The 461,373-nt window shown below is 41.7% G+C and carries 459 protein-coding genes, 1 tRNA gene, 1 other RNA gene, 2 pseudogenes, 2 riboswitches and 1 other annotated feature (2 of these 466 cut by a window edge); of the genes and pseudogenes, 124 read left to right on the forward strand and 339 right to left on the reverse strand.

The genetic code is table 11. The annotated features are described in order from the left end of the window. The 4 genes from essC to AC3WTB_RS06035 form a co-directional block, all read right to left on the reverse strand. On the reverse strand, nucleotides 1-1,959 hold the start of the coding sequence (gene essC / locus AC3WTB_RS06020; RefSeq protein WP_492333463.1) for a type VII secretion protein EssC. Its footprint begins 2,517 nt before the window's first position; 1,959 of the gene's 4,476 nt are visible here — the first part of the coding sequence; it begins with the start codon at nucleotides 1,957-1,959; its stop codon lies beyond the left edge, outside the window. Nucleotides 1,960-2,010: 51 nt separating this feature from the next. Next, nucleotides 2,011-3,324, reverse strand: a complete 1,314-nt coding sequence (gene essB, locus AC3WTB_RS06025) for a type VII secretion protein EssB (protein WP_024425959.1) — start codon at nucleotides 3,322-3,324, stop codon at nucleotides 2,011-2,013. Nucleotides 3,325-3,338: 14 nt separating this feature from the next. After that, the gene (gene yukD / locus AC3WTB_RS06030) at nucleotides 3,339-3,578 is read right to left on the reverse strand and encodes an ESX secretion system protein YukD (protein WP_003213579.1); all 240 of its coding nucleotides are present in this window, start codon (nucleotides 3,576-3,578) and stop codon (nucleotides 3,339-3,341) included. 95 nt (nucleotides 3,579-3,673) lie between these two features. Then, on the reverse strand, nucleotides 3,674-3,967 hold the full coding sequence (locus tag AC3WTB_RS06035; RefSeq protein ID WP_003213769.1) for a WXG100 family type VII secretion target: 294 nt from the start codon (nucleotides 3,965-3,967) through the stop codon (nucleotides 3,674-3,676). Between the two features lie 406 nt (nucleotides 3,968-4,373). Between AC3WTB_RS06035 and adeR the strand changes: the two genes are divergently transcribed. The 3 genes from adeR (at nucleotide 4,374) to AC3WTB_RS06050 (ending at nucleotide 7,563) form a co-directional block, all read left to right on the forward strand. Continuing rightward, on the forward strand, nucleotides 4,374-5,603 hold the full coding sequence (gene adeR, locus AC3WTB_RS06040; RefSeq protein ID WP_039181162.1) for a sporulation transcriptional activator AdeR: 1,230 nt from the start codon (nucleotides 4,374-4,376) through the stop codon (nucleotides 5,601-5,603). A 110-nt stretch (nucleotides 5,604-5,713) separates the two neighbouring features. Continuing rightward, nucleotides 5,714-6,850 (forward strand): alanine dehydrogenase, encoded by a 1,137-nt coding sequence (gene ald, locus AC3WTB_RS06045; RefSeq protein WP_034282594.1) that lies wholly within the window; start codon nucleotides 5,714-5,716, stop codon nucleotides 6,848-6,850. A gap of 116 nt (nucleotides 6,851-6,966) precedes the next feature. Further along, nucleotides 6,967-7,563, forward strand: coding sequence for a biotin transporter BioY (locus tag AC3WTB_RS06050; RefSeq protein WP_058838089.1), 597 nt, complete (start codon nucleotides 6,967-6,969; stop codon nucleotides 7,561-7,563). 39 nt (nucleotides 7,564-7,602) lie between these two features. On the opposite strand, the gene spo0M is transcribed toward AC3WTB_RS06050, so the two are convergent. From spo0M to AC3WTB_RS06065, 3 genes are all read right to left on the reverse strand, one after another. After that, complete coding sequence (gene spo0M / locus AC3WTB_RS06055) at nucleotides 7,603-8,379, reverse strand: sporulation control protein Spo0M (protein ID WP_129192967.1); 777 nt, start codon at nucleotides 8,377-8,379, stop codon at nucleotides 7,603-7,605. Between the two features lie 159 nt (nucleotides 8,380-8,538). Next, a complete protein-coding gene (locus tag AC3WTB_RS06060; protein WP_492333464.1) occupies nucleotides 8,539-9,867 on the reverse strand; it encodes a Na+/H+ antiporter family protein in 1,329 nt (442 codons plus the stop codon). A gap of 141 nt (nucleotides 9,868-10,008) precedes the next feature. After that, on the reverse strand, nucleotides 10,009-11,499 hold the full coding sequence (locus tag AC3WTB_RS06065; protein ID WP_151284708.1) for a leucyl aminopeptidase: 1,491 nt from the start codon (nucleotides 11,497-11,499) through the stop codon (nucleotides 10,009-10,011). 324 nt (nucleotides 11,500-11,823) lie between these two features. Here AC3WTB_RS06065 and AC3WTB_RS06070 point away from each other — a divergent pair, with 324 nt between their 5' ends. After that, the gene (locus AC3WTB_RS06070; protein WP_024423347.1) at nucleotides 11,824-12,300 is read left to right on the forward strand and encodes a divergent PAP2 family protein; all 477 of its coding nucleotides are present in this window, start codon (nucleotides 11,824-11,826) and stop codon (nucleotides 12,298-12,300) included. Between the two features lie 41 nt (nucleotides 12,301-12,341). On the opposite strand, the gene spsC is transcribed toward AC3WTB_RS06070, so the two are convergent. From spsC to AC3WTB_RS06090, 4 genes are all read right to left on the reverse strand, one after another. After that, nucleotides 12,342-12,986, reverse strand: coding sequence for a stationary phase survival protein SpsC (spsC, locus tag AC3WTB_RS06075; RefSeq protein WP_041088431.1), 645 nt, complete (start codon nucleotides 12,984-12,986; stop codon nucleotides 12,342-12,344). 99 nt (nucleotides 12,987-13,085) lie between these two features. Next, nucleotides 13,086-13,406, reverse strand: a complete 321-nt coding sequence (locus AC3WTB_RS06080) for a YuiB family protein (protein ID WP_039181171.1) — start codon at nucleotides 13,404-13,406, stop codon at nucleotides 13,086-13,088. 81 nt (nucleotides 13,407-13,487) lie between these two features. Beyond that, on the reverse strand, nucleotides 13,488-13,613 hold the full coding sequence (locus AC3WTB_RS06085) for a YuiA family protein (protein WP_158333015.1): 126 nt from the start codon (nucleotides 13,611-13,613) through the stop codon (nucleotides 13,488-13,490). Between the two features lie 135 nt (nucleotides 13,614-13,748). After that, nucleotides 13,749-14,966, reverse strand: coding sequence for an NAD(P)/FAD-dependent oxidoreductase (locus AC3WTB_RS06090; RefSeq protein WP_024423350.1), 1,218 nt, complete (start codon nucleotides 14,964-14,966; stop codon nucleotides 13,749-13,751). Between the two features lie 391 nt (nucleotides 14,967-15,357). Here AC3WTB_RS06090 and yumC point away from each other — a divergent pair, with 391 nt between their 5' ends. Then, nucleotides 15,358-16,356, forward strand: a complete 999-nt coding sequence (gene yumC / locus AC3WTB_RS06095) for a ferredoxin--NADP reductase 2 (RefSeq protein ID WP_492333465.1) — start codon at nucleotides 15,358-15,360, stop codon at nucleotides 16,354-16,356. Between the two features lie 46 nt (nucleotides 16,357-16,402). On the opposite strand, the gene AC3WTB_RS06100 is transcribed toward yumC, so the two are convergent. Continuing rightward, complete coding sequence (locus AC3WTB_RS06100) at nucleotides 16,403-16,609, reverse strand: hypothetical protein (RefSeq protein ID WP_024423352.1); 207 nt, start codon at nucleotides 16,607-16,609, stop codon at nucleotides 16,403-16,405. A 237-nt stretch (nucleotides 16,610-16,846) separates the two neighbouring features. Here AC3WTB_RS06100 and AC3WTB_RS06105 point away from each other — a divergent pair, with 237 nt between their 5' ends. Beyond that, a complete protein-coding gene (locus AC3WTB_RS06105) occupies nucleotides 16,847-17,614 on the forward strand; it encodes a MerR family transcriptional regulator (protein WP_492333466.1) in 768 nt (255 codons plus the stop codon). Nucleotides 17,615-17,911: 297 nt separating this feature from the next. On the opposite strand, the gene AC3WTB_RS06110 is transcribed toward AC3WTB_RS06105, so the two are convergent. The 3 genes from AC3WTB_RS06110 to AC3WTB_RS06120 all read right to left on the reverse strand — a co-directional run bounded on the left by AC3WTB_RS06110 (nucleotide 17,912) and on the right by AC3WTB_RS06120 (nucleotide 19,710). Further along, the gene (locus AC3WTB_RS06110; RefSeq protein WP_024425967.1) at nucleotides 17,912-18,274 is read right to left on the reverse strand and encodes a HesB/IscA family protein; all 363 of its coding nucleotides are present in this window, start codon (nucleotides 18,272-18,274) and stop codon (nucleotides 17,912-17,914) included. Between the two features lie 74 nt (nucleotides 18,275-18,348). Continuing rightward, entirely contained in the window at nucleotides 18,349-19,203 is an 855-nt protein-coding gene (dapF, locus tag AC3WTB_RS06115) for a diaminopimelate epimerase (RefSeq protein ID WP_041088425.1), read from the reverse strand. Nucleotides 19,204-19,473: 270 nt separating this feature from the next. After that, on the reverse strand, nucleotides 19,474-19,710 hold the full coding sequence (locus AC3WTB_RS06120; RefSeq protein WP_008346813.1) for a YuzB family protein: 237 nt from the start codon (nucleotides 19,708-19,710) through the stop codon (nucleotides 19,474-19,476). Between the two features lie 255 nt (nucleotides 19,711-19,965). Here AC3WTB_RS06120 and AC3WTB_RS06125 point away from each other — a divergent pair, with 255 nt between their 5' ends. Further along, on the forward strand, nucleotides 19,966-21,033 hold the full coding sequence (locus tag AC3WTB_RS06125) for an NAD(P)/FAD-dependent oxidoreductase (RefSeq protein ID WP_034282611.1): 1,068 nt from the start codon (nucleotides 19,966-19,968) through the stop codon (nucleotides 21,031-21,033). A gap of 49 nt (nucleotides 21,034-21,082) precedes the next feature. On the opposite strand, the gene AC3WTB_RS06130 is transcribed toward AC3WTB_RS06125, so the two are convergent. Together AC3WTB_RS06130 and AC3WTB_RS06135 are read right to left on the reverse strand one after the other, a co-directional pair. Continuing rightward, nucleotides 21,083-21,313, reverse strand: coding sequence for a hypothetical protein (locus AC3WTB_RS06130; protein WP_048237351.1), 231 nt, complete (start codon nucleotides 21,311-21,313; stop codon nucleotides 21,083-21,085). Nucleotides 21,314-21,412: 99 nt separating this feature from the next. Beyond that, on the reverse strand, nucleotides 21,413-21,742 hold the full coding sequence (locus AC3WTB_RS06135; protein WP_075611862.1) for a YuzD family protein: 330 nt from the start codon (nucleotides 21,740-21,742) through the stop codon (nucleotides 21,413-21,415). A 121-nt stretch (nucleotides 21,743-21,863) separates the two neighbouring features. Here AC3WTB_RS06135 and AC3WTB_RS06140 point away from each other — a divergent pair. Further along, nucleotides 21,864-22,163, forward strand: a pseudogene (locus AC3WTB_RS06140) (NifU family protein). Between the two features lie 226 nt (nucleotides 22,164-22,389). Here the strand turns inward: AC3WTB_RS06140 and AC3WTB_RS06145 are convergent. The 6 genes from AC3WTB_RS06145 to yutH all read right to left on the reverse strand — a co-directional run bounded on the left by AC3WTB_RS06145 (nucleotide 22,390) and on the right by yutH (nucleotide 30,044). Further along, nucleotides 22,390-24,360 carry a S9 family peptidase gene (locus AC3WTB_RS06145; protein ID WP_492333467.1) on the reverse strand — a complete coding sequence of 657 codons (1,971 nt, stop codon included), beginning with the start codon at nucleotides 24,358-24,360 and terminating at the stop codon, nucleotides 22,390-22,392. 103 nt (nucleotides 24,361-24,463) lie between these two features. Then, nucleotides 24,464-25,396 carry a homoserine kinase gene (gene thrB / locus AC3WTB_RS06150; RefSeq protein WP_144490162.1) on the reverse strand — a complete coding sequence of 311 codons (933 nt, stop codon included), beginning with the start codon at nucleotides 25,394-25,396 and terminating at the stop codon, nucleotides 24,464-24,466. After that, nucleotides 25,393-26,454 (reverse strand): threonine synthase, encoded by a 1,062-nt coding sequence (thrC, locus tag AC3WTB_RS06155; RefSeq protein ID WP_024423361.1) that lies wholly within the window; start codon nucleotides 26,452-26,454, stop codon nucleotides 25,393-25,395. Before thrC ends, thrB begins: the two co-directional genes overlap by 4 nt. Further along, nucleotides 26,454-27,755, reverse strand: coding sequence for a homoserine dehydrogenase (locus AC3WTB_RS06160; RefSeq protein WP_047202460.1), 1,302 nt, complete (start codon nucleotides 27,753-27,755; stop codon nucleotides 26,454-26,456). Before AC3WTB_RS06160 ends, thrC begins: the two co-directional genes overlap by 1 nt. Before the next feature lie 223 nt (nucleotides 27,756-27,978). Then, the gene (locus AC3WTB_RS06165) at nucleotides 27,979-28,947 is read right to left on the reverse strand and encodes a 2-hydroxyacid dehydrogenase (RefSeq protein ID WP_492333468.1); all 969 of its coding nucleotides are present in this window, start codon (nucleotides 28,945-28,947) and stop codon (nucleotides 27,979-27,981) included. 74 nt (nucleotides 28,948-29,021) lie between these two features. After that, nucleotides 29,022-30,044: a spore coat putative kinase YutH gene (yutH, locus tag AC3WTB_RS06170; RefSeq protein WP_059375953.1), complete on the reverse strand. Its 1,023-nt coding sequence runs from the start codon at nucleotides 30,042-30,044 to the stop codon at nucleotides 29,022-29,024. 132 nt (nucleotides 30,045-30,176) lie between these two features. Between yutH and AC3WTB_RS06175 the strand changes: the two genes are divergently transcribed. Then, entirely contained in the window at nucleotides 30,177-30,677 is a 501-nt protein-coding gene (locus tag AC3WTB_RS06175) for a phosphatidylglycerophosphatase A family protein (protein WP_025094161.1), read from the forward strand. Nucleotides 30,678-30,716: 39 nt separating this feature from the next. On the opposite strand, the gene AC3WTB_RS06180 is transcribed toward AC3WTB_RS06175, so the two are convergent. Genes AC3WTB_RS06180 through AC3WTB_RS06190 form a run of 3 tightly spaced genes read right to left on the reverse strand, consistent with a single transcriptional unit; the run spans nucleotide 30,717 to nucleotide 32,238 of the window. Further along, nucleotides 30,717-31,490 (reverse strand): TIGR01457 family HAD-type hydrolase, encoded by a 774-nt coding sequence (locus AC3WTB_RS06180; protein ID WP_492333683.1) that lies wholly within the window; start codon nucleotides 31,488-31,490, stop codon nucleotides 30,717-30,719. 18 nt (nucleotides 31,491-31,508) lie between these two features. After that, on the reverse strand, nucleotides 31,509-31,943 hold the full coding sequence (locus AC3WTB_RS06185; RefSeq protein ID WP_039181197.1) for a DUF86 domain-containing protein: 435 nt from the start codon (nucleotides 31,941-31,943) through the stop codon (nucleotides 31,509-31,511). Between the two features lie 19 nt (nucleotides 31,944-31,962). After that, a complete protein-coding gene (locus AC3WTB_RS06190; protein ID WP_039181199.1) occupies nucleotides 31,963-32,238 on the reverse strand; it encodes a YutD family protein in 276 nt (91 codons plus the stop codon). Nucleotides 32,239-32,358: 120 nt separating this feature from the next. Between AC3WTB_RS06190 and AC3WTB_RS06195 the strand changes: the two genes are divergently transcribed. After that, nucleotides 32,359-32,994: a YhcN/YlaJ family sporulation lipoprotein gene (locus tag AC3WTB_RS06195; RefSeq protein ID WP_492333469.1), complete on the forward strand. Its 636-nt coding sequence runs from the start codon at nucleotides 32,359-32,361 to the stop codon at nucleotides 32,992-32,994. Between the two features lie 39 nt (nucleotides 32,995-33,033). Here the strand turns inward: AC3WTB_RS06195 and lipA are convergent, their stop codons facing one another. After that, entirely contained in the window at nucleotides 33,034-33,930 is an 897-nt protein-coding gene (lipA, locus tag AC3WTB_RS06200) for a lipoyl synthase (RefSeq protein WP_008360456.1), read from the reverse strand. A 326-nt stretch (nucleotides 33,931-34,256) separates the two neighbouring features. Between lipA and AC3WTB_RS06205 the strand changes: the two genes are divergently transcribed. Next, nucleotides 34,257-35,201 carry a M23 family metallopeptidase gene (locus AC3WTB_RS06205; protein WP_492333684.1) on the forward strand — a complete coding sequence of 315 codons (945 nt, stop codon included), beginning with the start codon at nucleotides 34,257-34,259 and terminating at the stop codon, nucleotides 35,199-35,201. A 29-nt stretch (nucleotides 35,202-35,230) separates the two neighbouring features. Here the strand turns inward: AC3WTB_RS06205 and yunB are convergent, their stop codons facing one another. The 4 genes from yunB to AC3WTB_RS06225 all read right to left on the reverse strand — a co-directional run bounded on the left by yunB (nucleotide 35,231) and on the right by AC3WTB_RS06225 (nucleotide 38,735). After that, nucleotides 35,231-36,001 (reverse strand): sporulation protein YunB, encoded by a 771-nt coding sequence (yunB, locus tag AC3WTB_RS06210; RefSeq protein WP_081258425.1) that lies wholly within the window; start codon nucleotides 35,999-36,001, stop codon nucleotides 35,231-35,233. Nucleotides 36,002-36,070: 69 nt separating this feature from the next. After that, a complete protein-coding gene (locus tag AC3WTB_RS06215) occupies nucleotides 36,071-36,376 on the reverse strand; it encodes a YunC family protein (RefSeq protein ID WP_024425980.1) in 306 nt (101 codons plus the stop codon). A gap of 67 nt (nucleotides 36,377-36,443) precedes the next feature. Next, nucleotides 36,444-37,817: a bifunctional metallophosphatase/5'-nucleotidase gene (locus AC3WTB_RS06220; RefSeq protein ID WP_492333470.1), complete on the reverse strand. Its 1,374-nt coding sequence runs from the start codon at nucleotides 37,815-37,817 to the stop codon at nucleotides 36,444-36,446. A gap of 66 nt (nucleotides 37,818-37,883) precedes the next feature. After that, complete coding sequence (locus AC3WTB_RS06225) at nucleotides 37,884-38,735, reverse strand: DUF72 domain-containing protein (RefSeq protein WP_058838110.1); 852 nt, start codon at nucleotides 38,733-38,735, stop codon at nucleotides 37,884-37,886. A 312-nt stretch (nucleotides 38,736-39,047) separates the two neighbouring features. On the opposite strand from AC3WTB_RS06225, the gene AC3WTB_RS06230 reads away from it, so the two are divergent. Both AC3WTB_RS06230 and AC3WTB_RS06235 read left to right on the forward strand, forming a co-directional pair. Further along, nucleotides 39,048-40,217: a PucR family transcriptional regulator gene (locus tag AC3WTB_RS06230; RefSeq protein ID WP_144490152.1), complete on the forward strand. Its 1,170-nt coding sequence runs from the start codon at nucleotides 39,048-39,050 to the stop codon at nucleotides 40,215-40,217. Between the two features lie 64 nt (nucleotides 40,218-40,281). Continuing rightward, nucleotides 40,282-41,439, forward strand: coding sequence for an oxalate decarboxylase family bicupin (locus tag AC3WTB_RS06235; RefSeq protein ID WP_492333471.1), 1,158 nt, complete (start codon nucleotides 40,282-40,284; stop codon nucleotides 41,437-41,439). Between the two features lie 65 nt (nucleotides 41,440-41,504). Here AC3WTB_RS06235 and AC3WTB_RS06240 read toward each other — a convergent pair whose 3' ends face one another. The 3 genes from AC3WTB_RS06240 to AC3WTB_RS06250 all read right to left on the reverse strand — a co-directional run bounded on the left by AC3WTB_RS06240 (nucleotide 41,505) and on the right by AC3WTB_RS06250 (nucleotide 45,114). Beyond that, complete coding sequence (locus AC3WTB_RS06240; RefSeq protein WP_039181218.1) at nucleotides 41,505-42,233, reverse strand: NPP1 family protein; 729 nt, start codon at nucleotides 42,231-42,233, stop codon at nucleotides 41,505-41,507. A 290-nt stretch (nucleotides 42,234-42,523) separates the two neighbouring features. Continuing rightward, the gene (locus AC3WTB_RS06245) at nucleotides 42,524-43,723 is read right to left on the reverse strand and encodes an MFS transporter (RefSeq protein WP_369879909.1); all 1,200 of its coding nucleotides are present in this window, start codon (nucleotides 43,721-43,723) and stop codon (nucleotides 42,524-42,526) included. A gap of 155 nt (nucleotides 43,724-43,878) precedes the next feature. Further along, the gene (locus AC3WTB_RS06250; protein ID WP_492333472.1) at nucleotides 43,879-45,114 is read right to left on the reverse strand and encodes a pyridoxal-phosphate-dependent aminotransferase family protein; all 1,236 of its coding nucleotides are present in this window, start codon (nucleotides 45,112-45,114) and stop codon (nucleotides 43,879-43,881) included. 171 nt (nucleotides 45,115-45,285) lie between these two features. On the opposite strand from AC3WTB_RS06250, the gene AC3WTB_RS06255 reads away from it, so the two are divergent. Further along, entirely contained in the window at nucleotides 45,286-46,164 is an 879-nt protein-coding gene (locus AC3WTB_RS06255) for an endonuclease I family protein (protein ID WP_440602130.1), read from the forward strand. Nucleotides 46,165-46,176: 12 nt separating this feature from the next. On the opposite strand, the gene AC3WTB_RS06260 is transcribed toward AC3WTB_RS06255, so the two are convergent. The 8 genes from AC3WTB_RS06260 to AC3WTB_RS06295 form a co-directional block, all read right to left on the reverse strand. Then, entirely contained in the window at nucleotides 46,177-46,920 is a 744-nt protein-coding gene (locus AC3WTB_RS06260) for an IucA/IucC family C-terminal-domain containing protein (protein ID WP_059375973.1), read from the reverse strand. Nucleotides 46,921-46,941: 21 nt separating this feature from the next. Further along, nucleotides 46,942-47,979 carry a FecCD family ABC transporter permease gene (locus AC3WTB_RS06265; RefSeq protein WP_492333473.1) on the reverse strand — a complete coding sequence of 346 codons (1,038 nt, stop codon included), beginning with the start codon at nucleotides 47,977-47,979 and terminating at the stop codon, nucleotides 46,942-46,944. Further along, the gene (locus AC3WTB_RS06270) at nucleotides 47,972-48,988 is read right to left on the reverse strand and encodes a FecCD family ABC transporter permease (RefSeq protein WP_039181235.1); all 1,017 of its coding nucleotides are present in this window, start codon (nucleotides 48,986-48,988) and stop codon (nucleotides 47,972-47,974) included. The genes AC3WTB_RS06265 and AC3WTB_RS06270 overlap by 8 nt, the downstream gene beginning before the upstream one ends. Before the next feature lie 73 nt (nucleotides 48,989-49,061). Next, nucleotides 49,062-50,018, reverse strand: coding sequence for an ABC transporter substrate-binding protein (locus AC3WTB_RS06275; RefSeq protein WP_039181238.1), 957 nt, complete (start codon nucleotides 50,016-50,018; stop codon nucleotides 49,062-49,064). Between the two features lie 136 nt (nucleotides 50,019-50,154). Further along, nucleotides 50,155-51,066, reverse strand: coding sequence for an alpha/beta hydrolase (locus AC3WTB_RS06280; RefSeq protein WP_492333474.1), 912 nt, complete (start codon nucleotides 51,064-51,066; stop codon nucleotides 50,155-50,157). Nucleotides 51,067-51,291: 225 nt separating this feature from the next. Beyond that, nucleotides 51,292-51,720, reverse strand: a complete 429-nt coding sequence (psiE, locus tag AC3WTB_RS06285) for a phosphate-starvation-inducible protein PsiE (RefSeq protein ID WP_039181241.1) — start codon at nucleotides 51,718-51,720, stop codon at nucleotides 51,292-51,294. Between the two features lie 37 nt (nucleotides 51,721-51,757). After that, on the reverse strand, nucleotides 51,758-53,065 hold the full coding sequence (locus AC3WTB_RS06290) for a HAMP domain-containing sensor histidine kinase (RefSeq protein WP_492333475.1): 1,308 nt from the start codon (nucleotides 53,063-53,065) through the stop codon (nucleotides 51,758-51,760). Continuing rightward, nucleotides 53,052-53,747 carry a response regulator transcription factor gene (locus AC3WTB_RS06295; RefSeq protein ID WP_492333476.1) on the reverse strand — a complete coding sequence of 232 codons (696 nt, stop codon included), beginning with the start codon at nucleotides 53,745-53,747 and terminating at the stop codon, nucleotides 53,052-53,054. The genes AC3WTB_RS06290 and AC3WTB_RS06295 overlap by 14 nt, the downstream gene beginning before the upstream one ends. 250 nt (nucleotides 53,748-53,997) lie before the next feature. On the opposite strand from AC3WTB_RS06295, the gene AC3WTB_RS06300 reads away from it, so the two are divergent. After that, entirely contained in the window at nucleotides 53,998-55,200 is a 1,203-nt protein-coding gene (locus AC3WTB_RS06300; RefSeq protein WP_247543707.1) for a DUF418 domain-containing protein, read from the forward strand. Between the two features lie 83 nt (nucleotides 55,201-55,283). Here AC3WTB_RS06300 and AC3WTB_RS06305 read toward each other — a convergent pair whose 3' ends face one another. Continuing rightward, nucleotides 55,284-56,216, reverse strand: coding sequence for a helix-turn-helix transcriptional regulator (locus AC3WTB_RS06305; protein ID WP_492333477.1), 933 nt, complete (start codon nucleotides 56,214-56,216; stop codon nucleotides 55,284-55,286). 82 nt (nucleotides 56,217-56,298) lie between these two features. Between AC3WTB_RS06305 and AC3WTB_RS06310 the strand changes: the two genes are divergently transcribed. Then, a complete protein-coding gene (locus AC3WTB_RS06310; protein WP_492333478.1) occupies nucleotides 56,299-56,943 on the forward strand; it encodes an FMN-dependent NADH-azoreductase in 645 nt (214 codons plus the stop codon). Nucleotides 56,944-57,110: 167 nt separating this feature from the next. On the opposite strand, the gene AC3WTB_RS06315 is transcribed toward AC3WTB_RS06310, so the two are convergent. From AC3WTB_RS06315 to AC3WTB_RS06415, 21 genes are all read right to left on the reverse strand, one after another. Next, a complete protein-coding gene (locus AC3WTB_RS06315; protein ID WP_404527511.1) occupies nucleotides 57,111-58,967 on the reverse strand; it encodes an alpha/beta fold hydrolase in 1,857 nt (618 codons plus the stop codon). Nucleotides 58,968-59,024: 57 nt separating this feature from the next. Beyond that, nucleotides 59,025-59,591, reverse strand: a complete 567-nt coding sequence (locus AC3WTB_RS06320; RefSeq protein ID WP_058838126.1) for a TetR/AcrR family transcriptional regulator — start codon at nucleotides 59,589-59,591, stop codon at nucleotides 59,025-59,027. Between the two features lie 323 nt (nucleotides 59,592-59,914). Then, nucleotides 59,915-61,312: a Fe-S cluster assembly protein SufB gene (gene sufB, locus AC3WTB_RS06325; protein ID WP_017368012.1), complete on the reverse strand. Its 1,398-nt coding sequence runs from the start codon at nucleotides 61,310-61,312 to the stop codon at nucleotides 59,915-59,917. A gap of 17 nt (nucleotides 61,313-61,329) precedes the next feature. Beyond that, a complete protein-coding gene (sufU, locus tag AC3WTB_RS06330) occupies nucleotides 61,330-61,776 on the reverse strand; it encodes a Fe-S cluster assembly sulfur transfer protein SufU (RefSeq protein WP_039181277.1) in 447 nt (148 codons plus the stop codon). Then, nucleotides 61,766-62,986 (reverse strand): cysteine desulfurase, encoded by a 1,221-nt coding sequence (locus tag AC3WTB_RS06335; protein ID WP_059374990.1) that lies wholly within the window; start codon nucleotides 62,984-62,986, stop codon nucleotides 61,766-61,768. Before AC3WTB_RS06335 ends, sufU begins: the two co-directional genes overlap by 11 nt. Then, nucleotides 62,986-64,299, reverse strand: a complete 1,314-nt coding sequence (gene sufD / locus AC3WTB_RS06340) for a Fe-S cluster assembly protein SufD (protein WP_024423399.1) — start codon at nucleotides 64,297-64,299, stop codon at nucleotides 62,986-62,988. Before sufD ends, AC3WTB_RS06335 begins: the two co-directional genes overlap by 1 nt. 18 nt (nucleotides 64,300-64,317) lie before the next feature. Further along, nucleotides 64,318-65,103, reverse strand: a complete 786-nt coding sequence (gene sufC / locus AC3WTB_RS06345; RefSeq protein WP_007500355.1) for a Fe-S cluster assembly ATPase SufC — start codon at nucleotides 65,101-65,103, stop codon at nucleotides 64,318-64,320. 213 nt (nucleotides 65,104-65,316) lie between these two features. Next, nucleotides 65,317-65,451: a YuzK family famiily protein gene (locus AC3WTB_RS06350; RefSeq protein WP_254965641.1), complete on the reverse strand. Its 135-nt coding sequence runs from the start codon at nucleotides 65,449-65,451 to the stop codon at nucleotides 65,317-65,319. Between the two features lie 215 nt (nucleotides 65,452-65,666). After that, complete coding sequence (locus AC3WTB_RS06355) at nucleotides 65,667-66,035, reverse strand: carboxymuconolactone decarboxylase family protein (protein ID WP_003212803.1); 369 nt, start codon at nucleotides 66,033-66,035, stop codon at nucleotides 65,667-65,669. Between the two features lie 102 nt (nucleotides 66,036-66,137). After that, nucleotides 66,138-66,959, reverse strand: a complete 822-nt coding sequence (metQ, locus tag AC3WTB_RS06360) for a methionine ABC transporter substrate-binding lipoprotein MetQ (protein ID WP_024423400.1) — start codon at nucleotides 66,957-66,959, stop codon at nucleotides 66,138-66,140. A 14-nt stretch (nucleotides 66,960-66,973) separates the two neighbouring features. Beyond that, the gene (locus AC3WTB_RS06365; RefSeq protein WP_034623843.1) at nucleotides 66,974-67,642 is read right to left on the reverse strand and encodes a methionine ABC transporter permease; all 669 of its coding nucleotides are present in this window, start codon (nucleotides 67,640-67,642) and stop codon (nucleotides 66,974-66,976) included. After that, a complete protein-coding gene (locus AC3WTB_RS06370) occupies nucleotides 67,635-68,660 on the reverse strand; it encodes a methionine ABC transporter ATP-binding protein (RefSeq protein ID WP_059375051.1) in 1,026 nt (341 codons plus the stop codon). The genes AC3WTB_RS06365 and AC3WTB_RS06370 overlap by 8 nt, the downstream gene beginning before the upstream one ends. Nucleotides 68,661-68,814: 154 nt before the next feature. After that, nucleotides 68,815-68,923, reverse strand: a riboswitch (SAM riboswitch). A gap of 102 nt (nucleotides 68,924-69,025) precedes the next feature. Further along, entirely contained in the window at nucleotides 69,026-69,367 is a 342-nt protein-coding gene (locus AC3WTB_RS06375; protein WP_024423403.1) for an SCP2 sterol-binding domain-containing protein, read from the reverse strand. Nucleotides 69,368-69,487: 120 nt separating this feature from the next. Further along, nucleotides 69,488-69,790, reverse strand: coding sequence for a thioredoxin family protein (locus tag AC3WTB_RS06380; protein ID WP_024426005.1), 303 nt, complete (start codon nucleotides 69,788-69,790; stop codon nucleotides 69,488-69,490). 12 nt (nucleotides 69,791-69,802) lie between these two features. Continuing rightward, on the reverse strand, nucleotides 69,803-70,147 hold the full coding sequence (locus AC3WTB_RS06385) for a ribonuclease M5 (RefSeq protein WP_034281437.1): 345 nt from the start codon (nucleotides 70,145-70,147) through the stop codon (nucleotides 69,803-69,805). Between the two features lie 131 nt (nucleotides 70,148-70,278). After that, nucleotides 70,279-70,515 (reverse strand): YusG family protein, encoded by a 237-nt coding sequence (locus tag AC3WTB_RS06390; protein ID WP_039181284.1) that lies wholly within the window; start codon nucleotides 70,513-70,515, stop codon nucleotides 70,279-70,281. 44 nt (nucleotides 70,516-70,559) lie between these two features. Then, nucleotides 70,560-70,943: a glycine cleavage system protein GcvH gene (gene gcvH / locus AC3WTB_RS06395; protein ID WP_492333479.1), complete on the reverse strand. Its 384-nt coding sequence runs from the start codon at nucleotides 70,941-70,943 to the stop codon at nucleotides 70,560-70,562. A gap of 66 nt (nucleotides 70,944-71,009) precedes the next feature. Then, the gene (locus tag AC3WTB_RS06400) at nucleotides 71,010-71,366 is read right to left on the reverse strand and encodes an arsenate reductase family protein (protein ID WP_427369171.1); all 357 of its coding nucleotides are present in this window, start codon (nucleotides 71,364-71,366) and stop codon (nucleotides 71,010-71,012) included. A 111-nt stretch (nucleotides 71,367-71,477) separates the two neighbouring features. Further along, complete coding sequence (locus AC3WTB_RS06405; protein WP_492333480.1) at nucleotides 71,478-73,259, reverse strand: acyl-CoA dehydrogenase FadE; 1,782 nt, start codon at nucleotides 73,257-73,259, stop codon at nucleotides 71,478-71,480. A 14-nt stretch (nucleotides 73,260-73,273) separates the two neighbouring features. Continuing rightward, entirely contained in the window at nucleotides 73,274-74,449 is a 1,176-nt protein-coding gene (locus AC3WTB_RS06410) for an acetyl-CoA C-acetyltransferase (RefSeq protein ID WP_058838130.1), read from the reverse strand. Between the two features lie 12 nt (nucleotides 74,450-74,461). After that, the gene (locus AC3WTB_RS06415) at nucleotides 74,462-76,849 is read right to left on the reverse strand and encodes a 3-hydroxyacyl-CoA dehydrogenase/enoyl-CoA hydratase family protein (protein WP_126682295.1); all 2,388 of its coding nucleotides are present in this window, start codon (nucleotides 76,847-76,849) and stop codon (nucleotides 74,462-74,464) included. Between the two features lie 199 nt (nucleotides 76,850-77,048). Between AC3WTB_RS06415 and AC3WTB_RS06420 the strand changes: the two genes are divergently transcribed. Genes AC3WTB_RS06420 through AC3WTB_RS06430 form a run of 3 tightly spaced genes read left to right on the forward strand, consistent with a single transcriptional unit; the run spans nucleotide 77,049 to nucleotide 77,823 of the window. Beyond that, nucleotides 77,049-77,186: a YuzL family protein gene (locus tag AC3WTB_RS06420; RefSeq protein WP_323649061.1), complete on the forward strand. Its 138-nt coding sequence runs from the start codon at nucleotides 77,049-77,051 to the stop codon at nucleotides 77,184-77,186. A gap of 26 nt (nucleotides 77,187-77,212) precedes the next feature. After that, nucleotides 77,213-77,464, forward strand: a complete 252-nt coding sequence (locus AC3WTB_RS06425) for a hypothetical protein (protein ID WP_047202428.1) — start codon at nucleotides 77,213-77,215, stop codon at nucleotides 77,462-77,464. Nucleotides 77,465-77,475: 11 nt separating this feature from the next. Further along, nucleotides 77,476-77,823, forward strand: a complete 348-nt coding sequence (locus tag AC3WTB_RS06430; protein WP_039181293.1) for a spore coat protein — start codon at nucleotides 77,476-77,478, stop codon at nucleotides 77,821-77,823. A 33-nt stretch (nucleotides 77,824-77,856) separates the two neighbouring features. Here AC3WTB_RS06430 and AC3WTB_RS06435 read toward each other — a convergent pair whose 3' ends face one another. From AC3WTB_RS06435 to AC3WTB_RS06445, 3 genes are all read right to left on the reverse strand, one after another. Further along, nucleotides 77,857-78,108, reverse strand: coding sequence for a YusU family protein (locus AC3WTB_RS06435; protein ID WP_024423411.1), 252 nt, complete (start codon nucleotides 78,106-78,108; stop codon nucleotides 77,857-77,859). A 71-nt stretch (nucleotides 78,109-78,179) separates the two neighbouring features. Next, nucleotides 78,180-79,010, reverse strand: a complete 831-nt coding sequence (locus AC3WTB_RS06440) for an ABC transporter ATP-binding protein (RefSeq protein WP_008347057.1) — start codon at nucleotides 79,008-79,010, stop codon at nucleotides 78,180-78,182. Between the two features lie 146 nt (nucleotides 79,011-79,156). After that, entirely contained in the window at nucleotides 79,157-79,603 is a 447-nt protein-coding gene (locus AC3WTB_RS06445; protein WP_492333685.1) for a YusW family protein, read from the reverse strand. A gap of 114 nt (nucleotides 79,604-79,717) precedes the next feature. Here AC3WTB_RS06445 and AC3WTB_RS06450 point away from each other — a divergent pair, with 114 nt between their 5' ends. Next, the gene (locus AC3WTB_RS06450; RefSeq protein WP_492333481.1) at nucleotides 79,718-80,560 is read left to right on the forward strand and encodes an oxidoreductase; all 843 of its coding nucleotides are present in this window, start codon (nucleotides 79,718-79,720) and stop codon (nucleotides 80,558-80,560) included. A gap of 47 nt (nucleotides 80,561-80,607) precedes the next feature. Here the strand turns inward: AC3WTB_RS06450 and AC3WTB_RS06455 are convergent, their stop codons facing one another. Next, nucleotides 80,608-82,014 (reverse strand): S1C family serine protease, encoded by a 1,407-nt coding sequence (locus AC3WTB_RS06455; RefSeq protein ID WP_492333482.1) that lies wholly within the window; start codon nucleotides 82,012-82,014, stop codon nucleotides 80,608-80,610. A gap of 327 nt (nucleotides 82,015-82,341) precedes the next feature. On the opposite strand from AC3WTB_RS06455, the gene cssR reads away from it, so the two are divergent. After that, nucleotides 82,342-83,019, forward strand: a complete 678-nt coding sequence (gene cssR / locus AC3WTB_RS06460; RefSeq protein ID WP_492333483.1) for a two-component system response regulator CssR — start codon at nucleotides 82,342-82,344, stop codon at nucleotides 83,017-83,019. Continuing rightward, nucleotides 83,016-84,347 carry a HAMP domain-containing sensor histidine kinase gene (locus tag AC3WTB_RS06465; RefSeq protein WP_492333484.1) on the forward strand — a complete coding sequence of 444 codons (1,332 nt, stop codon included), beginning with the start codon at nucleotides 83,016-83,018 and terminating at the stop codon, nucleotides 84,345-84,347. Before cssR ends, AC3WTB_RS06465 begins: the two co-directional genes overlap by 4 nt. Nucleotides 84,348-84,367: 20 nt before the next feature. Here AC3WTB_RS06465 and spxO read toward each other — a convergent pair whose 3' ends face one another. Continuing rightward, nucleotides 84,368-84,532: an anti-adapter protein SpxO gene (gene spxO, locus AC3WTB_RS06470; RefSeq protein WP_003212782.1), complete on the reverse strand. Its 165-nt coding sequence runs from the start codon at nucleotides 84,530-84,532 to the stop codon at nucleotides 84,368-84,370. Nucleotides 84,533-84,724: 192 nt separating this feature from the next. Between spxO and AC3WTB_RS06475 the strand changes: the two genes are divergently transcribed. Beyond that, on the forward strand, nucleotides 84,725-85,603 hold the full coding sequence (locus AC3WTB_RS06475; RefSeq protein WP_492333485.1) for a TetR/AcrR family transcriptional regulator: 879 nt from the start codon (nucleotides 84,725-84,727) through the stop codon (nucleotides 85,601-85,603). A gap of 48 nt (nucleotides 85,604-85,651) precedes the next feature. On the opposite strand, the gene fumC is transcribed toward AC3WTB_RS06475, so the two are convergent. Both fumC and AC3WTB_RS06485 read right to left on the reverse strand, forming a co-directional pair. After that, nucleotides 85,652-87,046, reverse strand: a complete 1,395-nt coding sequence (gene fumC, locus AC3WTB_RS06480) for a class II fumarate hydratase (RefSeq protein ID WP_024423418.1) — start codon at nucleotides 87,044-87,046, stop codon at nucleotides 85,652-85,654. Between the two features lie 89 nt (nucleotides 87,047-87,135). Then, nucleotides 87,136-87,303 carry a YvzF family protein gene (locus tag AC3WTB_RS06485; protein WP_003213147.1) on the reverse strand — a complete coding sequence of 56 codons (168 nt, stop codon included), beginning with the start codon at nucleotides 87,301-87,303 and terminating at the stop codon, nucleotides 87,136-87,138. A 112-nt stretch (nucleotides 87,304-87,415) separates the two neighbouring features. Here AC3WTB_RS06485 and AC3WTB_RS06490 point away from each other — a divergent pair, with 112 nt between their 5' ends. The 4 genes from AC3WTB_RS06490 to AC3WTB_RS06505 are packed head-to-tail and all read left to right on the forward strand — an operon-like array spanning nucleotide 87,416 to nucleotide 91,445. Then, the gene (locus AC3WTB_RS06490; RefSeq protein WP_268474683.1) at nucleotides 87,416-88,840 is read left to right on the forward strand and encodes a spore germination protein; all 1,425 of its coding nucleotides are present in this window, start codon (nucleotides 87,416-87,418) and stop codon (nucleotides 88,838-88,840) included. Then, nucleotides 88,827-89,921 carry a GerAB/ArcD/ProY family transporter gene (locus AC3WTB_RS06495; protein WP_268474682.1) on the forward strand — a complete coding sequence of 365 codons (1,095 nt, stop codon included), beginning with the start codon at nucleotides 88,827-88,829 and terminating at the stop codon, nucleotides 89,919-89,921. The genes AC3WTB_RS06490 and AC3WTB_RS06495 overlap by 14 nt, the downstream gene beginning before the upstream one ends. Continuing rightward, nucleotides 89,918-91,039 carry a Ger(x)C family spore germination protein gene (locus AC3WTB_RS06500; protein WP_059375008.1) on the forward strand — a complete coding sequence of 374 codons (1,122 nt, stop codon included), beginning with the start codon at nucleotides 89,918-89,920 and terminating at the stop codon, nucleotides 91,037-91,039. The genes AC3WTB_RS06495 and AC3WTB_RS06500 overlap by 4 nt, the downstream gene beginning before the upstream one ends. A gap of 37 nt (nucleotides 91,040-91,076) precedes the next feature. Beyond that, nucleotides 91,077-91,445, forward strand: coding sequence for a hypothetical protein (locus AC3WTB_RS06505; protein ID WP_039181321.1), 369 nt, complete (start codon nucleotides 91,077-91,079; stop codon nucleotides 91,443-91,445). A gap of 42 nt (nucleotides 91,446-91,487) precedes the next feature. Here the strand turns inward: AC3WTB_RS06505 and liaR are convergent, their stop codons facing one another. The 6 genes from liaR to AC3WTB_RS06535 form a co-directional block, all read right to left on the reverse strand. Then, nucleotides 91,488-92,123, reverse strand: a complete 636-nt coding sequence (liaR, locus tag AC3WTB_RS06510) for a two-component system response regulator LiaR (RefSeq protein ID WP_024426015.1) — start codon at nucleotides 92,121-92,123, stop codon at nucleotides 91,488-91,490. Then, on the reverse strand, nucleotides 92,120-93,184 hold the full coding sequence (gene liaS / locus AC3WTB_RS06515; protein WP_039181324.1) for a two-component system sensor histidine kinase LiaS: 1,065 nt from the start codon (nucleotides 93,182-93,184) through the stop codon (nucleotides 92,120-92,122). The genes liaR and liaS overlap by 4 nt, the downstream gene beginning before the upstream one ends. Then, nucleotides 93,181-93,972, reverse strand: coding sequence for a cell wall-active antibiotics response protein LiaF (gene liaF, locus AC3WTB_RS06520; RefSeq protein WP_185847158.1), 792 nt, complete (start codon nucleotides 93,970-93,972; stop codon nucleotides 93,181-93,183). Before liaF ends, liaS begins: the two co-directional genes overlap by 4 nt. 3 nt (nucleotides 93,973-93,975) lie before the next feature. Beyond that, nucleotides 93,976-94,845 carry a LiaG family protein gene (liaG, locus tag AC3WTB_RS06525; RefSeq protein WP_039181325.1) on the reverse strand — a complete coding sequence of 290 codons (870 nt, stop codon included), beginning with the start codon at nucleotides 94,843-94,845 and terminating at the stop codon, nucleotides 93,976-93,978. Between the two features lie 104 nt (nucleotides 94,846-94,949). Further along, entirely contained in the window at nucleotides 94,950-95,618 is a 669-nt protein-coding gene (liaH, locus tag AC3WTB_RS06530) for a stress responsive protein LiaH (RefSeq protein ID WP_058838141.1), read from the reverse strand. Between the two features lie 15 nt (nucleotides 95,619-95,633). Further along, nucleotides 95,634-96,026, reverse strand: a complete 393-nt coding sequence (locus AC3WTB_RS06535) for a hypothetical protein (protein WP_047202415.1) — start codon at nucleotides 96,024-96,026, stop codon at nucleotides 95,634-95,636. Nucleotides 96,027-96,452: 426 nt separating this feature from the next. Between AC3WTB_RS06535 and AC3WTB_RS06540 the strand changes: the two genes are divergently transcribed. From AC3WTB_RS06540 to AC3WTB_RS06555, 4 genes are all read left to right on the forward strand, one after another. Then, complete coding sequence (locus tag AC3WTB_RS06540; protein WP_492333486.1) at nucleotides 96,453-97,247, forward strand: AraC family transcriptional regulator; 795 nt, start codon at nucleotides 96,453-96,455, stop codon at nucleotides 97,245-97,247. 276 nt (nucleotides 97,248-97,523) lie between these two features. Further along, nucleotides 97,524-98,828, forward strand: a complete 1,305-nt coding sequence (locus AC3WTB_RS06545; protein WP_492333487.1) for an NtaA/DmoA family FMN-dependent monooxygenase — start codon at nucleotides 97,524-97,526, stop codon at nucleotides 98,826-98,828. Between the two features lie 41 nt (nucleotides 98,829-98,869). After that, complete coding sequence (locus AC3WTB_RS06550; protein WP_492333488.1) at nucleotides 98,870-99,856, forward strand: ABC transporter substrate-binding protein; 987 nt, start codon at nucleotides 98,870-98,872, stop codon at nucleotides 99,854-99,856. An 82-nt stretch (nucleotides 99,857-99,938) separates the two neighbouring features. Continuing rightward, a complete protein-coding gene (locus AC3WTB_RS06555) occupies nucleotides 99,939-100,988 on the forward strand; it encodes an NAD(P)/FAD-dependent oxidoreductase (RefSeq protein ID WP_492333489.1) in 1,050 nt (349 codons plus the stop codon). A gap of 90 nt (nucleotides 100,989-101,078) precedes the next feature. Here the strand turns inward: AC3WTB_RS06555 and AC3WTB_RS06560 are convergent, their stop codons facing one another. Beyond that, nucleotides 101,079-101,648 (reverse strand): cob(I)yrinic acid a,c-diamide adenosyltransferase, encoded by a 570-nt coding sequence (locus AC3WTB_RS06560; protein WP_338592687.1) that lies wholly within the window; start codon nucleotides 101,646-101,648, stop codon nucleotides 101,079-101,081. 316 nt (nucleotides 101,649-101,964) lie between these two features. On the opposite strand from AC3WTB_RS06560, the gene AC3WTB_RS06565 reads away from it, so the two are divergent. Continuing rightward, nucleotides 101,965-102,189 (forward strand): putative quinol monooxygenase, encoded by a 225-nt coding sequence (locus AC3WTB_RS06565; protein ID WP_492333490.1) that lies wholly within the window; start codon nucleotides 101,965-101,967, stop codon nucleotides 102,187-102,189. A 167-nt stretch (nucleotides 102,190-102,356) separates the two neighbouring features. Here the strand turns inward: AC3WTB_RS06565 and AC3WTB_RS06570 are convergent, their stop codons facing one another. From AC3WTB_RS06570 to AC3WTB_RS06630, 13 genes are all read right to left on the reverse strand, one after another. Next, entirely contained in the window at nucleotides 102,357-103,643 is a 1,287-nt protein-coding gene (locus AC3WTB_RS06570) for a heme ABC transporter ATP-binding protein (protein ID WP_492333491.1), read from the reverse strand. After that, complete coding sequence (locus AC3WTB_RS06575) at nucleotides 103,640-104,698, reverse strand: FecCD family ABC transporter permease (protein WP_268474670.1); 1,059 nt, start codon at nucleotides 104,696-104,698, stop codon at nucleotides 103,640-103,642. The genes AC3WTB_RS06570 and AC3WTB_RS06575 overlap by 4 nt, the downstream gene beginning before the upstream one ends. Further along, the gene (locus AC3WTB_RS06580) at nucleotides 104,664-105,614 is read right to left on the reverse strand and encodes an ABC transporter substrate-binding protein (protein ID WP_268474669.1); all 951 of its coding nucleotides are present in this window, start codon (nucleotides 105,612-105,614) and stop codon (nucleotides 104,664-104,666) included. Before AC3WTB_RS06580 ends, AC3WTB_RS06575 begins: the two co-directional genes overlap by 35 nt. Before the next feature lie 172 nt (nucleotides 105,615-105,786). Beyond that, nucleotides 105,787-107,178, reverse strand: a complete 1,392-nt coding sequence (locus AC3WTB_RS06585) for a glycoside hydrolase family 28 protein (RefSeq protein ID WP_492333492.1) — start codon at nucleotides 107,176-107,178, stop codon at nucleotides 105,787-105,789. 20 nt (nucleotides 107,179-107,198) lie between these two features. Then, nucleotides 107,199-108,692, reverse strand: coding sequence for a UxaA family hydrolase (locus AC3WTB_RS06590; RefSeq protein WP_492333493.1), 1,494 nt, complete (start codon nucleotides 108,690-108,692; stop codon nucleotides 107,199-107,201). Then, complete coding sequence (locus AC3WTB_RS06595) at nucleotides 108,689-110,140, reverse strand: tagaturonate reductase (RefSeq protein ID WP_492333494.1); 1,452 nt, start codon at nucleotides 110,138-110,140, stop codon at nucleotides 108,689-108,691. Before AC3WTB_RS06595 ends, AC3WTB_RS06590 begins: the two co-directional genes overlap by 4 nt. 58 nt (nucleotides 110,141-110,198) lie before the next feature. After that, nucleotides 110,199-111,209, reverse strand: coding sequence for a LacI family DNA-binding transcriptional regulator (locus AC3WTB_RS06600; protein WP_041088294.1), 1,011 nt, complete (start codon nucleotides 111,207-111,209; stop codon nucleotides 110,199-110,201). Between the two features lie 57 nt (nucleotides 111,210-111,266). Further along, a complete protein-coding gene (gene uxaC / locus AC3WTB_RS06605) occupies nucleotides 111,267-112,703 on the reverse strand; it encodes a glucuronate isomerase (protein WP_492333495.1) in 1,437 nt (478 codons plus the stop codon). Nucleotides 112,704-112,838: 135 nt separating this feature from the next. Next, on the reverse strand, nucleotides 112,839-114,593 hold the full coding sequence (locus AC3WTB_RS06610; protein WP_492333496.1) for a HAMP domain-containing sensor histidine kinase: 1,755 nt from the start codon (nucleotides 114,591-114,593) through the stop codon (nucleotides 112,839-112,841). Between the two features lie 3 nt (nucleotides 114,594-114,596). Continuing rightward, nucleotides 114,597-115,319 carry a response regulator transcription factor gene (locus AC3WTB_RS06615; RefSeq protein WP_260774811.1) on the reverse strand — a complete coding sequence of 241 codons (723 nt, stop codon included), beginning with the start codon at nucleotides 115,317-115,319 and terminating at the stop codon, nucleotides 114,597-114,599. 175 nt (nucleotides 115,320-115,494) lie between these two features. Continuing rightward, nucleotides 115,495-116,310 carry an ABC transporter ATP-binding protein gene (locus AC3WTB_RS06620; protein ID WP_039181374.1) on the reverse strand — a complete coding sequence of 272 codons (816 nt, stop codon included), beginning with the start codon at nucleotides 116,308-116,310 and terminating at the stop codon, nucleotides 115,495-115,497. Nucleotides 116,311-116,330: 20 nt separating this feature from the next. Next, nucleotides 116,331-117,353, reverse strand: coding sequence for a FecCD family ABC transporter permease (locus AC3WTB_RS06625; protein ID WP_052196534.1), 1,023 nt, complete (start codon nucleotides 117,351-117,353; stop codon nucleotides 116,331-116,333). After that, nucleotides 117,354-118,406 carry a FecCD family ABC transporter permease gene (locus tag AC3WTB_RS06630; RefSeq protein ID WP_492333497.1) on the reverse strand — a complete coding sequence of 351 codons (1,053 nt, stop codon included), beginning with the start codon at nucleotides 118,404-118,406 and terminating at the stop codon, nucleotides 117,354-117,356. A gap of 257 nt (nucleotides 118,407-118,663) precedes the next feature. Between AC3WTB_RS06630 and AC3WTB_RS06635 the strand changes: the two genes are divergently transcribed. Then, nucleotides 118,664-119,602 (forward strand): iron-hydroxamate ABC transporter substrate-binding protein, encoded by a 939-nt coding sequence (locus tag AC3WTB_RS06635; protein WP_366204034.1) that lies wholly within the window; start codon nucleotides 118,664-118,666, stop codon nucleotides 119,600-119,602. Nucleotides 119,603-119,637: 35 nt separating this feature from the next. Here the strand turns inward: AC3WTB_RS06635 and AC3WTB_RS06640 are convergent, their stop codons facing one another. The 3 genes from AC3WTB_RS06640 to AC3WTB_RS06650 all read right to left on the reverse strand — a co-directional run bounded on the left by AC3WTB_RS06640 (nucleotide 119,638) and on the right by AC3WTB_RS06650 (nucleotide 122,189). Then, nucleotides 119,638-121,044 carry an amino acid permease gene (locus AC3WTB_RS06640; RefSeq protein WP_039181382.1) on the reverse strand — a complete coding sequence of 469 codons (1,407 nt, stop codon included), beginning with the start codon at nucleotides 121,042-121,044 and terminating at the stop codon, nucleotides 119,638-119,640. Between the two features lie 191 nt (nucleotides 121,045-121,235). Then, a riboswitch (Lysine riboswitch) is annotated at nucleotides 121,236-121,414 on the reverse strand. A 121-nt stretch (nucleotides 121,415-121,535) separates the two neighbouring features. Next, nucleotides 121,536-121,679, reverse strand: coding sequence for a small acid-soluble spore protein SspJ (sspJ, locus tag AC3WTB_RS06645; RefSeq protein WP_041088277.1), 144 nt, complete (start codon nucleotides 121,677-121,679; stop codon nucleotides 121,536-121,538). Nucleotides 121,680-121,760: 81 nt separating this feature from the next. Next, entirely contained in the window at nucleotides 121,761-122,189 is a 429-nt protein-coding gene (locus tag AC3WTB_RS06650; RefSeq protein ID WP_034280901.1) for a MarR family winged helix-turn-helix transcriptional regulator, read from the reverse strand. Between the two features lie 171 nt (nucleotides 122,190-122,360). Between AC3WTB_RS06650 and AC3WTB_RS06655 the strand changes: the two genes are divergently transcribed. The 4 genes from AC3WTB_RS06655 to modB all read left to right on the forward strand — a co-directional run bounded on the left by AC3WTB_RS06655 (nucleotide 122,361) and on the right by modB (nucleotide 126,378). Next, the gene (locus tag AC3WTB_RS06655) at nucleotides 122,361-122,846 is read left to right on the forward strand and encodes a metal-dependent hydrolase (protein ID WP_492333498.1); all 486 of its coding nucleotides are present in this window, start codon (nucleotides 122,361-122,363) and stop codon (nucleotides 122,844-122,846) included. Nucleotides 122,847-122,969: 123 nt separating this feature from the next. Further along, the gene (locus AC3WTB_RS06660; RefSeq protein ID WP_492333499.1) at nucleotides 122,970-124,820 is read left to right on the forward strand and encodes an LTA synthase family protein; all 1,851 of its coding nucleotides are present in this window, start codon (nucleotides 122,970-122,972) and stop codon (nucleotides 124,818-124,820) included. A gap of 116 nt (nucleotides 124,821-124,936) precedes the next feature. After that, nucleotides 124,937-125,713 (forward strand): molybdate ABC transporter substrate-binding protein, encoded by a 777-nt coding sequence (modA, locus tag AC3WTB_RS06665; protein ID WP_492333500.1) that lies wholly within the window; start codon nucleotides 124,937-124,939, stop codon nucleotides 125,711-125,713. Further along, entirely contained in the window at nucleotides 125,713-126,378 is a 666-nt protein-coding gene (modB, locus tag AC3WTB_RS06670; protein ID WP_492333501.1) for a molybdate ABC transporter permease subunit, read from the forward strand. The genes modA and modB overlap by 1 nt, the downstream gene beginning before the upstream one ends. A gap of 39 nt (nucleotides 126,379-126,417) precedes the next feature. Here modB and AC3WTB_RS06675 read toward each other — a convergent pair whose 3' ends face one another. The 7 genes from AC3WTB_RS06675 to AC3WTB_RS06705 form a co-directional block, all read right to left on the reverse strand. Continuing rightward, nucleotides 126,418-127,263 carry an aldo/keto reductase gene (locus tag AC3WTB_RS06675; protein ID WP_492333502.1) on the reverse strand — a complete coding sequence of 282 codons (846 nt, stop codon included), beginning with the start codon at nucleotides 127,261-127,263 and terminating at the stop codon, nucleotides 126,418-126,420. Between the two features lie 68 nt (nucleotides 127,264-127,331). After that, nucleotides 127,332-128,201, reverse strand: a complete 870-nt coding sequence (locus AC3WTB_RS06680) for an ROK family protein (RefSeq protein ID WP_492333503.1) — start codon at nucleotides 128,199-128,201, stop codon at nucleotides 127,332-127,334. Nucleotides 128,202-128,264: 63 nt separating this feature from the next. After that, nucleotides 128,265-130,280, reverse strand: a complete 2,016-nt coding sequence (locus AC3WTB_RS06685) for a Na+/H+ antiporter (RefSeq protein WP_492333504.1) — start codon at nucleotides 130,278-130,280, stop codon at nucleotides 128,265-128,267. A gap of 312 nt (nucleotides 130,281-130,592) precedes the next feature. Then, entirely contained in the window at nucleotides 130,593-131,204 is a 612-nt protein-coding gene (locus AC3WTB_RS06690) for a trimeric intracellular cation channel family protein (RefSeq protein WP_024423463.1), read from the reverse strand. Between the two features lie 149 nt (nucleotides 131,205-131,353). Further along, nucleotides 131,354-131,767: a disulfide oxidoreductase gene (locus AC3WTB_RS06695; RefSeq protein ID WP_492333505.1), complete on the reverse strand. Its 414-nt coding sequence runs from the start codon at nucleotides 131,765-131,767 to the stop codon at nucleotides 131,354-131,356. Beyond that, nucleotides 131,764-132,450: a DsbA family protein gene (locus AC3WTB_RS06700; RefSeq protein ID WP_025094107.1), complete on the reverse strand. Its 687-nt coding sequence runs from the start codon at nucleotides 132,448-132,450 to the stop codon at nucleotides 131,764-131,766. The genes AC3WTB_RS06695 and AC3WTB_RS06700 overlap by 4 nt, the downstream gene beginning before the upstream one ends. Nucleotides 132,451-132,591: 141 nt before the next feature. After that, the gene (locus tag AC3WTB_RS06705; RefSeq protein ID WP_058838165.1) at nucleotides 132,592-134,691 is read right to left on the reverse strand and encodes a heavy metal translocating P-type ATPase; all 2,100 of its coding nucleotides are present in this window, start codon (nucleotides 134,689-134,691) and stop codon (nucleotides 132,592-132,594) included. 413 nt (nucleotides 134,692-135,104) lie between these two features. Between AC3WTB_RS06705 and AC3WTB_RS06710 the strand changes: the two genes are divergently transcribed. From AC3WTB_RS06710 to AC3WTB_RS06720, 3 genes are read left to right on the forward strand one after another with little or no spacing between them, the layout of a single operon-like run. After that, nucleotides 135,105-135,848: a metal ABC transporter ATP-binding protein gene (locus tag AC3WTB_RS06710; RefSeq protein ID WP_039181408.1), complete on the forward strand. Its 744-nt coding sequence runs from the start codon at nucleotides 135,105-135,107 to the stop codon at nucleotides 135,846-135,848. After that, nucleotides 135,848-136,720 carry a metal ABC transporter permease gene (locus AC3WTB_RS06715; RefSeq protein ID WP_039181411.1) on the forward strand — a complete coding sequence of 291 codons (873 nt, stop codon included), beginning with the start codon at nucleotides 135,848-135,850 and terminating at the stop codon, nucleotides 136,718-136,720. Before AC3WTB_RS06710 ends, AC3WTB_RS06715 begins: the two co-directional genes overlap by 1 nt. 13 nt (nucleotides 136,721-136,733) lie before the next feature. Then, nucleotides 136,734-137,672: a metal ABC transporter solute-binding protein, Zn/Mn family gene (locus AC3WTB_RS06720; protein WP_492333506.1), complete on the forward strand. Its 939-nt coding sequence runs from the start codon at nucleotides 136,734-136,736 to the stop codon at nucleotides 137,670-137,672. A gap of 37 nt (nucleotides 137,673-137,709) precedes the next feature. On the opposite strand, the gene AC3WTB_RS06725 is transcribed toward AC3WTB_RS06720, so the two are convergent. Then, complete coding sequence (locus AC3WTB_RS06725) at nucleotides 137,710-138,258, reverse strand: hypothetical protein (protein WP_064498040.1); 549 nt, start codon at nucleotides 138,256-138,258, stop codon at nucleotides 137,710-137,712. 88 nt (nucleotides 138,259-138,346) lie between these two features. Here AC3WTB_RS06725 and AC3WTB_RS06730 point away from each other — a divergent pair, with 88 nt between their 5' ends. After that, nucleotides 138,347-138,952, forward strand: a complete 606-nt coding sequence (locus AC3WTB_RS06730) for a TetR/AcrR family transcriptional regulator (protein ID WP_369879938.1) — start codon at nucleotides 138,347-138,349, stop codon at nucleotides 138,950-138,952. Nucleotides 138,953-138,970: 18 nt separating this feature from the next. Here the strand turns inward: AC3WTB_RS06730 and AC3WTB_RS06735 are convergent, their stop codons facing one another. The 10 genes from AC3WTB_RS06735 to AC3WTB_RS06780 all read right to left on the reverse strand — a co-directional run bounded on the left by AC3WTB_RS06735 (nucleotide 138,971) and on the right by AC3WTB_RS06780 (nucleotide 149,906). After that, entirely contained in the window at nucleotides 138,971-139,903 is a 933-nt protein-coding gene (locus AC3WTB_RS06735; protein ID WP_034280916.1) for a response regulator, read from the reverse strand. Beyond that, nucleotides 139,900-141,216 (reverse strand): ATP-binding protein, encoded by a 1,317-nt coding sequence (locus AC3WTB_RS06740; RefSeq protein WP_039181423.1) that lies wholly within the window; start codon nucleotides 141,214-141,216, stop codon nucleotides 139,900-139,902. The genes AC3WTB_RS06735 and AC3WTB_RS06740 overlap by 4 nt, the downstream gene beginning before the upstream one ends. 116 nt (nucleotides 141,217-141,332) lie before the next feature. Beyond that, nucleotides 141,333-142,778 carry an aspartate ammonia-lyase gene (gene aspA / locus AC3WTB_RS06745; protein WP_039181426.1) on the reverse strand — a complete coding sequence of 482 codons (1,446 nt, stop codon included), beginning with the start codon at nucleotides 142,776-142,778 and terminating at the stop codon, nucleotides 141,333-141,335. An 18-nt stretch (nucleotides 142,779-142,796) separates the two neighbouring features. Continuing rightward, complete coding sequence (locus AC3WTB_RS06750; protein WP_039181428.1) at nucleotides 142,797-144,074, reverse strand: cation:dicarboxylate symporter family transporter; 1,278 nt, start codon at nucleotides 144,072-144,074, stop codon at nucleotides 142,797-142,799. 175 nt (nucleotides 144,075-144,249) lie between these two features. After that, nucleotides 144,250-144,384, reverse strand: a complete 135-nt coding sequence (locus AC3WTB_RS06755; RefSeq protein ID WP_257218418.1) for a hypothetical protein — start codon at nucleotides 144,382-144,384, stop codon at nucleotides 144,250-144,252. Continuing rightward, complete coding sequence (locus AC3WTB_RS06760; protein WP_492333507.1) at nucleotides 144,381-146,816, reverse strand: heavy metal translocating P-type ATPase; 2,436 nt, start codon at nucleotides 146,814-146,816, stop codon at nucleotides 144,381-144,383. Before AC3WTB_RS06760 ends, AC3WTB_RS06755 begins: the two co-directional genes overlap by 4 nt. A gap of 80 nt (nucleotides 146,817-146,896) precedes the next feature. After that, nucleotides 146,897-147,103, reverse strand: coding sequence for a copper chaperone CopZ (copZ, locus tag AC3WTB_RS06765; RefSeq protein WP_024423475.1), 207 nt, complete (start codon nucleotides 147,101-147,103; stop codon nucleotides 146,897-146,899). A gap of 73 nt (nucleotides 147,104-147,176) precedes the next feature. After that, entirely contained in the window at nucleotides 147,177-147,482 is a 306-nt protein-coding gene (locus AC3WTB_RS06770; RefSeq protein ID WP_012011272.1) for a metal-sensing transcriptional repressor, read from the reverse strand. 106 nt (nucleotides 147,483-147,588) lie between these two features. Beyond that, the gene (locus tag AC3WTB_RS06775) at nucleotides 147,589-148,044 is read right to left on the reverse strand and encodes a DUF6376 family protein (protein ID WP_064498035.1); all 456 of its coding nucleotides are present in this window, start codon (nucleotides 148,042-148,044) and stop codon (nucleotides 147,589-147,591) included. Between the two features lie 260 nt (nucleotides 148,045-148,304). After that, on the reverse strand, nucleotides 148,305-149,906 hold the full coding sequence (locus tag AC3WTB_RS06780) for a histidine kinase N-terminal 7TM domain-containing diguanylate cyclase (RefSeq protein WP_099663689.1): 1,602 nt from the start codon (nucleotides 149,904-149,906) through the stop codon (nucleotides 148,305-148,307). Nucleotides 149,907-150,152: 246 nt separating this feature from the next. Between AC3WTB_RS06780 and AC3WTB_RS06785 the strand changes: the two genes are divergently transcribed. The 3 genes from AC3WTB_RS06785 (at nucleotide 150,153) to AC3WTB_RS06795 (ending at nucleotide 153,139) form a co-directional block, all read left to right on the forward strand. Continuing rightward, complete coding sequence (locus AC3WTB_RS06785) at nucleotides 150,153-150,392, forward strand: hypothetical protein (protein ID WP_064498033.1); 240 nt, start codon at nucleotides 150,153-150,155, stop codon at nucleotides 150,390-150,392. 524 nt (nucleotides 150,393-150,916) lie between these two features. Continuing rightward, a complete protein-coding gene (locus AC3WTB_RS06790; RefSeq protein ID WP_492333508.1) occupies nucleotides 150,917-152,191 on the forward strand; it encodes a hypothetical protein in 1,275 nt (424 codons plus the stop codon). Between the two features lie 129 nt (nucleotides 152,192-152,320). After that, complete coding sequence (locus tag AC3WTB_RS06795; RefSeq protein WP_492333509.1) at nucleotides 152,321-153,139, forward strand: hypothetical protein; 819 nt, start codon at nucleotides 152,321-152,323, stop codon at nucleotides 153,137-153,139. A 93-nt stretch (nucleotides 153,140-153,232) separates the two neighbouring features. Here the strand turns inward: AC3WTB_RS06795 and ssrA are convergent. From ssrA to AC3WTB_RS06830, 7 genes are all read right to left on the reverse strand, one after another. Beyond that, nucleotides 153,233-153,596: a transfer-messenger RNA gene (ssrA, locus tag AC3WTB_RS06800) on the reverse strand. Between the two features lie 173 nt (nucleotides 153,597-153,769). Then, nucleotides 153,770-154,240, reverse strand: a complete 471-nt coding sequence (gene smpB / locus AC3WTB_RS06805; RefSeq protein WP_012011279.1) for an SsrA-binding protein SmpB — start codon at nucleotides 154,238-154,240, stop codon at nucleotides 153,770-153,772. Nucleotides 154,241-154,379: 139 nt separating this feature from the next. Further along, entirely contained in the window at nucleotides 154,380-156,722 is a 2,343-nt protein-coding gene (gene rnr / locus AC3WTB_RS06810) for a ribonuclease R (protein WP_025094047.1), read from the reverse strand. A 19-nt stretch (nucleotides 156,723-156,741) separates the two neighbouring features. Then, complete coding sequence (locus tag AC3WTB_RS06815) at nucleotides 156,742-157,488, reverse strand: alpha/beta hydrolase (protein ID WP_039181462.1); 747 nt, start codon at nucleotides 157,486-157,488, stop codon at nucleotides 156,742-156,744. Nucleotides 157,489-157,612: 124 nt separating this feature from the next. Then, nucleotides 157,613-157,846: a preprotein translocase subunit SecG gene (gene secG / locus AC3WTB_RS06820; protein WP_003212746.1), complete on the reverse strand. Its 234-nt coding sequence runs from the start codon at nucleotides 157,844-157,846 to the stop codon at nucleotides 157,613-157,615. Nucleotides 157,847-158,032: 186 nt separating this feature from the next. Next, entirely contained in the window at nucleotides 158,033-158,323 is a 291-nt protein-coding gene (locus AC3WTB_RS06825) for an AbrB/MazE/SpoVT family DNA-binding domain-containing protein (protein WP_039181465.1), read from the reverse strand. A gap of 29 nt (nucleotides 158,324-158,352) precedes the next feature. Further along, nucleotides 158,353-158,586, reverse strand: a complete 234-nt coding sequence (locus AC3WTB_RS06830; protein ID WP_024719830.1) for a helix-turn-helix domain-containing protein — start codon at nucleotides 158,584-158,586, stop codon at nucleotides 158,353-158,355. A 154-nt stretch (nucleotides 158,587-158,740) separates the two neighbouring features. Here AC3WTB_RS06830 and AC3WTB_RS06835 point away from each other — a divergent pair, with 154 nt between their 5' ends. From AC3WTB_RS06835 to catR, 3 genes are all read left to right on the forward strand, one after another. Continuing rightward, nucleotides 158,741-159,145: a helix-turn-helix domain-containing protein gene (locus AC3WTB_RS06835; RefSeq protein ID WP_034660010.1), complete on the forward strand. Its 405-nt coding sequence runs from the start codon at nucleotides 158,741-158,743 to the stop codon at nucleotides 159,143-159,145. A 130-nt stretch (nucleotides 159,146-159,275) separates the two neighbouring features. Then, nucleotides 159,276-159,677, forward strand: coding sequence for a helix-turn-helix domain-containing protein (locus AC3WTB_RS06840; RefSeq protein WP_059377593.1), 402 nt, complete (start codon nucleotides 159,276-159,278; stop codon nucleotides 159,675-159,677). A gap of 81 nt (nucleotides 159,678-159,758) precedes the next feature. Next, nucleotides 159,759-160,079, forward strand: coding sequence for a catDE operon transcriptional regulator CatR (gene catR / locus AC3WTB_RS06845; RefSeq protein ID WP_024423485.1), 321 nt, complete (start codon nucleotides 159,759-159,761; stop codon nucleotides 160,077-160,079). Between the two features lie 80 nt (nucleotides 160,080-160,159). Here catR and AC3WTB_RS06850 read toward each other — a convergent pair whose 3' ends face one another. From AC3WTB_RS06850 to AC3WTB_RS06865, 4 genes are read right to left on the reverse strand one after another with little or no spacing between them, the layout of a single operon-like run. Further along, nucleotides 160,160-160,849, reverse strand: a complete 690-nt coding sequence (locus AC3WTB_RS06850; RefSeq protein WP_099663687.1) for an ABC transporter permease — start codon at nucleotides 160,847-160,849, stop codon at nucleotides 160,160-160,162. A 21-nt stretch (nucleotides 160,850-160,870) separates the two neighbouring features. Further along, entirely contained in the window at nucleotides 160,871-161,788 is a 918-nt protein-coding gene (locus AC3WTB_RS06855) for an osmoprotectant ABC transporter substrate-binding protein (RefSeq protein ID WP_366204049.1), read from the reverse strand. Between the two features lie 13 nt (nucleotides 161,789-161,801). After that, nucleotides 161,802-162,455 carry an ABC transporter permease gene (locus tag AC3WTB_RS06860; RefSeq protein ID WP_034280933.1) on the reverse strand — a complete coding sequence of 218 codons (654 nt, stop codon included), beginning with the start codon at nucleotides 162,453-162,455 and terminating at the stop codon, nucleotides 161,802-161,804. 13 nt (nucleotides 162,456-162,468) lie between these two features. Beyond that, complete coding sequence (locus AC3WTB_RS06865) at nucleotides 162,469-163,617, reverse strand: betaine/proline/choline family ABC transporter ATP-binding protein (protein WP_492333510.1); 1,149 nt, start codon at nucleotides 163,615-163,617, stop codon at nucleotides 162,469-162,471. A 269-nt stretch (nucleotides 163,618-163,886) separates the two neighbouring features. Here AC3WTB_RS06865 and AC3WTB_RS06870 point away from each other — a divergent pair, with 269 nt between their 5' ends. Next, nucleotides 163,887-164,423 (forward strand): GbsR/MarR family transcriptional regulator, encoded by a 537-nt coding sequence (locus AC3WTB_RS06870; protein ID WP_024426065.1) that lies wholly within the window; start codon nucleotides 163,887-163,889, stop codon nucleotides 164,421-164,423. A 55-nt stretch (nucleotides 164,424-164,478) separates the two neighbouring features. Here AC3WTB_RS06870 and AC3WTB_RS06875 read toward each other — a convergent pair whose 3' ends face one another. Beyond that, a complete protein-coding gene (locus AC3WTB_RS06875; RefSeq protein WP_047202979.1) occupies nucleotides 164,479-165,111 on the reverse strand; it encodes a MarC family protein in 633 nt (210 codons plus the stop codon). Nucleotides 165,112-165,229: 118 nt separating this feature from the next. Here AC3WTB_RS06875 and AC3WTB_RS06880 point away from each other — a divergent pair, with 118 nt between their 5' ends. Together AC3WTB_RS06880 and AC3WTB_RS06885 are read left to right on the forward strand one after the other, a co-directional pair. Continuing rightward, a complete protein-coding gene (locus AC3WTB_RS06880) occupies nucleotides 165,230-165,694 on the forward strand; it encodes a hypothetical protein (RefSeq protein ID WP_126682317.1) in 465 nt (154 codons plus the stop codon). Between the two features lie 14 nt (nucleotides 165,695-165,708). Next, the gene (locus AC3WTB_RS06885) at nucleotides 165,709-166,173 is read left to right on the forward strand and encodes a GNAT family N-acetyltransferase (RefSeq protein WP_492333511.1); all 465 of its coding nucleotides are present in this window, start codon (nucleotides 165,709-165,711) and stop codon (nucleotides 166,171-166,173) included. A 22-nt stretch (nucleotides 166,174-166,195) separates the two neighbouring features. Here AC3WTB_RS06885 and AC3WTB_RS06890 read toward each other — a convergent pair whose 3' ends face one another. The 13 genes from AC3WTB_RS06890 to AC3WTB_RS06950 form a co-directional block, all read right to left on the reverse strand. Continuing rightward, nucleotides 166,196-166,477, reverse strand: coding sequence for a hypothetical protein (locus tag AC3WTB_RS06890; RefSeq protein ID WP_039181498.1), 282 nt, complete (start codon nucleotides 166,475-166,477; stop codon nucleotides 166,196-166,198). Beyond that, entirely contained in the window at nucleotides 166,474-166,842 is a 369-nt protein-coding gene (locus tag AC3WTB_RS06895; RefSeq protein ID WP_372555733.1) for a hypothetical protein, read from the reverse strand. The genes AC3WTB_RS06890 and AC3WTB_RS06895 overlap by 4 nt, the downstream gene beginning before the upstream one ends. Continuing rightward, nucleotides 166,839-168,236 carry a hypothetical protein gene (locus tag AC3WTB_RS06900; protein ID WP_372555734.1) on the reverse strand — a complete coding sequence of 466 codons (1,398 nt, stop codon included), beginning with the start codon at nucleotides 168,234-168,236 and terminating at the stop codon, nucleotides 166,839-166,841. The genes AC3WTB_RS06895 and AC3WTB_RS06900 overlap by 4 nt, the downstream gene beginning before the upstream one ends. After that, on the reverse strand, nucleotides 168,208-168,975 hold the full coding sequence (locus tag AC3WTB_RS06905; RefSeq protein ID WP_372555735.1) for an ATP-binding cassette domain-containing protein: 768 nt from the start codon (nucleotides 168,973-168,975) through the stop codon (nucleotides 168,208-168,210). The genes AC3WTB_RS06900 and AC3WTB_RS06905 overlap by 29 nt, the downstream gene beginning before the upstream one ends. A gap of 58 nt (nucleotides 168,976-169,033) precedes the next feature. Then, nucleotides 169,034-169,303 (reverse strand): hypothetical protein, encoded by a 270-nt coding sequence (locus AC3WTB_RS06910; RefSeq protein ID WP_041107838.1) that lies wholly within the window; start codon nucleotides 169,301-169,303, stop codon nucleotides 169,034-169,036. A gap of 255 nt (nucleotides 169,304-169,558) precedes the next feature. Next, on the reverse strand, nucleotides 169,559-170,851 hold the full coding sequence (eno, locus tag AC3WTB_RS06915; RefSeq protein WP_003212752.1) for a phosphopyruvate hydratase: 1,293 nt from the start codon (nucleotides 170,849-170,851) through the stop codon (nucleotides 169,559-169,561). Between the two features lie 30 nt (nucleotides 170,852-170,881). Beyond that, nucleotides 170,882-172,417: a 2,3-bisphosphoglycerate-independent phosphoglycerate mutase gene (gpmI, locus tag AC3WTB_RS06920; RefSeq protein WP_107163049.1), complete on the reverse strand. Its 1,536-nt coding sequence runs from the start codon at nucleotides 172,415-172,417 to the stop codon at nucleotides 170,882-170,884. Beyond that, entirely contained in the window at nucleotides 172,410-173,171 is a 762-nt protein-coding gene (tpiA, locus tag AC3WTB_RS06925; RefSeq protein WP_017359213.1) for a triose-phosphate isomerase, read from the reverse strand. Before tpiA ends, gpmI begins: the two co-directional genes overlap by 8 nt. Nucleotides 173,172-173,201: 30 nt before the next feature. Beyond that, nucleotides 173,202-174,386, reverse strand: coding sequence for a phosphoglycerate kinase (locus tag AC3WTB_RS06930; protein WP_024426073.1), 1,185 nt, complete (start codon nucleotides 174,384-174,386; stop codon nucleotides 173,202-173,204). Nucleotides 174,387-174,599: 213 nt separating this feature from the next. Continuing rightward, nucleotides 174,600-175,607 (reverse strand): type I glyceraldehyde-3-phosphate dehydrogenase, encoded by a 1,008-nt coding sequence (gene gap / locus AC3WTB_RS06935; RefSeq protein WP_007500174.1) that lies wholly within the window; start codon nucleotides 175,605-175,607, stop codon nucleotides 174,600-174,602. Nucleotides 175,608-175,638: 31 nt separating this feature from the next. After that, a complete protein-coding gene (locus AC3WTB_RS06940) occupies nucleotides 175,639-176,676 on the reverse strand; it encodes a sugar-binding transcriptional regulator (protein ID WP_492333512.1) in 1,038 nt (345 codons plus the stop codon). Between the two features lie 309 nt (nucleotides 176,677-176,985). Then, nucleotides 176,986-178,359 (reverse strand): amino acid permease, encoded by a 1,374-nt coding sequence (locus AC3WTB_RS06945; RefSeq protein WP_059377608.1) that lies wholly within the window; start codon nucleotides 178,357-178,359, stop codon nucleotides 176,986-176,988. A 138-nt stretch (nucleotides 178,360-178,497) separates the two neighbouring features. Then, on the reverse strand, nucleotides 178,498-179,691 hold the full coding sequence (locus tag AC3WTB_RS06950) for an ornithine--oxo-acid transaminase (protein ID WP_492333513.1): 1,194 nt from the start codon (nucleotides 179,689-179,691) through the stop codon (nucleotides 178,498-178,500). Nucleotides 179,692-179,889: 198 nt separating this feature from the next. Here AC3WTB_RS06950 and AC3WTB_RS06955 point away from each other — a divergent pair, with 198 nt between their 5' ends. Next, nucleotides 179,890-181,332 carry a sigma-54 interaction domain-containing protein gene (locus AC3WTB_RS06955; RefSeq protein WP_492333514.1) on the forward strand — a complete coding sequence of 481 codons (1,443 nt, stop codon included), beginning with the start codon at nucleotides 179,890-179,892 and terminating at the stop codon, nucleotides 181,330-181,332. Nucleotides 181,333-181,359: 27 nt separating this feature from the next. Here AC3WTB_RS06955 and AC3WTB_RS06960 read toward each other — a convergent pair whose 3' ends face one another. After that, a complete protein-coding gene (locus AC3WTB_RS06960; RefSeq protein ID WP_268473750.1) occupies nucleotides 181,360-182,097 on the reverse strand; it encodes a FadR/GntR family transcriptional regulator in 738 nt (245 codons plus the stop codon). 172 nt (nucleotides 182,098-182,269) lie between these two features. Next, nucleotides 182,270-183,568 (reverse strand): RNA polymerase factor sigma-54, encoded by a 1,299-nt coding sequence (gene rpoN / locus AC3WTB_RS06965; RefSeq protein ID WP_144494118.1) that lies wholly within the window; start codon nucleotides 183,566-183,568, stop codon nucleotides 182,270-182,272. Nucleotides 183,569-183,638: 70 nt separating this feature from the next. Here rpoN and yvfG point away from each other — a divergent pair, with 70 nt between their 5' ends. Next, nucleotides 183,639-183,854, forward strand: coding sequence for a protein YvfG (gene yvfG, locus AC3WTB_RS06970; protein ID WP_024423509.1), 216 nt, complete (start codon nucleotides 183,639-183,641; stop codon nucleotides 183,852-183,854). A 21-nt stretch (nucleotides 183,855-183,875) separates the two neighbouring features. On the opposite strand, the gene AC3WTB_RS06975 is transcribed toward yvfG, so the two are convergent. The 19 genes from AC3WTB_RS06975 to AC3WTB_RS07065 all read right to left on the reverse strand — a co-directional run bounded on the left by AC3WTB_RS06975 (nucleotide 183,876) and on the right by AC3WTB_RS07065 (nucleotide 204,175). After that, a complete protein-coding gene (locus tag AC3WTB_RS06975) occupies nucleotides 183,876-185,201 on the reverse strand; it encodes an MATE family efflux transporter (protein ID WP_492333515.1) in 1,326 nt (441 codons plus the stop codon). Nucleotides 185,202-185,261: 60 nt separating this feature from the next. Continuing rightward, nucleotides 185,262-186,077: a nickel import ATP-binding protein NikE gene (nikE, locus tag AC3WTB_RS06980; RefSeq protein WP_039181539.1), complete on the reverse strand. Its 816-nt coding sequence runs from the start codon at nucleotides 186,075-186,077 to the stop codon at nucleotides 185,262-185,264. A gap of 13 nt (nucleotides 186,078-186,090) precedes the next feature. Continuing rightward, entirely contained in the window at nucleotides 186,091-186,906 is an 816-nt protein-coding gene (gene nikD, locus AC3WTB_RS06985) for a nickel import ATP-binding protein NikD (protein ID WP_492333516.1), read from the reverse strand. 4 nt (nucleotides 186,907-186,910) lie between these two features. Beyond that, entirely contained in the window at nucleotides 186,911-187,744 is an 834-nt protein-coding gene (gene nikC / locus AC3WTB_RS06990; RefSeq protein WP_039181542.1) for a nickel ABC transporter permease subunit NikC, read from the reverse strand. Further along, nucleotides 187,741-188,685: a nickel ABC transporter permease subunit NikB gene (gene nikB, locus AC3WTB_RS06995; RefSeq protein ID WP_492333517.1), complete on the reverse strand. Its 945-nt coding sequence runs from the start codon at nucleotides 188,683-188,685 to the stop codon at nucleotides 187,741-187,743. The genes nikC and nikB overlap by 4 nt, the downstream gene beginning before the upstream one ends. 18 nt (nucleotides 188,686-188,703) lie before the next feature. Continuing rightward, nucleotides 188,704-190,326 carry a nickel ABC transporter substrate-binding protein gene (gene nikA / locus AC3WTB_RS07000; protein WP_492333518.1) on the reverse strand — a complete coding sequence of 541 codons (1,623 nt, stop codon included), beginning with the start codon at nucleotides 190,324-190,326 and terminating at the stop codon, nucleotides 188,704-188,706. A 149-nt stretch (nucleotides 190,327-190,475) separates the two neighbouring features. Beyond that, nucleotides 190,476-191,654 (reverse strand): DegT/DnrJ/EryC1/StrS family aminotransferase, encoded by a 1,179-nt coding sequence (locus tag AC3WTB_RS07005; protein ID WP_330545558.1) that lies wholly within the window; start codon nucleotides 191,652-191,654, stop codon nucleotides 190,476-190,478. Beyond that, nucleotides 191,654-192,340 (reverse strand): acetyltransferase, encoded by a 687-nt coding sequence (locus tag AC3WTB_RS07010; RefSeq protein WP_330545559.1) that lies wholly within the window; start codon nucleotides 192,338-192,340, stop codon nucleotides 191,654-191,656. Before AC3WTB_RS07010 ends, AC3WTB_RS07005 begins: the two co-directional genes overlap by 1 nt. Next, nucleotides 192,303-192,896, reverse strand: a complete 594-nt coding sequence (locus AC3WTB_RS07015; protein ID WP_039181552.1) for a sugar transferase — start codon at nucleotides 192,894-192,896, stop codon at nucleotides 192,303-192,305. The genes AC3WTB_RS07010 and AC3WTB_RS07015 overlap by 38 nt, the downstream gene beginning before the upstream one ends. Before the next feature lie 20 nt (nucleotides 192,897-192,916). Continuing rightward, nucleotides 192,917-194,431: an MATE family efflux transporter gene (locus tag AC3WTB_RS07020; RefSeq protein WP_330545560.1), complete on the reverse strand. Its 1,515-nt coding sequence runs from the start codon at nucleotides 194,429-194,431 to the stop codon at nucleotides 192,917-192,919. Between the two features lie 28 nt (nucleotides 194,432-194,459). Then, nucleotides 194,460-195,482 carry a polysaccharide pyruvyl transferase family protein gene (locus tag AC3WTB_RS07025; RefSeq protein WP_330545820.1) on the reverse strand — a complete coding sequence of 341 codons (1,023 nt, stop codon included), beginning with the start codon at nucleotides 195,480-195,482 and terminating at the stop codon, nucleotides 194,460-194,462. Between the two features lie 11 nt (nucleotides 195,483-195,493). Then, nucleotides 195,494-196,516: a glycosyltransferase family 2 protein gene (locus tag AC3WTB_RS07030; RefSeq protein ID WP_492333519.1), complete on the reverse strand. Its 1,023-nt coding sequence runs from the start codon at nucleotides 196,514-196,516 to the stop codon at nucleotides 195,494-195,496. Between the two features lie 27 nt (nucleotides 196,517-196,543). Next, on the reverse strand, nucleotides 196,544-197,647 hold the full coding sequence (locus AC3WTB_RS07035; protein WP_064498015.1) for an EpsG family protein: 1,104 nt from the start codon (nucleotides 197,645-197,647) through the stop codon (nucleotides 196,544-196,546). A 14-nt stretch (nucleotides 197,648-197,661) separates the two neighbouring features. Next, nucleotides 197,662-198,792: a glycosyltransferase family 1 protein gene (locus tag AC3WTB_RS07040; protein WP_058837591.1), complete on the reverse strand. Its 1,131-nt coding sequence runs from the start codon at nucleotides 198,790-198,792 to the stop codon at nucleotides 197,662-197,664. Further along, the gene (gene epsE / locus AC3WTB_RS07045; protein ID WP_492333520.1) at nucleotides 198,785-199,624 is read right to left on the reverse strand and encodes a glycosyltransferase EpsE; all 840 of its coding nucleotides are present in this window, start codon (nucleotides 199,622-199,624) and stop codon (nucleotides 198,785-198,787) included. The genes AC3WTB_RS07040 and epsE overlap by 8 nt, the downstream gene beginning before the upstream one ends. Further along, entirely contained in the window at nucleotides 199,617-200,765 is a 1,149-nt protein-coding gene (locus tag AC3WTB_RS07050; protein ID WP_058837589.1) for a glycosyltransferase family 4 protein, read from the reverse strand. The genes epsE and AC3WTB_RS07050 overlap by 8 nt, the downstream gene beginning before the upstream one ends. Next, a complete protein-coding gene (locus AC3WTB_RS07055; protein ID WP_492333521.1) occupies nucleotides 200,731-202,605 on the reverse strand; it encodes a polysaccharide biosynthesis protein in 1,875 nt (624 codons plus the stop codon). The genes AC3WTB_RS07050 and AC3WTB_RS07055 overlap by 35 nt, the downstream gene beginning before the upstream one ends. 165 nt (nucleotides 202,606-202,770) lie before the next feature. Beyond that, nucleotides 202,771-203,454 (reverse strand): CpsD/CapB family tyrosine-protein kinase, encoded by a 684-nt coding sequence (locus AC3WTB_RS07060; protein ID WP_024423527.1) that lies wholly within the window; start codon nucleotides 203,452-203,454, stop codon nucleotides 202,771-202,773. Further along, entirely contained in the window at nucleotides 203,444-204,175 is a 732-nt protein-coding gene (locus AC3WTB_RS07065) for a YveK family protein (RefSeq protein WP_024423528.1), read from the reverse strand. The genes AC3WTB_RS07060 and AC3WTB_RS07065 overlap by 11 nt, the downstream gene beginning before the upstream one ends. Nucleotides 204,176-204,432: 257 nt before the next feature. On the opposite strand from AC3WTB_RS07065, the gene slrR reads away from it, so the two are divergent. Continuing rightward, entirely contained in the window at nucleotides 204,433-204,903 is a 471-nt protein-coding gene (slrR, locus tag AC3WTB_RS07070; RefSeq protein WP_058837587.1) for an HTH-type transcriptional regulator SlrR, read from the forward strand. An 86-nt stretch (nucleotides 204,904-204,989) separates the two neighbouring features. Here the strand turns inward: slrR and AC3WTB_RS07075 are convergent, their stop codons facing one another. The 4 genes from AC3WTB_RS07075 to AC3WTB_RS07090 form a co-directional block, all read right to left on the reverse strand. Further along, nucleotides 204,990-205,214, reverse strand: coding sequence for a phage holin (locus AC3WTB_RS07075; RefSeq protein WP_039181582.1), 225 nt, complete (start codon nucleotides 205,212-205,214; stop codon nucleotides 204,990-204,992). Between the two features lie 144 nt (nucleotides 205,215-205,358). Beyond that, nucleotides 205,359-206,258, reverse strand: coding sequence for an iron-hydroxamate ABC transporter substrate-binding protein (locus AC3WTB_RS07080; protein WP_039183325.1), 900 nt, complete (start codon nucleotides 206,256-206,258; stop codon nucleotides 205,359-205,361). 17 nt (nucleotides 206,259-206,275) lie between these two features. Next, nucleotides 206,276-207,277 (reverse strand): FecCD family ABC transporter permease, encoded by a 1,002-nt coding sequence (locus AC3WTB_RS07085; RefSeq protein WP_064498011.1) that lies wholly within the window; start codon nucleotides 207,275-207,277, stop codon nucleotides 206,276-206,278. Continuing rightward, nucleotides 207,274-208,302 carry a FecCD family ABC transporter permease gene (locus tag AC3WTB_RS07090; RefSeq protein ID WP_180272443.1) on the reverse strand — a complete coding sequence of 343 codons (1,029 nt, stop codon included), beginning with the start codon at nucleotides 208,300-208,302 and terminating at the stop codon, nucleotides 207,274-207,276. Before AC3WTB_RS07090 ends, AC3WTB_RS07085 begins: the two co-directional genes overlap by 4 nt. Before the next feature lie 323 nt (nucleotides 208,303-208,625). On the opposite strand from AC3WTB_RS07090, the gene AC3WTB_RS07095 reads away from it, so the two are divergent. Then, entirely contained in the window at nucleotides 208,626-210,035 is a 1,410-nt protein-coding gene (locus AC3WTB_RS07095; protein ID WP_126682328.1) for a polysaccharide deacetylase family protein, read from the forward strand. 222 nt (nucleotides 210,036-210,257) lie between these two features. On the opposite strand, the gene abc-f is transcribed toward AC3WTB_RS07095, so the two are convergent. From abc-f to AC3WTB_RS07135, 8 genes are all read right to left on the reverse strand, one after another. Beyond that, the gene (gene abc-f, locus AC3WTB_RS07100; RefSeq protein ID WP_197412108.1) at nucleotides 210,258-211,817 is read right to left on the reverse strand and encodes a ribosomal protection-like ABC-F family protein; all 1,560 of its coding nucleotides are present in this window, start codon (nucleotides 211,815-211,817) and stop codon (nucleotides 210,258-210,260) included. 332 nt (nucleotides 211,818-212,149) lie between these two features. Beyond that, the gene (locus tag AC3WTB_RS07105; RefSeq protein ID WP_059376637.1) at nucleotides 212,150-212,920 is read right to left on the reverse strand and encodes an ABC transporter ATP-binding protein; all 771 of its coding nucleotides are present in this window, start codon (nucleotides 212,918-212,920) and stop codon (nucleotides 212,150-212,152) included. Further along, complete coding sequence (locus AC3WTB_RS07110; protein WP_492333522.1) at nucleotides 212,914-213,732, reverse strand: ABC transporter ATP-binding protein; 819 nt, start codon at nucleotides 213,730-213,732, stop codon at nucleotides 212,914-212,916. The genes AC3WTB_RS07105 and AC3WTB_RS07110 overlap by 7 nt, the downstream gene beginning before the upstream one ends. Then, nucleotides 213,695-214,582, reverse strand: coding sequence for a nickel/cobalt ABC transporter permease (gene opp1C / locus AC3WTB_RS07115; protein ID WP_059376656.1), 888 nt, complete (start codon nucleotides 214,580-214,582; stop codon nucleotides 213,695-213,697). The genes AC3WTB_RS07110 and opp1C overlap by 38 nt, the downstream gene beginning before the upstream one ends. A 5-nt stretch (nucleotides 214,583-214,587) precedes the next feature. Then, a complete protein-coding gene (gene opp1B, locus AC3WTB_RS07120; protein ID WP_330545567.1) occupies nucleotides 214,588-215,517 on the reverse strand; it encodes a nickel/cobalt ABC transporter permease in 930 nt (309 codons plus the stop codon). A 15-nt stretch (nucleotides 215,518-215,532) separates the two neighbouring features. After that, entirely contained in the window at nucleotides 215,533-217,176 is a 1,644-nt protein-coding gene (gene nikA, locus AC3WTB_RS07125; protein WP_330545568.1) for a nickel ABC transporter substrate-binding protein, read from the reverse strand. A gap of 119 nt (nucleotides 217,177-217,295) precedes the next feature. Continuing rightward, nucleotides 217,296-218,465, reverse strand: a complete 1,170-nt coding sequence (locus AC3WTB_RS07130; protein WP_039181612.1) for a macrolide family glycosyltransferase — start codon at nucleotides 218,463-218,465, stop codon at nucleotides 217,296-217,298. Nucleotides 218,466-218,707: 242 nt separating this feature from the next. After that, entirely contained in the window at nucleotides 218,708-219,259 is a 552-nt protein-coding gene (locus AC3WTB_RS07135; RefSeq protein WP_492333523.1) for a hypothetical protein, read from the reverse strand. Between the two features lie 100 nt (nucleotides 219,260-219,359). Between AC3WTB_RS07135 and AC3WTB_RS07140 the strand changes: the two genes are divergently transcribed. Beyond that, nucleotides 219,360-219,542 (forward strand): hypothetical protein, encoded by a 183-nt coding sequence (locus AC3WTB_RS07140; protein ID WP_012011344.1) that lies wholly within the window; start codon nucleotides 219,360-219,362, stop codon nucleotides 219,540-219,542. Between the two features lie 217 nt (nucleotides 219,543-219,759). Here AC3WTB_RS07140 and AC3WTB_RS07145 read toward each other — a convergent pair. Further along, nucleotides 219,760-219,835: transfer RNA gene (locus tag AC3WTB_RS07145), tRNA-Arg, on the reverse strand. Nucleotides 219,836-220,088: 253 nt separating this feature from the next. On the opposite strand from AC3WTB_RS07145, the gene clpP reads away from it, so the two are divergent. Next, nucleotides 220,089-220,685, forward strand: a complete 597-nt coding sequence (clpP, locus tag AC3WTB_RS07150) for an ATP-dependent Clp endopeptidase proteolytic subunit ClpP (protein ID WP_024427684.1) — start codon at nucleotides 220,089-220,091, stop codon at nucleotides 220,683-220,685. A 60-nt stretch (nucleotides 220,686-220,745) separates the two neighbouring features. Here clpP and AC3WTB_RS07155 read toward each other — a convergent pair whose 3' ends face one another. Continuing rightward, nucleotides 220,746-221,324 (reverse strand): LOG family protein, encoded by a 579-nt coding sequence (locus tag AC3WTB_RS07155; protein ID WP_041088147.1) that lies wholly within the window; start codon nucleotides 221,322-221,324, stop codon nucleotides 220,746-220,748. 133 nt (nucleotides 221,325-221,457) lie between these two features. On the opposite strand from AC3WTB_RS07155, the gene AC3WTB_RS07160 reads away from it, so the two are divergent. Then, nucleotides 221,458-221,799, forward strand: coding sequence for a MazG nucleotide pyrophosphohydrolase domain-containing protein (locus AC3WTB_RS07160; protein WP_058837578.1), 342 nt, complete (start codon nucleotides 221,458-221,460; stop codon nucleotides 221,797-221,799). 27 nt (nucleotides 221,800-221,826) lie between these two features. On the opposite strand, the gene AC3WTB_RS07165 is transcribed toward AC3WTB_RS07160, so the two are convergent. Then, nucleotides 221,827-223,449: a SulP family inorganic anion transporter gene (locus AC3WTB_RS07165; RefSeq protein WP_268473728.1), complete on the reverse strand. Its 1,623-nt coding sequence runs from the start codon at nucleotides 223,447-223,449 to the stop codon at nucleotides 221,827-221,829. 37 nt (nucleotides 223,450-223,486) lie between these two features. Further along, on the reverse strand, nucleotides 223,487-224,068 hold the full coding sequence (locus AC3WTB_RS07170; protein WP_047203875.1) for a beta-class carbonic anhydrase: 582 nt from the start codon (nucleotides 224,066-224,068) through the stop codon (nucleotides 223,487-223,489). A gap of 554 nt (nucleotides 224,069-224,622) precedes the next feature. Between AC3WTB_RS07170 and AC3WTB_RS07175 the strand changes: the two genes are divergently transcribed. Together AC3WTB_RS07175 and AC3WTB_RS07180 are read left to right on the forward strand one after the other, a co-directional pair. Next, a complete protein-coding gene (locus tag AC3WTB_RS07175; protein WP_492333524.1) occupies nucleotides 224,623-225,600 on the forward strand; it encodes a 2-hydroxyacid dehydrogenase in 978 nt (325 codons plus the stop codon). Nucleotides 225,601-225,945: 345 nt separating this feature from the next. Beyond that, a pseudogene (locus AC3WTB_RS07180) lies at nucleotides 225,946-226,272 on the forward strand (ribonuclease); the annotation flags it as partial. 50 nt (nucleotides 226,273-226,322) lie between these two features. Here the strand turns inward: AC3WTB_RS07180 and AC3WTB_RS07185 are convergent. The 17 genes from AC3WTB_RS07185 to AC3WTB_RS07265 all read right to left on the reverse strand — a co-directional run bounded on the left by AC3WTB_RS07185 (nucleotide 226,323) and on the right by AC3WTB_RS07265 (nucleotide 242,036). Further along, nucleotides 226,323-227,066 carry an arylamine N-acetyltransferase family protein gene (locus tag AC3WTB_RS07185; RefSeq protein WP_492333525.1) on the reverse strand — a complete coding sequence of 248 codons (744 nt, stop codon included), beginning with the start codon at nucleotides 227,064-227,066 and terminating at the stop codon, nucleotides 226,323-226,325. 38 nt (nucleotides 227,067-227,104) lie between these two features. Next, entirely contained in the window at nucleotides 227,105-227,362 is a 258-nt protein-coding gene (locus AC3WTB_RS07190) for an HPr family phosphocarrier protein (protein ID WP_024423549.1), read from the reverse strand. A 26-nt stretch (nucleotides 227,363-227,388) separates the two neighbouring features. Next, the gene (gene whiA / locus AC3WTB_RS07195; RefSeq protein WP_003213321.1) at nucleotides 227,389-228,339 is read right to left on the reverse strand and encodes a DNA-binding protein WhiA; all 951 of its coding nucleotides are present in this window, start codon (nucleotides 228,337-228,339) and stop codon (nucleotides 227,389-227,391) included. 17 nt (nucleotides 228,340-228,356) lie between these two features. After that, the gene (locus tag AC3WTB_RS07200) at nucleotides 228,357-229,316 is read right to left on the reverse strand and encodes a gluconeogenesis factor YvcK family protein (protein WP_034281026.1); all 960 of its coding nucleotides are present in this window, start codon (nucleotides 229,314-229,316) and stop codon (nucleotides 228,357-228,359) included. Continuing rightward, nucleotides 229,317-230,204 (reverse strand): RNase adapter RapZ, encoded by an 888-nt coding sequence (rapZ, locus tag AC3WTB_RS07205; RefSeq protein WP_492333686.1) that lies wholly within the window; start codon nucleotides 230,202-230,204, stop codon nucleotides 229,317-229,319. It abuts the gene before it with no gap. A gap of 39 nt (nucleotides 230,205-230,243) precedes the next feature. After that, nucleotides 230,244-230,708: an 8-oxo-dGTP diphosphatase gene (locus AC3WTB_RS07210; RefSeq protein WP_024423553.1), complete on the reverse strand. Its 465-nt coding sequence runs from the start codon at nucleotides 230,706-230,708 to the stop codon at nucleotides 230,244-230,246. 357 nt (nucleotides 230,709-231,065) lie between these two features. Further along, the gene (gene trxB, locus AC3WTB_RS07215; RefSeq protein WP_048238006.1) at nucleotides 231,066-232,016 is read right to left on the reverse strand and encodes a thioredoxin-disulfide reductase; all 951 of its coding nucleotides are present in this window, start codon (nucleotides 232,014-232,016) and stop codon (nucleotides 231,066-231,068) included. A 234-nt stretch (nucleotides 232,017-232,250) separates the two neighbouring features. Beyond that, a complete protein-coding gene (locus AC3WTB_RS07220) occupies nucleotides 232,251-233,645 on the reverse strand; it encodes a C40 family peptidase (RefSeq protein WP_492333526.1) in 1,395 nt (464 codons plus the stop codon). A 363-nt stretch (nucleotides 233,646-234,008) separates the two neighbouring features. Continuing rightward, a complete protein-coding gene (locus AC3WTB_RS07225) occupies nucleotides 234,009-235,469 on the reverse strand; it encodes a tetratricopeptide repeat protein (protein ID WP_144490035.1) in 1,461 nt (486 codons plus the stop codon). A 131-nt stretch (nucleotides 235,470-235,600) separates the two neighbouring features. Continuing rightward, nucleotides 235,601-236,230 carry a bifunctional phosphoribosyl-AMP cyclohydrolase/phosphoribosyl-ATP diphosphatase HisIE gene (hisIE, locus tag AC3WTB_RS07230; protein ID WP_058837573.1) on the reverse strand — a complete coding sequence of 210 codons (630 nt, stop codon included), beginning with the start codon at nucleotides 236,228-236,230 and terminating at the stop codon, nucleotides 235,601-235,603. Further along, nucleotides 236,227-236,985, reverse strand: a complete 759-nt coding sequence (hisF, locus tag AC3WTB_RS07235; protein WP_047201833.1) for an imidazole glycerol phosphate synthase subunit HisF — start codon at nucleotides 236,983-236,985, stop codon at nucleotides 236,227-236,229. Before hisF ends, hisIE begins: the two co-directional genes overlap by 4 nt. Continuing rightward, entirely contained in the window at nucleotides 236,982-237,719 is a 738-nt protein-coding gene (hisA, locus tag AC3WTB_RS07240; protein WP_492333527.1) for a 1-(5-phosphoribosyl)-5-[(5-phosphoribosylamino)methylideneamino]imidazole-4-carboxamide isomerase, read from the reverse strand. Before hisA ends, hisF begins: the two co-directional genes overlap by 4 nt. Beyond that, entirely contained in the window at nucleotides 237,716-238,354 is a 639-nt protein-coding gene (gene hisH, locus AC3WTB_RS07245) for an imidazole glycerol phosphate synthase subunit HisH (RefSeq protein WP_492333528.1), read from the reverse strand. Before hisH ends, hisA begins: the two co-directional genes overlap by 4 nt. Next, a complete protein-coding gene (gene hisB, locus AC3WTB_RS07250; RefSeq protein ID WP_024423560.1) occupies nucleotides 238,354-238,938 on the reverse strand; it encodes an imidazoleglycerol-phosphate dehydratase HisB in 585 nt (194 codons plus the stop codon). The genes hisH and hisB overlap by 1 nt, the downstream gene beginning before the upstream one ends. Continuing rightward, nucleotides 238,938-240,224: a histidinol dehydrogenase gene (hisD, locus tag AC3WTB_RS07255; RefSeq protein ID WP_126682339.1), complete on the reverse strand. Its 1,287-nt coding sequence runs from the start codon at nucleotides 240,222-240,224 to the stop codon at nucleotides 238,938-238,940. Before hisD ends, hisB begins: the two co-directional genes overlap by 1 nt. Then, nucleotides 240,221-240,868 (reverse strand): ATP phosphoribosyltransferase, encoded by a 648-nt coding sequence (gene hisG / locus AC3WTB_RS07260; RefSeq protein WP_058837569.1) that lies wholly within the window; start codon nucleotides 240,866-240,868, stop codon nucleotides 240,221-240,223. The genes hisD and hisG overlap by 4 nt, the downstream gene beginning before the upstream one ends. Then, nucleotides 240,861-242,036: an ATP phosphoribosyltransferase regulatory subunit gene (locus AC3WTB_RS07265; protein ID WP_126682340.1), complete on the reverse strand. Its 1,176-nt coding sequence runs from the start codon at nucleotides 242,034-242,036 to the stop codon at nucleotides 240,861-240,863. The genes hisG and AC3WTB_RS07265 overlap by 8 nt, the downstream gene beginning before the upstream one ends. 233 nt (nucleotides 242,037-242,269) lie before the next feature. On the opposite strand from AC3WTB_RS07265, the gene AC3WTB_RS07270 reads away from it, so the two are divergent. Continuing rightward, a complete protein-coding gene (locus AC3WTB_RS07270; RefSeq protein WP_058837567.1) occupies nucleotides 242,270-243,061 on the forward strand; it encodes a C39 family peptidase in 792 nt (263 codons plus the stop codon). Between the two features lie 40 nt (nucleotides 243,062-243,101). Here the strand turns inward: AC3WTB_RS07270 and AC3WTB_RS07275 are convergent, their stop codons facing one another. From AC3WTB_RS07275 to hprK, 8 genes are all read right to left on the reverse strand, one after another. After that, nucleotides 243,102-243,734 (reverse strand): DsbA family protein, encoded by a 633-nt coding sequence (locus AC3WTB_RS07275; protein WP_492333529.1) that lies wholly within the window; start codon nucleotides 243,732-243,734, stop codon nucleotides 243,102-243,104. 45 nt (nucleotides 243,735-243,779) lie between these two features. Then, on the reverse strand, nucleotides 243,780-244,421 hold the full coding sequence (locus AC3WTB_RS07280; protein WP_144467961.1) for an NAD(P)-dependent oxidoreductase: 642 nt from the start codon (nucleotides 244,419-244,421) through the stop codon (nucleotides 243,780-243,782). Between the two features lie 87 nt (nucleotides 244,422-244,508). Further along, nucleotides 244,509-244,937, reverse strand: a complete 429-nt coding sequence (locus tag AC3WTB_RS07285) for an Rrf2 family transcriptional regulator (RefSeq protein ID WP_024423567.1) — start codon at nucleotides 244,935-244,937, stop codon at nucleotides 244,509-244,511. Nucleotides 244,938-245,006: 69 nt separating this feature from the next. Beyond that, nucleotides 245,007-245,525: an acyltransferase gene (locus AC3WTB_RS07290; RefSeq protein WP_492333530.1), complete on the reverse strand. Its 519-nt coding sequence runs from the start codon at nucleotides 245,523-245,525 to the stop codon at nucleotides 245,007-245,009. A gap of 1 nt (nucleotide 245,526) precedes the next feature. Beyond that, nucleotides 245,527-246,177, reverse strand: a complete 651-nt coding sequence (ppaX, locus tag AC3WTB_RS07295; protein ID WP_492333531.1) for a pyrophosphatase PpaX — start codon at nucleotides 246,175-246,177, stop codon at nucleotides 245,527-245,529. Then, on the reverse strand, nucleotides 246,174-247,118 hold the full coding sequence (locus AC3WTB_RS07300; RefSeq protein WP_039181688.1) for a nucleoside recognition domain-containing protein: 945 nt from the start codon (nucleotides 247,116-247,118) through the stop codon (nucleotides 246,174-246,176). The genes ppaX and AC3WTB_RS07300 overlap by 4 nt, the downstream gene beginning before the upstream one ends. A gap of 19 nt (nucleotides 247,119-247,137) precedes the next feature. Then, a complete protein-coding gene (gene lgt, locus AC3WTB_RS07305) occupies nucleotides 247,138-247,962 on the reverse strand; it encodes a prolipoprotein diacylglyceryl transferase (RefSeq protein ID WP_039181691.1) in 825 nt (274 codons plus the stop codon). Nucleotides 247,963-247,973: 11 nt separating this feature from the next. Next, nucleotides 247,974-248,906: an HPr(Ser) kinase/phosphatase gene (gene hprK, locus AC3WTB_RS07310; RefSeq protein ID WP_024423572.1), complete on the reverse strand. Its 933-nt coding sequence runs from the start codon at nucleotides 248,904-248,906 to the stop codon at nucleotides 247,974-247,976. 177 nt (nucleotides 248,907-249,083) lie between these two features. On the opposite strand from hprK, the gene nagA reads away from it, so the two are divergent. From nagA to AC3WTB_RS07325, 3 genes are read left to right on the forward strand one after another with little or no spacing between them, the layout of a single operon-like run. Next, nucleotides 249,084-250,274 (forward strand): N-acetylglucosamine-6-phosphate deacetylase, encoded by a 1,191-nt coding sequence (nagA, locus tag AC3WTB_RS07315; RefSeq protein ID WP_492333532.1) that lies wholly within the window; start codon nucleotides 249,084-249,086, stop codon nucleotides 250,272-250,274. Beyond that, entirely contained in the window at nucleotides 250,274-250,999 is a 726-nt protein-coding gene (gene nagB / locus AC3WTB_RS07320; RefSeq protein WP_492333533.1) for a glucosamine-6-phosphate deaminase, read from the forward strand. Before nagA ends, nagB begins: the two co-directional genes overlap by 1 nt. 18 nt (nucleotides 251,000-251,017) lie before the next feature. Continuing rightward, nucleotides 251,018-251,743: a GntR family transcriptional regulator gene (locus AC3WTB_RS07325; RefSeq protein ID WP_492333534.1), complete on the forward strand. Its 726-nt coding sequence runs from the start codon at nucleotides 251,018-251,020 to the stop codon at nucleotides 251,741-251,743. Nucleotides 251,744-251,773: 30 nt separating this feature from the next. On the opposite strand, the gene AC3WTB_RS07330 is transcribed toward AC3WTB_RS07325, so the two are convergent. The 5 genes from AC3WTB_RS07330 to AC3WTB_RS07350 form a co-directional block, all read right to left on the reverse strand. After that, entirely contained in the window at nucleotides 251,774-255,628 is a 3,855-nt protein-coding gene (locus AC3WTB_RS07330) for a lamin tail domain-containing metallophosphoesterase family protein (protein WP_492333535.1), read from the reverse strand. A 94-nt stretch (nucleotides 255,629-255,722) separates the two neighbouring features. Next, nucleotides 255,723-256,109, reverse strand: coding sequence for a phage holin family protein (locus AC3WTB_RS07335; RefSeq protein ID WP_024423577.1), 387 nt, complete (start codon nucleotides 256,107-256,109; stop codon nucleotides 255,723-255,725). After that, the gene (locus tag AC3WTB_RS07340) at nucleotides 256,110-256,304 is read right to left on the reverse strand and encodes a PspC domain-containing protein (RefSeq protein WP_024423578.1); all 195 of its coding nucleotides are present in this window, start codon (nucleotides 256,302-256,304) and stop codon (nucleotides 256,110-256,112) included. It abuts the gene before it with no gap. Between the two features lie 6 nt (nucleotides 256,305-256,310). Continuing rightward, complete coding sequence (locus AC3WTB_RS07345; RefSeq protein WP_099663656.1) at nucleotides 256,311-257,402, reverse strand: DUF4097 family beta strand repeat-containing protein; 1,092 nt, start codon at nucleotides 257,400-257,402, stop codon at nucleotides 256,311-256,313. 11 nt (nucleotides 257,403-257,413) lie between these two features. Beyond that, nucleotides 257,414-257,749, reverse strand: coding sequence for a membrane protein (locus tag AC3WTB_RS07350; RefSeq protein ID WP_041088094.1), 336 nt, complete (start codon nucleotides 257,747-257,749; stop codon nucleotides 257,414-257,416). Between the two features lie 197 nt (nucleotides 257,750-257,946). On the opposite strand from AC3WTB_RS07350, the gene AC3WTB_RS07355 reads away from it, so the two are divergent. Further along, nucleotides 257,947-258,177, forward strand: coding sequence for a hypothetical protein (locus tag AC3WTB_RS07355; protein ID WP_034281058.1), 231 nt, complete (start codon nucleotides 257,947-257,949; stop codon nucleotides 258,175-258,177). 34 nt (nucleotides 258,178-258,211) lie between these two features. On the opposite strand, the gene uvrA is transcribed toward AC3WTB_RS07355, so the two are convergent. The 3 genes from uvrA to AC3WTB_RS07370 all read right to left on the reverse strand — a co-directional run bounded on the left by uvrA (nucleotide 258,212) and on the right by AC3WTB_RS07370 (nucleotide 263,606). Then, nucleotides 258,212-261,088, reverse strand: coding sequence for an excinuclease ABC subunit UvrA (gene uvrA, locus AC3WTB_RS07360; protein WP_064497992.1), 2,877 nt, complete (start codon nucleotides 261,086-261,088; stop codon nucleotides 258,212-258,214). A gap of 7 nt (nucleotides 261,089-261,095) precedes the next feature. Then, the gene (uvrB, locus tag AC3WTB_RS07365; RefSeq protein ID WP_099663655.1) at nucleotides 261,096-263,081 is read right to left on the reverse strand and encodes an excinuclease ABC subunit UvrB; all 1,986 of its coding nucleotides are present in this window, start codon (nucleotides 263,079-263,081) and stop codon (nucleotides 261,096-261,098) included. Nucleotides 263,082-263,360: 279 nt separating this feature from the next. Further along, nucleotides 263,361-263,606, reverse strand: a complete 246-nt coding sequence (locus AC3WTB_RS07370) for a CsbA family protein (RefSeq protein WP_025093987.1) — start codon at nucleotides 263,604-263,606, stop codon at nucleotides 263,361-263,363. 281 nt (nucleotides 263,607-263,887) lie between these two features. Between AC3WTB_RS07370 and AC3WTB_RS07375 the strand changes: the two genes are divergently transcribed. From AC3WTB_RS07375 to AC3WTB_RS07410, 8 genes are all read left to right on the forward strand, one after another. Beyond that, nucleotides 263,888-266,419, forward strand: coding sequence for a PEP/pyruvate-binding domain-containing protein (locus AC3WTB_RS07375; RefSeq protein ID WP_492333536.1), 2,532 nt, complete (start codon nucleotides 263,888-263,890; stop codon nucleotides 266,417-266,419). Between the two features lie 89 nt (nucleotides 266,420-266,508). Continuing rightward, nucleotides 266,509-267,081: a TetR/AcrR family transcriptional regulator gene (locus AC3WTB_RS07380; RefSeq protein ID WP_366204088.1), complete on the forward strand. Its 573-nt coding sequence runs from the start codon at nucleotides 266,509-266,511 to the stop codon at nucleotides 267,079-267,081. Between the two features lie 40 nt (nucleotides 267,082-267,121). Further along, nucleotides 267,122-268,456, forward strand: a complete 1,335-nt coding sequence (locus AC3WTB_RS07385; RefSeq protein ID WP_144494058.1) for an MFS transporter — start codon at nucleotides 267,122-267,124, stop codon at nucleotides 268,454-268,456. Nucleotides 268,457-268,732: 276 nt separating this feature from the next. Next, nucleotides 268,733-269,716, forward strand: coding sequence for a YncE family protein (locus AC3WTB_RS07390; RefSeq protein ID WP_039181725.1), 984 nt, complete (start codon nucleotides 268,733-268,735; stop codon nucleotides 269,714-269,716). Further along, on the forward strand, nucleotides 269,713-270,399 hold the full coding sequence (locus AC3WTB_RS07395) for a response regulator transcription factor (protein WP_039181727.1): 687 nt from the start codon (nucleotides 269,713-269,715) through the stop codon (nucleotides 270,397-270,399). Before AC3WTB_RS07390 ends, AC3WTB_RS07395 begins: the two co-directional genes overlap by 4 nt. Then, complete coding sequence (locus tag AC3WTB_RS07400; RefSeq protein WP_492333537.1) at nucleotides 270,396-271,811, forward strand: sensor histidine kinase; 1,416 nt, start codon at nucleotides 270,396-270,398, stop codon at nucleotides 271,809-271,811. The genes AC3WTB_RS07395 and AC3WTB_RS07400 overlap by 4 nt, the downstream gene beginning before the upstream one ends. Nucleotides 271,812-272,016: 205 nt before the next feature. Further along, nucleotides 272,017-274,131 (forward strand): ArnT family glycosyltransferase, encoded by a 2,115-nt coding sequence (locus tag AC3WTB_RS07405; RefSeq protein WP_492333538.1) that lies wholly within the window; start codon nucleotides 272,017-272,019, stop codon nucleotides 274,129-274,131. Between the two features lie 31 nt (nucleotides 274,132-274,162). Further along, the gene (locus tag AC3WTB_RS07410) at nucleotides 274,163-275,155 is read left to right on the forward strand and encodes a glycosyltransferase family 2 protein (protein WP_369879972.1); all 993 of its coding nucleotides are present in this window, start codon (nucleotides 274,163-274,165) and stop codon (nucleotides 275,153-275,155) included. Between the two features lie 44 nt (nucleotides 275,156-275,199). On the opposite strand, the gene AC3WTB_RS07415 is transcribed toward AC3WTB_RS07410, so the two are convergent. Both AC3WTB_RS07415 and AC3WTB_RS07420 read right to left on the reverse strand, forming a co-directional pair. Then, nucleotides 275,200-276,549 carry an amino acid permease gene (locus AC3WTB_RS07415; protein ID WP_059377561.1) on the reverse strand — a complete coding sequence of 450 codons (1,350 nt, stop codon included), beginning with the start codon at nucleotides 276,547-276,549 and terminating at the stop codon, nucleotides 275,200-275,202. A gap of 75 nt (nucleotides 276,550-276,624) precedes the next feature. Continuing rightward, nucleotides 276,625-276,849, reverse strand: a binding site (T-box leader). A gap of 81 nt (nucleotides 276,850-276,930) precedes the next feature. After that, the gene (locus AC3WTB_RS07420; protein WP_039181741.1) at nucleotides 276,931-277,605 is read right to left on the reverse strand and encodes an NAD(P)H-dependent oxidoreductase; all 675 of its coding nucleotides are present in this window, start codon (nucleotides 277,603-277,605) and stop codon (nucleotides 276,931-276,933) included. Nucleotides 277,606-277,833: 228 nt separating this feature from the next. Between AC3WTB_RS07420 and AC3WTB_RS07425 the strand changes: the two genes are divergently transcribed. Further along, on the forward strand, nucleotides 277,834-278,199 hold the full coding sequence (locus tag AC3WTB_RS07425; RefSeq protein WP_024423595.1) for a winged helix-turn-helix transcriptional regulator: 366 nt from the start codon (nucleotides 277,834-277,836) through the stop codon (nucleotides 278,197-278,199). A gap of 10 nt (nucleotides 278,200-278,209) precedes the next feature. Here the strand turns inward: AC3WTB_RS07425 and AC3WTB_RS07430 are convergent, their stop codons facing one another. The 3 genes from AC3WTB_RS07430 to ctpB all read right to left on the reverse strand — a co-directional run bounded on the left by AC3WTB_RS07430 (nucleotide 278,210) and on the right by ctpB (nucleotide 281,612). Next, nucleotides 278,210-279,397: a PDZ domain-containing protein gene (locus AC3WTB_RS07430; RefSeq protein WP_039181742.1), complete on the reverse strand. Its 1,188-nt coding sequence runs from the start codon at nucleotides 279,395-279,397 to the stop codon at nucleotides 278,210-278,212. A 68-nt stretch (nucleotides 279,398-279,465) separates the two neighbouring features. Beyond that, nucleotides 279,466-279,819 carry a swarming motility protein SwrAA gene (locus AC3WTB_RS07435; RefSeq protein ID WP_003212923.1) on the reverse strand — a complete coding sequence of 118 codons (354 nt, stop codon included), beginning with the start codon at nucleotides 279,817-279,819 and terminating at the stop codon, nucleotides 279,466-279,468. Between the two features lie 344 nt (nucleotides 279,820-280,163). Then, on the reverse strand, nucleotides 280,164-281,612 hold the full coding sequence (gene ctpB / locus AC3WTB_RS07440; protein WP_492333539.1) for a carboxy-terminal processing protease CtpB: 1,449 nt from the start codon (nucleotides 281,610-281,612) through the stop codon (nucleotides 280,164-280,166). A 153-nt stretch (nucleotides 281,613-281,765) separates the two neighbouring features. Here ctpB and AC3WTB_RS07445 point away from each other — a divergent pair, with 153 nt between their 5' ends. Beyond that, the gene (locus AC3WTB_RS07445; protein WP_024423598.1) at nucleotides 281,766-282,506 is read left to right on the forward strand and encodes a sulfite exporter TauE/SafE family protein; all 741 of its coding nucleotides are present in this window, start codon (nucleotides 281,766-281,768) and stop codon (nucleotides 282,504-282,506) included. Nucleotides 282,507-282,556: 50 nt separating this feature from the next. On the opposite strand, the gene AC3WTB_RS07450 is transcribed toward AC3WTB_RS07445, so the two are convergent. The 5 genes from AC3WTB_RS07450 to AC3WTB_RS07470 form a co-directional block, all read right to left on the reverse strand. Then, complete coding sequence (locus tag AC3WTB_RS07450; protein WP_492333540.1) at nucleotides 282,557-283,819, reverse strand: murein hydrolase activator EnvC family protein; 1,263 nt, start codon at nucleotides 283,817-283,819, stop codon at nucleotides 282,557-282,559. A gap of 110 nt (nucleotides 283,820-283,929) precedes the next feature. After that, nucleotides 283,930-284,820 (reverse strand): permease-like cell division protein FtsX, encoded by an 891-nt coding sequence (gene ftsX / locus AC3WTB_RS07455; protein WP_039181755.1) that lies wholly within the window; start codon nucleotides 284,818-284,820, stop codon nucleotides 283,930-283,932. Then, nucleotides 284,813-285,499, reverse strand: coding sequence for a cell division ATP-binding protein FtsE (gene ftsE, locus AC3WTB_RS07460; RefSeq protein WP_024423601.1), 687 nt, complete (start codon nucleotides 285,497-285,499; stop codon nucleotides 284,813-284,815). Before ftsE ends, ftsX begins: the two co-directional genes overlap by 8 nt. 382 nt (nucleotides 285,500-285,881) lie before the next feature. Continuing rightward, nucleotides 285,882-286,211 carry a cytochrome c551 gene (cccB, locus tag AC3WTB_RS07465; RefSeq protein WP_058837547.1) on the reverse strand — a complete coding sequence of 110 codons (330 nt, stop codon included), beginning with the start codon at nucleotides 286,209-286,211 and terminating at the stop codon, nucleotides 285,882-285,884. Between the two features lie 48 nt (nucleotides 286,212-286,259). Next, on the reverse strand, nucleotides 286,260-287,108 hold the full coding sequence (locus AC3WTB_RS07470) for a YitT family protein (RefSeq protein WP_492333541.1): 849 nt from the start codon (nucleotides 287,106-287,108) through the stop codon (nucleotides 286,260-286,262). A 189-nt stretch (nucleotides 287,109-287,297) separates the two neighbouring features. Here AC3WTB_RS07470 and AC3WTB_RS07475 point away from each other — a divergent pair, with 189 nt between their 5' ends. After that, entirely contained in the window at nucleotides 287,298-288,032 is a 735-nt protein-coding gene (locus AC3WTB_RS07475) for an alpha/beta hydrolase (protein ID WP_260774916.1), read from the forward strand. A 16-nt stretch (nucleotides 288,033-288,048) separates the two neighbouring features. Here the strand turns inward: AC3WTB_RS07475 and AC3WTB_RS07480 are convergent, their stop codons facing one another. From AC3WTB_RS07480 to degS, 24 genes are all read right to left on the reverse strand, one after another. After that, nucleotides 288,049-289,842 carry a M3 family oligoendopeptidase gene (locus AC3WTB_RS07480; protein WP_492333542.1) on the reverse strand — a complete coding sequence of 598 codons (1,794 nt, stop codon included), beginning with the start codon at nucleotides 289,840-289,842 and terminating at the stop codon, nucleotides 288,049-288,051. A gap of 125 nt (nucleotides 289,843-289,967) precedes the next feature. Further along, nucleotides 289,968-291,069, reverse strand: a protein-coding gene (prfB, locus tag AC3WTB_RS07485) for a peptide chain release factor 2 (RefSeq protein ID WP_098677688.1) whose coding sequence is annotated in 2 segments (ribosomal slippage) — nucleotides 289,968-290,996 and nucleotides 290,998-291,069 — 1,101 coding nt in all. Because the reading frame shifts where the segments join, the coding sequence is not laid out codon by codon here. A 67-nt stretch (nucleotides 291,070-291,136) separates the two neighbouring features. Continuing rightward, nucleotides 291,137-293,662, reverse strand: coding sequence for a preprotein translocase subunit SecA (gene secA / locus AC3WTB_RS07490; RefSeq protein ID WP_106025568.1), 2,526 nt, complete (start codon nucleotides 293,660-293,662; stop codon nucleotides 291,137-291,139). A gap of 198 nt (nucleotides 293,663-293,860) precedes the next feature. Then, nucleotides 293,861-294,424, reverse strand: coding sequence for a ribosome hibernation-promoting factor, HPF/YfiA family (hpf, locus tag AC3WTB_RS07495; RefSeq protein WP_024423608.1), 564 nt, complete (start codon nucleotides 294,422-294,424; stop codon nucleotides 293,861-293,863). Between the two features lie 188 nt (nucleotides 294,425-294,612). After that, a complete protein-coding gene (locus AC3WTB_RS07500; protein ID WP_492333543.1) occupies nucleotides 294,613-296,298 on the reverse strand; it encodes a methyl-accepting chemotaxis protein in 1,686 nt (561 codons plus the stop codon). Between the two features lie 33 nt (nucleotides 296,299-296,331). Beyond that, nucleotides 296,332-296,712 (reverse strand): DUF8042 domain-containing protein, encoded by a 381-nt coding sequence (locus AC3WTB_RS07505; protein ID WP_099663650.1) that lies wholly within the window; start codon nucleotides 296,710-296,712, stop codon nucleotides 296,332-296,334. A 13-nt stretch (nucleotides 296,713-296,725) separates the two neighbouring features. Continuing rightward, complete coding sequence (fliT, locus tag AC3WTB_RS07510; protein WP_369879979.1) at nucleotides 296,726-297,067, reverse strand: flagella biosynthesis regulatory protein FliT; 342 nt, start codon at nucleotides 297,065-297,067, stop codon at nucleotides 296,726-296,728. Then, nucleotides 297,064-297,468, reverse strand: coding sequence for a flagellar export chaperone FliS (fliS, locus tag AC3WTB_RS07515; RefSeq protein WP_039181781.1), 405 nt, complete (start codon nucleotides 297,466-297,468; stop codon nucleotides 297,064-297,066). The genes fliT and fliS overlap by 4 nt, the downstream gene beginning before the upstream one ends. Nucleotides 297,469-297,485: 17 nt before the next feature. Further along, entirely contained in the window at nucleotides 297,486-299,000 is a 1,515-nt protein-coding gene (locus AC3WTB_RS07520) for a flagellar hook-associated protein 2 (protein WP_492333544.1), read from the reverse strand. A gap of 20 nt (nucleotides 299,001-299,020) precedes the next feature. Beyond that, nucleotides 299,021-299,362 carry a flagellar protein FlaG gene (gene flaG, locus AC3WTB_RS07525; RefSeq protein WP_039181788.1) on the reverse strand — a complete coding sequence of 114 codons (342 nt, stop codon included), beginning with the start codon at nucleotides 299,360-299,362 and terminating at the stop codon, nucleotides 299,021-299,023. A gap of 161 nt (nucleotides 299,363-299,523) precedes the next feature. After that, on the reverse strand, nucleotides 299,524-299,748 hold the full coding sequence (gene csrA / locus AC3WTB_RS07530; RefSeq protein ID WP_008360181.1) for a carbon storage regulator CsrA: 225 nt from the start codon (nucleotides 299,746-299,748) through the stop codon (nucleotides 299,524-299,526). Beyond that, entirely contained in the window at nucleotides 299,742-300,176 is a 435-nt protein-coding gene (gene fliW / locus AC3WTB_RS07535; protein ID WP_041088051.1) for a flagellar assembly protein FliW, read from the reverse strand. The genes csrA and fliW overlap by 7 nt, the downstream gene beginning before the upstream one ends. Nucleotides 300,177-300,204: 28 nt before the next feature. Beyond that, complete coding sequence (locus tag AC3WTB_RS07540) at nucleotides 300,205-300,783, reverse strand: DUF6470 family protein (protein ID WP_048237554.1); 579 nt, start codon at nucleotides 300,781-300,783, stop codon at nucleotides 300,205-300,207. 46 nt (nucleotides 300,784-300,829) lie between these two features. Then, the gene (gene flgL / locus AC3WTB_RS07545) at nucleotides 300,830-301,738 is read right to left on the reverse strand and encodes a flagellar hook-associated protein FlgL (protein WP_492333545.1); all 909 of its coding nucleotides are present in this window, start codon (nucleotides 301,736-301,738) and stop codon (nucleotides 300,830-300,832) included. A gap of 9 nt (nucleotides 301,739-301,747) precedes the next feature. Further along, nucleotides 301,748-303,268, reverse strand: coding sequence for a flagellar hook-associated protein FlgK (gene flgK, locus AC3WTB_RS07550; protein WP_041088045.1), 1,521 nt, complete (start codon nucleotides 303,266-303,268; stop codon nucleotides 301,748-301,750). A gap of 15 nt (nucleotides 303,269-303,283) precedes the next feature. Continuing rightward, a complete protein-coding gene (locus AC3WTB_RS07555; protein WP_024423619.1) occupies nucleotides 303,284-303,766 on the reverse strand; it encodes a flagellar protein FlgN in 483 nt (160 codons plus the stop codon). Nucleotides 303,767-303,784: 18 nt separating this feature from the next. Further along, the gene (flgM, locus tag AC3WTB_RS07560; protein WP_024423620.1) at nucleotides 303,785-304,048 is read right to left on the reverse strand and encodes a flagellar biosynthesis anti-sigma factor FlgM; all 264 of its coding nucleotides are present in this window, start codon (nucleotides 304,046-304,048) and stop codon (nucleotides 303,785-303,787) included. A gap of 79 nt (nucleotides 304,049-304,127) precedes the next feature. After that, nucleotides 304,128-304,547 carry a TIGR03826 family flagellar region protein gene (locus AC3WTB_RS07565; protein WP_039181808.1) on the reverse strand — a complete coding sequence of 140 codons (420 nt, stop codon included), beginning with the start codon at nucleotides 304,545-304,547 and terminating at the stop codon, nucleotides 304,128-304,130. A gap of 56 nt (nucleotides 304,548-304,603) precedes the next feature. Next, on the reverse strand, nucleotides 304,604-305,260 hold the full coding sequence (locus AC3WTB_RS07570) for a ComF family protein (protein ID WP_231746861.1): 657 nt from the start codon (nucleotides 305,258-305,260) through the stop codon (nucleotides 304,604-304,606). Nucleotides 305,261-305,286: 26 nt separating this feature from the next. Beyond that, nucleotides 305,287-305,580, reverse strand: a complete 294-nt coding sequence (comFB, locus tag AC3WTB_RS07575; RefSeq protein ID WP_058837538.1) for a late competence protein ComFB — start codon at nucleotides 305,578-305,580, stop codon at nucleotides 305,287-305,289. 49 nt (nucleotides 305,581-305,629) lie between these two features. Beyond that, complete coding sequence (locus AC3WTB_RS07580; RefSeq protein ID WP_492333546.1) at nucleotides 305,630-307,027, reverse strand: ATP-dependent helicase ComFA; 1,398 nt, start codon at nucleotides 307,025-307,027, stop codon at nucleotides 305,630-305,632. Nucleotides 307,028-307,147: 120 nt separating this feature from the next. Continuing rightward, nucleotides 307,148-307,990 (reverse strand): DegV family protein, encoded by an 843-nt coding sequence (locus AC3WTB_RS07585; RefSeq protein ID WP_039181815.1) that lies wholly within the window; start codon nucleotides 307,988-307,990, stop codon nucleotides 307,148-307,150. A gap of 216 nt (nucleotides 307,991-308,206) precedes the next feature. Further along, the gene (degU, locus tag AC3WTB_RS07590) at nucleotides 308,207-308,896 is read right to left on the reverse strand and encodes a two-component system response regulator DegU (protein ID WP_008348273.1); all 690 of its coding nucleotides are present in this window, start codon (nucleotides 308,894-308,896) and stop codon (nucleotides 308,207-308,209) included. A gap of 64 nt (nucleotides 308,897-308,960) precedes the next feature. Next, nucleotides 308,961-310,136 (reverse strand): two-component sensor histidine kinase DegS, encoded by a 1,176-nt coding sequence (gene degS, locus AC3WTB_RS07595; RefSeq protein ID WP_003213166.1) that lies wholly within the window; start codon nucleotides 310,134-310,136, stop codon nucleotides 308,961-308,963. A 221-nt stretch (nucleotides 310,137-310,357) separates the two neighbouring features. Between degS and AC3WTB_RS07600 the strand changes: the two genes are divergently transcribed. Both AC3WTB_RS07600 and AC3WTB_RS07605 read left to right on the forward strand, forming a co-directional pair. Continuing rightward, nucleotides 310,358-311,026: a YigZ family protein gene (locus tag AC3WTB_RS07600; RefSeq protein ID WP_012011434.1), complete on the forward strand. Its 669-nt coding sequence runs from the start codon at nucleotides 310,358-310,360 to the stop codon at nucleotides 311,024-311,026. Then, complete coding sequence (locus tag AC3WTB_RS07605) at nucleotides 311,011-312,102, forward strand: LCP family protein (protein ID WP_058837535.1); 1,092 nt, start codon at nucleotides 311,011-311,013, stop codon at nucleotides 312,100-312,102. The genes AC3WTB_RS07600 and AC3WTB_RS07605 overlap by 16 nt, the downstream gene beginning before the upstream one ends. 35 nt (nucleotides 312,103-312,137) lie before the next feature. Here the strand turns inward: AC3WTB_RS07605 and AC3WTB_RS07610 are convergent, their stop codons facing one another. The 14 genes from AC3WTB_RS07610 to lytA (AC3WTB_RS07675) form a co-directional block, all read right to left on the reverse strand. Continuing rightward, entirely contained in the window at nucleotides 312,138-313,205 is a 1,068-nt protein-coding gene (locus AC3WTB_RS07610) for a glycosyltransferase family 4 protein (RefSeq protein ID WP_034660156.1), read from the reverse strand. Between the two features lie 134 nt (nucleotides 313,206-313,339). Next, nucleotides 313,340-314,539, reverse strand: coding sequence for a teichuronic acid biosynthesis protein TuaH (tuaH, locus tag AC3WTB_RS07615; protein WP_099663648.1), 1,200 nt, complete (start codon nucleotides 314,537-314,539; stop codon nucleotides 313,340-313,342). A gap of 16 nt (nucleotides 314,540-314,555) precedes the next feature. Then, nucleotides 314,556-315,311: a teichuronic acid biosynthesis protein TuaG gene (gene tuaG, locus AC3WTB_RS07620; protein ID WP_047201879.1), complete on the reverse strand. Its 756-nt coding sequence runs from the start codon at nucleotides 315,309-315,311 to the stop codon at nucleotides 314,556-314,558. Between the two features lie 24 nt (nucleotides 315,312-315,335). Next, a complete protein-coding gene (tuaF, locus tag AC3WTB_RS07625) occupies nucleotides 315,336-316,013 on the reverse strand; it encodes a teichuronic acid biosynthesis protein TuaF (protein ID WP_047201880.1) in 678 nt (225 codons plus the stop codon). A gap of 72 nt (nucleotides 316,014-316,085) precedes the next feature. Further along, complete coding sequence (gene tuaE, locus AC3WTB_RS07630; RefSeq protein ID WP_492333547.1) at nucleotides 316,086-317,543, reverse strand: teichuronic acid biosynthesis protein TuaE; 1,458 nt, start codon at nucleotides 317,541-317,543, stop codon at nucleotides 316,086-316,088. A gap of 39 nt (nucleotides 317,544-317,582) precedes the next feature. After that, a complete protein-coding gene (locus tag AC3WTB_RS07635) occupies nucleotides 317,583-318,512 on the reverse strand; it encodes an NAD-dependent epimerase/dehydratase family protein (RefSeq protein ID WP_106025564.1) in 930 nt (309 codons plus the stop codon). A gap of 14 nt (nucleotides 318,513-318,526) precedes the next feature. Further along, complete coding sequence (tuaD, locus tag AC3WTB_RS07640; protein ID WP_058837530.1) at nucleotides 318,527-319,864, reverse strand: UDP-glucose 6-dehydrogenase TuaD; 1,338 nt, start codon at nucleotides 319,862-319,864, stop codon at nucleotides 318,527-318,529. Between the two features lie 79 nt (nucleotides 319,865-319,943). After that, the gene (tuaC, locus tag AC3WTB_RS07645) at nucleotides 319,944-321,128 is read right to left on the reverse strand and encodes a teichuronic acid biosynthesis protein TuaC (RefSeq protein WP_492333548.1); all 1,185 of its coding nucleotides are present in this window, start codon (nucleotides 321,126-321,128) and stop codon (nucleotides 319,944-319,946) included. Further along, entirely contained in the window at nucleotides 321,125-322,576 is a 1,452-nt protein-coding gene (gene tuaB / locus AC3WTB_RS07650; protein WP_492333549.1) for a teichuronic acid biosynthesis protein TuaB, read from the reverse strand. Before tuaB ends, tuaC begins: the two co-directional genes overlap by 4 nt. Nucleotides 322,577-322,594: 18 nt before the next feature. Next, on the reverse strand, nucleotides 322,595-323,254 hold the full coding sequence (locus AC3WTB_RS07655) for a sugar transferase (RefSeq protein ID WP_034281119.1): 660 nt from the start codon (nucleotides 323,252-323,254) through the stop codon (nucleotides 322,595-322,597). A gap of 199 nt (nucleotides 323,255-323,453) precedes the next feature. Further along, nucleotides 323,454-324,044, reverse strand: coding sequence for an acidic lipoprotein LytA (gene lytA / locus AC3WTB_RS07660; RefSeq protein ID WP_106025561.1), 591 nt, complete (start codon nucleotides 324,042-324,044; stop codon nucleotides 323,454-323,456). 211 nt (nucleotides 324,045-324,255) lie between these two features. Next, nucleotides 324,256-325,746: an N-acetylmuramoyl-L-alanine amidase gene (locus AC3WTB_RS07665; RefSeq protein ID WP_039181847.1), complete on the reverse strand. Its 1,491-nt coding sequence runs from the start codon at nucleotides 325,744-325,746 to the stop codon at nucleotides 324,256-324,258. Nucleotides 325,747-325,769: 23 nt separating this feature from the next. Further along, the gene (locus AC3WTB_RS07670) at nucleotides 325,770-327,878 is read right to left on the reverse strand and encodes a SpoIID/LytB domain-containing protein (protein ID WP_492333550.1); all 2,109 of its coding nucleotides are present in this window, start codon (nucleotides 327,876-327,878) and stop codon (nucleotides 325,770-325,772) included. A gap of 24 nt (nucleotides 327,879-327,902) precedes the next feature. Continuing rightward, nucleotides 327,903-328,226, reverse strand: a complete 324-nt coding sequence (gene lytA, locus AC3WTB_RS07675; protein ID WP_058837525.1) for an acidic lipoprotein LytA — start codon at nucleotides 328,224-328,226, stop codon at nucleotides 327,903-327,905. A gap of 182 nt (nucleotides 328,227-328,408) precedes the next feature. Between lytA (AC3WTB_RS07675) and tagU the strand changes: the two genes are divergently transcribed. Next, complete coding sequence (tagU, locus tag AC3WTB_RS07680) at nucleotides 328,409-329,326, forward strand: polyisoprenyl-teichoic acid--peptidoglycan teichoic acid transferase TagU (protein ID WP_268502006.1); 918 nt, start codon at nucleotides 328,409-328,411, stop codon at nucleotides 329,324-329,326. Nucleotides 329,327-329,362: 36 nt separating this feature from the next. On the opposite strand, the gene wecB is transcribed toward tagU, so the two are convergent. Beyond that, nucleotides 329,363-330,502 carry a non-hydrolyzing UDP-N-acetylglucosamine 2-epimerase gene (gene wecB, locus AC3WTB_RS07685; RefSeq protein WP_492333551.1) on the reverse strand — a complete coding sequence of 380 codons (1,140 nt, stop codon included), beginning with the start codon at nucleotides 330,500-330,502 and terminating at the stop codon, nucleotides 329,363-329,365. A 269-nt stretch (nucleotides 330,503-330,771) separates the two neighbouring features. Here wecB and galU point away from each other — a divergent pair, with 269 nt between their 5' ends. Next, nucleotides 330,772-331,653, forward strand: a complete 882-nt coding sequence (gene galU / locus AC3WTB_RS07690) for a UTP--glucose-1-phosphate uridylyltransferase GalU (protein ID WP_008343198.1) — start codon at nucleotides 330,772-330,774, stop codon at nucleotides 331,651-331,653. A 26-nt stretch (nucleotides 331,654-331,679) separates the two neighbouring features. On the opposite strand, the gene tagH is transcribed toward galU, so the two are convergent. The 6 genes from tagH to tagD all read right to left on the reverse strand — a co-directional run bounded on the left by tagH (nucleotide 331,680) and on the right by tagD (nucleotide 341,121). After that, nucleotides 331,680-333,281 (reverse strand): teichoic acids export ABC transporter ATP-binding subunit TagH, encoded by a 1,602-nt coding sequence (gene tagH, locus AC3WTB_RS07695; RefSeq protein ID WP_492333552.1) that lies wholly within the window; start codon nucleotides 333,279-333,281, stop codon nucleotides 331,680-331,682. Nucleotides 333,282-333,300: 19 nt separating this feature from the next. Further along, nucleotides 333,301-334,128 (reverse strand): ABC transporter permease, encoded by an 828-nt coding sequence (locus AC3WTB_RS07700; RefSeq protein WP_099663720.1) that lies wholly within the window; start codon nucleotides 334,126-334,128, stop codon nucleotides 333,301-333,303. A gap of 171 nt (nucleotides 334,129-334,299) precedes the next feature. Next, nucleotides 334,300-336,666, reverse strand: coding sequence for a CDP-glycerol glycerophosphotransferase family protein (locus tag AC3WTB_RS07705; RefSeq protein ID WP_268473666.1), 2,367 nt, complete (start codon nucleotides 336,664-336,666; stop codon nucleotides 334,300-334,302). 184 nt (nucleotides 336,667-336,850) lie between these two features. Further along, nucleotides 336,851-339,124 carry a CDP-glycerol glycerophosphotransferase family protein gene (locus AC3WTB_RS07710; protein ID WP_410559737.1) on the reverse strand — a complete coding sequence of 758 codons (2,274 nt, stop codon included), beginning with the start codon at nucleotides 339,122-339,124 and terminating at the stop codon, nucleotides 336,851-336,853. Between the two features lie 43 nt (nucleotides 339,125-339,167). After that, on the reverse strand, nucleotides 339,168-340,634 hold the full coding sequence (locus tag AC3WTB_RS07715) for an alpha-glucosyltransferase N-terminal domain-containing protein (protein ID WP_492333553.1): 1,467 nt from the start codon (nucleotides 340,632-340,634) through the stop codon (nucleotides 339,168-339,170). Between the two features lie 97 nt (nucleotides 340,635-340,731). Then, nucleotides 340,732-341,121, reverse strand: coding sequence for a glycerol-3-phosphate cytidylyltransferase (gene tagD, locus AC3WTB_RS07720; RefSeq protein ID WP_008343212.1), 390 nt, complete (start codon nucleotides 341,119-341,121; stop codon nucleotides 340,732-340,734). A gap of 359 nt (nucleotides 341,122-341,480) precedes the next feature. Between tagD and AC3WTB_RS07725 the strand changes: the two genes are divergently transcribed. Then, complete coding sequence (locus tag AC3WTB_RS07725; RefSeq protein WP_039181899.1) at nucleotides 341,481-342,251, forward strand: WecB/TagA/CpsF family glycosyltransferase; 771 nt, start codon at nucleotides 341,481-341,483, stop codon at nucleotides 342,249-342,251. A gap of 11 nt (nucleotides 342,252-342,262) precedes the next feature. Continuing rightward, the gene (locus AC3WTB_RS07730) at nucleotides 342,263-343,453 is read left to right on the forward strand and encodes a CDP-glycerol glycerophosphotransferase family protein (RefSeq protein ID WP_492333554.1); all 1,191 of its coding nucleotides are present in this window, start codon (nucleotides 342,263-342,265) and stop codon (nucleotides 343,451-343,453) included. Nucleotides 343,454-343,470: 17 nt separating this feature from the next. Here the strand turns inward: AC3WTB_RS07730 and AC3WTB_RS07735 are convergent, their stop codons facing one another. The 12 genes from AC3WTB_RS07735 to AC3WTB_RS07790 all read right to left on the reverse strand — a co-directional run bounded on the left by AC3WTB_RS07735 (nucleotide 343,471) and on the right by AC3WTB_RS07790 (nucleotide 357,719). Further along, complete coding sequence (locus AC3WTB_RS07735; RefSeq protein WP_492333555.1) at nucleotides 343,471-346,101, reverse strand: glucosaminidase domain-containing protein; 2,631 nt, start codon at nucleotides 346,099-346,101, stop codon at nucleotides 343,471-343,473. Between the two features lie 125 nt (nucleotides 346,102-346,226). Further along, complete coding sequence (gene manA, locus AC3WTB_RS07740; protein WP_058837516.1) at nucleotides 346,227-347,177, reverse strand: mannose-6-phosphate isomerase, class I; 951 nt, start codon at nucleotides 347,175-347,177, stop codon at nucleotides 346,227-346,229. Between the two features lie 147 nt (nucleotides 347,178-347,324). After that, nucleotides 347,325-348,146 (reverse strand): carbohydrate ABC transporter permease, encoded by an 822-nt coding sequence (locus tag AC3WTB_RS07745; RefSeq protein WP_024426281.1) that lies wholly within the window; start codon nucleotides 348,144-348,146, stop codon nucleotides 347,325-347,327. Continuing rightward, complete coding sequence (locus tag AC3WTB_RS07750; protein WP_200885522.1) at nucleotides 348,143-349,114, reverse strand: carbohydrate ABC transporter permease; 972 nt, start codon at nucleotides 349,112-349,114, stop codon at nucleotides 348,143-348,145. The genes AC3WTB_RS07745 and AC3WTB_RS07750 overlap by 4 nt, the downstream gene beginning before the upstream one ends. 55 nt (nucleotides 349,115-349,169) lie before the next feature. Continuing rightward, nucleotides 349,170-350,435, reverse strand: a complete 1,266-nt coding sequence (locus AC3WTB_RS07755) for an ABC transporter substrate-binding protein (RefSeq protein ID WP_492333556.1) — start codon at nucleotides 350,433-350,435, stop codon at nucleotides 349,170-349,172. Nucleotides 350,436-350,537: 102 nt separating this feature from the next. Then, nucleotides 350,538-351,956, reverse strand: a complete 1,419-nt coding sequence (locus AC3WTB_RS07760; protein ID WP_338593047.1) for a response regulator transcription factor — start codon at nucleotides 351,954-351,956, stop codon at nucleotides 350,538-350,540. Next, a complete protein-coding gene (locus AC3WTB_RS07765; protein ID WP_338593049.1) occupies nucleotides 351,950-353,392 on the reverse strand; it encodes a sensor histidine kinase in 1,443 nt (480 codons plus the stop codon). Before AC3WTB_RS07765 ends, AC3WTB_RS07760 begins: the two co-directional genes overlap by 7 nt. Next, a complete protein-coding gene (locus tag AC3WTB_RS07770) occupies nucleotides 353,389-354,390 on the reverse strand; it encodes a sugar-binding protein (RefSeq protein WP_338593052.1) in 1,002 nt (333 codons plus the stop codon). Before AC3WTB_RS07770 ends, AC3WTB_RS07765 begins: the two co-directional genes overlap by 4 nt. 68 nt (nucleotides 354,391-354,458) lie before the next feature. After that, complete coding sequence (locus AC3WTB_RS07775; RefSeq protein ID WP_144489979.1) at nucleotides 354,459-354,914, reverse strand: GNAT family N-acetyltransferase; 456 nt, start codon at nucleotides 354,912-354,914, stop codon at nucleotides 354,459-354,461. A 120-nt stretch (nucleotides 354,915-355,034) separates the two neighbouring features. Beyond that, nucleotides 355,035-355,634 carry a bifunctional 4-hydroxy-2-oxoglutarate aldolase/2-dehydro-3-deoxy-phosphogluconate aldolase gene (locus AC3WTB_RS07780; RefSeq protein WP_338593058.1) on the reverse strand — a complete coding sequence of 200 codons (600 nt, stop codon included), beginning with the start codon at nucleotides 355,632-355,634 and terminating at the stop codon, nucleotides 355,035-355,037. After that, nucleotides 355,606-356,622, reverse strand: coding sequence for a sugar kinase (locus tag AC3WTB_RS07785; protein WP_338593061.1), 1,017 nt, complete (start codon nucleotides 356,620-356,622; stop codon nucleotides 355,606-355,608). The genes AC3WTB_RS07780 and AC3WTB_RS07785 overlap by 29 nt, the downstream gene beginning before the upstream one ends. Nucleotides 356,623-356,708: 86 nt before the next feature. Then, a complete protein-coding gene (locus AC3WTB_RS07790; protein WP_039181927.1) occupies nucleotides 356,709-357,719 on the reverse strand; it encodes a LacI family DNA-binding transcriptional regulator in 1,011 nt (336 codons plus the stop codon). Between the two features lie 258 nt (nucleotides 357,720-357,977). On the opposite strand from AC3WTB_RS07790, the gene kduI reads away from it, so the two are divergent. The 5 genes from kduI (at nucleotide 357,978) to AC3WTB_RS07815 (ending at nucleotide 363,399) form a co-directional block, all read left to right on the forward strand. Next, entirely contained in the window at nucleotides 357,978-358,805 is an 828-nt protein-coding gene (gene kduI / locus AC3WTB_RS07795) for a 5-dehydro-4-deoxy-D-glucuronate isomerase (protein ID WP_492333557.1), read from the forward strand. Between the two features lie 5 nt (nucleotides 358,806-358,810). Beyond that, complete coding sequence (kduD, locus tag AC3WTB_RS07800) at nucleotides 358,811-359,584, forward strand: 2-dehydro-3-deoxy-D-gluconate 5-dehydrogenase KduD (protein ID WP_251181007.1); 774 nt, start codon at nucleotides 358,811-358,813, stop codon at nucleotides 359,582-359,584. A 102-nt stretch (nucleotides 359,585-359,686) separates the two neighbouring features. Then, entirely contained in the window at nucleotides 359,687-361,153 is a 1,467-nt protein-coding gene (locus tag AC3WTB_RS07805; RefSeq protein ID WP_492333558.1) for a spore germination protein, read from the forward strand. Between the two features lie 3 nt (nucleotides 361,154-361,156). Beyond that, nucleotides 361,157-362,257: a GerAB/ArcD/ProY family transporter gene (locus AC3WTB_RS07810; RefSeq protein ID WP_492333559.1), complete on the forward strand. Its 1,101-nt coding sequence runs from the start codon at nucleotides 361,157-361,159 to the stop codon at nucleotides 362,255-362,257. Continuing rightward, entirely contained in the window at nucleotides 362,254-363,399 is a 1,146-nt protein-coding gene (locus AC3WTB_RS07815) for a Ger(x)C family spore germination protein (protein WP_492333560.1), read from the forward strand. Before AC3WTB_RS07810 ends, AC3WTB_RS07815 begins: the two co-directional genes overlap by 4 nt. Nucleotides 363,400-363,585: 186 nt before the next feature. Here the strand turns inward: AC3WTB_RS07815 and AC3WTB_RS07820 are convergent, their stop codons facing one another. After that, nucleotides 363,586-364,983: a glycosyltransferase gene (locus AC3WTB_RS07820; RefSeq protein ID WP_492333561.1), complete on the reverse strand. Its 1,398-nt coding sequence runs from the start codon at nucleotides 364,981-364,983 to the stop codon at nucleotides 363,586-363,588. A 136-nt stretch (nucleotides 364,984-365,119) separates the two neighbouring features. Continuing rightward, complete coding sequence (locus AC3WTB_RS07825; RefSeq protein WP_492333562.1) at nucleotides 365,120-366,484, reverse strand: sugar porter family MFS transporter; 1,365 nt, start codon at nucleotides 366,482-366,484, stop codon at nucleotides 365,120-365,122. A gap of 257 nt (nucleotides 366,485-366,741) precedes the next feature. Between AC3WTB_RS07825 and AC3WTB_RS07830 the strand changes: the two genes are divergently transcribed. Together AC3WTB_RS07830 and AC3WTB_RS07835 are read left to right on the forward strand one after the other, a co-directional pair. Further along, on the forward strand, nucleotides 366,742-367,707 hold the full coding sequence (locus tag AC3WTB_RS07830) for an LCP family protein (protein WP_041087945.1): 966 nt from the start codon (nucleotides 366,742-366,744) through the stop codon (nucleotides 367,705-367,707). 164 nt (nucleotides 367,708-367,871) lie between these two features. Continuing rightward, nucleotides 367,872-368,795 carry a Cof-type HAD-IIB family hydrolase gene (locus tag AC3WTB_RS07835; RefSeq protein ID WP_492333563.1) on the forward strand — a complete coding sequence of 308 codons (924 nt, stop codon included), beginning with the start codon at nucleotides 367,872-367,874 and terminating at the stop codon, nucleotides 368,793-368,795. A gap of 13 nt (nucleotides 368,796-368,808) precedes the next feature. Here AC3WTB_RS07835 and AC3WTB_RS07840 read toward each other — a convergent pair whose 3' ends face one another. The 5 genes from AC3WTB_RS07840 to pgsB form a co-directional block, all read right to left on the reverse strand. Beyond that, nucleotides 368,809-370,032: a C40 family peptidase gene (locus AC3WTB_RS07840; protein ID WP_492333564.1), complete on the reverse strand. Its 1,224-nt coding sequence runs from the start codon at nucleotides 370,030-370,032 to the stop codon at nucleotides 368,809-368,811. Nucleotides 370,033-370,140: 108 nt separating this feature from the next. Continuing rightward, entirely contained in the window at nucleotides 370,141-370,311 is a 171-nt protein-coding gene (gene edmS, locus AC3WTB_RS07845; protein ID WP_087976066.1) for an extrachromosomal elements maintenance protein EdmS, read from the reverse strand. Further along, nucleotides 370,308-371,474 carry a CapA family protein gene (locus AC3WTB_RS07850; RefSeq protein WP_106025543.1) on the reverse strand — a complete coding sequence of 389 codons (1,167 nt, stop codon included), beginning with the start codon at nucleotides 371,472-371,474 and terminating at the stop codon, nucleotides 370,308-370,310. The genes edmS and AC3WTB_RS07850 overlap by 4 nt, the downstream gene beginning before the upstream one ends. A gap of 18 nt (nucleotides 371,475-371,492) precedes the next feature. Further along, entirely contained in the window at nucleotides 371,493-371,942 is a 450-nt protein-coding gene (gene pgsC / locus AC3WTB_RS07855; RefSeq protein ID WP_007497520.1) for a poly-gamma-glutamate biosynthesis protein PgsC, read from the reverse strand. Between the two features lie 15 nt (nucleotides 371,943-371,957). After that, complete coding sequence (gene pgsB / locus AC3WTB_RS07860; protein ID WP_039181962.1) at nucleotides 371,958-373,139, reverse strand: poly-gamma-glutamate synthase PgsB; 1,182 nt, start codon at nucleotides 373,137-373,139, stop codon at nucleotides 371,958-371,960. 746 nt (nucleotides 373,140-373,885) lie between these two features. Here pgsB and AC3WTB_RS07865 point away from each other — a divergent pair. The 9 genes from AC3WTB_RS07865 to rbsB all read left to right on the forward strand — a co-directional run bounded on the left by AC3WTB_RS07865 (nucleotide 373,886) and on the right by rbsB (nucleotide 383,337). Then, nucleotides 373,886-375,367 carry a spore germination protein gene (locus AC3WTB_RS07865; RefSeq protein ID WP_492333565.1) on the forward strand — a complete coding sequence of 494 codons (1,482 nt, stop codon included), beginning with the start codon at nucleotides 373,886-373,888 and terminating at the stop codon, nucleotides 375,365-375,367. Continuing rightward, complete coding sequence (locus AC3WTB_RS07870; RefSeq protein ID WP_492333566.1) at nucleotides 375,357-376,454, forward strand: GerAB/ArcD/ProY family transporter; 1,098 nt, start codon at nucleotides 375,357-375,359, stop codon at nucleotides 376,452-376,454. The genes AC3WTB_RS07865 and AC3WTB_RS07870 overlap by 11 nt, the downstream gene beginning before the upstream one ends. Then, nucleotides 376,444-377,586, forward strand: coding sequence for a Ger(x)C family spore germination protein (locus AC3WTB_RS07875; protein ID WP_064497943.1), 1,143 nt, complete (start codon nucleotides 376,444-376,446; stop codon nucleotides 377,584-377,586). The genes AC3WTB_RS07870 and AC3WTB_RS07875 overlap by 11 nt, the downstream gene beginning before the upstream one ends. Nucleotides 377,587-377,703: 117 nt before the next feature. After that, the gene (locus AC3WTB_RS07880; RefSeq protein ID WP_144467990.1) at nucleotides 377,704-378,690 is read left to right on the forward strand and encodes a LacI family DNA-binding transcriptional regulator; all 987 of its coding nucleotides are present in this window, start codon (nucleotides 377,704-377,706) and stop codon (nucleotides 378,688-378,690) included. After that, complete coding sequence (gene rbsK / locus AC3WTB_RS07885) at nucleotides 378,687-379,565, forward strand: ribokinase (RefSeq protein ID WP_144489953.1); 879 nt, start codon at nucleotides 378,687-378,689, stop codon at nucleotides 379,563-379,565. The genes AC3WTB_RS07880 and rbsK overlap by 4 nt, the downstream gene beginning before the upstream one ends. Continuing rightward, complete coding sequence (gene rbsD / locus AC3WTB_RS07890; protein ID WP_039181978.1) at nucleotides 379,562-379,954, forward strand: D-ribose pyranase; 393 nt, start codon at nucleotides 379,562-379,564, stop codon at nucleotides 379,952-379,954. The genes rbsK and rbsD overlap by 4 nt, the downstream gene beginning before the upstream one ends. 15 nt (nucleotides 379,955-379,969) lie before the next feature. After that, nucleotides 379,970-381,451, forward strand: coding sequence for a sugar ABC transporter ATP-binding protein (locus AC3WTB_RS07895; protein ID WP_144489951.1), 1,482 nt, complete (start codon nucleotides 379,970-379,972; stop codon nucleotides 381,449-381,451). A 1-nt stretch (nucleotide 381,452) separates the two neighbouring features. After that, nucleotides 381,453-382,406: a ribose ABC transporter permease RbsC gene (gene rbsC, locus AC3WTB_RS07900; RefSeq protein ID WP_039181984.1), complete on the forward strand. Its 954-nt coding sequence runs from the start codon at nucleotides 381,453-381,455 to the stop codon at nucleotides 382,404-382,406. Between the two features lie 13 nt (nucleotides 382,407-382,419). Then, on the forward strand, nucleotides 382,420-383,337 hold the full coding sequence (gene rbsB, locus AC3WTB_RS07905; RefSeq protein ID WP_041087924.1) for a ribose ABC transporter substrate-binding protein RbsB: 918 nt from the start codon (nucleotides 382,420-382,422) through the stop codon (nucleotides 383,335-383,337). A gap of 35 nt (nucleotides 383,338-383,372) precedes the next feature. Here rbsB and AC3WTB_RS07910 read toward each other — a convergent pair whose 3' ends face one another. Continuing rightward, nucleotides 383,373-383,975: a flavin reductase family protein gene (locus AC3WTB_RS07910; protein WP_376765052.1), complete on the reverse strand. Its 603-nt coding sequence runs from the start codon at nucleotides 383,973-383,975 to the stop codon at nucleotides 383,373-383,375. Between the two features lie 74 nt (nucleotides 383,976-384,049). Then, nucleotides 384,050-384,937, reverse strand: coding sequence for an acetoin biosynthesis transcriptional regulator AlsR (alsR, locus tag AC3WTB_RS07915; RefSeq protein ID WP_106025537.1), 888 nt, complete (start codon nucleotides 384,935-384,937; stop codon nucleotides 384,050-384,052). A gap of 150 nt (nucleotides 384,938-385,087) precedes the next feature. On the opposite strand from alsR, the gene alsS reads away from it, so the two are divergent. The 5 genes from alsS to chrA all read left to right on the forward strand — a co-directional run bounded on the left by alsS (nucleotide 385,088) and on the right by chrA (nucleotide 389,357). Next, nucleotides 385,088-386,788 carry an acetolactate synthase AlsS gene (gene alsS, locus AC3WTB_RS07920; protein ID WP_106025536.1) on the forward strand — a complete coding sequence of 567 codons (1,701 nt, stop codon included), beginning with the start codon at nucleotides 385,088-385,090 and terminating at the stop codon, nucleotides 386,786-386,788. Between the two features lie 35 nt (nucleotides 386,789-386,823). After that, a complete protein-coding gene (gene budA, locus AC3WTB_RS07925; RefSeq protein WP_064497937.1) occupies nucleotides 386,824-387,594 on the forward strand; it encodes an acetolactate decarboxylase in 771 nt (256 codons plus the stop codon). A 152-nt stretch (nucleotides 387,595-387,746) separates the two neighbouring features. After that, a complete protein-coding gene (chrS, locus tag AC3WTB_RS07930) occupies nucleotides 387,747-388,223 on the forward strand; it encodes a chromate efflux transcriptional regulator ChrS (protein ID WP_039183339.1) in 477 nt (158 codons plus the stop codon). A 16-nt stretch (nucleotides 388,224-388,239) separates the two neighbouring features. Next, on the forward strand, nucleotides 388,240-388,821 hold the full coding sequence (chrB, locus tag AC3WTB_RS07935; RefSeq protein WP_126682404.1) for a chromate efflux transporter ChrB: 582 nt from the start codon (nucleotides 388,240-388,242) through the stop codon (nucleotides 388,819-388,821). After that, nucleotides 388,818-389,357: a chromate efflux transporter ChrA gene (chrA, locus tag AC3WTB_RS07940; protein WP_369880011.1), complete on the forward strand. Its 540-nt coding sequence runs from the start codon at nucleotides 388,818-388,820 to the stop codon at nucleotides 389,355-389,357. Before chrB ends, chrA begins: the two co-directional genes overlap by 4 nt. A 33-nt stretch (nucleotides 389,358-389,390) precedes the next feature. On the opposite strand, the gene AC3WTB_RS07945 is transcribed toward chrA, so the two are convergent. Then, a complete protein-coding gene (locus tag AC3WTB_RS07945) occupies nucleotides 389,391-390,710 on the reverse strand; it encodes a UDP-glucose dehydrogenase family protein (RefSeq protein WP_369880012.1) in 1,320 nt (439 codons plus the stop codon). 116 nt (nucleotides 390,711-390,826) lie between these two features. Then, nucleotides 390,827-390,970, reverse strand: a complete 144-nt coding sequence (locus AC3WTB_RS07950) for a YwzD family small protein (RefSeq protein ID WP_003214884.1) — start codon at nucleotides 390,968-390,970, stop codon at nucleotides 390,827-390,829. Between the two features lie 186 nt (nucleotides 390,971-391,156). On the opposite strand from AC3WTB_RS07950, the gene AC3WTB_RS07955 reads away from it, so the two are divergent. Next, nucleotides 391,157-392,764, forward strand: a complete 1,608-nt coding sequence (locus tag AC3WTB_RS07955) for an SWIM zinc finger family protein (protein WP_064497935.1) — start codon at nucleotides 391,157-391,159, stop codon at nucleotides 392,762-392,764. Further along, on the forward strand, nucleotides 392,751-395,528 hold the full coding sequence (locus tag AC3WTB_RS07960) for a DEAD/DEAH box helicase (RefSeq protein ID WP_492333567.1): 2,778 nt from the start codon (nucleotides 392,751-392,753) through the stop codon (nucleotides 395,526-395,528). Before AC3WTB_RS07955 ends, AC3WTB_RS07960 begins: the two co-directional genes overlap by 14 nt. A gap of 69 nt (nucleotides 395,529-395,597) precedes the next feature. On the opposite strand, the gene ytvA is transcribed toward AC3WTB_RS07960, so the two are convergent. The 3 genes from ytvA to AC3WTB_RS07975 form a co-directional block, all read right to left on the reverse strand. Further along, nucleotides 395,598-396,386 carry a YtvA family blue-light photoreceptor gene (gene ytvA, locus AC3WTB_RS07965; protein ID WP_268473631.1) on the reverse strand — a complete coding sequence of 263 codons (789 nt, stop codon included), beginning with the start codon at nucleotides 396,384-396,386 and terminating at the stop codon, nucleotides 395,598-395,600. A 153-nt stretch (nucleotides 396,387-396,539) separates the two neighbouring features. Further along, nucleotides 396,540-397,400 carry a Cof-type HAD-IIB family hydrolase gene (locus AC3WTB_RS07970; protein WP_216431275.1) on the reverse strand — a complete coding sequence of 287 codons (861 nt, stop codon included), beginning with the start codon at nucleotides 397,398-397,400 and terminating at the stop codon, nucleotides 396,540-396,542. A gap of 402 nt (nucleotides 397,401-397,802) precedes the next feature. After that, complete coding sequence (locus tag AC3WTB_RS07975; RefSeq protein WP_492333568.1) at nucleotides 397,803-398,159, reverse strand: hypothetical protein; 357 nt, start codon at nucleotides 398,157-398,159, stop codon at nucleotides 397,803-397,805. A gap of 117 nt (nucleotides 398,160-398,276) precedes the next feature. On the opposite strand from AC3WTB_RS07975, the gene AC3WTB_RS07980 reads away from it, so the two are divergent. After that, nucleotides 398,277-398,687 carry a YwpF-like family protein gene (locus AC3WTB_RS07980; RefSeq protein ID WP_024423692.1) on the forward strand — a complete coding sequence of 137 codons (411 nt, stop codon included), beginning with the start codon at nucleotides 398,277-398,279 and terminating at the stop codon, nucleotides 398,685-398,687. A gap of 221 nt (nucleotides 398,688-398,908) precedes the next feature. On the opposite strand, the gene mscL is transcribed toward AC3WTB_RS07980, so the two are convergent. Next, on the reverse strand, nucleotides 398,909-399,304 hold the full coding sequence (gene mscL, locus AC3WTB_RS07985; protein ID WP_024423693.1) for a large conductance mechanosensitive channel protein MscL: 396 nt from the start codon (nucleotides 399,302-399,304) through the stop codon (nucleotides 398,909-398,911). A 127-nt stretch (nucleotides 399,305-399,431) separates the two neighbouring features. After that, entirely contained in the window at nucleotides 399,432-399,866 is a 435-nt protein-coding gene (gene fabZ / locus AC3WTB_RS07990) for a 3-hydroxyacyl-ACP dehydratase FabZ (RefSeq protein ID WP_012011512.1), read from the reverse strand. Between the two features lie 219 nt (nucleotides 399,867-400,085). On the opposite strand from fabZ, the gene AC3WTB_RS07995 reads away from it, so the two are divergent. Beyond that, nucleotides 400,086-401,141 (forward strand): tetratricopeptide repeat protein, encoded by a 1,056-nt coding sequence (locus AC3WTB_RS07995; RefSeq protein WP_268473627.1) that lies wholly within the window; start codon nucleotides 400,086-400,088, stop codon nucleotides 401,139-401,141. A gap of 14 nt (nucleotides 401,142-401,155) precedes the next feature. Here AC3WTB_RS07995 and AC3WTB_RS08000 read toward each other — a convergent pair whose 3' ends face one another. The 4 genes from AC3WTB_RS08000 to spoIIID form a co-directional block, all read right to left on the reverse strand. Beyond that, the gene (locus AC3WTB_RS08000) at nucleotides 401,156-401,974 is read right to left on the reverse strand and encodes a flagellar hook-basal body protein (RefSeq protein WP_047202527.1); all 819 of its coding nucleotides are present in this window, start codon (nucleotides 401,972-401,974) and stop codon (nucleotides 401,156-401,158) included. A gap of 29 nt (nucleotides 401,975-402,003) precedes the next feature. Continuing rightward, nucleotides 402,004-402,843 carry a flagellar hook-basal body protein gene (locus AC3WTB_RS08005; protein WP_039182029.1) on the reverse strand — a complete coding sequence of 280 codons (840 nt, stop codon included), beginning with the start codon at nucleotides 402,841-402,843 and terminating at the stop codon, nucleotides 402,004-402,006. 124 nt (nucleotides 402,844-402,967) lie between these two features. Then, nucleotides 402,968-403,969 (reverse strand): cell shape-determining protein Mbl, encoded by a 1,002-nt coding sequence (gene mbl, locus AC3WTB_RS08010; RefSeq protein ID WP_007497573.1) that lies wholly within the window; start codon nucleotides 403,967-403,969, stop codon nucleotides 402,968-402,970. Nucleotides 403,970-404,153: 184 nt separating this feature from the next. Continuing rightward, a complete protein-coding gene (spoIIID, locus tag AC3WTB_RS08015) occupies nucleotides 404,154-404,432 on the reverse strand; it encodes a sporulation transcriptional regulator SpoIIID (RefSeq protein ID WP_008343327.1) in 279 nt (92 codons plus the stop codon). 347 nt (nucleotides 404,433-404,779) lie between these two features. Between spoIIID and AC3WTB_RS08020 the strand changes: the two genes are divergently transcribed. The 3 genes from AC3WTB_RS08020 (at nucleotide 404,780) to AC3WTB_RS08030 (ending at nucleotide 407,110) form a co-directional block, all read left to right on the forward strand. Then, entirely contained in the window at nucleotides 404,780-405,193 is a 414-nt protein-coding gene (locus tag AC3WTB_RS08020) for a MarR family winged helix-turn-helix transcriptional regulator (RefSeq protein WP_024423697.1), read from the forward strand. Between the two features lie 15 nt (nucleotides 405,194-405,208). Next, a complete protein-coding gene (locus AC3WTB_RS08025; protein ID WP_073978883.1) occupies nucleotides 405,209-406,396 on the forward strand; it encodes an MFS transporter in 1,188 nt (395 codons plus the stop codon). A gap of 114 nt (nucleotides 406,397-406,510) precedes the next feature. Continuing rightward, nucleotides 406,511-407,110, forward strand: a complete 600-nt coding sequence (locus AC3WTB_RS08030) for an undecaprenyl-diphosphatase (protein ID WP_024423699.1) — start codon at nucleotides 406,511-406,513, stop codon at nucleotides 407,108-407,110. Nucleotides 407,111-407,148: 38 nt separating this feature from the next. Here the strand turns inward: AC3WTB_RS08030 and AC3WTB_RS08035 are convergent, their stop codons facing one another. After that, nucleotides 407,149-408,537 carry an MFS transporter gene (locus tag AC3WTB_RS08035; RefSeq protein ID WP_492333569.1) on the reverse strand — a complete coding sequence of 463 codons (1,389 nt, stop codon included), beginning with the start codon at nucleotides 408,535-408,537 and terminating at the stop codon, nucleotides 407,149-407,151. 167 nt (nucleotides 408,538-408,704) lie between these two features. Here AC3WTB_RS08035 and AC3WTB_RS08040 point away from each other — a divergent pair, with 167 nt between their 5' ends. From AC3WTB_RS08040 to AC3WTB_RS08060, 5 genes are all read left to right on the forward strand, one after another. Beyond that, nucleotides 408,705-409,592, forward strand: a complete 888-nt coding sequence (locus AC3WTB_RS08040) for a transporter substrate-binding domain-containing protein (RefSeq protein WP_268473621.1) — start codon at nucleotides 408,705-408,707, stop codon at nucleotides 409,590-409,592. A gap of 41 nt (nucleotides 409,593-409,633) precedes the next feature. Further along, complete coding sequence (locus AC3WTB_RS08045) at nucleotides 409,634-410,311, forward strand: amino acid ABC transporter permease (protein WP_080772283.1); 678 nt, start codon at nucleotides 409,634-409,636, stop codon at nucleotides 410,309-410,311. Nucleotides 410,312-410,321: 10 nt separating this feature from the next. Further along, nucleotides 410,322-411,062 carry an amino acid ABC transporter ATP-binding protein gene (locus AC3WTB_RS08050; protein ID WP_492333570.1) on the forward strand — a complete coding sequence of 247 codons (741 nt, stop codon included), beginning with the start codon at nucleotides 410,322-410,324 and terminating at the stop codon, nucleotides 411,060-411,062. A gap of 192 nt (nucleotides 411,063-411,254) precedes the next feature. Further along, nucleotides 411,255-412,463 carry an ammonium transporter gene (locus AC3WTB_RS08055; RefSeq protein WP_410558925.1) on the forward strand — a complete coding sequence of 403 codons (1,209 nt, stop codon included), beginning with the start codon at nucleotides 411,255-411,257 and terminating at the stop codon, nucleotides 412,461-412,463. A 17-nt stretch (nucleotides 412,464-412,480) separates the two neighbouring features. Beyond that, nucleotides 412,481-412,828: a P-II family nitrogen regulator gene (locus tag AC3WTB_RS08060; protein WP_039182051.1), complete on the forward strand. Its 348-nt coding sequence runs from the start codon at nucleotides 412,481-412,483 to the stop codon at nucleotides 412,826-412,828. An 87-nt stretch (nucleotides 412,829-412,915) separates the two neighbouring features. On the opposite strand, the gene spoIIQ is transcribed toward AC3WTB_RS08060, so the two are convergent. Then, nucleotides 412,916-413,812: a stage II sporulation protein SpoIIQ gene (gene spoIIQ, locus AC3WTB_RS08065; RefSeq protein ID WP_034281210.1), complete on the reverse strand. Its 897-nt coding sequence runs from the start codon at nucleotides 413,810-413,812 to the stop codon at nucleotides 412,916-412,918. A 116-nt stretch (nucleotides 413,813-413,928) separates the two neighbouring features. On the opposite strand from spoIIQ, the gene AC3WTB_RS08070 reads away from it, so the two are divergent. After that, nucleotides 413,929-414,438 carry a GNAT family N-acetyltransferase gene (locus AC3WTB_RS08070; RefSeq protein ID WP_047202534.1) on the forward strand — a complete coding sequence of 170 codons (510 nt, stop codon included), beginning with the start codon at nucleotides 413,929-413,931 and terminating at the stop codon, nucleotides 414,436-414,438. Between the two features lie 32 nt (nucleotides 414,439-414,470). On the opposite strand, the gene AC3WTB_RS08075 is transcribed toward AC3WTB_RS08070, so the two are convergent. From AC3WTB_RS08075 to AC3WTB_RS08085, 3 genes are read right to left on the reverse strand one after another with little or no spacing between them, the layout of a single operon-like run. Continuing rightward, on the reverse strand, nucleotides 414,471-415,001 hold the full coding sequence (locus AC3WTB_RS08075; protein WP_106025526.1) for a TlpA family protein disulfide reductase: 531 nt from the start codon (nucleotides 414,999-415,001) through the stop codon (nucleotides 414,471-414,473). Then, nucleotides 414,998-415,555: a MauE/DoxX family redox-associated membrane protein gene (locus AC3WTB_RS08080; RefSeq protein ID WP_268473618.1), complete on the reverse strand. Its 558-nt coding sequence runs from the start codon at nucleotides 415,553-415,555 to the stop codon at nucleotides 414,998-415,000. The genes AC3WTB_RS08075 and AC3WTB_RS08080 overlap by 4 nt, the downstream gene beginning before the upstream one ends. Before the next feature lies 1 nt (nucleotide 415,556). After that, nucleotides 415,557-417,356: an ABC transporter ATP-binding protein gene (locus AC3WTB_RS08085; protein ID WP_492333571.1), complete on the reverse strand. Its 1,800-nt coding sequence runs from the start codon at nucleotides 417,354-417,356 to the stop codon at nucleotides 415,557-415,559. A gap of 98 nt (nucleotides 417,357-417,454) precedes the next feature. Between AC3WTB_RS08085 and AC3WTB_RS08090 the strand changes: the two genes are divergently transcribed. Next, nucleotides 417,455-417,964 carry a thioredoxin fold domain-containing protein gene (locus tag AC3WTB_RS08090; protein WP_492333572.1) on the forward strand — a complete coding sequence of 170 codons (510 nt, stop codon included), beginning with the start codon at nucleotides 417,455-417,457 and terminating at the stop codon, nucleotides 417,962-417,964. A 46-nt stretch (nucleotides 417,965-418,010) separates the two neighbouring features. Here the strand turns inward: AC3WTB_RS08090 and AC3WTB_RS08095 are convergent, their stop codons facing one another. Beyond that, nucleotides 418,011-418,406, reverse strand: coding sequence for a hypothetical protein (locus AC3WTB_RS08095; RefSeq protein ID WP_492333573.1), 396 nt, complete (start codon nucleotides 418,404-418,406; stop codon nucleotides 418,011-418,013). 525 nt (nucleotides 418,407-418,931) lie between these two features. On the opposite strand from AC3WTB_RS08095, the gene AC3WTB_RS08100 reads away from it, so the two are divergent. The 4 genes from AC3WTB_RS08100 (at nucleotide 418,932) to rpsN (ending at nucleotide 421,213) form a co-directional block, all read left to right on the forward strand. Beyond that, nucleotides 418,932-419,354 carry a DUF5362 family protein gene (locus tag AC3WTB_RS08100; RefSeq protein ID WP_039182073.1) on the forward strand — a complete coding sequence of 141 codons (423 nt, stop codon included), beginning with the start codon at nucleotides 418,932-418,934 and terminating at the stop codon, nucleotides 419,352-419,354. Between the two features lie 144 nt (nucleotides 419,355-419,498). Further along, on the forward strand, nucleotides 419,499-419,648 hold the full coding sequence (gene rpmG / locus AC3WTB_RS08105; RefSeq protein WP_003214771.1) for a 50S ribosomal protein L33: 150 nt from the start codon (nucleotides 419,499-419,501) through the stop codon (nucleotides 419,646-419,648). Nucleotides 419,649-419,730: 82 nt separating this feature from the next. After that, the gene (locus tag AC3WTB_RS08110) at nucleotides 419,731-420,927 is read left to right on the forward strand and encodes a GTP-binding protein (RefSeq protein WP_058838564.1); all 1,197 of its coding nucleotides are present in this window, start codon (nucleotides 419,731-419,733) and stop codon (nucleotides 420,925-420,927) included. Nucleotides 420,928-420,943: 16 nt separating this feature from the next. Beyond that, nucleotides 420,944-421,213 (forward strand): 30S ribosomal protein S14, encoded by a 270-nt coding sequence (gene rpsN / locus AC3WTB_RS08115; RefSeq protein ID WP_025093900.1) that lies wholly within the window; start codon nucleotides 420,944-420,946, stop codon nucleotides 421,211-421,213. Between the two features lie 254 nt (nucleotides 421,214-421,467). On the opposite strand, the gene moaA is transcribed toward rpsN, so the two are convergent. Together moaA and fdhD are read right to left on the reverse strand one after the other, a co-directional pair. Continuing rightward, the gene (gene moaA, locus AC3WTB_RS08120) at nucleotides 421,468-422,475 is read right to left on the reverse strand and encodes a GTP 3',8-cyclase MoaA (RefSeq protein ID WP_492333574.1); all 1,008 of its coding nucleotides are present in this window, start codon (nucleotides 422,473-422,475) and stop codon (nucleotides 421,468-421,470) included. A gap of 10 nt (nucleotides 422,476-422,485) precedes the next feature. Next, nucleotides 422,486-423,274, reverse strand: coding sequence for a formate dehydrogenase accessory sulfurtransferase FdhD (fdhD, locus tag AC3WTB_RS08125; RefSeq protein WP_047202543.1), 789 nt, complete (start codon nucleotides 423,272-423,274; stop codon nucleotides 422,486-422,488). A gap of 134 nt (nucleotides 423,275-423,408) precedes the next feature. Between fdhD and AC3WTB_RS08130 the strand changes: the two genes are divergently transcribed. Then, nucleotides 423,409-424,674 carry an L-lactate MFS transporter gene (locus tag AC3WTB_RS08130; protein ID WP_064497920.1) on the forward strand — a complete coding sequence of 422 codons (1,266 nt, stop codon included), beginning with the start codon at nucleotides 423,409-423,411 and terminating at the stop codon, nucleotides 424,672-424,674. Nucleotides 424,675-424,756: 82 nt separating this feature from the next. Beyond that, complete coding sequence (locus AC3WTB_RS08135; RefSeq protein ID WP_492333575.1) at nucleotides 424,757-427,105, forward strand: FdhF/YdeP family oxidoreductase; 2,349 nt, start codon at nucleotides 424,757-424,759, stop codon at nucleotides 427,103-427,105. 50 nt (nucleotides 427,106-427,155) lie between these two features. On the opposite strand, the gene AC3WTB_RS08140 is transcribed toward AC3WTB_RS08135, so the two are convergent. The 6 genes from AC3WTB_RS08140 to AC3WTB_RS08165 form a co-directional block, all read right to left on the reverse strand. After that, nucleotides 427,156-427,833, reverse strand: a complete 678-nt coding sequence (locus AC3WTB_RS08140) for a VWA domain-containing protein (protein ID WP_039182093.1) — start codon at nucleotides 427,831-427,833, stop codon at nucleotides 427,156-427,158. Nucleotides 427,834-427,916: 83 nt separating this feature from the next. Next, entirely contained in the window at nucleotides 427,917-428,615 is a 699-nt protein-coding gene (locus AC3WTB_RS08145; protein WP_039182096.1) for a VWA domain-containing protein, read from the reverse strand. Nucleotides 428,616-428,937: 322 nt separating this feature from the next. Beyond that, on the reverse strand, nucleotides 428,938-429,963 hold the full coding sequence (gene spoIID / locus AC3WTB_RS08150; protein ID WP_041087858.1) for a stage II sporulation protein D: 1,026 nt from the start codon (nucleotides 429,961-429,963) through the stop codon (nucleotides 428,938-428,940). A 257-nt stretch (nucleotides 429,964-430,220) separates the two neighbouring features. Further along, nucleotides 430,221-431,528: a UDP-N-acetylglucosamine 1-carboxyvinyltransferase gene (gene murA / locus AC3WTB_RS08155; protein WP_024423722.1), complete on the reverse strand. Its 1,308-nt coding sequence runs from the start codon at nucleotides 431,526-431,528 to the stop codon at nucleotides 430,221-430,223. Nucleotides 431,529-431,560: 32 nt separating this feature from the next. After that, nucleotides 431,561-432,295, reverse strand: a complete 735-nt coding sequence (locus AC3WTB_RS08160; RefSeq protein WP_064498788.1) for a YwmB family TATA-box binding protein — start codon at nucleotides 432,293-432,295, stop codon at nucleotides 431,561-431,563. 129 nt (nucleotides 432,296-432,424) lie between these two features. Then, nucleotides 432,425-432,655, reverse strand: a complete 231-nt coding sequence (locus AC3WTB_RS08165) for a DUF1146 family protein (RefSeq protein WP_024423724.1) — start codon at nucleotides 432,653-432,655, stop codon at nucleotides 432,425-432,427. Between the two features lie 170 nt (nucleotides 432,656-432,825). Between AC3WTB_RS08165 and AC3WTB_RS08170 the strand changes: the two genes are divergently transcribed. Beyond that, the gene (locus AC3WTB_RS08170) at nucleotides 432,826-433,302 is read left to right on the forward strand and encodes a hypothetical protein (RefSeq protein ID WP_064498804.1); all 477 of its coding nucleotides are present in this window, start codon (nucleotides 432,826-432,828) and stop codon (nucleotides 433,300-433,302) included. Between the two features lie 42 nt (nucleotides 433,303-433,344). Here the strand turns inward: AC3WTB_RS08170 and AC3WTB_RS08175 are convergent, their stop codons facing one another. From AC3WTB_RS08175 to prfA, 21 genes are all read right to left on the reverse strand, one after another. Further along, entirely contained in the window at nucleotides 433,345-433,740 is a 396-nt protein-coding gene (locus AC3WTB_RS08175) for a F0F1 ATP synthase subunit epsilon (RefSeq protein WP_003214592.1), read from the reverse strand. A gap of 24 nt (nucleotides 433,741-433,764) precedes the next feature. Beyond that, a complete protein-coding gene (gene atpD, locus AC3WTB_RS08180) occupies nucleotides 433,765-435,186 on the reverse strand; it encodes a F0F1 ATP synthase subunit beta (protein WP_008354929.1) in 1,422 nt (473 codons plus the stop codon). Nucleotides 435,187-435,210: 24 nt separating this feature from the next. Further along, on the reverse strand, nucleotides 435,211-436,077 hold the full coding sequence (locus AC3WTB_RS08185; RefSeq protein ID WP_024423727.1) for a F0F1 ATP synthase subunit gamma: 867 nt from the start codon (nucleotides 436,075-436,077) through the stop codon (nucleotides 435,211-435,213). A gap of 88 nt (nucleotides 436,078-436,165) precedes the next feature. Then, entirely contained in the window at nucleotides 436,166-437,674 is a 1,509-nt protein-coding gene (gene atpA / locus AC3WTB_RS08190) for a F0F1 ATP synthase subunit alpha (protein ID WP_039182105.1), read from the reverse strand. A gap of 16 nt (nucleotides 437,675-437,690) precedes the next feature. Then, complete coding sequence (locus tag AC3WTB_RS08195) at nucleotides 437,691-438,236, reverse strand: F0F1 ATP synthase subunit delta (RefSeq protein WP_024426340.1); 546 nt, start codon at nucleotides 438,234-438,236, stop codon at nucleotides 437,691-437,693. Next, complete coding sequence (atpF, locus tag AC3WTB_RS08200; protein ID WP_034281220.1) at nucleotides 438,233-438,754, reverse strand: F0F1 ATP synthase subunit B; 522 nt, start codon at nucleotides 438,752-438,754, stop codon at nucleotides 438,233-438,235. Before atpF ends, AC3WTB_RS08195 begins: the two co-directional genes overlap by 4 nt. A gap of 120 nt (nucleotides 438,755-438,874) precedes the next feature. Then, the gene (gene atpE, locus AC3WTB_RS08205; protein WP_003214968.1) at nucleotides 438,875-439,087 is read right to left on the reverse strand and encodes a F0F1 ATP synthase subunit C; all 213 of its coding nucleotides are present in this window, start codon (nucleotides 439,085-439,087) and stop codon (nucleotides 438,875-438,877) included. Nucleotides 439,088-439,135: 48 nt separating this feature from the next. After that, entirely contained in the window at nucleotides 439,136-439,870 is a 735-nt protein-coding gene (gene atpB, locus AC3WTB_RS08210; RefSeq protein WP_003215198.1) for a F0F1 ATP synthase subunit A, read from the reverse strand. 7 nt (nucleotides 439,871-439,877) lie between these two features. Next, nucleotides 439,878-440,261, reverse strand: a complete 384-nt coding sequence (locus AC3WTB_RS08215) for an ATP synthase subunit I (protein WP_024423731.1) — start codon at nucleotides 440,259-440,261, stop codon at nucleotides 439,878-439,880. A 499-nt stretch (nucleotides 440,262-440,760) separates the two neighbouring features. Next, nucleotides 440,761-441,390, reverse strand: a complete 630-nt coding sequence (gene upp, locus AC3WTB_RS08220; protein WP_003214553.1) for a uracil phosphoribosyltransferase — start codon at nucleotides 441,388-441,390, stop codon at nucleotides 440,761-440,763. A 147-nt stretch (nucleotides 441,391-441,537) separates the two neighbouring features. Further along, nucleotides 441,538-442,785, reverse strand: a complete 1,248-nt coding sequence (gene glyA / locus AC3WTB_RS08225) for a serine hydroxymethyltransferase (RefSeq protein WP_034281450.1) — start codon at nucleotides 442,783-442,785, stop codon at nucleotides 441,538-441,540. A 177-nt stretch (nucleotides 442,786-442,962) separates the two neighbouring features. Beyond that, nucleotides 442,963-443,502 (reverse strand): TIGR01440 family protein, encoded by a 540-nt coding sequence (locus tag AC3WTB_RS08230; protein WP_039182113.1) that lies wholly within the window; start codon nucleotides 443,500-443,502, stop codon nucleotides 442,963-442,965. Nucleotides 443,503-443,514: 12 nt separating this feature from the next. Continuing rightward, nucleotides 443,515-443,964, reverse strand: coding sequence for a ribose 5-phosphate isomerase B (gene rpiB, locus AC3WTB_RS08235; RefSeq protein ID WP_003214714.1), 450 nt, complete (start codon nucleotides 443,962-443,964; stop codon nucleotides 443,515-443,517). A 133-nt stretch (nucleotides 443,965-444,097) separates the two neighbouring features. After that, nucleotides 444,098-444,556 (reverse strand): low molecular weight protein arginine phosphatase, encoded by a 459-nt coding sequence (locus tag AC3WTB_RS08240; protein WP_059376376.1) that lies wholly within the window; start codon nucleotides 444,554-444,556, stop codon nucleotides 444,098-444,100. Nucleotides 444,557-444,619: 63 nt separating this feature from the next. Beyond that, nucleotides 444,620-445,174, reverse strand: coding sequence for a manganese efflux pump MntP (locus tag AC3WTB_RS08245; protein WP_492333576.1), 555 nt, complete (start codon nucleotides 445,172-445,174; stop codon nucleotides 444,620-444,622). A 60-nt stretch (nucleotides 445,175-445,234) separates the two neighbouring features. Further along, a complete protein-coding gene (locus tag AC3WTB_RS08250; protein ID WP_082700845.1) occupies nucleotides 445,235-446,287 on the reverse strand; it encodes an L-threonylcarbamoyladenylate synthase in 1,053 nt (350 codons plus the stop codon). A 161-nt stretch (nucleotides 446,288-446,448) separates the two neighbouring features. Continuing rightward, entirely contained in the window at nucleotides 446,449-446,892 is a 444-nt protein-coding gene (locus AC3WTB_RS08255; RefSeq protein ID WP_144493994.1) for a GNAT family N-acetyltransferase, read from the reverse strand. Between the two features lie 64 nt (nucleotides 446,893-446,956). After that, nucleotides 446,957-447,610, reverse strand: coding sequence for a stage II sporulation protein R (gene spoIIR / locus AC3WTB_RS08260; protein WP_247544068.1), 654 nt, complete (start codon nucleotides 447,608-447,610; stop codon nucleotides 446,957-446,959). Between the two features lie 122 nt (nucleotides 447,611-447,732). Next, complete coding sequence (locus tag AC3WTB_RS08265; protein ID WP_058838603.1) at nucleotides 447,733-448,212, reverse strand: hypothetical protein; 480 nt, start codon at nucleotides 448,210-448,212, stop codon at nucleotides 447,733-447,735. 141 nt (nucleotides 448,213-448,353) lie between these two features. Next, nucleotides 448,354-449,238, reverse strand: a complete 885-nt coding sequence (gene prmC / locus AC3WTB_RS08270) for a peptide chain release factor N(5)-glutamine methyltransferase (protein WP_099663746.1) — start codon at nucleotides 449,236-449,238, stop codon at nucleotides 448,354-448,356. Continuing rightward, nucleotides 449,228-450,295: a peptide chain release factor 1 gene (prfA, locus tag AC3WTB_RS08275; RefSeq protein WP_039182133.1), complete on the reverse strand. Its 1,068-nt coding sequence runs from the start codon at nucleotides 450,293-450,295 to the stop codon at nucleotides 449,228-449,230. Before prfA ends, prmC begins: the two co-directional genes overlap by 11 nt. A 210-nt stretch (nucleotides 450,296-450,505) precedes the next feature. On the opposite strand from prfA, the gene racA reads away from it, so the two are divergent. Next, entirely contained in the window at nucleotides 450,506-451,054 is a 549-nt protein-coding gene (gene racA, locus AC3WTB_RS08280) for a chromosome-anchoring protein RacA (protein WP_492333577.1), read from the forward strand. A gap of 35 nt (nucleotides 451,055-451,089) precedes the next feature. Here the strand turns inward: racA and AC3WTB_RS08285 are convergent, their stop codons facing one another. From AC3WTB_RS08285 to AC3WTB_RS08330, 10 genes are all read right to left on the reverse strand, one after another. Further along, nucleotides 451,090-452,046 carry an AEC family transporter gene (locus AC3WTB_RS08285; RefSeq protein ID WP_095409777.1) on the reverse strand — a complete coding sequence of 319 codons (957 nt, stop codon included), beginning with the start codon at nucleotides 452,044-452,046 and terminating at the stop codon, nucleotides 451,090-451,092. Nucleotides 452,047-452,136: 90 nt separating this feature from the next. After that, entirely contained in the window at nucleotides 452,137-453,837 is a 1,701-nt protein-coding gene (gene malS, locus AC3WTB_RS08290) for an oxaloacetate-decarboxylating malate dehydrogenase (RefSeq protein ID WP_039182140.1), read from the reverse strand. A 279-nt stretch (nucleotides 453,838-454,116) separates the two neighbouring features. Continuing rightward, a complete protein-coding gene (locus AC3WTB_RS08295) occupies nucleotides 454,117-454,719 on the reverse strand; it encodes a thymidine kinase (RefSeq protein ID WP_024423745.1) in 603 nt (200 codons plus the stop codon). Nucleotides 454,720-454,806: 87 nt separating this feature from the next. Further along, the gene (gene rpmE, locus AC3WTB_RS08300; RefSeq protein WP_003215407.1) at nucleotides 454,807-455,007 is read right to left on the reverse strand and encodes a 50S ribosomal protein L31; all 201 of its coding nucleotides are present in this window, start codon (nucleotides 455,005-455,007) and stop codon (nucleotides 454,807-454,809) included. A 132-nt stretch (nucleotides 455,008-455,139) separates the two neighbouring features. Further along, entirely contained in the window at nucleotides 455,140-456,423 is a 1,284-nt protein-coding gene (rho, locus tag AC3WTB_RS08305; protein WP_008354975.1) for a transcription termination factor Rho, read from the reverse strand. A gap of 366 nt (nucleotides 456,424-456,789) precedes the next feature. Further along, nucleotides 456,790-457,755, reverse strand: coding sequence for a class II fructose-bisphosphatase (gene glpX, locus AC3WTB_RS08310; protein WP_012011567.1), 966 nt, complete (start codon nucleotides 457,753-457,755; stop codon nucleotides 456,790-456,792). Nucleotides 457,756-457,787: 32 nt separating this feature from the next. After that, nucleotides 457,788-459,077, reverse strand: coding sequence for a UDP-N-acetylglucosamine 1-carboxyvinyltransferase (gene murA / locus AC3WTB_RS08315; RefSeq protein WP_024423746.1), 1,290 nt, complete (start codon nucleotides 459,075-459,077; stop codon nucleotides 457,788-457,790). A gap of 247 nt (nucleotides 459,078-459,324) precedes the next feature. Next, nucleotides 459,325-459,963, reverse strand: coding sequence for a fructose-6-phosphate aldolase (gene fsa, locus AC3WTB_RS08320; RefSeq protein WP_039182147.1), 639 nt, complete (start codon nucleotides 459,961-459,963; stop codon nucleotides 459,325-459,327). 111 nt (nucleotides 459,964-460,074) lie between these two features. Then, nucleotides 460,075-460,932: a class II fructose-bisphosphate aldolase gene (locus AC3WTB_RS08325; protein WP_024423748.1), complete on the reverse strand. Its 858-nt coding sequence runs from the start codon at nucleotides 460,930-460,932 to the stop codon at nucleotides 460,075-460,077. 178 nt (nucleotides 460,933-461,110) lie between these two features. Next, on the reverse strand, nucleotides 461,111-461,373 hold the 3' portion of the coding sequence (locus tag AC3WTB_RS08330; RefSeq protein WP_003214681.1) for a response regulator. 112 nt of this gene lie beyond the right edge of the window; 263 of the gene's 375 nt are visible here — the last part of the coding sequence; the start codon falls outside the window, past its right edge — the gene reads right to left on this strand; it ends in the stop codon at nucleotides 461,111-461,113.

Below are 461,373 nucleotides of genomic sequence, written 5' to 3' on the forward strand. Positions count from 1 at the left end.
ACCGATTGGCACTGATAATGATTTGGCCGTTTCTGAAGTCAGCCATTTTTCACGAATGCCAATATCATCTACCTGTTTGGCATGGAAAAGATCAAGGAATGAGACCGTCTCAGGAATCGAATTGGTCATACCGACTTGATGATCTAATGTTCTCAGGGTTCTGGCAAACAGTTCATTGTCCCCGCGCTGATGTGTATCAAGCTGAAACGGAATTCTTACTGCCTTCTTGTGCTGAATGAGAATATCTCCTTCTTCTTCGTTAATATAACGGACAAGCGTCGAAATATTTTCAGCTAAGCTTTCCTTTGTTTCTGCTGCAAAGATGATGGAAATACCAAGATCTGTTCGGCTGCCTTCTAAGTATTCTAAAATCACATGCTCGGCAATGAGCTCATGATTTGTCACGATGAACACAAAATGAGGCGTAAAGATTTTCTTCTCTTTTTCTTCTTCTAAATCACGCTCACGTAAAATTTCATAAATCGAGGACAACAGCTGATCACGTGTTTGTTCGTTGTAAATAAACCCTTTGCCATATGTATGAGGCAGCTGGAAGTGCGGAAGCCATTTCATCCATTCCCAATTCTCATACTCCTGCTCATGAAAGATAAAGACAAATCTCAAATCGTGATAGCTGTGCGAGAAAGCAAGCTGTCCGACAAGCTGATGAAGCTCATTTTTCACAATCGCAGGCTTCCCAATTAATCCTGTTGGACCATCCGCAAGGCCGAATGTAATCGGGACATTCTTCACTTCACGATATACTTTTTGCATGTGCTGCGTTTGTTCCATTAAGTCATCAACATCCCGGTTGGCCATATCGCCGCCGCTCATCGATAATTCATAGCTTGATGGGACTGCGCCCGTTCCGAGACGCAGATGCAAGAAGTCGTCACTTACAAGCGTCTTTTCCCAAATGCGGCCGCTGATTTCTGATGTTAAATACTTCATTTGTTCAAATGACGGATAATGATACGTCAAAATATATTGCTGGCGGTCATACAGCTCCTGCAGCTCTTTCCGCTTATTTTCTAAATAAAGAGAATAGACTCGCTGCCGCTTCTCTTCTCGTCTTTTGCGCTGTGATTTTTCTTTAAAGTATTGAACGGACGATGTAATTAACGTCATGATAAACATCGCCATCGACACGACAATAAAGATTCCGCGTGGCTGGATAAGGGCGACAATCCCCATCACAAGGAGCATGACAAGCGGCGGAAGGACAACAAGCCAAAGCCCTCTGCTGTTATTTTCACTCTCCTGCGAAGGAAAGCTAAAGGATACCCGGTCATCTGGTAAATCATAAATCAAACGCGGTGTACGTCTGTATGAAGGGTATTTTTGTTTTGTTTCTGTGCTTGGAGGTCTTGTTTTTTCCAAACGCGTTTGAAAAGGTTCGTAAGCTGTCACCTGTAATAAATCATCATCTATAAATGTCACCGTCAGAAAGTTCCAGAACAGCTCATCTCCGGCATAAACCTTCTCTGGACCGTTGATTTTCTTTCCGTTCACGTAAATCGTCTCGTCCTGAGGCATGACATACCATGTTCCTTCGATTTTCTCTAAAGTGAACTGGCTGGCATCTTGAAACATGGAATGAGCTTGTTCTTTCCACACATCAATCTCATCTTTCTCTTCACGTGAAAAAGACAGCTCAACTCTATTTCCTAGGTAATAAATATGCTGATCATGATGTGCATCCATTAAAATAAATGTGAGTGAACCAAGCTGATATGGTTCATGTGGAAGTAATTTGCCTTTCTTCTCATTCCCCTGATAAATAGTAAAACCATCATTCGGTTCATCAGGAGATAAACGAATTGTCCCTTCATCAAATGAAAGTGAAGGGATTGTCACCGTATGCTCTATTTCAGGTCCAATCAGAGCTTCTCGATTGAACTGCTCATCTAAACGGACGGTTTGATAATCCTCCTCATAAAAAACCCAAAGAAGACTCAAACGCTCCACCTCCTCATCGGACAGCACCAACTGTCAGTTGTATCGAAAGAATTATTTTTTCTCATCTTTTTTTGTCTGAGAGGTTTTCTTTTTCGCTTCAGATTCTTTCTCTTTTTTCTCTTGATCGGCTTTTGACTGCTCTTTTTGTTCAGCTGTTTCATCTGTTTGGCTTGCGCCCGAGGAGTCACTTGTGCTTGTCTCGGTTGTTTCTTTTTCTTCATATTTCGCCATTTCTTTAATGATTGGATCTAGTTGTTTTTGTTTTTCTTCAGCAGAAAGGCTGTCATCGTTTTGAATTTCATTGCGGTAGGCGACGAGTGCCGTGAATATGTACCTGTCGTCTCCAAGCACCCGTGCAATATCAAGTGCTTCCTTGCTATTGCCTTGTCCAATATGAATCCAGAATAGGAAGTATTGCGGATCTGTCTGTAATGTGTACGTTTCTGTGATTTCTTTTTTATGCTGATCAAGTAAGAGGCTGCCTTGATTCGTTTGTACATACGAAATGGCCAGTTCATATTGAAGTGAGACTGGCATTTTATTGGCTGGATATTTCTCTAACGTATCCACCACTTGACTGTACTGCTTGTTGAGATAATATTTGTTTGCCTCGACGTATGCTTCTTGTTTTGGCATGGCAAAAAAGAAGGTGTAAATGGTGTACACCAATGCAGGGATTAACAGGACAAGCAGACCTAGTCCGATGTATCGCTCAATCTTCCATTTCTTTTTAGGGATGGTTAATAGCGTTTTTTCTTTCGTATCGATTGCTTTGATCTTTTGCTCAATCAAAGCTGACAATTCTTCCAGCGACTTCGTTTCACTAATTTCTTTTGCCAGCTCAGATAATTTCAACGTTTCATTGTAAGCCACATATTCTTGAAATTGATATTCATGGTCAACCACTCGAAGAACGACGGCCTTGACCTCTTTTAACAGGCGATGTTCATCAGTTTCATATGGCGGGATGCTTTCTTTGACTCCATAATGCAAAAATGCAGGAGCTAAGCCTTGATGAAAAACAATGTTTTCAGGAGAAACAATAGGATGCAGCCGCTTCACGTCGTGTTTAAGAACTGCATCGACAAGCTGGTATGAAAAAATCCATTTGCTTTTTTCATCCTTTGCATGGATGAAACGAAATTCCTGATAGGCAGGAGGCGGTTGAATAGAAATGATGACCTCATCTTCAGTTAATTGAATCTCTTTCTGAAATGAAGGGTTGATGTCTTTGATCGGTGCCGCTTCTAAACCGTCTAAGAGTTTAATTGTCTCTTTTTGAAAAATAAAGGTATAGGTGCCTCCCTCTTTTTTCATGACTGCTTCTAATTGTTCTTCTAAATAGGAACTCTTTTTATCTGCCATTTACAAAAGTCCTTTCATAGTATTTCCAGCCTGTCTCCTGTGGTAATTCCACAGTCTGACAGCTTATATTCGCCTGAAAACACAGCTTTCTTATTGACTACTCGCACCCATCCGCCTTCCCGCTTTGGAAGCGAGATTTGTTTTGCCTGCCAGGCGATATGGATGACTTGTTTAATATGTAAATAATTTGATAGTCTCAAATCAAACACACTGCCATCATAATTTTTTAAGTCGATGGTAATATCGATATACACAAATTTCCACCTCACAAAATAGAAAGAGCGCCGGCATCCATTGACAGACTCGGCGCTGTTTCTGCTTTTCACACTTAGAAAGGAAATCCCCTTGATTAGCCGCGGATTTGGCTTGCGATGTCTTGGTCAGTGCTTTCAAGTGTATTTGCCGTTTGATCAAGCTGATTGCTGACATCTGTTAATAGATCAGACATTTTGATAAATGAAGGCTTAAGCTGTTCGTATTGATCAGCAAATGCTTCACTAGAAGCACCTTCCCACATTCCTTTTAAATCAGAGATCATTCTATTTAGACGATCAACTTGGTTTAACACTTCTTGACTTTCAACACCATATTGCTTAGCGGTCGCTCTTAGTTCTTCTGGGGTTACGCGAATAATTCCTGACATATTCCTCATTACCTCCCGTGCATAGCCGCCATATAATGGGCTAATCCACTTATTTTTTGACGTTATTATTATAAAAACAGAAATGATACACAGTCAAACAAATCTGTTTTTATTTTACAAAATGAGTCTATAGAATTACTGGTTTTTCGCTTTTTATCTAGTATTTAACAGTTTTTTGGTCATATATTCTTAATAAGTATCCACCGACTTTGGTGGACCTTTCCGCCTATTGATTTTTTACTACGTTATTATTGTACTATTTCTTTTTCATCGTGCTTCAACATCCACTTGCTTGCTTCTCACACTTTTTGTTTTTTTAAGTTTATGGCAGTTTTTTGTTGATTTACGTACCTCATTCTCTTCATAATGTAAGTACGTGAAATATTCGAAAAAGCAGGGGTTTTTTATGACAAAAAAGACAGATCCGTTTAAGTATAGTCTTGATCGTTTAGAGGATGTAGCAGACCAAATAAGTGATGTGCTCAATTGCCCTATTACTATAGAAGATACTCATCATCGATTATTGGCATATAGCACACACAATGATTTTACTGATCCCGCCAGAACTTCAACCATTATCTCCCGCCGGGTACCGGAAAAAGTCATCAATCGGCTTTGGAAGGACGGCATCATTCCTACACTCCTTAAAACAGACGAACCGCTTCGTGTCCCTCAAATTGCAGAGGTGGGTTTATCTAGCAGGGTCGCCATTTCCATCTGGAAGGACAAAGAAGTGCTCGGATTTATTTGGGCGATTGAATCTACGCAGCCATTTTCAGAAGAAGAAATGGACCTTCTCAAAATGGCAGCACATGCCGTGAAAAACAAATTACTCAATTTACAAATTCGAAAAACGAAAACAGAGGAACGCAATCAGGAGCTTTTCTGGAAGATGCTTACGGGTCATATTCATGAAAAGGATGAGATGCTTGACCTTTTTTTAAGACTTGGCATCAGATGTCCAGACACATATGCCATCATCATCTTCCGTCTTCGTGACGAACTCACAGAGGAGACAGAAAAAAAGCTGTCCTATCTGCTTGAAACAACACAGCAAGTACAGGTATTGTTAACGACTGTTGATTTTCACGAATTCATTATTCTTGTCTCACCAAAAACAGAACATCCGCTTCAAGATATTAAACAATTCACAAGCGGCATGCTGCAGCAGCTTGCGGACCGGTATCATATTCAGCATGTTCAGGCAGCAATTGGAGGAATTTACGATAACATCTCTCAAATTCAGCCTTCCTATAAAGAAGCACTGGCTGTATTAAAAACGAAAGAACGCTTTCCAGTTGAAACAGAACGTTTAAACAGCTTTTCTGAACTAGGCATTTATCAATACCTTGATGTGCTTGCTGAGAAGCGAAAGGGCTCTTCTTACTCCAGTTACTCTTTATCGAAGCTGGAGGATTACGACCTGAGGCATCATTCCAACCTCGTCGAAACACTTGAACGGTTTATTGACTGTGACAGCAATGCCAATATTGCCGCAAAGCAATTAAATATCCACATCAATACCTTAAATTATCGATTAAAACGGATTACAGACATCGCAGAAATTGATTTAAAAAACATGAATGAGAAAATGACCATATACCTTGATATGAAGCTAAAAAACGTCCATTTGTGAAATTTCACAAAGAGGCGTTTTTTTATTTTTTATTTCAACCGAAGAATTTTCTAAACTTTCAGGATACACTAGACATACAATATGAATAGATAAGCATAGGAGGAATAAACATGATCATCGGCATTCCGAAAGAAATTAAGAACAATGAAAACCGAGTGGCTTTAACACCAGGAGCAGCTTCTCAATTGCTTTCAGCTGGACATCAGATTTTAATTGAAACAAACGCTGGTTTTGGAAGCGGATTCACTGATGACGATTATGTATCTGTTGGTGCAGAGATTCTTGATCAGGCGAAAGATGTATGGGCATCTTCTGATATGATCATGAAAGTAAAAGAACCATTACCTGAGGAATATCCTTATTTCAGAGAAGGACTCATCTTATTTACGTACCTGCATCTAGCCGCAGAGCCCTCCTTGGCTGAAGCATTAAAACAAAAAGGCGTTACAGCCATTGCTTATGAAACCGTAACGGACGGAAAATCACTCCCTCTTCTCACACCTATGTCTGAAGTAGCAGGCAGAATGGCCGCTCAAATTGGTGCACAATTTTTAGAAAAGCCAAAAGGCGGAAAGGGTATTTTACTTGCAGGTGTACCAGGGGTATCAAGAGGAAAGGTCACCATTATTGGCGGCGGAGTTGTTGGAACAAACGCAGCGAAAATGGCAATCGGACTTGGCGCAGATGTCACCCTGATTGATGTAAATGCAGAACGCCTGCGTCAGCTGGACGACCAATTTGGCCATCAAATGAAAACGTTAATGTCCAACCCTGTCAACATTGCAGATTCAGTCAGTGAAGCAGATCTTCTCATTTGTGCTGTGCTGATTCCTGGTGCCAAAGCACCGACACTTGTGACAGAAGAAATGGTGAAACAAATGAAACCTGGTTCTGTCATTGTAGATGTAGCGATTGATCAAGGCGGCATTGTCGAAACCATTGATCATATCACAACCCATGACCAGCCTACTTATGAAAAACACGGCATATTGCATTATGCTGTCGCCAACATGCCAGGTGCGGTTCCGCGGACATCAACTGTTGCGTTAACGAATGTCACTGTTCCATATGCACTGCAAATTGCGAATAAAGGCGCTGCTAAAGCCATTAGAGAAAACAACGCCATCGCAGAAGGCGTCAATGTCATGAACGGACATATCACGTACGAAGCGGTTGCTCGTGATCTCGGCTATGATTACGTACCTGTCAGCAAAGCCATCGATGCCACTTTTATGACCGAAGCTTAATCTACTCCCCGCCCTCTTGATGGGCGGGTTTTATTGTTAACCTTAAATAAAAACAAGTTGACAAAATTTCTTCTTCCCCTTAATCTATTTGTACAGATAAGACAGGGGGAAACATCATGCAAAAGAAGACACGAACTGCTGACTTTGTGCTAGTCGGAATGTTTGCTGCACTCATGGCTATCGGGGCCAATATCACATCTATTGTGCCATTTTTACAGGTCGGGGGAATTCCACTTACGATGCAGCCGTTTTTTTGTGTACTTGCTGGTCTCTTACTCGGCAGACGGCTTGGGGCATTAGCTATGATTGTCTATGCCTTGGTTGGAATTGCTGGTGCACCTGTATTCGCCCAGTTCTCTGCGGGCTTTGGGGTCATTTTAGGCAAAAGCGGCGGCTTTGTATTATCATACATCCCTGCTGCCTGGCTTGCCGGATTCATTCTGGAAAAAAGAAAAAGCCCTGGCTTTGGCCGATTTTTGCTTGCAGCCATTGCTGGTACGACCGTGATGTATGTGATTGGAACGACCTATACATACCTCGCATTAAATGTATGGCTCAATGCACCGATTTCCTATCAAACCACATGGTTCTTTATGATCTGGTTTATGGTAAAAGACTATGCATTGACTATATTACTTGCGATGCTGGCACCTAAAATTTATCGCTCTGTATCCAAAGCCACATCCTTTCGAAAACAAGAAGCTGTATCATAGAAAAAAGAGCCTGTCATCATTCAGGCTCTTTTTTCATCATTACTCAGCGTATTGATCTATGATTTGTTCTAGCATTCCTTCAAGCACTTCTACATTTTCAAGATCTGATGGACTGAAGCGGTAGCGCGCAAGCTGTTCTCCTTCATTATACATCTCTTCGAGCCATCCTCTCAGGCCTCTTGCTCTGCGGTCGACTTCAAAAACAATGTCTAAGCCGCCTTCATCTATCAGAAAAATCAGCTCTAGCTCATCAAGCATATAGCGATAGTAGTCTGATGTCGGAATGAACTCGAATTCTTGGACGAATGGCAGGCGCCGCTGAAAGTAAGGTGCTTGCTCACAGTCTGCTTCATTTAGGTGGAAGCCAAGATTTCTAGTGGCCTCCAGTACATTTCTCACCCAAGGGTGTGCTTCAACGAAAATGCGGTCATAGTCAGATTTATCGATTCCGCCTTGGATATCAAGGTCTGTCATTACTGCAATTTCTACTTTTCCGATCGTCATCGGGGTATCGATAGGAAGAATAAATGAAAACGGAAATTCATGCTTTTCTCCAGGCTGGATGGTAAAAGAATCCGTCACCCGTAAAGTAAAGATATTCGCATATTTTCTTTGCTCTTCATCATCTTTCACAATCACATACTGTGTTTGAATCTTGACATTGATATAGCGGATGTCCTGAGCAATTTTCCCGCCCTTTACATGGACAGTTCCCTTTACTTCTTGTCCTGGATAATAAGCGTTTTTCTCCAAAATGGTATCTACTTTCGCTGCACCAATCCCAGCACTTGCCGCTAGCTTTTTAAAAAATGACATATCCCATCTTCCCCTTTTCATTTTTATCAGCATATATACGTAAGATAGAGGAAGAAAGATTCATTTAATTCATACTTTTGTCCTAATTATTTTTTCATCTGCGAACAACAAAAAAGCTTATAGAAAAAACATCATCGTTTTCTCTACAAGCTTTTCATTTTACAGAATAATCGCCGCCAGCCAGCCGAACAGAACAAGCGGAATATTATAATAGATAAAAGTCGGGACACAAGTTCCCCAAATGTGGTGATGCTGTCCATCCATATTCAATCCTGATGTTGGTCCAAGCGTACTGTCACTTGCAGGTGAACCTGCATCTCCAACAGCCGCAGCAGAGCCAATAATGGCAATGGTGGCCATTGGACTAAATCCTAAGTGTAAGCAAAGTGGAACAAAGATGGTTGTAATAATCGGAATCGTTGCAAATGATGATCCGATCCCCATTGTCACAAGCAGGCCGACAAGCAGCATTAAAATCGCTGCAAGGCTCTGGCTGTTGCCGATAAATTGGGAAGATGCCTTGACAAGAGATTCAATGTCTCCTGTTTTTGTTAAAACGTTGGCAAACCCAGCGGCAACAAGCATAACAAAACCGATAAATGCCATCATATTCATTCCAGATGTAATGAGTTCATCTGCTTCATCGCGTTTCATCATTCCAGTCACAAACAAGACAAGCAGTCCTGCGAGTGCACCGAAGATCATTCCTTCCACACCAAGGCTTTGCGATAGATAAAGCTGGACAATCAACGAAACGAGAATAGCAAGACCGGCAAAGAATAAGCTTTTTTTCGTATAAGCCGATTTCTCTACATCTGTAATTTCACGATCCTCATATACCTTTGGTTTTCGATACACAAAAATGGAAACGATCAAGCCAAGAACCATACCCGCAACAGGAATCAGCATTGCATATGGAATATCTGCTAAGTTTACAGTCAGACCCGCTTCCTTCATATTGTCACGAAGCATTCCGTGGAAAATCTGTCCAAAACCGACTGGAAGTAATATATATGGTGCAGTGAGTCCGAAGGTAATGACACACGCTAGCAGTCTGCGGTCAATCTGAAGCTCGTTAAACACCTTTAATAACGGCGGAATGAGGACTGGGATAAAGGCAATGTGAACAGGAACGACGTTCTGTGAAAAACAGGACACGATCAAAATGACAAGAACGATGAGCACTTTTGATAGTGTTTTCCGTCTTGAATCGCCTTCTTTTCCTAGAAGCTTCACTGCTCCTTCAACCATGGCATCTGGAAGACCTGTTTTCGTCAGCGCCGCAGCAAATGCCCCTAATAACGCATAACTAATCGCCACGGTTGCATTTCCTCCGAGTCCATCCGTAAAGGCGTCCACTGTTCCTCCCAAGCCTAATCCACCTGCAAGTCCGCCAGCTAAAGCGCCTATTGCCAGCGCAATCACGACATTGACCCGCAGCAAGCTTAATATCAACATTAAAACAACCGCTAAAACAACTGCATTCATGGTGAAACCCCCGAAATCCTTTAGTTTACTAATGTAGTAGATAATTAAAGTACCAACGTATGTTACCATAGAAAAAAAACTTCGTCAAATGGCGTATGTCCTACATAAAAAAAGCTCTGCCATCCGGCAGAGCCTTATCCCTTATTTTGTTCCTTCAAATCGTTCCACAAATGTAGCAAGTGATCTTACCATTACACCTGTTGCCCCTGTTGGCCCAAAGCATGAAGGTTTTTCTGTTGTTGCAGTTCCTGCAATATCTAAGTGAACCCAAGGCGTATCCTCTGCGAATTCACCAATGAAAGCACCTGCCATGATCGCATGACCATCACGGCCTGGTGAGTTATTGAGGTCAGCCATTTTGCTGTTTCGTACTCGTTTCTTATCTTTTTCCGTGATTGGCAGCTGCCAGATCATTTCACCGCATTCTTCTGATGCTTCTTTAAACTGAGCGTACAACTCATCGTTATTAGTCATCACACCTGTTGTCTCATTTCCAAGCGCCACAATGACACCGCCTGTTAATGTTGCCACGTCTATAAGGATAGAGGCACCGTGCTGCTTCGCATATGTCACCCCATCTGCTAAAACAAGACGGCCTTCTGCATCTGTATTGAGCACTTCGATTGTTTTACCGCTTAGTGACACAATGACGTCATCCGGCTTCATAGCGTCTGCGGAAATCATATTATCCGTTGAGGCGATGACCGCAATGACATTTTGCTCTGGGCGAAGTTCTCCGATGATTTCCATTGCGCCTAAAACAGAGGCTGAGCCGCCCATATCTGTTTTCATGCCAACCATACTCGCTCTTGGCTTTAAAGAGTAGCCGCCGGTATCATACGTGATGCCTTTACCGACAAGACCGATGACGTCTGTCCATTCTTCCTTGCCTTGGTATTTCAGCACGATGAGTTTTGGCGGTTCTGTTGAGCCTCTATTGACGGCTAAAATACCGCCCATTCCGAGCTCTTCCATTTGTTCTTTATCTAAAATTTCAATCTCAAATTCATATTTATATGCAAGTTCTGCCGCATACGAAGCTAAATCAGAGGATGTGAGCATGTTCGGCGGCATATTCACAAGGGTACGGGCCGAATTGACTGACTGTCCGTACACTTCGCCGACTTTTAGACTCGCCTGAATTTCAGCTTGATCATGCTCCGTCGTTGCATAAACAAACTCGATAAAGCGATCCGGTTCATTTGTTTTATGTTTAAAATCCTGTAATTCATATGTAGCTAAAAGGCAGCTTTCAGAAAGGGCATGGGCTGCATCTTGGGCAGGCAGATCCTTTCCAATAAACGTATCCAGCAAGACAGAAACCGCTTGCTTTTTATCTTGATGAAGCTTTTTAAATAAATGGGCAAACACTTCTTTTGCCTCTTCAAATGTGTAATCTGATTCCTTCCCAAGCCCGACAAAATAAATGCGTTTGATGCCTGTTTCAGGGGATGGGAAAAACTTCGAAAGCTGATTTCGTTTGGATGAAATGTCGCCTTCTTTTAATAATTCAGTGATTCTTCCTTCAAGTAATTCATCCATTTCTTTTGCTTTTCCTGATAATTGGCTCTTTTGAAAAAGTCCGATCGCCAGTGTATCTTTATGCTGCAATTCATTTGTCGAGAAAAACATATTTATCACACGCTCCTTAATGAACTCCATTTTTCACATTGGAACTTCTATTATATCAAAATTTGCGTGCCTATACGATCATTGCCAGTCTGTCTTTACTTGATGAACATTTATATTTTCACACGTGGAAGGGCATCATGAAAAAGCACCGAAAACCTAAGTTGCCTGTCCGTGTTCTCCTCGTTCCACATCTAGTTTCTTTAATGTTATAATGAACATGGACTTGGCAGCATTTTTTACTGCTATCATTTTTTCATCATACTAGGATTTTTAGTTCATCATTTCGCACGATATTTTTTCTTAAAGAGAGGATGTTTCTTGTTCATGAGCGTACTGACGAATTTTCCGCTGCTTGCCAGCCTAGCAGCCATCTTTTTTGCACAATTTGTAAAAGTACCGATTCAATTTATTATTTCTAGACGACTAGATTGGTCGCTCATTACAAGCACAGGCGGAATGCCAAGTTCACACTCCGCAGCAGTAACAGCACTCTCCACAGCAGTGGCTTTAGAGCACGGGCTAGATACATCTATCTTTGCCATTTCCGCCATCTTTGCCATTATTACCATGTTTGATGCGACAGGCGTTCGCAGACAGGCAGGAGAACAGGCGACTGTTCTCAACAAGCTCGTAACAGATTTTAACCGATTTGTTTCCGAAGCAAAGAATTTCCCAAATGCGGAAGAAAAAGAAAAGCAAAAGAAATTAAAAGAGCTTCTTGGTCATAAGCCGATTGAAGTCTTCTTCGGCGGTTTAACAGGTATCTTGCTGACACTCATCTTAGATTATTACTTCATGTAGAAGCGAAAAAGCTTTGGACCTTAATTGGCCCAAAGCTTTTTTTATTCTTTATTGGCTTGAAACTGCTGACGGAATACTTGCATCGATTCTGCTTCATTGAGCTGATTTAAGTCTTTTTCCGTTAACGTCCCTTCACCCTTTTTGATGATATACACATCGAGCACTTTTTTACCCCATTCTCTATACACATCATCAACGGTTTCATAGTATAAATCAAGCTTATGACCTTTAATCGCTTTCCCGGTATCTGCAACGACACCGTAGCCATAGTTTGGGATAAACAGCACCGTTCCAATCGGAAAAACGGATGGATCGGCTGCCACTGTTGAATATAAATCACGTTTCACTTTGACGCCTGAATATGTAATGCCATATGCATGATGTTCCTTCGTTTTGCCTGTTGATTCCACACCTGCTGTATAGCCGGTTGCCACAACCTTCTGCTTCGGGTAATCGTTCCAATTAAACGCTTCTTCGAGAGAAACAGCCCGCATGTCTTCACTTTTAAGTGCCATCGTTTCCCTTTTTGGCTGCTGAAAAAAAGAAGATACTTGCTTGCCCGCATCGGTCTCTTTCACCCACGCAGCTAAATCACTTGGTTCGACTCCAGATATGCCCGTAAAGCTTGTCAAAAGTGCAATCATGAATAGCGCTGTCATGAACAATCGTTTCATCCATGTTTTCATCTCTATTTGTCACTCCTCTACCCATCTATTTGTTTCCAAACAAAATGGAAACTATGCAAAGGAGAAACAAAAAAACCCACTTGCGTGTCCACAAGTGAGTTAAAACATTTGATACCCTCTTTTTCGAAGTGCATTAATGACAAAACCTGATGCGATCGCACCGATCAGGCCGCTTAATAAGATGATGATATCTGCCGCAGCGAGTGAGACGATCCGGTCTCCTATTCCTGAAAAAGCAGTGCCAGGCTCTCTTACATAAGCGATCATCTTTTGATTGTTAATAATGAAAAGGCATACAATTGGATATAAAATAGCCATAATCCATGACATTCTCAGCAGCATATTGAGCAAAAAACCAATGCCAAAGAATAACACGAAAAATAAAATAACTGAAATGATAACGACTGGTAAACTGATCACTTCATCTCCACCCCCAAATATCCCATCATTAGTTTAACTTGGAAATAGAGATGAAGTCAATCAATGGAAAAAGCAGATCGATTAACGCTTCTTTCCTGTCCCTTTACATTCCTCACACGTTTCAGATCCGCCGAGCAATAGCTGAAAATACCCTTTTCCTGAACAATATTGACAGGCTGATGTTTTTTCCTTTGTTTGTGCATTCATATTGCTCACTCCTTAATCTAAATTTTCTGATAATTCATCATAACATATTTTTCTGTCCAGTACCAAGTGAGAAAATATTCCGTCAAACATGAAAAAACGTGTACCACAGGGATACACGTTTTTGTCTATATCGGTTTAGAAGAACTTGAATTTTCCTTTTTTCAGAACAAGTCCTGGCCCGCCAACCATGAATAAAGAACGGTTGTCGATGATTTTCTTCATTGCAGAAGCTTTTGTTCCTTGAAGTTTTTTACCAAACGCAACACCTACAGCGTCGTGTTCACCAAGAGAAGCAACTGTTCCTTTGATGTCTGGCTTAAAGCTTTCAAGAGAACCACCTTTTACTAGTGCTGCAAGGTTTTTCGCTACTGTCTCACCTTGCTGCATAGCGATTTGTGCAGTTGGTGGGTATGGACGGTTGATTTCTTCATTGATAATCAATGAACAGTCACCAATGATGAAGACATCATCATTTTCTGGTACACGAAGATCTGGAGAAACTTTTACGCGGCCGCGCATGTTTTCAAAACCAGCTTCTTCAACGATTGGGTTACCGCGTACACCTGCAGCCCAAACAACAGTTGCAGCTTTGATTTCTTCTGTATCATCGTCTTTTCCAACAATGATACCTTCAGGCGTACATTCTTTGATCGCTGTACCGATTTTGAACTCAACACCTTTACCTTGAAGGTAGTTCATCGCATAGTCGATCAATTCTGGATCGAATCCAGGAAGAGCTGTTGGCGCAGCTTCTACACAGATGATACGCACGTCTTTTTGATCAATGTCATACTCTTTGCAAAGCTCAGGCACACGGTTTCCAAGCTCACCAAGGAACTCAATACCTGTGAATCCTGCGCCGCCGACAACGATCGTCAAACGCTCTGGACGTTTTTCAGCATCCGTATTATACGTTGCAAATTGAAGCTCGATGTGCTCACGAAGCTGACGAGCAGAGTTGATGTTAGAGATTGAGAATGCGTATTCTTTCAGTCCTGCAATACCAAATGTTTCAGGAACAGCACCAAGTGCAACAACAAGGTAGTCATAAGAAAGTTCGCCATCTGATGTCACAACTTTCTTCGCTTCCTTATCAATGCTTTCAACTGTTGCTTGTACAAAGTTGACACGGGAACTGTTAATCACATCTTTGATTTGATAACGACAGCGGTCATGATGAAGTGTACCTGCACTTGCTTCATGTAACCATGTTGTTTCGTAATGATAATTATGCTTGTTCACAAGAGTAATATCCGCATCATTTGTGCCAAGCTGTTTTGTTAATCTTGTTACAGTCATTAATCCGCCATAACCTGCACCTAATACAACGATTTTCGGTTTATTCACTGGAATCACATCCACCTTTTTTAAATTTGCTGTAAAACGGATAAAGAATTACATATCGTTATTCTCAACCGCTTTGCGGCATTTTATGAAATTTAAACAAAAAAATAAGTATGTGAAAATCTGAACTTTCACCTACATAAAACGAAAGCATTTGACCGTATCCGACAAAAATTCATAAAAAATTAATATTTAGTTCCCTTAACAATAATAGCGAGTTCTGCTCCAATTTTCAAGGCTTTAAACTGAAAATCCTTATGATAAACGGTCTTTCTCACTTTTTCCTCCTTTTCAAAGCTTCAGCATCAAAAAACGACAAGTTTTTCAAAACAAGTCAAACGACGATATGTGGTATGATATGATATAGTGATAACAATTTTCATTTGGGAGGATTAAAGGAATGCAAGAAGATTCTAAGGTATATGACATTACCGTTATCGGGGGCGGCCCAGTTGGATTGTTTACTGCGTTTTACGGAGGCATGAGACAGGCAAGTGTGAAAATCATTGAAAGCCTTCCTCAGCTCGGCGGTCAACTATCCGCTCTTTACCCTGAAAAATATATTTATGATGTGGCTGGTTTCCCAAAAATCCGCGCACAAGAATTAGTTGATAACTTAAAGGAACAAATGGATAAATTTGATCAAACCATTTGCTTAGAACAGGCAGTTGAAACAGTTGAAAAGCAGGCAGATGGGATCTTTAAACTTGTCACAAATCAAGAGGTTCATTACTCTAAAACGATCATCATCACAGCTGGTAACGGGGCATTTCAACCGAGAAAGCTTGAACTTGATTCAGCAGAATCATTTGAAGGAAGCAACTTGCACTACTTCATTAATGACTTGAATCAATTTGCCGGCAGACGTGTGGCCGTTCTTGGAGGCGGAGACTCTGCGGTGGATTGGGCTCTCATGCTTGAGCCAATCGCAAAAGAAGTATCCATCATTCACCGCCGCGATAAATTCCGCGCACATGAGCACAGTGTAGAAAACCTGCACAACTCGAAGGTCAATGTGCTGACTCCATTTGTGCCAACTGAGCTCATTGGTGAAGACCGCATTGAACAGATCGTGCTCGAAGAAGTCAAAGGCGACAAAAAACAAGTGCTTGATGTGGACGACGTGATCGTCAACTTCGGTTTTGTTTCCTCCCTTGGACCAATCAAACAATGGGGCCTTGAAATCGAAAAGAACTCCATCGTAGTGAAATCTACAATGGAAACAAACATTGAAGGCTTCTATGCGGCAGGAGATATCTGCACGTATGAAGGAAAAGTCAAATTGATTGCAAGCGGATTTGGCGAAGCACCAACTGCTGTCAACAATGCGAAAGCCTACATGGACCCGAAAGCCCGTGTACAGCCTCTCCATTCCACAAGCTTATTTGAAAACAAATAAGAACGGATCAAAAAAGGAGTTCCCACTCGCGGAACTCCTTTTTCGTTTATTTAAAAACCCCAATATAGGCATTTGCCATTCCAAGTACCATTGCAGCAAGCAGCACCACAACAATCCCTGCCACAACCAAAATCACCCGATCCTTCACACGTTCCTTTTTCGGAAGCGGCTTCTCAATCCCGCAAGATGGACACGTTTTGGAACGATACGGAATCAGCTCATGACAGTTCCTGCAATTGATTTGTTCACTCAAACCTCAGCAACCTCTTTTCTCACTACAGTTTATGTTTGGTTTTCATGATACTCTTTTCGAGTGGAAATAGCCAGTTGTTCGGGCCAGCTGTAACAAAATTGAGCGATTTGCGAAAAAACATAACTTCTTGAATTCGCTGCTTCAAACAAGATCAACAATGATATAAATTTTAAAAAAGATGATTGACCCTAACGCAACGTCATATTTTATAGTGGATATCAAGAGAGGTGAATTGAAATGAAAGTAAAAGAAGTAGCTGAATTATTTGGTATTAGCATCCGTACACTTCATCATTACGACAAGATTGGTTTATTGACTCCAAGTGAAGTCACAGATAATCGTTATCGGCTCTATTCAGAAGAAAATCTTGAAACATTACAGCAAATATTATTTTTCAGGGAACTTGGATTTCCATTGAAGGAAATCCAAAAGATGATGCACAATCCTTCATTTAATAAGAAAGAAGCATTTATGCTACAAAGGAAAATGTTAATAGAGAAACGAGATAATCTCAATAAAATGATCGGAAATATTGATAAGACGCTACAACATTTAACGGGAGAAACTCAATACACATATAAAGAGAGGTTTGAGAATATGAATATGAAATTTAGTCAATATGAAGAAGAAGCTCGTCACCGTTGGGGAAATCAAGCTGTTGATGAAGTCAGCTCAAAACTAAATCATTTGTCTAAAGATGAACAAATTGAATTATCTGATAGCTGGGATAGCATATTGAATAAACTAGCCTCTCTTCGCAGCCATTCCCCTAAATCCAAAGAGGTGCAAATCGTCATCAAACAATGGTACGACTTTTTAAACGAAAACTTTCGTTATTACTCTCTTGATGCTTTTTACGGTTTAGGTCAACTCTATATTCAAGATGAACGTTTCAAAAAGAATATAGATCGTTATGGTGAGGGCTTGGCATCATTTATGAGCGAAGCGATGAAAGTCTTTACTACTCTTCATAAAAGAGGGAACAGCTTTGAAAATGATGATTGAGAATACAATCGATTAATACGAAACGTTATTCTCAACGAAACACAACAAAGAACATTTTTTCCGACACACCATGATGAAACCTTTTGAAAAGATGTGGAAGATGAAGAGAGGAAATACTAAGAAACTGCGAGCTTTTTTCTAATTAAATATCTTTATAAAGAGGACGTGCTGAGTGATTGAAGTCATGTCCTTTTTTTGCATCTTTAAAAACAACACAAAAAACCTCCTCAAGAAAATGATTAATATGAGGAGGTCTTCATTATACAGATGGTTTTACAGAATGAACCGTTTTAACCCTTAACACTCTTCCGGCGTACCGGTATTCGTTGCTGTTCTGAAAGAAGAACCACATCCACATGATGCGATGGCGTTTGGATTGTCAATCGTGAAACCGCCGCCCATTAGTGATTGTTTGAAATCAATGATGGTTCCGTTCATGATATCAAGGCTTTCGGAGTCGACAAGGACATTGATACCGTGCTGCTTGAACTGCGTGTCTTTCTCTGAGACTTCATGGTCAAAGCCCATGCCGTATGAAAGACCGCTGCAGCCGCCGCCTTTTACGCCCACTCGAAGGAACGCATTTTCTTCTTCATGTTCTTTCATCATATCTTTAATCTGCAGTGCAGCAGCTTCTGTAATGGTTACTGGTGTACTCATGATCATCCCTCCTTTTGACTGGATGTTTCTTTTTCAATTATAAACGTGATGATGCCTTTTCTCAAATAAATGGTTTAGAGATAAAATGTCCCGTCACAAATGGTCTCCGCAGGTCCTGTCATAAGCACGTGGTCATTGTCTTTCCAGCGAATGATGAGGTCCCCGCCCGCTAAATGAACTGTCATGTCTGTTTCCTTTTTAGCCTGACCATTCACAATTGTGGATACAGCCGCAGCACAAGCCCCTGTTCCACAGGCCTGTGTAATGCCTGAGCCTCTTTCCCACACACGAAAATGCAGTTCGGTTTCACTGACAACTTCAACAAATTCTACATTAACGCCTTCTGGAAACATATCGTGTTTTTCAATGATCGGCCCAAGTGTATGAAGAGGCGCTTTTTCAATGTCCTCTAAATAAAAAACGATGTGCGGGTTTCCCATTGAAACGGCTGTTCCATTTAAATTCGCAGTGCCAAAATCGAGCGGCTCATTAATTGTTGTGCTGGCCGGTTCACCAAGCATCGGCATCGCTTCTTTTTCAAAACGTGGTTTTCCCATATCTACAGTGACTAGCTGAACGTGACCATCCTGAGCGTGAACGGTAGCTTCAACAAGTCCTGACAATGTCTCAATCTGGAACGTTGTGTCCGTCACAATTTGATGCTCATACACATACTTTGCGACGCAGCGCAGCCCGTTACCGCAGTTTTTGCCCTCTGATCCATCATTGTTGAAAATGCGCATCTTCACAGGTGCAACATCTGATGGGCAAATAAGGATCATCCCGTCAGAACCGATTCCTGTATAAACAGAAGAAACGCGGATCGCTATCTCTGATAGCTGCTCTTCTGGAAGCTGTTCCTTCATCTGATTAACGTAAATATAATTATTTCCTAATCCGTGCATTTTCGTGAATTGAAATGATGTCATGAGCTTCCTCCAAAAATGTTGTTTCTTTATAGTATAAAAGGAGTCGATTCAGGAGACAATCTTATCATCCCCCGTTTTTCATACATAGAAGCTCTTTGCTGCCATGGCAAAGGGCTTTTATTATGCATATGCCTCTTTTTCTCTCGTGTGATGTTTCATATTGATGATATTTTATTAGCATAACATATTGAATGCGCTTTCTATTCATTCTCCTTAAAAATGGAAGGTGAAAGAGTGAAAAAAATGCACCTCATGACCCATGTGGTGCATTTAAAACATGTCGTTTTCCTCTATAAAAGCATAAATACGCTCGACTAGCTGCTCTGCATTTTCTCCTGAAACAAATTCTCCATTCACAAGTGCAAATGGGGAGTCCATACATTTGCCGCAATAGCTTAAACAGCCGTATTCCATTACGTCTAGGTTTGGGTCTTTTTCAAGCTTCTCTTTTGCTTCTTGAGACCCTTGTGCAAGATTACTTACACAAAATTCGATCAGTGGAAACACTGTGCTTCACCTCACATTGCCTTACCATCCTACCGAAATTCCTTGTATTAGTCAAAATATGAGCTTCATCTGTATCGTTACGCCTATTCCTCGTAAAATGTTTTACTATTTAGGACTAACTGATGAATATGTAGGTTATTTTGAAACAATTATTGTGGTTTCACAGTAAATTCGATATAATTTTATTTGGTATTTTAACTTAAAGTTTTTTAGTATAAGTGTTTTTCAATGTCTACGGGGAAAAGGAGAATCGTCATGAAAAATTTAGTCTTGATCGGCGGAGGTTACGGGAATATGCGGGTTCTCCACCGCTTATTGCCAAATCAATTACCTGATGATGTCACTATCACATTAATTGATCGAAATCCTTACCACTGTTTAAAAACAGAATATTATGCACTTGCTGCTGGAACGATCTCTGATCATCACATTCGAGTATCTTTTCCAGAGCATCCGAAGCTGGATATTCAATACGGGGAAGTAGAAAAAATTGATATTGAAAACAAACAGATCTTATTCAGCGACCGTGAACCGATTCCGTATGATGATACGGTGATTGGACTCGGCTGTGAGGACAAGTATCATAATGTCCCTGGTGCGAAAGAACATACATACAGCATTCAAACCATTGATCAGTCAAGACATGCGTACAACAAATTAAACAATTTGAGCGCAGGTGCAACGGTTGGCATCGTCGGTGCTGGACTTAGCGGGGTAGAGCTGGCCAGTGAACTAAGAGAAAGCCGTGCTGATTTAAACATTATTCTTTTTGACCGCGGAGAGTTGATTCTATCAAGCTTCCCAAAAAGATTAAGTTTGTATGTGCAAAAGTGGTTTGAAGAAAATGACGTAAAGATCATTAACTGTGCCAATATTACAAAGGTTGAAGAAGGTGTCGTTTACAACCATGATGACGCAATTGAAGCAGATGTCATCGTATGGACAGCAGGAATACAGCCAAGCAAAGTGGTACGAGAGATGGATGTTGAAAAAGACGCACAAGGCCGCGTCGTATTAACTCCTCATCATAATCTTCCAGGGGATGAGCATGTATATGTCGTAGGTGACTGCGCAAGTCTGCCGCATGCCCCAAGTGCACAGCTTGCTGAGGCGCAGGCTGAACAAATTGTCCAATCTCTGCAAAAACGCTGGAAAAATGAGCCGCTTCCTGAGGCTTATCCACAGTTTAAGCTAAAAGGTGTTTTAGGTTCTTTAGGGAAAAAAGCCGGCTTTGGCTTAGTAGCTGATCGTCCGCTTGTTGGCCGGGTGCCAAGACTCCTGAAATCTGGACTCCTTTGGATGTACAAGCATCACAACGGCTAAATCATGTGAATTTTTTCTCAAAGCTCCTTCGTGACGAGGGAGCTTTTTTCTATGAAACGGCATGTGCCGATGAGTGGGTCCATTTGATCGGAGCAAGGGCAAGAATGCAATCTTTACGAAAGGTTCTCATCGTCTTCTTCGATAAACAATACGCTTGGATAAGCTGATCCGTTTGACGGTGTACAATGATTTTTCTCTTTGTGCACTCTCCGTTTTTCTTCATATAAATCATCTCAATCGGTACTTGCTGATGAAGAGATTGTTTCAGTAAATAATTCATGATGCTCACGCTCCTTTCATTTCATTATAAACGAACAAACGTTCTTTTTCAACACAAAAAGGAACGTTTGTTCGTTTTATTCTTCAAAAAAAGAACAGCTTATTCACTGCTCTCCTTGTACCCGTATCTCTCCATTTCTTGATAAATGTCTTTTAATTTCGGATTGCCCTCTCCAACGATTTGATCCTCTACTAAGACAAGTGGATAAAAGAATTCATCATCAAGAATTCGTTCAGACAATTCTTTTTGTTGTTCGTTTTCTGGCGGGTGCTCAATATCAATATATGTGATGCGAAATGGCTGATTCGGATATTTTCGTTTTAATGCTGCATCTAACCATTCAAATGTATCTTTTGAAGAAGGCAGATTCACGCAGCTAGCGCACAGTACATCTCTTCCATATACATAAAGATCGACAGTTTTGTTCATTTGACAAGCCCCCTATTCTTTCTTCATTTTAGCTGAATTTTCTGGATGAAAAAAGTCAAAATCACTTTTTGTTTCAAGATGAGATTGTGCTATAATGAGAAGGAAACTTTGAAACCAATCAATAGATTTTTATCGTCCAGATGAATATAATGGTGATATGTTGTGAAAGGAGCGATTATATCTAATGACTGAAGTCGAAATGAAAGACCAAGTACAGGAAGTACTGGACAAACTTCGTCCATTTCTATTACGTGATGGTGGAGACTGTGAGCTTGTAGACATTGAAGATGGCATTGTGAAATTACGTCTTCTTGGTGCATGCGGCAGCTGCCCAAGTTCAACCATTACATTGAAAGCCGGTATTGAGCGCGCATTATTAGAAGAAGTGCCTGGCGTTGTAGAAGTTGAACAGGTTTTCTAATTCATATATGACATGAAAACGACCCAATTAGGGTCGTTTTTTTCATGATTGACAAAGGCTTTAGCCCTTTGTCTTCTTTTCAGCGTGATATGAAAACCCTTGAAGTCTAGGAAGGACGAGTACTGGCGCGGAGCGAATTTTCTATTCGTGAGCACCAGCACGCAGGACTGACACCGAATGCGAGGGTTTGTCAGCACGCTGAAGCGGCCCGATTAGGATCGTTTTTTTACGCTAGCTTTTCTCTAAACCATTCCTTTATAAAGGTCAGTCTTTGAATACGCTGCCCCGGGTGGCCGCTTCTGGATAAATCATGAGATGCCTTCGGGAATTTGACCAATCTTGTGTCTTTCCCAAGCTCCTTCAATGCCACAAAAAGCTGTTCTGCTTGATCAACTGGGCAGCGATAATCTTCATCGCTGTGCAGGATGAGAAGCGGCGTGTTCATCTGCTTCACATATTTTAGCGGTGAACGATCCCATAGCTTATCGACAGAATCATAAATATCCCCATCAATCTGCCACCTTGTAAAGAAATAACCGATATCACTGATGCCATAAAAGCTAATCCAGTTTGAAATGGAGCGCTGTGTGACAGCTGCACGGAAGCGGTCGGTCTGACCGACAATCCAGTTGGTCATAAAACCGCCATAGCTCCCGCCAGTCACGCCGAGTCTTGTTTCATCAAGGAAATCATAGGCTTTGAGCACATGATCAACAGCTTGCATAACATCGTCATAATCAACGTCACCATAACTTCCTCTTACACGGTCGGTAAACATCTGTCCGTATCCATGACTTCCGTGCGGATTGATATACACGATGGCATAGCCCTCAGAAGCAAGCATTTGAAATTCATGAAAATACGTATAACCATACATCGCATGCGGTCCGCCATGAACCTCTAGAATGAGCGGATATTTCTCCCCCTCCTCCATCTTGGAAGGCTTCATAAACCAGCCATGCACCTCGTCGCCATCTTTTGACTGAAAAGAAAATGGTTCAGGTTCGGATACGACATACTCCTTTAGAAAATCATGATGCTCAAACGTGATTTGTTTTAGTTCTGTCTCCCCTAATGTCAGCTCATACAGCTCACTTGGTGAAACAGGTGAAAGCTGGCTGAGCAGCAGTTTGGTTTCATCTGGATGAAGGCTGAAATTGGTGATATGTTCCGCCTCTAGTCGAACTGGATAGGCTAAACCTTCTATAGAGAAATAATAAATCCCTGTACTACCTTGATCAGAAACAAGCGTATAAAATCCTTGGCTGTCTTTTGTCCACTGTGGAACCTGATAGGCCTCTCCCATCACGCTATCTCCTGCCATACAGTTTCCAACATACATATCGAGCATTTCTGACAGCTGAACCGCCTTGTCTTCTTTCAGATCATACAGCCATAATGATGGGAAGGTGGCATTTTGAAATTCACGCTCATGTCCAATATACAAAAGACTCTCTCCATTTGGAGAAAAAGATACGGTGGAATAAGCGCCGTTTGCTTGTGTGATCTTTTTTGTCTGACCATCTTCTAATGACAGAAGACACACGTCACTTATGTAAGGTATCTGTGGATTTAATTGAATAAAGGCAAGCCATTTTCCACACGGGGAAACGGTATGATTCATATGATGAACCTGCTCGCTCGTGACAGGCTCTACCTCTCCTGAACGGATATCCACTTTCACGATCTGTGTGACACGCCCATCTAGAAAGCCTCTTCCATCTGCTTTATAGGTCAAATCATCATATACCGCTGGAGCAAATTCATCTTGCTCTTCCTTTTTTTCATCATGAACAGATTCTGATTGTTTCAATGACACAGCCGCATAAATGAATGCTCCGTCGGGAGAAAAGACAGGGTGAGATACTCCGTATGGAATCTTCGTTAAAGTACGCACGCCGCCTCCTTCGCTCTTCATGAGCGCAAGCTGAGGGACTTCCTTTGGCTTTTGCAAAATAAAAGCAAGCTGCACGCCGTCCTTTGACCAAACTGGCTGATGATGCTTTCCATCCTCAAATGTCCATTGTGCCAGCTCCTCTGTCTCTTCATCTCGAACCCATAAGTGGATGTTGTAATCGTCCTTTTTCTCATTCACAGTGACTTTTGTAAAGACTGCCTTTTTTCCATCTGGTGAATAAACCGGATGAGAAACAGAAACAACCTTCGTTAAATCTTCTGCCGTCATCAATTTCTTCATGAATGTATCTCCCCCTTATATGCATAAAAAATAGTTCGATCCTCTAAATAATAATCCCTGCTTCTTCCCATAAAAACAAGCATAAAAAAAGAACGTGCAGATTTTACAGCACGTTCTTTACTTGATTAACAGGATAATGCTGCACGACAACACCTTCTACTGGCACCGTAAGCAAATCGACTTCGCAATGCGGGAAATTTTGGGCAAGCTGTTCTTTCAGCGCTTCTCCCTTCCCTTTTTCCACTAATGTGAGGATCGTCGGCCCAGCGCCGCTCAAAGCTGTTCCATACGCTCCTTTGAGCGAAGCGACATGCTCTACCTTCGACAGCTCTGGAACGAGCATTGTTCGGTAAGGCTGATGAAATAAATCCTTATTCATCATTTCTCCAACAAGCGGCCAGTTTTGCGTCATTAAAGCGGCAACAAGGACGTTGCTTACAGCACTCGCACTAACAGCATGCTTATAGGAAAAATCCTCTGGCAGGACATCACGGGCATCCTTTGTGAGCACTTCATAAAAAGGAATCACCACGACGACATCTACATCCACATGCTGCACTTTAACGGCATGGGTTTTGTCTTCTTCATGAAGACCAATCAGTAAACCACCGAATAAAGAGGCACCCGCATTATCTGGATGACCTTCTACCTCACTTGCATAAAAGAGCTTCTGATCATCTGTCATGTTTAATTCAAGAAGCTGATTGGCGAGTTCAATGGCGGCCACGATGGCAGCAGCACTGCTGCCAAGCCCCCGTGCCAATGGAATATCACTCCACACTTTGACATGAACAGGCGGGAGTGTTTTTCCAAAGTCATCTGCGACCTTTTTGGCTGTTTGATAAATCAGGTTGTCGGTGCCTGATGGAATTCCAGCTACGACATCTGTTTCTGCTTCAAACAGCCAGCTATCATGGTCATAGACCGATAGCTTTAAATAGCGGCTGAGTGCCATTCCAACTGAATCAAAGCCTGGTCCTAAATTGGCAGTGCTTCCCGGTACTGTGATTGAAAAAAGCATGGAGGCTTCACTCATACGCGTGCGGCCTTTTCTAAGTGTTCAAGAATTTGATCTTCATCTGCATCGAGTGTAACCGGCTTGATTTGTGAAATATCAATAGCCGTATTTGGATCTTTCAGTCCGTTGCCTGTTAGTACCGCAACAACTTTACTGCCTGGCTTGATTTCACCAGATTTCACCTGCTTTAACACGCCCGCAATCGATGCACATGAGCCCGGTTCTGCAAACACACCTTCTTCACGTGCGATCAATTGATACGCATGAAGAATTTCCTCATCAGTCACTTCATCAATCTTTCCGTTTGATTCATCTGCGGCTGCCACAGCTTGTTTCCAGCTCGCTGGATTTCCGATACGGATAGCCGTTGCCACTGTTTCTGGCTGCTCAATCACTTCATTTCTAACGATTGCCGCTGCACCTTCTGCTTCAAAACCACGCATGACAGGCAGTCCAGTTCCTTTTTTCTCGTGATATTCCTTGAAGCCTTTCCAGTAGGCTGTGATGTTTCCGGCATTTCCAACAGGAATCGCCAGTACGTCCGGGGCAGAGCCTAGCTGCTCACAGATTTCAAATGCTGCTGTCTTTTGTCCTTCAATTCGATAAGGATTGACCGAGTTAACAAGAGCGATCGGCGCTTTTTCACAGATACTGCGGACGATTTTCAGTGCATCATCAAAGTTGCCGTCAATGGCAATGATCTCTGCACCGTACATGACAGCCTGTGCAAGCTTACCGAAGGCAATTTTCCCGTCTGGAATGATGACAATACATTTCATATCAGCACGGGCTGCATATGCCGCTGCTGCTGCAGAGGTATTCCCTGTTGAAGCGCACATGATTGTATCATTGCCTTCTTCTTTTGCCTTTGCAACGGCCATGACCATTCCTCGATCCTTGAAAGAACCTGTTGGATTCACTCCTTCTGTTTTCACATGAAGCTCGATTCCCAGCTTTTCTGAAAGCTTGGCGAGATGGATCAGCGGTGTATTCCCTTCATTTAATGTTAGTTTAGGTGTAGATTCGTTTACTGGTAAGAATTCTTGAAATTCTTCAATGAGTCCATTCCATTTCATTAGCTTAAACCGTTCCCTTCTACTCGGTACGTGCTCTTCACTTGAACCACCACGTCGAGGTCGTTTAATTTTTGCAGGATATTTGAGAAATCTTCTTCTGAGGTCTGATGTGTAATAATTACAATTTCAGCCAGCTCATCGTGTCCTTTCACAGGAAGCTGAAGGATCTTTTCAAAGCTGATGCCTCTTTCAGAAAAAATAGATGTAATGCGGGAGAATGCCCCGACTTGATCTCTGACATGAATTCTTAAGAATTGCTGAGCAAATACTTCTGATGACGATTTGATCTTCTTCTCAAACTGCGGTGCGATAAATCCGCTTCCGTTCACGCCAAGGCGCATGTTTTTCATTACTGCGACTAAGTCTGATACAACAGCTGTTGCCGTTGGCAGACTTCCTGCTCCAGGTCCGTAAAACATCGTTTCTCCTACAGCACTTCCGTAGACATACACCGCATTAAATTCATTGTTAACGGATGATAATGGATGATGATCAGGAAGTAAGGTTGGCTGAACGCTGACCTCTACTTTCTCTCCGTCCCGCTGAGCAATTCCAATCAGCTTCATTGTATAGCCAAACCGCTTACTGAAATTAATATCCTCATCAGAGATATCAGAAATACCTTTCACCTTGACGTCCTCTAAATCTACATTCATGGAAAAGCCGAGTCTTGCAAGAATCGCCATTTTCCTGGCTGCATCCAGTCCTTCTACATCAGCTGTCGGATCCGCTTCTGCAAAGCCAAGATCCTGTGCTTCTTTTAAGACATCCTCATATGCGCTTTTATCGACATTCATTTTCGTTAAAATAAAATTCGTTGTACCGTTCACAATCCCCATCATCTTGGTGATTCGGTCAGAGGCGAGCCCTTCCTCCAGCGTGCGCAAAATCGGAATTCCTCCGGCAACACTTGCTTCATAATAAAGATCACAGCCATTTTCTTTCGCTACATGTAAAAGCTCCGTACCGTAAAGCGCCATTAAATCTTTATTGGCTGTAATGACATGCTTCTTCTCATTCAACGCATCTATTAAATATTGTTTTGTCTCTTCAATGCCGCCCATCACTTCAATGATGACGTCGACCTCTGGATCTCTAATCACATCGTATACTTCAGTTGTGAAGACCTCTCTTGCGACATCCACATCTCTTTTTTTATCGGGATTGCTCACAAGCACTTTTTGTATTAATACCGGACAGCCGATTTGGTGCATTAATTTATCCTGATGGTCTTGGATAATTTTTACGACACCGCTCCCCACTGTTCCTAATCCTAATAGCCCAACTCGAATTGCCTTCACCTGAAATTCCACCTTTCTCCGTAAATGTCCTCTCTAAAAAGACATTTGTTAACCTTACACAGACATTCAATGTACACACATTATAAAGGGGTATCCTCATTTTGACAAGGTAATAAAATAAGAGATTGTCAGAATGAAACCGCTTAACAGCTATTTATATCAAGATTCTATATTTTCAAAATATTTTTGTCAGAAAAGCTCCCGAACACCGGGAAGCTTTATATTATGAACGAACCGGCGTTTTGGCTGGCTTGTCTTGTAAGACAAGTGCAATATTCTCAGCACATAAACGCATCATCGTTTTTCTCGTTTCGACACTAGCACTTCCAATATGAGGGAGGACTGTGACGTTAGGTAATGTCGTTAATGGATGAGATGGACTGACAGGCTCTTGTCTAAATACATCTAGACCTGCTCCGGCAATTTTTCCTGTCGTGACAGCCTCGTATAAAGCATCCTCATCCACAGTCTGTCCTCTTGATACGTTAATGAAATAAGCAGAGTTCTTCATCAGATCAAATGCTTGTTCATTAAACATGTCTTTTGTTTCCGGGGTTAACGGCGTCAGACAGACGATGAAATCAGACTGTTTGAGCAGTTCCTCAAAATCCGCATATGTCACACCAAGCTGCGCTTCTGCCTCGGGTTTTCTGGAACGATTATGATAAAGGATATTCATATTAAAGCCTTTGGCCCGCTTGGCTAGTGCTGTTCCAATGCTACCCATTCCGACAATCCCGAGCGTTTTGTGATGAACATCCGCACCGGCAAGAAGAAGCGGCCCCCAGCCTGTCCAATTTCCATCCTTAATCCAATCACTCGCCTCAACAATGCGTCTAGCTGACGCCATCAGTAGGGCAAAGGCTAAATCAGCCGTCGATTCTGTTAAGACATCTGGTGTATGACATACGGTGATTTCGCGCTTTTTGGCTGCTTCAACATCAATATTGTCATAGCCAACAGCAAGGTTTGCGACCACCTTGACATTAGGGGCCTTTGATAAAAGGGGCTCATCTATTTGATCTGACAGCATGGTGAGAAGCGCATCCGCTTTAGCAGCCTGTGTTTCTAACTCTTCTCTTGGACACGGCTCATCCTCGCTCGGCCACATCTCAACATGAGCGACTTCTTTTAATGATGTAAGTGATGCTTCATCAAGCTTTCTTGTGATATAGACATAAGGTTTCGTCAAGAAGAACACTCCTTTAATCGATTTCTTTAAGCATAACGAAAAACGTCTCAAGAGAAAAGAGACGTTTCGTCTGTTCACTGAAACTTCAAATCAGCTGCAGGCTGAATCCAGCCAATAGCCGGAATGGGGCTACCACCGCTTCGCATGGCGCTCATTTCTTGAAAAACCTTTAGAAAGTATTCATAACGATTGGCATCATTTAAAACGTAATCTAACCGCTCTTCATAATATGCTTTTTCATTTTCTCCAGACATGTAGTAGCCCTCCACAATTTCAAAATAATGAAGCGGGAACAACAGGCGGCTGTATAATAAACGCTTTGAAAAAGATGAAAGAGGTGTCACCTGCTCATATTGCTGAAGAAAGGAAAAGCCCTCTTCAATTAAATCTTCCTTATGCTGCACAAAAGTCTCTCTTAAGTATTCGGCAATATCGCGGGTTGGATGATCAAAGACCCAATCCACAGGTATACGAAGCGGCTGCTCATGCGGCCATGTCATACGTGAAAAGCGCTGATGACAGACAGTGCCTGAGTCACCTTCTTTCGGTTCATCATCGAGCTCAGTATCGACTAAATATTGAATGGCATTCTCCGTTAATCCAAGATAATACGGAAACGATTCAATGAATTTTTGTTCAAACCGTTCCAGCGGTTTTTGATGCATTTGCTGCATCCAAAAGCCTTCAAGCTGATCTAATCGTTTTGCCCATAATTCCTTCCAGGCACCGACACGTTTTGTTTCGGATACTTCATATGGAAAGCCTCTTCCCCTAACATGAAAGGCGGCCAGCTCTGACGCTTGCTGAAACGAGCGGCTTGAGATCGGAGGCGCTGCTTTTAATAAGGCGTACTGCTCCTTCCCATGAGTAAAGGTGGGCTTCTCTTCATTTGTTAATTCAAACACAGCAACGTATGGGTCTCCAGCATTCAGTAAATACTGACTGATATGATACATCTCTGCGAGTTCTTCTTCTCGCAAATGAGACACAGGAACAATGAGGAAGAGAGCCTCCGCCGTTTGAAAGCTCTGATAACTGCCATATGGCATAAACTGACGAACATCAATGCCAAATGTGTGATAAATGGTTTCTTTCATGTTTTCACCTGCGTTCCTATGATCAATCTCTTATCATATCGTAGTCGCAGGTTGAGGGATTTATGAATACTATTTACTATCCGAAGTTTTTTACACGTTGTGGACAAATTAAGAGGATTGGGTGAAGAATATATGCCGCATCATCATGAGATGAACGAAGTAGAAAAAACAGCAAGACGCCGTTTACAAGAACGAGGCGTAACCATTCAAGATATAGCAGACCTTGTCTACTTTTTACAGGAAAAATATCATCCTGGCTTAGACATGACAGAGTGCATCCACAATGTGGAGCGTGTCATCGCAAAACGTGAAGTCCAAAATGCGATTTTAACGGGCGTCGAACTAGACGTACTCGCCGAGCAAAAGAAGCTGACTGAGCCGCTTCAATCAATACTTGAAACGGACGAAAGCCTGTATGGCGTTGATGAAATTTTATCCTTTGCTATCGTCAATATTTATGGTTCGATCGGCTTTACGAATTACGGTTATATCGATAAAGAAAAACCAGGAATTCTCGGAAAACTTAACGATAAATCCACAGGTGAATGCCACACCTTTTTAGATGACATCGTCGGCGCTATTGCTGCTGCCGCATCAAGCAGGCTGGCACATAGTGCGAGAAATGCGGAATAAAGAAAAAGAGGACGCGCGCGTAACGCTTGTCCTCTTTTTTTATGATAATCGCTCAATCCACTCGGATAATGAATCAATGACATAGGTTGGCTGCTTTTCATACTGCTGAAGCAGCTCTTTTGTTGTCACACCTGTATGGACGAGTAATGTGTCCATGCCTGCATTCATTCCTGCCATAATATCCGTATCATAGTTATCACCCACCATGAGCGTCTCAGACACATCTGTCCCAAGTACACGCATCGCTTGTTCCATAATAATGGATTCTGGCTTTCCGATAAATGTCGGCTGAACTGTTGTTGTCACGGTCAGTACAGATGTTAACGAGCCGTTCCCTGGCAAAAGCCCTCTTTCTGTTGGGATAGCAATATCTCCATTTGTTGAGACAAATTGTGCGCCTTGACGGATGGCAATCGCACCTACTGCTAATTTTTCATATGTAATGCCCCGATCAATTCCAACAACAACAAAATCTGCGTCTTCCTGACCAAACGTCAGCCCTTTTTCTTCAATGGCCTGCTTGATTCCTTCTTCACCGATCACGTAAACTGACGCATCTTGCTTTTGCTCAGCAATATAATTGGCCGTCGCCATACTTGTTGTAAAAACTTGATCTTCTGTTGCTGGAATATCGAATGAAACGAGTTTTTCCGCTACCTGCTTTGGCGTGCGGGATGAGTTATTCGTGACAAACAAGTAAGGGATGTTCAACTCATTTAACTTTTGAACAAATTGACCTGCTTCTTCGATCTTTTCTGTTCCTTTATACATTGTCCCGTCTAAATCAATTAAATAGCCTTTGTATTTCATGATGCTCACAACTCCAATGGTTTATTTAAACGCTGATACTGGGCCAAGCTCCTGCTCCAAGTAGGTACGGATGCGGCTTGGAAAGACCTCTAGCGCCTGCTCTACTTCGCTGATGACCTGCAATAAGTCATGATGATCCACTTCCTGATATTGCTGTACAAGTGTTTTGCGGGATGAGACAAGCTTTTTCAGCTGACTGCCTTCACCTTCTGGTACGACCTTTTCATCAACAAGGATATCCATGATGTCATCATAGCTTCCTGGGTCACGCATAATAAAGCCATCAATCATGTCATTTCCAGTATCAAGAATACATTCGACGAGCAAATGAACAATTCGTTCCAGCGCTTTTTTTTCTAAAGGACTTGTCCATGTTTGATGACTTTGCATCAACTCATATTGCTCCTCGAAAAAACGTAATGTCTCTTCAATTTTTTTTCTGTCTACGAAATACATTATGACGCTCCCCTTTGCGTTATTTTCTGATTCGTTTTAAGACAAAATAGGCACAGCCAAAATTACAGTATTCATAAATGTATTCATCGAGTGTGCTGATTTTAGTATCAAATGTGGCCTTTTGGTTTTGGTCATCAAAGAACCCTTTCAGCCTGAGCTGATTATAGCCCCAGTCCCCCACAATATAATCATACTTATTTAAAATATCTGAGTACCTTGCTTTAAACGCTTCTTCATTAAAGCCGTCTTTGATATCTCTTACAAGATCAAAGGTAGCATTCTGAATGACGATCATCTTCTCACCTCTTTTTAAACGATCCATCTTTAATGATAATTCATTGGAAGAACTCCATCAATTGCTAAAGCATGTTTTTTCCGATTTAGCCGAAGCTAAAGGAAAAAGGAGGTCACAAATATGAAGAAACAACTGACAGCCGCGATTCTCCTCAGCATGCTTTTAGGCGGGTGCGGCTTTCAATCAGGTATGAACCGGCAAGTGGATGAAGATTCTTCAAGTAAAACCATCCGTCTGTCGGATCGTCATGAAGGAAATAATTCCAACATGCCAGAAGCAGACACAAACAGAGCAGGATATGTTCGTTATCAGCGCCAGCAAGTAACGGATCAGAAAGAAAGAACCCCTGCTTTAAATCGTGAGCATCTTGCCCACGTGATTACAAGTTTAACGGTGCAGCTGCCAAACATCAAAGATGCAGCGACACTTGTGACAGATGAGGATGCACTCATCGTGTATGAAACAGGAAACAAAAACCGTGATGAATCTGCCGATCAAGTAAAGAAAACGGCGGTTTCTGTTCTCCCTCGTTATTATCATGTATACGTCTCTGATAATCCAGAGCACTTTCAATCCATTGCCAATTTTTCACGTCTTCAAACCAATTCACGTGATTTTGACCAGATTTTAACCAAAACAATTCAGCAAATGAAGTACTCCCCTCAAGGTGGAGATATTTCAACGAAAGAAGATGCAAATGGGATGACGAATTCCGACCGTACGATGAGAAGAAACGCCCCTTATGGCCAAAATTAATATGAGAAAAAACGCCAGAGAGCTCTGGCGTTTTCTTTGTTATGCTTGCGCCTGACGCTTTTTAGACGCTTCGTTTACTTGTTCATCTGCATGGTAGGAAGAGCGCACAAGCGGCCCAGCTTCACAGTGGCTAAAGCCTTTTGACATCGCAATTTCCTTCAGCTCTGCAAACTCATCCGGATGATAGTATTTTTGAACTTTCAAATGCTTTTTCGAAGGCTGTAAGTACTGCCCAATCGCCATAATGTCCACGTTATTGGCAAGAAGATCATCCATGACTTCAATGATTTCTTCCTTCGTTTCACCGAGTCCAATCATAATGCTTGATTTTGTTGGAATGTCAGGCTGCATTTCTTTTGCACGACGCAAGAATTCTAATGAACGATCATATGTAGCACGCGCACGAACTCTTGGCGTTAATCTGCGAACTGTTTCAATGTTGTGATTTAAAATGTCAGGACGAGTGTCCATTAACGTCTTCAAGTTATCATAATTACCGCCCATGTCTGAAGGGAGAACTTCAATTGTGGTGAATGGGCTTTTTCTTCTAATCGCACGAACGGTTTCAGCGAACACACCTGCTCCGCCATCCTTTTGATCATCCCTTGCAACCGCTGTTATGACAGCATGCTTTAAGTTCATTAATGCTACTGAATCTGCCACGCGTTCTGGCTCTTGCAGGTCAAGCTCAGTTGGAAGTCCAGTTTTCACCGCACAGAAACGGCATGCGCGCGTACAAACAGATCCAAGGATCATAAATGTAGCGGTTCTTCTCACTGCCCAGCATTCATGAATATTCGGACATTTTGCTTCCTCACAAACGGTATGCAGGTTGTTTTCCCGCATCATTTTCTTCAAACCGGTATAGTTTTCATTCGTATTCAGCTTAATTTTAAGCCAGTCCGGTTTTCTTACGTGCTCTTCCTTCTTTGCCAATTCCATCATCTCCATATGAATTCGTTAAAGGTGCATCTACAAAAATCTTCCTGCTATATACGATGGATGCAGCCAAGAAGCTGCAAAAAATTGAATCTTCGGCCTAAAGCCTTTTCTTTAGACACTTTAACATAGTACAGATTGAACAACAAGGGAATGAGCTGCAAAAATACCCAAAAGCCTCCTAAAAAAACAGAAGAAAATTACTAACATTTTCTTCTTATGAAATAGAGTGATCTAACCACACTAAACGGTAGAAGACGATGCTCGATGAAAGGAGATGGACGTTTGTGAAAGTGGTTTTAGCCATCATGATTGCTCTTTCAATGCTTCCTTTACCTGTTCATGCAGAAGGGACGGGCAAACAGCCAGATGAATTGAAGCAAAGAATGGCCCTATATGAAAAAGTCTCCATCACAACACAGATTCCATGGTATGTACTTGCTGCAGTTGATCAGTATGAACACAATATTCGAAAAAGCAGAAGAGATTTACCGAAACAAAAAGGCGTCATTGGCATCTACATTCCCCGGGAAATGTGGATTGGACCAGAAAACCCGAATAAACAGGATACCTCTCCTTTAAGCATTAAAGTGTTTGACGGAATTGGTCTTGATGGGAATGGGGATGGCAAAGCAAGCAGCGATGACGATGAGGATGTATTATTCACGTTTGCTCAATACTTGCTTCACTACGGCAGCAGCATTGATCAATTAAAAATTGGCTTATGGGACTATTATGGACGTGATCAAACCGTTGGAATCATTTCATCTTTTATGAAGCTATATAAGCACTACGGCCATCTTGATCTTGGAAAACATGCTTTTCCTCTTCCGGTTGGAGCTGACTACAGCTACCGAAGTACATGGGGAGATGCGAGAGGATTTGGAGGAAGAAGAATTCATGAGGGAACCGATTTATTTGCCCATTATGGACTTCCCGTTCGTGCGACATCGTATGGCGTGATTGAAATGAAAGGCTGGAACCGCTTTGGCGGCTGGCGGATAGGCATTCGAGATATTCATAATCATTATCATTACTTCGCTCACTTAAATGGCTTTGCAAAAGGACTTAAGACAGGTCAAATTGTTGAACCAGGTCAGGTGATTGGATCTGTCGGAAGCTCCGGTTACGGCCCTCCAGGCACCGCAGGAAAATTTCCGCCGCATCTTCACTATGGCATGTACAAAGACAACGGCAGAACCGAATGGTCATTTGACCCTTACCCTCATTTGAGGGCTTGGGAAAGAGCTGAACGGAAAAGAAAATAATAAAAAACAGCCCAATCATTGTTGGGCTGTTATTCCTTTTTCTCCTTTTTCTCAGGGAGAACAATTGGTGGAGCACCTGAATTTGTTCCGCTGCCATTATAATAATCTGGTACGTCTCCTTGAACGGCTTGTATGGAGACAGGAACAGAGTTTTTGACTACGATTGTTTCAGAAGCAAATGGGATAATGACTCTTACCTTAACCTCGATCAGAACACTAATATCAATCAAGGCATTGTTGATGCCATAAGGCTTAATGTTTTTCTCAACGTCCGTGTGCGGATCACCAATCACACTAAAGCGTACAGGTACTTTTGGTCCGAGGTTGGCGATGAGTGCATTTCCGGATGCCTGACCGAGCGGAATGTTATATATAATGCCGTCATGTCCATCTGTTTGATCCTTTAACGCTTCTTTTGCCTCTTTTTGAAAGTTCCCCTTTTCAATGTCCTCTAAATTTTTCTGAAGATGACGTGATAGGTCAGCCATGGCTTTCGATGTTGCTTGCGCATTAAAATCGATGGTCGTCACTTTTCCGTTCTCACTTGTATTCATGACCACCATATCCTTCATATTCTCCTGATCGTCTGCAAAGTCTTGCACTGAATATTGTATGAGGTGATTGGCGATGCGCTCTGTTTCTAGTTCAGCAATGTGAATAAGGGTTGGTTTAATGGATCGGTTGATAAAAAACAAACTAATCACGGTTGAGAGTACAAAGAATACGATGGCAAGCAGCATGACGTAACGAAATGGCAAAGGGCCCTTTTTGTAGGGGCGATAACGGCGGTTCATTCTCAATAAAAAATCCCCCCTTCTCCATTACATGTGTATGCAGACAGGCGGGGGGATAGGAATCATCTCTCTATTTTATTTCACCATTTTTAATAATGCATCTCTTCCAATTGTTCCAGCTGAGATGCCCAGCGCTTCTGCGGCGTATGTCACAGATTCTAAAGGAGCATCAAGCAATTGCTCAATGGTTCTTACCCCAACTGCTCTTCCTGCAATAATTCCTCTATCTGCAAGCTTTTCATTCAAGAGCCCGACATCAAGTGCACCGCACATAATATACCCGTGTTCATTTGTTACTGCCATGAAATTTGTCTTCGGCAGCTTGACGGTGACCGCTGTAAAGGAATGGCCATCAATTGTAATAGGTGTTAAATTCACCAAATCCCTTCACTCCTCTCATCACAATCTATGTGAAAAGAGGGCGCGTGTTGTTAGGCTGAAGCGGATTTCATGTGGCTTCCTTCAAGCGCCATGTCAGAACATCACGTAAAAATTCAGGCATGAAATATTCAATGTGTTCGTGATCACGGATATGCGGAAAAAGAGAGCCTAATGTATACATATCGACTGTGCCAACTGTATAGGAGGCATCTTTTTTGATCAATTGACCATGTACAAAGACATCCTTCACCCGTTTGGCCTCGCCTTCTTCTAACGTATAGCTGAGTCCGCTATATAGCATTTTCCCCATCAGCTCACCTCTAAAGCCGAAGCCTTTGATGCGCAGCTGTTCCATTTTTTCTTCACAGCCCCGCTGAATCGTTTCGATGAGCTGTTGACCGGTAAGCGTCACCCGAATGGGATTAATGGGATGCGGACATATCCGGTGGATTTCTTCTCTTGTGACGATCCCTGCCTCTAATGAATCAAGCACCATACCTGCATTCATCATGCCAATATCTGCTCCGCACCAATCTTTAATGGCATCTGTTAAGAGCTGCGGAAGCGGAGATTCGTCGAACCACTTCGTTTCTAGCTTCGACTCAATCGTTGTCACTTTTTCCTGCATGAGTGCTTTCGCTCTTCTTTCTGCTTGCTGTAAGGTGGTGATGGCTTCATCTGATTCACTGATGAGCTGATCCACTGACTGCACTGTCGCCTTTTTCTCTATCAGCTCTTTGCGTGCTGTATCGATTGTCAACTCGACGCAGCCAATATAATGCCCATACTTTTCAGCGCATGCAAGAAGCACCCCATTGTCCATTTCACCCTGTTCTAACAGATGATGCGTGTGCGAGCCTAGGATGATGTCGATTTCAGGGAAGTCACGGGCGACCTCTCGATCGTGGATAATACCGAGATGGGATAAGAGCACAATGACATCTGCCTGTCCCTTCACTTCCTGCAACATGTCCCGTATGCTGTCAAACGGATCAGTAATGTTCCAGCCCAGCTTTTCATAAACAGGTGTATACGCAATGGTCACGCCTAAGAGACATATTCTCAGTCCGTTTTCCAATGTGATCATATGATAGGGCTTTGCCCATAATGGCCTTTTGCCTTTCTCAAATAGATTAGACAGGACCACAGGAAATTGTGCATTCTCATACAAGTGATCAAGCTGATCATGAGGCAATGTAATACCTTCATTATTCCCGATCGTGACTCCATCATAGCCAAGCTGATTGAGGAGCTTGACATTTACCTTTCCATAATCAGCTTCGGATACGAGGTTCACTCGATCCATATGGTCGCCAATATCAAACAAGAGCATCTGATCGTGAACTTGACGCTTTTCTTCAATATAAGCTGCAATTTTTGGCCAGTTCTCAAAATGGCTGTGCAAGTCGTTTGTATGATATAACCATAGCTTCTGCAGCATGTTGATCTCTCCCTCAAGTTGTCACTGACCGTCTCATTCAGGTTGAAAGCTTCAGTCAGCTCTCGGTTAACTAAATAAATCTAACTGCTTCGGAGACAGGCTTGAATACGTGATATCCAGCAAATCAATCATCTGCTGTCCATTTGCTGCTGCATCTCCGCCGGAGTTATTATTAAACACGACATAGACATCTTTCGATTGCTGATGCAGGATGTCGAGATTCTTTTTCCACTCTTGTAATTCTGCTTCATTATATAAATATAAGTATCTCACTTCACGCCAATTCTCATGGTCTGCCGGGTGAAGCCAGCCCTGTTTATTCCTCCCGTGAAATCGGACCAATGTTTTATCACGGTGTGTAGCTTGTATGACTGGCGGAATGGAGCCTTCTCCGACTTGCGGTTCATCACAGACGGAATGAATCCATCCTTCCTTTTCCATAAAGGACAAAGTCTGCTCATAAAATTCCTCTGAAAACCATGTACGGTTTCGGAATTCGAGAGCACAAGGAATATCACCCATCTTCTCCTTACACCATCTTAAATAGTGGACGTGCTCTTTTTTGCAATCAAACCAAGGTGGAAATTGAAAGAGCACCATGGCGAGTTTCCCTTCACGAATGAGCGGAGTCAGCGAAAGAATAAATGCATCAAACATGTCCTCCTTCGAAGCAAACGGAATCTCCCCCCTTTGATGTCCAGTCATCCCTTGGTATGCTTTCACAACAAACTGAAAGTCATCCGGAGTATCCTTTATCCATTTTTCATGATTACGCTCAGGCTGAACCGCATAAAAGCTGGCATCTAGTTCCACAATGGGAAACGTTGATGCGTAGTGAAACAGCTTTTGCGCGCTGCCAATTTTCGGCGGATAAAGACTGTCATGATCTCCCCAGCCAGTTAATCCGATATAAATCATGTTTCTCACCTCTTGCCACTCTCATGTATAGACGGCTTCCTCATTCGAAGCCTTTGTCTTTTGTGATCCCCATATTTCTGAAAGAAATTCTTCTGTTTACAACATATCATATTTGCTCGTAATTCTGAATGAAGATGACTGGTGGCACGTGATTTTGTCCTGACGCTCTGTTTGTTTGTTTGTTTGTCATATTAATTAACAACTTTCTATCTAAAATGATTTTAGCTGATAACATAAAATGCATATCAGAGATGTTGACAGTGATTGTCCATTTTTTTATTCATCTTCACCAATAAAGGAGATTGAGTGGATATGAACATAGACGATAACCAGTTTGACATATTACAAAAAATAGCCAGAAATATTCACGAGCCTGTCTATTTGTTTAATCAGTATGGACGTATACTGTATACCTCGAACTCCATGATGACGAGCCCAGAATGGATGCACATTCTCCCCTTTTTTCGAAGCAGGACAACTCATTCTTTTTCGATGATACATGCTAAACAAACCTTTTCCATCTTTCCGATTGATTTAAACGAACAAACATGTGATTACCTGGTCATCCTTTCTTTCATTCACCCGCAGAATAAAGCATTGCATGGGATGCTTGCAAAAGCAGTGAACGAAATGTCGATTGCTCGTATGAGACAATATGCCGCCCTGCAAACGGCCAAGCGTGCTAGAAATGAAGGTTTTCGCAGATGGATAGAGAGGGCATCGTTTTCCCAGCAAGATCATTTACATTTCGCTCAATCGTTTGGATTAAGCGCCGAATGCCGCTATCTATGTATGATCTGTCAGCTTGACCAGCGTAGTGATACCACATGTTTTATGGAGCAGCAAATGGTTTTAGATCATGTGATTGATCTGCTCGAAAGTGCACTTCTAACCTGCCCATTTCCTGCCTTTCTGTTTGTCAAAGGTGATATGGGTGTTGTATTGATGGAGGAGACTGGCAGTTGGCCGGAGGTTAGCGGCAGTCTCATCTCTTTTTTAAAACAATTGCAGCTGCTTGTTAAACTGCAATTGAATCACACCATTTCTTTTGGGGTGAGTTTGACCGCCTGCCTAATCCACCATCTGTCTGAGGGCTACAATGAAGCATTAGAGGCTCTTCAAACCGGACATCTCTCATCGCGAACTGATTATATTCAATTTTATCAGGCGAAGGATGTACCAGATTTACTAAGGCTTATTCCAAGAAAGGATATGATCACGTTTCACCAGCTGCACCTACACCCGTTATCTGAACCATCACAAGTCGATCAAAGTCTTCTTCACACCTTGTCTGTCTATTTAGAAACCCATTGCCACATTTCAGAAACAGCCAAACGATTGTCTATTCATCGCAACACGGTCATTTATCGCCTTGAGAAGTGTGAAGAATTGCTTCGAATCAGCTTAAAAGATCCTGATGCAACATTGCGGCTGCGCTTAGCCTTCCGTATTCAAAGATTTCTCACATCCCATCCTGATTGAATTTTTTCTTCCGAAGCTTCATATAGTTTGGAAGAGAAAAATGAGTCTCGAGGAGGGATGACAAATGGATGATGAGCTCCGTCACATCCCGCAGCCCATTCGAAAGGATGGCGCGGGTGCCACCGACTTAGGCCCGCGTGATGTCCTTCGAGATATAGAGAACCCAGATATGCTCGTTCCCCCTAAAACCGATGCCGGAACAATTCCTAATTTAAAATTTTCATTTTCTGATACACACATGCATTTGAATCACGGCGGCTGGTCGAGGGAAATTACGAAGCGGGAGCTGCCTGTTTCAACAACGATTGCAGGTGTCAACATGCGGCTCACACGCGGAGGTGTTCGTGAGCTTCATTGGCATAAACAGGCGGAATGGGCGTATATGATTTTAGGCAAAGCCCGCATCACATCTGTAGATGCAAAAGGGCGAAATATGATCGCTGATATAGAAGAAGGCGATTTGTGGTATTTTCCACCTGGTATCCCGCACTCCATCCAAGGGCTTGAGGATGGATGTGAGTTCCTTCTTGTATTTGATGATGGCGATTTTTCTGAATTTGATACATTCACGATCACAGACTGGTTTGCCCATACACCGAAAGAGATTCTATCCGCCAATTTTGGTGTTCCTAAGCAATTGTTTGACCATATTCCGAATAAGCAGCGCTATATGTTTCAAGGCTCACCGCCGGCATCATTAGAAAGCCAAATGGTATCTGATCCATACGGGAGCATCAAGCCGCCATTTACGCACCAGCTTCTTCGGCAAAAGCCGCTAACGACCTCAGGCGGAACCGTCCGAATTGTCGATTCACAGAATTTCCCGATTTCAAAAACGATTGCGGCTGCACTTGTCGAAGTAAAACCTGGCGGCATGAGAGAAATGCACTGGCACCCTAATAATGATGAGTGGCAATACTATTTAACCGGCACGGCCAAAATGACGGTCTTTGGAGCAGGAGGTACTGCCCGCACCTTTAATTACAGAGCAGGTGATGTTGGATATGTTCCTTTTGGTATGGGGCATTACATCCAAAATATCGGCCAAACGAGCCTTTGGTTTTTAGAAATTTTTAAAAGTGACCGGTTTGCAGATATTTCGTTGAATCAGTGGATGGCCCTAACCCCGCCTCAATTAGTGAAAGAGCATTTACACGTAGATGATGCAATGATTCGTGCGCTTCATAAAGAAAAATCACCTGTCGTGAAATATGAGAGATGATGCGATTTTATTGATAAAAAAACCGATCATTTTTTAGATGATCGGTTTTTTATCATGGTTAACCCTTATCGATACCAAGCTTTTGCTAAATTGTTTTTAAAGTTACTGTCCTTGAATGGTACGTTGGCACTACCAAAGTCTGTTGTATTCAATGCATGTCTTGCTGCCGGCGTTAGATCATCCCAGCCAATTAAAGGCTGCATCCCTTTACCGCTCACATTGCCGCTTACATCCAGCTCGTGGTTCAATGGCCAGTTGCTATCATAACCAACCAAAGGATTTGTTCCTAAAATACTTGCGGCACTCGGTGCTGCTTTCTTATATTGCCCATGACCTGAGTAAGCAATCGATTGAACACGCGGGCTCGCTACAGCTGGGTTGTCAATCCAAACGACAATGGATTCCCAGTCATGACGATGACCAAAGCCCGGTGATGGATTATCTTTTGGAAAATACCAAGCATACATAATCGCCCAGCTGCCATTGTACCAATCTGAACGTGAATATACTTGACCGATATTACTGCTGCATCCACCATTATGTGAACCGCTCGTTTTTAACCCTCTGCTTGTGTTTCCAGCAGCATCTACAGCTGGGAATGGTACACATCCATGCCATACTTTCAAATAAGGCTGAAATTTTTTCGCTGCTTTTTGTGTAACAGTTGTTGGATTGACTTCTCTAAAACCAACTACCTTGTCATGATCAATTTCTGCCGCATGAACTGCTGATGGCACTGCTGTACTAAACATGGTGACGATAAAAAATATAATGGCAAACATAAACTTCTTCATTTTCTATCCCCTTTTCTCTTGATTATCTCAGTTACCTCATGCTGTCGAGATTGATGTTACCATTGTGTAAAAAGCCAATCAATCACTTTTTACACAAAATGTATATTTTAGTATTTTATTAACAAGTTTTTATTAATCTCAAAGACCTAAATTTATGGATTTCATCTCAGTAAAAGATGTAAATATTGATAAACTATACTATTCATTTAGATAAAATATAAAACATATACTATTTCTAATTGGAATTTTTCTAGATGTATTTCATTCAATAAAAAAAGATTGTAGATCAACTACAATCTTCCTTGCGCTGCATGAGCATGCTGCACTTTTTTCCCCCACACGATGGATGCAGCGAAACTGACGCAAAGCACCAGTGTTCCAAACATAAAAGGAAACTCAATATTCACATCAAATAATATACCAGCAAGACTCGGTCCGACGATATTGGCAAGGCTCATAAAGGATGTATTGAGACCTCCTGCTATCCCTTGCTGATTGCCTGCCATCTTGGACAGCAATGTATTGAGGGCTGGACGGACAAATGACGTAGCCGATAAAAATAAAATCGAACCTGTAAAGATCAACCAAAAGGACGGCGCAAAACGGCAGGCGATCAGCATGAAAGCCGCACCTAACAGCGCATAACGCACGACTCTCATCTCTCCAAATCGTTTCACACAGGCATTCACTAACGCACCTTGGACAAGCACCCCAGCAAGACCCGCAACCGTAATCACAAAGGCAATATCCTTCGGCGAAAATCCGTGTTTTTGGTCTACATATAAGCCGAAAATCGATTCAAAGTGAATGATCCCGAAATTGAGGACAAAGGCTAATATAAACAAAAAACCGTATGATGTCTTTAGAGCCTCGATCATTTGTACAAAAGGATTGAAATGAATGTCCTTGTTGAGCCGCGCCTCTTCCTGCTTTTCCTTTGTTAAAGTTTCAGGTAAGAATAGGATGGATAACAAAGTAGAAAGGGCAGCAAAGGAACCGGCAATGAGAAATGGAAAAGCGATCCCGTACTCAACCAAATAGCCGCCTACTCCCGGCCCAATGACAAAACCTAGTGTCATCGCTGCACTGAATAGACCCATTCCTTTCCCTCGGTCCTTTTCACTTGTGATATCAGCGATGTATGCAAACATGGCCGGCATGAGCAAAGCCCCGGCAGCACCGCCTAAAAACCGAGACACAAACAGCATCCAAAGCTGATCAGCAAAAGCAAAAATAAACTGAGCAATCGTAAAGCCGGCAATCCCGGCAATGATCAATTTTCTTCGTCCAAATCGATCGGTCAGTGCGCCGGCGATCGGCGATAACGCAAATTGTGTGAGGCCTGTTGCAGCGACAAGAAAACCGAGTGTTTTTCCTGTTGCGCCAAAGGCTTCGATGTAACTCGGCATAACAGGTACAATGAGGCCAAAGCCAAGCATGGCAATAAAAATATTGAGCATCAAAATGTATAATCTGCCCATCTTCTTCATACAAAAAACCTCTTTCTGCAAAATAAATGAAAATGATGACAAAAAGGATGAGAACTTCTCCAGTATAGCGATAACCTTATCTATAAGTCTAGTTTTTCAAAAATTAGCGTTCTTTTCCAAATAAAAAATACCCGCCAGTGGCGAGTATGATGTATCTATTCAGCATGTTCATAGATAGAAAGAGCCGCCTGAAGCCCTGCTCCGCAATGGATAGATGCACCGTGTTTGATGAGAATCGCTTCCAGCCCTGCTAACACAAACAGCACATTTTCCTTTCGGCAGCTGTAGCCCATTGTCCCAATTCTCCATATACGGCCGGCAAGCGGTCCAAAGGAGCTTGCAATCTCAATTCCAAAATGATGGAGCAGGTCGAAACGGACCGCTTCTCCGTCAATACCTTTTGGAATGACAACACAGGTCACAACCGGCATTTTACAATCTGGATCACCAAACAATTCAAGCCCCATCGCTTCAAGACCTTTCATCAAGGCTTTTTCATGATACGCGTGCCTTTGAAAACGTTCAGATAGCCCTTCTTCCAGCACAAGACGAACTCCTTCTCGCAGTGCATAGAGCATCGTTGTCGCTTCTGTATGATGATTTAATCGTCTTGGGCTCCAATAATCCTGAAGCTGGCTTAAATCAAAATAATTGCTTTTGATTGGAGAAATATCGATCTGTTTTTGTAATTCATCCTGTGTCGCAATCCCTTTTTCTACTTTCTTTCTCGATTCAATGACAGCTGCGGCTCGGTCATTATAGGTAATAGGTGACATGCCTGATGGAACAGATAAACATTTCTGCGTGCCGCCAATCGCCGCATCAATTTTCCATTCATCCACTTTTACCTCGACACCGCCAATGGTCGCCACAGCGTCTACAATGAACAGCGCATCAAGAGCCCGGCATGCTTCACCAATTTGCTTGAGCGGCTGCAATCGTCCGGTGGATGTTTCACCATGAACCATGGCAACGATTTTAGGCTTGACCCGCTTTATTTCTTGGATGATGTCGGCAGGATCAAAAACCGTCCCCCATTCACATTCCATTGTATGCACCTCAGCACCGTAGCGCTGCCCTATTTCAATGAGCAAGTGACCGAAGCGTCCAAAGACAGGCACAAGCATCGAATCTCCCGGCTCAATCACACTGGCGAGCACAGCTTCAAGCCCTGAACGGGACGTACCGTCAATTGGATAAGCCCATTTGTTTTCTGTTTGAAAAAGTGACCGCAATAAGGTCATTGTTTCGTTCATTATGTGTGTAAATGCTGGATCAAATTGACCGAGAATAGGGGTGCTCATCACACGGAGCACTCTCGGATCTACTTCTACGGGCCCCGGTGTCATTATCGTTCTCGAAGGTGTTTGCAGTTCTTTCACGTTATCCATCCTCTCCCTTGCTGTCCATCCTTATAAGCCCACTTATACAGGAATGCTCTTAAAATAGCAATCTCTTTTCCTACGAACTCATTACATAAAATTTACGAGAAATCCATTTATTTCTTCATGACAATATGATAGAAATAAAGAGAATACATTCCCTATCAAGGAGGAAATCGAATGAAAAGAACTTTATTTGGAACTGTGGCCGCCGGAATCATGATATTCGGCACATTCGCCGCCCCGCTGCCTCCAGCTGCAAACGCTCAAGGTTTCAATCTGAATGAACCTAGTCAAACGATCACCTTTTCCCCGTTACAGCTTCAAAACGAAACATCTGCACAACAAACGCAAACTGCCGCCACAAGTCAAATCGATTCCTATTACCAATCTGCTGCTGGCAAATCAGGACCCGCTCTTAAAAAGGCTTTACACGATATCATTGATGATCATACGCAGCTATCCTACAGCCAGGTTTGGGATGCATTAAAGAAAACAGATGAAGACCCCAATAACCCAAACAATGTGCTGCTGCTTTATAGTGGTGCCTCCCGCTCAAAGCAAGCGAATGGCGGGAATGTCGGCCAGTGGAACAGAGAGCATGTCTGGGCCAAGTCTCATGGCAATTTTGGGACAAGCCAAGGGCCTGGGACAGATCTCCACCACCTTCGTGCGACAGATGTACAAACGAACAGCACACGTGGAAATTTAGATTTTGATACAGGCGGTAATGAATACAAAGGGGCGCCGGGCAACTTCTACGATAGCGACTCATTCGAACCTCACAGCCGGGTCAAAGGAGATGTTGCGAGAATGCTCTTTTATATGGCGGTTCGCTACGAAGGTGATGACCGCTTCCCAGATTTAGAATTAAACGACAAAGTGAATAATGGAAGCTCCCCTCTTCACGGCAAAATGTCTGTGCTTCTCAAATGGCACAAGCAGGACCCAGTCGATCAAATCGAACGGAACCGCAATGAGATCATATATCAAACGTATCAGCACAACCGCAATCCTTTTATTGATCATCCTGAATGGGCAAGTGAGATTTGGGAATAAAAAAAGGCACTGCTATAAACAAGCAGTGCCTTTCTTTTGTTCAAGAGGACAAACAAGACAATAATCAAGACTCTCTGATTTTTTCTCAAGCTTATAATACATACAGCAGGTTTTCCGGTTGGATGTTTCAAGTAAGCTGTCGTCTAGGTTTAAACTGTGCTGAAATGGATTTTGCTGAGCTCCAAATACATCCCCAGCCGCCTGCTTCAGATACAGATAATCCTCCCGCACACGCTGCTTCACCGCAGGTTCTTCCGCTTCCCGCATCATGCTTCGATAAAGAGAGTTGATTCGAACCGCTACATTTTCCCATAAAATACGAGAAGAGAGTTTTGATGTGCGGTTCAGCACGTCTAAAAGAGGTGTGACACACTCCGTAAACAGTGCACGTACGACCTTCTCTCTCCATTCATGCCGATCTCCTTCTAGTGGAACAAACGAACACGCTGCCTCATCTATTTCAATTTTCCGATCCTCTCTAAATGCACATGCTGCTGGTGAAAACTGATAGACACCGTCATACAGCGTCATCAAATAAAGAGAGGAACTGACGGCTAAATAGGCATACCGCTTTGAAAACATAGAAGCTGCTACCGCAAGATTGGGTGCATGCATCGCTTCCTTTTCAGCTTCTAATAAACGTATGACGGCTGCTTCTGAAAAAAGCGCAGCAAGTGTGCGATCAGATGTCATTGGTCCATTTGTGATGTGTACCCCGAAATCAAGTAATTCTCTCTCAACCCACTCTGGCCTCATATCAAAACCCCCATCTTCTGTTTATCGATTGCGCTGTTGATATAACAAATAAATAAAGAACGGTGCACCAATAGCTGCCGTAAATACACCTGCTGGGACATCTAACGGTAGAAATGCGGTTCTAGCCACAAGATCAGCCAGCATCACAAGAATACTTCCAACAAGCGCAGATGCTGGGACAAGTGCTATGAATGAACGTCCAATGATCATCCGTGCAACGTGCGGCGCCATGAGTCCAACAAATTCAATGCCGCCTGCAAATGCGACTGCAACACCAGCCAATGTCACACTCATCAGGAGAAAGAATAATCGTTTCGCCTGCACTTTTACCCCGAGACCTGTTGCAAGATCATCTCCAAGTTCTTTTACATTCATCGTTCTTGCTAACACCATGACAATCGGTAAAATAATCATCACCCAAGGAAGCATCGCAGTGACGTCTTTCATCGTAGAACCATATAAGCTGCCCGTCAGCCAAATATACGACTTAGTCGTTGTCATCGTATCACTAAGAACAAGCGTAAACGTCACACATGCCTTCATAATGGCAGAAATCCCAATTCCCATTAGGACAAGTGTGATCGGTTTGACCCCTTTTTTCCATGACAGCAAATAGATCAGGCACGATACCGCAAAAGCACCGGCAATCGCCCATAAGGATTGATAAGCAATGGGCACAGTGCCCATCCAAAAGACGATGAACATAATCGCACCAAACGAAGCACCACTCGTAATCCCAATGATGTCAGGCGATGCAAGCGGGTTGCGAATCAATCCTTGCAAAATAAGCCCTGATACCGCAAGCGAGGCTCCGACTAAGACAGCCAGCAGCGTTCGTGGAATCCTCAGCGTATTTAACACAAAGGAATTTCCCTCTCCCTGACCGATTAAATGAAGCAGCACATCCACCGGCTGAATGAACCGGCTTCCCATACTGAGACTGAGAATAAATAAACCAAAGGCAATGGCCGTCAATAAAGATAAAATCAAAAACGTCCGCTTTGAAAATTGAAATGAAATGCGCCCGCCTTTAGAACGCACTGTATATGTTTTAGCCACCTGTCTTCAACCCCTTGCGCACGAGATAAACAAATAGAGGCGCTCCTGCTACCGCCGTCATGACACCAATCGGCACTTCCTGCGGCATGATCAGAAAACGAGCCGCCAGATCCGCGGCAAGCAAAAGCGACGCCCCCACAACGGCACAATACGGCAGTACCCAGCGATGGTCAGGCCCGACAAGCTTTTTCACAATATGCGGCACAAGAAAACCAACAAAGCCAATTGAACCTGCGACAGCAACGGAACCCCCAGCTAAAAAGACGACGAGTACACCCATCGTGATTTTCAGCAGCAATGTACGCTGGCCAAGTCCTTTGGCAATATCATCTCCTGACAAAAGAACATTTATAGAAGGTCCTAGAAGCAGCGCCACAATCGTCGCCCCTAGAATATAAGGCAAAACAGGGATTAACATATCAATACTTCTTCCAGACACTGAACCAGCCATCCAGAACAAAATACTTTGAATTGACTGTTCATTCACGATTAAAAGACCTTGTGTAAAAGACGCAAACAGTGCAGATATCGCCGCACCTGCAAGGACAATTTTGACCGGCGTCAATCCATCTCTTCCAATGGAACCCAATAGAAAAACGAGCATCCCTGCAATCGCTGCGCCTAGAAAGGCTGTCCACATATAGCCTGTTAACGACTCTGTTGAAAAGAAAACAATCGAAATCACGATAAAAAAGAGTCCACCTGCATTAATTCCTAATAAATCAGGCGCCGCAAGCGGATTTCTCGTCAATGCCTGCATGAGTGCACCTGAAATCGCCAGGCTAGATCCAACGACCGTTGCGATTAAAGCTCTTGATAATCTGGATGTCATGACAATGACACTGTTTGGATCCGATTCATCAAATTGAAGAAAAGCATGGATGGTGGCTTTGAGGGAAATGGAGGTTTGCCCAAGGGAAATACTGAGCATAAAAAAGACCAACATCAACACAATGAATCCAGCAAAAAGCAGTGCCTTGCTTGAATCCTTTTTTAATAAACTTCTCATCTAATTCCCGCTTTCAATCTGTTATGGAAAAAAGGAGAAAATGGTATGTTCACATTTTCTCCTCTGTTATGACTTATTTATCAATTCCTAGACGATCGTAAATATCATCAAGCATCATGTTTGCAGCGATAATACCGCCGCCCATGTTCCAAGTGATTTCATCTACTTTATGCACTTGTTTCGCTTTCACTGCGTCAAGCTGCTTCCATAAAGGATGACTCGTCCACTCTTTATATGCTTTCTCAACCGCCTTATCTTGATCATCCATGAAGTAATAGATCACATCTGCATCCATTTGCGGAATACTCTCTTTGTCTGTCAGTGTAATAATGTCTTGCTTTTTATCTTTGACATTCTTAGGTCCTTTAAAGCCTAGCTCTGTTAAAATCGACCCTGCGAAACCAGTTTGATAGATTCTAGCATGGTCTGCACGGAAGTTGACCACAGACACACTCATTGGCCAGTTTTTGATGTCTTTTTTCGCTTTTTCTTTGAAGTCAGCGACGCGGTCATCCCACTTCGTCAGCAATTCTTTTGATTTGTCTTCCTGATTTAACGCTTCACCCATCAACTTCACTGTATCTTTAAAGGTGAACACAGTTTCAGTTGCAACAGTTGGAGCGATCTCTTGCAGCTGATCAAAAATTTGCTCGTGGCGGATTTTTGATGCAATGATCAAATCAGGCTTGAGCTTTTCAATTTCCTCTAAGTTTGGCTGTGTTTCCTGCCCAACAATTTTAACATCCTTTAAGTCATCTCTTAAATATTTATACGTAGGTGCTTCAAGCCATGATTCAACAACACCCACTGGTTTAATGCCCATAGCGACTGCTGCATCGGTTGCTCCTTGGTACAGCGTCACAATACGCTTTGGTTTATCCTTAATATTGTCAGTTGAACCGATAGCGCTTTCAACGGTCCTTGTTTTCTCTTTATTACCTGACTTGCCGTCACTGCTATTGCTGCCGCAAGCCGCTAGTAAAACGATGGAGAGCACAACTAGCAATGACCAGAAAGATTTTTTGAACATGTACCTCACCTATCCATTCTATATGTAGTCATTTCGTTTGATAACGATTCTCATTATCACATTATGATTTTATCATAGAAAAGGATGGTGTCAATGTAAATTTTTAAGAAAATGGGAGAGTGTTGACTAGTTGTTCTTATGAAATAGGATGATTCCACATTTGGATGGTTCTGCCAATCTGTTTTCCCGCTTCTAGTAAAATCGACAAATGGGTATGTCCTTCCAGCACTTGATAGACTGATTGTTTTTTGATTGGTTCTTTCGGCAGCTCATGATAGGGGAGAAATGTCTCGACGTCATACAGCTCATCCTTGCTGCCTACAAACATGCCATACGGCCGATCCATCTTCGCAAATTGTTTCTTAGGTGCAGATGGTGTTAAGGCAAGAGATAGATTGACGGTGATAGTCGTTAACAGAAGCGGATCCTGCTCAACTGCCCATGCAGGATAATGAAAACGTACCGCTTCAGAATGACTCATTAGACTCCCTTTTGTCATCGCAGACAGAATGAACTTCCATACTTGAACGGTGGCAAAGGGAATTTGATCAGCCCTTGCAGTACCTGATTTATAGCCAAATTCAGGTGCAATAAAAAAATAACCGTCTACTTCTCTCTTTTTTGGCCAAGACAAGTAGTTAAGCAGCAGGCCCGCTCCCGAAGAATGGCCACAAAGGTAGATGGCACCTTTATGATCCTGTTTAATGGCATCCACAACCTGCGACATATCTTGCCATACATCCGTGACACTAGGTGTATCCCCTTTTTTTCCTTGTGAATGGCCATGGCCTCTTAGATCAAGTAAAAATACATTTACGTGAAAATCATGTTGCAGTGTGTAAGCGATATGCTCATAACCAGCCAAACTATGAGCACCACCGCCATGAATCAAGATCACATTGGCCTGCGTCTTCTTTTCTGATAAAAATGGATAATACGCAAGGCTTGTACCATCATGTGATGAAATGAATTGTCTTTCTGGAATATGTACAGAGGCTGCTTGTTGCATACTTGTAAACGAGAATGATTCTGTCTTGGTGTGTGTCAATTGATTTCGCTCCTTTAGCCAGAAATGAGAATGACTAAGCCGAATTAGTCATCCTCCTTCCTGCATCCTATTCATTCATATCCTGCAGAGGGAAGGTCTTACTTTTTCTAAAGCATACCATAAGAACATGTCAATAAAGTCGTGCTTTGTCAAACGCCTTTCATCATACTGTACATCTCTTTATGAATGATCAAAAGACGAACGTCCATCGTTCGTCTTCTTTCCTTACTTCACTTCCTCATGCTCTTGAGCAGCATCTCTTTTGCTCGCGATAAAGAGTGCACAGGTCATAGCAAGAATGGCCAGCGCCCACCAGAAGGTCGATACCGCCTCTTCATGATCAATGATAATTAAACGGATAACAGCTGTGATCCCTATATAAATAAAATAACGAAGTGGGAAATGAAAGTTAGATTTAAAGTATTTAATAATTAAGGCAATAAACTCAAAGTACATAAAGAAGATCAGCAGTTCCCCAAGCATTCCATAATAGCTTTCTCCTTTGTTAAACAGTGTCTTATAAACAAATTGGACAATGTACCATGTTTCACTGATTAAGAGAACACTTAAAGCGATGGCCAAAAAGAACAGACAGATATTGAGAAGGCCTTGTAAGAGATCAGGTATCTTTTGGAAGTTGTTGAATCGTTTCATTGAGTTGTCTCTCCATTCCAGTATATTCATTTGTTTTCTACATTTTGATGTTCCAAAATCGCAGCACGATGTAGTAAACATCGTTCCTTTCTATACTTTCAAACTGCCCGTGCATGCGGGACATCATTCGTTTGATGCTTCGTTCACCAAGTCCAGTACTTTCCTGCGTGTCATTTGTCTCGTTTATCGCATTGCTGATATGGATCTCAAAGATTTCTTGATCGGATAAAAACGTGAGGTTGATATCCTTTTTAGGATCTGCGTATTTCCTTAAATTGGACATCACATTATCAAATACTCGGCCAAGCAGCTCGACATTCACATTGATATAGCTGTCAGGCAGCTCTCCTAAAAGATGAACCTTAAAGTTCTCTTGATGCAGAATGGCCACTTGATCTGACAGGAGATCGTAAATCACCTCTTTGACTGCAACGGTCTCAAGCTCAGATTCATGTTCTTTATCCAGCAGAAAATAGGCAAACAGATTATCAGACAGATTTTTTAATTGCAGTGCTTTCCCGTAGGCACTCGCTATATATTGATCTTTACGGGTATTCGCTCCAGTCTCCTCTTTTTTCGCAAACTCCAGATTCATCATCAACGACGTCAGCGGTGTCCTCATATCATGGGACATTTCGGTGACCAAGCTGCGGCTCTCTTCTTGCAGCTCATCAATGGCTTGAAGCTTGTCTAAAAAGGCTTTTCGCAGATCCTCAATACTTTTGGCAATCATCGCTAATTCATCATGCCCTTTTACAGTCATCTCATAGTCCAGCTCTCCGCCTTCAAGAATATGAATCTCTTGATGAATCATTTGCAGGTAGCGCAGACTTTTGCGAATGCCAAGAAGAACTATGAGGAGAAATATAAGCGTCGCCCCGAGCAGCTCGAGTGTAAAGGCAAGATCATGGTAGCGAGATGAATAGAAACCGTCCACCATGACGCGGCCTTTACCGTCGCTAAACTGAATCGGATACGAATGGTGTTCAGCGTACTGGGCCATCTTTTCTTTTCCGTACGCCGATTCATCGGCAGCGGAATAAATAGAGTCATATTGCAGCACTTGATCCTTGAAAATGGTCAAATTAATGTAATTCTCTTTTTTCACCCACTCGCCAAACGCTTTTCGATCCGTTGAAGACAGCTCATTCTCAGACACGTAGCGGCTGAATTTTTGAATATACTTGGCTGACTCCTGCTCGTAATACTCGTCAGAACTCAAATATCCATCAATTAAATCATTGGTGATCTTTTGCAGCGTCAAAAAGACAATACCACTCACAATTGCAGCCGCCAAAATCAACAGAGCCAGCTTTTTGGTCAGTGTATATTTACGTTGTGCCAAATCGATATCCTCTTCCCCATTCGGTTTTGATATATACAGGGCGCGCAGGATCATCTTCAATTTTGGCACGAAGCTTTCGAATATGCACCATCACCGTATTGTTGGAACAATAGAAATAGGGCTGTCCCCACACGCTTTCATAAATATTTTGAGCAGAAAATATTTTGTTTCGCCTGCTCATGAGCAGCTTTAACATCCGATATTCTAGATCAGACAGCTTAATTTGCTGGTTTTCTTTCCATACTTCATTAAATTCTTCACTTACCTTCAGCTTACCCCCAACAAGAAAGGTCTCTACCTGCCCCTTTTTTTCCAGATAGACGGTATACCTGCGTAATTGTGCAATGACTCTAGCATGAAGCTCCTCTTCTGAGAAGGGCTTTGTCATATAATCATCCCCACCGGCAAGTAATCCTTCAGTTTTATCGAATGTGCTCGACTTGGCTGTCAGAAATAGAATCGGAACGTTAGATGAGGCTCTTATGTGCTGGCATGTTTCGATGCCTGAGAGCCCAGGCATCATCACATCTAAAATCACCAAATCGAGCGAATCATCCACAAGCTTCAATGCTTGCTCGCCATTCATCGCTCTTAGCACCTCATATCCTGCACGTGAAAGGGATTCCTGCAGAAGGTCACCAATATCCTGATCATCTTCTACGACTATTATTCGATGGGTCATGTCTCTCACCTCATGTAATGTGTTGCTCTTTCTTTTATGTCTTTACTATATATCATCTAGCTATGTGAAAAGATACAGCATAAACCTTAACAGTTTATGAAGTTGAGCATACGCCATCAATTTGTCACATTTATTTTCAAAAAATTGGATCTTCATAAATTGTTAAGAATTGGGCCGTATATTGATTCATTGTAAGGATCAATGAATTGATCCGAATGACATTTATCATAACAAGAAAAGGAGCATCGATATGAATGCAAACAAAGTAGCACACGGACAACCGATGAGTCTGCGAGAAAGGGTTCATTTCTTGGACATCGTACGAGGATTCGCCTTAATGGGGATTATTCTAGTCAATTACTTTTTGATCGTGGATTCGGCCAAGGGATTTGACATGCAGTCAAATGATGTCTTTCACAATGTGGTGAATTGGTTTGCCTCGGGGAAATTCATTACACTGTTTTCCTTTCTATTCGGGGTTGGTTTTATGATTTTTATGGACCGAGCTGCTCAGAAGGTAGACAGTCCGAACAAGCTGTTTGCCCGCAGATTAACCATTCTCTTAGGATTTGGACTTCTGCATTTGACCTTTGTTTGGATTGGTGACATTTTGGCCTATTATGCAGTCGCTGGCTTTTTATTGCTGTTCTTTTACAAACGAACAGCCAAAACCATCCTATACTGGCTGATCACACTCTTTGTGATTCAATTGCTCACACCTATTTTCACGATGCTGTTCAATACCATGAACACAGCATCAGGCAAGCCGGATTTTGCTGATTTCGAGCTAGCCAGCCACAACAGCCTGACTTATTTAGCATCTATTGGTGATCGGTGGACAGATATGGTCACAATGGCTTCCAGTTCTTTTTCTACCGTCTATTCTATGTTCTTCATGTTTTTACTTGGTGTTTATTTTGTGAAAATGGAGTTTTTCAAAAACATGGAGGCGAAAAAAGCGATTTGGAATCGCATTTGGATCATTTGTACAATCGCGTTTCTCATCACACAAGGCAGTACGATCATTACAGCGGTCAATCCTTTTGAAAATACGCTCTGGATGAATATTGCCTCTGCCCTTGAACAAAACGGCGGATTAACTGGCAGTATGTTCTATATGAGTACACTTGCAATGCTGTTTCTGCACGTTCCTCAGCTGCGAGGTGCTTTGATGATCTTTACCAAAGTTGGACGGATGTCGTTGACCTGTTATTTGCTTCACTCCATCATTGGCACAATGCTATTTCTGAGATACGGAGCCGGACTTGCCAATCATCTTCAGCCAGCTGGCACGTTTATGATTGGGCTGGGGGTTTATGTCTTCCTAGTGCTCTTCAGTACGCTATGGTTAAAGCGGTTTAAATATGGCCCGATGGAGTTTATTTGGCGTCAGCTGACGTATGGGAAGGTCGATGATAAATCGAAAACAAGCACGATGCATGTGGCGAAGTAACTGACATCATAGTAGTTAAAAAGAGTGAGAAAAGGCGAACTTTAATGGTTCGCCTTTTCTGTAGTATATTAGTTTTTTGTGATTTAATACTGGTCAATCACTTCTCGCAATTGATTCAAATAACTTTCTTTCAATTCATCTGGGTATTCAATTTTCACATGTTTCCCGAATGACATCAAATAGTGTGTCATATATGATAATTCTTCTTGATTGTACCCACCCACAATATAAGGAATATGATCAACGATCTCCAATTTCATATTTGGGTAATGATGCTTCAAAAACTTTTCTTTTCCTTGTTCCGTTAATCGACATTTAAATGAGATATCATGATAAGTTTTTTCATATTCGAGCTGCAGTTCTTTTAATTCTTCCTTTGTAAATGTGTCTCTGATTTCTTCTTCAATCACCATGTCCTTCATAAAGTCACATCTATAGATGCCCCACTTTTTATTTTGAACATCATATGCTTGAGTAAACCAAATGCCATTTCGATAAAACAACTCAAGAAATTGCAGCCTGATCCATTTATTTTCATATTGAGTGTACGTCATCTTTACTATTTGATCTTCCATCATCGCCTGTAAAATCAATTCCAAATGATTTTGTTCACTAACTGGTGCGACATTATAGTAATGAATCACATCCAAAGTCTCCGTAATCATTTGCTTTCTCTCATCAGACATTGTGGCAAACAGCTTTTGGCGAATTTGTGAGTAGGATTTTTTAAATGGTGTTGCTGACACCAGGTCTAGCGCTTTAAGAGCGAAAAAAATAGCTTGGACTTCTTCTATATTGAAATAAATAGGAACCAATGGAGATTGATTCACAAGTCGATATCCTCCGTGTCTGCCATTTTCAACGTAAAAAGCTAAGCCCATTGACTCTAGCTCTTCTATATCCCTTAAAGCCGTCCTTTTAGAAATGCGAAATTCGGATTGTAAATCCTTTAACTGAAAAGAGTGTTTATCACTTAAAAAAATAAGTTCTTGGTTTAATCGTTCTGATTTTTTCATTTGTATTCCCTCTTAAAAAGGTGCCTTCTTTTGTCACCTTTATCATTTATACTCAGCTTATCAAAAGAAAAGGAGCATGTACATGCAAACATTAATCATTAACGCACACCCAGATTTCACTCATCGAGAAAGTTATTCAAGCAAACTGCAAACACTATTTTTAAAACAGTTTAAAGAAAGGTTTCCTCATGACGAACCAACGATTTTACATTTATATGGAACTGAAATTCCTCGTATTGAAAAAGAACAGCTGCTAGGTGTTTGGGATAAGCAAGCATCCGAACAAACATTAACGGCTACGGAAGAAAAAATCGCCGCTGCTTCATCTGCTTTATTGGCTCAATTCAAAGCACATCATCGAATTGTGATCGTGTCACCTGTTCATAATTTCAATGTGACTTCACGAATGAAAGATTATATAGATAATATCTTTATTGCGAGAGAAACGTTCAAATATACAGAAAGTGGTTCTGTTGGTCTGATGACTGACGATTATCGTGTACTTTTACTTCAAGCAAGCGGCTCAATTTTCACAAATAACGATCGATATACACCTCTGGAATTTTCACATCATTACCTAAAAGAAATATTCCAAAACTTGATGGGCTTTCAACAATTTCATATTGTCCGAGCACAAGGAACAGCGATTTTAGAGCAAGATGCCATCTTACAATCCGCATCTGATGATATGACGAAAACCTTAGAGGAGTTTTATGCACCTAGTTAACTTCTATTTAATCAAAAAGACCCAAAACGAAAAATCGTGCATTTTTTGATAAAAATCACCTTTTTCGTTTTAGGGTGCTATAAAATCTTTCAGTTGATGTACATCGGCGAGACCCCAAGCACTGCGACTTCATTTCAATTACGACATACTTTATTTATGCCACATTCTCAACTGCTAGTAAGACTATTTTTTATAACCAATACTGCCGTTTCACGCGGATGGCTAAGAGGAAAATGATGGCCATACGGAACTAAATCAACCTTACCAAGATGCGATGGAGCAGAATAGCCTTTGTCATACTCCCCCCAAATCATGTGAAGATTATGCTTTGTTGCTTCATTGAAATCACCGTGATCGTTTTTCAATAGTAAATGGCTAAGCTGAACCGTCGTATTTAAAATTCTAGGAGAAGTAAAGCTGTTTCTGATTTTTTCAATATAATGTTCAGGGATGCTCTCCGTCCTTTCAAACAAACCATTACTTAATAAATAACGCTCTATCATTTTAGAAGTTGCTAATTTTAATGTCCATTTGTTCATCCATTGTGGAACATTTAGCGATTTAGCATTTTCTTTAGCAACAGGCGGCTGAAGTAAAGTGATTGAATACTTCTTATCTATGTACCCTTGTCCCAATGCTTCAAGTAAGATAAATGCACCGAATGAATGACCAATGAGATGTGCACCATTTGTCGCTTTCTCCAATAACTTTTTCACTACATTCAAGTAGATATCTAGAAGGTTTTTCTCTCGTTTAAAAGGAGATCGTCCCAAGCCAGGAAGATCCAAGATCCATACAGGTTGACCCGTTTTTTCATGAAGCTCTTGCGCTAAAGGAAATAAATCCTCTCCATCACTCAATAAACCATGTAATAAAATAAACGGTTTCCCTTCTCCTTGTAATTGGTAAAGGGTGTTGTTATCGCATAATGTTCGCTCAAATACATGATAATGCTCACCATGTTGATCCATCATTCGATAATCCAGATCAGCTACTACGGCAGGGATAAAGTTCATGACACTCGTCTTCTTAAACCAATCCCCTCCCATTATGTTTTTCACTGAAGCATTTGAAAATGTTCGTTTAGTCATAAAATTGAGTCCATCAGAAGGAATGTTTGTTATTTTACTTACTCCACTTTTCATTATTGTTTTCATAAGCGGCATTGGGACAGAGATTTTGGGTGCCCTCATATTCATACTTTCCGACATCACACTTAATAATTCAGCAATGTTCGGATCGTTCTCTTTGTCTTCAACAAGTGTATATGTTTGAATAGCCGGCTGTTCGATCCTGAGAACCTGCACAATAAATTTTGCAAACTCATCGTTTGAAATCAGTGGCAGCCTATATCCCTTACCTCCAGGAATCACCGGCATGAGCCCTCTTCGTATACTCGTCACAAGCAAACCTAATCCTGCTATCTGCTCTGTACTCCCTGTTTTACTACTGCCGACTATAGTTGGCGGATTAATGACAGACAGCGGATAACCTAGTGCTGTGGCCTGTTGACGGATATAAAGGTCTGCTAAAAATTTTGTTCTCTCATATGGATTTTTGATTTTCAAATAATTGTTTCCTTCTTTAAACACATCAATGGCAATCCTGCTATTTTCATCATCAAAGGGACTCATATAACCGACAACATGAATAAAATGCTGCAAGCCCTTCAATTGATGAATACTTTTAGCTAATTCACCAATATATTTGGCGCCATTTAAAAAGACGGAAGCTGCCTCGTTACTTGTCGCTTGAATATCCATGGGGCCTCCTGCGTGAATCAGCACATCCGTTTTCAACACCATCTCCATATCTTTAGCACTTAGACCTAAATCTACTTTCGTTAAATCACCTTCAATAAAGTGCATCACTTCCTGTTTTAAAATGCCTCTTTCTTGAAAAATACGTGTTGCTTTACTTTTCGACCTCACTAAAAGAAGAATGTTCACATCCTCTTTGGCTAATTCTTCGACTAATTGCTTTCCAATAAAGCCTGTTCCACCTGTTAAAAATACTGTTTTCATATAAAGTCTCCTTTTTAGTACTACTTAGTACTAATTTGATGTAAAAAAAATGCTTCTTTATCGAAGCAAGTTAAATAAATGATCTGCTGTTTTTGTGATGACAGTGGCATCCTTCAATGTTTCTGAAATAAATAACGCTCCTTCAAGATTTGTAATAAAAAGTGATGCCACCTCATCAATATGAATCGTATTTCGGAATTCCCCGCTCTCTACACCTTGTTTCAGTAATAGAGAAACTTTCTTTTGTAATCCTGTGAAAAAAAGACCTATTTTTTCTTTTATTTGCGTGGCCTGTGCAGGACTTTGAATATAAAGAGTAATAAATGGACAGCCGCCCTTATACTCTCTCGACTGAACGCCTTGTGATAATTGCTTTAAAAACAGTTGGATACGATCTTCAACTGAAAATTGGGTCTGAGAAATTACGTCGTCTATTGCAGCTTGATACATGTCAATCCAATAATCAACGACCCCTGCTAATAATTCCTCCTTATTAGAAAAGTGATAATACACATTAGACTTTGACACTTTGCTTACACGTACCAATTCATCCATACTTGTATAAGCAAACCCTTTTTCCAAAAATAATGTTGCAGCTACTTCAAGCACACGTTTTTGATTCATTAATTTTACCTTTGTCATAATTAGAACTATACAGTACTAATTTAAATGTTGCAAGTATTTATGTTCATTTAGAAATAAGTTTGATTCCACAGAAAAATATGATGGCTTTAATGATGATGATATTGGAGGGATGGATCTGACTTCACGAACTAAATACATCTGTCGTTTCTTCAGGAATGTGAGTAAGAGCCATTTGTTGATGATGAACACTGGATACTTCTCCACATTTACATAAAAAAAACAACGCCATGAAAGCTTAATTAACAAGTGGTATCACTCGAAATTAAATGCCTTCAAAAAGCGTTGTGTATCAATGTTTTTTATTAACCAATAGAACCTTCCATTTCAAACTTAATCAAGCGGTTCATTTCAACGGCGTATTCCATTGGCAGTTCTTTTGTGAATGGCTCGATGAAGCCCATGACGATCATTTCTGTTGCTTCTTCTTCAGAAATTCCGCGGCTCATCAAGTAGAATAGCTGTTCTTCTGATACTTTCGATACCTTCGCTTCGTGCTCTAATGAAATGTTGTCGTTTAAGATTTCATTGTAAGGGATCGTATCAGATGTTGATTTGTTATCCATGATGAGTGTGTCACACTCGATGTTTGAGCGTGCACCTTCTGCTTTGCGTCCGAAGTGAACGATTCCGCGGTACGTTACTTTACCGCCTTGTTTCGAAATCGATTTCGATACGATCGTTGAAGATGTGTTTGGTGCAAGGTGAATCATTTTCGCACCTGCATCTTGGTGCTGACCTTTACCTGCAAGGGCAATACTTAATGTCATACCACGAGCGCCTTCACCTTTTAGGATGACTGCTGGGTATTTCATTGTCAGCTTAGAACCGATGTTTCCATCAATCCATTCCATTGTTGCATTCTCTTCACAAATCGTACGTTTTGTCACAAGGTTGAAGACGTTGTTTGCCCAGTTTTGAATCGTTGTATAACGGCAGTAGCCGCCTTTTTTGACGATGATTTCAACAACCGCACTGTGAAGTGAGTTTGTTGTGTAAACTGGAGCTGTACAGCCTTCTACGTAATGCACATGTGCGCCTTCGTCAACGATGATCAGTGTACGCTCAAACTGACCCATGTTTTCAGAGTTGATACGGAAGTATGCTTGAAGTGGAGTATCTACTTTTACGCCTTTTGGTACGTAGATAAATGAACCACCAGACCATACAGCCGAGTTAAGCGCAGCAAATTTGTTGTCAGTCGGAGGAATGACTTTTGCCCAGTGCTCACGGAAGATGTCTTCGTTCTCTTTTAATGCGCTGTCTGTATCTTTAAACACAATTCCTAGATCTTCAAGATCTTGCTTCATGTTGTGATACACAACTTCAGATTCATACTGAGCAGATACACCTGCTAAATATTTTTGCTCTGCTTCTGGGATACCAAGCTTATCAAAGGTTTGTTTGATTTCTTCTGGTACTTCATCCCAAGAACGCTCAGAACGCTCAGATGGCTTTACGTAGTACGTAATTTCATCAAAGTTTAATGCATTTAAATCTCCGCCCCATTGTGGCATCGGCATGTTGTAAAAGTGCTCAAGAGATTTCAAACGGAAGTCGAGCATCCACTGAGGCTCTTCTTTCATACGAGAAATTTCTTCAACGATCTCTTTTGTCAGTCCGCGCTCTGAACGGAAAATGGAAACGTCTTTATCAGAAAAGCCGTATTTATATTCACCAACATCTGGCATTTTTTTAGCCATCCATTTTCACTCCAATCTTATGATTTGCCGTTATCTTCGGCAGATGCGCCTTTTTCAAGCGCCTTCCAGGATAATGTTGCACATTTGATGCGGGCTGGGAATTTTGCCACTCCCTGCAGCGCTTCAATGTCACCAAGATCAATGGAATCGTCGTATTCTTTTCCTTGCATCATATCGGAGAAAATCCGAGACATTTTCAAAGCTGTTTCAATATCTTTCCCTTTAATCGCCTGCGTCATCATTGAGGCAGATGCCATCGAAATCGAGCATCCTTCTCCTTCAAATTTCGCATCAGTGACTTTTTCGTCTTCGATTTTCATCGTGAGACGAATACGGTCACCACACGTTGGGTTGTTCATATCGACAACAATGCTGTCGTTTAACACACCTTTGTTTCTCGGATTTTTATAATGATCCATAATCACTTGTCTGTACAGTGTGTCTAAGTTTACATTAAAAGACATTCGTAAAATACTCCTTTGTCTTACGGAGCGCTGCAATCAGTTTGTCAATCTCTTCTTCTGTATTATACAAATAGAAGCTTGCTCTTGCAGTCGCTGATACACCAAGCCATTTCATGAGCGGCTGTGCACAGTGGTGTCCAGCACGAATGGCGACACCTTCCGTATCTAGAACAGTTGACGCATCATGCGGATGGACGTCGTCTAAGTTAAACGTCACAAGCCCAGCTCGGTGCTGCGGTCCATAAACAGTCGCGCCGTCAAGCTCCTTAAAGCGCTCAAGCGCGTAAGTGGCAAGCTGATGCTCGTAACGGCTGACTTCCTCCATACCGATGTCATTTAAGAAGTCAATTGCTTTTCCTAGTCCAACTGCGCCAGCAATAATCGGTGTTCCCGCTTCAAATTTCCACGGCAGCTCTTTCCATGTGGAATCATACAGATCCACAAAGTCGATCATTTCACCGCCAAACTCAGCAGGCTCCATATTATTCAAAAGATCCTTCTTCCCGTAAAGCACACCGATGCCAGTCGGTCCACACATTTTATGCCCAGAGAATGCGAAAAAGTCACAATCTAGATCCTGAACATCAATTTGCATGTGCGGGGTGCTTTGTGCACCGTCGACGACAATGATTGCCCCATGTTCGTGGGCAATTTTGGCGATCTCTTTAATCGGGTTGATGGTTCCTAATACGTTTGAGACATGTGTGACAGCGACGATTTTCGTTTGATGTGTGATCGTTTGCTTCACATCTTCAAGCGATAGCGTGCCGTCTTCCTGTAACGGAATGTATTTCAATGTGGCGCCAGTTGCTTTCGCTGCTTGCTGCCAAGGGATGATATTCGCATGATGCTCCATATGCGTAATGACAATCTCATCGCCTTCTTTGAGGTTGGCTCTAGCATAGCTGATCGCCACTGTGTTTAGTGCAGTTGTTGTACCTCTAGTAAAAATAATCTCCTGGACAGATGAAGCACGGATGAATGCACGAACTTTCTCTCTCGCACCCTCGTATGCGTCCGTTGCTCTTGTGCCAAGGGTATGAACACCCCGGTGGACGTTCGAGTTGTAAGACCGGTAATACTCATTCATTGCATCAATGACCACTCTTGGTTTTTGAGAAGTCGCTGCACTGTCCAAATACACCAAATCATGTCCGTTCACTTGCTGATGAAGGATTGGAAATTGCTCACGAACGTCTTTGATATTCATTATTTTACTTTCCTTTCAATTACAGAAATCAGCTGCTTTTTAACTCCTTCAATCGGCAGTTCTTTCACAACTGGATTTAAGAAGCCGTAAATCACAAGTCTTTCTGCATCTTCTTTGGAAATTCCACGGCTCATGAGGTAGTACAATTGAATTGGATCGACACGTCCAACAGAAGCAGCGTGCCCTGCTGTCACATCATCTTCATCAATTAATAGAATTGGGTTTGCGTCACCGCGTGCTTTCTCACTCAGCATGAGGACACGTGATTCCTGCTCTGCATTTGACTTTGTTGCGCCATGCTCGATTTTGCCAATTCCGTTAAAGATAGAGGATGCTTGATCCTTCATCACACCATGCTTCAAGATATACCCTTCAGAGTTTTTACCGAAGTGGATGATGCTTGTTGTGAAGTTTTCAGTTTGGTTTCCTCGGCCGACAACAACTGATTTCGTATCACCGAATGTACCGTCGCCCATCAGTTTTGTGATGTTTTCAGACACGACATCTCCATCATTCATCAGGCCAAGCGCCCATTCGATTTTACTGTCACGGCCATTTGCCATACCGCGTCTGTTCACATATACTGTGACACCTTCTGCAAGGTTATCTACAGCGCCGTATGTGACGCGGGCGTTTGCGCCTGTGAATACTTCAGAAACGATATTGAAGATTGCTTCTTCTGGTTTTGCTGTACTGATGTAGTTTTCTACATATGTCACAGCACTATGATCGTCTGCTACGACGATGACATGGTTGAACAATGTCGTTTCGTCATTTTCATGAAGATAAACAGCTTGAATTGGTGCTTCAAGCTCAACGTTTTTCGGAACATACAGGAAAGCTCCGCCATTGACTAAAGCAGCGTGTAAAGCTGTTAGTTTATGCTCATCCACTTTCACTGCATCTGTCATGAAGTATTGTTTCACTAAATCTCCATGCTCACGAATCGCTGTATGAAGATCAGTGAAGATTACACCTTTGTCTTTCGCTTCAGCTGAAAGAGACAAATAGGCCGGCGTTTGATCACGCTGAATGTAAACTGTCTTATCTGTGTCCTCTAAATCAATAAGAGATTTCACTTCTTCTGGAAGCTCTTCTAATGATCCAAATGGTGCACTTTCGACTGTATGCTGTTTGAAATTCGTTAAATTCCATTTTGAAATATTCGTTTTGTCAGGCTTTGGCATTGGGAGGTCTTCTGCTTTTTCAAGAGCCTGTAAGCGAAGGGAGCTCATCCATGCCGGTTCCTGATGCTTCTCGGAGAAGCTTTTGACATAATCTTGATCTACTGATAATTTCGTTTCTAATGTCATCAATAATCCTCCTAACGCTTACGCTTCTTGACCAACAGTTTCGTCTTCAATTCCTAACTCTTTTTTAATCCAATCATAGCCTTCTGCTTCTAGACGCTGCGCGAGTTCTGGTCCGCCAGATTTCACGATACGACCTTGCATCATAACATGAACGTGATCTGGTGTGATGTAGTTCAGTAGACGCTGATAGTGAGTGATCATTAAGCAGCCAAAGCTTTCGCCGCGCATTTTGTTAATTCCTTTAGAAACAACTTTCAGGGCATCGATATCAAGACCAGAATCGATTTCGTCAAGGATGGCGATCTTTGGTTCAATCATCATTAATTGAAGAATTTCGTTGCGTTTTTTCTCCCCGCCTGAGAAACCTTCGTTTAAGTAGCGCTGTGCCATATCTGGGTCCATTTCAAGGAACTCCATGTTTTCGTCCATTTTGCGGATGAATTTCATAAGAGAGATTTCATCGCCTTCTTCTCTGCGTGCGTTAATAGCAGAACGAAGGAAGTCAGCATTTGTGACACCGCTGATTTCAGATGGGTATTGCATCGCAAGGAAAAGACCAGCTTGAGCGCGCTCATCTACTTCCATTTCAAGGACATCTTCGCCATCAAGCAAGATGCTGCCTTTTGTTACTTCATATTTAGGGTGACCCATAATTGCAGCAGATAAAGTAGATTTACCTGTTCCGTTTGGTCCCATTACTGCGTGGAATTCTCCACCTTTTATCTCGAGGTTTACACCCTTTAAGATTTCTTTCCCTTCAATCTCAACGTGCAAGTCCTTAATTGTTAATGTCGAAGCAGTCATATATCGATACCTCCAAAATAATCATTATTCTCAATTTATTCTCATTCTAATTTTATAACAAATTAAAACTGAATACAACACATTCACGATAAGCGTGAGAGGATGCTCTCAAAATTCTAACAAAAAAAGCAGGTAGATAAAAGGATTTATGTCGAAAAGACTGTTTTCATAAAGAAAGGGCGGGAAACTGTTCTCCCCGCCCCTCAGCTATTATTAGCCTCTTATATTCATTTTTGCGAGCTGTCTTTTCTCATCTCGATAGGACTGCTCTCGTTTATATTCCACTTTCATCCTTAAGTCATGGTCTCTTTCGTACTCTGCATAGCTCATGCCATGAGCTTGATGCATGGCCTTTTCCATCTCGGCGGTATAATCCAATCCCAGTGTACTATGGTCCGAACAAATAATAAACCATTCCCTTCCTTGAGTGTAGCTTTATTGTAGCAAACGTATGCGGCTTCACTCAAAAGGGATATGACGCTCTATGACGGCATATTTTCTCACACATTCGGATGAGAAGTACTCAACTCCTTGATATGGAAAAATACCTTGTTTTCCTTCTTTTAATGCGTCTGTCCTCCAAATTCATCAATACATTGCTGAACGACAGTGATTCCTTGGCTTAGTGCTGCCCCGCCGCCAAAAGCTGCCGCCACGCTCACAACCTCTAGCAGATTCTCTTCTGTCGCCCCTTGATCGAGCGCTCCCTTTGTATGATAAATCATGCAGTATTCATCCTGCGCATGAATACTGATGCCGAGGGCAATCATTTGTTTTTCCTTTTGCGTTAATGAATCGCTTTGAAAGCACTGCTCCGTAAATTCATTAAATTTCTTTCCAAACACCGGCATTTTCTTCTGGAATTCACCCATTGCGGTTTTATAATCAGTCAGTGATTGCTGCATGGATCCGCTCATATGCTGTTCATTCATTTTGATTCCATCCCTTCAGGTCATTTGTACGTTTTTATTATGAGCGAGATTTGAAAAAATACACAAAAAACCTCGCTTTGAGGAAAGCGAGGTTGAAATTTGTTATTCAGATACAGGCAATACTGCACCGTCATATTTTTTGTCGATGAATTCTTTGATTTTATCAGAGTGAAGAACTTCCATTAATGCCTTGATCTTATCTGATTTTTCGTCACCTTTGCGAACCGCAACGATGTTTGCATATGGGTTGTTCTTTGTTTGCTCAAGTTCGATTGAATCTTTTTTCGGATTCAATTTATTTTGGATCGCATAGTTGACGTTGATAAATACAGCATCGCCTTCACTGTTTTCATAAGCTTTCGCAGTTAATTCAGGCGCGATTTTTTTGAATTTTAGGTTCTTTGGGTTTTCTTTAATGTTCTTTACTGTTGCGTTGATTGTATCAACCTTTGGATCAAGCTTGATGACACCAGCATTTTGCAGAAGGGCAAGCATACGGCCTTGTTCAGCTACGTTGTTTGTCATGATGATTGTGCCGCCGTTTGGAATATCTTTTACTGATTTGTATTTCTTAGAGTAGATACCGAAAGGCTCAAGGTGAACCGCACCAGCACTCACTAGGTTATAATCTTTGTTTGATTTATTTTCTTCGTTTAAGTAAGGGATATGTTGGAAAAAGTTCGCATCCACTTCTTTTTCAGCTAACGCTTTGTTGTACATTTTATAATCGCTAAGCACTTTCACTTTTAAATCGTAGCCTTTTTCTTTTAGAAGTGGTTTTGCTTCTTCAAGAATTTCGGCATGCGGCGTTTTTGATGCGGCAACCGTAATGGTTTTGCTTTCACTTGCGTTATTAGATGAACCGCACGCAGCTAAAATACCTGCAAATGCTAGAAATAGTGCACTTAAAATCAATTTCTTCATGAATAAATCCTCCCTTAACGTTTATCAATTTTATTTGTAATCAAATCACCGATTATTTGAATAATAAAGACGATGATCAGAATAAACACAGTGGCTACAAGTGTGACATCTGTATTACCAGATTGGTACCCTTCCACATAGGCGAGGTCACCAAGTCCGCCTGCTCCAATTGCACCTGCAATCGCAGTAGAGCCAATTAGAGCAATCGCTGTTACGGTAATACCTGAAATAAGGGCTGGCAATGATTCTGGCAGCAATACTTTGAAAATGATTGTCGACGTTTTCGCTCCCATTGATCGTGCTGCTTCAATGACTCCTTTGTCTACCTCACGCAGTGCAATTTCGACAAGACGTGCATAGAATGGAGCTGACCCTATGACAAGGGCAGGGAGTGCTGCATTTGGGCCAAGAATCGTGCCCATAATGAGTTTTGTAAATCCTAATAATAGAATGATTAGAATGATAAAAGGAATCGATCTGAAAATATTGACGACTGCCCCAATGACGGTGTTAATCGGTTTATTTTCCCAAAGACCGCCTTTACTCGTTAGAAAGAGTAATAGTCCAAGGATAATACCAATGGCAAAGGCAAATGCCAATGAAATCAGTGTCATATACACCGTTTCACCTGTTGCACTCCAGATGACGTCTAAATCAACGTTCGGAAACCATTTCTCAAACATGTGTCATCACCTCGATTTCAACCTGTTTGCTTTGGATATAGGCGATGGCTTTTTCTACCTCAGTCTCTTCTCCATTAATGTGGATAAAGAGTGTTCCAAACGCGCCTTCCTGCGTTTGAGAAATCTTCCCTTGAAGGATGTTCACATCGACATGAAACGATCGAATGATTTCTGTGATCAGTGGCTGCTCGGCAGAATCACCGATAAAGGACAACCGTACGACCTGACCTTCTTTTACTCGCTCTAGGACGTGCTCGATTGTTTCTTTCGCTTCCTCTGGTTCCGCAAGCTGTTTCACAAATCGCTTCGTCATTTCTTCCTTCGGCTGTCTGAAGACGCGCAATACTTCGCCTTCTTCGACAATACGTCCATTTTCCATGACTGCGACGCGATGACAAATTTTGCGAATGACGTGCATTTCATGTGTAATGAGCACAATCGTGAGCCCTAATCGTTTATTGATATCCGCCAAAAGCTCAAGGATCGAATCGGTCGTTTGCGGATCTAGCGCAGATGTCGCTTCGTCACATAGAAGAACCTTTGGATCATTCGCTAATGCCCTCGCAATGCCGACACGCTGTTTTTGCCCGCCGCTAAGCTGAGACGGATACGCATTTTCTTTTCCTTCTAAACCGACCAATTTAATCAGTTCATTCGCACGTTCTCTCCGTTTTGATGTCGGTACCCCTGCGATCTCAAGCGGGAACATAATATTTTGTCTCACCGTTCTTGACCAAAGTAGGTTAAAGTGCTGGAAGATCATGCTGATTTCTTGTCTTGCTTTCCGAAGTTTCGCATTCGATACTTCATTGATCCGGTTGCCTGCCACTTCAACAATTCCTTCTGTTGGCAGCTCCAGACCGTTTAATAGGCGAATAAGCGAGCTTTTTCCTGCACCACTATACCCGATAATTCCGAATATTTCACCTTTATCAATATTCAAGTTGACGTCTTTTACGGCATCAACATTTCCGCTTTTTGAATGATACGTTTTTGATACATTCTGTAAATGAATCACAGTCTGATCACCTGCTTTCTTGCTGAATCTATAGGTTTCCATCACATACGTTATTTATTCTTCTTTCTGTCATGACTCTAGCCTGACGCCAGGTCAGTAAAAAAGACCTAACTGCAACGCAAGCAGAAAGGCCTTTTATGTCAATTACGCCTTTCTCTCATCTTTCAAAGCGCTGCGGCTTTGAGTGAATTGGCACCAATTTCAGCTATGCTGACGGTTGCCGGGTTTCATAGGGCACGTCCCTCCACCTCTCTTAATAAGAGAAAATATGTTGTTTTATGTGATGTTCATGTTTTTACTAACGTAGAATATCATGCTATCTGAGATATGTCAACGCTGTAAATCGCTAATTTCCAAGTAAACAACTACGTTATCATTTTTCGAAAAAAACCGTTCGTCAGCCAAAGCACTGCCTCTAGTCTAAGGAGCGCACGGAATGACCCTTTGACTTTGACTTGTCCTCTGCTGATTAACTGCTGTAAGGACATATCTCCATCTAATAATTGTAGAATCTCTTTCCTCTCACCATAAAAGATGAGATCCGATAACTCAATTGCAGGTAGTTTCTTCACTTCACCACGTTCATCCACAATCAATGTACAAGAGTCAGTTTCCGCCTCAAATGTAATCTTCAAGGATGATGATGAGAGCAGCGGTTTTAATAGTAAACGCTGCCCTGTGTTACCATGGGCTTTCACATTTTCCACATGTATAACCTCCCTGTCATTTGGTTATACATAACATTTCTCTACAAACATCTTCTTGTCCTTTATAAATAACTCGACAAATTTTCAAATGAATTTCTTGAAATATGACAAAAAACCGCTTTATTTAGCGGTTTCAATCATTTCATGAAGATATGGAACAGAGTGAAAGGCATAGCCTTTTTGCACCAATTCTCCTTTTTTAAACAGTAGAAAGCAAGGAACACTCTCGATCTCAAATGCTTTTGCAAAGCCTGGTGAATAGTTTAAATTGTTTTCGTAAAATGGCACATCCGGCTGCATGGCGTCTACGACTGCCAGCATTTTCTTTGCCAGCTGGCATGTTCCACAAAACGGTGTATATAAGTATAAAAGAAATAAATCGTCCTCTATCTCTTTGAATTCGTGTTCTTCAATCTCTTTCATATACGTCCACCCTCATAAATATTTCGAATGAACATCAATGTTTGCAGCTAATAGGATAGATGCAATGTGGGCTGACGGTGAAGCGGCCACTTCGCGGTACGTTCTGTCGACAAAAAGATGAAGTGCTTCAGGGAATTCTTTTCGAAATTGCTTCCGCAGTTTGTCGCCTGCATCGTCACTGTCTGCTAATATGTAAACGTCTTTCCCCAATAAATCGTCCACAAGCTGGTCCAGCTTCGATGTACTGATCGTGCCATTGGTGCAAATGATGGTAACAGGTTCACTTATGACTTCTTTCAGCTTTTGTTTGTCTGTTTTACCTTCTACAATGATGACCTTTTCTATCTCGACATTCATCACGATCACCCGGCCCTTTTGACGTTGATTCACTTCTTCCTTAGATTACAATCTTTCATCCAGGTTGTAAAGATTGGGCGCCTCGTCATCAAAAAGACTGCAGTTTTTGTTCACTGCAGTCTCCTCTGTGATTAGCACCACCCATTTTCATCGTCACAGTCTACATATTTTTCTGTCCCATCGGTCAATGTATCCGTTAGACGATAAAAACGATTTTGATCATAGGAATATCCCGATTTCAGCTCATATTGGTTTTCACTAATCATTGTGCCAATCTCTTCATTTTGATGATAAAGCACCATGCCGCTTTCTTTGAATCGTCCAGTGACATGCTCTGTTATATCCACCTGTTCTTTTTGAAAAGACAAATTGGACACCCCCCATAAAGGTAGAGTGTCCAATTTCACATGAATTAGTCTTCTTTTGTCATTTCTTCATATTGCTCAGCAGTCATTAAGTTCTCGATTTCAGTTGCATCAGCTGGTTCTACAACGATCATCCATGCTTTTTCATATGGAGAGTCGTTGACGAATTCTGGGCTGTCATCCAGCTCATCGTTCACTTCGACGATTGTGCCATTGATCGGTGCATAAAGTTCAGAAACTGTTTTCACTGATTCTACACTTCCGAAAGGCTCGTCCGCTGTGATTTTGTCTCCTACTTCAGGAAGCTCAACGAACACGATATCGCCAAGCTCAGATTGAGCAAAATGCGTAATACCGATACGCACCTTATCTCCTTCTACTTTGACCCATTCATGTTCTTCTGAATAACGTAAATCTTTTGGTGTGCTCATTCAATACCCCTCCAGTCTTTTCTTACAATCTATATTGAAGATACCACAATCTGAATGAAAGTTACATCATTTCCAGACGCTTTTAAATGTATCTTCGTTAAATCCAACTGTTACTCGTTTACCGTCTGTTGTAATCGGGCGCTTGATCAGCATTCCGTTAGACGAGAGTAATTCTAGCTGCTCGTCCTCTGACATTGCAGGAAGTTGATCTTTCAGCTGCAGCTCCCGGTATTTTTGTCCGCTTGTATTAAAGAATTTCTTCAGCTCTAAACCGCTTTTTTCGTAAAGGGCTTTTAATGTTTCTTTATCAGGCGTCTCTTCGACGATATGTATGCTGTTGATGTCTTTATTGTGTGCTTCCAGCCACTTTTTTGCTTTTCGGCATGTACCGCAAGATGGGTATTCGTAAAAATCTAAAGCCACCATTTTCACCTCCTGCAAATTGTGACAACATTTTATCACAAAATATTTTAAAAACCTAAATGTATGCTTACAAAAAGGTGCGGAGTGATATCCGCACCTTTTAAGCCATCCTTATACGATATATTTCTCTGCTTCAAAGATTCGTTTTGCCACTTCACGCTTTTTGGCGATGACATTGATTGGAGTAAATCTTGTCAGCTTGCGAAGGGCTGACAGGCTCATGCGGAGTGAATCTCCTTCCTCCATCGCAATCAAGGATTCTTTTGCATGGGCTTCAATCTTTAAGAAAGCCTCCTGCGTGAAAATTTGTGTGTAAGCCAGCTTTTGAACGTTCTTTTCTACGCCTGATGCAGCGATTGCCTTTTCCGTACGCAAAATTGCTGATTCAGCAGCAAAAATTTCATTGACGATATCGGCTATGTTCACAAGAATTTCTTGCTCTTTGTCTAAGGTTTTCCCGTATTTCATGGCTGCCATACCAGCCACCATTAAGGCGACCTTTTTCGCATGGACGAGCAAATATTTTTCTTGATCGAGCGGCTGATCGCCTGGCTCTTCCGGCATCATCATCATTAGCTCTTCCTGTAAGGTCTGCGCTTTTTGAAGCAGCGGAAGCTCTCCTTTCATCGCTTTCTTCAAGAATGTACCTGGTACAAGCAAACGGTTGATTTCGTTTGTCCCTTCAAAGATCCGGTTAATTCGTGAGTCGCGATAGGCTCTTTCGACCTCATATTCTTGCATGAATCCATATCCGCCGTGAATCTGCACGCCTTCATCCACAATATAATCTAATGTTTCAGAGCCAAGGACTTTACAGAGAGAGCATTCAATCGCATATTCCGCAATGGATTGAGCAATTTGTTTGCCGTCTTTTTGCTCTTCGTCACTTAATAGACCCATCCGCTGTTCAAATAATCCAACCGTACGGTAAACAGCACTTTCCATCGCATAGAGCTTTGCTGACATATTGGCTGCTTTTTCACCAATTAAGCTGAATTGAGAAATTGGTGTTTTGAACTGCTTACGCTGGTTCGCATATTCTGCCGACAATTGAATGACGCGCTTTGATGCACCGATTGTGCCAACTGCCAGCTTATAGCGTCCGATATTTAAAATGTTAAAGGCAATCACATGTCCTCTGCCGGCTTCACCAAGCAAATTCTCCTTCGGTACTTGGGCATCTTCAAGAATTAATGTTCTCGTCGATGATCCTTTAATGCCCATCTTTTTCTCTTCAGGTCCCGTTTTGACACCTGGAAAATCCTTTTCGACAATAAAAGCAGAGAAGTGTTCACCATCAATCTTCGCATACACAACAAAGACATCGGCAAATGCGGAGTTTGTGATCCACTGCTTTTCTCCATTGAGGACATAATGGGTACCTGCTTCATTCAGAACCGCAGTTGTTTTTGCTCCAAGAGCGTCAGAGCCTGATCCTGGCTCAGTGAGTGCGTACGCCGCAATGGTTTCACCAGAGGCGAGTCCTGGCAGGTACGTTTCCTTTTGCGCTTGATTTCCGAAGAGCACGATCGGCAGAGAACCAATACCGACATGAGCGCCATAGGAAAGTGAGAAACTGCCTGCTCTAGCGAATTTTTCAGTAATGATTGCTGAACTGATTTTATCCAATCCAAGCCCGCCGAATTCTTCAGGTACATCGGCTCCTAGAAGGCCAAGCTCACCAGCCTTTTTGAGAAGCCTGACCGAATGCTCGAACTCATGGTTTTCAATTTGATCTATATGCGGAACCACATCTTGTAAAATATAATCCTCTGTTGTCTTTCCAATCATTTGATGTTCATCAGAGAAATCCTCCGGTGTAAAGATATGCTCATAATTCGTCTCATCAATTAAAAAGCTTCCACCCTTTTTTACATCTTCCAATGCTTTCATCCTGATTTCCCCCTTTAGATCAATTCAAAAATGCCTGCTGCTCCCATGCCCCCGCCGATACACATTGTGACAATGCCAAATTGCTCGTTTCGCCGTTTCATTTCATGAATAAGTGACAGCGTTAGTTTCGTTCCTGTACAGCCGAGCGGATGTCCAAGCGCAATTGCCCCGCCGTTGACATTCACTTTTTCTTCATCAATTCCTAAATGGCGAATGACTTGAATTGCCTGAGAGGCAAACGCTTCGTTTAATTCAAACAGACCAATATCCTTCAGCTCAAGTCCAGCGATTTTCAGCGCACGCGGTATGGCTTCAACCGGACCGATTCCCATCACCTCAGGCGGTACACCGCCAACAGCAAATGCTCTGAATTTAGCGAGCGGCTGAAGAGAAAGTGAGGATGCTTTCTCGCGGTCCATCATCATCACACACGCAGCCCCGTCACTTGTTTGAGACGAGTTCCCTGCAGTCACCGTACCTTTTGTCGAAAAGGCTGGACGCAAAGTGGAAAGAATCTCTTCCGTTGTACCTGCTCTCACACCTTCATCCTGTGAGAACGTGAATTGATGCTCTTCTAATTGATATTGTTCTCCTATCCGCCGGTCTGTTACATCAACGGGCACAATTTCATCAGAAAACTTCCCTTCTTGAAGTGCCTTTGCTGCCTTTTGATGACTCCTCACCGCAAAGGCGTCCTGATCTTGACGTGTGACCTGATACTTTTGCGCCACTTGCTCTGCCGTGTGCCCCATGCTCATGTAGTATTCAGGTGCTTGCTCTGCCAAGAGGGCATTCGGACGAATGGAATGCCCCATCATCGGCACCTGCGACATCGATTCGACTCCTCCGGCTAAAATCGTGTCTGCCTGCCCGAGCATAATTCGTTCACCCGCATAAGCGATAGACTGAAGACCAGACGAGCAGTAGCGGTTTATGGTGATGGCAGGTACCGTATAAGGCAGTCCCGCTAATGCTCCAATATTCCGGGCCACATTTAACCCCTGCTCTGCTTCTGGCGTTGCACAGCCAATGATCAAATCATCTATTTGACCGTCGTATTCACCGGCACGCTTTAACGTTTCTTTTACACATAATGCGCCCATATCATCAGGCCGGACATGTTTTAACGATCCTTTTTTCGCCTTCCCTACTGGTGTTCTTGCGCCAGCGACAATGACTGCTTCTCTCATTTTGACTCCCCCTTAGTTACGTAAAGGTTTTCCTTTGACGAGCATGTGCTGCATACGTGCCTGTGATTTCGCTTCTCCTACAAGACTTAAAAAGGCTTCTCTTTCAAGCTCTAATAAGTATTGCTCCTCTACCTCTGTTCCAAATGGCAGTTTCCCGCCGGAAATGACATGAGCTAATTTTTTTACAATGGTCATGTCATGCTCTGAAATGTATCCAGACAGTCTCATATTTTCAGCAGCCAAAATCATCGCTGCATAGCCTGTTTCTCCCATGACCGGCACCTTTTGCTTGAGCGGCGCGCGATAACCGGCTTCATCAAGAGAGAGCACCAGTTGTTTTGCATCATAGATCAGGTGATCCCCGTTCATACTAATTCGGTCGCTCACGCGGAGCATGTTCATATCCCGCGCTTCCTCAGCTGAAGTTGATACTTTTGCCATTGCAATTGTTTCAAATGTTTTTAGCGTGGCATCCTGTATAGCCGTCTGCGACGGCTTCGCTGATCCTTGCAGGTGACGAAGATATAATTCTTTATTTCCACCGCCCCCTGGAATCAGTCCAACTCCCGCTTCCACAAGTCCCATGTAAGTTTCGCTGGACGCCTGTATAGCCGCTGCCGGCAGACAAACCTCCGTACCGCCTCCTAATGTCATCCCAAACGGTGCGGCTACAACTGGGCGGTCGCTATATTTCACCTTCATCATCGCCTGCTGGAAGCGCCTGATCACAAAGTCAATTTCAAAGAAATTGTCGTCCTGTGCTTCCATTAAAATCAGGGCAAGGTTGGCGCCAACACAGAAGTTCTTCCCTTGGTTTCCGATGACAAGCCCTTTGTAATTCTTTTCCGTCTCATCAACAGCGCGATTGATCATATCAATGACATCTAGTCCAATGGCATTGCTTTTAGAGTGAAATTCGAGCAAGGCGACATCATCACCAATATCAATCAGGCTCGCACCAGAATTTTTGAAGATGACGTCCTGTTTCTTTTTCAATCTAGCTAAAGAAATATGTTTGTCGTTCCCTTTTTCCTGTACGTAAGCCCCATCCTGATAAAACGCACGCTCTCCATCAGCATTCTCTTGATAGAATGTGTCGTGTCCTTTTGACAGCATGTCTTGCACCCATGCTGGGATGCTGTGGCCTTCTGCTTCCATGCGCTCGGCGGCTTTTTTGACGCCTATTGCATCCCACAGCTCAAATGGGCCGTGCTGCCAGCCGAATCCCCATTTCATTGCGTTATCGATGGACTGAATATCATCCGCAATTTCGCCTTTTAGATGCGCTGAATAAAGAAGTACGGGCGCTGTCATATTCCAAAGCAATTGCCCTGCACGGCCATCTTGATAAATAAGCGCTTTCAACTTTGCTTTTGTTCCCTTTTGCTGTTTCGCCATCTCAATGCCTGGATCTTTGAGCTTTGTGCGCTCTCCATATGTGAGCGTCACTGGGTCAAGCTCTAAAATGACCTTGCCATTTTTTTGATAAAATCCTTGTCCTGCCTTGCTGCCAATCCATCCTTTTTCAAGCATTCTTTCAATAAACTCAGGCAGCTGGAAAATCTCTTTTTCCTTTCCTTCTACCTGTTCATAGACGTTTCGTGCCACATGAGAAAATGTGTCAAGCCCCACTACATCGAGTGTACGGAAGGTCGCACTTTTCGGTCTTCCAATGAGGGGTCCTGTGACTGAATCCACTTCTCCAATGGTGTATTTGTTCTCAAGCATTTCACGCACTGTGACAAGAAGCCCATACGTGCCAATGCGGTTTGCAATAAAGTTCGGTGTGTCTTTTGCTTCAACCACACCTTTGCCGAGTACATCCTCGCCAAACGTTTTCATAAATGACAGTACTTCTGGATCTGTTTCCTGAATAGGAATGATTTCTAAGAGCTTTAAATAACGAGCTGGGTTAAAAAAATGTGTGCCTAAAAAGTGGCGTTTAAAATCATCTGATCGCCCTTCTGCCATTTTTTCAACCGAAATACCAGATGTATTGCTCGAAACGATGCTTCCTTCTTTGCGGTGTTCGTCGATGAGAGAAAATACGTGTTGTTTGATGCTGAGTTTTTCAGTGACGACTTCAATGATCCAGTCAGCATCGTGTAATAAGGAAAGGTGGTCTGTGAGATTTCCCGGTGTGATGTATGATAGGTTTTTTGCTGAAGTAAGAGGTGCTGGCTTTTGCTTTAACAATTTTTTCATCGCTTCTTGACTTAATCGATTCCGAACACTAGGGTGATCAAGCGTTCGCTTTTTCGCCGTTTCTTCTTTTGTCAGTTCATTTGGCACAATATCTAGCAGTGTTACTGGTATCCCGATATTGGCTAGATGCGCAGCAATGCCTGAGCCCATGACACCTGAACCAATGACAGCCGCCTTGCGAATATGTTTGCCCATAAATATCCCCCTAAACATTTTGAATGAACAGTCATTCATTTTTTGTCCAAAAAAAAGCAATGCCTCTTTCTTTATCTTAAAAGATTTTCCGAAACAGTTCAATAGCGGATTTCAAAAATTTACACATTCTCATGTGCCTTATTTTGCGGCGTATGAATTAAAGATCAGAGGGAATTGTAAGAATGGAGGTGATGTCCACATGTCTCGTTTGAAGAAAAACCCATCGAAAGCAGGAGTAAGTGCTGCAAGTGTAAAAGGAAACGCAGGTCCATCACAGGAAGCAGACCTAGGCGGGAAAAAAACCAGTCAAAATCAGCAATATAAAAAGAATAAGTAAGGAAACAAAATCGTAAGGAGGAACACATGTTGAACAATCAGCCAATGAATATGCCCCCAGAAGTCATTTCAGTGAAGGATTCCTTGTACTTAGAGGATATGCTCAACTGGAACTTGATCGCCATGAAAAAGGCTCATTTTATGGCCGAGCATTGCCAGGATCAAACATTGAAACAAGAATTAAATCAAGTTGGCCAAATGCATCATCAGCATTACACACAAATTCTTCAGCATTTAGGCAGCTCAGGGCAAGGCCAGTCTACTGGCTTTATGCAATAGGAGGAAAAAACATGGAACAGCAAAACCAACAAAAAATCGGGAATCCACAAACCCCGGTTCCCACAACTACAAACATGAACGATCGTGATTTCGTTACAGATCTCTTGTCGACTGAAAAATACATGACAAGTGGATACAACACAGCGCTCAATGAATTCAGTCATGAATCTCTTTACCAGGATATTCAGCGAATTGCGCTGGAAACACAGAAAACACAAAGACATTTATATGATGTCATGTTCCGATATGGCTGGTATTCTGTTGAAGCGGCTGATCAGCAAAAGCTCCAGCAGACACACCAGAAATTCCAGCAAACACTGACAGATCAATCTCCGTACGGATCATCACAAATGTCATAAGAAAAAAACTGCCAGTCTGATGCTGGCAGTTTTTTAACGGTCTTTATTGGCGCGATGAGCTTCGTTCAACTGTTTGATTCGTTGAATCGTGTGTTTGATTTCTTCTTTTGCTTCCGGATACGTTTCATTGAAATGCTTTGCTAGCGGCGGCATGCTTTTGGCAATATGAGAGTAGATCACCCATTGTTTCACATCTTGTTTCAGCTCGTCTGTTGATTCACCGAGCAGCAGCTCTGTATATTTATCAAGCAAGCCTTCCAGCTTTTCATCTAATTCATTTCCCATTGATATTCCGCTCCTTTTTCAGAAAAAAGCCTGACTCTGTGAGACACAGATGTCAGGCTTTTGACATACGATTATCTTGCAGCAAGAAATGTTTCAGCTTGCGCTTGCTGCACAATACAGCGTCCTCTACCGTGCGGAATACATAATGGTGTTCCAAATAGAGGATCTGTTGTCACTTGGCAATTCATATCAAAGACATTTTTCACGAGATCACAATTAATCACTGTTTCTGGTCTGCCTTCTGCATAAATTGACTTGTCTTTAATCGCGACAAGATGATGAGCATATCTGCATGCGAGATTGAGATCATGAAGAACCATCACAATCGTGCGCTGCTCTTTCTCATTTAAATCAAACAGAAGGTCCAAAATTTCGATTTGATGCGTCATGTCTAAATATGTCGTCGGCTCATCTAACAAAATAATATCGGTCTCTTGGGCCAGCGTCATCGCAATCCATGCACGCTGCCTTTGTCCACCTGATAATGAATCAACGGTCCGATCAGCAAGGTCTTCCATCTTTGTTGACTTCAATGCGCGATTCACTGCTTCTTCATCTTGCTTCGACCACTGCTTCAGCCAATTTTGATAAGGATATCTGCCTTGCTTCACTAACTGATGCACAGTTAATCCTTCTGGCGCTTCTGGTCCTTGTGGAAGAATAGCGAGCTGTTTCGCTACTTCTTTTGTTGGTAATTTTGCAATGGAATGACCTTCAAGCAGGACAGAACCACCCATTGGCTTCATGAGACGGGCCAAAGAGCGAAGTAGCGTGGATTTACCGCATCCATTACTGCCAATAAATACTGTGATTTCACCCTTAGGGATTGATACATTTAGTTCATCGATGATCATTGTTTCTCCGTAGCCTAAGCTTAAACCTTCAGTAGAAATGGCACTCATTCCGCTCAAACGCTCCTTTTCTCATCCAAATTTTTATATGAAATATCGTCTATGTACAGACGTAAAAGATCACTTATCTCAATTTAGTGTATCAGATTTAAGTGATCTTGAAAATCATTTTCAATTAAAAAATGAGAAAGTCTCGTTTATTTCTTCCTTTGGAATGTACGTTTGGTCCCATCCTCGAGCTTCAGATCGATCTGAATCCGCTGATAATCATCATCTAAATTAAAAGCAGCTAATAGTTCATTTACATACGCTTCATTGATCTTTGCACTAGGAATCGACATATCATTCAGCTTCATCTTCATCTCGCGCAAGGCTTCTTCCCCTTCATAGCGGACCCCATTCATATGATCACGAATGATTGCCTCCTCTTTGCCTCTTGCCTGACGGTAGGTCGCTTCGTATAATTCGTTTTTCTGTCCATATTGTACATGCAGATGCAGATGCTGAAATGGCAGTTCCTTCATTTGAACAGCTGACAGACTTTCTGCCTCTACTTCATGTGTTTGTTGTAATGGTTCAATTGATTGACAGCCGGACAGCATAAAGAGCAGCACCCCTATTTGTCCCGCCTTCTTCCAACACATCATGTGTTTCCTCCTATTTCATAGCATCGCTTTTTATTCTTCTCTAGGCTCCTTTTTGTTATTCAATAAAACATCTCACTATGATAAATTTAAAACAAAAAGGAGAACCGGATGATGAAAAAAACAGCCATTGTAACTGGTGCCAATAGCGGCTTTGGCAAGCTCATCACGATGCGTCTCGCCAAGCAGGGCTATACAGTGATTGCCGGCGTCAGACAGGAAACCAATGCAAAAAAGCTCGCTGAAGAAATCGAGCAAGCCTCTTTATCCGGCATGATACATATTGAAGCGTTAGATGTGACGGATACGCAGTCGATCCAAGCATTTCAGAAGAAACTTCATGCCTACGCACCTATTACCCTGCTTGTGAACAATGCGGGAACAGCCTTTGCTGGTTTTGCGGAGGAGGTTCCTGTTGACACGTACCGCCAGCAATTTGAAGTGAATGTCTTCGGTGTGATGGAAATGACCCAAGCAGTGCTGCCGTTTATGGCGAGCGGTGCAAAGATTTTCAATATGAGCAGTATCAGCGGATTAATGGGAATGCCTGCACTTTCTCCATATGTATCCTCTAAGTTTGCGTTGGAAGGCTATACAGAAAGCCTTCGGATTGAACTAGCTTCGTTCGGTATCCAGGCGGCCTTAATTGAGCCAGGCTCTTTCCAAACAAATATTTGGAACACCTCCATGAACGAGCAAATGATTCAGCCAGCAGAAGGATCGAAATACATAAAACTCTACCAAAAGATGATGGCCCATATTGATACCCAGAAATCCAACTATGGAGATCCTCGTGAAGTGGCAGAGCTTGTTGTTCGATTAGCAGAGAAGAAGCGGCTGAAACGGCTGAGATATCTTGTTGGAAAAGGCGTACGACTTTCATTCACAGCAAAACAGCTTCTGCCGTGGAACATGTGGGAACACATCATACTGCGTACACTCTCTTCAAAAAAATAAGCACAAAAAAACAGGTGGATATGTTGACCTCCACCTGTTTTTTTCATTTATTCGCTCTCTGACTGTCCAAGGGTAATATCTAGATTTTTGTTCTTTCCTTCACGGATGACAGTCATTGTGGTTTTATCGCCGACTTTTGTTTCTTTGTAAAGAATTTCTTTCAGCTGAGAGCTGTTCACTACGTCTTTCCCTTTGAACTTGATGATGACATCCCCAGATTTCAAGCCTGCTTTTTGCGCAGGTGAACCTTTTGAAACATCCTTTACGTAAATGCCTTTGCCGATTTGTTTATCAAATAAGCCGAGCGTATTTTCCTGATACGTCTCAGGCACTTGCTCAAGGTCAATCATTTGTACGCCAAGGTATGGACGTTCAACTTTTCCATTTTTCAACAGCTCATCTACAATCGGTTTGACATCGTTACTTGGGATCGCAAATCCGAGTGATTCCACACCGCTTTCGCTGATTTTCAAGCTGTTAATACCAATGACTTGACCATCTGTATTGATCAGTGGCCCCCCGCTGTTTCCTGGGTTAATGGCTGCATCTGTTTGCAGCACATTCATCTCCACCGTACCAGATGACGTATTTGCTTCTACGGTACGATCAAGACCACTAATGATTCCTTCTGTCACAGTACCTGAAAATTGTGCACCGAGCGGATTCCCAATGGCAATGACTTTATCTCCAGCACGAAGCTTAGAAGAATCACCAAAGCTCGCCACTTTATCAATGTCGTCTGCATTTATTTCAACAACGGCTAAATCTGTCATGACATCACTGCCGACAAGCTTTGCGTCTTTTGTTTTTCCATCGTATAGTGTGACCTTTAATTTATTGGCACCTTCGACTACGTGGTTATTTGTAATAATGTACGCTTTTTTGCCATCTTTTTTGAAGATGACACCAGAGCCTGTTCCAGCTTCAGCTTCTGTTTGATCACCGCTCAGGCCAAACGAATTTTGTGTAGATTGATAGTTTGAGACACCTACAATGGTGGGCTCTAAATCTTCTACCATATCAGCAACATTTGTGGCATTGGTGATTTGTTTTGTCGAGAAATTATCTGAGGCTGCCGGCTCGCTTGATGCAGTCTGCGTTTGCGTGTTGGCAGCTGTATCCTGTGACTGCGGCAAAAGCGGTGTAATGCCAAGTACAAGACCCCCGCCAATAATTCCTCCAAGAATCGGGCTGAGCCATGCCGCCTTCCGCTTTTTCTCCTTTTTTGACGCACGGTCATCCACCATTTGAGGAGAATGATTTGTCACACTCTCCTGCGCGGCAGATGCTTCGTTTTCATGCTGGTGTAAAACGAGTTCCTTCTCTTTTTCTGGTGCGTCTATTTGTTTCTCATTCTCTTGATGGGTATCTTCTTGATGATTCATTTCATTGTCTTGATTCGTGTTTTCTGGATGATTCATCTTATTCTCTTCATCTTCTCTTCGGAAATCCATCGCTTGCACTCCTTTACATCATGTTTCATTTCATATGTCTAGATAGGACTCAGGTCCTCTTAATGGAAAGATCATTGAAAAATACTTTATGGCAATATGTCAAATTATATAATACTTATTCATAGAAAAAAAGCAAGGTGCGCACATTGATGAAAAGCACCTATTCATCCGCCTTTTGTCTATGCCCTTTTTTCCCTTGACCTTATCATAATCAAACATTATGGGATAATGATGAGAAGAATATGTGAAATTGTGAAAAAAGCGTGTGATTGTTGACATGCCGCCTTTGTATCCCTTTATAATGACGTTGAGAGGATGTGGAAGACTTTGTCGTACACCATTTATTTAGTTGAAGATGAACAAAACTTAAATGAACTGTTAACCAAATATTTAGAGAGTGAGGATTGGAATGTCTCCTCTTTTTTAACCGGAGAAGCGGCACGCGAGGCAATGAACAAGCCACCGCATCTATGGATTTTAGATATCATGCTGCCTGATACAGACGGCTACACCCTCATTAAAGAAATCAAAGCCGCATCACCTGACGTACCGGTCATTTTCATTTCAGCACGTGATGCCGATATCGACCGTGTCCTCGGCTTAGAGCTGGGAAGCAGTGATTATATTGCAAAGCCGTTTCTTCCGCGTGAGCTGATCATTCGGGTACAAAAGCTGCTGGAGCTTGTGTATAAAAACAGTGATACCCCGCAGCAGCAAAGCGTCACAACTGTTTCTTCTTATGTCATTCATGAGGATGTAAGAGAGGTGTATGAAGAGGGGCAGCTCATTAACTTAACTTCTAAGGAATTTGACTTGCTGCTTTTATTTACACATCACCAAGGACATGCTTTTTCTCGTGAAGATATCCTCCTCAAAATTTGGGGACACGATTACTTCGGGACAGATCGTGTAGTCGATGACCTTGTTAGACGGCTGCGCAAAAAAATGCCCGACTTAAAGGTCGAGACCATCTATGGATTTGGATATAGGATGCTGAAGGGATGAAGAACAAACCGCTCGCTTTTCAAATTTGGGTTGTGATCTCTGGCATTTTGCTCACCATTTCCATTGTCCTGATCATTCTATTTTCTAATACATTACGTGACTTCTTCACAAATGAAATTTATAAAAATATTGAAAATGAACAGCAAGTGCTGACAGAATATCCATTAAACCGAGACGGCTCGCCAAAGTCGACACCGGAAAACCGCTCCGTGCAGCACATTTTGATTCCGTCAAATGAATTAGATCAAATGGCGCAGTTTTTCCCGCATGCCTTTATTGAGAAAATCCAATCGTTTGTGAAAAAACAAAAAAGCGCAACGAAACGGTATTCTGAAGAGGTGAACGGCCAGCATATCTTTTTTGTCATCAAAAAGGTATCATCAGGCAATACACCATATATTCTTCTATCCTATGCACCAGATTCTTATCGAGACGACCTGTCCTTTACGCTGTTTAAACAGCTGATCTTTATCTTAGGCACCGTTATTTTACTAAGCTGGATTCCATCGATTTGGCTTGCCCGCTATTTATCCCGACCAATCGTTGCGTTTGAAAAACACGTCAAACGGATTGCACAAGAGGACTGGGACGATCCTGTCATCGTTGACCGGCAAGATGAAATTGGCAAGCTTGGTCATACCATTGAAGAAATGAGACAAAAACTCATTCAAAAGGATGAAACAGAACGGACACTTTTGCAGAATATTTCACATGACTTAAAAACACCTGTCATGGTCATCCGCGGCTACACGCAGTCCATTAAAGATGGTATTTTTCCTAAGGGAGATCTTGAACAAACGGTGGAAGTCATTGAAGGTGAAGCGGAAAAGCTTGAGAAGAAAATCAAGGATCTGCTGTACTTAACTAAGCTTGATTATTTATCAAAACAACATCCCGCACATTCTTCCTTCCTAATCAGTAATACGATGCTGGAAGTGGTCGACCGAATACGCTGGTCGAAAAATGAATTGCAGTGGAACGTGGACTTAGATGATGAGGCTGCTCTTGAAGGCGATCCAGAACAATGGAGCAAATTATTTGAGAATGTACTAGAAAATCAACTTCGCTACGCAAAAAGTAAGATTGATATTCAGATGAAACAGGAAGAGGATCAAATCCGCATTGTTATTCGAAATGACGGTCCTCCAATTGAAGATCATATGCTGTCCAACCTATACGAACCTTTTAGTAAGGGAAAAAAGGGCGAATTCGGTATTGGATTAAGCATTGTCAAAAGAATCCTTTCAATGCATCAAGCGTCCATATCTATTGAAAATGATGATCTAGGTGTACGTTATACAATCATAGTTCCAAAGAAGAGACTGTAGGTTTTTGACCGCAGTCTTTTTTAGATGAATGAATACCCATTGAAATCACGGTATGTGGCTTTGATCTTTTTGCCAGCTTGATACATCCATTTCTTTTCAATGGTTGTCTCTTTCGGCATTTTGACTTTTTCTACTTGAATCCCTTTTGTTCGCAAGCGTCTAATCATATCATCAATTTCTCTCATGGAACATCATCCTTTCACATATTTTGACCAGTTGGTCACCTTACTTTATAATATAAAGAATTACACTGTAAAAAACAAGTTACAATCTGATTAATTTTTGAAAACTTTCGTCGTTTATGACCGATAAGTCATATCTCTTTGCGCACGTTTCCTAAGACATTTGTCTCTCGGTAAGAAAGGATGACATTCATATTGAAAAAGAAAGAAAAAATGATCATTGAGGCTGGCATGAAATTATTTGCCAGCAAAGGCTACAACACAACGTCTGTTCAGGAAATTGCGGATGAATGCCACATGTCAAAGGGTGCTTTTTATCTTTATTTTAAATCAAAGGAAGCATTGCTCATTTCGATCCTTCATTACTATTACGATAAGGTATTTACCCGGATTCATGAGGTTCAAACAGAGGGCGGCACACCAAAAGAAGCCTACCGAAAACAGCTCACTGTCTATTATGATAATATTTTGCAGCAAAAGGATTTTATTAAAATGCAGCTGAGCGACAGGGCGCTACCACTGAATGAAGAAACGCAGCAGCTCGCAAAACAAATTAGGCTTGCGACCGTCCAGCTTCACATTGATAACATTAAACAAGTATATGGAGATGCTGCTATTCCTTATATGGCTGATTTATGTTTGACGATTGAAGGCATGAGCCACGTTTATTTCGAGCTGGCGATTTTATATGATTTTCAGCTGGAAGCAGAAGAACTTGCCACAACCATGATTCATCGTATCGATGATTTGATGGGCGGTATGATGAAGCGAAATGACCTTCCTCTCATTTCTGTAGATCAAGCGAGCGATTGGTTTGGCCCTATTTATGAACGGTCATTCGATCCGCTCACAGAATCTCTTTTAAAGGAATTAAGAGAGATTGCTGAATCACACTATGAAGTGAAGAACGAACCTGAATTATTTGAAGCGCTTGGCATACTAGAAAATGAATTAAACAAACAAAAACCAAGACAAGTCATCGTGAAAGGCATGCTGTACCAATTAAAATTATACGCACCGCTTCAAATCAACTCTGAGTCACTTTTGCGTATTTTGAAAGAGGATCATTTGTAAACACATCACTTTTAATGAAAAAAACCAGGGGCAGCCGCCCCTGGTTTCTTATTTTGCTTTCGGTGTCACCATTTCTTCTGGTTTCACAAATTGCTCGAACTGCTCCTCAGTTAGCAGCTCTAATTGAAGTGCTGCTTCTTTTAATGTTAATCCTTCTTTGTGAGCAAGCTTCGCAATTTTCGCTGCATTTTCATATCCGATGTGCGGGTTAAGTGCCGTCACAAGCATCAATGAATTGTTCAAGTTTTTCTCAATCGTTTCAAGGTTTGGTTCGATTCCAACTGCACACTTGTCATGGAATGAGTTCATGCCGTCAGCAAGTAGTTCAACTGATTGCAGGAAGTTATAAATGATGACTGGCTTAAATACGTTCAGCTCAAAGTTTCCTTGGCTTGCCGCAAAACCGATTGTGGCATCATTCCCCATGATTTGTGCTGCAATCATAGTTAAAGCTTCACTTTGGGTTGGGTTGACTTTTCCTGGCATAATAGAGCTTCCCGGCTCATTTTCAGGAATGATCAATTCGCCAATTCCACAGCGTGGGCCACTTGCAAGCCATCTGACATCATTGGCAATTTTCATTAAATCAGCTGCAAGTGCTTTTAAGGCACCGTGTGCATACGTAATTTCATCATGGCTTGTCAGCGCATGGAATTTGTTTGGTGAAGAATTGAATGTTTGACCTGTCAGCTGGCTGATTTCCTCAGCAACATATTGACCGAACTCAGGATGTGCGTTAATGCCTGTACCAACAGCAGTTCCGCCAATGGCTAATTCTCTCATTTTTTCAGTTGATTCTAGAATCATTTCTTTTGAACGGTCCAGCATGTATACCCAGCCGCTAATCTCTTGACCTACTGTCAGCGGTGTAGCATCCTGCAAGTGCGTACGGCCGATTTTCACAATCTCTTGATACGCTTTTGCTTTCTCATCAAGAGTTGTTCTTAACTGGTCAATAGCAGGCAGCAACTTTTTGTACACAGCTAAAACAGCTGCCACGTGCATAGCCGTTGGGAATGTATCGTTTGAGCTTTGGCTGCGGTTAACGTCATCATTCGGGTGAATGCTGAACTCACTATTTTTATCTTTCAAATAAGCAGTTGCTCTATTTGCAACGACTTCGTTCATGTTCATGTTACTTTGTGTTCCACTACCTGTCTGCCAAACAACAAGCGGGAAATGCTCGTCATACTTTCCGCTGATGATGTCATCACATACAGCAGCAATCGCTTCTGCTTTTTCGCTTTCAAGGTTGCCAAGACGCTCGTTGGCAATCGCTGTGCTACGTTTCAAAATTGCAAACGCATTCACAACTTCCTTTGGCATTTTCTCAGAACCGATTTTGAAATTTTCTTTGCTTCGTTGTGTTTGTGCACCCCAGAACTTGTCCTTCGGCACTTTGATTTCGCCCATTGTATCTTTTTCGATTCTAAATTCCGTCATTATGTATCCCTCCATAGCTTCTCATCACTCAACTCTATTCTATACAAAAAACGAAAATCCTTTAAGCGTTTTCAATTAAAATTTTATCTTTATTTTAATTTTAGTTCAATATAAACGCGAACATCCTTCGAATATTTGTATTTTGGGTTCGTTTTTCCGTAGTCCTTTGATGTATATGTCACCTCATAATGCTTGTCAAACGACTGTAGAATACGGTCGATCTCCTCTTTTGTTCCTGCTAAACGAATCTGTGCCATCTTGTTTCCTCCAAAACCCTCATTCTTTCTTTTACCACAAAATAATGTAACACAGAATATTGTTTTTTCAAGCAGGTAATGCTAAGAAAAAGATTTGAGGCGGGTGATCCGAATGAATCAAACTCCATTAAAAGAGCACTTATACGATAATCTCTCCGTCATCCTTCCACAATTAAAAGAAATGGACGACTTGGTTCATGAGAAAAAAACGCTGCCTCACGGACAGGTTGTTTACTATTTATACATAAAAGAAATGAACGAAACGATGGAGATTCAAACCTTTTTAAAGCTGCTTCTCCAAGATCATACGTCTCTCACAAAAGAGAAGCTGGAATCCAATTTATCGATGATGACCACCCGTTCGGTGAAGACTTCTGAGGAATTGGTCGCTGCGATTTTTGATGGGCATTGCGTAGTACTGATTAACGGGTTTCAGCATGCGTACATTTTAGAAACGCACGGAACGAAGAAACGCAGTATAGGGGATGCTACCTCTGAAACAGTTGTGAGAGGACCGAAAATTGGCTTTATTGAAGATTTAGACACGAACTTAGCTCTTGTGAGGCAGCGCTTGAAAAACCCCAATCTTAAAACCGTCGACATGAAGATTGGTCAAAAAAAGTACACCCAAGTGACCATCATGTACATAGATGGCATGGCTCAATCGTCTGTTTTAAAAGAAGTGAAAAAACGGCTCAAGCAAGTCACCATTGATGATATACAAGATTCTGGTGTTCTTGAGGAACTGATTGAAGACAATGTGTACTCGCCTTTCCCGCAAGTCCAAAACACAGAACGGCCGGATAAAGTCGCTTCTGCTTTAAATAATGGACGTGTCGCCATTTTTGTCGATCATTCACCTTTTGTGTTAATTGTACCTGCTTCTCTCGCGACGATTATGCAATCACCTGATGACTATTATGAAAGGTGGATCGCCGCCTCTCTCATTCGGATGCTGCGGTTTACCTCTATCTTTCTGACATTATTTTTATCAGCCATTTATATTGCGCTTGTGTCCTTCCATCAAGGACTTTTACCAACAACACTGGCTATTTCGATCTCAAGTACAAGAGAAAATGTCCCATTTCCGCCTATTGTGGAGGCACTCATTATGGAAATAACGATTGAACTGCTGCGGGAAGCGGGTTTAAGGCTGCCAAATCCGCTCGGTCAAACGATTGGACTTGTAGGTGGAGTTGTCATCGGACAGGCAGCCGTTCAGGCTCATATCGTGAGCTCAATCATGGTGATTATCGTCAGTGTGATTGCCCTTGCGTCCTTTACTGTTCCTCAATACGGGATGGGCATGTCGTTCCGCGTGCTCCGCTTTGTGTCTATGTTTACGGCAGCTACTTTGGGTTTATATGGGATTGTGCTGTTCATGCTCGTTCTCCTTACTCATTTAACACGGCAAAAAAGTTTTGGTACGCCTTATTTTTCACCAGATTTTGTGTTCAGCTATAAAAATGAAGACAATTCCATTATTCGATTGCCTTTGAAAAATCAAAAGAAAGGAGAACGATATGGTCAATCATAAAGAGTCGATCACCAGCTATCAGGCAAGTGCCATTATTGCCAATACAACATTAGGTGCCAGTATGATGATTCTGCCAAGAGCAATGGCTCAAGCTGCAGCTACACCTGACGGCTGGATTGCGCTCTTACTCATGAGTGCCATTTACATTGTATTTATTTTTACGAATGTCCTTATGATGAAAAAAGTCCCCTTCTCCTCTTACTATGATTATACAAATGAGGGGCTTGGAAAGTGGATTGGTGCTCTTGCTAACATATTGATTATTATTTATTTTCTTGGCGTTGCCAGCTATGAAGTACGGGCGATGTCGGAAATGGTGAGGTTTTTCTTGCTTCAAAACACACCTGTAGCGGTGACAATGATCAGCTTTATTTTGGTTGGACTTTATCTTGTAGTCGGCGGGATTGGTGATTTTGCCAGACTGTGCCCCTTTTTCCTCATTGTCACCTTGATTATCTTATTTGTTGCATACGGACTCAGTGTTCAAGAATTTAAGTTAGATAACCTCCGCCCTGTTTTAGGAGAGGGATTCTCCCCTGTCTTCAAATCCCTTAACGCATCAGCCATTTCGTTTGTCGGCATTGAAATGATATTGTTTATGCCTGCCTATATGAAAACGCAAAAACACACCTTTGCTTATGGCGCAGTCGGCTTTTTGATTCCTGCGATCATCTATATTTTCACCTATATTCTTGTCGTTGGTGCGTTCACGGTGAAAGAAACAGCGACTTTGACTTGGCCGACGATTGCCTTATTTCAATCGTTTGATATACAAGGAATCTTTATTGAGCGAATCGAATCCTTTTTGCTCATCGTTTGGCTTGTTCAACTTTATACGAGCTTTGTAGGATATACGTTTTTTGCTGCAATGGGGTTATCAAAACTCACAAAATTCCCTAAAAAGATCGTGCTCGCGCTGATGGGAATTGTTATCTACTTTGCCGCCATTTTCCCAAAGGATGTTGATACAGTGCGCAATTATTTAACCTATGTAAACCATTTATTTTTCCTTTTATTCGGTATCCTCCCGTTTCTCTTATTTATCATCGTGTTTTTGAAAAGGAGGCGGAAAGCAGCATGAAAAAGAAGAAGGTCTTTGCATTGCTCGCCCTTGTTCTATTAAGTGGATGCTGGGATAGTACCAATATTGAGGAGCTCAACATGGCGATTGGTTATGGCTTAGATAAAGGAGATAACGGTCATAAGCTGAAAATATCTATGCAAGTCCTTGTTCCTCAAAAAATTGAACAAGAATCCAGCGTAAAAGACCCAACAAAGATTATTGAAACTAGCGGTGATTCCGTGCATCAAATATTCCGAACAACGACTCTTAAAAGTCATCGTATTTTCGCCCAGCAGCTGAGGGTGTATTTATTTTCTGAGGAGCTTATCAATGAAAATAATTTCGACCTCGTCATCAATCAATTTATTCGCGACAATGAAACGCGGAGAGGAAGCCTTGTCTTTATGACCGCTGAAAAGCCTGGAGACTTGCTGAAAATCAATGATGATGGGCAGCCTGCTTCTTCTACATTATATGATATTTCTGGGAATACAAAATCGACCATCCGTATGTTAAAGCCTGTTTCATTAGGAGATATTTCTACTGCTATGCAAAACAACGTATCTTTTGCTGTTCCGAAAGTCAGTGTGGATCAAGGGAAATTAATACTCGACGGTGCCTCTATTATTAAAAACAAACGATTTCTCACCGACATCTCTCCGTTAGCCGTGCAGTCATACAACCTATTGACAGGGGAAGGAAAAGGTGGAGTCATTGAATTTAAATATGACCACAGCATCTATTCTTATGAAATATTTAAACTGAAACACAACATTGAAACGAAGAAAACAGCCAGCGGAAGATATCAATTTGATGTATCAGTAGAGCTTGATGGAAGATTATCTGAGGATTGGAATGAGCGTGAGAATGCATTTAATGAGAAGTATCTTCAAGAGATTGAGGGTGCAGTGGAGCGTCAATTAAAGAAAACTGTAAAAGATTTCATTGGGGAATTACAGCATGAGATCAAAGCAGATATTTGCGGGTTTTCTCAAAAAGCGAGTATTGCGTATCCGAAGGACTTTCGAAAAGAAGCGAAGCATTGGGATGAGATTTTTAGTGAATCGGACATTCGTTACAAGGCAAATGTGAAAATCCGTGACTTCGGGACTAAGGGCGCAACACAATCTTTATAGAGTATGTTAAAATGGTAAGAAAAAAAGGGTGTCAATCATGAAACGAGCTTTACTTTCGGCCGGCATTCTATTTTTGATTCTAGGGATACTTCTGTTAATCGTTGTATTCATGCAATCAAAAGAAGATTTCTTCATTGAAGCCGACAGCTTTTCAAGCACATTTTTGATCGTGGTTTATTATGGACAAACCCCTGCGCTCCTTCTGTTGGGAGGCGGATTATTCGTCGGACTTTCACAGATCATTGATTTGCAGGAAAAAAAAGCGGCAGCAGCAAAGGAGAGCGTAAAGCTTTTATCCGAAATGAAGAAAACCCTGGAAGAAAAATCGGCCAAGGAGCAGGAGGCTTTTCCAGTTCCTGAGCTCCATCAACTATCCGAACGTCCGATCACAGGACAGAAGGACTAATTTTACGCATGTTCTAGCAGCTTTCACTTGAAAGCTGTTTTTTTATTGAATCAGCTTATGGCGGTGGGCATACACAGCCGCTTGCGTTCGATCTTCCACATCAAGTTTGGAAAGAATGTTGGTAATATGGGTCTTCACCGTTTTAATTGTAATAAATAATTCCTCGGCAATGACCTTATTCGATTTCCCATCCGCAATCAGCTTCAAGATCTCCATTTCTCTTGCTGTTAATGAATCGTGAAGGATAGACCCATTTGATGAATGACGGAGTTTATTCATGACCTTTCCTGCCACTTTCGATTCAAGTCTTGGTTCGCCGATGCTTGCAGATCTGATGGCATCCGCAATTTCTCCTGCCTTGGATGTTTTTAATAAATAGCTTAAAGCACCCGCCTCAATCACAGGATAGACTTTATCATCGTCAATAAAGCTCGTCAGAACAATGATCTTGGCATCTTCAATTTCCTGACAAATTCTTTTCGTTGCTTCTATGCCATCCATCCCTTCCATGACGAGATCCATTAAAATCACATCTGGCCTTAATTCAACGGCTAGCTCTACACCTTTTTGTCCATCTGACGCTTCACCAATGACTTCAATATCAGCCTGCGCCTCTAAAAAGGCCGCAAGCCCCATTCTCACCATTTCGTGATCGTCGATTAAAAGCACTCGAATCATCGAACGTTCTCTCCTTTTCCTTCATCAAAAATGGGAACCTTCACATCAATTTGTGTGCCTTTTCCCTCAAATGACATAATCTCTGCGACACCGCCTACCTCACTTGTTCTTTCTCGAATCGATTCCAGTCCGTAGGAGGCCGTCTTCACATGGTCTGTTTGAAAGCCAATACCATTATCAATAATCTTTAGCTGCACTTGACGGTTTCTTATGAGCAGACGCACTGTCACTTTTGTCGCCTTTGCATGCCTAAACACATTCGACAGTGCTTCTTGCACAATTCGGAAGAGGTGGTCCTCTACTCCTTTAGATAACGGAACATCATCTTCGATTTCCCAATCAATATCAATCGGCTGCTTTGCTTGAAATTCATTTAGCAGCTCAATTAAGCCTTTTTTCAGGTCTTTTCCTTCTAGAGTGATCGGTCTCAAATGAAGCAGAAGAGCACGCATCTCATTTTGTGCATCGCCAGACATTCGTTCGACAAGCTGCATTTGTTTTAAAATCTTTTCGTCCTTTTCCTTCATGCCTTCAAGAATAGCTGAGGTCATCATCGAAATCGCAAATAACTGCTGGCTGACCGCATCATGGAGCTCTCGTGCCAGCCGCTGACGCTCTTCTGAGACAACCGATTTCTTCATTTGAGCCTGCCATTCAGCCCGTTCATTCGAAAGCTTTTGCAAAGAGGCTACTTGCCCTTCCACCCGCTTCGCCATTTCGTTTAATTGATCGGCGGCTAAGCCAATTTCATCATCGCCAAGCGACGGCAGTCTGTATGCAAAGTTTCCATTTTCGAACTTCAAAATCGACTCTACAAGCTGGTCGAGCCTCTTCTTATGCTGATAGCCAAATACACTCGCGGCAGAAATCCCAATCGCAAGACTAACGATGAGTAAAATACAAAAAAACGGTATGCCAAACCAGCGGGTAGAAAGCAGGATCATTGGATCAAGCTGATAATAAAAAAACATCAGCAGTGTCGTCATCGTTACAACACCGAGCGAGACGCCGACTCCAAGACGAACAGATTGCCACTGGATACCTAAATGCAATTTCCTCATAAGTATCTCACATCCACATCTCCGATCAGTAGAGAGATGGAGATTTTCACTTTTCGTTTGCTCTCATCATAATCGTTGGTCATCACATACACTTTACTGCCGAAGCCGCTTCTTTTTTCATCTATGATTTTCATATCACCAATCGCGGCTGAAGCACTCACACATACTTCAATATCCTGCGGTACGTAAATATCCACATCGCCGATCAGTCCGCTAATCACGATTGTGCTCTCTTCTTCTGCAATGATCGCCTTTGATAAATCGATTTTAACATCGCCAATAAAACCTGAAATCGTCAAATCACTTAGTTGAAAAGGCTTTTTCATCAGCCTGACTTCACCGATAAAAAAGTCATGCTCTTTGCGCGGCTTTGTCTGGCTTTTTGTTTTCTTCTGATCGCCCTCTTTTTCAAGATTGACTTTCAGTGAAGGCTTCCCATCGTCTGATGTTTCCTTTTTATCGACATCAAAAACAGGTTTATTTTTCAATAAACGATAGCCCGCATAAATCAAAAAAGCCGCAAATAAGTACCCTGTTAAACTAAATGTAATATTGAGCAGAAATTTTAAGAAGAGAAAGCCGGCAAAAATATAGGAAACTGAACCGAGCCAACGTTTGGATCGTGAGTGCAGCCAATAACCCGCCAGCGCAAAAAACACAGGCCAAAACAGATCTGCTCCGATCCCAATAATTTTGAGAAATAAATTAATACCAAAAATCACCACAATGATGCCTAATATTTGATTCCTTGTAAAACGCAGTTGACTCGCCTCCTTCCTTTCTTTCATTCATTAACGCAGCTTGAGGTTACCACTTGTCATTTCAATATCGACTAAATGTGTCCCTTTTCCCCGCGTACCTTTAAAGCCTCGACCTTCATTCTCCACTTGATCAAAATCATACGAGTGATCGACGCTTCCACTTGTTTTTTTCACCTGAACGTTGAAATCTCCGTCGTCTGGCAAATTAAATTTCGCGCTCCCTGATGTCATCTGAAAGGAGACAGGTGACTCAATTGTATCAAAACTTGCCGTCATTCGGCCGCTTGTCATGCCCAATTGCAGTTTGCCTTTTACATCATTAATATCGGCACGCCCTGAAGTTGCCCCAATATCACTATCCTTCGCATCGATATGCGACACTGCCATCCTGCCAGAGGTTGCTTTGATTTCTACATTTTTTGCTGAAAAATTCTCGGCTGTGAGGTTTCCACTCGTTGATTTGAGTATCACATCTTGAAGGGACAGCTTTCCTCCTCCGTCAATCTCACTGACGCCACTTCCACCTGTAATCTTCACATTTTTATGATAATCTGTTGGAATTTTAACTAAAAGCTCTCCTTTTTCAAATTGAGTGAAAAACAAGAAGCTTTTATTTTCAGCACGAATTTTGAAGGTACCACCTGTTTGCTCCGCATACATTTTCCCTTTTCCATTGACAGCAGTCACGGAAATATCGGAACGATTTTCAGGTTTTACCTTCACGCGAAACCCAGAAAGAGAAATATCTAATTGATCAATCTCCTCTGTTTTTGCTGAAGCTGTTGTCACTGGTTTTTCACGGGAAAAACTTAAATGAAAGAGACCTTCATTTTTGAAAAGCATGCCAATCATTAAAAAGATACCTACAAGTATACAAATTAGACCGATTAATCGCTTCATTCATACCATCCCTTTATCTTCTGACCTTTTCATTATAAGGAAAAGCGAAACAGAAAGAAATCAAATATCGGAAGAAAAAGCCTGCTTTTCTTCCGATGTGATCTCTATACGTTTGCTTGCTGCTGTTCAGGCTTTTTCTCAAGCTTCAGTTTCTGCCATTCTTTTTCAACCTCATCGGCATAGTCTAAATGAGCATATGCCCCTTGATCCGCAAATTGTGCATAGCTGCCTGCTTTTGTTTCCATTTCTTCAATACGGTTCTCCATTCGAAGAAATTCTTTATATGCACTTTCACTGTCTACTTTATTGATGGAATCATTCATATGCTGCTTTGCCTGTGCGGCATTGGCTCTTGCAATCAGTGCCTGTTTCTTGTCTTTTATATCACGCAGCTTCGTTTCTAAGTGCTGTAATTGCTCTTTCAGCTCTTTCAATTGTTTCACAGACTGCTGGTACGCTTCCTGATATTCGTTGTGCTTTTCTTCAAAATACTTCATTTCTGTGAGCGCTTTTCGTGCAAGCTCCTCTTCTCCCGCATGATATGCCATCTCTGCCTGTTTCTTTCGCTTTTCAGCAAATGCTTCCGTCTCTTCTGCTTTTCGCAGGAAGCCTTGCTGAATCGTTTGCTGTTTGATGATGGCATGTTTCGCTTTCGCAACATCATCCTCCATATCACGAACGTATTGATTCAGCATGACACGCGGATTCTCCAATTTATCTAAACCTTCATTGACAGTTGCAACAAACATATCTCTTACTCTTCTTAATACCATTTGATGTTCCTCCTTTTATTTTTTCTTTAAAAAGTCTTCCCATTCTTGATCAAATGACGTGTGAATCGGTTCCTCCGTATTGGGTGCCGTGTTTGGCTCCATATAGGCTCTGCTTGATGATTTTTTGGTAGATTCACCACTAATCATCGACCAGCCAAAATAAAGAAGTACCCCTGCAAATGCAATGCCGAGTAAAAACGGCAGGAATTGCACGACAATCAGTACACCAATGACTGCTAGAATGATCCCTGAGGTTTTACTGCCTTTTTCATATTTTTTAACACCTACATAGATGAGCCATGCCCCAATCAAAACCGGAATCAGTCCACCTAATGAACCACCAAAGAAGATGGATAAACCGACAAACAATAAAATTGAACCGATAATGGTTTTACTTGTTATTTTCATCTTCATGCCTCCTTTCTTGCTCCTTGCTTTAACTATAGTCAAAAAAGAAAGCCGGCAAAACGTGTCACAGATTGATTTTTGATTGCGACTAGAGTCGTAACAATGCTCAGACTGAACGGTTGAATCAAACAAAAAACACTCATCGAAAAGAAGAGTGTTGCAGATTGTTGACAAAGGGGTAAAATGATCTTTATTTTAGCCCTTTGTCTTCTTCAGCGTGATAGAAAACCTTTGCAGCCCTAGGAAGGACGAGTACCGGAGCGGAGCGAATTGAACATTCGTGAGCACCGGAACGCAGACCTGACAACGAATGCGAGGGTTTGCCTACACGCTGAAACACTCTTCGAAAAGAAGAGTGTTGTTAAACATATGGTAGAATCACAGAATAAGTTGTATCTAAATCAAGTCAGAGGCAGGTGTCGTATATTGATAAATAAAGATCAACTAGCTGATCTATTTGCTAGTCATTCTTTTCACATACAAGAAATCTATCGTTTAGTCATCCAGCCCCATAGTACATTAAGGGAGTTTAAGACAGAAAGTGCTGGCTTTCTTTTCAGTATTCGCGGGGAAGCTAGACTGAATGTCAATGGAAAAAGCTACAATTTGCAGCCAGGGTCCGTCATCCATGTAACACCAGAATGCCAGCTTGCCCTGCAGGTGATCAGTCAATCAGAATACGAGTATCATTCACTTTTCTATCATTTGAATTGTGATAAGGAATCTGACTGTGACACTGTTTTCAAGCTGGAAACGGGAGCAAATCCGAGAATCATTGAAATACTCTCCATGCTCCAACAGAATGTCCATACACCTGGCGGAATGGGAAAACTTCGGGTCAAAGAATTATTTTTACGCATCCTATATCAAATACTAATGGGCTGTAAGCAGGAAGAGGGCTCTCCTCATGAAAGGGTCATTGAGGAAGCCATCGCTTATATTAGAGGACAATATATGATTCCATTAACACTTCAGGATCTCGCTGAACTGTTCGATATGAACCCTAAAAGCTTCTCATACTTTTTCCATAAATATACCGGACTTCACCCAATTGACTATGTCATCCAGTATCGTATGGAAAGAGCGCTTGAAATACTAAAGGCAGGTAATATTTCGATTCGTGACGTTGCTATGACTGTCGGCTATCCCAATCCGCTATATTTTAGCAGACTATTTAAAAAGAAATTCGGAGTGCCGCCTAGCGCATATATCGCTAAATAAATCTGTCGTATTTCTTCTCAAAACGATAGACGACAGCCTCATTCCTGAAAGGAAATTCCACAGCTCTCTATGAAATAACCAGCCTAACTGCCTCATAAATTGAAGTCGATCAAGATCATCGCTCTTCTGTCAGTCCAGATTAGATAATAATGCATATGATATTCGCTATTTGTGTATTCGCATTTCACGAGGTCCTTGCTATACTATTCAATGATAATGATTATCAATATCGATTATTACTGACTAATAATCAGCAACGACAGGGAGGCAGATGATGTGAACAAAAAAAGGCAGCTTTGTATCGGATTGTCCTTGTCAGCGACCTGGTTGAAGGGAAAAGGCTGGCAGCATCCGAGCAGCATGGTAGAACACTTATTTTCAACCAACTTTTACGTTGAGCTTGCAAAGAGAGCAGAGATGGCCAAGCTTGACTTTCTTTTTAAGCCGGATGCACTGACACTCCACATAGAGTCATTGGATCACTCCCCTGGCTTTGGCGGTCTTGATCCAACGGTTTTGCTTGCTTCGATTGCTCATGAGACGGATCGAATCGGACTTGTTTCAACTGCCTCGACTACGTTCAATCCTCCCTATGTAGTGGCGAGACAGCTCCAGTCCTTGCACTCGATCAGCAATGGGCGTGCCGGGTGGAATATTGTCACTTCGATCGACGGGGCTGATAATTTTAGCCATTCACCCATGCCATCATCAGAAGAACGATATAAGAAGGCGATGGAATTTACGGATGTTGTACGCAAGCTTTGGGAGAGCTATCCAAATGAGGCGCTGCTCATCAATCGAGCGACAGGACAGTTTGCTGACAAGGAGAGAATTTCTTCTATTCAACATGAGGGTCATTTCTTTCAAATTAAGGGGCCGCTTAATGTGCCGGCTCATCCGTCAGGAACTATTCCTTTGTTTCAGGCAGGTGCTTCGGAAACAGGGCGGGATTTTGCCGCTTCAACCGCAGATGCGATGTTTGCAGCAACCCCTGATATGGCCTCAGGCATTGAATTACGGAAAGACATGAGGAGAAGAGCAAGCAAGCATGGCCGCCAACCGGATGAGATCCGTGTGCTGCCTGGCTTGTACTTTTTTATAGGAAAAACACGTGACGAGGCACATGAAATGTATCGAGAGGCGCATTCCCATATAAGCACTGCACAAGGTTATGCAGCGATACAATCGATTCTAGGTCTCGATATTCGTCACCTTCCCTTAGATCAACCCGTTCCTGCCGATATGCTGCAAGGATTGGATGAGCAGGTACGCAGTCAGACTCATGCTGATTTGCTGCGCAGGTTGATTGTACAAACGCAGCCTACCGTAAGAGAACTACTCTCCAGACCAGAGGTCATTGGATCGGCACACTGGGTCATCGTGGGAACAGCTGAGGATGCACAGAGAGAAATAACCAGATGGTTTGAAGCAGGCGCTTTAGACGGTTTCATTGCTCTTCCGGGCTCAGTACAATCACTAGAATTATTTTTTGACGAATTGGTCCCCTTACTCGTCCAACATGGCTTATTTAGAAGTGAATATATAGGATCCACCTTACGTGAGCATCTGGGGATGAAATAAAGCACGACTACAATAGACAGTTTGAGAGGAGTTTTGAAAAGATGAATAAGAAATTAATGATCATCGGCTTCATTTCCTTATTGATGCTGATCATGGCGGCATGCGGCGGAGGAGACAAGCCTAAACAATCAACTACAGCCTCCGGAAGCAAAAATGCCAGAATTGAAAATTCAGGTGATGCTGCTACGAAAACAATAGAGTATCTTGGGAAAAAGTATACCATCCCGAAAAAAGCTGAAAAAATCGTCATTACTGGGGCAATGGAAGCGATGGAAGATGCCGTTGTACTTGATGTTCATCCGGCAGGGGCAATATCAGTAGGAGGAAAGTTTCCGAAAATATTTGCTTCAATCACAAGCGATTCCGAATCAATCGGTGAAAAACAGCAGCCAAATTTTGAGAAAATATTAAGTTTGAAACCTGACGTTATTTTAGGCTCCTCTAAATTTCAACAAGTCGTACTGAACAAGTTAGAGAAAATTGCGCCGACCATTCCAATCTCCCATATCGCGACAAATTGGGAGGCTAATTTACAGCTAATGGCCGAATTAACAGGAAAACAAACGAAAGCAGAGAAAATCCTCACTCAATACAAAACAGATGTCAAAGACGCAAAAGCTTCGTTAAAGGAAAAGCTCAAGGATAAAAAAGTAGCCATCATTCGCATTCGGGGAGCACAAGCCTTCGTATATCCAGAAGATGTGTATTTCAATCCTGTCTTGTATAACGAATTGGGTCTCGCCGTTCCTCAGCCGATTAGTTTGGCAAAGACACAAGAAGCAATCTCTGTCGAGCAGCTAGGGGAAATGAATCCGGATTATCTATTTGTACAATTTTCTACGGATGAAAATCAAGAGGCAAGCCAGGCATTTGATGACATGAAAAAGAATCCTGTTATTCGAAATATGACGGCCTTTAAAAAGGATCAGGTTTATATCAATGTGGTACATCCACTCCTTGAAGGAGGACCTGCTTATAGCCGCATCCAGTTTTTAGAAGCCTTGCAGCAGCAATTAGAAAATAAATGAGACTGCATGAATCAGCTATGAAATCATGACTATGGTCATTTTTAAAAATAAATGAAGCAAAAGAAGTGGGGAGAATTGTACGATGCAGGATATGGAAGTTTATGATGTAACCATTATTGGCGGCGGACCTGCTGGATTGTTTTCCGCCTTTTATAGTGGATTGCGTGAAATGAAAACGAAACTGATTGAATTCCAGCCTTTCCTTGGAGGAAAGGTGCATGTTTATCCAGAAAAGATGATCTGGGATATAGGAGGATTAACGCCAGTTCCAGGCTCGCAGCTGATTGAACAAATTGTTACTCAAGGACTGACCTTTGAACCAAAGGTCGTACTCGGAGAAAAGGTGACCTCTATTTCTCAAGACGAAACAGGTCACTTTGTTCTCCACACCGCGTCCAATCAAAAACATTACTCCAAAACCGTCATTTTAGCTGTTGGAGGAGGTATCCTCAAGCCGATTAAATTGGATATTGAGGGTGCAGAACGATTTGAGGTTCAAAATTTGCATTATACGGTCAAATCCCTTGCACGTTTTAAAGATAAAACCGTGTTGATCTCAGGAGGTGGTAATTCAGCCATTGACTGGGCGAATGAGCTGGAGCCGATTGCCAAGCAAGTGTATTTAACCTACCGGAAAGATGCTTTAAAAGGACATGAAGCCGAAATATCAAGACTTAATAACAGCTCTGTCCAATGTCTGCTTCATACCTCGATTGAAAAGCTCATCGCAGCAGACGATCATGAACGGATTGAAACGGTTGTCCTCAAAAATAATCAGGACGATACTTTATTTAAGCTAGCTATAGATGAAGTCATTATCAATCATGGATACGAACGAGACAAAGAATTACTTGCGAATAGTACCATTAAACTAGAGCAGAAGGATTACTGGATTGCAGGAACTCCACTGAGTGAGACGTCGGTCCGGGGCATTTATGCAGCAGGTGATATTTTGCATCATGAAGGAAAATTACATTTGATTGCTGGTGCTTTCCAGGATGCTGCGAATGCAGTAAACCAAGCGAAGCAATACGTAATGCCTGATGCAAGCGCTCGTGGAATGGTTTCTTCGCACAATGACATATTTATTCAAAAAAACAAAGAGCTGATGAAGCATTTGTATACGAAATAAAGTGTTCATTGCACAAGCAAGACTTGGAATCCCTTCTGTGCTTACAGAACGAAAACGTTTAGCACTCTTCTCATTCGAAGAGTGCTTTCCTTATTTAGAACGAAACACGTCGGCACTTCGTTCATATTCAACATCAGCTTCACCAAGCCGATGATTCACGATTCGGGCAGCAGCAAATAAATAATCGGATAGACGGTTTACATATGTGAGCGCAACGGATGGAATCTCCTCCTGTTTCGCAAGCGTCACAATATGCCGCTCTGCTCTTCTGATGACTGTCCGCGCCACATGTAAGAGAGCAGCACCTTCCTGACCGCCCGGTAAAATAAACTTGGTGAGCGGCGCAGCTTCTTCTACATAGACATCCATTCTTTCCTCGAGGACTGTCACAGAGGCTTCTGTTAATTTGCCCTCTTTTGGTGGTTTCACTGCTGCCAAATCACCGCCGCAGTCAAACAGCTCATGCTGTATAACGATCAGCTCTGACAAAAGGTCCTGAAACAATTCGCCATGCTGCCGTAAATTTGCATGCGCAAGTCCAATGAAGCTATTCGCCTCATCTAACGTACCATATGCCTCTACTCTCACATCATCTTTATCAGCTCTTCCTCCGATCAAGCCTGTTTGTCCCTGATCCCCGGTTTTCGTATAAAGTTTCAACGGTATTCCCCCTTTTCTACTGCTTTGTCCTTTTAGTATAACCCGAACTAAATAAGATGTAGTTGTTTTACTAAAACATGGTGAATGAATGTCATCAATGAAACAGAAAAGTGAACCATCTGTCCATTATGAAGGCCAACCATCCTTATTATTTCCTTATAAAATAATGATTGAAGATATAGTTTATAGTGTCTAAAATGTGATTAAGACAAAATGAAGGAGGATGGTATGAGTAAATTTAGTTTATTTAACAAGTTTATGGTACAAGAAGGCGAAAAAGAAAATAGTTGATATTCTGTTAGAAGCAGCAGAATCAATGAAGAATTTAGATGAATGTGAAATATATCTTGTGAATATTTCCGAGAATGAACCAAGTTCTGTTTATGTTTATGAAGTGTGGGCAAATGAAGATGCCCATCAAGCGTCTCTAGGTCTTGAAGCTACCCAAACTTTAATAAGTCGTGCGAAACCAATTATTACTGGTATGGAAAGAATCAATACTTTAATAACACAAGGCGGAAAGGGCATTTCATCTAATTAGAATTCAACCGTCTTAGATATAAAATTAGAACTGGCTGACATTGTGGCAGCTTTTTTTCTTATTTAAAGCAGAGATTAAGAACAATTGTAAGGACTACAAATTTTAGATATGTGTAGTCCTTACAATATCAACTGTTTTATTCAACTAACCTAAATATAACTGTACGTTCACTTTTGAATGACTTTCAACTTATGAAGAAGCCCATACACCTTTTGTCCTAATCTTTCGTGTAGAAGGTCAACATCTTCCGTTTCTTGCGTATTGGGTGCAGCAATACAAAGATGATGGATTGGAATGCTTGTTTCTTGCTTTATGATGTGCATAAGCTGACCTATGAGCTGAACAGCTGCGCCGTCTGATAAAGATCGTTTCAGGATAAGCCAAATGGTCAACTCTTCTTGCTGAAGCATGCTGTAAAGGATCATATCGTCTTCGGCGTCTTCTGCGGCGTATTTCGCTAATCCTTTAGCTTGCTCGAAAAACAGCATATCTTCAGTTGACTCTAACTGATGATGAAGCGTCTTCGTTCCCGTTCCAATCGACCTTTTCCAAAAGAACCCGCCGTTTTCCTTATGTGAGGTAAGGACGCGCAGAGGCTGATTAACAGAAAATATCATTCCTTCTGAGCCATATGTCCTCCAGCCATCCACTATGTTTACAATTGATGTTTTAGAAGGGGCGGAAGGTTCAACCATCAGCTGAGGGTTCTCCCTAATTGGATGCTGGAGCGGTGTCACATTTGTTTCATACACACGGTTGATTCGTTCGGTGGTCAAAACGTGATGCGGCAGTCCTAACATGTCAGTCTTTCCTTCATGAAGCAGCAGCAGCCGATCACAATATAAACTAGCAATGTTCACATCATGGAATACGCCAATGACCGTTAGCCTAGAGGAAGTCGTTTCTTCTTTAATTAAATCAAGCAAATCTTTTTGATAGGCTAAGTCAAGGAAACTGGTTGGTTCATCCAGCAATAAATATTCAGGTTGCTGCGCCAATGCCTGTGCCAAATACACACGCTGCTGTTCTCCTCCGCTTAACTCATGGATGGATTGATTCTTAAACTGTGCAACACCCGTTTGTTCCATTACTTTTCTGACGACCTGCACATCTTCTTGCGTGGCAGATTGCAGCCACCCTTTTTGATATGGGTAACGGCCGAATTGGACGGTTTCTTCCACCGTAAATGAAAAAGCTTGGTCCGTTTTCTGCGGCAGAACTGCCATCTTTTGCGCAAGCGCCTTTGGCTGATACGAATTAACAGGGTGACCGCCGAGGCGCACTTCACCGCTCTCGGGGGCTAAAATTCCTGCCATCATTTTAAGCAGGGTCGTCTTCCCGCTCCCGTTTGGGCCGAGTATACCGAGAAATTCTCCTTGCTTTACTTCAAGGCTAATGCCACGAATGATCTCTTTCTCTCCATAGCCACCTCTGATTTCCTTCACTTGAATCATACGTGCGTCCCCCCTCTATATTTACGAATGAGGATGATGCCAAATACAGGTGCACCAATTAACGCAGTAATGATGCCAATCGGTAATTCAGTCGGCTCAATGATGGTACGGGATAACACATCTGCTAATACGAGAAAGGAAGCACCGTTCAACATAGACAAAGGCAGCAGATGCCGATGATCCGTGATAGTTAAGAGGCGGATAAAATGCGGAATCACAAGTCCTACAAAACCGATCGTCCCTGATACCGCTACTGCACTTCCGGTCAGAATTGAGCCCGCCAGCAGCACAATATATTTGCTCCTTTTCACATGGACACCTAATAGCTTTGCCTTCTCCTCGCCATACGTCATGACATTTAAATCTCGCCCCATCAACATTAACGTAAAGGTCCCAATAAGAAAGAAAGGAAGAAAAAGCACAATATAACGCCAGCCCCTCATGGACACACTGCCAAGCAGCCAATGAATGATCTCTTTTAGATCATCACCTGTTAAAGCAATCATCAATGAAATGAGCGCACCCAAAAAAGAGCTAAAAATCACTCCTGTCAAAATTAAGGAAGAAATGCTCATCCCCCGATGAACAAGACGCGCAAAAAAGAGAACGAGACACAGGGTCACAAGCGCTGTTATCATACTGAATAACGGCAGTGTGAAACTGCCAAAAAGCGGGAGCTGCAAGCTAAAAAACAGAGTCGCTACGGCTCCAACTGATGCCCCTTGAGATACCCCCAGCGTATAAGGGTCAGCGAGAGGATTTTTTAATAAACCTTGAAAAGCTGCACCAGATAACGCCAGTGCTGCTCCAACTAATGCAGCTAATATGACTCTTGGCAGCCGAATGTTCATCATAATATTGCGATCGATGGAATCAATGGTTCCAAACTGTACTCCGAATAGTTCATGAACAAATATACGAAGAATAGAAGGAATGGGAATCCCTAAGCTTCCAAAGGAGATTCCCATTCCAATGCTCATCACAAGAAGTAAAGCACTTAGTGTATATGCGATGATCAATTTATTTGAACGTGTCAGGATAGACGCTTTTCGCAAGAGCCTCGACTCCTTCAACCAATCGCGGTCCCGGTCTTGATGCGAGATCCGTATTCAATTGAAAGACTTGTTTTTCTTTCACTGCTTTCATTGCATTCCAGCCGTCTCTTTTTTTCAAATCAGCTAAGCTGGAACCATCAATTGTCACGATGACATCAGGATTTCGTTTGATGATCGATTCTTCTGTCATTTGCACCCAGCCAGTTTGATCGCCAGCAGCATTTTTGGCATGGATAACAGAAAGCATTTCATCCATAAATGTATTTTTACCAGTTGTATAGATTTCAGGAGCACCTGACACTTCGACAAAGACAGTTTTTTGTTTGTCTTTTGAAATTGCCCCTGCTTGTTTCTTGATGTCATTCAATTTTGTTTTCATCTCGTCTACAAGTTTTGTTGATGCTTCTTTCACGCCAGCTGCTTCACCGATCATATGGATTGATTTGTACACATCCTTAAAGGAGGTTGCATCATTTACAGTCAGAACTTTTATCCCTGCATCTTCAAGCTGTTTAAATCCTTCTTTTGATCCCATTTGAGATGCATGTGCTAATACAAGATCTGGCTTTAAGGAAATGACCTTCTCGACATTAAATTCAAGTCCGCCAATCTTCTCTACCTTTTCGACTTCCTTTGGATAATTATCAAAGTCTGATCGTCCAACCATTTTATCTCCAAGACCGAGTGCATAGGCCACTTCTGTATTACTTGGAATTAACGAAACAATTCGTTTAGGCTGTTCTTTGATTTCGACCGTTTTGCCAGCTGCATCTTTAATCGATACTGGAAATGCCGCAGTGGCCGTTTCTTTATTATGTGACCCTGTTGCTTTATGATCTGTCTCAGCGCCTGCACACCCTGCTAAAACACCCATCACAAGCAATAACGATAGCCAAATAGCTGTTAACTTTTTCATGAGTGAACCCCCTGGTTTATGTACTGCTTAACGAAATCTCTTTCGTCAATTCTTTTCTAATTTCGGGAATATTATACTACAGTGCAGATAGGTTGTATATGTGATTTCTAAAAGCGTCTTTTCTGTTCATAAAACAAAAAAACAGCCTCTAAAAAGACTGTTTTTCACTCTTCTATTGATTGATTGGTTCTCCATTGATAACGACTTTCTGAAAATCAGGAGAAACTGCATGCTCTAAAGATAAGGGGTACGCCACTTCATCTATGACACAATCTTTCATTTTAAAATGAGTAACAGGAGAATGTGCGTATGCGGCTATTTTCACACCATATCGTCCGCCGTTGCTTTTGAGTCCTTCTACTTCAATATGACGTACAACAGGACGATGCGGACCAGCATCTCCTTCCTCATACATCATGTCGATACAGATCACTTCATGCTTTAGACTTTTGACTGTATTATTTTTAAAATAAATATGTTCAATCGTACCGCCTCTGACAGAGTTGGTTTTAATACGCAGTGCCCGATCAAGGTTAGGACTGTCCATTACGTTATCTTCTGCATAAACATACTTTACCCCGCCGGAAATCTCGCTCCCGATCGTCACACCGCCGTGTCCATCCCTCATCTCATTTCTACGAATGACGATGTTTTCAGATGGAACCCCTATTCTCCGTCCATCCTCGTTTCTGCCCGATTTGATGGCAATACAATCATCTCCGTTATCAAAGTAACAATCTTCAATGAGCACATTCCGGCAAGACTCCGGATTGACACCATCTGTGTTTGGTCCATGCCCAATGATTTTAACGCCGCGGACGATGACGTTACTACTTAATACAGGATGAATTTGCCACATTGGTGAATCCTTCACTGTCACTCCTTCGATTAGAACTTGCTGACATTGGTATGGCTGAATAAAGCTCGATCTTAAATAATGGCCTTCTCCAAACACCCTTTCTTCTACCGGTATTCTCTTTTCCGCCATTTCAAACAAGAGCTGACGATCCCGATCCTGAGAGGGCTGGCCATTTGTCCCATACTTCCAAGGCCACCAATGATGCTCATCCCCTCTGCCATCAAGCGTTCCGGCTCCAGTAATAGCGATATTTTCTGCATGGTGTGCATAAATGAGAGGTGAATAATTATAAAGCTCAATCCCTTCATATCTTGTCAGTACAAGAGGCAGATAATCCTTTGGGTCTTGACTGAATGTCACATAGGCTTTCTCATGCAGATGAAGTTCTACATTGCTTTTCAATTCTAAAGCACCTGTCACAAACGTCCCTCTTGGGATCAGCACCCTTCCTCCTTTCAACCGATGTGCTTCATCGATGGCAGACTGAATGGCATTTGTAGATAACTCTTTCCCTTCCGCATCTGCTCCATAATGAACCACATTCAATTCACGATCTGGGAACTGCGGCGCTTTTATCTGCTTTAACACTTGATCGATCCCGTTTGCTTTTTTATCTTTCTTCCCTTGCTTTGCTAAACGAGCAATTCCGACTCCAGTTAGTACCGTTCCTGCTGTGATATACATCAAATCCCGCTTTTTAGACACTTTCTCATCCCCCAGTCGCCTTAAAGTGTGACACCTGTTTTGAAAATAGCCAGCTCTCTAAAATTGTTTTTTTCATGATTTAACAGCTTCCCACTCGCCACATCAATAACCGTTGAAATGAATTTTTCTAACACAACATCTTCCGGTACATCTTCAAGCAGTTCTCCGGCATTAAAGTCAATCCAGTGCTTTTTTGTTTCATATAAAGCTGTGTTGGTCGAGATCTTCATTGTTGGCACAAACGTACCAAATGGTGTCCCCCTGCCTGTTGTAAAAAGCACCATTTGACAACCGGAAGCAGCAAGAGCAGATGAAGCAACCAAATCATTACCAGGTGCACTTAATAAGTTCAATCCCTTTTGTTTCAGCAGCTCTCCATATTTCAATACATCTTTAATATCAGAAGTACCTGCTTTTTGTGTACAGCCAAGAGACTTATCCTCTAATGTCGAAATTCCACCAGCTTTATTTCCCGGGGAAGGATTTTCATATACCGGCTGTCGATGATCCAAGAAGTATTGTTTAAAGTCATTGATCATTTGCACAATATTGTCGAAAGTCGCTTCTGATGCTGCTCTCTCCATTAAAATCGTTTCAGCACCAAACATTTCGGGCACTTCTGTCAGCACCGTCGTTCCGCCCTGCGCGACAATAAAATCGGACAGTCTGCCTAAAAGCGGATTTGCAGTAATACCGGAAAATCCATCTGATCCTCCACACTTCAAGCCAATTTTCAGCTCAGATAACGGAATGTCTTCACGATGATCTTCTTTCGCCGCATCATAAATTTCCTTGAGTAAAGCCACTCCCGTCTCAATCTCATCTCCTACTTCTTGGCTTCTTAAAAATTTCACTCTCGTACGGTCATATTCACCTAATGTGGACTGAAAATCCTCAATGTCATTGTTTTCACACCCAAGTCCAAGAACAAGTACTCCTCCAGTGTTAGGGTGCTTCACCGCATTTTGTAAAATGGTTTTCGTATTTTCATGATCGTCCCCAAGCTGTGAGCATCCATAATTGTGCTTTAATACGAGGGCTGTTTCAAAAGGATGGATGTTTCCACCCATTTCAGCGGTGAATATTTGGATCATTTGATCGGCGATGCCATTCACGCATCCAACGGTGGGAACAATCCAAAGCTCATTGCGGATTCCGCTTTCACCATTTTTTCGTTTATATCCTTTAAATGTAAAATTCGTTTTTTTATAGGGGTTTTCTGATAATGAAGGCTGGTATTCGTATTCTAGCTTGCCAGATAGATTGGTTTTAATATTATGCGTATGCACCCATTCCCCAGCAGAAATGGCAGTCACTGCATGACCAATGGGATAGCCATACTTGATAATATTCTCTCTTTGCTTGATATCAGCCAATGCAAACTTATGACCTTTGCCAACGGTCTCTTTTAAGATAATCGTATGTCCTTGATGCTGCAGCTCTTCCCCTTGTTCCAATCCTTTTAAAGCAATACCGACATTATCTGAAGGGTGGATGACAATAAAGTCTTTCATGCCTTCTCCCCCTGATTTTCATATTGATGAAGCATCATTCGGTGAACAGCCGCACTCATCCCGTGCTTCTGTATGAGGGTAAGCTGATCAGCTACAGCTTGACTCAATCCATCTACATCGGTTAAATCTCTGCCCCATAATGATTCGTATGAAAGGATACTCGCTGCAACCGTTTCATTGGAACGGTTTTCCCATGCTTCCTTCATGAGCGTGAGCACAGTTTCATCATCCTTTACCCTTCCTGCATGTGCTCTGTAGAAATAAATGAGACTGCTAAGTGAAAACACAAGTTTCATTGGCAGCTGTTTCTTTTGCTCGACATAATCAAGCAATGACGGAAGATTACGGGTTCGGAATTTGGATACCCCATTCAGTGCAATATCCAGCAATTGATGCTTTACAAATGGATTGCAAAAACGATCCCAAACGGATTGTGTATAAAGAAGAAGCTCATCTTGAGGAAGTTCAAGTCCTGGCAGTACTTCCTCCTCCAGCATACGCCGGATGAACGGACCAACCTGCTCATCATCCACAGCCTCTTTTACAGTTTCTATACCGCATGAGTAAGCAATCGGCACCATCGCTGTATGTGCACCATTTAAAATTCGTACCTTGCTCATACGATAAGGCGCAATATCCTCTACAAAAAGAACATTTAACCCTGCTTCTTGAAAGGGGAGCTCCTTTTGTACGAAGGCAGGTGCTTCAATGACAAAAAGATGATAATATTCTGCCGTGACAAGCAATTCGTCAATATACCCTTCTTCCTTTTCTACGATTTCAGCCGCTTCCTTAGAGAATCCAGGGACAATCCGGTCCACAAGCGTATTACAAAACGTGTTGGCCTCTTTTATCCATGTCATAAACGCAGGCGGCAATTCCCACTCAGCTGCCATACTGATCACATATTCCTTTAATCGATCACCATTTTGTTCAACCAATTCACAAGGTAGAATGATCAGACCTTTCCGCTCATCTCCAGCAAAAGCTTTAAACCGGTGATACAAGAACGCTGTCAGCTTTCCTGGAAAACTGGCTTGCGGCCGATCCTCCAAACGGTCCTCCTTTTTGAGCACAAGTCCTGCCTCCGTCGTGTTTGAGAAGACAAAGCGGAGATCCGGGTTTTCTGCTACGTGTAAAAACTCCTCGTAATCCGTATACGTACTAATTCCTCTGCTAATCGATTGGATGATCATACGTTCATTCATTTCTTGCCGGTCATGATATCCCTGAATACATAATGTGTACAAGCCATCTTGTTCATTTAAGGCTGCCACTGATCCTTTTCGAGGAGGGACAACAACCGCTCTTCCTTTAAAATCTGTGCAGTCGTTCAGCTTCTGGATGTGCCAATTGATAAATCCTCGCATAAAATTTCCTTCGCCAATCTGCAAAATCGTTTCCGGATACTCAGGTGCCGGGTATATGGCTTTTGATATTCGTTTCAAATGGATTCCCCTCTCCAAGTAATATGCACACGTGAACATTTTTCTAAAAAGGTGCTGATTACTGCACCTTTTTAACTGAATCTCTGATCATCAGCTCTGTGTGAACATACACTTTTTCCATATGATCTTCTTCTTGCTCTTCACCGTTTATTACTGAAAGGATGGCTTCTGCTCCAAGTGCACACATTTTTTCAATCGGCTTTTTCACCGTTGTCAATGCAGGTGTGGTATAGGATGAAAATGCAATATCATCAAAACCAATAATAGAAATATCATTTGGACACGTTTTGCCTTTTGCAAATAAAGCATTCATTGCACCGATCGCCATGTCATCATTTGAGCAAAAGAGCGCTGTTGGCGGTTCATCAAGGGCCAGCAGCGATTCCATTGATTCATAGCCGCTTTTCATGTGATAATCGCCTTTCATCATATATTCTTTCTTCATAGGTATTTGGTGATCAATTAACGCTTGCAGGAAACCAGCTTTTCTTTCTTGAGTTGATTTAAAGCCTTCTTTCCCTTCAATGATGGCGATTTGTTCATGACCTTGCTGAATGAAATGGTGTGCAGCCTGGTAAGCTCCTTGACTATCATCTGCTAATATATTCATGACTTCATGACTTTCTACACGGCGATTCAGCACAATGATGGGAATGCCCTGTTTCTTCACATGATGGATAAACGCCTCATCGTGCTCGCTTTGACTCATGAGCAAAATGCCATCATAGCGTTGTTTATGAATGGTTGTATAATCGTGAAAGTCATCAATTCCTCTTACAAAGAGATTATAATACTCTGTCATGACGCTATTGACACCTTTTAACGCATCCACAAAGAAGCTTGAAGATGTGCCCTCTGTTAAACTCGTAAAAAACAGACCGATTGTAAATGATTTTTGTGATACAAGGCCTCTCGCATGGACATTCGGTGAATAATTCAGCTGTTTTGCAATCGACAAAATCTTTTGTTTTGTCTTCTCTTTAATAAAAGGACTGTTATTCAAAGCCCTTGATACAGTGGTATGAGAGACGTTTGCCAATTTTGCTATGTCTTTAATTGTGACTGTCATGCTATTCCGCCTTTTATGATTTTTTACCATCTTATCATAAAATCGCTTTCATTTTCTTCATGTCATTTTGTTCGGATGCTGGAGCTGCTTCGTCCGGTCAAATTGGAAATACTGTCTGGCATTTTCATAGCTGATTCCTTTCACGATTCCCCCTAACAGATCAAGATCATATGGAGCTTCCCCTTTTTCTACCCAATCTCCGATGATATCGCAAAGCAGTCTTCGAAAATATTCATGCCTTGTATACGACAAAAAGCTTCTTGAATCTGTCAGCATCCCAATGAAACGGCTGATCAGTCCAATACTGGATAGAGCCATCATCTGCTCTGTCATCCCTTGTTTCGTATCATTAAACCACCAAGCTGTGCCGTGCTGAATCTTCCCTGGTGCCGTCCCGTCTTGAAAGCTTCCAGCCAATGTGGAAATCACAACATTATCCCTAGGATTCAAGGAATATAGAATGGTTTTTGGCAGTGCCTGTTCTTGTTCTAAACGATCCAATATTCGGCAAAGCGGCTTGGCAATGTCTTCATCATTCATCGCATCATACCCTGTATCTGGCCCAAGCCGCTCAAACATTTTCGTATTGTTGTTCCTAAGCGCATTGATATGAAGCTGCATCGCCCAGCCCCGCTCATAGTAAGCCTGACCAAGCTTAATGAATGTTTGTGTTTTAAATTTAATCTTCTCTTTTTCCGTCAATGCATGACCCGACATTTTTTTATGAAAGATGGCTTCCACTTCTTCTTCCGTCGTTTCTTCAAACGTCATTTCGTTAATGGCATGATCTGAGATCAGGCAGCCCTGTTCATGGAAAAAATCAATTCTTGCACGGAGTGCTGTTAAAAAGTCTTGATAGGATTGGATTGGAGTAGATGAAGCCTCTGCCAGTTCGTGAACATACGCTGTAAATAGGTGATTCGTTATATCAAGTGCCTTATCAGGCCGAAATCCGGGCAGCACTTGCACAGTGAATCCTTCTTCCCGCAGTTTTTGATGATAGCAAAGCGAATCGACTGGATCATCTGTCGTCACAACTGTTTCAACGTTCGATTTCACAATGAAGTCTCTTGCACCAAAACCCTCTCCTTGCAGCTTTTCATTTACTTTTTGCCAGATGATGTGTGCGGTTTTTTCGTTTAAAAGTTCCTCAACTCCAAAATATCGTCTCAGTTCTAAATGAGTCCAGTGATAGAGCGGGTTTCCAAGGGTCATGGGAACAGTCTTCGCCCACGCCAGAAATTTCTCATAGTCTGAGGCATCCCCTGTGACGTGTGATTCTGGTATGCCGTTTGCTCTCATGGCACGCCATTTGTAATGATCTCCGTAAAGCCATGCTTCGGTGATATTATGGAAGGTTTTATTTTCATAGATTTCTTTGGGGCTTAAATGACAATGGTAATCTATAATTGGAAGGTCCTTAGCAAACTCATGATATAGCTTTTCCGCCGTTTGACTGTTGAGTAAAAACTGATCATCTAAAAAGGCTTTCATCAAACTCCCCCATCTCTCTTATAAATAAAAATGATTTGTTCACGTTAACAACTTCATTGTAATCGTTTACAAAATTGATTTCAATCCTAAAACAGGAAAAAACGATCTCCTTTAGAAAAGAAAATCGTTTTTTGGCTATTTTACAGGTGATGATTTTTTTAGGATAATCGCAATAGTTGTTCCAGAGCCTAGTTCACTTTCAACTTGAATATCACCGTCATGCAGCAAGACGAGCTCTTTTGCTATCGCAAGCCCGAGACCAGTTCCGTTCGTTGGATCATTTGTATTTGTCCCTCTGTAGTAGCGGTTAAATAGGTGATCCACCGTTTCCTGTGCCATTCCGCGGCCATTGTCTTTCATTTCGATCCGAACTTCTTCATCTGTTTCAGATAAAACAGCTGTAATATGAGTGCCTTTTTCGTTATGCTTCACTGCATTCGCCAGCAGGTTCTCAATCACTCGTCTGAACCAGGCTTTATCGATCTCAAATATGACACCATCTGTTTGATCTTCAAAGGTGGATGGATAATCCTCTGATGAGGAGCTTCTTGAGAACTCGTCCATAATGGAAGCTAAAAATTCACTGAGTTCAACCGGTTTCCGATTAATAGGCAGGGCGCCATTCTTCAATCGATACGTGAGGTTTAAATCCTCAATCAGTGTCGACATGTATTCTGATTTCTCACGAATCACTTGTCCCATTTCCATGACTTCTTCCTTGGACCATTGATATTGATCGGACTCAAGCATGAGTCCATAGCCGTAAATCGTACTTAAAGGCGTTTTCAAATCATGAGACAATCCTGCAATCCATTCTTCCCTTGTGGTTTGAATTTTTCTTCGGTTTGCTTCATTCTCTTTTAACGTATGTGTGAGCTGATCCATTGTTTTTAGGATATCCTCAAATAAACGGTATTCCCGCTTAATACGGCCTTTTTTATTTTTACTGACGGGAATTCCCTTTCTATTTGTTGGTTCCTGCAATTTATTTTTTGATAAGAAAATCAGCCAGCGAATAATGTGATAAATTGGCAGCCCATAGCGATACGAATACCATAATGTCATGACAATGATAATAGTGAGCGCAAGACCTGCAATTAAGATGGTTGTATATTGATTTAAAGCGTCTGTCTCTTTATCGTATAGCTCGTCTGGGCTGTATACTTTATTTGGTACCGAAACGATGATATACAGGTTTTTATTCACCTTCATATAAGTGAGGTCACTTCTAAACTCCCAGGGCTTTGATTGATACTTGAGCAATTCAACATCTGTTACGTTATGTTTCAAACTGGTGTTGGTTCGAATGCCTTTTAAATATTTTCCTTCTTCATTAAACAGATGAACTGATCCGTTCATTCTCTTCAGGAATTCTTTCGTTTCAACCGAATATTGAGATAATGCAGCCAAATTTTTCTCGTGCTGTTTCAGATAATTGGCTACCTTTGTGCTGTTCGTTTTGAACCCATATAACACAATAAAGCTTTCTTGATCAATCTCAACTGGCCAGAAGTACATCTTGTAATCTTTAAATTCTTTTTTTTCAAAGATCTTGATCATTTCATCCTTTTGATAGGATGTTGGAATGGATTTAGGGCGGTGATAGCTATAAACAGTATTCTTTTTTGAATCAATCACTTGCAGCCAGCCGTCTCGTTTTTTCACTGCTTGCTTGAGCTGATCGTCGGCTTCCATTTTTCCATCCTCGTTAAAATAAAGCCAGCTCATGAGTGTATCTCCATCAGCTTTTGTTAAACCGGTTTCAGCCATGTTCTCGTAGTGCTTTGTTAAATATAAATTATCAGAGAACGTCTGTCCGATCGTCAGAATGGCAATCACAATAAACATTTGTCCGACAAAGTGAAAGAAAAGTTTTGCTCGTAAATTCATAAACTATTGAAGGACCTTTGCAGGGTGTGGTATAAATTTATATCCCATACCACGGATCGTCACAATATATTCGGGCTGACTCGGATCTAATTCGATCTTTTCTCTCAACTTTCGAATATGAACCATGACAGTGTTGTTATCACCATATGATGGGACGCCCCATACTTTCTCATAGATTTGATCTTTTGAAAGAACCACATTCGGATGATCACAAAAGTACTTCAGCAAAGAAAGAAGCTGAGCTGAGCATGCCGTCACCTCTCCTCTTACTTTCAATTCGGCTGCATGAGGATGATAGGAGAAATGGGCATAATGATATTGGCTTTGAGTGTCTTCTTGTTCCTCCTGTAAGGAGATATATGTTCGGTTTAGGTGAGCCTTAATTCTAGCCACTAACTCAAGCGGATTAAATGGCTTCGTGATATAATCGTCTGCCCCCTGCGCAAAGCCCGTCAGTTTATCGACATCAGACGTTCTTGCAGTTAAATAAAAAATAGGCGCTTTCGTTATTTTTCTGATTTCAGGCAGAACGTCAAAACCAGATTTACCGGGCATCATCACATCTAGAAGTAAGAGGTGGATGTCCTCGTTTTTGACAACATCTAATGCTTCATCTGCATGGTAGGCTTTATAAATATGCTTGAATCCTTCTTTTTTTAATACGCGTTCAACCATTTTCACAATTGCTTCTTCGTCATCTGCAATCAATATTTTTGCTGTTTCCACGCATCTCTTTCCTTTCTAGCTATGATCTCTAACCGTATATTACCATTGTCTAAAGTAAAAAAGTACCTCTTTTCTGCATAAAAGCGAAAAAATATCAACTGGAGAAAATAGCAGCATTAAGAAGTTTCAAACACGCAAAAAAACCCGGCATCTGTACCGAGTTTCTTTACATCTATTATCCATTTACAGCTTCTAGCTTTCGTTCATGATTCATTAAATCATATGTTAAACAAATCGGCTTATTCGTTCTAGGATCAAGCACAATTTCTGCATCAATATGGAATACCTGACTGAGTACCTCTTTGGTCATGACCTCATGAGGCGTACCGTCTTTTATGACTTTCCCTTGATTGAGGGCAATCATGTAATGTGAAAAACGCGCCGCATGATTCAAATCATGGATGACCATCAACACAGTTCGCCCCTGCTCTCTATTTAAGCGTTCTAACAGCTGAAGAATCTCGAGCTGATGTGCAAGATCCAAATACGTCGTAGGTTCATCCAATAGGAGCAGCTCTGTTTCCTGGGCAAGTGCCATCGCAATCCATACTCGCTGGCGCTGTCCGCCGGAAAGTGCTTCAATTGGTCGATCATGAAAAGCGATCATTCCCGTTTCCTCAAGTGCCCATCTGATGATTCGTTTATCTTCATTTGATAAGCGACCAAACCCATTTTGATGTGGGAAACGTCCATATGACACAAGCTCATACACTGTCAGTCCACTAGGTGCTTCGGGTGTTTGCGGTAAGATCGCCATTTGTTTTGAAATTTCTTTTGTCGGCGTCTCATGGATAGCCTGGCCATTTAAATAAACAGCTCCTCGATTGGCCTTCATAATACGAGACATCGTTTTTAAAATGGTTGATTTCCCGCAGCCATTCGGTCCAATCAGTGTTGTCACCTTGCCTTTTGGGATACTGACATTCAAATCTTCTACAATCAAACGGTCTTGATAACCGATACAAAGCTTTTCTGTTTCGAGCGATTTCATATGTTGTCTCTCCTTCCTCATTAGTTCGATTTCATCAATAAGTAAATGAAGTAAGGTGCGCCTAAAGCAGAAACGACAAGGCCAACTGGCACTTCTGATGGTGCAAGTATGACGCGGCCAAGTGTATCCGCCAATAATAATAACAGCGCCCCAATTAACGCGGAGGCCGGTATCATTCCTTGATGCTTTGGCCCAACAAGCTTTCTCGCCAAGTGCGGTGCGGCTAACCCTAGGAAAGAAATACTCCCTGCAACAGCAACACTCGCACCAGCTAATGCAACGGCAATCAGCATGAACAAGCTTCTTTCTTTATGAACTGAAATACCCAATCCATAGGACAGCTGATCACCCAAATTCATGATATTTAAATAGCGTGATCTGACAATCGCGAATATAAGGAAAATCACCATCCATGGTAGAACAGACAGGACATACGTCCAGCTTGAGCCATAAATACTTCCAGATAACCACACGATGGCTTGGTTAAAATCATTTGGGCTCATTTTCAATTGAATGACCACAATCGCTGCTGAAAACGCAGCATTCACACCAATACCAGTTAAAATCAATCGAACAGGTGTGATGCCTTTTTTCCACGCTAACACATAGATGAGAAATGCAGCAAAGGCTGCACCTACGAACGCGAAAAGCGGCAGTACAAAAATCGTGAAATCACCTAAATTCGTCATCGTGCCTTGAAATGCAAAGATAAATAGCACAACGGCAAAGCCAGCGCCGGCATTGACGCCGAGAATACCTGGGTCAGCTAAACCATTTTGAGAAACGCCTTGCCAAATCGCGCCTGATACAGCGATAGAAGCACCGACAAGTAAAGCGATGACCATTCTTGGAAGTCGGAATTCGAATAATACGAGCTCATCCATCTCACTTCCGAATCCAAAAAGTGTTTTCAATGTATCCATCGGAGAGATCCGAATTTCTCCGGTATTTAAACTAATAAGGAACACAGCTACGATCGCGAAAAAGATCATGAGCATCGTTCGTTGATATTTCTTTTTCTTTGCTTGCTGCACCATTTCCATTTAGATTCCGCTCCTTTCACGTCTAGCTAAATATAAGAAGAAAGGAACGCCTATAATCGCCGTGATGGCACCGACTGGCGTTTCAAACGGAGCGTTGACCAGCCTCGCAGCAATGTCTGCATAAATTAACAAAGTGGCCCCTAAAATAGCGGAGCATGGGATAATCCAGCGGTAGTCCACTCCAACCAAGAATCGAGTGACATGAGGGATCACAAGCCCGATAAAACCAATAGAGCCCGCTACCGACACGGCAGCACCCGTTAAAAGAATAACAACCAATACGCCAAGCACCTTGACCGTTTTCGTATACTGTCCAAGTCCTTTCGCCAATTCTTCACCTAAGCTCAGAACCGTGATCGAACGGGCAAGGATCATTGCAATGATTAGTCCTGCAATGGCAACTGGAATGATGATATGAATGTTGCTCCAATTCACACCTGCCACTCCGCCAGCATACCAAAAGCTCATATCTTGAGCGACGTCAAAACGGATGGCAATGGCTGAAGAAATTGAGCTCAAAAGTGCTCCAACCGCTGTACCAGCTAGTGCGAGTTTAACCGGAGTCAGTCCCCCTTTTGACATAGTACCGACACCAAATACAATAGAGGCACCGAGTGCGGCTCCAACAAATGACCAAAGAATTAATGTGAAAGAAGATTGGCCAGGGAAAAATGCTAATGCAATGGCAATCGCAAATGCGGAGCCATTTGTCACACCCATAATCTCCGGTGACGCCAGCGCATTTCTTGTCATTCCTTGCATAATGGCACCTGATACGGCTAAAAAGGCACCGACGAGCGCGGCTCCAACTGTGCGCGGCAGCCTCAATTCCCGAATGATTTGATGTGAAGTTTCTTGTGAATCAAAATGAAAAACGGCTTCCCATACAGTCTGTAAATGAATGTTTGCCGCTCCTAATGATACTGATAAAAAAAGACCAAATGCTAAAGCGATGATTCCTATGATGATAACAGCTGCTGTTCCAAAAGGCTTCGTGACAATATCGATCGTATCATCGCTGGCTGGCAGCTGTTTATTCGATTGTGAGCCCAAAACCAGTCTCTTCCTTTCCGTTCATGTTTATTCTCTATTAGTGATAATGATTATCAATCTCGAAGTCTAGTATATCACTTTCTTTTCTTTTTGAAATCATTGTTCTGATAAATTTCTTTATTTTCACAAAAAAATTGTGAGAATTTCACCATTTTTCTTTAGGTCTAAATTAGCCGATGCATTTTTGTTCCTATCATGTTACGATAAAATGAAATTGAGAATCATTATCAAGGAAAATTGAATAGGAGAGAATCTTTGTGAAAAAACGAACTGGATTTCTTTTGATTTCTTTATCGATCCTTATGATCTTTACAGCCGCTTGCGGCAGCACTTCAAATAAACAATCAGCAGCGAAACAGAATGACATGATGACATATCAGGATGCCAAAGGTGAAGTGAAGCTTCCGAAAAATCCGAAACGAATAGTTCTTCTTGCAGAAAGCTATTACGGGGACCTCGTCACACTCGGCAAGACGCCAGTTGCTACAACATCACCCATCTTTAAAAACCCTTTTTATAAAGGGAAAACAGATGGAGTGGAAAATCTCGGAAGGACCCCATCGGTTGAAAAGGTAGCCGCTTTAAAGCCAGATATGATTATTGCTTGGGGGGAAGATGAGAAGTTTGATCAATACAAAAAAATCGCCCGAACTGTAGCGGTAAAATACAATCAATATTCTTTCAAAGATCAGCTAAAAGAATTCGGTAAAATGACAGGTACACCAAAAAAAGCAACAGAATGGATCACAAAATGGGATACCAAAATTGCTGAGGTGAAACCAAAGGTAACCAAAGCTGTTGGCAGCAAAACGGTCTCGATTGTATCGCCATTTGATAAAGGCATTTATATCTTTGGAAACACCTTTGCCCGCGGAGGCGAAATCATTTATGACGAGCTGAAATTAAAAGCACCGAAGGCTGTCAAAAAAGAAGCGATCGACAGCGGTGTTGGCTATGCGAATATTTCTCTTGAGAAGTTGCCAGAATTCGCAGGCGACTATATTTTCACAGGTCCATGGAGCGGCTCAAAAAGTAAAGGTGACCAAGTGTATCAAAGCAGCATTTGGACATCACTTCCTGCCGTCAAAAATAAACATGTATTCGAAATAGATCCAGTCGGTTTCTTCTTTAATGACCCAGTGTCACTAGAAGGTCAGCTAGAGTTTATTGTGGATCGATTGACATCTGCATCATAAAAAAACGTTTCTCCAGAAATGGAGAAACGTCTTCCTTATACCGTTCCTTTGGCAAATCCTTTTGACATGAATGGATAAAGCAAAATACCTACTAAGAATAGACCGATTCCAAGACCAAAGGTTTTCAAGTCGGCTGTTCCTGAAATAATGACCCAAGCTGAATACCCCATCGCAACAAGTGCAATGATGCCGTCTCTCGTTCGATTTCCTTTTTGAAGTTCATACGTGTCACCTTGCATAATGACCTTAAAGCTGTAGATGGAAGACACAATATACGGAATAAGATACGCAAGTGTCGCTGATGTAGTTAAAAAGGTAAAAGCTTCATTAATCGTACGTGACATCACAGAGAAGATAAACAGCTGTGACATAATATTTGTAACAGTCAAAGCGAAAGCAGGGCTTCCTTTTTTGTTTGTTTTTGCAAATACTGCTGGAAAATCACCAGCCTTTGCTGCTTGATACGGTACTTCTGAACCAAGTAAAATCCAGCCAAGCATCGAACCAAACAAGCAAATAATCGCCAGCAGAGCCATGACAATTCCGCCAGCTGGCCCAATAATAAGCTGAAGCACATCTACGAATGGTTTGTCAGAACCTTGCAATTGATCGTGCGGCAGAACGCCCATCGTAATCAATGTGATAATCATGTAGATCGAAAGTGCGATTAAAAGACCTGTAATCGTCGCACGTTTCACATCACGCTGTGAGGATGCTCTTCCTGATAAAATGACAGCTGATTCAATTCCAATAAATGCCCATAGTGTGGAAATAGCCGCATGATGAATTTGACCTCCAAGGCCAAGCACTCCTTCGCTGCCTGTTTCAACCGGGAAGTAGTAATGTTCAAATAATGCCGTTTGAAATGCAAATAATCCCGCAACAATAAAAAGGACGAATCCAAGCACCTTTGAAAAGGTCGTAATAAAATTCAATTTACTTGCAGCACTTAAGCTTGTAATTAAAATGGTATGTGTTCCCCATAGAAGAAGGGTACATACGATAAACGTCATGAGCTGACCAAGCGTGACCGCTTCTTTTCCAAAGGTAAAAACTTCAGTCTTCACTGTGAGAATCGGGAAAAAAGTCGTTAAATAACCAGCAAGGCTTGTAATAATTGCGACATTACTAATCCAGCTTGCCACCCAATATCCCCACACCATTGTAAATCCAGCTGCTTTCCCTTTTTTCGGATCTTTAAAAAGCGCCCTTGCATAACTTTGTGGTCCAGCCGTCAGCTGCGGCTTATGAATGGACAAATGCCCAAATACAAGCGCAATCATCAGCACACCGCCGCCTGTGACAAGCCATGCCATCGTCACACCTAAAGGACTTGCGTGCTGGGCAAGCGTACTTGGCAGCATAAAGATGCCTGAACCTACCATATTTCCGACGACAAAAGCCGTCAATAACCAAAAACCCCATTTTTTTGTCTGTTCCATTTCCGTACCTCCGTTTTATTCACTTTGGACCAGACCCGGCAGTATCTTCATTGATATATTTGTGAAGCAATGACTTGCATTCTTTATGTTCATAATGGATTACTTTTTAACAGCATACCCTTATTTTTGTGACTCAGAACATAAAAAAAAGCCTGAACAAAAGTCCATGCTTTTCAAAACATACACCTTGATCTCCGGATAGCCCTCCACGCTTCAAAGACGTGGCAGTCCTGCATTTATTCAATGCAGACCCAGCATAAAGAAAGTTGGAGCTCTCTCTACACTTCGGCGCTGATGCCTTTTTTCTCATGATCTTCGATTCCATCTCTCCCATGAGTGACTCATCATCCGCGCAACCTCTACCTCACTGAGACATAGCGTGAGGATTTCTATTCATTTTTACTACACGAAGGTTATCAAACATTCTCATTTCTGTCAAAGGGTAAAACATAGAAAAAGGGCAGAGATTCTTTTCTCTGCCCTATACCTGCTTATTGATCGTTGTTTTTCTTCTTTTGTACAGCTTCCTGAAGCGGATCGCCTGCTAGCTCTTTACTTGCTTCCTCTAACAGCTGATCTACCTGCTGATGGTTTTTCTCACTTTTCGCTTTTTTATCCTTTTGGAAAAATGACATCGCTGTTTCCTCCCTTTTCATATAATGCGGTTGCCTGTTTAATTTGTGCTACAGCGCTCAGCATTATACAAGGGAAGAGGCTCAATCATCATGAAAGGTCTGTCTCATTTTTTGCAAGTACGACAGAAAGGTTTTTAAATCTTCCTTTGTGAAGTCTGACATCATATGCTGAATCACCTTTCCGAAAAGACGAGTATGCTTTTCATAAATGGCCATCCCTTTTTCCGTGACTTCTAAACGGACAAGTGACGAATCGTCCTTGTCCCGTTCTCTTTGAATATAACCCTGCTCACATAATTTATTGAGTGCAATAGAGGCTGCACCAGGGTTTAAAGAGAGTCTTTGCTTCAGCTCTTCGGCATGTGATACTTTGCCTTGTATCAAAATAGAAAGAGCATATATCTGTGGGGGCGTGATGTCTTTCTCTAACTCAAGTAACTTGCGGTTTAATTTACGGCTGACTTCATAATGTACAAGAACAATTTCTTTTAAAATGTCTGCATTACCCATCCGAATCGCATCCTTATCGTTAGTATCAACATGACTTCCCCCTTATTATAGAATGTTTTTCCATTCAGCCAACCCTTTTGGCCTCTTTTTCTTTAGAAATAAGCCTTGCTGAATGAATCCACCCTTGATATAGTGAGTACTTGAACTAAAGATAGAACAGGAGTACGCATCATGACAGGAAAAACACACATCATGGGCGGAATTGCCGCCTCCACAGCCGTTGCCTACTATTATGGATTCGACCCAGTGACGATAGCTGCTGCTGGATCAGCAGGTGCTCTGATCCCTGATCTTTGCCATACAAAAAGTAAAATCGGCAGAAAATTCCCGCTGCTCTCGACACTGATCAGCAGTGTGTTCGGTCATCGCACATTTACACACAGTTTATTATTTTTGCTGATCATTTATTTTCTAGCAACAACATACATTCCAAATGACAGCCTAAGTATCGGTTTACTAGTCGGGATGGCAAGCCATCTCATTCTGGATGCAGGAACAGTGAATGGGATTAAATTTTTATTTCCGGCTTCCATTAAAGTGCGTCTTCCCTTCTATGTCAAAACAGGCAGCACAGGAGAACAAGTCGTACTAGCTGCTCTCACCGTCGTTACCTGCTATTACATCGCTGTCCTCTGCGGCATCTCCATCCCATTCTAATGAATCAGAAAGAGTTTTCCGAAAAACACAGGATATGAATTGATCATTCCTCATTTTTTTAGTAGGTTTAAGATAAGTGTTTTTGCCTTGCAGCTGAATACAGAATGGTGAGGAGCTACATAAATGAAAGCGTTTTTCAAAAATCACTGGTTTTTAGTGTACTCCATCCTCTTCATGTGGATGAAAACATACATCATTTATCAATTCGGATTTCACATACGAACGGCCAATCTGTTTCATGAATGGCTGCTTTTGATCAATCCACTTAGCTTTTTGCTTCCTTTGTTTGGGATTGCTCTTTTTTTAAATGAAACGAAGCAAAAGGTATTTTTATTAACCGCAAATTTGATTTTGACGGCGATTCTCATATCGAATACGATCTTTTATGGATTTTATATTGATTTCATTACAATCCCTGTATTATTCCAAGCGAAAAACATGGGAGATATGGGCAGCAGTATGACAGAATTATTTCACCCGCTGTTTTTACTGATGCTCATTGATTTCGTGGTGCTGGCGTGGCTGTTAAAGCGCAAACCTTTAGCGCCAAAAGCCTCCTTTAAAACGATCAAAACATATTATGCGGTGTGCTGCAGCTTTCTATTGTTTCATGTCAGTTCAGCCATGATGGATCACCCTCGCTTTCTGACAAGCTCTTATGATCGAGAAGTGATCGTACGAAACCTTGGGCTGTTTCAGTTCCATCTGTATGACGGCGCTGCCCAAACGGCGCGTATTGGACAAAAAGCCTTTGCAGATGAAGATACACTTTCAACCGTAGCAAACTACACAAAGGCTGATTACAGTGCACCAAACGAAGAGTACTTTGGACTTGCTAAAGGCAGGAACGTTGTGTTCATTTCACTCGAATCAACACAGCAATTTGTCGTTGATCAAAAGGTGAATGGACAATACATCACCCCCTTTTTAAATCAACTCGCTAAAAAGAGTTTTTATTTTGATGAATTTTATCAGCAGACTGAGCAAGGAAAGACATCGGATTCAGAGTTTATTGTCGCAAATTCCCTCTACCCATCTAGCAGCGGCGCAGTCTTTTTCACAGCGAGTGACAACGAATACGACACGTTATACAAGCAGTTGAAAAAAGAGAACTATCAATCCGTCCAATTTCATGCGAATAATAAAACGTTTTGGAATCGTGATGTGATGTATGAATCGTTTGGGATTGACCGTTTTTATGATGTCGATTCGTATCAGGTCAATGAACAGAATTCAACTGGCTGGGGCTTAAAGGATATTGACTTCTTTGACCAATCCATTGATTATTTAAAAAAGTTGAAGGCGCCTTATTACAGCACGTTTATTACCTTGACCAATCACTTTCCATTTGAAATCGATCCAAAGGATCAATTGATTGATGAATATGATTCGTCCAGCGCCATTTTAAACCGCTATGTGACGACCGTCCGCTATCAGGATGAAGCCATTAAGACATTTTTTGACCGCATGAAAAAAGAAGGACTGTATGACAATACGATGTTTGTCCTCATGGGGGATCACTATGGTATCTCCGAGGCACACCATCAGGCAATGGCAGAGCTGCTTAAAAAAGATGAAATCACACCGTTTGATGCTGTGAAATTGCAGCGGGTGCCCTTTTTAATTTACATTCCGGGGGTCACAGATCAAGCACCGCAGACAATTTCTGAAACAGCTGGGCAAATCGACGTGAAGCCGACACTCCTGCACTTACTCGGTATTGAAACGAAGGATGCCATTCAATTTGGCAATGACTTATTTTCAAACGAACGGACGCCTTTTGCTGTTTTGAGAAACGGGAACTTTATTACAGATGATTATCTCTATACAAAGAACACCTGCTATGATCAAAAAACAAAAGAACCTGTTGAACAGGATGAGGTGTGTCAGCCTTATATCGAAAAAGCCAATAAAGAACTTTCCTTATCAGACAAAGTGATCAATGGGAATTTGCTGCGTTTTTATCAGCATTAAAAAGTCGCCATCTGGCGGCTTTTTCTTTTCTCTTTTTACTGAAAGCCTATGAATGGTCAAATAAGTTTGCTTATAATATAGGATACATATGATATTGAATAATAAGAGGTGTGAACATGAAGTATGCGTTCTTCCCCTTCATCGCCACCTGCTTGCTCCTGAGTGGGTGTCAAACAGAGATGAAGTCATCGGATACAAGCAAAAAAACAGAACTTGTCATTTCAGCAGCGGCAAGTCTTCAGGATGCACTAAAGGAAATTGAATCCGCCTTTAATGATGAGCATCCGAATGTGACATTAACAAATAATTTCGGGTCATCCGGCGCATTGAAGCAGCAAATCGCGCAAGGGGCAAAAGCTGACCTCTTTTTCTCAGCAGCTGAAGCGCCCTTTGATGAGCTTGTGCAATCTGGAGATATCGATCAACATTTTATCAAGGATGCCATCCAAAATGAGCTTGTACTCATTGTGCCAAATGATCATTCTTCCTCTATTAAAAGCTTTCAAGACGCCCAGCACATAAAAGGGAAGATTGCTCTTGGCACACCAGAATCCGTTCCTGCTGGTACATACGGCAAAGAGATTTTCACAAAGCTGAACATCTGGAATCAAGTGAAAAAGAACGCTGTATACGGCAAGGATGTGCGGCAAGTTTTAAGCTACGTAGAAACAGGAAATGTGGAGGCTGGTGTTGTGTATAAGACAGACGCCCTCGTTTCCAAAAAAGTGAAAATTGCAGCTGAAGCCAATCAGGACATGCATTCCCCAATCATTTACCCAGTAGGAATCGTTAAAGGGACAGAACATGTAGAGGAAGCCAAGTCCTTTTTTCAATTTCTTCAATCAGAAACAGCCAAATCAATTTTTAAGAAGTACGGCTTTCAAGTGAATTAATGCCTATGATGACTGAAGAATTTCTATCTCCTATTTGGCTGTCCGTTCAGGTTGCTTTTGTGAGCGGGCTGCTTTCCACTGTTTTTGGCACAACGATTGGCTTTTGGATGGCACGAAGCTCGTTTAAAGGAAAAATGATTGTGGAAACGCTGTTGATGCTTCCGCTTGTCCTCCCACCAACGGTTGTAGGTTTTTTATTGCTCGTCATATTCGGAAGGCATAGCATGATCGGGGGCGCGATTGAATGGATCTTTCACCAGCCGATCATTTTCACATGGTGGGCGGCAGTTATTGCATCAACGGTTGTGGCATTCCCGCTTATGTATCAATCTGCAAAGGCTGGATTTTCTACGATTGAGTCAGACATTGAAGGCGCTGCAAAAGTAGATGGTGCTCATTCATTTCAAGTCTTTGCCTACATTACAGTACCACTTGCTCTGCCTTCCCTTCTATCAGGCAGTGTCCTCAGTTTTGCCAGAGCACTTGGTGAATTCGGGGCAACCCTAATGTTTGCCGGCAACATCCCAGGAAAAACGCAAACACTCCCAACCGCTATATATGTGGCGATTGATTCCGGACGAATGGAGCTTGCTTGGGCGTGGACGATTTGTATTGTGATTCTATCTTTTATCATGCTGTTGGCTGTACGCCGAAGCAGTACGTAAAAAATCCCCTTTCTCACATGAGAAAGAGGATTTTTTTATTTATTCAAACCCAACCGTCATCGTCTCTGGATTCGAGCCGACGCGTTCGTTATTATTTAATGCATCGATTCTTTCCATGTCTTCTTTAGAAAGCTCGAAGTCAAAGATGTCTGCATTTTGTTTAATACGTTCTTCATTGATTGATTTAGGAATTGTCACGACACCGCTTTGCAGATCCCAGCGCAAGATGACTTGAGCAACAGATTTGTTGTAGCGTGCAGCAATGTCTTTCAAAACGTCATGATCTAATAGCTTCCCTTGCATCAGCGGAGACCATGCCTCAATTTGAATGCCTTTTTCCTTTGCATATTGACGCAGTTCAACAAGTGTCAGTTTCGGATGAAACTCCACTTGGTTCACAGCTGGAACAACCTCAGCATCTTTTAACAGCTCTTCTAAATGCTGAATATAGAAGTTGCTGACTCCAATGGCTCTGACTTTCCCGTCTTTATAAAGCTTCTCAAGTGCGCGCCATGTGTCTTTAAATGTATCTGCTTTTGGTCCAGGCCAATGAATCAAATAGAGGTCTAAGTAATCAAGACCTAATCGGTTTAAGCTTGCGTCAAACGCCTCAAGCGCTTTATCATAGCCTTGATCTGTGTTCCATACTTTAGACGTAATAAATAAATCTTCTCGTTTCACACCAGATTCTTTAATCGCTTTTCCTACGCCTGTCTCATTTTTATAAACAGCTGCCGTATCAATGCTGCGATATCCGTTCCGTATGGCTGCTTTTACGGCATCTACCACTTGATTGCCGTCCTCCACTTTGAATACACCTAAACCAAACCAAGGCATTTCCACTCCGTTATTCAGTGTTACGGTATCATTCAAGCTTTTGACCATTTTAACAACCACCTTTTTTTAGATTCCATCTCTTTCATTATCTCATGTTGTGCTTCAAAACTCTATTATCAGGCGTTTCTCTTCGCTTCGATGGCTAAGAGCAGCGCACCAGTCATACCAGCCTTGTCTTCAAGTCCAGGGGAGACAATGTATGTATCAAGCGGCGGCAGGTCCACATAATCATTGACATAAGCAGCTAGCTTCTCTCGAATGAGTGGGAATAGCTGCTTTTGCTTCATGACGCCTCCGCCCATGATGATGCGCTCTGGGCTTAAAATGAGCGAGTATTGCATAAGCGCCTGTGCTAAATAGTCCGCTTCAAGTGCCCAAACCGCTTCATCCTGCGTCAGCTCTTTGGCAGATTTCCCCCACCTTTTCTCAATCGCTGGTCCAGCTGCCAGTCCTTCTAAGCAATTTCCATGTGACGGGCAGACACCTGCAAATGGGTCAGATTCATGCAGCCTGACAAGGATATGCCCCATCTCAGGATGTGAATGACCGTGTAGAAGCTCATTTTTTACAACAGCCCCCGCACCAATGCCTGTACCGACCGTGATATACAAACAGCTGCTTAGCCCTTTGGCTGCCCCTTTTGTTAATTCACCTAGTGCTGCGGCATTGACATCAGTTGTAAAGGATACGGGGACACCTAATTGCTTCTCAAGCTCAGGAATGAACGGGTATTGCTTCCACTCCACTTTCGGTGTGTTCATGATATAACCGTATGAAGGATCGTCCTGTTGTACACTAATGGGTCCAAAGGAGCCAACCCCTAATGCTGCAATGTCATGCTGCTTGAAAAATGGAATGAGCTTTTGTATTGTTTGATCCGGGTGCTCTGTCGGAATCGTCATTTCCTCTAAGATGTCTCCATGCTCATTACCGATTGCACAACAAAATTTTGTACCCCCAGCTTCAATTGCTCCATAATACGCCATCATTGATCTCCCCCTGCTCGTTCTCTTTCTTCATCATAAAACATGGGGGAGAAGATGACAACATCACGTATTAGTGAGCAGAACAGCTTCCATGTCATTGATATACTCTCTTAAATGATGGGCAATATCACGGTTGATCTCACCATCTTCATATAAGGTTTGTATTTCATTTCGAATCGTCTGTACAGCTTGGAAGTTCAGCTCTTTTTTCTTTCGGTCAAATGAACGGTCTTTTTGCTGGAAGAAGCTTGGACCGTGTTCACAGCGGTAAATCACTTGGTTGTAAAAACCAATAACTTGGTGGCACGTTTGCTGGTTTTCATCTGTCATATGCTGTTTGATCGAGTCTACCGCAGCTTCAGCCGTTTTCTTACGGATTTGTTTATACGAGTCCTCTTTTTCTAAAATACCGTTTGAAATGTGCTGATTCGGCCGCCATAATTGCAGCCATTGAAGCAAGCGGAGAAACTTCACCTTTGAAAAACGAATTTTGAATGAGTTTGAGTACAGCATTTCCAGCTCATGAAATCTCTCTTGCAGCTCATAAGCTTCTTCCTTGTCAATTTTCTCATCATCAATTAATTGTTGAAGTTTCATCTGTTCTGCTTTGATACCATGCAGTCTGATTTTTTTCTCTTGTCTTCTCATCCCGAATTGGTATGGTTCACGCTGGATATTTCTCAGCTTCATTCGGTAATCATTGATGAGTGCAAGGGATACTTCCCTGTTGTCCTCATTCATCCCTTCTTTTAACGTTTTAATAGCACTTCTGAGCAGCTTCCGTTTTGCATGCTGAATCTTTGTATCCAAGTCCACGTCGACCTGCTTGTCTTTTTTCTCAGATAAAAGAGGCAGTAACACACTAGCTAAAATGAGTGTACATAAGATCACGCCTGCTGCGAGGAAAATAATTAAGTGCCGCTCTGGAAATGGTGATCCGTCCGCGAGCGTAAATGGGATAGAGAAGGCACCGGCTAATGTCACAGCCCCGCGGACACCAGAGAATGTCATCAGCATCGAGGCGCGAAACTTCGGCTTTTTCACATTTTGCTTTTTTGTTGCACTCCATTTTCCTGCCCAGAACAGCCATACCCATAAGAACCGCAGCACCATGAGACACAGTGTAATAATTAAGATGTAGCCAATCACCTGCATGTTGTTAAAGGATTCATCTTGGAAAATGACTGTAGAAACATCCGGAATCTGCAATCCAAGTAAGACGAAAACAAGTCCGTTTAAAATAAATAAAATAATATTCCATGTGTTTGATGAAGCAATTTGCAGTTTCGCTAAATTCGCTTCCATTCGATCTTGCTCAATGGCATGCGTCACACCACCGGCCACAACGGCTAAAATTCCGGATACACCAATTTCTTCTGCTGCTAAATAAATCACAAAAGGTGTAAGGATTTGCAGGATGATATGCATCGTGACATCGTCCATTCCTAAACGGCGGAGAAAATAGCGAAAACGAATGATAAAAAAGGATAGAATAAATCCAGTCAATAAACCACCTGCGGCAATGAAGACAAAGCTAAAGGATGCCTGAGCAATTGAAAAGGCTCCCGTCACTGTTGCGGCAATGGCAAATTTAAAGGCGACAAGTCCTGATGCATCGTTCATCAGCCCTTCGCCTTCCAGCAGTCTCATGATGCCCTTTGGCATATTCACACGGCTGGATAAAGCACTTACTGCCACGACATCTGTCGGTGATAAAATCGCTGCAAGCGCAAATGCGGCTGGAAGCGGTATGCTTGGAATCATCCAATGAATGGTATATCCCGCTACAACGACGGTTGCAAACACTAAACCAAGTGCTAAAAGAAGAATAGGTGCTCTTAATTTCCAAAGCTCGTCCCTTGGGGTACGCTTCCCGTCATTAAATAACAGCGGCGCAATAAATAGAACGAAGAAGAGTTCAGGATTTAAAGAAATATGTAAACCTGAAGGAAAAGCTGCCACCAATATTCCTAAGCCCACTTGAATTAACGGAACAGGAATAAAGGGGACAAAACGATTGATAATATTAGATGCTGCAATGAGTGCCAGTAGTACGAGCACTGCCAAAAAAATCTCCACTAGTACATGTCCCTCCTCTGTATATTTTTTGTCAAGTTTTGCTTACATGCAAAGATGTGTTCATTTCATCCATCCGTCCGATCAGAAGTGCTTCTTTAGTATTCCGCAAAAAGTGAAACCAACACATAACAATCCATCTAGGCAAAAAAAGGCTGAATCCAGATATTCAGCCTGCTGACAAAATTTTCATCATATGTATTGTTCAAATGATGAACAATAGACCTGCTTTTATTTTACACGAAAACTCCAACATCTGCTGACATTCAGCTCTTATTAAACACAAAAAAAGAGCGAAATCGCTCTTTTTTCGTTTCACCCTTTATTTAAAAAATAAGACCTGGCGGGAAGACGCCATTTGAATAAGTAGGAACAAACCCTGCATACGACGAGGATGACAAACAGCAGATATAAAGCAAGCTCGCCTTGCGCTAAGCCGAGTCCGACGAATAAGCCGCCAAGGGCTGCCCATACGGCGTAAATTTCTGCTTTTAGCACAAGCGGCTTTCGTCCTGCTAATAAATCACGCACAATTCCGCCGCCGCTTCCAGTCAAAATGGCTGCCACAATGACTGCACTGAGCGGGAGTTCTCTTTGCACAGCAAATAGTGCGCCTTGAATCGCAAACGCTGCTAAACCGATCGCATCCGAGAAATTTCCCCATGTGCTCCAGTGCTTAAGCAAAAGCTTTGGAAAAAGAAACACAATCGTAATAGATACAAGGGCAATCGTAAACATTTTGCCCTGTGACCATAAAGCAGACACCGGAAGACCAATTAATAGATTCCGAATCGCTCCACCGCCAAATGCTGTCACAATCCCTAAAATGTACACACCAAGAATATCGTACTCTTCCTCCATTGCCACAATCGCACCACTAATGGCGAATGCGACAATGCCAATGATACTTAAGACTTCCCATGCCATTTTCCGCTTATCTCCTTACCATTATCTAATCATCTAATACTACTCCCTTAATGTATATCTGACACAGGCGAAAAGCAATACAAATTTTCTTTAAATTTTATCTTTTTGCAAAAATAAAAAATAGCCCGCTTATAAGCAGGCTATCTCCTTCAATCTTCTTTTGCATTTAACAGCAGCATACTAATGATGATGAGAATAAATGCAATAAGGGCTAGTAGTGGAATGGTGATAAAACCAAACCAGTTCAAATAATCAACAGAACAAGGAATACCGCTCAGACAAGGGCGAATCGATGCAAAGCCAGGTATTTTTTGTTCCATATAATGATAAATAGAAAAACAAGCGCCAATCACAGCCAAAGGCAGAACGTAATATTTCACTTTCTCATCGCCTCTGAATGTCGCAATTCCAAGTAAAAGCACAAGTGGGTACATGAATATGCGCTGAAACCAGCACATATCGCATGGGATAAACTTTTTTACTTCACTTAAATACAGGCTGCTCATCGTCGCAACGATAGAGACGATCCAAGCACTGTATAAGTAAACAAGCTTATTCTTCATGATTTTTTCCCTTTGAGCTCTTGATCAATTAATTCTTTGATTTCATCATAGTCATAAAAGTTTTGGACTTGTTTATTGTTAATGAAAAGAGTTGGTGTTGCATTCACTTTATATTGGTTCACAAGCTGATCGTCTGTGTTCAGCTGCGGCTGATATGTTTTCTTCGATAGGTTATCTTTAAGCTTGTCCGTATCTATTTTTGTTGTCTTTTTCGCTAGCTCCGTCAGCTTAGCAGGCGTAACCCATTCTGCTTCACTATCTGGCTGTGCTTGATAGACAGCTTCATGAAATGCCCAAAAGTTTTTCGGATCTTCTTTCCACACTTCTTCAGAAGCTAGTGCTGCTAATACAGCGCCATCTCCATGAACAGGAAGTGGTAAGTTAATAAACGAAAATGATACATCGCCTTTATCTATGTAGTCCGCTTTCAGTTTTGGGAAAATGTCTGTTTCAAATGATTTACATGAAGGACATTTATAATCCCCAAACTCGACAATTTGCACGGCTGCGTTTTTATCTCCCATGACAGGCTGTCCTTTAATAGAAGGCTTACTGTCAACCGTTTGTGCTTCTTTGCTGTTGTTGTTCCCAATGACGACGAATAATCCGATGAGAAGAGCTGCGATAATGGTTAAAATAACAGCAAATTTAATGGATGAAGATTGATTATTTTTTTTACTCACAAAAGCACCTACCTTATCTTTTTCATTCCTTCAAAAGAAAAAGGATAATAGCTTAGAATAATGCCATTATCCAACTTCTTCTATTTTAACAAGAGGGGATTCATTATGAAAGATGGTATTCATGAATTTTTCCTTACAATTTTATTTCATCACCCTCATGGCATTTAAAACAGCGAGTACGGTCACACCGACATCCGAGAAGACGGCTTCCCACATGGTCGCAATACCAAATGCACCGAGTAATAGGAAAACCCCTTTAACCCCAAGAGCAAATGCAATGTTCTGCCAGACAATCCTTCTTGTTCGTTTAGCGACAGCGATGGCTTCTGCAACTTTTGACGGTTGGTCTGTCATAATGACGATATCAGCCGCTTCTACCGCTGCATCTGAACCAAGTCCGCCCATCGCAATACCTATGTCTGCTCTTGCTAATACCGGTGTATCATTAATGCCATCCCCAACAAATAATAATTTTTCTTGAGGCGCTTTTTTCTGATCAATTTCTTCTAATTTTGTTACTTTATCCTGCGGTAATAATTCTGCATGTACTTCATCTATGCCAATTTGCTGGGCGACCGCTGTTCCGACTTGTTTGGCATCACCAGTCAGCATGACAGTTTGAATGCCAGACGCTTTTAGAGCGGAGACAGCTTCAATTGCATCATCCTTTAATTCATCTGCAATCAAGATCGATCCGGCAAACTCACCGTTAATCGCCATGTACACAACCGTTCCGCTTCGTTTTTCTTTTTCATATGAAATGCCTTCTCGTTCCATCAAGCGATGATTTCCCGCCAAGACTTGTGAACCACTGATGGTCGCTTTAATTCCATGTCCTGCAATATCCTCATATGCTTCGATCTGGCTTTCATCAAGCGGAGAACCATATGCCGCTTTAATTGATTCAGCAATCGGATGTGAAGAATGAGCTTCTGCTAAAGCTGCAAAAGAAAGCAGCTCCTCTTCTGACCACTTTTCGCTAGCTGTCACGATATTGGTCACCGTAAAGTTTCCTTTTGTGAGTGTGCCCGTCTTATCAAATACAGCATAGCTCACAGAGTTCAGTGCTTCTAAATAGTTACTGCCTTTTACAAGGATGCCTCGTTTAGAAGCTGCCCCAATTCCCCCGAAGAATCCTAATGGGATGGACACGACAAGCGCACACGGACATGAAATAACAAGGAAAACGAGTGCCCGGTAAACCCAGTCAGACAATTGTGCTGATGGAATGAGAAGCGGCGGCACAAAGGCAAGCAGTAATGCCAATACAACAACAGCCGGTGTGTAGTATTTTGCAAACTTTGTAATAAAGTTTTCTGTCTGCGCTTTTCGGCTGCTCGCATTCTCAACCAAGTCTAAAATTTTCGTCACTGCCGATTCGCTAAGTCCTTTTTGCACTTCAATTTCAAGAATCCCGTTTTGATTCACAAACCCTGCAAGAACTTCCTTCCCTGCTTCTACATCCCGCGGCACAGACTCCCCTGTTAATGCGGAGGTATCCACGAGTGAAAAGCCTTCAATGACGAGGCCATCAAGTGGAATTTTTTCGCCTGGTTTCACGACGATACGGTCACCGACTTTTACTTCTTCCGGCTTCACTTTTTTCGTTTCATTTCCTACTTTGAGATTCGCATATTCAGGGCGAATATTCATTAATTCACTAATGGATCGTCTTGAACGATTCACTGCTGCCCCTTGGAACAGCTCTCCAATTTGGTAAAACAGCATCACTGCCAGTGCCTCTGGATATTGCTGAATCACAAAAGCGCCAGCTGTTGCAATGGTCATTAAGAAGTTCTCATCAAATACTTGGCCGCGCACGATATTTTTCAGCGCTTTAAAAACAACATCACCGCCGACTAGTAAATAGGCTGCGAAAAACGTGATGAATTTTAGTAAGCCATCTTCTGGTATGAAATAAGCCGCTGTTCCAATGACTGCACCGCCAATTAATTTCAGCACAATCGCTTTTAAATTCTTTGTCCCATGATCATGATCGTGATGATGGCCTTCTTCTTTTGGTGATACACTCACATGAGGTTCGATGGACTGAACCGTTTTTTCAATACGCTTTGACATCGTTTCTTGCTTATCTGCATGTGTGACAGTCAATGTCCCTGTCGCAAAATTAACGGAACAAGCTTCAACGCCATCCATTTTGCTGACACCTGTTTCAATTTTACGTGCACAGTTTCCACAATCAAGACCGTTTAATACGTATTCATCCTTCATTTTTTTCATGTTCTCACCTTTTTTCTATATGATAAGTAACGTTCCCTGGATCGATTAAACCTATTAAAAATCAAAAACTTTATATATGAGCATATATTCATATATTGGATTACCTATATTATATGAGGAGTTCTTGTCTTCTGTCAATCATTTATGAAGAAATAATTGGTTTTTTTGTGTCCGATTCTGTCATACGGATTTTCAATAAATCAAGCTCATGTCCCCTGCTCCCCGCATAACATAAAAACGATCGTTTTCAGTTTTTCTCTTTACAAAAGAAAGACAGACGCTTAGAATAAAATAAAAGTTTCCCTAAGGAAACAAATTAGCATTAGAGAATCATTTCATCCTTTAGTCAAAATTATTTATTTTATGCATATATCTTTAGGAAGTGCAATCATGATTGAAAGGGGCCGCAAGAGATGTCAAATGCTTTAACAATCGACCGTCTTCATGTCTCATATCACGGACAAGATGCATTAGAGAACGTCTCTCTTTCCATACAGGAAGGGACAATGACAGGAATCATCGGTCCAAATGGTGCTGGTAAATCGACGTTACTCAAGGCATGTTTGGATTTAATTGAAAAAGACCAAGGGGATATTCGTTTTTTTGAACAGCCCTTTAAACAAGTGAGAAAACAGATCGCCTATGTACCGCAGAGAAATGATTTAGATTGGACGTTTCCCATTCATGTACTGGATACCGTACTACTTGGAACATATCCGAAGCTCGGACTAATGAAACGTCCAAAAAAAGAAGACCGGGCATATGCGTATCACTGTTTAGAAAAAGTCGGAATGCAAGACTTTGCCAAAAGACAAATCGGTGAGTTATCCGGCGGGCAGCAGCAGCGTGTCTTCCTTGCAAGGGCTCTTGCTCAAAACGCACAGCTCTTCTGTTTGGATGAACCGTTTGTCGGAATTGATATGGCAAGTGAAGAAACGATGGTGCGCATTTTGAAGGAATTACGAGATGAAGGGAAAACCATTTTGGTTGTCCATCATGATTTAAGTAAGGCAGATGATTATTTCAGCCATCTTGTTCTGTTAAATAAAAAACTCATCAAAGCAGGGCCTGTACACGACATTCTTCGCCCAGAGATCATGCTGGAAGCATATGAAACACAGCTGCCATTCTTAAAATCAGCAGGAGGAGACGTGTAATGGAATTTTTAACCGGACTCTTTGAATATGCTTTTTTACAAAAAGCACTATTTACATCCGTTATGGTAGGCATCATTTGTGGCGTTATCGGCTGCTTTATCATTTTACGCGGCATGGCCTTGATGGGAGACGCCATTTCACACGCCGTACTGCCAGGTGTCGCCATTTCTTATATGCTTGGAATTAACTTTTTCTTCGGTGCCGTTTTAACTGGCGTGTTAACAGCGATTGGAATCGGTTACGTGAGTCAAAACAGCCGCATAAAAAATGATTCAGCCATCGGCATTGTCTTTACAGCCTTTTTCTCAATCGGAATTATTTTGATCACATTTTTGAAAAGTTCGAGTGACCTATATCACATTCTATTTGGAAATGTACTAGCTGTTCGATCAGCTGATATGTGGATTACACTTGGCATCGGCATTTTTATTTTGCTAGCCGTCATCGTTTTCTACAAGGAACTGCTCATTAGTTCATTTGATCCGGTGATTTCTTCGGTTTACGGTTTGCCGAATCGTATGATTCATTATTTTCTCATGACCTTATTGACCCTTGTAACCGTTGCATCACTGCAAACCGTTGGGATTATTCTTGTCGTTGCCATGCTGATCACGCCGGCAGCCACCGCTTATCTCTTGACAGACCGGCTCTGGATCATGATTTATTTATCTGCTTTTTTCGGTGCGGTTTCTGCTGTCATAGGCCTAGGGCTTAGCTTTACGTATAACTTATCGTCTGGTGCTTCCATCGTGCTGGTGGCCACCATTTTATTCGGCAGTGCCTTTATCTTTTCACCAAAGCAAGGCATTCTATGGAGATCATTAAAATCTAAACGAAAACGAACGCACTTAAAAAAGGAAGCGTCTATGTAAAAGGAGGACATATATGAAGAAGGTATTTGCAATCCGTTTGACCGCAGTATTCATTGCCCTTATGATCATCGCAGGCTGTTCGACCCAGCAAAGTAATTCCGGTAAAGATGACGGTACATTAAAAGTTGTTACGACCTACTCCATTCTTTATGACATTGTGAAGGAAGTAGGCGGGCAGCATGTCTCTATTCACAGCATTGTTCCCATTGGTACAGACCCACACGAATTTGACCCACTGCCAAAGGATGTTCAATATACGACGGATGCAGACCTTGTTCTATATAATGGCTTGAACCTTGAAACAGGAAACGGCTGGTTTCAAAAACTGCTCGAATCGAGCGGCAAGGACGGGGATGATGCACCTGTAGCCGAGCTGAGTAAAGGCGTCAAAGTGAAACATTTGTCTTCAAAAGGGCTCGAAAGCCAGCAGGACCCCCACGCATGGCTGAATGTTGAAAATGGGATCCTTTATGCCCAAAATGCCCGAGATGCGCTCATTCAAGCGGACCCTGAGCATAAAGAGGATTACGAAAAAAATGCAGAAGCCTATATCAAAAAGCTTCAAGCGCTTCACGATGAAGCAAAAGAAAAGTTTGATCAGCTGCCAAAAGACAAAAAGCTCCTTGTCACAAGTGAAGGAGCATTCAAGTATTTTGCAGAGGCGTATGGACTGAAAGCCGGCTACATTTGGGAGATCAACACAGAAAGTGAAGGAACACCAGGACAAATGAAGCGCATCATTCATTTTGTAAAAGATCATCAAGTTCCTGCTCTCTTTCTTGAAACAAGTGTTGATAAACGAAGCCTTGAAAGCCTCTCTGAGGAAACCGGGGTTCCAATCAAAGGGAAAGTCTTCACTGACTCTATTGGAAAAAAAGGTGAAGATGGAGACAGCTACTATAAGATGATGAAATGGAATATTGACACCATTTACAAAGGGTTGTCATCATAAGGAAAGACAGGTGGAGTGAATCCGCCTGTCTTTTTTGTCAGCCTGCTATATTTTCTGGGTGTTTTTTCGGCCAAATGACGTAGCTAATGCTAATGACAAAATCAATGGCTAAGATCATTCCCCATGTATTGACAAGCTGCGTCAGCGCTTCCGTCCGCTCTGGTGCTTGGATGAGATAGGTCAAACCATATAACAGCCCCGCTCCGATGACATAAGAAATGACATGCCGAGCCCAGCCGACCATTTCATACATAGACCGCTCTTTACCGTACTTTGGTTTTCCCTTTGGCTTTGGGCCACCTGCAAAACGATAAGCAAATTTAGCATCTGCCCATTTCACCATTTGATGTCCAAAAGCCAGACTCACACCAATATAAACAGCTGCAAGCCCGTGGATGACAGTCGCCACAGCCCCCTGTCTTAAATCTATATAAGTAGCCGCAAGAAGGATGAGATCTAAAACCGGCGTACAGACAAGAAAGAAAGCACCCCACTTTTTCTGTTTAAACACATAACGAAGCGTTAAACCCATTAAAATAAACAGCCAAAAACCAATTTCACATGCCACAATCAGTAACCCGACCAATTTCCCCACATCCTTTTTAACACAATTGTATTAAATAAAAAATAACACAGATGTGTTAAAAAAACAACAGCTATGCTAAAATCAATGTATGCCAAAAATCGTTGATCACCATAAACAAAAACAAAAGGTCGCTCAAGCTGCAATGAGAGTGATTAAACAAGAAGGTTTGGAAAGCGCTTCTGTACGAAAAATAGCAGTAGAAGCTGGAATTTCAGCCGGCTCTATGCGTCATTATTTTTCCACACAGCAAGAGTTGTTTCTATTCTCCATGGATTTAATTCAGGAAAGAGTCAAGGAGCGGATTACAGGGCTTCCATTAAACGGTTCAACGGAGGAAAATGTCATCAATTTATTGGAGCAGGTTCTTCCACTTGATGAAGAACGAAAATTTGAAATGGAGGTGTGGCAGGCTTTTTCCGTCAAGGCACTGACTGAACCAGATCTACAGCCGCTCAATGCAAAGATGTATGACGAACTTTTCCAAACCGCCCAATATTGTTTAATGAAATTGAAAGAGGATGGGCTGCTGCTAGATGATATCGATCTTTTATTAGAAACTGAGCGGCTTTATGCGGTCATTAATGGGCTTGCATTGAATGGAATTGTACAGCCTCATCGGTTACCACCTCAGCTCATACGCTCCGTGCTGCAAATGCACCTGCAATCCATCACAAAAAAAGACATGTCTCCCTAATTGGAGAGCATGTCTTTTTTAATCTTCCATAAAAATACGTTTTGCTTCGTAGTAAAGCACCTGCACAAATTTCTTCACATTGATACGGGTGTGTTCTTCTCTTCCGCTCATCTCTTTCGTCAATTCACTCATTTTCTTTCGCACGATGGTGAAATCGAAAAATTTTGATGCGTAATTTTCAAATGTTGGATGGGAAAAATCGGTTAGCCCAAGTGATGCGATATGTTTCAATGATTGGTTGATCGCACGTCTTACCCGCTGCTCGGCTGCCTTTGCTTCTCTTGCGATGTCTGCCGATGTGTAGGGCTCACTTAATTTATCCTCCGTAATCCCAGTGAAAATGATCTTTAAAGAAGGAAAGGAATCATGATGATCAGCATGCAGCGCTAAATACTGGTCTGTAAACAGAATCATATCTAATAAATCTTTAGACCCCTTCTCACCAACAATACCAAGCTCCGCCAGCAAAAACTGCCCTGCCTCTGCAAGACTTTTCCCCCGCTGCTTCGTTTTCGTCTGACCGCGCTGCTGAAATTGCATGACCGATTTAAGTGAGTGCTGAATATTTTCAATTGAATGCTCTAAATGAAGGCGTTCAATCATGAGATGGAGAACGCTTAAGACCTCTACCCGATTGATCGGCTTTGTCACATAATACTCGACGCCAAGCGTATACGCCTGTCCGATTAATTCCTTTGTTTCAACCTGTGACAGCATTAAATATTTCCCGTGAAACTCATCCTTGATTGCTCGAATCGTTTCAAGCCCGTCCCTTTCCGGCATCAATAGATCAATACATAAAATATCAATGTGCAAATCATTTAAGTAGCTGGCTGTTAACTCAGCGCCATCCTCTGCTTCTCCGGCCACAATACCAAGCTCTTCATCTTCAATGAGCTGAGCCAGTGAAGAACGAACGGCTTCATCATCATCAACAATAAAAAATCTCATCTCCCAATCCCCTCTTTTCTACTGACTTGATCTACTGGTATCGTTAATGTGAAAATCGTTTGCTTATTTGGGATACTCTTCATCTCAACACTTCCGCCAAGCTTCTCCGCTGTATCCTTTACATACGCAAGCCCGATACCGCTCGATGGATTCCCAACCTGGTCGTATTTTAAAGTGAAACCCGGTTTAAAAATAACATGATGATTACGTTCTTTTATGCCAGGCCCGTTGTCGCTGATTTGAAAAATCACCTGGTTCTCTTTCTGTGAAATAGAAAGTGACACTTCTCCATCTACAGGAATGGCTTCAACAGCGTTGGATACGATGTTATTTAACAAAGATAGAATGGTATACACGTGATAGGCGGGGTGTTGCCCATCTTCATCATAATGAAAGACAATGTTTTTTTTAAGAGATTCAGCATAATTTTCATGAATGCGAATGACAAGCCCAGCGATATGAGAAGGACTCTCATAAGCCTGGAAATTTTCCTCATGAATCAGCTTTGATAAGGCAGAAAAAATCCGCTGGTTATCCTTTTTGATTTCATGCACCTCTCCTGCAATTTGCAAGGCGGTTTTACCGAGCTTTTTCAAATCCAATGATTCTGCATCCTTTGCGTGGTGAAGAGATTGATACAATTGATAGGATGTAGCCGTAATGTGCTCAGCATGTGCGAGTGTTTTATGAAAATATGTAGATTCCGTGTAAAGGTTAGACAGGAGCATCAGCAGATGTTCCTTTTCCTTTTTCATCTGACGCTCTCTCGCCTGCTCTTCATATAAACGAATCATTGTATAACAAGCCAACACGAAAAAGCTTCTGAAAATCGCCAAAACAAATAATTGAAACAGCGTCCGCCCCGTTAAAATTTCATCCATGGTGCCTCGAAGTGCGATGATCTCAACAACGCTTGCGCACAGCTCCATGATGATGCCTGTTGCTCCAATCAGCCAAGGCTGATCACGGAAACGTCTGACCTTCAATAAATAAAAGAGTGTGCCATAGACGACATAATAAAGCAGGGAAGGAAATCTTAATGAAACCGCCTCTTCCAGCGGAAGATGCCCTGTCACGGCTGTATCAAGCAGCACGCGAAACGCAAAAACAGATATCCCAGCGATGATGCCGCTTGCCCATGCAGGAAATCTTTTCATTTGAAGCAGGATAAAGAAAAAGACAACGGTTCCAAAGCTGACCCGAAAGCTGTCCTCAAATGGATAAAATTTAAACTCTCCGCCAATCGGCGTCAGTACAATGAGCAGCACAATTAAATAAGGCTCTGTATTCAGCCATTTTTTCAGTAGATTCAAACGCAGTCACATCCCTAATAATTGACGATAGTATACTATGTGAGCTAAAGAAAAACAAACCTCCATGAAAAAGCGCACACCGGAACTTTGCCGGTGTGCGCTTCTCATGATGCCGCTTAATCTTCTAAACGATCTTTTTCTAAAAGTGATGCGCCAGCAATACCTGGTTTTGTCATTTCAAAAGGATTTAAGATGACATCAAGCTCTTCCTCTGTTAACACATCATTTTGCAGACAAAGCTCACGTACAGATGCGCCTGTAAGAATGGCTTCTCTTGCAATTCGTGCAGCCGCTTCATAACCAATATGCGGGTTCACCGCCGTCATGACACCGGCACTCTTTTCTACATATTCTTTTAATCTAGATTCATCTGCTTTTAGGTCACGCAAGCAGTTGTCCACGAAGGACTCGAATACATTTTTCATCATGCTGAGAGATTGAAGCAGGTTGAACACCAACACTGGTTCCATCACGTTCAGTTCAAGCTGGCCAGCCTCTGATGCAAGACAGATTGTGTGATCGTTCCCAATGACTTGGAAAGCCACTTGGTTCATGACCTCAGGCATAACTGGATTGACTTTCCCTGGCATGATAGATGAACCTGGCTGTCTCGGCGGCAAGTGCAGCTCACCAAAGCCTGCTCTTGGACCAGAAGCCATCAGACGAATATCGTTCGCCATTTTGGACATGTTCATCATACATACTTTAAGCGCAGCAGATACTTCTGTATAAGCATCTGTATTTTGCGTTGCATCGACTAAATCTTCAGCACCAACTAACGGTAATCCGCTAATGTCAGATAGATAGCCAACCACTTGGCGAATATATTTAGGATCTGCATTCAATCCAGTTCCGACTGCTGTTGCACCCATATTGACTTCATATAAATGCTGTCTAGACTGCTTGATACGTTTAATATCACGAGCAAGAACTTTTGCATACGCACTAAACTCTTGTCCAAGTCTGATTGGAACAGCGTCCTGAAGATGCGTACGTCCCATTTTGATGACATGATCGAATTCCTGCGCTTTTTCAGTCATGACTTGATGCATGTTTTCCATCGTATAAAGTAGTTTTTCAATCATATTCAATGTTGAAATATGAATCGCTGTTGGGAAAACGTCGTTTGTTGACTGCGACATGTTCACATGCGTGTTTGGACTTAGCTCAGTATAAGCGCCTTTTTCCTTTCCTAGTAGTTCAAGCGCTCTGTTTGCAATGACTTCATTGGCATTCATATTCATTGAAGTGCCAGCCCCGCCTTGAATTGGATCGACAATAAATTGATTGTTCCATTTTCCTTCGATGACCTCATCTGCCGCTTCAACAATTTTTTCTCCAAGGCCAGAATATAGTCGCTGTGTATCCATATTTGCAAGTGCGGCTGCCTTTTTGACAATCCCTAATGCTTTGATGAGTTCCTCATGAATACGGTAGCCTGTAATTGGAAAGTTCTCCACTGCACGTAATGTTTGAATTCCATAATATGCTTGAGTGTCTACTTCCTTTTCACCTAGAAAGTCTCGTTCGATTCGAACTTGCTTGTCCTGTAGCTTCGTCATTTGAAAAGATCTCCTTTTTTACGCTGCTTTTGTTTGTTGTTTCAATTCCTCAATATACTTCTTCGATTTCTCTTGATCAAATACTTTTTCCCACTTAGACATGACAATGGCTGCAAGTGAGTTACCAAATACGTTCACTGTTGTACGAACCATGTCAAGAAGTCGGTCGATCCCAACGATGAAGGCAAGTCCTTCAAGCGGCAGTCCCATAGCACCAAGAGTTGTGATGACAACAACGATCGATGCACCTGGTACACCAGCCATTCCTTTAGATGTCAGCATTAAAATTAATAGTAACGTAATTTGCTCATAGATGGAAAGCGGCATGCCGTACATTTGTGCAACAAATATCGCAGCAATGGATTGATAGATGGCACTTCCATCTAGGTTAAAGGTATAGCCTGTTGGAATAACGAACGACGTGATCGCTTTCGGGCAGCCGAACTTCTCCATTTTGTCCATTAATCTAGGCAGTACAGCTTCTGAACTTGCTGTTGAGAATGCAAGAATGATTTCTTCTTTTAATACTCTAAATAGTGTAAAGACGCTTGTTCCAGCCATTTTAGCAATAATGCCAAGTACAACAATGACGAAGAATGCCATTGTACCGTAAACGACAAGTACCAGTTTACCTAGCGGGAGAAGCGCTCCGACCCCGAATTTGATCACCGTCACACTGATGAGCGCGAATACACCAAATGGTGCAAACTTCATCACTTTATTGGTCACCCAGAACATGGCTTCGAGTATACCCTCAAAGAATCCTAATACTGGTTTTCCTTTATCTCCTACTGCGGCAATTCCTAATCCGAATAAGACTGTAAAGAAGATGGTTGGTAATAGATCACCTTCTGCAATAGATTGGAAAACGTTTGTTGGTACAAGATGAACCAACGTTTCAGAGAAAGTCGCTTTTTCAGAAGAAGCCTTAGATGTCTCTTCATATTTAGAGATATCGCCTTTCTCCATGTTGCTCATATCAATTCCTGTACCAGGATGGAAGACGTTTGCTGCAAGCAGTCCAACTGCTAATGCAATCGTTGTCACAATCTCGAAGTAAAGAATTGTTTTTCCGCCGAGTCTTCCGATCGTTTTCATATCGCCTACACCTGCAACTGCTACAATCAATGCAGCAATAACAATTGGAAGAACGATCATTTTAATTAAATGGATGAATATATCGCCAATCGGCGTTAACACATTAATAACGGTTTCATTTTGATAAAACAGCGCTCCCACGACAACACCCAGAACAAGTGCAATGAGTATTTGAGAAGCTAACCCTAACTTTTTCATACGTGAACCCCCTTTTTTTGATAACGCTTTCTTTGTTGCTTAATCGCATCTTAACGACGAACCTACAAAAAACGACAAAAAGGAACAAAAAGAAGTGAATTTTTTATGAAAAATCTTTAAAAAGGTGGGTTTTTCCACAATATTGTTAAAAAAAGACTTCGCTTTTGGCGAAGTCTTAATGATTTTGCATTTGTTCACTTGGTGTATCTTGTTGTGTAGAAAATCTATCGTACATCGCATATCCAATGAGGACAAGAACAACGTAGAACAATGCACTAATCGTCCAAACCCATTTGACATTCATCTTCATTCTGCCACTCCTTCTCTGACTGGCTTCAATCGCTGCAATCTGAGCGCATTCAGCACAACGGACACGGAGCTAAAGGCCATTGCCGCTCCTGCAAGCCATGGCGCAAGGAAACCAAATGCAGCGATCGGTATCCCAATACAGTTATAGGCAAGCGCCCAAAATAAATTTTGCTTAATGTTTCTCATTGTTTTTTGACTAAATTCCAGCGCATCTGCAATCGCATGGAGATCTCCTGTCATGAGCGTAATATCTGCTGCTTCCATGGCAACGTCTGTCCCTGTTCCCACAGCCATCCCAATATTCGCTGTTGCAAGAGCTGGGGCATCATTGATACCGTCTCCGACCATGGCGACTTTTTTTCCTTGTTTCTGAAGCGCTGCAATATGAGCCGCTTTTTCTTCAGGCAGCACTTCAGCAATGACATGATCAATGCCTGCCTGTTTCGCAATCGCCTCTGCTGTTAGTTTATTATCACCTGTCATCATCACAACGTGAATCCCCTGCTCTTTCAGACGAGCGATGGCTTGATGAGAGGATGATTTGATCGTATCTGCGACCGCGACAATGCCAGCGACTTCGCCGTCAATCGCGACAAGCATAGCCGTTTTTCCTTGCTCCTCCAGCGTTGTGACGGATGATTCGACTTGATCATATGGGATATGATGTTTCTGTAATAGCTTACGCGTTCCAATTAAAAGCTTGTGTCCTGCGGCATTTGCTTCAATTCCATGACCTGGATCTGCTTGGAAGGCTTCAACTCCGACTGCTTCAAGACCTTGTTCCTTCATTCCATCTGTGATCGCTCGGGCAAGCGGGTGTTCCGACTGCTGTTCTGCCGATCCTGCTAGTTGCAGCACCGCATCTTCTGTCCAATTCGCGTATGCCAACACATCTGTCAGACTCGGCTCCCCTTTTGTCACAGTTCCTGTTTTATCTAACACCACCGTGTCGAGTGATTGAGTCACTTCTAAATGCTCTCCGCCTTTAAACAGAATGCCTGATTCAGCCGCACGGCCGCTGCCAGCCATAATAGAGGTAGGTGTAGCAAGTCCGAGCGCACACGGACATGCGATGACAATGACGGCTATAAAGGTTTCAAGTGCTGACGTCACATTTCCTGGGTCAACAAAGAAAAACCATATGAGGAATGTGAGCACAGCAATTCCTACAACGATGGGCACAAATATCCCTGATATTTGATCTGCCATTCTTTGAATCGGTGCTTTTGAGCCCTGCGCTTGTTCTACGACTCGGATAATCTGGGAAAGCGCCGTCTCTTTTCCGACTTTTGTCGCTTTTATTTTCATAAATCCATTTTTATTGATCGTTGCTCCGATGACCATATCTCCTGCGGTTTTATCAACAGGCAGACTTTCTCCTGTAATCATGGACTCATCTATTGCGGTTGTTCCCTCTATGATCTCTCCATCTACCGGCACTTTTTCACCCGGTTTGACAAACACAAGATCATTCACTTTCACGTCAGAAATAGGCACAGTCATCTGTTTGCCATCTCGTTCGATAACCGCTTCTTTCGCTTGTAAGCCCATCAGTTTTTGAATCGCTTCTGATGATCTTCCTTTTGCTCTTGCTTCCATTAATTTTCCGAGCACGATCAACGTAATGAGGACAGCACTTGTTTCATAATAGAGGGCTGCCTCATGTGTGCCTCGAATCGCTGACTGGATGCTTTCATATAAACTATAGAAAAACGCGGCAGATGTCCCAAGTGCGACAAGAACATCCATATTGGCACTTTTATTTCTTAAAGCCTTATACGCACCTACATAAAATGGCCAGCCGACAATAAACTGCACAGGCGCTGCTAACGCCAGCTGAACCCATGGATTCATGAACGCTTCAGGCAGCCAAATAAAGGATGTGAAAGAAAAATGGCTGACCATTGCCCAAAGAAGCGACAGTGACAAAATCATTGAGAATAAAAAGCGTGCCGTCTGCTTCTCTATTGCTGCTTGGCGGTGATCTTTTTTTCCTCCCTCTGCTTGATCTACGTCTGGTTCAATTAAAGAATACCCTATAGACTGCACTGCATCTTTTATATCATTTGTAGACGTTTGGCCCGGATGATATGTGACCTGAAGTGTCTCTAGCGCAAAGTTTACAGACCCGTGATCGACACCGTCCATTCGGTTAATTTTTTTCTCGATTCGGTTTGCACAAGCCGCACACGTCATTCCCTCTATATCAAATTCTGCTTGCTCCATCACCACATCATAGCCAAGAGATTGGACTTTTCGCTTCAAATCATCTGGTGTTAACTGCTCTGATTCGTAGATGATATGGGAAGTTTCAAGCGCCAAATTCACACTGGCATCCTCCACACCTTCCAGCCTGTTCAATCCCTTTTCGATGCGGCCTGCACAGGCAGCACAGGTCATCCCCGTAATTTGAAAGTCAATTTCCTTTTTCATTGATCTCACCTCTCCACATACTCCATGGGGGTATTATATTTTGAAAAAAAGACGTGCTGTCATGCAGCACGTATGTTCATTTATACGACATCATATCCCTGTTCTTCAATCACATCAGAGATACGGTGTAATGTGACTTGATCCGGGTGAAATGAAACCTCCACCTGTCCTTTGTCTAAATGGACTTTCACAGATTCAACACCTGCTAATTCTCCTACATTTCCTTCGACTGCTTTCACGCAATGTCCGCAAGACATGCCCTGCACTTGAAGTGTTGCTTGTTCCACTTCTCATCGCCTCCATCAATCATTTTTCTATAACTTACTATACCCTAGTAGGGTATCAATGTAAACAAAAATGCTACGATTTTGTCAGTTTCGTAAAGACCGTCATTAACTCTTCAATGGCTTCATCCCCATTGCCGCTCTTGATAGCATCTGCTACGCAATGATGTGTATGCTTTTCCATCAAATGCAGACTGACTTTTTTCAAAGCCGCATTGACTGCGGAAATTTGATTCACAACATCTATACAGTAACGATCGTTTTCAATCATTTGTTGAATCCCGCGAACTTGTCCTTCCACTCGTTTCAAGCGATTGATCAATTGATCTTTTTCCTTCTCGGCTCTTGGCGAAGCCATATGTCGTTCTTCATGTTCTGTCATGTGATCACCTTTTTTCTATTATGACTTGTCATTACCTAAATTAAAGCATATCTCCACCGGAAAAGGCAAAGATATGCTGAGCATCGCATATAAAGCTATGTTTGTCCTAATTTGTTAATTGTTCGATATCCTGCAAAAGATTGACGGATTGTTGAAGCTGTTTCATCAATCCCTGCTGATCCTCCAGTATGGAGGCAGCATCAATATCGCCTGCTTTCAATTGCTGTAAATACGTTTGGATTTCCTCTGACAGCACTTTATTTTTTTCAATGATTTGTGCATGCAGGTCTTCTGCCATTTTTGGCGCTGTGACTTCATTAAAATCTTGAATATCTGCCTTCAATGATTCAAGCTGCTGCGTTAATTCTGCTTTTTTGGCGGCATTTTGCACAGCTTCTTCAGCGAGTTTTGGAAAGTCCTCTGTAAATTGCTGAATGTCTGTCACATAGTCATTTGCCTCAGTGACATATGTCGTTGTATCGTTGACCTGATCAAGCAAGCCGGAGCACCCGCTTAATACAAGCGTTCCGGAAAATAGGAAAGCCATCACATATTTTTTCAAGATCGATCATCCTTTCATCTGTAGGGTTAAAAGCATCATTTGTTCCGCTTCCCTCTATATCACACAGATGCAAAAAGACCTTAAAAATAGCCAGACCTTTGCCTCATGTGTGATAGGCAAAGGTCTGGCTAACATTGTTCATGTCGGAATGACCGAGAAACAACGAATGTTTCTGTAATGACGACCAGACCGTAAAAGCTACTCCCCTTTAGGAAACCGTTCAAATGTTATGTTTATCATATCGAATGTCGGGACAACAGTCAATTCGGGAGGTCCTGCTCTTGATATAGCACATGACCCTTTCCAGTTGATGCATAAATCCGGTTCCGTCCTTGGCGTTTTGACATATACAAGGCCTGATCCGCTTCAAATAGAAGTGTTTCTAATACACAAGGATCATTGGCTGTATGAGCAATTCCAAAGCTCGCTGTCACTCGAACTTTTTCCTCATCATTCGTAAAGAAACTCGCTTCAAACGAATGTCTTATTTGTTCCGCGATATGACATGCCTCTTTAAATGACTGATGAGGCAGACAAATCGCAAACTCTTCTCCCCCATATCGTCCAAATAAATCATCCATTTGTAAATGCTCCTGACAAATAGAGACAACATGACGCAGCGCTTCATCTCCAATATGATGTCCGTGTGTGTCATTAATTTGTTTAAAGAAATCAATATCAAACAGCATAACCGCCGTATCCTGCGCATCCTCTTCCAAAATCAGCTGCGTTCGTTCGATGAAAGAAGAACGATTGAATATATTCGTCAAACCATCGATATACGCACGACGTTCCAGCTCTTCCTGCAGCAAACGCTGCTCTGTTACATCACTGATGACTATTTGCCTGCCCTCGATCTCTCCTCTTTTATTAAATAGAGACGAAGCGGTCAGATGATAATAGCAGGACTGGTCTTTTTCCTTTTTCCACATTAGATCATATTGCGAATGATCCTGCGGAGAGCGCAGCCACTGAATGAACGCTGAATCTTTGATGATCCCTGAGAAAATATCGTCGACTTTATAGCCAATTCCCTTTTTATTCGCAAGTGTCGGAATGATCGATGCTGCAGCGGGGTTGTAATCAATGAGTGTCCGATATCGATCTAAAATCAGAACCCCTTCAGACATATGCTCAAACACACGCTCCATTGCAATGGGAGAGATTTTAAAGAGCTGGAACGACATAATCGCCCATAAATAGAGTGCGTTAGTCAGAAACATCACCACAGGGACCGGATCAATATGAAAAGGAGTGACGCCTAATAAATAGATAAAAGAAGTCATAATGGGTAATAACATTCCCACTAACAGTATCAGAATCTGCTTTAAATATTCTTTTTTTGTGACACGTAAAAACCAAACCAGCATAAAAATAGCGAGCATCGAACAGCCAAACGTATAAACGCCATGGATGATATACCAATAGCCAATCGTAAAATCAGCCAATAAAAAACCATCTACTGGATTTATCGTGATGTCTCGATAAAAGAGCGAATGTAAAGAGTTGGTGAACACCAAAATGGTTGTGAGAGTTGGGATCAATAAGATGAGAAGCACGCGGCGCTTTGTGAAATATTGATGGAATCCCGTAAATTGCAGCACAATCAGCAGACTGAGCGGTGCGATAAACGGAAGACCTATGTATTGAAAACAAACCCAGAACATGATTTCTCCAGGGGTACGAGCCAATAATTCAAACGTATGCCCAAAGATATAAATCGCAGTTGCTCCAGACATGTACATAAACAATTGACAGCCAATATACCGATGGCGGTTTGCATGAGCAATGATTGATAATATCACGGACAGAATGCCAGAAACACTCATGATCACAATAAAATGTAAAACAATCGAATCCATGTAAACGCCCCAATTTCAGTCATTTAGAACTAGTCTAATCTTACTATATATGAGGACGTCACAAATGGGAAGATGTGATTTTGAATTGGTTGGAGGTTTTTTGTAAAATTTCAGGCGTTACCTGTTCGTGCCCCCTTATATTTTCACTACTTTTTGCTTAATTTGAGGGAGAAGTATGTTGCGCCCAGAAAAATATATGTACAATGTGGGGATCAATGGAAAGGAGACTCGAAAGGAGAAAGGAATATGACTTTTTGGATGATCATAATGGGGCTGTTTATGCTGATTCTTTTGGAAAAACCGTTTGAAAAGAGAAGTTCTGGATTATTATTTTTGATCAGTTACTTGCTGCTGATTGCGATTTATGTGATTCAGACAACATTTGTGGAACTTGTGTCAGATGAATTTTTGATGATGATTGCTGTGGTTGTGGTTTTTCCTTTGTTTGTTCGGTTAGTGGTGTCTTCTATGAGAAAGGGTACATAAGAAAAGAGATGCCAAATCTGGCATCTCTTTTTCTGTTGTGATCCAAGTTCGGTGTATCTCCCTTAAAAAGTTTCAGCATCATTTTTTAAAATCAAGATTTTGATTTGTCCTTTGGTGTATCTTTAGCTTTCTCATCTTCAATTTTACTAACTTCTGTTTTTGCAAGAACCATCTCTTCTAATGCTTTCTTCATTCTAGAATTTATGAAATTTAAATCTTTATCTACAACCTTATTTTGCTTTGTAACCTTTAAGATATCTTTTAAAAGCGGTTCGAATTTGTCATCTGTTTTTACTAAGTAACTATTTACTTTTTTATACGTAATATTGAAAGCATTGTTCTTTTGTTTGTTTTCATGTTTGGACTATTCCTTATCTTTTTGAGATTTTTTCTACTTCATCATCGGCTTTGGCTGTTTGTTTGTATGTTTTGTCGAGTTCTTTGATTTGTTATTAATTTGTTGAATGTTAAGAGTGTGTAATTAACTGTATTAGATATAATTAAGAATTATAAGGAGGATTATAATGAATCTTAATTTAAAATTAGTATGTGAAGTATGTGATAATCCTGTAGCATTAAAAGTATACGGAGGGTATGAAAAAATAAACACTTTTAGCTATACTTGCCCTGAATGCGGTATTACAATTCATGGTCATTTAACATGGAATGATCCCGAAAAACTTAAAGATAGTTTTATAAAAGAATTTGAGTGTTATAACGCTACTAGCGTAACTCCAATTGGAGGGGAAAGCCATCTTTTACAAATTGCGACTGAATTCTATTCAGATAAAATTAAAAAACTAGAAACCAAGGATCCATCAATTTTCTTTTCACCATTTATGATGGAACGTATCCCTTTTGAATTAAAACAAAAGAAACTAGCTTTAATTCAACATGTAACTGATAATTTCAAAAATGAATATAAAATTTCGACTCGTCTCTGGCAACTTTTTAGAAACAAAAATTTCAAATATCTAAATCGACAATTAATTGCTAATAAGTTTGTTGAACCTGTAATACTGGGGCAAACTCTTAACATTAAATATTCATCAATAATGCTAGATGTTTTATATTATCCATTTACCTTATTCATTCAAGTGAGCGAATTTAATAAAAAAATTTTTGACTTAAGAAATCAGTTACTAGATATTCAAAGAAAAAATAAGGATGAATTACTTAATCTAAAAAAAGAATTAGAAGTATTAATAAACTACTCTGAAGAAGAATTAATTCACTTGCTTAATAATTTTTCGAAATATTATAAATTTATTTGGCCCGTTATTTTATCAACAGCACTCAAAACAGAAAATATACAAAATATTAAAGAATCTAAAGGAATACTTACAGCTAGCTTTGAAGATTTAAAAAATTATTATGTAGAAGCTTTCGAGATTTTATGTTCGGTTTTACCAGTATTTTTAGGTATACAAAATATTAAATTAAGAGACAACAGAAATAAGTTTAATGATAAGAATAAAAACGATTTTCCGCATATTAATAGTATTATAAAATACAAAGAAAAAGTGGTGAATAAAGGGAATAAAATAAAATTCTTTGAAGAAGAAAATATTTTTTCCGAATGCTTCAACATAACAACTGTTTTAAATAGTGGAATTAGAAATAGTATTGGTCATCATTCTTATATAAATAAAAACGACTCACAATTAATAATATTTTTAGATCGAAACAAAAAAACTGAACTTTATTTAATTGAATTTAGTGAATTATTACTTAAAACCTTCTTCTCTACCTTCGTAGGAATTGAAGTTCTACATTTTCTAAAAAATCTCGAAGATTAATTGAAATATATATGCAGAAACTGCCTTTCCAATAAGTGAGCTTTAAATATTCAGAAGAAAAATTCCTTATTAAAGTGAATTCCCCACTTATTTGTAAAACAAAAGCACTTGAAATAGGAGAACTGACCAATGATTTTTGATGAGTTGATGGAACTTTCTGAAGAAGAATTTATAAACTATGATTTCAAAAAAGAAATCTTCAATCTAAGGAATTTAAAATATGATGAAAACAGCCCTATAGCAAATATGATTCTATATAAAGGTAATATTTATGGTTCTCTTTCTGATTGTGATAGATTACCTTTGATTCTTGAAATATACAAACGTCTATGGGGTAATGAATTTGAGTTTTGGAATACTAAACAAACAGAATTTGTCGAGGCAAATGGAGAAACAATGAATTCATTTGTAACTCCATATAAGGCATTATATAAGGAGAATTATAATTTAACCAATCCTTTATTTAAGGAATATGCCAAACTAACACACACAGTAGGTAATTTTATCCCTGTATACGCCATTAAAAAAGGGAATAAATGGTTTTCTCCTTTTAACAGAAAACGCTATAGATTCACCTATGATTATTGGGATATTACGTTTAACCATATTAGAGTAATTTTAAAAGATTTTGAAGACTATAATGATTCGATCTATAATTTTTTGAAAAATAATAATAATAAATATAAAAAATATATTTTTGAATCCGCTCCATGGATTTTAAGTTTCAATACTTGGCCAAATTTTGTAGAAAAGAATTTTTTACAAAATTTTTTAGAGAATCCCAAAGATTTAACCAGTCAACCCAAAGAATTCTGGAGCAATCACTTTAAAGGGACAGTTAGTACTAGTGATGAAAATAATCTGATTGAGTTTTTAACATATGTTAATAGGGCGATTAAAGAACGAAGTTTACTTATATATAAACAATTACATTCGATGAATACATAAACTAACTCTTAGCATCTTCTACTTCATAAATTAAAAAGTGTCAAAACCCTATCAAGGATTTTGACACTCTCAATGAAATCATGCGGTTTCTTCATATGGAGACGGTGGGAGTCGAACCCACGTCCAGAGACATCGATTACTTAAGCGTCTACGAGCGTAGTCAACATATTTACGTGTTCACTCATCCTCATGCCTGCTGACGGGCGCTTGGAGAGCTAGTCTGATGGATCTCTTCTTACGTCCTCAGACGGAAACGTAAGCGTAGCCTACTTCATTGGGCTCCTCACAGACACATAGGCGATGTCAGGAAGAGCTCGCTGCGCTTATTAGGCAGCTAGTGCTAAGTTTTGGTTAAAACTTTTAGTTTTGCCAGTTACATTTAAGTGCGTGTTAACGAGATCGCCTCTCGGCTCGCAGCCTAAGCTCGAACCATCCCTGTCGAATCCGTAACGTCCCCTTGTAAAAGGGATATACGGGATGGAAGTTCAGCTTCACTGCTTCCGTATATAACTATTATAACAATCTCATCGCTCGAAACAACTGGTGGTTTCTGTAAAAAAGCGATGATTGTTTTCTGCATAACATATTGTAGCATAATGCTTCCGCTCTCAGCAAGCCATCTGCATCAGGCTAGAATTGCTTTTGACGATCGCGGAAGGCACGTTCGATTTCACGTTTTGCATCTTTTTTCTTCAGATCTTCACGTTTATCGTATTTCTTCTTCCCTTTCCCAATTCCAATCAGCACTTTTGCAAAGCCATTTTTCAAATATAGTTTCAGAGGCACAAGTGAGTAGCCTTCTTCCTTTGTCGCACCAATCAATTTGCTGATTTGCTTGCGATGAAGTAGCAGCTTTCTCGTTCTCAGCGGATCATGGTTATAACGGTTCCCCTGTTCGTATGGGCTCACGTGCATGTTGTGAAGAAACACTTCTCCTCGCTCGATTTTGGCAAAGGAATCTTTTAAATTCACTTTTCCAGCACGAATCGATTTGATTTCAGTTCCTTGTAATACAAGGCCGGCTTCGTAAGTTTCTTCTATAAAGTAATCATGATTTGCTTTTTTGTTTTGGGAAACAACCTTTCCCTCTCCCTTTGGCATTGGCGTACACCCTCCTTTTGACACAGACACGGTCCAAATCGTACGGATTATTTTATCAAACAATCCACCTTTCGACAATGCTGACGCCATTTGGTCAAAAAGCAAATAGAGCGTGATGCCCTATTTGCTTTTTGGCACGTTACTTTTTCTTTTTGCGTTTTTGTTTCGGTGCGTTTTCAAATACACGTTTTTTCTTTTTCTTCTTCTTACGGCTTGTGAACCAGTCACTTCCGCTTTTATCCTCTTTGCCTTTTTCCCCAGAGGCTTTTTGACCTCCACGCCCTTTTTTCGCTGGTGGATCTGTCCGTTTTTTGAACTTGAAATCTTTTGGTGATTTACGGCGAGTGCCCTTCATACCGACGATTTCAAAATCAATCGAGTGCTCATCTTTATTGACATTCACGACTTTGACAGTGATTTCATCACCGATACGGTAGACATTTCCTGTACGTTCACCGATCATGGCAAAGTGCTGCTCATCAAAGCGATAATAGTCGTCAGTCATGTAGCTGACATGGACAAGACCTTCTATCGTATTTGGCAGTTCAACGAATAGTCCGAAGTTCGTCACGGAACTAATCATGCCATCAAACTCTTCACCGATTTTATCTAGCATAAACTCTGCCTTCTTCAGATCATCTGTTTCACGCTCTGCATCGACTGAGCGGCGCTCCATCGTAGATGCATGATCTGCGATTTCAGGCAGCAGCTGGCCCCACTTTTCTAAGGTCGCTTCATCTGTCTTTTTCTGAATCAAATAGGTTCTAATCAGTCTATGCACGATTAAATCCGGGTAACGTCGGATCGGTGATGTGAAATGTGTATAGAATTCCGTTGATAATCCAAAATGGCCAATGCTTTCTGGATCATACTTCGCCTGTTTCATAGAGCGAAGCATCACAGTTTGAATGACGACTTCTTCTGGTTGATCCCTGACAGCATCGAGGACACTTTGAAGTGCGCGCGGGTGAATATTCGTTGACGTTCCTTTTACAATGTAACCAAACGTCGTCACGAACTCTAAAAAGCGCTGAAGTTTCTCAGGATTTGGTTCTTCGTGAATTCGGTAAATGAACGGAACATTCATCCAGTGGAAATGCTCTGCAACTGTTTCGTTTGCAACAAGCATGAATTCTTCAATTAATTTCTCTGCAACGGAACGCTCACGAATGACAACGTCTTTCGCTGCGCCTTCATCATCTACAAGTACTTTTGCTTCCTTGAAATCAAAGTCTACAGCTCCGCGCTCCATTCGTTTGTCACGTAGAATTTCTGCAAGCTTCTCCATCTCTTGGAACATCGGAACAAGCGGCTCATATTTGTTTAGAAGTTCTTCATCTTGGTCGACTAAAATCTTATTTACATCGGAATAGGTCATTCTTTCTGTCGTTTTGATCACACTTTGGAAAATCTCGTGTTTGACGACTTTTCCGTTTCGATCAATGACCATTTCACAAGACAGTGTGAGACGATCGACCTTTGGATTTAATGAACAAATACCGTTTGACAAACGATGCGGAATCATCGGAATGACGCGGTCGACGAGATACACACTCGTTCCACGTTCATAAGCTTCCTGATCAATCGGGGAATTCTCTGTAACATAATGAGAAACGTCTGCAATGTGCACGCCGAGCTTATATTTGCCATCATCCAGCTTTTGCACGGTTACGGCATCATCTAAGTCCTTCGCATCTGCACCGTCAATTGTCACGATCGTTTCATTGCGCAGATCACGTCTGCCTTCAAGGTCCTTTTCATCAATCGTTTCCGGTGTGTCCGCTGCCTGCTGAAGTGCTTCTTCTGGGAACTCACCTGGCAGACCGTGTTTATGAATGATCGACAAAATATCAATGCCAGGGTCATTTTTATGACCAAGAATTTCAGTCACTTCACCCTCTGCACTCATTCTTCCTTCAGGGTAGCTTGTCAGCGTCACAACGACTTTATGACCTTCGACCGCTCCGTTTTTAGCGGATTTCGGAATGAAGATATCGTTTGTGATTTTTTTATCATCAGGAATAACAAAGCCAAAGCTTTTCGTTTCAGTATAGGTACCGACAACCGTCTGAGTATTGCGCTCCAGAATGCGGATGACAGTTCCTTCTTTTTTCGTGCCGTTTGATTTGTGGCTGACACGAACCATGACGGTATCGCCATTCATCGCTGTGCCTAACTCATTTGGGGGAATGAAAATATCATCCTGTCCAAACTCTTCTGGCGTTACAAATGCAAATCCTTTTGCATGAGCAGACAGCTTTCCTTTTACTAAATTCATTTTTTCTGGTACACCGTAACGGTCGCTGCGCGTGCGAACGATGAGTCCTTGATCTTCCAGCGTCACAAGTGCTTTGACGAGCTCTTTATAATCATCAGGATTGGTAATCTCCATCATGACTTCCAGCTCTTGAACGGTTAACGGTTTATACGCTTCTTCTTTCATAAAAGCGAGTAATTCATCCATAAATTCTTCTTTTTGCACACTCTAACCCCCTATATATTTAAATTGACCAATCAAGCGATTCTAAGAATGCATAGACATCCTGATGAACCTTCTCCCGCTCTTTATCAAGCGTGATGACATGGCCTGATTCTTCATACCATTTCAAATGCTTATCATCTGTCTCTACTTCGTTATAAATGATATTCGCACTGTCTGTATTAATCATATGATCGTGACGTGCCTGCACAACAAAAGTAGGTGAATAGATCATGTCGACATTGTTTCTGACATCTGCAATCAGTTCTTGCAGGCTCTTGAGAGTATCCATTGGTGTTTTCTTGAACGCTTCCATTTCTTGTTCAATTTGGTCCTCTGACTTACCCTCAAATTTCTTATAGTTACGGGCATAATCTAGTACACCCTGGTACATGACTTCTTCACTTTTTATGTACATAGGTGCACACATAGGTACAATTCCCTTTACAGGTACAGTGTAACCTAATTTCAATGAAAAAACTCCTCCGAGGGATAGTCCGCAAACCGCAATCTCCTCATAGCCCTCATCTTTTAAGAATTGATAGCCTTCTTCTACATCTTTCCACCAGTCAGCTGGGCCTGTATGGACCAGCTCTTCTGGCGGCACACCGTGACCTTTATATTGAGGTGCATGACATGTATATCCTCTTTCGTTCAAATAACGGCCAAGCATTCGAACATCGGCTGTATTCCCAGTAAAACCGTGAAGAAGAAGCACCGCCTTTTCTCCACCTTTAAACGTAAATGGTTTTGGTGTAACAACTTTCATGATGTGACTTCCTTTCCTTCTGATATGGTTTATATTTTCCACTTGTATGTATGAAACAAACACAAAAGAGTGCTGATAATAAAAAAAGGTCTGAAAAAAGATCAGACCTTCTGTTACTCGCGCTTTACACGCCTAAATATGCCAATGCAAGTGTTAAGATGAAGAAAAGCACTGACAAAATAACCGTTAATCGGTGAAGAATCAAGTCAAGGCCTCTCGCTTTTTGTTTACCGAAAAGCTGCTCGGCTCCACCTGAAATAGCGCCTGACAGTCCAGCACTTTTACTTGATTGTAGTAATACAACGATGATAAGTGCGATACTGACAATTACGAGTAATGTGATAACAAATGCGTGCATGAAAACACCTCCAGACAAACTGGTACACATAACTTTATTTTACATGAAAACAAGGTGCATGTCACGAAACATCAAAATAAAGATTTCCTATATATTGTCGACTTGATTCGTTATTTTGATACAATTTCGTTCCAAAGTGCTGGCTGCAGCATTTTTATATGCAATTTTTCGGTTGAAAACTCATTTTTAATGAGTTGCTTCTTCCTTCAATAGCTGTTTTAATTCTTCTAACAAACGTTCAGCTCCTTCAGGACTCAGCATCACGCTTCCATTTCCATAGCTTTTGTTGTACTTCGTCACTTGTCCCGTTAGCAGGCAGCTCTTATCTGCATCATATTTTTTCAGCATAATGGTTTGATCTTCAATGAAAATTTCTAACAGCTGCTCTTCTTTAATATTGAGTACCTTGCGCATTTCTGAGGGCAGAACAATTCTGCCGAGAGAATCAATGTGTCTGACCATCCCAGTCCTTTTCAATGACATTTCCTCCTTGGTGATGATATGAATTATTGACTTTTGTCAACATTTTCATAGTAAAATAGATCTTCAAATTTTTTATCAAAGTAATGAATCATTTTGCCAATGACAAGCTGTCCTGGTTTTCGGTGACCATTTAATACCCTGCTAAGAGTGGCAGGAGAGATGCCAATTTCATCAGCGAGCTGATTTAAAGACATATCGTTCTCGATCATATACTGCATGACAAAAGCCCGCCTGATCTGAATCTTTTCGACCATCATTACAACCTCCTATGGAATCAATATGTACAACATGTAAGGCTCTCACATCAAGTAGATTCATTAACTTATGTCAACACTTTTACCCCTCTGCTATTCCCTTTGGTCAATGATCATACTAAAATAAGTCATATACTGAAATGTGAGGTTCGATGTCATGAATCACTTTGGTGAACAATTACGCATTTTAAGAGAAAATAGAAAAATGTCGGTCAATCAACTTGCCATGTATTCAGGTGTAAGCGCTGCTGGTATTTCTCGTATTGAAAATGGAAAGCGCGGTGTGCCAAAGCCTTTAACCATAAAAAAATTAGCACACGCCTTGAAGGTGCCTTATGAGGATTTAATGCTGCTTGCCGGTCATATTGAACAGGAACAAGTTCATGAAATGAAACCGAAATATGAGTCCATGTTAAAAATCTATCAAACGGCGCTTCAAAAGGATGTAGAACATCTTCCCATTTTTGACGGGGACAAATGGGAAAGGCTCTCCGCACAAGACATCAGCCAGCTGAATGAATACTTTCTCACGCTCATCAACCAAAAAAAGGCGAACAAATAGCGGGGCATAAACCTAATGTACATCCACCATTAACTAATGTCAATATTTTCATGGTATACTTATTGCCAATAGTCAACAAATCAAGTAAAATAGACATATCGAATCTATAACCATGTGAGGTTTTGCGTTGATGAACTTTGGTGCATATTTAAGAGCATTACGTGAAGAAAAGAAGCTGTCAGTGAACCAATTAGCGATGTATTCTGAGGTCAGCGCTGCCGGTATTTCTCGTATTGAAAACGGGAAACGCGGCATTCCGAAACCTCCTACGATTAAAAAGCTAGCTGGTGCGTTAAAGGTACCTTATGAAGACATGATGCAGGCTGCGGGCTATATTGAGGAAGTCTCTCCTGTCCATCAGATCAAGGAAGAGGATCTGGCTTTATCCAAAATAAAGGAAGCTGCAGCGCAATATGAACTTGATGATCTCGAAATATTTGATGGTGACATATGGTCGACCCTTTCGAAAAAAGAAATAGAGGACCTCAACCGCTATTTGTTATTTATGTTAAACAGCCGATCATCCTCATAAATGTTTTCATCATTAACAAGCTTTTTACGCCGATTTATGACAGATTTACGGTATAATGGGTTCAGATTGGAGTGAAGGAAGATGAATCAATCTGACATGTGCCCGCGGTTTGAAAAAGCAGTTGAGTTATTGAGCAAACGCTGGGTGGCACTGATTGTTTTTCAGCTTCTCTCAGGTCAGCAGCGCTTTAGTGAAATTGAGGCGGCTCTGACAAATTTAAGCGGAAGAGTATTATCTGAGAGATTAAAAGAGCTGGAGGCAGCAGGTATTGTAAAACGGGAGGTTTTTGCTGAAACACCCGTGCGCATAGAGTATTCTTTAACAGATATGGGGCGTTCACTTGCACCCGTTTTTGAAGAAATTGCGAAGTGGTCCTCTGAATGGATCACGCTTGAATCATAAAATACATGCATGTGAACTGCCTGATCATCATAAAACAACCTCCCTTACAGATGTAAGGGAGGTTTTGTCTTTTCAACCGCTTAAGCAGATGTGATGTTTTTTTCAGCTAACGCTTTTCTTTCTTTTTTCTTGTTTGTCGGGCTTAAATAACGTTCGAGCCAGCCCATGACAAGGTCAGCAACGATAGCCATGAGTGCAGTTGGAATCGCACCTGCTAAAATGATGGCTGTTCCGTTTGTGGCGTTTGATCCTCTGATGATGATATCACCAAGACCTCCCGCGCCCACAAATGTTCCAATCGCTGTAATACCGATGGCGATGACCAGTGCGGTTCTTAAGCCTGCCATAATGACTGATAAAGCAAGCGGTAATTCAACCATTCTCAGCACTTGCCATTTCGTCATGCCCATCGCTTTACCTGATTCTAAATAGGCATGTTCAATGCTGACAATGCCTGTATACGTGTTTCGGATGATCGGCAGAAGCGAATATAAAAAGAGTGATAGGATGACTGTATTTGCGCCAAGTCCTAATACAAGCATCAACACGGAAAGCATCGCTAATGCCGGTATCGTTTGAATGACGTTGGTAATGGCGAAGACCCAATTGCTCAGCTTGCGGTAATGCGCCACAAAGATGCCTACTGGAATCCCGACAATCGCCGCAAACAACACCCCATACGCCGACATGAGAAAATGCCGATAAAATTCTTCTAACACATATGAACCGTTCTGCTGATAATACGTCCATAATTGCTGCAGTGTGTCCATCAGCCGTGACACCTCCCCATCTTACTCAAAGTAATTGTGCTTTTTCAGGAAATTCTTTGCAACGGTTGCTGGTTCTTGAAGCTCGCCGTCGACTTGGTAGTTCAGCTCTTGCATTTGTTCTGTATCGATTTTTCCGATCAGCCTGTTGATTACCTTATTAAGCCCTGGATTTTCTTTTAAAACTTTCTCCGGGACTACTGGCGATGCATCATAAGGCGGGAAGAACCGCTTATCATCTTTTAAGATTTTAAGGTTATAGGCCTTGATCCGTCCATCCGTAGAATAGGCAAGCACAATATCCATTTTTTCATTTTTTAATGCATCATAGACTAAACCAATTTGCATCGGATATGTGCTGCCAAATTTAATTCCGTATGTTTTCACAAATCCTTCATAGCCGTCGCCTTTCTTTTTGAGCCATACGTTATCGACACCAAAACGGTAATTGTTCGCATTCTTTTTTAAATCAGAAACCGTTTCTATCTTGTTTTCCTTTGCCATCTTCTGCGTCACGGCAAAGGCATACGTATTATCAAATCCATAAGAATCAAACCATTTGTAATCATATCGTTTCTTAAATTCTTTTTGGACGATCTCCATCGCACGCTCCGGATCTTTTTCCGCATCCATTCCAAGCGTACTTGTTAAATCCGTGCCTGAATATCTTGTGGCAGAGATGTCAACGTCTCCGTTTTCCATTGCTTTCTGCTGCACAGTGTTGGAGCCTAGGTTTTTCACAATGGTTGTCTTTTTATCTGTGTAATGTTCGATCATATCGCCAACCATATAGGCCATAATTTCTGATTCGGTAAAGTTTTGTGCTCCGATTCGCAGCGTGCCCCCTGAGGAGCCGGCTAGTCCAGGAAGTGAACAGCCGCTTATCAATAGCAAGCATCCGGCAAGCAGTGCACTGATCCATTTTGTTTTTCGATTCTTCACATAAGCCAACTCCTTATGAAACTTCCTTCAATCCTTTTAAGCCTTCTGGTGTTACTTTTTTCTCCAGCTTCATTAATGATAGGTCGATGATGACTGCTAAAATCGTGACTGGGATCGCACCTGCAATAATAAATTCCGGCTGATACAGCTGAAGTCCAATCAAAATGTAGTCACCTAGACCGCCTCCACCGATAAAGGCTGCAAGTGTTGTCCAGCCAATTAAATAAATCGTTGACGTTCTGACACCTGCCATAATGACCGGTACAGCAAGCGGGAGTTCAACAAGACGAATTTGTTCCCATGTTGTCATCCCGATTCCTTTACCGGATTCAAGCAAGTTTTTGTTCACACCTTGGACCCCGGCATACGTATTTCTTAAAATAGGTAAAACCGAATAGAAAAAGAGAGCAACGATTGCAGGTATTTTCCCAACCCCCAAAATAGGAATAAAAAAGGCAAGAATCGCTAAACTAGGGAGTGTTTGAAAGATATTCACGATACCGATGATAAAACCTGCGCCTCGTTTCATTCGTGTGAGAACCACACCTAAAGGAACGGCAACAAGAATACCAAGCACAACAGCAATTAAGGAAATATATAAATGCTCCCACATTTTCGTAAGGAGTTCCCCACCATTTTTCTCTAGAAAGTCGATGATTTGATCCATGTGTACACCTCCCTTAATTCATTTCAGTGACAGCCGCCGGCGTATCGTCTCCCCAAATGGAGTCGTACACAACATCTACAAGACTTGCACGTGTCACAATGCCTTTTAAGTGCCCTTCTGCATCCACAACCGGTACATATTTAATGCCGCGTATTAAGATTTTCCGGACAGTGTCTCTTAGAAGTGCGCCTTCTTGTACGGTATAGAACTCTGTATTTAAAATATCACCAACGAAAGCTGCTTTTCTGCGGTTCGCATCGATTGTTTCAATATCGATATAGCCTTTTAGCACATGATGTTCATCTACTACAAGCAAGGAATCGACCCGCTTTTCTCTCATGATGTAGATGGCATCTGTTAATGTTTTTTCAACTGTAATGGTAACTGGTGACGTGTTCATCATTTGTTCTACACGTTCCATGTTCGGGTTCGATTGAAGCAGCCGTTCTTTGCCGATGAATTCTTCTACGAATTCAGTGGCAGGGTTCCGCAGAATATCGTCAGGCGTACCTACTTGGACAATCTCTCCATCTTTTAAAATCACAATTCGATCAGCTAGTTTAATGGCTTCGTCCATGTCATGTGTGACGAATACGATGGTTTTATTTAACGTTTTTTGCAGTTTCTTAAATTCTTCCTGCAATGAATCTCGTGTGATTGGATCAAGTGCGCCAAACGGTTCATCCATGAGGATCAGAGGGGGTTCCGCTGCTAGTGCGCGAAGAACACCGATGCGCTGCTGCTGTCCTCCGCTGAGTTCATGAGGGTAGCGCTCTAAATATTCTGGTCCCATGTCGACAAGCTTCAGCAGTTCACGTGCCCGTTCTTTTCGTTTTTCTTCCGGCCATTTTAACAGCTTTGGAACAAGTGAAATGTTTTGTGCGATGGTCATATGGGGGAACAGTCCAATTTGCTGAATCACATAGCCAATTTCTCTTCTTAATTGAACTGGATCTTTTTTCATAATATTTTCTCCCTCGATGAAGATGTTTCCTGAGGAAGGTTCGATGAGTCGGTTGATCATCTTCATGGTTGTTGTCTTACCACAGCCACTCGGTCCAATAAAACAAATAAATTCTCCTTTTGCTATTTCTAAATCAATATTTTTGACAGCCTTTTTTCCGCCTTTATACGTCTTAGATACATTCTCTAGTTTCAGCAAATGAGACACCTCCAATTAGTCGGATCAATATTTTCAGAAAATTTACACCTTATTTATTATAGTGCAAACTTTATAAAATAAAAAGTTTACGATGTGTTTGTATTGCATAACATTTATTTAAAATTTTCAGTTAACGGCCTGCTAGATAGAGATCTCTCCTTTTTCCTCCAAATTACGAGCAAATACTCAATATTTATTGTTTTCATCAACAAACAGGTATATGATATATTGTGTTACAAATTGTCAGTCGTGAAGGGATGAATCGGGGAGTGGACAAGCAAGCGTTAGGCGCCATTCAAAAAGCACAGGATCATTATATTGAAAAAGCTGCCGAGAACATGAATGCCTTTGGTCTTTCTTCTACAGTAGGTAGAGTGCTTGGTATCATTCACATGAACCGTAAACCAATGACGCTTGGAGAGCTATCAGAGGCGACAGGCATGAGCAAAACGAGAATGAGTCAAGTCGTTCGAGAAATGCTCGATTTGAATATTGCGGAAAAGGTTTATGAAAAAGGAATACGTAAAGATCTATATGACGTTGAGCAAGATCAATACCAAACGTTTATTTCCTTGTTTGCAGCCAATTGGTCCCGAGTTGTCAGCAAAAACCGCAAAGCACATAAGAAAACGTGCAAGGAATTGCTGGAATTGCTTGAACAGGACGACCTGCCAGAAGAGACAGAGGATAAAATCAATCTGCTTCTTTCAGAAATCAAGGAAAGTCTTGATTACTATGATTGGATTAGCCGCTTAATTGAATTCTTTGAGAGTGAAGAAGTATTTAAGCATGTGCCGAAACCTTAAAAAAAGCTGTTTTATTTTACATCATTGTAGAAAAAAACAGCTTTTTTATATACACTTATGACATAAACATCGGAAACATCCCTTTTAAGCCCGCGCCAATCATTTCAACTGCCACTACAGCAAGAATTAATCCCATTAAGCGAGTCACGACATTCATCTCTGTTTTCCCCATTTTTCGCATAATGAAACTTGAATAATGAAAGGCATAAAAGGTCATCGCCAGTACGATGACAATGCCGATTAAAATCGCAAACATGTGAAGCATCCCTTGACTTCCCGGGGTTAAGCTCATCACTGTAGCGATTGTACCGGGACCAGCGATGATCGGAATCGCCAGCGGCGTAACGGAGACATCCGCCTTTTCTTTGCTTTCTGCCTTTTCCTCAGAATGAGGATTTTGGACATGTGACTCCTTTGCATTCAGTAAATTGTAAGCGATACCAAAAATGAAAATACCTCCGGCGATGCGGAGTGCATGAATATCGATCCCAAACAATTTGAAAATGAGCCTCCCTGCCAATAAAAAGGCAACCAAAATAATGAAAGAGACCACAATGGCTTTTTTGGCTGTTTGGGAGCGTTCTTTCTCTGTATATCCTTCAGTTAAGGTGATAAAAAGAGGCACGTTTCCAATGGGGTTTGATACAGCAAATAATGAGACCACGACATGAATCATAAAGGAAATCAACAGACACCCTCCTTTTTTCTTAGTGTCTGCCAATCTGATGTGAATATTCCCTTAGGATGTTAAAACCTGTATATATTTAACCGATGATAATAAAGGTTTAAAGAAAGGGGAATGACACATGAAGAAAACGATCACCATCATCCTTTTATGTGCTGTGGTTTTAGGAGCAGCCGGCTGGATTGTTTGGCAGCAGCAGTCCATCAAAGCAGCAGAGGAAAAACATCAGCAAGAAAGCAAAACAAACACTGAGCAGCTTTCGAAGTTAAAATCAAATCAAGCAGATATGAAGCATAAAAACGAAGATCAAAAAAAGAAACTGTCTACCATCACGAAAAAGCTCAAAAAAGAAAAGAAAGCCTATCAAAAAGAAGTCAAACAGCGTAAAGCGCTTGAGGCAAAAATCGACCAGCTTCAAAAAGAGCTGACAGCAGCGAAAGCCACAGCTCAAGCGAATAAGCAGACTTCACAGACTCCAAGGAAAACAACGGTCAAAAAAGACCCAAATGTCACCCACAATCCGCCCTCACAATGGGTACAGGATCAATATGATTGGGGTGTGAAACAAGGATATATTAAAGAATAGAAAGGATGAAAAACATGATACACATTCGGCCATTGTCAGGTGATCATTCTGTCCCTATGGATCTTTTACTCTTAGCTGATCCTTCAAAGGAAAAGGTACTTGAATATGTGCAATCCGGTTCTTGTTATGCCGCTTATCATGAACAGGACGTGATTGGTATCTATGTGCTTTTATCTCTGTCTCAGCAGACAGTCGAAATTATCAACGTCGCCGTGAAGGAATCATGGCAAGGAAAAGGAATTGGAAAGCAGCTGATCCGCCATGCCATTGCTGAAGCGAAAGCCTCCGGCTTTCACACGATTGAAATCGGCACAGGTAACTCGAGTATCCAGCAGCTCGCACTTTATCAGAAATGCGGCTTCCGCATGACATCTATTGACCACGATTTCTTTCTTAAGCATTATGATGAACCGATTTTTGAAAATGGCATTCAGTGTATGGATATGGTACGGCTCTCACTCACTTTGCAAGCAGACTGATGTTTTGTTCCGTCTGCTTTTTTTATGTTCTACGCTTTTTCACCACATGCTTCACATATTGAATGAAAAAATAGAGCACGGCGCCAGCTAAAAAGCAGACCACACATCCAAAGAGCGTCGCCTCTGAACTGAATTGATACTCTTCAATTTTCATGATATAAAATGGCATGCCAAACATTGATGGACTTGATTCAACATGATTGACCTCTAGCAGCAGTAAAAAAACAGGGGTCATAAACACAGCAAATACATACAGCATCGCAAGTGTTAAACCGCTGGAAAACGAATGAAATACTTTAATCATCTCTTTCTCTCCTTCATCTCTTTTAAACTGGCTGTGATATTTTTCCCGTCTGGGCAAGCTGGATGCAGCATCACCGTATTTAGTAAAGAAAAAAACAGCAGTTGATGACTTACCGGATGCTTGCATATCATAAAAAGCACAATCGAACAAAGCACCGGAAAGAGCGGGCCTGCAAGTGCCACCATCATATTGAAGCTCGGCCGGACAAATTTCTCATGGACGACCGCCACATGCTTCCAATCAATCGTTATCACAAAATCAAAGAGCGGTCTTTTTTCAATTTTGTTACACACCATGATCATCAGCATATGACCGAGTTCATGTATCAGCACAACCGCTAGGAAACTACACACAAGCTCTATCATCGCAAGACAGGCCTCTTTAACATGACCGCATATATACAGCTAAAAAATGCAAGTGAACCTAGCAGATAGGCGGTGGCGAGAAGATACACATCTGTTGAAAGCCACTTCAATAAAAGCATATCGATGAAGCTGAATACAGCAATCATCATTACGATGACAAACAGTTTATTAAACTCACTGATCTTCACGATAAATCCGGTACAGGCCGCCATAGCAGTGATCAACAAAATAGACAAACTTGCAAGGACATGGCCTTCACTTTCAATGCCTATCACTATAGATGCAAACCCAATAAACACAAAATATAGCAACAAATTAATAGCGTAATAAAATAAAATTCTCGACAACAAATAAGCGCCCTTTGATGTATTTAACATAAAGATGGCCCTTTGATTCATATGATATTCTCTGCCAATCATCAGCGGAAGCATGATCAATATTTCCTTTAACGCATACTGAACAATAAAGGCATACAGCCAGCCGATTTCTACCGGTGTAAAAACAAAAGGCAGCCCCGCCGTCAAACAAACGAGAAATAAAAACAAAATGCCCTGTTCTTTAAAAACAGATGAACGGCTGAAATAGACCAATTCCTGCCGCAGGTGCGTCAGAAAGGAAGATTGCGTTCTGATTTTCTTATAAGAAAACGACTTCACCTCTGTTTTCAGCTGCAAAAACATCCAATGGACATAAGAAGCCGCTAACCCCTTCAGCCATAGCCAGGCAGCGCTTAGAAGGATCATTAGAAATATGAGATAGACTGATGGCCATACGCGGATCATCTCCATTGCTTTTTGCAAAAGGAGAAACACCAATAGATTCAGCACCGCAAAGCCGAGCGTTTGCAGCAGCAAATGCTCTTTTGTTTTTGATACGAAATGGCTCACAGCAATCCGCATCACCATCCAAGAAGCGAGTGCAAACAGAGCCAGTACACAGCAAGTCATGCATACAACCGTTATCCAATAAAGAGATGGCGTAACACCGCTGATCAAAAGGCCTAATACAATCGGTAAAAAAAGTAGTCCAACCACGAGGAAACAAAAGAGCATCGGAAAGAAATATACACAAAGGACAAATGGCACACTTTGTATCGCACTATTCAAAAAGTAGAATTGATATTCCTGGCGCTTTAATTTATTGCGGGATAACACAATGCCTGCGCTTAAAAATAAAAGCGTCATTTTCATCAATTGGAGGTATAGAGAAGCCGGCTCGCTTTCTCCTGCCTGCATGAAAAAGCGCAGGCTGATAACGACGTATATCGCATACATGAGCAAGAAAAAAGCCGCGGCTGCGAGAAGCTGTATTGGGTACTTTTTTGCGAGCTGCTTTCCTTTTGCTGTCAGCATCCCCCATTCTATTTTATGAAGAACGTGTCGTGTCCAGATCATTGAGTAACCTCTCCACCTGCATATAGTAATCTCGATTCACTTCTTTATAAATCTCTTCAAGTGCCTGATGAGGAAATGTCTGATTCGTTTCTTGGCGGGACATCTCCAGCTTGACGTCACCATTTCTCAAGATCATGAGATGGTCATAAAGCGTATCACCAAAACTCAAATGATGGGTTGAAATGAGAATGCCAGCGCCTTGCTCTCTCAGCTTCATGAGCACCTTTTTTAAGATGATCATCATATCTGGATCAAGTCCGTTCGTTGGCTCATCAAACACATAATAATCACATGGCCTGAGGAGCTGTGAAATGATCTGCGTTTTCTTTTGATTGCCATGAGACAGCTGAGCGATAGGCTGATCCATATACGATCCCAGCTCAAACAAATCAATGAACGTCTCTTCCCGTGTGACATCTTGCTCATTTGGCAGCTGAAGTAATTGAAAGTATTCCCTCGGCGATAAATAATCGAACAACGAATGGTCATCAGGAATATAGGAAACATGTTTTTTCAACAAGGAGATATGTTCTGAGGATTGAAGGTTCAGCTGTTTACCATGTAAAGTGACGCATCCTATAAATGGCGTCAGCCCAAACATGGATTGGATCATCGTCGTCTTTCCCGCACCATTATGCCCCAAAAGCAGCAGCATCTGCCCTTTCTCGACACTTATTTGAATATTGCGGAGAGAGAAGGTGCGGCTATATGTTTTTTCTTTTAATTGTAATGTCAGCATCATATCCCTCCGTTTGATTCAGATAGAACAGATGACCTTGCATCTGTTCTCATCCCTGTTAATAACCACACTGGATTTTAACGTACATGCCTAATAATTTGAACTCTCCTAAAAATTTCGAGCCCCGTCCAAAGGTCTTGCATGCCCAAATCAATGCTCCAAGTGAAATAATGCCCAATATAGCGGCAAGGACATAAATCCAAAATGCGTTTTTCTGTACATTCTTAGAAGTTAGAATTCGTTGCTTCCTTTCATCATATGCCGCCAACAGGTGAAGGACATACATATACACACCTACTGGAAAACGAAGGCTAAAAGGATTCAGCATCTCATCACCCCCTAATATATGTAAAATGATACCACCCCCTTACAGAAAGCATAAGTTCATTTCAGATCATATTTTTAGACGAATTTTCATGATTTAGTGCTTATAAATGGAGGGGATTTTGACTTTTTCTCTAACTGAAGGAGGAGGTTTTACAGAAATAGGATAAGTCAAATGAATTAGCCAGCGGATTTCGCTCAACAAAAAAACGCTGCGTCCCGCTCTCATGAAAGAGTGGAACGCAGCGCATAGCTGACATTATTTATTCAAGTTATAGAATGTTGCAATGCCGTGATATTGTGCTGTTTCAGCCAATTGATCTTCGATGCGAAGTAATTGGTTGTATTTCGCCACACGGTCCGTACGAGACGGAGCACCTGTTTTGATTTGTCCAGCGTTTGTTGCAACAGCGATGTCTGCAATTGTGCTGTCTTCAGTTTCACCAGAACGGTGAGAAATAACAGCTGTGTATCCTGCGCGTTTTGCCATTTCGATTGCATCAAATGTTTCAGTTAATGTACCGATTTGGTTTACTTTGATCAGGATTGAGTTACCAACACCATTTTTAATACCTTCAGAAAGCTTCTTCGTGTTCGTTACGAATAAGTCATCTCCTACTAGCTGAACCTTGCTGCCAAGGCGCTCAGTTAATAGTTTGTGACCTTCCCAGTCGTTTTCATCAAGGCCGTCTTCGATAGAAATGATTGGGTATTTCGATACCATATCTTCATACCAGTCAACCATTTCAGCAGATGTTTTCACAACACCTTCGCCTGATAAATGATATTTACCGTCTTCTTTGTTGTAGAACTCAGAAGATGCAGCATCCATTGCAAGTTTCACTTCTTCACCTGGTTTGAACCCAGCTTTTTCGATCGCTTCAACGATAGTTTGAAGTGCTTCTTCGTTAGAACCAAGGTTTGGAGCGAATCCACCTTCGTCACCTACAGCTGTGTTTAAACCTTTTGCGCTTAATACAGATTTCAGGCTATGGAAGATTTGAGCGCCCATGCGAAGTGCTTCACGGAAGTTTGGAGCACCTACAGGCATAATCATGAATTCTTGAATGTCTACGTTATTATCCGCATGCTCTCCACCGTTGACGATGTTCATCATCGGTACTGGAAGCGTTTTGGAGTTGAATCCACCAAGGTATTGATAAAGTGGAATTTGTAAGAAATCAGCAGCCGCACGTGCTACAGCGATAGATACGCCAAGGATTGCGTTTGCGCCTAATTTCCCTTTGTTTTCTGTTCCGTCAAGTTCGATTAACATTTTGTCGATCGCTACTTGTTCTGTTACATCAAAGCCTAAAAGCTCTGGTGCAATGATTTCGTTTACGTTGTTTACAGCTGTCAGAACACCTTTTCCAAGGTAACGGTCTTTGTCTCCGTCACGTAGTTCTACTGCTTCATATTCACCAGTAGAAGCACCACTTGGAACAAGCGCACGGCCAAAGCCGCCAGATTCTGTGTAAACTTCTACTTCAACTGTTGGGTTACCGCGAGAGTCTAATACTTCGCGTGCATATACGTCAACAATGTATGGCATTTTTAATTTCTCTCCTTTTGAATCAATTTGTTATTTTTGAATCAATGATGTTCCTGTCATCTCTTTTGGTTTTTCAAGACCAAGTAAGTCTAAAAGCGTTGGAGATAGATCGGCTAAAATGCCGCCTTCTCTAAGCGTCGCACCTTTTTTCGTCACGATGACTGGCACAGGATTCGTTGTATGTGCAGTATGCGGCTTTCCTTCTTCGGTAATGAGCACGTCTGCGTTACCGTGGTCTGCCGTGATGATGGCATGTCCGCCTTTTGCCAGGATTGCGTCGACTACAGCTCCTAAGCACTCATCTACTGCTTCAATGGCTTTGATTGTTGGCTCAAGCATACCTGAATGACCAACCATATCCGGGTTAGCAAAGTTCAGAATGATCGCATCATGCTTATCAGCATTGATGTCTGCAACAAGTGCATCCTTTACCTCATAAGCGCTCATTTCCGGCTTGAGGTCATAGGTTGCCACATCTGGTGAATTGATTAAGATGCGGTCTTCACCAGGAAATTCTTCTTCACGGCCACCGCTCATAAAGAACGTCACGTGAGGATATTTTTCTGTTTCAGCAATCCGCAGCTGTTTCAATCCGTTTTGAGCAAGCACTTCTCCTACTGTGTTATCCAAATTCACTGGTTTGAAGGCAACATAGCCGTCAACCGTTTCACTGAAGTGTGTGAAGCAAACGAAGTGTAAATTCTTCGGATGAGCTTCTCCGCGGTCAAACGAGCGGAAATCTGCATTTGTGAAAGTGTTCGAGATTTGGATGGCACGGTCTGGACGGAAGTTATAGAAAATCACAGAGTCGCCGTCGTTTACTTTGGCAACCGGCTCACCATTTTCTCTCGTAATGACAGATGGAATAACGAATTCATCGTAGATTCCATTTTCATAGGAGTCATCAACGACATCATAGATGTTTTGATAACTTGGGCCTTCACCATACGCCATCGCGCGGTACGCTTTCTCCACACGATCCCAGCGTTTGTCACGGTCCATTGAGTAATAGCGTCCAGAAAGTGTTGCCACTTCACCGACACCGATTTCTTTGATTTGTTCTTCCAGCTGTTTTAAGTACACTTTGGCTGTCTTCTGACCAACGTCACGTCCGTCCAAGAAGCCATGAATGTATACCTTTGTTAAGCCTTCTTTTTTCGCCAGCTTCAGCAGGGCAAAAAGATGCTGGATATGACTGTGCACACCGCCGTCTGACAAGAGACCAAATAAATGAAGCGCCTTGTCATTCTCTTTTGCATAAGTCATTGCCTCTAGGAACGTTTCGTTTTTCTCAAATTCCCCATCACGAATGGCAACATTCACTCTTGTTAAGCTTTGATATACAATGCGTCCTGCACCGATGTTCAAATGCCCCACTTCAGAGTTCCCCATTTGACCTTCTGGGAGACCTACTGCCTCACCTGAAGCCGTTAAGGTTTGATGCGGAAATTCGTTCCAGTAGCGGTCAAAGTTCGGTTTTTTTGCTTGTGCGACAGCGTTACCGACTGTTTCGCCTCTTAAACCGAACCCGTCTAAGATGATTAATGCTGCTGGTTTCTTACTCATATTGACCTTCCTCCAATAATTGAACGAAAGACTGAGGTTCTAAGCTTGCGCCGCCTACCAAAGCACCGTCAATATCGGATTCTGCCATATATTCTTTAATATTTGCCGGCTTCACGCTTCCGCCATATTGAATGCGAAGGCTGTCTGCCGCTTCTTGACCAAATTCGCTTGCAACGGTTTGGCGGATGTGTGCGCAAACGTCGTTTGCATCTTTCGCTGTAGAAGATTTTCCTGTACCAATAGCCCAGATTGGCTCATAGGCAATCACAGATTCAGCCACTTGCTGCTTCGTTAAACCAGCTAGTGCTTTCTTCACTTGATCAGCGACAAGTTCATTTGTTTTGCCAGCTTCACGCTCTTCAAGCGTTTCACCAACACAAATAATTGGAACGATGCCATGCTTGAATGCAGCATGTGCTTTTTTGTTCACTGTTTCATCTGTTTCAGCAAAGAATTCACGGCGCTCTGAATGCCCAATCACTGAATAGCCGATGCCTAGATCTTTTAGAGCAGCAGGGCTGATTTCACCAGTGAATGCACCATTTTCTTCAAAGTGCATGTTTTGTGCACCAATTTTAAGGTCTGTTCCGTTTGATAGGCTGTTTAGCTTTTCAAGGAAAAGAGCTGGCGCACAGACAATGGATTCCACTTTGTCAGGAGATGGAATAGATGACTTAACTTCTTCAACAAAGCTGACTGCTTCGCCAAGTGTTTTGTTCATTTTCCAGTTCCCAGCTATAATTGGTTTTCTCATGATTGACACTTCCTTATAGCAGTTTTGGTCTTATTTATCGTTTAATGCAGTAACACCAGGAAGTTCTTTGCCTTCCATAAATTCAAGTGAAGCGCCGCCGCCTGTAGAAATATGGCTCATCTGATCGGCAAGACCAAATTTCTCAACAGCTGCTGCTGAATCTCCACCGCCAATGACAGAATATGTATCTTTTGCTTCTGCCAGTGCTTCTGCGATTGCTTTTGTTCCTTTAGCGAATGCATCGATTTCAAATACACCCATTGGTCCGTTCCAGACAACAAGTTTGCTGTTTTTAATAACGTCAGCATACTTTTCTCTTGTCTCTGTTCCAATATCAAGTGCTTCTAGATCACTTGGAATTTCAGAGATTGGCACAATGCTTGTATTCGCATCATTTGAAAAGTCGTCGGCTACCAGAACATCTGTTGGAATCAGGAAGTTCACGCCTTTTTCTTTTGCACGGTCCATAAAGGATTTCGCTAAATCGACTTTGTCTTCTTCTAATAGAGATTTCCCTACCTCGTGGCCAAGTGCTTTCACAAATGTGTAAGCAAGTCCGCCGCCGATGATGAGGTTGTCTACTTTATCAAGAAGACTTTCAATCACACCGATTTTATCCTTTACTTTTGCGCCGCCGATAATCGCTGTAAAAGGGCGATCAGGATTTGAAATGGCTTTTCCTAACACCTCAAGCTCTTTTTGCATGAGGAAGCCTGAAACAGCCGGAAGATAAGCTGCGATTCCTGCTGTCGATGCATGTGCACGGTGTGCAGCACCGAACGCATCATTGACATACACATCGGCTAAATCAGCAAATGCTTTTGATAATTCAGGATCGTTCTTTTCTTCACCAGGATAGAAACGAACGTTTTCAAGCACTAGCACATCTCCTTCTTTTAAGTCAGAGATTTGCTTTTTCACGTTGTCGCCGTAAGCTTCATCTGCTTTTTTCACTTCTTTTCCAAGAAGCTCTTGCAGACGTTTTGCCACAGGTGTCAGACGCAGTTCTTCAGTAACTTGACCCTTCGGACGACCCAAATGACTAGCTAGCAGTACCTTTGCGCCTTGTCCTGTTAAATACTCAATCGTTGGTAATGCTGCGCGGATACGAGTATCATCCGTCACTTCTCCGTCCTTCATTGGAACGTTAAAATCTACGCGGCAGAACACAACTTTACCTTTTACGTCAATGTCTTTTACTGATTTCTTATTCATGCTCGTCAGGAGATCCTCCTTTATTCTGGTTTCCTTACGCATTGGACAAGACTCTCTTTATCCTTTTCCCATTTTGCCCTCATCAAAACGAGAAATCGTGCAGAACGGATAAAAACAGAGAAAAAGGGAAAGGGATGCTTCCCCTTCCCTTGTCCGTCTTCATTATATCGTGTCTCTAGGAAAGAACCAAGTGAGTTCCTTCAGTGTGAGAAATTAAAGACCTTGTTTTGCAATGTAAGCTGCAAGGTCAACAACGCGGTGAGAATATCCACTCTCGTTATCGTACCAAGAGATCACTTTCACCATGCTGCCTTCCATCACCATTGTAGAAAGAGCATCGATTGTTGAAGAGTTTGCATTACCATTGTAGTCACCAGATACTAATGGCTCTTCGCTGTAGCCAAGGATTCCTTTAAGTTCTCCTTCAGCTGCTTCTTTAAGTGCTGCATTTACGTCTTCAGCAGTTACATCTTGGTTTAATTCAGCAACAAGGTCAACTAAAGAAACGTTAGGTGTTGGAACACGCATAGCGCCACCGTTTAATTTACCTTTAAGTTCAGGCAATACAAGTGAAACAGCTTTCGCAGCACCTGTAGAAGTTGGGATGATGTTTTCCGCAGCTGCACGAGCACGACGGTAGTCTTTGTGCGGAAGGTCAAGAATTTGCTGGTCATTTGTGTATGAGTGAACAGTTGTCATCATACCGCGTTTGATACCAAATTTATCGTTAAGTACTTTTGCAAATGGTGCTAAGCAGTTTGTCGTACAAGATGCATTAGAGATGACATCGTGGCTAGCTGCATCGTATTTGTCTTCGTTTACACCCATAACGATTGTGATATCTTCTTCGTTAGCAGGAGCAGAGATGATGACTTTTTTAGCGCCAGCTTCTAAGTGTTTCGCAGCGTCTGCACGTTTTGTGAAGAATCCAGTAGATTCAACAACGATTTCTACGCCTTGTTTACCCCAGCTTAATTTCGCAGGGTCACGCTCAGCGGATACTTCGATTGTTTTACCGTTCACTACTAAGTTTGTACCGTCTACAGAAACCTCTGCATCTAGTTTTCCGTGAACAGAGTCATATTGTAAAAGGTGTGCAAGCATGTTAGCATCTGTTAGATCGTTAACCGCTACTACCTCAACTTCAGGATTATTTAATGCTGCACGAAATACGTTACGTCCAATACGTCCAAATCCGTTAATACCGACTTTTACTGCCATGATGTTTCCTCCTTTTATAGGTCACAATGTTTTATATTGAGGGATCAATTGACTCCCTTAATAACTCTTTTGCGGCTCCTTCGTCTGTGACGAGAACCGTTCGGCGTGGTTTTTTGAAATAAGCTTCAATCGCCCCCGCCTTTGATGATCCACCTGCAACAGCAATGATGTGTGGAATGTTTTCTAGATCATCTAGCTGCATGCCGACGGAGTGCACTTTGTGTACGACCTCACCATCACGATTAAAGTAATAGCCAAAGGCCTCTGTCACTGCGTCATGCTCATCAATCTTTTTTAAATCTTCATCTGGTGTATTTCGTCTCATCGCCATTGTTTTTGCTTCACCAATACCATGAATGAGCATCGTGGACGATTTAATCGTTTGAAGCACTTCTTTGACGGACGGCTCTTCAATAATGGAAGAGTATGCACCTTCTGACAGCTGCCCTGGAACAAACAGCAGTTTGTAAGTACCGGAAGCTTTTTCAGCCATGTGGGCACAAATGGTGTTTGCCTGATTTTTTACATTCTCCCCAAGACCGCCTCTCGCAGGGACAAACATCATATCGCGGTTTTTGGCATCAGGGGTCATCATTTCGGCAACGGCTTCCATCGTCGTTCCGCCAGTGACGGCGACGATATTATTTCCAGTAAACCTTTTTTTCATACATTGGACAGCAGCTCTTCCCATTTCTTGCTTCACCCACGGGGATTCGTCACTGTCACCAGAAACGATAATGACTTCTTCCAGGCCTAACTTTCTCTTTAGTGTATTTTCCAAAAAGGTTAAACCTAAAACGTCCTTCATCATTCCTTCAAGCATTTCAAGCAAAGCGTGACCCTCACTCGTCAGCATCATGCCGCTCGTTTTGACATCCAGCAGATTTTGTTCTTTTAAAAACTGAACTTCAGCACGTAAGATACGCTCACTGAGACCAAGACTCGTCGCAAGACTTCTGCGGCCAATTGGTTCAGCTAATCTGATGTACTGCAAAATGTCGTAGCGTTTTTGCATAACAATGAGAAGATCTGGCAATAATTTTTTTTGAGCTTCCAATAAACGATTCATGGCTAACGACCCTTTCTTTTCACGTTGGACTAAAAACGTCCCACTGTGACAAAAAACGTCCCGCCACAGCCAAAAAAAATCAATCCCTGCTTTCTTTAATTATTTTAACAGGATAATCTTGCATTTTCAACTCTTAGAAACACATTTAGACAAAAAATAGACACATTTTCACCGATAACCTGCTTGTCATCAAGGTTCTTGCGATGATATTTCTTTTCAAAATATTTATTTCCCTTTATATAGAATGAATACACGATTGAAAATGTGCATGCTGGTGATATCAGCATGCACATTTTTTTCAGGACCTGCTTATGTTTTTGTGATGGTTCCAAGCTGTTTTGCCTCTTCCTTCGGTTTGATTTTAAGATAATAAATGATGTAGCAGGCGGCCATGAACGGGATTCCGCAATAAAGGCCGATCCGCTGATCCTCGATAAAAAATAAGCTGATGAGGACGATGCCAAATGCGATAAAGCCTGCTAATGGAACAAATGGATAGAGCGGTGTTCGGAAGACGAGATCCTTTACATCTCCGCCCTCCTTTATGAATTGTTTTCTAAAGAAATACTGGGACAAGCAAATGGACATCCACACCACAACAAGGACCATACCAGAAATCGAAATGAGCCATACATACACCGTTTTTGGTGCTACAACACTTGTAAGCAGAGATAGTGCAGATACACCCATTGTCACCAATAATGCATTGATCGGAATTTTACGCTTGGACAGTTTTTTCGTAAAGTCGGGTCCTTTTCCGTCTTTCGAAAGCGCCCAGAGCATACGTGATGATGCATATAACCCAGAGTTTGCTACAGATAAGACGGCTGTGATGATGATAAAATTCATGATATCTGCAGCATATGGTATGCCGACCTTGTCCAGCACGACGACAAACGGACTGTCGACGGTGCCTGCTGTCTGCCACGGAAGAAGAGCGGCCAGAACCGCAATGGATAAAACGAAGAAGACCATCGTTCTCCAAATAATATTTCGTATAGATCGCGGCAATGTTTTTTCAGGGCTTTCACTCTCTCCTGCTGCAATCCCTACAAGTTCTGTTCCTTGAAAGGAGAAATTGACCGTGACCATGGTTAATAAAATAGCAAAAACACCGTTAGGAAATAGTCCGCCATGATCCGTCAAATGACGAAATAGAGGGGCTGGTTCTCCATCTTTCAGATGAATCATTCCGAAAATTGCGCCAATTCCAATGATAATAAATAATAGGATGGCAGCGACCTTAATGGCTGAAAACCAAAACTCGGTTTCAGCGAAGCTGCGAGCTGAGATGGCATTCACGGCAAATAAAATCACGCTAAATGCAAGACACCACAGCCAAACAGGGATATCTGGGAACCACCTTTGGAGCAAAATGCCTGCTGACGTAAACTCCAGTCCAATTGTACATGCCCAGCTAAACCAATAAAGCCAGCCGATCATAAAGCCTGTGGACGGGCCTATATATTTGGTTGCATACTCCTGAAAGGAACCCGCTGTCGGCATCGCCACTGCTAATTCGCCAAGACAGAGCATCACCAAATACATTAACAATCCGCCAATGATAAAGGATAGAATGGCTCCCCCGGGTCCAGCCTGATGGATAATGAGTCCTGACCCAAGGAAAAGACCAGTACCAATGACGCCGCCTAAGGCAATCATAAAGAGATGCCTGCTTTTCATAGAACGTTCTAGTTCATTATGCTGTTCTTGCTTCAAATCCGCTTCCCCACTTTCACTCTTCTATTCATCATCCTTTGACAAAATTCGCTGTTCGTGGAAAGAGAAAGGGAGAAAGTGAAGGTTCTCCCCCTTTGACATTTATGCTTGAAATAATGCTTCAATATGACCAATCGCCCAGTCTAAATCTTCTTTAGAAATAGTGAGAGGCGGTGCAAAGCGGATGACGGTCTCATGGGTTTCCTTACATAACAGTCCTGCTTGTTTCAGCTTCTCGCAATAAGGTCTCGCTGCTTCTGTCAGCTCCATGCCGATAAATAATCCGCGGCCGCGCACTTCCTTGATAACAGGATTTTGAATGCGCGTTAGTTTGTCTTTTAAGTATTCGCCAAGCTCGATAGAACGCGTTGCAAGGTTTTCGTCGATCAAGACATCCAGTGCAGCCAGCGACACCGCACACGCAAGAGGATTGCCGCCGAAGGTAGAGCCGTGAGATCCAGGGTTAAACACACCTAATATATCGCGGTTTGCGACTACACACGAGATTGGGAATACACCGCCGCCTAAAGCTTTCCCAAGAATCAGCATATCTGGCTCAATGTCTTCCCAGTCACATGCAAACATCTTACCTGTTCGCGCTAATCCGACCTGAATTTCATCCGCAATGAACAGCACATGTTCTTTTTCACAAAGCGCCTTCGCTTCCTTCAAGAAGCCTTCTGGCGGCATGACAATTCCCGCTTCTCCTTGAATAGGTTCGATCAGAAAGGCCGCTGTCTGTGGTGTGATGGCTTCACGTAACGCTTCAATATCTCCGTAAGGGATCAATTTAATGCCTGGAAGCATTGGACCGAAACCTCTTTGATATTCTGCTTCAGAAGAAAGGGAAACAGCCGTCATCGTTCTGCCATGGAAGTTTCCAACGCACGCAATGATTTCTGCGCGATTGTCTTCGATTCCCTTGACGTCATAGCCCCAGCGTCGTGCTGCTTTTACAGCTGTTTCTACAGCCTCAGCTCCAGTATTCATCGGAAGTGCCATCTCTTTATTCGTCAGTTGACAAATTTTCTCATACCAAGGACCAAGTTGATCATTGTGAAAAGCTCTTGAGGTTAATGTCACCCGGTCTGCCTGTTTTTTGAGTGCTTCAATAATGCGGGGATGGCGATGGCCTTGGTTGACTGCTGAATACGCACTCAGCATATCCATATATCGATTGCCTTCAGGGTCTGTCACCCAAACTCCCTCAGCCTCAGAAATTACTATTGGCAGCGGATGATAGTTTGCCGCTCCGTATTGTTCCGTTTGTTGAATCAATTCATTTGTCTGTGTCATCGTCTATTCCTCCTTCTATAAGCTAGCCTCTTTTATCTACACACATATGATATGCAAGGATCGTGCCAACTTTCTGTCCGCACCATGGCGATGATTGATCTGCTTCTTTATGCAAAATATTTTTGCACATGCCGAATTTTTTAGAGGAAACCGCAAAATTTTTCATGTAAAATAGAGGTAACGTCTGGAGGTGCCTCAATGAAAGAAGATCAGTATACTGCAAAGCTCGAAAATGAGATTGATCTGTATAAACAAATGCTCGATTTAATTGATGTCGGGGTTCATGCAATTGACGAGAATGGCAATACCGTTGTTTATAATAAAAAAATGATGGAGATTGAGTCTTTGAAACGCTCTGATGTTCTCCATAAAAATGTATTAGACCTCTTCGTCTTCCAAGACGAAATGCACAGTACGCTTGTCCAAGCGCTGCGTACTGGGAAACAAACCGTTCATGCAAAGCAGACGTATCATAATTACAACGGAAAAGAAATCACAACGATTAATCATACATACCCGCTCGTTCGAGATGGTCTCATCCAAGGAGCGGTTGAAATTTCGAATGATGTGACCAAGCTGGAACGGCTGATTCACCACAATATGAAGAAAAAAGGAAGCACGCGCTTTACCTTTGATTCCATTATTGGACAAAGCCCTGCGTTTTTAGAGGTGATTGAGCATGCAAAACGAGCAACACGCACCTCTTCCTATGTGCTCATTGTAGGAGAAACAGGAACAGGAAAAGAACTATTTGCTCAAAGCATTCATAACGGCAGCAGCCGGTCATCTGGACCATTTATTACCCAGAATTGCGCGGCCCTGCCTGATAATCTCATTGAGAGTCTGCTCTTTGGTACACAAAAAGGGGCTTTTACCGGCGCAACTGATCAGCCCGGTTTATTTGAACAGGCGCAGGGTGGTACACTTCTGCTTGATGAGATCAACTCATTAAATCCCGGTCTTCAAGCAAAACTGTTGCGTGTATTACAGGAGAAGCGGGTGAGAAGGTTAGGCAGCACAAAAGAAATCGCCGTTGATGTAAGAGTCATTGCCAACATGAATGAGGACCCTGTGGATGCGATCGCAGGCGGACGCATGCGCAAGGATTTATTTTATCGGCTAGGTATTGTCACCTTATTTATTCCGCCGCTTTCTGAGCGAAAAGAAGACATTCCTACGTTTGTCAGTCATTTTATTCAAAAATATAATGAGCTGTTTCAAATGGAGATGAAGGCGGCTGACGAAGAGGTACTAGCCCTTTTTCAAGCGTATGATTGGCCGGGGAATGTACGGGAACTGGAGCATGTGATTGAAGCGGGGATGAATATGATGATGGATGAGGATTACTTAAGCATGCATCATCTTCCGTATCATTTTAGATTTAAGCACGGGGAAGGTCGTCCTGCAGCGCAATTACAGAGGAATCCTTTGCAGCATACCGCAGCAGCTGACACGTTTATTTATACAAGCGCAGAACATACGACTGATTTTCAAACCCAAATGGAACGATTCGAAAAACAATACATCGTCCATTACTTAGAAAAAATGGACGATAATATTTCACAGACTGCAAAGATATTGGGCATGAGCAGGCAAAGTCTGCAATATCGCATGAAGAAACTGCATATTTCTCGGTCATAATAGAGCTGTGCCCTCATTCGGCACAGCTTACTGTGGTTCTGACTGTCCTGCCGGTTCTTGACTCACATCACTCAGCAGTTTTTCTACATTTTTTAAATGCGTGAGCATCGCTCTTTCTGCTTCTTCTGGCTGTCTTGCCATAACAGCTTTGTAAATGTGTTCATGTTCTTCGTAAAGCTGCCGAATGGAGGCTTTCCTTGAAAACAAGACGACTTTTCTCGTTTCCCGCATTGTTTCTACCAGCAAGGTGGAGACCTGATTCATTAACGCCTTTAATAAATCATTCTTTGAGGCTTTGGCTAAAGCGAGATGGAAGGAGAGGTCTGCCTCTTCACCAATTTCTTTATGCGCTTCTGCTAGTTTCATTTGTTCGAGTGCCTCACGCAGCTGATGAAGGTCATCGTCCGTTCGCAAAAGCGCTGCCTTTTTGACAGCACCCGTCTCAATAATGGTTCTTAATTCAAGGAGCTGCGTGATATCATGCTGCTTCATTAAAAATGCAGGAGACAGACTAAATGTGAGCTGCTCAGGATCGAACTGCTTCACATACGTGCCTTCCCCTTGCTTCATCTCTATTAATCCAATCGCTTTAAGAGCAGACAGTGCCTCTCTTACAGCGGAACGGCTGACTTGAAAGCTTTCTGAGAGCGCTTGAACCGAATCTAATTTTTCCCCTGGAAGAAGCTCACCTGTACGAATGGATTCAATTAATGCATCCGCAATTTCTTCATATATTTTTTTCGTTTTGATTTGTTTATATTTCAATTGGTCTCACCTCATCACTGTTGTCTATCCCTATCGGCTCATGCCCTATCTTATACTTTACCCCAAAATTTCAGATCACACGTCTCCCCTCTTTAATTTTCAAGAAATCTTCGGGCCGCCTTGCTTTCAACAAAAAAAGAAGCACGTGCCATGTTCTGGCAAGTACTTCTTTTTAATCGTAGCGCTTCCTCAGCGTTGAGGCTGGAAGATTCATTTGTTCGCGATATTTTGCAATGGTTCTGCGCGACACGCGGATGCCAAAGGTTTGCTGAAGCAGCGTCATGATTTGCTGATCTGAATACGGTTTTTTCTTATTTTCCGTTTGAATGAGCTCTGCAATGTGCGTTTTGACTGTGTAGCTGGACGCCTCTTCTAGCGAATGCCCTTCTAATTTTGCTTGGAAAAATTGTTTCATTTCCATGAGACCATAAGGGGTTTGCACCATTTTCCCTTTTACAGTGCGGCTGACTGTTGACTCATGGACTTGCAGTATATCTGCGATCCGCTTCATCGTAAGCGGTTTCATTTTATGTTTCCCTGTTAGGAAAAAATCTGTCTGATGTGAGATAATCTCACGAACGACATGAGTCATCGTTTGCTTTCTTTGCCTCAGCGCTTGGACAAGCCAATTGTACTGCTGCTCTTTTTCCTTTAAATACGTGTATGCTTCGTGCCGCTTTTGGTCTTGAATCATGGCGAAGTAGCCTTCATTCATTTCAACGTCTGGAAAAGCGCGCTGATTCAGCTCAAATGTGATGTGATCCTGCACCACAGTAATCGTCACATCAGGCTCGATATACACATGCTCTTCATCATATGAGAAATGAAGACCTGGTCTTGGTTCAAGCTGAGACACTTCATCTTGTACCGCTTGGAGTGTTTTCATTGAAACACCTGTTTTCGCCGCAATTTCCTTCCAAGCCTTTCTGGCAAATAGAAAAAAATGCTCTTCGATGATCAGCTCGGCTTCATACCAGCGCTCCTTTTTTCTTCTCAGCTGAAGGAGAATGCATTCCTGCAATGATCTTGCGCCAATCCCGGCAGGCTCTAGTGATTGCAGCTGATGAAGGACGGCTTCTACTTCTTCAGCTGGCACCTTTAAGACAGCTGCCATTGCGTCGATCGGTTCATTTAGATAGCCATTGGAATCAATGGACTCAATCATAAAATGAAAGATTCTTTGATTCTTTTCACTTAAATTCAAATCAATCGCCTGTCTTTTTAAAAACATTTGCAGGCTTTCTTTTTGATGCGTTCGATACGGCTCTGTCATTCGTTCTTGTGATTTTTTATGATAAACTGGTTGATAGCTGTCCGTGTCTTTCCGCTCAATCAGAGGGTTCTCAAGCGCTAACTGGTCAAGATACTCGCCGAGCTCTGCGCAATTCAGCTGCAGCAGCGTAATGGCCTGCCTGAGTTCTTGTGTGAGCACCTGCTTTAATACTTGTTCTTGTTGCAGTTTAAGGCTCATTGTCTCCCCTCCCTCTCATCATTTTACATGAAGATTGACAGACCGTATATACGAAATAGGAGTGATTTCTATGTCTGAACTTTTTTCCGTTCCATACTTTGTCGACAACTTGAAGCAGCACATCGCCATGAACCAAAATGAAGACAAAGTTCATGCGATGAATGCCTATTACCGCTCAGTGGTGTCAACGCTTGTTCAAGACCAGCTGACCAAAAATGCGGTTGTATTGAAGCGAATTCAGCATCTTGATGAAGCCTATCAAAAGGTGAAAAAAGAAAGCGAATGAACGAAAAAGAACACCCTTTTGTCAAGATGACAAAGGGTGTTTATCATATGCAAAAAGCTTCTGATCCAGCCTCGATTTATACATCATTAAAAAGCCAGACCGCCCTACAGTATAGATGATAAAGGCAAACCATAGGCCATGATTGTGCCAAATGGGCGTGACCACGGTTTGAACGACGATAAACAAAATCATTGCAAACAGCATCGAATTTCTAACAGGGGCAATTTCTGTCGCACCTGTAAATACGCCGTAAATGACCAAACCGAAACAAGCCGCAAACGGATAAAGTACAAGCCAGTCTGCATAGCGTAATGTCACGTCAAGCAGCTGAGGGAGATTTGTAAACAGGCTCAATATCGGCTCTTTTAATAGAAAATAAACCGCCGCAATGACACATGCCATAACAAGTGCCCACTGCCTTGAAAGAGTTAAAGTTTTTTCATAAAGAGAACGGTCATTTGCACCAACTGACCGCCCAACAAGGATGCTGGAAGCATTGGCAAAACCATCGAACAAATAAGCCATGATGTAGTGAATTTGAAATAAGATGGCATTAGCAGCCAACAGCTCCGTACCAAAAGAAGCCCCTTTTGCCGTAAACATGTTGATGACCACTAGCAGACAGATCGTCCGGATAAACAAATCTTTATTCACACGAAACATTTTCTGCACTGCGTGAGTATCCATGATTTTCTTAATGGAAGGCATCTGGAATCCGTTTGACGAATGCTTCATGATGATCCATGCCCCTAACACAAAAGCGGTTAATTCAGACATCAATGTCGCAGCCGCAACTCCTTTGACCGCAAACGAAAACACATGAACAAGCAGAAATGCAAGCGCCATATTCATGACATTGATCAAGATTTGTAAAGAAAGGGCTTCTTTCATTTTTGCCATCCCCATCAGCCAGCCCAATATGACATAATTCATTAAAGTAAAAGGCGCTCCCCAAATGCGAATATGAAAATAGTCCGCAGCAAATTGACGGACATCAGCATCAGGAGAGATCACTAGAAAAGCAGATTGAATAATCGGCCATTGCAGGGCAATAAAACAAAGTCCGACGATGATGGCGACGAAAAAAGGTCTTAGAAAAGCAAGAACACCCTGCTCCTCATTCTGCGCCCCGTTTGCCTGGGCGGCAAAAGCAGATGTACTTACCCGCAAAAAACCAAACAGCCAATATAATGTACTGAAAATGAGACTGCCGACCGCAACGCCTCCAATATAAGCAGGATTTGCGAGCTGACCGACAACCGCTGTATCAACAGCTCCAAGTAAAGGAGTGGTCATCGTTGAAATCGTTAAAGGAATGGCCAAAGCTAAATACGCTCGATGGTTCACGACGCCACCTGCCTTTCATGAAAAATAGCCTCTTCTCAAAGAGGCGTTGATAATAAAGCTTTACCGAACCGGTCTGCCAATCGTTCGTGACAAAGGATGGTCTGCGAGCATTGCATCTCTCATTTTCCGCACCGCTTCCTCTTCTGATGAAAAGAATTCTTCCTTTGATTGAAATTGGGCGACAAGCTTTCCTTGATCAAGAATCGCCAATTGATCACTTAAGTGATAGGCTGCTGTCATATCATGTGTAATAAATAAGTAAGCCACACCCAGCTCTTTTTTTAATTCTACTAATAAATCTAAAATGACAGCCTGTGTGACCATGTCTAAGCTGCTGACAGATTCATCAAGTACAATGAGCTTTGGCTGGAGCAATAAAGCTCTAGCAATGTTGATCCTTTGCAGCTGGCCGCCGCTGAATTGGTGCGGATATTTAGACAAATCTTTTTCACTGAGCCCGACTCTTTCCAACCAATGAATCAGCACGTTTTTACGTTCCTTTCGGCTCATGGTTTCATAGTTTTCAAGCGGTTCAGATAAAATTTGTTCAACTGTCCATCTTGGATTTACCGCCGAATAGGAATCCTGAAATACCGCTTGCACATGCCGGCGAAAATGCTTACGTGTTTGTTGATCTGCACGATAGACATCCTGACCTTCAAAAAGAACCTGTCCAGCTCTTGGTTTCTCTAAACCAAGTATGATACGGCCAAGTGTACTTTTCCCTGCACCGCTTTGTCCCAGCAGTCCAAGGCAAGTGCCTTCTTCAATGTTCAAATCGACGCTTTTCAAGACAGGGGCTGCGCCTTTATTTCTCATTAGAAACGACCGGCTGTTGTATGCATGACTGACTGCTTTCACTTCTAATAAATGCAAGGGCCTTCTCACCTCAAATCGGGCAAACAGCTGGGATAGATGGACGAGCTGCTAATAGTTTTTTTGTATAATCATGCTTTGGTTGTTCAAAAAGTTCAAGAACTCCTGCCTTTTCCACAATTTCTCCTTGTTTCATGACGACAACTTGATCTGCCATTTCAGCAATGACACCAAGATCGTGGGTAATGAGTAAAATGGCCGTTCCATAGTTATGACGAATTTGGTTCAGATGCTGAAGCACCCGTTTCTGATTGTGTACATCTAAAGCAGTTGTCGGCTCATCTGCAATGATGAGGGGCGGGTGCATACAGGCAGCCATGGCGATCATGACACGCTGCAGCATCCCCCCGCTTAATTCAAAGGGGTATTTGTTGAACAGCTGGTCTGGCTGCGGCAGATTCATTTGCGCTAAAGCATCCATTGCCTGTGCTCGTGCCTGCCTTTTACTAACAGCAGTATGCCGGCGGATGGTTTCAACCAGCTGATGGCCGATTGTCCATACCGGCGTAAAGCTGTTCATTGGATTTTGCATAATATATGAGATGTCTTTGCCTCGAATGGACCGCATATTCTTTTCACTTATACCGATCAATTCTCGTCCCTGTAATGTGATACTGCCAGTGACTTCAGTTGTTTTTCGATCAAGCATACGTAAGATCGACATACTTGTCACTGTTTTCCCGCAGCCGCTCTCACCAATTAATCCAAGGATTTGACCGCGCTCTACTTCAAACGATACTTCTTGAATAAGAGGGGTTGTCCCTTGAGGTGTTTTCGTATGCACATGCAGGTTCTCTATTTGTAAAATGGGCTCTTGCACATTGATCATTCCTTTACACACGGCGTTTGATACCATATTTCTCTGAAAGGGCTTCTCCTAGTAAATTAAACAGAATCACCACAGTCATGATCACAAGACCTGGGTACAGCATCAACTGAGGATTCGTTTGAATATACGACTTCCCTTCATGAATCATTGCTCCCCATTCAGGCATAGGAGGCTGAACCCCTAATCCGAGGAAAGACATCGCAGAAATGTCCATAATCGCCCATCCCATTTCGAGTGTTCCAATAACTGCTAATGGCGGCAGGACATTGGGAATCATATGCTTTCTCATGATATTCCAGTGCGAGGTCCCACTGATTTTTGCAGCTGCAATAAAGTTCTGTTCTTTTAAACTGAGCACCATCCCTCGGAAGACGCGGGCATAATACACCCATTGCACAAGCATCAAGGCTAGTACGACTTGAGAAAGTCCCGGACCGAAGATACCGACTAATCCAAGGATCAGCACCAGGTTTGGAAATGCCATGACACCGTCACAGATTCTCATCAAAACATGATCAATCCAGCCGCCTTTGTATCCTGAAAACAGGCCGACAATTAAACCAATGAATAACGAAGAAAGAAAGATTAATAACGCACAGCCGAGCGAAACACGCGCACCATATAAAATACGAGATAAATTGCACCGCCCTAATTGATCTGTTCCAAGCGGATACTCCCACGAAGATCCCTTTAGCTTCATCGCTAGATTAACAGCTGCCGGATCATGTGGAGCGATCCATGGCGCACATATTGTGACAATCAGCAGGAGACCGAGCAGCAGGGCGCAGATCGAGATCATCTTTTGATGAGAGAAGAGATGTTTTACTTTTGTCATCATTGCTGGCGGCCTTCCTTTCTAGAAATACGAGGGTCAATAATCAATTGAATCAAGTCAACCATCAAGCTGCTCAAGATAAAAATACAGGCTGACATGAGGACATAAAATTGAATGACTGGCAGATCCCGGTTAAAGATCGCTTCAATAAAAAAGCGGCCAAACCCTGGCCATGAGAAAACAGCCTCTACAATAATGGTTCCAGTTAACAGCTTGCCAAGGTTCACCCCAAGTCCGGTCAGCATCGGCGATATCGCAATTCTGAACACATGCTTGAACATGATCGATTGTTCCTTCAATCCTCTCATTCTCGCATATTGAACGAAAGGTTCTTGAAGCGCCTCACTCACACTTGACCGTAACAACCTTGTATACGTAGCAATTAAAGGGACTGCCAGTGTGATCGACGGCAGAATGAGATGCTCCCATGTGCCGATCCCTTCAACTGGTAAGAGGTCCAGCTTCACTGAAAAAAAGAAGATGAGCAAATACCCCAAGACAAACGTTGGGATAGATGCTCCTAAGAAAGAAATCAGCCGGCTCACATGATCAACGGCACCATTTTTCCTCATGCCGCTGAAAAATCCGAGCGGAATGCTGACACAAATAGCGATCAGCAGACTGGTCAGTGCCAATTGAATCGTCGCCGGTATTCGATACATCACCTCATCAACGACAGGCTGATTGGACATATATGACCGGCCGAAATCAAGATGAATGACTTTTTCAATGGTATAAAGATACTGCATATAAAATGGCTCATCTAAGCCAAATTCACTTCGTTTTTGCGCTAATATTTCATCCGTAGGCTGGATATGCGCCGCTGCTAAATATGCCTCAGCCGGGTCAACTGGCGAAAGGTGAATCATACCAGTTGTGAGCAGTGTGGCTAATAAAAATACAGGAATAATTGATAGCAATCGTTTGACGATATAGCGACCCATTTCCTTACCTTCCTTCTGTTACTTCAGCTTAATGCCTGTGAAAGGATGTTCATCACGATTCGCAGGGAATTCAAAGTCCTTCACAGCTTTTTGATAAACGGCTGTCTTTTTAAAATAAGAGATTGGCACAATTGCCCCTTGATCCTGTAAAGAGGATAAGACGGACGAATACAGTGCTTTACGTTTCTTTTCATTTGTTGTTGATGGAATTTCCGTCATTTCTTTGATCAGCTTTTCCTTATTTGGGTAGGCTGAAATGGCTTCTTTGAATCCAAATCCATCTGATGAGAGAACGTTCATAAACGTATGCGGATCATACGGCGCTCCGTAGTTGCTAAAGAAGTTCATATCAAACTTATTGGCTTTAAAGCGCTGAACCTGTGTGGCCAAATCCACACCCTCAAGCTTGACGCCGACACCAACGGCTGCCCATTCGGCTTGCAGCGTTTCTGCCATCGCTTTTTGAATCGATTCTGCCGAGTCATACATCATGCTGAACTCAAGCTTTTTCCCATCTTTTTCACGAACGGATTTTCCTTTTGGAAGTGTCCAGCCCGCTTCATCCAGCAATGCTTTGGCTTTATCCACATCATATTTGAAAGACTTCACCTGAATGTTTGACGTATACGGCATGTTTGTCGGCAAGATGTGATCTGCTTCATCCTCTAAACCAGAAGTGACCCCTTCTACCATTGATTTTTTATTGAAGGCATATTGAAGGGCATGACGCACTTTCTCATCTGACAGCTGATCCACTTTTGTGTTCATGACAAGCTGTCTCGTTGCAACAGGCTCTGACATTTTCGTTTCATACTTGCCGCTTGCCTCTAGCTGTTTGTAGGAATCAAGGCTAATGGTTCCTTCTCCGTAAAGTAGATCCACATCACCTTTTTCAAATGCCATGACTCTCGTTTCCGCATCTGGGATAACCTTTACCTTGATTTCTTTTACCTTTGGTTTTTCTCCCCAATAATGATCGTTTCGTTCGAAAATAGCATAATCATCTTTCTTATATGTTTTTAAAATCCAAGGGCCTGTCCCCACTGGTTTTTCAATTCCTTTTGACGTATCTCCGTTTTTAGGGAAGCCTGCTTCACCTAAGAAACGAACTGGACGAACAACGGCTAATTCTTGCACAGTTGGATAATATGGTGCTGTTAATGTGAGTTTAAATGTCTTTTTATCAACGGCTTCTGTCTTTTTGATTTTCTTAATGACACCTAACCAGCTATGTAAATCTTTATTTTTTAAAATCGTATCAAAGTTCTTTTTAACAATATCCGCATTGAATTCAGAGCCATCTGAGAATGTTACTCCGTCTCTTAAATGGAACGTGTACACCTTGCCATCCTTTGAAACATCCCATGATTTCGCTAATTCTGGTTTCAGCTTTCCATTCTTTTGATAGCTCACCAACGGCTCATAAATCATTGATTGTGCAAACAATTGTGATGGGTTGTATACGTGTGGATTCATTTCACCAATATCTCTTGGCCACGCCATTGTGATCATGTCAGGGTGATCCTTGTTTCCATCCGCTCCATTGTTTGTTTGAGAGCATCCTACTAATAAAAAGAAAATAAGCAGGAAGGGTAACACAGTATTTATTTTAATTTTCGGAAAATTATTCCAAATAGTCATAAGTTGTTCCTCCTAATTGATGCTGATAATCATTTTCATTTTAAGGAGGAAGGAAGCCCTTGTCAATATCATATTTGAAACGAAATGACAACGATCATTCCTAATTATTCCATAAATTGAGGGATTTGATAGAAAGAGAGGAAGGCTGCTTACGAATGAGCAGCCTGTGAAGAGGTAAATGTTTTTTCTCGCAGCATGTCATGAAGTATATGGATGATACGCTCCTGATCTGCATCTGTCATGCTCGTTCCAGACGGGAGACAAAGCCCCCTCTCAAATAACAGCTCGGATACAGGCGTCCCTTTTTCCGCAGTATAAAAAGGGCAATGACGAAAGAGCGGCTGCTGGTGTAGCGGCTTCCATACATGCCTTGCTTCGATTTGTTCTTTTTCTAAAGCAAGAATGATATCTGCTGGAGACAATTTTGTATCACGATCAATGGTCAATGCCGTCAGCCAGCGGTTGGATTTCGTTTCTTGATATTCTGGCATCAAATGAAGACCATCCGCTTCTGATAAAGCGTCCTGATAACGCTGGAAAATGCGGCGCTTTTGATCAACACGCTCGTCCAACACTTCCATTTGAGCAATCCCGACCCCTGCTAAGAGGTTGCTCATACGATAGTTGTAGCCCATCTCTTGATGCTCATAGTGCATGGCTTGTTCTCTGGCCTGTGACGCAAGAAAACGGCATCGTTCAATCGCAGCTTCATCATCACTCACAAGCATTCCGCCCCCTGATGTTGTAATGATTTTATTTCCATTAAAAGAATAGATACCGAACCTGCCCATTGAGCCGCTTTTCCTTCCTTTATACAGCGCACCTAACGATTCAGCCGCATCCTCAATGACAGGTACATCATATGCTTCACACAGAGCCATGATCTCGTCCATTTTTGCACTTTGCCCATATAAATGGACGACAATGACCGCGCGAGGTTTTTTACCAAGACGTTTTGATTCAACAAAGGCTTTCTCTAAAGCGAGCGGGCACATATTCCACGTCTCCCTTTCAGAATCAATAAAAACGGGCGACGCTTGTTCATATAAAATTGGATTTGCCGTTGCAACAAACGTGAGGGTGGAACAAAAGACAATGTCTCCTTTTTGTACACCTATCAGCTTTAAAGCAAGGTGAATCGCCGCTGTTCCTGAGGATAAAGCCGCGCCTTTCTTCACTCCTGCATAGTCCGCTACTGTCTGCTCAAATTCATTCACAAGCGGTCCAAGCGGCGCAATCCAGTTGCTCTTGAAGGCTTCCTCTATTTTGAGATACTCTTTTCCGCTCATATGCGGAGGAGATAAGTAAATTCGCTTCTTTTCTTTCATCACTTTCCACCTTCTTTCCGATCTTTGATTTCCATTGCAGGAATTCCTACCGCAACCTTCTGATCATGTATATCTCTTGTCACTGCTGCTCCAGCGCCAATGACCGTCCAGCTTCCAATCGTTGTACCCGGTGTCACGACGGCACCTGCCCCAATATGTGCACCCTCCCGCACGGAAACACCGCCAGTCAGAACCGCGCCTGGTGACAGGTGCACAAACGATTCGAGTATGCAGTCATGCTCCACGATAGATCCTGTATTCATAATCGCATGCTCACCGATGGCTGCATCTGCTTGAACCACTGTCCTTGCCATCACGACAGTCCCCCTTCCAATGACAGCTGACGGACTTATGACCGCCTCTGGATGAATGAGTGTGGCGTACGCTGTGTTTTCAAATGAAAGGCGTTCCTTCATGAGCTGTCTGATCTCATTTTGTCCGATTGCAATCAGCCATTTCATATGTGGCATGGTCTTTCTCAGCTGCTCACTCATGAAGATCGGTCCATACAAAATCCCGCTTTGAGTAACCACCTCTTCAAATTGATCATCTAATACCGCACATAATGAGTAATCGGAATGTGCAAAAATGAGATCTTGGATGACTTTGCTATGTCCTCCAGCCCCAATTAAACCAATGGTTTGCTTCTTACATATCGGTTCCTTTGAATTTTTCAGCTGTGGCATGATCCGGCTGTTGCACCCCCTCTGTTTTCATGACTTTCAGCAAGGTCATCCATAGAATTTTCATATCGAGCCAAAACGATTGATGCTCGACATACCAAAGGTCATAGGTGAATTTCTCCTCCCAGGAAAGCGTGTTTCGGCCGTTCACCTGTGCCCATCCTGTTATGCCGGGCTTTACAAGATGACGCCTTGCTTGTTCCTCTGTATACATAGGCAAATACTCCATCAAAAGCGGTCTTGGCCCGACGAGACTGAGCTCTCCTTTGAGTACATTGACAAGCTGCGGCAATTCATCAAGACTAAGCTTTCGAATCAAGGCGCCGGTTTTTGTTAAACGCAGATGATCTGGCAGCAGCTCCCCATGTTCGTCGCGTTCATCGGTCATTGTCCGAAATTTATAGAGCATAAAAGGCCTGCCATACAGACCAGGCCGCTTCTGCCGAAACACCACAGGCGTTCCAATTTTCCATCTAATCAGTCCATAGATGAGAAGAAAAAGAAGACTGCCTGCGATGAGCAGCGTCAATGCCACCATCACATCGATCATTCTTTTCATCATTGCATCTCCTTTTCATATTAGCGGGAGACCGCATGTTTTACCTTACGCATCAGCTGCATCCGCTCTCGTTTCGTTCCTGCAAACACATACAAGTAGCCTATATAGAGAATGAAACAAAGCCCGCCAATACAAAACAGCTCCCACCATGAAGTCACGTTATATACCACTTGAATTCCTGCGCAGACGCCCCAAATAAATAGCGCTCCTGCAAGCGGAACCAGCGTATGCTTGTAAAAGATGGTGCGTTTCTGATTCGTGATGCTAGCCGTATAAAATGGCAGAAACACAATATTTTTGATCAATAAAACCATTGCCCCCGCGGATGCAATGCCATATAAACCGAGCTGCAGCATATGAGTCAATCCATAGGCAAAAAGCACATTAGACACACCTAATATAAGGGTGACAACCGCAGGAACTTTAAAACGATTAAACACGGTTGGCACATATGTGAGCGGTAAAAACATCAAGGTCAAACATAAATAAGCCGCATGAATCATGAGAAGCCATTTCAGCTCCTCAAAAGCAGGGCCAAGCCATAGAAGCATGAGCGGACCAGCGAGACCTCCTAAAAGCGCGGCTGGGAACGCAACAAATAAGCCGCTCCACTTAATAGCGTTTGCAGCATATTGAATGAGCCCCTCTTTGTCGTGATTCGAATAAAATTTCGTGATTGTTGGTGCAAACACAACGGCCAGTGTCCCTGCCAGTGTGCGTAATAATAATGGAAACTGTAAAATCGCCGCATATTTGCCTGTCGCTTCAGCTCCAATGAGCAAGTTGGTCATCAATAAATCAATTTGTAAAAACAACAAAATCCCCATTTGCTCAAATGAATGCCAGACCCCTGATCGAACAAGAGTGAGACTAGACGATAATGAGACATGCCGCCACTTAAACGAAAACCAAGGGATGAGTTTTTTAAAATAATAGATACCGATTCCCATAGCCGCTAAGCTTCCAATGACGGCCGCAAGTGGAATATGCCAAATGGCTGGTGTCGTCCATGTAAACAGGATGACAATCATCAGTGCTCTCAGAAACATTTGAATTGCCTGTCCAACACTTGATACATAGAGCTTATTCGCATAAAACGGTGCAGCCCCAATGCCAGACATGACGAAATTGAGCATAAATAAAAGACCCCCTAAAATAAAGGCGGTCTGTGTGTCTTTTGCGAGATGATCGGGCACATGAAGCCACTCAACCAGCTGATGAGATATGAAAAGACAAAGCAAAAAGAGACTAATAGATAGTAAAAACGAACTGACGAAATAGGAAGCGAGATAGCGCTGCGCCTTCTCCATCTCTCCTTTATGAGCCGCCACAGAAAAAAAACGCACAACAACCGCACTTAACGAAGCGGTAATGACCGATAAATAGTTGATCATATTTTGCGTCAGATGGATTAAGCCGAATGCTTCCACTCCAAGTGTATGAACAATATAAGGTGTTAAACAGACAGACATGAGCATCATCAGGACAAATGTGATTAAGTTCGCACTGGCATTATAAAGAAACGCTCGATTCATTGTGCTTTCACGCAGCGTTTAAGAGCCCTCATCCAGCTTCCTCTCCCTTTTGACCACTTGTTTTCATCAGCTGATGAACGGCCTCTTTCACAGCGGCCTCATTTGGTTCTTTTAAAAGGGTCATAAACGGAAGGTGAGCCACCCATTCAAATCCTTCCATTACCTTATGATCAAACGATCTCAGGACAACACACGGTGTATGAGTGATCGCACAAAAGATCATGCCATGCAGACGATCTGTCACGACGACCTGTGCTTGTTTTAACTCCGTCCATAAAGCCGTTAATTCATCTAAGCGAGTTGTTCGATCGACCCGTCTGCCAATTGTCGTTGTGATTAAACCGACTTGATCATATGTCTCTTGAATATACTGCTGTAGCTGTTGGCGCTCCTCCTTTGTGAGATATGCTTCTTGATCCTCACGCAGACAAAGCAAAACCCCTTCACGTGTTTCATCCTTTAATGATTCGTCTAATGACAGCACCATATCAGGCTGTTTCCACACATCTTGATCAGGAAAATGCTGCTTCATCCATTCATAGGTTGTTTGATCTCTTGCCATGAGGAGCAGTCTTGGGTGCTGCTTATACGTGTGTATGGCGCGTCGCTCCTCCCGTTTCCCTTTCTTTGTTTCTGTAAAATGAACAGTAGCAGGCAGCTGGATGATGGGATAGGACTTGAAGGTCTTGATGATAAATTGTCTCGTCCATTCTTCGTACCGGTATAAATCCCCCATATTGCCCCCACCGATGATATAGATGATGTCTTCTGGGTGCCGGCTGCGCTTTAGCGGACGGGCAAGGCGATAGATCTCTTTCATGTCCACTTCTATGATGTCATAGGCTGGAAAGTGTTTCTTTAAAAAACAATAACTCGCATAGGCAATCGCATGATCCCCCAAATTATCATGTCCCGGCAGCAGCGTGAGAATGATTTTCTTCTGATGACTTAGCTCTGGCAGCCTTTGGCAGCTCAGTCTATACTCAAGCGGATATTTGACCTTTAAGAGCAGCCACTCTGCGGCGTTCGCCTTCAATTGCTGCAATGTCAATCCCATCACCCCTATTTCCTTGTCTGATATTCGATCCATTTTTGATAGCTAGAAGCCGCAGCAGAAAGCGGATAAATCAATCGGCACTTAGCAAGAAATAAAATCATACGCTTTCGAACTGTGAGCTTCGATGGTTCCACTTGTTTGACGGCATGCTGGAATGCATCGTGTGTCACCATTTCCCGCATGTGATCAAGCTTTTCCTGAATGGAGAGGTCATTTTGGCTCTTCCATTCGTTGAGCATACAATGAAGCGTATGATTGACGATAAAAAAGTCTAATGATTTCTCATACAGAGAGATGTCATCATGCTCTTTTAAAAACGAGCGTTGTGCATGATAATAGGTCAGTCCATGATGAAAATACTGCTTCTGATATCGCTGCACAATAGATGACAGATGAACCCTGTAGTAATAAAGGGGCTCATGAACAAAAGCGATGCTGCGTGATAAAGAAAAACAGCGCAGCGTCACATATTGATCTTCAATGTTCTCAAGCTCCCCCCGCAGCGGAAATCGAATGTGGTGTTCTTCCATAAAGGCACGCCGATACAGCTTATTCCATGAGAATCCAGTCAAGTCTCCGTGTAATAACGCTTTGATTAAATCCGTTTTTTCAGCTGACCGCTTGTCTAACAGCGTCGTTGGTATCGTTCGCTTTGACTGTTCAAATTGAATCCAATACTCACTCACAACAAGATCTGCCCCGGTCATTTCGGCTTTTTCGTACATGGCTTCACAGTAATGAGGAGCGAGAATATCATCTGAATCCACAAAGGCGAGGTACGTCCCTTTCGCTTCCTCGATGCCCCTGTTTCTCACAGCACCTAACCCTTGATTGGATTGATGAATCACCCGGAAACGCTCATCACGCTTTGCAAACGCTTCAAGCCATTCACCGCTGCGGTCGGTCGATCCATCATTGATAAGAATGACTTCTATATCGGAAAAGCTTTGATCTGCAATTGATTGAAGACATTGCTCCACATATTGACTCGTATTGTAAACTGCGACCAATAGACTGATAGCTGGCATTACAGCATGCCCCACCTTTCTTCAAATCTACTTTGTAAATATCGTTCTATACGGCAAAACTGAAGAATCGAACGGCATCAGCATGATGCTGTACAGAATATAGCAAACAGCAATCCCTACATACATAAACACATTAGACCGCTGATCAAAAATACGTGTGAAATATGGCAGTAAAATGAGCTGATACAAGCCAAAATAAATATGAAATCTTGCATAAATGACATCCTTCGTTGCAAGGATGCCAAACAAGAAACCAAGCAAACAAAAATTCACAATGTAATCACTCTCAGGTGTCAGCTCACGAAGTCGTTTTCGATAAAAGAAAGCGAGCAGAAGCGGCAAAATCAAGACACCGATTTTTGTCACATTCATTCCATTCGTATTCGTTGTGAGCCATTCCTCGTAATGACCATATGAACTTCCTTGCAGCATCACGACAAACACTGAGACAAAACGGTCATAAAGCGCGGTTAAGCCTAAGAAAATCAGGCATAAGAACAGCATCATCCAAGACCAAGCCTTTGTCCTCACAATAAAATACACAGGAATCATGATGAGAGCCGATGAATGAAACAATGAACATACAAGGACGAGCGGAAAATACAATTTCCACTGACCATTGATCACCAACCGGATGGCATAAAAAAGAATCGCTGCCACCATATACTGACGCATGCCATTAAATGACGCATAATAATGAAAGGTCCCAAGAAAAAGCAGCATACTGAGCTCAAATGGACGGCCATATTGAATAAGCGTCTTGATAATAAAAAAATAAGTAATGGCTCCGACTGAGATATACATGATTTGCGGATCATGAGTCAGTTGATTAAGCATCCATAAAATAAACGTAAACCCTGGATCCGTTGCGGCTTTATCCACACCGAATCCAAATATATGCCAAGGCTTTTCATAGTTAATGGAGAACTCATACATCTGTCCATATGTGACAAAATCGGTTCCTACTTTATACCGAATACCAGACACGATACAAAGAAACAAAAACGGAAAAAACACAAGAAGCTTGTTAGGCCGCCATCCGCTTTGAATGGTATCATCACGTCTGCCGTAAAATGCGGCAAAGCTCGACCATAAATAGACCATGATCATGTTCACCAAATAAACCGCCATCTGCCATTCCTTCCTTACAGTCCATATAGATTCATCACACGTGTAATATTCTGTTTCACATCAAATCCTCTTTGTTCAAGCTGTGAGGTAATGGTCTCTTGAAGAGGAGGTTCTGCATGATATGCTTCAAGCACCGCCTTCATCCATTCATGCGCGGAATCTCGCAGCGACATCCTTTTCACAAGCCCGCAGCCTAAATCTACTTCCTCTGTAATATGATCTGAAATCACACAAGGCAGCCCAGATGCCTGTGCTTCCACTAATACAAGCGGAAGACCTTCAAACAAGGAAGGCATCACAAAAACATCAAATGCTTTCATATACTGTGGAACGTCTGATACGACGCCTGTAAAGACAATGTCCTCCATCAGGCCTGCCTTCTCCGCATACGATTCGACTACTTGCTTCAGCGGTCCATCTCCTACGAGGACAAGCTGAAATGAAACGCCTTGCTTCTTTAAGGTCTGGGCCAGCTCCATAAAAAAAACATGATTTTTTTGCTCATGGAACCGCCCAATATGACCGATGATCATGTTTTTTTCGCGAAGATAGAGCTGCTTTTTGATCTCCGCCTTTTCGTCTGGATCAGGCTGAAAAAAAAGGGATAAATCAATCCCATTTGGCAGCACCTCAACTTGCCCGTTCTGCATTTTTTTCTGTCCAAATAAAAAGACTCCGGCATCCTCGCCGCATGCAACAAGCTGTGTAGAGAATGCAAAGATCAGCTGGCGAAACCCTTTGAGCATCATATGATCCAGCCAGTTTGGCGACTGCTTCCACGCTGTATTATGCGAATGGCAAATGCGCACCTTCACACCCGCTAGTTTTGCAGCAAGTGCGGAGAAGCCTGTCTGAAAATCCGTATGTGCATGCACGGCCTGATAGGGTCCTGTTTGCCTAATTGTCTTTGTCAATGTTTTCACAAAAGCAACCGGAGAGGACGCCCCAATACTCGGGACATAAAAGATGCGTCCCCCAAGCTCGCGAATTTCCTCATCATAATCACAGACGTCCTGCCGGTGGGTAATGAAATCAAATTGAAGGACATTCCTGTCGAGTGCACGATAAATGTTCATAATCATCGTTTCAGCTCCGCCGCGGTTCATCCCGCCCACAATATGAAGCACGCGCTTTGGCTCACTCATCCCGAACAGCCCTCCTCTTCAGCATAGACGACGCCAGCTTCCGGCGATGATAAAGCTTCATGACCTTCGGTGACAAGCAGGCACGGACCACCGGTTTTAGAGCAAATAAATAGTCAAGCGGCGATAGCTTTAATAGCCAGCATGCTTTCAAAACGAGCCAGGCATTATCCATCGAATATCGAAACTTTCGCCGCTGAAAGGCTGCTTCATCCTCTCTCACAAGATATAACGGCTCTTGTAAATTAAAGCCTTCCCTCCCAGCAGCAAAAAAGCGGATCCAAAGATCGATATCTTCCATCCGCCTTGTTGTTTTCACAGAGCGATATCCATTTAAAGCTTTGTAAGCAGAAGCCCTCATCATAATGGTCCCATGACAAAAAGGAGTCCCTCTTGCCATCACCTTCCGATCAGGCTCTGAAACAAGTGCCCGTACACCCTTTGTTCCCGTTTCATCAAAAACCGTCATCGCCGTACCGACCACATCGTATTCAGGATATGTATCGAGGAAATGAACCTGTTTTTCTAAACGAACAGGCACCGATAGATCATCGCCATCCTGCCTTGCAATCAACTCTCCCCTCGCTTCAGCCAGACAGCGATTGAGACTGGCAGCGAGCCTTTGATTTTCTTGATTACGGATCAGGCGAATTCTTTCAGGATCTCGTTTTGTATAAGACAGCACCTTCTCATAAGTGCCATCTGTTGATGCGTCATCACATATGATGAGCTCCCAGTTTTCATATGTTTGATGAAGAATGGATTCAATACTTTCTTCTACTGTCTCTTGGCAATTGTAGACGCCCATGATAATTGACACCTTTGGTTTACGCATGCTGTATCACCTTCTCTGCTTGATCCATATAAATTGTATAAATTTCTTCCATTGCACTGACCGTCTGCTCCTGTGCAAATGCATGAGCGATAGAGCGTCCCGCTTTTCCCATGAGAAGCAGCTGATCCTTTTTGTCATAGAGCTGCTGCAAGTAATCAGCTAAACCATTCACATCCTGCGGTTTAACTAAAAAACCATTGACGCCATGTTTGACAAGCTCACAATGCCCTCTATTCTCCGTTGCAATCACGGGTTTTTCTGCCGACATCGCTTCAAGCAGGTTCATGCCGAGCCCTTCTCTCAAGCTGGTGGAAACACACACATCGCTCAAATGCATCCATTCCTCCATTTGTTTGCAAAACCCAGCAAAGTGAACATGCTTTTCAAGCTGGAGCTGGCGGGTAAGCTTTTCATAGTTTGGTCTCATTGTCCCTTCCCCGGCAAACACGATCTTTATATTTGGTATTTTCCTAGACAGTTGTGCACATGCTTTGATGAGCATTCCTTGATTTTTATTCATGTTTAATTCGCCAGCACACAGTACGATAAAATCTTCCGCAGAAAAGCCGTAGGCTGCGCGGAGACGCTGTTTCTCTTTTTCATCAACTGGTGCGAACCGTTTCATATCCACACCCATACCGGGCACATAATAAACAGATGTCCGCTCTTTTGATAGACGGTCTGCTCTTTTAAAATCCTCCCCATTAATGGTGATCAGTGCGTCTGTATAGCGGGCAAGAAATCTCTCAATTGGATAATAGAGCAGCCAGTTTTGAAGCGGCGCCCCCTGCCAAAAGTGAAAGCCATGTGCCGTGTAAAGAACCTTCGTTCCTTTTTTGCGCGCGCCCTTGGCTGCAAGCCTGCCAATGACACTTCCCATTGGTGTGTGGCAATGGATGAAATCATAGTGCTCTTTCGCTAACAGCTTCTTCAGTTCTACATACGCAAGCCGGTTGCGGACATGAAAAGGAGAGCGCTGAATTGGAATCGAGTGAGCTTGATTCACATAGGGCAGCTCAAGCTGGCCATTTGCCGCTGTATGCACTTCCCATCCTTTTTCCTGAAACCACCGGAAATATGGAAGATGAAAGGCCTTAAAGTGATAATCAACCGTTGCGCAAAACAAGACTTTTTTCTTCATTGGCAAGCGGCTCCTCCTCTCGTTTCATCTGTTCGGACAACATATCATGCGACTCAATGGCCGCAAATAATGCTTGTCTCATTTGCTCTTCACTCATCATGTCAAATTCATGGATAAAGCGGTTCAGCACATATGGGTCACCATCCAGCGCATGGCCGATATGAATTTTCGGGAAGATTTGTTCCTGTGCTTTTTCATGCTGGTTCAGTAGTTCTTCGTACATTTTCTCCCCAGGACGAATGCCTGTGAAAGTGATCGGAATCTGGTCTGTGGTGTAGCCTGAGAGGTGAATGAGGTTTTCTGCGAGGTCTACGATTTTCACTGGCTCCCCCATATCTAAAACAAAAATCTGTCTTCCTTCTGCCAGTGCACCTGCCTGAATCACAAGCCTTGATGCTTCTGGGATGGTCATAAAATATCTTGTCATGGCTGGGTGCGTGACTGTCACCGGCCCGCCTTGCTCGATTTGTTTCTTAAAAATAGGGATGACGCTCCCTCTGCTTCCAAGTACATTTCCAAATCGAACGGCGACAAATTTTGTTTCGCTGCTTGCCCCCATTTGCATAATCAGCATTTCAGCAAACCGCTTAGTGGCTCCCATCACATTGGCAGGGTTGACTGCTTTGTCAGATGAGATGAGGACGAATGTTTCAATGCCGTGCTCATGTGCGGCTTCCGCGACATTTTTTGTGCCGATAATATTGTTTTTCACAGCTTCTTTCGGACTGATCTCCATGAGCGGAACATGCTTATGTGCCGCAGCATGATAAATCATATCCGGTTGAAACTGACCAACGATTTCACTCATTTTCTGTTTATCTTGAATATCCGCAATTTGTGGATAGAGTCTGATGCTGTCTCCATATAATTCTTTCAGCTCTAGTAAAATAGAATGAATGCTAAATTCTCCATGTCCCACAAGTACAATCGCTTGAGGAGCAAACACACAAATTTGACGGCAGATTTCTGACCCAATTGATCCGCCTGCCCCTGTGACCATGATCGTTTTTCCTTTTAAATGAGCAGATAGACGGCTCGTATCTAATTGAATCGGTTCTCTCCCTAGTAAATCCTCTGGCTGTACATCCCGTAATTGATTCAGCGCATGGGTTCCCTTTAGAATCTGATCCATTTCCGGCATGATCTGTGTTTTGACTCCGGTCGCTACACACTCCTTATACAGCCCTTTTAAAGTGTGGCTGCTTTTGGACGGAATGGCGATGATGATCTTCTGAATATCCATCATCACAACAGCTGTTTGAATTTGTTCTTTTCCTCCTATGACAGGTAGACCCATAATTTCAAGCCTATGTTTTGTCTTGTCATCATCGATGAAGGCGACTGGCTCAATATGTACATCACTCGATTGCTGTAGCTGACGAACGAGCATGGTCCCCGCTGATCCGGCGCCAATGATTAATGCCCGCTCCTTTTCTGCCTGAAGCCGCTTTGCTCCGTCATGAAATAGCCTGGAAGCCATCCGAGAGGCACCGATGAATAAGACATGAAAAAGCCACACGATGAATAAAAACCGAAATGGCCATGTCTGCACGAAAAGGTACAGCATCGTCATCGAAAATAAAAAAGAACACACAAAGGTCTTCATTAAAGAAAATAACTCTCTTACTCCTGTATAAGCCCATACTTGCTTGTACACATGAAATATGCAGGCAAATAGATGGTGCCCAATGAGCAGACTGAGTGAAGAAATGGCGAGCATTTCAAATGTATAAACGGTTAAAGCCGCCTCTTGGACAAATTGAAAACCAAAAAAGACGGCAACTAAGATGAGATATGAATCTAGTGCTACGATGATTGATAATCTTTGGGCGTAAGTCAACGCTCCTCCCCCTTTTTAAAGCATCACTATTCTTACGTAACATGGGCATCAAACCCGTCCTCACATCCCACTACTGATGACGAGCATCTAAGGCACCGGTTGTGCCCACAGCAGGATCGAGTGCCTCCATTGTTAAAGATTAGGAGACATCACCTATCAATCTTTTTAATACATGTACAGCCTGCCCTTTTTCTCTTTCTTGCCATTTAGCATAGCTCCAAGCAGTTTACTTGTTGTTCCCTCTAATACTTCTTTTGATTTCTTCACAGCAGCAATCTTTGTTTTGCCGCTTAAGACAACGAGAATGCTCCCATCCGTCCGGTTCGCCAAGATCTTTGCATCTGCAACTGGCAGAAGCGGCGTAGAATCAACAATCACCATGTCATATTGCTGTTCAATCTCATAAAATAGCTGCTTCATCACAGAAGAGGAGAGCAGCTCAGCTGGATTCGGCGGAATGGTTCCGCTCGGAAGCAGCTCTAAATGTTCAATCGGTGTCGGTAAAATAGCTTCTTCCAAGCTGCAATTATTTAATAGCACATTTGTCAAACCGGTGTGATGACTCAGGTCAAAATATTCATGAACGGCCGGCTTTCGCAAATCAGCGTCCATGAGCAGCACCCGCTTGTTCTGCTGTGCAAAAACAGCTGCTAAGTTTGCAGCCGTAAATGATTTCCCTTCCTTCGGCAAGGAAGAGGTCACTAATATCGATTTCAGCCTTGTTTGGATCGATGTGAATTCGATGTTTGTTCGGATCGTACGGAATTGTTCCGCAATGACAGAGTGAGGATTTAAAACAGAAATACAGGATAAATCTCTCTTTTCTCTCTTCTTCCTCTTAAAGATCAATGTTCTGTCCTCCCGTTATGACGGACTGCTTGTCTTTTTTGGCCCTCCTGTCTGCCTGCATCTGATAGACACTGCCAAGGGACGGCAATCCGATCTCTTCTCTTATTTGATGTGTTCGTTTTACAGTATCATCGAGTAAATTCATTAAGAAAATGAGTGTCATTCCCCCTAATAAAGAGGCGCCTAGTGCCAGAACGATATGAACGAATTTCCTCGAATTCATCAGAATCGTGTTGGACAGCTTGGCTTCAGACAAAACATTAATGCGATCCATATTCATTGTTTTTTTGATTTCTTCTTGCAGCACCTCTGTTGCCGTATTCGCAATGGCGACTGCCTTCGCGCGATCCTCATCTTGTACAGAAATATTGATGACCTCAGACTCATTTTCTGTACTTGTGGCAATTTTGTGTTTTAATCCTTCTGCTGATTCTGTGAGATGGAGTGTTTCTTTTACTTTTTCAATGACGATTGGGCTTTTTAATAAAACTTGAAAGGTACGTGTATATTGAAGGTTCATCTGAATATCGTTTAAATCTGCTTGTGCGTCATTGCTGCGTTTATGAACAAGAATTTGAGTGGTTGCCTGATATACAGGAGTCGAGACATAGAACTGATAATAGGCTGAAATGCCCGTTACGATCAGGACAATCAGGATCAGAAGGGCCATTTTCTCTTTAATGACAGAAAACAGCTGCTTAAAACCTATATTCTCATTCATAGATACCTCCCGATTTCATCATAAAAAGGTTATATATGGTTTCTTTTTGTTAATGATTGGATTATAAAAGATAATACCCGCAAAGAAAAATGTCATAATAGGTCTTATAGTTCTTTTTAAAGAACGAAATCGTTCGTTTTCTTTTGTTTACTTCCTGATTCTTACGTTTTTGAATTTTATAAAGAACAATTTATTTCTTATAATGAACGAAAAGGTCGCAGAACTATTCGCCGGGGAGAAGGGAGATCATTGATCGAATGATAGGCAAGGTGATACGCATTTACCGAAAGAGAAAAGGATACTCGATTCAGCAGCTGGCTGAGGATGCTCATGTCTCTAAGTCATATTTGAGCAAAATTGAGCGTGGTGTCCACAGGAATCCATCTGTCCAGTTCTTAAAAAAGGTATCCTCTTCATTAGAGATTGATTTACAAGAGCTGTTTGATGCAGAGACGATGATGTTTCATTACACTGAGGGTGATGAACACGAATGGCGGGAGCATATCGTCAATGCCGTCCAAGCCGGCATGCCTAAAGAAGAGCTCTATCAGCTGCTCCAAACGTATCGAAAGGAGCAGGAAGAAAAGTCGATACATGTCACCCATAGAAAGCTGACTGACTCAAATATTGCAGAATGGAAGCGTCTAATGAGTGAAGCGAAGGCAATTGGCTTAAGCATTGAGGAAGTAAAAGCTTTCCTCAACAACATGGGAGAACGCCGGGCGTAAGCCTTTCAGGAAGAATGATTGCGGGGAGAGGCGTTTGACGCTTCGATGAAAAAGAGCCTTTGATTCATGAAAGGCTCTTTTTTCTCTTATTCTTCTTTTTTTGTTCGTGCTTTTTTCGTTATATCATTGTTTTTCCAATAGGCCCATAGTGATGTAATCCCAAGAAAGGCTAGCGTGATGAATTGCTGAACGCCTTCTTCATCAATAGGAATTGGGCTTTTTCCTGCAGCAGTTAACGCACTGTTAATAAGCGCCAGTAAAAGCAGCACAAGCCTTGCAATGGTACCTGCACTAATTTTTTGAACCTCCAACTGTAACCCCTCCCTTTCCTCTTCTTACGGGCGGTATTGCTCGTTCTCTCTCATATGTATGCAGCAGCCAAATGAATAGAAGAACGAATCAAAAAAAGAGACATCATTCCTATATGCGGAATGATGCCTGATTTCATTTGCTATTTATTTAGAAAACATCTCTTTTGCTTCATCCAATGCCATTTTATTGCCTAGAGCTGAGTAATCGAGCCAAGGCTGATCGGCAATCGGATAGACTTGGTTTTTCTTCACTGCTTTTAGACCCTTCCAAATCGGAGTCTTTTCTAATTGCTTGAATGCCTGCTGCGCTTTATCATCACGGTTGACGACAACAAAGATCGCATCAGCATCATAGTCAGGAAGAACCTCTTGAGAAATCACTTCAAATGGGCGCTTGCTGTCCAGCTTTTTCACACCATCGACAGGTGTCAGGCCTAAATCATCGTATAAAATAGGACCCATTGGGCGCTTCATGCTAAATACGCGAAGCTCCTTTGCTGTCACACGGATCGCCATGACTTTTCCGTTTCCAATCTTTTTCTTGATGAGCGATTTGACTTCTTTTGCTTCTTGATTGTAATTCTTTATATATTGGTCCGCTTCTTTTTCTTTATTGACGTGTTTGGCGATTTTTTTCAAATGATCCCGCCATGTGCCATCATTTAAATTAAACACTTCTGTTTTGGCGATCTTCTTATATTTCGATAAGTCTTGTCCGGCTAATTCTTCATCAACATAAATAACATCTGGTTGTAACGCAAGCAGTGATTCCATATCTGGATCAGCTGCAATGCCGAGCTTCTTCGTCTGACTCAGCTGCTTTTTCGCATGTGGAAGGAAATCTTTTAAGTCTCCTCCTACAACAGAGCCCGCTGGTTTGATACCGAGTGCTAACAAGTCATTCGTTAAATGAATGGACAAGGAAGCAATCTTTGGTGTTCCATTGGTCTTTTCATTTGTTGTATTCTTTGTTTCCTGTTGTCCGCAAGCGGCAAGCAGCAAGAAACAGAGCGTTAATCCAAACACTAGTAGTTTTTTCATGATGAGTTCCTCTTTCATGTTTATTTCGTTTTAGTTAATAAATAGAGAAAATACGGGGCACCGATAAAGGCCACGACCACACCCGCTGGTATGGCATTTGGAGCAAAGATAGATCGCCCGATTGTATCGGCACTGACCAAAATCAACAAGCCAAGCAGCGCACTAACTGGTAAAAAATACTGATGCAGTGACCCGACCAGCCGTCTAGCCAAATGCGGGGCGACGAGGCCAATAAAGCCAATACCGCCTGTCATCGAAACACTTGCACTCGCGAGGCCTACCGCTAAGGTCAGCAAGAGGAGACGTTTACGCTGGACTCGTACACCTACACTTGAGGCGACAGCGTCTCCTAATGTCAATGCATTGAGCGTGTTTGACTGCATCAGCGTAAGCGGCACAAGGCATACAATCCAAGGCAGAAGTGCCAGTACATGAATCCAGTCTCTCCCCCATACATTGCCCACAAGCCATCTCGAAGCAAACGTGTATGTATCTTCATCCAGCTTCAATGACAAATATAAGGTGAGTGCACTAAATCCCGCAGCAACCGCAATGCCAACTAAGATCAGACGGATAGGAACAAGCCCCTCATGCCGGTCATATGCAAGAAGCACAATAACCGCCGCCGCAAGCAGTCCGCCGCCAAACGTAAAGAGCGGAATAAGAAGAGACGGATTGCCTTCAAGTGCATGAAAATATGTCACAAACACAATTAAGCCAAATGCTGCCCCTGCATTCAGTCCAATGATTCCAGGATCAGCCAGCGGGTTACGGGATAAGCTCTGCAAAATGCCACCAGCAATGCCAAGACCAATACCAGCTAACATCGTCACCACGATTCGAGGCAGACGATAGTCAAACAGCACCGTTTCACTTTGGAAATCTCCAAAGCCAAATAACGTCTTGACGACCATGACAGGGCTGAGTTTCAGCGTACCGGTATTTAAACTATACAGAACAACAGCCGCACTCAGGCAAATCAAAGCGACTGTCACGGCAAGAGCACGCTGTTTCTCTCTCATGACAGGTTCCTCCCTTCTTTTCGGGCAATGTATAAGAAGAAAGGAACACCAACAAGTGCCACCATCACACCAATGGCAAGCTCTCTTGGCGGATTGACTGTACGGCTGGCAAGGTCTGCAAAGACAAGCAGCATTGCGCCTAATATCGCTGACATCGGAATAACGAAACGATAGTCTACACCAACAAGCTTTCGTGCAATATGCGGGATGACGAGACCGACAAACCCAATCGACCCGACGGCTGATACAGAAACCCCTGCTAATAACACAGCAGCGGTCATGCCTAGTATTCGCACTTGTCGGGTTTTCACCCCTAAATTCGCCGCTGTATCTTCACCGAGCGATAGTAAGGAAAGTGACCGGCCTAATAGTATTGCCCATACGATCACAATCAGAATGACCGGAGCAAGAATCGTCAGCTGCGGCCATTTCACACCAGCTACCCCGCCTGCATACCAAAAAGCCAGATCCTGACTCAGGTCAAAATAAATCGCGATCCCAGAGCTGAGCGCATGAAGCAATGCGGCGACAACCGCTCCTGCTACAGTGAGACGCAGCGGTGTCAATACGCCGCCAGCCGCCCCAATCGCAAAGATCAGTAGCGTACTGAGCACAGCACCAATAAAGGAGAAAAACATCAGTGCCGAATAAGGCATTCCTGGGAAAAAAGCAAAACAGAGAGCGACCACAAACATCGCACCGCCATTAATACCCAAAATCCCCGCATCTGCCAGTGGATTTCTTGTGATGCCCTGCATAAGAGCACCCGCTACGGCAAACGCCGCTCCCACTAGAGCTGCCCCTAAAACACGGGGAAGTCTTAATTCATGGATGATCTGCTGCTCTGTGACATTTGACTGATAGTCAAATACAGCTGTCCAAACCGTTTGCAGAGACAATGTTTTTGCACCGTATGACACAGCAAAAAACATGGCAGCCGCTAAACCAATAACGGCGAGAAAAAATATTAAAAAGAACAGAATATGTGATGATCGCTTTTGTTGAGGTTTTCGCTTATCCTGCAAAATCGGTGTCATCCTTTTCTTCATTAAAAGTCAGTTTGAAAATGAGAATCATAATCAACAAAATTATAGCCGCCAGCCTCTAAAAAATCAATGTACACCCTATTTTTTAATTAATGAAGGTATGTGCGGAGCAGAGAAAGGCGGGGTTCTTTTTGCCTCACAGAACGACCTATCATGTTTTCTCATATTTTAATAGGAAAATAGTTGACATTTTGCATGAATATCCACTAAAATTACAAAAGTAAGTCAAATGTTATAAAAATATTACAAACAGATGTCAAAATAATAAAGAATGACCCGTCATGAGAGGAGATTTGAAAGTTGTGTCAGTAAAGGGAAAATGGAGTATCGTCCTATTTGCGCTTGCAGTTGTCATTGGAGCAGTTGCTTTCTTTCAAAATCAACAAGCAAGCGGTACAGAGAAGAAAAATGTAAAGCAAGATACGAACTATAAAAACGTGGAAATTGTCACTCTCGTAAATGACGGGAAATTTATGAGATATGCAGTCAACTATCCTCTTTTTCATCAAAAAGAGCTAGATGACAAGATTCAAAGCTATGCCAATTCAGCATTAGAGCATTTCAAAAAAACATTCAGCGAAGCAAAGGATATCGATGAACATAAACGCTATGAACTGAATATTGATTATGAAATGGTGCATTATGCAAAGCAGTCTGCTGCCATTCGCTTTACGACCTATACGTATACTGGCCAGCAAAATGGAACCACCAATCATCTCACGATTAACTTTGATTTTCAGAAAAAAACCTTTCTTGACACAAAAGATCTATTTCTGCCTAAAACCAATTATTTAAAGAAATTATCCTATATTACATATACGGAGCTTCGAAAGGACAAAACCTTATCTAAGGATCAGCCTCTCCTTCAGAAAGGAACAGCCCCTGATGCTCAAAACTTCAGTCAATTTGCCTTGAAAGACAAATATGTAGAATTTTATTTCCCTGCATCTCAAGTAGCCGCAGAGGATCTTGGTCCGCAAACACTCGCAATCAAAAAGACATTGCTGAAGGACATATTAAAGCCAGAATATATGGATAAAATCAAAAATAAAAATGAAATGAAAGAACCGAATCCAAAAAGAAAAGCCGTCAAGCTTCCGCAAAAATCAAAGCTTGATCCGAATAAAAAAGCCATCGCACTCACATTTGATGATGGACCGAATCCAGCGACAACCTCAAAAATTTTAGATGCGCTGAAGAAAAATAAAGGACATGCCACCTTTTTCGTCTTAGGCAGCAGGGTGCAATATTATCCTGGAATGCTTGCCGACATTCTAAAAGGCGGGAATGAGATCGGAAACCATTCCTACAATCACCCTTTATTAACAAGACTGCCTCTAGAAGAAGCCGTGAAACAAGTGAAGGACACCCAGCAGCTGATTGAGAAAGCAAGTGGATATACACCTACGCACTTTAGACCGCCATATGGCGGTACAAATCAAGACATCAATGAGGCGATTGGGATGAAGGTCACTTTGTGGGATGTTGATCCTGAGGATTGGAAAATCCGCAACAGCCAGCAGATCACAAACCGCGTTCTCTCACATGCAGCAGATGGCAGAACAGTGTTAATGCACGATATTTATGAAAGCTCAGCTCAAGCAGCAGTAAAGATCATCCGTGAACTCACCAAACAAGGCTACCAGCTCGTCACAGTGAGTGAACTTGAACAATTAAAAAAAGAACGACATGAACAAACCCCTGTAAAGTAAACAGGGGTCTCAGATTGTTGACAAAGGGCTAAAATGATCTTTATTTTAGCCCTTTGTCTTCTTTCATCTTCAGCGTGATAGAAAACCTTTGCAGTCTAGGAAGGACGAGTACCGGAGCGGAGCGAATTGTACATTCGTGAGCACCGGCACGCAGGACTGACAAAGAATGCGAGGGTTTGTCTACACGCTGAAACCCCTGTAGAGTAAACAGGGGTTTTTGTTTTATGACTCCAAAGACTTCTTTTGCTTCAATAATGCTTGAAATCTCTCTTCAAGCTCTTGCGACGGCTCAATACTTAAACGGCTGAGCACTTCAGACAGCTCCATATCAATTAACAGAAGCTCCTCTTCTCTATTTGTCACAGCTGGTTTTTCTTCCTTTTGTTTATATGCTTCATATGTGCCGTCAAATCCTTCAATACGTTCCTCATGAATATGGAAAATACGAGTGGCAACCTCCTCAATCAGCCTGCGATCGTGGGAAACAAATACAACGGTACCTGGATAATCCTTCAAGAGACCTTCAAGTGCTTCAACTGCGGCCAGATCTAAAAAGTTCGTCGGTTCATCCAGCATGAGAACATTGGCATCACTGACAAGTAAGGACGCAAGCATCGTTTTCACCCGTTCTCCCCCGCTTAATACGCCAACAGGCTTATGCACATCATCCCCTCTAAATCCTAGTCTCGCCAAAACCGTTCGAACCACTGTCTCTTCTTGAACCGCCTCTTTCAGCGCATTTTGTAAAATCGATTCATCTACCTTCAGTCCTGAAAGATCCTGACGGAAGTACGCTAGCTTGACGGCCTCTGAACGAGTAACTCCGGGATATCCATTCACTAACATACGGAGAAATGTCGTTTTGCCGCTCCCGTTCTTTCCGATAATAGCAACCTTGTCTCCGCCCCTCACTTCCACATTCGCCTGCTTCCAAAGCACTTTATCGCCCGCCTTGCCATCTACATTTTCCACGCGCAAAATGGTACGGCTTGCTACTTCCTTCATCGTATGCTGAGTCATTTGGATCGGCTGAATGTCCTTTACTTTCTCAACCTTTTCTAATTTCTCCATCCTGGTTTCAATGGATTTGGCTGTTTTTTGCAGCTTTTTTTGCTTATTTGCATAGTAGGGCTTTGCAATTTTAGGTCCTGAGGATTTCACCTTTTGGGATGGCTTTGTCGCTTTGTCCGCCTTTTTCTTTTTCTTTTCCAGTGCATGCTCTAATTGTTTTTTCTTTTGTGTATAAGCTTCGTACGCTTCCACCTGCTGACGATGTGCCAGCTCTTTTTGCTGTGCAAAATGTGTGTAGTTGCCTTTGTAATGATGAAGCTTCCCATGATCTAGCTCCCAAATCTCCGTACATATTGCATCTAAAAAAGCACGATCATGTGAAACAACAATGAGAGCTCCCTGATAATGACGCAGCTTATCTTCCAGCCACTCAATATGCTCTGTATCCAAATGAGTTGTCGGTTCATCTGCTAATAAAAGGGCTGACGGCCGGCTTAATGCTCTTTCAATATAAGTCTGGGTCATTTCACCGCCACTCTGTCTGCCATCTCCTTGTTTCAATTGTGGAAGCAGGGTACAAGTCGCAGTGGCGGCCACCGTGCCGCTGTCTGGTGTTTCTTGCCCCGCCAGCACATGCAATAAAGTCGTTTTGCCGCTGCCATTTGTCCCTACAAGACCAATGCGATCATCTTGATGAATGGCTAGTTCCTCAATATCAAATAACAAGCGATCTTTTCGAAATACCTTTAACTGATTGGCTTTTAATAACATCCAATCCTCTCCTTTCATATCAGGAGACATGAAAAAGCCTCCCATTCTCAGAATAGGAGGCAAAATGGTGTACAAAAATAAGCGGATTGATCCAGTATGGTGTGCCGTTCCAATTTGAACACACACATCCCACGTATCAAACACCTCATTCTTTGATTCCCAAGCTGTACCATCCTATTCCGAAGCTAAAAAATGAAAACGCAGCAAACATGGCAAACCGATCGTTTGCTCACTGCCTTCGTTCATTCATTTTGCTTACAGGTCATAGGATTAGTACTTCATTGCATTGGGTCACCCTTCCGTCGTTTGTTACGTATACGATAAAAGATTGGTTATTTTTTGTCAAGCTGAAAAGGCATAAGTGAGTCGATTAACTGGAGTGTAAATGGATGGGACACTTCAAACAATTCGTCCTTTTTGCATTCCTCCACTAGGCTTCCTTCATGTAAAAATAGAAGACGGTCACATAGATACACCGCTGCTTCTACATCATGGGTAATGAGAAGGATCGTCATGTCTAGCTCTTGTTTTAATGTCTCAAGCAACTCCAATATTTGTACTTGAACAGAAACATCCAGTGAACTCAGGACTTCATCTAGTATGAGAATGGATGGGTGCGTTGATATGGCTCGTGCGATGCACACTCGCTGAAGCTGACCGCCGCTTAGCTGATGAGCATATTGATTCAGTACAGACGAGGGCAGCCTGACTTGCTGAAGTAATGACAAAACTTTCTGATCCAGATTCTGATTCTGCTTTAACAAACGCATCGGTTCTGCTACGATCTCTTTCACCGTAAAGGAGGGATGAACAGAAGATAGATAATCCTGAAAAACAACACTCATTTTCCCCCGATTCACCCTCCGCCACTTGTCAGCTGGCATGCCATCAATCTGTACCTCGCCTCTATCTATTTTTTCTAAACCGAGCAGGATACGTGCCAATGTACTTTTGCCACTGCCGCTCTCACCGACTAATCCGGCACATTGTCCTTTTTCAATTTGAAACGAAACGTTTGATATGCGGTCTTTTGGTTTCTTTTGATGTGAAAAAAGACCTTTCTTCTCACCGTGTTTGACTAGATTTATAGCTGTGATCAACATGGAAACGCCTCCGCTCTCTTCTGCTGCCGCAGTGCTTTAATAGGAGCAGATAATCGAAGCCTCGTCTCCAGTAAATGCTTTGTTTGGGGATTCTCGGGTGATGTGAACACTTCCTTGGCTGACCCATGCTCAAGCATCACTCCTTGGTGCATGACCATCAACTCATCGGCGATTGCCTGAACGACGCCTAAATCATGCGTTATAACGATCAAGGTGACACCGGTTTCTTCCTTTAGCCTGTGTAATTGTCTGATGACTTCACGCCGATTAAAGGCATCAAGCGATGCAGTTGGCTCATCTGCAATGATCACGTCAGGAGAAAGCATCAACGTGATGCCAATCATCACACGCTGAAGCATTCCTCCAGACAGTTCATACGGGTATTTTTTCATCAAATCATATGGATTTTTTAAATGAACACGTGCAAGCCCAGCCATAGCATGTGCTTTTGCTTCTTTCCCGCGTAAGCCCAAATGCTGCTGAAATGTTTCCAATATTTGATGACCAATCGTTTCGATGGGATTGAATGCATTCATAGCATCTTGTGAGATGAAACCTATTCGTTTCCCCCGCCATTGATGTGCTTCTTGATTTGTCAATGTTTTGCCGTCATAAATGATCGTTCCTTCCACTTCTAGCGAAGGGGCGACAAGGTCAATTAACGCTTTTGCGAGAGTTGATTTTCCACTGCCACTTTCTCCAATGACGGCTAAACAGCGTTGTTGGTGTAAAGAAAATGTGATATTCGTCACTATATTCTTTTGCTGCTGTGGATCATGTACGGACAGATTTTTTACGTCGATTAAAGGCAAATGGCCTCACCCCTTTCTTTCTTGCATGATGCATGGCAGGATTCGCGGCATGCTGAAGGCTGTCTCCTAAAAAGTTCAACGCCATGACCACAAACAAGATGGCAAGTCCAGGCGCAAGCATATGGGCAGGATGTGTCACCATGACATTCTTCGCCTCGTTGAGCATCATACCCCATTCTGGTGTAGGTGCACTCACACCTAACCCAAGAAAAGACAGTGCTGATATATTTAAGATTACCCAGCCCGCATCAAGTGTCGCAAAAACAGCAATTTCTCCTGAGATGCGAGGAAATAGATGTCTCCTCAATATGTAAAAGGGTGTGCCGCCAGACACCTTCGCAAACTGAACAGAAGGTTCATTCGCATATTGAAGGACAGATGAACGAATCATTCTTGTATACCAGGCCCATTTCGCTAGGACATTCGCCAAAATAATATTGAATAGTCCAGGTCCGAGGATTCCCACAACCGCAAGGATCATCACCTCTGCTGGAAAGGAAAGCATGACATCACACAGCCTCATCAAAACCCCATCCACCTTTCCTCGAAAGAATCCCGCCATGAGTCCAAGTACACTGCCAATGAGCATCGTGATACACATCGTCAGCATGGCCGCAAGCATTGTTGTCCGAATGCCATATAAAAGGCGAGACAATACACATCTCCCTAGATGATCCGTTCCTAGTGGATAAGTAAGACTGATACCGGCATATTTTTGAAGAATGTTCGTATTTGTTGGGTCATGTGGTGCTAACACTGGTGCAAACAGTCCAGCTAATGCGACAAGTGCTAACAGCCAGATTGAAAGAATCGCCATACGGTCTTTTCTTAATTGATGCCACCCTATCATCGTTGTCAGACCTCCTTTCGCAACTGCGGATTCATGGTCATTTGGATCACATCAGCGATGAGATTGCACATAACAAACAGGAACCCCATCACAAACAAATAGGCTTGAATAATAGGGAAATCAGCATGGAAAATAGCTGTTATACACAACCGGCCAACCCCTGGCCAAGCAAAAAGGTTCTCAATAATAACAGTTCCTGCAATGAGCTTTGGAATAGACATGCCAAGTGCTGTCACCGCTAATTGCAGGGCATGCCTCATGACCTTCAGTTGAACGGTTCGTTCCTTTAAACCACGTGCTCTTGCGTAAAAAACAAAGGGCTCGTGCTGAAATTTTAGAATTTGATTGCGTATCAGTCTCACATAGGTCGATAAGTAGCCAAATGATAATGTGACAGCTGGAAGAAGAATCGATTTGAACCCTTCCATTCCACTCGTATTGACCCAATTGAATTTGACAGAAAAAAGCCAAATCAACAATATCCCCAGCCAAAAACTAGGCATTGAAGCGGCGATAAACACAAAGGCTCTCAATATCCGGTCCACCCAGGAATGAGCAGCATATGCACAAATCACCCCGAACAACAAACTGAGCAATATGATCAAAAAGAGCGCTGCTCCTGCAAGCTGCAATGTCGCAGGCAGCGCCTCCATGATAAGATCAAAAACGGGCTCCTGAGTGACATAGCTCCTGCCAAAATCACCTGTTAATCCATCTTTAAGCCATGTGGCATAGCGGATGAAAAACGGCTGGTCTAAGCCTAACTCCTGACGCATCGATTCAATCATTTCTTCTGTTGGTGTGACTTGATTCACCCGCAAAGCGACCTCAGCTGGATCACTTGCCCGCATCGCCAGCAGTACAAAAGCAAAGAAGGTGATGAAGATCATAAGCGGGAAAAGCATCAATATTCGTTTTAAGAGATAGCGAGTCATGTCTCTACCTCCGTTTTATGACGCAAAATACATACGGTCAAATGGAATTTCATACTGAGACACATGAAAACCTACGCCTTTCAGGCGCTTATTATAAACGGCCTTTGTCACAGAATAAGAGATTGGGATGTAGACATTTTCATCATGGATATACGTCAATATTTCTTGATACATTTGTTTCCGCTTTTGCTCATCTGGTTCTACTAATACTTCCGTAATCGTCTCGTCCAGCCACTTTTTCTTTTTCAGTCCTAATTGGGCTTGATAATCAGCATGGGATGCTACACGGAATGAAGAGACATAAGTTTGTGGATCATAAGGAAGTCCCCAAGACAGCGAGTACATCAGATCGAACTTTCCTGTTTTTTGCCGATCTAAAAATGCCTGTTTTTCTTCTCCTCTAATATCCAGCTTGATCCCCACCTGCTTGAAATCTTGTTGAATTGATTCGCTGATCGTTCTTTCACCCGCATTATCGGAATTATAGTAAATAGCCACACTCAGCAGTTTGCCATTTTGATAGCGATAGCCGTCTTCTTTCATCTTCCAGCCTGCCTCATCCAATATTGCCTCTGCTTTCTTCTTTTGATAAGTTTTCTTTTTCAATGGAATATTTGCGTAAGGGACAGAAGGGGCAAGCAATGTGTGTGCCACCTTTTCCGTTCCATTTAAAATGCCTTCTGTGATCATGTCCTTTTGAATGGCGTATTGAAACGCTTCTCTTACTTTCGGATCTTTTGTGATTGGCTGGTTTGAATTAATGACTATCGCTCTTGAACCAACAGGAGGACTCACGGTTACACCATATTGACCTGCTTCTTTTAAAGCCTGGAATGAGTCTCCATCGATCATGTCACCATCTGCTCCAAATAAAAGATCTATCTCTCCTTTTTGAAGCGCAAGTAAGATGGTCTGGTGATCCGGCATGACTTTCCATTTCACGGTTGAAATTTTCGGCTTTTTCCCCCAATAGTTGTCATTCATTTCAAAAACGGCATATTGATTTTTCTTATGTTCCTTTAGAACATAAGGACCTGTACCTGCATAGCTTTTGACTCCTTTTGCAGTCGTTTCATCAATGAAGCTTTTTGGAGAAATAAAACGGAAGGGGCGTGTTAAGCCCAGCTCTTCTAACGTAGGATAATAAGGCTCTTTCAACGTGAGAACAAATGTATCGTCATCTAACGCCTTTGTGGATTTGATTTCGGATACGAGATTAAGCCAAGCGTTCTTTTCAATATTTTTGACGACAGCATCAATGTTCCATTTCACTGCCTTTGCATTAAAAGGCTCACCATCTGAAAAAGTCACACCTTTTCGAAGATGAAAGGTGTAGGTTTTTCCATCTTTTGAAATGTCCCAGCTTTTCGCTAAGGCAGGCTGAACGCCCTTCTCTGTATTGACGACAAGCGATTCAAACACCATATTTTGAGCAGCCATCTCTCCGCCATATAGATGGGGATTGATGTCCCTGATATCTTTTGTACTTGCATACACGAGCTCATCTTCTTCTCTATCATTCATGCTGGAAGATGCTTTGTTTCCAGAGCATGAGGCCAATAAAAAACAAGCCATCACTGAAAACAGCATCAAGGTGTATGTCACATAGGGATGCTTTTTCTCATATTTCTTCTTTATGTAAACAGGTTGATCACTCATATGTATTTCCTCCAATTCAACATTATCGTAATCATTACGATTATTAATCGAAATGATTACGAATTGAATATTAGCATACAGAAATGGGAAATACAACGTCTTTTCATAAAAAAACAGACTCATGATTGAGTCTGTTTCGCTTGTATGAATTGATCGATCACCCTTAATGCTTTTTCTGTTCCACCTGCTGCTTGGAAGCTTTCTTCAATTTTCTCAATCCCCGCCCGGTACGTATCACTGCCTAAAACCGTCTCAACGGTCTCTCTTAGCTGCTCTGCTGTCAGCTGATCTTTATCAAGTGCGCAGGCAGCAGATAATTCAGTCAGTCTTTGTGCCACCATCGGCTGATCTTTGTCGACTGGAATGACGACCATCGGAACGTGGTAATGAATACCTTCATTGACACTATTCATCCCGCCGTGCGTTATAAACACATCTGTCAGTTCGAGCACTTCAAGCTGCGGCACATAAGGCTCGATCAGAAAATGAGCAGGCGCCTCTTTTAAGAGAGAACGATCTACTTTTTCACCTGTTGCGATAATTACTTTTCCGTCAAAGTCTGCGAAGGCATCTATACACATATTAAAAAATGCTTCTGTATCCCCAAGAACGGTGCCCATGGAAATAAAAACGACTTTTTCTTGCTCAAGTGCTTCCAGCGGGAAATCATGCTGGTCGGCTCTTTTTAGAAAGCTCGGTCCAATGAAGACAAACGAATCGTTTAATGAATCAACAGAAGGCTGGAAATATTCACTTGTATAGACGATATTCAGTTCTCCACGGTTTTTCATAAATTGCATCAAACGCGTTGGCTGAACGCCAAAACGCTCTTGTATTTTTTCTAACAGATGCTCAGCTTTCTCATCCTTCCTGTATAGCGGTGTATCAAAATGCGCCTCTTGCAGCACAAAAGATGGGTTGGATCCAATGCTCGGAATGCGCAAGTAATCTCGAACAAGCTCTCCTGCCCCAAACATATCGTAGTAGACCAAATCAAATGAATGCTTATCGGAAAGTGTTTCCACTACCTCTAAAATATCATATGATGTCTGCAGCATGGCATGAAAGAACGGCTGCATGGAATCTAAATCTCCTTCTTCCACATGTAATGTCCGAATATAGTCTGGATGTATATGTACGTGAGCGCCTAAGCGTTTGATTCGTTCCTGATAATGTACAGTTGTAACCGCATGCACTTCATCGCCTCGATCCGCCCATGTTTTGATCATTCCTAACATAGGGTTCACATGTCCTTCAGCTGGAAACGTAATCAATAAAATCTTCGCCACAAGAAATCCCTCCTCATTGTCAATTCCCTTCCATGTTAATCATATACAGCAAGCCGGCTCAACAAATACGCCTGAAAAGGGAAGAAATGAGTCTTATGTCCAGTATTTCATCATAAAGTGGCAGAAAAAAAGACAAAGTCTCCTAATAAGCACTTTGTCTTTTTCACATTATGATTTGAGCAGCATTTTTTTAAATGCATCAGACTGTTTTTCAATGGAGATCGAATCTGATGTTTTGATATTTATTCAAAGCACGCTGAATACACATTTCCTATATTGAAAAATTCAAGCAGTGCTCTTTTTGCTTCAGGACTAGCATTTTTCGCTGCTTTATTTACAGCTGCTTTTACAGCATTCCACTTACTTTTCCCCGCCTGTCTGGCGGCTTTATACGCTGGAATCAATGTTTTAACAAATTTTGTCGCGCCTCCTGCAGCTTTTATTGCGGACTTGACTTTTGCGATTTTTGCTATTGGTATAACATTGGTTATAATGGCAGTTCCAACCGCAGAAATACAACCAACTACACCCATAGTAACAACCTCACCATGTCGTTGAAGAGGGATATTAGAGTTCTCTTTCAACCATTTAACTACGGCTTCATCTCCTTTTGCAATAACGCTGTCAGGTAAAGCTTCAATCGCCAATAAAACCTCTAGCAACTCTTGATACTCTTCATCCACTTCTGAATTAGGACTAATTGCTGTTGCATTCGCAGTAAAAATCGTTGACAATAACATGAAAAGAGCTGTTATGAAGCATATAACACTCTTCTTATGAAAAATAGTTTTCATCCAATATACCCCTTTCTTGTTTATTTTTTGTATATGAGGTAAAAATATCATATTATAATAATTGTTTCAATTTTATAGATTCATATTGGAGGGATATTTTGTGAAAGTCTTGGAGAAATACAGTTATTTAATCATCATTCTTTGTCTGGCGGCAATGATCGTGACAAACTTCACTGTGAATGACAATACAATAAAAAATACTGTATCCGTGATTGGATTTATCATTGTTCTTCTTACAATTATACCTGCGGCTATTTACAGGAAAGGCCAAAAAGGCAGGTAACCCCTTTATAGCAATAACCCCCATCCTTATGTTAAGAGTGGGGGTTATTTTATTATATTCGGATAGATGTTGCTGTTTTGCAACAAGATCGTTTTTTCACTTGCTTACCCTAGCTTTATTAGAAGAGAACGATAAATCCGATTGAACATACAAAACCCCTCTTCTAAATGAAGAGGGGTTCATGAATGACCTTTATCATCGTAAACAAGGTCAATTACGCGCTCGGAGGGATTCGAACCCCCGGCAGACGTGGTACCGGAAACCACCGCTCTATCCAACTGAGCTACGAGCGCACGATATGTTTTTTGAACGTCAGCATATCAAATTATAAGGGAAATACTGCGAGAAAGCAATGATTAATCATTCGTCATGATGATGTATTTTCTTACTTTGGATACATAAACTAATATGATGGTTTGAAGTGGAATGATTTTGGGGAAAATGGATAGGGGTATTTGAATTTAGGTCAGCGTTTTGTTTGACCTTTATTGACCAAAAATGTATCATTGAATTACATACTTACCTAAAAGGTGAAGGAGGAACATTATGAATTTAATACCTACAGTCATTGAGCAAACAAATCGTGGGGAAAGAGCTTACGACATTTATTCTCGTCTTTTAAAAGACCGTATTATCATGCTTGGTTCTGCGATCGATGACAATGTTGCCAACTCCATCGTGTCACAGCTGCTTTTCTTAGAAGCTGAAGATCCAGAAAAAGATATTTCTATCTACATTAACAGCCCTGGCGGTTCAATCACAGCTGGTATGGCCATTTACGATACGATGCAATTTATTAAACCAAAGGTATCAACTATTTGTATTGGTATGGCTGCATCTATGGGTGCGTTCCTGCTTGCTGCTGGTGAAAAAGGTAAGCGTTATGCTCTTCCAAACAGTGAAGTCATGATTCACCAACCACTAGGCGGAGCCCAAGGTCAAGCAACAGAAATTGAAATTGCGGCAAAACGAATCCTTTCTTTACGCGATAAACTGAACCAAGTACTTGCTGAACGTACTGGTCAGCCAATTGAAGTCATTGAGCGCGATACAGATCGTGACAACTTCAAAACAGCGGAAGAAGCACTTCAATACGGACTCATTGACAAAGTCTTGACCCGTAATACAGAAGACCAAAAATAATGATCACAACACAAACCGTCTGTTCCTTGAACAGACGGTTTTTTGTCATTTAAACATACTTTAAGACAGCTCCGTCCATTTCTGCTGAAGAGACGGTGTTTGATAAGAAGCCATCTGCGTGATTAATTCCTCCGGTTCGCTCGAAGCATGTAACAATTGAAGGTGTGATTCATTTGAAAAGCCTTCCTGTACACTAAACTTCACCATATCCATAAGCGGATTGAAATAGTCATTCACTTGATACAATCCAATCGGCTTTTGATGGATGCCGATTTGTGCCCAGCACAGCACCTCAAATAATTCTTCATATGTACCAAAGCCACCTGGCATCGCAATAAACCCATCGGCCAGCTCGCTCATTTTCGCTTTTCGCTCATGCATGCCTGTTACCTCAATTAACTCTGTCAGCTCTTGATGCACGACTTCTCCTCTAAAAAGCCCCTTAGGCATGACACCGATCACTTGCCCGCCATGTCTCATGACCTCATCGGCAATCGCGCCCATTAACCCAATACGCGATCCGCCGTAAACAAGACGAATGCCCTGCTTCGCCATATAAGCCCCCAGCTCTACAGCCTTTTGTTTGTAGACATCGTTTACACCTGGATTTGAACCAGCAAACACACAAATCGTTTTCATCAAAACAGCTCCATCTCTCTCTATGATTTCTTCACTCATTCTACTATAATGATTTGTAAAAAAACAGCCGTTTCTTCTATATATAGTGTAAAATCAAAAGAGCGAACACCATATAAGGAGCTGTATAGAGAGAATGCAAACAACTGAAATGGAGAAGTGGATCAAGGATTTTTATCAAATGAGAAATTGGACAGAATATGGACCGTTTATCCGGTTAGGCTTCTTAATGGAAGAAACGGGAGAACTCGCTCGTGCTGTTAGAGCAATAGAAATTGGACGAGACCGGCCTGATGAGCAGAGACAGGAATCATCTGAGCTGAAGAAAGAACTCATTGAAGAAATGGGAGATGTCTTAGCAAACCTCCTCATTTTAGCGGATCTCTATGACGTCACAGTAGAAGAGGTCTTTAGCGCTCATCAACAGAAACTCACAAAGCGTTTTTCTGGAGAAAAAGAGTCAGTAAAAAACACGTGACCAAGCTGTCACGTGTTTTTCTAAGCCTTAAAGATGCTGTGGTGAGATGTCATCTGTTCGTTCAAAGAAATGCTGCTTTCCAATATGATGGAAAAGACCTGTTCGATGCAAAAGCTCCTTAGGCTGTGATTGAAGCCCAACGATCATCAGCTTTCCATTATGATGCTTTAACCGATTGGAGATATTCATGAGAACCGCTTCTGCCGACGTGTCCATATAATTGACTTTATTCATAAGCAGAATGAGTGTTTTTGGTTTTGTTTGAACATGATCCAAAATCGAATTTTCCAATGAATCTGTTGTTCCGAAAAAGAGCGGCCCTTCGATGGAATACATACTGATCCCTTTCTCGTCTGTCTGTTTTTCTAAAGCAGCTGCTGTTTCCATTTGAGGAACAGCGACATTTGTATGGATATTGGTCGTCTGGCTCATTTTTTTGATAAAAGCGATAAACGCTAAAATGAGACCAGCGGTGACGCCAATAATCAAATCACCGATCACTGTGAGCAGGAAGGTCACGACAAGTACAAGCGAATCGGCATTTTTCACTTTCACAATATTGATAAATTCTTTTCTCTCACTCATATTCCAAGCAACAAACATTAAAATTGGTGCCATTGCAGCAAGTGGAATCATTGACGCATATGGCGCAAATACCATTAAAATTAACAAGACGACAACGCCATGCACAACACCAGAAATCGGACTTGCTCCGCCATTTTTTATGTTCGTTGCCGTGCGGGCAATAGCGCCCGTCGCTGGAATTCCTCCGAAAAGCGGTGCCGCCATATTGGCAATTCCTTGTCCAACAAGCTCTTTATTGCTGTCATGTTTAGAGCCTTTCATATTATCAGCAACCATTGCGGACAAAATCGATTCCACGCCGCCTAAAAGTGCAATGATAATTGCTGGAGGCAGGAGGTATATCATTTTTTCAATCGTCAATTCAGGAAAAGCGAAGGTTGGCAGCTGACGAGGGATTTCACCATATGCAGAGCCAATCGTTTCAACTTGTCCTTGAAAGAAGAGAACAGCGAGAAACGTAGAAGCCAATAGACCTAATAGAGCACCAGGTATTTTGGGAATGTATTTTTGTGCCGCCAAAATCACAATGAGCCCGGTGACGGCTGTGATGATGGCGAGACTGTTTGTGGTACCGAGATGGACCACGATTTCTCTCATATTGAGGAAAAAACTTTCATGTTTTTCAACACCCTTTAATCCGAGGAAGTTGGCAATCTGTCCTGAAAAAATAATGACAGCAATGCCAGCAGTAAAACCGATGATAACCGGACGAGGAATAAACTTCATGAGCTTTCCTAGTTTGAATATTCCGAATAATACAAGCATACAGCCTGCCATAAAACCGGCAATAAGCAAGTTTTCAATACCGTACTGGCTGACGATCCCGAATAAAATTGGAACAAACGCCCCAGTCGGCCCGCCGATCTGATACTTTGAACCACCAAACAATGAAATCAAAATGCCGGCAACGATGACTGTGTATAATCCATATTCTGGTCCGACACCAGATGCAATGGCAAATGCCATGCCTAAAGGAATTGCCACAACCCCCACGACAAGCCCAGCGATTAAATCGCGTCTAAACTTTGATGAATTGTACCCTTCAAATCTTCCATAAAAACGCATGGTATGTGTTGGCCTCCTTTAAGTATGTGTAGATGATTTAGGTATACTGCGGGTCAATCAGTTTATCTTTCACAACGACATCCAGCTTTCCTGTTGCTGGATGAATCACCAGTCCATGAACAGCCACATCACTTGGCATCAGTGGATGCTCTTTCACTAATTTCACACTTTGGGCCACGCTCTCTTCAACTGAATCAAAGCCTGTCAGCCAGCCCTTTAAATCGACACCTGAGTTTTTCACAATGCTTAAGCATTTCTCTTCGATTCCTCGTGCTTTCGCCTTTTCAAGTAAAGGATCCGCCGCAAGACCTGCCATTCCGCATTCATGATGACCTACAATGCATACTTCCTCTGCCTTTAGCTCATAGATAGCTAAAAGGATACTCCGCATCACACTGCCGAACGGATGTGTCACGATGGCTCCAGCATTCTTAATGATCTTTGCATCCCCGTTGCGCAGCCCCATAGATTGCGGCAATAATTCCAAAAGGCGGGTATCCATGCACGTTAAAATGACCAGTTTTTTCTCAGGAAATTTCCCCGCTTTGTAAGGCTCATAATGTCTCTCATTCACAAACTCTGAATTGTGCTGAAGAATCTGTTCTAATTTTGATCCCATTTTGCCATCTCCCATCTTTTTTTAAGTAACGTAAGCTAGTGCCTGTCCCCCTTTTCTTTCTCGTGTTCTCAAGAATAGAGAAGAAAAATGATAGAAAAAAAAGAAAAAAATGAGAAAACGATGAGAAGAAATATCATCATTTTCTCTATTTTACGCTGCATCCCAACGGATACGCGGGTTTGTTTTCAATCTATTATTCTCATCACACTAAAAGACAATAAAATGGTTTAGTAGAAAATGACCATCCCGTTTAATACATTTCAAATATAATAAATTTTCTATCAAAAAGTCTCGAACTATTTTCCAGTTTGTCAGATAATCTCTCGTAAAATCTTGCAATTTCACATGTCTCCTCTATCATCTACTTATTTTTATATAGATAAAAAAATGCATCAGATAGCATATGAATCTACTTTTTCACTAAGAAAATGTCTTTCTTTACCGTTATTTTAGTATATTAAATATTGAGCTGCTAACATTCAAACGTGTTCTGCCGAAATGGTTGCTTTATAATAAAAGGAGAAAGATGACCATGTGAAAGGAGCGAATTGACTGTGATACCACACATTTTTGTCGCCAAACCCTTACCTGCTTCTTTTGAGGAAATGCTAAAGGAACATTGTACATACGAGGTTTGGCAATCCAAAGACCCTATTCCAAGAGACATTTTGTTTGAAAAGCTGCAGCACGCTGATGGTCTTTTAACGTCTGGAACGAAAATCGATCAAGAGCTGTTAGATCACGCACCAAAACTCAAGGTAGTGAGTAATAACTCTGTCGGCTATGACAATTTCGATATAGAAGTGATGAGACAAAGAGGCGTGATTGGTACGCACACCCCTTATACGCTCGATCATACCGTGGCTGACCTTGCCTTTTCACTCATACTCTCCTCTGCGAGAAGAATCGCCGAGCTTGATCGTTTTATCCGTGAAGGAAAATGGACGAAATTCGTACAGGAAGAAGAGATCTTTGGCATCGATGTACATCACCAAACGCTCGGTATTATTGGCATGGGTCGTATTGGAGAACAAGTTGCCAAACGGGCAGCACATGGTTTTGATATGAATGTTCTTTATCATAACCGAAGCCGGAATGAAAAGGCTGAATCGGCGTATGGTGCTGTCTATTGCGCACTTGATGATCTTTTAAAACAAGCTGATATCATCGTGTTGATTACACCGCTGACCGAGGAAACGTATCATATGATTGGGGAACGAGAATTGAAGTTAATGAAGCAAACGGCTTTATTTGTAAACATTTCCCGCGGGAAAACAGTGGATGAAAAAAGCCTCATTTTAGCACTTCAGGAGGGATGGATCAAAGGCGCTGGTCTTGATGTGTATGAGCAGGAACCGCTTCAAGAAGATCATCCTTTCAAAGAGATGAACAATGTCACCCTAGCCCCTCACATCGGTTCCGCTACTGAAACAACAAGGGATCTCATGCTGAAACGAGCCATTCATAATGTGATTCATGGAATAGATGGGAAGGCGCCTGTTGATGTTGTGAAGGAGCTTGCTTCCTCTTGATCAGATAAGACGCAGAGAACTGAACTGCGTCTTTTTATTTATTTCTTTAAGAGGCTTCAGGAGAAAAGTCTCATTTTAGCAAAGATCCTGATTCTTTACATTTCCTTCATGTTCGGGTGCTATAATATGAGGTAGACAAGCATCAAGAGGACGGCATCGGATTTCCTTAATAGGAGGATGAAGATGAAAAGATTGAGTTCAGTTTTGACTATGTTCGCTCTGATCGCTGCTATTCTGTTTTCTGGATTTATCCCGCAGCAAGTTCATGCAGAAACACCTCTTACACCAACAGCCACAACTGAAAATGCTTCTATTCAGCTCACGCCAGATGTACGTACCCTTGCCGTCATTAATACGTTTGATGGTGTAGCAGATTATTTAATTCGCTACAAACGACTGCCTGATAACTACATTACGAAATCACAAGCAAGTGCTCTCGGATGGGTGGCATCTAAGGGAAATCTAGCAGAAGTGGCGCCAGGTAAAAGCATCGGTGGAGATATTTTCTCAAACCGGGAAGGACGTCTTCCTTCAGCAAGCGGCCGCACATGGCGTGAGGCAGACATCAACTACGTTTCAGGCTTCCGCAATGCTGACCGTCTTGTGTATTCAAGCGACTGGCTCATTTACAAAACAACAGACCATTATGCGACTTTCACACGTATTCGATAATCAATAAAAAAGACAGCCCTGTTTCATCTGGGGCTGTCTTTTAGTATGGTTTACGGTATAAGCTTTTTCACATAATCCTCAAAAGGAACCGGAAGCGGCTTTTTCGACACTTCTTCATGTTCATGTGTGGTGACATGATTCTCAGTAACGATCACACGTCCTGTTGGCGTGAGCTTTGACGCAAGCGGTCTTTTGTTAAAAGGAGAGGATTCATTTTCATAAATCTCGTGTCTCAGTTGGACCAATGCAGCCTCGTCCACCTCGTTCAATGTGAAAGCATAGCCTGTTTCAGCACCATCTCCCTTATCTAATTGGAGCAGATGTGTCCCTTTTTCGGTTTCCTTTGCTTTGACGCGAAACCGAATAGACGCTCCTTCCACCCAATCTTCTGTAAAAGGCACAGGCTGAAGAGGTAAATTCACACCAAATCCCGCATCAATGAGAAAGCGTTCGTTATGATGCTTCAACATGATGGCTACATGCGTGCCATCAATGGCCCACGTGTCCGCTTCTTTGATATACACTGTCCCTTGAAGAAGCTGTACAGAGAGCCCTGCCTCTTTTAACACATAGTATAAGAGAGGATTGAGATCGTAACAAAGGCCTCCTCTGTTTTCTTCAAGAAGATGCTGCTTCAACCCTTCTTGATTCAAAGCGTAGGATTGTTTGTTCAGAACAGATCTATTTTCGAACGGAAAGGTATAGGCCATTTTTTTTAATAATACAGGTAAGTCATTAAAGGTGATGGACTGACCTTCATATCCGATCTTCTGTAAAAAAGCTGATTGAATCATGACATTCCCTCCTAAAAAAACTGAGCCTTTGAAGAGACTCAGTTTTCTTGATTGATAAAATCTGTTAACGCCTCAATGGCTTCTTGTTCGTCCGCACCATCTGCAATCAGTGTGACAGTAACCCCAGAGCTGATCGCAAGACTCATGAGACCCATAATGCTTTTCGCATTGACTTTTTTCCCATCTTTCTCTAGAAAAATATCAGCTCCAAAGCGATTGGCTTCTTGTACGAACAAAGCAGCTGGACGTGCCTGCAAGCCTGTTTTCAGCTGGATGGTGACCGTTTTTTCCACCATATGATCTGCCTCCCTTTTTCATTCTCCTATTTGAGTGTAACAGCTTGTCCGTTTCGTAATTGTTCTGCGATTTGATCTAGCTTTCTTAAACGGTGGTTAATCCCTGACTTGCTGATTTTGCCGCTTTCCACCATTTCTCCAAGTTCCTTCAGCGTGACCTCTTGATAGTCGACTCGCAGTTTAGCAATTTCACGAAGCTTATCCGGCAGGGCATCAAGTCCAATTTTTTCATCAATAAATTGAATGTTCTCGACCTGACGCAGTGATGCACCAATCGTTTTATTCAAGTTAGCTGTTTCACAATTGACGAGCCGGTTGACGGAGTTCCTCATGTCTCGAACGATTCGCACATCTTCAAAGCGAAGCAGTGAGTTATGAGCGCCCACAACACTTAAAAATTCCGTGATTTTTTCTGCTTCCTTCATGTACGTAATGTACCCTTTTTTGCGCTCAAGTGTTTTACTATTGAGATGAAATTGATTCATCAGCTCACAAAGGGCATCATTATGTTCTTTATATAGTGAAAAAATCTCAAGGTGATAGGAGGACGTTTCTGGGTTATTCACAGAACCGCCTGCTAAAAAAGCACCTCTCATATAGGAGCGCTTGCAGCATCTTTTCTTCACGAGCTCTTCTGAAATATTGCGCTCAAATACAAATTGCTCACCTAATATTTTTAAATCCTCTAAAATGGTTTTCGCTCGTTCTACCAGTCTGACAATATACACGTTATTCTTTTTCAATCTCATTTTTTTACGGACGAGCAGTTCGACTGTCACATCGTATTTCTTTTTGAGCAGCGTATAAATACGTCTTGCAATGGCTGCGTTCTCTGTCTGTATATCTAAAATCAATTTTCGATTAGAGAAAGATAATGAACCGTTCATACGGATGAGGGCAGAAAGCTCTGCTTTTGTGCAGCAGTCCTTCACGTCCAGATTAGTCAGCTCTTTTTTTGTTTCGGATGCAAATGACATCCTTGCCACCCCCATTCCTATTTTTTCTGATGCAGCAGATCGACAAGCAGCGAGGCTACTTTCAGCGTGTCATGACGAATGACATGCTGGTCGTATGTAATGATTTCTCCAGGAATCACTTCTAGTCCCATTGCTTTCAGTGCATCTGTGTCGAATTGGACAGGCTGTGCCTGTTCTTCTGCATATTTTGCTTTGATTTCTTCTGGAATTTCTTTATTGTTCACAAAAATCGTATCAATAAATGGACGATCCATATGATCATTTAATGCCTGAACATGATCAGCTGCACTGTAGGAAAGCGTTTCCCCCGGCTGCGTCATGACATTGCAAATATACACTTTTTTCGCCTTTGAGCGAATCACTTCTTCTCCAATATGCGGCACAAGCAAGTTTGGCAAAATACTCGTATACAGACTACCAGGCCCAATGACGATCAAATCCGCCTCACGAATGACTTGAATAGATTCTGGCAGCGGTTCAATCGTATCGGGTGTGAGAAACACTCGTTTAATTCGCTCACCATAGGTGGGAATTTTCGATTCTCCTGTCACCATTTGCCCATTTTCTAATTCCGCATGAAGAACAACACTTGAATTTGCTGCTGGCAATACTTTTCCTCTCACATTTAAAACCTTGCTCATTTCAGTGACGGCATGAAAAAAATCACCGGTTATATTTGTCATGGCCGCAAGAATGAGGTTGCCGAGTGAGTGGCCTGTTAAGTCATTCCCTTTGTTAAAACGGTGCTGAAATAAATCTTCTACAAGCGGTTCAACATCAGAGAGAGCTGCAAGGACATTTCGAATATCACCTGGAGGGGGAATATTCAAATCATGCCGCAGTCTGCCTGAGCTGCCTCCGTCGTCAGCAACCGTTACTATAGCGGTAATGTCCACTGGCTTCGTTTTTAGCCCTCTGAGCAAAACAGATAAGCCAGTGCCACCGCCAAGAATGACCACCTTTGGTAGTGTCGTCATCTATTTTCTGCTTCTCTTTTCAATGTCCCGGTGAGTGACATGTGTATAGTAATCGTTTTTAAAATACTCCGATAAATAGTTGGCCAGCGTCACAGATCGATGCTGCCCGCCTGTACAGCCGATGGCGATCACAAGCTGACTTTTTCCTTCCCTCTTATACGACGGAAGCATAAAGCTGAGAAGATCGATTAATTTCTCTGTGAATTTTTGCGTTTCAATCCATTTCATCACATAGGAGCGCACTTCTTCATCGTTTCCAGTCTGTGGACGCATACTCTCAATATAGTAAGGATTCGGCAGGAATCTCACGTCAAAGACAAGATCAGCATCAATCGGCAGACCGTATTTAAAGCCAAAGGACATCACGTTTACTGTAAACACCTGACCTTGGTTTGTCGCAAAGTGCGTGACGATTTTTTCTCGCAGCTGTTTTGGTTTTAAATCCGATGTATCAAAAATCATTTGAGACCGGCCTTTTAACTCCTCTAACAGCTCGCGCTCCATTGCAATTCCTTCAAGCGGCAAACCTGTTGTCGCAAGGGGGTGCGAACGTCTCGTTTCTTTGTATCTTGAGACAAGCACCTTATCATTTGCATCTAAAAATAGAATCCTTGGCGTGATCCAGTCAAGATCACTCATTTCATCTAATGCCGCAATTAAGCTGTCAAAAAATTCGCGTCCGCGCAAATCCATCACAAGAGCGACCTTGCTCATTTTGGAATTCGATTCCTTCATGAGCTCTAGGAACTTCGGTAAAAGTGATGGCGGCAGGTTATCAACACAAAAGTAGCCTAAATCTTCAAAGCTTTGAATGGCGACGGTTTTCCCCGCACCTGACATTCCTGTAATAATCACAAGCTGAATATCTTCTTGTTTGTGTGTATTCATGCCTGCTTCCTCTCCTTCTTTATGAAAACGGTTCATGTATTATTCTCCCTGAGGATCTAACCGATAAGCAATCAGCTCAAAATCGGGTGTATACGTAAAAGTGCCGTGCAGAAGTCCTTTTCCTTTGAGCATGAAATCAAGAATATGGGAATCTCCTGGAGCCATCGGCAAATGAGGCACATCCTTTACGTCATGCCATTTTAAAATGCCTTCCTCTGACTCTGTTACGTTTTTTCCGGTAAATGAATCTGCCATAAAGGTGAACATCATCCACTCTTGAACGATTTGATCGCCTTCTTTTATGATAAAGGTAAAAACACCTTTCAGTTGCGGATTTAAAATATAAATACCTGTTTCTTCTCTATATTCTCGAACGACTGAATCTTTGACCGATTCTCCGCTTTCCATTTTGCCGCCCGGTGCTACCCACCAGCCCCGTCTTGGCTTTTGCAGCAAGAGAACTTGATCTTCGTGATGCAGCACACAATTGGTTACTCGTTGCATCAGCTGTCACCTACTCTTTTATGTCTTTAACTTATTATACAGGTTCAACCTGACTCCCACAATGAACATGCCCGTTCTTCCCCGAAAACAGACCGGTTTTCGTTTGAATGATGTAACGAGCCATTTCTCTACTCTTTATTTTACAGCATCTAACGGTTCTCCATGCGTCATTTGTGAACATCTGGTGAATTTCTGATTTCAGGCAAAAAAAAGGACACGGATTCACATCCGTGCCAAACATGTATTCCTTATAAAAGGGGGTCAATTACTAGTTTTATCATAACGGAAAATTATTTCACCCGTGTTACATTCCAGTTAAAAGCCCATGACGCTATATTAAGGATTTACGACAGCCATTTATTTCGTTGCTTTGAGTTTTTCAGCAAGCTCTTCTACATAATGCTGTGCGCTTTGTGCTGCAATACTTCCGTCTCCTGTTGCTGTGACAATTTGACGAAGTGTTTTTTCACGAATGTCACCCGCTGCGAAAATACCTTCCACTCTCGTTTCCATTCTTTCGTTTGTCTCGATGTAGCCTTCTTTATTTGTAATGCCGAGATTTTCAAATGGTTTAGACAGTGGTAGCATTCCGATATAGATAAAGGCGCCGTCTGTTTTAAACTCTTCTTCTTCACCAGTCACCGTATCAATCAATGTCACACTGCCGACTTTCCCGTTTTCTTCATTGATCTGTTTGACGGTTTTGTTCCACATGAAGTCAATTTTTTCATTATCAAAGGCACGCGCTTGTAAAATGCTTTGTGCACGAAGCTTATCGCGTCTATGGATAATCGTTACTTTAGAAGCGAAGCGTGTGAGATACACACCCTCTTCTACAGCAGAATCTCCGCCGCCAATGACGACAAGCTCTTTGTTTTTAAAGAATGCTCCGTCACATACTGCACAATATGATACGCCGCGGCCGCCAAGTTCTTTTTCACCTGGTGCACCGATTTTTTTGTATTCAGCCCCTGCCGCGATAATGACAGAGCGTCCTTTGTATTCTTTTGAGCCGGCTTTGACGATTTTGTATTCTTCACCGTTCACGATTTCTTTGATATCGCCATACGCATACTCTGCACCGAATTTCTTCGCATGCTCAAACATTTTATTTGAAAGTTCCGGCCCCAAAATGCTTTCAAAGCCAGGATAGTTCTCGACATCTTCCGTATTCGCCATTTGTCCGCCTGGAATTCCTCTTTCAATCATTAATGTTGAAAGATTTCCCCGTGATGTATAAACAGCGGCTGTCATTCCGGCAGGACCCGCTCCAATGATGATCGTATCGTAGATTTTTTCTTCTGACACAACTGTCACTCCCTCTTCAATTGCTGCTCGCATTTCTTATTAGAATGCCCTTGGGTGATGCTTCCATTCATGACAGAGAGCATCATTTCCACTCTTAGCTTTTATTCCTTACCCATATCCTATTAAATCTGCGGGGAATAAGCGAATCATTTGCTCATATCTTCAAAAAAAGAAAAAGCTTCCTTAAACTGCTGTTTAAGGAAGCCTGTTTACGGTTATATAAAAAGTAATGATTTATTCAACGACTCTTCTTACAACGCCTTTGAATGCTTTTTTCCAGTATACGTTGCTCATTGAGTCAACTGAAACACCGCGAGAGCTGTTATCGTTCAAGAATGTACCGTTTCCTAAGTAAATACCAACGTGTCCATTTACTTTATACGTATCAAAGAACACAAGGTCTCCGCGTTTCATGTCAGATGCACTTACAGCTCTTCCTTTACCTACAAGCGAATCTGTTGTTGTACCGCCAACTGGTCCAAGGTTGATACCTGCTGATGCAAATGCCCAGCGAACGAATGAAGAACAGTCAAAACGACGTGCGTCAATATCGGCTTGTGATCTGCCGCCGCCCCATTTATATGGAGATTGTCCAACAATAGTAGAACCTGTGCTGATTGCACCTTCAATTCCGCCTACGTTACTGCTGACAGGTGATCCACCGCCAGTAGATGGCTTCTTGCTTGGTGAACTGCTGTTGTTGTTATTATTGTTATTGTTGTTATTAGATGACCCGCTGTTACTTGAAGATGGGCTGCTATCGTTATTTGAGCTGTTGTCTTCCGCTTGAACACTAGCTTGACGCTGCTGCTGTTGTCTTTGCGCTTTTTCTTCTTTTGCTTTTTGAGCTGCTTCTCTAGCTTCTTTTTCAGCTTGTTTTTGTGCAGCTACTGTTGCGTCCTTTTCAGATGCAATGCTGTTAGCCTCACTGTTTAACTCGCTGATTTCAGAAAAAGCACTTCCTTTTTGCTTTTTCACTTGCTTGAATAGCTTGTCTTTTTCATCAAGCTGTTTATTCAGGTCTGATTGAAGTGTTTCAAGCTTTGCAAGTGTGCTTTGCACATTTTCAAGCTTTGTGTTTAATTCGTTTTCAGACTTTTGAAGCTCTGCTTTGTCTTTTTCCTGCTCTTTAATGATTTCACTGTCTGCGTTGATCAGTGTAGAAACTGCACCTGCACGGCTGATGAAATCGCTAAAGCTTTTTGCTCCTAGTAATACATCTATGTATTTCGTAGAACCGCCGCTCTCTTGAAGGGCACGTACACGCTTTTTCAAGAACTCGTTTCTTTCTTCAATACGTTTTTCTGTATCAGCAATTTCTTTTTTCAGTGCTTTGATTTCTTTTTTAGTTTTTTCATTTTCTTTTTGTTTTTCTTCGATTTGATCACTTGTTTTTAAAGCTTTCTCATCAATATCTTTAAGCTTTTGTGCAAGTGCCTCTTGTTTTGCTTCAAGCTTTGAAAGCTCTTCTTTTTTCTTTTGAAGATTCTTGTTTACCTCAGATTGCTTGCTATCTAGTTCTTGTTTCTTTTGTTCAAAGTTCTGTGCGTTTGCTTCATGTGTAAATGGAATAAATAAACCGCTCGCTCCGATCACCGAAGCTAAACCGAAAGTAATAAACTTTTTCACAAATAGTTCCTCCTTTGACAATTTCCCAAGCGACATTAGAAAGCAGCAAATTCTCTGCGACCAATCTGTGCTCTCTATGTCTTTCTTCCTGATTGTTCAGTCAGATGTTGACCAGATTGTTTCATCACTGGGTGTTTCATTATGTATAGTAAAATATTTAAATATCTATCTTTGTTTTAATCCACGATTTTCATTATACATGAGACATCGACAAAATGAGCTAATATTTTTATTACATTTATGTTTCAAAAACATGTCGTGATTGTCATACTTCGCCAATTCCTTGCAAATCCCACCTTTTTATCCAAGAAAAAAGCATGACCTTTTCGGCCATGCTGGGATGTTCTGAATCTATTTACCTATTTAATCAATTAACGTACAGATTTCTCGTTCGTATTTTGACAGTGTTTGAACACTGATTTGAAAAGCAGACGCAATGTCTTTTTTGCTGACAGCTGATTCTTCTTGTTCATTCATCCATAGATAATAAGATGCTGCTGCCCAGGCAGGCGCATTTTTCTTATCAATACCAGAAGCACGTGCCTGCTGAATAATATGGAATAACCAAAAATAAGGCATATGGCTGTCAGGCTGAACGGCTTCCTCTAAACTGGATGCCGCCTGTTTTGCAAAAACTGCATCTTCTGAAAAAGACTTTTCTTTCATTTCATCTTCATACAAAAGCAGTTCTATGAATTGCTGTTCAAAGGCCGTTTTCGCTGCACGTGCATCAAGGACAGACTGCAGAACGTCACGTTCTCCTTTTTGTTTGCTGACATAGTACGCAGTCAGACGTTCCTCAATCGAGACCATTGGCTCAGTCTCCTCAGGTTTATCCTGCCACGGCTTGATCTCATCTGCGTCGATATCTTCTTCGACCATCTTATCCCAAACCGTTTGGGCGAGCGTTTTGTGGCCTGTATGATAGGCTGCGCTTGCAAGCCAGTATAAAAATGTACTATCTCCCTGAAAACCTGTTTTGTACAAAGAATAAAGCCATTTAAAGGCCCATTCAAATTCTCCTACAAGGGCAAATGTTGCACCAAGCTTATAACGCTGTTCACTTAGTATTGGATACACGTGCGTTAATTGCTTCGCTAACTTGTTGACCTTCTCTTCTTCTTTTTCATAATGGTAGAAGACTAGCTGATTGCAAAGGGCATGCAGATTACCGGGATTTTCATGAAGGACCCGGTTCAACATTTCTTTCGCCTGATGGATTCGGCCAGAATAAAAATAGGCCAAAGCGAGATTGTTATACGCTGACCAAAATTCTGGATACTCAACAATCATCTGTTCCAGCATCTCAATGGCTTCATCGAGTCTGCCGCTTTCAAGCAAATGGTTTGCTTGATCCTGCTTCACAATCAGGTCATCCTGATCATAAGGAAAATCTTCGTCCTCTTCGTCGCTCATATCGAGCAGGTCCAGGAGGTCGTCATTTTCATCCGCAAATTCCCCGTTCTCTTCCAGTGCGGCATAAGCAGTAGCTGATTTATATGCCTCTTGAAATAGTCCGAGATTGGCATAATTATTGGCTTTAAAGTAGTGACACTCAGACATGTTTTCATCGATGTGTTCGAGGATGAAATCAAGCAGTTCGTTTGATTGCTGGTAATGACCCATTTCAGTATAAATAATGGCAAGCTGTGACAGCATTTCTACATTTTCAGGCTCAAGTACGATAGCCCGCTGTATTAGCTTACTTGCCCTAGACAAATTTCTTTCTCTATATGCTTTAAGACCTTTATGAAAAAAGTAATGCCCATCTTGAAAAAGCTGGACGACTTGTGTGTGATTATTTTGAGAAGTGTATTTACTCACCGATACCCTCCATTTCGAACAGTGTACCGTGTGTAGTATAACATACTTCACCAGTCGTCACATAGAACAAAAGGAAAGGAAGGATTTGTTTTTCATTTAAAAATAAAAAGCCTGGGATATCCCCCGGCTTTTTATTCACCTTGATGACGCTTTTTTAATACCTTTAATACATCATCAAGCGGCAATTGCTGTTCACGTAATAGCACAAGAAGATGATAGAGGAGGTCCGCTGTTTCCCATTTCAATTCTTCTTGATCCCGGTTTTTCGCTGCAATGATCACCTCAGACGCTTCTTCCCCTACCTTTTTCAGGATTTTATCGACCCCTTTTTCAAATAGATAGGTAGTATAAGCACCTTCAGGCATTTCCGCCTGACGCTTTGCAATGACCTGTTCAAGTTCATTTAATATCGCAAAACGATCCTGCTCTTCGCTTTGACGCTTTACGCCTTCTTCCGAAAAACAGCTATAGCTGCCAGTATGGCAGGCTGGGCCGCTTGGCGCGACAAGGACAAGCAAAGCGTCCTTGTCGCAGTCATATCGGATAGAACTCACTTGCTGGGTATGTCCGGAGGTGGCGCCTTTGTGCCAAAGCTCGTTTCTCGACCGGCTATAAAACCATGTTTCACCTGTCTCCAGCGTTTTTTCATAGGATTCTTGATTCATATATGCCAGCGTCAGTACTTCCTTACTTTGAGCATCCTGTACAATCGCAGGAATCAGGCCTGCTTCATTAAAAGTTAATTCATTTGCCTGTTTCATCTGACCTTCACCCCGTGTTCTCTCAAATATGTCTTTACCTCGTGAATGGAGGTTTCTTTGTAATGGAAAATGGAGGCTGCTAATGCTGCATCAGCTTCTCCTTTTGTAAATGCCTCCAGCATATGCTGGGCATTGCCAGCGCCGCCAGAAGCGATAACTGGCACAGTGACTGCCTCTGATACAAGCTTTGTCAATCGATGATCAAAGCCTGTCTTTTCACCATCGGCATCCATACTTGTCAGTAAAATCTCTCCTGCACCTCTTTGCACAGCTTCCTTCGCCCAGTCGCTAACCTCTAAATCTGTTTGACGGCGTCCCCCGTGTGTATAGACCATATATGCTTTTTTCTCTTCATCGTATTTTGCATCAATTGCGACAACGATACACTGGGAGCCAAAAAAGTCAGCACCTTCTGAAATCAGTTCTGGCCTTAACACAGCTGCTGTATTGACAGATACTTTGTCTGCACCCGCTCTTAATATACGCTTCATGTCATCAAGGTGGTTAATCCCGCCTCCTACCGTAAATGGTATGGCAAGAGTGGACGCGACTTGTTTAACCACATCCACCATCGTTTTCCGGCCTTCATGCGACGCAGAAATATCTAGAAAGACAAGTTCATCCGCCCCTGCCTCATCATAGATCTGCGCTAATTCTACCGGATCACCAGCATCCTTTAAGCCTAGGAATTGCACTCCTTTGACAACACGCCCTTCCTTCACATCAAGACATGGGATGATTCGTTTTGTCATCATATGCGGTCAAGCCCTTCAAATGCTTCCGCTAAAGTAAACTGCTTCGTGTAAAGTGCTTTTCCAATGATCGCACCAGACACACCAGTTTCTTTTTGCGCTGACAGCTTTTGAAGATCAGCTACCGCGCTGACACCGCCTGAAGCAATCACTTGTTTGCCGGTTGCTTCTGCTAAGCGAACCGTGCTTTCCACATTGGGACCAGACAGCATGCCATCCATTTGAATATCGGTGAAAATAAAGACCTCTGCGCCTTCCTTTGCCAATTCCCTGCCGAGCTCCTCTGCCTTCACTTTAGACGTTTCAAGCCACCCTTCAGTCGATACAAAGCCATTTCGCGCATCAATCCCAATTGCGATTTTCTCTCCATATTGCGCCAGCATTTTTTTCACAAAGGCTGGGTTAGATACAGCTGAGCTGCCAAGTATCACTCTATCGACGCCGCTCTTTAAATAAAAAACAACGTCTTCTTCTGTCCGAATACCGCCGCCGATTTGTACCTTCACATCTAAAGAAGATGCAATCGCCAGCACATGCTCATGATTGACACGTTTCCCTGCTTTTGCACCATCTAGATCCACAAGATGAATCCACGTTGCTCCATCCTTCGCAAATTTCGCGGCCATGTCGAGCGGTGAATCTCCATAAATGGTTTCTTGATCATAATCACCTTGTACAAGACGTACACATTTGCCATTTCTCATATCAATCGCTGGATATAATGTAAACTCACTCATTTGCTCACCCTCTGTTCGTTTGCTAATTGAATAAATTGTTTGAGCAGCGCCATTCCCGTTGTACTGCTTTTTTCAGGGTGAAACTGTGCACCAAGCACATTTCCCTTGCCAACGATTGCTGGTACTTGAACACCATAGTCCGCGCTTGCTAATTGCTCATCTGGGTTCATATCACTCACATAATAAGAGTGAACAAAGTATGCAAATCCTTCTGTTACACCGTCAAACAATGGGGAGGGCTGATGAAATGTGAGCTCATTCCACCCCATATGAGGTACCTTCAGCCTTTTCCCGTCCTGATCACGATCTTTTAAAAGAACGACACGCCCTTTTAACAGCCCCAATCCTTTTGTGCGGCCTGCCTCTTCGCTTTCTTCAAATAACAGCTGCATGCCAAGGCAAATGCCGAATAACAGCTTTCCTTCCTGCACAACTTGATGAATAAACGCCTCAAGTCCAGTCTCTTTTAACAGCTGCATTGCATCACGAAACGAACCAACTCCGGGCAAAATATAAGCATCTGCTTTTTTCAGCTCCTCCACATCAGAGGAAACGATATAACGGGCACCTGCTCGTTCCAGTGCTTTTGATACGCTGAACAAATTTCCCATTCCGTAATCAATGACTCCGATCATTAGAGCATCCCCTTTGTCGAAGGAATTCCTTTCACACGTGGATCAATGGTTGTTGCTTCATCTAAGGCACGTGCCATCGCTTTAAAAATGGCTTCAATCATATGGTGTGTATTCGTTCCGTAGTGAACAATGACATGAAGGTTGATCCGGGCTTCAAGTGCAAATTTCCACAGAAACTCATGTACTAGCTCTGTATCAAAGGTACCTACCTTTTGACTTGGAAAGGCCGCTCTCATTTCCAAATGAGGACGATTGCTTAAATCGACCACGACCTGGGCAAGAGTTTCGTCCATCGGAACAAAGCTTGAACCATACCGCTTAATTCCCTTTTTATCGCCTAACGCTTCCTTAAACATTTGCCCGAGCACAATGCCGATATCTTCTGTTGTGTGGTGATCATCAACATCCGTATCTCCTTTCGCATCGACGGTCAAATTAAAGTGTCCATGCTTCGTAAATAAATCAAGCATGTGCGTCATAAAAGGGACGTCTGTTTGAATATCCGCTTTTCCTTCTCCATCAATTTCTAGCGCTAATGAAATGTTCGTTTCATTTGTTTTTCTCGCTGTTTTCGCCTGTCTCATTACGATTCCTCCCGCTTTCTCGCTTCAATCGACCTTGCATGTGCTTCAAGCCCTTCTAATCTGGCAAAAGCGGCAATGCTTTCCCGGTGTGTTTCAAAGGCCTCTTGACTATATGAAATAATGCTCGTTTTCTTTTGAAAATCAGTCACACCAAGCGGGCTGGAGAATCGAGCTGTTCCGTTTGTTGGCAGCACATGATTCGGCCCTGCAAAATAATCGCCCACCGGCTCTGGACTATAGCGTCCTAAGAAAATCGCACCCGCATGCTTGATTTGACCAAGAAGTGATTCTGGATATGCTGTCAGCACCTCTAAGTGCTCTGGTGCTAATTGATTGACGACGTCTACTGCACGATCAATTGATTCTGTCACGTAAATATGGCCATGATCTTGAATGGATTGTGCTGCGATTGATTTTCTCGGCAAAGTATCAAGCTGCTTTCTGACTTCAGCCTGCACGCTTTCAGCAAGTGTCTTAGACGGTGTTACCAAAATACTAGATGCAAGGGCATCATGCTCTGCCTGCGAAAGTAAATCCGCCGCTACCTCATGTGCGACTGCTGTTTCGTCTGCTAGAACTGCAATTTCACTTGGACCTGCAATCATATCAATATCTACCTGACCAAATACTTCCCTCTTTGCCAGCGCTACATAAATGTTCCCTGGACCTGTGATTTTATCAACAGGCTTGATGCTTTCCGTTCCATAGGCAAGTGCCGCAATCGCCTGTGCACCGCCCATTTTATACATCTCAGAAATACCAAGCTCCTTCGCCGCAGCCAAGACAGCGTCAGAGAGACGTCCATCTTTCCCAGGAGGTGTCACAAGAACGATTCGTTCAACGCCAGCGACTAGCGCAGGGATCACATTCATTAAGACGGATGATGGATAGGCAGCTGTTCCACCCGGGACATACACACCTACCGCATCAAGCGGTGTCACCTTTTGACCAAGCATTGAGCCGTCCTTTTGGTGATAAAACCAAGAAGAGGTCAGCTGGCGCTCGTGGTATGTGCGAATATGCTTGATAGCCGTTTGGATAATCTGAACCATCTCTTTATCCAAACGTTCGTAAGCTTCTTCCATTTCACCTTCTGTGACAAGCGGATGTTCAATCAACACGCCATCGAATTGCTTTGTAAAAGACCGTACAGCTTCATCACCATTTGTTCTCACTTCTTGTATAATGCGCTGAACAGCCTGACGCTGCTCTTCTGTTCCTGTATCTAAAGTCCGTTTGAGTGAGAGAGTATCTGTCTCACCTTCTTGTATGCAGGTGATGTTCATGATGATTCCTCCTCTTCTCCTTCAATAATTCTTGCAAGACGCTGTGCCATTTCATCGATCACCGTATCCTTCATCCTGTAGCTCACAGGATTGACAATAAAACGTGACGTGATATCACAAATATGCTCCGTTTCCACAAGTCCATTTTCCTTTAGTGTTTGACCTGTAGAGACAATGTCAACAATGCGATCGGCAAGCCCAATGAGCGGTGCTAATTCAATGGAACCATTCAGCTTAATGATCTCCACCTGCTCCCCTTGCTCTCTAAAATAGGACGATGCGACATTTGGGTACTTTGTTGCCACACGCGGTGCGACACCACCCCAGCTCGCTCCTGGCAAACCAGCAACAGCTAAATGACATTTACTAATGTTTAAATCGAGCACTTCGTACACATCACGAGCTTCTTCGAGCATGACATCCTTCCCTGCAATGCCAACATCCGCCACACCGTGCTCTACATAGGTGGTCACATCCATTGGCTTAGCTAAAATAAAGCGGAGGTTTTCTTCTGGTACATCTATGATTAATTTTCTTGAATCCTCGAATTCCTCTGGCAGCTGGTACCCCGCCTGTCTTAACAGCCCGGCTGCTTCTTCAAATATCCGGCCCTTTGGCATCGCCATCGTCAACACTTTACCCATTTCGCTCTTCCTTTCTAGCGCCGATAAAATAAGTCACCTGTTCAAATGCCTTGGTCATCGCGTCAATATTTTCAATCCCCGCTAAGTCTTGCAGGACGATCTTTTTCCCTTTTGACCGCTCCTTTTCTGCAAAAGCAAAAGCTTCAAGTCTTTGTTCTTTGCTAAAAATCACAGCTTCCTGCGGCTCATTGATCTCTTTCGCATCCAGCGCTTCAAGAAGACGGTCTAGTCGAAGCCCGAACCCTGTAGCTGGTGCGGGTGCATTAAAATGAGCAAGTAATTGATCATATCTACCGCCACTTCCGATGACCGATCCAACATGATCAGCAAATACTTCAAACAAAATACCCGTATAATAGCTCATATGACTCACCATGCTTAAATCTAAACGGATATATTCTGTACAGCCGTAATCTTCAAGTGTCTCCCATAGCGACTTTAGCTGTGCGAGCACCTCTTTTCCTTCTTGTGAAACGACGATTTCCTCTGCCCGCTCTATCACTTCTTGGCCGCCTCTTAACTCTAAAAGCTGTAACAGCCTCATTTTATCGATGGAGGAAAGCGGTAATTGTTTCACATGCTGTCGGTATCCTACATAATTCTTTTCATATAAGAAGCGGCGAAGGACGTTTGCACGCTCTGTATTTCCGAGTACATCGACAAATAACGTCTCTGCTAAAGCGACATGCCCGATCGCGATTTTGAAGGACCTTAGCCCGGCATTTTTTAAGGCAAATACGGCAAGTGCGATGACTTCAGCATCTGCACTAATCGAACCATCACCAATCAATTCAATTCCGACCTGCTCAAATTCTGATGGTCTTCCGCCTTCTCTTTCCTGCGCACGAAACACACTCGCTGCATACCCGACACGAAGCGGATACGCCTGTTCATGAAGCTTAGAAGCCGCCACCCTTGCAATCGGACCTGTCATATCAGGTCTCAGTACAAGGGTTTGCCCGTTTTGATCAAGAAGTTTAAAAAGTTGTGTATCAGTAATCGCCGATTGCACACCGACTGTATCGTAAAATTCAAGCGTTGGTGTCTCCATTAAACGGAAACCCCAACCATTCATAACATCTGTTAAAGAATGTCTCACTTTTTTCTTCGTCTCATACAATCCAGGTAATGAATCCCGCATACCATATGGTTTCTCAAACATAAACATGTTCTTCCGCACCTCCAACACATTAAAACAAAAAATTCCGAATCCTTTAGTTCGCTAATATGATAATATGCTAACAAAATAAAGTGATTAAATCAATCATTTTTATTTCTCTCTATTTTCATCAACATATTCTGGAATTATTACATTCAAGTGACACCTGTGCCTTTTCTGCATGTTCGGTGAAGGAACGTGCTATAATACTTAAAAATATTGAATAACACAGGAGATTAACAGTGAAGTTCATCCAGACATTAATCTTAACTTTGTTGTGCGCATGTCTTGTTTATTTCGGCTTTATATACGTTTCACAAATCGACCAAGTCAAGAAAACAGCTTCGCCGCAAGAAGCAGCAAAAAAAGAAAACGATACGGCACTCGCGGCTGAAGAAACTCGTTCAACAAAAAAAGCAGAAACCACACATCATTCACTAAAAGGAAGCAAAAAAGCCATGGACGTCATTCTCTACAATCAAATGGATGCACCAAGGCTTTATAATGGATGCGAAGTCACGAGCTTAGCGATGCTGCTTCATTACAGCGGCTATGAGCACGTAACGAAAAACGCATTGGCAAATGAAATCAAACGTGTTCCGCTCAATTATGAAAATGGCTTAAAAGGTGACCCTCATGACGGATTTGTAGGCGATATGGAGAATGGACCGGGTCTTGGGGTTTACCACGAACCGATTTATCAGCTTGCGAAAAAATACGCGGGCGATCAAGTTGTCGACTTAACCGGAAAGCCTGTTAAAAAGGCCATCTATCAGTCACTTGAAAAGGGCTATCCTGTCTGGGTGATTACGACATCCACCTTCGACAAAACCGATAACATCGAAACTTGGAATACACCAAATGGCAAAATAGATGTAAGCTTTAATGTGCATAGCGTAGTCATCACAGGCTATGACAAGGAGCATGTCTACTTGAATAACCCATATGGAGAAAAGAATCAAAAGGTCGACCGTGATCAATTTGAAGATTCTTGGGAACAGATGGGCAGTCAGGCGATTATCATTAAAGCGTAAAAAACAACCTCTATCCGCATAGAGGTTGTTTTTAAATGATTTATTTTTCTAGAAATTCCTTTAGGCGGTCTTCAAGCTTTTCAGCCGTCATTGCACCTCCGCCCAAGCTGAAGTATTCATCCCCTCTTTTTAATAAAAGTGTAGGATAGCCATTCACATGAAGTTGATGAACCATCGCAAAGTCAGCATATGCATCATTGAACACTTCTTTTGTTTTCATACGTTCAATGACTGCGTCAGGATCAAGATCATGCGCCAAAGCGATCTCCCGATACGTTTCCTCATCACTCAGACTTTTTCCGTCTTGATAAAAAGCCTTTTGCATCGATGAAGCCAAGTACAATGAACGCTCAGGTGCGATGGATCTTAATGCAGAAAAACCAATGGCCGCAGCCTCAGAGTCTAAAAGAAACGTTCCGTTTGCTAGCAGCTTCTGATAACGTTCACCAAACTCGACACCAGTCAGCTGACTAATACGCTGATTTGCTTCTGGGATGTGTGGATAATCTTTTATCGGTAGACTCCTTTCCCCTACAAATAAACCACCCGACACAAGTGTTAGTGATATCTCCGGATGATTTTCATGCAAAGTGCGGATACTGTTTGAAAATCCATAACACCAGCCACAATACGCATCCCATACATAAATGAAAGACAATTCTTGCTCGTTCATATGTTAGACTCCCCATTTATCATTTTTAGGCGGCCATGAACCTGCTTATTCAGCTTCAGATACAACGGTAAAACGTTCTCCAACATGGGCTGCCTGCTCCACTTCATCAACCAGTGCAATGGCGTAGTCAGCATAGCTTACATAGCTGTCACCTTTAGAATTGACAATTAGATTGTCTTTCCCTTTCACATAAGAACCTGTACGTTTGCCAGCTGGATTAAAGAATGCAGCAGGGCTGAGGAATGTCCATTTTAATCCCTCTGACTGTTGAAGATCTTTTAGGTTTTCTCCTTGCTGTGAAGCAGTAGGCACATACTCCTTTGGAAATTCTGGTGTGTCCACAAGTCTTGTTGTTTTCGCCTCATCTACAAATAGACTTCCTGCTCCGCCCACAACGATTAAACGAGTCTCAGGTGCATCTTTTAAAATATCAATCAGCTTTTTCCCAGCTTCTACGTGAAGGTGCTCCTGTCCAGGAGGTGCGCCAAATGCATTCACAATCACATCAAAGCCTTTGATGTCATCTGCTTGCAAGTGAAACACATCCTTCTCAAGAACAGCTAGTGATGAATCAGTCACTTTTTGTGCATCGCGGACGATTGCCGTTACTTCATGTCCTCTTGATTGAGCTTCTTTCACAATTTCTTGTCCTGCTTTTCCTGTTGCGCCAATAATTCCAATTTTCATGTTAACTCCTCCTACAATATGGTTTTATGTTGATAAAGAAAGGTGTAACTAATTCGGTTACAACAGAGGTAAAAAAAATTGAATTGATCATCCAATTTTTTTGATTAGCACATGCGTTAGTTCACTTAATTTGATCTCAGCAAGTACTTGCTCCATCGCACTTTGAGCCCGGCATAAGATTAATTCAAGCACCGCTTGAATATTTGCACCGATCGGACAGTCAGGATTTGGGCTTTCATGAATTTGAAACAATTCACCCTCATCTACGACTTCAACCGCTTTATACACATCGAGCAATGTGATGTCGTCTTCACTGCGGTTCAGCTGCGAACCACCTTTGCCAAGACTCGTTGAGATTAGGCCTGCTTTTTTTAATTTACTCATAATGCGGCGGATGACCACTGGGTTTGTATTCACACTTCCTGCGATATCCTCCGATGTCTGTAAAGATCCTTTTTCAAGTGATAGCAAGGCCAGAATATGGACAGCGACAGTAAATCTGCTGCTGATTTTCATGTTTTCTCACCTCTGTTGTAATCATTATAGTTACACCATGTCACATTGTCAACAAAAAAGTCTGCCGAGCTACTCAGCAGACTTAGATTGACGTGCTTCCATTTCTTCCTTCGTATAAATCATACGCATTGGATTTCCTCCAACAAATGAGCCTGCTGGCACATCCTTATGAACAAGTGTGCCAGCCGATACGATTGCTCCATCCCCAATGGTCACACCAGGTAAAATAGTGGAATTAGCTCCAATTAAGACTTCATCACCAATATAGACTTCCCCAAGTCTGTACTCTTTAATCAAATACTCATGGGATAAGATGGTCGTGTTATAACCGATTACACTATTTCGACCGACGGTGATTTTCTCAGGAAACATCAGATCAACCATCACCATTAAGGCAAACGCCGTATCCTCGCCGACCTTCATACGAAGAAAAGTACGGTATATCCAATTTTTCATTCCCATAAACGGCGTGTACCTTGCCATTTGAATAAAAATGAAATTTTTCACCACTTTGAAAAAGGGAATTGTCCGATAGACTTGCCGCAGCGAATTGACCCCTTTTACTGGATATCGATCTGTTTTTCTCAACTTAATCAGCTCCAACAATCGCCAGGAGATCACTCATTTTCTTCAGCATGAAGTCAGGGCGATGCTTTAAAAGGGCCTCTTCTCCTTTAATAGACCAAGCCACACCTGCCGTTTTTGTCCCTGCCGCTTGACCAGACAAAATGTCATGATAATTATCACCGACCATCACCGCTTCATGCGGATCACTGCCAAGCTTTGATAATGCCAGCTGAACAGGCTCCGGATGCGGCTTCTCATTTTGTACATCATCGAGCGTCACAATGACCTCAAAGAACGGCTCTAAACCGGTCAGCTTCAATCCCATTAAAACCGTATCCCGTATCTTCGTTGTGACAATACCGAGCTTAAATCCTCGATCCTGCAGGACTTTCAATGTGTCTAAAACGGTCTCATATTCAGTCACAAGCAGATCATGCTGCTCATGATTAAACGTGCGGTACATCTGAATCATGTCATCCGTCAACTCAGGATCCATCGCAGAGAATGTATCAAACAAGGACGGACCAATGAAATGAAGAATATCCTCACGGCTGTACTGACCAGGGTAATAATGATCCAGCGTATGCTGAAATGAAGCAATAATTAATTCATTTGTATTGATTAATGTGCCATCTAAATCAAATAGCACTGTGTTGATCGTCAATTCGTTCATATGGCTTCCTTTCTAACAGCTGCATGTTCCCGCTTCCGCCAAATATAGCTAATGGCAGCTGTCAATAAAATTGCAGAAATCAGGCGGATCACAAGAAGCGGCCATACTGGAATACCAAGTGGAATAAAAACCAGCGTATCTTCGACCACCGCATGGCAGGCAACGAGGAAAATAAAAGCTAGGGTTAAGTCCTTTTTACTCACACCGTCCTCTTCCACTGCCTTCATCATCACGCCGGCTCCATACGCCAGACCAATCGTTAATCCAGCCACCATTGTCATAGACGTATTTTCTTTCATCCCAAGCATTCTAGTAAAAGGTGACAGCCACTTAGACAGTGTATGTAGCCAGCCTAAATCTCTCATGAATTGAATGATGATCATGAGCGGGATAACGATACAGGCAAGCTGCAGCACACCGAGTACTGCTTTTTGTATAGCAAGAAGAACGATCATGTACCAGCTGGAAGGCACATCAGCCGCCTGAGCTGCACTCAAAAGTCCATATTGCGCCGGCTCCTCGCCTCCCTGCCAAACGAGATGAATGACAATAGCAGAAATAACAGCAAGACTGATTCTAACCAGCAAAATCACAGATACTCTTAGTCCAACCTTTGCCGCCACTGTCGATTCGATGATCAGGTTATGGCAAAAGGACAGCATCACTGCCAAAATAAACACTTCCTTCACAGGAAGCTCTAATGTCAAAATGGCTGCAATTCCGGCATACAAATTCAGCATGTTTCCTAATACAAGCGGAATCGCTGCTTCCCCCGAAAGACCAAACAGCCCCATAAATGGCTGAATGAATCGGATGATCCAATCCATGACAGGCGTATGCTGCAAGATACTGACGAGAATAGTTACTGGAAAGATAACTTTGCCAAGAGTCCAAGTTGTCGATAGCCCTGCTTTCAAGCCGTTTTTCCATGTCTCTCTCATCTCTTCTCATCCCCCCTGCTTAATTCGATGAATTGTTCTCTTTATACGGAATTGATGCGTATCCTTTCATTCTTCTAAAGAAAATCAGTAGAACAGCCACTGCGAATATCGCAATCGAAATCATCTGTGCGATTCGAAGATGCTCTGTCAGCATTAAGCTGTCTGTTCTCATCCCTTCAATGAAGAAACGGCCGATTGAATACCAAATTAAATAAGACAAGAAGATTTCGCCTCTGCGCAGCGAAGTTCTCCGTAATAAAATCAATATGACAACACCGGCAAGATTCCATAATGATTCGTATAAGAACGTCGGGTGATAATAGGTACCATCAATATACATTTGATTAATGATAAACTCAGGCAGATGCAAATTTTCTAAAAAGGCTCTTGAAACCGCCTCACCATGCGCTTCTTGGTTAATAAAGTTCCCCCAGCGCCCAATTGCCTGCCCTAGTAAAATACTAGGTGCTGCTACATCAGCTATTTTCCAAAACGATACCTTTCTCACTTTTGTAAAAACGATGGCTGTCAGCACAGCACCAATCAGCCCGCCGTGAATCGCAATTCCTCCATTCCAGATTTTAATGATTTCGTTTGGATGCTGCTGATAGTAATCCCATTCGAAGGATACATAATAAATTCGGGCACAAATAATCGCGATTGGAATGGCAAATAAGATTAAGTCAATAAACAGATCTTTATTGATTCCTCTTTTTTCACATTCTCTCAGTGCGAGCCAGAGTCCAAGCAAGGCTCCGACCCCAATAATCACACCATACCAATGAACCGAAATAGGTCCGAGCTGAAAAGCGATCGGATCAATTGGCTGAATTGCTTCGTTCATATAGTCAACTCCTATTCATCCTGGCCATTGTCTTCAATGACATCGGCAAGTTTACTTGTAAATTGTTCTGCTGCATTATGCCCCATACGTTTCAGCCTGAAGTTCATCGCAGCCACTTCAATGATAACCGCTAAGTTTCGACCTGGCCGCACAGGGATCGTCAGCTTCGGCACATCTGTATCAATAATTCTCATTTTCTCTTCTTCAAGTCCTAAACGATCATACTGTTTGCCTTGTTCCCAAAGCTCCAGATTCATCACAATCGTAATTCTCTTATAACTTCTGACAGCACCTGCTCCAAATAAGGTCATCACATTAATAATGCCTAACCCGCGGATTTCTAAAAGATGTTCAATTAGCTCTGGTGCACTTCCGACTAACGTATCCTGATCCTCTTGACGGATTTCCACGCAATCGTCTGCAACGAGGCGATGTCCCCTCTTCACTAATTCTAAGGCTGTTTCACTTTTTCCTACTCCGCTTTTCCCAATTAATAATACACCTACACCATATACATCTACGAGCACACCATGAATGGCAGTCGTTGGTGCGAGCTTACTTTCTAAAAAGTTGGTCAATCGACTTGAAAGTCTTGTCGTTTTTAGACTAGATCGTAAAACGGGCACACCATTTTCATTTGATGCTTCGATTAATTCCTTCGGCACATCACGATCTCGAGACAAAATAATGGCAGGGGTAATATCTGTACAAAGAGACATCATTCTCTGCTTTCGTTCGCGTTCTGGGAGCTGTTCAAAAAAAGAAAGCTCTGTTTTCCCTAAAAGTTGAACTCTTTCTTTTGGGTAATATGTAAAATAACCAGCCATTTCAATACCTGGTCTGGAAAGATCACTGATTGTAATGGGACGATTAATCCCTTCTTCCCCACTTACCAGTTCAAGATGAAATTGTTCCATTATGTCCTTCGTACGAACTTTCGGCACGCTTCTTCCTCCTTTTATCACAGGCGATTCAGAAATACAGCTCTATTTTATCACTTTCAATGATGAACCCAAAACAGTATTTTATCCTGTTCCTGTTTCACCGCCCTAACTGGTATAGACAACTATACTTAAAAAGAGTAAACTTAAATGAAAGATAACGAATAAGGGGGCTCAAACATGAGCGGTTCTTTATTGCTCTCCAATATTCATATTGTGACAAAGACAAAGATCATCGAAAACGGTTTTGTCGGTTTACGCGATGGCAAGATTGACTATATTTCAACATCACCACCGACAGGAAATTATGAAAAAGTATATATTTCCCGGGAAAACTTTTATTTACTCCCTGGAATGATTGATATTCACATCCATGGTGGATATGGTGCAGACATGATGGATGCGACAGCAGAAGCGATGAATACACTCGCTGACAACCTTCCATCAGAAGGAACGACAAGTTTTTTAGCGACAACCATTACACAAAACCATCATGAGATTGAGCAGGCACTTAAAAATGTCGCTCAGTGGAAACAAAGTAATGAAGAACATGCAGGAAGTCAGGCGCAATGTCTAGGAATCCACCTAGAAGGTCCATTTATTTCTAAAGATAAGGCAGGGGCACAGCCTGTTCAATGGATTAAACAGCCCGATATTCCGCTTTTTAAAAAATGGCTGGATGCATCTGAACAGCTAATTCGAATTGTCACGTTTGCGCCTGAGGAAGACACAGATTTTGCTTTTCTGTCCCTGTTACAGGAAAAGAACATGATCCCTTCTATTGGACATACGAATGCCCATCATGACATGATTAATTTAGCAGCTAAGCATGGTGCACGCCATGTAACGCATCTTTATAACGCAATAAGTTCGTTTCAGCATCGTGAACCGAACGCTGTAGGTGCTGCTCTTACGAATGAGAACCTTTATACCGAGCTGATCACTGATGGGATTCACTCCCATCCTCTTTCCATCAAGCTTGCGTATTTGGCAAAAGGAAGTGATCGTTTAATCATGATCACAGACTCGATGCGTGCAAAAGGGCTCGGTAATGGAACGTACGAATTTGGCGGTCAGACGGTCACAGTCAGCGGCGAAAAAGCATTGCTGGAAGATGGTACACTTGCAGGATCGATTTTGCGAATGAAAGATGGCGTCAAACGGATGAAACAGCTCACAAATTGTGAGTGGACAGAGATTGCGAAGATGACCTCAACCAATGCAGCCGCTCAGCTGGGACTTGATCAACAGCTCGGTTCCATCGAAGTTGGAAAACTAGCAGATTTGGTGGTTTGGGATGAATCTGGTGAACTGATGATGACGATCTGCCGTGGACAAATCGTCTTTGAAAAAAAGGAGGCCAACCACTAATGAACATCATCGAATTTGAAAGCAAGGAGCAATTAGGAAAAGAAGCAGCCGCCATTATTGCACTTGCAATAGCTGCTAAACCTGATGCCGTACTCGGCCTAGCAACGGGCGGTACACCTATTGATACTTACAAAGAGTTAATTCAACTTCATCAAGCACATCAATTGTCTTTCAAGCAAACAAAAACAATCAATTTAGATGAATATGCAGGACTTGATCCAGAACACGAAAATAGTTATATGACCTACATGAAACGTCATTTATTTGACCATATTGATCTCCCTCAGGATCAGTATTTTCTTCCAAATGGCAATGCAGCTCACTTAGAAAAGGAATGCTTAAGATATGACCAGCTTATTGAGGATGTAGGCGGCATCGATCTTCAGCTCCTTGGAATCGGTCAAAATGGACATATCGGTTTTAACGAACCTGGTACCCCATTCAACTCAAAGACTCATGTCGTGCAATTAGATGAGAACACGAGACAGGCTAACGCAAGATACTTTTCTTCTATTGATGAGGTACCTACTCATGCGATCACAATGGGAATTGCGAGCATTCTTTCAAGCAAAAAGATTCTCCTTCTTGCTTCGGGAAAATCAAAAGCGAAAGTGATACAATATTTAGAACAGGCAGAGATTCATCCAGACTTCCCAGCATCTGCACTGAAACTCCATGAAGATGTAACAGTTTTGATTGATCGAGAAGCTGGATCACTACGCTAAAAACGAGAGGATTTTCACATGTTTATTGATAAGCAGTCACCTATTCCGATGTACCATCAGATTATGGAGAACTTGAAAAAGCAGATTGAGGATGGAACATTAGCACCTGATACACTCATTCCTTCTGAAAGAGAATATGCCGAACGCTTTGGTATTAGTCGAATGACTGTCAGACAAGCCTTATCGAATCTTGTGAACGAAGGATATTTGTATCGACAAAAAGGTAAAGGCACCTTTGTTAGCCGAAAAAAATTTGAACAGCCGCTTCAAGGCTTAACAAGCTTTTCAGAGGATATGCGGCAGCGAGGGCTCAAAGCATCAAGCCAGCTGATTGACTTCAAAAAAACCGCATGTCCAGAGCACTTGCTGCCAGCCCTACAACTGTCAAATAGTGATGATGTTTTTGAACTAAAACGGATACGCCTTGCAAATGATGAACCGATGGCGATTGAAACGAGCTATATACCTGAAAGATTTGCAGGAGATTTAACAAAGGAACATTTAACTGGCTCTTTATATGAATATATAGAAACTCACACTGGTCATGTCATTGCTCATGCCAAACAGGAGCTTGAAGCCAATGTTGCCTCAAAGGAAGAAGCATACTTGTTGTCTATTTCAACAGGCGATCCTGTGCTTTCCATAACAAGAACGACTTTTTTTCAACAAGACGTTCCATTTGAGTATGTTGTTTCCGTTTATAGAGGGGATCGTTACAAGCTCATTCATACAATGGAAAGATAAACAGTGCCCCTGACACGGAGCACTGTTTTTTTATTTCCTAAGAAATTTTGTTTCATCATCATTTTTTGTATGAATTTTCCATATTGGTGAAATGGCTTTTCCTTGGAAACGATCTTTTGCTACAGTGTACCAATAATAATCTTCATTTGGCTTTAAGCCCTTCCACTCAAAGCTCGCTTTTTTGCCGCTTTTTACGCCGCGCGCTTCTCCTAGAAGAACATTCGTATACACATTGAGTTCAAAATAATTGGTTTTGACCGATTTCATTTTCGGTGTCAAATCCACATCGATTGAAAATTCATCTTGATCTCCATACGTTTTAGGATCGTAAAAATGCTCTTTATTCAAGTAAGGTGAATATGTTGTAAAATGAAGTTGATTTTTTTCTTGATCCGCTGTTATGACCCTCATAAACCCTTGCCCACCTTCAGGTCCTGACTGATAATCGGCGAGTATTTGATATACTTTCCTATCTGCTTTTCCATCATGGTCATCATCAAGCTCATCTACTTTCCTGCTGGCTCCATGGTAGTGGCCGCTAAATACTGCCACAATATTAGGATGGCGTTTCACCACTTGATGGAAGATGAGATCGCCAATCGGGCTTCGGTTGCCGCTCACTAGCAAATACTCATGGAAATTTAAAATGACAATACGATCTGGATGCTCAGAAATCACGCGGTTTAACCAATCAATTTCATCTTGCTTAATCCCCCAGCCCATGTACACCATCATATAATCATTGCCGCCGGCAGAGATGAGATCATAATGACCTTTATTGTTTCGATAGGATTCACCATAGTAAGGCTTATCAGCAAAGCGTTTTTCCCCGAAATATTTCCCGTATTCCGCATATAAACCGTCCTTGTGTCTAACATCATGATTTCCTGCTAAAACACCATAGGGAATGTGATTCTCATCTAATACACGCATAAATGTATCAGCACGGTGCCATTGCTTATCCTTTGAATCATCCACAATATCGCCTGTATGGAACACATATTGAATGTTTAATTTCTCCCTCTGATCTCTGATCCATTCGACCATTTGTTTAAAGATATGAGGATAGCTCTTTGCATAATATTGAGTGTCAGACATCCACACCATCTTATATGGCTTTTGTGATTTGCTGATTTCATCCTGTACTAGCAAATCAAACGTTTGATTCTTCATGTACTGTCTCACTGACAGCAGCCCTTTTAGGTAAAATTCCTTTTGATCCTTCGCAAAGTGATGAGTGATTTTATCCCACTTTTCCTGCTGGTGATTCCATGCGTACATTGTCACCTTTCTCCCCGACAATGAACTCCCTTTCCATACAGCTTCGACGACATCCTTTTCGCGCACATCATGATGAACCTTAATTTGAAAACGATGATAAGGAAAACGCTGTAAATCCTTCGTTTCAACTGCCTTCCCATCAACAAATGCAATGCGGTTCCTTTCTTGATCAGAAAAAATCATTTCTCCTTTTTGAAGAAAACTCTTTGGCGGCTCTGTCTCTGCTGCATACTTAAAAATCTTCATTGAAGGATGCAGCGATGTATATTGATAGGCACGATAAAAAGAGTAATCTAACTTATCATTGGTTGGATCCTTGGTTAGCACAGTTTGCTTTGATGATTTCATTTTCGTCTTATCTGCCACCCGTTCTGGTGTTTCTGGATGCTCATGTACCGTCTTGAACTCTTTTTTCAACGTCGACATGTTCCCAGCAGCATCTTTTGCTTTGACCATAAACGTGTGCTTCCCAGGCTTTAATTCACTAGAGGACGTCTGATATGGCAAAGAAACTGGTTTGCCATCTACATACGCCTTCAACTCTTCTATATCACTCCAACGATCCGTTACTTTTGCTTTTAATGTAAAGGCGCCTTTATATTGATCCTTTGCTTGTACGTTGGTCTTAATTCTCGGCCCAGTGTTATCAACTTTCACACGTACTGAAGCATGCTCGTCTGAGGTTTTGGCCTCAATTAGGTGCGGCCCTTCTTTCAGCCTTTTTGTATCCCACTTTATATAGGTTGAGACATAAGCCTCTTTTGGAATCTCAAATTGAAACGTTCTAACCTTTTTTGCGTTCCCGCTGTCTCCCATTCTCCATTCCTTTTGCGGCTTCGCATTGATTGGCTGAATTTGTGTTCCATTCGATAAGATCATCCTAACGTTTTTCATTTCAAAATCATCATGATTCTCTCCAGGGAGCCTGTCTATCGGAGAAGACTTTGTGCCAGCGTGGAATGAGATCGTTTGGAGACCTGCCTTTTTTATCTCTTCTTCTGGTATTGGCATTGTATAGGTACGATACACTTTTGTCGAATCATCAAAAACAGAAAGTAGACGCTTACCTATAGATACACCATTTTTAAAATATAAATTTGTTCCTTTGACATCAAATGCGATATATGGATCTGCTTCAAGGGCAGCGGATACTTGCTGATTCCGTTTTCCATCTATCCGTAATTCGATGCTTTTTTTCTGATCAGACGTTGCCTTTAATGAAAATAACCCTGAAACCGTATCTCCCTCTTCTACATTGAATCGGAGACCGTGGGCTTTGCTAACCTGCTCCACATCAACCGCTTTTTTCAACGTCTTGGCTTCATTTTCGCCATCTGACGCTTCAAGCTGATATTCCAATTGTTCCTTCCCAATCAACTCAGGTGAATAAATAATATGATGAAATAACCGGTCATTTTGGTCTTTTTGCAGCAGTATTTCCTTGAACGCTTCTTTTCGATTCGTTCGATAACGCAGCTTGACGGTTTTCACGGCATGATCATCCTGGACATCTGCTTTAATCTCTACGCTTTCAGTTGGTTTCACCGGTTTCCTTATCGTCATATCTTCAATCACAGGTTTATGGATATCTTGAGAAATTTCCTTTTTCTCAGATGGAATTTGTGCTTTTAGCACTTTACCTGGAGTGGGCTCTTCCTCAATTTTCGAAATCAGCTTCGTCTGCGTCGTACCATCCATTGGATACTTAAACAGCAAGGATTTATGCTCGCTAAACCATGATGGCTTCAAACGAAATGCGGCAGAAGAAATCTCTTCACCTATATTTGTTGTGATCGAAACAAGACGAGATTTAGAGTTGGACAGCCCTTTGCTCTCGATAATGGTTAGATGCTCGCCCTCTTTTAATTGGCTTTTGTACATGGCATTAAAGTCCGCTACAGTTAAATGCTCCTGCCCTTTTTTTCTCAGCCAAAAAACATAAGGTTTTCCAGGTGAAATGGTGACTGGATTTTTATGAAAGGAATATACATCATCCAATTCGATACCCTGCGTGGGATTGCGGTAGCGGAGCTGATAATGTTTAAGTGAGATAGGCGCATGCGTCGTGTTATACACTTCGATAAACTCAAAAGCATCTTTGCCTTTTCGGTTTTTTGAATTAACGACAATTTCTGTGATGAATAAGTCCGGAATATGCGAAAGATCCTCTTCAAATCCATTTAAATGTACCGATTTCTCTGCTGTTTTGATCACTGATTTTTGCGTAAGGAACTCTGTATAGTAATGAACGGTTGGATTCCATAATTGATCTGGCGGAATTTTCGCTGTAAATTCTGGCTTCATTCCGGGCAGCCGTTCCATTGGAATCAAGCGATACCCCAGTTCATCACTTTGTTTATAATACAAGTTCGCAGACAAAATCTGTTCTTGGTCACTAATGGACGCACGAAACTGAAGGTCATGGCTTTTTCCTTGAACAGGGCGGACATCCACATGAAATTGATCAAAGATAAAAGGCGAAAAAGGCTTGTCCGGTACATTCACTTCTGTTTGAAGAAAAGGCCCTGCTAAAGCAGGCTGACTGAAACAAAAAAGAATGATAAAAAAACATAAAAGCATGATTTGTCTGCTCACGTTCACCATCTTGCACCGCCTCCCTTCGGATATTGTGTCTCCTGAAGGTGGTTTTTATGTCAGATGGAACGGAGAAACGATACAAATTTGCACAAAAAAACCGTTAGCTTTTTTTCGCTAACGGCTCTACGATTCCTTTTTGTATCAACAGATGGAAAATGGACAAAATGACAGCCATCCAAATGGCCGTTCCGAATCCATCAATGTTAAAGCTATCTCCCATAAAGCTCGATGTCATCATGAGTGTAATGGCATTGATGACAAATAAGAACAATCCTAGAGAAAGGACGGTCACTGGAAGCGTTAAAATGATCAAAAACGGCTTCACTAAAATATTGAGCAAGGACAAAATGATACTTGCCACAATGGCTGCGCCAAATCCTTCAATATACACGCTCCCGAGCCCAGGCAAAATGCCTGAATCAAAATATCCAGCAATGACGATTAAAAGTAATGCATTTACTAAAATACTGACGATCCATCTAAGCATTTATTTAGTGCCTTCTTCCGGAACAACAAAATACCAGATGAAGTAGATCAGGAAGATCGGCATAAATGCTGTCAAAAATCCGATGATGACGGTTAAAATGCGAAGCAGCGATGCATCAACACTTAAATATTCCGCAAGTCCACCAACAACACCCGCTATTTTTTTATCTGTTGCTGAACGATAAAGTTTCTTCATGTAGAATCACTCCTTGTCTGATTGGTGCTTTACTTGTATTGAGCCTGTTTTTGTTTCTGCAAAAATGGATATACTGTGTGCCGCTTGTTGATTGGCTTTGATCATTTTCTCTTTTTGTAATGTTTCATTTTTTTCTTTAATCATCTCTGCATCAAGTAAATCGTGAGAGATAGACCCGAGATTGCTTTTCAGCTCAGCGGTCACTGCACATGCGCGCGGGATCTGAACGTCCACACTGCCTGTTGTCGTTTTCGCATAGATGGAACGGCACTTTTCATCTGACAGCTGAACCGCAATATTTCCGTTAAAGCTTTGGGCATCAATTGATTCACTTTTTCCGCGCAGGTCTATGAGCCCATTGATGGTTTCTACTTCAATCATACCACACTCGTGATCTGCCAGTTTGATTTGTCCGTTTGCTGTTTCAATTCCGACTTTTTCTGCCTGTAACGAGGCAAAAGAGACAACACCATTTGTGGTTTTCGCGGCAAGTTCTTTTGTCTTTAGCTTTTCCCCGCGAATCGGCCCATTAAACAGCTTGACCTTGATCTTATCGTATTGGATACGCGGTACGTATAAAGTAACATTGACTTTCATCGTCTTCTTTTCGGTTCGAATAAAAAATTTATCTCCTTCAAGCCCGCAGTCCAATTGATTGAGAAATTGCTGTCTTGCCTGCTCTCCATCCTCTGCCCGGTAGATTTTCGCATGACACTCTGCTCGAATATCTCGATCGTCCCAAGGCATCACATTGAGGCTGCCGTTCGCTAATTGAATATCTAAATGAGAGAGCGAGGCGTCTTTGAACTGAAAAATATGCTCAACATCAACGGACTGTCCAAAGTTCAAATCAAGATCCACGTCTTTTACCTTTTTCACTGCAGTATCTAACCAGCCAAACAGCTTTGCCCCAAGATTTTCGGTGCCGTTTCCTTTACTCTCTGCTCCAACTTTTTCTTCATGAAAGGTGTGATCAGCCGTAGACTTTTCTAATGAGACGGACTGACCTTCTTCTAATTTTTCTAACAGCGTGATTGCTTCTTTTGCTGATAATACCCCGTCTTCTACTAATTTTAAAATTCGTTCTTTTTCATTCATACAAAGCCCTCCTAAGATTTGATGGATTGAAGTACTTTAATACCTTGAATGATATTCCAAATGACAGAGATCAAAAAGCCAATGGCTACTAAAAAAGACAAGATGAACACCGTCATGACTGGAATGAGCGAGTCGCCTGCCTGTGTCGCCAATAAAAACGGGATAGACCCAAATACCAATAGAATGCACGCTGCGACCGGCAAAAGATGTGACCATAATGCCCGCATCGCATGCCGTTTCGTTTCCTTTTGGTCTACTACAAAAACCGCCACGATCGGTACGATAAACGGCATAAAAAATACACTAAAGTAACAAATAGAAGCAATAATCGACTGATCTCTATTCATATATATTCGCTCCTTCATAACGAAAATTCCTTTCTAACTCATACGTTTATTGCGTATAAAAAGTTTCAAAATCATTCGATTTACATATGACCTTAGACACAAATTATTTCTTTTTGCACCTAAGAGTAGATTCTTCACAGATTACCCTTTAAAATATGTTGAAAAGATGGTGATTATCATTATAGGGGGTAATTATTTTGACAGATCATCATAATTCAAACCACACGGCTCAAACGCTTTTAGACCTTATACAGAAACAGAAAAGCATGAACAGCGATATGATCAAGGAGCTTGAGACCATTCATCCGTCTCATCCAAAGTATGGTGATATCCGTTATTTAAAGGTACTGCTCGACAGCAGCAGCACGCATATTTTAAAGGATTTAACGCACCTCAGTAATTTAATGCCGAAGGAAGATGTGCAATAAAAGAAAAACCCCTCTATAAAAAGAGGGGTTTTCTTTATGAAGAAGTCACACTTTCTGTTTCTTTGACCAGCTGTTTCATACGCTTACGATCACGCTCTAAAATAGGCTTCAAGTATTGGCCTGTGTAAGATGCTTCTTCTTTTGCAATGTCCTCAGGAGTGCCAGAGGCAATGATCGTTCCGCCGCCTGCACCGCCTTCTGGTCCTAGATCAACGAGGTAATCAGCAGCCTTGATAATGTCAAGGTTGTGCTCAATGACCAGCACTGTATCACCGTTCTCAACCAAACGCTGAAGCACTTTTAATAAACGGGCAATATCATCCACATGCAGACCTGTTGTCGGCTCGTCCAAAATGTAAAGAGACCTTCCGTTTGAACGGCGGTGAAGCTCAGATGCCAATTTCACGCGCTGCGCCTCTCCTCCGGACAATGTTGTTGCAGGCTGTCCAAGTGTAATGTATCCAAGCCCCACATCATAAATCGTTTGAAGCTTCCGCTTAATTTTCGGGATATTCTCGAAAAATTGGAGTGCGTCCTCCACCGTCATTTCCAGCACATCAGCAATGTTCTTCCCTTTATATGTGACCTCAAGAGTTTCACGGTTATAACGTTTCCCGTGACACACTTCACAAGGTACATACACATCTGGCAAAAAGTGCATTTCAATTTTAATGATGCCATCCCCGCGGCACGCCTCACAGCGCCCGCCTTTGACGTTAAAACTGAATCTGCCTTTTTTATAACCTCTTACCTTTGCTTCGTTGGTTTGTGCAAACACATCCCGCACATCATCAAAGACACCTGTATACGTGGCAGGGTTCGATCTCGGTGTACGGCCAATTGGAGATTGATCAATATCAATGACCTTATCCAAATGATCCATTCCTTTGATTTCTTTGTGCTGCCCTGGCTTCGCCTTCGCTCTGTGCAACTTTTGTGAAAGTGATTTTAATAGAATTTCATTCACAAGCGTACTTTTCCCTGAGCCGGATACTCCGGTCACAGCTGTAAAGACGCCAAGAGGAAACTTCGCATTCACGTTTTTCAGGTTGTTTTCTTTTGCACCTTTTATCTCAATATAGCGGCCGTCAGGCTTTCTTCTCTCAATTGGCAGCGGAATAAATTTCTCACCAGATAAATATTGCCCTGTTAATGATTTCGGGTCCTTCATGACTTCTTCTGGCGTTCCAGCTGAAATCACTTCTCCTCCATGAACTCCTGCTCCAGGTCCAATATCTATTAAATAGTCAGCGGCTAGCATGGTATCTTCATCATGCTCGACGACAATTAGTGTGTTCCCGATGTCGCGCATGTTTTTCAACGTCCCGATCAACCGGTCATTATCGCGCTGATGCAGACCAATGGATGGTTCATCTAATATATAAAGAACACCTGTCAGCCTTGACCCGATTTGAGTCGCCAGACGAATCCGCTGCGCTTCCCCACCTGATAGTGTGCCAGCCGACCGGCTCAAATTCAGATAATCTAATCCCACATTATTTAAGAAAGACAAGCGCTCTTTGATTTCACGCAAAATGAGCTGGGCAATCTGCAAATCTTTCTCAGACAACTCGATTTTTTCATAGAAATCAAGGGCATCAGAGACAGACAAATCGGTGATTTCTCCGATATGCTTGCCATTGATGAGAACCGCCAGCGTTTCTTTTTTCAGACGATATCCTTTACATGTCGGACATGGCTGATTCGCCATATATTTTTCCATTTGCTCACGAATATAATCAGAGCTGGTTTCTTTATAGCGTCGTTCAATATTACGAAGAACACCTTCAAACTCAATTTCATTTTCACGTACCTGTCCAAAATCATTTTCGTATTTAAAATAAATCCGTTCAGATCCGCTTCCATATAAAATTTTATCGAATAAATGCGATGGGATATCTTTCACTGGAATGTCCATGTCGATGCCATAATGTGTACATACGGCCTCAAGAAGCTGAGGATAGTATTGCGAGCTTTGCGGCTCCCATGGTGCAATGGCATGCTGACGTAAAGTCAGATCCTTATTAGGAATGACAAGCTCAGGGTCGACTTCTAGTTTGGAACCGAGCCCATCACAGCTCGGGCAGGCACCAAAAGGACTATTAAATGAAAACATTCTCGGCTCAAGTTCACCAATAGAGAACCCGCAATGCGGACAAGCATGATGTTCGCTGAATAACAGCTCTTCTTGTCCAATCACATCAATCATCACTCGGCCTTCACCCAGCCGAAGCGCGGTTTCAAGTGAGTCAGACAGACGAGCAGCCACACCTTCCTTCACCACGATACGATCAATAACTACTTCAATGGAATGCTTCTTGTTCTTTTCAAGCTCGATATCTTCTGAAAGGTCTTCCATCTCTCCATCGACTCTCACTCGTACATAGCCCTGCTTCCGAATTTGATCAAGTACTTTCACATGTGTTCCTTTGCGGCCGGAAACAACTGGCGCAAGCACTTGTAATTTCGTTCTTTCAGGATACTCTAAAATACGATCTGTCATCTGCTCAATCGTTTGTGACGTAATTTCAATCCCATGTATAGGACAAATCGGTTTTCCGACTCGAGCATACAAGAGACGCAAATAATCATAAATTTCAGTGACAGTACCAACTGTTGATCTAGGGTTTCGGCTCGTCGTTTTCTGGTCAATACTAATCGCCGGAGAAAGACCTTCAATGGCATCTACATCCGGTTTATCCATTTGCCCAAGAAATTGGCGTGCATACGCTGAAAGAGATTCAACGTACCTGCGCTGACCTTCTGCATAAATGGTATCAAAGGCAAGCGACGATTTTCCTGAACCAGATAATCCCGTAATGACCACTAGCTGGTCACGCGGGATATTCACATCAATATTTTTAAGGTTGTGGGCTCTAGCACCTTTCACCTCTATTCGTTCCATAGCCATCAGGCAATCATCCTTCCGCTTTTAGCTCTAGCAATAGATCTCTTAATTCTGCTGCTTTTTCAAAATCAAGCGCTTTTGCTGCATCTTTCATTTCCATCTCGACTTTTTCGATCACTTTTTCTCTTTCTTTTTTGCTCATTTTCGAAAGCTTTGGTGCTGCTTTTGTTTCGTATTCTTCCGAATCCTCATGTATCTTTGTTGCCTTAATAACATCTCGAATTTTCTTATGGATGGTTTGTGGGGTAATCCCAAATTTCTCGTTATATGCTTCTTGCTGTTCTCGTCTTCGCTTCGTTTCTTGAATCGCAATGTCCATCGATTTCGTCATATTGTCTGCATACATAATGACCCGGCCTTCTGCATTTCTCGCTGCACGGCCAATCGTCTGGATGAGGGATCTTTCAGAGCGCAAAAAGCCTTCTTTATCCGCATCTAAAATGGCCACGAGCGACACCTCTGGAATATCCAGTCCTTCACGAAGAAGGTTGATTCCAACAAGCACATCATATTTACCGAGACGCAAATCACGGATAATCTCAATCCGCTCAAGGGTCTTAATTTCTGAATGCAGGTAATTTACCTTGATTCCGATTTCTTTTAAGTAATCAGTAAGATCCTCAGACATTTTCTTCGTCAATGTGGTCACGAGCACACGCTCATTTTTCTCAACTCGTGAATGAATTTCTCCAATTAAGTCATCAATTTGTCCTTCAATCGGACGGACTTCAATAATTGGATCAAGTAATCCTGTTGGACGGATAATTTGTTCCACAACCTCAGGCGTTTTCTCAAGCTCGTATGGACCAGGCGTTGCTGATACATGAACGATATGATTGATATGCTTTTCAAACTCATCAAAGGTGAGCGGTCTGTTATCAAGTGCTGATGGCAGGCGGAATCCGTGATCAACCAACACTTGCTTTCTCGCTTGGTCCCCGTTGTACATGGCACGGATTTGCGGAATCGTCACATGCGATTCATCGACAACAATCATAAAGTCATCTGGGAAATAATCAAGCAGTGTGTAAGGTGTTGAACCAGGAGGACGCAAGGTCAGATGTCTTGAATAATTCTCGATTCCTGAACAAAAACCCATCTCTCTCATCATCTCAAGGTCATATCTTGTCCGCTGCTCAAGGCGCTGCGCCTCAAGTAATTTTCCATTTTCGCGAAGCTTTTCGAGCTGTTCTTCTAGCTCTTGTTCAATATTGATAATGGCTTTTTCCATTTTTTCTTCTCTTGTGACGAAGTGAGATGCTGGGAAAATGGCCACATGATCACGATCACCAAGTATTTCTCCAGTCAACGCATCCACTTCACGAATACGTTCAATTTCATCACCGAAAAACTCCACTCTGATACAATGCTCATCTCGTGAAGCAGGAAAAATCTCAACGACGTCTCCTCTGACTCGGAAGGTTCCGCGCTGAAAATCTATATCATTACGAGAATACTGAATATCCACCAGCTTACGAAGGAGCTGATTGCGTTCAATCTCCATTTCAGTGCGCAAAGACAGTACAAGCTCTCTGTATTCCTCTGGCGAACCTAAGCCATAAATACAGGACACACTGGCAATGATGATGACATCCCTTCTCTCAAATAACGAGGACGTAGCCGAGTGTCTCAGCTTATCAATCTCATCATTGATGCTGGCATCTTTCTCAATAAATGTATCGGTCTGAGGTACATATGCCTCTGGCTGATAATAATCATAGTAACTCACAAAATATTCAACAGCATTATTCGGGAAAAATTCCTTGAATTCGCTGTATAACTGACCGGCAAGTGTCTTATTATGCGCAATGACAAGAGTCGGTTTGTTCACTTCTTTGATCAGGTTGGAGACAGTAAAGGTCTTTCCCGTACCTGTAGCACCTAACAGCGTTTGATGCTGTTTCCCCTGATGGATCCCCTCAACAAGCTTTTCAATCGCCTTTGGCTGATCTCCTTGGGGCTGATAGTTAGAAACTAATTCAAAGCGGTCACTCACATCAAAGCCTCCGTTTCGTTACGAAATCTATCTAATGAATATATTATCATAAAAGAACACAAAAATACGAACTAAAGTTCGGCTCTCACTTGATTTTTATTTCCAATACAGTCATACCCTCTCTCCCTTGGCAAATAACCCTCTTAAGAAAACCTTCCTTTCAGTATGGAACATTTTGGAGTGAGATATTCGATGAGCAGAAAAAGAAAGCTGTGCTTACTAGAAATCGTAAGCACAGCTCTTGTTTAAAACATGTCAGCTTTCAGCATTGAGATAACATCATTGATGTTTTTCAGCTTTTTCTCTCTTTTCGATTTCTTTTTTAGCCATAAACAAAGCCCCAGCTACTAAAGAAATAATATCTAATCCCACAATAAAGTAGGTTTCTGTATAGCCTTTCATATACGAAGCAAATAAAAGCGCTGCTGTTAACGCAATGCCTACGTAATGATTATAAGTAACCTTTGAAAATAAAATAACGAGCAGGAAAGGAAAAACTAGTGCAAATATGGCTTTTGTAATCACAAAAACCCTCCCTCTTCATGGTCTACTTCCTTGATTATAGTAAAGATTGGCATATTGAACAATTCACAGTTTTCAATTTTGCCTTTTTTCTTCATGTTCGGAGACTTTTGTTTTAGAAATAGCAGAAAATTAGTGAGATTGTCCCCTTTGTAAAGATAGGTCTTTCCGTCTTTGACAATAACATCCAATCAATTCTATGATTAAAATGATAGTGCGCACTATCATTTTGAAAAATAGAGAGACATACAAATCATTGGCTATTTGGATAAGGGGGCATTCCCATGTATTCAGTTTTATTTCATGCGGCTGAAGAATCCGCATCACTCGCAGGGGCAAAAGGCCTGAATTTAATCAAATTAAACAATCACGGCCTGCCAGTCCCAGATGGATTTATTATTAAAACCAACAGCTTTGAAAGCTTTCTTTCATATCACAATCTGCAGCCAGCAGAACAAAACCTTTCTCAAAAAATCAAAGAAGCATCGTTTCCTTCACAAATGGAAGCAGAGCTGATTTCGTCCTTTCAATCCTTGCGGAAGACTTATCCCTCAGTTGCAGTACGATCCTCTTCTGTTGCTGAAGATCTCGAAGGCGCCTCGTTTGCAGGACAGTACGAGACCTATTTAAATATCAAAACAAATGAAGAATTTTTACAGGCGGTCAAAGAATGCTGGTCTTCTTATTTTGCAGCGAGAGTCACAGAATATAAGGAAGAGATGAATGAAAACGAGGAAGATATGCCGCTTATGGCCGTTGTCGTTCAAGGATTGATCCATTCTGACGTCTCCGGTGTCATCTTTAGTGAGAACCCCATATCGGGGAAACCAAATGAAATGATGCTGACCGCAAGCTACGGATTGGGAGAAGCAATTGTCTCTGGTCTTGTGACACCAGACACGTTTATTGTAGATAAAGAGAACTTTTCGATTGAAAAAACACTTGGGGCGAAAGAGCTACAAATTGTTCCTTTCCAAGAGGGTGTCATCGAGGAACCAGTAGCGGAGGAAATGGCTGGCCAGTTTTGCCTAAACGATGATCAATTGATAGAAATCGCACAAATCACAAAACAAGTAGAAGAACTTTACGGACATGGAGTCGATATCGAATTTGGAATTGCAGATGGGTCGTTTTATTTACTTCAAGCGAGGCCGATTACTACAGCTCTCCCAAAAGCAGTAAATGAAACAGCGGGTGCTTCTTTTCAAATAAAGCCAGATGAGCTGCAGGATTTCTGGATTTCAATGGATGATCATATGCCTGGCCCAACGAGCCCTCTTTTCTCAAGCCTGATCATACCAGCCTTAAAAAGCGGGATGAAGAAAAATGGAGAAAAGTATCAAGTACCTGATATGAACATCAAAGATATTAAGCTTTACAGAGGCCACTTATACTCAGCACCGGCACTGCCAGAAGCGCAAGAGGGAGCTGCACCCGTTTTTGATGAACGTATATTTGAGCTATTTTCGCATTTAAGTGAACGGATGTATGAGATTCTAGAGAAAAATTTCTTTCCATTTTACGAAAAACTCGATCGCCAAATGAATGAACCTATGACCATTGAAAAAGCCATCATCGGCTTTGAAGAATTAAAGGATTTTTATATCCAAGCATATGATGATCATTTTGATATCGTCACACCGCAAGTCATACTATCATCCATCATTGAAGACATGCTTGTAACATATACCGGTGATCAAACACAAGTCGTCTTGCTGCACGAAATGATGATAGGCGTGATGAACAAATCTCTTGAAACAGACAAGCTGCTATCTGATATCGCAAAGGATGTCCTTCAAGATCCAGAACTTCATCAGGCTTTTATTCATCATGAAAAGAACCCGGACCTGTTATATGCACTCAATTACTCCGAAAAAGGGAAACATTTCATTTCGAAATTGGAGGATTTTCTCCAAGTTTACGGATGGCGATCTGTTAAAAGTCATGACCTTACGGATGAGACTTGGGTAGAAAACCCGGAGTTTATATTAGATATCATCAGAAATAACATCCAGTCCCAATGTGATTTTGATGAAGAATTTGCAAAAGCAGTGATTAAAAGACAAGAGACGTATAAACATTTTATGAGTCAAGTGAAGGATGAGTCGTTTAAAACAAAATTTGAGACGCTGTATCAATTTGCCCTTCAAGCAGCGAATATCCGAGATGACCACCACTTCTACATTGATGCAATGTTAGATGCAAAAGCCCGGGTATATCTATTAAAAATTGGTGAGCTTCTCGCAAAAAAAGGAGCCATTCCTCATCAAGAAGATCTTTGGTATCTCTACGATGAAGAGGTACAAAAAGCGCTCACAACGTCTATCTCATTCGATTCGGTTATCCAGCAAAGAAAAATGGAAATGAAAGAAAATGAAGCCATTCAACCACCAGCTTACACCGGCACTCCAACTGAAGCTGAATTGCAGCAAGTGGAAAGAATGCTTGGTTCATTAAGAGAAAATGAACACAACACACACGATGTGATCCATGGAATTGGCGCATCCAGCGGTATTGTTTCTGGAAGAGTAAAAGTCATTACATGTGCTGATGAATTCTCACAATTTCAAAAGGATGATATATTAGTTTGTAAAACGACTACACCTTTATGGACGAGCTTATTTAGAGATGCGAAAGCAGTCATCACCGATGCTGGAGGCATTTTATCTCATTCGGCTATTATTGCGAGAGAGTATATGATGCCAGCTGTCTTAGGTACTAGAATAGCAACTGAATCACTTCAATCCGGTGACCTTGTGACAGTAGATGGCAGCAATGGGCGCATTCAGATATTAAAGCAGCATTCGCGTTCATAAACTTATCATTATGATGATATTGGCGCTCATAGGTTTTATCGGTATACTTACTTTGTTGCAAACACATTCATAACCTGAGGTGAGTATGCTTGTTAAAATCTACAAATCAACGAATCATTCGCGCAACAATGGATTTATTAACTGAAAAGGGCTATCAAAAAACAACAACCAAAGAAATAGCAATAAAAGCGAATGTGAGTGAAGCAACTATTTTTCGCAACTTTAAAAACAAACGTGGCGTCATTGCTGCCATTATGAAAATGAAATCAACACCGACAAAAACCCTAGAAGCAGAATTTAAAGGCGATTTATACACCGATTTAAAGTTTCTCGGCACCTATTTCCTTGAAGATTTGACTTCAAAAAAAGAATTTATTTATATCAGCATGCGAGAACCAGCTATGTTTAAGGATTTAACCAGTCATGAAAAGATATATCCTCAAGAACTAAGAGAAATGCTGATACAATATTTCAAAAAGATGGGTGCCGAGCATCTTGTATTAAAAGGAAAAGAAGACATTTATGCAGACATCTTCATTAGTACGTATTTTGGATTTTTCATTCAGCAGCTAGAGCAAGATCTACAACTCGTGCTCACACAAAAAGAAGATTTTATTGAGACATGCACACACATTTTCATGAGAGGAATTTCTCCCGCTTAAAGGGTGAAATTCTTCTTTTTTACAAAAGGTGGTATACACATTGAGGTTAAAAAAAGAGAGTTTGGTCATCTATTCTTTGTTGCTTGGAGCTATACTAGTTCCAGTCAACTCAACGATGATCGCTGTCGCTCTATCATCCATATCAACTTATTATAATCAATCCCTTTCAAACATCACTTGGGTTGTCACAATTTATCTTATTGTCATGGCAGTCACTCAGCCTATCGCTGGTAAGTTAGGAGATATATATGGACACCGGCGAATGTATTTAATTGGGGTCATGCTCTTTTTAATTGGCTCGATTGGATGTGCTTTAGCACCTAATCTAGCTTTTCTTATCACTTTTCGTTCCATTCAAGCAGCTGGTGGTGCTATTTTAACACCGAATAGCATTGCATTGATTCGTGCAACAGTATCCCCCGAAAAACTGTCTAAAACAATGGGATACTTTGGGTTTGGAGCCGGTATTGGTGCCGCACTTGGACCTTTTATTGGTTCGATTCTTATTCAGAGTTTTGATTGGCACTCTATATTCTTTGTAAATATCCCATTCTTGTTCCTTACACTTGTGACCGGCGTATTACTCATTCCAAAAATAAACCATACACGCTTACAAACAAATGTGGACATCATTGGTTCATTGTACTTAACCATCGGGATTGCCACACTCATTCTATGCACAAAAAGCCATTTGCTAAATGAATACTTGATCTATGGAATTCTAGCGTTGATCGTCATTCCATTATTCTTTATACATGTACGGAAAGTAAAGAATCCGATCATCGATTTATCGCTTTTTAAAAACAGTTCATTTACAAATGCAAACCTGTCGATCATGCTAAGTAATTTTGTCATGTATGCCATCCTTCTAATTATGCCGCTGTTTATGGAGCAACAACTTTCACTGTCTCATACACAAAGCGGTATCATTCTATCGGTATTTTCTCTTTGCATGTCTATTAGTGGCTTGCTAGGGGCAAGACTCCATCCGAAAAAAGGCGCGAAAAAAATGATTGGCTTTTCATTTATCTGTCTCACTTTATCAGGGATCATGTTAATCACACTCAGTCAGTACCCTACCTTACCACTGCTTATCGTGACACTTATCGCGGGTGGAATTTCATCAGGGATTGGAATGACTAGTATGCAGATGGCTTCTTTAACGTCTGTTGATCAAAGCTTATCCGGTTCAGCATCTGGTATTTTCTCTACCTTTCGATATTTTGGCAGTATCATTTCGTCTACATTGATTGGGATCATGAGTGGTTTTCAATCTTTATTTATTGTATTAATGGGCGCAGGCATTCTTGGTTTCTTTTTATCTCAACGTGTAAAAACAAAATCAACCTCCCCATCATCTGAACATTCCGCCTAATGGCTCCCTTGCTCTATGTCTATTTAGAGCGGGGGAGTTTTTCATCATTTGTATCACTGTAAGCTATAGCAAGTGCATCTATCAAATCCTGAAAATCATCTTTTAAAGAAGGAAAAATGGCATATGGACAGACAAAAAAGGAACTTCAGGTGCAAATTGTCTCCCCTCACTCACCTAAAAACTCTTTTTCATTCTTTTCAGCATAGATAACTTCAATTTTTTTTCACAATTTTTGTGGTATGATTTTGAAAATAGAGAACGCAAAGGAGCGGAAGAATGGAACGTATGAAATATGTTTTAATCTGTTTATCAGCTCTACTTTTATTCTTGACAGGCTGTGGAAAAGAACAGCAATTTACACCGCCAGGCAGCTCTCAATCGATCGCTGTCATCTCTCAATTAAAAAAAGCCTCCTTTTCAATAGTTGATATACAAAAAAATAAAATGCTCTCTTCTGTGGATTTAAAACACCCACTTACTGATCTTATTCAAATCAATAAAGACGTCATCATCGCTACAAGTAAAGAGGGAGAATCCCTTATCGAAATCAATCTAAAAAATGGGACAGCAACAGATTATATGAATGTGGATAAAGGGCTGACTTCCCTTACATATGATGCAGCTTCTCATACATTAATTGCTGCAAATTCGCAGAAAAATGTCGTTTATTTTATTGATACGAAGAGTAAAAAAATAAAATCAACTGTGAAAACCGGAAAATTACCTTCTTCTATGACACTTTCTTCATCAGGTGTTTTATTTGTTTTAAATGCAGAAAGTCATACTGTCTCAGTCATAGATATTAAAAAGGAAAAAAATATACGTACGTTTTCTGTACTTGAACGGCCTTCTGGGATTCATTTTGATGGACAGTCCATTTGGATCGGCGGCCATGGTAAACAAGGTACCTTAAATAAAAGTATTCTTGCTTATGACCCTAAAACAGGCAAAAAACAGCGAGAAATAAAGCTAGGCGTTATGCCTGTTGCATTTTTTCCAGAGAAAAATTCTTCTACTTTATATGTACTATGTCATGGAGATCATACGCTATACAAAGTAGATACCAAAACAAATAAGCAGCTTGCTTCTGTTGAAACTGGTCAAAATCCGAATTATATCACCGCTGATACGACATCAATTTATGTGAGTAACTTGGATGACAACTCAGTATCCATCATCGATAAACACTCACTTATTATGAAAAATCAACTAAATGTCCCATCAGGACCTTATGCTATCGTGTTGGAGGAAAAGAAATGAAGGAACAAATGCGTATTTTAATCGTAGATGATGAGCTTGATATGCTTGAGTTAATCGGGTCTTTTTTAAAGAGACATGGCTTTCACATTACTACTGCGAATAATGGAAAAGATGCCTTGCATCAGCTTGAAAAGGAATCTATTGACCTTGTTGTATTAGATATCATGATGCCTGACATGGATGGATTTGAAGTCTGTCAGCGTATTCGACAAACATCTCAAATTCCAATTTTATTTTTAACAGCAAGGAGTTATGAGGAGGACCGAATTAGAGGACTTGAAATTGGAGCAGATGACTACATCATGAAACCTTTCAGTCTGCGTGAGCTTGCAGCAAGAATTGAAACAACCCTGAGACGAATTAGAGGTCTTTCGCTAAAGCGCAGCCGAATACAGATTGGTGACATGGAGATTGATCAAGATGGCAGACAAGTTTACCTCCATCAACAGCCCGTTAATTTAACAAGAAGAGAATTTGATTTACTCATGTTTCTTTTGCTCAACCAAGGACAAGTGTTTTCAAGAGAACACCTTTATCAAAAATTGTGGGAATCACATTCAACGAGCGGCTCTTTAAGAACAGTCGATACACATATCAAAACGCTGCGACTGAAATTAAAGGAAGCAGAACGATATATTAAAACCGTTTGGGGTGTCGGCTATAAGTTTGAGGAGGAAGAATGAAGCCATTATCGATTAAAAAGAAAGTACTCTTCTTAATCCTTGCAGTGATCGGAATCGTTGCAGCCTCAGCGCTTGCCCTTACCTTTTACTTATACCAGCATTTATATATTGATAAACAGATCGATTCCTTAAGTTTGCAAGGTAAGAAGCTGGCAGAAATCTATCACACACACGGGAAAGACAAGTATTTTACCGACAGAATGAAATGGGCAAATGACTCAAGTCAGGCGAACGTTATTTTTACAGATGATCCAATGGAACTTTCAAGTGGACTTCCTTTTGATACGGACACAAATGACAATCTCATTACGTTCAAGGAACGCCAAAAGCTCCTTCAAGGTGAAACCGTCGTGTTAATTAGAGAACACCCAAAGTTTCACCAAGATATTCTTGGCATCGCCATTCCTGTTTTCTCAAGCAATGATGATCTATCGGGAACTATTTTCCTCTCCATGCCCTTATCAGATGTATATGAACCCTTTGTTCAAATTAGATTGACGCTTGGTATATCCATCTTTTTGATTATGCTCCTGATTTTCTTGATCGGATATAAGAGCTCCAATAAAATTGTGCAGACAATTAATAAAATGAAAGAAATTGCAATAGAAATGGAATCTGGTGATTTCTCAAAACGAATGGCCGTAACCAAAAAAGGAGATGAGTTAAACCAGCTTAGCCGCTCCTTTAATAAACTGTCTTCAACTCTCGAAAAAGTTGAACAGCACCGTAGAGAATTTCTTGCGAATGTCTCTCACGAACTTAGAACGCCTTTAAGTTATATGAAAGGCTATGCAGAAGGAATTGAAGAAGGGATCATTGATCAAAAGAAAGGGATGCAAATCATCCAAGATGAGGCCACACGTTTAAGCCGTCTTGTGCACGATCTTTTAGACCTTGCACAGTTAGAAGGAGACTCTTATCCACTAACGATGGAGCCAATTGTCTTTGCACAGCTGATCCACGATGTTCTTGATCAAATGGCATTCGTCGCTGATAAGAAAAGCATTACTTTCAAACGAACGCTTGAAGAGGATTGTATTGTTTATGGTGATAGCGACCGTCTCCAACAAGTGATACGTAATTTACTGGACAATGCCATTCATTACACGCCATCTGGGAAATCAATATCAATTCAATTACAAGCTCACCAAAGTGTTGCTCAATTGAGAGTGACTGACGAAGGCAATGGTATTCCAAAAGAAGATCTTCCACATGTTTCTGAGCGATTTTATCGTGTAAATAAAGCACGAACAAGAAAAGATGGCGGCTCTGGCCTTGGACTAGCCATTGTCTATCAAATCATCAAAAAACATCAGGGGACATTCGACATTCAATCTGAGCCTGGCTTTGGTACAACAGCCATCATTCAACTTCCTAATGCTCCATTCAATGAGAGCTCACCTACTCTATAGCTACTCACATACTTTACTCTCATTGGAATCACTATTTTATCTGATAAATTCAGTATCCATAGAACTTTCTACAACTTGAACAGCTCTTTTCATTAAGAGCTGTTTTTATTTCTAAAAAATAAAAAAATGGCCTTTTTTTATTAACATTTTATTCATATTTGCTTGTTACACTTTTTTCAAGTGAAGAAAAAGGAGTGACATGCTTTTGATCAGACGTTTTCAGAAATTTGATATTTATTTATTTTTCATATTGATCTTATCTGCCATCTTAAACATTTATAACATTTGGGAAGATGATACGGTGAATGCGTATTATACTGCGGCTGTCACAAGTATGATGCAAAGCTGGCATAATTTCTTCTTTGCTTCATTTGATCCAGCAGGATATGTCACGGTGGATAAACCCCCGCTCACCTTCTGGCTGCAAACGATGAGTGCCAAAATTTTTGGTCTCCATGGATGGAGCGTCATCTTGCCTCAAGCTTTAGCAGGCATTGGATCTGTTTATCTGATCTATCGTCTTGTCAAACCAACTTTTGGTCAAGCAGCGGCAAGATTAGCGGCACTTATCATGGCGTGTACACCTATTGCGGTTGCTGTATCTCGTACAAATAATATTGACAGCTTACTTGTCTTTATACTTTTACTAGCAACAGGAATGATGTTCAAGGCTGTAAAACAGCAAAAGGTTCTTTGGGCGATTGTTTCATTTGCGATGATTGGCGTCGGCTTTAATACAAAAATGCTACAAGCCTATATGATCGTACCAGCACTCATTCTTTTTTACATCATTGCCTACCGAACGACATGGAAGAAAAAGTTGTTATCACTGATGATTTCAATGATTGTTCTTTTAGGTGTATCTGCTTCTTGGTCTATCGCTGTTGATCTCACTTATAAAGACAATCGCCCTTATATGGGATCAAGTCAATCGAACTCAGCACTAGAATTAGCCTTTGGTTACAACGGTCTTCAGCGGTTGACTGGTCAACAGTCTGGCGGGGGAGGTGGCACAAATCAGGGTGAGGGACAGCCACCTTCACAGCAGGGTGATCAGCAAAATGACAATGATTCATCCATCATGCCTCAGCCGCCATCTAATGGAAATCAAAACAACTCAGACAATTCAAACCAATCATCCAGTCAGGAACAACCTTCAATGCAAGGACCACTAAGCAGTGCAAACGGCACAACACCACCTGATATGCCATTTGGCGGTAATGGTGATGGACCGCCAAATGGCGTGGGCGGAAAAATGGGAAATGGCTCCGGCATGTTTGGTACAGGAACCAAGGGACCGCTACGTTTATTCCAATCTGAACTATCCGATCAAATCAGCTGGCTGCTTCCATTTGCAATCTTCGGTGCGATTGGTATCTTCTTCTCGACTGCTTTTGAAAGAAGACGTCTCAATACAAAACAAAAAGAAACTCTATTTTGGTTAGCTTGGCTTATACCTGTTGCTGCATTTTTCAGTGTAGCAGGATTTTTCCATCATTATTATTTGATCATGCTGGCACCACCAATTGCTGTATTAGCAGGAGCCGGATGGGTTTCTATGACACAATTATTTCAAACAGGAACTGGGTTTAAAAAATGGCTGCTTCCAATTGCGATATTCGTTACAACAGCATTTGAAACCTTTATCCTATCCACTTTTACAAGCACGATCGGTCTTGGACTAAGCATTGCAGTCGGTATCATTGGTGTTGGAACAATCCTTTCTCTGCTTTTGATAAAAGGAAAAGAAAAACGAAAACAATTCGTGTCTCTCATCGCCATCCTAGGCATGCTGATTGCACCACTATACTGGGCAAGCACACCTCTTCTTTATGGAGGAAACAGTATGCTTCCAGAGGCTGGTCCTCAGCTTGCCACTTCAAGTGGCAGCATGAGTTCACAAGTCAATGAAAAGTTGATCAGCTATCTTGAGAAAAACAATACGGGAGAAGAATTCCTATTCGGAACAACAGATGCAACCACTGCTTCACCTTACATTATTAAAACAGGAAAAGCTGTTATGGCATTAGGTGGATTTAGTGGATCTGATAACATTCTCACACTTAGTGAATTCAAACAGCTCGTCAAAGACGGCAAAATCAAATACTTCTATCTTTCTGGTATGAGAGGCGGCAGCTCTGACATTCTAACCTGGATTCAAAAAAATGGAAAAGAAGTATCTGCTTCTAAATGGCATAACAGCTCTACATCCAAAACAAACCAGCAAACAGATAGACAACAATCAGAACAAAATGATCAGTCAAATGGACCAATGGGCGGAATGGAGAGCGGCACTCTTTATGAACTATCCGTTGATTAATTCATCTATTAAAAGGGAGGAACGATGACTGATGGAAAAGAACATACGATATTCTATTGTAGTCCCAGTCTATAATGAAGAGCTTGTGATCCATGAATCCTATCAGCGACTGAAAACAGTCATGGATTCGGCGGGAGAAGCATACGAGCTTCTCTTCGTTAATGACGGTAGTATGGATCGAACAGCTGAACTAATTAAAGGGTATTCCCAAAACGATCCGAAGGTAAGACTCATTGATTTCTCACGTAACTTCGGACACCAAATTGCAATTACAGCTGGGATGGATTATGCAAAGGGTGAAGCTGTCATCGTGATAGATGCAGACCTACAAGATCCGCCTGAATTGATATTAGAGATGATCGCAAAATGGAAAGAAGGCTATGAAGTCGTATACGCCGTGCGCACCAAACGAAAAGGTGAAACTTTTTTCAAAAAGCAAACCGCTTCTCTTTTCTATCGCGTTTTACGTCAGATCACCGAAGTAGATATCCCAATCGACACCGGTGACTTCAGGTTAATGGATCGTAGAGTGTGCCATGAAATGAGAAAAATACGAGAAAAAAATCCATTTGTTCGCGGTCTAGTCAGCTGGGTAGGTTTCAAACAAATTGCAGTAGAGTACGTTCGAGATGAACGTCTAGCAGGAGAAACAAAATATCCGCTCAAAAAGATGCTTAAGCTCTCGATGGATGGAATCACTTCCTTTTCCTATAAACCTTTGAAGCTAGCAAGTATAGCAGGAATTGCCCTTTCCGCTATCGGATTCATTTCAATGTTTCTTGTACTTTACTTAAAGCTTTTTACAAACAGCACCATTACAGGATGGAGTTCATTAATTGTCATACAGCTGTTCTTTAGCGGCATTATCCTCTTTATGCTGGGAATGATTGGGGAATACATCGGCCGAATCTACGACGAGGCAAAAGATCGACCACTTTACATCGTAAGAGAGAGTTACGGGCTTCAGTCAAAGCCACATCCTGTTCAACCCCCTGTTCATTTCAAGCAATACAAACAGCATTAAAAAAGCGTGTGAGACCTCTTTCAAGGTCCCGCACGCTTTTTGTATTAAGCAGCTGTTTCAAACCTCTTTCTGTTAATGAAGAAAGAAAGAGTAATCATCAGATAAATGCCCATTGTGACCATTGTTTGGACAATCGGAGTTGTTGACACAACGCCGATGAAAATGGCAATGATCGCAATCACAGAAAACCATGTTGTAAAAGGATACAGCTTCACGCGATATCCTCCTGGTTCTGCTACACTTCGAGATTTTAAATGCCCGACAGCAATAATAAACCAGATGAATAAGACCGTATAGCTTAAAGATCCCATTAAATAATTAAAAGTTTGACTTCCTACAAAAAGAGAAATCAATACAGCGGCATACAATGTAGATGTACACACTAGGATTGCTCTAACAGGCACCTGCTGTTTTGATAGCTTTGAGAAGCCCTTCCATACACGCCCATCCATCGCTTGCGTATAAAGTACCCTTGAGGATGCGTACAGCCCAGAGTTCATAGAAGACAAGATCGCTAGTAAAATGATACCGTTCATGATGTCACTTGCATATGGCACGCCAATCGTTGCAAACACGGTGACGAATGGACTCACTTGCTCATTGTTTACTTGATTCCAAGGAATCAAGCTGACGATGATGAAGAACGGCAGTACATAGAAACCGATGATTCGTACAAATGTACTTTGAATAGCCTTTGGAATGACTTTTTCAGGGTTTTTTGTTTCTGCTAATGTGACCCCAATCATTTCAGTCCCGCCATATGAATACACCACAACAAGCATGGCCGCAATTAAGCCGCCCGTTCCATTCGGGAAAAATCCTCCGTGGCCGGTTAAGTTGGATAATCCCGGTGCTGCATGCTGACCAAATGAGACAAAAAGCATGGTTAACCCAATGATAATAAATAAAATAATGACAGCAATTTTAATAGAAGCTAACCAGTACTCCGTCTCAGCAAACATTTTAACGGAACAAACATTGATCAATGTCACAACAAGTGAAATGATTAACACAAGTATCCAAATCGGCACCTGTGGGAACCAGTACTGAATAAAGATCGCAGATACGATCGCTTCCGCCGCAATGTTCAGCACCCACATTTTCCAGTATATCCAGTCTAAGAAATAAGCCGGATATTTACCTAACACAGGTTCAATTAAATCACGAAACGTTCTTGCGCCAGGTCGTGCAACCGTCATTTCGGCAAGTCCTTGCATAATAAATAATAAAATAAGTCCACCAATCATATATGCCAAAATGACAGCAGGACCTGCGATATCAATAGCAGAGCTGCTTCCTTTAAAAAGACCAGCACCAATTGCACCGCCAAGTGCGAGCATCATAATATGCCTTGACGTCATTGTTCGTTTTAACTGCACATGTTCCTTTTCCATTTTCTTTAGCTCCTTTAAATTTGAATCTTCAGACAAATATAAGATAAAAGCATATAAAAAGGCCAGTCATCTCCTTGAAGAGACGACTGACCTTGCAACCGCGTTACCACTCTAATTGATTCAACCCTAGCTGAATCCAACTTAAAACCCGTTAACGGAGGTCACACGTAAAGACTTACTATTCATTCAGTCTTACCGCTCTTTGAGCGAGTTCAATGATTCGTTTTACTGCGTTGCACCAACCCGCAGCTCTCTTAAAAAACGGATGTTCATCTACTATTCTCAAGTCAAAGCGTTTATAGTCCATTTGTATATTCATCAAAGATTTTATTTTTTAAATATACTGACTAACCACGCAATTGTCAACATCCTTTTTCTCTTTTAACGAATCCAAACAGCTACTTCATCCATCGGACGGCGCGTTTTGCCGCGCTTCGGCTCGGTCACACGATAACCAAAGGCTGCCATGACAGAAATATCATACTGACCATCCTCAAGCAGCCCTTCTTCATCTAGAATGCGATGAATCTCATCGTAGCTGAATCCCTCGACTGGACATGAATCAATACCAATTTGCGCAGCGGCTGTCATCATGTTTCCAAGGGCAATATACGTTTGTTTTGAAGCCCAATCAAAGAGCGTACGTTCATTTTCTAACAAATGAAGATCATTCTCTTGGAATTCTTGGTAGCGTCCCTTCACCATCTCGAACGTTTCGTCTGTCATTCCTTTGATTTGCTTGTTGATGTATTCTGCATATGCTGAATCATAGCGGGCGTCTGTTCTTGCCAAGATGATCACAAAATGGCTCGCAGTCGGAAGCTGCTTTTGCGCTCCCCATGTATACTCTTTTAATTTTTCTCTAAATGCTTCATTTTGAACAACGAGGAACTTCCAAGGTTCAAACCCTACAGAGCTTGGGGAAAGTCTTCCTGTTTCTAAAATAAACGCAAAATCATCCTCTGATATTTTTTTCGCTGGATCAAACTCTTTTGTCGCATGGCGGAACTCATACGCCTCAATGATTTCTTTTTTTAATTGTTCTTTGTCTCGCATTGTATTCATCCTTTCTATTAACCAATTAGGGTGTGTGTTTCATCAATCCAATTTCTTTCCATTCACATATAGAAATTGTTATGATAAGAAAACAAACAGCCCGAATGTGTGATGTGATATCTCTATGGTATAAGAAAAGCTTCGGGTGATTCAAGTACGCACATTTTTGTTCGTTAGGTACCATCTTGTTCGTATATCACCAAATTTGCCTTAGAAAGGAGTCTTAAGATGAGTGCACCATCCAATCCAGTCAGTATTGTCAATCATGGCTGTCCCGTTTCAGTGACGACAAGTGTCATCGGAGGGAAATGGAAAGGAGTGATCCTTTATCATTTGACTTGCGGACCAAAACGCTACAATGAATTGCGCCGTCTGCTGCCAAGAATTTCTCAGCGTGTCCTCACACTGCAATTGCGTGAGCTTGAACAAGACGGCGTCGTTCATAGAGAAGTCTATGAGGAGGTCCCCCCTCGTGTCGAATATTCACTCACTTCTCTCGGAAATACCTTAAAGCCTATCATCTTCGCCATGCGTGAATGGGGCGAATCCTACGGGAAGGAAGCGCGCCCAAAAGAAAAAAGCTGCCATCTCTAGCAGCTTTTTTTTAAGATGAAATTGCCGTTGGTTCTTGCTGTGGATCATCCTTCACAAACAGGATGCCAAGCTGATGATGCTCCCCTTCGTAAGAAGCACGTTTCTCAAATCTTGTCTGACCATTTAAGCCAATGATCTCGAGCTTTGTCAGAGCACGATTGGTTTGAAGGGCTTCATAAAATTCCGAAACGGTTTTTACCTCAATTCCATTCACTTTTGTAATGACTTCTCCGATCTCAAGCTTTAAATCAGCCGCTGGTGTATTTGGAATAATTCCTAGCACCATCAGCCCTTGATTACGCTTAGAGAAGTAGAACGGGGCAGCATTGTCATTGACCCTCTGTTTCCATGAGAGAAAGGCTCTCCCTACCACCGCAATCAATACAGCTCCCCAAGCAATCGGTTCAAACCAAATACTTGCAGCACCTAATAAGGCGACAGCGAGTCCGAGCATGAGAATACGCCGCGCTGTAATTTGAATACTAACAATTGGCAGTGAGCCTTGAATTCTCTGACCGAATCCGATGATATAAGGAATCAAAATAAATGAAAAGCTTTGATCATGTACTTGAAGCACCGGCCACCATGGCAGAGAAGAAGTGAATTCACCTGCCGGCATCAGCAAAACAAGCGGTAAAAGCCACAGACGGTTTGCCCGCTGCTGACCAATTAAAAGTCCTCTCGCACTCATCACCATAGCAGGCGATGTACGTAAATGCGCCGTTCGATAGGCTAGGATCCCCTCGGTCATTAATAAAAGTCCTAGCAGAATGACAACGGCTGATGCATTCATCATTGAGAGCTGCGGCAGCCAAGAATGACTCACTTGGAAATGCATCAGTCCAAGTGCCGCAATAAAACTGAAACCGAGTGTGTATGCAGACGAAAGCGCACTCGCCTTAAAGAATAAAGAGAAAACGATGGTCATCGCTGCAATCAGCACGATGAATCCAGGGGGGAGGGCAATCCCTAAGCCTACTGAAATGACGGATAGGCATATCCCTAGAATCCATCCCTTTGAATATGTAAATTTAAGTTCATCGTATACATCTTCTATTCTTGTTTGAAACGCTTTTCTCTCCCGCTTTACGCGGATGTAGCCATGCAATAGGCTGATTAATATCATGAAATAAAAAAGAGGATGGATTAAAAACAGACCGACCGCTTTTAATCCGGCTCCCATCCACTCCGAGCTCATTATCGTTCACCGCCCAAGTCAAGCATTTTCTCTTATTCTATCAAATAAATCGATGCTTGACATCAGGTTTATTTCTCCTGATTCATCCAAAGTGTGACATTCGACAGTGAAAAATCTTTTAAGTAGTGATTGACATCTACATCTAGTATGCCGCCGAGCAGCTGCATCGACCTCTTGATGTCGGTTAAGTTTATACCAAGTCTCTTATGATTATCCATTAAATAATTGAAGTATATCTCAGCACAGTCTTCATCGATTTCGTCGACTGATTCTACCGTTGTGTAATTGACCAAGTACCTGCTTAACAGCATGAGCAGACTTAATGCCTTTGTAGCGGAAAACGTCACATCTTTCGAACGACTCTTAAGTTCCTCTACCAACTCGTAATATTTTTTCTCTCTCACAATACTTGCCCTTTTCAATTGTGTACCCCCATTTACTAGTTCTTTTAAGAAAAGCGCAAACCTCGGTACAGCTTAATGCTCAAGCTGAATATCCGCAAAAAATAAAATATTTAAAATGAGTGCTACTTTTTATTGTAAGAATTATTTATGTAACATACAACTTTCAAAAGTTTCATTTTCATGACATGTTTAAATCAACAGAAAGTCTCTTATATACATATGTTATCGGGTAAAATCGAAGGAATGTTATGTTTTTTGTAAAATAAATGAATATATTTCTCGATATAATTTATTTTTAATCATATATTATTACATGTTCATGACACTTATGAACCAAAAAAAAGAGGCTATTATTCGCCTCTTTATTTTTTAAGATATAGTGCTTTTAGTGCAGTCTGTAATTGAAGGTCATTTTTTTCGTATGATTTCACTTCATCCACCATTTTGTTCATCATTTCCGCTGTTTTCAAATCAATGACACCTGATTTATCGAGATTGTATGTGCTTTGGAAAGCAAGTACGGCCTTTTTCGTTTCTTCATCAAAGTATCCATCTACTCTGCCAGGGTCAAATGACAATCCCTTTAACAGCGTCTGGGCTTGTCTCACTTCTTCATTGTTCATATCAAGCTGAAGCGGTTCTTTTAGCTGAAGCGGACCTGCGGTAAAGTAATCCGGCTGATGAATCGCAATTGTCGGTACGACGCCTTTTTTGTGAATCCAATTGCCTTTTGGCGTGAGCCATTTATACAGCGTTAATTTAATATTACTTCCATCTCCCATCGGAACCGCCTGCTGCACAGTTCCTTTTCCAAAGGAGACATCACCGACGACTTCATACTTGCCGGCTTCTTTCATGGCTCCAGCAAGTATTTCCGAAGCGGAAGCACTGCCTTTATCAATTAAGACGTTGACTGGGTAAGGCTTTTGTTCTTTCAGTTTTGAAAAATATCGTTTCCGGTCGCCATTCCGTTCTGCGATTTGAATATAGGGCTGATTCTTCGTAATAAAATGCTTCAAAATATCTTCCACACTTTGCAGATAGCCGCCAGGGTTTCCTCTCACATCCAGTACAAGGCCTTCTATGCCCTTTTTCTCGAGCTGTTTCAGGCTTGACGTGAAATCCTTCGCCGTATCTTCAGAGAAGCTGGAGATCGCAATATAGCCTGTTTTATGCCCATTGACCTCTTTTACAGAGGAAGTCACTGTTTCAAGCGGGATTTCCTCTCGTTTGATATGGAACGTTAGCTCTTTTTCAATCCCGTTTCGTTTAATTGTCAAGGCGACAGACGTTCCTTTTTTCCCTCTTATTTTCAGCACAGCATCGTTTAAGCTTTTTTCTTTCATCGGTTCACCGTCAATGCTGATGACTTCATCTTTCGGCTTTAGACCCGCTTTTGCCGCAGGGGATTTTTTAAAGGCGGAGACGATAATGATCTTTCCTTCATCCATCCCCACTTCTGCCCCAATTCCTTCAAAGGAAGAATCAAGCGAATCAGAAAATTGCTTTGCGGTTTGCTTGTCCATGTATACTGAATATGGATCGTTTAACGTCGAAAGCATTCCTTGGATCGCGCCTTCAAGCAGCTTTTGCCGATCCACTTCCTCTACATATTCATTCGAAATAAGGTCATAGGCTTTCTCGATCTTTTCCATCCCATTCTCTTTCGCCTTATCACTTGATTGAGCTTGTCCAGCCATTGCAGCAGCTGCTTGCGGTGACTCCGCATGAGTTCCCTCTTTATGCGTCATCACACCTGCACTTATTAAGAGAACGACACTTGCCATAATAGATGCGATTTGTTTTTTCATATTTGGCCTCCTTCTTCAACTCTTCCTGATGACCTGAGTTATTATATGCCAGAAGAAGGGATTTCATGTAAAGACATTCTCCCGTGAAGGCTTGACGAATCATTTTATTAGGTGTAATTTTTATTTTGTTATGATTGAGAAGGAGTCTTCGCTATGTATATTATCTTGACGATGCTTTTATTAGGAATTTTATTAGGTTTTGTAGGAGCAGGCGGGGCGGGATTTGTCATCGCATTGCTTACATTAATTTTTGATATCCCTATCCATACAGCACTCGGGACATCATTAGCCGCTATGGCATTTACGACACTATCAGGTGCCTATAGCCACTACAGGGAAGGGAACATTCAGTTGAAATCTGGTTTGATTGTCGGGGCTCTGGCTTGTATTGCTTCTTTTGCCGGGGCTAAGGTCGCTCCTTTTATTCCAGAAGAGAGTCTGCACTATTTAACAGCAGGGATGCTTTTTTTATCCGCTGTTTTTATGATGATCAAACTATTTGTTCTTAATGAAGAGGCTGAGCAGCAGCCGCTTTCTTCACGCCAGCTGATGACAAGAGGCATTATTTTAGGCCTTGTGTCTGGAATGCTGTCAGGCATGTTTGGTATCGGGTCTGCACCATTTATTCAAGTAGGACTTTTGATTTTACTGAAGCTGTCGATTCGACAAGCCGTTGGCACGACGATGCTTGTCATTATTCCGATTTCCATCGGCGGTGGAATTGGATATATTTCAGAGGGCTATGTTGATTTTATCTTGCTGATCCAAATATTAATTGGAACCGTCTTAGGCGCATTTATCGGCGCGAAATTCACACGCCTTGCACCGAAGCTCTTATTGAAATCAGCTGTTCTGTTAACACCTATTATTGCCGGGTTACTGCTGTTATTTTAATTCTATCTAGACAAAGAAAAGCCGATAACGTCATGTTATCGGCTTTTTGATTAGCGGATATATTGCGCTGGATTGACTGCATTTGATTTCGCGCCATTCCATAATCCTTTATGAATTTCAAAATGAAGATGCTGACCATGCGATTGGCCGGTATTTCCCATATAGCCAAGGAATTGTCCTTGTTCAACTCTCTGTCCTGTTGACACACTTCTTGTAGACAGGTGGGCGTATACAGTTTGATATGTCTGTCCATTGATATTGTGCGTAATGAACACAACATTTCCGTAGCTCGATGAGTAGCTTGAGTTTGTGACGGTTCCAGATGCTGCTGCATAGACAGGAACTGTGCCTTTTGCTGCAATATCTAATCCTAAGTGGTTTCCGCCAGAACGTCCGCCAAAGCCAGATGAGAAACGCCCTGCAGCTGGTTTAATAAAACCTGAGCTGCTTGCTGGTGTATCAGATACTTGATCTGAGCCGCCGCTACGAGGTGCAGGTGCATTTTTTTCAGCTGCTTGCTTTGCTTTCGCCGCTTCTTCCTTTTGACGGTGAGCTTCCTCAGACTTCACAGCCGCTTTTTGGTTCGCAAGAATTTCTTGTTCATTCTCAAGCTTGCCTAGTTCATCATGTGCATGATTTTTTTTATCTGTCACATCACCTAAAATGTGTTCTTTTTCTTTATGCTTCTTAGATAAATCTTTTTTCAGTGCTTCTAGCTCTTTCAGAGATGTTTCAAGTCCACTTAGCTGATTATTTAGCTCTGCTTCTTTTTGCTCCACCAGCTTTAAATCATTTTCATGTTCTGTAATCATGTCTTTGTCTGCTTCAACAATCGTTGTGACAGCCCCAACACGACCGACAAAATCACTAAAGCTGCGAGCACCTAGCAGCACATCTAAATAGTTGATCGTACCGCCGCTTTTTTGCATAGAACGAATTCGGTCTTTAAAAATGGCTTTTCTTTTTTCAATTCGCTCATTGATGACTTGAATGTCTTTTTTTAGCTTCTTGATCTCTTGCTTCGTTTTTTTAACTTCTTTCTCTTTTTCAGCGACTTTTTCAGTTGCAGTACTTACCTTTTGGTCAATTTGTTCAATTTCTTTCTTGAGCTTTGATTCTTTCTTTTCAAGCTTTGCCAGCTCTGACTTCTTCTTCTTCAAGTTTGATTCAGTCTTCGATGTTTTCTCTTCGATTTGTTGACGTTTTTGATCTAGGTCTTCGTATGCAGATGCACGATTCTCGTTCCCTGGAATGTATAGCCACGTTGTTCCAATAAACGCTGCCATTCCAGCCATCATCAGCTTTGTTTTCAAAACGATATTCCCCTCCCATGACAACTGTCGACATGAAGAGCCGACCGGATGAATCGGATCAACCGGTCACATCTTCTATAGAATTCTCGAATGCTGCCATCAAAATATATTTATACTTTTAAGAATTTACGGATAGACGTTAAGCTTCCCCATACCCCAATGATTGCACCGATCACTAGCAGGATCAGTGATACTTGATAGACAAATGGGTTGTATGGAAGCATTGAAATAAATGAGCCCTGTACTCTCGGTGCGACCCAGCCCACTGCATATTGATACGTGCCAAGCAATAGGGCAATAGGTATAATGGAACCAAATACACCAAGCAATAATCCTTCAATGAAGAATGGCCAGCGGATAAACCAGTTCGTTGCACCTACCAGCTTCATAATCTCAATTTCTTTACGTCTAGCAAAGATCGTAATTTTGATCGTATTGGAGATTAAGAACATAGCTGTAAATAACAGCCCAATAATGAGCACAATGCCGACATTACGCGCTACTCCGACTACATTAAAGAGTCGGCTGACCTCTTCTTTCCCATAGGTTACTTTATATGTACCCTTTAGGTTTTCTAATTTCTTCGCTACTTTTGGTGTATCGTGAGGATCTGTTGTTTTCACAATGAACGCATCGTTTAATGGATTTTCTTGATCAACAAGTCCCATGGATTGTCCATTTTCTCCAAAGCTTTTAATCAGAGCTTTCAGTTCGTCATCCTTAGATGAGTACTTCACATTACTGATTTCAGGAATCTTTTCAATTTCTGCTTTTAATTCATCCTGCTGCTTTTGATTCGCCGTTAATTCGATTAATACTTTTACTTCTACTTCTTTTTCAGCGTTCGATGCCATGTTATTCAAGTTGAGCATAATCACAAGGAAAACCCCAACTAAAATCAATGTGACAGTAACCGCACTAATTGATGCAAAAGTCATCCACGTGTTTCTTCCTAGTGAACGGAAGCTCTCACGTAAATGCCGCGAGAGAGTTTTAATCATAAATTCCGTACTCCCCTCTTGCTTCGTCACGCACAATCATTCCATCTTCGATTGCGATGACGCGTTTCTTCATGGTGTTTACAATTTCTTTGTTGTGTGTCGCCATAACCACTGTTGTTCCGCGGTTATTAATCTCTTCGAGCGTCTTCATGATTTCCCAGGAAGTGTCTGGATCAAGGTTTCCTGTCGGCTCATCTGCAATGACGACCTCAGGGCTATTGACGATCGACCGAGCGATAGATACACGCTGCTGTTCACCGCCGGACAGCTGGTCAGGAAATTGGCGCGCTCTGTGCTTTAGCTGGACCAGATCGAGAACGTCAAGCACTTTTTTCTTAATGATATGAGGCTGTTCACCAATCACTTCAAGAGCAAATGCAACGTTCTCAAACACAGTAAGAGTTGGAAGCAGCTTGAAATCTTGGAATACTACGCCAATTTCTCTTCTTACGTAAGGAATTTCTTTTTCCTTCATTGAACCTAAATCTTTGTTATTAATTAAGATTTGCCCTTTGGTTGGCTTCTCTTCACGATACATCATTTTGATGAAAGTGGATTTACCAGCACCACTGGGACCAACAACATACACAAACTCTCCTGGATGGATAGAGACATTGATTCCATTGATCGCCTTTACGCCATTAGGATAGATCTTGTAGACTTCCTTCATTTGAATCATGTAATCACCTAATCTTTTCTTATTCGCTGACTAACAGCTTATCATGATGTTTTGACACTTCTCGTCAAAAAACGTTATGTATGGTTACGCACATACCCTTCGATACTTACTAGCAATTTATGTCCTTTTCATCCAAAAAGATGAAAAAATTGAATCGTCTCATTTTCAACAACTCCAATTATACGTCATGAATCGACGCAATGGTATTACATTTATATTTCAAAACTTATAAATAAAAGGTAAATAGAACAACCAAAACCGAAAAACGTGCCTTTATACCCTTATTTTTTAAATAAAATTTAATATAATGCGCTTTCATACTATTCAAAAGTCTTTTTCTACATATAAAAAACAAAAAAACCTTGTCGATTAGACAAAGGTTTTATTTTTTCTCTGCAAGCCATTTTGCTACTTCTTTTGCTTGCTTCTCATCTACCATTCCGCTTGGCATAGAGCCTTTACCGTTTTGCGCAATATCTGCGATTTGGCTTTCATTATATTTCTTCCCTACTTCTTTCAGGCTTGGTCCGCCTCCGCCAGATAGGTCTTTCCCATGACAGCCAATACAGTTTTGCTGATAGATCTCCTCACCACTGCTCACAGATGAAGCACTTTTGCTGCCTTCTTTTTCGCTGCTGCTTGAATTTCCTCCACAAGCCGCGAGAACAAGAAGCATTGCTGCAAATAGCATCGTTAATCCGCTTTTTTTCATCTATTTCCCTCCCTTACAATCATTTGGTCAACGCTATTATATCCTTGTTTATGCCCTTTTAAAACCCTCACCAAGCACCTCTTTTGCATCCATTACAATGACAAATGCTGATGAATCGATTGCTTTCACCACTTGTTTCAACTTTGTGAATTGTGACTGCCCAACGACACACATCAAAATTGGGCGGTCATGATCGGTATATCCTCCGACTGCTGAGATCTTCGTCACACCGCGGTCAATTTGATCAAAAACTGCCTGTCTGACCTCATCTTCATGCCCGGTAATGATCATCGCCATTTTCGAATGACTGAAGCCAGCCTGTACCACATCAATCGTTTTACTCGAAATAAACACACCAATGACCGCGTATAGCCCCTCTTCGATTCCAAAGACCGTCATCGCAGCCAGAACAATCAAGCCATCCATCATCGCTAAGCATGTGCCTAGCGTGAGTCCTGTGTACTTATTGATGATTTTGGCAGCGAGTGCCGTTCCACCTGTTGATCCATTACCAAGGAACACAAGCCCTATACCGATTCCAATGACCACACCGCCAAAAATAGCTGCCAGCAGCGCTTCGTGTGTGACAGGTGCAATATGTCGTGTGACAAACACCATGAAAGGTAAAAAAATCGAGCCAACGAGTGTTTTCACTCCAAATGTACCGCCCAATAAATAAAAGCCAGCGATAAACAGCGGAATATTGAGCCCCCATTGCACATACGCTGCTTCAAAGCCGAATGACTGCATAATGGTACTAATTCCGCTCACACCGCCTGCTGCAATCTGATTCGGCAATAATAACGTATTAAATCCAATCGCCACAATGGCAGATCCGATTAAAATGAACAAATAATTTTTCACTTCGATCCTAAATTGTGAATGTCCCTGCTTCATGTCTTTCTTCCTCCGTTACTTCTGAATGCACACCTATTTTAAGCCCTCTTAAAACGATTGTAAATAACAGCCAAATGCAGTGCTAATGGATTAATACTTTATCACACAGACGGATCAGCGTACTTGCCGGTTGGCATAGGAGTAAATGATGGTATATTTAATATGTACATGAGAAAGAAGGGGCATGCGATGAAGAAAATACTGAAGATATCAGGTATGACATTACTTGCACTGATCATCTTAGCTTTTGGTGCTTTCTATACATGGAGCCGATTTACATACGGACCATCAGAAGCATTAAAAAAACAGGTGAACATGGAGCAAGTGGAACATAAAAACGATGTTTATACTTTTGAAGCATCAAAAAGTGATACTGGCATCATTCTCTATCCTGGGGCAAAGGTGGAACCACTTGCGTATGCCTATATTGGGGATACGCTGATGAAAAAAGGCTACTCTGTCTTTATCCCTGACATGCCATTTTCCTTTGCGATCTTCAATCCAAACAAAGCGCAGGACATCATCAAAGATCATCAAACGATCAAACACTGGTATATTGGCGGGCATTCACTTGGCGGAGCAGCTGCCGCTATGTTTGCAGAAAAAAATCAGAGCAAGCTAGATGGACTCTTTTTCCTAGCATCTTATCCAGCATCAGATGACCTGAAACAATCGTCACTAAAAGTCCTCTCTATTTCAGGTGAAAAGGATGGGCTGGCAACACAAGAGAAAATCAAGAAATCGAAAGCAAATCTGCCGTCTCAAACCGTTTATCATGAAATAAAAGGCGGGAATCATGCGCAATTTGGCATGTATGGCAAACAAAAAGGAGATCAGCCGGCGGACATTCCAGCCCTGTCTCAGCAAAATGATCTCATTCAGACAATGCTGGATTGGCTGAAGCCAGCAAAAAAGCTCCCATAACGGGAGCTTTTCATTTTTATTTTTTCGTCACTTCTAAAAATTCTTCAGCATCTGCTACAGCCAAACGAATGGCTTCTTCCCAAAATGCTTTTTGGGTAAGGTCAACGCCTAGATGCTTTTTAGCTAAATCTTCCACTGTCATTGAAGCAGTATCTTTTAATAATGCAATGTATTTCTCTTCAAACGATGTACCAGCCTGCAATGCTTTTGCATAAATTCCTAACGAGAACATGTATCCAAAGGTGTATGGGAAATTATAAAATGGAACATTCGTGATATGGAAATGCAGCTTAGACGCCCAGAAATGAGGATGGTATTCATCTAATGAGTCACCAAACGCTTCCTTCTGCGCTTCGACCATCAGTTCATTCAATCGGTCAGCCGGCACTTCTCCTTGTTTACGCTCTTCATAAAATCGCTGTTCAAATAAGAAACGAGATTGAATGTTCATGAAGAATGCTACACTGCGCTGCAGCTTATCCTCTAACAAGCTAAGACGCTCCTCTTCATTTGACGCTTCTTTTAATGAAGCATCAGCTACAATCATTTCTGCGAAGGTGGACGCTGTTTCAGCTACATTCATTGCGTATTTGCGATTCAGAATGCGAACATCCTGCATCACGTCCTGATGGAACGAATGACCAAGCTCATGCGCTAGTGTCGCCACATTGGATGGACTTCCTGAGAAGGTCATAAAAATGCGTGATTCTCCGCTGTCAGGGAAATTTGTACAAAAGCCGCCTACCCTTTTGTTTGGACGGTCCTCAGCTTCTACCCAGCGTTCGTTAAAGGCTTTTTCTGTAAAAGCAGCGAGCTCTTCTCCAAATCCAGCAAAGTGTTTCACAATAAAAGCAGCTGCTTCTTGATAAGGATAGATTTTGGTCTCACTGCCGATAGGAGCCCCAACATCAAACCAGCTCAGCTTATCCACTCCAAGCATCTCAGCTTTTCGGTGTAAATAATCAATGAATGGCTGCTTATGTTCATCAATCACAGACCACATTGTATCAAGGGTTTCTTGTTTCATACGGCAAATTTCAAGCGGCTCTTTTAAAATGTGATCCCAGCCTCTTGCTTCATACACTTGCAAACGAAAACCAGCAAGGTGGTTGAGCGTACTAGCAAATAAATGTTCATCCTGTGTCCATGCATGCTCTAGGTTGTGGTAAACAGCCTTTCTGACTTCACGATCTGAATCATCCATTGCATTTTCCGCTTGGCCTACAGAGATCATCTGCGTTTCACCATGCTGTTCAAACGGAATGGTAATTTTATTCACTAAGCTGGAATAAAGCTCATCCCACGCATGGTACCCATCTACAGACAGCTTTTGGATCAGTGTTTCTTGTTCAACAGGTAATTGATCCTTCACACGGTCTCTTCGCTCATTTAATATGTAGCGGACATCTGAAAAGGCTGCTGAATTCATCAGTTCTTCCCACTTGTTTGCAGGAATAGCAGCAAGCGCTTGATCAAACAGTGCAAGGATGGTTCCTAAATCCGCTTCTAGCTTGGCAATCGTACCTCGAAGGCTGCCTGCTTTCATATCCTTCGTATTTTGAGCTTGGAGGCAGGATACATATGAACCTGCTTGAGACAATTTTTTATATGTAGTTTCATACGTGTTAAGGACAGACGTTAATTTGCTTTCAATGTGTGTATCTTCTTTTGAAAAGGCATCCACCTTTTGTCGTAATTCATCTAATAGCTGCTGAATAGTTTGCAGGTATGTCTTAAATTCTGGTGAAGAACTGCCTCCTTTAAAAAAGGCATCTAAATCCCACTTTTCTTGCAATGGTGTTAATCCCAAAAATATTTCCCCCTTTATTTGCTAATTTCATCATACAAAGGATATAGAATCAGTATGTCGTATGTATTCCTTTATATTCATTATATTTTCTCACAATTAAAAAAACCCGGCAAGAAGCCGAGTTTTTATGATAATTTCGAACGTAGGTATGCATCGATAAATGAATCTAAATCTCCATCCATCACCGCTTGAACATTTCCCATCTCCGTATTGGTTCGATGGTCTTTCACAAGAGAATAAGGGTGGAATACATAAGAGCGAATCTGGCTTCCCCAGCCAATTTCTTTCTGCTCTCCTCTGATTTCATCCAATTCTGCCTGCTGTTCTTCGATCCGTTTTTGATAAAGTTTCGATTTCAACATTTTCATCGCACGTTCTCTGTTTTTGATTTGTGATCTTTCTGTTTGGCACGTCACGACGACATTGGTTGGAATGTGTGTGATACGAACGGCAGAGTCCGTTGTATTAACGTGCTGCCCACCTGCTCCACTTGCACGATACGTATCCACCTTAATATCCTCTGTGCGAATATCAATATCAATTTCTTCATTGAATTCCGGCATAACATCACATGAAACGAAGGATGTATGTCTGCGACCAGATGAATCAAAAGGAGAAATACGAACCAAACGATGAACACCTTTTTCAGCTTTTAAGTAACCGTACGCATTATGCCCTTTGATCAGCAATGTCACCGACTTAATTCCTGCCTCATCACCTGGAAGGTAATCAAGCGTTTCGACCTTAAAGCCTCTGCGCTCTGCCCAGCGAGTGTACATTCTCAGAAGCATAGAACCCCAATCCTGTGATTCGGTACCGCCCGCACCTGGGTGAAGCTCAAGAATGGCATTGTTTTTATCATAAGGTTCGCTTAAGAGAAGCTGCAGCTCAAATTCGTTAAATTGCTTCGTTAAGTTCTTCAGCTCTTTTTCAAGCTCTGCATGAAGCTCCTCATCATAATCTTCCTTTAATAAGTCATGCGTCATTTGCAGCTCTTCATGTGATTCACTGAGCTCATGATAGGAATTCACAGAATCCTTCAGTGCATTGGCTTCATTGATAACACCTTGAGCCTTTTGCTGATCATTCCAAAAATCAGCCTCTGACATCGTCGCTTCAAGCTCTGCGATCTTGGCTTCTTTTGTTTCTAAGTCAAAGAGACCCCCTAAAATCAGCTAGCCTGCTAGCCATATTTTCAAGCTCTTGTCTAATTTCTACTAATTCCATATCCTTCACCTCATAGATGTATGGGGGCTGACATGAATAGAAAGAGGTTTTCACCTCTTTCCATTACTTATTCTGTCTTCCCATGACAATTTTTATATTTCTTGCCGCTTCCGCAGTGACATGGAGAGTTTCGTCCAATGTCTACGACTTTACGTACCGGCTTTTTCTTCACTGTCTTCTCCTCATCGCCCTCTTGCGGCTGATGAGCCGTTGTTTGACCTTGAACCACTTCTTCGCGTTCTAGGTTGTTTTGGATTTCTGATTTCAAGACATACTTGGCCACATCATCTTCAATTGAAGCAACCATATGCTCAAACATCGCAAATCCTTCCATTTGGTATTCACGAAGCGGATTCGTTTGTGCATACGCACGTAAATGAATACCTTGACGCAGCTGATCCATTGCATCGATATGGTCCATCCACTTCGAATCCACCGCACGAAGAACGATGACTTTTTCAAATTCACGCATTTGTTCTTCGCCAAATGTTTCTTCTTTTGCATCGTATTTTTCTTTAATACGATCCATGATGAAGTCTGTGATTTCATCTGCTTCTTTACCGAAGATATCTTTGACCGTAATGGCACCTTCGTCTAAATAGTTCGTGTTGATTAATTCAACAAGACCATCTAGTTTCCATTCTTCAGGCAGCTCTTCTTTTGGCGTATAAGATCCGACAGCACGCTCAATTGAAGATTGGATCATATTGATGACAATTGATTTTAAGTTGTCGGAATCGATGACTTCAAAACGCTGTTTGTAGATCACTTCACGCTGTTGACGAAGCACATCGTCATATTGCAGAAGCTGCTTACGGGAATCAAAGTTGTTCCCCTCTACACGTTTTTGCGATGATTCAACGGCTTTAGACACCATTTTACTTTGGATTGGTGTAGAGTCATCCATGCCAAAGCGGTCAAGCATTGCCATCGTTCGCTCTGCACCAAATCGGCGCATCAATTCATCTTCCATGGATAGATAGAATTGGGTAATCCCTGGGTCTCCTTGACGTCCAGAACGTCCGCGAAGCTGGTTATCAATCCGGCGGGATTCATGACGCTCTGTCCCGATAACAGCCAGACCTCCAAGTTCTTTTACACCTTCGCCAAGCTTGATGTCTGTACCACGTCCTGCCATGTTTGTCGCAATGGTCACAGCACCTTTTTGACCAGCCTCTTCAATAATTTGTGCTTCACGCTCATGGTTTTTCGCGTTTAACACTTGATGAGGAATGCCTTTATTTTTAAGCAGCTTAGAAATAAGCTCAGATGTCTCAACTGCTACTGTTCCGACAAGAACTGGCTGTCCTGTCATATAGCGCTGCGCAACATCCTCAGCCACTGCTTTAAATTTACCATCCATTGTGCGGTAAATTAAATCAGGTCGGTCATCACGAACTACTGGTTGATTGGTCGGGATTGACACAACCTGCATGTTGTAAATGTTACGGAATTCTTCTTCTTCCGTTTTTGCTGTACCAGTCATACCAGATAACTTTTCATACATACGGAAGTAGTTCTGGAACGTAATTGTTGCTAGTGTCATGCTTTCGTTCTGCACTTCAAGACCTTCTTTTGCTTCGATGGCTTGATGCAGTCCTTCACTATAACGGCGTCCTTTCATTAAACGTCCTGTGAAGGAGTCAACGATGACTACTTGGCCTTCTTCTACCACATAATCCACGTCTTTTTGCATCGCAACATGTGCTTTCAGTGCCTGAGCGATGTGATGGTTCAGCGCGACATGTTTGACATCAAACAGGTTCTCGATGCCGAATGCTTTTTCCGCCTTCGTCATTCCGCTTTCAGTCAGCTGCACACTTTTTGTTTTAATATCATACGTGAAATCATCTTCAATTTTTAATGTGCGGACAAATGCATTGGCTTGTACGTAAAGCTTTGTTGATTTCGCAGCTTGTCCAGAAATAATAAGAGGTGTTCTCGCTTCATCAATTAAAATGGAGTCAACCTCATCGATCACAGCATAATGAAGTGGTCTCTGAACCATCTGCTCTTTGTAGAGCACCATGTTATCTCGTAAATAGTCAAAGCCGAGTTCATTGTTTGTTGAATACGTGATATCAGCGGCGTACGCTTCTCTTTTTTCATCTTTGTCTAAGCTGTTTAAGTTTAAGCCGACCGTTAAACCAAGGAACTCAAAAATTTTGCCCATTTCCTGCGCATCACGGCTTGCCAAATATTCGTTGACTGTCACGATGTGGACGCCTTTTCCAGAAAGAGCATTTAAGTAAACAGGCATTGTGGATGTCAATGTTTTACCTTCACCTGTTTTCATTTCAGCGATATTGCCTTCGTGAAGTGCGATCCCCCCCATGAGCTGCACCTTAAATGGGAACATTCCTGTTACGCGGCGGGAAGCCTCGCGAACTGTAGCAAATGCTTCAACCAACAGGTCATCCACGGATTGTCCTTTTTCAAGTTTTTCTTTAAATTCAATCGTTTTATTTCGTAAAGCCTCGTCAGATAATTTTTCAAAATCTTGAGCGAGAGCTTCGATTTCATTTGCCTTTTTTTCATATCGGCTGATCGTACGTTTCGTAGGATCAAACACTTTGTTTAAGATTCCAAGCATATAATAACGCTCCTCTATTTCATGCAATTTTTCGGCATGTCCAAAAGTTTGACAGGTCCATATTTACCTGCATTTATCATACCATACCTTCTTTCATTTCCAAAGAATTTGCCATAATTTCGCACAAAAAACCCGCCCCTTATGAAAGGAACGGGTTTACTTTATTTAGATTGTTTTTGAATCAGCATCAACTGATATTTAAGCGTTTGGCTCAATGAGTCCATATTTACCGTCATTTCGGCGATAAACCACATTGGTCAAATTTGTCTCAGCATTTGTGAAAACGAAGAAACTATGACCTAACATGTTCATTTGGAGAATGGCCTCTTCGCTATCCATCGGCTTTAAGTTGAAACGTTTTTGTCTGACGATTTCTGTTTCATCAATCTCTTCGTCATCTTGAACTGCTACTTCAGCCGTACCATTTCCTCCAGCAAATAAGTGCTTTTTGGCACCTTGCTCGCGGAATTTACGGTTTACTTTTGTTTTGTGCTTTCTAATTTGACGTTCTAATTTACTGGCTGCTAGGTCTACTGCATTGTACATATCCTCATTATGCACCTCAGCTCGAAGTGCTAGATCAGTCATTGGAATGGTAACCTCAACTTTAGATTCTTGATCGTTGTAAAACTTCAAGTTCACGTTGACTGAAGCATCAACATCTGTCTCAAAATAACGCTCCAGCTTTCCAATTTTTTTCTCGACATGATCTCTTAGTGCAGGTGTTACGTCGATGTTTTCTCCTCTGACATTGTAATTCATGTAAAGAACGCCTCCTTTAAAATTAAGGATATGTAAACCTATTTCTACTTTTCCCTCCTTTTCTCCTGCTCAAACGTAAAAAAAATGTGAATATTTATTGAAATTTGTCGAATTTTGCGGTGCTTCAACTGTTGCTTGATAGGTGATGAATATATATTCGGCTGATTCTTGAAAAAGACCAGCGCACATTAAATGGTAAAAGATGAAATGGATGTTTTCAGCGATTGAGACAAGGATTTTAAATCCTCCGCAGCGGCTTTCATCTCTTCATTGGCCGCTAATGATTCTTCAACAGCAGCAGACATGTATTCTGTTTCTTCTGAGTTTCGTTTCGCACCTTCTTCAATGACACCAATCGTTTGAGAAATTTCCTCTGTACTAGCAGAAATTTGTTCTGCAGTGGCTGACAGCTCTTCGGCCTTCATTGAAATATCACGAATAGATTCCAAGATTTCATGGAAGCTCTGTTCAGATAATTGTGATACTTTTACACCCTCTGCTACATCCCGCTCAACCTTCGTCATCGATTGCGATGACCTTTCTGTATCTTTGTTCACGTTCTCGAGTAATTGACTAATTTGATCTGTCAGCTGACTAGATTCTTCTGCCAGCTTCCTCACTTCATCTGCTACAACTGCAAAACCTCTTCCATGTTCTCCAGCTCTTGCTGCTTCTATGGCTGCGTTTAAAGCAAGTAAATTCGTCTGGTCAGCAATGGCATGGATATGACCTAACAGACCTTGAATGCCTGTAAACTGAGCTTGTACATTGGCCATTGTAGAATGGTGTTCATTCACAGATTCTTTAATAGAACTCATTTGTTTCACAAATTGTTGAATAAGAGCGGCACCTTCTTCAGCCTTTTCAGTCACTGAAATTGAGTGACCCGAAACATCGGACGTGTGTACAGCTGCATTTTGCATGCCAGTCGATACTTCTTGAATGGCAGAGGCGACTTTTCCGACCGCATCTGATTGTTCACGTGAAGCTTCACTGACCTGTTCGATCGAGCTAGATGTCTGCTCACTAGCCGATATCGTTTGACTGATGGTTTCCTCAAATTGGGCAGCAGAATCAGCAAGCTGTCTTGATCCGCTTTGCACCTGCAAAATAAGCTGACGCAAATGAGCCGTCATTTGATTAAAGGCTGTGCCGAGCTGGCCAATCTCATTTTTAGAGGTCACTTCAATCTCGTCAAGGGTCAGGTCACCATCTGCCATCCTTCTTGCGGCATTTGTGACAGAAACAATTGGTTTTGTCATGCGATGAACGAATCTGACACCAATCACCAGAAAGCCAACAATAATCGCTGCACTGACCAAAATGAGTGTAAGCAATAATTGATTACTATCTTGATTGAGCTGATTGATTTTTTGATCACGTTGTTTTAACTGGTTTTGAGCGAATTCTTTTGTAAAGGTATGTATTTCTTGTTCGATAGGTTGTAATTCTTGAGTGAGGCGGGTGTTGAATTCTTTTTGATTTTGCATATTTAATGAATTAAATAATCGATTCGTTGAGGTGTAGTAGAGATAATTTTTTTCTGAGATTTGATCTAATAGATTTTTTGCTTGTTTGACCGTACTTAATTTCGAAGCTTCTGTTGTTTTTTTATTAATATCTTCATATGTTTGCTCAATTTTCTGCAAATTTTCAGCATCTTGGACGACAACATATGTTTTGATCTGTGCTTCCTGCTTTTGCAGAAGCGCCTCTAATTCCAGCGAGGTCTGATAAAGCTTCACTTCCTTGCTTAATAACGCTTTATAGGATTGATCTGTTTTGTAATAGAGAAAGCTTGAGAATCCTAACATACTGACAAACAATACACATATGACAATAAGCCCAAATAAAAATTGATTTTTTAGTCTCATAATTTCCTCCGAATGGTCTGAATTGGACAAAAATTAATGAATGACATACGGCCTCATACAGGCATGTATTTCATCCATCCACTTTCTATATTCAGGTATAAAATATGATTTCAGGAATGATTGGAAGTTATTTGAAGGGAATGTATAGAAAGCTAGTATATCAAAACTTAAAAATATTTGATCAAACGAACGAATCGTTTTGGCAAAGTGTTCATTTTCAATAATTGAAAGCAGAAGGGGGTGTGTTGTGTCTAAATGAAAGAAGGCATGGATCAGATCATTAAAGATCCGATCCCCTTCTGTTTTGTCAAAATCCTTCTCAATTTCATCTAAATATTTTAGACTCTCTTCTATCGTGTATAGAAGTTCATAATATGTGGTTAATAAAATATAGTCATTTGAACGATACGCCACAGGTCTCACCTATTTATTTCCGTTTATCGTAGTATACGCCGTCACTTGTTATGGGCTGGTATGGATTTTGATAATTCAGCTGTTTTGTTTTCTTTTTTTGAATGGCTTGAATATCTGCTTTTATCCCATTTTGGATAACCGTTAATTGCTTCGCCATCTGTTGATCTGTTTGTATGATTTCACGGATTTTCTCTTTTTCTTGATCCGTCAATTCATGCTGTATATCTCTCATTAATTCGTCTCTCTCAATTAAAAAGGCATCGAAGTCTTCAACCAGTGTCTCACTTTGCGGATTTCCCGCTATTTCGGCTGCCATTTTTAATGTTTGATCATGCAGCTGGTCTACAATACTCATAGAGAGCCCCCAATAGAGTGGTGGCGGCCTTTTCGATCGGTTTGAATGACTTCCTTCCACGCATCACGGAAATCAGTTACGTACTGTTCTACTTCATTCAATATCTCTTCGTCATTTTGAAGATTGGCTTCTATCAGTCTGCGATAAATGTAATCATACATACTTGCCATACTCTTTGATACGTCATAGGAACGATTTAAGGTGACATTTAATTCTTGAATGATGTTTTGAGCCTTTTTCAGGTTCAAGTTTCTCGTTTCTGCATCCTCTTTTTGAATGGCATGCTTCGCTATTCTGATGAACTTTAAGCAGCCTTCATAAAGCATAAGCGTCAACTCGGCAGGTGTTGCGGTCTCAATAGAATTTTTCTGATAGGCGGCATAAGGGTTCTGTATTGCCATATGTTATAAACCTCCAATTATTGTCCAAGCAGTTGAGAAAGGTAGCCAGATTGGTTGTTTAGCTTTTGAATTGCACTATCCATGGCGTTAAACTTTTTGTAGTAACGGGCTTCAACCATTTTTAAACGATCTTGGAATGTACTCATTCGTTTTGTCAAAGAATCAAGGTCCTTACCAAGTCCATATTCCTTTGATTCCATTGTTGTGCTGCCCGCCTTTTTTTGAATGCTCTTCGTGAAGGCAGATAAGGAATTTTGGATACGATAAATGATTCCTTGTTCTTTATATTGCTGCTGCGCTTTTTCTTTATCCTTTGAATCCACATTTAAACTACCTGATATGAACATTTGACTGATCTTCTGTGGATCTGCTTCAATGGCTTCTTTTAGTTTATTGTCATCAATTACAAGCTTTCCTCCATCTTTATATTTATCTGAAGTAGTAATTCCAATTTGTGTGAGGTGAATTTTATTCCCATCACTAGTCGTAATATCAGCATAAAAATCACTTCTTATTTTAGAAGCTCCAGATCGTAAAATAGAATCACTTCTCAGCAAGCCAGACTTCGCGGTCGTTTCCCATAGTTCCACTTCTTTATCAGACATTGCTTTTTTCTCTTCTGCTGTTAAAGGATGATAGTCTCTATTTCTTTTTTCATTGACTTTACCATTAATTTGCTCAACAAGCTCATTGTATTTATCAACAAATTGTTTAATCTTATCAAAGATTGCATCAACATCTGTTGAAACGTTTAAGCTGACAGGCTTATCCGTTGTTCCTTTAAGCTCGTACGTAATACCAGCCTGTACAAAGGTATTGTTGTTATTTTCCATTTTCAGGCCATTAATCTCGTATTGCGCCTTCAGTCCTTGAGTGGTCGCAACTAATTTGTTATCTCCATCTACTTGAAAGCCTAATTGAGTGAAGAATGAAGCCGAATTACCATCAGCTGCTTTAATACTGACGCCTTCACCCGTTGTCCTAGAAGTAAGAGCAATGGTATCCACGTAGTTCGTTCCATCAAAGATTTGGCCTTTGTAAGCCGTCACACCTAATTGCGAGCTGTTCAGCTTTTTCACGATGTCATCGATTGTATCGGTATCAGAAGTATTGATTGTTACCATTTTTGGTTTTGTTGAATCTGGTGTTGTCACTTCAAACGTAAATGTGCCATTTGCAGGTGTAAATCCAGATGTACCAGAGGACTTGAAGACAGAAGCTGTCGCTAGCTGAGTGACATGAATAGAGCCAGAGGTCGCATTAGTTGATCCAGTTGCTGTGACGGCAGATTCATTTGAGCTTGTCACTTTTTTGGCGCCATATGTACTTGGATACCCTAAGCTTAAGCTATTAATCAAATCACCTAATTCTTTGATTTTCGAGTTAACCTCGCGATAGCTGTCTCTTTGCCATTCAAGTGTTTGTTTCTGGCGCGTCATTGTATCAAGTGGTGCCTGCTCCGTTTTCATCAGCTTTGATACGATTTCATCAATATCGAACACATTTGAAAATCCAGTAATACGATTGACCATTGTTTATGTTCTCCCTTCATTTACATTCTTTTATCTACAAATAAACCGACAATTTCTGTCATTGCCGCATAGAAATCAAGCCATTCCTTGGAAGGAATTTCTCTAATAACTTCTTCTGTTTGGTTATCTACGACTTTGACATAATATTCATTGAGTTTTTCATGTAATTCAAATTGAAGATGAAATTGAGTAGGCTCAATCAGCTTGTTTGCGCCTTGAAGCGTTTTTTCAATTTCTTCTTTTGAAACAGCCCTGCCATTTGCTTGTGAGTCAGAGTTTACATTGTCATTCTGGTTATTAGAAACACGGGTTTGAAATGCATCGATAATTGGCTCTAGCGATGTCAACTTACCAACAGACATAGTTATTCAGCTCCTGTGCTTTAATCTATCTTTTATATCGGCTTTGAATTTGCAAATTAAATATAGATGGACCGATTTGTTAAAGTTTCCTATAGATCATGAACATCTGTATCGGAACACGTTCACACGGAGAAGGACAGCTGAATGCAATAAAAAAATCCTCACTTTTTTTGTGAGGATAATTGAGAGAGAAGATCTAAGGATAAGCTCGCAGCACGATTGTTCTCTTCTTGAATAGACAGGTACACTTCTTTCCTGTGAATATCAATGTGCTTAGGAGCCTCAATCCCGACTTTCACTTGATCGCCTTCGATTGAAATAATCTTGACTTCAATATCATCGCCTATTTGAATTGACTGGTTTAATTTACGAGACAGCACTAACATGAGGATGCCACCTCTAACAAATGTTTTGTATGATAGGCTGAATCATGCAAAATCACCTGCTTGGCTTTCATGTTTTTCCGGTTCACAATAATAGGCGCTCTTAAATTAGCTGTTGTTTTTTCAATAGATGATTCCATTGTTAAAATAACCATTACTTCCACATCATTGGCATCTTCTACTTCCAGAATGTCTACAACCGTTTCGTCTAAATCAAATTCGTATTGATTGAAGAATAAAAACGGACTGCTGACGATAAAGCCTAATGCTGCGTTTTTCAATGATTGAAGAACTAAAAACGGAGATTCTTCTGATAAAGGCAAAATGACAAACTGTTTTTGATCCAGAAATCCTGGTATCCCGTTAGAGAAGTTGATGATTTGCTCCTCTTTGATTGTCACTTCACCATGGTATTTTGTTTGAATGATCATAATTCACGACCTTTTTCGTTTTTCTTAACTATACCTTATCACCATTTTGGCCCGTTTCGTCAACTTCTATTTTTAATTCTGGGTATTGTAACATATCAATATTGACCTTACCTGGCTGGTAGTTAACGATTGGTTTATGAGGTGTTGCCTCTATGACAGCTTTTTGCGGCTCCACATCAATTTGAAGCTCAGAAGGCTGATAGTGAATTTTCACACTAAAGAATGAAGGTATCACACCAATGGTGAATTGTTTTGCTGGAGGACTGCCGTTGATCTTGGCAAATTCAGCAATCGCATTTCCACCATTCTCGATCTTGATAAGTTCACTTCCTTCTTCCGCTCTTCGGCCCATTCCTTCTCCAACAGCACGCTTCCCCTCAGCTGCCCATTCCTCAGAACGTCTAAAAATCGACTTGATGTCCATATCCGCAAATGCCTCGGTTTGATCAATGGTTAATTTCGATGGTGTCCTTTTGATATCCATGACAGCTCGCGGCTGCTGAATCTCAAGGTCCGCTCGTGGCTGCTCTACTTCTTGCCTAGAAGGAGTTGTCGACATTTGAAGCTTTGCATAGGTTTGCTGCATTAACAATCTAGGGATTTGCATATATTCACCTCCATGATGCAAAAAAGCACCCTACGGATGCTTTTTATTATCTTAAGAAATCAACAAGGGATGGCTGAATGACTTTAGCTGTTGTCGCTAAAGCAGCTCTATTCACCGTCTCTTGTTGAAGAAGATCAAGAATTGCCTTTTCACTTTCAACATCTTCATTATCTGATTTAGCATTTTTCAATACTTGGTATTGTGAAGTTAAACGACTTCCTACTAAGTCAACACGATTCGAACGCGCTCCTAGGTCAGATCGCTCAGCACTCATCACTTCTTTAAACTGATCGATACTTCCTAATGCATCATCAGAATTCGCGAATGTTCCATTTTTCAATGAATTTTCTAAATCAGTCAGCATTTCAATGACATTTTGACCGTTGGCCTGTCCACCAAACGCTGAGATTGGATTTGAGTTTACATTTAAAGTAATCCCATCAGAAATATTCGCTTGAACAACATTCGCATCTGTATAATTTTCGAAGTTAAATGTATACGTTCCGTCTGCATTCTCAACAACTGGTTTAACATTTGTATTTGTCCCATTAAATACGAACTTACCTAGCATTTGAGTGTTCATTGCATCGATGATTTGATTCTTCATCTGACCAATTTCCACTCCGATAGCTGCTAAATCTTCTGGCTGCTTTGATCCGTTTGCCGCATCAAGCACTTTATCTCGTATATTTGACATAATATCAATAATTTCAGTGACACTTGTTTCAGATGTATCAATCCAGTTTTGTGCTTCATTTAAGTTATTTTTATACTGTTCATTTCGAAACAAGGCAGTACTATATTGAAGGCTTTTTACTGCTGCAACAGGATCATCAGACGTATTCGTGAAACGTCTTCCTGTTTGTGCCTGCTCATTAATTTTAGAAAGTTTTTCGTAACTTTTACTAATATTTCGAAGTGAGTTTTGAGAAATCATACCTTGTGTGACTCGCATCCGTTATCCCTACCTTCCTACGACACCCATGCCGTTTATTACCTTATCCAGTACTTCATCTTGTAATGTCATAATTCTCGCAGCCGCATTATATGCATGCTGGAATTGGATCATATTCGTCATTTCTTCATCGATGGAGACAGCGCTAGTCGACATTCTACGTTCATTGGCTGAATTGACAAGAGCAGCTGAACTGCTTTCAAGCGTCATGTTCTTTTTCCCTTGTACCCCCATCTCAGCAATAACATTTTGGTAATAATCCTGAATGGTCGTTGTATTTCCGCCGATTGGTAATTTTAAGTCTTGTATATTAGCTAATTTCGTAGCATTCGAACCGTCACCTTGAGTTTGATTGAGAGATGCTGCAATATTATCTGTTGATGCTAAAATGACATCGCTCACTTTAATACGAGCTGCCAAACCTTTATTCAACTCATTGTTATTCTCGATATCAAAAAAGTCTTGTCCACTTGCACCAGTTAACGTGTACCCCTGCTTATGTACATCGTTAAATGTATCCATGAATACTTGTGCTACTTCATCCAGTTCTGCAAGCATATCTGGATACATGCCTTTTTCAGCACCGTTTGACATGTAGCCATAAGCCTCAACAAGTGCTTTTACTTTACCGTTTACTTGTAATTGATCCGCTGCAATAGTTGTTGTTCCGAATTGAAGTGAGTTAACAAGTCCCGTAGTATTATCGTAAGAGATTTGCAGTTCAGACTTTTCATTTGTAATACCATTCAAAATGTTTCCAGCAGATTGTCCATTTGCACCGATAATGTCGATGTTGACAGTTCCTTCAGCAATTTTAAGTGCATTACCGCCAGGTGGATTGTAGCTGACCTTAATATCAACAAGTGAGGATAATTGATCTACCAAAGTATCACGTGTATCATAAAGATCATTTGGAAGATATCCATTTGGCTCAACTGCTGCAATCTGTTTGTTCACTTCATCTATTTGAGATAATAGAGTGTTTACATCTTTGGCTGTTGAATCGAGTTCCGTTTTCAAATTCTTTTGTACCGTTGTTAAAGAAGAATTGAGCAGACGGAATTGGTCAACTAGAGCCTGTGCACTTGTTTTAACAACTGTACGTGCAGAAGCTGTATCAGCATTTTTTGTTTCTGATAAGACCTGTAATGATTTCCATAGGTTATCAAAAGCTCTGTTCAAGCCTTCATCCGTCAAATCATTCATAACCCCTTCCATCTGTGAAAGGGCATCTGACTTCGTTGAGTAGTAAGACAAGTTGTTGTTATGATCTCTATATTGTAGATCTAAAAAGCTATCTCGAATTCTTTCAACCGTTCCAACTTGTACACCTGTCCCCATTTGACCATACGTCTTTCCATCATAAACAGAAAGGACTGGATAAGGATTTTCTGCTTTAAAGGTCACTCTTTGTCTTGAGTAGCCTTCCGTATTTGCATTGGAGACGTTGTTTGATGTGACATAAAGCCCTGCACGCTGGGCTGTGATTCCTCTTTTTGCCGTTTCTAGTCCCATGAATGTAGAACCCATTGGTATCCTCCTTGTTTACGCCTTTGAATCAAACAAAGCCCTTTGCTGTTTAGGCTTTGAACTCTCAAGACCATTTTGTCCGTAATTCATATTTTCTTTATTGGGGTTAACGAGATCGAATGTCAGTGAAATAAATTGAAGTGACTGCTGAATAAGCTGCTTGTTCAGTTCATTTACATCTTTTAGTTCCACCATGATGTCATTTAGTTTCTCATATAATGAAATGAGCTCTTCTTGATCTGTACCTTCAGCCTTTTCGATACATGCAGTGATGGTTGGTGATTGATCACTTTGTAAAAATTGAACGGTCGCTTCAATTCGTTTTTCTTCTAATTGAGAAATGGCCTGAATATACTTTTGCTCTAAATTCAGAACCTCTGAAAGAGCATCAATCTCATTGCTTTTCAGCATTTCTGTTTTATCCTTAGACAACTTTAATAGCTGTTCATGCAATCCATAGAGACGATGCAGTTCTTCAATAATTATTTTAACTGACATTCACGCTGCTCCCTTTTGTTATTGTTGTTTATAAAAATTCAGCATTTTATCTGCAATGCCTTTTGTATCTACTTGATATGTTCCGGCTTCAATGCTTTTTTTAATTTGGTCAATTTTATCTTGACGTTCTCTCATAATATTCGGCACCTTTTGCATTTCGATTGCCTTTTTAGAAATTTCGACTTTATCAGTTGATTTTGCTTGATTCGATTGCAACGTTTGTTTCTCATATGTTTTCTTGTAAGGATTTACTGGTTGTGTTCCATATCGATTAATTTTCACGGGATTCCTCTCGCTTTCCGTTACAGTCTGTCTTGATTCTATCCATTTTATCGACCAAACTGCAACTTAGTTTAGGGAATCAGTCGTTTTTAGGATTAATGGCATAATAGGTGTCTTTTTTCCTAGATTCAATCTCCCTTTTACGCTCTTCTTCTTGGTTCATTTGGCTGATTTGCGAATGAATATCCTGTTCACATTGGCTACATAGCTTGTTTTTCCTGATCGCTTTGCCACATCTTTCACAAGGATAATTAATATTCGGAAATTGACTAATTTGCAGTCTTTTCAAACGAATAAATTTCAAGATTAATTCTTCATCAACTTCAGTTGCATCTACTATTTCAGCGATGGTTGATTGTCTATTACTTTGTTTTCTTAAGAATTTATATACGATATCAAAAGAACGTTCTTCTTCTTCATAGCATTTGTTACAAACCGTTTGGATGGTGGTTTTTAAAAATAGCTGATTACATTGTGGACAGTTTGCCAATTGATTCATAACCAAAACCCCTTACGTTATTTTCTTTTCTTATTATCGGTTAATTATCATGATTTTTAACTACGTATCAACGTAAAAGAAGAAACACTTTTGGCACCTGCGTCTTTTAAAATTCTTGCTGCATCATAAATGGTTGCTCCCGTTGTATAGATATCATCAACTAATATAATATCCCTTTGAACAATCACATCTGTATGCTTTATTTGAAACAATCCTTTTTGATCTAGGCGTTCATTTTTCTTTTTTTTGGACTGCTTACTTTGATGTATTTTCACGAGTGGCTGCAATATTGGCTTACCTATCAAAGAAGCGATGATGACGGACTGATTAAATCCTCTTTCTTTTAGTCTTTCATGACTTAAAGGGATCGGAATCAGTAATGGTTCTTTTATGCTGAAGGAATGTTTAAATGCTGCTTGTACATCTCGTTTAAACAGCTCAACTAAAGCCGTATCACCCCGAAATTTAAAGCGGGCAAGGACATCTTTCATCAACTCATTGTAAGTATAAACTGACCTATTTTTCACAAGAACTTTAGTAGAATCAGGGCGTTCATTCCATCTAACACAGTCTTGGCACATTTGGTCATTTGACTGCGCCCTTCCACACGTTGGACAAATAGGACGCTCAATCTTTACTAAGTCATTCTTACATGCTACACAAAGACGATCATCATTTAATAGTAGGAATGATTTCCATGTAAAAGCCGGCACAAAATGTCCCTCACAAATTTGGCAATTCAATTGGTTTTCTTGTTCAGCAGCAGACGATTTTCACACCTTGGAAATGCGGAGACCTTGGAAGCTGCTTCTGTCAGAATAACTAGCATAGCAGTATTCTTCTGTTTATCCACCATCTCAGATTTACTGTAAGATATTTTATCGATGTCTGTTATATATTGTGGTTTCACTTGATTCAGTGAAATTGCTAATACATCTTCCATACACTTTTCACAATGACAAATCATGTTTAATTGGTTGAGATATTGATAGAGAATTTCCTTGAGTAGTATTTCTTTTGCATTGAGTAGCATATTTTGTCTCTCCTGCCATTTGTGTATTGTGAATATAATGTACCATGATTTAGTTGAACCCACACTGTTTTTCAGAAAACTCATTTGCAGCCGTATCATTCATTTTAACGATATGCTTCTTTGCTTGTTTCATACTTCTCGTTAAACCAAAATGAAAAAGGAAAACGTCTCCTGTACAATAATCCGGGTGTCTGCCTACTCTTCCAGAAATCTGAACAAGTGCACTCTCTGTAAAAATAGTAGATTCCGAACCTAATACCCCCACTTGAACATTTGGAATGGTTACGCCTCTTTCTAGAATAGTGGTTGTAACTAGTACATCGTATACGTAATCTCTAAAGTGCTGAACCTTTTGTTTCCTATCTGGATCATCAGCAGATACTCCCTCCACGTTTAAGGAGTGTTCTAGAAGAATCTTCGTTACCTTCTTCATGGTAGCAATTGAAGGAACAAAAAGTAATACTCTTCTTTTATTTGCAATATGTCTCTGCATCCAATTCATCACTTTACGGGGCAGCTGATTCTTTTTTAATTTCTTTTTCCAATGCCCAATCCAATGAAAGGTCGGTACGGGTAATGGTTGTTTATGAAAACGCAGAGGAATTTTTATCGTTTCCAGTTTTCCACTAGAAACCTCTCTCGTCATTTTTTTAGAGGGTGTCGCACTTAAATAAATCCTAACCCCTCCGTTCTTTCTCATCGCCTTTAGAACAGCAAATTGGAGACGTTCATCCATTGAATAAGGAAAGGCATCGACTTCATCTACAATGAGCACATCAAATGCATTTTTGTACCTCATCAGCTGATGGGTTGTGGCGATCACAAGCGGTGCAATCTGAAACCTTTGAGAACTGCCTCCATAAAGTACGGCTATTGTCATCCCTTGAAATGCTTTTCTAAGTCGTGGTTCGAGTTCAAGCACAACATCTGTTCTAGGGGTCGCAATACAGACACTCATTCCTTGATTTAACGCATATTCGATTCCGTGAAAAAGCACCTCCGTTTTCCCTGCCCCGCAAACCGCCCAAACAAGCAGATCAAATTTGCTTTTGATAGCTTCAATCATTTTTTCTGACGCTCTTTTTTGTCCTTTAGACAGCTCTCCCTGCCATGTTAATTCAGCTCGATATGTTTCTACTTTTTGTGGACCTGTCCATTCATAAAGAAACCCACATTCAGTTGCTTTTCCCATCATGATGCATGACCTACAGTACACACAATCCTTTTGACACACTTCACATGGAGAGTGAGCAAAGTACCGCTTGTGTGATACACCGCACCGGCAGCATGTAAAACCATTTGCTTTCCTCTCAATCGCAGGTGTTCGATTGACTAAGCCCTTCTCCTCCAGCCAATCCAATTTGTACTGTGGGCACCTTGTTTCGGCGGTGAGCAAATGGCGTGAATGCAGCTGCCGCATTAGTTCCATTGCTTTGTCCATATTCAACTTCACCAAACACCTTTCAATTGATGTTTGCCTATTATGCGCAAAGACATGACCTTTCGTCCAACGGGTAAAATAGAAAAACAAAACCCCTTTTCCATAAGAAAAGAGGTTTTTTAGGAATTATCTAATCACCCAGCCAAGAGCTAAAGAGCCTTCACCTAGATGGGTGCCGATCACGGCACCAAAGTAGCTTTTATAAAATTCAACATGAGGATATTTTTCTGATAAGTGCGCAATTAATTCTTCTGCTTCTTCTTCTCTATTACCATGTATCAGTGTTGCTCTCATCGGAACACCACGTGATGCATCTTCATCAAATAATTCAAAAATACGTGAAATGGCTTTTTTACGTGTGCGAATCTTCTCAAAAGGGACAATTAGCTTGTTGTCAAAATGCAGAATAGGCTTTACCTTTAAGAGGCTTCCAATAAAAGCCTGTGCACCATTTAATCTGCCGCCTCTTTGCAAATGAGTTAAATCGTCTACCATAAAATACGCCCGCTGACTTTCTTTCAGGTAATTTAGATGTGCTAACACTTCTTCTAAAGAAGCACCTTCTTGGATTTTTTCAGCAGCTTCTAACACATAAAAACCTTGTGCCATACAGCTTGTTTCTGTATCAAACGGGTAAATATCAATCCCTTCAACTAGATCATTCGCTGAGGCAGCACTATTATACGTTCCACTAATTCCACTTGAAAGGTGAATACTAATCACGGCGTCGTATGTTTCACTTAGTTTTTCATATAAGGCTATTAATTCACCAAAAGCAGGCTGAGAGGTTGTTGGAAGATCTTTGTGTTTTTTGATTTCTTCATAATATGTCTTCCAGTCCATTTCTATTTCTTCACGGTATGATTCACTGCCAAAGATGACGTTGAGGGGGATCATATGAATATTATATTTATCACGTAGCTCTTGTGGTAGATAAGCAGTACTGTCTGTTACAACGGCTATTTTCATTCTTAAATACCTTCCTTATTCGTTAAGTTACTCTTTTTTATTTTAAAAGAATGATCATTTTTTCATTAGATTTATAATAGTAATCAAAAAAGCCTGCCTAATCAATAGGCAAGCCCGCTATATCCGAAAAAGACTCCTTACCCTGTCTATCATTTCCCTCCAGATAAAATGTGAGAGAACAAAAAACAGGCGAAAAAGGAGTACTTGTCCGGAACATTATCTCATTTCTACCCAGCCGTTTTTAATTGCTACAACAACAGCTTGTGTACGGTCGTTTACATTCATTTTTTGCAAAATGTTACTCACGTGGTTTTTGACTGTTTTCTCACTAATAAAGAGCGATTCACCAATTCCTCTGTTGCTCTTTCCGTCAGCTAACATTTGAAGAACTTCGCATTCACGTCTAGTTAAGATATGAAGTGGTCTGCGAATTTCAGGATATACCTCGTGCTGTGGATGTGCTGAAACGCCGCTAGTTGCTAGGCGTCGGAATTCATTTACTAAATTATGAGTGACTTTCGGATGTAAATAAGAGCCTCCGTCAGCTACAACTTTCACTGCTTCGATAAGTGTGTCTGCATCCATTTCTTTTAACAGGTAGCCTCTCGCTCCTGTTTTCAATGCATGTGTTACATAGTTTTCATCGTCATGAATAGATAGAATAATGACTTTTGATTCGGGATAAAGCTCAACAAGCTGCTTTGTAGCCTCAACACCATTTACATTCGGCATATTAATGTCCATAATGACAACATCCGGATGATAGTGTTCTACGATACGTGCAGCTTCGTCACCGTCGTCTCCTTCTGCAACTACTTCAAAAGTAGGTTCAAAATCTAAAATCCGTTTGACACCTTCACGGAATAATTGGTGGTCATCAATAATTACAATATTTACTTTAGTCACAAGCTACGCCTCCCCATGTTTATTGTTCTACACCTGAACTTTATGGTCAATATGTCTTTTGACTCTATTTTACAATTTTATTTTGCAATGTTAGCGGCACGCGAATCATGATGAATGTCCCTAGACCTATTTTTGAGTCTATGGTCATTTTACCTTCCAGTAAGTCTACGCGTTCTTTCATGCCAAGTAAACCGAAGGATTTGTTTTTGTTTGTTTTCACATCTTTCATATCAAAGCCTTTTCCATCGTCTTTAATAATTAATGTCACAAAGTCTTTCGTTACTTCTACTTTGACAGAGATTTCTTCAGCTTCTGAATGCTTTAATGAATTTGTGACAGCTTCTTGGGCTAGTCTAAACAGTGCTACTTCAAATTGAGAAGCAATTCTTTCGCTTTCTGTATCACCTAGGCATTGGAACGTAATTTTGGTTTTCCCATCATATTCTTCAATTGTGTTTAAGTATTTTCTCAGTGTTGGAATCAGACCCAAATCATCTAAAGCCATCGGTCTTAAATCATAAATGATTCTTCTTACTTCGTACAGTGCATTTCGCACATTTTGTCTGAGACTTCTAATTTCTTTAAAGCCTTCTTCTGTACCGCGGTCTCTAAAAATCCGTTCAATTAATTCGGAACGCATCATCACGTTTGCCAGCATTTGAGCAGGGCCGTCATGAATTTCCCGAGACACTCTTTTGCGTTCTTCTTCTTGGGCTTCAATAATTCTGAGCCCAAAATCTTGTTTTGCCTGAGCATCTTCAAGTAAAACGCCGACCTGGCGTAAATCCTGGTTGAGATAGTTGAGAACAACTGTAATCTGACTCACAAGGGTTTCAGAGCGTTCTATGACGTCTTGCAAGCTTAGTAATCGTCTTTCCAGATCGTCTCTTCTTTCTCTCAGCTGCTTCTCGCGCTGCTGAATCATGGTGAGTTCCACCTGCAAGTTATGTGCTTTTTCGTAGGCCTCCCGTATTTCTTCTTCGCTGAATTTGTTGAAGTTTCTGCTGACCTCAGATAAGCGATTTCTAGCATGTCTTGTATGGACTTCCAGCTTATCCCCAAAATCAATTACTTCGTTTACTTGCTGCTTGATTTGCTTCAGCTCTTCTACTAGGCTTTCATATTGTTGACGGGACTGTTCGCCTATTCTAAATACTTCGTCCTTGCTGCCATCAACTGTACTTAGCATTTTCATGATGATTGAATCCAATAATTTTGGATCCATTTTGGGTGTTGTCATGGCTTTTCCCTCCCGTAACAGTGATGTCATCTTTTTTTATTATAAATGTCATTGATCTGCATTTTATGTCGAATTATAATGAAAGAATGCGTATAAATCTTGAAGTTTTTATGACGACCCTTTTTCCGCTCCTATCATCATAACAAAATACGCTGTAAAATTCTAAAACCAATGCAAATTTTCACTAGTCTTACAATTTGCTTGTCAGGAGGGTGTGTCTTTTGCTGAATCGCTATCTTACAGTAAAAAGTCGTGGCGAGCATGAGATCGTCATTGAAAAATCACGTTTTATTTGTCATATACAGCGTGCTGTCTCAGAAGAAGAAGCACAAGCATTTATACAATCCATTAAAAAACAACATTGGAATGCCACACATAATTGTTCAGCCTATCTCATTGGTGAACATGACCTCATTCAAAAAGCGAATGATGATGGTGAACCAAGTGGTACAGCAGGTGTGCCAATGCTTGAAGTGCTAAAAAAACGGAAGCTGAAAGATACAGTCGTTGTGGTCACTCGTTATTTCGGCGGTATCAAGCTAGGTGCCGGTGGATTGATTCGTGCCTACGGAAAATCTGTATCAGAAGCTATCAACCATGTTGGAATGGTAGAGCGCTGTTTAATGCGTACAATGCACACAACAATAGATTATACATGGCTTGGAAAGGTAGAGAATGAGCTTAGAGCCTCATCTTTTCAGCTAAAAGAAATCCATTATGCAGAAGATGTTATTTTTGAGACATATGTCGAAGAAACACAAACAGAGCAGTTCATTGAGTGGATGACTGAGCTGACAAATGGAAAGAGTGTTACAAAAGAAGGCGAATTGATTTATTTAGAAAAGGACATTGGTCCGATAAAGGAGACAGATGAATGGCACAACGAGTAAAAGTGCGTGTACGAAAGAAAAAGAGTAAGAAGAAGAGAATTATCAAACGTATTCTGGTCTTATTTTTGCTACTTATCATCTGCATGGGCGGATTCGCAGTATATAAAATCGTCAATACTCTTCAAGCTGCTGACAAAACATATGATGAACTAAACCGTGGAGAGAAATCGAATCTTCGTGATGCGGTTATTGATATTAAGAAAAAACCTTTCTCTGTATTATTTGTCGGAATTGAGGATTATGCCACAAAGGGTGATCATGGCCGTTCAGATTCACTCATTGTCGCAACGATTAACCCTCAAGACAAAACGATGAAAATGGTTAGTATTCCTCGTGACACACGCGTACAGCTTGCAAGTGATACAACAGGAAGTAAAGAAAAGATCAATGCAGCATTTGCTAAAGGTGGTAAAGACGAAACGATCGAAACTGTCGAACAATTCTTGCATATTCCGATTGATAAGTATGCAACCGTTGATTTCGACGGATTCAAGGATGTCATTGATGAAGTCGGCGGAATTGATATCGATGTTCCATTTGACTTCAATGAAAAAAGTGATGTTAAAAAATCGAAAAAGATTTACTTCAAAAAAGGCAATATGCATTTAAACGGGGAAGAAGCACTTGCTTACGCACGGATGAGAAAACAAGATCCACGCGGTGATTTCGGACGTAACGATCGTCAGAAACAAATTTTACGTGCAATGATTGATCAAATGGCGAAGCCAAATAACATTGCGAACGTCGATAACATCGCTAAAGAGGTCAGTGATCACATTACGACCAATTTCCGTATCACAGAAGGTCTTGCGCTTCAGCAAATCTACAGCGGATTTAAAGGAGACGACACAGAAACACTTTCTATTAAGGGATCAGACCTTTATTTAGGGCCAAATCGCACGTATTACTTTGAGCCAGATCCGACCAATTTAGCTAACGTACAAAATGAATTACGGACGCATTTAAAGCTTCCTGCTGAATCTTCAACTGAAACAGATTCACAAACCAATCCGTCCTCTGGTGAAACAGGGTCAAGTGATACAACTAACTCATCGACCAGCACACCTGGACAATAATAAAAACAGCCCAGTTCCTAGGAACGGGCTGTTTTTTACTGCCTTTTGACCATTCGTTTATAAAATTTCGTAAATGGTTTAAATTCTTCATTCACCAAGCCTGTGACTTCTGCAATCACTTGCATGAACATGACCAGTAAAAAGATAATAATCAGTGATAACCAAATGGTGGCGCTTGTCAGCAAAATCGCACTTAGACTAAAGACTAAGCCAATCATATAAATCACGATGACAGCCATGCGATGGGACAAGCCAAAGGCCATCAGTCTATGATGAATATGAGATTTGTCAGGTGCTGAGATCGGCTGTTTGTTTAATATTCGTCTAATGATGGCAAAGGTGGTATCGAAAATAGGGACACCTAAGATGATCACTGGAACAACAACACTAAACAAAGTGACACTTTTGTATAGCCCTAATAGTGACAGTACCGAAATCATATAGCCTAAAAAAAGCGAACCGGTGTCACCCATAAAAATCTTCGCCGGATGAAAGTTGTAAAAAAGAAAGCCGATGGTACTGCCAATGACAACAAGGGATAAAGAAAGAATCAAAATTTTATCTGCTGAAAATGCCATCACGGCAATGGTTGATAAACCGATGACAGAAATACCGGCAGCCAGTCCATCAAGGCCGTCAATTAAATTAATGGCATTTGTGATTCCGACAATCCATAACACGGTTAGGGGATATGCCATCCAGCCTAACTCAATTCGATCTGTTAAGAAAGGAACAGAGAAAAAGTCCATTTTTAAGCCTGTGCTTACAATCAGACAAGCAACAAGAACTTGTACGAGAAATTTGAATTTTGCACTTAAATTATATTTATCATCAAATATACCTAGAATGACGATAAGTACGGCACCAACTGAAATTGCTGTAATTTTATTATGTAGAAACAGCCCGCCTGCTAATGCTCCAGCCGCTACCCCAATAAAAATTGCCAAACCGCCCATTCGAGGCATTACTTTATCATGAACTTTTCGTTTATTCGGCTGGTCCACTGCACCAATCTTAATTGCAAACTTTTTGACGATTGGTGTCACAATTAAAACTGTAGCCAGAGAGACAAAAAACGCTAATAAGGCGCGTTCGTAATCCATAGGTCAGTCTCCTTCTAAATTGAAATCTGTATTTTGTATATTGGCCGCTCTTTCCATTATACAATTGAATAGAGGATGATCACAAGCTTCCCCTGTGAAGAAGAAACAAATAAAAACGCACAATCCCTGATGAATTATGCGTTTTCTTTAATATTCGTTAGTTCCACCATGTTTGTGAACAGCGCGTGCCAATCTTTTTTCTTCGCACGGCTTTGTCTTAGATGTCTATAATCCATATCGTCTTTTTTGCTGATCACTTTTTGGCAGGCTTCTACGAAGAGTGCAGGATCTTCGCCCTCTAAATATTCATACACATCATTCTCTTTTAGCCTTTCCGTTGACGGAAGATTTAAACCGACAACCGGTATTCCTGCGGCTAAAAATTCATATAGCTTGAGCGGGAACACGGCTTGATTGTAAGGAGATTGTTTGTATGGCATCATGCCTACATCAATCAGCTTCATATACGCAGGCACTTCTTCTGGTGCAACAGCACCTGTCCAAATCACATTTGGCAGTTTAAGTGCATGCTGAAAAGATGGATCGCCATTTGTTCCATCCGGACCGACAAATAAAAATGTCCAATCAGGCTGCATGCGAGCAGCTTCTGCTATCATGTCAAAATCCAGCTTCGGCTTGATGCCTCCAATAAAACCAAGAACAGTTCCTTCTCTTCCTCCCAGCACATCCTCCTTACATGGAAGATTGCTTTTGGCAAACACATCGTACTCAACGCCATTTTCCACTGTAAAGACATCTTTCGGTTCACCCATGAGACGTTTTTTAATTTGATCGTGCAAGTATTGAGAAGAGCATGTAATGCTGTGTGCGTATTTGATGATTCGATTTTCTGCTTTCACAATGACACGCTGCCTCATATAAGAAAGCAAATTATTTTTGCCGCTTATCGGCTCTCCCCACAGGTCACTGCAGTCATAGACAATATGTTTCCATTCAAATAAAGAAGATAAGAGCGGAAAGCCCGGAAACGTATACCATAAGCAAACAGCGATTCCCTTCTTTTCCTCCTGCCGTAAATGCTCAAGAAGTGGGGACAATTTATGAATATAGAACATGTCTTGATATCGGCCAAAGCGAAAAAATTTGTTCTTAAGCACATCAGGAATGGTCAATTGCTTCATTCGATCGGTTATGGGCTGAAAGGGAGCTTTATGACGGGATGCAGATGGGCATACCCAGATGACCTCTTTCGTTTCTGGATCAGATGCTAGAAATTCCGCCAGTCGATGCCGTCTGTACCTCAAGCCGTCCTGTCCCCATTCTCCCGTCGCTACGATAACATGTATGATCGAGTCTGCTTTCACCTTTATCACCTTTTTTCCCTTCTGTTTATAAGCGCTTCTTCACAGCATTTGTCGCATAGTGCATAAAACACCAAGATGCTTTGACAAAATGCAGCTGCTCAATTTCTCTGTAGACGAACCACGTTTTTTTCGCTGCTTTCCACTTGTTACTAGAGATCGAGTTCCCAACGATACGGTATTCACTGAGCGGTTCACTCATACCATAGGCTGTAAATCCTCTTTTTAATATGGACAGCCACGTTGCTAAATCCTGTCTTGTGCGGATGTTCGGCATTTCTATATGTCCGATCTTCTGTACATCAAGCATCACCGTTAAACAGCCGATAATGGTATTTTTCAAAGCTTCATCATAAGTTAATCTTGCTGGTGCAGTGACGGTTTTTTCTAATGGTTCTCCATTTTCTGCGATAATATCATATGCCGTGAATGTAAAGGCATAATCGTTTGTCAGCATGAAGTCTACCTGCTTTTCGAGCTTCGTCTCTTTCCACTTATCATCGCTGTCTAAAAAAGCAATAAAGCGGCCTTTTGCCTTTTTGATGGCTGTATTTCTAGCGATGGCGGCTCCCCCATTTTTCTCTAAATAAATGACGTTGATTCTGTCGTCTGCTTCACTTAAGTCCCCAAGCAGCTTCCTTGTTCCATCTGTTGAACAATCATCTGCGATGATCAGTTCCCAATTGGAATAAGTTTGGGCAAGGACGGAATGAACTGTATCCGTTAAATAACGTTCCGCATTATAGGCCGGTGTAATGATTGATACTAACGGTTGATTGTTCACCTAAGACTCATCTCCAGTTCATCATTAAGATTCTTTGAACACTTCGGGCAAGACCACAAACATGAGCGAGATACTAAAGCCAATGACAAGTCCAAGCAGTGCACGTTTTTTCGCTGACATGCCTTTATTGCCTTCATCAAGAACTTGAGCAGGATCCACAATCTTCGCCTGCTTCATTCCAAGCTTTGTAGACTCCAATTCATATAGGAATCGTTCTTTATCTACTTTGGAATCGTTGCTGACAGATTCGTCTTTTAAAGCAGATAATCTACTTTCAATCACCTGCTGCCTTTTTGTAAATAATGCTTTGTCTTGCTTCAGAAATGTATCTGACACCTGCTTCACGACAGCTAAAGCATGATCCTTCTCAGCATCTGTGAAGGACAGCTGTAATTGTGTATCTGATTGATTGGTGAGGATGAGGCGGCTTTTCACATCCTGCCTTTCTTCTTCTTTGATGTCACTGAGTGCTTCATTCAAAAATGCATCGCTTTTTAATAGAGATGTCACTTCAGCTATATTGTTATACACTCCGTCATCATATTTACCAAGCGTGAGAGTAACAGCAGCTGTGTAACTAGACTGCTGCGTTGTTCCTTTGGCAAAAAAGAATCCAAAAGCGCCTAATACGACAGGCAGCAGCACGAGCCATACGATATACTTTTTGATTCGCTTCCCTATTCTAGATATGAAACCAGACATGTTCATTCTCCCAACATTGACGTATTTGCTTTTTCACTAGTGTAGCCATACCAGCGCAGCATCACACACGGTTTACCAAGTCTTAAACCGCTGTTTGTTTTTCAACATATTCACCGCTGCGATCACGAGTCCTAAAAAGACCCAGTGGAAATATAAATTCGAGACAGAACTAGGACTGATACTTGAAACGAGAAAGCTCAGCATGGCAGCGAACAAACCTTCAATGATCATTTTTGCTGATCTTGTATCAGCCCATTGATATTGTTTATACAGCGTGAACATGAGATAAGCGTAGACGGAGATATAGCCCAGCATGACCGCAAATCCAAAGTTCGTCATCACTTCCAGCAGCCAATTGTGCACTTCAACCACTTGATCTGTATCAAAGATTGAAAAGTGGGCTAAGTAGTAAGACACATTCCCCGCTCCGACACCAAATCCGTATGAATCCGTAAAGAAATGCCATGCATTTTTGATCAAATTCGCTCTCGCAATGTTGGATGGGAGTGGTTCACTAAAAGAATGCGCGACCTGAGAAGCGAGAAACAAGTCATAAAAGACTGAATAAATCTTGGCTGAAAAAACAACGATACAGATGACACCAAGTCCGCCTGCTGCGATGAGTGACCACTTTCTGAGAAAGCGCGGCATGAGCAGCCACACATAGATGGCGACTCCTGCAAATATGCCAAGCAGGCTCGCGCGGGATTCTGTTAACAAAATGAGATACAGTGCTGCAATGGCGCCAAATAATCCAAATGCTTTGATATAACCATTTTTCATTTGTCGCATACACGCTAAATATAAGAAAAAGCTAATCGATAAAAACGTCGCAAAATCATTTTGATTAAAAAAGACAGCTGTAGGATAGTGCTGTTTATACGCCGGCCCAAGATATAATGAAGTATTCGGTAAATGGTTCAAAGTAAAGTGATTATAAAACCCTATCCCCATCACAAATACAGTCATGACGAGCCAAATGCTATAAAAGGTGACCACTTGATCCATTCGCTGGATGTACATGACCACAAGAAAGACAAACCCCATCCCCATCGCAAGCAGGGACATATATTTGAGACCGTCTGTCACCGAATGAGCCCACAGCAGTGAGATGAGCCCATAAAGAAACCATGCAGCGAAAAAACCAAGAATCCCTTTTACACGAATCTGCTGCCACTGCGATATGTACGTCCCCTTATCTCTCATCCGCCATATGAATAAAGCAAAAGCAGCAATGAGCATAATACGGTAGAGAAAAAGACTAAAGAACCCAGCACTAATTGAAAAGAAAGCGTTGTTGAGAAAGGTCAATGCAATTAAAAGATAAATGGCTGACATGAACACCTGCTCACCGTTCATGTATAGCTTCATTAACACGAGAAAAACCGTTAGGATCAAAAGCAGGACCGGAATAGCGACGATCTTTTTTAACCCGATGGGCTGCGCAGACGCCATTTGTACAAGTCCTAGCCCTGCTGCAAATAATATACATCCGATCATGATTTGCCATGCTGTTTGTTTCACGCTCATACCCATTTTCCTCCTAAGCAACCCATCCGATTTGAGGGATTAAGCCTTGACTTCCTGTTTATAGTAGGAAATGGTACGAGCCAAACCTTCCTGTAAACTCACAACAGGCTCCCAAGCTAAGACTTGTTTCGTTTCCTCATTTGCTAATGTACTATGCACGATATCTCCTGCACGCTGCGGTTTGTAAATCGGTTCAAGCTGTGATCTTGTTACCCGTTTCATCGTTTGAAACAGTTCATTCACAGTGATGGAATGACCACACGAAATATTTAAACAAACGTTTGATTGGGCTGTTAATGCCGCAACATTCGCTGCCGCTAGATCACCCACATAGATAAAGTCTCTTGTTTGTTCCCCATCTCCAAAGATAAAAGGGGCCTCATCCTTTGCAAACTTATCAGAGAAAATAGAGACAACACCACCTTCGCCAAGTGCGTCTTGGCGCGGACCATATACATTGCTGTACCTGAGAATACAATAGTCCACATCATAAAGTGATTTTGCCATTTCTAAATACCGCTCTACTGTCAGTTTTGCTAAACCATAAGGTGAACCAGGCTTCAGCCGGTGAGCGGTGTCTACTGGCAGATACACCGGGTCTCCATAGACAGCTGCTGATGAGGCAAAGATGACTTTTTCCACCCCTGCTTCAGCCGCAGCTTTCATGACGTGCAGAGATCCTTTGATATTGACCTCTTCGTCATAAACGAAATCCTGAACGGAAATGGCTACACTTACTTGTGCTGCAAGATGAATGATATAATCCGGTGCGATTTGTTTGATCAAATCAATCGTCGCTGGCTTTGTGACATCTGCCTCTATGCATTGCACGGAAAGATGGGCAATATTTTCTCGAGATCCAGTTGAAAAGTTATCAAGAATGATGGGCTCATAGCCTTTTTCTAGTAAAGCCTCTACCGTATGTGATCCAATAAATCCGCTTCCCCCAGTAACCAATACTTTCTTCATCCAAGCTCCCCCTGTTATTGTGCCTTCGATACCAATTCTGCTTCCCATACACTTGGGCGGCCGATAGACTGGTAAATAAATCCTCTCTCTTTCATTTCTGCTGGATCAAACAAATTCCTTCCATCAATTACAATTGGCGAACGAAGCAGCTGCTTGATCTGGTCTTTATCCATCTTCTGTACGTCATCCCATTCTGTTAGGATGAGACAGGCATCGGTATCTTTTACTGTTTCATACAGGTCGTTGCTGAAAACCGCCTGCGGACCAAGCTCCCGCTCAGCTTCCATATAAGCAATCGGATCATAGGCTTTTACAAAAGCACCTAGCTCTCTCAGCATTGGGATAATATCTAATGCAGGTGCGGAACGCATATCATTCGTATTCGGTTTGAATGCAAGGCCTAAGACAGAAATGGTCTTTCCTTTAATATCACCGAACACACTCATCAGTTTGCTGACAAGGTGGGCTCTTTGGTTGTTGTTCGTTTCAATGACAGATTCGATCAGCTTGAACCGATACCCGGATGTTTCGGCAATTTTGAGAAGAGCCATTGTGTCTTTCGGGAAACAAGAACCCCCAAATCCAATGCCTGCTTTTAAAAATTTATGCCCGATGCGGCTGTCTAATCCAACTCCTTCACTGACTTTTTCAACGTCAGCGCCTACCCTTTCGCAAATATTTGCAATGTCATTAATGAAAGAGATTTTTGTGGCAAGCATGGCATTTGCAGCATACTTAATCATTTCAGCACTTTCTAAGTTGGTCTCCACAACTTCTGTTTGAAACGGATCATGCAGCCTTTTAATGATGGTGGAAGCATGAGTGCTTGTTGAACCAATGACTGCCCGCTCCATATTCATCGTGTCTTGAATTGCAGAGCCTTCTCGGAGAAACTCTGGATTGGATACGACGTCAAAGGGATATTTGCTGCGCGATGCTTTTTCCACAATGGCTTGAACGAGACGGCCTGTTCCAACGGGCACTGTGCTTTTATTGACGATGATTTTATAGCCATTCAGGTGTTCACCGATCGTTTGAGCGACGGCTTTCACATACGTTAAATCCGCTTCCCCTTGTGGCGTCATCGGTGTCCCTACGGCAATATAGATAATCTCTGATTCCCTAATAGCGGCAGGAATATTCGTTGTAAAAAACAGTCTTCCTTCTTCTGTATTCTTTTCAATCAATTCCTTTAAACCTGGTTCATAAATGGGAACGACACCACTTTTTAAGCTGTTGATTTTTGATTCATCGATGTCACAGCAGATGACACGATTTCCGATATCAGCAAAACAAGTACCCGATACTAACCCGACATACCCTGTTCCAATCACAGCAATTTTCTTCAACATTTTTCATCCTCTCAGTAAAAGCATATTGTCCGTTCCAAGCTGTTTATCTATCTATCATTCTTTGCACATTTCATCTTGTTTAAACGATGGATGTTGATTGATTGAGCACCTTCTCATATTGCTGAATGAGATGCTTCGCATTATGTTCTGATGAATATTCTGTATGAACCATTTCCTGAAGATCGCTTTTCACTTGCTCATTCCATCTGTTTTCATAAAGGCAGGCGTGAATCGCCTCTTTCAGCTGACTCGTCGAACGTGGTTCAACAAGCAGGTGTTGATAGGTTGAAAATAAGGATGGGAGACCACCAACTCGTGTTGCAATGACAGGTACTTTTAAAGCGAGCGCTTCTAGTACGACGGTTGGCATTCCTTCACTGTAGGAAGGGAGTGCAAACAGATCAGCTGCCATTAAGTAGTCTCTTACCTGCTCATTCGGTACCTGCCCTGGGAGTATAATAGATGCTCCTGCCCGTTCCATGAGCTCCTTTGCAAGGGGGCCTTTTCCGACAAAGACTGCTTTCACACCATCCATGCTGCTGACAGCATCAGCTAGTTCAAGCAAGCCCTTCTCTTTCACTAAACGCCCGACGAAAACAACGAGCTTATCTTGAAGCGGTAAACGTAAGTGCTTTCTGATGCCTTTTTGATCTTCATCCGTTCTTGAAAATGATTGGAGCGGAATACCAAGCGGAAGACATTTTGCTTCTACCTTCGTCATATCATTTGTCTTTTTAGACAGCTCCTCACTCACTGTCAGAACAACAGATGCCTGCTTCACCGCCGTTTCAAAGGCTGCCTGTGCCCCTTTGCTATAGCTCGGATATACGTTCACATCACTGCCGTGTAAGGTCAGAAGATAAGGGATTTGCATTTCTTTCTGAATGACAGCCGCCGCTCCGCCAGACGGCATGGCAAAATGCGCATGGATGAAATCTGGTGACAGCTGATGATGCTGCATTGCCCGGAGAACGGAAGCCGCTATTCGTTTACTCGGCTGTGCCCATTTCAGCTGTCCAGGGAGCGCTCGATAAGACGGTCTGTAAACTGTCACTCCGTTCCGCACTTCCTGTTCAGGCAGCTCTTTTTTCTGCCTATAGGATGCCTTGAGCATCCGTAAAACCGGCGGATTCTCTGGATTAGGACAAATGACAGTCACTTCTATTCCTTGTTTGAGCAGCTCCTGGACTTGCGTTTCATGAAATACGCCCTCACTCGGATGTTTTTCACTAGGATATACACTTGTCAGCCATAGTACCTTCATGACGAACGACCTCTTCTCAATAATTTGCCTGCAGCCTGCGGATACATTTTGATGAGCAGCAAGCCATACAATGCAGCACTGACACAAACAGTCAGAAGTAATTGAAATGAAATATCTGCTGATGTCAGCTTCATCCCTTGATGTAAAGCTACCGCACAGACAGCCATGAGCAGCGTCATGACAGCGGGCTTTCCAAGTGATTTTAAATACACCTTCATATCAAGCTGAATGACATATGCCATGAGCCATCTGCCGACAATAAAGTTGAGCAGGCTGACACCTGAGTAAATCCAAGCTACTGTAAGCAGACTGCCTGTCATGACACCTGCATATAATGCGCAGCCATACACGATGAGCATCCCCGTATCCCAATAAAAGGCTAAGTCCGCTCTCCCTTTTGCAAGAAGTATGGAACCGTTTGGATTCATCAGCACACGCAGCAGGCCGACAATGCACAATATATTTAAAACCGGAACCGCTACTAGCCATTTCTCTCCAAACACGACTTCTATAAAACTGTCTGATACGGCAACAAGGCCGATTATTAATGGAAAACTAACCAATGCGAGCATATTCGTCATACTTAGGAAGCCCTCACGCAGCATGGAGTGATCACGCTGACTTTTTGCGAAAACTGGGAAAGCCACTCTCGTCACAATCGGATTAATCTTCAGTACGGGTATCGTCACAATTTGATACGCCAAGCTGTAAATACCTAACGCCTCCGCTCCAAGAAATCGGCCGATTAAAATCATGTCGATGTTTGATCCTGCTCGGTTGACCAGTCTGGATGCGAGCTGGAATGCACCGAATGAGAAAAATTCCTTCACCTCTCCTAATGCAAAAACAGGTGCTGGACGCCACTTCTTCCAATAAGCCGCTGCATACATGAGACCTTTTCCTGATTGCAGCAGCACTTGAGAAATAACATAGGCGATAATCGGATTCATGAAGAAGGCGAAAACGAGTAAAACGAGCAGCGATATGATGGTCGCAATAGCTTCAATGGTGCTTAATGTTTTAAAGGCTAAGTCTTTTTGCATCATATACTGGTACTGCTGGCCAATCGGTGCGATCAGAAACATGATCGATAATAGCTTGAGCAGACCCTCTAGCTCTGGCCGGTTATAAAAAGCGGCTATCATTGGGCTTAGCAGGATGAGCAGACAAAACAAGATAATCCCTGTGAGCAAGTTGATCCAATATAATGTAGATAATTGACGTTCTGTCGTTTGTTCCTTTTGAATGATCGCTGCCCCAATTCCTAGATCAAGTAAAATCTGCGTAAATATTGTGACAGTTGTGATCATGCCAACGAGTCCAAACTCCTTGAGTGACATCACATTCCCTAAAAAGGCGAACTGTGCAATTTGGATAATGGTGATGATCAATGCGGACAAGCTTGTCCATTTTGCCCCGCCTAGCATGCGTTTTTTCATACTTGCCATTTCTCTTCCCTACTTTACTTATCTGGCTCCGTCACCAGTCATGATGACTTTTAACGTTTTTACCATAATCTTCGTGTCGAGAGAAAATGTCAAGTTTTGAATATACTGTAAGTCGTGTGTTAATTTTTCACTTGGACTCATTTCATATCCGCCATTTACTTGAGCAAGACCTGTCAGCCCCGGCTTTACTGCCAATCTTTTTGTGAAGCCTGGAATCGTCCGATTAAATTCTGCGGTAAACATCGGTCTTTCCGGACGAGGACCTACGATACTCATTTCTCCTTTTAACACGTTGATAAATTGCGGAAGTTCATCAATTCTTGTTTTACGGATGAATGCCCCCACTTTGGTGATACGCGGGTCGTTTTTTTGAGCCCATTTCGCTCCTCCGCTTTCTGCGTCAGTTCTCATCGATCTGAGCTTCCATAATTTAAAGTAAACACCGTCTTTCCCGACCCTTTCCTGCATATAAAAGGCTGGCCCTGGTGTTTCTAGCTTAATCAAAAGAGCAAACAGCAAAATGATTGGCGTACTCAACATCAATCCGATGAACGAGAACATTAAATCTATGAAACGTTTTGCAAATAAATAACGAACCATATGTTCTGTTAAGGCAAAAGAGTGATTTCGTCTCACTTCATATTCTCTGTAAAGATTCATCGCTTTCTCTGCACTCACTGACCTGCACCTCACCATTCAAAGTAGTTGTTGTGTAAAGAGATGTTCTATGAAAGTCAGTTTAGCAGAGCAACATTAAGCAAATGTAAATGGGCTGTTAAGTCTTGTAAAACTGTGTTAAGAATGTGCACTTATATCAAGTTATGCCCTTTTCAACGTAAAAAAGACCCGCAATTCTGCGGGTCTCTGGGTCTTTTCTTTATTTTGCTTTTACAGATTCGATCGTTTTCAATCGAAGTGTTCCATTTGCATCTTTTGTATAGGTTACTTTTACTTTTGATTCTTCTTTTAAGCTGTTCACTTGTTTAGAAAAGGTATTTCCGAATTGAATCGCTACTTCTTTTCCATCAATGTTGACAGCAATTGTATGTCCATCAGCCAAACCGACATATGTGCCTTCTTTGGTGACTTCATTTTTCTTACTAGTTGTTGATTCTTTCTTTGTTTTAGAGTCAGCTTTTGAGTCAGTTTTTGATTGGTCTTTAGCAGGTTCTTCTTTTGTAATTTCTTTGCTTGAGCTGTCTTTTGCTTCTTCATCAGATTGACCTGCTGGTTCTTCTGTTTGAGCAGCTGTTTCTTTGCTTTGATCATCTGATTTTTCATTTTTTGATGATTGATCATCTTCTGATTTTTCGTCTGCAGCCTTATCTTTGTTTTGATCGGTTGCTTCAGTTGTTTCTTTTTGACTGTCATCCTTTTTGTTATCGCTTGATTGATTTGTTGTGCCGCACGCTGTGAGCAATACTCCTAGAAGCAATACGAGAAACGGCATTGTGATTAATTTTTTCAAGATCGTCACCTCTTCATGATTTGTCGGTTTGCTGAAGATTTATGCGTAAACCATTCACCTTCTATGTTTCAATTATAACAAACATAGCCAAAAATGAAATGTATTTTTAACTTGACAATGTTTCTTCGTGGACTTTTAAAAAAAGGCTGCCGAGTTCTTACTCGAGCAGCCTAAGAGGAGTATCTGAGGCACCCCTCAGGTTTGTGTTTTCTTATCTAAAATAACCTGACACACCGCTTGAAATGCCTGACGCTAAACGATCTTTATACGTAGCAGATTTCAAGATGTTTGAATCAACTGGACTAGAAACAAAACCAGTTTCTAAAAGAACACTCGGCATTTTAGAATATTTAATGACGTAGAAGCCAGCTGTTTTCACACCACGGTCTCTTGTTCCTAGTGCACTGACCATTTTTGGCTGGATGTTTTGCGCCAGCTTCAGGCTGTTTGCAGCCGCATATGTTTTGTCATAGTATGTTTCTGTTCCATTTGCACTGCTGTTATCATTTGAGTTCGCATGGACACTAATGAAGATATCCGCTTTCGCATTGGCACCTTTGCTCACTCGTGTTTGAAGACTATCAAATGTGTCTGATGTTCTTGACATAGTCACGAGTGCACCAGCGTTGTTTAATTTCGTATTTAAACGCTTTGCTACGTCTAAATTCAAATTCTTTTCATATAATCCGTAACCTACAGCTCCTGAATCATGCGCGCCATGACCTGGATCAATGAATACTTTTTTCCCAACAGCCGGGTTTTTCAGCTGGTTTACAACAGTTGGAGTGACAGTATTTGTACTGCCTACAACAGTAAATTTAGTGATTTTCTTGCTGCTCACTGTTGCTCTTGTTACTTTTGGCAGCGTCTTTTCATTCGTTAGAAGCAATGCTTTGTTTTGCTTCGCCGCAATGCCAGCAGCAGAAGATGAAGTGGCATAGCCAAATCCTCTTCCTACATAGGTATTATTGACGCTCATATTGTATTTTTTCACAATATTTGCCGCGACATCATAACGAGTCGATCCTTTGATTCGTGTTGGAGACTTCAATTGGTTATAAGCTGCTTTTGTGACGTAGTTCTCTCCGCCGACTACAATGGTTTGTTTGACATTGCTTGCTTTTGCAACAGAAGCGATTTCAGAACGAAGTCCCTTTTTATCTGTGTATAGAATCGGGAATCCTTTTTGAGCGGCTACAGGTGCAATTGCAATCCCATGTGCATAGAAAGAACCCTCAACGACAACGACGCCTGCTGGCTTTTTCATTTTTTTCGCGATATTAGCAGATAGCTCATATCGGTTTTTTCCTGAAATACGCTGTGTGGAGATGCCCATTTTCTTCACTTGATTGACCACGTTGTTTGACACACTTGATGTGCTGCCTAAAACGATCACCGTTTTTGTTTTTAATGAAGTTAAGGCTTTCTTTGTATCACCCGAAAGGCTTTTACTGTTTGTGTAAAGAACTGGTCCATTTTTTTGATGTGCAAGTGGAATTCCTGCTGTTGCATCTGCATACGCAGTTTTCCCTACTAAAACGACTGTACTTGCAGTTCCCCATCCTTTTTTCGCTACGTTTGCCGCTACAGCATATCTGCTACCGCCATCAATTCGTGAGACTGAATTGTCTGCCAAAGCTGTTGGAACGATAACGAAAATAGCGATGAGGCTGAGGATGGCTGTTTTCATCAATGAGCGCATCTTCTATGTCCTCCTTTTACCCTTTAATAGTTTGTTAGTTTTGTACCTGGATAGTAGAACGAGAGTATGGAAGAATATGAGTTTCCAGATTCAGCTCTCGCTTTGGCTCCGTATTGGCTCATACCAATGCCGTGGCCATATCCTTTTCCTGAAATCGTGAAGTCATTTGTGTTGTTTTTGACTGACGCAAACGTGCTTTTCACTTTTGTTGCGCCCATGACTGATCGAAACTCGGTCATCTTCATACTTGCCGTTGTGCTTTTGTTCACCGAATATGTGCCTGTTTTGTTTTTCAGATGGTATGTCAGTTTGATCGATACCGTCTTCGCACGCTGGCCTTTTGTTTTCCCTGAGAACGTCAGGCTTGAGATGGATGCGATTTTCATATCAGATGCAGCAGTTTCTTTGTTTTTAAGCAGCCATGATTTCAGGCCAGCAAGGTCAGCTGCATTTGTCTCTTTTGCCTTAGACCATTGAGATGCTGCTGTGCTAGCAGTCAATGTCGTGCTCAGTTGTTTTTTAGAGAGTTTCAGTGTCCATGGATTGACTGGATCTTTTGGATCCTTTTTGGCCACTAAGTATGGCAGTGCATTTCCCCATACTTCTTCACTTGCCTCTGTATAACCGCCATTGCTAGAGTAATAGGTTGCTGAAATGAGTTGATTGTTGTATTTCAGAACCTTTCCTTTTGTGGCATCGACAGCTTTTGTCGAATTTGTGTACCAGTTATATCCTCCATAGACTTGGAAGGCTGTTGTATCAGGGACGACTTTTCCAATACTTTTCACAGAATACGTTCTAGCGGCAACTGCCTGTGCTTTTAACGCTTCAACATTCCAGCTTGCAGGCATTTCATTTGGCACTACGCCTTTTAGATAGTCTTCAAATGGAATATTTTCGAGAGTCGGCCTGATATACCCTGATTCAATTGCAAAGTTTACGCTGCCTAAATACGGCTTTCCTGCAATTTGAAGGACATTTTTTGTTGAATATTTCTCAGGAACAACTCTTACTGTGCTATACGTTTTTATGCCTTTTAATGAAATTTTTCCGTTAGAAATATTCAATTGGTAGTTTTGATTTTTTTTCAGATAAACTTGTTTGGCTAAGGAATTTTTCAAGCTATCTTTAATCGCACTTGTGCTGCCCGCAAGATGATAAGCATATGTACCTTTTTCCTTCAACAGTGCTTTTAAAGACGCTGTGACAGAATCGGGTTTCACATACACAACGGTACTGTTAGATTTTGCAGCCAATTGCGACAGCGGCATAGCATAAATATAGCTAGAGGCTTTCGCCAAATAAACTTTATCTGCATTAATATTTAATTTCTTTATAATATTCACAGATAATTCATAGCGATTGGCACCGCTGATTCTTGTCACCTGTGAGGTTTTTTTGATTTGCTTTTCAACTTTTTGTCCAGTACTTTTCGTACTGCCGATGATGATCACTTTACTTGGCATTCTATAAGACGGAATGGAATCTTTTTTTGTTAACAGGATAGGGTATCCCTTTCTCGATGCATAGGATGCAATGGCAATCCCATTCATAAATGAGTTCCCGCCGACAACGACAGCTTGCTTATAGTTACCCATTTCTTTAGCGATTTTTTGGGAGATTTCAAACTTGTCTTTTCCACTAATACGTCTGACTTTGCCATACTTTTTAATAGATTTCTCAGCAGCTGTTGAAATGCTTTTCGTATTTCCGACAATCAGAATGTTATCCGGCTTCATTTTCTTCAGCTGGTTCTCTGTTGTTTTTGTCAGTTTTTCAATATTCGTATACAAAATAGGTGCGCCCAGTTTGTATGCTAACGGTGATACAGAAATTGCATGATCAAATGCATCACGACTGACAATGACAACAGTTGATGGATTTTTCCAGCCGGCAGACGCGATGCTATTGGCTACTTCATAGCGATTTTTGCCATCGTATCTTTTTGTGACAGCCACATTCGAACCTGAAAGCTTGTATTCTCCAGTTGTGGATACATCCATCGTTTTTTTGTTTCCGATATAATTAGACAATTTCACTGAAATTGTCGAGCTAGCCATGGCAGACTGAAAGGGTGCAACTAGTAGAGTCAGTATCATGAGAACAATTAGTGTAACGCCTGTTTTCTTCAATTTTGTTCATCCCGCCCATCTTTTTTACTTCTGTTTTTCAATCTTCTGGATTTCCTTTTGACCACTGTCATTAATAAAGTAAGAGATTTCTACTGTGTCTCCTGGTTTAAATTCATTTAACACATCTTTAAAATTATCCGTAAATTCATAGCTTAAGGTCGTATTCACTTTTTTCACTTCGACTGTATGTGCATCAGCCATTCCAATAAATTCAGCTTTCTCTTCCAGTACCTGAGGAGTTGAACTGCTTGTCTTGTTTTCTCCTGTGGACTGCTCAGCCGTTCCACATGCTGCGAGCACGATTCCTAGTAGCAGTATTAAGAACGGTAAAACGACGATTTTCTTCATTTTTTTCACCTCATGTCTTTGTATCGTCTTATAACTTATTATTTTAAGGTAAATTTAAGGTTTTTTGAAACCTTTTTTTTGTTACAACGTCTATATCTAGGTTCAGAGTAAAAAAATAACTTGTTTATCAAGATTCGTAAACCTATAATCATGGAAGAATCATAGAAAAGGTGAGGGACATTATGAGAGCTGAAAGAAAAAGAAAGAAGAAAAAGGTTCTTTGGATTGTTTTATCGATTATTGGCTTATTCGTATTAGCAACTGGCGGATACGCATATCATCTTTGGAACACAGCAGCATCGACCGTCGCAGGCATTCAGGAGAATTTAAAGAAGTCAGATAAGCGTGACAAAGATGTCGATTTAAATAAGAAAGACCCGATTTCTATTTTAGTCATGGGTGTCGATGAACGAAAAAATGACCGAGGCCGTGCAGACACATTAATATACATGACAGTAAATCCGAAAACGAAAACGACCGAAATGGTGAGCATCCCGCGTGATACGTATACGAAAATTGTCGGAAAAGGCACAATGGATAAAATCAACCATTCCTATGCATTCGGCGGTACACAAATGGCAGCAGATACTGTAGAGGAACTGCTTGATGTACCTGTTGATTACTTCGTTAAAGTCAATATGGAAAGCTTTAAGGATATTGTCGATACACTTGGCGGCATTACGGTGAACAGCACGTTTGCATTTAGCTATGATGGCCACTCATTTGGTACAGGAGAGATTAACCTGAACGGGGATCAAGCCCTTGCCTATACGAGAATGAGAAAGCAAGATCCAAAGGGTGACTTCGGACGTCAGCAAAGACAGCGCCAAGTCATTGAGGGCATCATTGCAAAAGGTGCCAACATTTCATCTATCACGAAATTCGGCGATATGTTCAAAGTCGTAGAAAATAATATGAAGACAAACATGTCATTTGACGATATGTGGACGATGATGAATGATTATCGCGATGCAAGACAGCATGTAAAACAGCACGAGTTGAAAGGATCAGGCGCACGTATCAATAACATTTATTACTACCAGCTTGATGACAGCAGTCTGGCTAAAGTGAAGAAGGAATTGAAGGAAAGTTTGGAGTAGTAAAAAAGAAGACTACATTTCTGTAGTCTTCTTTTTTTATGATTGAAATGGAACTGGTTTTTCTTCGCTTAATCCAAAACGATGGAGAAGCTCTTCGACAATTCGTTTTGACGCTTGTCCATCACCATATGGATTAGACGCCTTCGACATGTTGTCGTACTCTTTCTGATCGACTAGCAGCTGTTTTGCCATATTGTAAATGGTCTCTTCATCTGTACCCGCGAGCTTAAGCGTACCAGCTTTCACACCTTCAGGGCGTTCTGTTGTATCGCGCAGCACTAGTACTGGCTTCCCTAGAGAAGGCGCCTCCTCTTGTACACCGCCAGAATCCGTTAATATAAAGTGTGAGGCAGCAGCGAAGTTATGGAAATCAACAACTTCAAGCGGCTCAATTAAGTGCACACGATCAAGATCACTGAATTCTGTCTGAGCCGCATCACGAACAGCAGGGTTTAAATGTACAGGGTAGACAACCTGAACATTTTCAAACTCTTCTACAATACGTCTAATTGCTCTAAACATGTTTTTCATCGGCTGGCCGAGATTTTCTCTGCGATGAGCCGTTAACAAAATCATTTTATCTGTGCCTATTTTCTCTAAAATAGGGTGTTGATACTGCTCTGTAACCGTTGTTTGCAATGCATCAATCGCAGTATTCCCCGTCACACAAATCGTCTCTTCTTTTTTATTTTCAATTAAAAGATTCTGCTTTGCCTCTTTTGTAGGAGCAAAATGAATATCAGCAATTGTGCCTGTCATTTGTCGGTTCAATTCCTCAGGGAACGGCGAGTATTTATTGTGTGTTCTTAAACCCGCTTCAACGTGACCGACAGAAATTTGGTGGTAGAATGCGGCCAAGCTTCCTGCAAAGGTTGTAGTGGTGTCTCCATGAACAAGGACGATATCAGGCTTTTCCTCTTGGAATAATTGATCTAGTTTCAATAGTGCATTTGATGTGATTTCAGATAATGTCTGGCGCTGCTTCATGATGTTTAAATCATGATCTGGCGTAATAGAAAAAGCCTCAAGGACTTGATCAAGCATTTCTCTATGTTGAGCTGTTACAGTAACAATCGAATTTATCTGTGGATGTTTATTCAGTTCAAGGACAAGTGGTGCCATTTTGATTGCTTCAGGTCTAGTACCGAAAATAGTCATTACATTTAGTTTTTTCACTTGTTTATGCCTCTTTCCTAGTATAATACTTTCAATTATACACAATTGGGAGGATAAAATTAATGATATAAAAAAAGAAATTTACATTGAATTAACATTAAATTTCTCTTTCCTTTACATTTAACATATAAAATATGAATTATCTAAAAGTCATTTTAGTGAAATCATTTGTCTTTCCTATGATTTGTAAGTTACACTTTAAACAGACGACCAAGAACAAACATTGAAATATGAAATCGGTTATCTATGTAAGGAAGGTGCAAAGTTCATTGAAAAAAGTACGTAAAGCCATTATACCAGCTGCAGGTCTCGGAACACGTTTCCTCCCTGCAACAAAAGCAATGCCTAAAGAAATGCTCCCAATCGTTGATAAACCAACCATTCAATATATTATTGAAGAAGCTGTTGAATCAGGAATCGAAGACATTATTATCGTCACTGGAAAAGGAAAAAGAGCCATTGAGGATCATTTTGATTTTGCACCAGAGCTAGAGCGCAATCTTGAAGAAAAGGGAAAGAGCGAGCTTTTAGAGAAAGTGAGAAAATCCTCTAACATTGCTGACATCCATTACATACGTCAAAAAGAGCCGAAAGGACTCGGACACGCCGTTTGGTGCGCACGCAACTTTATCGGTGATGAACCTTTTGCTGTTTTATTAGGTGATGACATTGTTCAAGCCGAAACACCTGGGCTGCGTCAGCTAATGGATGAATATGAAAAAACTCTTTCATCTGTCATCGGGGTTCAGCAGGTAGCAGACAGCGATACGCATCGCTACGGGATCATCGACCCTCTTACACAAGAAGGGCGCCGCTATCAAGTCAAAAACTTTGTTGAAAAACCGCCGCAAGGAACAGCACCATCGAACCTAGCCATCTTAGGGCGCTACATTTTCACGCCAGAGATCTTTATGTACCTCGATCAGCAAGAAATTGGTGCAGGCGGAGAAATTCAGCTGACAGATGCCATTCAAAAGCTGAATGACATTCAGCGCGTATTTGCCTATGATTTCGAAGGGAAACGATACGATGTCGGCGAGAAGCAAGGCTTCATTGAAACAACGCTTGAGTTTGCTCTTCAGGATGAAGAATTGAAAAAGAAACTCATTCCATTTATGAAACAGCTTCTCGAAAAAGAAGAAGTGAACTAAAAAAGCTGCCGGTATCGGCAGCTTTTTTAATTCATGACTGAAATAGTCAGTGTATGCTGTTCATTATCAATGACAAACAGATTGTTTTCGCCCTTCACTGCGAATTTCGTTTGTTTCTCATTCATCCAGACATTCTGTTCTGTCAGCCCAAGTGTGGAAGGAGAGATCGGCATAATCTCGCGAAACACAATGGTGTTTGCCTGACCCTTTTGAATGACATAGTCGGTTTTCTCTGTGGTCAATCGTTCAATCGTATCTCCTTGATCACTTTTCAATGAGCTCAGCGTTTGCATTCTCTGTTTAAGCACAGATTCTTCTTTTCCAAGGAAAGAAATTAGATACTCATACGAACCTGCTGATGCAGGCGATACATAGGAATTAAACTGTCCTGGTCCAATGGATAATGGCTTTAAATCCTCTGCATTTTGAAGCGCATCAGGTTTAACAAAATACGTTTCTGACGCTGTTTTAATTTGAACGGTTTGTTTATTTTCAGCCACAGCCTGTACTTCTTGTCCAAATGGCAAAGTGACATCCACCTTTTTTTTCATGGCTTGGTCTTTGTAAATCTTGAGTGGATCAGCCGTGACAATCATCTGTTGATCCACCTTTTTCATATCGGGCGCCCCCTTCGTTTCCGGGTTCTTCGACTGAGGCGCTTCTATCTTATCTGATGGAATTGCACCAAATGTCGCCAGTGTACGAAGCGGGCGATCTGAAAACATCGATAAGGCCAGCAATATCGTTAAGATCGCTAAAACTGTCACTTGAAATGCGGGTCCAAACAATGAGCGCCGTTTGCCGTTCTCTTGATAACGAGACACCTTTTCTGTCTTCTGTACGCCTTTGCGGCCTTCCTTATGTTTCAATTGATATTCTTTTTTCTCTTTCTTGGAAAGCTTGTTAAACCACTCAACAAACTCCTTATACTCTTTCACAACTTTTTTCGTATCATCAAACATACGAAGCTCACCATAATGCATCCAAGCCACCCGATCACAGATTTTTTGGATTTGGCTAATGGAGTGACTGACAAAAAAGATCGTTTTGCCTTGTTCCTTGAATTCTGTAATGCGGTCCACACATTTTTGATAGAAGGTTTGGTCTCCAACAGACAGTGCTTCATCAATAATGAGGATATCTGGATCGATATGTGCTGAAATGGCAAAACCAAGACGGGATTTCATTCCACTCGAATAGCTTTTTACAGGCTGGTCAATAAAGTCGCCAATATCCGCAAACTCTACGATTTTTTCATAAAGCTCGTCTATCTCTTTATTCGTCAGTCCCATCATTAAGCACTTTAAACGAATGTTGTCTTTTCCGCTTAATTGATTGTTCAGCCCTGCAGCAATGGCAATTAACGAAGGCTGGCCGTCCATTTCAATTTCACCAGTTGTCGGTGGAATGATTTTCGCTAGAAGGTTCGACATTGTCGATTTTCCAGATCCGTTAATCCCCACAAAACCAATGGTCTCGCCTTCATATACATCAAAGGACACATCACGGACAGCAAAAAAACCTTTTTCATTTTTATTAGGAAAAAACAGCCCTTTAATCTTATCTGCCTGCTTTTTATATAGGACGTATTGCTTGGATACGTTTCGAAACGAAACCTTTAGTTTCATCGTATAATCTCCTTACTTTTTAAAGAAAATCGACAAATTTATCCCTAAATTTCATATGAAGCAATGAACCGGCTGTTAAAAGAAGAAGCGTGATCAGCCAAAAATAAAGTGTGTATTTGACATCATGGAAGAACCATTCTCCCTTTAATAAACTATTTCTAAAACCATCAATAATGTAGAAAAGAGGATTCAATCTTAATATGTCCCCAATCCACGCCTTGTCTCCAGTGAGCTTTTCTGAGATATTCCAAAAAATCGGCAGCAAAAAGAAAAGTAATCGTGTCACGGATTGTAAAAGAAATTGATAGTCTCTCACGAGTACGCTAATTGTGGAATTAAACAAACTAAACGAAAACATAAACGCGATCATACAAATAAGATAGTATATATATTGCAGCCAATGCGCGTCAGGATAGATGCCATAAGAAATCAGCACGATCAAATAGACGCCCATCATGACAAAGTAGCTGAACAAGTTGGACATAATCACCACAGACGGCAGCGCACTAATCGGAAAATTCATTTTCGATACCATATTAATGCGTTTAAACACACTGTTTGATCCATCAAGAATGGTCGGACTAATGAAGAACCAAGGGATTAATCCGGCAAGCATCCAGATGATAAATGGAACCTCCACGCCGCCAATGACAATTGGCTGTCCTCCGCGAATACCCATACCAAAAACAAACCAGTAAGCCAGCATTTGAATCAATGGATTTAAAAACTGCCATAAAACACCTAAATAATTCATCTGATATTTTGATTTTGTTTCATAAACAGCAAGTCGCATAATCAGCGGAAATGAACTGATTTGCTCCTTTAGTATCGTCAACATTGCGTTCATTCTAATCTTCCTTAGATATAAGTTTTTGGGATTACTTTTTTAAAAAGCACCGCTCATAATTGTAACAGATAACGATGCACATTTCATCTTATAACAAAAGTCATGTACGTCAAACTAGAAGACAAAAAACCCCTGAATCGTTACAATCAAAGATTCAGGGGGCATAAGACATTAGATAATTTGATGCTCTTTTAAGAAATCTGTAATTCTTTTCGTATTTTGATTATCGTTAAAGCTGTTAATTTTCAAATATTTTTCTTTATATTCATCTTCCACAACATACTCATTCTCAATCGCATGTTTGACAATACGAATGAGCTCTTGAGTATTGTATGCAATCGGTCCTGGTGCATTTTCTTCGTTTACAGGAGGAATCGCTTTATACTGTCTAATCAAGTAATCTTTTTCTTCCCAATAAAAAATAGGGTATGCTCCTCTATATTGTGCATCATAAATAGCAGAAGAGTAATCAGTGATAAACACCTTTGATACTTTTAGCGCTTCTGATGGATTATCAGAAATAATATGTTTATACTGAGGCAGGTTTTGATAAACGTACTGAGAAAATTTGTTATGCGGTACAATTAACAGTCGATCAAGAAGACCTGCTTCTTCAAAGCTTTTAATGATTTTAATCAGAACTCTATAGTAAGATGTTTCTTCGATTCTATTAGTATATATTAGCCCCTCTTCCCAATAGCGGTAAGTTGGCATAAAGGCGATCTTATCTGCACCGTCTACTAATTTGGCATGATCGAAAGTTGCGAGACCTGTCAAAATCAAATCCTCACGGTCATATTTCATTTTGTAGAATTCACCAGCCTCTAGTTCAGAACTGATGACTGATTTATAAATATTATATTGGTTCTTGTCTTTATGGAATCCAAAGGCCATTGGATTATCAACTGGTTTCGCAAACATTATTCCATGCTGCAAAAAGACAAGTGGAACACTCATAATTCTCTCTCTAAGATGATCAATGTATAATCGATCATTCAGAACATGGTTGGATAACTCACTTGAAATAAAGTAGCTGGCATTGAAGATACTTAAATAATGTCTCAGACTATATTTAGGAATGATACCCTTTCCATACTTAGCTTTAAGTGCCGGATAAGCACTTGATTTCTTATTCAGAATAAAGTAATTTCTTGAGTCTGTTTGACAATTCTCTTGTACATAGTCATACACTCTAATAGCGGATTCATCAGCTTTATCACTCTTTTTCTCAAAAAACAAATTCACACCATACTTCTTGTCTTTATAGAATGATGATAAGATACTCGCTATTTTTATTTTTACTTTACTAAATAAAGAATATTCCTGTGAATAAGGAATAATGGTTGAAGTCACATTTCCAAATAAATTTGTTCTTAATACTTGAAGCTTGTCCCCATTCTTTTTCGTGATATATGTTTTCACCTTTTTATCTCTTTTTTTCAGCCTTAAACTATGAATAATTCGGTGATCATTTCCAACGAATAGGTTATTATGGATTCTGCTGTCTAAGTCAAGATCATTTAACGAAATTTTAAAGAAACCATACCTTTTTAGGAATTTGATCTTTCTAAATGGTCTTATAAATTTCGCCACTTGGTGATCAGAATTTCTAATGTACAGATATTCATATTTTTGGTCTGAATTATACGCGTAATGTGTCAGTCTTCCATAAACATAAAAGCTCTTAAACAAACTAAAAATACGTAGTCTTGATGTATGTTTTGTAACGAGATAAGGGTTTCCTCTTACTAAGTAAACACCATTCGTTCTTACATATATGTAATACCTTTGTTTATTAATCACCAAAATATTAAGGATATTGTCTTCTTTGAATTGCTCTAATGTATCTTTACCAAAAACCTTGAGCGGCTGATATCTAGGAACAAGTCTAAAGTTGACGATTTTCTTTTGCTCAGTCACTTTATTTAAAATTTTGATTTGATTACGATTATTCACAGTCACTTCAATATCTTTATGTTCCTGCATTACATCAAACAAAATTTTCCTTACATTTAGTTCTTTATTTTGGCAGTCATACGTAACGACAAAGTTGAAGGGACTATATTCGATAAAGGAGATGTCGACAAATCTTCTATCAGCCCCATGAATCTTCAAGTTCATTTTATAATTCTGATTAATCTCATCTACGTTCAGCAGCCCTGAGAATAATAACAATTCCTCTTCGCCTCTATATAAGCCATAGCGATCTAACCCTAATTGTTTGACATATATATCTTCAAATTGATTGTTAATTTCAATAGGATGTATTTGATTTGGTTGAAGGATGTCAGAGCTTTCTTTGACAATATACAAGTTCTGATCCTTAGCATAGAGATAGACCATTTCATTAGAATGATCTATTGAGGATTCAAAAATCATCTGATCCTTTACATTAATTTCACAAATCCTCTTTGATTCGTTTACATTTAGCTCTTTAAATTCAAAAGTACACAACTTCTCTATGTCATCAATATATAACACTAACTTTTGTTCATCTAAATTAAGAATTTCTATAAAATTATGATAAAGTTTGTACATTGAAGCACCTCTATATTATTTTCAGCATTTTTACAGTACCGGATAATCTTATCTAAATTTAGCATGTTTACTGTTAAATTTCTACGTTTTTTTATTTTTACCATTACTTTTAAATATGTGTACATTGGAATAAAAAACACAAAAAAAGTACCGTTCAAAAGGCGAAGAACGGTACTTTTATAAACTATTTTTCAGAAAACACTACTTCAACGACCCGCTTCGAAGATTCTCCAGTCTCTAAGTAGCAGAATTTCTCATAAAACGGCGAGAATGCCTCTGGTAATGTAAAAGATGGCTGTTCTGTTTCTCTTACCCAGTCAATAACACTTGCTGTTTCTTTCACAAGCGGTCCAGGTGCTTCTTGTTCAAAGTCGAAGTAGAAGCCTCTGAGCTTGTCACGATAGGTTTCAATGTCTGGCACATAGAACAGCATCGGACGTTTGAGGTTTGCATAATCAAAGAACACAGATGAGTAATCTGTGATGAGCAGATCTGAAATCATATAAAGGTCTCTAATGTCTTCGTAATGAGAGAAGTCATAGGCAAAGCCTTCATACGGCCCTAAATCAAAGTTTTCAGCAACTAGATAGTGCATACGCAGAATGATAATATATTCATCTCCGATAGCAGCTCTGAGCTCATGCAGATCAAGGTCTAAATCAAATTTGTACTGCCCTTTTTTATAAAATTGATCGTCTCTCCATGTCGGTGCGTATAAGATCAATTTTTTATCGAGCGGCAGGTTCATTTTTTGTTTCAGTGCTCTCATCGTTTCTTCATTGTTTTGATTGTGAAGAAAGTCATTTCTCGGATATCCTGACTCAATCATGGTCTTTTGGAATTGGAACGCACGTGTAAAGATTTCAGTCGAGTAGGCATTAGGAGAGATGAGATAATCCCAATTCGATGCTTCTTTCGTGAAATTCTTTTTGTATTTCTTCGTGTTTGTTCCAGGCATATGCACCTCGTCCATGTCCATTGCCAGTCGTTTTAACGGCGTACCATGCCAAGTCTGCAAGTATGTTGTGTGATCTGGCTTTGGAACCCACAGCGGAAGACGGCTGTTTACGACCCAATACTCAGCTCTTGCCATCGCAAAAATCCATTTCAATGACAGACGATTGATATAATAGATGCCTTTTTCCTTAAACGGTGCTTCATGACCCTTTTTAACGCTCCAGATCAGCGTATATTCAGGGTGATTTTCTTTCATATACTCGTAAATACCACGCGGATTACAACTGAATTGTTTTCCGTTAAAGCTTTCAAAAACAACGGTTTTCTTTTTCACAGACAGCTTACTCGCCAGTTTAAAGGTCGTTTTAAACGTTCTTGTCACAAGGCGGTTACGGACTTTTTTGATTTTACCGATCTTCTTTTTGAATTTCTTCCACTTGCTTTTGACGTAATACTTGGCACGTGTTTTCATGGTGTAGTCATTAATACGGATGCCCAGCGTTTGTCTTTTTTTCTTTCGGTACACTTCATATCGAATTGGTACATCGTTTCGCTTATGAATTTGAACAAGTCCTTTGAGTTTGTTCGAGCGGTCTCCAAGCACTAAAGAAGTGGTTGTTAATGTTTCCTCTACTCCGTTCACGTCGCAGATAAATTCAAGATAGAAGCGATATACAAGGCGTCTGTTCAAGGAATAGGTCAATTCCTCTAAAGGAATTTCTGCTAAAAATTGATAAAGCTGTGGTACCTGTTGATCATCACGGTATTCGATCACTTCATCTTTTATATGGGTGATATTGACCGGAAAACGATGTTCAATTGGTTCTTCACCATTTTTCTTCAATAGAAGTTTTGCTTCTTTGATCTCATATGGATGTTCTGCACTTAGAACACCTGCATACCCGGATAAAGATAACATACATCCTTTGTTGAGCTCGATTTGATTGAATTTCACAACCTTTAGCTCACGCTTGATTTTCAAAGAAGCATTCCCTTTGTCTGTGCGGTATGGAATGATATACAGCATGGTGTCTTTATTTTCTAAAAAAGTCAGCTCAGGCTTTTCTACTTCCATTTTTAAACGGCGTTTATAGTTTGACGTTTTCTCTTCAGATTCATTATCTGTATTGATATCTGCTTCTTTTACTTCTTCTTCCTCTTCTTCGGAATCAGAATCATAAGCTGAGTCCTCAAGCTCGTCCTCATCCTCTTCTTGGTTTGTGCTTAAATAGTCCGTGACATACAAGTTATATGTCTGGCCTTGCTCTAACGCAAGCGGCAGCGATGATTCACTCAATACCAATTTGAATAGATTCTCTTCTTGATGAACAAGCGGAAGGAAAAGCTCTTGTTTTGATACTCTTTCCCTCATAAACAAATAAAATTCCCTATCTGTTAATGGCATGTCATCATCGATGCGAATCAGCATTTCTAGTTTCTCATGGTGATTTTTTAACCCTTCAACAACACTCTTCTTCTTATGAATTCCCTCTTCAATCATTAATCGTTAATCTCCTCTGTTCAGAAATCTTACCGTTATATGGCTATTTCACTTTCCAAGAATAGTTTCCTTGTTTCGTTTGATATGACCATCCATCGATGGACGATGGTTTATTCGTAAGCAGCTCGCCTTCTATTTCTAGACGCTGCAAAACCTCTTGAAGTTCTTCTGTTTTAAAACGAATGTAAAAATCCACAAATTTCGTTTGGTTGATTTCAATGTTTTTCTTTGTTTGAAAATGGCCAATTGGGAAGCTGACTAGATGGTTTTCATCGATTGTTTGAGAGATGATTTCAGCTCCATTCACTCGATCATATCCTGCAAAATCTATTTGCACATGATCCGCATGACTCATTTCATCTTTTAACTCGAGTTGAAGGTGAAGAACATGATGCTCAGAGCTTAAATCACGCAAGACCCATTTCATACGGTCCACGATTCCTCTCAGTTCATCTTTATGCTTACGATTTTCGAGCATATGTTGAATCGCCATATTCCAGACAGTCTTTTCGTCAGAAGGAACAAGATAAAAATAGGTTTGTTCTCCCAAGACTTTCTCGACATCTTCTTTATGCCTAGTATCCCCAAAAAAGACAGCATCCACTTGCTGTTTTCTTATTTGTTTAAATAATTCTCCATATTGAGAATTAACTTGATGCAGATCTTCTTCATAATGTGCGTGATGCACAAATGCAGCGTAATAGGTGGTTTCAGGCTGATCGATTTTAAACAGGTGGCGGTCTTGATCACGGTCCTCTGTGATCATCAGTTTCAAACGGTCATTTTGTGATTGAATGCTGGATAGCCATAATTGTTTAATATCCGTCTTCTTTGTAAATGTTTGAATTCCTGTTTTTTTATACCAATTGATATGCCGAACTGGATTCTTTTTTGCATCACCAGAATAAATGATCTCCATATAAATGCTTCCGTCGTCACTGATTAATTCCTCTAAGTATAGAGCACCTGTATGTGGAACAAAGCTTTGTACTCTGCACAAAACGCCCTGCCAATTGTATTCTTCCCTCTTCACTAGTTGCTGCTTTTCATTATATTGATCAATATAACAAATGGGGGAAGCAGGCAATTCATATCTCGTCACTTGAATCGTGGATTCATCTTCGGGAAAAATAGCTTCATTGATCTGATGTGGTGATTCACCGGCAATAAATTCTAAATAACGTCTTTTACTTCCGCTTAGCGGTAAGATATAGTGTTCAAATACATTCAAGATGTCCACTTGGTTAGGAATTGTCTCCTCCAAGCTGTGAATACGTTCTTTCACATTTGCATCGTAATTTAAAGTTAAAATTGCAGTACTCTTATGCTGATCAGCCAAGGGCTTAATTCTTGTCTTTAAAGATTTCGTTAAGCTCTCATCCTGTTTTGGCACATCACCCATAATAAAGTAGTAATCCATATCAGGCATGTCCACTGATGCCAGCTTTTCATGTTGTTCAGATTGATCCAATGTATCTTCAACTTTTTTCTTCATCCAATTTTGAAACAAAGGAAGCTCTCCTTAAAAATAATGATGACTTGCTCATTGTATTTTACATGAAAAAGTACTTCTCACCAAAAGATAAGAAGTACTTTTTTTCGATCTATTAAAGTCCCGCAATTTCTTCCTTAATTTGTGTTGTCGAGATGCCTTCTGTTCTCTTCAAGTATACGACTTCGCAATGTTCTTTTAAGAAATCGAATTTACCTTCCCAGTCATCTCCCATGACAAACACATCGATATCGTGCTCTTGCACGTCACGGACTTTTTGATCCCAGCTGTTTTCTGGAATGACTTCGTCTACATAACGAATGGTTTCAAGAATCAGCTTTCTATGCTCGTAGCTGTGATAAGCTTTTTTTGATTTTTGTAAATTAAACTCGTCTGTAGAGATGGCCACCACTAAGTAATCTCCGAGCTGCTTTGCACGCTCTAGCAGCTTAATGTGCCCCCAGTGTAATAAATCAAATGTACCGTAAGTAATAACTTTCTTCATTGCAAACATAAACTCCTTTCTTCAATCCTTATTCGACTGCATTCGTGCAGTAATTTATCCGTAATTCTGTGATATTCGATTCGCTCTTCGGAACCTCATTATATCACAGCGCCCACCAAACGTTAAGCGGATGTAAAGACAAACTATTTCCAATTTATTGGGCGTAGGAGGAAAAGTCCGAGGAATCAATGTTTCACAGAGGATCGTCCATTTGAATTGATGAAAATGTCATGAAATTTAAAGGTTTGTAAAGTTATTGTTAATATTTCATGGAGCATCTGTGATAAAATGATGAGTAGGCGAAGAATGAATTTACAATGAACGTTCATAGATAACAAGTTAAAAAGGAGGTCTAAACAATGCAAACAGAAGTGGTCTCTAACCTTTCTTATGTAAACGGCGACTTAGATGAATTTATCAGCTATATGAACCAGCATCATATTTCTCAGAAAAGAGGCGCCATGATTGCGACTGTCAATCCAGAGATAGGCTATGCCGTCATGAAGGATCATGCGTACCATCAAGTCGTCTCATCTGCGGATTATGTACTGCCGGATGGTGTTGGCGTCGTGTTGATGTCTCGTATGACCCAAAGTCCGCTTAAGTCAAGAATTGCCGGCTTTGATGTCTTCATGTCTATGCTTGATCTAGCAAACAAGCAGTCTAAAAGAATCTTTTTATATGGTGCGAAAAAAGAAGTGCTTGAGGCTGTGAAACAGCGAATTGATACGGAATATCCAAATGTGGTCCTTGCCGGAAGCTGTGACGGCTATCAAGCAGATAAACGTTTCGTAGCGAAGCAAATCGCGCGCTCGAAACCTGATATGGTGTTCGTTGCATTAGGTTATCCAAACCAGGAGAACTTTATTTACGAATACCGCCATTTATTCCCGCAGGCTGTTTGCATCGGTTTAGGCGGAAGCTTTGATGTATTTAGCGGAACGGTGAAGCGTGCACCACGCTGGATGATTAAGACAAATACAGAATGGCTGTACAGATTGATTGTGAATCCATGGAGATGGAAACGAATGCTGAATATTCCTAAGTACGCTTTTGCCGTATTGAAGGAAAGCAAAGGAAAAAAACGTTACTATCCTGAGCAGGTAAAGGATCAGACGAAGCAGCTGTGAGAGACTGACAAATGATGAATATACGCTCAATGATGATTTCATGTTACGCAGCTTTTATTTCTTTCATTGGATGGCTGATGAGCGGCGTGAAACCGCGTGAAAACCAGGTGACGCTGCTTGTTTCGTTCCAAGAGAATGCGGCTGCTCTCATTCATACTTATCAACAACAGGCGAACATGACAATGAAGCTTACTGTCCTCTATACGAAGCATGCTTCTGCGATAGAAAAGGACGGGCCTCATCTGTCATTTCGCTATTTTCATGAAAAAAATCCTCTCCATCTCATTCAATGTATGTATACGATGTTTAAAAGCAAGGTTGTCGTGACGGATAATTACTTTCTCATGACGAGTGTGCTTAGAAAACGGCCTTCTACCACCTGTATTCAAGTATGGCATGCCAATGGCGCTTTGAAAAAGTTCGGGCTTGAAGATGCTTCAAATTCTGAACGAAGTGCCCGTGACATCGAGCGCTTCAAACGTGTCTATGCGTCTTTCGACTATATCGTAACAGGCTCAGATCACATGCGTGAGATTTTCAAGACCTCGTTTGGGGCCAATGATGAACGCTTTTTACCAACTGGTGTACCACTGACGGATCTGTACTATGAACAGCATCAGCCTTCCTTAAAGCTGAATGATATCCCAAAAGGGAAAAAGATCCTGCTCTATACACCGACCTATCGAGACTTTGCAATGGACAGTCTTGTCCTGCCTTTTTCAAAAGAGCAATTGCAAACTGAGCTGAATGGCGATTATATTCTGCTCGTCAAGCTTCATCCTGCAGTCAAACATTTAGCGAAAGCAGAAACAGACGGTGAATGGATATTTGATGTGTCCGATCAGCCGCTCTATCCATTGCTTTGTGCCTGTGATGTCCTAGTGACAGATTATTCGTCGATTGTGTTTGAATATGCACTGCTCGAAAAACCTGTCTTGTTCTTCACTTATGACTTAGACACTTACCGGGAGAAACGCGGCTTAGTTGATCGGTATGAAGACATCATTCCTGGAAAGGCTTGCGTCACTCAAGACATGCTCTTGCAGGAGCTTTTACACCTAAACGGATCAACCAATAAAGAACAAATCAAAACCTTTGCTGAGGAATGGAACCAATATTCAAAGGGACAATCAAGTCAGCAGCTCCTTTCATTTATTGAACAGCAGCTGCTCTTACAAAAAAAACGTCCGGCTTCTCAATAGGAAGCACGGACGTTTTTTTATTTGTTATACACTGGGATATCGTAATACAGCGTATAGTCATCAAGCAGGTTATACAAACTATACATACGAGTGACTTGCTTAGAAGCCCAGCCAATATCTGTTGCATATTGATGAGTTGCTGTAGCAGACCAGCGCATTTTATAAATCGTATCTTGTTTGTATGTCGCATTATTGATGTAGCTGTTGCCAATGAATTTTGCCCCGCCAATAATCGCAGCCTCAGGTGTGAACCATTGCTGTTCATACGCATACTTTGCACCGAGATAATTCGGATTGCTGTCATATGCACCAATGCCATACATGTTATATACTTTCTTTCCATTAAACATTGTACCATTCGCTAAAATGGAACTTCCGTTACCCGTTTCAAGCAACGCATGAGAAATAAGATAAATTTCGTTGATATGATACGTTTTTGCTGCTGTAATAAAGGCTTGTCCTTTTCCAGCAAGAATCCCTTTGCCTGCTAAAATCTTTGTATTGACCTCTGCCGGATTGAGATTCGCAGCTTCAGAGAGTTTCAGAAATTGAAAATAAGATTGCGTGCCTTCTGCAATATTGGCTGGATCTACATATTTTTGTACCTCTGCTGCACTTGCATTTCTCCAGCCGAGGTTGATCCTGATCCAGTTCCCTTCTTTTCCAAGCTGTTTCACTTTTGCTCCTTTATTCAGCTGTGCCACAATGTTGCTTGCAGAGCTCGAATCAGGTGTAGAACGGACATTTAGGCCATCCGTATTCACTGTCGATGTTGCTTGGTCTACATATGCTGCATAGACATAGGCCGCACCATCTGTCTGTGGTGACACCTTCATTTGTTTGTTTACCATCTCATTGACAGTGAGGTTGTAGTTCGTTTGCATGACCATTGGGCCATTTTTAATTTTTACGGCTGTGGCAGTCCAGCCATATTGGCTTTTCACAAATGCAATGGCTTCATTTACAGTTGGTAATCCTGTAAATTGCTGCGTGATGTTGATTTTGTAAGTTGGTTTCGTTGTTGTTGTATACGCAGCGGTTTCATTCCGTTTTTTGAAAAATGCCATGCCTTGGTCACGCAGTGCAGCTGTTGAGATGGCACCTGTTTTGATCTGATATTGAGCATAATCGACTGCACCTGTTTTTTGTGCAGCAGCCTTCATTTTTTGTTTCGTCAAATAGCTGAGTGCTTGATTCAGTTTTGTCTGATTCACTGTCGGCTCTGTCGTGATACGGTATTGCTTGACCGCTTCTGTCAGCGTTTTTGTACTGCTGGCAATACCATTTTTCTTGATGATCTCTTGAGCCTGCTTCACTTTAGTTTGTTCATATACAGGTGTTGTCTTAAGACTATATGTTTTGCTGACAGCTTGTCCCTTGCTTGTCTTGATGCTGCTTGTCACCTTCTGCGTTTTTAAGTATGCAGCACCTTTATTCACTTTCGCTTGGTCCACTGCTTGATTGACGACGAGTCGATATGTGCTGTCTGATACCTTGCCTGTTTTTTTCGTTGTCGCAGATACTTTTTTCTTTTGGAAGAAAACCGTTGCTTTTTTCGCTTGGTCATCTCCTAAAAGATTCCCCGTCACTACTTGATATGGCTGTGTAGAAGAAATCTTTTTGGACGTGTAACGCCATTTCTTTTTCTTGAAAAAAGCGATCGTTTTTGCGTAAGCTGTATCGTTTAATTTATTGAGCTTCACGATATAATTTTTTGTTTTTCCCACTCGCTGCACAGTACCTGCAACACCGGTTTGCTTCTTAATTTGAGCCGCAGCTGAAGCTGCTTGTTTGTTGTCTTTGAAATAGCCTGATTCCAAGCTGTAGACATTTTTTAAGGCACCTGTCTTTTGAATCTTTCCGCTGATCTTTGCTTCTTTTTGCAGCTGAGTAAGGAGTGTCTGTGCTTTCGACTGGTTCGCTTGTGCAGCGGATGTGACGATGTAATACGGCTTACCCGCTGTTACCGTTTGAAGCACTGGTTTTAAACCGGATGCCTTCTTTAAACCTTGCAGAATGGTATTCGCCTTACTTTGTCCAACAATACCACTTGAAATCAGCTGATATACAGTGCCAGCTTTGTTTTCGGTTTGGTATGTACTGGTGACGCCTGCCTGCTTTTGCAACTCGGTTTGAATATTTTTCACTTTCGTTTCAGAATCAATGGTTCCTGATATGACCTGATAGGAAGGTTTGCTTTGATTGATGACTTCATAGGAGCTATTAAGCCCAGATGTTTTTGTTAGCTCAAGTGAGAGCTTTTTCGCCTGACTTTCATCGTTGACTGGGTCAGATACGACCTTTTGTAAAGGAAGGCGGTCACCTACTGGAGACACCGTACCGCTCATGCCCACCTCTTTTTTTAATGCAGCTGCACTTGCACTCGCTGCTGCTTGTGACTCATATCCTGAGGCAGTGAGCTGATAGCTCGATGTATTTCCTGAGGTTTGGTAAGTGGCTGTCCACTTTTTGTCCTTCTTCAGTGTTTCCACTGCTTTTTTCACTTCTGCTTCTGTTGTAAATACCTTTGTGGTGTTCATCGTATAAATGGATTGGTCGACATAGGAGGCTGCTTGCGCTTCTTTACCCGTGTGTAATGTCATACCAAAGGCAGCTGCGAGTAACATAATCTTGATGGTTTTTTTCACGTTCCCTGTCCCTCTCTTAACTTTGCATAATAGTCTACTAATCTCTTTATCGACAAAAACAAGTACTCTTTCAAGTCATTTATGCAATAGAAAAATAGAGGACCCCCTCGAAGTCCTCTTTTGCCTTATATATGCGACACAATCAGTTCACAAGATCCTTCAATTGAGAAGCTTCCTGTTTCAGCCGGCAGAATAAAATGAGCGCCCTTTGGCAGTGGATATGTGTTTCCGTCATGCTCTAAAGACCCTTCTCCATCAATCACACTGCATAGCAAAAACGGATAATCCTGCGAAAGCTCTACTTTTTGATCAATTTCCCATTTATACACAGAGAAGTATTCTGCTTCGACAAATGTACGAATGGTCACTCCTCGGCGTGTTTCAACTGATTCATCTGCATAACCGTCTACATGAGGAACCGTTGTGACATCAATCGCTTGTGCAAAATGAAGTTCACGTTCGTTGCCATCCTGGTCTTTTCGTTCATAATCATATACGCGATAGGTTGTATCTGAGCTTTGCTGCGTTTCAAGGACAAGCGTTCCTTCGCAAAGTGCATGAATGGTACCGCTTGGCACATAATAAAAATCACCAGGCTTAATTTTCACCCGCCGCAAAAGACCTTCCCAATCTCCGCTATTCATCATGGTGACAAGCTCAGTTCTTGTTCTTGCATTGTGCCCATAGATCATTTCCGCTCCTTCTTTGCAGTCAATGATATACCAGCACTCTGTTTTTCCAAGCTCGCCATTTTCATGTCTTTCCGCATAATCATCATCTGGATGTACTTGAACGGACAAGTCTTGGTTTGCATCTAAAATTTTGGTTAACAGCGGGAAGCGATCGCCTTCTATCCCCCCGAACAATTCTCTATGATTGTCCCAAAGTTCGATCAGCGTTTTCCCTTTATATGGACCGTCTTGCACGACACTTGGTCCGTTTGGATGAGCAGAAATTGCCCAGCATTCTCCCGTTTGATCAGAAGGAATATCGTAGCCAAATTGATCCCTTAAGGCTGTACCTCCCCATATTCTTTCCTTCAATTCAGGCAGTAAAAAAATTGGTGACTGCTTCATTCAGGATGACTCCTCCCTTTGCTACCCTTTGATAATCCTTACCTAGCTTGATGAAAACTAGTAAGTCTCAACTTTTATTATGACGCTATCTAAAGAGAAGTCAATCCTTTCAGTACACCGAATGAAAACGATAACACAAAAATTGTTTTACCCTTTGACAGAGCCTGCAAGAAGCCCTTTGACAAAGTATTTTCCAAGAAGAATATAGACGAGTAGTGTCGGCAGCGCAGCCAATATCGCCCCTGCCATTTGGACGTTCCATTGCACAATTTGACTGCCTGATAGATTTTGCAAGGCAACCATCACCGGCTGATGCTCCGCAGTGGTCATCGTGACTGCAAATAAAAATTCATTCCACACATTTGTGAACTGCCAAATGGCGACCACAACAAATCCTGTGATCGAAAGCGGAAGAATCATATGTCTGAAAATCCCGATAAACCCTGCGCCATCCATTTTCGCCGATTCAATCATTTCATCTGGGATGCTCACATAGAAATTTCGGAACATGAGTGTTGTGATCGGAAGTCCATACACGACATGGACAAGCACAAGCCCTGGAATTGAATTATACAATCCGACTTCACGCAAAAATTGAATAAGTGGAATTAGAATACTTTGATATGGAATAAACATCCCAAACAGCATCAGCGTAAAGACGACTTCTGATCCTTTGAAACGCCATTTTGATAGGACATAGCCATTCATTGCACCTAAAACAGCTGACAATAAAGTAGCAGGAATGACAAGATAAAGAGAATTCATTAAATTAGGTGCCAGCTTTTCAAACGCGATTTGATAGCTTGAAAAATCGATTGTGGATGGCAGCGACCACATTCGTTCAAGGGTGACTTCACCTAATGGCTTCAAGCTTGTGACGAGCATGACATAAACTGGCATCAAAAAAAATAGACTGCACAAAATCAATAAAGCATAAAGAACTGGACGGACAAACCATCTGGCTGTCATGATGAAGCCCCCTTCCGGCTCGACAGGAGGTATGGCACGATAAAGACCGCAACAGAGACCAGCATGACAATCGCAATGGCGGCACCGCCTGCATAATGGTTTCCTCTAAAGGTCATTTCAAACATATACACGCCCGGGACATCGGTGACAAAGTTCGCACCCGGTCCTGTCATCGAGTAAATCAAATCGAAAATCTTTAATGAAATATGAGCCATGATGATAACAACACTTGCAGTAATCGGTTTTAAAAGAGGAAAAATGATTTTCCAGTAAATCTGCCACTCCGATGCACCATCCATTCTAGCAGCCTCTCTTACTTCCTCTGGAATTCCTCGCAGACCCGCCAAATACATCGCCAGAGAGAAGCCTGTCATTTGCCAAACAGCTGCAATCACGACGGCAATCATGGCCGCAGGTACACCAAACTCAATTTTCCCCCAGACAAATCCGGCCAAAATGTTCGTATCCGTGTACCATTTAGGCTGGATACCGAGCGTTTTCAAAAATAAATTCACCCCTGTTGACGGGTTTAAAATCCATTGCCATACAACCCCTGTGACAACGAAGGAAAGGGCCATCGGAAAGAAGAATAAATTCCGAAAAAGAGATTCCCCCTTGATCTTCTGATCTAGTAAAATCGCAAGTGCAAGACCAGAGACAATGACAGCCCCAATAAAAAATAGAGTAAAAAAGACCGTGTTTCGAAGATCTGACTGAAAGCGGAAATCTTGAAACAGCATGGCATAATTGCGAAGACCTGCGAAAGAGAAATCAGGAACAAGCGTGGTCCAGTTTGATAATGACACATATCCTGTCCAGCCAATAAAGCCGTAAACAAAGATGAATAATAAAACCGCTGACGGGGCTAAAAAGAGCAGCGCCAGCAGCTGATCTCCATTCCATTTTTTCCGCATACGTTTGACCTTGGGCATAGATGTTTTTGTCATCGGCGATGTGTCCATGCGCATGAAGCTACACTCCTTTTAAAAAAGAGGCGGTGCCTAGCCGCCGCCTCTTTCGTCTTTATTTCATTGCATCTTTTAAAGATGATACAAACTGGCTGCTGTCTTTTTGTGTCACGAAGATATTGACGGCTTGATTCGCTTTCGTCACAAACCCTTCTTCAGCAGCTGAGCCATGAGCAAGAGACGGCGCCAGCTTAGACTCTTTAAATGCTTTCATCGCCGATTTTCCGTATTCATCATATTTTGATACATCTGCATCCACACGTGCTGGAATCGATCCTTTTAGCGGATTAAACGCATCCTGTCCTTCCACAGATCCTAAAACAGATAAGAATTTCTTCACGTTTTCTGGCTGTTTCACACCCTTTGGCAGTCCGAATGTATCGGTGATCACCATAAAGCTTCCTTCCGTTCCAGGAGTCGCCGTGTATCCAAAGTCTTGATTGACCTTCAAATCAAGATCATTCACAAAGTACCCCTTCGCCCAGTCGCCCATGACATTCATTGCTGCTTCCCCTTTTGCCACGAGCTGTGAGGCATCCTGCCAGTTACGTGAGCTGTGATCATCATTGACGTATTCGAGCATACGTCCAAAGATGTCTGCCGCTTCCTTCACTTTCGGGTCATCCATTTTCATGTCGCCAGCCCAAAGTTTTTGATAACCATCTGCCCCTAATACACCAAGCAAAACACTTTCAAACAAATGAGTCGCCGCCCAAGGCTCCTTATCTCCAAGCGCAAGTGGCGTGATCCCTTTTTTCTTTAATGCATCTGCTGTTTTGAAAAATTCATCAAATGTCGCTGGCGGCTCTAAGCCTGCATCATCAAATACCTTCTTGTTATACCAAAGCACATTGCCCCTGTGAATGTTCACTGGCACGGAATAGATTTTTCCATCTTTGCTGACAAGATCAATCAGTGATTCTGGAAATTTGTCTTTCCAGTCTTCTTTTTCATATAAATCATCCAGCGGCTCCATTTTGCCTGCCGCGACCCAGCTCTCATTCAGCTCCGCCCCGCCATGCACTTGAAACGTAGCAGGCGGATCATTCCCCTGCATACGGCTAGTCAGAACAGCCTTTGCATTCGTACCAGCACCACCTGCGACAGCTGCATTTTCAATTGGAATATCTTTATTCTTCTCTTCAAACAACTGGATGAGTGCCTTTAGCCCGTCTTCCTCACCCGCTCCTGTCCACCAAGAGAAAATTTCGAGCTTTTCCGTTCCGCCTTCTTTTTTTGCCTCTGAGTTCGTCGATGAACTGCAGGCAGTAACGATCAGCATACAGAGTGCAAGCAGTGTAAAGCCTAATTTGACCTTCATGATTGATCCCCCATCCCTATTTTGTAAGCGTTATCAAAATAAGTATAATGGCAGATCCTTGCTTTTTTTCAGGCAAACTTCTGCACTTTTTTATGAAATTCTTCATTTTTTTACGGCCTGTTTTCGATATTCCTTCGGTGAACAGCCGACCATCTTCTTAAACACACGGCTGACGTAATTAGGATCTGTATATCCTGCTTGATAGGTAATTTCTTTTAAGCTAAGCGAGCTGTCCTTGAGGAGCTTTTTGATTTTATCCAGCCGGCAGGTTGTCACATACTCTTTAAATGTCAGACCCGTCTCGTCTTTAAAACGTTTTGTGAAATAGGTTGGACTTAAATCAACATAAGCGGCTGTTTGCTCAAGTGTGACCTGTTCACAATAATGCGTTTTGATGTAACGTTTTGCCCGCTCAATGTCATTGATGGTCTGGGTTCTCGCTTCATACACGTCAAATAGGTGTTCACAGCACTGACGGCATTCAGCTGCGGTGCTGATTGTCAATATCGATAGATCTGTACGGAGACGTGATTTGAAGAGAATCAGCAGTTCCTTTACCTGTGAAATCGTCGCTCCCTCTAATTGAAAGGCATCAAATAAAGCCAGCGCATCCTCTCTTCTCCCTTCCTCGAGCGCCTGCATCATGCTGTCTGCAAGCTCCGGCAGATGAATCAATGGACCGGGCTTTATGTCTGTTTGGTAAAAACCATAACGAACAACGCCGCCACTCTTTTTTCGCTGATAATAGGAAAGCTTCGCCTCTGCTGCACTTTTCTGAAGATGAAGCGGGTTTGAGACTGGGTGCCCTATGCCAACGACAGGTGAAGGCTGACCATTTGTCATGGCAGCTCGAATGGCTTGCAGCAACTCTGCCTTAAGCTGACCTGGTCCTTGCTGACTATAAATGAAGCATGTAAACAGTTCACCCCCCATCTGAACCGGCACCGTATGAAATTGTGCAGATTTCTGTAAATCGTTCAACAGCTGATCCCCGCCCGTCCGCTGCACCGCGATGATAAGACCTGCTTCATATTCGGAAAATAGTTGTTGAAACTCCATGGAGGTATAGGATTGACCGTTCATGATATGGGCTTCAAGCCACTTTGACTGCTGATCGGCCGCTGCCGCCTGCCGCTGAGACGCCTCCTGCTTTATTTCTGCTGCTACAAATCGAATGGCTCCGATGGTTTCGTCTTTATCAGCTGGTTTAACAAGGTATTGTTTCACCCCTTCTTGCATCGCTTGCTTGGCGTAATCGAATGTATCGAAAGCTGTCAGCATAATGAATTTTGTATGAGGACTGCATGCTTTGATCTGTTTGATCGCCGTCAGTCCATCCATGCCAGGCATCTGGATATCCATGAGCACAAGATGAATGGGCTCAGATCGCACGAATTCAACCGCCTTCTTTCCATTTTCCGCTTCTCCTGCTATATGACACTCTGGAACCCATTCGGTTAAGAACTTCCGCATCGCTAGTCGTTCTATTTTTTCATCATCGACAATCAGCACGTTCAGCATGCCGGTCCCTCCTTCATCGGAATAGCCAATTGTATGGTGGTGCCTTCGTTTGGCTTTGAATCAATTTGAAGGGCATTTTGTACCCCGTAAAACAAACGCAGTCTTGACATCACATTTCGAAGACCAATTCCTGTTGAGTGACCTTTACTCAGGATGTTCGGATCTTCCTCTTCTTTTTCTGATAGCAATTTTCTTTTCTCCAATTCATTGATGCCCATCCCATTGTCCCGAATCCGAATCATCACATAGCCGCCTTCTTGATAGATTGAGAGCTCGACAAGTCCCGCTTCCTCCTTTGGTTCGACGCCATGAATGAAGGCATTTTCGACAAGCGGCTGTAAGGTGAGACTTGGGATATGTACAGATAAACACGATTCATCGATGGACGTTTTGCACGTAATACGATCGGCAAATCTCGTTTCTTGTATATGAAAATACTCTTTCACCACTTTCACTTCTTGTTCCAATGTAACGGATGTACTCAGAGCAGACAGCGAATACCGCATCAGCGTGGAAACGGATTGAATCAACCTCGATGTGGCTTCCGCTGATTCTAAGTAAGCCATCCGCGAAACGATGTTTAATGTGTTAAATAAAAAATGCGGGTTCATTTGGTTTTGCAGCGTTTTTAGCTTCATGTCTTTGATTTTTTGATCCAATGCCGCCTTTTGTTTGATCTCTTCAATCATCATTTTCATCTCTTGCCGCATTCGCTGAAAGGCTTCATTTAAAACAGAAATTTCATCCTTTGAGGTGACATGCAAATTCGCTCCATCAAAATTTCCTTCTGATACTTCTTTTACGCTTCGGGACAGATGAACGATGGGTCTTGATATCCCGCCAGCAATCATATACGCCATCCATAATGCGAGCCCGATTGATAACGTAAACAGGCACAAGGTAAAGAGCGCATAGGTATGATGCCTTTTTTGAAGAGATTGATAGAGTACTTGATATTCAGATAATTCATCATCAAGCAGGGTCATCGTCTGCTCTTGTATATAGGAGGAGACGGTTCTCACTTCCTTCACACTTGCAGCATATTCTTCGATTTTTCCTTCTTTTACATGTGTCATGGTTGCATCACTTTCATTGATGAGCGTCCGTATCATATATTGATATTTTTCAATAGAAGGAATCGCAGCATGAAGCCCGGCATCCTTTCGCAGCGCTTGATCGTAGGATTTCATTTTTTGTTTTGACGTAAGGTATTCTTTGGCAAACTTCCGATCCTTTTCAATGGCATAGGCATTGACTTTTTCATACATCGTTTTCGCTTCTGTCGATATATCATTGAGCAGCAGAAAAGAACGGAAGCTCCTGCTATATTCTGATGTGATTTTTGAACTGCTCCAGTAGACAAAAAAAGCGGCTACATTGCCAAGAAGCACAAGGATTAAAAATGCCAATAACAGCTTACTTCGAATCTTTCTCATGGCTGCATCCCCTGCTTTCTGTCTGTTTGCTGAAGAGGCAGATCCCCGCGCCGGATCACACTCGTTCCCGTGTACTGAAGCGGTTCTTCTTTTTCACCTTTTTGCAAACGAACAAGCGATTCAACCGCTTGATAGCCCATTTCATAAGGATGCTGCACGACCACGGCATCAATCGTTCCATCATCAAGCGCCTGAATCGTATCAGGCAATGTGTCAAATGCAAGCACATAAAAATCAGTGGATGATTGATACTGTACGATTGCTTGAATGATGCCTGCACCATCTAATGCACTTGTGCCATAAAATGCGGTGAGCTTCGCATGATCGTTTAATAATTTATAAGCGGCACCTGAGGCACCTGACTTCGTAATGGCTGATTCTTCTATTCCAGCAATATGAATACGTTTTTCAGCGGAGACGGCATCTCGAAAGCCTTTGACGCGCAGCTTTTGATGAATGGCATCCAGCCTGCCTGTGACAATTCCTACATACTGTTCACCTTTTGTATCTGCGATGAGTGCCTGCCCTGCGATAAAGCCTGAATAGTAATTGTCCGTTCCTACATACACCTGACGCTTGCTCCCTTCTGCATCCGTATCGACGGTGACGACATCAATTCCTTTTTCCCTCGCCTTCTGAAAAAGCGGTTTGTATTTTTTCGCATCAAGTCCCTGCGTCATAATGCCATCAACATGCCCAGCGATCGCCATATCGATGGTTTTCAGATGATCGTCTACATCCGCTTGCTTTGGGCCCAAATATTCTAGATACACGTGATGAACGTCTGCCGCATCAGCAGCTCCTTTTTGTACAAGCTGCCAATATTCGTTATCAAGTTCCTCCGGTACAAGGACAAAATGGTATTGATACGTTGACGCCGTTTCATCGGAAGCGCTTTCAATTTTAAATAAATCTTGACCTAATAACGTTAAAAAAATGACAGATACCGCACAAAATGTGAGAAATGCGCTCATTCCGATCCACTTAGATAATTTCACCGTATCCTCCTCCTTTTCACTATTTCCGCATAAAAAAAGAGCTGCTTATAAGCATACTCTCTCGACCTCTATAATTCCTTTGTCATAAATAAACTGTTTGGATCTTCTTGATATGTACCAAAAGGCGGGCCATACTGAAACCCAGCGCTCTCATATAGTTTTCTTGCTGGTTCAAAGAAAGCCATTGCCCCTGTCTCTAAGCTGACACGTGTATACCCGCGCCGTTTTGCCTCTTGGAGAAGATGATTCAGCATATACCTCGCTACACCTTTCCGCATATGGAGGGCTGCAGTTCTCATCGATTTGATTTCCCCATGTTCACTTGACAGCTCCTTTAACGCTCCGCAGCCAAGAAGCTCCTCTCCATCTCGCACACTCCACACGGTGACATCTTGTTTTTTTAAATCAGTTAATGGAAGGGCGTGAATGCTTTCTGGCGGCGAATGCTCCTTCATTTCTTCTATATGTGCAGTAATCAGCTGATCAATTCGTCCATCCGTAAGTTCATCTTGTAGAATATACATTTCCATCACTCCTTCCCGATCATTGTACGTGAAGAGTTGAATGGTTATCTGCTGTTATGTCAGATAACCGAACAAACAACTGGCATCTACAAGCCAATTGTTTGTTCGTTTTACAAGTATTTATGAGGAAAGAACGGCTTGTAATTCCTCTGCTGTACTTTTTTCAAGCTGACTTCCGACACCGACAGCCACCGCGCCTGCTTGAAGCCACTTCGGAACATCAGCTGGATGAATGCCACCCGTAGGAATAAATTCAATCTCTGGAAATGGACCTTGCAGGTTTTTCATATAGGATAAACCGAAGGAGCCGCTTGGGAAAAGCTTGAGCAAGCCGTAGCCATCTGCTTTCGCCTGCATGATTTCACTTGGGGTGAGAACCCCTGGTACATAGAGTGTGTCGTAAAATGAGAGATGTTCTCCAATCATAGGAAGATATCCTGGACTGACGATAAACTGTGAGCCTGCCTCAACAGCTGATTGTGCCTGCTCCAGTGTCGTAATCGTTCCCGCTCCTACAATGAGGTCTTGCTCATGCTGAAAGGATGCGATGATGCGTTCAGCATTTGGCGTGGTATACGTCACTTCAATGGCACGGACCCCTTTTTTCTTTAAACGCTCAATCATTTCAATGCCTTCTCTTTCACTACCCGCTCTCACCACTGCGATCAACTTACAAGACGCGAGCTGCTTTTTAACGCTCAAACTTGCTGACTTCCCCATATCTCTCATCCCCTTTCATGTAATCCCGCCTTTGATATCGTTTGGCTTCTTTCATAAAAGCTTGAAGCTCCTCCCGGGTAGGCAGTCCATCCTTATCGCCAGGAGACATCACTGCAAGTGCCCCGACTGCATTGCCTCTTATCACGGATTTTTCATTTGATAAGCCGTCAAGTAACCCGCTGATGACCCCCACTGCAAATCCGTCACCAGCTCCGACTGTATCTACGACATCCTGCACATAAAATCCATTAACAATTCCTTGTCCGGCTGCACTTTTATAAAAGGCACCTTCTGCCCCTAGCTTAATGACCACTAGCTTGACACCTTTTTTCAAATAAACATCTGCAATTTCTTCTGGCTCGTGACAACCCGTGAGCCTTTGCCCTTCTGCAAGCCCTGGAAAAAACCAATCCACTTGCGAGGCGATTTGATTCACCGTCTGAATCATGTCCTCCTCCTCTTCCCATAGCTGAAGCCGAAGATTTGGATCAAATGAAATGGTTTTGCCCGCTGCTTTCATTTCTTGAAGGGCACGAAGAGAAAACGCTCTCATTTCACTGGATAGGGCAGGCGGAATACCAGTCATATGAAAGTGGCCTGCCTGTTTGAAATAGGTGGCGGGAAAGTCGCTTGGACTCATTGTGCTCGCAGCAGAGCCTTTCCGATAATACGTGACGTCAGGGTCTCCATCGATCACTTTTGATTTAAGTAAGATGCCCGTTTGAGACCCATCATTTGAACGGAGCACTGCACTTGTATCGACCCCTTCTTTTTGAAGCTCTTCTAAAATAAATGTGCCAAGTGAATCTGCTCCGACTTTGCTCATCCAGCCCACATGAAAGCCCAGCCTCGCCAAACCGACAGCCACGTTACTTTCTGCACCAGCAAGCGCCTTTTGGAATGTATGCACTTGATGAAGCTCCCCAACTTCCTTTGCATAAAACATCGCCATTGATTCCCCAAATGTGACCGCATCCAATGCTTTCACTCATTTCTCCCCTTTCTTGGTACCGGTTTCAAATCAGTTGAAAAAGAGAGAGCATGCACGTCTGTATACTCTTCTCTGCCTATCATTTATAAAGATTTCCTTACAATGATTTCACCATCAAGCTGAATCGTTTGGGGCGCACTTTCATCCCCTTCAAGCCGTGTCTTGATTTTTTGCATGGCTGCTTTCCCCATTTCATGAGAAGGCTGGGCAACTGTAGTGATTCCAGGTCCAATCAGCTTATACCATTCTGTATCATCAAACCCTGCAATGCCGATCTCATCAGGAATCTTCATCCCAAGCTCTACAAGTTCACTAATCAGCTTCAGCATGAGTAATCCATTGCCAGCTAAAATCGCTTTTTTCTGTTCGTTTGATTGTAGAAAACGGACAATCTCTTCGCGCATTTGTTCCTTTTGCTTTAAATCAATTTCTGCAATGATTGGCTTCTTATGTTTACTCAAAGCTGTCTGTTCATATGCTTCCTTTCGTTCTTCACGAGGACTGATTCCATCGACAGGCTCAGTAAAGAATGCGATGTGATCATAGCCTTTCTCATACATTTGTTGAAGCAGCCGGATTGTGATATCACGGTTGTTCGTGGTCACTGTGTCGACTTTTAGTTCAGGCAGCTTCCGATCCACAAGAACAATCGGCACACCGTTTTTCTTAAACTCCTCCAGAATGTCATTGTTCTGTCCTGTTGTATTGATGATGAGCCCTTCAATATAATGTGCATTCAGCTTAAGGAGCATTTCCCGTTCTTTTTCTGGACGATTATCTGTGTTGCACACCATGATGCTGTATCCATATTCATCACAAATCTCTTCAACTCCGCGAAGTGTTGCCACAGAGAATGGATTCGTAATGTCGGCTACAATAAACCCAATGACCTTGCTTTTTCTGACTTTTAGTCCTTGAGCAAGCTGACTCGGGCGATAATGGAGTTCCTCAATGGCTTTCTTGATTTTTTTTACCTTTTCTGAAGAAATTTCATTTGTTCTGCCATTGATATATCTGGATACAGTTGATTTTGAGACCCCTGCATAAGCTGCTACTTCATTAATGGTCACTTTCGTTTGCTTTTTCTCTTTCATTCAAAAAACTCCCACAATTGATCTTCTCATTTGGTTCGGTACCGATTTCAAATAAACTTAAAAAGAGCATATCATAATTATTTGCATTTCAGAAGATTTTTTTGCTTGATGATGGTAAAAATTCGTTTAATTAGAGAAAAAGAAAGCGATTTCAAATAAACGGTTGACGGCGCTCTCTTTTTCCTCTAGAATTTTCCTTGAAACCGATACCAAATAAATATCAATATTTGTTTCAGATGGAAAGGGAGGCTTATCCAAATGGAAAATCGTTATGCTGTACATCCTGAACAGGTCAAACGTTTTACAACAGAGGAACTTCGTCGTCATTTTCATATTCCTACGCTATTTGTCAGTGGTGAATTAAAGCTCTATTACTCTCATGAGGATCGCGTGGTGATTGGCGGAGCCATGCCAGCAGCAGAGCCGATCACACTAGATGCTGGGGACTTTTTACGGACGGAGTATTTTCTTGAAAGACGTGAAATCGGGATTGTGAATGTCGGCGGACAAGGAACGGTCACTGTTGATGGTGAGGCCTTTGTGCTGGAGCATAAAGATTTCTTATATATTGGTCTTGGTCACAAAGATGTACAGTTTGCTAGTTCATCAGGCGACGAGGCCAAGTTCTATCTAGTTTCAGCCACGGCTCATAGAGCGTACCCTACGCAAAAAGCAGCCATCGCTGAATTAACACCAAACCACTTAGGGGAAGCAGCTGCTTCCAATGTACGAAACCTGTATCAAGTCATCCATGCAGATGGCATTCAAAGCTGTCAGCTCATGATGGGCATCACTCAGCTGGAAACCAATAACACGTGGAACACGATGCCTGCACATATTCACGATCGCCGGATGGAAGTGTACTTATATCTTGATATCGAAGAGAATGCACGAGTCTTTCATTTTATGGGGGAGCCCTCTGAAACAAGGCATCTTGTTGTGGCAAATGAGGAAGCAGTCATTTCACCTGCCTGGTCCATCCATTCAGGCTCAGGCACAGCGAATTATTCATTTATTTGGGCAATGGCGGGCGAAAACTATACGTTCAAAGATATGGACTTTGTCCCAATGGATCAGTTGAGGTAACAAGGATGATGACAACATCATATGCAGCGTCCCTCTTTTCCCTTGAAGGAAAAACAGCACTTGTGACAGGTCCTGGAACCGGCATTGGGCAAGGCATTGCCGTGGCGCTTGCCCAATCAGGTGCAGATATCATCGGCACTTATCACCACACACCGCTTGAAGAAACAAAGGCACTTGTCGAACAGGCAGGCCGATCATTTCATGCGGTTCAGGTTGACTTTTCCGATCCTCAAACTGCAAAACAGGATGTCGACGCCATATTAAAAAAGCACACGATTGATATATTAATCAATAATGCTGGAACGATCAAAAGAGAGCAAGCGGCTCACTATTCAGAGGAAGATTGGCATACGGTCATGGATGTGAATATCAACAGTCTTTTTTTCCTCACGCAAAAGGTTGGACAGCAAATGCTGAAAAACGGGCAAGGGAAAATTGTCAATATCGCCTCCCTTCTATCGTTTCAAGGCGGCGTCTTTGTCCCCGCCTATACAGCAAGCAAGCATGCTGTCGCAGGGCTGACGAAAGCTTTTGCCAATGAATGGGCGAGCCAGCATATTCAAGTGAATGCGATTGCGCCTGGGTATATTGCGACCAATAACACACAAGCCATTCGGGACGATGAAAATCGAAATGAAGAGATTCTCAAACGAATTCCCGCCGGGCGCTGGGGAAAACCTGAGGATCTAGCAGGTGCTGCTGTTTTCCTTAGCTCACCAGCTTCTGATTATATGAACGGTCATATTTTAGCCGTTGATGGCGGCTGGCTTGCAAGATAAAAAGACGAGAGAATTCCTATCCGGGATTCTCTTTTTTCTATTTGTATAATTCTCCACCTTCCGAGTCACTCTATAAAAAACATGTGATGAGGGTGAGGTATTATGAAAAGTCGTATTGAACAAGATATAGCGTCCGTCATTAAGCGTGTCAAAAGCTTTGCCGGAAGAAGTGATGATATCGTGTTCCACTCTTTTTCATTTGGTCCTTCCACTATGTCTGCATGTCTCGTGTACGTTGAAGGACTCACAGAATTTGAGATGCTTTCTAAGCAAATCATTTCACCAATGCAAAAGGAGCTGGACATCACTGAGGTTGGTTCTACTACACTTTCCTCCCTTTCAAAAACGTTCTTTGGCATTCAAAGTGATGTGCTGGATGATATGAACCTTGCCATCGAGCAGTTATATAGCGGCAGGGCTATTTTATTTGTAGATGGAGCGGATCAAGCACTTGCACTCCATACAAATCTTTTTCAATTTAGGGAAGTAGAAGAGCCGCAATCTGAAGTTCTTGTAAGAGGACCGCGGATCGGATTTATTGAGAATCTTGAAAAAAACACGGCTTTACTCCGTGAACGGGCAAACGACCCAAATCTTGTGATTCAAAAGGTGAGTATCGGTACTCGCAATAAAAAATCCGCTGCCCTTGTGTATGTTCGTGATATCGCTGATCCTAAACTAGTAGAAGATGTTCTATCACGCATGGCCGAAATCAAAATGGATGACATCCCTGAAACTGGCTATATTGAACAGTTGATTGAGGACAGTCACATCTCCATTTTCCCACAGATTCAAAACACAGAACGTCCTGACCGGGTGATTGCATCTGTGCTAGAAGGCAAAGTCTCAATTTTGCTCGATGGGACTCCTTTTGCCCTCATTTTACCTATGACACTTACAGCTTTGATGCAATCACCAGAGGATTATTATCAGAGGTGGACAAGCGCGACTCTTTTGCGTTTACTGCGTTATATTGCCGTGCTGCTCACGATTTTTTTACCCGGGCTTTACATTGCACTTGTCTCTTATCATCCCGGTTTATTACCGACAAGAATGGCACTCACCATCGCAGGCAGCCGGCAGAATGTTCCCTTCCCTCCTGTTGTCGAAGCCATTCTCATGTCTTTTACGATAGAGCTGCTGCGGGAAGCTGGACTACGGCTTCCAAGAGCCATCGGACAGACAATTGGGCTCATTGGCGGGGTTATTATTGGTCAGGCAGCTGTCCAAGCCAATATCGTCAGTGCCCTAATGGTGATTATTGTGTCGCTGACCGCACTGGCTGACTTCACGGCACCGTCATATGACTTTAGTTTCCCACTGCGTATTTTGCGGTTTATGGCCATTTTTAGTTCAGCACTGTTTGGATTATATGGTTTAATCATGTGTTATTTATTTGTGCTTTGTCACTTGATGCAGTTAAAGACCTTTGGTTTCGACTATTTCACACCTGTGTTGTCTTCACCGTTTTCAGATTTAAAGGATACGTACGTTCGTTTACCAATCGGGGTATTTAAATCCAGACCAAAAACAGCAAAAATAAAAAATCTCAAAAGACAAGGAGATTAAACGATGTACAGACCTGAAAGGCTATCATTGTTACAAGTAACCATCCTCTGCAGCTCTACAATGATAGGCGCTGGAATTTTAACCATTCCACGCAGTTCTGCCAATTCAGGATACCCTGATGGCTGGATCATTGTATTAATACAGGGCGTCATCTTTGCTTTCGTTGCTTTTTTGTTGGGCTGGATTGCCGAAAAGAATGCACCAGACACCATTTTCGAGTCAAATACAAAAGGAGCGGGCGCATTCTTTGGCACAATCTTCAATTTAATGTTGATCGCCTATTTACTAGGCATTGTCGGCTTTGAGGCACGTGTCCTTGGGGAAGTGGTTCAGTTTTTCCTGCTGCAATCGACTCCCATGACCGTGATTGTGATGATTTTTTTACTCGTGGCGATCTATCATTTGAAAAGCGGTATCTTTCCAGTCGTCAAAATGGTGACCTATATTTATCCGATCACCATGGTCATTTACATAGCGCTCATGCTGTTTAGTTTAAAAATATTTGATTTTGATTATTTGCGCCCTGTGATGGCGCATGGTTTTAAAGATTTTAGTAACCTGTTCTCTCAAACATTTATTCAATTTACAGGCTTTGAAGTCATTTTGTTTGTTGTCCCGCTCATTTATAAAGACAAATGGTCTAAGGCAAAATGGGCGGCTGCGATTGGGGTTGGGATTACTTCTCTTGTATATTCCCTCACACTCTTTATAGTGATTGGCTCCATGACCGTTGGTGAAACGAAATCTCTCACTTGGCCGACGGTTTCTCTTATACAAGCGCTTGAACTTGAAGGGGTGTTTATCGAACGATTTGATATTTTCTTACTGACGATCTGGACGTGCCAGCAGTTCATTTGTATGCTGGGCTTTTTCCAGTTTGCGATTAAAGGCTGCTTCACTGTTTTTAAAACAACCAATTTAACGAGACTGCTATGGCTGCTATTTTTGATTACATCAGCACTCTCACTTTTCCCTAGAAATATCAACGAAGTCTTTTACTACTCTACTTTACTCGGCTACGCATTGTTTGCGGTTTTAGCCATTCCTTTTATTACTGCTATCCTGCTGATGATACGCAAAAAATGGGGAGGTCGTTCTACATGAGAGGCAGGCGTATACTGTTATTCTTTTTTTCCTGCTGTCTTTTCCTTCTATCAGCAGGCTGCTGGGACTTAAAGGATATTGAAAAACTATCGTTTGTACGTGGGGTTGGTATTGATGAGGAAGATGACAATGGAGTTAAGCTGACCTACCAAAACCTTGTACCGAAATCAAGCGGAACACAAGAAGCCGATTCTCCCGGCTATGTGAATGTTGTCTCCAAAGGAAAAAATGTGCTTGAGGCTGTCAGTAATGTCGCCTTGAAGGAACCGCCGATCTATAGTGATCACATGAAAATCTTCTTGTTTGGCAGAAATCAAGCAGAGCATCACGATATTCAAGGAACACTTAATCATTTTATTCGAGATGATGAGGTTCGGCGCAGCAGCTATCTCCTCGTGTCACGAGGAGATGCGTCAAAAGTCATCAATCAAAAGTTAAAGTCTCAACAGAAGGTACCGGTTGAGCATATCTTTGAAACATCCAAAAACCGAAGTTTTAACGGAAAGATCGCACCGGCAACACGTATTGGCCGGGCGTCTGATTACTTTCAGATGGGTGTTAGCTTCCTTGTGCAAAGTGTAGATGTGATCGACAGTGAAATTATTTATGATGGGGCAGGAATCATAAATGGGAAAACGCGAAAACTGATTGATTTTATTCCAGCAAAAGATGTCCAATCTTTAAACTGGGTGATGGGCCGTATCACTGGCGGCGTTGTACCTACCACCTACAAAGGTTATCCGATCACGTATGAAATAAAAAAAGCAAAAACGAAGGTCGAGCCCTATCTGAAAGACGGAAAGGTTTCCTTTAAAATTAACGTAAAAACAAATGGAAAATTATCAGAGGATCAATATCCTCCAGAAAACTCATACGATGAGCAGTACATCAAACGATTTGAGCGGCTCTTTGCTCATAAAATTAAAGAACGCATTCAAAAAGCAGTAAATCATGTGCAAAAAGAAGTCGGCGTTGATCCCATATTTTTAAACCAGCAGTTCCGTATGAAATATCCCGACTATTGGGATCAGCATGGTACCGAGTGGGATAGGCTATTCCAAGAAGCAACCATCGAATACGATGTCAAAGTCAGCATCTTGAATTTTGGTGCAGAAGGCGCAACAAAAAGCTTTAAATGGTAATGCCAAAAGGCGGTATCCCAATAGGGAGCCGCCCTCATACTGTTGACAAAGGGCTAAAAATGATCTTGATTTTAGCCCTTTGTCTTCTTTTCAGCGTGATAGAAAACCTTTGCAGCCCTAGGAAGGACGAGCACCGGAGCGCAGACCTGACACCGAATGCGAGGGTTTGGCTACACGCTGAAGCGGTTATCCCGATGGGGAGCCGCCTTTTTTACGTACGACAATGAGAAGCTGATACAAAGTCACCTGGTCAGACAACGATTTTGTTTGAAAGCCAAGTGATGCTCCTATTCTTGCCACCTCATCAAAAAACAATTGAACGTTTTGATCAATCTGTACATTGACCCGCTGCTCGATCACACGTTCAAACAATTGGTCTGGGAAAAGCGCACGCATGGTGTTTGGTGTGAAGAACCGCATATGGGTTCGATCTAAAATTCCTACATCTTGATACGTAAAGTCCCCTGTCATCAAAGGAAGAAGCACCTCTGCATGCATCATGTTAGGCAGGCAGCAAATGATGACACCGCCTGGCTTTAAAGATGCGTGTGCTTGCTCAATGATGTGCCAAGGGTCTGACACATGCTCTAAAACATCTGAAAAAATGACCGCATCAAAAAAGGCCTCTTTCTCTGACCATGGGTATTCATCCGCATTTGCCTCAATCACTTCTTCGTAATACGCCTTTGCGACCGCTGCTTTTAATGCATCCGCCTCTACCCCGTACATGGTTACAGACTGCCGGTTCATCAATTCAAGCCCGGTTGCCCCTGCGCCGCACCCAACATCCAGCACACATGCAGCGTCCTCAGGGAGTAATTCCGCAAAATACGGATGAGGGGTGATCAAATTTAGATCTATGCCCCACTTATCTAAAAACCGAAGTCTGTTCTCAGTAAACAGTGTAGAGATGTTCGTTTCTTGATTGGCATTGAAGGTAGCATGACCATGATGATGCACAAAGGAATCATGCACAATTTGCAGCTGATACCCTTGCAGTAATGAACGTAAGCAAAGATCGTCATCCTCAAATGATCCATATACGAATTGCTCATCAAATAACCCCACATCCTCGATCAACTTTCTTTTCACGAGCAAGCAAAACCCTACAAGCCGGTGCACATAAGTTCTCTGACCTTTTCTCTTAGACGTATATTCCTTAGCAAACGCTGGGAGCTCCTTCACATCTGTATACGACGGCTGGACCATCTGAGGGCCGCTCACATAATTGGAGACTGGCCCCACCATCCCAATCTGTTCTGATGCGAATAGCGCCTCTTTTAATGGAGGAAGCCAATTTTCCGTCACGATCGTGTCATTATTTAAAAAGAGAATGCTGTCTCCTGAAGCTTTTTTTGCCCCTTGATTACATCCCTTTGCAAAGCCTTCATTCTTTTCATTATCAATGAAAATCACATCATCCAGCTCTCTTACATATTCCTTCGTGCCGTCAGTTGACGCATTATCAACGATGATGAGTTCATATTGGTCGCTGCTCGTATGCTGTTTAATGCTTTGGATACATGTTTTCGTTAAATGCAGTTCGTTGTACGTCAGCATGACAATGCTTGTTTTCCCTTTCATCTCATTTCCACCTTTCGCCCGCCTGTTCCATATGTATGTCATATGGAGCACGTTCAGAAGATGAGGGAATGTCCTTTCTTGATTAAACGTTTGTTTAACATAGAAAAACCAGCTGCATACGGCAACTGGTCATTGTTCACACTGTTTTCCCTTCGTCACCTGCGACGGCACGATTTCTCTTTTTTAAATCTTCTTCAATTTCTTCAAGACTTTTCCCCTTCGTTTCGGTTACTAAGTACCTCACAAATAAGAAGGCGCCTACGCCGATGACCGCATAGATGAGGAAGAGATTACTGATACCAATCGCGCTTAATAAAGCTGGGAATGTAAGCGAGATGATTAAATTTCCTGTATGAAGAAGGAAAGTTGAAACGCCTGTACCGATTCCTCGGACATGTACCGGGAACAGCTCAGGAAGCATTACCCAAACGACTGGCCCCCAGCTGACAGCAAAGATGACGATAAAGAGACCTAAACAAATAACCGTTGTCCATCCTGCAGCTGTTGACCCTTCGAAAAATCGGTTGACCACTGACAGGACAATTAAACTAAGAACCATTCCTGCATTCCCAAATAGGAGCAGCGCTTTACGCCCTACACGGTCAATGATTTTGATGGCAACAAACGTCATGATGACATTCACTGCACCAATTCCGACAGTTCCTAAAATCGCCGCAGAATTCCCAAAGCCAACACTTGTGAATGTTTTTGGTGCATAGTAGATGATCGTATTTGTACCGATAAACTGCTGCAGAAAGGCTAAGCCGACACCGGCAATCAATGCTGGGCGTACCCATGGCTCAAATAATTCCTTAAAACCGCCTTTTTCTTCACTTTCCGCCTTTTGAATATCTGAAATTTCTTCTTCCACTTCTTGCTTACTATTTCTAAGTTTAAATAATATCTCCTTCGCACGATCAGCCTGTCCGTGGACAAACAGCCAGCGGGGACTTTCCGGCATAAACAAAATCCCAGATAATAAAAGAACAGAAGGAACAACCGCAATTCCAAGCATCAAGCGCCATGCCTCTGCATCCGCTAAAGCGTAGTTCACAATATAGGCTAGAAGAATACCAAATGTGATCATGAGCTGGTTTAAAGAGGATAGTGCCCCTCGTGATTCTTTTGGCGCAAGTTCAGATAAATATAGTGGAACAATCGTTGTCGAGCACCCGACAGCGAGCCCTAGTACAATTCGGAATAAGACCATCACTTCCGTATTCGGGGCAAGAGCTGTACCAAATCCGCCGATAATAAATAAAATCGCTGCGGCGATAATGGCTTTTTTCCGCCCAAATTGGTCTGTCAATTTTCCAGAAAGAGAGGAACCGAGCATCGCCCCGATTAAAATCGAGCTGACGACAAGCCCCTCTGTAAATGCATTTAAACCTAAATCCTCTTTCATAAATAAGATGGCGCCGGAGATGACACCTGTATCATAGCCATATAAAGCACCGCCAAGAGCGCCGAAGAAATAAAGCCATCCATTCCGATTTTTCATGTTCATAACCCCACTTTTGTCTCTGTACTCTATGAAAAATCATTTTCCTCACTTCCTGTCATTTCAAACATTTCGATGTTTTATGACAAATATATTTCATTTGTATATCTTTGAAACTTTTTACGAGAAGGATACGTCAATTAAGCGTTAGTGAAAAAAATGTCGCACTATATCCCGTTTTAAGGTATATTTGTTTTAGTTTGTAAGCATAAAGAAGGACATCTTTACTATAAAATCATAGCGAGGGTTTAAAATATATGGATCAATCACGAAGTAAACGCAAAGGAAAAAAGCGTTTAAAACCATGGGTGAAAGTCACTCTTTTTATCATTAGTATTCTTTTACTGACAACTGCTTCAGTCACAGGCTATGCCTACTATAAAATAACAAATGCTGCCAAAAAAGCTCAAGTATCTCTTGATCGCGGCGCACAATCTGTGAAACGGATTGAAGCATTCGATCCAGGAAAAGACAGCTTTTCTGTCTTGCTGCTTGGAATTGACAGCAGACCGGGCGAAACAGTGAAACAAGCACGAAGCGATGCAATGGTGTTGGCAACCATTAACCGCACAAATAAAACCGTTAAATTATTAAGCATTCCCAGGGACTCATACGTTAATATTCCAGGCCACGGTTTTGATAAAATTACTCACGCACACGCTTTTGGCGGTGCAGATTTAACAGTAAGTACAGTTGAAGATTTACTAGATATTCCGGTCGATTTTGTCATCCAAAGTAATTTTGTAGCATTTAAAGAAATCGTCAATGAATTAAACGGTGTATCTATTAACATCAAGGATGATTACCTTGTGAAACAGATTAAAAAAGATACAAAAGGCAAGGTTGTGCTTCAAACTGGAACTCATACACTAGATGGGGATCAAGCACTCGCATATGTGAGAACAAGAAAAGCAGATAGTGACTTAATGCGTGGACAGCGTCAAATGGAAGTGTTAAAAGCCATTTTTGATAAATCAAAATCTTTAACATCTATTCCGTCATACGATAATATCATTGATACACTCGGTGATAATGTGTCAACCACCCTTTCTATGAAGGAGTTAGTCGGTCTTTTCCCGCTTCTGACTTCATTGAAATCGGTTGATACCATCCAGCTTAAAGGATCTGATTACCAGCCAAACGGGGTTTATTATTACCAACTGGATCAAAACCAGCTGAACGAAGTGAAGACTGAATTGAAAAAGCAGCTTGAATTATCATAAATAGAAGCGTCCCTTTGGGGCGCTTTTTCTTATTTCCTTGATCATTCGCTCATTTTTGTTTAGCCTTGATAGTGAGGAAACAACCATCCTTTTTTTATGAGAATAAAGGAAATCGTACATACTTTGAAGAGGCTATTGCATGAATGAAGGAGGATTTGACAGCGATGAAAAAAATGATTGCGATTGATCTGGACGGTACACTTTTAAATACAAAAAGTGAAATATCCGCTCAAAACCGAGAGGCATTGATTCGTGCGAAGGAAGCGGGATATATTGTGACCATTTGTACAGGGCGGGCAACTTTTGATGTAAAGGAGCTGCTTGGCGATTTGGACATCCCCATTATTGCGGCAAACGGCGGAACTGTCCATACAGAGGGATACGAGCTCTTCAGCCGAATCACATTGGACCAAGAAGCGGGCAAGCGGGCTGCAAAGGCATTAGTGGAACGAAACATTTACTTTGAAGTCTATACAGACGATGCTCTCCTCTCCCCTTACGATGGAAAAGAGAAGCTGAAAGCAGAATTTGATCTGATCGAAAGCGCAAACCCAAATGAGGATCTCGCTGATCTATGGGAAGGAGCCATGACGCAATTTAAACAATTTGGCATCAAACCAGTAGATGATATCCGTCAGATTTTTGAGTCGAATGAACCGACCTATAAATTACTCTGCTTCTCGTTTGATATGAACAAACTGAACGAAGCACGAAATCTTCTGGCAGAGATGCCCGAGCTTTCATTGACCTCGTCTGGAAAACATATTATTGAGGTGCTGCCAAAAGAGTCTGGAAAAGGACATGCCCTGAAAAAACTCGCAGCCCATTATGGTGTAGACCGCTCACATATTTATGCAATTGGTGACAGCCCAAACGACCTTTCTATGTTCGAAGAAGCAGGCCACCGCATTGCAATGGGGAATGCGGTTGATGTCATTAAAGAAAAAAGCACTTACATCACAAAAGGAAATCATGAAGATGGTGTCGCTTATTTTATTGATCTTCTTTTACAAAATCAATTTCATGAAAAAAAGACGCTTGCTGATCAGCGCCTAGAGAGAAGTCGAGAAGTCCGATCCAAGTATTGATCGGGCTTTTTCTTTATTTTTTGATTCTAACAGCCGTTTCATATTTTTCCTTCCAGTACGTACTTGTTTTCATATTGGTTAAGACAACACCGTTTGAGACAGTCACATGAATGACTTGATTTGATCCTGCATAAATTGCCGGCATCAATGATGTCCCGCTGAAGAAGACAAGATCTCCCGGCTGAAGCTCAGAACGTTTCACAGGCGTACCTGCTTTGACTTGACCTGATGCATAGCGAGGCAGCTCAATGCCAAGCACTTCTTGATACACGTACTGTGTGAACCCTGCTGTATCAAATCCTTGTTTTGGGTTCGTACCGCCTTTGACATAAGGGACTTCGCCAATATACGTAGCGGCTTTTGATACGATAGGGTCCTCTTTCGAAAGCTCCAGATCTGTTAATCGTTTCGCACCTGTCCATTTTTCGCGCCAATACGATTCAGACAAATAAGAAATTGTCACACTTTCAGAACGGCTCGCATGAATAAAGCGTTCGCCTCCAATATACATACCTACATGAGAAATTCCGGGTTTATATGTGTTGCTAAAAAAGACAAAATCCCCAGGGCGAATATCGTCTAATGCCACTTTTTCTCCAACAGCCCACTGCTGTTCAGCACTTCGAGGTAAATAAATTCCAAGTGATTTTTCAAATAAATACTGTAAAAATCCTGAGCAGTCGAATCCAGTCTTTGGATCGGTTCCTCCAAATACATAAGGAATACCTAAATAGGTCATCGCATCTTTCACAAGAGGGGCATCAGAAATGTCTTGTGTGCCGGGCAAGCGTTTGACCGCATAAAATCGATCAGTCCAATATTTGCTTTTGCTGACATCCGTTTTCACCACACCTTGACTAAGCGTGATATGGATGACCTGATCGTTCCCCGCGTACAACGCCACATGTGTTGGGATATCCTTCGTTTCTTCAAGACTTCGGAAATACACAAGGTCACCGGGCTGCGCTTTATCCCATGATACCTTTTTTCCAATCTGATATTGGTCAATTACCTTCCGCGGCAAATCAAATGTTTCGGATGTCTTGTACACATATTGAATAAACCCAGATGCATCAAAGCCCGTTTTTGGATCGGTTCCTCCTTTATGATAAGGTGTTCCAATCAGCTTTTCCGCTTGCTCCAAAAGAGATGGTGTTTGAGCAGATACCGCTGGTTGAGACATGAACATCAGCCCTACAAGCGCACACCCTCCGATCAACATTCCTTTCCATTTCATGATCCTTTCCCTCCTATCTTCTATAGTTTCGGCATGACACCATTCATTTTACACCCTTTTTCGACAAAAAAAGAACACGCGATGTGCGTGCCCTTTCTCCTATTTAGGTTATTTACCTGCTTCCGCTTTTGACTGCTTTTGCTGTTCAATTTTCTGCATTTCAACCGAAATCTTTTGTTTTTCGTGATCTGTCAGACTGTCACTAAATTTAAAAGCAGACATAAAGACAAAGACTAAGATTAACGCAACAAACGGCCAGCTTGCTTTTAGGAATTTCATTTCTTCTCTTTCCCTCCGTTTTCTTTTAAGTTTTTAACTTTATCAGCGTGATCTACTTCAAAGAAAATGTGTCCGTCTTTTTCTTTCCAATCCGCATTCGTTCCATTGGTCAGCATACGGATAATGGCTTTTGATTCAAGAGATCCTGCTTTTACTGGAGCAGGTGTTGCTTCTTTGATGTACATTGGGACAACTTCAAATGTCGCTTTTCCATCTTCATTCAGATGATACTGAACAAGTGCAGAATCACGTGTTCTTGACCAGCCTTGGTCAAAAATAAAGTTGCCTAGGCTATAGAAAATCGCCGTTCCGTTATAGACTTCCATTGGTTCAAGGACGTGCGGGTGAGCACCGATAATGATATCAGCTCCGGCCTTAGACATCGCTCTTGCCAATTCTCTTTGCCTGTCGTTTACTTCATTGTTGTACTCCTGTCCCCAGTGAGCATGAACAACGACAATATCTGCCTTTTCAGCAGCCTGCGAAATCATCGGAATAAAGATAGATGGATCGGCTGGCAGAATACCCGCCTGGCGATTCGTTGCTTTGAAATCTTTCCCATACACATCTGTAAAACCAAGCGTAGCAATTTTGACACCATTTACTTCTTTGTATGAAATGTTCTGCTTCGCATCTTGGAGGTTACGACCTGCGCCTGTATAATCCATGTCAGTTTGTTCAAAGGCATCGATTGTATTGTTCAGCCCTTTTTCACCATAGTCTGCCGCATGGTTATTCGCAAAGTTTAAGACAGAGAAATTCAAATCCTTCAATGCTTGGACAGAATCTTCATCTGTTTTTAAATGAATGTTCTTTTGGGCTGCCTGTTCTTTATCTGTTGCGACTGGATGCTCAAAGTTTCCTGTCACATAATCTGACACATCAAAATATGGCTTGGCATAGCGAAAGAGATGCTCTTTACCATAGCGGTCTGTTACTTTCTCTACGTTTCTTCCAAACATAATGTCACCGACAAACGAAGCGGTCAGGATGTTTTCTGGATTCTTTTGTACAGTTGGCACTTGTGCTTTCCCGATAAACGTAAATAGAAATGTACAAGCAATGACAATCGGTAAAGCAATGAGTACGTGTTTATTCGTCTTTTTCTTTTGGTTCTTTGTGATTTTCAGCAGCTTTTCCTGAAAGCTCAATTTTTTATTCATCATTGGACACACCTTATCTTAAAATAGATAGTAAACATACATGATGGCAAATGTTGCACCACTTAGAAGTAACGTGCTTCCAAGGGTAATTGTAAGACCTTGCTTTTGAATCGTATTCGCAATCAATCCAGGAACGATGATTCCAATTCCGCGGAATTCTGCTATTTCAAATGGGACGACTGGATAGAAGAAATCAAATATCAGTTTTAAGGCAATCCCTGTAATCAGCATCGCAGCAAACTTTCTGCGTCCGTATAAAATCATGAATTTTGATAAGCCAAAACGAACGATCACATACGTAAGCAAGCTGACAGATAAGACGACTAAAATGAAGACTGGCTGGTTAAATACGAGCGCTAGATAACCTGGGACAACAAGTCCAGCTGGTACGATTCCTGTTTTTTCTGCAAAGATTAAACTGAGTAGAACTCCTAAAATTAACGAGATATAAAGATCTGATCCGAACATTTTCTATATTTCCTCCTAGCTGACAAGCTGCTTAATTTTGTATTCTTGAATTTTTTCGATTAACGGTTCAGCGGCACCATGGATATTGCCGACTCCATAAACCACTCGATTATGAAGCTTTTTCTCAAGCATATTCATAATTTGTTCTGTAGATTGATATTCAAGGTTGTGTAAGTGGTCAGCCGGAATTTTCCCTTCCTCATATGCCTTCACAATTGGATCTGTTGTTTCACCAATTAAAACAAGGTCACTTGCTTCAATATAAGGAAGTACATCCTCCGCAAACTGGATCGTTCTATCTACTCGATCCGCACGGCAGTTCATAATAATAATCGGTTCATCTGTTGGATATCCAATTTCTTTCACACGCTTCCAAATGTTCAATGTAGAGGATGCGTCATTTGCCGCAAATCCATTTACAAAGTGTCCAGGTGTTTTCGCGTCCATTAATGGAAGAATTCTCATCGCTCCTGGATCAGGCGGCGCATTTAACATTCCTCTGAATGCCGTATCTTCATCAATCCCTAATGCTTGGGCAACACCGAGTGCCAGTGAAGCATTATCTGGGAAAACCATGTACTCAAATTTCCGCAAAAACTCATCGGAAATCTTGGAATTATCTGCAACAATGACTTCTGTGTTGCGTTTTTTCGCAATCTCTTTAAAGAAATCCGTATATTCACTATCCGTAATAACCAAGTGTCCATTGTAAGGAATTGTGGCTGTAAAGGCTTCTGCTATTTCATCAAGTGTTGGCCCCATGACGTCCATATGATCTTCAAGAACGTTTACGATTACGCCAATGTTTGCTTGAAGCAGCTCTTCCTGAAAGATAATTTGGTAATCTGGATTTACCGCCATACATTCACTGACGATGGCATTTGCTCCTCTTTCAACTGTTTCTCTCATAACTTCCTTCTGCTCTCCGATATTCGGTCCTTGCGGTTTCCTTTTAATCGGTTTCTCCTCTGGCGTATCCCAATAAATCATTCTTGCATCCGTTCCCGTTGTTTTACCGACAGTTTTATAACCTGCCTCCATTAAGATACCGGTTGTCAATCTTGTGACGGTAGACTTTCCGCGAATACCATTAATATTGACGCGCACCGGCAGGGCATCGATATTTTTCTGATGACGCTTCTTTTCAATAAAGCCAATCCCTAACATGATGACACAGGCTATAACGATTAACCACATCGCTATCTACATCTCCTTTTTTTATGAGTGTGATATGTAAATTCAATCAACAGTATATCTGTTCAGCATAAAATCACAATCGGTATTATGTAACATAATCTTTCACTTCCTCGTATGCCAAATTCCTCTAATCAAAAGGCTTTTTTGCCTACCTATCCTTTAAATGAAAAGGCCAAAAGACGGACAAAAATCAGTCTGAATTTCTGCTGAATTCATGAGAAAGCGTTAACATCAATGATCCGAAAATCTTTTGTCCTTTTCTCCCTAAATTTTTCGACAATTATTAAGATGTATTTTGAATCAATGTTTTAAAGCCCGTTATTCTCTATAACATCAGTCATATCAGCGCTTTAAATGAATAGTGCGTGTTTTGGAATGTTTTATATTTTTGAACGAACAGGTTAGAAAGTCATTCTCCTTGGTCAGTTCGCTGTGTGTTGACCTATGACAAAGGTCACCTCTAAAAAAATCAAGTCATCTGCTTATTTTTAGGTCACAAAAAATTGGGATAAGATGTAAAACTTTGATCATTTCGGTGTACCTTCTCTTTACGATATTCGCACCTTATGACCTAAACAATGAAACATTATTCATTTGTTTTTATCAAGATTCATCATTTCTTAACATTTTTAATATGAATTTAGTTGAAAGTTGTCAGCTCATGTCATGCTTTCCCCAAAGGTGACGAATAAAATTCGCTTCTCCGCTTACACTATGGTTAAAAAATCTGTGAGAGGAGGCTAAAGATGCCAAACTCCAATGAGCAAACACGCCTGCATTTTTTATCAGGAAGCTTTGAGGAAAAAATCCGGATCCTGAAAAAAACATTTCAGCAAAGCGGCGATTTTGAATACCGAGAATTAATGGTGAATGAAACGAAATCTGCGCTGTTTTTTATAAAAACAAGAATAGATGAAGGAAAACTAAATGATTTCATCATCGGCAACTTGTTAGGCCCTCCTGGAAAGCAGGATTATACAAAATCTCTTAGCACACTTGAAACAGGCGACTTGACGCTGATCACAGACAGTATTATTGCAGGAAGTATTGCCTTTCTTGATGAAAACTCCTCACAAATTAAGCTATTTGCTGTTGGACAGCCTCCGCTGCGCTCTATTTCTGAACCTTCTTCGGAAAGTATTATCGCAGGCGCACATGATGGATTTGTTGAAAGTCTTGATACCAATATCTACTTACTGCGTTCCCATTTAAATGATCGGAAGCTCGCCATTCAATATCATAAGATCGGTACAAAATCGGAAACAAAGCTTGCAACGGTTTATATATCTGATATTGCCAATCAAGAAAAGGTCGAAGAGGTCAACAGACGGATTTCTTCTATTAAAGTAGACACACTGTTAAGTCCTGGCTCTATCGTTGAGGCAATTGAGGATGATTCATTTTCTATTTTTCCGCAGCTGATTGATACAGAACGTCCAGATAAGGTGAGATCTGCGATCCTTGAAGGCAGGATCGTCTTACTCATGGATGGCAGTCCAATGGCCATCATTATGCCTATCACGTTCTTTAGCTTCTTTCAGTCACCAGATGATTATAACAGCCGCTGGATTCCTGCTACGTTTATTCGTATTCTGCGTTATCTTGCCTGCTTCATCGCAGTCATATTGCCATCTTTTTATATTGCTGTTATTGCGTTTCATTATGAGGTTGTCCCAGATGAACTAGCCATTACGATGAAGAACTCTATCATCGGAATTCCCTTTCCTCCATTGATAGAGGCCATGCTGATGGAGATCACGATTGAACTTATACGTGAAGCCGGGGTTCGTCTTCCTAAACCAATCGGTCAGACCATTGGGATCGTAGGTGGTTTGGTCATTGGGGATGCGGTTGTACAAGCAGGACTTATCTCGAATGTCCTAGTCATTGTAGTTGCTGTGACGGCTGTGGCTTCATTTGTACTTCCATCGTTTGAAATGACGTCCACCATCAGGATGCTTCGTTTCCCGCTCATGTTTATGGCATCGATGTTTGGATTTATTGGCATTTCATTTGGACTGGCCATTATTCTCATGAATTTATGCCGACTAGAATCACTAGGGGTCCCATATTTATCACCTGTTGCTCCATTTAACTGGCAGGACTTAAAAGATACAGTGATTCGACTTCCAATGTGGATGTACAAAAATCGACCTGTTTATTTAAATCCGCAAAAGAAAAAACAAATTGAACATCTGAGAGGGTGGACAAAGAAAAATGAAAAATAAAATATCTCCACCTCAAGCTGTTTTTTTCATCATCCAGTCTCAAATTGGTGTCGGCATTTTAGCGCTCCCTCATTTACTGATGAAAGACATGGGACACGATGGCTGGATGGCAATAATTGTCGCGTGTTTTTTTATCCAGATCATCAATACCATTTTTCTTTATATCATTTACAAGTATCCAGAAACGTCATTTTTCCAAGCACTGATTGAGGTCTTTGGAAAATGGATTGGACGCGCCTTGGTCGTGCTCTATACAGTATATTTTGCCTCGGTTTGTATTGTTGTCCTTTCTATATTCACAAGGATTCTTGGTATATGGGTGCTCCCGCTCACACCAAACTGGGTCATTAACCTATTACTGATGATATGCATTATCTATATCGCAAAGGAGCAAATTACAGCCATTGTCAGGTTCAACTTTATCTTAACTCCCTTTTTACTCATGCTCTCTTTATTAATGTTCTATGCGTTGAAAGGAACCAACATTGATTACCTCCTTCCTTTTTTCCAAACGGATATCTCTCAATTTCAGCTTGGATTGAAGGACGTTGTGCTGTCATTGAATGGATTTGAGATGATTTTGATCATCTCTCCACTAATGAAGGGCACCATTAAGGAACGATATAAAGTAATGACCATTTCAAATATATGCACAACACTTTATTACCTATTTATTACTATAATTTGTTTTATGTTTTTCAGCCCGGCTGAGCTTGATGTCATTCCAAATCCTGTTTTGTATCTATTAAAAACCGTTACGTTCGGTGTCATTGAGCGAACGGATTTAATTTTTCTAAGCTTTTGGGTCTTTGTCATTCTAGCTACACTGAGTAATTATCTGTACTTTTGTGCAAATGGTGTATCCAGTATGCTTAAGAAAAAAAATCACAAAAAATATGTCTACTATTTTGCCATTTTGATTTATGCTGTCAGCTGTTATCTTTCAACTGATAACTTTAGAATTCAGCGCTTTAATGACTTTACCACTGTTGCACAATATTCATTTATTTACACACTTCCGATCATGATGGCCGTTATTATCTTGATCAAACACCGCAAAAAGAAGGTGAAATCACATGCATCATAAGTACATGTTGACACTGCTTATGTGTGTTTCCCTCATTTTCATGCCAGGCTGCTGGGATCAAAACCTATTAAAAGACATCTCTCTTGTTTTAACTTCAGCTGTTGATCAAGGAGAGGATGACAATGCGAGATATTCGATTACCTATCGAAAGGTGCAGCAGTCTCAAAGTATGCAGCAAGGGAATACCGGCAGTTATTTAACCACTGTTCTCACAACCGATGCGCCTACTTTAAGAAAAGCAAGAAGCAACTTTAGCCGGAGTGTAGACCAAAAAATCGATATGTCGAAAATGCGTGTGCTGCTGATCGGTGATGAATTTGCCCAAAACCGGCTGCTCCCTTACTTAGATATGTTTTACCGCGATCCCAAAAGCCCTTTACTCGCAAACTTGGCAGTGGTGCAAGGCGGGAGCTGTGTAGATTTAATCAATCAACTGCTCAAGGAAAAACTGATTGTGAGCGACTATTTAAACAACCTGATCACTTCTGCATCACGCTCCTCACAAGTTTCACCTAAGAACATTCAAAATATCCGGTCCAAAATGCTGCAAACCGGTGAGGATTTCACACTGCCTTTACTCTACTACGATAAGTCAAAAAAGTTAACGAGTGTGAGGGGGGTTGCCTTATTTGATAATGAGAAAAAGAAAGGTGAACTCTATGCCCAGGATGCCATTCTGCTCACCATTATGGATGGAAAAATGGGCAGCTATGCAAACTTCACGAAAAAAGTAAGAAGTGATATGAAATTAAAAGAGAACAATTACATCACCGTTCAAGTAACCGATTCAAAGAGAGACATTAAAATCGTCAATCCTGATCACCGAAACTTAACCTTCTCTCTTGAGTTTGAATTCACCACCTCTGTTATTGAATACCCGAAAGACAATTTAGATACAGATAAAAAAATTGAAATGTTAAATAAAAGGCTATCAGCTATTTTCACAAAAGACGCTGAAAAAGTCATTGCCGCTCTGCAAGAAGCGAATTCTGACGTTCTCAGCCTTGGCAGAAAATATCGGGTAAGACACTATGATGAGTATATGAAAATGAACTGGGTCACCGATTATCCGAAGGTGAAAATCATTCCAAAAGTGAAAGTGAACATTACACAAACAGGTATTATTAGTTAAGAAAAGGAAGAAGTCATCTTTCTTTTCTTTTTTTATTTTTTTTAGATTGTCATTTTGATGCTTTCGTGATAATCTATGTGTGTAAACGGTTACACACTCATGAAGGGAGGCTCTCCATTGGCTACAATTAAAGATGTCGCAAAAGCTGCACAAGTATCTGTTGCCACTGTTTCACGCGTGCTCAATGATACTGGATACGTCCATTCAGATACGAAAACCCGCGTGACACAAGCGATGCAGGAGTTGAACTACTTTCCCAATGAAGTGGCTAGATCCCTTTTCAAAAGAGAATCACGCTTAATCGGCTTAATCTTGCCTGATATCACAAACCCCTTCTTTCCTCAGCTGGCTAGAGGTGTTGAGGATGAGATTCATGCGCACGGTTTTCGGTTATTATTCGGGAACAGTGATGAGGATCGAGAGAAGGAAATGGCCTACTTACAAACCTTTAAACAAAATCAAGTGGTCGGTGTCATCGCAGTCACAAATGAACCTGAATCAGATATATACAATGATGATGATTTACCTGTTGTTTTTTTAGATCGAACCGTACCGCATGCACCTTCTGTCTTTGCAGATGCTGGAGCTGGCGGGAAAATGGCCGCAATGGAATTAATTAGACGCGGCAGCCGGCAGATCACACTGCTAAAAGGACCTGCCCATCTACAAACAGCTCGGCAGCGATTCAAGGGCGCACTCGATGTTCTCACGGATACAGGTGTCGACTTTCATGTGATGTCTAATGCTTCCTTTTCCTTTCAAGAAGCCCGAAAAAGCGCCAAAGCCCTCTTCCAGCTGTACCCTGAAACAGATGGGATCATTGCCAGCAATGACATCGTCGCAACAGCGGTCGTCCATGAAGCGCTTCGTATCGGAAAAGCCATTCCAGATGACGTTCAAATCATTGGATTTGATGATATTCCGCAAAGCGAGCTGCTTTTCCCTTCCTTATCGACCATTAGGCAGCCCGCCTATGAGATGGGGAAAGAAGCGGCACAGCTGTTAATCAAAGCGATTCAGAAACAACCGATAGATCAGCCAGTTATTCAAATGCCCGTCTCTTTTATTGAACGAGAGACCACAAGAAAGGTGGATTCACAATGAGTCATATTGTTGTAGTAGGAAGCTGTTCAATGGATTTAGTCGTCACATCAGATAAACGGCCAAATGCCGGGGAAACGGTTTTAGGCGAATCGTTTAAAACGGTCCCAGGCGGAAAAGGTGCCAATCAAGCAGTCGCAAGTGCCAGACTCGGTGCAGATGTATATATGGTCGGCCGAGTTGGTGATGACGCTTATGGTCAGGAAATTCTCAGTAATTTACAAACACAAGGTGTCCGCATCTCACATATGAAACCGGTTACCGAAATGGAGAGCGGCACAGCTCATATCATTTTAGCAGAAGGTGATAACAGCATTGTCGTGGTCAAAGGGGCAAATAATGAGGTCACTCCTGACTATGTAAATGATGCTCTTTCTACAATTGATGATATCGGGATGGTTCTTATCCAGCAGGAAATACCTGAAGAAACGGTCGAAGCGGTCTGCTCCATTTGCAGTGAAAAAGAAATCCCTGTGATTTTAAACCCTGCACCAGCCCGCAAAGTATCGCAGCAGGTTTTAAATCAGGCTGCTTACATTACACCGAATGAACACGAAGCTGTTCTTATGTTCGATGGTCTGCCAATTGAAGATGCCTTGCGTCAATACCCTAACAAATTACTAGTCACAGAAGGGAAAAATGGGGTTCGATATTTTGATGGATCGAAAGAAGTATTAGTTCCAGGTGTACCTGTAGAAGCAGTCGATACAACAGGAGCTGGCGATACCTTTAACGGAGCCTTGGCTGTCGCCTTAACAGAAGGCAAATCCCTCTATGATGCACTTGCCTTTGCCAATCTTGCAGCATCAATATCTGTCACAAAGTTTGGCGCACAAGGCGGCATGCCAACAAGAGAAGAATTGGAGAAAAAGAAATGAAAAAAAACGGCATCCTAAACAGCCATATCGCCAAGGTGCTTGCTGACCTTGGCCATACAGATACAATCGTCATCGCAGACTGCGGTCTCCCTATTCCAGAAGGTCCAGTCAAAATCGACCTGGCATTGTCAATCGGCACACCGTCCTTTCAGGAGGTCACCTCCCTCCTTCTTCAGGAAATGGCTGTTGAAAACATGACTGTGGCTAGTGAAATCAAAGAGGCAAATGAACGAGATCATTTATTTCTTAAGAAAGCGTTCTCAAAACCATTACATGAAGTAGACCACGAGACGTTCAAAGACATGACCAAACAGGCAAAAGCAGTCATTCGAACGGGTGAAGCCACCCCATACGCAAACTGCATTCTTCATGCCGGTGTCATCTTTTAAAAGGAGGAGCCAGATATGAACATAGAGATGCATAACATCCATAAGGCTTTTGGGAAAAACACCGTTCTCTCCGGGGTCTCCTTTGACCTCGTCACAGGCGAAGTCCACGCACTCATGGGTGAAAATGGTGCGGGAAAATCAACTTTAATGAACCTGCTTACAGGTCTTTATTCTTTAGATCAAGGAACGATACAAATCGACGGAAAAGAAACCGCTTTCAAAAATCCAAAGGAAGCGGAACAGCACGGCATTGCCTTCATTCATCAGGAGCTCAATATATGGCCGGATATGACCGTCCTGGAGAACCTCTTCATCGGGAAAGAAATCTATACGAAGCTTGGGCTGCTAGACACAAAGAAAATGAAGGTCCTCGCGCAAAAGCAGCTGGACCGGTTGTCTGTGAATCTCTCGCTTGATCAAGAGGCAGGAAGCTGTTCTGTTGGACAAAAACAAATGATTGAGATTGCAAAGGCATTAATGACCGATGCGAAAGTCATCATCATGGATGAGCCGACAGCAGCTCTAACGGAACGTGAAATTGAAAAGCTCTTCCAGGTCATTGAATCTCTCAAAAAAGAAGGCGTTTCCATCGTTTATATTTCTCACCGTATGGAAGAAATCTTTGCAATCTGTGACCGGATTACGATCATGCGTGATGGGAAAACGGTCGATACGAAAGCCATACCTGAAACGAATTTCCATGAAGTCGTCAAAAAAATGGTCGGCCGTGAATTGACAGATCGATATCCCGAGCGAACGCCTTCTACAGGAGATATTGTCCTTGAGGTGAAACAAGCAACGAAAAAAGGACAATTTCAAGATATCAGTTTCTCAGTTAAAGCTGGAGAAATCGTCGGTGTTGCAGGCTTAATGGGGGCTGGCCGGACCGAAATGATGCGGTCAATCTTTGGCCTTGATCCTCTTGACCAAGGAGAAATCTGGGTTCATGGAAAGAAGGCTGTTATTAAAAAACCAAGTGATGCTGTCAAGCTCGGTATCGGCTTTATCACAGAGGATCGCAAGGATGAAGGGCTCATGCTTGATGCATCCATCCGAGAAAACATCGGTCTACCAAACCTAAAAAGCTTCTCTCCAAAGGGACTGATTGATAAGAAAAATGAACAGGATTTTGTCGACCTGCTCATCAAACGACTGACGATTAAAACGGCTTCCTCTGATATTTCTGCCCGAAGCCTGTCTGGTGGAAATCAGCAAAAAGTCGTCATCGCCAAATGGATCGGCATACAGCCAAAGGTCTTGATTTTAGATGAACCGACACGAGGTGTCGACGTCGGAGCGAAACGAGAAATCTATCAGTTAATGAATGAACTGACTGATCGAGGCGTTGCCATTTTAATGGTCTCCTCTGAACTCCCAGAGATACTCGGGATGAGCGATCGAGTACTCGTCATTCATGAAGGAACCATCAGCGGAGAATTAGACAAAACAGAAGCAACACAGGAACGAATTATGACACTAGCTACAGGAGGGAAGTAACATGAAACCACTTACTTCAAATGGACGATTTGATAACATCATGCAAAAGCTTGGGCCATTCTTAGGACTCATCATCCTTGTCGCCATTGTTTCTATTTTAAACCCGGCCTTTTTAGAACCTTTAAACATCTTAAACTTACTGAGACAAATCTCCATTAATGCCCTCATAGCCTTTGGGATGACGTTTGTTATTTTAACTGGAGGCATTGATTTATCAGTCGGAGCCATACTTGCACTGTCCAGTGCCCTGACTGCCGGCTTTATCGTTTCTGGCATGGACCCGATTTTAGCCATTATCGTCGGCTGTATCATCGGTGCAGTTCTTGGGATGATCAACGGTCTTTTAATCACAAAAGGAAAAATGGCTCCGTTTATCGCAACACTTGCGACAATGACGATTTTCAGAGGTTTGACACTCGTTTATACAGATGGAAACCCGATTACTGGGCTTGGCTCTAACTATGCCTTTCAGTTATTCGGCCGCGGATATTTCTTAGGCATTCCTGTTCCAGCGATCACGATGCTTCTCACCTTTATCGTCCTTTGGGTACTGCTTCATAAAACACCTTTCGGCAGAAGAACATATGCGATCGGTGGGAATGAAAAAGCGGCTCTCATCTCAGGCATCAAAGTACCGCGCGTGAAAATTATGATCTATTCATTAGCAGGCTTCATGTCTGCCTTAGCAGGTGCGATCTTAACATCTCGTCTGAATTCTGCACAGCCAACAGCTGGCACGTCCTATGAGCTTGACGCCATTGCTGCCGTCGTACTTGGCGGGACAAGCCTGTCCGGCGGAAGAGGACGAATTGTCGGCACACTCATCGGGGTACTTATTATCGGTGTCCTGAACAATGGTATGAACTTACTTGGTGTTTCATCATTCTATCAATCTGTTGTGAAAGGGATTGTCATCTTGATTGCAGTCCTGCTGGACAGAAAGAAATCTGCTTAAGGAGGCAGCCGCTATGAAAAAATATCTTATTCTCATCCTGACTCTCTCATTGTTCATGCTTTCTGCCTGCTCACTTGAACCACCTGAGTGGGCCAAGTCATCAAAGGATGGCAAGAAAAAAGACATCAAAATCGGGCTGTCAATCTCGACATTAAATAACCCATTCTTCGTTTCTTTGAAAAACGGTGTGACAAAAGAAGCGAAAAAGCTAGGCATTGACGTCGTGATTGCAGATGCACAAAATGATTCAGCTAAACAAACAAGTGATGTAGAAGATTTAATTCAGCAAGGTGTCGACGCATTGCTCATCAACCCAGCGGATTCATCTGCTATATCAACCGCTGTCGAATCAGCGAATGCTTCTGATATACCTGTCATCACATTAGACCGCTCAGCCGAAAGTGGAAAGGTAGAAGCACTTGTCGCCTCAGATAACGTCAAAGGCGGCGAAATGGCAGCTAACTTTATCATCGACAAGCTCGGCAAAGGAGCAAAAGTCGCTGAATTAGAAGGCGTACCAGGCGCTTCCGCTACACGTGAGCGAGGAAAAGGATTCCATCAAATAGCAGATAAAGACTTAAAAGTGACAGCGAAACAAGCTGCTGACTTCGACCGGACAAAAGGACTGAATGTCATGGAAAACCTCCTTCAAGGAAACCCTGACATCAAAGCCGTTTTTGCCCACAATGATGAAATGGCACTTGGCGCGCTAGAGGCAATTCAAAGCTCCGGAAAAGACATTCTCGTCGTTGGTTTTGACGGGAACGAAGATGCACTCAGCTCAATCAAAGCAGGAAAACTCTCTGCAACAGTTGCGCAGCAGCCAGAGCTGATCGGTCAACTGGCAGTCGGTGCTGCAAACGACGTATTAAAAGGGAAAAAAGTACAAAAGAACATCGCAGCTCCACTGAAATTAGAACAGAAGAAATAAACAGAACCCCCGAGCATCACTCGGGGGTTTTTTGATTACTGTGGTCTTTTCAGCACAAATGACGTGCCTAAATGGGCATAATCATTACCTGCTAGGCGCGCGACTGGTTTCAGTTCATTAGTAGAAACATAGCCTTTTTCTACATCATAAACACCCTCATCTAAATGTGCACATACAACCCGGCCAATGATATGATCGACCGTGATCTCCCCTTCATCATTTTGAAAGGTGAGATGCTTTTCCAGCTGACATTCAAAACGAATGCGCGCTTCCTTGATTCCCGGCACTGAAATGACATGACTCTCTACTTGATGAAGACCGGTTCGTTCCAGCTCACTCTCTTCAACCGGCAATGTAGCAGCTGTTTCATTAATATCTTCTATCATGTCTTCATCACTCACATGAACGACAAACTCTTCCCTATCGATGATATGCTGCGCAGTATCTTTCATCTGACCTTCACGTCGTCCGATAGAAACGGCAATGAGCGGTGGGTGTCCGCTGATGACATTAAAGAAACTAAATGGTGCGGCATTGACGACATTTTCTTTAGATAGACTTGTAATAAACGCTATCGGTCTTGGAACGATAGATCCAGATAATAATTTATATGCCTCTTTTCGTGACAGCTGATCCATTTGCAATGTAATCAATTCAAGTACGCCTCCTTTTAATGTAACGACATCATACCATAACCCGTTCCCTATACCTCTTATTCCAGCTCGGTGCGATGCAGGATATGGTGGACAAGATGAAATAAAGCAGGATTATGATTTTCCCGTCTATAGGAAATCGTCCATTCCGCCATAAGCTGTTCACCCTCAATGGCCCGATATACAACATCCAGATTAAATAAACGCCGGGCTGATTTTGGAATCACTGCAATACCGATCCCTGCTGTGACAAGGCCAATGATCATTTGATATTCCGCCGCTTCCTGCACGATATTTGGAGAAAATCCGTACTTTTCACATAGCAGGACAAAGTGCTGATAAAGGGACGGCCACGATTCCTGTGATAAAGAAATAATCGGTTCATGACGGATATCTTCAATCGTGACAGTCTCTTGTTGAGCCAATCGATGATTTTTTGGAATCGCAAAAATACATTCACTTTGCTTCATCAAACGACTGACTAGTTCTTCATGCGGCGCTGTAGGATGTAAAAAACCGATATCAATCTCACCATTTAACAGTGCCTCTAGCTGCTGTGGAACAGAAAGCTGCTGCAGCTCGATACTGACAGAGGGATACAGCTCCCTGAATTCACGTACAACGGGCGGCAGAATATCATACGTCGCCGTTCCAACAAAACCTATGATGATTTTCCCCAGCTCTCCTCTTGCTGTATGACGGGCATGATCAACCGCTTTATCAAGCTGTTGCAGCACTCCCCGAATCTCATGTAAAAAGACCTTTCCAGCTGCTGTTAGCTCCACCACCCGCTTCGACCGATGAAATAATGGAAAACCCAATTCTTCCTCAAACTGCTTAATTTGCTGACTAAGTGGAGGCTGTGTCATATTCAACCGTGCGGCTGCTCTGCCGAAATGCAGCTCCTCCGCTACTGTGACAAAATACTGCAAATGTCTCAGTTCCATCCTTTCACTCCTCACACACTTATTCGTAAAACATATCAAAACTGCGTTAAACATATATTGGAAATTTTATTTTATGAAATGTATAGTAAATCATATCATGAAAATATATTTTCATAAAAAATTTTACTTGCCGAAAGGAGTGCGGGGTAAATGAAATCTCAAGCACAACCCCTAACAAGACGAGGAGCAGAGTTGATTGTCGATACGCTGATTGCTCAAGGTGTGACCCATGTTTTTGCCATTCCAGGTGCAAAAATTGACGCTGTATTTGATGTATTAAAAGACAGAGGTCCAGAGCTTGTCTTATGCAGACACGAACAAAATGCAGCCTTTATGGCAGCTGCTGTCGGACGTTTAACTGGCAAACCAGGTGTTTGTCTCGTCACATCAGGTCCTGGTGCATCTAATTTAGCAACAGGTCTATTAACAGCCAATACAGAAGGTGATCCTGTTGTCGCAATCGCTGGAAACGTCATTCGTGCAGATCGTCTGAAACGAACACATCAATCACTCGACAATGCGGCATTATTCAAACCAGTCACCAAATATAGTGTTGAAGTACAAGACGTTCATAATATACCAGAAGCATTAACAAATGCTTTTCGCGCGGCACAAAAAGGGCAGGCTGGAGCAGCATTTATCAGCTTTCCACAAGATGTCGTGACAGAACACACCACACAAACAGCAGTGTCTGCTCACCCTTCTCCAGAATTAGGTCCTGCACCAGATGCTCTCATCAGTTCGGCTATCGCCAAAATTCAAAATGCACACTTACCTATTGCGATTGTGGGAATGAAAGCTAGTCGTCCAGCTGCTGCAAATGCCACAAGAGCATTATTAAAAACACTTGGTATCCCATTTGTTGAAACGTATCAAGGAGCCGGCGTTCTCTCAAGAGAGCTCGAGTCTCAATATGTAGGCAGAATCGGCTTATTCCGTAATCAGCCGGGTGACCTTCTCATTGAACAAGCAGATGTCCTTTTGACCATTGGCTTTGATCCAATCGAATATGATCCGAAGCATTGGAATCTTCAGCCGCAGCAGCGCCAGATCATCCATGTTGATGACATGCAGGCAGATATTGATCATTTTTATGAGCCAGCGCTTGAGCTTGTAGGCAATATTTCTGAAACCGTCAAACATCTAGCGCATGACAGTGTTCCTCTTTCTCTATGCAAAGAGAACATAGAATTAGTCACTGAATTACAGGAGCTATTAAGCGACATTGAAAAGGCACCAGAAAGAGAAAGTCATCGATCTCACCCGCTGGATGTCATTCATACATTGAGACGCCTGATTCCTGATGACACAAAGGTCACATGTGATATCGGATCTCACGCGATTTGGATGTCCCGTCACTTCCGCGTCTATGAACCGAACTCATTCTTGGTAAGTAACGGCATGCAAACATTAGGCGTCGCATTACCATGGGCAATTGCGGCTTCTATATTGAATCCAGATGAAAAGATTATTTCGGTTTCGGGTGATGGCGGTTTTCTCTTCTCCGCAATGGAGTTAGAAACAGCTGTCCGCAAAAAGACAAACCTCGTTCACCTTGTTTGGAACGACAGCACATATGACATGGTTGCGTTCCAGCAGGAAATGAAATATGACCGTACATCCTGCGTTGAATTCGGACAGATCGATTTAGTGAAATATGCGGAAAGCTTTGGAGCGACTGGATTACGGGTCAACTCACCTGAGGAGCTTTCAACCGTCCTTCAAAAGGGTATAAACATAGAAGGACCCGTGATCATTGATATTCCGATTGACTATCAAGATAACCCTGACCTCGCCAGTCAAAAATGGCCAGAAGTCTATCGCAAAAAACACACAGCGAACGTCAGATAAGACTTCGATACATTACATTAAAGGAGTGAGCGGATATGGGTATGATGCACCCAATGAATCAACAGAATGACACAAGACAGCATGACAAACAGCAGGAGGTCTATCAAGTATCAACGATGACCTCCTTGCTTGAAGCCGTATATGATGGAGATTTCTCCCTCGCACATATTCCTGAACACGGTGATTTCGGCATCGGTACATTTAATCAATTAGATGGGGAGCTGATCGGCTTTGACGGTGCATTCTACCGGCTGCGCTCGGATGGAACAGCGACACCAGTCACCGATCAAGATTATTCACCATTCTGCTCTCTAGCTTTCTTTGAAACAGATATTGTTCATCGAATTGATGCACCAATGACGTCCAAAGAACTGGAAGAAGAAATTGACCGCATTTTACCAAGTAAAAATATCTTTTATGCGGTCCGCATTGATGGATCATTCAAAAAGGTTCAAACACGTACGGTTGAAAAACAGGAAAAACCTTACGTTCCGATGGTAGAAGCAGTCAAGTCTCAGCCTATTTTTGACTTCGAGGATATTCAAGGTACGATCGCAGGCTTCCGTACACCGCAGTACGCACACGGCATTGCGGTAAGTGGATATCACCTTCATTTTATTGATGAAGATCGAAGTGTTGGCGGACACGTATTTGATTACACCGTTGATCAAGTCACCATCCGCATATCTCAAAAACGTCATATGAATTTACACCTGCCGAATACGCAGGAATTCTTTCAAGCCGACATTGATCGAGCTGACCTTGCACAGCAAATTGCCAGTGCAGAAAGCAGCCCGGATCAATAAATGAAGACACCCCGATGAGCACGGGGTGTTTTTTTATGCATAAAGATGTTTTTTCACCCGTAACGTTTTCGTTTCGATAGTAAATGAGAAATCAATCATTCTATACGTAATAAAATATGATAGAATATCAACAGAAGAAAGGTGGTTATATGGTGTCAAAAGACTATAGCATTCCGAACTTAACATTAGACGAAAGAGATAAACAAATTTTATCCCTATTACACGAGGACGGGCGCATGTCTTACACAGATCTCGGCAAACAGGTCGGTCTGTCACGTGTTGCCGTACAAGCCCGCATTCAGCAGCTCATTGAAGCAGGAGTCATTGAACGTTTCACCGCTGTGATTAACCCCGCGAAGGTCGGCATTCATGTCTCTGTCTTCTTTAATGTAGAGGTAGAGCCAAAATTTTTAGAAGCGGTTGCCCTTCAGCTTGAACAGGAAACAGCTGTCACGAGTCTTTATCATATGACAGGACCAAGCAAGCTGCATATGCATGGCATTTTTCAAGATGAACAGGAAATGGAGACATTTCTGACAAAAAAACTATACCCGCTAGAAGGCGTTGTCAGTGTGGACTGCCAAATGCTCATTAAACGATACAAAAGCCGTATGGGCATGAAATTGTAGACAGGAGTTGAACCACTTGCAATCATATATCGAACTCATTATCGCTATGGTGCGAACCGGGATTCTCGGTTTTGGCGGAGGCCCTTCCGTGATACCGCTTATTCGCCATGAAGCGGTAGTGAAATATCAATGGATCAACGATGACGAATTTGGAGAAACACTCGCCATCGCCAATGCATTACCAGGCCCGATCGCAACCAAAATATCAGCATACCTCGGCTATCGATTAAAGGGCGTATCTGGCGCAATTGTCGCAACAGCTGCTCATATTTTACCGACATGTCTCGCCATGGTAGCCCTTGTCACACTTGTCAGCGTCTTAAGCTCCTCACAAATCATTCAAAATATGATTGGTGCTGTCACCCCTGTCATTGCCGTTCTGTTAGGCATCATGGCATATGAGTTTGGACAAAAAACGCTGAAAGGCTTCGGCATGATCTTTGGGATCGCTCTATTCCTTCTTGCCTTTGTCGGACTGCAAGTGCTCTCCATTCATCCAGGAATCATTGTGATGATCTTTTTATTTTATGGCGCTTTTCATTTTAAACTGAAAAATCGCTGGCATCGGACAAATAAAGAGAAAGGAGTGTCTTCATGATACTGATTCTCTTTTTATTCTGGGCTTTCTTTTTATCTAATCTATTAGGATATGGCGGAGGCCCTGCATCCATCCCGCTCAATTATGAAGAAATCGTCAATCATTTTCATTGGATGACGAACGAAGGATTTTCCAATATGCTGGCTTTAGCCAATGCACTGCCGGGGCCAATCGCTACGAAGATTGCAGCATATGTCGGCTATGACGTCATGGGCTGGCCAGGTTTTATCGTGGCACTGCTTGCAACTGTCCTGCCGTCCGCTGCCGGACTCATTTTATTGCTCAAGCTCATTGACCGTTTTCGCCAATCTCTCGTCGTAAAAGGCATGACCTTATCCGTACAGCCTGTCATTGCGATGATGATGCTTTTATTAACATGGGAAATCGGCGGAGATGCAGTGAAAGCCATCGGCTGGACGCAATCGCTCGCCATTGCTGCGATCTCCTTTTTCTTGATGACCAAATTCAAGCTGCACCCTGCCTTTCTTATTGTGGCTGCTTTCTTATATGGTGGATTCATTCTGCCGCATTCATAAAAACCGATAACATTCACTGTTATCGGTTTTCTTTTACATATAAATTGGAGAAACTGATCTGCGCCCAATCGAATGATACTCGACCCCTGCTTCTTCTGCCGCTTCAAGTGTATGACAGTTTCGTCCATCGAAAATAAGCGGCTGCTTCATCCATTTTTTGTAGGACGCGAGTGGAAACGACTGAATATCCGCCCACTCTGTTAATAGACAGACCGCATCGGCATCCTTGATCGCTTCTTCAATCGTTTGAGCAAATAAGACTTGATCCGGCAGTTCACGAGCTGCACGCCGGGCAGCAACAGGATCATACGCCACAAGCTCCGCACCTAATTGATGGAGCTCATGAGCGATCGGAATAGATGGTGCCTCCCTCATATCGTCTGTATTCGGTTTAAAGGACAGACCAAGAAGCGCAATTCGCTTCCCTTCAAGCGCTGCTCCCAGCCGCTCCTGGATATTTCGGATAAAACCTGCCCGCTGCTCATTATTTACTTTGATGACAGCCTTTAATAGCTCAAAATCATGGGACACATGCCCTGCAATTTGGACAAGTGCATTTGTATCCTTTGGAAAACAAGAACCTCCGTAGCCAATGCCCGCTCTTAGAAAGGAAGAACCGATCCGCTGATCAAGCCCCATTCCCTTCGCCACCCATTCAACATCAGCACCCGTTTTTTCACAAATGGAGGCAATCTCATTTATAAAGCTGATTTTTGTCGCAAGAAATGCATTTGATGCATACTTGATCATTTCAGCACTTTTACGGTCTGTTTTGACCAATGGAAGGTGGAAATCAGCATACATGTCCTCCAACTGATCTAATACGGCTTTTGTTTCAGCTCCAATCACAAGCCGATCCGCCCTCAATGTATCTGAAATGGCAGAGCCTTCCCGTAAAAATTCTGGGTTAGATGCAATAGCTAATGGTTCCTTCCGTCCTAATTCTTGATGGATGAGCTGATTGATTTGATCTCCCGTTCCGACAGGCACCGTACTTTTCACCACAAGAATCGCACCTGATTTTGCTTTTATCCCCATCTCTTTCGCAGCCTGAAACACATACTGTAAATCAGCTTGGCCATCTGCCTGCTGCGGGGTGCCGACCGCAATCATTAATACATCTGCCTTCGTGTAGGCTTCCGCTCCATTTATATGAAAATGAATACGTCCCTGCTCAAGATTGCGTTTCAATAGCTCTTTTAACCCGGGCTCATACATTGGGGGAGTTCCCTGTTTCAGCTGCATGACCTTTCGGCGGTCAATATCAATACACGCCACATCATGTCCTGCTTCCGCTAAACACACACCTGTCACAAGCCCCACATACCCACAGCCTGCAATCGCAATATTCATGACACCATCAGCTCCCCATACTCCTTATGCTTGTAATGACATCGTATGCCGGGAGCTTTCATTCCATTCTTAAAAGCATACAAAAACCCCCTGCCATCACTAGCAGGGGGTCACTTTTATGAAACAAGACCATTTCGAATATGAGCAATCAGATTTTCAAGCATTTCTTTTGTTGTGACATCATTTGAATTTTCACCAATATCATGAGCGTACATCAAAATCTTTAAAAATTCCTCTTGATTTAAACCCTTATTATCCATGTCTGTATCCTTTCGATTCCACTAATTTCATTATTATATGCTGTAAGGTTGGTTTATGCAATACTCTATTACATCATTCGACAGCTTTTGAAATTTATGACCATTTTCATGAAAAACTTTTTTATAAATCCCCATTGAGCTATAATAAAAGAATTGGAATCTTTTACTTGGTTAGGAGCGGATCAAATGCTTCAGCACAACATCAACGAAGAAGAAATCAAACAAACAGCCGAACAGATCAAAGAACTTCTTCCTGCAACAGATGAAAACAAACAACTCATCAAAAAAGCATTGATTACTTATAGACAGGACAGCGTATATCGGCTCAAGCAAGAGTCTGATACCGAATGGTCAGCTTATGTACATGATGTCGTGGCAGCAAGAGTCCACCTTCATGTGCTGTTTCCTGTGAGAAGCAGCTGCTCATGTCCAGCAGATGGACTTTGTAAACACATTCTCGCTGTCTTCTTTTCGCTATACGCTCAAGTAGAGAGTGTGACCGGATTTACAGAAAATTGGTCAGAAAAGGATGAATTACAGCGCAGCAAAGAACTGATTCGCCAGCACTTCCAAGTGAAGCGCCCAGACGAACAATCACTCCAAAGCTGGCTGACTTTTTTCCAAGAGGAATTTAACCTCTGGCTGAAACGGACACCGAAGCACCAGCAAACACCGCAGCATTTGTATTACGGCTATTTATCGATTCTAAAAAAACACGCACCTGCTTCACCTGAATTCAAGAGCTTGTATGCGATTCATACGTCAATCGATGTATGGCTGAGGCTTCATGAACTGATCGACCTCGGCCGGCTTGATGCCGAAAAAGACTTTTATTCCATGAATCCATATGTAGAACAGCTCATGAACACCATTTTCGATTCAGTGGATCATTTGAAGACATACGCCCTTTCCTTTTCCCTCGATCCGTTTCTTGAAAACACACCAACTGCCGTTCGCACACTTCTTCAAATCAATGGACCTTTCCAGCATGAACGAGTAGCGGTCTTTATGGAGATTTGGGGCACCATATTAAATAGAGGGAAATGGGTCAAAAAAGAAACAGAATTACTAAAGAACGCCCAGAAAAAAGAACAAACGGTTGAACGTACCATCGGACTGATGCACATGGATTATTTACTGAAAGAAGATGAAAGCCTCTTTCAGCAATTACAGCTGCTCAATGCCGACATGCTGCCAAATGTGCTCAATTGGCTGAAGGATCTCACAAACCGAAAGGACTGGAAGCGGCTCAAGCTCTGGTATCACGAAATCACCTATATATTAGAGGAATATTGCCAGCTCGACCTTTCATACAGAGAACTGCGGGGAGCCGTCAGTGATTTCTTCTTTTATTTAGATGCATATTTTAAGCAGACGAAGGATCATCATTTATATGAACGCTATCTCCAAATCTGTATGCCCTATGCGTTTACAGAATACAGTCAGCTATTGTATGCACAGCAGCGTTATGCGGAATGGATTGAGATTCACAGCCTTGTTGGTTTCTCCATTAGTGAACTGGAGAAGGATCTGATCAAACAGATTGCAAAAGAGGAGCCAGAAGCCCTCATTCCATCGTACCACCGTGAAATCTCACTGCTTCTCGATCAAAAGAATCGAAGTGCTTATCGAGAGTCTGTGAAAATGCTGAAGAAACTGCGCACGCTTTATCATAAAACAAAAAAAACCACGATTTGGGAAAGGTATGTAAAGCAGCTGCAAGATTCAACAAAACGGCTGCGTGCGTTCCAAGAGGAAATGAAGAAAGGAAAATTGATTGATGACACGCCATAAACAAATTGTCATTCATGCAGAACAAACAGAAGATTTCTCTTTCACCATTTCAGCGCAAGCAGAGGACGGACACCCTGTTCCGCTTAATGAAATGAAGAGGCAGCTTTTCCAATGGCACGAATCTTCTTTCTACGGAACATTCTTAGAAGATGTCAGCTTTATTGGAACACCTGCCTTCCTGTTAAGCCCTTGGATGACCGTTGAATTGCTAGGAAAAAATTCATTTAATACGTTTAGTCATGTGACATTAACGGATGAAACGGAGCCCCTGATGAAAACAGCCTCCACCATTTACGAATTTATCGAGGACGAAGATTTCGTTCCCGATTACGAGGCATGGACAAAAGGCGAGCTTCGGTTTAAAGACAAAGAAGGCCTATTAGATGGTTATACGGCTGATTGGTTCTCCTTTGCTGTACAGGATTATATTCAGTATGATGATGCCTTGCAGCACAAGTGGGAACGCATGAACGCACAATCGCCTGCACTCTCAACCTTCCAAGGACATTTTCTAGATGAGCAGGATTTCTTGGAGACGATTGGCTGGATAGATGATGAGACGCCGTTCACTGTCGGCTTGCGCTTAAATGAGCCGGATTTTGACGGAGATGATTGGAAAATCGAATTGTTTTTGCGAGATAAGAAAAACAGTGACCTTCACTTTTTTGAAGGCATCCGTTCATTGAAAAGGTCTTGGCATCCGTATCAAGATAAAATTTCAAGAGAGCTGGAACGATTCAGTCAAATTGTCCCTTGGCTTTCTTTCACATCTGGCACCACACTCATGTCAGAAGAAGAGGCGTGGCTCTTCCTATCTGAAGCGAGTGAAACCCTTGTTAATATGGGTATTGAGATTCTGCTCCCATCGTGGTGGCAAATTGTTAAAGACAGCACGATGATGTTAAAAGCAAGGATCTCTTCTACACCGCGAGGCGAATCGCATGTCGGAATGGACGCATTAATGGACTTTAATTGGCGCTTTGCTACAAACGGCATTGAACTGACAGAAGATGAGTTCAACGAGCTTGTCCAAAGCAAACGACGCCTTGTCAACATTCGAGGACAATGGATCAAAATAGATCCGACCTTCATCCAGCAAATGAAAAAGTGGATGGAGCGTGCCGAAAACGAAGGACTTCACATGTCTGATATTTTGTCACGTGAACTGGCAGATCAAGAAGCCTCCTCTGAATCGATTCCAGAGCTATTGGACAGTTCAGCATTTGCCCATATTCAATTTGAACTTTCATCGCAATTAAGAGGGCTTGTCCACCAATTAAATGATACGCACGAGCTGCCTTCCTACGAAATGAGTGAGTCCTTTAAAGGCACACTGCGTCCGTATCAGCAGCATGGCGTGAACTGGCTTTTATTTTTAAGATCGCATGGATTTGGGGCTTGTTTAGCAGATGATATGGGCCTTGGAAAAACGATTCAAATGATTGCGTATTTCACCTATTTGAAGGAGCAGGAGCAAAATGCCGCTCCATCTCTCATCATTGCGCCAACCTCTGTTTTAGGAAACTGGCAGCGAGAGCTTGAAACATTCGCACCACATTTGAAGGTTGCCCTGCATTATGGCCCATCGCGTCCACAGGGAGAGGACTTCACAAAAGCATACGAGTCAACAGATATTGTTCTGACGTCTTATGGACTCTCACATTCTGATCGTGATGAATTAACGGCAGCAAAGTGGAATACCATTTGCTTAGACGAAGCCCAAAACATCAAGAACGCCCATACGAAACAATCGAGAGCAATTAGACAGCTTAAAGGGCAGCATCACATTGCCCTCAGCGGGACACCAATGGAAAACCGTTTGACAGAGCTTTGGTCCATATTCGACTTTGTCAACAAAGGATATCTCGGCAGCCTGACCGGCTTCCATAAGAAGTTCGTCCTTCCGATTGAAAAAGACCGTGAAGAAAAAAGAATTGAACAGCTGCAGCAGCTGATCAAACCATTTTTATTAAGACGAACAAAACAAGATGAAGAAGTTGCTCTGAACCTGCCTGAGAAACTCGAAGAAAAAGAATTCATCCCGCTATCCGCTGAGCAAGCGTCTTTATATGAACAGCTCGTGAAGGATACATTTGAACATATGGCATCATTAACAGGGATGCAGCGAAAGGCCATTATTTTAAGTATGCTTGGCAGACTCAAACAGATTTGTGATCACCCTGCTCTCTATTTAAAAGAGAGTGGAACAGAAGTGAAACTGCTGAAACGTTCGTTAAAAATGGATAAACTCGCAGAGCTGTTAAAAGCGATACATGAGCAAGGAGAAAGCTGCCTCATCTTTACGCAGTATATTGAAATGGGCAACATGATCAAGCAGCTGGCAGAAAAGATGTTTGGAGAACCGGTCCAATTTTTAAATGGCAGCCTCTCAAAACAGGAGCGGGACAAAATGGTGGACCGCTTCCAGAAGAAAGAATTCAACATTTTAATTCTTTCTTTAAAGGCAGGAGGAACAGGACTCAACCTAACCGCCGCAAACCATGTCATTCACTACGATAGATGGTGGAACCCTGCTGTGGAAAACCAAGCGACAGACCGAGCTTATCGGATTGGACAAAAACGATTTGTTCACGTCCATAAGATGATCACAACGGGCACAATCGAGGAAAAAATCGATCAAATGCTCGAAACAAAACAAACATTAAATGATCAAATTATCCAAAGCGAGAGCTGGATTACAGAGCTATCGACAAACGAACTAGAAGATTTATTTACCTTAAGTGCCGCCGCTCAATCATCTTAATCACAGAAAAAAGAGGACTTTTCTCAAGTTTCATGAAAAGTCCTCTTTTTTATTAGATATAAACGTAAGCTAAATGTTCAGTTTTTTCAATGCAGATTTCACATTCATATACGTATTTAATTCACGGAAGTCCTCTCTCATTTCTCCCATTTTCATTGCAAGATTCGGTTTAATTCCTGTCACAATGAGTTCAGTACCCGTCATTAAAATCAAATCGTTCAGCTTAAAGATCGCATCTGCCACAAATGAATCCACTTCTAATAATCCGGACAGATCGACAATAAAATAATCATCCTTTGATTGAGAGATATAGGTGGAGACCGTTGAAATGATCTTATCAAATCTTGGCGCTGTTAACGTACCAATGATCGGTAACACAGAGATACCATCTTTCACAGGAACGATTGGGACAGAAATATTCAGCACTTCATCAATTGATTGCTCAAGAAGCTCCTGCTGTTCCTTCTCTTTCGTAACATCCTTTTGCAGACCAACGAAATAAAGACGTTTCCCTTCATTTTCGTCAATCCAAAGAGGAGCGACACTTAACTCGTTCCAAAACATTTGTCCAGATTTTTTATAATTTTTCAGCTGAACAGTGACAGCCTCTTTGTTCTCAATGGCTGTTCTAATTTGTTTGAGAGCGATTTGTTCAGTTTCATCTCCCTGAAGGAAACGACAATTCCTCCCCAATACATCGATTTCTTGATAGCCTGTCATATCTAAAAAGCCCTTGTTCACATATATTAAAGGATTATCAGGTAAAGACGGGTCCGTCACCGTCAGGCCAACCTGAGTATAGTCCAAGGCTTCCTTGATTAAATGCAGATTTTCGGACTTATAAGATTCCAGCGCCATTCGTTTACTCTCCTTAGTTTCCTTACAAGCGGGTTATATTCTTAATTAAATTATATGATGTTCCACATCATGTGTAAATAGAAGTGGTTCTGAATTCCTCTTTTGTAGAATGCGCTTCATCCTATGTGATTTATACCGCGACATCTGATTCATCTATTTCAAAAGGTGCCGAATCATATGCGCCACACCATGTTCATCGTTTGATAACGTGACGTGATCAGCGATTTCTTTTATATCCTGCCTCGCATTCCCCATCGCAACCCCAACACCAGCAGCTTGAAGCATCGATTCATCATTTAAACTGTCTCCTACAGCCGCTGCCCTGCTTAAAGGAATACCTAGTCTTTCTGCCAGCCTTGTTAATGCCTGCCCTTTAGACGCGTGCTTTGAACCAATTTCAAAGTTATGATCAGCCGAACTGACCAATGTTAAATCTGAATCATTACCAAACATATCCCATCCGTCTTTCAATCTGTCCTGAAAGAAAGAAAAACCTAAAATGTTGTAAAATGAAAGCTTTCGATCCTCACGAAACAATTCTTTATATGTATCAATATAAGAAAAACCTGACTGGCTGTATTGAACTTCTGCAGCTTGCTTTAAGACATTTTGATCCGTTTCTGGATTTGCACTTTTTAAACGGTCCATTTCAATCGCAAGAAGCTCTCTGCCGCGATTCGGTGTGAAAATGGCTTCGTTTGTAAAGACTTCATAATAATAATCACGTTCTTCCAGCCATGACAATATGTGTTTAGCCTTTTCTTCTTGTAAAGCAGCTGAATGGTACACTTGTCCAGTTGGATCATGAATCACAGCTCCATTGGCACTAATCACCCATGTATTCATACCAAGCTGGTCAAAAATAGACCTCACATCAAAATACGCTCTCCCTGTTGAAACGACAACCTCAATTCCATTCGCAGCTGCTTCCTTTAATGCCTGCTCGTTTTCCTGACTCACTTTGTGTTCACTGTTCAATAAAGTGCCATCTAAATCCGTTGCGATTAATTGAATGTTTGTCATCGTTCTCTCCTTTTTGTCTTTATTTTCAACCGATATACCGTTAACAAAATCCATCATCATTATGTAATGAGTATCCACTATTTGCAAGAGCTGATCGGTTAAACAGTGAATAAAAGGGTATCCGGCCACGCATTATGACCGGATACACACAAAGGGGATTCATAAGGGGACACATGACCTATACAAAGAAGCATTGGTTCTATTACGCAGTGTTCATATGCACAAGGCAGCATCTATCAGCTTTAGCTAGAGGGGGGCTGTCAGATGATAGACGTTACCTTTTGATCGGGACTTGCCTCCTTTCCTTTCAGCTACCCCTAGTCTACGGAGAAAGGCCTGATGTGACAAAACGTGAAAATAGCAAAATAGGCCTTCAAATTCTCTATATCCTCATTAATTTCTGTTTTTTACCGCTTGCGTATAAAACATCATCTTGTTTTGTTTGATGAAATACTTATTTTTTATAAATTGATAAAAAATATCTGAATGAATCCAATTACTAGAAGGCATGTGAATATAATCAGATCCGTCCCACGCAAACCAATAAAAACAAAGCCGGCCATCATGAACCGACAGCTGAAACTCAAAGCAGTCCATTTGGTCCTCAGTGACATATTGAAACGTGAGTGACTCTCCTTCTTCCATATAGACATCACAAAATGAAAGAATGTCTCCCCACGAATAAACACGTATATCACTCTTTGCCTTCTCCTCGCCAATATGAATATTTCTCAATTGATAGGACTCCATAAAACATCTCCTTTCACTCATGTGCAGCTAGTTCTAAGCAGGCAGCGGTTTCATTTATACAGATGTTGTATGCTATAATAATACTTACGAATAATGAACGCTTGTGAGGTGATAAATATGAAAACCTTTAGGCTGATTGATTTAAAAATTGAACTTGATCCACAGCAAGATAAAATGTCCAGCATTCCCCTTCGTGACGGTTTAATCATTAATAAAGAAGACGGTGAAAATCACTGGATGATCGAGGCACTCATTCCAAAGAAACATAGACAGGTGTTTGAGGTACTCTTTCAGCAGCACACAGAAGTGAAGATTCTTGTAACGATCACTAAAGAAAACAACCGCCCTGTTCACCTATCTGTCCAAGTCAAAAACATCGTTGCCTTAGAAGAAAACATTTCTGTATTACTCGATGGTAAAATGATTACAAATCGTTACAGAACAGAAACTGAAGAAGTATTAAAAGACCTCGTCAAAGAGGGGCTTTCAGGAGAAAAACTACTGGATGCTTTTAAACAAAACACATAAAAAAGAGCGGGGTCAGCCGCTCTTAGATTGTTGACAAAGGGCTAAAATGAACTTGATTTTAGCCCTTTGTCTTCTTTTCAGCGTGTTTGAAAACCTTTGAAGTCTAGGAAGGGCGAGCACTGGAACGGAGCGAATTTAACATTCGTGAGTACCAGAGCGCAGACCTGACACCGAATGCAAGGGTTTGTCTACACGCTGAGAGCGGGATCAGCCGCTCTTTTTTATTGCACATCTTTAGACTGGCTTTGATTTTTCAATAGATCTCTAATTTCAGTTAGCAAAACTTCCGTTTGATCCGGCGTTTCCACAACCTCTTCTTCCTCGACCTTTTTCCGTTTTAACTTATTCAAATAACGAATAAAGATAAAAATGGAAAACGAGATAATTAAGAAATCAACCACTGTTTGAATAAAGTTTCCATATAAAATTTGAGCAGCTCCGATTTTAATGGATAAACCGCTAAAGTCATGCCCTCCAATAATAATACCAACAAGCGGCATGATTAAATCATTCACAAGAGAAGTGACAATTTTGCCAAATGCTCCCCCAATGATGACACCTACAGCCAAGTCAATGACATTGCCCTTGACGGCAAACTCTCTAAATTCTTTCAGCATCCTTTATCACCTTCATCTTTTTTTGTCTAATATGACGTTTTTTTGTCAAAATTGCAAGTCCTTATCCGTTCTAACTGAACGTTTCTAAATAAAAAAGCGATTCATGCTTGATGAACCGCCAGGAAAATCATGATACTTTAGGACCGATAGAAAATGTCAGTTCTGCTTCACATGCAACTTCGCCATCTACTGTCGCTACTGCTTTTCCTTTTGCAACCGGTCCGCGGAGGCGCGTCACTTCAACCTCTAAACGAAGCTGGTCTCCAGGCTTGACCTGTCTTTTAAAGCGGCAGCCGTCAATCCCTGCAAACAAACCAATTTTCCCTTTGTTTTCTTCCTTGCCTAACATAATCACACCAAAAACCTGTGCGAGTGCTTCTACAATAAGCACACCTGGCATGACTGGGTAACCTGGGAAATGGCCATTAAAAAATTCTTCATTTACTGTGACATTTTTAATCCCAACCGCTCTTTTTTCTCCCTCAACCTCTAAAATACGGTCGACCAATAAGAATGGATAACGGTGTGGAATAATGTCTTGAATTTGCTGAGCATCAAGCATATCTTGATCTCTCCTTCTTTTCTATATCGCTAATCTTCATTTGATTCCTATAGAAGTATATTATGAATGCTGGCATTTTTCAATATTCGCCTTGCATATATGGTAAAAAATAGAATCTATCATTACCAATTGTCATCAAATATAATCCACACTACACTCATTGTTTTTTCACAAATATGGTAATATATATTACATCATTGATTAAATAAGAGGGTAAAAATGAATTTTATGAGCGATAAATCCATAAAAAAACTTCTCCATTCCTGGTATACAATGCTGAAGCATCGACATTTTTCGAAGGCTGAAGAAATCAAAAAAACACTACTAAAATATAAACGTAAATTATCAAAAAAACAGGAGCTCTATTTCCATTATCAGCTGATGCTTTTTCGTCATCAGCTCTGGATGAATCAAACAGAGGACTTAGAAAAACTCAAACACGAACTGCTGCCACACAAAGATGAAATGAACGAAGAACTACAATATTATTTTTACTTCTTTCTCGGGTTATATGAATCTTTAAAAAGTGATCAAAATGATGCGATTCATTATCTCGAAAAGGCAGAGGAACGACTGCCATTGCTTAACGATGAGCTGGAGGAAGCAGAGTTCCATTTCCGTACAAGCGGTGTTTATTATAACAACCGTTACTCGTTGTTATCGATTCGTCATGTTCAAAAAGCCATGGATATTTTTGCAAAGCACGAAGACATCCACAGCATCTATCGGTGTAAAATTGTACTCGCTCTTAACTATAGCGACCAAAAAAAATATGAGGAAGCAGAAGCTATTTTCATTGAGATTATTGATTACGTGAAAAAGATTGATGATCAAGAGCTGCTCGGTATCGTTTATTATGACGCTGGCTTTATTCATTCGAGACAAAACCGTCACAAGGAAGCACTGGACTACTTTAAAAAAGCGCTTCGTCTCCCAGCATACCGAAAGTCAGCACACTCCTATGTATCGTGCCTATACGAAACTGTGCGTTCCTGCTTTAAAGAAAATTTAACCGATGAAGGGATGAAGTATATTCAAAAAGGGCTGAAAGAAGCCGTTGCTTCGCAGTTTGATATATTAAGAATGAAGTTTCAAATCTTATCTCTTCTCTACAGCCAAACGCCAAAGGCAGATGAGCAGATCGCCACGCTCGTCACATGTCTTGAACGAAAAGAAGCCTGGATTGATCTTGAGGATCTGCTTGCTGATGTCTCAGATTTTTATAAAAAAAAGGGCGACTTTGAGCGAGCCGCCTTTTTTATCATGAGAGGCTGATACGAGCCTGCTGATTATCGAATTGTATTAATTAATCCCAGCATCTGATCGCCCATCGTAATAGATCTTGAGTTCAACTGATAGGAACGCTGCGTTGTCATGAGGTCTGTTAATTCTTTCGACATGTCCACATTTGACGTTTCCAGCGCACCTTGCTGAAGCTGAATCGCCTCTCGGTTTGCTCCATTTAGTGCTGTTAGTGCGCCTTGATAGGTTCCGTCGACTGAGAACAAATTATCTCCTTCAGAGACAAGTGCTGATGAATTATTGACTTGTACAACGCCTAAATTCACTTGCTGATTCGGTTGATTATCTCTTGAAATCGCTGTAAGCCGTCCATTTTTATCGATTGAAATATCACGGAAATTCGCATTTAAGACGATCGCATTTCCGTTTTCATCAAGTATCGGATAGCCTTCACTCGTGACAAGCTGCACTTGGTTACGGTTATTGCCCGGCTGTAAGTAAAGTGAACCATCTCTTGTATAACGGATATTACCGCCGGCGTTGACCTGCAAATACTGCGACGGCGCTCCGAATGCAACATCAAGATCACGTCCAGTTTCTTTAATCGAGCCTTGCAGCGAGTTAATGGACGCATTGACCATTGTCCCCGTTCCAAGCCTTAACCCAGCAGGTGTCAGACGACTGTTTGCCACCTGCTCATTTTTTTCATCTACCTGATTAAACTGCTGTCTGATCAGCTCTGAGAAACGGGTGTTTTTCGCGCGGTACCCTGTTGTCTCACTGTTCGCGATGTTGTTGCTGATGATGTCAAGCTGCTTTTGCACTTCATTCATCGAGACAGCTGCGTTTATCATCGTTCTAAGCATAAGTATCCTCCTTTCTTTTTATTTCTTGATTAGTACACTCTTCCAATTTCATTCACTGCTTTTTCTAAGCTTTTATCATATGCCTGAACCACTTTTTGGTTTGTTTCAAATGCTCGGTAGGCTGTTGTCATATCTGTATATGATTTTGTCACATCGACGTTCGACAGCTCCGATACCCCTTGGCTTAACGTATAGGACATTTGACCGTTATTGACTGCACTTGGGAGGGGTTGATTATCAGCTGTACGATATAAATCATTTCCTTCACGCGCTAGGTTTCTTGTATCCATCGCAACTCGTACATCAATTTGACCAAGATTTTGGCCATTTTCAGTGACAGTACCATCTGCATTCACTTTGAAATTCTCACTCTGAACCGTAATCGGCTGACCCGTCACGGAAAGAAGAGCACGGCCATTAATGGTCAACTGATTTTGTGCGTTCAATGTAATGGAGCTGCTTTTCGTATAACGAACGCCTTCTGGTGTGTTGACCGCATAAAATAGCGCTGATTTCTGATTGGTCTCAGGATTGATCGGCACATTATTTTCAACTAGTGCTACATCTGTTGTTTGATCTGTTGTTTTTAAAGTTCCCTGTGTAAATTGAGGGATTAATTCCTGCATATATGTCCCAGTATTGATTCCACCAATCGGCGATTGCAGTGGAACACTAAAGCCTTTGCCTGAGGATGTTTGGAAACGTCCTGATTCCATTCGGCTCAGCAGCATTTCTGGAAATGCACGCATTGCCCCTTCATCTGCTTTATAACCTGGCGTATTCGCATTTGCGATATTATTTGAAAGCATTTCTGTCCGCCGCTCTTGAGCGATCATGGCAGATGTTGCGGTGTATAGTCCTTTTAACACGTGCTCACCTCATTCAAATTCTTTCACATGACCTAAACACAATCTTCTATGAAATATATCGGCTAATTAGCAGGGTTCTTTAATAAAAATCCCCCATTCTTTCTAAAAAGAATGAGGGAAATCATTAGCTGAGTTTACGCTTTGGCAGCTTGTCCATATTATCAAGCATTACGCCAGTACCAACCGCTACACAGTCCATTGGATTTTCAGCAACGAAAACCGGTACTTTCAGCTCTTCTGCAAGCAATTGATCAAGCCCATTTAGAAGAGCTCCGCCACCTGTAATGATGACGCCGCGATCGATAATATCAGCTGATAATTCAGGCGGTGTTCTCTCAAGAACTTGTTTCGCAGCCTGAACAATCGCAGATACAGATTCACGCAATGCTTCTTCTACCTCTTTGCTTGTGACGGTAATCGTTCTTGGTAATCCTGTCACCATGTCTCGTCCACGAATTGAAATCTCTTCGTGACGTGCGTCTGGGAATACCGTTGCAACTTGGATCTTAATATCCTCAGCCGTGCGCTCACCGATCAACAGCTTGTACTCTTTTTTAATGTAGTTTAGAATTTCCAGATCAAATTTGTCTCCAGCCATTTTAATAGAAGAGGCGGTTACAATGTCACCCATTGAGATGACAGCGATATCTGTCGTTCCGCCTCCAATATCTACGACCATGTTTCCACTTGGCTGAAAAATATCCATACCAGCACCAATGGCTGCTACTTTTGGCTCTTCTTCAAGAAATACATGCTTACCACCGCTTTTTTCAGCAGCTTCTTTGATCGCCTTCTGCTCAACAGATGTAATATTTGTCGGGCAGCAGATGAGCATACGCGGCTTAGAGAATAGCCCTTTCACATTTAATTTGTTAATAAAATGCTTGAGCATCGCTTCAGTTACTTCAAAATCAGCAATTACGCCATCTTTTAATGGACGAATCGCAACAATATTCCCAGGCGTACGTCCAACCATACGTCTAGCCTCTTCTCCAACAGCCAAAACTTTCCCGCTGTTTTTGTCAAGAGCTACCACAGATGGTTCATTTAACACAATTCCTTTTCCTTTGACATGAATCAGTACATTGGCAGTACCAAGATCAATTCCAATATCCCTAGCAAACATCTATATATATCCTCCTTGAAAATCTGTTTCCATAGCAAATACCACATTCTGCCCTAATTATATATTCTATCATAATTTGCAGAAAAAAAGATATTTCTTTACAAAAGTCTTTACAAAATTTGTGGTTAGAAACTACCGATATGAGGAAGATATATATATCATGTTTATGAACAAAGAACTAAGCTTACTGTTTCACAGGCTCGCCTTCTAAAATTTCTTCTTTTTTATACTTTAACTTGGTGGCTTCTCCTCCTCGCAAGTGGCGGATTGATTTATGATAATCCAGTATCTCCTTCACTTCATTAGCCAGATCTGGATTAATTTCTGGCAGTCTTTCTGTTAGATCCTTGTGTACAGTACTTTTAGAGACTCCAAATTCTTTCGCAATAACACGAACGGTTTTCTTTGTCTCCACGATATACTTTCCTATCTTGATTGTTCGCTCTTTGATGTAATCGTGCACACCACTCGACCTCCCTAAAATGGATGTGAGAAGTGTGAAATGAGATCCGTATGAAGATTATCCATTTTCAGCGGCGCTTGTTCGTCGTAATTTCTCATCCATTAGGTAGTAAATGCCAAACACGATCCCTCACCTCAAACACTCTCTTTGTCAGGTTTGTAACAGTGTATTAGCATTGAATAGGGAATATGCTAAAAATGAAGATGGGACAAGGGATTTATCAGAAAAGGCAAAACAAAAAATCATTTCGGGGCGCGAAAATTTTCACTTTACAAGAAAGGATTCAGCACGTAAAATAGAAAAGGTGAATTTATTTACCTAGCTAAATATTTAAAAAAGGTGAGCATATGGATACGTTAAATAGAGAGTGTTTACATCAAATACATCAAGGCGCACGACTGCTGTCTAAAAAGGCGAACGAAGCGCTTGCTGCTTATGACTTGTACATGTCCCAGTGGACTGTGCTTTTTTGTTTGGATACATTCGGCCCGAAAACCCAAAAAGATATCTGGACATATTTGAACGTCGAAGCACCGACGATCACCAGAACCGTCACCCGTTTAGAAGCAAACGGCTGGGTGAAACGTGTACAAGGAAAAGACAAACGTGAGAATCTGATCGTGATGACAGATGATGCAAAAGCCCGATTTGAAGAAATCAAACGCACGATGGAACAATTTGAAGAAGAATGTCTTTCAGATTTTACCTACGAAGAAAAACAACTCCTCCATACACTTTTACACAAATTATCTACTGAATAGGAAGTGACATACATCATGAACGAACGTATTTGGACAAAAGACTTTATTATGATTGTCCTGGTGAATTTATTTACGTTCACCTCTTTTTATGCCCTTTTGACATTACTGCCCATTTACACAATGGATGAACTAAATGGAACAGAATCACAGGGCGGCCTGCTTGTGACGGTCTTCTTATTGTCTGCCATTGTGACAAGACCTTTCTCGGGCGCCATTATTGAGAAATTCGGAAAAAAACAGATGGCGATTTTCTCTTCTACGGCCTTTGCCTTACTCACTTATTTATACATCCCGATTGATCAATTCCAAACGCTTCTTATACTGCGTTTCGTACAAGGGATCTTTTTTAGTATTTTGACGACAGTAGCTAGTGCCATTGCGGCTGATATGATCCCGAAACATAAACGCGGGGAAGGACTCGGATACTTTGTGATGTCCATGAACCTCGCTGTTGTCATCGGTCCATTTATAGCACTGAATCAAGTAGGGAAAATAGGATTTCATTCCTTATTTCTTCTCTTTTCCATTATCGTAACGATCGGAGCCGCTTTTACAATGCTGATTAGACAGCCAGAGCCGGAAAACGGTGGGAGCATTGTCTTCCGATTCACGTTTTCTCACCTGTTTGAAAAAGGCGCATTAAAAACAGCGGCCGTCGGCATCATTATTTCCTTCTGTTATTCGCCGATTATTTCATTTATTTCAGTTTATGCCAATTCACTCCATTTGATGGGTGCAAGCAGTTATTTCTTTATTGTGTTTGCAGCCGCAATGCTTGGATCTCGACCATTTACAGGCAGACTTTTTGACCGGGTTGGAGCTCACATTGTGATCTATCCTTCGATTGCCCTTTTTGCTATTGGTTTATGGATGCTGACAGCGACACATTCAGCCACAATGCTTCTTCTATCAGGCGCTGTGATTGGACTTGGCTACGGATCGCTCGTGCCATGTTTACAAACACTTGCGATTCAGCACTCACCAGCTCACCGTACAGGATATGCGACGGCCACTTTCTTCACCCTGTATGATACGGGTATTGCTGCTGGCTCATTTGTCTTTGGGCTCCTTGTCAGCTTCACAGACTTTTCAAATGTGTACCTCATTGCGGGTATTGTGGTCTTACTGAGTATGGGCGTTTTTTATTGGAGCGAACGAAAACCCCAGGAAGCAAAAGCACAAAAGGTCTCCCTTTCAGAATAAAAGGATACTATTTTAAACTTCACCGGAAACATGCTAAAATATAGGATATTTCAAATAGAGCATACAGGCTTTTTTGAAAAATAGTTGGCATTAAGCGAAAGTATAGGTGATGTTTTGAATTACGAATTGTTTAAAGTCATACACGGGATGGCTCACCATTCTGAGTTTTTAGATCAGGCCATGATATTCATTACGAAAAAGGCCATTCTTGTGTATGCCCTTGTCTTATTGATTTGCTGGTTTTTAGGGAATCACAAATTTAAGAAGCATGTCTTCTTTTCCGGTGTAACAGGCATTGCAGCACTTATCGTCAACTTTGCCATTACATTGTTTCATTATGAAGAGCGGCCGTTTGTGGCGCATAAAGTCGACACACTCATCCCGCACTCAGCAGACGCTTCCTTCCCAAGTGACCATACAACAGGTGCACTGGCTCTTTCATTAGCCATTCGATCCCGTAATAAAAAGCTCGGCAACATCTTGCTCGTCTTTGGATTACTCACAGGATTCTCCCGCATCTGGGTTGGCCACCATTATCCATTTGATGTTTTAGGCAGCTTAGTCGTATCGATTGTGGTTGTCTTTATCATGAATAAATTATGGAAGTTCTTTGACTCTCCTATTGATCGTATCGTGACATTTTACGAGACAATTGTGGGGAAAATTTTCAGAAGGAAGACAAAGGATCAGGGCTCAGACCTGTCCAACTCTTAAGCGGTTTTGCGATAACGTGATGAAGATTCTTCTCTCGCTTATCGTGCCGCTTTTTTTATTGGCTGTCTCCCTCTAACCATACTTGAAAAATAAAGACTGACACCAATGGCAATAAGAGAAATGATGATCAACGTCCAGCCTAATTGCGCAAAATGAGAACCAGCAATTTCATCCCCAAAGAGCATGCCAAGCACAGCAGATGACAGAATGGAACCAAGGTAGCGGCATGTTTGAAAAAGTCCAGAGGACGTGCCAATCATTTGCTGAGGACTTGCTTTGAGCATCGCAGCTTGAAGCGCAACATTCCCAATTCCATAACTGAGCCCAAGCAGCGCTAGAACCAATCCTTTCCCCCATAATGGCGCAGGAATAAAAAAGAAAGTCATTGCAGACGCTCCAGCCAGCATCAATACTGCACTCGCTAAAACTGGATGGCGTTCATCCCCGCGATCTACCCACTTTCCTGTCAGAGGCGACACAATAATGCTCACCCCTGACATACACAGCATAAAAAGACCCGTCATTTCCACACGCCAGCCTAACTCATCCTGAAAATAACTCGGCAAACCAAAAAAGAGACAATAGAAAAAGATATTTAAGATGATAAATTGCACATACACAAGTGACAGCCGCTGCTCATCTCTGAACATCCGTATTTGAATAAACGGTTCATCCACCTGATACTCCCACCAAATAAAAGCGCCTGCACTCAGGAGACAAAGAATGCCTTGAACATATTGAATGCCATCACCGAGTGATAATAAAAATGAAAGCAGGAGAACAATGCAGACAGTAAAAAGAAGCATCCCTGGCAAATCGAGTGTTCGCACGGTTTCGCCTATGCGCAGCTTTCTCTTCTTCTGCTCCTTCGGAAACAACAATAGACCGAGAAAGAAACTAATCAAAATAAACGGCAGATTCACTAAAAAGATAGCCGGCCAGCCGCCAATGGTCATCAAAAATCCGCCAAGCGTCGGCCCAAGTGCCGTCATCGCTGAAGCAAAAATGGATAATACCGCTAACGCAGAAGCCTGTCTTTCTTGAATATGATCCCGAATGAGTCCGACCCCAGAGGGATAAATGGCACTGCTTCCAATCGCCTGTAACAGACGGATCACAATCAGCACCGCAAACGTCGGGGCAAACGGCGCGCAGATGGCTGAGACTGCGACAAGAACCAGACCGAATAAAAATAAGGTTCTCCGGCTCATGACATGATCCCCAATCCGGCCGCTCACTGGCTGCGTCACTGCACTGGCTAAATAAAAAGAAGAAATAAGCCAAGATACAGTCGTAAACGACAAACCGAATTCATGCTGAATTTGATGCAAGGCTAAAGCAATCATTGATGAATTCAGCGGATTCAACATCGTTCCAAAGGCAATAGCGGTTAAAAAAACTTTTCGATTGTCTGTCCACTTATTCATACACCGACCCCCCTGTCATGTTTTTTGCCAATCCTTCCGTTATTATGAGATTCATTTCCCTTTTTTACCCTGATGAATTCAAGTTCTCTCTTGGAAAAGCAAGACATACATTTTAAAAAGGGTGAGTGTTGGAAAAGCACATATAAAATTGAGAATATGAGGAAGGGATGGTAATATTCACTTCATATTTAAAAGCCTACTTTCTCCTTACAGGGAGAACGGCTGAAAAGGAGGAGAAGCTTATTATTAAAAAAAGACGGTTTTGGATCCCAGCCCTTTTCTCGGTTGCAGTATTACTTCTGTCTTCGTGTGGTTCAAATGAAACAAATGGGAACGGAGATAAACGTAATTCTACAGCGAAAGGGTCGCCAATTTTGGAGGATGGAAAATTTATTTTTGCAGCATCAGGTGAATTTCATCCGTTTAGTTACATGGATGGAAATCAGATGTCCGGCTTTGATATCGACGTAGGCAATGCGATTAGTGACAAACTAGGCCTCGAACCTATACAGAAAAAATATAAATTCGCAGGCATCGTCGAAGGTGTGAAAGCAGGTAAATTTGATGCGGCAGTTGCAAGTCATACCATCAATGAGGAACGAAAAAAACACGTCCTTTTTTCTAAGCCCTATTACTACTCTGGTCCGCAAATTTTCACAAGACCTGGAGCAGACATTCAACATGCTGATGACTTAAAAAACAAAGAAATCGCTGTATCAAAAGGATCGTCCTACGCTGATATTGCAAAGGAACATAGCGGGAAAGAACCAAAATATTATGATAGTGATGTCGTCGCCTTAGAAGCACTAGCCAACGGAAAACACGATGCAGTCGTGACAGATTTCGCCACAGGTGCAGAAGCGATGAAGAAAAAATTGAAAATCGAAGCGCAGGAAAGACTCGGACAAAGCGAGCAGGCAATTGCTGTATCAAAAGAAAATGAACAGCTCATAGAAGAGATCAACGATGCGATTGATGCATTAAAAAAAGACGGAACATTAAAACAAATTAGCGAAAAGTACTTTGATGAAGACATCACGGTCAAACAAGATTAAAACCACGATTGTGCGCCTTTTTATAGGCGCACTTTCTTCAAATGGAGATGATTGTTTTGCCTACCTTAGCACACTTTTTTCAGACACTCATTGATTCTAGAGGCATTTTCTTAGAAGGAATGCTGATCACCTTACAGCTCACGGTGATTAGCATCTTCATCGGTATGTTCATCGGGCTTTTCTTTGCTTTATTGAAAATATCCCGCATAGCCGTTTTCGGTTATATCGCCAATGCTTATATCTTTCTTGTACGCGGAACACCACTTGTTGTTCAAATTTTCATCCTATATTTCGGTCTCACAGAATTGAATATACCCGACTTCTGGGCTGCATCCATTGCGCTCGCCTTTCATAATGGCGCCTATATAGCGGAAATATTTAGAGGCGCCATCCAATCCATCGATCAGGGGCAAAAAGAGGCTGGACGCTCTCTTGGCATGGGTCGGTTTTTAACCATGAGGCGGATCATTCTCCCGCAAGCGATGCGGCGCGCTCTTCCTCCTCTTGGCAACCAGTTCATTATTGGCTTAAAAGATTCATCACTCGCCGCCTTTATTAGTGTGAATGAACTATTTAACATCGCCACTACGCAAGGCTCCAACAGCTTTGATAATATGACGTATTTACTTGTTGTAGCCGTCTATTACTTAGTTCTTGTCCTGCTGTTAACATTCGCTGTCCAAACCTTTGAGAAGAAATTATCAGCCAGTGACCAATAGGAGGAGTAGTATGACAGAATCAAAGGAAATCATTCGTGTTGAAAAACTCAATAAATACTTTGGAGAGCTCCATGTTTTAAAAGATATCGATCTCACCGTTTATGAAAATGATGTAGTCGTCTTAATTGGCGCAAGCGGTTCTGGAAAAAGCACCTTGCTCCGCTGTATGAACTTTTTAGAAATAAAAAATGACGGAGATATCATCATCGATGGCAGTCCTGTTCATCCAAAGCGCGACCAATTAAACGAAATGAGACAAAAAATAGGAATGGTGTTTCAACATTTTAATCTTTTTCCGCACAAAACTGTTCTTGAAAATATCATCGAAGCGCCTGTCATGGTGAAAAAAACAAAAAAAGCGCAAGCCATCGCCGAAGCCATCACCTTGTTAGAAAAAGTCGGACTTGCAGATAAAGCCAACGTATATCCTTCTAAACTATCAGGCGGCCAAAAACAGCGTGTAGCCATCGCCAGATCTCTCGCTATGAAGCCTGATGTCATGTTATTTGACGAACCTACGTCTGCCCTTGATCCAGAGCTTGTAGGCGAGGTGCTGCAAACAATGAAAAGCCTCGCAAAAGAAGGCATGACCATGGTCATTGTCACACATGAAATGGGCTTTGCGAAAGAAGTCGCTGATCGTGTCGTCTACATGCATGAGGGCCGCATTGTCGAAGAAGGCGTCCCTTCAGAATTGTTTGATTCTCCTAGAGAGGAACGTACAAAACTGTTTCTCAGCTCCATTTTATAGGTCAAACGCCCTTCATTTTTAGTGCTTAACTGACGTTTTTGCTCATTTTTTACGAACTTTTCATCCATTTATATTGAACTTAACCAAAAAACCATGTTAGATAAACTTACATGTATATGTTATATATGACTTTTCTCTCTATAATGAAGAATTAAGAAAACAATAATTCTGAATGATTCGGGGGAATGCAGCATGCAAATGGGTGATACAGTATTTATGTTCTTCTGCACACTACTCGTGTGGTTAATGACACCGGGTTTAGCTTTATTCTACGGAGGACTCGTGAGAAGTAAAAACGTGTTAAGCACAACCATGCACAGCTTAACGTCACTAGCGATCGTTTCAATCGTATGGATCGTATTCGGTTATTCCTTAGCTTTTGCACCAGGCAATGCATGGATCGGAGGATTAGACTGGGTTGGCCTGAAAGGCGTAGGCTTTGAGCCCGGTTCCTATAGCGAGACCATTCCACATTCATTGTTCATGATGTTCCAAATGACCTTTGCCGTCTTAACAACAGCCATCATCTCAGGTGCCTTCGCTGAACGGATTCGCTACTCAGCAGTCGTTGTATTTACACTCCTTTGGGTCACATTTGTATACGCTCCAGTCGCACACTGGGTATGGGGCGGCGGTTGGATTGGCGAGATGGGTGCGCTTGACTTCGCAGGCGGAAACGTGGTTCACATCTCATCCGGTGTTGCGGGTCTTGTCGTGGCGATTGTGCTCGGGAAGCGTAAAGACGCAGCAAGCTCTTCTCCGCATAACTTGATCTACACTCTTCTCGGCGGAGCTGTCATCTGGTTTGGCTGGTTTGGTTTTAACGTGGGGAGTGCTCTTACATTAGACAGCGTGGCCATGTTTGCCTTTATTAACACCAATACAGCCGCTGCTGCAGGAATCATCGGCTGGCTGTTAGTAGAGTGGATGATCAACAAAAAACCAACCATGCTCGGCGCGATCTCTGGAGCCATCGCAGGTCTTGTCGCCATTACACCTGCCGCAGGCTTTGTTACACCGTTTGCTTCTATTATAATAGGATTCATTGGCGGGATCGTCTGTTTCTGGGGTGTCTTTTCACTCAAAGCCAAATTTGGCTATGATGACGCACTAGACGCATTCGGCCTTCACGGAATTGGCGGTACTTGGGGAGGAATTGCAACAGGACTTTTCGCCACAACCTCTGTCAATGACGGTGGAGCGAATGGCTTATTTTACGGAGATCCCAGCTTACTTTGGAAGCAAGTGGTCGCGATTGTTGCCACGTACGCTTTTGTTGCCGTTGTGACATACGTGATCATCAAGTTGGTCAATGTCTTCTTCAAAATTCGTGCAACAGAAGAAGAAGAATCCGTGGGTCTTGATTTAACCATGCACGGTGAAAAAGCTTATCAAGATTAAGAAAAAGGGGTGTCTCTATGAGCAAAATGTATAAAGTGGAGATTGTCACACGTCCAGCTAATTTTGAAACATTAAAGGTGGAGCTTGGAAAGATTGGTGTCACCTCGATTACCTTTTCAAATGTACACGGCTGCGGCTTACAAAAGGGACATACAGAGCTATACCGCGGCGTCAAAAGAGAAAGCAACGTGTACGAACGATTAAAGATCGAAATCGTCCTAAGTAAAGTACCTGTCGAACAGGTCGTTGAAACAGCTCAAAAGGTACTTCGTACAGGCGAACCAGGGGATGGGAAAATTTTTATATATGAGATAGCGAATACAATCAACATTCGGACAGGTGAAGAAGGACCTGCCGCCCTATAGTTTATCCTCCGCCGAGTGGCGGAGGATCTTTTTAAGCAGAAAAAAACCTCTGCATATTTTTATATACACAGAGGACCTTGTAAGACATTAAGATTGTTTTGTTTCTTCTGACTGACTGCTGTCTTTAGAGGAATCAGAAGACTTTTCTTGATCAGAGGATTTCCCCTTCTCATCAGACTTTTCTTCTGATTTTTCTCCAGCTGGCTCTTTGGCTTTATCTTCAGCAGCAGGTTCCTTCGTTTTTTCCTCAGTCTTTGGCTGAGCAGGTTCTTTTGCTTGTTCCGTCACTTCTTGCGCTGCTTTTTCAATCGTAGAAACAGGCTTGTCAATGAAGCTAAGCGGATTAAGCGCTAAACCTTCCATACGAATTTCAAAATGCACATGGTTGCCGCTTTCAGCGCCATATAGGTTTTTACCAGAAGCACCAATGACATCATTCTGCTTCACTTCATCGCCTTCTTTGACACTCACTTGTGACAACGATTGATAGACAGTTGATAATCCATCTTCATGTTCAATTTCAACGACATGACCAAGAACTGGATCTTTTTTCGCTTGAACCACTGTTCCACTAAGAGCAGCTGTGACATCAAACACTTTGCCATCTTTATCTGCAAGATCAATACCTTTGCTCAAGGTATAGGTGTTATTATAGTTTACAAGTGCTGCTTCTTTTTCTTTTTGGTCAGCATCTGCTTCATAGAACTTTTTCACGACAGAAACATTATCAGAATTCTGGACCGGCATTGCGACATTTTCAATTGGCTTTCCAACTTCAACAGCATCATCACGCTGTTCTTGCCCTGTTTGATTTCCATCAGATAGTTGGTCTTTCACATCTTTTGATACAGCTTGATACCAAAGAACGGCTGTTAACACGACCGCTGCGCTGACCAAGTAAATAGCAGGGAATACCCAGCGCTTACGGAAAAATTGCTGAACTTTTGTGATTTTGGAAGTACGTTTCTTTTCTTCCTCTCTCATTTTTCATCACCTCAGCAACATTCTGAACACTTTTCAAAAAATATATACACACGAAATCATTTTTCTTTTTATTTTGCGCAATCGCATCAATAATATGTATGATAAATGAAAAAAAGATGGGGGACTTAATTGTGAAAACTTTCAACCGCATAGCAACAGAAGATGACCTCAAAGCGATCGTTGATATCTATAATTCAACCATTGCTTCAAGAGAAGTGACCGCTGATACAGAACCAGTTTCTGTCGAGGACCGCCGGCAATGGTTTTTGAATCATTCCGAAAAAAGACCTCTCTATGTGAAAACAGATGAGGATGGAATTATCTACGGCTGGCTGAGCTTTGAAACATTTTACGGTAGACCTGCATACAACGGGACCGTTGAAATGAGTATCTATTTGAACCAAGACTATCGAGGAAAAGGCTTAGGCTCACTTTTCTTACAAGAAGCCATTGAGTTAGCACCGTCATTAGGCATTCGAACGTTACTTGCCTTTATTTTCGGGCACAACGAAGCCAGCATTCGACTATTTAAAAAGCACGGCTTTGAGACATGGGGCCACCTGCCACGCATCGCAGAAATGGACGGCAGCAGATACGATTTAGATATCCTAGGAAAAGAATTATAAAACGAGCGTCTCCCTGACAAAGAGACGCTTTTTTATGACGCATGTAACAGCTGTTCAAACTGTTTCGCATTTTGAAGAGATTTTCTTTGCAGAATGATACCATGTTCATCAATGAGAATTGCTTGTGGAACAACCGTTACCCCATACAGCTCCATAATTTGTGAAGAACGAGTATACACAGTCTGGGACGGAAGCAATTCAAGGATCGGCGTATCATCCGCCTGCTCATCTCCATTAATAATAATGAATTGAGTATCATCGCCAGCGATTTGCTGCTGCAGATCTGCCAAAATACTTTTGCACGTCATACAAGTAGAGTTTACAAATAACAGCATCACAGCACTCCCACTTTGAAAATATTCCTTCAAAATGACCTTCTCCCCTAAATGGGAATAGCTTCGAAATAACGGTGCAGGATCCCCCACATCCGCTTCCTTTAATTCAATTCCATCAAGTGTTTTAATTTTATTCATAAATTTTCCGATAAAACGGGCGAGCAAAAATATCACAGCCAGCTGAGCAATGACAATGAATAACACAATAATCAATAGTATATCTGTCATTTCACATCGTCTCCTTCTATAAATAATTCAAATTGATTGATCCATTTTCTTTTGAACATTAAGACTTCTTGACTCACCGCTATCATGAAAGAGACAGCCACGGCAATGAGAAAACAAATAATGTTATATTGCCATGGAATGGTTTCTACATAGGAATGCACATAAAACAACCCGATCACAAGAGACAGCATCGACACATTACGAATCACAATTCCCCAGTGAAGGCGTTCATTATCAAGCAGTCCACCACAGCCGCAAGAAATATCACGATGTCCTCTCAATAAATTGAAGGTCACCGCTCCAGTATAAATACATAAAAGTGCTGTAAGACCAATCGCAGGTACAAGAGTCATGTGCCATATGAACAGATAACCAGTACAAACCAATTCAGCAGTTAAAAACAAATAAAACATGGGTGCCGTGAAAGAAGGAGGCAGCAGCCGATAAGCATCCATCTGCTGCATATGTGCCGTCTGTTTTTTCACTTTATCAAACCATGCACCCGCAAAAATGATCCCTAGTAAATAGACACCTATATAATAAAAGACACTCACCTTACGCCATCTCCTTTTGTTGAAATAATTGAGATTGTGCCTCGTAAAGCCTTTTGTACTCTCCGTTCAACACCATCAGTTCATTATGGTTCCCCTCTTCAACGAAAGCACCATCTTTCATTACGATTATACGGTCTGCTAAACGGGCCGCTCCCATTCGATGTGTGATAAACAAGACACCCTGATCCTGCGTGTGATCGAATAGCTTTCGAATGAGTGAAATTTCCGAGAGTGGATCAAGAGCAGAAGTCGGTTCATCTAAAATGATAAAATCACTCTCTCTAAAGAAGGTTCTAGCCATCGCGAGCTTTTGCCATTGTCCGCCAGACAGTTCATGTCCTTCTTCAAAAAACCGTCCAAGCTGTGCATCATACATTTCTTCCATTTGATGAATTCTTTTCTCTATGCCTGCTTGCCGTGCAGCTGAGATCATCCGCTCTTCCTCTTCCATATGATCAATACAGCCAAACCCGATGTTTTCTTTCACAGTGAACTCGTACTTCATAAAATCTTGAAAAAGAACAGCCATTCTCGCATGGTATGACTTTTTATGAATGGTAGAAATAGACTCACCGTTGACTTTTTGCATATTCGGCTGATCTGGATCATATAAACCGGTCAAACATTTGATCAAGGTGGTTTTACCTGATCCGTTATCCCCCACCAATGCAATACGTTCACCTTTATTGATATGAAAATGTATATGCTCAATGGCAGGTGTTTTCATATTCGGATAAGTAAATGAGAGATTTTCAAGTGTAATGGACTGAATAGACTCGATCTTCCGAAGCGATGCCCCTTCTTCTATCTGCTCATGAATTTCTTCTTCTCTCTTTTGAAAAGCTCTCATTTCATCAACATAAAGACTTGTTTCATATAAACTAGAACATTCTCTTGTTAAGTCCTGAAAACCACTTTGGATGTTTTGCACCGCTTGCAGCACAGCGACAAATGTCCCAGCAGCTAATTTTTTTTGAAAAATAAGAAAGACAATAAAAAGACCGCAGCATACATAGGAAAATGTCATAAGCAATCCGCCCGCCATCTCCCAGCGAACTTGCCGCTTAAGCAGTTTATATTTTTCATCTGCACTTTTTACATAATGACCTTTCCATTTCTGAAGAAGATAATCCCCGATTCCATATAAACGGATCTCCTTCAATGAATCTCGTTGCGCGACAAGATCGGACACATACATTTCTCTGCGGTCATTGGCAGTTAACATGCGGTTTAATTGATAACGCGCTCCTCCAAAGAAAAGCTCAATCCACAAGACAGGCAGGGTAAACACGATCAGAATGACCGCCAAGCCCCAATGGATACCGATCATATAGATAAGAAGTGATACAACAGTAATCAATGCGCTCATGATTGTAAAGATACTTCTAACCATACTCAGAACATGCTGATGACTGTTCATCACACGTTGACTTTCATTGTAAAAAGAAGGGTGTTCAAATGTAATAAACGGCAGCCTGATCGCCTTTTGAAGTAATTCACCCTTCAAATGCAGACCAATCAAATTTGTCGCTTTCTGCTGGCTAAGCTGAAGAACGAATTGAAGCCCATATCCTAAAACCACAATGAGCATTTGCAGTCCAAATAACCACAAAACCTTTTGAATGTCTCCTGAAGACGTCATGAATAAAATAATTTCATTAATCAAAGTTTGAATAATCCAGACACTAGCCAAAGGCATAAAACCAACGATTACTTGGATCAATAAGGTCAGAAGAAGATAAGATCGACTTCTTTTCCAAGTATAGGAGATTGCATATAGACAATGGTTCACTGTACTCATCAAATGCTCCACCTTACACCATTTAGTATAATTGACATATTTTTGATATTTGTATTATGATAGCTTTGCGTAACTTCACTCTGAGAGGACGATATACGATGAATTCAATCTTACTTTTACAGCTCACTCTTATTCTTTGCGGCCTATTATTAACGATCGGAGTCATCATGTATTTAAAACAACAAATGGAACTGATCATCTTACCGATACAGCATGTCGGACAAAAACTAGTGCATCCGCTACTTGAAAAACCATCACCTATTCCAGTGAATGATTTACTGCAGACCAACAGTAAGCAGCAGCTGCTTATTTTCACTGATACATCATGTCCGCATTGCATTCCATCACTTGAACAATTCCTAGAAACGAAAAATCAGCGTAAATTAGACATTTCATTTAGTATTTTGCTAAAGAATGGGCAAAAAGAGGATCAAGAATTATACCGTGATAATAAAACCAACATGCGAATTATCCCAGTGGACGAACAAATGATAGACACATTCCAAATTGAAGAATTTCCGTATTACATTATGGTAGAAGAAGATGAAATCATCTCATATGCAGCACCTTTTCCGGATGGTCTTTATTCAAGGATATCTGCAAAATAAAGATAAATGAGGCATGTGAAGAATATCAAACACATGCCTCATTTTTTTATTGTGGATCTGAGTGAACATCTAGATCTTTTTCCCCTGCAGCAGCTTCACTTGCTTCATCTGAAGCCTGTTCCTCGGCTTGTTCAAACTCACTCCGTGCCTCATTTGAAATGTCTACTTGGTCACCATGCTGATTCACAGTAACAGACGAAGAAGACGTCTCTTTTTGAGCCTCTTTCTCTAGTTCCTTTAATTTAGAAACATGAAGTTCCAAATCTTTACCTTGCTGAACTAAAGTAAGTTGTTGAAATAATGCCTTTCTCTCTTCTGGAGAATGGTCACCTTGAACAATTTGAGCCGCTTGGGTTAAAAAAGAATTTGATGATTGACCCGCTTGACGCCTATTTGACGTCTCCATAGCATTTGTTAAGAATGAAATTGAAGATATGCTCATGCGTTCACATCCTATTAAATAAGATCCTTAAATTTAGCAGCCACATCTAACGCGTTCTTGACTAGTACAAATCTCACCTGTGTCACGATCCACGTAGTAACGGAAAGTTCCAACACCTTGAAGGAAACAAGTCGGTGCTGATTTACATGAAGTGACTAATTTTTGCAAAATACATCTTGCAGCTGCAGGTTGAACATTGGTCATTTTGTTTAAGAAACGATCTAACATATGAATTCCACCTTCCAATTTTTATGGTAATACAACACAATAATAACCAATTAAAAGACAACTAACAACATATTTTGATAAATTTACTAATTATTTTTTACTACCAATCTTGTTTATGACATAATTTGTCGATAATTTTAATAGTAAATGTTACTTTTTTCTTATTTGGAAATAATTTATTTATCCATAAATAGTGAGGTGAAGATAGAAACATTTTCATTAATCAACATTCACTCTTCCTAAAGCACTACTTACTCAAGTATGATAAAGAGTGAATACATAAAGGAGTGAACACCAATGCAACAAACTGAGAAAATCATTCAATCTCTTCATTCAATCGTAAAGTGGGGAAAGGTTGGTAGTATCTTTCTCTATATTTCAGGCGGTCTGGCTATTCTTATTGGTTTTTGGCTTGTTCTTCCTGCAGCCCTTGGCGTCTTCCTCATTATGATGGGAATCCATGTACAAAAATCTGTAAAAGCAGCTGAACAATTGATTCAGGCTCCTGATACTTCTTACGAAGAATTATTAGAACAATACGCTAAGATGATGAAAATGCAGACACTGTTTGCCATTTCAAGTATTGCCGCAGTTATTCTTTCATTCATTGCCATTGTTTTGATGCTTATACTAGGCGGGTTAGCCTTCCTCCAAGAAATACCTTATGATGTCCAGCAGTATGAAGGTGATTACGAACAAGAACTCGGTGACTTTTATTAATCGAGTGGGGTATCAATGGTCGTTCGATACCCCTTTTGTTTTTATCATTTGGCTTGGATTATCCCCCTATGCTTGACATTCAGTCTTGTTCATTTTAAAATACAAATCGTAACTATTACGAATTAAAGGAGGATCCTATTACTTATGCGCGTGAAAATTACGTTGGCCTGTACTGAAACAGGTGACAGAAACTACATCACAACAAAAAATAAAAGAACGAATCCCGACCGATTGGAGTTAAAAAAATATTCTCCTCGATTAAAGAAATATACCCTTCATAGAGAAACAAAATAAATTTTTTAGACAATAAATCGTAATTATTACTTTTTAAGTGAGGCGGAAAACAAAATGATCGTTTTCAAAAGGACAAAAACAAATGAATAAGCGTATACCTGTTACAGTATTAAGCGGCTTTTTAGGAGCAGGAAAAACAACGATATTAAATCATGTTCTTCAAAATCGTAAAGGATTAAAAGTGGCTGTGATCGTCAATGACATGAGCGAAATTAATATTGATGCAGAACTAGTCAAACAAGGCGGTGAGCTTTCTCGATCAGATGAGAAACTAGTTGAATTATCTAACGGTTGTATTTGCTGCACTTTGAGAGAAGACTTGTTAATTGAAGTAGAACGCCTTTGTAAGACAGGTAATATCGATTATATTGTCATTGAATCAACTGGAATTAGTGAACCAATTCCCGTCGCTCAAACGTTTTCTTATATTGATGAAGAAATGGGCATAGATTTGACCCGCTTTTGCCGTCTAGATACGATGGTCACAGTAGTAGATGCAAATCGCTTCTGGACTGATTTCCAGTCAGGAGAGAGTTTATTAGATCGTAAAGAAGCGGTTTCCGATGACGACGAACGAGAAATTTCAGATTTACTCATTGATCAAATTGAATTTTGTGACGTGCTCATTATCAATAAATGTGATCTAGTATCATCCTCAGAGTTAGATCGACTTGAGCATGTGCTGAACAAACTACAACCAGAAGCATCTATCATCAGAACCTCACAAGGTAAAGTACAGCCAGATGACATATTGAATACTGGTTTATTTGACTTTGAAAAATCAAGTGCTTCTGCTGGATGGATCAAAGAGATCAACGCAGGACATGCTCAGCATACGCCGGAAACAGAAGAATACCAAATTTCATCCTTTGTTTACGAAAGAAGACTCCCTTTTCATACAGGCAGGCTGAATAATTGGTTAGATCAAATGCCTGAGCAGATCGTTCGTGCGAAAGGTTTTACTTGGCTTGCCACACATCATGATTTAACCATTTTAATTTCACAAGCTGGGAAATCTGTTGCGATTGAACCAATTGCATACTGGATTGCTGCTTTGTCTGAGCAAGAAAAAACACGGATATTAAATCAGGAACCAGAGCTTCTAGATGAGTGGGACGCAGAGTTTGGTGATCGTCATACAAAACTTGTGTTTATCGGTGTGGATTTGCCTAAAGCAGAAATTATTCGCACTCTTGATCAATGCTTGCTCACACCTGAGGAATTTGATCAAGATTGGACTACATTTGAGGACCCCTTTCAATGGAAAATACAAAATTAGGCCAGGAGGGTTTTAATTGGCAAAGAAATCTAAGATTGCTAAAGAAAAAAAACGGCAGCAGCTTGTATTGAAATATGCAGAATTAAGGAAAGAGTTAAAAGAAAAAGGTGACTATGAAGCTTTACGGAAATTACCTAGAGACTCTTCCCCTACCCGCTTAAAAAACCGTTGTGAATTAACCGGCCGTCCAAGAGGTTACTTAAGGAAATTCAAAATGTCTAGGATTGCTTTTCGTGAGCTTGCCTATAAGGGTCATATCCCTGGGGTGAAAAAATCGAGCTGGTAAAGAATGATTTGATCTTATCACAGCACTCGGAAAAGTAAAGCGGCACAAAACGATGAAAAATCTATTTTCAAGTCTTATCTCATGCTTTTTGAAGTTCAAAATAGGCATTTAAAAACCAGCAGAATCTCTGCTGGTTTTTTATAATGAATGAGTTCATAAGATAAAATAACCTGTTCGCAAAAAAGGATTTTCAACAATGATTACGCCATTTTTCCTTCTTTTCAAAAATACCTGATCATGATACTTTGTTGTCATTATCCACCGATGTATGACATTTCAACCTTTTTCTGATCTTTTTTCTGCTCTCTCTCAGCTGAATATTGATCAAGTCTATTCGACCATAGTTCCTTTAACAAGTTTGCTAACTCTTCATTATCTTTTGTCGTACGAATCATCCGTTTCAGATCAAAACCCGATGATGCAAACAGACATGTAAACAATTCCCCGCGTGCAGATAGCCTTGCTCTGTTACATGTTCCGCAAAAAGCATCTGAAACGGAAGAAATAATGCCTATCTCTCCTGAACCATCTTTGTAAAAAAATCGGTTGGCTACTTCACCTGTATATTGAGGAGGTTCTGGTTTGATAGGATATGTTGAATTAATTAATTCAATTATTTCATTCTTTGTCATGACATGTTCTAGATTCCATTTATTCGTATTACCGACATCCATAAACTCGATAAACCTGAGAACGTGTCCTTCTTTTTTAAAGTAAGCCGCCATTGGTAAGACATCCTGATCATTCACACCTTTTTGAACAACCATATTAATCTTGATAGCAAGTCCAGCCTTTCTTGCCGCCTCAATGCCATCAAACACTTTTTGGATAGAAATGTGCCTTCCGTTCATTTGCTTAAAACGATCGGGATTTAATGAATCTAAACTAATGGTGACTCTATTAAGACCAGCTCTCTTTAACTGATCAGCATATAAAGGTAAAAGCGTTCCATTGGTTGTCATCGCAATGTCTTCAATCCCTGGAATTTTTGCGAGCTTTTCTATTAAGACAGGCAGATCCTTCCGCATTAAAGGTTCCCCGCCCGTGATGCGTATTTTTACCACACTTAGATTCTTTACAAAAAGGGTAGCAAGTCGTTCAATTTCTTCGAAAGTAAGCAGTTCTTCTTTTTTCAAGAAAGGATAATCTGGTCCAAAAATTTCAGCAGGCATACAGTACGTACATCTAAAGTTACAGCGATCAGTTACTGATATTCTTAAATCGCGCAATGGTCGATGTCTTTTATCTAAAATACTGTCCATACTTTGCCTCCTATTCTGTAATACGCTGAGGATGAGTGTAAATATTAAAGGATTTCCCTCTGACGAATCCAACTGTCGTAATATTTAATTCTTCTGCCATTTGAAGCGCTAGCTCAGTAGGTGCTGATTTTGAAATGACGATAGAGACTCCTAGTTTTGCTGCCTTCAATAGAACTTCTGACGATATCCGGCCGCTAAACACAAGAATTTTATCTCTAAGTGGGATTCGCTGGAGTAAACAATATCCATAAATTTTATCTAAAGCATTATGTCTTCCTATATCAGTTCTAGTGATAAATAGCTTCTCTGTGTCACACAGTCCAGCATTATGCACTCCACCAGTATGTTGAAATAATTGACTTTCTTCTTGCAAACATTTCATGAGATGCATACAGGTTTCAGCAGAAATACTAATTCGATCAATGGCTGTTTTTGCCGTCTTCACATCTTGAAGAAAATAAAAGTGTCTTCCTTTCCCGCAGCATGAACCAATCACTCGTTTTGTAAAATCTGAAGAATCAAATCCACTTGAGTGAACTAAATCAACATAGGCAAAACCCATACTTTCATCTATTGTAAACCTTTTAATCTCATTTTCAAATCGAATGACCCCTTCTGAAGCCAAAAAGCCGATAACCAATTCTTTCAGGTGCTCTGGTGAACAAACAAGTGTCACAAATTCTTCTCCATTCACCATCACAGTTAAAGGAAATTCTTCTACAATTTCATCAGATTTGCATGTAAACTGGCCTTCACGGTATTGGTGTATGACTCGTTTCTTTTTAACAGAAGGATTCATTGTATGATCTTCCTTTCAATGCAAATTTAGTTATATGATCCAATCAAATTGTGATATTATTTTAAAAAGTCATGAAAATGTAACATATTTCTATCTTATCAAACTTCTTGATTGCTTTATATGGGGGGAACAAAATGAACAAATCGAAAAATCGCTGGCTCATTGCAACAAGTGCTGTAGGAATTCATTTATCTATTGGGTCTGTTTATGCTTGGAGTGTTTTTACGAATCCTTTACATGAAGCCTTTCAGTGGTCATTAACAGAAATAAGTCTCACCTTCAGTATTGCTATTTTATTTTTAGGTTTATCTGCTGCTTTCATGGGACATTTCGTTGAAAGGTATGGTCCAAAGGCATCGGGGCTCTTCTCAGCTATTTTCTTCGGCATCGGAATGACTGGATCAGGATTCGCTGTACACATGTCCTCACTGCCCCTCCTCTATTTATTTTATGGTGTACTTGCTGGAATAGGTTTAGGAGTAGGCTATATTGCACCTGTATCAACTCTAGTCAAATGGTTTCCGGATCGAAGAGGGCTTGCAACCGGCTTAGCCATTATGGGGTTTGGATTTGCTTCTCTTATTTGCAGCCCAATTATTCAATTTCTCATTGAAAAAGTGAATATCGCAAATACTTTTTATATTCTTGGAATCTCCTATTTTATCATCATGGTGATCTCATCTCTTTATTTATCACCACCAACACCTGATGACGTCAAGCAATTTGACGCATTCAAAACAAAGCAAGGAAAAATTCCTCAAGATTTATCACAGCTTACTGCAAATGAAGCGATCAAGACAAGACGTTTTTATTATTTGTGGCTTATGCTTTTTATTAATATCACATGCGGAATTGCTATTATTTCAGTAGCGTCACCTCTTGCTCAAGAAAGTGTTGGGTTCACTGCAGGTGCTGCAGCTACTCTTGTGGGCATTTTAGGTGCTTTTAATGGGTTAGGACGAATTGGCTGGGCATCGTTCTCAGATTATATAGGAAGACCGAATACGTATACGATTTTTTTCAGTATCCAGCTCATTGCTTTTCCTTTACTCCCCTATTTAAAAGAACCGCTCATCTTTTCAATCGTCATGGCGATCATTTATACGTGCTATGGAGGAGGATTTGCTTCAATTCCAGCCTATATTGGAGATTTGTTTGGTACAAAGCAGCTTGGTGCCATACACGGTTATATTCTGACGGCTTGGGCCGCTGCGGGTTTAGCAGGACCCCTATTTTCATCCTTCATCCGAGATATAACAGGTAATTACACACAGAGTCTTATGGTGTTCTCTGGCTTATTTTTCATCGCTTTTATCATATCACTTCTTATTCGGAAGGATATTCAGCAGCTGAGAGAAACAAGCCTACCTACTGCTTCCTCTGTCTCAGCCCGACCTTAATTTGAATTTGACAGAATCACAATCTAAAGGTAATTTTTAGATATGAAAACGCTTTACAAAGTAATAGGAGGGTGATGATCTCATGGGGAAAACTAAACATAAGGGGCCTGTTAAACTCAATAAAAAACCCTCACCAAAGCTATGGGCCTCTTTTGCACCAATGGGGCTTGGCAAAGTGAAACCGAAACACATTCGAGATACGATGAAAGTGGCATGGGAGAACAAAGATAACCTTCCCTACGCGTACCGTATTTTAACGCAGGGCGTTTGTGACGGCTGTGCCCTTGGCGTCTCAGGACTGTATGATCAAACGCTCACAGGACCCCATATATGCACTACAAGACTAAATGTACTTCGTCTTAACACAATGCCAGCTATTGATCCAAAATGGTTTGAAGATATTCATCAGCTAAAGCAAATGGACAGCACCTCTCTTCGCAAGCTTGGGCGAATTCCTTATCCATTGCTCCGAAAAAAAGGTGACAATGCCTTTACACGTATTTCTTGGGATAATGCACTAGATCAAATCGCAGCTAAAATTCAATCAATTGATAAACGGCAGCTTGCTTTCTATTTAACCGCCAGAGGAATTACAAATGAAGTTTATTATACCGCTGCAAAGGCAGCTCGATTTATAGGGACGAATCATATTGATAATGCTTCTCGCATTTGCCATTCACCAAGTAAAACCGCCCTTAAACGGTCCCTTGGCATCGGTGCTTCCAGCTGTAATTACAGTGATTGGATTGGAACGGATGTATTAATTTTTTGGGGATCTGTCGCAGCAAACAATCAGCCTGTTTCCACTAAATATATGTACGCTGCTAAAAAGAAAGGGACAAAAATTATCGTCATCAATCCATATAAAGAGCCTGCCATGGAAAAGTACTGGGTTCCTTCTATTCCAGAGAGTGCTTTATTCGGGACAAAAATTGCGGATGATTTTTACCAAGTCAATATAGGCGGAGATATTGCGTTTATGAACGGCGTCATCAAGCATTGGTTTGACATGGAGCAGCATGCTCCCCATTCAGCTCTTGATCACGAATTTATTCAAAACCATACAACAGGCATACAGGATTTAAAACAGCATGTCGCACAGTTGAAGTGGAAGGACCTAGAAGCATCATCAGGTTTATCAAAAGAAAGAATGAAGGATTTTGCAACACTGCTTGCCAATGCTAATTCAGGTGTTTTTATTTGGAGTATGGGCCTTACTCAGCACCGCTTTGCAACTGATAATATATCACAGGTAGCCAACCTTGCCATGCTGCGAGGATTCATTGGCAGAAAACATTGTGGTGTCATGCCAATTCGGGGGCATAGCGGTGTCCAAGGTTCCGGTGAAATGGGCGCTGATCCATTCGTTTTGCCGGGTAGTGATTTTGATGAAGAGAATATTGAAAGAATCGAACAAATATGGGGATTTGACATTCCTAAATGGCATGGTGACACCATTGGGCAATCCTTTGAAAAGATGGCTCTCCCAAAAGATCATCCACAAAAACTCAAAATGCTGTTTACGAGTGGTGGAAACTTTTTAGAAACGATGCCAAACCCAGAAGCGATTGAAAAAGCATTATCTGAACTAGAACTCCGTGTCCACCAAGATATTATTCTGAATACCTCTACGCTGGTAGACGCTGAAGAGGCGGTAATTGTTCTGCCTGCTATGACAAGATATGAACAACCAGGCGGCGGCACATCAACCAGTACAGAACGCATGGTATATTTCAGTCCAGAAATTGAAGGACCTCGTATTGAAGAAGCCAGAGCAGAATGGGACATTTATGTTGATCTTGCGAAAAGGGTCCGGCCAGAAGATGCCGAGCTGATTCATTTTGAAACAGCTGAAGACATTCGTCGTGAGATAGCGATCGCCAATCGAAACTATGATGGCATCCAGCATTTACGTCATAAGGGAGACGTTTTTCAATGGGGAGGCGCATGGCTTTGTGAAGATGGCGTATGTCCAACGCCAGACGGAAAGGGACATCTGCTTCCTGCTCAGCTGCCTCAATATCGAAAAACCGAAGGACATTTCAATATTACGACAAGAAGAGGAAAGCAATTCAACTCCATGATTTACAGTGAAAAGGATGCCTTTAATGGTGGAAAACGTCATTCTATCCTAATGAATGAAGAAGATGCAAAGGAGCTTTACGTCCAAGAAGGTGATCCAGTTGTTCTCTTTAATCAATATGGATCCTATCAAGGAGTGGCTCAATTTGGAGAGTTGAGACGTGGCAATATCGCAGTTTATTGGCCGGAAGGGAACGTTTTAATTCCTAAAGGTGTGTATGAGAGCTACTCACAGATTCCCGAGTATAATACGGCTGCCATATTAGAAAAAGCCGAAACCTTCCATGCAAGAAAGGATCAGCATTACGTGGAGAAACGAATTGATGAATTAGAAACGACTTTGAATTAATCGTCAACTTAAAAACAGCTGGGGTTGTTTCCCCAGCTGCCATTCACTCTCTACCGACCAAAAGCGCTCGCTTCTTGTTGAAGAATGCGGTTCAATTCTTCGGCATTTGCAGCCGGTTGATAATGTCCTCCACCCGCTTTTGCAACAGATTTTAAACTTTTTGCTTCTTTTTCATTTACGTCGAAGCCAATGATATTGACGATTGTATCTATTCCGTCTTCATGTAATTCCTTTGCTGCTTGTGAAGGGCTTCCACCACAAGTTTCTTCACCATCACTGACAACATAAACAATATTTTTCCCTTCAGCCTGGTGATCTTCAAAATCTTGTTTCGTATCAGTTAATGCTTTTGCAAGTGGTGTCCAGCCGGTTGGCTTATACACATTTAGTGCTTGCTGAAATGTTGATGGCTCATATGATCCAAATCCGTAAACGGCTTCAGAACTTGAACAAGAAACGGCTTTCCCTGCATTTTTATTGGTTCCTTCATGACCAAACACACGAAGTAGAACTTGTGTATCTTCTGATAAAATGCCCGCAAAGCTTTGAATAGACCGTTTGGCGATATCGATTTTCTTTTCACCTTCAACTGATTGTGCCATGCTACCGCTTAAATCGAGTAATATCACCACATGAGCAGGCGGCTCTTGTTTTGTTACAGCATGAGCTGGTGAAGAAAGAAGCAGGACAAGACTAGCCAAAATGGTTAATATGATATTTCTTTTCATCAATAAAAACCTCCATTTTTTACTTTTGTACAGAAAAAGAGAAACGAAAGCATGAATCAATCGTTTCCCTTTTGTTCAGCAAGTTATTCGTGTAGTTTTAATGATTCTGCTGATAAGATAGAACCCATTTCTTTACCAGTGCTTGCTTGGTAGTAATGGCCTTTACCAGCTTTGGCTACTTGCTTCAATTGACCTTCATAGCCATCGTTAAAGTCTAACCCGATCACATTTACAACAGTTGATCCTTTTGAGTTATGCAATTCTTTTGCTACTTTTACTGGATCTCCGCCACAAGTTTCTTCACCATCAGTGATTAAGTACACAATATGCTTTGTTCCTTCAGTAAGCTGCTCATCCGCTTGCTTTGCATTTTCAAGTGCACGTGCAATTGGTGTCCAGCCATTTGGTCCAAGTCCGTTTAAAGAATTTTCAAAGCTGTCTTTTTCATAAGGCTGTACGCCGTAAACGCCTCTAATGACTTCACATGATTGAGCTTTACCTGAATTTTTGTTGTTTCCTTCAGAACCAAACAAGCTCATACGAATTTTAGCGTCTTTTGGAAGTGATTGAGCAAATTTAAATACCTCTTGTTTGGCGAGATCAAATTTGCGCTCTCCCTCAACTTTTCTTGCCATGCTTCCACTTGCATCAAGCAAGATTGTGACTCTTACATCTTTATTATGTTTTTTGACTGTAGATGCTTCTGCAAATACTGGTGAAGAGATTGACATAGATAATGTCAATACAGCTAAGGTTACGAGTGAGAATACTTTTTTCAACATAATTTTCCTTCCTCCTTATGTATTTAATTGAAACATCTTAATCGTAAAATATTCTGTCTTGGAATGGTATAGGACTCGGTCCCTTTTTCTCTTTCATCAAAATCACTAAAATTCTGTCAGATGTCTAGATATTTTCACCTAACAGACCCTTTATCCTCTCGATTTCTCCTCCTTTTGAGGGGCTTTGTATCGGCCATCAGTTCTTATCGGGACATAAATGTTTAAGTTTTCCTTCGGTGCGTCTTAAGTCGCAATTTGTCACATTCTGTTCAAACCTCTTTGACCACACAAAAAAATGCCCCATTTCTGAGGCACCTTTGCTTTATTTTTTAGCCATATACGTGTTGAGAAAACGATCGGCTGATTCGATTTGAATTCCTTTATAATAATGTTTCACGATGGCATCTACTTTTTTTCCAGCCTGCGCCATATAATGCGCACCATATTGACTCATGCCTACACCATGACCATATCCTTTTGTTGTAATGACAATCTGCTGGCCCTGGCGTTCCCATGTGAAGTCCGCTGAATGAAGGCCTAGTGATTCTCGAATGTCTCGTCCTGACAGTGTTTTACCGTTGATCACGGCTTTCGCTACTTGGTTTCCTGGTGTCCGTTCTACTATCTGTCCGACCTGAGCCTGCTGAGTGAGCGTCACACCTAATTTTTGCTGAAATTCACTTACCGAGATGGTTTTCTTGTTTTGAAATTTTGGCGATTTTTCGTCCCATTTACTTGAGACACTTTTCAAATAAGGGATTTCGTTTTTCCAATAGGCTTCGGCATTTTCCGTTTTTCCGTTACTTGTTGAAAAGAATGAAGCATCAATTGGTTTCTCGTCATAAGTCAGCACTTTTCCTTGTGTGCTGGCAACAGCTTCCGTGACTTTTTTTAATTTCCAATTGTACGCTTTCCCCCAAATTTTCTTGAGTTCCTGTTTGTTTTTGTACACCTGGAACATTTGGGTATCATCTACAAGCGAGCCCTTAGGTGATTTGACGGTCTTATCACTGATCATTTGTCTGACGATATACGTTCTTGCTGCGAGCGCCTGTGCCTTGAGTGCTTCCATTTCAAAATCAGCTGGCATTTCAGATGCTACGACACCGATCACATACTCTTCTAAGGGGATGTTTTCTACCTGCTGATGAGCAGAGCGATAGACGGGGATAGCGACGGGTGATTGCTTCAATTTGACTGAACCCTTCACTTCTTTTTTAACTGATGGTTCCGCTGCTACGTGCTGGCTGGCCGCCGGCTTCCCTTGGAATGTCGGCAACACAAGTAATGTTGGAATCATTAAAATGATGATGCATATTCCTGCGATTGTCCATATCATTGGTTTCATATTTGGCTGCCCCCATTTGTCATTGAATCTCTTTTATCCTATGGGCAGGGACAAGCTAATATGACAGCTTCTTTCTTTTAGTGGACAAGTCTTTTATGAAGGTATGAGGCTGTTCTTCAATTGGATTTTACTGTTCGTCTGTATGAATATAATTTAAGATGGTTGGATACACTAATGATAAGCTTCGTGAAATGAGGCATTCTATGAATCTAAAAAAAAAATCAGCATGCCCAATGGACACACTGATTTCTTTATGATTACGCGTTCAGATCTGATACAACTTGTTCTTGTGTCACATCTGCTGATTCATCGTTTACTCTTTCAATATCTGCACCGATTGCTGCAAGCTTTTGGTGGAAGTTCACATAACCACGGTCAATATGCTTCAACTCTGTGACACGTGTATGACCTTCTGCCACTAATCCAGCAAGTACAAGTGCTGCTCCTGCTCTTAAATCAGTCGCTGCCACTTCAGCACCTTGAAGTTGAACCGGCCCATTGATAATGACAGAGCGACCCTCAATTTTAATATCGCCATTCATGCGGCGGAATTCTTCAGCATGCATAAAGCGGTTTTCAAACACTGTTTCTGTGATCATGCTTGTTCCGTTCGCACGAAGCAATAGCGCCATCATCTGAGATTGCATATCCGTTGGGAACCCAGGATGCGGCATTGTTTTTAGATCGATTGGCTTGAGCTCAGATGGTCCAATGACTCTTAAACCTTCTTCTTCTTCAATGATCTGAATACCCATTTCTTCCATTTTGGCAACAAGTGATGTCATGTGCTCTGGCACTGCGCCTTTTACAAGAACATTTCCTTCTGTAATGGCTGCTGCCACCATGAAAGTACCTGCTTCAATTCTGTCAGGGATGATGTTGTGTTTTGCACCGTGAAGTGTTTCCACACCTTCGATTTTGATTGTACCAGTACCAGCACCGCGAACCTTACCGCCCATGGCATTGATGTAGTTTGCTAAATCAACAATTTCAGGTTCTTTTGCTACGTTTTCTAAAATGGTTGTTCCTTCCGCTAATGCTGCTGCCATGATGATGTTTTCAGTTGCCCCTACACTTGGGAAATCCAAATAGATTTTTGCACCTTTTAAACGGCCTTTTACTTCAGCCTCGATGAAACCATTACCTACTTGAATTTTAGCTCCCATTGCTTCAAAGCCTTTTAAATGCTGATCAATTGGTCTTGAACCAATTGCACAGCCTCCAGGTAATGCAACTCTTGCATGACCTGTTCTTGCTAAAAGTGGTCCCATGACAAGCACGGATGCTCGCATTTTACGGACATACTCAAACGGAGCCTCAGTTTCTAGTGCATGAGATGCATCAACTGATACTTCGTTATTTTCAAAATGTACTTCTGCTCCTAAATGACGTAACACTTCATTGATTGTATATACATCGGAGAGCGTAGGTACATCACAAATTACGCTTTTTTCTGTACTTGCTAACAAAGATGCAGCGATAACTGGTAAAACGGCATTTTTTGCGCCTTCTACTTTAACTGTGCCGTTTAACTTTTGACCGCCGCGGACGATGATTTTTTCCAAGGTCTTCCCCTCCGCGTCCCAAATTCTCTATATTAATATTCAGTCGTTACGATTGGTGTGCCAACCGTAATCGTATGATTTTCGTTCATTTCCGAACTTCTGATGGCAATTTGAACATTCATTTTATCATTTGAAGTCATAATGAACTGTTCCCACTTCTCTGTGTAAGCGGAAAGCGACACAAAATTAGACTCAACGAGATACTCAACTGGTTTTGCTTGAAATTCATTTGCTAACGTTTCAGCTTTTTTTTGCAAAACAACATCCATCATACCATTTACATGACCATCGAGACAAGTAAAAATTACAATTTTCTCTTGTAATATGCTTTTTGCATGACGTACGAACTGATCATATGTATGCTCCCAGGTATTCAGTGGGCGAGCACCTTTTTGCTCATATAATAAATACGACTTTTGATTTGATTTTGTGTCGGTCTTCACGAGTAAAATTTTCGATTCTGTATCATTTTTTTCATCTTTGTAAATTCCTGTGACTTTGGTGACATGTTGTTCTTTTTTTTCGGTCCACTCATACTGTCGTAGTTCGTCTTTCAAACGTTTCACTTTTTTTGAAAATTGTTCGGATGAAATATCTACATTTGTCTTGGCATGAAGGGTCCATCCATCGACTTCGATTTGCTGGTTTTTCAAACCTTCTGCTATTTGAGCGAGCGGAGAAGATTCTTCCGCACGAACACCTTGAATCATCAGAACAAAAAAAAGAATAAACGCAAATAATGGCCAACCTTTCAAATACTTTCTCACCTGTCATTCCCCCTTGCTACAAGTGTTGCCGCAAGGAGGTCAATGCATACGTGGAAAAGTCAACAAAAGGCGCGCCTTTTGACCCTTCTTTTTACGTTCCCGCAGAAGGCCGTGACCAAACCTTTTATGTTAGAACATATAAGGAATTTGTCTGGAGAAATTTAAGTAATCAAGGAAGAAATTACTGACCGCAGATGCGATGGCAATGGTAATGAGCATCATCAGCAGCCTTGCTTGAACGATTTTCCCTTTTTTAATGAGTGGATCAATATTTACAGCAAGCAGTGCCCACCATGTAACCGCGATAAAAAATAGGTGGATCACAATGCCCACGATTGCTTGTTGTCCTACGTCTTCCATACAATTGAATCCTCCTTTTATTTATTTCTGTAAAGGAAAACTCCCTTTCATTATATCCTCGAAAATCGGAAAGATGAATCATTTGGAAAAAAGAGCTACATTTAGTGTGAATCCCCTCTTATCCTGATGCCAAGGAGATGATATACTGCGTGTGGAAGGAGCTGAACACATTGAAAGATTCTTTTCCTGACTTTGTTGATTTGTACGGAGAATTGGTTCCCTCATTTGATCATGAATGGGAGGCCATTGCTTTCTACTTTGATTATAGACAGACACAGCTAGAAGAATTAGCACAATTGTGTCATTTTCATAACATTTCTTTGGATTACTCTGAGGAAAGCCTGTATCAGTTAGAATCACTATACTTTGATGCATTGACCAAGCAGCTGTTCGCTGAGTGGAAAATGCCAATAGATGCATTAGAAGCGATGATGAGTGTGTATTTAGGAGAGGTTGTCATCCGTCATCATTCAGATGCTGACTGGGTAGTGCGGCCTTATATGGATTCTTCGCACCAATATACGCTTGGCTTACGCAGAAACAATAAAACATGGCATTGCAGTACGCAATTTTGCGAGCAGTTATATCTAGAAAAGCAAGCATCTCATCCTTATGTGTCGATGTATCAATCTCTCATGTCATCCTAAAAAAAATCCTTCTTATCACAGTGATAAGAAGGATTTTCTGTTTTATTTCCCTGCTACATTTAAACGGTTTAACGCCCGTTTTAATGCGAGTTCCGCCCGGCGTACATCACTTTCATTCGGGTGGTTCAAATGCTCTTCAGCACGCTGTTTCGCTGATTTAGCGCGATCAACATCAACTTTGTCTGATGTTTCAGCGGCCTGAGCAAGAATCGTTACTTGTTCAGGGCGGACTTCAACAAATCCGCCACTTACTGCAACCAATTCAGTTGATCCACTATGTTTTAAGCGAACTGCACCGATTTTTAGCGGAGCAACCATTGGAACGTGGCCAGCTAAAATACCAAGCTCACCGCTTTCTGCTCTTACACTGACCATTTCCACATCCGCTTGATACACTGGGCCGTCGGGAGTAACGATATTGACTTGAACGGTCTTCATGCTTTTACCCTCCTAAGGACCAGATTAGGCCTCTACACCCATCTCTTTGGCTTTTTCAACCACTTCTTCAATGCGTCCAACTAAGCGGAATGCATCTTCTGGAAGGTGATCGTATTTACCAGATAAGATTTCCTTGAAGCCTTTAACAGTTTCTTTCAATGGCACATATGAACCCTTTTGGCCAGTGAACTGCTCTGCTACGTGGAAGTTTTGAGATAGGAAGAATTGAACACGACGCGCTCTGTGTACCACAAGCTTATCGTCCTCAGATAATTCATCCATACCTAAAATGGCAATAATATCTTGTAGCTCTTTATAACGCTGCAATGTTTGCTGTACTTCACGCGCAATCGCATAATGCTCTTCGCCAACGATCTCAGGTGCAAGTGCACGAGATGTTGAAGCAAGAGGATCAACCGCTGGGTAAATGCCCATTTCAGTCAGCTTACGCTCAAGGTTTGTCGTTGCATCAAGGTGAGCGAACGTAGTTGCTGGAGCTGGATCCGTATAGTCATCCGCAGGTACATAGATCGCTTGAATCGATGTAACAGATCCTACGTTTGTAGACGTGATACGCTCTTGCAGCTGACCCATTTCTGTTGCAAGTGTCGGCTGATAACCTACCGCTGAAGGCATACGTCCAAGAAGGGCTGAAACTTCAGAACCTGCTTGTGTAAAACGATAGATGTTATCGATGAAGAACAATACGTCTTGACCTTGTTCATCACGGAAATGCTCTGCCATTGTCAAACCAGTTAGGGCAACGCGCATACGTGCACCCGGCGGCTCGTTCATTTGGCCGAAGACCATGGCTGTTTTTTCGATAACGCCAGAATCTTTCATTTCGTAGTAAAGGTCGTTTCCTTCACGTGTACGCTCTCCAACACCAGCGAATACAGAAATACCGCCGTGTTCTTGTGCGATGTTGTTGATCAATTCTTGAATCAGAACGGTTTTACCTACACCGGCTCCACCGAATAGACCGATCTTTCCACCTTTGATGTAAGGAGCAAGCAGGTCAACAACTTTGATACCTGTTTCAAGAATTTCAACTTCTGTAGAAAGTTGATCAAAAGAAGGCGCTTGTCTGTGGATTGGATCTCTTTGAGCTTCCACACCAAGTGGCTCATCTAAGTCAATGTTATCTCCCAGTACGTTGAATACACGTCCAAGTGTTACGTTACCAACTGGTACTGAAATTGGTTTTCCAAGGTCTACAGCTTCCATACCGCGCTTCACACCGTCTGTTGATGCCATCGCGATGGTTCTCACTGTATCATCACCTAAATGTAGTGCTACTTCTAAAGTTAAGTCGATATCAACTTCACTTTCGCTTTCCGCTTTATGCGAAACTTTGATCGCATTATAAATCTCAGGCAAGTGACCGTCTTCAAAACGAACGTCTACGACTGGTCCCATGATCTGACTGATGCGTCCTGTTTTCATTGCATTCCCTCCTGACAATTATTTCTATTCTAAGGCAGCTGCTCCGCCGACAATTTCTGTAATCTCTTGTGTAATCGCTGCTTGACGAGCACGGTTGTAAGAGAGTGTCAGGCTGTCGATCAATTCTTTTGCGTTGTCTGTTGCACTCTTCATTGCTGTCATTCTTGCAGCATGTTCACTTGCTTTGCTGTCAAGAAGCGCACCGAAAATCAAACTCTCTGCATATTGAGGAAGGAGAACTTCAAGAATTTCTTCTTCAGAAGGCTCAAACTCATAAGATGCGGAACGTTTATTTGGTGTCGCTGCGGCCGAAAGGTCCGTTAGCGGCAATAATTTCTTCTCTGTTACTTCTTGTGAAATCGCACTGACAAAGTGGTTGTAGAACATGTAAAGTTCGTCAAACGCTTCATCAGAGAACATTTGAACTGTGCTACTTGCTAATTCTTTAATATCAGCAAACGCTACTTCGTCTCCAAGCCCTGTTACTTCAGAAATAACTGGAATACCACGCTTTTTGAAGAAGTCGCGTCCGATTTTACCAATGACAATCACCGCATATTCATCAGCGGATTGATGACGAGATTGAATGGTTTGGTAAGCGGCACGCAAAATCGAGCTGTTAAAAGGTCCTGCAAGCCCTCGATCAGATGTTATGACGAGATACCCTGTTTTCTTGACAGGTCTTGAAAGAAGCATTGGGTGCTTAGCACTTGTTCCAGTTGCGATTGCAGCAACCACTTCCTGGATTTTCTCCATGTAAGGAACAAAAGACTTCGCATTGTTTTCAGCACGATTCAGTTTCGCAGCTGATACCATTTGCATCGCTTTTGTGATCTGACTCGATTTTTTCGTTGACGTGATCCTTGACTTTATATCGCGTAATGAGGCCAAAGATTTCACCACCTTTTTTCAGGAATCCGTGTTCATTTACGTGAAAAGAGAGAAAAAGAGAATCTTTTTCTCTCGGAAAGATTACTAATTAGTTGCTTGGTGCAAACGTACGTTTAAAGCCTTCGATTGCTGTCTTCCACTCTTCATCAGCAGGCATATTTCCTGTTTGAGAGATTGTGTCAAACAAGCCTTTATGGTTTTCTTCAATGTACATGAATAACTCAGCTTCAAAACGTTTAACATCAGCAATGGCAACATCGTCTAAGTATCCTCTTGTTAGTGCGTAAAGAATCGCTACTTGTTTTTCAACTTTAAGCGGTTTGTTCAAGTCTTGTTTTAAGACTTCAACAGTTCTTGCACCACGGTTTAATTTCGCTTGAGTCGCTTGGTCTAGATCAGATCCAAACTGAGCGAACGCTTCAAGCTCACGATAAGAAGCAAGATCCAGACGAAGTGTACCTGCTACCTTTTTCATCGCTTTGATTTGTGCAGAACCACCTACACGAGATACAGACAATCCTGCGTTTACCGCTGGACGTACGCCTGAGAAGAAGAGGTCAGATTGTAAGAAAATCTGTCCATCTGTGATGGAAATAACGTTTGTTGGGATATATGCAGAAATATCGCCAGCTTGCGTTTCTACGAAAGGCAATGCTGTGATAGAACCGCCACCCTTTTCGTCACTAAGCTTCGCTGCACGTTCTAATAAACGAGAGTGAAGATAGAAAACATCACCAGGGAATGCCTCACGACCTGGAGGACGACGAAGCAATAATGAAAGCTCACGGTAAGCCGCCGCTTGTTTAGAAAGGTCATCATAGACAACAAGTACGTGCTTGCCGTTATACATGAATTCCTCACCCATCGTTACACCTGCATAAGGAGCAAGGTAAAGAAGTGGAGCTGGCTGTGATGCAGAAGCTGTGACAACGATTGTGTAGTCAAGCGCACCATGCTTACGAAGTGTTTCAACAACACCACGAACCGTTGATTCTTTTTGTCCGATGGCTACATAAATACAGATCATGTCTTGATCTTTTTGGTTTAGAATCGTATCGATTGCAACAGATGTTTTACCTGTTTGACGGTCACCAATGATCAATTCACGCTGTCCGCGGCCGATTGGAATCAAGGCATCAATTGCTTTAATTCCTGTTTGAAGCGGCTCATGTACAGATTTACGATCCATAACACCAGGTGCTTCACTTTCGATTGGACGTGTTTTGCTTGTTAAGATTGGACCTAGTCCATCAACAGGCTGACCAAGCGGGTTCACAATACGTCCGATTAACTCTTCACCTACTGGAACCTCCATGATACGACCTGTACGTTTTACGTCGTCACCTTCGCGGATATCTTTGTAAGGTCCTAAAATAACGATACCTACGTTAGACTCCTCAAGGTTTTGAGCCATACCCATTACACCGTTAGAGAACTCAACCAGCTCTCCTGCCATAATGTTGTCAAGGCCATGTACACGCGCGATACCGTCCCCTACTTGAATGACTGTACCGACATCTTTTACTTCAATTTCTGATTGATAGTTTTGGATTTGCTGCTTTATCAGCGCGCTAATCTCTTCAGCTTTGATACTCACTAAGGTTTCACCCCTTCTAACGATTTTCGCCTGCAAGCTGACGTTCAATGCGGGAAAGCTTTCCGCTGACACTGCCGTCATAAATGCGGTTTCCGATACGGATTTTCACTCCGCCTATTAGATCCTTGTCAATCACATTTTCAACACGCAGTGATGTGACTCCGGCTTTTTTGGCAAATACTTCAGATAAAGATTGGATTTCAGCACCGCTCAGCGGTTTCACTGAATACACGACCGCATCGTCTATTTGTTTCGTACGGTTTGCAAGTTTCACAAACTCAGACGTCATTTCAGAGAAAATATTCGTGCGTCCGCGGTCAATCAGTAAATACATTGTGTGCAACACATACGTAGAAACACCTTTGAAAGCTTCAGCAATCAACTGTTTCTTTTTGTCTGCCGTAATCTTTGGATGAACAAGGAAGTCATTGAGTTCTTGATCAGCCTTTAGAACTTTTTTGATCTCATTCAGCTCTTTTTCAGTTTCGTCTACTGCCGAAGAAGCAAGAACGATGTCAAAAAGAGCAGAAGCGTAACGCTTAGAGACAATAGTTACGCTCATCGGCTTTCGCCTGCCTCTTTAAGGTACTCTTGAATCAATTTCTCTTGTGCCTGCTCATCAAGTTCTTTTTCAATCACTTTAGATGCAATCAGCACAGATAGTGATGCAACCTGCTCACGCAGTGCAGCCACAGCTTGTTCTTTTTCTTTCACGATTTCAGTTCTAGCAGACTCTTTCAAGCGCTCTGATTCTTGACGTGCTGCTTGAATGATCTCTTCTTTTTGTTTCTCACCAATCTTTTTCGCATTTTCGATGAGTGTATGTGATTCTTCGCGTGCTTCTTTCAATAAGACACGTTGTTCTTCAAGAAGCTTTTCAGCTTGAACGTGCTTTTCTTCAGCACTTGAAATTTCATTTCCTATATAATCTTCACGCTGCTTCATAATACCTAATAAAGGTTTAAGCGCAAATTTCTTTAAAAGTGCAAGCAAAATGAGCATAGCGATAAGCTGGAATAACATATCACCGGCGTTGAAGCTTAAGCCCCCTGCTCCTAAAACCACTGGTAACTGAGACATTTAGTACGGCAACTCCCTTCTTTAAATAATATGTTAAGAAACAAAACATAAAGGAATGGCGAAGTTTCGAACTAATCTGATCTTCGCCATTAAAATTCATATTAGAACGCTTCTCACATATTAACCAAAGAATGCCAAGAATGCGATAACGACAGCGATAATTGGAAGTGCCTCAACTAAAGCGACCCCGATGAACATAAGTGTTCTTAGTTCTCTACCAGCTTCTGGCTGACGAGCGATTCCTTCAACTGTTTTAGATACGATTAGACCGTTACCAATACCTGCTCCTAGTGCTCCTAAACCGATTGCAATTGCTGCTGCTATTAAATTCATTAAAAAGCTCCTCCTTTAAAATAACGTCCTTTTTGGACTCTCAATTTTTTAGTGTTCGTCGCTGACTTTATGGGAAATGTACACCATTGTCAGCATGGTGAAGATAAATGCCTGGATTGTTCCGACAAACAAACTGAATGCCTGCCATACAATCATCGGCACGATGGCACCTAATGTACCAACGATACCAAGCGCAATGTTTTGCGTGTAGAAATTGGTCGCAAGTCCTGCAAGTAACCCAAGAAGAATCTCTCCAGCGAAAATATTTCCGTAAAGACGCAAACCAAGTGTTAGCGTGTTTGCAAATTCTTCAATAAGTTTCAATGGTACTAAAAGCGGAATTGGTCTAAAGTAGTCTTTCGTATATTCCTTGACTCCTTTTGCCTTGACACCATAGTAGTGTGTGAGACCCATGACCATAATTGCTAGTGTCATTGTGATTGCAGGATCAGCAGTTGGTGATTTCCACCACAAGTTGTGATCGACCGTAATCGAGAATGGCAGTCCAAGCATGTTTGAAACAAATATGTACATGAGTAATGTAACGCCAAGCGCTAGAAATGGGGCTCCTGTTTTCATGTCCATCGAACTACCTATGATATTTCGAACAAAATCAACGATCCATTCCATGAAGTTCTGCGCCTTAGTCGGACGAATAGACAGAACACGAGTAGTCAGCACCGCTATGAGAAGAACGATGATACTAGCAATCGTAATCATGAGAACATTGGATAAGTTGAACGTTAACCCTAAAAATTCTGTAGTTTTTGAACTGTGACCCAAAGAGTATTCACCTCTCTTCCATAGTAGAACGTTTAAGTTGAATGAAGGAATCTATCATAATGACAGGATATATTGTCATTAATCCTATAACAACACCTGCCAGATGAACTTCATTAGGGTAACGCCAAGCAATCGCTACTGCGAGAATCGCGTTGGCCCACCTGGCTGTACTTCCCATTGAACGAATGGATTTTCCTTTTTTAACCGCTCGATCAAAAGCGTGCATTCTCCGTATAAGTAGGAATAAATTAAAGAAAGCAAAAATTGTGCCGATAATGAAACCAAGAAACAGTGGTTTAAAACCAGGCATGGCATAGCCAAACACAAAAATTGCCAATAGATAGAACATGTATTTACTCTGTCTGCGGAAAATCGCGTTTGGATCGTTCATTCATCTGACTCCCGATGAAAAATATTGTAAAAAAGGTGATAAATGGTGATGAAAACTGCGTAGAAGACGCTTATGATAAGCCGTCCTATTCGAAAAAAATCAATCACCCATCGGTCTAATTGCACAATCAGACTTGAAATCTTTAGATCTATGGGATGCTGCTTCATTCGTTGATACAAACCCTGATTATTAAAGGGTTCACAATGAGGATTAGTAGAGTGCTATAGGCTATGAAAACCTTACCATAATACCCTCGTTTAGCATACAATAGCGTCTATGATGTGTCAATCGGTTGAAAGTTAAAAAACTTTTCTATAGTGATAGAGCACACAAAATGTTCACAATTTCATCAAACTTTAGGAGAGATGTGACATTCATTGAAAAAAACAGCCAATGTTCAGTATACAATGATTTTTCTATGAACGGTATCAACCGTTTGTCATATATTTCAAAAAAGCCCACATGCACGTTTTGCATGTGGGCTTTTATTAAGACTTTCTTATTTCGTTCCATACATACGGTCACCAGCATCACCAAGACCTGGAATGATGTAACCTTTTTCGTTTAGTTTCTCATCTAATGCTGCAATGTAGATATCAACATCTGGATGATGCTTTTGCATTTCTTCTACACCTTCAGGGGCAGCAATCAGACACATGAAGCGAATGTTTTTCGCACCGCGTTTTTTCAAGCTGTTTAACGCTTCGACTGCTGAGCCGCCAGTTGCAAGCATTGGATCTACTACGATAAATTCACGCTCTTCCACATCAGATGGAAGCTTCACATAATATTCAACAGGCTTTAATGTTTTCGGATCGCGGTATAAACCAACATGTCCCACTTTAGCAGCTGGAATGAGTTTCAAAATCCCGTCTACCATTCCAAGACCTGCTCTTAAAATTGGCACAACACCGAGTTTTTTACCTGAGATCACGTTTGATTTCGCTACTTGTACAGGTGTTTCTACATCTACCTCTTCAAGCGGTAAATCTCTTGTGATTTCAAATGCCATTAATGTTGCGACTTCATCCACTAACTCTCTAAATTCTTTAGTTCCTGTATGAACGTCACGAATATATGTAAGTTTGTGCTGAATAAGCGGGTGATCAAATACATAAACCTTTGCCATAGCTTGCTACAACTCCTTTTCTGTCATCTTCCGGTGAACTTTGCACACTTCCTACAATTCTACATAAAAAGACATCATCTTTCAATATGATTCGCAAATCCTACAAAAAAAACCCACATGCCAAAAATAGGCAAATGGGTCTGTTTTTTAATAATCTAATTCGTTATATAGAGGGAAACGAGCCGTAAGATCAGATACACGCTTTTTCGCCTCTTCTAATTTCGCTTCATCTTCATGATGTTTTAGCGCAAGTGCAATAATGGAACCGACTTCTTTCATCGCTTCTTGATCGAAACCGCGGCTTGTTACTGCAGCTGTCCCTACACGTACACCACTTGTGACAAATGGTTTCTCTGGATCATAAGGAATTGCATTTTTGTTCACTGTAATACCGATTTCATCAAGAACGTTTTCTGCAATTTTTCCTGTGATGCCAAGAGAACGCAAGTCAATGAGAACAAGATGGTTATCTGTTCCGCCAGATACAAGCTGAATATCTTCAGATAAAAGAGTTTCAGCTAGTTGTTTTGCATTATCAATGACGTTTTGTGCATATGTTTTGAAATCTCCGTTCAATACTTCACCGAAAGAAACAGCTTTTGCAGAGATGACATGCATGAGTGGTCCACCTTGAATACCAGGGAAGATCGATTTGTCGATCTTTTTACCAAACTCTTCACGGCAAAGAATCATTCCGCCGCGAGGTCCGCGTAATGTTTTGTGAGTTGTTGTTGTCACAAAATCTGCGTAAGGAACTGGATTTGGATGAAGACCTGCTGCAACAAGACCAGCAATGTGAGCCATGTCGACCATAAAGTAAGCACCGACTTCATCAGCAATCTCACGGAACTTTTTGAAATCAATTTGACGTGGGTATGCACTTGCACCCGCAACGATTAGTTTCGGCTTATGTTCACGTGCTTTTTCAAGTACATCTTGATAGTCGATATGCTGAGTTTCTTTATCTACACCATATTCTACAAAGTTGTACTGTACACCACTAAAGTTTACAGGGCTTCCGTGTGTTAAATGTCCGCCATGTGATAAGTTCATGCCCAGCACTGTATCGCCATGCTCAAGAATAGTAAAGTAAACAGCCATGTTCGCTTGAGCACCTGAGTGAGGTTGTACGTTCACATACTCAGCGCCAAAAATTTCTTTTGCGCGGTCACGTGCGATATCTTCCACAACGTCTACATGTTCACAGCCGCCATAGTAGCGTTTACCAGGATAACCCTCAGCGTATTTATTTGTTAATACAGAGCCCTGTGCTTCCATGACTGCTTCGCTTACGAAGTTTTCTGATGCAATTAATTCGATTTTGTCCTGCTGGCGTTTCCGCTCTAGTTGAATTGCTTTGAATACTTGTGCGTCTTGCTCAGGTAAATGTTTCATCAGCGAAATCCTCTCCAATCTATTTCCATTCGATGTTTTCACCATCTCATTGTACACGGTTTTTGAGTAAAATGTAAAAGTTTTTTTTGGAAAATCGACTTCTTTTTTATGAAAACCCGAATATTCAAGTGGTAAAGCGTCTTCATCATTCAACATTATATTAGAAATATATCGAAGCTATGATCTTGTATAAACCGCTCTTTCTCCGCCAATCAGCTTCGGACGTGTTTTCGCAAAAGTCACATGTGCATGTCCTAATTGATGACGGCTGAGACGGACAGGTACAGCGACTCTCTTTAAGTGCATCCCAATTAACGTATCGCCGATATCAATTCCAGCATGCGCCTCAATGGATTCGACCAATACAGGATGTTCCATTTGCTGATACGCGTGAGCCGCCATCGAACCACCCGCTTTACGGACAGGTACTGCAGCTACAATCTCCAAGTTAAAACGGAAAGCCACTTCTTCTTCAACGACTAGGGCACGATTTAGATGCTCACAGCATTGAAAGGCGAGCTCAATGCCGGTCTCTCGTCTTAACTGATCCAATTCTTGATAGATGGACGCAGCAATTTGCTCACTTCCTGCAGTACCAATATGCTCACCAGCCACTTCTGACGTACTACAGCCAATAACTAAGATTTGCCCGGCACGCAATTCAACTGTTTGATGAAACTCTTTTAACATTTCAAGCCAATCTTGACCAATGTTCATATTAAGCGCTCCTTATAGGTGCTTTTCTTCGTAATCAGCAATTTTGCCAATCCGCACAGCATGGCGTCCTGCTGTAAACTCTGTTGTCAGCCAAATGTGCGCAATCTCACGTGCTAATCCTGGTCCAATCACTCGCTCTCCCATTGCAAGAACGTTCGTATCATTGTGTTCTCTAGTTGCTTTAGCACTAAATGTATCATGTGCTAATGCACAGCGAATTCCTTTTACTTTATTTGCCGAGATGCTCATGCCGATGCCTGTCCCGCAAATTAAAATGCCGCGGTCGACTTCTCCGTTTGCCACCATATTGGCTACAGGGAATGCATAATCTGGGTAGTCTACAGAACCTGATCCGCATTCACAACCCATATCAATGTATTCAATCTTCAATTCATCCATCAGTTGTTTGATTTCTTCACGAATATTCGTTCCGCCGTGATCGGATGCAATGGCTACTTTCATCGGGCAATTCCTCCTAAGGGTGAGTTGATCTGTTATATCTTACATTCATTCTTTATTTACAGTTATATTTTAACCTCTGCCTAGTGATTTGCAAACAAAAGCAGAAAAACCGTTGACGCAACGGTTTTACAGGTTATCTATGATGATGATCTTTTTTCAATTTCTCAGCGAGCTGATACAGTAAGGCTTCAAGTTCATCACGAGTTTCCTGATAAACAGAAAGACTTCCTCCAAACGGGTCGGAAACATCACCTTCTGTTCCTGTCGCAAATTCCTTTAAAGTGAAGACCTTGCCTTTTGCATGCGCATACTGCTCAGTAATCAACTGTTTATGCTGCATAGTCATCGTGAAGACGTAATGAGCTTCGCGCAGAAGCTCCTCTGTCAATTTTGATGATGAGTGATTCAGTGGAATGCTTTTCTCAAATAATGCTTCGATCGCTTGAGGAGACGCCTTCCCTTCATCGGAGGCAAAAATGCCCGCTGATTTTACAGTGACCTCTAAACCTTTTTCATCTGCAATGGAAGCAAAAAGGGCTTGAGCCATTGGACTTCTGCATGTATTTCCCGTACAAACAAATAAGATTTTCATCTTTCGCCCTCCTTTTCTTCTATTATATAGCATTTCATTCTACATGTTATGTAAGGAGACTGGCTAGAGCGGAAATAATAATTTGATACCAAAGGCTAGTAAAATGATTCCGCCAAGCGCGCCGCTATATGAACCCACCCATGACCGAACCTGTTTGCCGAGTAATAATCCGAGCCATGTGAGAAGCATACTAAAAAAACCAAACAATAATATAGTCATCCACACCTGGGAACCGTAAATCCCGAGGCTTAAACCAACAGAGAAGCTGTCTAGGCTGACACTTGTAGCAAAAAGAACGAGACCAGTCCCAACAGGTGCGAAAAAGGGCTTATCCTCTTTGCGGATAGAAGCAACGATCATTTGCAGTCCCAGCACCAAAAGCAGCGCCCCGCCAATATAGGTGGCAAGAAGACCGAGCCATCCGGATAAGAGCTGACCTGTCAGCATCCCAAAAAGCGGCATAAACATATGAAATATCCCAATAACAAATCCAATATAAATGATCTGGCGGAACCTCAGCTGAATCATCCCCATACCAAGTCCAACCGAAAAAGCATCCATTCCAAGTGCAAAAGCCATGATGCTGAGCGTCAGCAATTCGCCAGCTAGTTCGTTCATGTAAATCCCCCTTGGACACACATTCTCCTTTAACCTATGTTTGTCCAAGAAAGGTTAGAACTATTGGAACGAAGGGAGTGTACGCCCTCCTGCGGCTTTTTGCAGACGGTTCATAATGGCAGAACCAACTCCTTGCTCTGGAAAGGCTTCTGAAATAATCAAGTCTACATCCGTTTCATCAAATTGTCTCAGTACACGATAGAGGTTTGCAGCAACCGTTTCAGGTTTTTCTCTCCATCCACAGCTGTACACAACATCTGCCGCAAACAGCGATTTCTTTTCTTCTGTTGTCAGTACTCCGACTTTTAGACCTTCAGCTTTGTATTTCTGAATGTGCCGCTGCATGTCTTCATCACTTCCATGAAAGATATACATCTGGGCTTCAGGTGCATAGTGTGTGTATTTCATACCTGGCGATACTGGCGCCTCGTCCTTTTTTGTCAGCCCTGGATCCACACTCACCGTCCCCACGACCTCTTCTAATGCTTCTTTTGTAATTCCGCCCGGTCTTAAAATCACTGGGGTCTCACCGACACAGGATACAACCGTTGACTCAACACCAATTCCAGTTTTACCTCCATCCACAATTCCAGCGATTCTTCCTTCGAGATCACTCGCTACATGGTCGGCTTGTGTTGGTGAAGGTTTCCCTGAACGGTTCGCACTTGGTGCAGCAATTGGCAGACCAGCTGCTCGGATGAGCTCAAGCGCAATGGGATGGTCAGGCATTCTCACACCTACTGTGGATAAACCTGCTGTAACCTGCTTGGATAAAGTGCCCGGCTTACACGGAAGAACGATGGTTAAGGCGCCCGGCCAAAAGGCATCCATCAGCGCCTTCGCTTTTTCGCTTTCTATTTGTGCAAATTCGTGAAGCTGCTGAACTTCCGCAATGTGAACAATCAACGGATTATCACTCGGACGCCCTTTCGCTTCATAAATTTTCATCACGGCTTCTGTCTCTTTCGCATTTGCCCCGAGTCCGTAAACGGTCTCTGTCGGGAAAGCAACCACTTCATTTTGCTGCAGCAGATCGGCCGCCTGTTTAATTTGTGGATAGTATGTGGATAAATCCTTTTCTAAATCCACAGACCACCTTTTTGTATTTAACATCATACAAACTCCTTTTAAAAAAGATAAAACTGTTGATATATCTCAATTATCCTTTTGAAAGTATAAAAGATGATGATCAATAAAACAAGCGTTGTCCACAATTTGTGGATAACGCTTGTTTTATAGTGGATAAGTATGTGTATAAGTCCATCGTTTTGTGATTAACTGCCTTTTTTTTGCAGGACCACAGCCTGTTCTTTCCCCAATGTCTCTTTTGCATGTGCAGAACTCCATATGCTTTCTGGGATTTCCTCTAAAGGCGTAAAGCCCATTAATGCCAAAAAATCATGGGAAGAGGAATGGTTTGCAACGACATAAAAAGTATCCACACCTATTTTTTCTCCGAGCGTTTGAACGCTTTGGAACAAGGAGACAATGTGCCCCTGACCGAGCTTATCTGATATGACAAGCGACCGCAGCAATCCCTCTTGTTCATTGAGCTGTTCAAGACCTAAGCAGCCTGCCAGCTGACCATCCGCATCTTCCATCACGACAAATGTCGTTCGCTCTGCAAGCGTTACTCCGCCTTTTGCTTGTCCCTTTTCAAGAAAAGCATTGATCGACGGGACATCTTCCTCTGCGGCTATTCTTAATTGATAATACATGCTTTCACCTCTTTTTTGATCTCTTACTTCAACTCTATGAGGCAAAAACCGATTTATACCTTTTTTAAGAGAAAAGACTAGAGACCCATTCGAACAAAAAGAACTTCACTTCACCTGTCTCTTCTTCCTCTTCTTTCACCACTTCATTGACAGACTCTTTCGTTTGCTGCGCTGTCACTTGTTTATCATCATCGCCTTCTGGTGAGGCGATGGCTTCTCCGTTTGAAAAATCGATAAAACAGAGCGGCGGGAATAACACACACCACCAGTTGGCTCCGTTCCCTTCTCCAAGCGTAATTAAAATGGCTTCATATTTCCCAGCAGGATAGACGAAATTTCCATAGAGTTTTGTTGGAAATGAAGCTTTTTGAAAACTGACCGATACAGATTGATCAATATGCTGTTCCTTCAATTTCGCTTTGGCGATACGATTGATTTCTGGCAGCTTTGATCGAATGACACGTCTTGCTTCTTCAATGGATCTGAGGTCTTTGACCCACTCCGTCATATTCGCATTGACCTCGTCACGAATACTTCTTTTCACATCCTGATCCGCTGAACGATCACTATTTGCTAAAATGCGTAATCGAATCGCTTCATCTGGTATAACAACAGGCTGATTTGCAGAAGCAGCCGCCGTCTCCTCTCTGCCAAGGTTTGCAAAAGCACCGCATAATAATAGAAACATATAAAGACAAATCATCGTTTTACTTTTCAACATTGAGTGTTCCCCCCACTTTTTCTTTTCGCTACAAACATTGTGTCCAGGAAACTCATTTCATAAACAGTCAATATGAATTTTTTAATAGATTATGAGTCAAAACAAAAAAGCCGTTCTCTTTAAGAACGACTTTTGAGTGAGGATTGGTAGTCAGAAGGGTACAGTCTCCCATCCCAATCTCGGCTGATTTTTAAACCAGATTCTGTTTTAATAACAGTCATGGCCCCTTTTTTCTCGATTTCTTTTTTGACTTTTCCTTTGTGATCGATAAATTGGATCACCATTTCATAGTTAAATTCAATTCTGTCATCGCTTTCATCTGAAGGCGTAAACATAATTTTCTTCAGCTTAATTTGACAATCTTGATCCTTCGCCGCTTCTAATATGCTCGGGAACATGCTGTCTTGTGTATATTCTTGATATTCATGTTCGGTTAAATAAACCTTCAGCTTCTCTTTCATATCAGATAGGTCATCCGTTCGATTCACTGTGTATTGTGCTTTTTTATAGCTTTCTCCAAATGCTGCTGCCTCTTTTTTAAAGCTCGGTTTACCACAAGCACTCACAATCAATAGTACACTGACGATGACCAACACCATCGCATACCTTTTGTTCACACCATTCGCTCCTTCAAAACAAATTTATGTAAAAAATCATGATCAGAATGTTCATTCTTCTATATATACGTTTCTCTTTTACCATAAGTTTCATCTTTACATAATAAAATAGTCCGGCTATATTCAGCCGGACTTTCCGTTTTGAATGTGTGCGCAAACAGCTCGATCTTTTCCATTAATATCTTTGACGGTGTAGACATGCGCTTCAGGAAAAGCCTGCACGAGAAGCGCTGTGACATCTTGACCTTGCGTATGTCCAATTTCAAAGACAACAACTGCCTGTTCACTCAGCACGCTGTGAAGATCACGAACAAGACGTTTATAAAACCACAAGCCATCACGTCCGTCCGTCAGCGCATTCACCGGCTCATGCTTCGTCACAACCTCAGACAGACTGTCCATTTCTTCCGCCGCAATATAAGGTGGATTGGAAATAAATACATCTACTTTAATACCTTGAGCTATAACCGGTTCAAGTAAATCTCCATGTAAAAAATGAACGTCTGCACCGAGCGCTTGTTGATTCCGTTTTGCTACCGCAAGTGCTTCTTGTGAGATATCAGTCGCTGTGACAGATAGTGATTTTTTTTCAAGAGCCAGCGTAATTGCAATGGCTCCGCTTCCTGTGCCAACGTCAACTGCTTTGAGCGGCTGATCGGGCGGGAAAACGTCACCTACCAAATTGAGCGCCGCCAACACAACTTCTTCCGTTTCAGGACGAGGAATAAGAACATGCTTGTTCACCTCGAAAGGACGTCCGTAAAAGAATTCAACACCCGTTAAATGCTGAACAGGAACACCTGCCTTATGCTGCGTCACAAATTTGCTGAACAGTTGATCTTGCTCCTCAGGCAGCGCATCATGAAATCGTGCAAGAAGCTCACTTCTGCTCCAGCCGAGCACATGCATCAACAGGAGTTCTGCTGCATTTTGGTCTCTGCCAGCTTCCGTTAACAAAGAAGAAGCCCATTTAAGGGCTTCGAAGATTGTTCGCTCTTTATTTTGCATCTTGAAGCTTTCTTGCTTGGTCTTCCATAATTAGTGCATCAATGACCTCGTCAAGTTTTCCTTCTAAAATTTGATCAAGCTTTTGAATCGTCAATCCGATGCGGTGGTCTGTTACACGGTTTTGCGGGAAGTTGTACGTACGGATACGCTCTGATCGATCCCCTGTTCCAACCGCAGATTTACGTGTTTGATCGTATTCAGCCTGTGCTTCACGCTGGAATTTATCATAAATTCTCGCACGCAGTACTTTCATGGCTTTTTCTTTGTTTTTAATTTGTGATTTCTCATCCTGACAGGATACAACAACACCTGTTGGAAGGTGAGTTAATCGAACAGCAGACATGGTTGTATTGACACTTTGTCCGCCAGGTCCGCTAGATGTAAAAGTATCAACACGGATGTCTTTTTCATGGATATCAATTTCAACTTCCTCAGCCTCAGGTAATACAGCGACTGTCGCAGTTGATGTATGAATCCGTCCGCCTGATTCCGTTTCTGGAACACGCTGCACGCGGTGTGCGCCATTCTCAAACTTTAGTTTGGAGTATGCGCCTTTCCCACTGATCATAAAGATGATTTCTTTATAACCGCCTGTGCCAGTGACACTTGCTTCCATGACTTCTGTTTTCCAGCCTTGCATTTCAGCATAACGGCTATACATACGGTAAAGGTTACCTGCAAAAAGAGCAGCCTCTTCTCCGCCTGCTGCACCACGAACCTCCACAATAACGTTTTTGTTGTCATTCGGATCTTTCGGGATCAGCAAGATTTTCAGCTCGTCTTCTAAACGTTCCGTTTCCTCAGTGAGCTCTGAAATTTCTTCTTTGACCATGTCGCGCATCTCAGCATCCAGCTTCTCTTCGAGCATTGCTTTCGCATCATTCAGCTGGTCGTATGCCGCACGATATTGTCTATATACCTCAACAGTTTCTTGAATATCGGATTGTTCTTTCGAATATTCACGAAGCTTCGTAGTGTCGTTCACCACTTCAGGGTCACTTAAATATTCATTTAGTTTTTCATAACGTTCTTCAATTGATTTTAAACGGTCTAACATGGTCTTCACCTCTGTTTTGTGCGTAACAGTCTAATTATAGTATAGCGGGGTATGACAGTCAAAAAAATTTCCAAAACAATTGATTTTCTGCAATTTTTCGCTAGAAAACACGATCTTTGGCGATTGGTTACTTGTTTTGTCTAACGTGAAGGAACAGGTCCTCCTTAAAGAGAATGGTACTTGTAATTGAAAAAAGGGAGGGCATTTGGTTTGAATACAAATGAGGTTGCAAAGGAAATTGGTGTTTCTTCAAAGACGATTCAGCGTTGGGTCAAACAGCTCAACATCCCTGTCGCCCGGAATGAACTTGGACATTATGAATTTCATGAAGATATTGTACAGCTGCTCAAAGAGGTCAAACACCAGATGAGTGAAGGTGTGATCCTCCAAGATATTCAACTGCCAATCCATAAGGAAACCGTTCGTCAATCAGCACCTGCTGTCGAAGCTGATGTCTCTATACAGCGGATTGAAGCATTAGAAAAACAAGTGAAAGCGCTCATCCAGCAGCAATTACACGTCACTGATGTCGAAGACCGCCTGCAAGAACTTGAACGGAAATTGGCTAAAAAAGCAGATGAAGGTGTATCGTATCAGCTGCTTCAGCACCGCAGAGAAATTGAAGATTTATCCACAAAATTTGACCGCCTCGCCGCAACCTTGAAACAACCGTCACAAGCAGAAGAAAAAAAGGAAATCGCAGCCCCTGACCTCAAAAAAAAGCGTGTACTCTTCCCTCTGTTTCATTCATTTCGCTAAGAAAGGCTGCCTCAATAGGCAGCCTTTTTACTATATTATACGGTAAGTGCAATAATGATCGGTAATGTGATGAGTGACATGATGGCACTGATGACAAATGCGGATGCAGTTTCCGCCTCTTGTTTTTCAAATCGTGTTGCGATCATTGCTGCAACAGCTGAACCTGGGAAAGCTACAAGTAATACAGCTTTTGTAATTTCATCAGCCGAAAGACCCATAAGAACCGCAATAAAATACATAAGTATTGGTTGTACAGCTACTTTTAGCAATGCAATACTGAAGGCTGGCAAGCTTAATTTAATTTTGCGGATACCAACAGTGACACCGACTGCGAATAGCGCAACCCCTGATGTAACGCTGCCAATTTCCTCTAACATTTCGTGTCCAATTGCAGGAAGTTTAAATCCTAAAAGAACAAGAATGATACTGGCTAATGGTGCAAGTGCAAGCGGCTCTGATAAACCGTGCAAAATTGCTTTTGTCGTCATTTTTAGGAAGCTTTCGCCGTCTTTGGTTTTCCCTTTTGTTTTTTCACCGACAGTTGATACAATAATTGCAATTGGATCAAGCATTGCATTTACAACTATTCCGGTAATCGCAATCGGAATTGCAACTTCTTGAGCCCCAAATAAACTGCCCAAGACCGGAATCCCCATAAATGCAAAGGTCGGTTGTGCTGAGTTTAATGAGAAAACAGATGAGTCTGTTAAATCATATTTAAAAGCAAATTTCGTAACTAAAAGGATAATGATATAAAAACCAACGATTCCGAAAATCAATGCAACGAAAAATGGAATTTGACTATAGAATTTATCTTTTGGTGTTGACAGAATACTGGCGATAAAGTGCGCTGGTAAAGCATACTTTGTTACAAGTGTACTTACACCTTTTGCAGATTTAGCGTCATAGCTGCCGAAGTGTCCTGCGAACCAACCCAGCGCGATAACGAAAAAAATCGGTGCTAGGAGGATCAAAATATTTAAAAAGTCCATCTTACTATTCCTCCTTAAATCCTTTACATGTTTCTTATTTATTGCGGCATTGCTTAGATTACCCGAAGCAATGCCGCGTTACACATTTTATTATGCTCTTACTATTTTTTTATATTCAGGAATCCACATTGCGTCTTTCACAGCTTGTTCGATGTTGTCCGGCGTTTTTCTTGCGACACCATCTTCAATTGCTGCTTTCGCTACTTCAACAGCCACATGAATTGACACTTCTTGCAATTTATCAATACTTGGAAGAAGACCAGCACCTGGTTTCTCATGATCAACCATTTCAGCAATTGCATTTGCAGAAGCAACGAACATGCCTTTTGTGATGATTTTTGATTCTGTTACGATTGAACCAAGACCAAGTCCAGGGAAAACGAACGCATTGTTTGATTGTCCGATTTCATGTTCGATTCCGTTATACTCAACGTTTTCGAACGGGCTTCCTGTTGCAACAAGTGCACGGCCGTCAGTCCATTTGAATAGATCCTCTGGCACTGCTTCAGCAAGCGGTGTTGGGTTAGACATTGGCATGATCACTGGACGCTCTGTATGAGCTGCCATTTCTTTAATGATTTCTTCAGTGAATGCGCCGCCTTGACCTGAAGTACCAATAAGAATTGTTGGCTTCGCTTGGCGAACCGTTTCAGCAAATGAGATTTGTCCTTTTTCATCTCGTGCCCAGCCTTCTACTTCATCAGAAGAACGAAGGTATGGTTTTTGGAAATCAAGCACTTCATCTTCAAATTGGTCTGTTAGCAATCCTCTGTAGTCTAAAGTCCAGAATGCATTGTTTGCTTCTTCTTCTGTTAGACCTTCAAGAACCATTGTGTCACGCATTTGATCTGCGATTCCGATACCAGCAGATCCAGCTCCGAAGATGACAACACGGTGATCTTTCAATTGAGTACCAGTTTTCTTGACAGCTGCAAGAACACCCGCTAAAGTAATGGCACCAGTACCTTGAATATCATCGTTGAACGTTAAGATGTTATCATTGTATTTTTTCATGATGTTACGCGCATTTTTGTTTCCAAGGTCTTCCCAGTGTAGCAATGCTTTCGGGAAGAATTTAAGCGCTGCTTTTACATAAGCATCAATGAATTCTTCGTATTTTTCACCTTGTACACGTTTGTGATGGTTCCCGATGTATAATGGATCATTCAATAATTTTTCATTGTTTGTTCCAACATCTAATACAACTGGAATTACGCGGCTAGGATCAATACCTGCTGCAGCCGTGTAAACAGCTAATTTACCGATTGCGATGTTGATACCACCAACACCCCAGTCACCAATTCCAAGAATACTCTCAGAGTCAGTTGCAACGATGAGGTCAATATCTCCAGCAGTTGCGTGCAAGTTTTCAAATGCTTTCTCGATGCCGTCAATGTCGTCGATTGAAAGATAGACACCATGAGGTCTTCTGTATTCATGGCTGTATTCTTGAATCGCTTCACCAACAGTTGGCGTGTACACAACAGGAAGCATTTCACGAAGTTTTTCTGTTAGAAGCTTGTAGAACAATACTTCGTTACGGTTTTGTAAATCACTTAAGTATACGTTTTGACGAAGACGATCCGGCTGAGCTAGAAATTGCTTGTACGCTCTTTCTGCTTGCTGTTCTAAAGTGAGAACGGTTGGAGGAAGTAAGCCTTCTAGTCCAAGCTCTTGTCTTTCTTCTTCAGAGAAAGCAACGCCTTTGTTCAACGTTGGAATCGATAATACATCTTTACCTGTCAAAGTGGTTTCGAGGTACCCTTCTTTTGTTTTCTTCACGTTGTTCATCAAAAACTACCCTCTTTCTAAAATATAAATAAAGTGAACTATTAATCCAAAGAACGATTAAGGAGAAAAATCCTTAATCAAAAAAATTATGACAAGAAATCGAACTTTTCGTTTAAATGCTTTACACTACAGTTAGTCATTTTATGCCTGCTTATAACAAAACGCAAGCGTTGAAAATTAGATAATTTAATCGTAGTGTTATTTAATTTATTTAAGTACAAATGATGGGTGTTCAGCCAAAATCTCGAAAAACGAAACACAGCGGCATTTGCTATTTTTTTATTTGTCAAGTGTTGTACCAACATCAAGTCTTGGTACTTCATGGTGATGTCTGCATCGTGCTTCGTATGATTCCTGCGCACCTACTAAAATAATAGGATCATCATAGGATGCGGGTTTACCGTCGATCAAGCGTTGTGTTCTACTCGCTGGGGAGCCGCATACCGAACAAACTGCTTGAAGTTTTGTTACAAGCTCTGCACATGCCATTAAATGCGGAACAACACCAAATGGCTCTCCTCTGAAGTCTTGATCCAGGCCTGCAACAATGACTCGGTAGCCTTGGTCAGCCAATTGAGTGACAATGTCAATGATTGTCTCATCAAAAAATTGCACCTCATCAATGCCAATGACATCGGTTCTTTCTGATATGTGCGTTATTATGTCTTTTGGTGAGGCTACTGCAATCCCATCTAATGATGAACCGTTATGTGACACAACAGAGCTTGTACTATATCGGTTATCAATCGCTGGTTTGAATATTTTTACTTCTTGTTTGGCAAAGGTGGCCCTTTTGGCTCTCCGAATCAATTCTTCCGACTTTCCAGAAAACATACTACCGCAGATGACTTCAAGCCAACCGCTTTGTTTCATCACATACATAAGGTCTTCTCCCCCGTTTTAAAGTTCCATCAATCCACGTAAAAAAACAGGCAAGAACGGATTCCTGCCTGTTTATTGTATCTATTATTACTTAAGACCGTATTTTTTGTTAAAGCGGTCAACACGTCCATCAGCAGAAGCGAATTTTTGACGGCCTGTATAGAAAGGATGGCACTCAGAGCAAATCTCAATGCGTACCTCTTCTTTTACTGATCCAGTTTCAAACTCATTTCCACAAGCGCATTTGACTGTAGCTTTTTTGTAGTTAGGATGAATTCCTGTTTTCATCTACTGTCATCTCCTTCCGCCCTGAATCCAATTCGGAAACAGAGTTAATATCTCAGAAATAAATTCTGAAACGCACATGATAAAATTATAACAGTGTAAGTCTATGATTGCAAATGTATTTTTTCAGGGAAGCTATCTTCTTGATGCAGACATATTGGCTTGTTTCCATTCTTGCGTTAAAATATCGAAAAACTCTTGGTTTGTCTTTGTTTTTCTCATTTTACGCATGAACTTCTCAGCGAAGTCAGGTGTATCTGACATCGATTTTCTCATCGCCCATAGACGATCAAGATGCTCTTTTGGCACAAGCAGTTCTTCTTTTCTCGTACCAGAACGGCGAATGTCGATCGCAGGGAAAATTCTTCTTTCGGCCAAAGAACGGTCCAAATGAAGCTCCATGTTTCCAGTTCCTTTAAACTCTTCATAAATCACGTCATCCATACGTGATCCTGTATCAACAAGTGCAGTGGCTAAAATCGTCAAGCTTCCGCCTTCTTCAATGTTACGCGCAGCACCAAAGAAGCGTTTTGGACGATGGAAAGCCGCTGGATCAATACCACCTGAAAGCGTTCGGCCGCTTGGCGGAATCACAAGGTTGTATGCACGAGCAAGCCTTGTGATGCTGTCCATTAAGATGATGACATCTTTTTTATGTTCAACAAGACGCATCGCACGCTCTAAGACAAGCTCTGCTACTTTAATGTGGTTTTCCGGTACTTCGTCAAAGGTTGAACTAACAACATCCCCTGCAACAGAACGTTCGATATCTGTTACTTCTTCTGGTCGTTCATCAATCAAAAGGACAATCAGCTCTGCCTCTGGGTGATTTTCAGAAATGCTGTTGGCAATTTCTTTAAGCAAAATGGTTTTCCCAGCCTTAGGCGGTGCAACGATTAAACCACGCTGTCCAAATCCAACTGGCGCCATCATGTCCATAATTCTAGTAGACAGGTGATTAGGCTGTGTTTCAAGAATCATTTGACGGTCAGGAAATAGCGGTGTGAGTGCAGGAAAGTGAACACGTTCCTTTGCTGATTCTGGGTCGTCCCCATTTACCGCTTCTACATGAAGGAGGCCATAGTAGCGTTCATTCTCTTTTGGAGGTCGTACCTTTCCAGACACTTTATCTCCATTTCGTAAATCAAAGCGTCTGATTTGTGAAGCTGAAATATAAATGTCTTCAGAACTTGGGGAGTAGTTAATCGGTCTTAAGAAACCAAATCCCTCAGACTGAATAATTTCAAGAACCCCTTCCATAAATAAGAGATCCTCTTGCTCAGCATTCGCCTTTAAGATGGCAAAAATTAATTCTTTTTTTGTTAGTTTGCTGTAATAAGAGATTTTGTATCGTTTTGCTAACTCATACAGCTCTTTTAATTTCATATTTTCCAAAGATGAAATCGAAACATCTTTCAATATGGACACCACACTTTTCTAGTCAATGTATTTCTTTACAAATGCATGACCATTGTATTTGATTAGCTTTTTAATTCCGTTGTTGTTGGAATGACCTCGCTCTGATGGTAACGCTCCCACTCGTTTTATCGTGAAAGATAGGAACAATGTGAAATAGAGCTTTTTTAACATAGAGAAGGATAATGAGTATATCGTCATGATGCGGCAGTATTTAAACTTGTTGAAGCTTAAAAGAAGTAAATTCGCAGAAAATTTCGCAGCACTCTTTAGTTTTACCTCATTTGCAGAGAATATTCAACTTTAAAAAGAAAATGATATACATTTGACACCTATATGAAAAGCGGGTAATGAATACCCGCTTTCAGATTACGGACGAATGACAAGATTCGGTTTTTTCTTTAAGCTGTGTCTGCCGTCTACGAAACGAACTGTACCCGATTTCGCACGCATGACAACACTATGCGTTGTTCCAACAGAGCCTTTGAATTGAACACCTTTAAGTAATTCCCCGTCTGTTACACCTGTCGCTGCAAAAATGGCGTCATCTCCTTTTACGAGATCTTCCATTCTGAGGACTTTACCAACATCCAGCCCCATTTTCTCACAGCGTCTTAATTCTTCTTCACTTTGAGGAAGAAGCTTACCATGAATTTCACCACCAAGTGCCTTTAATGCAACAGCAGAAAGGACACCCTCAGGCGCTCCGCCTGAACCAAATAGAATATCAACACCTGTGTGATCAAATGCTGTATTAATGGCTCCTGCAACGTCACCATCATCGATCAGTTTAATTCTTGCTCCTGCTTCTCTCAGTTCAGCAATAATTTTTTCATGTCGATCTCTGTTTAAAATCGTTGCAACCACATCTTCAATATCTTTGTTTTTCGCTTTTGCAACAGCGCGAAGATTATCAATGACAGGCGCTTCAATATCGATGCAGCCTACCGCTTCTGGACCTACTGCGATCTTATCCATGTACATATCAGGTGCATTCAGCAGGTTGCCATGATCTGCAACTGCAATGACAGCTAAGGCATTCCAGCCGCCGCTTGCCACAATGTTTGTTCCTTCTAATGGATCAACAGCGACATCCACGCGAGGTCCATATCCGTTCCCAAGCTTTTCCCCAATATAAAGCATTGGTGCTTCGTCCATTTCTCCTTCGCCAATCACCACTGTTCCCTTCATCGGAATGGTGTCAAATACATCACGCATTGCACTTGTTGCAGCATCATCCGCTTCGTCTTTTAATCCTCTTCCCATCCAACGGGCAGATTTTAATGCAGCTGCTTCTGTCACCCGTACTAGTTCCATCGATAAACTTCTTTCCATTTTTGTCCAAATCTCCTCTCACAGTCAAAGCCTTATGAATTTTGAAGTTCTTCTATTTCTTGGTCATTCAGCTTTTCACGCCAGATGGTTGCACCCAAGCCTTCAAGCTTCTTCTCAAGCAAACTATATCCTCTGTCTATATGTTCAAGCCCTGTGATTTCGGTCACACCGTCTGCCATTAGCCCTGCGACAACAAGACAAGCTCCTGCACGCAGATCACTTGCTTTGACCTTTGCTCCTTGAAGCTGCGTTTGTCCGGTAATAATAGCGGATCTTCCTTCGACCTTCATGTTTGCACCCATTCGGCGCAATTCGTCAATGTGCTTAAAGCGAGCTGAGTAGATCGTATCTGTGACCACACTCGTGCCTTTCGCTTTTGTTAACAGCGCCGTCATCGGCTGTTGAAGGTCAGTCGGAAAGCCCGGATACACAAGGGTTTTGATATCGACAGGCTTGAGTCCTTCGTTTCTGCCAACGATCAGCATCTGATCGTTGCTCGTTTCAATGGTGAACCCCATTTCTCTAAGTTTCGCCGTAATTGATTCTAAATGAGTTGGGATCACATTATCAAGTACAACTTCATCTCCCATCGCTGCACCAGCTATTAAAAATGTTCCTGCTTCGATGCGGTCAGGGATGATTGAATGCTTACAGCCATGAAGGGATTCTACACCTTCGATTCGAATGACATCGGTCCCCGCACCTTTGATTTTGGCACCCATGCTTGCAAGCAGTGTCGCTACATCAATAATTTCGGGTTCCTTTGCAGCATTTTCAATCACGGTTTTTCCTTCAGCCAGTACGGCTGCCAGCATGATGTTGATTGTCGCACCTACACTGACAACATCAAGATAAATCCGGGCTCCGACTAATTTTTCAGCGCGCAAATAAATCGCACCCTGCTCGTTTGTCACCTCGGCTCCGAGTGCTTCAAAGCCTTTGATATGCTGATCAATCGGTCTAGGTCCTAAGTGACATCCTCCTGGCAGTCCGATGACAGCCTGCTTGAATCTTCCCAGCATGGCTCCCATTAAATAATAGGATGCACGCAGTTTCTTCACTTTTCCATTAGGAAGCGGCATACTGATCATGGAAACAGGATTAACAACCATTTCACCTTTTTCAAAAGTGACCTTTCCGCCAATTTCTTCTAACAGATCTCGCAATGTGTCGATATCTGATATATGCGGAAGGCCTTCAATGGTTACTGGAGAATCAGCGAGAATCGTGGCAGGAATCAGTGCCACAGCACTATTTTTCGCACCACTAATATGTACGGTCCCGCGCAAGGGATCACCGCCGGCAATGTTTAACTTTTCCATATTTGTCTCCCTTCTTAAAGAAGATCACTGTTGGAGTTATACTGTTTGTGGATGTCGCGCTTTAAAAGGTCTTGTCCAAAATTTAGCCAATATCAAGAGAAAGAATACAGGTTAAACGAAATTTGTCGGAAGAAAAATAATCGAAGCTTTGCGAGGCTGTGATGTTCTCTTCTTTGCACAAAACATTTCTTAGCGTTTATAAGGAAAACTGCGGCAAACGAGAGACGACCCCGCCTGCCACAATCATTTATTTATTCCAGTCTGCTAAAAATTGCTCAATGCCTGCATCCGTTAATGGGTGTTTCGTCAGCTGCTTGATGACTTTCAGCGGCATTGTGCCGATATGAGCACCTCTAAGCGCAGCTTCTGTCACATGCTGCGGGTGACGAATGGATGCAGCAATGATTTGTGTATCTAATCCATGAACATCAAAAATAGTTTTCACTTCGCTGATGAGATCAAGACCATTTTGGCCAATATCATCTAGGCGGCCAAGGAATGGAGAAACATACGTCGCACCAGCTCTAGCTGCAAGAAGTGCCTGGTTTGCACTAAAAATCAATGTGACGTTTGTTTTAATTCCAAGGTCCGTTAATGCTTTAACAGCTTTAAGGCCATCTGTAGTCATTGGAATTTTGACCGTGATATTTGGTGCGATAGCAGCAAGCTCTTTTCCTTCTTCAATCATTTCCTCTGCTTTTAGGGAAATCACTTCTGCACTGACAGAGCCTGATACCACGTCAGTGATTTCGCGAAGGCGGTCGTGGAATGATACGTTCTTTTCTTTCGCTACTAAACTAGGGTTTGTTGTGACGCCTGCTAAAATGCCAAGCTCGTGCGCCTCTTTGATGTCTTCAATATTCGCTGTATCTACGAAAAATAACATAACTGTGCCACTCTCCTATCAATAAATTGTCTGAAATGTAAATTTGATTGCGCTTTCTCGAGATATGGAGAAAACCGCCTGTGACTCAGGCGGCTTTCGGTTCTCATCAAATTATGCTTGGTTAGAAGAACCAAATTCGCGCATTTTGCCGATAACAGTCGCTTTAATTGCGTCACGAGCTGGTCCAAGATATTTACGTGGATCATACTCTTCTGTTTTTGCAGCAAGTGTTTCGCGTACTGCTTTCGCAGAAGCAATTTGGTTTTCAGTGTTTACATTGATTTTTGCTGTACCAAGTGAAATTGCACGCTTGATGTCAGCAGTTGGGATACCTGTTCCGCCGTGAAGAACAAGTGGAAGACCAGTTGTTTTACCGATTTCTTCCATTTCAGCGAAACCAAGGTTTGGTTCACCTTTGTATGGACCATGTACTGAACCTAATGCAGGTGCAAGGCAGTCAATACCAGTGCGTTCTACAAGCTCTTGGCACTCTTTTGGATCAGCATAAATAACGCCCTCAGCGATGACGTCATCTTCTTGCCCACCAACAGTTCCAAGTTCAGCTTCAACAGACACACCATGGAAATGTGCAAGTTCAACAACTTTCGCAGTTGTTTCCACATTCTCATCAAATGGGTGGTGAGAAGCATCGATCATGACAGAAGTAAATCCTGCATGAATCGCTTTTGCACATGATTCAAAGCTTGAACCGTGATCTAAATGAATCGCAACAGGAACTGTTACATTATATTCTTCGATTAACGCTTTAACCATTGCGACAACTGTTTTGAAGCCGCCCATGTAGCGTCCTGCTCCTTCAGATACTCCTAAGATAACAGGAGATTTCTCTTCTTCAGCAGCTTGTAAAATCGCTTGCGTGAATTCTAAGTTATTTAAGTTAAACTGTCCAACAGCGTAACCTTTTTCCTTTGCGTCTTTCAACATTTCTGTCATTGAAACTAAAGGCATGATGAAAAATCCTCCCTATGTAGCTAATTTGCTTGCTAAAAAAAGCTCTCCACCCTAGCATGACCAGAATTTCTCGCCATATGTAAACTTTCAAAGTCAGATCGCTTTCTTCTTCCTTTATAGGATACCAATTATTCGACAAATCGGCAACAGAATGACTCGATTCAATCATTTCCATCTAGCCATTTGTTTCAAGCGGCAAGTATTCTTTGACAGCATCTCGGATTTCATCAATATCAAACGGCTTAGCGAAGTGCGTCAATGCACCTAGTTCTTTGGATTCTTGGATCATATCTAATTCGCCATAGGCTGTCATAATGATGACACGGATGTCTTCATCAATTAATTTCATCCGTTTTAAAATTTCGATACCATCCATTCCGGGGATTTTCATATCAAGCAGGACAAGGTTCGGTCTATGGTTTTTCACAATATCTAATG

It is taken from the genome of Bacillus sp. EB106-04-04-XG123 (assembly GCF_058791855.1).

What these genes read in the sequence shown, in the direction of transcription:
- AC3WTB_RS07710 (WP_410559737.1), bottom strand. Translation starts at nt 339,124, where the DNA reads ATGATTGAAGAGGGAATTCATAAGAAGAAGAGTGTTGTTGAAGGGTTA.
- AC3WTB_RS08195 (WP_024426340.1), bottom strand. Translation starts at nt 438,236, where the DNA reads ATGAGCGTAACTATTGTCTCTAAGCGTTACGCTTCTGCTCTTTTTGAC.
- flgK (WP_041088045.1), bottom strand. Translation starts at nt 303,268, where the DNA reads ATGGGTTCTACATTCATGGGACTAGAAACGGCAAAAAGAGGAATCACA.
- AC3WTB_RS08295 (WP_024423745.1), bottom strand. Translation starts at nt 454,719, where the DNA reads ATGTATGTGATGAAACAAAGCGGTTGGCTTGAAGTCATCTGCGGTAGT.
- AC3WTB_RS06355 (WP_003212803.1), bottom strand. Translation starts at nt 66,035, where the DNA reads ATGAATGAACAGCATATGAGCGGATCCATGCAGCAATCACTGACTGAT.
- AC3WTB_RS06690 (WP_024423463.1), bottom strand. Translation starts at nt 131,204, where the DNA reads ATGGCATGGGAAGTCTTAAGTATCATTGGCATTGTCGCATTCGCCATT.
- fliS (WP_039181781.1), bottom strand. Translation starts at nt 297,468, where the DNA reads ATGGCAATACAGAACCCTTATGCCGCCTATCAGAAAAATTCTATTGAG.
- AC3WTB_RS08040 (WP_268473621.1), top strand. Translation starts at nt 408,705, where the DNA reads ATGGTAATATTCACTTCATATTTAAAAGCCTACTTTCTCCTTACAGGG.
- AC3WTB_RS07755 (WP_492333556.1), bottom strand. Translation starts at nt 350,435, where the DNA reads ATGAAGGTCAAATTAGGCTTTACACTGCTTGCACTCTGTATGCTGATC.
- AC3WTB_RS06465 (WP_492333484.1), top strand. Translation starts at nt 83,016, where the DNA reads ATGAAGAACAAACCGCTCGCTTTTCAAATTTGGGTTGTGATCTCTGGC.
- secA (WP_106025568.1), bottom strand. Translation starts at nt 293,662, where the DNA reads ATGCTTGGAATCTTAAACAAAGTGTTTGATCCTACGAAACGTACGATC.
- AC3WTB_RS07085 (WP_064498011.1), bottom strand. Translation starts at nt 207,277, where the DNA reads ATGAGAGAGAAACAGCGTGCTCTTGCCGTGACAGTCGCTTTGATTTGC.
- gap (WP_007500174.1), bottom strand. Translation starts at nt 175,607, where the DNA reads ATGGCAGTAAAAGTCGGTATTAACGGATTTGGACGTATTGGACGTAAC.
- rbsD (WP_039181978.1), top strand. Translation starts at nt 379,562, where the DNA reads ATGAAAAAAAACGGCATCCTAAACAGCCATATCGCCAAGGTGCTTGCT.
- AC3WTB_RS07975 (WP_492333568.1), bottom strand. Translation starts at nt 398,159, where the DNA reads ATGGAGTCCTATCAATTGAGAAATATTCATATTGGCGAGGAGAAGGCA.
- malS (WP_039182140.1), bottom strand. Translation starts at nt 453,837, where the DNA reads ATGAACAACGTGAAGAAAACAAAAGAAGGGTACCTCGAAACCACTTTG.
- AC3WTB_RS08145 (WP_039182096.1), bottom strand. Translation starts at nt 428,615, where the DNA reads ATGTTGAAAAAAGTATTCTCACTCGTAACCTTAGCTGTATTGACATTA.
- murA (WP_024423746.1), bottom strand. Translation starts at nt 459,077, where the DNA reads ATGGAAAAGTTAAACATTGCCGGCGGTGATCCCTTGCGCGGGACCGTA.
- AC3WTB_RS06445 (WP_492333685.1), bottom strand. Translation starts at nt 79,603, where the DNA reads ATGTGTTGGAAGAAGGCGGGACAAATAGGGGTGCTGCTCTTTATGCTG.
- AC3WTB_RS06735 (WP_034280916.1), bottom strand. Translation starts at nt 139,903, where the DNA reads ATGAGATTTTTTATTGTTGATGATGATGAAGCCGTTCGTTCTTCACTG.
- AC3WTB_RS06410 (WP_058838130.1), bottom strand. Translation starts at nt 74,449, where the DNA reads ATGAGAGAAGCAGTCATTGTCGCTGGCGCAAGAACACCAGTAGGGAAG.
- AC3WTB_RS07665 (WP_039181847.1), bottom strand. Translation starts at nt 325,746, where the DNA reads ATGCGCTCATTGATGAAAACAGCCATCCTCAGCCTCATCGCTATTTTC.
- adeR (WP_039181162.1), top strand. Translation starts at nt 4,374, where the DNA reads ATGACAAAAAAGACAGATCCGTTTAAGTATAGTCTTGATCGTTTAGAG.
- AC3WTB_RS07555 (WP_024423619.1), bottom strand. Translation starts at nt 303,766, where the DNA reads ATGTCAGTTAAAATAATTATTGAAGAACTGCATCGTCTCTATGGATTG.
- AC3WTB_RS06145 (WP_492333467.1), bottom strand. Translation starts at nt 24,360, where the DNA reads ATGAAGAAATTGATGACGGCAGAAGATTTAACGAAGGTTGTTTCTGTT.
- AC3WTB_RS06895 (WP_372555733.1), bottom strand. Translation starts at nt 166,842, where the DNA reads ATGATAGAGCTTGTGTGTAGTTTCCTAGCGGTTGTGCTGATACATGAA.
- AC3WTB_RS08240 (WP_059376376.1), bottom strand. Translation starts at nt 444,556, where the DNA reads ATGAAAATCTTATTTGTTTGTACGGGAAATACATGCAGAAGTCCAATG.
- sufD (WP_024423399.1), bottom strand. Translation starts at nt 64,299, where the DNA reads ATGACATTAGAAACGAAATTATCAGTAGATCAAGATTATGTCAAAAGC.
- AC3WTB_RS07790 (WP_039181927.1), bottom strand. Translation starts at nt 357,719, where the DNA reads ATGAAAGAGAAAAAGCAAACGAAAGTGACCATTAATGAAGTAGCAGCT.
- AC3WTB_RS06335 (WP_059374990.1), bottom strand. Translation starts at nt 62,986, where the DNA reads ATGAATATCAAAGACGTTCGTGAGCAATTTCCAATCCTTCATCAGCAA.
- tuaD (WP_058837530.1), bottom strand. Translation starts at nt 319,864, where the DNA reads ATGTTGAAGAAAATTGCTGTGATTGGAACAGGGTATGTCGGGTTAGTA.
- AC3WTB_RS07285 (WP_024423567.1), bottom strand. Translation starts at nt 244,937, where the DNA reads ATGAAAATCAGCAGCAGATTTACTGTCGCTGTCCATATTCTGGCCTTG.
- AC3WTB_RS07400 (WP_492333537.1), top strand. Translation starts at nt 270,396, where the DNA reads ATGAAGCCATTATCGATTAAAAAGAAAGTACTCTTCTTAATCCTTGCA.
- manA (WP_058837516.1), bottom strand. Translation starts at nt 347,177, where the DNA reads ATGAAGCAGTCACCAATTTTTTTACTGCCTGAATTGAAGGAAAGAATA.
- nagA (WP_492333532.1), top strand. Translation starts at nt 249,084, where the DNA reads ATGAGCGGTTCTTTATTGCTCTCCAATATTCATATTGTGACAAAGACA.
- comFB (WP_058837538.1), bottom strand. Translation starts at nt 305,580, where the DNA reads ATGCTACTCAATGCAAAAGAAATACTACTCAAGGAAATTCTCTATCAA.
- AC3WTB_RS07425 (WP_024423595.1), top strand. Translation starts at nt 277,834, where the DNA reads ATGAGTGCACCATCCAATCCAGTCAGTATTGTCAATCATGGCTGTCCC.
- AC3WTB_RS08325 (WP_024423748.1), bottom strand. Translation starts at nt 460,932, where the DNA reads ATGCCTTTAGTTTCAATGACAGAAATGTTGAAAGACGCAAAGGAAAAA.
- ald (WP_034282594.1), top strand. Translation starts at nt 5,714, where the DNA reads ATGATCATCGGCATTCCGAAAGAAATTAAGAACAATGAAAACCGAGTG.
- AC3WTB_RS07605 (WP_058837535.1), top strand. Translation starts at nt 311,011, where the DNA reads ATGGCACAACGAGTAAAAGTGCGTGTACGAAAGAAAAAGAGTAAGAAG.
- AC3WTB_RS07170 (WP_047203875.1), bottom strand. Translation starts at nt 224,068, where the DNA reads ATGGGATCAAAATTAGAACAGATTCTTCAGCACAATTCAGAGTTTGTG.
- AC3WTB_RS08215 (WP_024423731.1), bottom strand. Translation starts at nt 440,261, where the DNA reads ATGAACGATCCAAACGCGATTTTCCGCAGACAGAGTAAATACATGTTC.
- AC3WTB_RS07050 (WP_058837589.1), bottom strand. Translation starts at nt 200,765, where the DNA reads ATGAAGAAAAAAGTCTTGTTTTGCGCAACGGTTGATTATCACTTTAAG.
- whiA (WP_003213321.1), bottom strand. Translation starts at nt 228,339, where the DNA reads ATGTCATTTGCATCCGAAACAAAAAAAGAGCTGACTAATCTGGACGTG.
- AC3WTB_RS06490 (WP_268474683.1), top strand. Translation starts at nt 87,416, where the DNA reads ATGAATCAAACTCCATTAAAAGAGCACTTATACGATAATCTCTCCGTC.
- AC3WTB_RS07065 (WP_024423528.1), bottom strand. Translation starts at nt 204,175, where the DNA reads ATGAATGAGAATATAGGTTTTAAGCAGCTGTTTTCTGTCATTAAAGAG.
- spo0M (WP_129192967.1), bottom strand. Translation starts at nt 8,379, where the DNA reads ATGTCATTTTTTAAAAAGCTAGCGGCAAGTGCTGGGATTGGTGCAGCG.
- AC3WTB_RS07165 (WP_268473728.1), bottom strand. Translation starts at nt 223,449, where the DNA reads ATGCGTTTTTATGGAAGATTTGAAGGGTACAATTCATCAAAGTTTAGA.
- tagD (WP_008343212.1), bottom strand. Translation starts at nt 341,121, where the DNA reads ATGAAGAAAGTTATTACTTACGGTACATTTGATTTATTACACTGGGGG.
- opp1C (WP_059376656.1), bottom strand. Translation starts at nt 214,582, where the DNA reads ATGATAGGGTGGCATCAATTAAGAAAAGACCGTATGGCGATTCTTTCA.
- AC3WTB_RS06730 (WP_369879938.1), top strand. Translation starts at nt 138,347, where the DNA reads ATGCCAAAAATCGTTGATCACCATAAACAAAAACAAAAGGTCGCTCAA.
- AC3WTB_RS07475 (WP_260774916.1), top strand. Translation starts at nt 287,298, where the DNA reads ATGAAGAAAATACTGAAGATATCAGGTATGACATTACTTGCACTGATC.
- AC3WTB_RS07960 (WP_492333567.1), top strand. Translation starts at nt 392,751, where the DNA reads ATGACACGCCATAAACAAATTGTCATTCATGCAGAACAAACAGAAGAT.
- kduD (WP_251181007.1), top strand. Translation starts at nt 358,811, where the DNA reads ATGATGACAACATCATATGCAGCGTCCCTCTTTTCCCTTGAAGGAAAA.
- AC3WTB_RS06185 (WP_039181197.1), bottom strand. Translation starts at nt 31,943, where the DNA reads ATGTATTTCGTAGACAGAAAAAAAATTGAAGAGACATTACGTTTTTTC.
- AC3WTB_RS07950 (WP_003214884.1), bottom strand. Translation starts at nt 390,970, where the DNA reads ATGGATAATAAGGGTTTAAATCAAGAGGAATTTTTAAAGATTTTGATG.
- AC3WTB_RS06680 (WP_492333503.1), bottom strand. Translation starts at nt 128,201, where the DNA reads ATGGCGTATTATGGAGCAATTGAAGCTGGGGGTACAAAATTTTGTTGT.
- AC3WTB_RS07020 (WP_330545560.1), bottom strand. Translation starts at nt 194,431, where the DNA reads ATGAATCGAGCGTTTCTTTATAATGCCAGTGCGAACTTAATCACATTT.
- nikA (WP_330545568.1), bottom strand. Translation starts at nt 217,176, where the DNA reads ATGAGTGATCAACCTGTTTACATAAAGAAGAAATATGAGAAAAAGCAT.
- AC3WTB_RS06755 (WP_257218418.1), bottom strand. Translation starts at nt 144,384, where the DNA reads ATGAAGATGAATGTCAAATGGGTTTGGACGATTAGTGCATTGTTCTAC.
- chrA (WP_369880011.1), top strand. Translation starts at nt 388,818, where the DNA reads ATGATACTGATTCTCTTTTTATTCTGGGCTTTCTTTTTATCTAATCTA.
- edmS (WP_087976066.1), bottom strand. Translation starts at nt 370,311, where the DNA reads ATGAAATTCCTAAAAGCAAGCTGGCCGTTTGTTGCGTTAATCTTAGTC.
- lytA (WP_058837525.1), bottom strand. Translation starts at nt 328,226, where the DNA reads ATGAAGAAAATCGTCGTTTTACCGTTCTTAATACTGCTACTAGGAATC.
- AC3WTB_RS07275 (WP_492333529.1), bottom strand. Translation starts at nt 243,734, where the DNA reads ATGAACGAGCAAGAATTGTCTTTCATTTATGTATGGGATGCGTATTGT.
- ppaX (WP_492333531.1), bottom strand. Translation starts at nt 246,177, where the DNA reads ATGAACGAATTGACGATCAACACAGTGCTATTTGATTTAGATGGCACA.
- AC3WTB_RS06705 (WP_058838165.1), bottom strand. Translation starts at nt 134,691, where the DNA reads ATGAAAAAAATGAAGGATGAATACGTATTAAACGGTCTTGATTGTGGA.
- fdhD (WP_047202543.1), bottom strand. Translation starts at nt 423,274, where the DNA reads ATGAATCCTTCTGTTAAAAAGAAACGAGTCATACACCAATACCGTGAA.
- AC3WTB_RS07585 (WP_039181815.1), bottom strand. Translation starts at nt 307,990, where the DNA reads ATGAAAATAGCCGTTGTAACAGACAGTACTGCTTATCTACCACAAGAG.
- spoIIQ (WP_034281210.1), bottom strand. Translation starts at nt 413,812, where the DNA reads ATGAGAGAGGAAGAAAAGAAACGTACTTCCAAAATCACAAAAGTTCAG.
- AC3WTB_RS06240 (WP_039181218.1), bottom strand. Translation starts at nt 42,233, where the DNA reads ATGAAGAAGTTTATGTTTGCCATTATATTTTTTATCGTCACCATGTTT.
- essB (WP_024425959.1), bottom strand. Translation starts at nt 3,324, where the DNA reads ATGGCAGATAAAAAGAGTTCCTATTTAGAAGAACAATTAGAAGCAGTC.
- sufU (WP_039181277.1), bottom strand. Translation starts at nt 61,776, where the DNA reads ATGTCTTTTAATGTAAACTTAGACACACTGTACAGACAAGTGATTATG.
- AC3WTB_RS06440 (WP_008347057.1), bottom strand. Translation starts at nt 79,010, where the DNA reads ATGAGTGCCATTTCTACTGAAGGTTTAAGCTTAGGCTACGGAGAAACA.
- AC3WTB_RS07040 (WP_058837591.1), bottom strand. Translation starts at nt 198,792, where the DNA reads ATGAGTGAGCCAAAGCGCGTGCTTCATATTGTGGGCGGGATGAACCGC.
- AC3WTB_RS07850 (WP_106025543.1), bottom strand. Translation starts at nt 371,474, where the DNA reads ATGAATAAAAAATTGAGCTTTCAGGAAAAGCTGCTGAAAATCACAAAG.
- AC3WTB_RS08025 (WP_073978883.1), top strand. Translation starts at nt 405,209, where the DNA reads ATGAACGAACGTATTTGGACAAAAGACTTTATTATGATTGTCCTGGTG.
- AC3WTB_RS06610 (WP_492333496.1), bottom strand. Translation starts at nt 114,593, where the DNA reads ATGAATTTACGAGCAAAACTTTTCTTTCACTTTGTCGGACAAATGTTT.
- AC3WTB_RS07955 (WP_064497935.1), top strand. Translation starts at nt 391,157, where the DNA reads ATGCTTCAGCACAACATCAACGAAGAAGAAATCAAACAAACAGCCGAA.
- ctpB (WP_492333539.1), bottom strand. Translation starts at nt 281,612, where the DNA reads ATGAAAAAACAAATCGCATCTATTATGGCAAGTGTCGTTCTCTTAATA.
- AC3WTB_RS08100 (WP_039182073.1), top strand. Translation starts at nt 418,932, where the DNA reads ATGCAACAAACTGAGAAAATCATTCAATCTCTTCATTCAATCGTAAAG.
- AC3WTB_RS07330 (WP_492333535.1), bottom strand. Translation starts at nt 255,628, where the DNA reads ATGGTGAACGTGAGCAGACAAATCATGCTTTTATGTTTTTTTATCATT.
- AC3WTB_RS06910 (WP_041107838.1), bottom strand. Translation starts at nt 169,303, where the DNA reads ATGCTGAATCCTTTTAGCCTTCGTTTTCCAGTAGGTGTGTATATGTAT.
- fliT (WP_369879979.1), bottom strand. Translation starts at nt 297,067, where the DNA reads ATGAGTATTGTAGACCAGCTGCATGATCAAACATTAAAAATGGCAGCC.
- yumC (WP_492333465.1), top strand. Translation starts at nt 15,358, where the DNA reads ATGCAAGAAGATTCTAAGGTATATGACATTACCGTTATCGGGGGCGGC.
- AC3WTB_RS08045 (WP_080772283.1), top strand. Translation starts at nt 409,634, where the DNA reads ATGGAGATGATTGTTTTGCCTACCTTAGCACACTTTTTTCAGACACTC.
- liaR (WP_024426015.1), bottom strand. Translation starts at nt 92,123, where the DNA reads ATGATTCGAGTGCTTTTAATCGACGATCACGAAATGGTGAGAATGGGG.
- thrB (WP_144490162.1), bottom strand. Translation starts at nt 25,396, where the DNA reads ATGAGTGAAGCCTCCATGCTTTTTTCAATCACAGTACCGGGAAGCACT.
- glyA (WP_034281450.1), bottom strand. Translation starts at nt 442,785, where the DNA reads ATGAAACATTTACCTGAGCAAGACGCACAAGTATTCAAAGCAATTCAA.
- yutH (WP_059375953.1), bottom strand. Translation starts at nt 30,044, where the DNA reads ATGAAAGAAACCATTTATCACACATTTGGCATTGATGTTCGTCAGTTT.
- rpmG (WP_003214771.1), top strand. Translation starts at nt 419,499, where the DNA reads ATGCGCGTGAAAATTACGTTGGCCTGTACTGAAACAGGTGACAGAAAC.
- AC3WTB_RS07700 (WP_099663720.1), bottom strand. Translation starts at nt 334,128, where the DNA reads ATGAACGCAATGTTGACGATACTAAAGGAGCAAATCAGTTCATTTCCG.
- rpiB (WP_003214714.1), bottom strand. Translation starts at nt 443,964, where the DNA reads ATGAAAGTAGCCATTGCATCCGATCACGGCGGAACGAATATTCGTGAA.
- fabZ (WP_012011512.1), bottom strand. Translation starts at nt 399,866, where the DNA reads ATGCTTGATGCTCAGCAAATTCAAGACATTATTCCACACCGTTATCCA.
- AC3WTB_RS06270 (WP_039181235.1), bottom strand. Translation starts at nt 48,988, where the DNA reads ATGAGAAGTTTATTAAAAAAGGATTCAAGCAAGGCACTGCTTTTTGCT.
- AC3WTB_RS06550 (WP_492333488.1), top strand. Translation starts at nt 98,870, where the DNA reads ATGAATAAGAAATTAATGATCATCGGCTTCATTTCCTTATTGATGCTG.
- kduI (WP_492333557.1), top strand. Translation starts at nt 357,978, where the DNA reads ATGGAAAATCGTTATGCTGTACATCCTGAACAGGTCAAACGTTTTACA.
- smpB (WP_012011279.1), bottom strand. Translation starts at nt 154,240, where the DNA reads ATGCCAAAGGGAGAGGGAAAGGTTGTTTCCCAAAACAAAAAAGCAAAT.
- eno (WP_003212752.1), bottom strand. Translation starts at nt 170,851, where the DNA reads ATGCCATACATTGTTGACGTATATGCACGCGAAGTATTAGACTCTCGC.
- AC3WTB_RS07500 (WP_492333543.1), bottom strand. Translation starts at nt 296,298, where the DNA reads ATGAGACTAAAAAATCAATTTTTATTTGGGCTTATTGTCATATGTGTA.
- AC3WTB_RS07815 (WP_492333560.1), top strand. Translation starts at nt 362,254, where the DNA reads ATGAGAGGCAGGCGTATACTGTTATTCTTTTTTTCCTGCTGTCTTTTC.
- AC3WTB_RS06780 (WP_099663689.1), bottom strand. Translation starts at nt 149,906, where the DNA reads ATGGATTCGATTGTTTTACATTTTATTGTGATCATGAGTGTTTCTGGC.
- slrR (WP_058837587.1), top strand. Translation starts at nt 204,433, where the DNA reads ATGATAGGCAAGGTGATACGCATTTACCGAAAGAGAAAAGGATACTCG.
- AC3WTB_RS06425 (WP_047202428.1), top strand. Translation starts at nt 77,213, where the DNA reads ATGTTGAACAATCAGCCAATGAATATGCCCCCAGAAGTCATTTCAGTG.
- AC3WTB_RS06720 (WP_492333506.1), top strand. Translation starts at nt 136,734, where the DNA reads ATGAAGAAGGTATTTGCAATCCGTTTGACCGCAGTATTCATTGCCCTT.
- yvfG (WP_024423509.1), top strand. Translation starts at nt 183,639, where the DNA reads ATGTCTGAACTTTTTTCCGTTCCATACTTTGTCGACAACTTGAAGCAG.
- sspJ (WP_041088277.1), bottom strand. Translation starts at nt 121,679, where the DNA reads ATGTCATTTTTCCAAAAGGATAAAAAAGCGAAAAGTGAGAAAAACCAT.
- AC3WTB_RS06235 (WP_492333471.1), top strand. Translation starts at nt 40,282, where the DNA reads ATGGATGATGAGCTCCGTCACATCCCGCAGCCCATTCGAAAGGATGGC.
- AC3WTB_RS06600 (WP_041088294.1), bottom strand. Translation starts at nt 111,209, where the DNA reads ATGACAGTCACAATTAAAGACATAGCAAAATTGGCAAACGTCTCTCAT.
- AC3WTB_RS06430 (WP_039181293.1), top strand. Translation starts at nt 77,476, where the DNA reads ATGGAACAGCAAAACCAACAAAAAATCGGGAATCCACAAACCCCGGTT.
- AC3WTB_RS07760 (WP_338593047.1), bottom strand. Translation starts at nt 351,956, where the DNA reads ATGCTGAACGTGCTGATTGTCGATGATGAAAAAATAGAACGACTAGCG.
- AC3WTB_RS06205 (WP_492333684.1), top strand. Translation starts at nt 34,257, where the DNA reads ATGCTTCCTTTACCTGTTCATGCAGAAGGGACGGGCAAACAGCCAGAT.
- upp (WP_003214553.1), bottom strand. Translation starts at nt 441,390, where the DNA reads ATGGCAAAGGTTTATGTATTTGATCACCCGCTTATTCAGCACAAACTT.
- AC3WTB_RS08230 (WP_039182113.1), bottom strand. Translation starts at nt 443,502, where the DNA reads ATGAACATTGGTCAAGATTGGCTTGAAATGTTAAAAGAGTTTCATCAA.
- psiE (WP_039181241.1), bottom strand. Translation starts at nt 51,720, where the DNA reads ATGAAACGATTCAACAACTTCCAAAAGATACCTGATCTCTTACAAGGC.
- tpiA (WP_017359213.1), bottom strand. Translation starts at nt 173,171, where the DNA reads ATGAGAAAACCAATTATAGCTGGGAACTGGAAAATGAACAAAACACTT.
- AC3WTB_RS06350 (WP_254965641.1), bottom strand. Translation starts at nt 65,451, where the DNA reads ATGCATCAAGCTCATGGCATGAGCTATGCAGAGTACGAAAGAGACCAT.
- sufC (WP_007500355.1), bottom strand. Translation starts at nt 65,103, where the DNA reads ATGACTGCTTCGACATTAACAATTAAGGACTTGCACGTTGAGATTGAA.
- spoIID (WP_041087858.1), bottom strand. Translation starts at nt 429,963, where the DNA reads ATGAAACCAATGATATGGACAATCGCAGGAATATGCATCATCATTTTA.
- AC3WTB_RS08110 (WP_058838564.1), top strand. Translation starts at nt 419,731, where the DNA reads ATGAATAAGCGTATACCTGTTACAGTATTAAGCGGCTTTTTAGGAGCA.
- AC3WTB_RS06085 (WP_158333015.1), bottom strand. Translation starts at nt 13,613, where the DNA reads ATGAATGCACAAACAAAGGAAAAAACATCAGCCTGTCAATATTGTTCA.
- AC3WTB_RS06715 (WP_039181411.1), top strand. Translation starts at nt 135,848, where the DNA reads ATGGAATTTTTAACCGGACTCTTTGAATATGCTTTTTTACAAAAAGCA.
- hisF (WP_047201833.1), bottom strand. Translation starts at nt 236,985, where the DNA reads ATGATGACAAAACGAATCATCCCATGTCTTGATGTGAAGGAAGGGCGT.
- AC3WTB_RS08090 (WP_492333572.1), top strand. Translation starts at nt 417,455, where the DNA reads ATGAATTCAATCTTACTTTTACAGCTCACTCTTATTCTTTGCGGCCTA.
- AC3WTB_RS07105 (WP_059376637.1), bottom strand. Translation starts at nt 212,920, where the DNA reads ATGTTGATCACAGCTATAAATCTAGTCAAACACGGTGAGAAGAAAGGT.
- AC3WTB_RS07895 (WP_144489951.1), top strand. Translation starts at nt 379,970, where the DNA reads ATGAACATAGAGATGCATAACATCCATAAGGCTTTTGGGAAAAACACC.
- AC3WTB_RS08245 (WP_492333576.1), bottom strand. Translation starts at nt 445,174, where the DNA reads ATGAACGAACTAGCTGGCGAATTGCTGACGCTCAGCATCATGGCTTTT.
- AC3WTB_RS06380 (WP_024426005.1), bottom strand. Translation starts at nt 69,790, where the DNA reads ATGAAAGAGATTGAAGAACACGAATTCAAAGAGATAGAGGACGATTTA.
- AC3WTB_RS06385 (WP_034281437.1), bottom strand. Translation starts at nt 70,147, where the DNA reads ATGAATGTCGAGATAGAAAAGGTCATCATTGTAGAAGGTAAAACAGAC.
- AC3WTB_RS06830 (WP_024719830.1), bottom strand. Translation starts at nt 158,586, where the DNA reads ATGATGGTCGAAAAGATTCAGATCAGGCGGGCTTTTGTCATGCAGTAT.
- AC3WTB_RS07395 (WP_039181727.1), top strand. Translation starts at nt 269,713, where the DNA reads ATGAAGGAACAAATGCGTATTTTAATCGTAGATGATGAGCTTGATATG.
- AC3WTB_RS07725 (WP_039181899.1), top strand. Translation starts at nt 341,481, where the DNA reads ATGCAAACAGAAGTGGTCTCTAACCTTTCTTATGTAAACGGCGACTTA.
- liaS (WP_039181324.1), bottom strand. Translation starts at nt 93,184, where the DNA reads ATGAGGAAATTGCATTTAGGTATCCAGTGGCAATCTGTTCGTCTTGGA.
- spsC (WP_041088431.1), bottom strand. Translation starts at nt 12,986, where the DNA reads ATGAAAACATGGATGAAACGATTGTTCATGACAGCGCTATTCATGATT.
- AC3WTB_RS08075 (WP_106025526.1), bottom strand. Translation starts at nt 415,001, where the DNA reads ATGACAGATATACTATTGATTATTGTGTTATTCATTGTCATTGCTCAG.
- AC3WTB_RS07010 (WP_330545559.1), bottom strand. Translation starts at nt 192,340, where the DNA reads ATGCCACAGCTGAAAAATTCAAAGGAACCGATATGTAAGAAGCAAACC.
- alsR (WP_106025537.1), bottom strand. Translation starts at nt 384,937, where the DNA reads ATGGAACTGAGACATTTGCAGTATTTTGTCACAGTAGCGGAGGAGCTG.
- AC3WTB_RS06675 (WP_492333502.1), bottom strand. Translation starts at nt 127,263, where the DNA reads ATGGTCAAAAGCTTGAATGATACCGTAACACTGAATAACGGAGTGGAA.
- AC3WTB_RS06105 (WP_492333466.1), top strand. Translation starts at nt 16,847, where the DNA reads ATGAAAGTAAAAGAAGTAGCTGAATTATTTGGTATTAGCATCCGTACA.
- pgsB (WP_039181962.1), bottom strand. Translation starts at nt 373,139, where the DNA reads ATGTGGTTAATCGTTATAGCCTGTGTCATCATGTTAGGGATTGGCTTT.
- AC3WTB_RS07340 (WP_024423578.1), bottom strand. Translation starts at nt 256,304, where the DNA reads ATGAAGAAACTTTATCGTTCAGCAACAGATAAAAAAATAGCGGGTGTT.
- hpf (WP_024423608.1), bottom strand. Translation starts at nt 294,424, where the DNA reads ATGAATTACAATGTCAGAGGAGAAAACATCGACGTAACACCTGCACTA.
- AC3WTB_RS07635 (WP_106025564.1), bottom strand. Translation starts at nt 318,512, where the DNA reads ATGAAGAAAGTATTGGTTACTGGGGGAAGCGGATTTATTGGATCACAT.
- AC3WTB_RS06795 (WP_492333509.1), top strand. Translation starts at nt 152,321, where the DNA reads ATGATTTTTGATGAGTTGATGGAACTTTCTGAAGAAGAATTTATAAAC.
- AC3WTB_RS07810 (WP_492333559.1), top strand. Translation starts at nt 361,157, where the DNA reads ATGTACAGACCTGAAAGGCTATCATTGTTACAAGTAACCATCCTCTGC.
- AC3WTB_RS08175 (WP_003214592.1), bottom strand. Translation starts at nt 433,740, where the DNA reads ATGAAGACCGTTCAAGTCAATATCGTTACTCCCGACGGCCCAGTGTAT.
- AC3WTB_RS08095 (WP_492333573.1), bottom strand. Translation starts at nt 418,406, where the DNA reads ATGAGCATATCTTCAATTTCATTCTTAACAAATGCTATGGAGACGTCA.
- AC3WTB_RS07825 (WP_492333562.1), bottom strand. Translation starts at nt 366,484, where the DNA reads ATGAAAAATCGGAATGGATGGCTTTATTTCTTCGGCGCTCTTGGCGGT.
- AC3WTB_RS06065 (WP_151284708.1), bottom strand. Translation starts at nt 11,499, where the DNA reads ATGTTTTTCTCGACAAATGAATTGCAGCATAAAGATACACTGGCGATC.
- abc-f (WP_197412108.1), bottom strand. Translation starts at nt 211,817, where the DNA reads ATGTTATTAAAAGCCAATCAGTTAAAGGTATTTCGAAAAGATCGCTTG.
- AC3WTB_RS07565 (WP_039181808.1), bottom strand. Translation starts at nt 304,547, where the DNA reads ATGAATCAATTGGCAAACTGTCCACAATGTAATCAGCTATTTTTAAAA.
- AC3WTB_RS07730 (WP_492333554.1), top strand. Translation starts at nt 342,263, where the DNA reads ATGATGAATATACGCTCAATGATGATTTCATGTTACGCAGCTTTTATT.
- AC3WTB_RS06900 (WP_372555734.1), bottom strand. Translation starts at nt 168,236, where the DNA reads ATGATCTGGACACGACACGTTCTTCATAAAATAGAATGGGGGATGCTG.
- AC3WTB_RS06815 (WP_039181462.1), bottom strand. Translation starts at nt 157,488, where the DNA reads ATGAAAGTTGTTACACCAAAACCATTTACGTTTAAAGGTGGAGAAAAG.
- atpD (WP_008354929.1), bottom strand. Translation starts at nt 435,186, where the DNA reads ATGAAAACAGGACGCATCAGTCAGATCATGGGACCAGTCGTAGACGTT.
- AC3WTB_RS06885 (WP_492333511.1), top strand. Translation starts at nt 165,709, where the DNA reads ATGATACACATTCGGCCATTGTCAGGTGATCATTCTGTCCCTATGGAT.
- AC3WTB_RS06940 (WP_492333512.1), bottom strand. Translation starts at nt 176,676, where the DNA reads ATGAATCGTTTATTGGAAGCTCAAAAAAAATTATTGCCAGATCTTCTC.
- hisIE (WP_058837573.1), bottom strand. Translation starts at nt 236,230, where the DNA reads ATGAAACAGGCAAATGAATTAACTTTTAATGAAGCAGGCCTGATTCCT.
- hisB (WP_024423560.1), bottom strand. Translation starts at nt 238,938, where the DNA reads ATGAGACAGGCGAAAACAGCGAGAAAAACAAATGAAACGAACATTTCA.
- ftsE (WP_024423601.1), bottom strand. Translation starts at nt 285,499, where the DNA reads ATGATTCAAATGAAGGAAGTCTACAAGATCTATCCTAATGGCGTAAAG.
- AC3WTB_RS07875 (WP_064497943.1), top strand. Translation starts at nt 376,444, where the DNA reads ATGCATCATAAGTACATGTTGACACTGCTTATGTGTGTTTCCCTCATT.
- gpmI (WP_107163049.1), bottom strand. Translation starts at nt 172,417, where the DNA reads ATGAGTAAGAAACCAGCAGCATTAATCATCTTAGACGGGTTCGGTTTA.
- AC3WTB_RS06435 (WP_024423411.1), bottom strand. Translation starts at nt 78,108, where the DNA reads ATGGGAAATGAATTAGATGAAAAGCTGGAAGGCTTGCTTGATAAATAT.
- AC3WTB_RS06050 (WP_058838089.1), top strand. Translation starts at nt 6,967, where the DNA reads ATGCAAAAGAAGACACGAACTGCTGACTTTGTGCTAGTCGGAATGTTT.
- tagU (WP_268502006.1), top strand. Translation starts at nt 328,409, where the DNA reads ATGAGAGCTGAAAGAAAAAGAAAGAAGAAAAAGGTTCTTTGGATTGTT.
- tuaB (WP_492333549.1), bottom strand. Translation starts at nt 322,576, where the DNA reads ATGGCAAGTATGAAAAAACGCATGCTAGGCGGGGCAAAATGGACAAGC.
- AC3WTB_RS08140 (WP_039182093.1), bottom strand. Translation starts at nt 427,833, where the DNA reads ATGAAAAGAAATATCATATTAACCATTTTGGCTAGTCTTGTCCTGCTT.
- AC3WTB_RS07350 (WP_041088094.1), bottom strand. Translation starts at nt 257,749, where the DNA reads ATGAATAGAGATCAGTCGATTATTGCTTCTATTTGTTACTTTAGTGTA.
- AC3WTB_RS06790 (WP_492333508.1), top strand. Translation starts at nt 150,917, where the DNA reads ATGAATCTTAATTTAAAATTAGTATGTGAAGTATGTGATAATCCTGTA.
- AC3WTB_RS06295 (WP_492333476.1), bottom strand. Translation starts at nt 53,747, where the DNA reads ATGACCCATCGAATAATAGTCGTAGAAGATGATCAGGATATTGGTGAC.
- AC3WTB_RS07775 (WP_144489979.1), bottom strand. Translation starts at nt 354,914, where the DNA reads ATGTATATTCTACAAGATGAACTTACGGATGGACGAATTGATCAGCTG.
- AC3WTB_RS06905 (WP_372555735.1), bottom strand. Translation starts at nt 168,975, where the DNA reads ATGCTGACATTACAATTAAAAGAAAAAACATATAGCCGCACCTTCTCT.
- AC3WTB_RS07430 (WP_039181742.1), bottom strand. Translation starts at nt 279,397, where the DNA reads ATGAGCTCGGAGTGGATGGGAGCCGGATTAAAAGCGGTCGGTCTGTTT.
- AC3WTB_RS07995 (WP_268473627.1), top strand. Translation starts at nt 400,086, where the DNA reads ATGAATTTTATGAGCGATAAATCCATAAAAAAACTTCTCCATTCCTGG.
- AC3WTB_RS06555 (WP_492333489.1), top strand. Translation starts at nt 99,939, where the DNA reads ATGCAGGATATGGAAGTTTATGATGTAACCATTATTGGCGGCGGACCT.
- hisG (WP_058837569.1), bottom strand. Translation starts at nt 240,868, where the DNA reads ATGGGTAAAGTGTTGACGATGGCGATGCCAAAGGGCCGGATATTTGAA.
- AC3WTB_RS06860 (WP_034280933.1), bottom strand. Translation starts at nt 162,455, where the DNA reads ATGGATCAAATCATCGACTTTCTAGAGAAAAATGGTGGGGAACTCCTT.
- AC3WTB_RS08250 (WP_082700845.1), bottom strand. Translation starts at nt 446,287, where the DNA reads ATGTTAAATACAAAAAGGTGGTCTGTGGATTTAGAAAAGGATTTATCC.
- ftsX (WP_039181755.1), bottom strand. Translation starts at nt 284,820, where the DNA reads ATGATTAAAACTCTCTCGCGGCATTTACGTGAGAGCTTCCGTTCACTA.
- mbl (WP_007497573.1), bottom strand. Translation starts at nt 403,969, where the DNA reads ATGTTTGCTAGGGATATTGGAATTGATCTTGGTACTGCCAATGTACTG.
- AC3WTB_RS07200 (WP_034281026.1), bottom strand. Translation starts at nt 229,316, where the DNA reads ATGACGACACTACCAAAGGTGGTCATTCTTGGCGGTGGCACTGGCTTA.
- hisA (WP_492333527.1), bottom strand. Translation starts at nt 237,719, where the DNA reads ATGAGTGAGTTTACATTATATCCAGCGATTGATATGAGAAATGGCAAA.
- AC3WTB_RS06320 (WP_058838126.1), bottom strand. Translation starts at nt 59,591, where the DNA reads ATGAATCAAAAACGTGTGCTTGAAGTAGCTGCAACATTATTTTTGGAA.
- AC3WTB_RS06695 (WP_492333505.1), bottom strand. Translation starts at nt 131,767, where the DNA reads ATGAAGAATAAGCTTGTTTACTTATACAGTGCTTGGATCGTCTCTATC.
- AC3WTB_RS07345 (WP_099663656.1), bottom strand. Translation starts at nt 257,402, where the DNA reads ATGAATGAAAAAGAACGAATTTTAAAATTAGTAGAAGACGGGGTATTA.
- AC3WTB_RS07280 (WP_144467961.1), bottom strand. Translation starts at nt 244,421, where the DNA reads ATGAAAATTGGAATTATTGGCGCAACAGGAAAAGCAGGACAAGAAATT.
- AC3WTB_RS07030 (WP_492333519.1), bottom strand. Translation starts at nt 196,516, where the DNA reads ATGCCAGCTATCAGTCTATTGGTCGCAGTTTACAATACGAGTCAATAT.
- budA (WP_064497937.1), top strand. Translation starts at nt 386,824, where the DNA reads ATGGGTATGATGCACCCAATGAATCAACAGAATGACACAAGACAGCAT.
- AC3WTB_RS06760 (WP_492333507.1), bottom strand. Translation starts at nt 146,816, where the DNA reads ATGAAAAAGGAAATTGACTTTCAAATTACGGGGATGACCTGTGCTGCC.
- AC3WTB_RS06850 (WP_099663687.1), bottom strand. Translation starts at nt 160,849, where the DNA reads ATGGACACACTGCAGCAATTATGGACGTATTATCAGCAGAACGGTTCA.
- gcvH (WP_492333479.1), bottom strand. Translation starts at nt 70,943, where the DNA reads ATGAGCACACCAAAAGATTTACGTTATTCAGAAGAACATGAATGGGTC.
- atpF (WP_034281220.1), bottom strand. Translation starts at nt 438,754, where the DNA reads ATGTCTCAGTTACCAGTGGTTTTAGGAGCAGGGGGCTTAAGCTTCAAC.
- AC3WTB_RS06195 (WP_492333469.1), top strand. Translation starts at nt 32,359, where the DNA reads ATGAAGAAACAACTGACAGCCGCGATTCTCCTCAGCATGCTTTTAGGC.
- prfA (WP_039182133.1), bottom strand. Translation starts at nt 450,295, where the DNA reads ATGTTAGACCGTTTAAAATCAATTGAAGAACGTTATGAAAAACTAAAT.
- epsE (WP_492333520.1), bottom strand. Translation starts at nt 199,624, where the DNA reads ATGCGTAAACCAAAGGTGTCAATTATCATGGGCGTCTACAATTGCCAA.
- alsS (WP_106025536.1), top strand. Translation starts at nt 385,088, where the DNA reads ATGAAATCTCAAGCACAACCCCTAACAAGACGAGGAGCAGAGTTGATT.
- AC3WTB_RS08165 (WP_024423724.1), bottom strand. Translation starts at nt 432,655, where the DNA reads ATGGAAGACGTAGGACAACAAGCAATCGTGGGCATTGTGATCCACCTA.
- AC3WTB_RS08060 (WP_039182051.1), top strand. Translation starts at nt 412,481, where the DNA reads ATGAGCAAAATGTATAAAGTGGAGATTGTCACACGTCCAGCTAATTTT.
- AC3WTB_RS06625 (WP_052196534.1), bottom strand. Translation starts at nt 117,353, where the DNA reads ATGGAAATGGTGCAGCAAGCAAAGAAAAAGAAATATCAACGAACGATG.
- nagB (WP_492333533.1), top strand. Translation starts at nt 250,274, where the DNA reads ATGAACATCATCGAATTTGAAAGCAAGGAGCAATTAGGAAAAGAAGCA.
- hisD (WP_126682339.1), bottom strand. Translation starts at nt 240,224, where the DNA reads ATGAACATCACCTGCATACAAGAAGGTGAGACAGATACTCTCTCACTC.
- degS (WP_003213166.1), bottom strand. Translation starts at nt 310,136, where the DNA reads ATGACAACACCCAAAATGGATCCAAAATTATTGGATTCAATCATCATG.
- secG (WP_003212746.1), bottom strand. Translation starts at nt 157,846, where the DNA reads ATGCACGCATTTGTTATCACATTACTCGTAATTGTCAGTATCGCACTT.
- AC3WTB_RS06485 (WP_003213147.1), bottom strand. Translation starts at nt 87,303, where the DNA reads ATGGCACAGATTCGTTTAGCAGGAACAAAAGAGGAGATCGACCGTATT.
- uxaC (WP_492333495.1), bottom strand. Translation starts at nt 112,703, where the DNA reads ATGAAAGCCTTTTTAGATGATCAGTTTTTACTCAACAGTCAAACGGCG.
- AC3WTB_RS07015 (WP_039181552.1), bottom strand. Translation starts at nt 192,896, where the DNA reads ATGAAAAGAATGATCGATGTGATGGTGGCATTGACGCTGCTCATCGCA.
- AC3WTB_RS06175 (WP_025094161.1), top strand. Translation starts at nt 30,177, where the DNA reads ATGCCGCATCATCATGAGATGAACGAAGTAGAAAAAACAGCAAGACGC.
- AC3WTB_RS07750 (WP_200885522.1), bottom strand. Translation starts at nt 349,114, where the DNA reads ATGCGCATGGACACATCGCCGATGACAAAAACATCTATGCCCAAGGTC.
- AC3WTB_RS07910 (WP_376765052.1), bottom strand. Translation starts at nt 383,975, where the DNA reads ATGGATCAGCTGTCACGAAAAGAGGCATATAAATTATTATCTGGATCT.
- uvrA (WP_064497992.1), bottom strand. Translation starts at nt 261,088, where the DNA reads ATGGCTATGGAACGAATAGAGGTGAAAGGTGCTAGAGCCCACAACCTT.
- AC3WTB_RS08035 (WP_492333569.1), bottom strand. Translation starts at nt 408,537, where the DNA reads ATGAATAAGTGGACAGACAATCGAAAAGTTTTTTTAACCGCTATTGCC.
- AC3WTB_RS06950 (WP_492333513.1), bottom strand. Translation starts at nt 179,691, where the DNA reads ATGACACAGACAAATGAATTGATTCAACAAACGGAACAATACGGAGCG.
- tagH (WP_492333552.1), bottom strand. Translation starts at nt 333,281, where the DNA reads ATGAAACTAAAGGTTTCGTTTCGAAACGTATCCAAGCAATACGTCCTA.
- AC3WTB_RS06060 (WP_492333464.1), bottom strand. Translation starts at nt 9,867, where the DNA reads ATGAATGCAGTTGTTTTAGCGGTTGTTTTAATGTTGATATTAAGCTTG.
- AC3WTB_RS06620 (WP_039181374.1), bottom strand. Translation starts at nt 116,310, where the DNA reads ATGAAATCGCTCGAAACAGAAAAGCTTTGTATCGGTTATCAAGACCGT.
- AC3WTB_RS06035 (WP_003213769.1), bottom strand. Translation starts at nt 3,967, where the DNA reads ATGTCAGGAATTATTCGCGTAACCCCAGAAGAACTAAGAGCGACCGCT.
- AC3WTB_RS06580 (WP_268474669.1), bottom strand. Translation starts at nt 105,614, where the DNA reads ATGAAAAAGTTAACAGCTATTTGGCTATCGTTATTGCTTGTGATGGGT.
- AC3WTB_RS08050 (WP_492333570.1), top strand. Translation starts at nt 410,322, where the DNA reads ATGACAGAATCAAAGGAAATCATTCGTGTTGAAAAACTCAATAAATAC.
- nikD (WP_492333516.1), bottom strand. Translation starts at nt 186,906, where the DNA reads ATGATCAATGTGCAAGAGCCCATTTTACAAATAGAGAACCTGCATGTG.
- flaG (WP_039181788.1), bottom strand. Translation starts at nt 299,362, where the DNA reads ATGTCTGTTGGTAAGTTGACATCGCTAGAGCCAATTATCGATGCATTT.
- AC3WTB_RS07470 (WP_492333541.1), bottom strand. Translation starts at nt 287,108, where the DNA reads ATGAAGCAGGGACATTCACAATTTAGGATCGAAGTGAAAAATTATTTG.
- AC3WTB_RS06710 (WP_039181408.1), top strand. Translation starts at nt 135,105, where the DNA reads ATGTCAAATGCTTTAACAATCGACCGTCTTCATGTCTCATATCACGGA.
- AC3WTB_RS08000 (WP_047202527.1), bottom strand. Translation starts at nt 401,974, where the DNA reads ATGCTTAGAACGATGATAAACGCAGCTGTCTCGATGAATGAAGTGCAA.
- nikB (WP_492333517.1), bottom strand. Translation starts at nt 188,685, where the DNA reads ATGGGTCGCTATATCGTCAAACGATTGCTATCAATTATTCCTGTATTT.
- liaG (WP_039181325.1), bottom strand. Translation starts at nt 94,845, where the DNA reads ATGAAGCGATTAATCGGTCTAATTTGTATACTTGTAGGTATCTTTTTA.
- hisH (WP_492333528.1), bottom strand. Translation starts at nt 238,354, where the DNA reads ATGATCGGAGTCATTGATTACGGAATGGGAAATTTGTTCAGCGTATCA.
- AC3WTB_RS06135 (WP_075611862.1), bottom strand. Translation starts at nt 21,742, where the DNA reads ATGAACAAAACTGTCGATCTTTATGTATATGGAAGAGATGTACTGTGC.
- AC3WTB_RS06535 (WP_047202415.1), bottom strand. Translation starts at nt 96,026, where the DNA reads ATGAAAATAACAAGTAAAACCATTATCGGTTCAATTTTATTGTTTGTC.
- AC3WTB_RS06660 (WP_492333499.1), top strand. Translation starts at nt 122,970, where the DNA reads ATGAAAGCGTTTTTCAAAAATCACTGGTTTTTAGTGTACTCCATCCTC.
- AC3WTB_RS07840 (WP_492333564.1), bottom strand. Translation starts at nt 370,032, where the DNA reads ATGAAATGGAAAGGAATGTTGATCGGAGGGTGTGCGCTTGTAGGGCTG.
- AC3WTB_RS07780 (WP_338593058.1), bottom strand. Translation starts at nt 355,634, where the DNA reads ATGGGGAAGTCAGCAAGTTTGAGCGTTAAAAAGCAGCTCGCGTCTTGT.
- AC3WTB_RS07190 (WP_024423549.1), bottom strand. Translation starts at nt 227,362, where the DNA reads ATGGTGGAAAAAACGGTCACCATCCAGCTGAAAACAGGCTTGCAGGCA.
- AC3WTB_RS07610 (WP_034660156.1), bottom strand. Translation starts at nt 313,205, where the DNA reads ATGGATTACGAACGCGCCTTATTAGCGTTTTTTGTCTCTCTGGCTACA.
- modB (WP_492333501.1), top strand. Translation starts at nt 125,713, where the DNA reads ATGCCTATGATGACTGAAGAATTTCTATCTCCTATTTGGCTGTCCGTT.
- spxO (WP_003212782.1), bottom strand. Translation starts at nt 84,532, where the DNA reads ATGAGAGAAATTGATGATATGATTAGACGCTTGCGAACAAAAGGGATT.
- catR (WP_024423485.1), top strand. Translation starts at nt 159,759, where the DNA reads ATGAATCAATCTGACATGTGCCCGCGGTTTGAAAAAGCAGTTGAGTTA.
- AC3WTB_RS07865 (WP_492333565.1), top strand. Translation starts at nt 373,886, where the DNA reads ATGCCAAACTCCAATGAGCAAACACGCCTGCATTTTTTATCAGGAAGC.
- AC3WTB_RS07335 (WP_024423577.1), bottom strand. Translation starts at nt 256,109, where the DNA reads ATGCTTAGATGGATCGTCAGTATTTTAGTAAATGCATTACTTTTAATC.
- pgsC (WP_007497520.1), bottom strand. Translation starts at nt 371,942, where the DNA reads ATGTTCGGATCAGATCTTTATATCTCGTTAATTTTAGGAGTTCTACTC.
- liaH (WP_058838141.1), bottom strand. Translation starts at nt 95,618, where the DNA reads ATGGTATTAAGAAGAGTAAGAGATATGTTTGTTGCAACTGTCAATGAA.
- AC3WTB_RS06450 (WP_492333481.1), top strand. Translation starts at nt 79,718, where the DNA reads ATGAAAAAAACAGCCATTGTAACTGGTGCCAATAGCGGCTTTGGCAAG.
- AC3WTB_RS07005 (WP_330545558.1), bottom strand. Translation starts at nt 191,654, where the DNA reads ATGAAAGAAAAGAAGCGAATTTACTTATCTCCTCCGCATATGAGCGGA.
- AC3WTB_RS06255 (WP_440602130.1), top strand. Translation starts at nt 45,286, where the DNA reads ATGAAAAGAACTTTATTTGGAACTGTGGCCGCCGGAATCATGATATTC.
- AC3WTB_RS06415 (WP_126682295.1), bottom strand. Translation starts at nt 76,849, where the DNA reads ATGGGCAAACATATTCGCAAGGCGGCTGTCATTGGTTCAGGTGTCATG.
- AC3WTB_RS07325 (WP_492333534.1), top strand. Translation starts at nt 251,018, where the DNA reads ATGTTTATTGATAAGCAGTCACCTATTCCGATGTACCATCAGATTATG.
- AC3WTB_RS06785 (WP_064498033.1), top strand. Translation starts at nt 150,153, where the DNA reads ATGACTTTTTGGATGATCATAATGGGGCTGTTTATGCTGATTCTTTTG.
- AC3WTB_RS07830 (WP_041087945.1), top strand. Translation starts at nt 366,742, where the DNA reads ATGGATCAATCACGAAGTAAACGCAAAGGAAAAAAGCGTTTAAAACCA.
- rbsK (WP_144489953.1), top strand. Translation starts at nt 378,687, where the DNA reads ATGAGTCATATTGTTGTAGTAGGAAGCTGTTCAATGGATTTAGTCGTC.
- cccB (WP_058837547.1), bottom strand. Translation starts at nt 286,211, where the DNA reads ATGAAAAAAAGCGGATTAACGATGCTATTTGCAGCAATGCTTCTTGTT.
- tuaE (WP_492333547.1), bottom strand. Translation starts at nt 317,543, where the DNA reads ATGAGCGTGAAACAAACAGCATGGCAAATCATGATCGGATGTATATTA.
- rbsC (WP_039181984.1), top strand. Translation starts at nt 381,453, where the DNA reads ATGAAACCACTTACTTCAAATGGACGATTTGATAACATCATGCAAAAG.
- AC3WTB_RS06840 (WP_059377593.1), top strand. Translation starts at nt 159,276, where the DNA reads ATGAACTTTGGTGCATATTTAAGAGCATTACGTGAAGAAAAGAAGCTG.
- moaA (WP_492333574.1), bottom strand. Translation starts at nt 422,475, where the DNA reads ATGGACAGTATTTTAGATAAAAGACATCGACCATTGCGCGATTTAAGA.
- AC3WTB_RS06890 (WP_039181498.1), bottom strand. Translation starts at nt 166,477, where the DNA reads ATGATTAAAGTATTTCATTCGTTTTCCAGCGGTTTAACACTTGCGATG.
- sufB (WP_017368012.1), bottom strand. Translation starts at nt 61,312, where the DNA reads ATGGCTAAAAAAATGCCAGATGTTGGTGAATATAAATACGGCTTTTCT.
- AC3WTB_RS07980 (WP_024423692.1), top strand. Translation starts at nt 398,277, where the DNA reads ATGAAAACCTTTAGGCTGATTGATTTAAAAATTGAACTTGATCCACAG.
- AC3WTB_RS07745 (WP_024426281.1), bottom strand. Translation starts at nt 348,146, where the DNA reads ATGACAGCCAGATGGTTTGTCCGTCCAGTTCTTTATGCTTTATTGATT.
- AC3WTB_RS06130 (WP_048237351.1), bottom strand. Translation starts at nt 21,313, where the DNA reads ATGAATTATTTACTGAAACAATCTCTTCATCAGCAAGTACCGATTGAG.
- AC3WTB_RS06230 (WP_144490152.1), top strand. Translation starts at nt 39,048, where the DNA reads ATGAACATAGACGATAACCAGTTTGACATATTACAAAAAATAGCCAGA.
- AC3WTB_RS08285 (WP_095409777.1), bottom strand. Translation starts at nt 452,046, where the DNA reads ATGGACTTTTTAAATATTTTGATCCTCCTAGCACCGATTTTTTTCGTT.
- AC3WTB_RS07415 (WP_059377561.1), bottom strand. Translation starts at nt 276,549, where the DNA reads ATGGAAAAGGAACATGTGCAGTTAAAACGAACAATGACGTCAAGGCAT.
- tuaF (WP_047201880.1), bottom strand. Translation starts at nt 316,013, where the DNA reads ATGTCTGGTTTCATATCTAGAATAGGGAAGCGAATCAAAAAGTATATC.
- AC3WTB_RS06750 (WP_039181428.1), bottom strand. Translation starts at nt 144,074, where the DNA reads ATGAAAAAGTTAGGGTTAGCTTCTCAAATACTCATTGCACTTGTTCTG.
- AC3WTB_RS07135 (WP_492333523.1), bottom strand. Translation starts at nt 219,259, where the DNA reads ATGAAAACTATTTTTCATAAGAAGAGTGTTATATGCTTCATAACAGCT.
- AC3WTB_RS06835 (WP_034660010.1), top strand. Translation starts at nt 158,741, where the DNA reads ATGAATCACTTTGGTGAACAATTACGCATTTTAAGAGAAAATAGAAAA.
- AC3WTB_RS07210 (WP_024423553.1), bottom strand. Translation starts at nt 230,708, where the DNA reads ATGCAACGAGTAACCAATTGTGTGCTGCATCACGAAGATCAAGTTCTC.
- thrC (WP_024423361.1), bottom strand. Translation starts at nt 26,454, where the DNA reads ATGAAATGGAATGGACTCATTGAAGAATTTCAAGAATTCTTACCAGTA.
- AC3WTB_RS08130 (WP_064497920.1), top strand. Translation starts at nt 423,409, where the DNA reads ATGAACAAATCGAAAAATCGCTGGCTCATTGCAACAAGTGCTGTAGGA.
- AC3WTB_RS06945 (WP_059377608.1), bottom strand. Translation starts at nt 178,359, where the DNA reads ATGAAAAGCAGGCATCTCTTTATGATTGCCTTAGGCGGCGTCATTGGT.
- AC3WTB_RS06505 (WP_039181321.1), top strand. Translation starts at nt 91,077, where the DNA reads ATGAAACGAGCTTTACTTTCGGCCGGCATTCTATTTTTGATTCTAGGG.
- AC3WTB_RS07445 (WP_024423598.1), top strand. Translation starts at nt 281,766, where the DNA reads ATGTATATTATCTTGACGATGCTTTTATTAGGAATTTTATTAGGTTTT.
- AC3WTB_RS06570 (WP_492333491.1), bottom strand. Translation starts at nt 103,643, where the DNA reads ATGATTCAAGTGAAGGAAATCAGAGGTGGCTATGGAGAGAAAGAGATC.
- AC3WTB_RS06655 (WP_492333498.1), top strand. Translation starts at nt 122,361, where the DNA reads ATGACAGGAAAAACACACATCATGGGCGGAATTGCCGCCTCCACAGCC.
- AC3WTB_RS07155 (WP_041088147.1), bottom strand. Translation starts at nt 221,324, where the DNA reads ATGAAAACGATTTGTGTGTTTGCTGGTTCAAATCCAGGTGTAAACGAT.
- aspA (WP_039181426.1), bottom strand. Translation starts at nt 142,778, where the DNA reads ATGACGAAGCTACAGGACAAGCAAGTTCGAATCGAACGAGACTTTCTA.
- metQ (WP_024423400.1), bottom strand. Translation starts at nt 66,959, where the DNA reads ATGAAGAAATTGATTTTAAGTGCACTATTTCTAGCATTTGCAGGTATT.
- rapZ (WP_492333686.1), bottom strand. Translation starts at nt 230,204, where the DNA reads ATGAATACACACAAACAAGAAGATATTCAGCTTGTGATTATTACAGGA.
- AC3WTB_RS07835 (WP_492333563.1), top strand. Translation starts at nt 367,872, where the DNA reads ATGAAAAAAATGATTGCGATTGATCTGGACGGTACACTTTTAAATACA.
- fsa (WP_039182147.1), bottom strand. Translation starts at nt 459,963, where the DNA reads ATGTTATTTTTCGTAGATACAGCGAATATTGAAGACATCAAAGAGGCG.
- rpmE (WP_003215407.1), bottom strand. Translation starts at nt 455,007, where the DNA reads ATGAAAACAGGAATTCATCCTAACTACAAAAAAGCTACAGTCAAATGC.
- AC3WTB_RS06455 (WP_492333482.1), bottom strand. Translation starts at nt 82,014, where the DNA reads ATGGATTTCCGAAGAGAAGATGAAGAGAATAAGATGAATCATCCAGAA.
- AC3WTB_RS07820 (WP_492333561.1), bottom strand. Translation starts at nt 364,983, where the DNA reads ATGAAAGGGAAAACAAGCATTGTCATGCTGACGTACAACGAACTGCAT.
- AC3WTB_RS06275 (WP_039181238.1), bottom strand. Translation starts at nt 50,018, where the DNA reads ATGTTCAAAAAATCTTTCTGGTCATTGCTAGTTGTGCTCTCCATCGTT.
- AC3WTB_RS06880 (WP_126682317.1), top strand. Translation starts at nt 165,230, where the DNA reads ATGAAGAAAACGATCACCATCATCCTTTTATGTGCTGTGGTTTTAGGA.
- AC3WTB_RS06305 (WP_492333477.1), bottom strand. Translation starts at nt 56,216, where the DNA reads ATGAAAAAATCAGAACGATTAAACCAAGAACTTATTTTTTTAAGTGAT.
- AC3WTB_RS06070 (WP_024423347.1), top strand. Translation starts at nt 11,824, where the DNA reads ATGAGCGTACTGACGAATTTTCCGCTGCTTGCCAGCCTAGCAGCCATC.
- fliW (WP_041088051.1), bottom strand. Translation starts at nt 300,176, where the DNA reads ATGATCATTCAAACAAAATACCATGGTGAAGTGACAATCAAAGAGGAG.
- AC3WTB_RS06420 (WP_323649061.1), top strand. Translation starts at nt 77,049, where the DNA reads ATGTCTCGTTTGAAGAAAAACCCATCGAAAGCAGGAGTAAGTGCTGCA.
- lgt (WP_039181691.1), bottom strand. Translation starts at nt 247,962, where the DNA reads ATGAACGAAGCAATTCAGCCAATTGATCCGATCGCTTTTCAGCTCGGA.
- AC3WTB_RS07160 (WP_058837578.1), top strand. Translation starts at nt 221,458, where the DNA reads ATGCAAACAACTGAAATGGAGAAGTGGATCAAGGATTTTTATCAAATG.
- atpE (WP_003214968.1), bottom strand. Translation starts at nt 439,087, where the DNA reads ATGAATTTAATAGCAGCAGCAATTGCAATCGGTTTAGGAGCACTAGGA.
- AC3WTB_RS06260 (WP_059375973.1), bottom strand. Translation starts at nt 46,920, where the DNA reads ATGAGGCCAGAGTGGGTTGAGAGAGAATTACTTGATTTCGGGGTACAC.
- AC3WTB_RS06310 (WP_492333478.1), top strand. Translation starts at nt 56,299, where the DNA reads ATGCAAACATTAATCATTAACGCACACCCAGATTTCACTCATCGAGAA.
- clpP (WP_024427684.1), top strand. Translation starts at nt 220,089, where the DNA reads ATGAATTTAATACCTACAGTCATTGAGCAAACAAATCGTGGGGAAAGA.
- AC3WTB_RS07410 (WP_369879972.1), top strand. Translation starts at nt 274,163, where the DNA reads ATGGAAAAGAACATACGATATTCTATTGTAGTCCCAGTCTATAATGAA.
- AC3WTB_RS07420 (WP_039181741.1), bottom strand. Translation starts at nt 277,605, where the DNA reads ATGCGAGACAAAGAACAATTAAAAAAAGAAATCATTGAGGCGTATGAG.
- rpoN (WP_144494118.1), bottom strand. Translation starts at nt 183,568, where the DNA reads ATGAGCCTTAAACTGCAACAAGAACAAGTATTAAAGCAGGTGCTCACA.
- AC3WTB_RS06955 (WP_492333514.1), top strand. Translation starts at nt 179,890, where the DNA reads ATGAAAGAAGATCAGTATACTGCAAAGCTCGAAAATGAGATTGATCTG.
- AC3WTB_RS07390 (WP_039181725.1), top strand. Translation starts at nt 268,733, where the DNA reads ATGGAACGTATGAAATATGTTTTAATCTGTTTATCAGCTCTACTTTTA.
- opp1B (WP_330545567.1), bottom strand. Translation starts at nt 215,517, where the DNA reads ATGACTCGCTATCTCTTAAAACGAATATTGATGCTTTTCCCGCTTATG.
- AC3WTB_RS06190 (WP_039181199.1), bottom strand. Translation starts at nt 32,238, where the DNA reads ATGATCGTCATTCAGAATGCTACCTTTGATCTTGTAAGAGATATCAAA.
- AC3WTB_RS06110 (WP_024425967.1), bottom strand. Translation starts at nt 18,274, where the DNA reads ATGAGTACACCAGTAACCATTACAGAAGCTGCTGCACTGCAGATTAAA.
- AC3WTB_RS06565 (WP_492333490.1), top strand. Translation starts at nt 101,965, where the DNA reads ATGAAGAATTTAGATGAATGTGAAATATATCTTGTGAATATTTCCGAG.
- AC3WTB_RS08085 (WP_492333571.1), bottom strand. Translation starts at nt 417,356, where the DNA reads ATGAGTACAGTGAACCATTGTCTATATGCAATCTCCTATACTTGGAAA.
- AC3WTB_RS08135 (WP_492333575.1), top strand. Translation starts at nt 424,757, where the DNA reads ATGGGGAAAACTAAACATAAGGGGCCTGTTAAACTCAATAAAAAACCC.
- AC3WTB_RS06315 (WP_404527511.1), bottom strand. Translation starts at nt 58,967, where the DNA reads ATGAAAACAGTATTTTTAACAGGTGGAACAGGCTTTATTGGAAAGCAA.
- mscL (WP_024423693.1), bottom strand. Translation starts at nt 399,304, where the DNA reads ATGCTGAAAGAATTTAGAGAGTTTGCCGTCAAGGGCAATGTCATTGAC.
- AC3WTB_RS06500 (WP_059375008.1), top strand. Translation starts at nt 89,918, where the DNA reads ATGAAAAAGAAGAAGGTCTTTGCATTGCTCGCCCTTGTTCTATTAAGT.
- tuaC (WP_492333548.1), bottom strand. Translation starts at nt 321,128, where the DNA reads ATGAAGGTACTATGGCTGACAAGTGTATATCCTAGTGAAAAACATCCG.
- AC3WTB_RS07705 (WP_268473666.1), bottom strand. Translation starts at nt 336,666, where the DNA reads ATGTACAAACTTTATCATAATTTTATAGAAATTCTTAATTTAGATGAA.
- AC3WTB_RS07265 (WP_126682340.1), bottom strand. Translation starts at nt 242,036, where the DNA reads ATGTTTATGTTTGAGAAACCATATGGTATGCGGGATTCATTACCTGGA.
- csrA (WP_008360181.1), bottom strand. Translation starts at nt 299,748, where the DNA reads ATGTTAGTGCTGTCTCGTAAATTAAACCAGTCAATTCAAATAGGCGAT.
- AC3WTB_RS06770 (WP_012011272.1), bottom strand. Translation starts at nt 147,482, where the DNA reads ATGACAGAACATGAAGAACGACATATGGCTTCGCCAAGAGCCGAGAAG.
- AC3WTB_RS07375 (WP_492333536.1), top strand. Translation starts at nt 263,888, where the DNA reads ATGTATTCAGTTTTATTTCATGCGGCTGAAGAATCCGCATCACTCGCA.
- prmC (WP_099663746.1), bottom strand. Translation starts at nt 449,238, where the DNA reads ATGCAAAATAAAGAGCGAACAATCTTCGAAGCCCTTAAATGGGCTTCT.
- AC3WTB_RS06365 (WP_034623843.1), bottom strand. Translation starts at nt 67,642, where the DNA reads ATGTTTGAGAAATGGTTTCCGAACGTTGATTTAGACGTCATCTGGAGT.
- AC3WTB_RS07520 (WP_492333544.1), bottom strand. Translation starts at nt 299,000, where the DNA reads ATGGTCAATCGTATTACTGGATTTTCAAATGTGTTCGATATTGATGAA.
- AC3WTB_RS08070 (WP_047202534.1), top strand. Translation starts at nt 413,929, where the DNA reads ATGGGGGACTTAATTGTGAAAACTTTCAACCGCATAGCAACAGAAGAT.
- AC3WTB_RS07945 (WP_369880012.1), bottom strand. Translation starts at nt 390,710, where the DNA reads ATGAATATTGCGATTGCAGGCTGTGGGTATGTGGGGCTTGTGACAGGT.
- AC3WTB_RS06220 (WP_492333470.1), bottom strand. Translation starts at nt 37,817, where the DNA reads ATGCTGCAGAAGCTATGGTTATATCATACAAACGACTTGCACAGCCAT.
- ytvA (WP_268473631.1), bottom strand. Translation starts at nt 396,386, where the DNA reads ATGGCGCTGGAATCTTATAAGTCCGAAAATCTGCATTTAATCAAGGAA.
- fumC (WP_024423418.1), bottom strand. Translation starts at nt 87,046, where the DNA reads ATGACGGAATTTAGAATCGAAAAAGATACAATGGGCGAAATCAAAGTG.
- AC3WTB_RS06250 (WP_492333472.1), bottom strand. Translation starts at nt 45,114, where the DNA reads ATGGATAACGTGAAAGAACTGCAAACACCTTCGAGAACGATAATGACA.
- AC3WTB_RS06225 (WP_058838110.1), bottom strand. Translation starts at nt 38,735, where the DNA reads ATGATTTATATCGGATTAACTGGCTGGGGAGATCATGACAGTCTTTAT.
- AC3WTB_RS08255 (WP_144493994.1), bottom strand. Translation starts at nt 446,892, where the DNA reads ATGTATTATCAATTAAGAATAGCCGCAGAGGAAGATGTCCCGTCGATC.
- flgL (WP_492333545.1), bottom strand. Translation starts at nt 301,738, where the DNA reads ATGCGAGTCACACAAGGTATGATTTCTCAAAACTCACTTCGAAATATT.
- AC3WTB_RS06930 (WP_024426073.1), bottom strand. Translation starts at nt 174,386, where the DNA reads ATGAATAAGAAATCAGTAAAAGACATTGACGTAAAAGGTAAAGTTGTG.
- AC3WTB_RS07185 (WP_492333525.1), bottom strand. Translation starts at nt 227,066, where the DNA reads ATGATTCAATCAGCTTTTTTACAGAAGATCGGATATGAAGGTCAGTCC.
- AC3WTB_RS07300 (WP_039181688.1), bottom strand. Translation starts at nt 247,118, where the DNA reads ATGAGAGAGACATGGAAAAACGGCTTGAAAGCAGGGCTATCGACAACT.
- AC3WTB_RS06125 (WP_034282611.1), top strand. Translation starts at nt 19,966, where the DNA reads ATGAAAAATTTAGTCTTGATCGGCGGAGGTTACGGGAATATGCGGGTT.
- AC3WTB_RS07035 (WP_064498015.1), bottom strand. Translation starts at nt 197,647, where the DNA reads ATGGCGGTTTATTTGGTGAACATGATCATGGTCTATTTATGGTCGAGC.
- AC3WTB_RS06405 (WP_492333480.1), bottom strand. Translation starts at nt 73,259, where the DNA reads ATGAAAGCATTGGAAGATGTAAAAAAGGGTGGAAGCTTTTTAATTGAT.
- AC3WTB_RS06300 (WP_247543707.1), top strand. Translation starts at nt 53,998, where the DNA reads ATGAATGCAAACAAAGTAGCACACGGACAACCGATGAGTCTGCGAGAA.
- AC3WTB_RS08020 (WP_024423697.1), top strand. Translation starts at nt 404,780, where the DNA reads ATGGATACGTTAAATAGAGAGTGTTTACATCAAATACATCAAGGCGCA.
- glpX (WP_012011567.1), bottom strand. Translation starts at nt 457,755, where the DNA reads ATGGAAAGAAGTTTATCGATGGAACTAGTACGGGTGACAGAAGCAGCT.
- AC3WTB_RS07765 (WP_338593049.1), bottom strand. Translation starts at nt 353,392, where the DNA reads ATGAGAAAGATTCGAAGTAAGCTGTTATTGGCATTTTTAATCCTTGTG.
- AC3WTB_RS06650 (WP_034280901.1), bottom strand. Translation starts at nt 122,189, where the DNA reads ATGGGTAATGCAGACATTTTAAAAGAAATTGTTCTTGTACATTATGAA.
- AC3WTB_RS08265 (WP_058838603.1), bottom strand. Translation starts at nt 448,212, where the DNA reads ATGGTGTTGGTCATCGTCAGTGTACTATTGATTGTGAGTGCTTGTGGT.
- AC3WTB_RS08055 (WP_410558925.1), top strand. Translation starts at nt 411,255, where the DNA reads ATGCAAATGGGTGATACAGTATTTATGTTCTTCTGCACACTACTCGTG.
- AC3WTB_RS07805 (WP_492333558.1), top strand. Translation starts at nt 359,687, where the DNA reads ATGAAAAGTCGTATTGAACAAGATATAGCGTCCGTCATTAAGCGTGTC.
- AC3WTB_RS07870 (WP_492333566.1), top strand. Translation starts at nt 375,357, where the DNA reads ATGAAAAATAAAATATCTCCACCTCAAGCTGTTTTTTTCATCATCCAG.
- dapF (WP_041088425.1), bottom strand. Translation starts at nt 19,203, where the DNA reads ATGACATCATTTCAATTCACGAAAATGCACGGATTAGGAAATAATTAT.
- nikC (WP_039181542.1), bottom strand. Translation starts at nt 187,744, where the DNA reads ATGATGACAAAAGTAAAACATCTCTTCTCTCATCAAAAGATGATCTCG.
- AC3WTB_RS06245 (WP_369879909.1), bottom strand. Translation starts at nt 43,723, where the DNA reads ATGAAGAAGATGGGCAGATTATACATTTTGATGCTCAATATTTTTATT.
- modA (WP_492333500.1), top strand. Translation starts at nt 124,937, where the DNA reads ATGAAGTATGCGTTCTTCCCCTTCATCGCCACCTGCTTGCTCCTGAGT.
- rbsB (WP_041087924.1), top strand. Translation starts at nt 382,420, where the DNA reads ATGAAAAAATATCTTATTCTCATCCTGACTCTCTCATTGTTCATGCTT.
- AC3WTB_RS07540 (WP_048237554.1), bottom strand. Translation starts at nt 300,783, where the DNA reads ATGCAAATCCCTAGATTGTTAATGCAGCAAACCTATGCAAAGCTTCAA.
- AC3WTB_RS06495 (WP_268474682.1), top strand. Translation starts at nt 88,827, where the DNA reads ATGGTCAATCATAAAGAGTCGATCACCAGCTATCAGGCAAGTGCCATT.
- liaF (WP_185847158.1), bottom strand. Translation starts at nt 93,972, where the DNA reads ATGAAAGAAAGGAAGGAGGCGAGTCAACTGCGTTTTACAAGGAATCAA.
- AC3WTB_RS06590 (WP_492333493.1), bottom strand. Translation starts at nt 108,692, where the DNA reads ATGAAAGACTTTATTGTCATCCACCCTTCAGATAATGTCGGTATTGCT.
- AC3WTB_RS06640 (WP_039181382.1), bottom strand. Translation starts at nt 121,044, where the DNA reads ATGGAACAGACAAAAAAATGGGGTTTTTGGTTATTGACGGCTTTTGTC.
- nikA (WP_492333518.1), bottom strand. Translation starts at nt 190,326, where the DNA reads ATGACTATTTGGAATAATTTTCCGAAAATTAAAATAAATACTGTGTTA.